Annotated in this window: 389 protein-coding genes, 1 tRNA gene and 8 pseudogenes (2 of these 398 cut by a window edge); 228 read left to right on the plus strand and 170 right to left on the minus strand. The window is 48.4% G+C overall.

All coding sequences use genetic code 11. From position 1 onward, the window contains the following. The 3 genes from IPP66_06130 to IPP66_06140 all read right to left on the minus strand — a co-directional run. Nucleotides 1–687 carry the start of a tetratricopeptide repeat protein gene (locus IPP66_06130; protein ID MBK9924856.1) on the minus strand. It extends 1,146 nt beyond the left edge of the window, so only the first 687 of its 1,833 coding nucleotides appear in the window; its start codon is at nt 685–687; its stop codon lies beyond the left edge, outside the window. Between the two features lie 39 nt (nt 688–726). Then, nucleotides 727–1,314: an AmmeMemoRadiSam system protein A gene (gene amrA, locus IPP66_06135; GenBank protein ID MBK9924857.1), complete on the minus strand. Its 588-nt coding sequence runs from the start codon at nt 1,312–1,314 to the stop codon at nt 727–729. Between the two features lie 73 nt (nt 1,315–1,387). After that, a complete protein-coding gene (locus IPP66_06140; protein MBK9924858.1) occupies nt 1,388–1,873 on the minus strand; it encodes a flavin reductase family protein in 486 nt (161 codons plus the stop codon). Nucleotides 1,874–2,035: 162 nt separating this feature from the next. Between IPP66_06140 and IPP66_06145 the strand changes: the two genes are divergently transcribed. The 7 genes from IPP66_06145 (at nt 2,036) to IPP66_06175 (ending at nt 7,644) form a co-directional block, all read left to right on the plus strand. Beyond that, nucleotides 2,036–2,821: an N-acetylmuramoyl-L-alanine amidase gene (locus IPP66_06145; protein MBK9924859.1), complete on the plus strand. Its 786-nt coding sequence runs from the start codon at nt 2,036–2,038 to the stop codon at nt 2,819–2,821. Further along, nucleotides 2,818–3,624: a L,D-transpeptidase family protein gene (locus IPP66_06150; protein ID MBK9924860.1), complete on the plus strand. Its 807-nt coding sequence runs from the start codon at nt 2,818–2,820 to the stop codon at nt 3,622–3,624. The genes IPP66_06145 and IPP66_06150 overlap by 4 nt, the downstream gene beginning before the upstream one ends. Nucleotides 3,625–4,033: 409 nt before the next feature. Beyond that, a complete protein-coding gene (locus tag IPP66_06155) occupies nt 4,034–4,471 on the plus strand; it encodes a L,D-transpeptidase (GenBank protein ID MBK9924861.1) in 438 nt (145 codons plus the stop codon). Nucleotides 4,472–4,532: 61 nt separating this feature from the next. Continuing rightward, nucleotides 4,533–5,558 carry a L,D-transpeptidase gene (locus IPP66_06160; protein MBK9924862.1) on the plus strand — a complete coding sequence of 342 codons (1,026 nt, stop codon included), beginning with the start codon at nt 4,533–4,535 and terminating at the stop codon, nt 5,556–5,558. Nucleotides 5,559–5,570: 12 nt separating this feature from the next. Beyond that, on the plus strand, nt 5,571–6,596 hold the full coding sequence (locus IPP66_06165) for a L,D-transpeptidase (protein MBK9924863.1): 1,026 nt from the start codon (nt 5,571–5,573) through the stop codon (nt 6,594–6,596). 41 nt (nt 6,597–6,637) lie between these two features. Then, entirely contained in the window at nt 6,638–7,219 is a 582-nt protein-coding gene (locus IPP66_06170) for a hypothetical protein (protein ID MBK9924864.1), read from the plus strand. Then, nucleotides 7,219–7,644 carry a hypothetical protein gene (locus IPP66_06175; protein ID MBK9924865.1) on the plus strand — a complete coding sequence of 142 codons (426 nt, stop codon included), beginning with the start codon at nt 7,219–7,221 and terminating at the stop codon, nt 7,642–7,644. Before IPP66_06170 ends, IPP66_06175 begins: the two co-directional genes overlap by 1 nt. Nucleotides 7,645–7,717: 73 nt before the next feature. Here the strand turns inward: IPP66_06175 and IPP66_06180 are convergent, their stop codons facing one another. Further along, nucleotides 7,718–8,905, minus strand: a complete 1,188-nt coding sequence (locus IPP66_06180; GenBank protein MBK9924866.1) for an acyltransferase — start codon at nt 8,903–8,905, stop codon at nt 7,718–7,720. A 199-nt stretch (nt 8,906–9,104) separates the two neighbouring features. Between IPP66_06180 and IPP66_06185 the strand changes: the two are divergent. Together IPP66_06185 and IPP66_06190 are read left to right on the plus strand one after the other, a co-directional pair. Continuing rightward, nucleotides 9,105–9,974: pseudogene (locus tag IPP66_06185) on the plus strand (SMP-30/gluconolactonase/LRE family protein). Nucleotides 9,975–9,984: 10 nt separating this feature from the next. Next, complete coding sequence (locus tag IPP66_06190; protein ID MBK9924867.1) at nt 9,985–11,046, plus strand: acyltransferase family protein; 1,062 nt, start codon at nt 9,985–9,987, stop codon at nt 11,044–11,046. Here the strand turns inward: IPP66_06190 and IPP66_06195 are convergent. The 3 genes from IPP66_06195 to IPP66_06205 are packed head-to-tail and all read right to left on the minus strand — an operon-like array spanning nt 11,041 to nt 13,435. Further along, nucleotides 11,041–11,646, minus strand: a complete 606-nt coding sequence (locus IPP66_06195) for a CPBP family intramembrane metalloprotease (protein ID MBK9924868.1) — start codon at nt 11,644–11,646, stop codon at nt 11,041–11,043. The two genes, IPP66_06190 and IPP66_06195, sit on opposite strands and share 6 nt — an antisense overlap. Then, nucleotides 11,643–12,569, minus strand: coding sequence for a mevalonate kinase (gene mvk / locus IPP66_06200; protein MBK9924869.1), 927 nt, complete (start codon nt 12,567–12,569; stop codon nt 11,643–11,645). Before mvk ends, IPP66_06195 begins: the two co-directional genes overlap by 4 nt. Further along, nucleotides 12,566–13,435: a decaprenyl-phosphate phosphoribosyltransferase gene (locus IPP66_06205; protein MBK9924870.1), complete on the minus strand. Its 870-nt coding sequence runs from the start codon at nt 13,433–13,435 to the stop codon at nt 12,566–12,568. Before IPP66_06205 ends, mvk begins: the two co-directional genes overlap by 4 nt. 44 nt (nt 13,436–13,479) lie before the next feature. Between IPP66_06205 and IPP66_06210 the strand changes: the two genes are divergently transcribed. The 3 genes from IPP66_06210 to IPP66_06220 are packed head-to-tail and all read left to right on the plus strand — an operon-like array spanning nt 13,480 to nt 15,764. Beyond that, nucleotides 13,480–14,310 carry a TlyA family RNA methyltransferase gene (locus IPP66_06210; GenBank protein MBK9924871.1) on the plus strand — a complete coding sequence of 277 codons (831 nt, stop codon included), beginning with the start codon at nt 13,480–13,482 and terminating at the stop codon, nt 14,308–14,310. 45 nt (nt 14,311–14,355) lie between these two features. Continuing rightward, entirely contained in the window at nt 14,356–14,988 is a 633-nt protein-coding gene (locus IPP66_06215) for a guanylate kinase (GenBank protein MBK9924872.1), read from the plus strand. Then, nucleotides 14,985–15,764: a rhomboid family intramembrane serine protease gene (locus IPP66_06220; protein MBK9924873.1), complete on the plus strand. Its 780-nt coding sequence runs from the start codon at nt 14,985–14,987 to the stop codon at nt 15,762–15,764. The genes IPP66_06215 and IPP66_06220 overlap by 4 nt, the downstream gene beginning before the upstream one ends. A gap of 149 nt (nt 15,765–15,913) precedes the next feature. On the opposite strand, the gene IPP66_06225 is transcribed toward IPP66_06220, so the two are convergent. From IPP66_06225 to IPP66_06235, 3 genes are all read right to left on the minus strand, one after another. After that, a complete protein-coding gene (locus IPP66_06225) occupies nt 15,914–16,396 on the minus strand; it encodes a hypothetical protein (GenBank protein MBK9924874.1) in 483 nt (160 codons plus the stop codon). 50 nt (nt 16,397–16,446) lie between these two features. Next, nucleotides 16,447–22,278 (minus strand): Ig-like domain-containing protein, encoded by a 5,832-nt coding sequence (locus tag IPP66_06230; GenBank protein ID MBK9924875.1) that lies wholly within the window; start codon nt 22,276–22,278, stop codon nt 16,447–16,449. 146 nt (nt 22,279–22,424) lie between these two features. Beyond that, complete coding sequence (locus IPP66_06235) at nt 22,425–23,171, minus strand: DsbA family protein (GenBank protein MBK9924876.1); 747 nt, start codon at nt 23,169–23,171, stop codon at nt 22,425–22,427. Between the two features lie 230 nt (nt 23,172–23,401). On the opposite strand from IPP66_06235, the gene IPP66_06240 reads away from it, so the two are divergent. After that, the gene (locus tag IPP66_06240; GenBank protein MBK9924877.1) at nt 23,402–24,121 is read left to right on the plus strand and encodes a hypothetical protein; all 720 of its coding nucleotides are present in this window, start codon (nt 23,402–23,404) and stop codon (nt 24,119–24,121) included. Between the two features lie 76 nt (nt 24,122–24,197). On the opposite strand, the gene IPP66_06245 is transcribed toward IPP66_06240, so the two are convergent. Further along, complete coding sequence (locus IPP66_06245; GenBank protein MBK9924878.1) at nt 24,198–25,079, minus strand: class I SAM-dependent methyltransferase; 882 nt, start codon at nt 25,077–25,079, stop codon at nt 24,198–24,200. 225 nt (nt 25,080–25,304) lie between these two features. Here IPP66_06245 and mraZ point away from each other — a divergent pair, with 225 nt between their 5' ends. From mraZ to IPP66_06355, 22 genes are all read left to right on the plus strand, one after another. Further along, entirely contained in the window at nt 25,305–25,757 is a 453-nt protein-coding gene (gene mraZ / locus IPP66_06250; GenBank protein ID MBK9924879.1) for a division/cell wall cluster transcriptional repressor MraZ, read from the plus strand. A gap of 21 nt (nt 25,758–25,778) precedes the next feature. Beyond that, nucleotides 25,779–26,702: a 16S rRNA (cytosine(1402)-N(4))-methyltransferase RsmH gene (gene rsmH / locus IPP66_06255; protein MBK9924880.1), complete on the plus strand. Its 924-nt coding sequence runs from the start codon at nt 25,779–25,781 to the stop codon at nt 26,700–26,702. 54 nt (nt 26,703–26,756) lie between these two features. Continuing rightward, a complete protein-coding gene (locus tag IPP66_06260; GenBank protein MBK9924881.1) occupies nt 26,757–27,221 on the plus strand; it encodes a hypothetical protein in 465 nt (154 codons plus the stop codon). Next, the gene (locus IPP66_06265; protein MBK9924882.1) at nt 27,218–28,954 is read left to right on the plus strand and encodes a penicillin-binding protein 2; all 1,737 of its coding nucleotides are present in this window, start codon (nt 27,218–27,220) and stop codon (nt 28,952–28,954) included. The genes IPP66_06260 and IPP66_06265 overlap by 4 nt, the downstream gene beginning before the upstream one ends. Next, nucleotides 28,954–30,378, plus strand: a complete 1,425-nt coding sequence (gene murF / locus IPP66_06270; GenBank protein MBK9924883.1) for a UDP-N-acetylmuramoyl-tripeptide--D-alanyl-D-alanine ligase — start codon at nt 28,954–28,956, stop codon at nt 30,376–30,378. The genes IPP66_06265 and murF overlap by 1 nt, the downstream gene beginning before the upstream one ends. Continuing rightward, on the plus strand, nt 30,375–31,370 hold the full coding sequence (locus tag IPP66_06275) for a phospho-N-acetylmuramoyl-pentapeptide-transferase (protein ID MBK9924884.1): 996 nt from the start codon (nt 30,375–30,377) through the stop codon (nt 31,368–31,370). The genes murF and IPP66_06275 overlap by 4 nt, the downstream gene beginning before the upstream one ends. A gap of 3 nt (nt 31,371–31,373) precedes the next feature. Next, a complete protein-coding gene (gene murD / locus IPP66_06280; GenBank protein MBK9924885.1) occupies nt 31,374–32,750 on the plus strand; it encodes a UDP-N-acetylmuramoyl-L-alanine--D-glutamate ligase in 1,377 nt (458 codons plus the stop codon). Beyond that, on the plus strand, nt 32,729–33,976 hold the full coding sequence (locus IPP66_06285) for a cell division protein FtsW (GenBank protein ID MBK9924886.1): 1,248 nt from the start codon (nt 32,729–32,731) through the stop codon (nt 33,974–33,976). Before murD ends, IPP66_06285 begins: the two co-directional genes overlap by 22 nt. Beyond that, nucleotides 33,936–34,979 (plus strand): glycosyltransferase, encoded by a 1,044-nt coding sequence (locus IPP66_06290; GenBank protein MBK9924887.1) that lies wholly within the window; start codon nt 33,936–33,938, stop codon nt 34,977–34,979. The genes IPP66_06285 and IPP66_06290 overlap by 41 nt, the downstream gene beginning before the upstream one ends. 5 nt (nt 34,980–34,984) lie before the next feature. Beyond that, nucleotides 34,985–35,515 (plus strand): CvpA family protein, encoded by a 531-nt coding sequence (locus tag IPP66_06295; protein MBK9924888.1) that lies wholly within the window; start codon nt 34,985–34,987, stop codon nt 35,513–35,515. 31 nt (nt 35,516–35,546) lie between these two features. Beyond that, the gene (gene murC / locus IPP66_06300; GenBank protein MBK9924889.1) at nt 35,547–36,944 is read left to right on the plus strand and encodes a UDP-N-acetylmuramate--L-alanine ligase; all 1,398 of its coding nucleotides are present in this window, start codon (nt 35,547–35,549) and stop codon (nt 36,942–36,944) included. 6 nt (nt 36,945–36,950) lie between these two features. Then, a complete protein-coding gene (locus IPP66_06305; GenBank protein MBK9924890.1) occupies nt 36,951–37,193 on the plus strand; it encodes a hypothetical protein in 243 nt (80 codons plus the stop codon). Further along, complete coding sequence (locus tag IPP66_06310; GenBank protein MBK9924891.1) at nt 37,186–37,377, plus strand: hypothetical protein; 192 nt, start codon at nt 37,186–37,188, stop codon at nt 37,375–37,377. The genes IPP66_06305 and IPP66_06310 overlap by 8 nt, the downstream gene beginning before the upstream one ends. Beyond that, nucleotides 37,364–38,308: a UDP-N-acetylmuramate dehydrogenase gene (gene murB / locus IPP66_06315; protein ID MBK9924892.1), complete on the plus strand. Its 945-nt coding sequence runs from the start codon at nt 37,364–37,366 to the stop codon at nt 38,306–38,308. Before IPP66_06310 ends, murB begins: the two co-directional genes overlap by 14 nt. A gap of 13 nt (nt 38,309–38,321) precedes the next feature. After that, nucleotides 38,322–39,401 (plus strand): D-alanine--D-alanine ligase, encoded by a 1,080-nt coding sequence (locus IPP66_06320; protein ID MBK9924893.1) that lies wholly within the window; start codon nt 38,322–38,324, stop codon nt 39,399–39,401. Beyond that, entirely contained in the window at nt 39,398–40,354 is a 957-nt protein-coding gene (locus tag IPP66_06325; GenBank protein MBK9924894.1) for an FtsQ-type POTRA domain-containing protein, read from the plus strand. The genes IPP66_06320 and IPP66_06325 overlap by 4 nt, the downstream gene beginning before the upstream one ends. Nucleotides 40,355–40,421: 67 nt before the next feature. Further along, on the plus strand, nt 40,422–41,657 hold the full coding sequence (ftsA, locus tag IPP66_06330) for a cell division protein FtsA (GenBank protein MBK9924895.1): 1,236 nt from the start codon (nt 40,422–40,424) through the stop codon (nt 41,655–41,657). 154 nt (nt 41,658–41,811) lie between these two features. Continuing rightward, nucleotides 41,812–42,981: a cell division protein FtsZ gene (ftsZ, locus tag IPP66_06335; GenBank protein ID MBK9924896.1), complete on the plus strand. Its 1,170-nt coding sequence runs from the start codon at nt 41,812–41,814 to the stop codon at nt 42,979–42,981. Nucleotides 42,982–43,253: 272 nt separating this feature from the next. Continuing rightward, the gene (locus tag IPP66_06340; GenBank protein MBK9924897.1) at nt 43,254–43,682 is read left to right on the plus strand and encodes a hypothetical protein; all 429 of its coding nucleotides are present in this window, start codon (nt 43,254–43,256) and stop codon (nt 43,680–43,682) included. A gap of 50 nt (nt 43,683–43,732) precedes the next feature. Continuing rightward, entirely contained in the window at nt 43,733–43,927 is a 195-nt protein-coding gene (locus IPP66_06345; protein ID MBK9924898.1) for a hypothetical protein, read from the plus strand. A gap of 66 nt (nt 43,928–43,993) precedes the next feature. Beyond that, on the plus strand, nt 43,994–44,980 hold the full coding sequence (locus IPP66_06350; protein MBK9924899.1) for a hypothetical protein: 987 nt from the start codon (nt 43,994–43,996) through the stop codon (nt 44,978–44,980). 58 nt (nt 44,981–45,038) lie between these two features. Then, a complete protein-coding gene (locus tag IPP66_06355) occupies nt 45,039–45,842 on the plus strand; it encodes a hypothetical protein (protein ID MBK9924900.1) in 804 nt (267 codons plus the stop codon). Nucleotides 45,843–45,869: 27 nt separating this feature from the next. Here the strand turns inward: IPP66_06355 and IPP66_06360 are convergent, their stop codons facing one another. After that, nucleotides 45,870–47,054, minus strand: a complete 1,185-nt coding sequence (locus IPP66_06360; protein ID MBK9924901.1) for a class I SAM-dependent methyltransferase — start codon at nt 47,052–47,054, stop codon at nt 45,870–45,872. Then, nucleotides 47,051–47,500 carry a GNAT family N-acetyltransferase gene (locus IPP66_06365; protein MBK9924902.1) on the minus strand — a complete coding sequence of 150 codons (450 nt, stop codon included), beginning with the start codon at nt 47,498–47,500 and terminating at the stop codon, nt 47,051–47,053. Before IPP66_06365 ends, IPP66_06360 begins: the two co-directional genes overlap by 4 nt. Nucleotides 47,501–47,553: 53 nt before the next feature. Here IPP66_06365 and IPP66_06370 point away from each other — a divergent pair, with 53 nt between their 5' ends. From IPP66_06370 to lpdA, 6 genes are all read left to right on the plus strand, one after another. Then, nucleotides 47,554–48,198 carry a hypothetical protein gene (locus tag IPP66_06370; protein MBK9924903.1) on the plus strand — a complete coding sequence of 215 codons (645 nt, stop codon included), beginning with the start codon at nt 47,554–47,556 and terminating at the stop codon, nt 48,196–48,198. Nucleotides 48,199–48,331: 133 nt separating this feature from the next. After that, the gene (locus tag IPP66_06375) at nt 48,332–48,814 is read left to right on the plus strand and encodes a hypothetical protein (GenBank protein ID MBK9924904.1); all 483 of its coding nucleotides are present in this window, start codon (nt 48,332–48,334) and stop codon (nt 48,812–48,814) included. A 72-nt stretch (nt 48,815–48,886) separates the two neighbouring features. Continuing rightward, a complete protein-coding gene (locus tag IPP66_06380) occupies nt 48,887–51,295 on the plus strand; it encodes a transketolase (GenBank protein ID MBK9924905.1) in 2,409 nt (802 codons plus the stop codon). Between the two features lie 83 nt (nt 51,296–51,378). Then, complete coding sequence (locus IPP66_06385; GenBank protein ID MBK9924906.1) at nt 51,379–52,608, plus strand: 2-oxo acid dehydrogenase subunit E2; 1,230 nt, start codon at nt 51,379–51,381, stop codon at nt 52,606–52,608. Between the two features lie 59 nt (nt 52,609–52,667). After that, nucleotides 52,668–53,285 carry a class I SAM-dependent methyltransferase gene (locus tag IPP66_06390; GenBank protein MBK9924907.1) on the plus strand — a complete coding sequence of 206 codons (618 nt, stop codon included), beginning with the start codon at nt 52,668–52,670 and terminating at the stop codon, nt 53,283–53,285. A 167-nt stretch (nt 53,286–53,452) separates the two neighbouring features. Beyond that, entirely contained in the window at nt 53,453–54,841 is a 1,389-nt protein-coding gene (gene lpdA, locus IPP66_06395; GenBank protein ID MBK9924908.1) for a dihydrolipoyl dehydrogenase, read from the plus strand. A gap of 57 nt (nt 54,842–54,898) precedes the next feature. Here the strand turns inward: lpdA and IPP66_06400 are convergent, their stop codons facing one another. Beyond that, complete coding sequence (locus IPP66_06400) at nt 54,899–56,164, minus strand: S8/S53 family peptidase (protein ID MBK9924909.1); 1,266 nt, start codon at nt 56,162–56,164, stop codon at nt 54,899–54,901. 265 nt (nt 56,165–56,429) lie between these two features. On the opposite strand from IPP66_06400, the gene IPP66_06405 reads away from it, so the two are divergent. Both IPP66_06405 and IPP66_06410 read left to right on the plus strand, forming a co-directional pair. Beyond that, a complete protein-coding gene (locus IPP66_06405; GenBank protein ID MBK9924910.1) occupies nt 56,430–57,134 on the plus strand; it encodes a hypothetical protein in 705 nt (234 codons plus the stop codon). 219 nt (nt 57,135–57,353) lie between these two features. Next, nucleotides 57,354–58,346, plus strand: a complete 993-nt coding sequence (locus tag IPP66_06410) for a fasciclin domain-containing protein (protein ID MBK9924911.1) — start codon at nt 57,354–57,356, stop codon at nt 58,344–58,346. Between the two features lie 84 nt (nt 58,347–58,430). On the opposite strand, the gene IPP66_06415 is transcribed toward IPP66_06410, so the two are convergent. Together IPP66_06415 and IPP66_06420 are read right to left on the minus strand one after the other, a co-directional pair. Further along, entirely contained in the window at nt 58,431–61,622 is a 3,192-nt protein-coding gene (locus IPP66_06415) for a substrate-binding domain-containing protein (GenBank protein ID MBK9924912.1), read from the minus strand. A 151-nt stretch (nt 61,623–61,773) separates the two neighbouring features. Continuing rightward, a complete protein-coding gene (locus tag IPP66_06420) occupies nt 61,774–62,622 on the minus strand; it encodes a GNAT family N-acetyltransferase (GenBank protein MBK9924913.1) in 849 nt (282 codons plus the stop codon). A 56-nt stretch (nt 62,623–62,678) separates the two neighbouring features. Here IPP66_06420 and IPP66_06425 point away from each other — a divergent pair, with 56 nt between their 5' ends. Then, complete coding sequence (locus IPP66_06425) at nt 62,679–63,914, plus strand: MFS transporter (GenBank protein ID MBK9924914.1); 1,236 nt, start codon at nt 62,679–62,681, stop codon at nt 63,912–63,914. Nucleotides 63,915–63,970: 56 nt separating this feature from the next. Here IPP66_06425 and IPP66_06430 read toward each other — a convergent pair whose 3' ends face one another. The 6 genes from IPP66_06430 to IPP66_06455 form a co-directional block, all read right to left on the minus strand. Continuing rightward, complete coding sequence (locus IPP66_06430; GenBank protein ID MBK9924915.1) at nt 63,971–64,294, minus strand: cupin domain-containing protein; 324 nt, start codon at nt 64,292–64,294, stop codon at nt 63,971–63,973. Beyond that, on the minus strand, nt 64,294–66,297 hold the full coding sequence (locus IPP66_06435; GenBank protein ID MBK9924916.1) for an immune inhibitor A: 2,004 nt from the start codon (nt 66,295–66,297) through the stop codon (nt 64,294–64,296). Before IPP66_06435 ends, IPP66_06430 begins: the two co-directional genes overlap by 1 nt. 183 nt (nt 66,298–66,480) lie before the next feature. Next, nucleotides 66,481–68,952, minus strand: coding sequence for an AAA family ATPase (locus tag IPP66_06440; GenBank protein ID MBK9924917.1), 2,472 nt, complete (start codon nt 68,950–68,952; stop codon nt 66,481–66,483). A gap of 63 nt (nt 68,953–69,015) precedes the next feature. Beyond that, nucleotides 69,016–69,777 (minus strand): IS5 family transposase, encoded by a 762-nt coding sequence (locus IPP66_06445; GenBank protein MBK9924918.1) that lies wholly within the window; start codon nt 69,775–69,777, stop codon nt 69,016–69,018. A gap of 237 nt (nt 69,778–70,014) precedes the next feature. Next, nucleotides 70,015–71,418, minus strand: a complete 1,404-nt coding sequence (locus IPP66_06450; protein ID MBK9924919.1) for a glycosyltransferase family 39 protein — start codon at nt 71,416–71,418, stop codon at nt 70,015–70,017. 215 nt (nt 71,419–71,633) lie between these two features. Then, on the minus strand, nt 71,634–71,990 hold the full coding sequence (locus tag IPP66_06455) for a hypothetical protein (GenBank protein ID MBK9924920.1): 357 nt from the start codon (nt 71,988–71,990) through the stop codon (nt 71,634–71,636). Nucleotides 71,991–72,088: 98 nt separating this feature from the next. Between IPP66_06455 and IPP66_06460 the strand changes: the two genes are divergently transcribed. The 3 genes from IPP66_06460 to IPP66_06470 all read left to right on the plus strand — a co-directional run bounded on the left by IPP66_06460 (nt 72,089) and on the right by IPP66_06470 (nt 76,214). Further along, entirely contained in the window at nt 72,089–73,090 is a 1,002-nt protein-coding gene (locus IPP66_06460; protein ID MBK9924921.1) for a GNAT family N-acetyltransferase, read from the plus strand. 48 nt (nt 73,091–73,138) lie between these two features. After that, nucleotides 73,139–73,516 (plus strand): phage holin family protein, encoded by a 378-nt coding sequence (locus IPP66_06465; GenBank protein ID MBK9924922.1) that lies wholly within the window; start codon nt 73,139–73,141, stop codon nt 73,514–73,516. Between the two features lie 115 nt (nt 73,517–73,631). Next, nucleotides 73,632–76,214, plus strand: coding sequence for a glycosyltransferase family 39 protein (locus tag IPP66_06470; GenBank protein ID MBK9924923.1), 2,583 nt, complete (start codon nt 73,632–73,634; stop codon nt 76,212–76,214). A gap of 38 nt (nt 76,215–76,252) precedes the next feature. On the opposite strand, the gene IPP66_06475 is transcribed toward IPP66_06470, so the two are convergent. From IPP66_06475 to IPP66_06490, 4 genes are all read right to left on the minus strand, one after another. Continuing rightward, entirely contained in the window at nt 76,253–77,914 is a 1,662-nt protein-coding gene (locus tag IPP66_06475; GenBank protein ID MBK9924924.1) for a hypothetical protein, read from the minus strand. Between the two features lie 59 nt (nt 77,915–77,973). Further along, nucleotides 77,974–78,156, minus strand: a complete 183-nt coding sequence (locus IPP66_06480) for a hypothetical protein (protein ID MBK9924925.1) — start codon at nt 78,154–78,156, stop codon at nt 77,974–77,976. Next, a complete protein-coding gene (locus IPP66_06485; GenBank protein MBK9924926.1) occupies nt 78,137–79,381 on the minus strand; it encodes an AI-2E family transporter in 1,245 nt (414 codons plus the stop codon). Before IPP66_06485 ends, IPP66_06480 begins: the two co-directional genes overlap by 20 nt. 106 nt (nt 79,382–79,487) lie before the next feature. Next, nucleotides 79,488–80,087 carry an FHA domain-containing protein gene (locus IPP66_06490; GenBank protein MBK9924927.1) on the minus strand — a complete coding sequence of 200 codons (600 nt, stop codon included), beginning with the start codon at nt 80,085–80,087 and terminating at the stop codon, nt 79,488–79,490. Between the two features lie 144 nt (nt 80,088–80,231). Here IPP66_06490 and IPP66_06495 point away from each other — a divergent pair, with 144 nt between their 5' ends. From IPP66_06495 to IPP66_06505, 3 genes are read left to right on the plus strand one after another with little or no spacing between them, the layout of a single operon-like run. Next, complete coding sequence (locus IPP66_06495) at nt 80,232–80,900, plus strand: NUDIX hydrolase (GenBank protein ID MBK9924928.1); 669 nt, start codon at nt 80,232–80,234, stop codon at nt 80,898–80,900. An 8-nt stretch (nt 80,901–80,908) separates the two neighbouring features. Then, entirely contained in the window at nt 80,909–81,913 is a 1,005-nt protein-coding gene (locus IPP66_06500; GenBank protein MBK9924929.1) for an isochorismatase, read from the plus strand. Nucleotides 81,914–81,949: 36 nt separating this feature from the next. Then, on the plus strand, nt 81,950–83,293 hold the full coding sequence (locus IPP66_06505) for a nicotinate phosphoribosyltransferase (protein ID MBK9924930.1): 1,344 nt from the start codon (nt 81,950–81,952) through the stop codon (nt 83,291–83,293). A gap of 43 nt (nt 83,294–83,336) precedes the next feature. On the opposite strand, the gene IPP66_06510 is transcribed toward IPP66_06505, so the two are convergent. The 6 genes from IPP66_06510 to IPP66_06535 all read right to left on the minus strand — a co-directional run bounded on the left by IPP66_06510 (nt 83,337) and on the right by IPP66_06535 (nt 89,541). Continuing rightward, nucleotides 83,337–85,418, minus strand: a complete 2,082-nt coding sequence (locus tag IPP66_06510) for an FAD-dependent oxidoreductase (protein MBK9924931.1) — start codon at nt 85,416–85,418, stop codon at nt 83,337–83,339. A gap of 156 nt (nt 85,419–85,574) precedes the next feature. After that, nucleotides 85,575–86,330, minus strand: a complete 756-nt coding sequence (locus IPP66_06515) for a phosphate ABC transporter ATP-binding protein (protein MBK9924932.1) — start codon at nt 86,328–86,330, stop codon at nt 85,575–85,577. A gap of 50 nt (nt 86,331–86,380) precedes the next feature. Then, nucleotides 86,381–86,794 (minus strand): four helix bundle protein, encoded by a 414-nt coding sequence (locus tag IPP66_06520; protein ID MBK9924933.1) that lies wholly within the window; start codon nt 86,792–86,794, stop codon nt 86,381–86,383. A 47-nt stretch (nt 86,795–86,841) separates the two neighbouring features. Continuing rightward, a complete protein-coding gene (gene pstA, locus IPP66_06525) occupies nt 86,842–87,705 on the minus strand; it encodes a phosphate ABC transporter permease PstA (GenBank protein MBK9924934.1) in 864 nt (287 codons plus the stop codon). Nucleotides 87,706–87,707: 2 nt separating this feature from the next. Continuing rightward, a complete protein-coding gene (pstC, locus tag IPP66_06530; GenBank protein ID MBK9924935.1) occupies nt 87,708–88,604 on the minus strand; it encodes a phosphate ABC transporter permease subunit PstC in 897 nt (298 codons plus the stop codon). Between the two features lie 55 nt (nt 88,605–88,659). After that, nucleotides 88,660–89,541: a PstS family phosphate ABC transporter substrate-binding protein gene (locus IPP66_06535; protein ID MBK9924936.1), complete on the minus strand. Its 882-nt coding sequence runs from the start codon at nt 89,539–89,541 to the stop codon at nt 88,660–88,662. 57 nt (nt 89,542–89,598) lie between these two features. Here IPP66_06535 and IPP66_06540 point away from each other — a divergent pair, with 57 nt between their 5' ends. After that, nucleotides 89,599–90,357, plus strand: a complete 759-nt coding sequence (locus IPP66_06540; protein ID MBK9924937.1) for a phosphate ABC transporter ATP-binding protein — start codon at nt 89,599–89,601, stop codon at nt 90,355–90,357. Nucleotides 90,358–90,406: 49 nt separating this feature from the next. Here the strand turns inward: IPP66_06540 and phoU (IPP66_06545) are convergent, their stop codons facing one another. The 7 genes from phoU (IPP66_06545) to IPP66_06575 all read right to left on the minus strand — a co-directional run bounded on the left by phoU (IPP66_06545) (nt 90,407) and on the right by IPP66_06575 (nt 97,125). Beyond that, nucleotides 90,407–91,102 (minus strand): phosphate signaling complex protein PhoU, encoded by a 696-nt coding sequence (gene phoU, locus IPP66_06545; protein ID MBK9924938.1) that lies wholly within the window; start codon nt 91,100–91,102, stop codon nt 90,407–90,409. 33 nt (nt 91,103–91,135) lie between these two features. Then, a complete protein-coding gene (gene pstB, locus IPP66_06550; GenBank protein ID MBK9924939.1) occupies nt 91,136–91,924 on the minus strand; it encodes a phosphate ABC transporter ATP-binding protein in 789 nt (262 codons plus the stop codon). A 22-nt stretch (nt 91,925–91,946) separates the two neighbouring features. Beyond that, a complete protein-coding gene (gene pstA / locus IPP66_06555; protein ID MBK9924940.1) occupies nt 91,947–93,179 on the minus strand; it encodes a phosphate ABC transporter permease PstA in 1,233 nt (410 codons plus the stop codon). After that, nucleotides 93,172–94,107: a phosphate ABC transporter permease subunit PstC gene (pstC, locus tag IPP66_06560; protein MBK9924941.1), complete on the minus strand. Its 936-nt coding sequence runs from the start codon at nt 94,105–94,107 to the stop codon at nt 93,172–93,174. Before pstC (IPP66_06560) ends, pstA (IPP66_06555) begins: the two co-directional genes overlap by 8 nt. A gap of 96 nt (nt 94,108–94,203) precedes the next feature. Further along, entirely contained in the window at nt 94,204–95,280 is a 1,077-nt protein-coding gene (locus IPP66_06565) for a PstS family phosphate ABC transporter substrate-binding protein (protein ID MBK9924942.1), read from the minus strand. A 183-nt stretch (nt 95,281–95,463) separates the two neighbouring features. After that, on the minus strand, nt 95,464–96,300 hold the full coding sequence (gene surE, locus IPP66_06570) for a 5'/3'-nucleotidase SurE (protein ID MBK9924943.1): 837 nt from the start codon (nt 96,298–96,300) through the stop codon (nt 95,464–95,466). Nucleotides 96,301–96,420: 120 nt separating this feature from the next. Then, entirely contained in the window at nt 96,421–97,125 is a 705-nt protein-coding gene (locus IPP66_06575) for a PHP domain-containing protein (GenBank protein MBK9924944.1), read from the minus strand. Between the two features lie 620 nt (nt 97,126–97,745). Between IPP66_06575 and phoU (IPP66_06580) the strand changes: the two genes are divergently transcribed. From phoU (IPP66_06580) to ppk1, 4 genes and pseudogenes are all read left to right on the plus strand, one after another. After that, nucleotides 97,746–98,438: a phosphate signaling complex protein PhoU gene (gene phoU, locus IPP66_06580; protein ID MBK9924945.1), complete on the plus strand. Its 693-nt coding sequence runs from the start codon at nt 97,746–97,748 to the stop codon at nt 98,436–98,438. Nucleotides 98,439–98,559: 121 nt separating this feature from the next. Continuing rightward, on the plus strand, nt 98,560–99,465 hold the full coding sequence (locus tag IPP66_06585) for a CHAD domain-containing protein (GenBank protein MBK9924946.1): 906 nt from the start codon (nt 98,560–98,562) through the stop codon (nt 99,463–99,465). Beyond that, on the plus strand, nt 99,462–99,962 hold the full coding sequence (gene sixA, locus IPP66_06590) for a phosphohistidine phosphatase SixA (GenBank protein MBK9924947.1): 501 nt from the start codon (nt 99,462–99,464) through the stop codon (nt 99,960–99,962). Before IPP66_06585 ends, sixA begins: the two co-directional genes overlap by 4 nt. 4 nt (nt 99,963–99,966) lie before the next feature. Further along, a pseudogene (gene ppk1, locus IPP66_06595) lies at nt 99,967–102,074 on the plus strand (polyphosphate kinase 1). Nucleotides 102,075–102,089: 15 nt separating this feature from the next. On the opposite strand, the gene IPP66_06600 reads toward ppk1, so the two are convergent. Beyond that, a complete protein-coding gene (locus IPP66_06600) occupies nt 102,090–103,301 on the minus strand; it encodes a PAS domain-containing protein (protein MBK9924948.1) in 1,212 nt (403 codons plus the stop codon). A 34-nt stretch (nt 103,302–103,335) separates the two neighbouring features. Continuing rightward, the gene (locus IPP66_06605) at nt 103,336–104,046 is read right to left on the minus strand and encodes a response regulator transcription factor (GenBank protein MBK9924949.1); all 711 of its coding nucleotides are present in this window, start codon (nt 104,044–104,046) and stop codon (nt 103,336–103,338) included. 187 nt (nt 104,047–104,233) lie between these two features. Between IPP66_06605 and IPP66_06610 the strand changes: the two genes are divergently transcribed. After that, the gene (locus tag IPP66_06610; protein MBK9924950.1) at nt 104,234–106,030 is read left to right on the plus strand and encodes an adenylate/guanylate cyclase domain-containing protein; all 1,797 of its coding nucleotides are present in this window, start codon (nt 104,234–104,236) and stop codon (nt 106,028–106,030) included. A 77-nt stretch (nt 106,031–106,107) separates the two neighbouring features. Here the strand turns inward: IPP66_06610 and IPP66_06615 are convergent, their stop codons facing one another. The 8 genes from IPP66_06615 to IPP66_06650 form a co-directional block, all read right to left on the minus strand. Beyond that, nucleotides 106,108–106,611 (minus strand): HXXEE domain-containing protein, encoded by a 504-nt coding sequence (locus IPP66_06615; protein ID MBK9924951.1) that lies wholly within the window; start codon nt 106,609–106,611, stop codon nt 106,108–106,110. Continuing rightward, nucleotides 106,608–107,813, minus strand: a complete 1,206-nt coding sequence (locus tag IPP66_06620) for a DUF711 family protein (GenBank protein ID MBK9924952.1) — start codon at nt 107,811–107,813, stop codon at nt 106,608–106,610. Before IPP66_06620 ends, IPP66_06615 begins: the two co-directional genes overlap by 4 nt. A 386-nt stretch (nt 107,814–108,199) precedes the next feature. After that, nucleotides 108,200–108,703, minus strand: a complete 504-nt coding sequence (locus tag IPP66_06625) for a hypothetical protein (protein ID MBK9924953.1) — start codon at nt 108,701–108,703, stop codon at nt 108,200–108,202. A 132-nt stretch (nt 108,704–108,835) separates the two neighbouring features. After that, on the minus strand, nt 108,836–109,606 hold the full coding sequence (locus IPP66_06630) for an RNA methyltransferase (GenBank protein MBK9924954.1): 771 nt from the start codon (nt 109,604–109,606) through the stop codon (nt 108,836–108,838). After that, nucleotides 109,603–110,178: a macro domain-containing protein gene (locus tag IPP66_06635; protein MBK9924955.1), complete on the minus strand. Its 576-nt coding sequence runs from the start codon at nt 110,176–110,178 to the stop codon at nt 109,603–109,605. Before IPP66_06635 ends, IPP66_06630 begins: the two co-directional genes overlap by 4 nt. Nucleotides 110,179–110,239: 61 nt before the next feature. Beyond that, complete coding sequence (gene rplT, locus IPP66_06640) at nt 110,240–110,581, minus strand: 50S ribosomal protein L20 (GenBank protein ID MBK9924956.1); 342 nt, start codon at nt 110,579–110,581, stop codon at nt 110,240–110,242. Between the two features lie 104 nt (nt 110,582–110,685). Further along, nucleotides 110,686–110,919 carry a 50S ribosomal protein L35 gene (locus IPP66_06645; protein MBK9924957.1) on the minus strand — a complete coding sequence of 78 codons (234 nt, stop codon included), beginning with the start codon at nt 110,917–110,919 and terminating at the stop codon, nt 110,686–110,688. Between the two features lie 176 nt (nt 110,920–111,095). Next, nucleotides 111,096–111,668: a translation initiation factor IF-3 gene (locus IPP66_06650; protein ID MBK9924958.1), complete on the minus strand. Its 573-nt coding sequence runs from the start codon at nt 111,666–111,668 to the stop codon at nt 111,096–111,098. 209 nt (nt 111,669–111,877) lie between these two features. Here IPP66_06650 and IPP66_06655 point away from each other — a divergent pair, with 209 nt between their 5' ends. After that, a complete protein-coding gene (locus IPP66_06655; GenBank protein MBK9924959.1) occupies nt 111,878–112,441 on the plus strand; it encodes an RNA polymerase sigma factor in 564 nt (187 codons plus the stop codon). Then, nucleotides 112,438–113,904: a hypothetical protein gene (locus IPP66_06660; protein ID MBK9924960.1), complete on the plus strand. Its 1,467-nt coding sequence runs from the start codon at nt 112,438–112,440 to the stop codon at nt 113,902–113,904. Before IPP66_06655 ends, IPP66_06660 begins: the two co-directional genes overlap by 4 nt. A gap of 41 nt (nt 113,905–113,945) precedes the next feature. Here the strand turns inward: IPP66_06660 and IPP66_06665 are convergent, their stop codons facing one another. Beyond that, nucleotides 113,946–115,757 (minus strand): threonine--tRNA ligase, encoded by a 1,812-nt coding sequence (locus IPP66_06665; protein MBK9924961.1) that lies wholly within the window; start codon nt 115,755–115,757, stop codon nt 113,946–113,948. Nucleotides 115,758–116,249: 492 nt separating this feature from the next. Between IPP66_06665 and IPP66_06670 the strand changes: the two genes are divergently transcribed. Next, nucleotides 116,250–116,720 carry a GNAT family N-acetyltransferase gene (locus IPP66_06670; GenBank protein MBK9924962.1) on the plus strand — a complete coding sequence of 157 codons (471 nt, stop codon included), beginning with the start codon at nt 116,250–116,252 and terminating at the stop codon, nt 116,718–116,720. Between the two features lie 36 nt (nt 116,721–116,756). Here the strand turns inward: IPP66_06670 and serC are convergent, their stop codons facing one another. Together serC and IPP66_06680 are read right to left on the minus strand one after the other, a co-directional pair. After that, on the minus strand, nt 116,757–117,842 hold the full coding sequence (gene serC, locus IPP66_06675; GenBank protein ID MBK9924963.1) for a 3-phosphoserine/phosphohydroxythreonine transaminase: 1,086 nt from the start codon (nt 117,840–117,842) through the stop codon (nt 116,757–116,759). 250 nt (nt 117,843–118,092) lie between these two features. Next, nucleotides 118,093–118,166, minus strand: a tRNA-Val gene (locus tag IPP66_06680). 95 nt (nt 118,167–118,261) lie between these two features. Here IPP66_06680 and IPP66_06685 point away from each other — a divergent pair. The 3 genes from IPP66_06685 (at nt 118,262) to IPP66_06695 (ending at nt 120,679) form a co-directional block, all read left to right on the plus strand. Beyond that, entirely contained in the window at nt 118,262–119,149 is an 888-nt protein-coding gene (locus IPP66_06685) for a class D sortase (protein ID MBK9924964.1), read from the plus strand. 9 nt (nt 119,150–119,158) lie between these two features. Next, the gene (locus tag IPP66_06690) at nt 119,159–119,305 is read left to right on the plus strand and encodes a hypothetical protein (protein MBK9924965.1); all 147 of its coding nucleotides are present in this window, start codon (nt 119,159–119,161) and stop codon (nt 119,303–119,305) included. Between the two features lie 126 nt (nt 119,306–119,431). Continuing rightward, entirely contained in the window at nt 119,432–120,679 is a 1,248-nt protein-coding gene (locus tag IPP66_06695) for a class I SAM-dependent RNA methyltransferase (protein ID MBK9924966.1), read from the plus strand. A gap of 47 nt (nt 120,680–120,726) precedes the next feature. Here the strand turns inward: IPP66_06695 and IPP66_06700 are convergent, their stop codons facing one another. The 5 genes from IPP66_06700 to IPP66_06720 form a co-directional block, all read right to left on the minus strand. Then, entirely contained in the window at nt 120,727–121,836 is a 1,110-nt protein-coding gene (locus IPP66_06700) for a hypothetical protein (protein MBK9924967.1), read from the minus strand. 85 nt (nt 121,837–121,921) lie between these two features. Beyond that, nucleotides 121,922–122,533 (minus strand): zf-HC2 domain-containing protein, encoded by a 612-nt coding sequence (locus IPP66_06705; GenBank protein ID MBK9924968.1) that lies wholly within the window; start codon nt 122,531–122,533, stop codon nt 121,922–121,924. Beyond that, nucleotides 122,526–123,101, minus strand: coding sequence for a sigma-70 family RNA polymerase sigma factor (locus IPP66_06710; GenBank protein ID MBK9924969.1), 576 nt, complete (start codon nt 123,099–123,101; stop codon nt 122,526–122,528). Before IPP66_06710 ends, IPP66_06705 begins: the two co-directional genes overlap by 8 nt. A 178-nt stretch (nt 123,102–123,279) precedes the next feature. Further along, nucleotides 123,280–125,256, minus strand: a complete 1,977-nt coding sequence (locus tag IPP66_06715) for a flotillin family protein (GenBank protein ID MBK9924970.1) — start codon at nt 125,254–125,256, stop codon at nt 123,280–123,282. A gap of 75 nt (nt 125,257–125,331) precedes the next feature. Continuing rightward, nucleotides 125,332–127,233, minus strand: coding sequence for an NAD-binding protein (locus tag IPP66_06720; protein ID MBK9924971.1), 1,902 nt, complete (start codon nt 127,231–127,233; stop codon nt 125,332–125,334). A gap of 135 nt (nt 127,234–127,368) precedes the next feature. Here IPP66_06720 and IPP66_06725 point away from each other — a divergent pair, with 135 nt between their 5' ends. Next, complete coding sequence (locus IPP66_06725) at nt 127,369–128,058, plus strand: metal-dependent hydrolase (GenBank protein MBK9924972.1); 690 nt, start codon at nt 127,369–127,371, stop codon at nt 128,056–128,058. Nucleotides 128,059–128,134: 76 nt separating this feature from the next. Here the strand turns inward: IPP66_06725 and IPP66_06730 are convergent, their stop codons facing one another. After that, on the minus strand, nt 128,135–129,115 hold the full coding sequence (locus IPP66_06730; GenBank protein MBK9924973.1) for a WYL domain-containing protein: 981 nt from the start codon (nt 129,113–129,115) through the stop codon (nt 128,135–128,137). Between the two features lie 89 nt (nt 129,116–129,204). On the opposite strand from IPP66_06730, the gene IPP66_06735 reads away from it, so the two are divergent. Further along, nucleotides 129,205–129,678, plus strand: a complete 474-nt coding sequence (locus IPP66_06735) for a GyrI-like domain-containing protein (GenBank protein MBK9924974.1) — start codon at nt 129,205–129,207, stop codon at nt 129,676–129,678. A 112-nt stretch (nt 129,679–129,790) separates the two neighbouring features. On the opposite strand, the gene IPP66_06740 is transcribed toward IPP66_06735, so the two are convergent. Continuing rightward, the gene (locus IPP66_06740; protein MBK9924975.1) at nt 129,791–130,810 is read right to left on the minus strand and encodes a nitrogen fixation protein NifH; all 1,020 of its coding nucleotides are present in this window, start codon (nt 130,808–130,810) and stop codon (nt 129,791–129,793) included. 49 nt (nt 130,811–130,859) lie between these two features. After that, nucleotides 130,860–133,106, minus strand: coding sequence for a GAF domain-containing protein (locus IPP66_06745; GenBank protein MBK9924976.1), 2,247 nt, complete (start codon nt 133,104–133,106; stop codon nt 130,860–130,862). Between the two features lie 250 nt (nt 133,107–133,356). Between IPP66_06745 and IPP66_06750 the strand changes: the two genes are divergently transcribed. Beyond that, the gene (locus tag IPP66_06750; GenBank protein MBK9924977.1) at nt 133,357–133,638 is read left to right on the plus strand and encodes a toll/interleukin-1 receptor domain-containing protein; all 282 of its coding nucleotides are present in this window, start codon (nt 133,357–133,359) and stop codon (nt 133,636–133,638) included. Here the strand turns inward: IPP66_06750 and IPP66_06755 are convergent. Together IPP66_06755 and IPP66_06760 are read right to left on the minus strand one after the other, a co-directional pair. Next, the gene (locus tag IPP66_06755; protein MBK9924978.1) at nt 133,529–133,915 is read right to left on the minus strand and encodes an IS1 family transposase; all 387 of its coding nucleotides are present in this window, start codon (nt 133,913–133,915) and stop codon (nt 133,529–133,531) included. The genes IPP66_06750 and IPP66_06755 overlap by 110 nt on opposite strands. A gap of 5 nt (nt 133,916–133,920) precedes the next feature. Then, on the minus strand, nt 133,921–134,271 hold the full coding sequence (locus IPP66_06760; GenBank protein MBK9924979.1) for an IS1 family transposase: 351 nt from the start codon (nt 134,269–134,271) through the stop codon (nt 133,921–133,923). 76 nt (nt 134,272–134,347) lie between these two features. On the opposite strand from IPP66_06760, the gene IPP66_06765 reads away from it, so the two are divergent. Beyond that, a complete protein-coding gene (locus IPP66_06765) occupies nt 134,348–137,230 on the plus strand; it encodes a tetratricopeptide repeat protein (GenBank protein MBK9924980.1) in 2,883 nt (960 codons plus the stop codon). A gap of 82 nt (nt 137,231–137,312) precedes the next feature. On the opposite strand, the gene IPP66_06770 is transcribed toward IPP66_06765, so the two are convergent. The 4 genes from IPP66_06770 to IPP66_06785 all read right to left on the minus strand — a co-directional run bounded on the left by IPP66_06770 (nt 137,313) and on the right by IPP66_06785 (nt 141,880). Next, a complete protein-coding gene (locus IPP66_06770) occupies nt 137,313–139,325 on the minus strand; it encodes an ABC-F family ATP-binding cassette domain-containing protein (protein ID MBK9924981.1) in 2,013 nt (670 codons plus the stop codon). Between the two features lie 32 nt (nt 139,326–139,357). Next, on the minus strand, nt 139,358–139,891 hold the full coding sequence (locus tag IPP66_06775) for a transposase (protein ID MBK9924982.1): 534 nt from the start codon (nt 139,889–139,891) through the stop codon (nt 139,358–139,360). After that, a complete protein-coding gene (locus IPP66_06780; protein ID MBK9924983.1) occupies nt 139,888–140,739 on the minus strand; it encodes a pyrroline-5-carboxylate reductase in 852 nt (283 codons plus the stop codon). Before IPP66_06780 ends, IPP66_06775 begins: the two co-directional genes overlap by 4 nt. A 121-nt stretch (nt 140,740–140,860) precedes the next feature. Continuing rightward, nucleotides 140,861–141,880, minus strand: a complete 1,020-nt coding sequence (locus tag IPP66_06785; GenBank protein ID MBK9924984.1) for an ATP-grasp domain-containing protein — start codon at nt 141,878–141,880, stop codon at nt 140,861–140,863. A 376-nt stretch (nt 141,881–142,256) separates the two neighbouring features. Here IPP66_06785 and IPP66_06790 point away from each other — a divergent pair, with 376 nt between their 5' ends. Further along, complete coding sequence (locus IPP66_06790) at nt 142,257–143,294, plus strand: SIS domain-containing protein (GenBank protein MBK9924985.1); 1,038 nt, start codon at nt 142,257–142,259, stop codon at nt 143,292–143,294. Between the two features lie 109 nt (nt 143,295–143,403). Here IPP66_06790 and IPP66_06795 read toward each other — a convergent pair whose 3' ends face one another. The 13 genes from IPP66_06795 to IPP66_06855 all read right to left on the minus strand — a co-directional run bounded on the left by IPP66_06795 (nt 143,404) and on the right by IPP66_06855 (nt 156,315). Beyond that, nucleotides 143,404–144,723 (minus strand): hypothetical protein, encoded by a 1,320-nt coding sequence (locus IPP66_06795; GenBank protein MBK9924986.1) that lies wholly within the window; start codon nt 144,721–144,723, stop codon nt 143,404–143,406. A gap of 41 nt (nt 144,724–144,764) precedes the next feature. After that, nucleotides 144,765–145,253: a prolyl-tRNA synthetase associated domain-containing protein gene (locus tag IPP66_06800; protein MBK9924987.1), complete on the minus strand. Its 489-nt coding sequence runs from the start codon at nt 145,251–145,253 to the stop codon at nt 144,765–144,767. Next, a complete protein-coding gene (locus IPP66_06805) occupies nt 145,250–145,804 on the minus strand; it encodes a GNAT family N-acetyltransferase (protein MBK9924988.1) in 555 nt (184 codons plus the stop codon). Before IPP66_06805 ends, IPP66_06800 begins: the two co-directional genes overlap by 4 nt. Before the next feature lie 69 nt (nt 145,805–145,873). Next, entirely contained in the window at nt 145,874–146,692 is an 819-nt protein-coding gene (locus tag IPP66_06810) for an efflux RND transporter periplasmic adaptor subunit (GenBank protein MBK9924989.1), read from the minus strand. A gap of 12 nt (nt 146,693–146,704) precedes the next feature. Beyond that, nucleotides 146,705–147,538 (minus strand): efflux RND transporter periplasmic adaptor subunit, encoded by an 834-nt coding sequence (locus IPP66_06815; GenBank protein MBK9924990.1) that lies wholly within the window; start codon nt 147,536–147,538, stop codon nt 146,705–146,707. A gap of 56 nt (nt 147,539–147,594) precedes the next feature. Then, a complete protein-coding gene (locus IPP66_06820; GenBank protein MBK9924991.1) occupies nt 147,595–148,290 on the minus strand; it encodes an ABC transporter ATP-binding protein in 696 nt (231 codons plus the stop codon). Nucleotides 148,291–148,301: 11 nt separating this feature from the next. After that, complete coding sequence (locus IPP66_06825) at nt 148,302–149,519, minus strand: ABC transporter permease (GenBank protein ID MBK9924992.1); 1,218 nt, start codon at nt 149,517–149,519, stop codon at nt 148,302–148,304. Nucleotides 149,520–149,631: 112 nt separating this feature from the next. Next, a complete protein-coding gene (locus IPP66_06830; protein ID MBK9924993.1) occupies nt 149,632–150,861 on the minus strand; it encodes an ABC transporter permease in 1,230 nt (409 codons plus the stop codon). Between the two features lie 27 nt (nt 150,862–150,888). Then, nucleotides 150,889–153,453: an ABC transporter permease gene (locus tag IPP66_06835; protein MBK9924994.1), complete on the minus strand. Its 2,565-nt coding sequence runs from the start codon at nt 153,451–153,453 to the stop codon at nt 150,889–150,891. Between the two features lies 1 nt (nt 153,454). After that, the gene (locus IPP66_06840) at nt 153,455–154,198 is read right to left on the minus strand and encodes an ABC transporter ATP-binding protein (protein ID MBK9924995.1); all 744 of its coding nucleotides are present in this window, start codon (nt 154,196–154,198) and stop codon (nt 153,455–153,457) included. 38 nt (nt 154,199–154,236) lie between these two features. Continuing rightward, complete coding sequence (locus tag IPP66_06845; protein MBK9924996.1) at nt 154,237–154,851, minus strand: helix-turn-helix transcriptional regulator; 615 nt, start codon at nt 154,849–154,851, stop codon at nt 154,237–154,239. Nucleotides 154,852–155,003: 152 nt separating this feature from the next. Beyond that, nucleotides 155,004–155,756 carry a hypothetical protein gene (locus IPP66_06850; GenBank protein ID MBK9924997.1) on the minus strand — a complete coding sequence of 251 codons (753 nt, stop codon included), beginning with the start codon at nt 155,754–155,756 and terminating at the stop codon, nt 155,004–155,006. Between the two features lie 112 nt (nt 155,757–155,868). Beyond that, nucleotides 155,869–156,315 carry a hypothetical protein gene (locus IPP66_06855; protein MBK9924998.1) on the minus strand — a complete coding sequence of 149 codons (447 nt, stop codon included), beginning with the start codon at nt 156,313–156,315 and terminating at the stop codon, nt 155,869–155,871. Nucleotides 156,316–156,527: 212 nt separating this feature from the next. Here IPP66_06855 and IPP66_06860 point away from each other — a divergent pair, with 212 nt between their 5' ends. From IPP66_06860 to IPP66_06870, 3 genes are all read left to right on the plus strand, one after another. Then, the gene (locus tag IPP66_06860) at nt 156,528–157,034 is read left to right on the plus strand and encodes a DUF3597 domain-containing protein (protein ID MBK9924999.1); all 507 of its coding nucleotides are present in this window, start codon (nt 156,528–156,530) and stop codon (nt 157,032–157,034) included. A 270-nt stretch (nt 157,035–157,304) separates the two neighbouring features. Continuing rightward, nucleotides 157,305–161,630: an ExeM/NucH family extracellular endonuclease gene (locus IPP66_06865; protein MBK9925000.1), complete on the plus strand. Its 4,326-nt coding sequence runs from the start codon at nt 157,305–157,307 to the stop codon at nt 161,628–161,630. 85 nt (nt 161,631–161,715) lie between these two features. Further along, nucleotides 161,716–162,972, plus strand: coding sequence for a glycerate kinase (locus IPP66_06870; GenBank protein MBK9925001.1), 1,257 nt, complete (start codon nt 161,716–161,718; stop codon nt 162,970–162,972). Nucleotides 162,973–162,976: 4 nt separating this feature from the next. On the opposite strand, the gene IPP66_06875 is transcribed toward IPP66_06870, so the two are convergent. The 10 genes from IPP66_06875 to IPP66_06920 form a co-directional block, all read right to left on the minus strand. Beyond that, a complete protein-coding gene (locus IPP66_06875) occupies nt 162,977–165,268 on the minus strand; it encodes a hypothetical protein (GenBank protein MBK9925002.1) in 2,292 nt (763 codons plus the stop codon). Between the two features lie 321 nt (nt 165,269–165,589). Then, on the minus strand, nt 165,590–166,594 hold the full coding sequence (locus IPP66_06880; protein ID MBK9925003.1) for an undecaprenyl/decaprenyl-phosphate alpha-N-acetylglucosaminyl 1-phosphate transferase: 1,005 nt from the start codon (nt 166,592–166,594) through the stop codon (nt 165,590–165,592). 30 nt (nt 166,595–166,624) lie between these two features. Next, nucleotides 166,625–167,770: a glycosyltransferase family 4 protein gene (locus IPP66_06885; protein ID MBK9925004.1), complete on the minus strand. Its 1,146-nt coding sequence runs from the start codon at nt 167,768–167,770 to the stop codon at nt 166,625–166,627. Between the two features lie 40 nt (nt 167,771–167,810). Then, nucleotides 167,811–168,929 (minus strand): glycosyltransferase family 4 protein, encoded by a 1,119-nt coding sequence (locus tag IPP66_06890; protein MBK9925005.1) that lies wholly within the window; start codon nt 168,927–168,929, stop codon nt 167,811–167,813. Further along, nucleotides 168,926–169,876 (minus strand): glycosyltransferase, encoded by a 951-nt coding sequence (locus IPP66_06895; GenBank protein ID MBK9925006.1) that lies wholly within the window; start codon nt 169,874–169,876, stop codon nt 168,926–168,928. The genes IPP66_06890 and IPP66_06895 overlap by 4 nt, the downstream gene beginning before the upstream one ends. After that, on the minus strand, nt 169,873–171,018 hold the full coding sequence (locus IPP66_06900) for a glycosyltransferase family 4 protein (protein MBK9925007.1): 1,146 nt from the start codon (nt 171,016–171,018) through the stop codon (nt 169,873–169,875). The genes IPP66_06895 and IPP66_06900 overlap by 4 nt, the downstream gene beginning before the upstream one ends. 65 nt (nt 171,019–171,083) lie before the next feature. After that, nucleotides 171,084–171,956 (minus strand): FkbM family methyltransferase, encoded by an 873-nt coding sequence (locus IPP66_06905; GenBank protein MBK9925008.1) that lies wholly within the window; start codon nt 171,954–171,956, stop codon nt 171,084–171,086. Between the two features lie 20 nt (nt 171,957–171,976). Continuing rightward, complete coding sequence (locus IPP66_06910) at nt 171,977–172,804, minus strand: sulfotransferase domain-containing protein (GenBank protein ID MBK9925009.1); 828 nt, start codon at nt 172,802–172,804, stop codon at nt 171,977–171,979. A 66-nt stretch (nt 172,805–172,870) separates the two neighbouring features. Beyond that, on the minus strand, nt 172,871–173,815 hold the full coding sequence (locus IPP66_06915) for a hypothetical protein (protein ID MBK9925010.1): 945 nt from the start codon (nt 173,813–173,815) through the stop codon (nt 172,871–172,873). A 95-nt stretch (nt 173,816–173,910) separates the two neighbouring features. Further along, on the minus strand, nt 173,911–177,360 hold the full coding sequence (locus IPP66_06920; protein ID MBK9925011.1) for a glycosyltransferase: 3,450 nt from the start codon (nt 177,358–177,360) through the stop codon (nt 173,911–173,913). Nucleotides 177,361–177,724: 364 nt separating this feature from the next. Here IPP66_06920 and IPP66_06925 point away from each other — a divergent pair, with 364 nt between their 5' ends. After that, nucleotides 177,725–178,570, plus strand: coding sequence for an FkbM family methyltransferase (locus tag IPP66_06925; protein ID MBK9925012.1), 846 nt, complete (start codon nt 177,725–177,727; stop codon nt 178,568–178,570). 124 nt (nt 178,571–178,694) lie between these two features. Here IPP66_06925 and IPP66_06930 read toward each other — a convergent pair whose 3' ends face one another. The 3 genes from IPP66_06930 to IPP66_06940 form a co-directional block, all read right to left on the minus strand. Further along, complete coding sequence (locus IPP66_06930; GenBank protein MBK9925013.1) at nt 178,695–180,665, minus strand: hypothetical protein; 1,971 nt, start codon at nt 180,663–180,665, stop codon at nt 178,695–178,697. 302 nt (nt 180,666–180,967) lie between these two features. Then, complete coding sequence (locus tag IPP66_06935; protein ID MBK9925014.1) at nt 180,968–181,717, minus strand: ABC transporter ATP-binding protein; 750 nt, start codon at nt 181,715–181,717, stop codon at nt 180,968–180,970. Nucleotides 181,718–181,728: 11 nt separating this feature from the next. Then, nucleotides 181,729–182,559 (minus strand): ABC transporter permease, encoded by an 831-nt coding sequence (locus IPP66_06940; GenBank protein MBK9925015.1) that lies wholly within the window; start codon nt 182,557–182,559, stop codon nt 181,729–181,731. Between the two features lie 134 nt (nt 182,560–182,693). On the opposite strand from IPP66_06940, the gene IPP66_06945 reads away from it, so the two are divergent. The 38 genes and pseudogenes from IPP66_06945 to IPP66_07130 all read left to right on the plus strand — a co-directional run bounded on the left by IPP66_06945 (nt 182,694) and on the right by IPP66_07130 (nt 221,476). Beyond that, nucleotides 182,694–184,226, plus strand: a complete 1,533-nt coding sequence (locus tag IPP66_06945; protein MBK9925016.1) for a YifB family Mg chelatase-like AAA ATPase — start codon at nt 182,694–182,696, stop codon at nt 184,224–184,226. A gap of 127 nt (nt 184,227–184,353) precedes the next feature. Continuing rightward, on the plus strand, nt 184,354–185,358 hold the full coding sequence (locus IPP66_06950; protein MBK9925017.1) for a LacI family DNA-binding transcriptional regulator: 1,005 nt from the start codon (nt 184,354–184,356) through the stop codon (nt 185,356–185,358). Between the two features lie 183 nt (nt 185,359–185,541). Beyond that, nucleotides 185,542–186,948: a carbohydrate ABC transporter substrate-binding protein gene (locus IPP66_06955; protein MBK9925018.1), complete on the plus strand. Its 1,407-nt coding sequence runs from the start codon at nt 185,542–185,544 to the stop codon at nt 186,946–186,948. Between the two features lie 67 nt (nt 186,949–187,015). Continuing rightward, a complete protein-coding gene (locus IPP66_06960; GenBank protein MBK9925019.1) occupies nt 187,016–187,948 on the plus strand; it encodes a sugar ABC transporter permease in 933 nt (310 codons plus the stop codon). Then, nucleotides 187,948–188,772 carry a carbohydrate ABC transporter permease gene (locus tag IPP66_06965; protein ID MBK9925020.1) on the plus strand — a complete coding sequence of 275 codons (825 nt, stop codon included), beginning with the start codon at nt 187,948–187,950 and terminating at the stop codon, nt 188,770–188,772. The genes IPP66_06960 and IPP66_06965 overlap by 1 nt, the downstream gene beginning before the upstream one ends. 21 nt (nt 188,773–188,793) lie before the next feature. Beyond that, nucleotides 188,794–189,768: an alpha/beta fold hydrolase gene (locus IPP66_06970; GenBank protein ID MBK9925021.1), complete on the plus strand. Its 975-nt coding sequence runs from the start codon at nt 188,794–188,796 to the stop codon at nt 189,766–189,768. Between the two features lie 134 nt (nt 189,769–189,902). Continuing rightward, nucleotides 189,903–191,369, plus strand: a complete 1,467-nt coding sequence (locus tag IPP66_06975) for a sucrose phosphorylase (GenBank protein ID MBK9925022.1) — start codon at nt 189,903–189,905, stop codon at nt 191,367–191,369. 253 nt (nt 191,370–191,622) lie between these two features. Continuing rightward, entirely contained in the window at nt 191,623–192,636 is a 1,014-nt protein-coding gene (locus IPP66_06980; GenBank protein MBK9925023.1) for a LacI family DNA-binding transcriptional regulator, read from the plus strand. Nucleotides 192,637–192,927: 291 nt separating this feature from the next. Continuing rightward, a complete protein-coding gene (locus IPP66_06985) occupies nt 192,928–194,301 on the plus strand; it encodes an extracellular solute-binding protein (protein MBK9925024.1) in 1,374 nt (457 codons plus the stop codon). A gap of 133 nt (nt 194,302–194,434) precedes the next feature. Continuing rightward, nucleotides 194,435–195,379 carry a sugar ABC transporter permease gene (locus tag IPP66_06990; protein ID MBK9925025.1) on the plus strand — a complete coding sequence of 315 codons (945 nt, stop codon included), beginning with the start codon at nt 194,435–194,437 and terminating at the stop codon, nt 195,377–195,379. Between the two features lie 99 nt (nt 195,380–195,478). Further along, nucleotides 195,479–196,354: a carbohydrate ABC transporter permease gene (locus tag IPP66_06995; GenBank protein MBK9925026.1), complete on the plus strand. Its 876-nt coding sequence runs from the start codon at nt 195,479–195,481 to the stop codon at nt 196,352–196,354. A 42-nt stretch (nt 196,355–196,396) separates the two neighbouring features. Beyond that, entirely contained in the window at nt 196,397–198,808 is a 2,412-nt protein-coding gene (locus IPP66_07000; GenBank protein MBK9925027.1) for a DUF5110 domain-containing protein, read from the plus strand. After that, entirely contained in the window at nt 198,798–200,969 is a 2,172-nt protein-coding gene (locus IPP66_07005) for an alpha-galactosidase (protein ID MBK9925028.1), read from the plus strand. The genes IPP66_07000 and IPP66_07005 overlap by 11 nt, the downstream gene beginning before the upstream one ends. A gap of 124 nt (nt 200,970–201,093) precedes the next feature. Beyond that, entirely contained in the window at nt 201,094–201,534 is a 441-nt protein-coding gene (fucU, locus tag IPP66_07010) for an L-fucose mutarotase (protein MBK9925029.1), read from the plus strand. A 24-nt stretch (nt 201,535–201,558) separates the two neighbouring features. Continuing rightward, nucleotides 201,559–202,581 carry an aldo/keto reductase gene (locus IPP66_07015; protein MBK9925030.1) on the plus strand — a complete coding sequence of 341 codons (1,023 nt, stop codon included), beginning with the start codon at nt 201,559–201,561 and terminating at the stop codon, nt 202,579–202,581. Nucleotides 202,582–202,604: 23 nt separating this feature from the next. Continuing rightward, the gene (locus tag IPP66_07020; protein ID MBK9925031.1) at nt 202,605–204,155 is read left to right on the plus strand and encodes a carbohydrate kinase; all 1,551 of its coding nucleotides are present in this window, start codon (nt 202,605–202,607) and stop codon (nt 204,153–204,155) included. 19 nt (nt 204,156–204,174) lie between these two features. After that, nucleotides 204,175–205,221, plus strand: coding sequence for a galactitol-1-phosphate 5-dehydrogenase (locus IPP66_07025; GenBank protein MBK9925032.1), 1,047 nt, complete (start codon nt 204,175–204,177; stop codon nt 205,219–205,221). Continuing rightward, nucleotides 205,218–206,090: a ketose-bisphosphate aldolase gene (locus IPP66_07030; GenBank protein MBK9925033.1), complete on the plus strand. Its 873-nt coding sequence runs from the start codon at nt 205,218–205,220 to the stop codon at nt 206,088–206,090. Before IPP66_07025 ends, IPP66_07030 begins: the two co-directional genes overlap by 4 nt. 5 nt (nt 206,091–206,095) lie before the next feature. Continuing rightward, nucleotides 206,096–207,028, plus strand: a complete 933-nt coding sequence (locus tag IPP66_07035) for a 1-phosphofructokinase family hexose kinase (protein ID MBK9925034.1) — start codon at nt 206,096–206,098, stop codon at nt 207,026–207,028. 56 nt (nt 207,029–207,084) lie between these two features. Beyond that, nucleotides 207,085–208,227, plus strand: coding sequence for an adenylyltransferase/cytidyltransferase family protein (locus tag IPP66_07040; GenBank protein MBK9925035.1), 1,143 nt, complete (start codon nt 207,085–207,087; stop codon nt 208,225–208,227). Nucleotides 208,228–208,324: 97 nt separating this feature from the next. Further along, on the plus strand, nt 208,325–208,468 hold the full coding sequence (locus tag IPP66_07045; protein ID MBK9925036.1) for a hypothetical protein: 144 nt from the start codon (nt 208,325–208,327) through the stop codon (nt 208,466–208,468). 502 nt (nt 208,469–208,970) lie between these two features. Next, a complete protein-coding gene (locus IPP66_07050; GenBank protein ID MBK9925037.1) occupies nt 208,971–209,525 on the plus strand; it encodes a DUF4040 domain-containing protein in 555 nt (184 codons plus the stop codon). Further along, the gene (locus IPP66_07055; protein MBK9925038.1) at nt 209,522–209,833 is read left to right on the plus strand and encodes an NADH-quinone oxidoreductase subunit K; all 312 of its coding nucleotides are present in this window, start codon (nt 209,522–209,524) and stop codon (nt 209,831–209,833) included. The genes IPP66_07050 and IPP66_07055 overlap by 4 nt, the downstream gene beginning before the upstream one ends. Before the next feature lies 1 nt (nt 209,834). Further along, nucleotides 209,835–211,580, plus strand: coding sequence for an NADH-quinone oxidoreductase subunit L (locus tag IPP66_07060; protein ID MBK9925039.1), 1,746 nt, complete (start codon nt 209,835–209,837; stop codon nt 211,578–211,580). 1 nt (nt 211,581) lies between these two features. After that, complete coding sequence (locus tag IPP66_07065; protein MBK9925040.1) at nt 211,582–213,105, plus strand: hypothetical protein; 1,524 nt, start codon at nt 211,582–211,584, stop codon at nt 213,103–213,105. A 10-nt stretch (nt 213,106–213,115) separates the two neighbouring features. Then, the gene (locus IPP66_07070; GenBank protein ID MBK9925041.1) at nt 213,116–213,430 is read left to right on the plus strand and encodes a hypothetical protein; all 315 of its coding nucleotides are present in this window, start codon (nt 213,116–213,118) and stop codon (nt 213,428–213,430) included. A 9-nt stretch (nt 213,431–213,439) separates the two neighbouring features. Further along, nucleotides 213,440–213,942, plus strand: a pseudogene (locus IPP66_07075) (NADH-quinone oxidoreductase subunit B family protein). A 338-nt stretch (nt 213,943–214,280) separates the two neighbouring features. Further along, entirely contained in the window at nt 214,281–215,624 is a 1,344-nt protein-coding gene (locus IPP66_07080; GenBank protein MBK9925042.1) for a nickel-dependent hydrogenase large subunit, read from the plus strand. Then, complete coding sequence (locus tag IPP66_07085) at nt 215,621–216,544, plus strand: NADH-quinone oxidoreductase subunit H (GenBank protein ID MBK9925043.1); 924 nt, start codon at nt 215,621–215,623, stop codon at nt 216,542–216,544. Before IPP66_07080 ends, IPP66_07085 begins: the two co-directional genes overlap by 4 nt. A gap of 11 nt (nt 216,545–216,555) precedes the next feature. Then, a complete protein-coding gene (locus tag IPP66_07090; GenBank protein MBK9925044.1) occupies nt 216,556–216,966 on the plus strand; it encodes a 4Fe-4S binding protein in 411 nt (136 codons plus the stop codon). Beyond that, on the plus strand, nt 216,908–217,426 hold the full coding sequence (locus IPP66_07095; protein MBK9925045.1) for a hydrogenase 3 maturation endopeptidase HyCI: 519 nt from the start codon (nt 216,908–216,910) through the stop codon (nt 217,424–217,426). The genes IPP66_07090 and IPP66_07095 overlap by 59 nt, the downstream gene beginning before the upstream one ends. A 146-nt stretch (nt 217,427–217,572) precedes the next feature. Further along, nucleotides 217,573–217,752: pseudogene (locus IPP66_07100) on the plus strand (magnesium chelatase). Between the two features lie 207 nt (nt 217,753–217,959). Further along, a complete protein-coding gene (locus IPP66_07105) occupies nt 217,960–218,319 on the plus strand; it encodes a YciI family protein (protein ID MBK9925046.1) in 360 nt (119 codons plus the stop codon). Between the two features lie 77 nt (nt 218,320–218,396). Beyond that, a complete protein-coding gene (locus IPP66_07110) occupies nt 218,397–218,753 on the plus strand; it encodes a YciI family protein (GenBank protein ID MBK9925047.1) in 357 nt (118 codons plus the stop codon). Nucleotides 218,754–218,759: 6 nt separating this feature from the next. After that, nucleotides 218,760–219,545 carry an SDR family oxidoreductase gene (locus tag IPP66_07115; protein MBK9925048.1) on the plus strand — a complete coding sequence of 262 codons (786 nt, stop codon included), beginning with the start codon at nt 218,760–218,762 and terminating at the stop codon, nt 219,543–219,545. A 17-nt stretch (nt 219,546–219,562) separates the two neighbouring features. Next, nucleotides 219,563–220,051: a GyrI-like domain-containing protein gene (locus IPP66_07120; protein ID MBK9925049.1), complete on the plus strand. Its 489-nt coding sequence runs from the start codon at nt 219,563–219,565 to the stop codon at nt 220,049–220,051. Between the two features lie 7 nt (nt 220,052–220,058). Beyond that, nucleotides 220,059–221,306: an RNA polymerase sigma factor gene (locus IPP66_07125; protein ID MBK9925050.1), complete on the plus strand. Its 1,248-nt coding sequence runs from the start codon at nt 220,059–220,061 to the stop codon at nt 221,304–221,306. Nucleotides 221,307–221,413: 107 nt separating this feature from the next. After that, a pseudogene (locus IPP66_07130) lies at nt 221,414–221,476 on the plus strand (hypothetical protein). Nucleotides 221,477–221,575: 99 nt separating this feature from the next. Here the strand turns inward: IPP66_07130 and IPP66_07135 are convergent. From IPP66_07135 to IPP66_07155, 5 genes are read right to left on the minus strand one after another with little or no spacing between them, the layout of a single operon-like run. Beyond that, the gene (locus IPP66_07135) at nt 221,576–223,006 is read right to left on the minus strand and encodes an aspartate ammonia-lyase (GenBank protein ID MBK9925051.1); all 1,431 of its coding nucleotides are present in this window, start codon (nt 223,004–223,006) and stop codon (nt 221,576–221,578) included. A gap of 4 nt (nt 223,007–223,010) precedes the next feature. Further along, a complete protein-coding gene (locus IPP66_07140) occupies nt 223,011–223,217 on the minus strand; it encodes a hypothetical protein (GenBank protein ID MBK9925052.1) in 207 nt (68 codons plus the stop codon). 2 nt (nt 223,218–223,219) lie between these two features. Continuing rightward, nucleotides 223,220–224,749: an FAD-dependent oxidoreductase gene (locus IPP66_07145; GenBank protein ID MBK9925053.1), complete on the minus strand. Its 1,530-nt coding sequence runs from the start codon at nt 224,747–224,749 to the stop codon at nt 223,220–223,222. Between the two features lie 18 nt (nt 224,750–224,767). After that, a complete protein-coding gene (locus tag IPP66_07150; GenBank protein MBK9925054.1) occupies nt 224,768–225,154 on the minus strand; it encodes a hypothetical protein in 387 nt (128 codons plus the stop codon). 51 nt (nt 225,155–225,205) lie between these two features. Continuing rightward, nucleotides 225,206–225,598 carry a cupin domain-containing protein gene (locus tag IPP66_07155; protein ID MBK9925055.1) on the minus strand — a complete coding sequence of 131 codons (393 nt, stop codon included), beginning with the start codon at nt 225,596–225,598 and terminating at the stop codon, nt 225,206–225,208. Nucleotides 225,599–226,123: 525 nt separating this feature from the next. On the opposite strand from IPP66_07155, the gene IPP66_07160 reads away from it, so the two are divergent. From IPP66_07160 to IPP66_07205, 10 genes and pseudogenes are all read left to right on the plus strand, one after another. After that, complete coding sequence (locus tag IPP66_07160; protein ID MBK9925056.1) at nt 226,124–228,808, plus strand: helix-turn-helix transcriptional regulator; 2,685 nt, start codon at nt 226,124–226,126, stop codon at nt 228,806–228,808. A gap of 134 nt (nt 228,809–228,942) precedes the next feature. Continuing rightward, nucleotides 228,943–229,149, plus strand: a pseudogene (locus IPP66_07165) (hypothetical protein). A 33-nt stretch (nt 229,150–229,182) separates the two neighbouring features. Continuing rightward, nucleotides 229,183–229,581 (plus strand): hypothetical protein, encoded by a 399-nt coding sequence (locus IPP66_07170; protein ID MBK9925057.1) that lies wholly within the window; start codon nt 229,183–229,185, stop codon nt 229,579–229,581. A 26-nt stretch (nt 229,582–229,607) separates the two neighbouring features. Then, the gene (locus IPP66_07175) at nt 229,608–230,267 is read left to right on the plus strand and encodes a DUF4386 family protein (protein MBK9925058.1); all 660 of its coding nucleotides are present in this window, start codon (nt 229,608–229,610) and stop codon (nt 230,265–230,267) included. A 28-nt stretch (nt 230,268–230,295) separates the two neighbouring features. Next, complete coding sequence (locus tag IPP66_07180; protein MBK9925059.1) at nt 230,296–230,997, plus strand: DUF4386 domain-containing protein; 702 nt, start codon at nt 230,296–230,298, stop codon at nt 230,995–230,997. A 147-nt stretch (nt 230,998–231,144) separates the two neighbouring features. Next, nucleotides 231,145–235,032, plus strand: coding sequence for a PAS domain S-box protein (locus IPP66_07185; protein ID MBK9925060.1), 3,888 nt, complete (start codon nt 231,145–231,147; stop codon nt 235,030–235,032). Between the two features lie 20 nt (nt 235,033–235,052). Continuing rightward, nucleotides 235,053–235,679: a response regulator transcription factor gene (locus tag IPP66_07190; protein ID MBK9925061.1), complete on the plus strand. Its 627-nt coding sequence runs from the start codon at nt 235,053–235,055 to the stop codon at nt 235,677–235,679. Between the two features lie 89 nt (nt 235,680–235,768). Continuing rightward, nucleotides 235,769–236,209 carry a response regulator transcription factor gene (locus tag IPP66_07195; GenBank protein MBK9925062.1) on the plus strand — a complete coding sequence of 147 codons (441 nt, stop codon included), beginning with the start codon at nt 235,769–235,771 and terminating at the stop codon, nt 236,207–236,209. Nucleotides 236,210–236,331: 122 nt separating this feature from the next. Then, nucleotides 236,332–236,568, plus strand: a complete 237-nt coding sequence (locus IPP66_07200) for a hypothetical protein (GenBank protein MBK9925063.1) — start codon at nt 236,332–236,334, stop codon at nt 236,566–236,568. A 72-nt stretch (nt 236,569–236,640) separates the two neighbouring features. Next, nucleotides 236,641–237,894, plus strand: a complete 1,254-nt coding sequence (locus IPP66_07205) for an alpha/beta hydrolase (GenBank protein MBK9925064.1) — start codon at nt 236,641–236,643, stop codon at nt 237,892–237,894. 397 nt (nt 237,895–238,291) lie between these two features. On the opposite strand, the gene IPP66_07210 is transcribed toward IPP66_07205, so the two are convergent. After that, the gene (locus IPP66_07210; protein ID MBK9925065.1) at nt 238,292–238,861 is read right to left on the minus strand and encodes a hypothetical protein; all 570 of its coding nucleotides are present in this window, start codon (nt 238,859–238,861) and stop codon (nt 238,292–238,294) included. A gap of 366 nt (nt 238,862–239,227) precedes the next feature. Here IPP66_07210 and IPP66_07215 point away from each other — a divergent pair, with 366 nt between their 5' ends. From IPP66_07215 to IPP66_07275, 13 genes are all read left to right on the plus strand, one after another. Beyond that, the gene (locus IPP66_07215; GenBank protein ID MBK9925066.1) at nt 239,228–242,344 is read left to right on the plus strand and encodes an Eco57I restriction-modification methylase domain-containing protein; all 3,117 of its coding nucleotides are present in this window, start codon (nt 239,228–239,230) and stop codon (nt 242,342–242,344) included. A gap of 169 nt (nt 242,345–242,513) precedes the next feature. Continuing rightward, nucleotides 242,514–243,113: a DUF2726 domain-containing protein gene (locus IPP66_07220; GenBank protein ID MBK9925067.1), complete on the plus strand. Its 600-nt coding sequence runs from the start codon at nt 242,514–242,516 to the stop codon at nt 243,111–243,113. Nucleotides 243,114–243,256: 143 nt separating this feature from the next. Beyond that, nucleotides 243,257–243,853: a transposase gene (locus IPP66_07225; protein ID MBK9925068.1), complete on the plus strand. Its 597-nt coding sequence runs from the start codon at nt 243,257–243,259 to the stop codon at nt 243,851–243,853. A gap of 527 nt (nt 243,854–244,380) precedes the next feature. Next, complete coding sequence (locus IPP66_07230) at nt 244,381–244,836, plus strand: hypothetical protein (protein ID MBK9925069.1); 456 nt, start codon at nt 244,381–244,383, stop codon at nt 244,834–244,836. A gap of 91 nt (nt 244,837–244,927) precedes the next feature. Continuing rightward, the gene (locus IPP66_07235; protein ID MBK9925070.1) at nt 244,928–245,788 is read left to right on the plus strand and encodes a hypothetical protein; all 861 of its coding nucleotides are present in this window, start codon (nt 244,928–244,930) and stop codon (nt 245,786–245,788) included. A 2-nt stretch (nt 245,789–245,790) separates the two neighbouring features. Further along, nucleotides 245,791–246,078 carry a superoxide dismutase gene (locus tag IPP66_07240; GenBank protein MBK9925071.1) on the plus strand — a complete coding sequence of 96 codons (288 nt, stop codon included), beginning with the start codon at nt 245,791–245,793 and terminating at the stop codon, nt 246,076–246,078. A gap of 20 nt (nt 246,079–246,098) precedes the next feature. Then, nucleotides 246,099–247,277, plus strand: a complete 1,179-nt coding sequence (locus IPP66_07245; protein MBK9925072.1) for a YhfC family intramembrane metalloprotease — start codon at nt 246,099–246,101, stop codon at nt 247,275–247,277. A gap of 156 nt (nt 247,278–247,433) precedes the next feature. Next, nucleotides 247,434–248,351, plus strand: a complete 918-nt coding sequence (locus IPP66_07250) for a hypothetical protein (GenBank protein MBK9925073.1) — start codon at nt 247,434–247,436, stop codon at nt 248,349–248,351. 228 nt (nt 248,352–248,579) lie between these two features. Next, on the plus strand, nt 248,580–249,425 hold the full coding sequence (locus IPP66_07255; protein ID MBK9925074.1) for an SDR family NAD(P)-dependent oxidoreductase: 846 nt from the start codon (nt 248,580–248,582) through the stop codon (nt 249,423–249,425). 22 nt (nt 249,426–249,447) lie between these two features. Next, nucleotides 249,448–250,266 (plus strand): CPBP family intramembrane metalloprotease, encoded by an 819-nt coding sequence (locus IPP66_07260; protein ID MBK9925075.1) that lies wholly within the window; start codon nt 249,448–249,450, stop codon nt 250,264–250,266. 17 nt (nt 250,267–250,283) lie between these two features. After that, the gene (locus tag IPP66_07265) at nt 250,284–251,234 is read left to right on the plus strand and encodes a carbon-nitrogen hydrolase family protein (protein ID MBK9925076.1); all 951 of its coding nucleotides are present in this window, start codon (nt 250,284–250,286) and stop codon (nt 251,232–251,234) included. A gap of 15 nt (nt 251,235–251,249) precedes the next feature. Further along, nucleotides 251,250–252,632: a phenylacetate--CoA ligase family protein gene (locus IPP66_07270; protein MBK9925077.1), complete on the plus strand. Its 1,383-nt coding sequence runs from the start codon at nt 251,250–251,252 to the stop codon at nt 252,630–252,632. Between the two features lie 90 nt (nt 252,633–252,722). Then, nucleotides 252,723–253,127 (plus strand): hypothetical protein, encoded by a 405-nt coding sequence (locus tag IPP66_07275; GenBank protein ID MBK9925078.1) that lies wholly within the window; start codon nt 252,723–252,725, stop codon nt 253,125–253,127. A 111-nt stretch (nt 253,128–253,238) separates the two neighbouring features. Here the strand turns inward: IPP66_07275 and IPP66_07280 are convergent, their stop codons facing one another. From IPP66_07280 to IPP66_07295, 4 genes are all read right to left on the minus strand, one after another. Next, nucleotides 253,239–253,991 (minus strand): CPBP family intramembrane metalloprotease, encoded by a 753-nt coding sequence (locus tag IPP66_07280; GenBank protein MBK9925079.1) that lies wholly within the window; start codon nt 253,989–253,991, stop codon nt 253,239–253,241. A gap of 1 nt (nt 253,992) precedes the next feature. Continuing rightward, on the minus strand, nt 253,993–254,901 hold the full coding sequence (locus tag IPP66_07285) for a CPBP family intramembrane metalloprotease (GenBank protein MBK9925080.1): 909 nt from the start codon (nt 254,899–254,901) through the stop codon (nt 253,993–253,995). Between the two features lie 14 nt (nt 254,902–254,915). Continuing rightward, on the minus strand, nt 254,916–256,343 hold the full coding sequence (locus IPP66_07290) for a beta-lactamase family protein (protein ID MBK9925081.1): 1,428 nt from the start codon (nt 256,341–256,343) through the stop codon (nt 254,916–254,918). 154 nt (nt 256,344–256,497) lie between these two features. Continuing rightward, nucleotides 256,498–257,376, minus strand: coding sequence for a transglutaminase domain-containing protein (locus IPP66_07295; protein MBK9925082.1), 879 nt, complete (start codon nt 257,374–257,376; stop codon nt 256,498–256,500). 178 nt (nt 257,377–257,554) lie between these two features. Here IPP66_07295 and IPP66_07300 point away from each other — a divergent pair, with 178 nt between their 5' ends. The 5 genes from IPP66_07300 to IPP66_07320 all read left to right on the plus strand — a co-directional run bounded on the left by IPP66_07300 (nt 257,555) and on the right by IPP66_07320 (nt 263,215). Further along, entirely contained in the window at nt 257,555–260,263 is a 2,709-nt protein-coding gene (locus IPP66_07300) for an NACHT domain-containing protein (GenBank protein ID MBK9925083.1), read from the plus strand. Between the two features lie 200 nt (nt 260,264–260,463). Then, the gene (locus IPP66_07305) at nt 260,464–261,195 is read left to right on the plus strand and encodes a hypothetical protein (GenBank protein ID MBK9925084.1); all 732 of its coding nucleotides are present in this window, start codon (nt 260,464–260,466) and stop codon (nt 261,193–261,195) included. A 74-nt stretch (nt 261,196–261,269) separates the two neighbouring features. Then, a complete protein-coding gene (locus IPP66_07310) occupies nt 261,270–261,953 on the plus strand; it encodes a DUF2306 domain-containing protein (protein MBK9925085.1) in 684 nt (227 codons plus the stop codon). 28 nt (nt 261,954–261,981) lie between these two features. Beyond that, on the plus strand, nt 261,982–262,917 hold the full coding sequence (locus IPP66_07315; protein MBK9925086.1) for an NAD(P)-dependent alcohol dehydrogenase: 936 nt from the start codon (nt 261,982–261,984) through the stop codon (nt 262,915–262,917). Then, entirely contained in the window at nt 262,907–263,215 is a 309-nt protein-coding gene (locus tag IPP66_07320) for a hypothetical protein (protein MBK9925087.1), read from the plus strand. Before IPP66_07315 ends, IPP66_07320 begins: the two co-directional genes overlap by 11 nt. Before the next feature lie 228 nt (nt 263,216–263,443). On the opposite strand, the gene IPP66_07325 is transcribed toward IPP66_07320, so the two are convergent. The 19 genes from IPP66_07325 to IPP66_07415 all read right to left on the minus strand — a co-directional run bounded on the left by IPP66_07325 (nt 263,444) and on the right by IPP66_07415 (nt 275,926). Further along, nucleotides 263,444–264,202, minus strand: coding sequence for a hypothetical protein (locus IPP66_07325; protein ID MBK9925088.1), 759 nt, complete (start codon nt 264,200–264,202; stop codon nt 263,444–263,446). 196 nt (nt 264,203–264,398) lie between these two features. Beyond that, complete coding sequence (locus IPP66_07330; protein ID MBK9925089.1) at nt 264,399–265,082, minus strand: hypothetical protein; 684 nt, start codon at nt 265,080–265,082, stop codon at nt 264,399–264,401. Then, a complete protein-coding gene (locus IPP66_07335; protein MBK9925090.1) occupies nt 265,063–266,007 on the minus strand; it encodes a hypothetical protein in 945 nt (314 codons plus the stop codon). The genes IPP66_07330 and IPP66_07335 overlap by 20 nt, the downstream gene beginning before the upstream one ends. Continuing rightward, complete coding sequence (locus IPP66_07340; protein ID MBK9925091.1) at nt 266,007–266,456, minus strand: CBS domain-containing protein; 450 nt, start codon at nt 266,454–266,456, stop codon at nt 266,007–266,009. Before IPP66_07340 ends, IPP66_07335 begins: the two co-directional genes overlap by 1 nt. Before the next feature lie 161 nt (nt 266,457–266,617). Further along, nucleotides 266,618–266,776 carry a lmo0937 family membrane protein gene (locus IPP66_07345; protein ID MBK9925092.1) on the minus strand — a complete coding sequence of 53 codons (159 nt, stop codon included), beginning with the start codon at nt 266,774–266,776 and terminating at the stop codon, nt 266,618–266,620. A 109-nt stretch (nt 266,777–266,885) separates the two neighbouring features. Next, nucleotides 266,886–267,290, minus strand: a complete 405-nt coding sequence (locus IPP66_07350) for a hypothetical protein (protein MBK9925093.1) — start codon at nt 267,288–267,290, stop codon at nt 266,886–266,888. 90 nt (nt 267,291–267,380) lie between these two features. Then, on the minus strand, nt 267,381–268,391 hold the full coding sequence (locus tag IPP66_07355; protein MBK9925094.1) for a BON domain-containing protein: 1,011 nt from the start codon (nt 268,389–268,391) through the stop codon (nt 267,381–267,383). Nucleotides 268,392–268,533: 142 nt separating this feature from the next. Then, nucleotides 268,534–268,680 carry a hypothetical protein gene (locus IPP66_07360; protein MBK9925095.1) on the minus strand — a complete coding sequence of 49 codons (147 nt, stop codon included), beginning with the start codon at nt 268,678–268,680 and terminating at the stop codon, nt 268,534–268,536. Between the two features lie 14 nt (nt 268,681–268,694). Then, nucleotides 268,695–269,048, minus strand: a complete 354-nt coding sequence (locus tag IPP66_07365; GenBank protein MBK9925096.1) for a YtxH domain-containing protein — start codon at nt 269,046–269,048, stop codon at nt 268,695–268,697. Nucleotides 269,049–269,269: 221 nt separating this feature from the next. Then, complete coding sequence (locus IPP66_07370; GenBank protein ID MBK9925097.1) at nt 269,270–269,683, minus strand: YggT family protein; 414 nt, start codon at nt 269,681–269,683, stop codon at nt 269,270–269,272. 86 nt (nt 269,684–269,769) lie between these two features. After that, a complete protein-coding gene (locus tag IPP66_07375; protein ID MBK9925098.1) occupies nt 269,770–270,024 on the minus strand; it encodes a GlsB/YeaQ/YmgE family stress response membrane protein in 255 nt (84 codons plus the stop codon). 94 nt (nt 270,025–270,118) lie between these two features. Then, nucleotides 270,119–270,358 carry a CsbD family protein gene (locus tag IPP66_07380; protein ID MBK9925099.1) on the minus strand — a complete coding sequence of 80 codons (240 nt, stop codon included), beginning with the start codon at nt 270,356–270,358 and terminating at the stop codon, nt 270,119–270,121. Then, a complete protein-coding gene (locus IPP66_07385) occupies nt 270,355–270,702 on the minus strand; it encodes a hypothetical protein (protein MBK9925100.1) in 348 nt (115 codons plus the stop codon). The genes IPP66_07380 and IPP66_07385 overlap by 4 nt, the downstream gene beginning before the upstream one ends. A gap of 67 nt (nt 270,703–270,769) precedes the next feature. Further along, complete coding sequence (locus IPP66_07390; protein MBK9925101.1) at nt 270,770–271,138, minus strand: response regulator; 369 nt, start codon at nt 271,136–271,138, stop codon at nt 270,770–270,772. Nucleotides 271,139–271,287: 149 nt separating this feature from the next. Continuing rightward, nucleotides 271,288–272,238: a GGDEF domain-containing protein gene (locus IPP66_07395; protein ID MBK9925102.1), complete on the minus strand. Its 951-nt coding sequence runs from the start codon at nt 272,236–272,238 to the stop codon at nt 271,288–271,290. A 142-nt stretch (nt 272,239–272,380) separates the two neighbouring features. Further along, entirely contained in the window at nt 272,381–272,758 is a 378-nt protein-coding gene (locus tag IPP66_07400) for a GlsB/YeaQ/YmgE family stress response membrane protein (protein MBK9925103.1), read from the minus strand. 180 nt (nt 272,759–272,938) lie between these two features. Further along, nucleotides 272,939–273,529 (minus strand): hypothetical protein, encoded by a 591-nt coding sequence (locus IPP66_07405; GenBank protein ID MBK9925104.1) that lies wholly within the window; start codon nt 273,527–273,529, stop codon nt 272,939–272,941. 190 nt (nt 273,530–273,719) lie between these two features. Then, a complete protein-coding gene (locus IPP66_07410; protein MBK9925105.1) occupies nt 273,720–274,334 on the minus strand; it encodes a response regulator transcription factor in 615 nt (204 codons plus the stop codon). 35 nt (nt 274,335–274,369) lie between these two features. Beyond that, complete coding sequence (locus tag IPP66_07415; GenBank protein ID MBK9925106.1) at nt 274,370–275,926, minus strand: PAS domain S-box protein; 1,557 nt, start codon at nt 275,924–275,926, stop codon at nt 274,370–274,372. Between the two features lie 356 nt (nt 275,927–276,282). On the opposite strand from IPP66_07415, the gene IPP66_07420 reads away from it, so the two are divergent. The 11 genes from IPP66_07420 to IPP66_07470 all read left to right on the plus strand — a co-directional run bounded on the left by IPP66_07420 (nt 276,283) and on the right by IPP66_07470 (nt 289,062). Beyond that, nucleotides 276,283–276,729: an ester cyclase gene (locus IPP66_07420; GenBank protein MBK9925107.1), complete on the plus strand. Its 447-nt coding sequence runs from the start codon at nt 276,283–276,285 to the stop codon at nt 276,727–276,729. Between the two features lie 117 nt (nt 276,730–276,846). Then, the gene (locus IPP66_07425) at nt 276,847–277,131 is read left to right on the plus strand and encodes an RNA-binding protein (GenBank protein ID MBK9925108.1); all 285 of its coding nucleotides are present in this window, start codon (nt 276,847–276,849) and stop codon (nt 277,129–277,131) included. A 202-nt stretch (nt 277,132–277,333) separates the two neighbouring features. After that, entirely contained in the window at nt 277,334–279,700 is a 2,367-nt protein-coding gene (locus IPP66_07430) for a glycosyltransferase family 4 protein (GenBank protein ID MBK9925109.1), read from the plus strand. Beyond that, complete coding sequence (locus IPP66_07435) at nt 279,600–280,562, plus strand: glycosidase (GenBank protein MBK9925110.1); 963 nt, start codon at nt 279,600–279,602, stop codon at nt 280,560–280,562. Before IPP66_07430 ends, IPP66_07435 begins: the two co-directional genes overlap by 101 nt. 340 nt (nt 280,563–280,902) lie before the next feature. Then, on the plus strand, nt 280,903–280,995 hold the full coding sequence (gene kdpF, locus IPP66_07440) for a K(+)-transporting ATPase subunit F (GenBank protein ID MBK9925111.1): 93 nt from the start codon (nt 280,903–280,905) through the stop codon (nt 280,993–280,995). Next, nucleotides 280,992–282,740: a potassium-transporting ATPase subunit KdpA gene (gene kdpA / locus IPP66_07445; protein ID MBK9925112.1), complete on the plus strand. Its 1,749-nt coding sequence runs from the start codon at nt 280,992–280,994 to the stop codon at nt 282,738–282,740. Before kdpF ends, kdpA begins: the two co-directional genes overlap by 4 nt. Nucleotides 282,741–282,751: 11 nt before the next feature. Continuing rightward, nucleotides 282,752–284,857, plus strand: coding sequence for a potassium-transporting ATPase subunit KdpB (kdpB, locus tag IPP66_07450; GenBank protein MBK9925113.1), 2,106 nt, complete (start codon nt 282,752–282,754; stop codon nt 284,855–284,857). A gap of 9 nt (nt 284,858–284,866) precedes the next feature. Next, a complete protein-coding gene (locus tag IPP66_07455) occupies nt 284,867–285,145 on the plus strand; it encodes a hypothetical protein (protein ID MBK9925114.1) in 279 nt (92 codons plus the stop codon). Further along, nucleotides 285,142–285,714, plus strand: coding sequence for a potassium-transporting ATPase subunit KdpC (gene kdpC / locus IPP66_07460; protein MBK9925115.1), 573 nt, complete (start codon nt 285,142–285,144; stop codon nt 285,712–285,714). The genes IPP66_07455 and kdpC overlap by 4 nt, the downstream gene beginning before the upstream one ends. A gap of 5 nt (nt 285,715–285,719) precedes the next feature. Further along, complete coding sequence (locus IPP66_07465; protein MBK9925116.1) at nt 285,720–288,371, plus strand: sensor histidine kinase KdpD; 2,652 nt, start codon at nt 285,720–285,722, stop codon at nt 288,369–288,371. 4 nt (nt 288,372–288,375) lie between these two features. Then, complete coding sequence (locus IPP66_07470) at nt 288,376–289,062, plus strand: response regulator (protein MBK9925117.1); 687 nt, start codon at nt 288,376–288,378, stop codon at nt 289,060–289,062. Between the two features lie 128 nt (nt 289,063–289,190). Here IPP66_07470 and IPP66_07475 read toward each other — a convergent pair. The 6 genes and pseudogenes from IPP66_07475 to IPP66_07500 all read right to left on the minus strand — a co-directional run bounded on the left by IPP66_07475 (nt 289,191) and on the right by IPP66_07500 (nt 299,781). Beyond that, a pseudogene (locus IPP66_07475) lies at nt 289,191–290,189 on the minus strand (response regulator). 96 nt (nt 290,190–290,285) lie between these two features. Continuing rightward, nucleotides 290,286–290,936, minus strand: coding sequence for a response regulator transcription factor (locus IPP66_07480; GenBank protein MBK9925118.1), 651 nt, complete (start codon nt 290,934–290,936; stop codon nt 290,286–290,288). Further along, entirely contained in the window at nt 290,933–291,994 is a 1,062-nt protein-coding gene (locus IPP66_07485) for a response regulator (protein MBK9925119.1), read from the minus strand. The genes IPP66_07480 and IPP66_07485 overlap by 4 nt, the downstream gene beginning before the upstream one ends. After that, nucleotides 291,991–297,564, minus strand: coding sequence for a PAS domain S-box protein (locus tag IPP66_07490; protein ID MBK9925120.1), 5,574 nt, complete (start codon nt 297,562–297,564; stop codon nt 291,991–291,993). Before IPP66_07490 ends, IPP66_07485 begins: the two co-directional genes overlap by 4 nt. Then, the gene (locus IPP66_07495) at nt 297,557–298,036 is read right to left on the minus strand and encodes a response regulator (protein MBK9925121.1); all 480 of its coding nucleotides are present in this window, start codon (nt 298,034–298,036) and stop codon (nt 297,557–297,559) included. The genes IPP66_07490 and IPP66_07495 overlap by 8 nt, the downstream gene beginning before the upstream one ends. A gap of 2 nt (nt 298,037–298,038) precedes the next feature. Beyond that, nucleotides 298,039–299,781, minus strand: a complete 1,743-nt coding sequence (locus IPP66_07500) for a PAS domain S-box protein (GenBank protein ID MBK9925122.1) — start codon at nt 299,779–299,781, stop codon at nt 298,039–298,041. A 324-nt stretch (nt 299,782–300,105) separates the two neighbouring features. Between IPP66_07500 and gnd the strand changes: the two genes are divergently transcribed. After that, the gene (gene gnd / locus IPP66_07505) at nt 300,106–301,572 is read left to right on the plus strand and encodes a decarboxylating NADP(+)-dependent phosphogluconate dehydrogenase (GenBank protein ID MBK9925123.1); all 1,467 of its coding nucleotides are present in this window, start codon (nt 300,106–300,108) and stop codon (nt 301,570–301,572) included. 192 nt (nt 301,573–301,764) lie between these two features. On the opposite strand, the gene IPP66_07510 is transcribed toward gnd, so the two are convergent. Continuing rightward, nucleotides 301,765–303,750 carry an alpha-glucuronidase gene (locus IPP66_07510; protein ID MBK9925124.1) on the minus strand — a complete coding sequence of 662 codons (1,986 nt, stop codon included), beginning with the start codon at nt 303,748–303,750 and terminating at the stop codon, nt 301,765–301,767. Between the two features lie 203 nt (nt 303,751–303,953). Here IPP66_07510 and IPP66_07515 point away from each other — a divergent pair, with 203 nt between their 5' ends. The 3 genes from IPP66_07515 to hemL are packed head-to-tail and all read left to right on the plus strand — an operon-like array spanning nt 303,954 to nt 307,005. After that, nucleotides 303,954–304,697 (plus strand): uroporphyrinogen-III synthase, encoded by a 744-nt coding sequence (locus IPP66_07515; protein MBK9925125.1) that lies wholly within the window; start codon nt 303,954–303,956, stop codon nt 304,695–304,697. A gap of 17 nt (nt 304,698–304,714) precedes the next feature. Continuing rightward, nucleotides 304,715–305,719 carry a porphobilinogen synthase gene (gene hemB / locus IPP66_07520; GenBank protein ID MBK9925126.1) on the plus strand — a complete coding sequence of 335 codons (1,005 nt, stop codon included), beginning with the start codon at nt 304,715–304,717 and terminating at the stop codon, nt 305,717–305,719. Then, nucleotides 305,716–307,005: a glutamate-1-semialdehyde 2,1-aminomutase gene (gene hemL, locus IPP66_07525; protein MBK9925127.1), complete on the plus strand. Its 1,290-nt coding sequence runs from the start codon at nt 305,716–305,718 to the stop codon at nt 307,003–307,005. Before hemB ends, hemL begins: the two co-directional genes overlap by 4 nt. A 25-nt stretch (nt 307,006–307,030) precedes the next feature. Here the strand turns inward: hemL and IPP66_07530 are convergent, their stop codons facing one another. The 6 genes from IPP66_07530 to IPP66_07555 all read right to left on the minus strand — a co-directional run bounded on the left by IPP66_07530 (nt 307,031) and on the right by IPP66_07555 (nt 312,527). Next, nucleotides 307,031–307,798 carry a hypothetical protein gene (locus tag IPP66_07530; GenBank protein ID MBK9925128.1) on the minus strand — a complete coding sequence of 256 codons (768 nt, stop codon included), beginning with the start codon at nt 307,796–307,798 and terminating at the stop codon, nt 307,031–307,033. 65 nt (nt 307,799–307,863) lie between these two features. Continuing rightward, nucleotides 307,864–308,487 carry a hypothetical protein gene (locus tag IPP66_07535; GenBank protein ID MBK9925129.1) on the minus strand — a complete coding sequence of 208 codons (624 nt, stop codon included), beginning with the start codon at nt 308,485–308,487 and terminating at the stop codon, nt 307,864–307,866. An 8-nt stretch (nt 308,488–308,495) separates the two neighbouring features. Beyond that, on the minus strand, nt 308,496–308,825 hold the full coding sequence (locus tag IPP66_07540; GenBank protein MBK9925130.1) for a hypothetical protein: 330 nt from the start codon (nt 308,823–308,825) through the stop codon (nt 308,496–308,498). Nucleotides 308,826–308,895: 70 nt separating this feature from the next. Then, the gene (locus tag IPP66_07545) at nt 308,896–309,414 is read right to left on the minus strand and encodes a DUF4405 domain-containing protein (protein MBK9925131.1); all 519 of its coding nucleotides are present in this window, start codon (nt 309,412–309,414) and stop codon (nt 308,896–308,898) included. A gap of 174 nt (nt 309,415–309,588) precedes the next feature. After that, the gene (locus IPP66_07550) at nt 309,589–310,365 is read right to left on the minus strand and encodes a hypothetical protein (GenBank protein ID MBK9925132.1); all 777 of its coding nucleotides are present in this window, start codon (nt 310,363–310,365) and stop codon (nt 309,589–309,591) included. 32 nt (nt 310,366–310,397) lie between these two features. Next, the gene (locus IPP66_07555; protein ID MBK9925133.1) at nt 310,398–312,527 is read right to left on the minus strand and encodes a glycosyltransferase family 39 protein; all 2,130 of its coding nucleotides are present in this window, start codon (nt 312,525–312,527) and stop codon (nt 310,398–310,400) included. Nucleotides 312,528–312,994: 467 nt separating this feature from the next. Between IPP66_07555 and IPP66_07560 the strand changes: the two genes are divergently transcribed. Beyond that, nucleotides 312,995–313,672 (plus strand): response regulator transcription factor, encoded by a 678-nt coding sequence (locus IPP66_07560; GenBank protein ID MBK9925134.1) that lies wholly within the window; start codon nt 312,995–312,997, stop codon nt 313,670–313,672. Beyond that, the gene (locus IPP66_07565) at nt 313,672–315,108 is read left to right on the plus strand and encodes a HAMP domain-containing protein (protein ID MBK9925135.1); all 1,437 of its coding nucleotides are present in this window, start codon (nt 313,672–313,674) and stop codon (nt 315,106–315,108) included. The genes IPP66_07560 and IPP66_07565 overlap by 1 nt, the downstream gene beginning before the upstream one ends. Before the next feature lie 48 nt (nt 315,109–315,156). Here the strand turns inward: IPP66_07565 and IPP66_07570 are convergent. The 7 genes and pseudogenes from IPP66_07570 to IPP66_07600 form a co-directional block, all read right to left on the minus strand. After that, nucleotides 315,157–316,545: pseudogene (locus tag IPP66_07570) on the minus strand (beta-glucosidase). A gap of 30 nt (nt 316,546–316,575) precedes the next feature. Then, nucleotides 316,576–318,156, minus strand: a complete 1,581-nt coding sequence (locus IPP66_07575; GenBank protein MBK9925136.1) for an FGGY-family carbohydrate kinase — start codon at nt 318,154–318,156, stop codon at nt 316,576–316,578. A 15-nt stretch (nt 318,157–318,171) separates the two neighbouring features. Then, complete coding sequence (locus IPP66_07580; protein ID MBK9925137.1) at nt 318,172–318,984, minus strand: GNAT family N-acetyltransferase; 813 nt, start codon at nt 318,982–318,984, stop codon at nt 318,172–318,174. Nucleotides 318,985–319,020: 36 nt separating this feature from the next. Next, nucleotides 319,021–319,488, minus strand: a complete 468-nt coding sequence (locus IPP66_07585; protein MBK9925138.1) for a hypothetical protein — start codon at nt 319,486–319,488, stop codon at nt 319,021–319,023. A gap of 70 nt (nt 319,489–319,558) precedes the next feature. Further along, on the minus strand, nt 319,559–320,758 hold the full coding sequence (locus IPP66_07590; protein ID MBK9925139.1) for an MFS transporter: 1,200 nt from the start codon (nt 320,756–320,758) through the stop codon (nt 319,559–319,561). Nucleotides 320,759–320,816: 58 nt separating this feature from the next. Further along, nucleotides 320,817–322,262 carry an aminotransferase class III-fold pyridoxal phosphate-dependent enzyme gene (locus tag IPP66_07595; GenBank protein MBK9925140.1) on the minus strand — a complete coding sequence of 482 codons (1,446 nt, stop codon included), beginning with the start codon at nt 322,260–322,262 and terminating at the stop codon, nt 320,817–320,819. A gap of 1 nt (nt 322,263) precedes the next feature. Then, entirely contained in the window at nt 322,264–322,950 is a 687-nt protein-coding gene (locus tag IPP66_07600) for a class II aldolase/adducin family protein (protein MBK9925141.1), read from the minus strand. Between the two features lie 83 nt (nt 322,951–323,033). Here IPP66_07600 and IPP66_07605 point away from each other — a divergent pair, with 83 nt between their 5' ends. The 7 genes from IPP66_07605 to IPP66_07635 all read left to right on the plus strand — a co-directional run bounded on the left by IPP66_07605 (nt 323,034) and on the right by IPP66_07635 (nt 331,157). Beyond that, complete coding sequence (locus tag IPP66_07605; protein MBK9925142.1) at nt 323,034–323,645, plus strand: TetR/AcrR family transcriptional regulator; 612 nt, start codon at nt 323,034–323,036, stop codon at nt 323,643–323,645. 167 nt (nt 323,646–323,812) lie between these two features. Continuing rightward, nucleotides 323,813–325,021 carry an MFS transporter gene (locus tag IPP66_07610; protein ID MBK9925143.1) on the plus strand — a complete coding sequence of 403 codons (1,209 nt, stop codon included), beginning with the start codon at nt 323,813–323,815 and terminating at the stop codon, nt 325,019–325,021. Between the two features lie 190 nt (nt 325,022–325,211). After that, nucleotides 325,212–326,156, plus strand: a complete 945-nt coding sequence (locus tag IPP66_07615; GenBank protein ID MBK9925144.1) for a squalene/phytoene synthase family protein — start codon at nt 325,212–325,214, stop codon at nt 326,154–326,156. Nucleotides 326,157–326,262: 106 nt separating this feature from the next. After that, the gene (gene crtI, locus IPP66_07620) at nt 326,263–327,744 is read left to right on the plus strand and encodes a phytoene desaturase (GenBank protein MBK9925145.1); all 1,482 of its coding nucleotides are present in this window, start codon (nt 326,263–326,265) and stop codon (nt 327,742–327,744) included. Nucleotides 327,745–327,846: 102 nt separating this feature from the next. Continuing rightward, nucleotides 327,847–328,527 carry a DUF4386 domain-containing protein gene (locus IPP66_07625; GenBank protein ID MBK9925146.1) on the plus strand — a complete coding sequence of 227 codons (681 nt, stop codon included), beginning with the start codon at nt 327,847–327,849 and terminating at the stop codon, nt 328,525–328,527. A 66-nt stretch (nt 328,528–328,593) separates the two neighbouring features. Further along, a complete protein-coding gene (locus IPP66_07630) occupies nt 328,594–330,042 on the plus strand; it encodes a YfcC family protein (protein ID MBK9925147.1) in 1,449 nt (482 codons plus the stop codon). Next, nucleotides 330,042–331,157, plus strand: coding sequence for a DUF2817 domain-containing protein (locus tag IPP66_07635; protein ID MBK9925148.1), 1,116 nt, complete (start codon nt 330,042–330,044; stop codon nt 331,155–331,157). Before IPP66_07630 ends, IPP66_07635 begins: the two co-directional genes overlap by 1 nt. A 3-nt stretch (nt 331,158–331,160) precedes the next feature. Here IPP66_07635 and hypE read toward each other — a convergent pair whose 3' ends face one another. The 7 genes from hypE to hypA form a co-directional block, all read right to left on the minus strand. Then, the gene (gene hypE, locus IPP66_07640; GenBank protein ID MBK9925149.1) at nt 331,161–332,222 is read right to left on the minus strand and encodes a hydrogenase expression/formation protein HypE; all 1,062 of its coding nucleotides are present in this window, start codon (nt 332,220–332,222) and stop codon (nt 331,161–331,163) included. A 44-nt stretch (nt 332,223–332,266) separates the two neighbouring features. After that, entirely contained in the window at nt 332,267–332,815 is a 549-nt protein-coding gene (locus IPP66_07645) for a transposase (GenBank protein MBK9925150.1), read from the minus strand. A 38-nt stretch (nt 332,816–332,853) separates the two neighbouring features. Next, a complete protein-coding gene (gene hypD, locus IPP66_07650) occupies nt 332,854–333,969 on the minus strand; it encodes a hydrogenase formation protein HypD (GenBank protein MBK9925151.1) in 1,116 nt (371 codons plus the stop codon). Further along, entirely contained in the window at nt 333,966–334,223 is a 258-nt protein-coding gene (locus IPP66_07655; protein MBK9925152.1) for a HypC/HybG/HupF family hydrogenase formation chaperone, read from the minus strand. Before IPP66_07655 ends, hypD begins: the two co-directional genes overlap by 4 nt. Nucleotide 334,224: 1 nt before the next feature. Beyond that, on the minus strand, nt 334,225–336,546 hold the full coding sequence (gene hypF, locus IPP66_07660) for a carbamoyltransferase HypF (GenBank protein MBK9925153.1): 2,322 nt from the start codon (nt 336,544–336,546) through the stop codon (nt 334,225–334,227). Continuing rightward, nucleotides 336,546–337,199 carry a hydrogenase nickel incorporation protein HypB gene (gene hypB / locus IPP66_07665; GenBank protein MBK9925154.1) on the minus strand — a complete coding sequence of 218 codons (654 nt, stop codon included), beginning with the start codon at nt 337,197–337,199 and terminating at the stop codon, nt 336,546–336,548. Before hypB ends, hypF begins: the two co-directional genes overlap by 1 nt. A 61-nt stretch (nt 337,200–337,260) precedes the next feature. Then, nucleotides 337,261–337,602, minus strand: a complete 342-nt coding sequence (gene hypA / locus IPP66_07670) for a hydrogenase maturation nickel metallochaperone HypA (protein MBK9925155.1) — start codon at nt 337,600–337,602, stop codon at nt 337,261–337,263. Between the two features lie 231 nt (nt 337,603–337,833). Between hypA and IPP66_07675 the strand changes: the two genes are divergently transcribed. From IPP66_07675 to IPP66_07730, 12 genes are all read left to right on the plus strand, one after another. Next, nucleotides 337,834–338,211 carry a hypothetical protein gene (locus IPP66_07675; GenBank protein MBK9925156.1) on the plus strand — a complete coding sequence of 126 codons (378 nt, stop codon included), beginning with the start codon at nt 337,834–337,836 and terminating at the stop codon, nt 338,209–338,211. Then, nucleotides 338,204–339,217, plus strand: coding sequence for a CBS domain-containing protein (locus IPP66_07680; GenBank protein MBK9925157.1), 1,014 nt, complete (start codon nt 338,204–338,206; stop codon nt 339,215–339,217). Before IPP66_07675 ends, IPP66_07680 begins: the two co-directional genes overlap by 8 nt. 15 nt (nt 339,218–339,232) lie before the next feature. Then, complete coding sequence (locus tag IPP66_07685; protein MBK9925158.1) at nt 339,233–339,571, plus strand: serine kinase; 339 nt, start codon at nt 339,233–339,235, stop codon at nt 339,569–339,571. Between the two features lie 63 nt (nt 339,572–339,634). After that, a complete protein-coding gene (locus IPP66_07690; GenBank protein MBK9925159.1) occupies nt 339,635–340,375 on the plus strand; it encodes a PHP domain-containing protein in 741 nt (246 codons plus the stop codon). 172 nt (nt 340,376–340,547) lie between these two features. Continuing rightward, on the plus strand, nt 340,548–341,048 hold the full coding sequence (locus IPP66_07695; GenBank protein ID MBK9925160.1) for an NAD(P)H-dependent oxidoreductase subunit E: 501 nt from the start codon (nt 340,548–340,550) through the stop codon (nt 341,046–341,048). Nucleotides 341,049–341,060: 12 nt separating this feature from the next. Then, nucleotides 341,061–341,621, plus strand: a complete 561-nt coding sequence (locus IPP66_07700; GenBank protein MBK9925161.1) for a sensor histidine kinase — start codon at nt 341,061–341,063, stop codon at nt 341,619–341,621. Between the two features lie 21 nt (nt 341,622–341,642). Further along, on the plus strand, nt 341,643–342,020 hold the full coding sequence (locus IPP66_07705; GenBank protein ID MBK9925162.1) for a (2Fe-2S) ferredoxin domain-containing protein: 378 nt from the start codon (nt 341,643–341,645) through the stop codon (nt 342,018–342,020). Then, complete coding sequence (locus tag IPP66_07710) at nt 342,017–343,801, plus strand: NADH-quinone oxidoreductase subunit NuoF (protein ID MBK9925163.1); 1,785 nt, start codon at nt 342,017–342,019, stop codon at nt 343,799–343,801. The genes IPP66_07705 and IPP66_07710 overlap by 4 nt, the downstream gene beginning before the upstream one ends. Nucleotides 343,802–343,808: 7 nt before the next feature. Beyond that, nucleotides 343,809–345,785, plus strand: a complete 1,977-nt coding sequence (locus IPP66_07715) for a molybdopterin-dependent oxidoreductase (protein MBK9925164.1) — start codon at nt 343,809–343,811, stop codon at nt 345,783–345,785. A 30-nt stretch (nt 345,786–345,815) separates the two neighbouring features. Then, nucleotides 345,816–346,358: an NADP oxidoreductase gene (locus IPP66_07720; protein MBK9925165.1), complete on the plus strand. Its 543-nt coding sequence runs from the start codon at nt 345,816–345,818 to the stop codon at nt 346,356–346,358. Nucleotides 346,359–346,366: 8 nt separating this feature from the next. Continuing rightward, complete coding sequence (locus IPP66_07725; GenBank protein ID MBK9925166.1) at nt 346,367–347,791, plus strand: Ni/Fe hydrogenase subunit alpha; 1,425 nt, start codon at nt 346,367–346,369, stop codon at nt 347,789–347,791. A gap of 88 nt (nt 347,792–347,879) precedes the next feature. Beyond that, nucleotides 347,880–348,377: a hydrogenase maturation protease gene (locus IPP66_07730; GenBank protein ID MBK9925167.1), complete on the plus strand. Its 498-nt coding sequence runs from the start codon at nt 347,880–347,882 to the stop codon at nt 348,375–348,377. 77 nt (nt 348,378–348,454) lie between these two features. Here the strand turns inward: IPP66_07730 and galK are convergent, their stop codons facing one another. The 17 genes from galK to IPP66_07815 all read right to left on the minus strand — a co-directional run bounded on the left by galK (nt 348,455) and on the right by IPP66_07815 (nt 372,884). After that, nucleotides 348,455–349,630, minus strand: coding sequence for a galactokinase (galK, locus tag IPP66_07735; protein MBK9925168.1), 1,176 nt, complete (start codon nt 349,628–349,630; stop codon nt 348,455–348,457). A gap of 18 nt (nt 349,631–349,648) precedes the next feature. Continuing rightward, nucleotides 349,649–350,716 carry a UDP-glucose--hexose-1-phosphate uridylyltransferase gene (locus IPP66_07740; GenBank protein ID MBK9925169.1) on the minus strand — a complete coding sequence of 356 codons (1,068 nt, stop codon included), beginning with the start codon at nt 350,714–350,716 and terminating at the stop codon, nt 349,649–349,651. 108 nt (nt 350,717–350,824) lie between these two features. Further along, a complete protein-coding gene (locus IPP66_07745; protein ID MBK9925170.1) occupies nt 350,825–351,856 on the minus strand; it encodes a glycosyl hydrolase 53 family protein in 1,032 nt (343 codons plus the stop codon). A 12-nt stretch (nt 351,857–351,868) separates the two neighbouring features. Next, entirely contained in the window at nt 351,869–353,860 is a 1,992-nt protein-coding gene (locus IPP66_07750) for a beta-galactosidase (protein ID MBK9925171.1), read from the minus strand. A 56-nt stretch (nt 353,861–353,916) separates the two neighbouring features. Beyond that, the gene (locus tag IPP66_07755; protein MBK9925172.1) at nt 353,917–354,126 is read right to left on the minus strand and encodes a hypothetical protein; all 210 of its coding nucleotides are present in this window, start codon (nt 354,124–354,126) and stop codon (nt 353,917–353,919) included. Beyond that, complete coding sequence (locus IPP66_07760; GenBank protein MBK9925173.1) at nt 354,099–355,928, minus strand: hypothetical protein; 1,830 nt, start codon at nt 355,926–355,928, stop codon at nt 354,099–354,101. Before IPP66_07760 ends, IPP66_07755 begins: the two co-directional genes overlap by 28 nt. A 52-nt stretch (nt 355,929–355,980) precedes the next feature. Continuing rightward, entirely contained in the window at nt 355,981–357,597 is a 1,617-nt protein-coding gene (locus tag IPP66_07765) for a glycosyl hydrolase 53 family protein (GenBank protein MBK9925174.1), read from the minus strand. Nucleotides 357,598–357,602: 5 nt separating this feature from the next. After that, nucleotides 357,603–358,496 carry a sugar ABC transporter permease gene (locus tag IPP66_07770; protein MBK9925175.1) on the minus strand — a complete coding sequence of 298 codons (894 nt, stop codon included), beginning with the start codon at nt 358,494–358,496 and terminating at the stop codon, nt 357,603–357,605. Beyond that, entirely contained in the window at nt 358,489–360,084 is a 1,596-nt protein-coding gene (locus IPP66_07775) for an ABC transporter permease subunit (protein MBK9925176.1), read from the minus strand. The genes IPP66_07770 and IPP66_07775 overlap by 8 nt, the downstream gene beginning before the upstream one ends. A gap of 88 nt (nt 360,085–360,172) precedes the next feature. Then, entirely contained in the window at nt 360,173–361,756 is a 1,584-nt protein-coding gene (locus IPP66_07780) for an extracellular solute-binding protein (protein ID MBK9925177.1), read from the minus strand. A gap of 125 nt (nt 361,757–361,881) precedes the next feature. Next, nucleotides 361,882–362,319, minus strand: coding sequence for a response regulator transcription factor (locus IPP66_07785; GenBank protein ID MBK9925178.1), 438 nt, complete (start codon nt 362,317–362,319; stop codon nt 361,882–361,884). Between the two features lie 279 nt (nt 362,320–362,598). Next, nucleotides 362,599–366,168, minus strand: coding sequence for a substrate-binding domain-containing protein (locus tag IPP66_07790; GenBank protein MBK9925179.1), 3,570 nt, complete (start codon nt 366,166–366,168; stop codon nt 362,599–362,601). Between the two features lie 129 nt (nt 366,169–366,297). Further along, on the minus strand, nt 366,298–367,530 hold the full coding sequence (locus tag IPP66_07795; protein ID MBK9925180.1) for an endo-1,4-beta-xylanase: 1,233 nt from the start codon (nt 367,528–367,530) through the stop codon (nt 366,298–366,300). 123 nt (nt 367,531–367,653) lie between these two features. Beyond that, entirely contained in the window at nt 367,654–368,595 is a 942-nt protein-coding gene (locus IPP66_07800) for a hypothetical protein (protein ID MBK9925181.1), read from the minus strand. A 59-nt stretch (nt 368,596–368,654) separates the two neighbouring features. Beyond that, a complete protein-coding gene (locus IPP66_07805; protein ID MBK9925182.1) occupies nt 368,655–369,467 on the minus strand; it encodes a fumarylacetoacetate hydrolase family protein in 813 nt (270 codons plus the stop codon). A gap of 74 nt (nt 369,468–369,541) precedes the next feature. Beyond that, a complete protein-coding gene (locus IPP66_07810) occupies nt 369,542–371,437 on the minus strand; it encodes a YjhG/YagF family D-xylonate dehydratase (protein MBK9925183.1) in 1,896 nt (631 codons plus the stop codon). Beyond that, on the minus strand, nt 371,430–372,884 hold the full coding sequence (locus IPP66_07815; protein ID MBK9925184.1) for an aldehyde dehydrogenase family protein: 1,455 nt from the start codon (nt 372,882–372,884) through the stop codon (nt 371,430–371,432). The genes IPP66_07810 and IPP66_07815 overlap by 8 nt, the downstream gene beginning before the upstream one ends. Before the next feature lie 242 nt (nt 372,885–373,126). Between IPP66_07815 and IPP66_07820 the strand changes: the two genes are divergently transcribed. The 21 genes from IPP66_07820 to araA all read left to right on the plus strand — a co-directional run bounded on the left by IPP66_07820 (nt 373,127) and on the right by araA (nt 399,120). Then, the gene (locus IPP66_07820; protein MBK9925185.1) at nt 373,127–374,152 is read left to right on the plus strand and encodes a LacI family DNA-binding transcriptional regulator; all 1,026 of its coding nucleotides are present in this window, start codon (nt 373,127–373,129) and stop codon (nt 374,150–374,152) included. Between the two features lie 148 nt (nt 374,153–374,300). Next, nucleotides 374,301–375,674 (plus strand): extracellular solute-binding protein, encoded by a 1,374-nt coding sequence (locus IPP66_07825; protein ID MBK9925186.1) that lies wholly within the window; start codon nt 374,301–374,303, stop codon nt 375,672–375,674. 325 nt (nt 375,675–375,999) lie between these two features. After that, on the plus strand, nt 376,000–377,043 hold the full coding sequence (locus IPP66_07830) for a LacI family DNA-binding transcriptional regulator (protein MBK9925187.1): 1,044 nt from the start codon (nt 376,000–376,002) through the stop codon (nt 377,041–377,043). Nucleotides 377,044–377,263: 220 nt separating this feature from the next. Beyond that, nucleotides 377,264–378,364, plus strand: a complete 1,101-nt coding sequence (locus IPP66_07835; protein ID MBK9925188.1) for a sugar-binding protein — start codon at nt 377,264–377,266, stop codon at nt 378,362–378,364. Between the two features lie 264 nt (nt 378,365–378,628). Beyond that, nucleotides 378,629–380,170, plus strand: a complete 1,542-nt coding sequence (locus IPP66_07840; protein ID MBK9925189.1) for an ATP-binding cassette domain-containing protein — start codon at nt 378,629–378,631, stop codon at nt 380,168–380,170. Continuing rightward, the gene (locus IPP66_07845) at nt 380,167–381,330 is read left to right on the plus strand and encodes a sugar ABC transporter permease (GenBank protein MBK9925190.1); all 1,164 of its coding nucleotides are present in this window, start codon (nt 380,167–380,169) and stop codon (nt 381,328–381,330) included. The genes IPP66_07840 and IPP66_07845 overlap by 4 nt, the downstream gene beginning before the upstream one ends. An 80-nt stretch (nt 381,331–381,410) precedes the next feature. Beyond that, nucleotides 381,411–381,878 carry a heme-degrading domain-containing protein gene (locus IPP66_07850; GenBank protein ID MBK9925191.1) on the plus strand — a complete coding sequence of 156 codons (468 nt, stop codon included), beginning with the start codon at nt 381,411–381,413 and terminating at the stop codon, nt 381,876–381,878. Nucleotide 381,879: 1 nt separating this feature from the next. After that, nucleotides 381,880–383,049 (plus strand): Gfo/Idh/MocA family oxidoreductase, encoded by a 1,170-nt coding sequence (locus tag IPP66_07855; protein ID MBK9925192.1) that lies wholly within the window; start codon nt 381,880–381,882, stop codon nt 383,047–383,049. A 9-nt stretch (nt 383,050–383,058) separates the two neighbouring features. Next, nucleotides 383,059–384,045: an NAD(P)-dependent oxidoreductase gene (locus IPP66_07860; GenBank protein ID MBK9925193.1), complete on the plus strand. Its 987-nt coding sequence runs from the start codon at nt 383,059–383,061 to the stop codon at nt 384,043–384,045. A 17-nt stretch (nt 384,046–384,062) separates the two neighbouring features. After that, nucleotides 384,063–385,637, plus strand: coding sequence for a response regulator (locus tag IPP66_07865; GenBank protein ID MBK9925194.1), 1,575 nt, complete (start codon nt 384,063–384,065; stop codon nt 385,635–385,637). A 20-nt stretch (nt 385,638–385,657) separates the two neighbouring features. Beyond that, on the plus strand, nt 385,658–387,232 hold the full coding sequence (locus IPP66_07870; GenBank protein MBK9925195.1) for a sensor histidine kinase: 1,575 nt from the start codon (nt 385,658–385,660) through the stop codon (nt 387,230–387,232). A gap of 32 nt (nt 387,233–387,264) precedes the next feature. Further along, complete coding sequence (locus IPP66_07875; GenBank protein ID MBK9925196.1) at nt 387,265–388,266, plus strand: ABC transporter substrate-binding protein; 1,002 nt, start codon at nt 387,265–387,267, stop codon at nt 388,264–388,266. 434 nt (nt 388,267–388,700) lie between these two features. Then, nucleotides 388,701–389,750, plus strand: a complete 1,050-nt coding sequence (locus IPP66_07880; GenBank protein MBK9925197.1) for an ABC transporter substrate-binding protein — start codon at nt 388,701–388,703, stop codon at nt 389,748–389,750. Nucleotides 389,751–389,897: 147 nt separating this feature from the next. Further along, nucleotides 389,898–391,415 carry a sugar ABC transporter ATP-binding protein gene (locus IPP66_07885; protein ID MBK9925198.1) on the plus strand — a complete coding sequence of 506 codons (1,518 nt, stop codon included), beginning with the start codon at nt 389,898–389,900 and terminating at the stop codon, nt 391,413–391,415. Beyond that, nucleotides 391,412–392,494: an ABC transporter permease gene (locus tag IPP66_07890; GenBank protein ID MBK9925199.1), complete on the plus strand. Its 1,083-nt coding sequence runs from the start codon at nt 391,412–391,414 to the stop codon at nt 392,492–392,494. The genes IPP66_07885 and IPP66_07890 overlap by 4 nt, the downstream gene beginning before the upstream one ends. Next, nucleotides 392,478–393,458 (plus strand): sugar ABC transporter permease YjfF, encoded by a 981-nt coding sequence (locus IPP66_07895; GenBank protein MBK9925200.1) that lies wholly within the window; start codon nt 392,478–392,480, stop codon nt 393,456–393,458. The genes IPP66_07890 and IPP66_07895 overlap by 17 nt, the downstream gene beginning before the upstream one ends. A gap of 12 nt (nt 393,459–393,470) precedes the next feature. After that, the gene (locus IPP66_07900) at nt 393,471–394,046 is read left to right on the plus strand and encodes a TlpA family protein disulfide reductase (GenBank protein MBK9925201.1); all 576 of its coding nucleotides are present in this window, start codon (nt 393,471–393,473) and stop codon (nt 394,044–394,046) included. Between the two features lie 83 nt (nt 394,047–394,129). Beyond that, on the plus strand, nt 394,130–395,125 hold the full coding sequence (locus tag IPP66_07905; GenBank protein MBK9925202.1) for a zinc-binding dehydrogenase: 996 nt from the start codon (nt 394,130–394,132) through the stop codon (nt 395,123–395,125). Nucleotides 395,126–395,201: 76 nt separating this feature from the next. After that, on the plus strand, nt 395,202–396,800 hold the full coding sequence (locus tag IPP66_07910) for an FGGY-family carbohydrate kinase (GenBank protein MBK9925203.1): 1,599 nt from the start codon (nt 395,202–395,204) through the stop codon (nt 396,798–396,800). A gap of 59 nt (nt 396,801–396,859) precedes the next feature. Further along, nucleotides 396,860–397,546, plus strand: a complete 687-nt coding sequence (gene araD / locus IPP66_07915; protein MBK9925204.1) for an L-ribulose-5-phosphate 4-epimerase — start codon at nt 396,860–396,862, stop codon at nt 397,544–397,546. 68 nt (nt 397,547–397,614) lie between these two features. Then, a complete protein-coding gene (gene araA, locus IPP66_07920; protein MBK9925205.1) occupies nt 397,615–399,120 on the plus strand; it encodes an L-arabinose isomerase in 1,506 nt (501 codons plus the stop codon). A 73-nt stretch (nt 399,121–399,193) separates the two neighbouring features. On the opposite strand, the gene IPP66_07925 is transcribed toward araA, so the two are convergent. Further along, nucleotides 399,194–400,228 (minus strand): AraC family transcriptional regulator, encoded by a 1,035-nt coding sequence (locus IPP66_07925; GenBank protein ID MBK9925206.1) that lies wholly within the window; start codon nt 400,226–400,228, stop codon nt 399,194–399,196. A gap of 152 nt (nt 400,229–400,380) precedes the next feature. On the opposite strand from IPP66_07925, the gene IPP66_07930 reads away from it, so the two are divergent. From IPP66_07930 to IPP66_07975, 10 genes are all read left to right on the plus strand, one after another. Next, nucleotides 400,381–401,385: a zinc-binding dehydrogenase gene (locus IPP66_07930; GenBank protein ID MBK9925207.1), complete on the plus strand. Its 1,005-nt coding sequence runs from the start codon at nt 400,381–400,383 to the stop codon at nt 401,383–401,385. A 239-nt stretch (nt 401,386–401,624) separates the two neighbouring features. After that, nucleotides 401,625–402,593: a hypothetical protein gene (locus IPP66_07935; protein ID MBK9925208.1), complete on the plus strand. Its 969-nt coding sequence runs from the start codon at nt 401,625–401,627 to the stop codon at nt 402,591–402,593. Continuing rightward, nucleotides 402,593–408,205: a pyridoxal phosphate-dependent aminotransferase gene (locus IPP66_07940; GenBank protein MBK9925209.1), complete on the plus strand. Its 5,613-nt coding sequence runs from the start codon at nt 402,593–402,595 to the stop codon at nt 408,203–408,205. Before IPP66_07935 ends, IPP66_07940 begins: the two co-directional genes overlap by 1 nt. Before the next feature lie 268 nt (nt 408,206–408,473). Beyond that, nucleotides 408,474–409,496: a LacI family DNA-binding transcriptional regulator gene (locus IPP66_07945; GenBank protein ID MBK9925210.1), complete on the plus strand. Its 1,023-nt coding sequence runs from the start codon at nt 408,474–408,476 to the stop codon at nt 409,494–409,496. A 182-nt stretch (nt 409,497–409,678) separates the two neighbouring features. Continuing rightward, on the plus strand, nt 409,679–411,049 hold the full coding sequence (locus tag IPP66_07950; protein ID MBK9925211.1) for an extracellular solute-binding protein: 1,371 nt from the start codon (nt 409,679–409,681) through the stop codon (nt 411,047–411,049). A gap of 75 nt (nt 411,050–411,124) precedes the next feature. Next, a complete protein-coding gene (locus IPP66_07955; GenBank protein MBK9925212.1) occupies nt 411,125–412,069 on the plus strand; it encodes a sugar ABC transporter permease in 945 nt (314 codons plus the stop codon). A 10-nt stretch (nt 412,070–412,079) separates the two neighbouring features. Next, nucleotides 412,080–412,910 (plus strand): carbohydrate ABC transporter permease, encoded by an 831-nt coding sequence (locus tag IPP66_07960; GenBank protein ID MBK9925213.1) that lies wholly within the window; start codon nt 412,080–412,082, stop codon nt 412,908–412,910. Between the two features lie 12 nt (nt 412,911–412,922). Then, complete coding sequence (locus IPP66_07965) at nt 412,923–414,467, plus strand: glycoside hydrolase family 43 protein (GenBank protein ID MBK9925214.1); 1,545 nt, start codon at nt 412,923–412,925, stop codon at nt 414,465–414,467. Nucleotides 414,468–414,562: 95 nt separating this feature from the next. Beyond that, nucleotides 414,563–416,683: a hypothetical protein gene (locus tag IPP66_07970; protein MBK9925215.1), complete on the plus strand. Its 2,121-nt coding sequence runs from the start codon at nt 414,563–414,565 to the stop codon at nt 416,681–416,683. Between the two features lie 65 nt (nt 416,684–416,748). After that, nucleotides 416,749–418,893, plus strand: a complete 2,145-nt coding sequence (locus IPP66_07975) for a glycoside hydrolase family 3 C-terminal domain-containing protein (GenBank protein ID MBK9925216.1) — start codon at nt 416,749–416,751, stop codon at nt 418,891–418,893. Nucleotides 418,894–418,970: 77 nt separating this feature from the next. On the opposite strand, the gene IPP66_07980 is transcribed toward IPP66_07975, so the two are convergent. Further along, a complete protein-coding gene (locus IPP66_07980) occupies nt 418,971–420,206 on the minus strand; it encodes an ROK family protein (GenBank protein MBK9925217.1) in 1,236 nt (411 codons plus the stop codon). A 151-nt stretch (nt 420,207–420,357) separates the two neighbouring features. On the opposite strand from IPP66_07980, the gene IPP66_07985 reads away from it, so the two are divergent. Continuing rightward, nucleotides 420,358–421,524 carry a xylose isomerase gene (locus IPP66_07985; GenBank protein ID MBK9925218.1) on the plus strand — a complete coding sequence of 389 codons (1,167 nt, stop codon included), beginning with the start codon at nt 420,358–420,360 and terminating at the stop codon, nt 421,522–421,524. A 52-nt stretch (nt 421,525–421,576) separates the two neighbouring features. Here the strand turns inward: IPP66_07985 and IPP66_07990 are convergent, their stop codons facing one another. Further along, entirely contained in the window at nt 421,577–422,632 is a 1,056-nt protein-coding gene (locus tag IPP66_07990; GenBank protein MBK9925219.1) for a response regulator, read from the minus strand. A gap of 108 nt (nt 422,633–422,740) precedes the next feature. Here IPP66_07990 and IPP66_07995 point away from each other — a divergent pair, with 108 nt between their 5' ends. The 21 genes from IPP66_07995 (at nt 422,741) to IPP66_08095 (ending at nt 457,204) form a co-directional block, all read left to right on the plus strand. Continuing rightward, complete coding sequence (locus IPP66_07995) at nt 422,741–424,438, plus strand: ATP-binding cassette domain-containing protein (GenBank protein MBK9925220.1); 1,698 nt, start codon at nt 422,741–422,743, stop codon at nt 424,436–424,438. Nucleotides 424,439–425,874: 1,436 nt separating this feature from the next. Continuing rightward, nucleotides 425,875–427,005 carry a substrate-binding domain-containing protein gene (locus IPP66_08000; GenBank protein MBK9925221.1) on the plus strand — a complete coding sequence of 377 codons (1,131 nt, stop codon included), beginning with the start codon at nt 425,875–425,877 and terminating at the stop codon, nt 427,003–427,005. 132 nt (nt 427,006–427,137) lie between these two features. Next, complete coding sequence (locus IPP66_08005; protein ID MBK9925222.1) at nt 427,138–428,640, plus strand: ATP-binding cassette domain-containing protein; 1,503 nt, start codon at nt 427,138–427,140, stop codon at nt 428,638–428,640. Between the two features lie 30 nt (nt 428,641–428,670). Beyond that, entirely contained in the window at nt 428,671–429,873 is a 1,203-nt protein-coding gene (locus IPP66_08010; GenBank protein ID MBK9925223.1) for a sugar ABC transporter permease, read from the plus strand. Between the two features lie 51 nt (nt 429,874–429,924). Beyond that, the gene (locus tag IPP66_08015; GenBank protein MBK9925224.1) at nt 429,925–430,809 is read left to right on the plus strand and encodes a hypothetical protein; all 885 of its coding nucleotides are present in this window, start codon (nt 429,925–429,927) and stop codon (nt 430,807–430,809) included. Between the two features lie 127 nt (nt 430,810–430,936). Continuing rightward, nucleotides 430,937–432,424, plus strand: coding sequence for a xylulokinase (xylB, locus tag IPP66_08020; protein MBK9925225.1), 1,488 nt, complete (start codon nt 430,937–430,939; stop codon nt 432,422–432,424). A 169-nt stretch (nt 432,425–432,593) separates the two neighbouring features. Further along, a complete protein-coding gene (locus IPP66_08025) occupies nt 432,594–435,239 on the plus strand; it encodes a GAF domain-containing protein (protein MBK9925226.1) in 2,646 nt (881 codons plus the stop codon). Then, on the plus strand, nt 435,236–436,042 hold the full coding sequence (locus tag IPP66_08030) for a response regulator transcription factor (protein MBK9925227.1): 807 nt from the start codon (nt 435,236–435,238) through the stop codon (nt 436,040–436,042). The genes IPP66_08025 and IPP66_08030 overlap by 4 nt, the downstream gene beginning before the upstream one ends. A 170-nt stretch (nt 436,043–436,212) precedes the next feature. After that, the gene (locus IPP66_08035; GenBank protein ID MBK9925228.1) at nt 436,213–438,567 is read left to right on the plus strand and encodes a response regulator; all 2,355 of its coding nucleotides are present in this window, start codon (nt 436,213–436,215) and stop codon (nt 438,565–438,567) included. A 17-nt stretch (nt 438,568–438,584) separates the two neighbouring features. Then, nucleotides 438,585–440,537 carry a GAF domain-containing protein gene (locus IPP66_08040; protein MBK9925229.1) on the plus strand — a complete coding sequence of 651 codons (1,953 nt, stop codon included), beginning with the start codon at nt 438,585–438,587 and terminating at the stop codon, nt 440,535–440,537. A 3-nt stretch (nt 440,538–440,540) separates the two neighbouring features. Then, nucleotides 440,541–442,364, plus strand: a complete 1,824-nt coding sequence (locus IPP66_08045) for a GAF domain-containing protein (protein MBK9925230.1) — start codon at nt 440,541–440,543, stop codon at nt 442,362–442,364. Between the two features lie 4 nt (nt 442,365–442,368). After that, nucleotides 442,369–445,254, plus strand: coding sequence for a HAMP domain-containing protein (locus IPP66_08050; GenBank protein MBK9925231.1), 2,886 nt, complete (start codon nt 442,369–442,371; stop codon nt 445,252–445,254). Between the two features lie 5 nt (nt 445,255–445,259). Continuing rightward, nucleotides 445,260–450,329, plus strand: a complete 5,070-nt coding sequence (locus tag IPP66_08055; protein ID MBK9925232.1) for a PAS domain S-box protein — start codon at nt 445,260–445,262, stop codon at nt 450,327–450,329. A 2-nt stretch (nt 450,330–450,331) separates the two neighbouring features. Then, nucleotides 450,332–451,984 (plus strand): pyridoxal-phosphate dependent enzyme, encoded by a 1,653-nt coding sequence (locus tag IPP66_08060; GenBank protein MBK9925233.1) that lies wholly within the window; start codon nt 450,332–450,334, stop codon nt 451,982–451,984. 7 nt (nt 451,985–451,991) lie between these two features. Further along, complete coding sequence (locus tag IPP66_08065) at nt 451,992–452,378, plus strand: response regulator (GenBank protein ID MBK9925234.1); 387 nt, start codon at nt 451,992–451,994, stop codon at nt 452,376–452,378. Nucleotides 452,379–452,431: 53 nt separating this feature from the next. Further along, nucleotides 452,432–453,463, plus strand: a complete 1,032-nt coding sequence (locus IPP66_08070) for an ABC transporter substrate-binding protein (protein MBK9925235.1) — start codon at nt 452,432–452,434, stop codon at nt 453,461–453,463. A 398-nt stretch (nt 453,464–453,861) separates the two neighbouring features. Next, nucleotides 453,862–454,233 carry a hypothetical protein gene (locus IPP66_08075; protein ID MBK9925236.1) on the plus strand — a complete coding sequence of 124 codons (372 nt, stop codon included), beginning with the start codon at nt 453,862–453,864 and terminating at the stop codon, nt 454,231–454,233. Continuing rightward, a complete protein-coding gene (locus tag IPP66_08080) occupies nt 454,230–454,421 on the plus strand; it encodes a hypothetical protein (protein ID MBK9925237.1) in 192 nt (63 codons plus the stop codon). The genes IPP66_08075 and IPP66_08080 overlap by 4 nt, the downstream gene beginning before the upstream one ends. A 127-nt stretch (nt 454,422–454,548) precedes the next feature. Further along, nucleotides 454,549–455,517, plus strand: a complete 969-nt coding sequence (locus tag IPP66_08085) for a DUF2807 domain-containing protein (GenBank protein MBK9925238.1) — start codon at nt 454,549–454,551, stop codon at nt 455,515–455,517. A gap of 80 nt (nt 455,518–455,597) precedes the next feature. Further along, a complete protein-coding gene (locus tag IPP66_08090) occupies nt 455,598–456,443 on the plus strand; it encodes a class I SAM-dependent methyltransferase (protein MBK9925239.1) in 846 nt (281 codons plus the stop codon). Between the two features lie 179 nt (nt 456,444–456,622). Further along, nucleotides 456,623–457,204: a hypothetical protein gene (locus IPP66_08095; protein ID MBK9925240.1), complete on the plus strand. Its 582-nt coding sequence runs from the start codon at nt 456,623–456,625 to the stop codon at nt 457,202–457,204. A gap of 95 nt (nt 457,205–457,299) precedes the next feature. Here the strand turns inward: IPP66_08095 and IPP66_08100 are convergent, their stop codons facing one another. Next, nucleotides 457,300–457,962 (minus strand): response regulator transcription factor, encoded by a 663-nt coding sequence (locus tag IPP66_08100; protein ID MBK9925241.1) that lies wholly within the window; start codon nt 457,960–457,962, stop codon nt 457,300–457,302. Next, complete coding sequence (locus IPP66_08105) at nt 457,959–459,149, minus strand: sensor histidine kinase (protein MBK9925242.1); 1,191 nt, start codon at nt 459,147–459,149, stop codon at nt 457,959–457,961. Before IPP66_08105 ends, IPP66_08100 begins: the two co-directional genes overlap by 4 nt. A 224-nt stretch (nt 459,150–459,373) precedes the next feature. Between IPP66_08105 and IPP66_08110 the strand changes: the two genes are divergently transcribed. Further along, nucleotides 459,374–460,309 carry an ABC transporter ATP-binding protein gene (locus IPP66_08110; GenBank protein MBK9925243.1) on the plus strand — a complete coding sequence of 312 codons (936 nt, stop codon included), beginning with the start codon at nt 459,374–459,376 and terminating at the stop codon, nt 460,307–460,309. A gap of 1 nt (nt 460,310) precedes the next feature. Beyond that, on the plus strand, nt 460,311–461,373 hold the 5' portion of the coding sequence (locus IPP66_08115) for an ABC transporter permease (protein MBK9925244.1). Its footprint extends 221 nt past the window's final position; only the first 1,063 of its 1,284 coding nucleotides appear in the window; it begins with the start codon at nt 460,311–460,313; the stop codon falls past the right edge of the window.

The following is a 461,373-nucleotide window of genomic DNA, read 5'->3' on the forward strand; positions in this document are numbered from 1 at the left end:
GCCATCCCAATCACCAGCCTTATAGGCACGGTCGAACTGTAACAAGTAATCAGATGTGAGTGGAGAACGCTCTGCATCTACATATAGAGCTGTAGGCGTGTACTTTACACCGAACACTTCGGCCAGCCCACCGGGCGTGCCAACCACTTGTGTTTGTGGCTTACCGCCTTGCGCTGTAACTGTGACTGTGAAAGTAGGAGATGGTCCGGGTGTAACCGTGGCCGGTCGATTGGCGGCATTGCGTTCTGCGGTTGGGATCACATATCCAAACGTGATGCCGCTTGCGATGACGCCGATCATCAAGATGACGAGTCCCAAACGGAAAACGGGACTGGCCCTGACCGCCGCCCATCCCTTCAACTTTGGTTTCTCATGCGCGAGTAAAAGGTTTTGCTCCCAAAGGCGCGGACGATTCAATGAGAAAGGCGGAACGTTTTCATCCGCAGGCAAAACTCCCAGCAGAGTTAAGCCTCGTTTCGCTGTGACATTTTCAGGGTCCAGTTTGAGTGCTGTTTGGAGACAGTAGATTTTCTCTTTTGTGGTTTCCATCGCCCCGCTTAACCAAATCCAATATTCCACATTCCCCTGATCGTTCTTCAGAAGTTCGGTCAACAGTTCACGCGCGCGGGCTTTGTTCCCGTCGCGTAGTACATTTACTGCTTCTTGTAGAATGACGTCATCGGCCATGTGCTGATTTTACCCTACTCGTCCCTGAACCTATAAAAATCAAATGGAATTGTTTTGCGTCTCGTGAAATTCCTCAACCTGGTAAATAAGCACATCAAGGTGCTTTTTCTTCCACTGGTTGGGGCTTGCTCCCATTTTGTAACAAAGATTATCGAGAAATTCAGATGGGCTTGGGATCTTCTCCCACACTTGCGGCAGGAAGGTGGCGCGTCTAAAACCATCTTTCAAGATGACACCATCCACGTGCGGCCTTAACTTGGACAGGAGGTCATCCGCATCTTTGTACTCGAGCGGGGTGGGGCGCGTCAATCTCGAGACTTCGATCTGGATCCTGCTTAATTCATCTTCTCTCACCTGTGGGAATCTCGGGTCTTCCAATGCCGCAGAGACAGCGTGCTCGCGTACATCGTCCACAAGCGGTTGATAGGCTTCAAGCGCGCCAATGCACCCGCGCAGTTCACCGCGGATCGTCAGCGTGACGAATGATGCCCCTTGCTCCTGCAGGCTTGGAGTTACATCGTATGGATCGATTGGCGGTAGCTTTTCCCTCTTCACGGCACATTCCATTGCTTCACGCGCCGCATGGAGCAGTATCTTTTGTTCCTCGAGAGTCAATTTATCTTTCATGACTGATTCCCTCCATCAGTTATTGAAAATCAAAGGCGAATGTTTCGCCTATATCCATTTTACGCCAATGCGATTACTTCACCAAATTCCAAAAGACTCTGTTGTGATACACCAATGGCTCGCCTTCGCCTTCACCGCGTGCGGCAATGACTTCAGCCACGAACAATGTGTTCTCGCCAACCGGTATGGTGTTCACCACACGGCAATTAAAATAGGCCAGCCCGCCCTTGAACACGGGGATATCCAGTGTCAGGGTTTCGGTTTCCACATTTTCAAAACGATCGGTCAGGTTTGGCATCTTGCCTGCGAACCGATCTGAAAGATAGCCCTGATCCGCCGCAAGGATCGTCACGGCAAATTCCCCGGACTTTTGTACAAGTTCATGAGTGTGGGTCAGTTGTTTCATTGCCACTGAAACCATTGGTGGTTCGAGTGAAATAGATGTAAATGAATTCACGGTCATGCCGTGACGTTGCCCTTCGTGGTTTGCGGTCACAATGGCTACGCCAGTAGTCCATGCGCGCATCGCACGGCGAAGTTGTTCAGAGTTCAGTGTCATGTAGTCTCCAGTCAAAAATCATCATAATAGCGAGAGAGGGGCAAGTCAAGATAGAAACCATAAACGGATAAGTCAGTTTTCTGATCCGTTCATTCTTCATTTCAGTATCCTCTATCCGCTTCACAAAACTGCTTTTAAACGGTACTATTTACCCGATAACCCATGGATTCCACTGCATCTCAACCTCCAAAGCGTTCGCGCCCAGTCTATGCTGTGCAAGCCACCATTGCTGTAGCTATTCTATTAGCGACTCTTTTCACAGCTCTCCCATCGCGTGGATTGGCCTCCGGGGATTTTTACGATAAGTTAAGCATCATCCTTACCCCACACCCTGCAGATGGAGAACAATTGTCATCGCAACCGCAATTGCGCATTGGCATTGTTGCTGGTCATGCTGGCAATGACTCAGGTGCTGTCTGCGTGGACGGAAATGGAAATGTCACTCTTACCGAGGCCGATGTTAATCTTGAGACTGCCGCTATCGTTCAACAGAAATTAATAGAAGCTGGCTTTCAAGTGGATCTCCTGCGTGAGTTCGATTCTCGTCTTAACGGATATCGTGCCTTGGCAATTGTTTCCATCCATAACGACTCATGCGAATACATTAACGATCAAGCCACGGGCTTCAAAGTGGCCGCCGCGCTCAACACCCCCGATCTCAATCGCGCCAACCGTCTTACCGCCTGTCTTGTTGATCGTTACCATCGTCACACAGACCTAACCTTTCACTCCGGCAGTATCACGGCCGACATGCGTGAGTATCATGCCTTCCGTGAAATCGACCCGAGCACTGTGGCCGCGATCATCGAAACAGGCTTCCTTAATCTCGACCGCGAGATACTTACCAAACAAACCGACCGTGTGGCCGCCGGTATCGTAGATGGCATCCTGTGTTTTGCCAACAACGAGAATATTGAGCCCACGGCTATCCCGAATGTGACCCCATGAAATTCCTTTTTTCCAACGGACGTATTCGCATCTTTCCCCTGCTTGGCCTGCTTCTGGCATGCGGAGGCCTGATCCTCGCTGTGTTCTGGTTCATGGTTTCGCCGGTGGCATCTTTACGTGCGCAACCTGTTCAACCCACGCCGGAATACATGTGGTCTTATGTGGAAATCGCCCGCCCAACACGGATGGTTGATTCACCAGTTGTGCTTCCTATTGGAACGCCTGTAAGCGAACCAACGTCCATAACTATAGAAGATACGGCAACTTCCGTCCCAACGGATACGCCAACCGAAATACCAGTCGCTACAGAAACACCCGCCCAACTCTCCATGGAAGTTTTGGCGGATACGCCCACGGCAGTCTACGTGCCGCCGACCCAAAGACCAGCACAAGTGGATGAGCAGGTTCCTTCATATTCTTATAGCGGGTCAAAATATATCCTCGTGGATATTTCAGATCAGCACATGTATGTCTATGAGGGAGATCAATTGGTATATAGCTTCGTTGTGTCCACCGGGCTCAACAACGCCACCCGCGTAGGGAACTTTGCTGTGCAAAGCAAGATCCCCAATGCTTATGGATCCACTTGGGATATCTGGATGCCAAACTGGCTTGGCATTTACTGGGCAGGTGGTCTTGAAAACGGTATCCATGCCCTGCCAATCCTCCCTAACGGCGCCACCTTATGGGACGGATATTTGGGCAGACCAGTTTCGTATGGATGCGTGGTGTTAGGCTCATATGAGTCAAAACTACTGTATGATTGGGCAGAGATCGGAACTCCCGTAGAAATCCAGTGGTAGTGGTCGTCTATTACAGGTAATCATCATGAACAATAAACCTCAAAAGAACAACAACCTGCTTTACCTATCCATTGGCGCGATAAGCCTTGTAGTTTGTGTGGTGATCGGCGTAGCGGCATGGACGGCTGTCAACCATCCGGTGTTTGCATCCATTCTGGGCGGTACACCGGCTCCAGCCCCTGCCCAACAGGACAAACTATGGGCACAGGTGGAGATCGCCAAACCACTGCCAGCTCTTGATACCGAGATTGTATTTAACGCACCTGACCTTGCCGCAACCTTTACCCCTCAGCCTGCGGATGCACCGGCATCTGTTACTGAACCAACAGTTCTTGTCACCGATGCGCCGACATTTACGCCGACCATCGAGCCATCCCCTGTGGCTACTGAAACTCCTGCGCAACTGTCGATGGAGATCATTCCCAATACACCCACTAGTGTGTATGTGCCGCCAACGGCTGGGCCAAAGCCAGTCTATGCCAGCACCGGTAATGGAGAACGTTGGATCGATGTAGACCTTACCAACCAGCGCACCTATGCCTACGAAGGCGATACGCTGGTCAATTCGTTCGTGGTCTCCACTGGCACATGGGCAACCCCCACTGTGACCGGTCAATATAATATTTATGTGAAATATCGTTCTGCCAGAATGAGTGGCCCCGGGTATTCGCTTCCCAATGTCCCCTACATCATGTACTTTTATGGGAGCTATGGCTTGCACGGCACATACTGGCATAATAATTTCGGCACACCCATGAGCCATGGATGTGTGAACCTGACCACCGATGATGCCGCATGGTTATACAATTGGGCATCGGTGGGGACTCTGGTAAATGTCCATTATTGATCGAATGTAAGGGCGACCCTGATACTTTATTGCCCTATTGGGTTGCCCTGCCAAAAATTTAATGAGCACGTCAAATATTTCCCGTCGTGATTTTTTAAAACTAAGCGGTTATGGCCTGATGGGGATGCTTCTGCCAAACCTTTCTTTGAGTCCCTTGGGTGATAAATTCACTTCACTTCAGGGACGTGTCATTGATCGTGTTATCTGGGCGTATGATGAGCCGAACCGCAAATCCAAACACAAAAAACTATACTGGCACGATATCATCTTCCGTATCACCGATACCGCTCTCAGCGATGATGAGACTGCCTACAATCGTGTGTGGTACCAGGTCGAGGGTGGAGGATATGTGTATTCGGGCAGTATCCAGCCCGTTCAGACGATTCTGAACGAGCCACGTTTGATCAATCTCAAAGGCGCATTAGGCGAAGTCAGTGTCCCATACACCGATGCGCACGTTGAAGCCAATCCAGACTCTGACGTAATCTATCGCCTGTATTACGAGACCGTGCATTGGGTCACAGCCAGTGCTGTTCTTGCAGATGGGAAGATGTGGTACGCTCTTCTGGATGATAAATTCGAACAAAATTATTTTGTCCCTGCAGAACATATTCGCCTCATACCGGACGATGAGCTGGCTCCCATTTCCCCGGACATTGCCGAAGCTGACAAACGGATCGAGGTCCGTTTGAACGATCAGCTTGTGCTCGCCTACGAAAAAGATAGACTGGCCTTTGCCACCCGCGCCGCTACTGGCGGGAGATTGCGAAGTGGAACTTACACCACACCAACCGGTGATTACATCACATTTCATAAACGACCCACACGTCACATGGCCGCCGGTGATCTCGCCTCGAGCGGTTTCGACTTGCCCGGCGTGCCGTGGGTAATCTACTTCAAAGAGAACGGTACATCTTTCCACGGCACATACTGGCACAATGATTTTGGACGTCCTCGTAGTCACGGTTGCATCAACCTCACGCCGCAAGCATCCAAATGGCTTTACCGTTGGACAAATCCCACTGTGCCACCAGAGAAACAACTTGTTCATGGGTATAAAGGCACACGAGTGGACATAAAGGAATAGAATATTAAGAATATGCTTACCCCGCAAATTTCACGCCGCGAATTTTTGAAACTCGCAACTACAGGTTCGCTCGCCTTTGCTTTGAGCGATCTGAAACTCGACCGCGCTTTTGCCGCCCCCGCCATCAAACAAGGATTAATGACCATCAGTGGTATCCCTTTGTATGATGGGCCATCGTTCAATGCAAAGACCACTCATAACTTTGGGAAAGACAATGTAGTGGAAGTCACTGCTGTGAATGAGAACGGTGACGAAGGTAACCCATTCAATAAGACCTGGTATCAGGTCAATAACGAAGGCTTTACCTACTCTGGCTGGGTTCTTCCTGTGGAAACACGATACCAGAAGCCGTCATTCGATGTTCCCAAGGCGGGGCGAGTGGGTGAGGTCACTGTCCCTTTCACGGATACTAAAAGGTCTCCCTACGTGTATGCAGATCGCGGCTACCGCGTCTATTATGGAAGCACACACTGGGTGAAGAAAGTGATCGTTACTCGTGAGGAAAAAAGTATTTGGTATGAGATATATGACAGCGAGATCAAAAAATCTCTGTACATTTCCGCCCATGATATGCGTCTTGTTCCTACGGATGAATTGACCCTTCTCTCACCCGACGTGCCAGCAGATGATAAGTTGATCGTTGTAGAACGTTCGACCCAGCTTGTGACAGCATTTGAAGGTGATACATTGGTCTTCTCGCAACGCTGTTCCTCCGGGTCAAAAGGTACTGAGACCCCACAAGGGAATTTCCGTACATATCATAAAGGTCCAGCCGTCCATATGACCAACGATGGCGATGCGGTCGAAAATATCTATGATCTACCCGGTGTACCGTGGTGTTCGTTCTTTACCGGTTTAGGGCATGCCTTTCATGGAGCTTATTGGCACAACGACTATGGACGTCCACGCAGTCATGGATGTGTGAATCTGCCGTCAGAGGCGGCAAAGTTTATTTATCGCTGGACCCTGCCCAACGTTCCGCCTGACACGGATTATCTCAGCGCACCGGGCGAAGGTACGAGAGTCCAGGTCATATAATTGAGTGCGAGATATTGTCTCGCACTACACAAGGAGAAAAAATGAATTCCATTTTTCAGCATCAAAGTTATCTGCTCAAACGTCAGGTGTTTGCTTTGGCAGGCACATTCCGTTTCTTCGACCCAAGCGGAAATCAGGTGATGTTCAGCCAGCAGAAGATGTTCAAGTTGCGCGAGGATATTCGCGTGTATGCAGATGAAAATAAAACGCAGGAAGTGTTGAGCATCAAAGCGCGCCAGATCGTTGATTTCTCGGCGGCGTACGATGTGGTGGACACTGCGATGAATCAAAAGGTCGGCGCCTTGCGTCGCAAAGGTTGGAGTTCGATCTTGCGTGATGAGTGGCAAGTGTTGGATGCGAACGATAACCAGATCGGAGTATTGTTCGAAGATAGCATGGGACTTGCGCTATTGCGCCGCTTCCTTCTTGGCTCCTGGTTGCCTCAGAACTATGACATGACTCTTGGCGATGTGCGTGTTGCTGATCTAAAACAAAACTTCAACCTGTTCCGCTACGAAATGGTGATCGATTTCAGTATGGATCCTTCAAAACGGCTTGATCCGCGCCTCGGCATTGCCGCCGGTATTTTGCTTGCGGCGATCGAGGGAAGGCAAAGTAATTAATGCCCCGCCAGCCTCTTTTTGCCGGCCTTGTGCTGGATGAATTTGGGCATGTAGCTGAAAGCGCATTTGTCGGCGGTGAACCGTGTTATGTAGTGGACGATGCGGGCTTTCGCCGTCACATCCCTGCTGAACAGGTAGACAAACAGGTGTTGGGTCAGATCGCCAGTTTGATGAAAGGCAGTGAAGACCTGATCTCTGAACAAACTGCCAAGATGCTTGGGCAGGAGGATGTCTTCACGAAAGCCGCCATTGAACAGCAGTTGAAGAATATCGATAAACAGTTCGATCAGTTAATGCAGGCAGGGATTCCCGAAGATATGCGAGCCTATCTGGGCATGATGGGCTTCAAGGTGGTTATCAACATACACGGCGAAGTGCTCAGTGTGGACCAACCGGGTACTGCATCGGGTGATGATGGAGAATGAAAAAGAGCGGACAATTGTCCGCTCTTTTATTTTTGGTTTGTGTTATCGAAATTGGGATCAGGGAATACGCACACTAGATATGAGCGATCCGTAATCTTGAAGGGCGTGTGACAGCATTCTGGCTGGCGAGAACAGGCTCTTCTTCATCACTATTGAGCGGAAAGAAGCGTTCTTTTAGGTTGAGAATGGGCTTTTCAATAAAGCGGTAACTGAGAGATGCAACTAATAAAGTGGCAATGAATGTAATGAGCGCGGCAATGGGTTGGAGCAAGTTGTGGGGTAGGATAATTCCCAGATCCTCAAGGCTAAGTGCAAACCAGAGAATGGGGAGATGGTAAACGTACATTCCGTATGAGATCTTCCCTAACCCTTCCAACGGTCGCCATTCTAAAAAGCGGACGAATAGCCTATGTTTAACGACTACATAAATGGCAACAGCAAAGAAATAGTTGAGTATGGAATAACCCCAAATGAATTGATAGGCGTTCGGCATAAGAAATTGATACCCGAATGATGTAATTGGTCCCATCTCACCAGTGGCAAAATACTGTGTAGCGAATCCGATAACGGGCACGAGACCCAGTAACAGGAAGAATTGTTCCTTCGCTTTTGGTATCGAATACCGGCTAATATAGGCGCCGATGGCAAACGCATCCACGTGCGATGTGGGTAAAGTGTATAAGGCTTCTGCAGGGGAACTCACGAACATGCGAATCTCGCCGGTGTTGTGGATGAGCAAAACTCCCAGACGTAGAAGTGGTCCCATTAAGATCAAGGATAGGAATAAATGTTTGTGCCACTTCCCCGGTGCTAATAGGATGAGGAGCGGCCAGAAAATATAGAACTGCTCCTCTACTGATAGCGACCAGAAGTGTGACAGAAAGTGATTGTTGGTATTGAAGATCGTAGCGGCATGGAAGTTGTAAATATAGAGCGCGGCATACTTTGCCTGCTTGGTGAATAGCTCCATCCAACCCACTCTGTAATTTACGGAGATCAACCAAGTGGCAAGTATAGCCATCACGATCAAATAAAAATAGTAGAGAGGGAAGATGCGCAAGAGGCGTCTGCCATAAAACTTTTTGAAGTACTGGCTTTTTGGCAGTGATGTTTTCATATCTAGTAGAATACCGGTGATCAAAAATCCCGAAAGCACAAAGAACAACTGCACGCCCATCCAGCCCGAATCGATATAGCGGGCGTGGAAGAAAAATACGAGTAAGAAGGCAATGGCGCGTAGGCCGTTCAATCCGCGGATCATGGTGAAAAGACTATACTCGTGCTTGTCTATTCAGATCAGTATTTGAAACGTAAATGCAATGGTCGGTAGTACTTTTGTTCGGTAGAGAAAAAGCTCAGGAAACCGAACCAGATACCCGTTAAGTGAGATGCGGCTTTTCATCCAGCAAATAGTTGTGGAATTCATTCAATCAGCGTACAATGCCGGGCCAACACAAATGATGTAGGAGTCACACATGCAAACTGAACTTCTTTATGATGCGAAGGCAACACTTGGCGAAGGCCCTGTGTGGGATTCGCGTACGCAAACACTTTATTGGATCGATATTTTCGAGAAACGCGTGTATGCAGATGCGGATGTTCTGATTCAGTTGGATGAATTTGTCGGATGTCTTGCTCCGCGCAAAAGTGGCGGACTCATTCTGACAAAGCGCTTCTCTTTCTGGACCCTTGAACCTGATTCAGCCAAATTGACCTTTCTCTCCGCTTTGGAAAATGAGCCATCGAACAACCGCTTCAACGATGGCAAATGTGACCCACACGGACGTTTCCTTGTGGGTACGATGGAGATGAATGAGAAAGACCCGAATGGTTCGCTATATTCTTTTGATGGAAGTTCGATCACGAAATTGTTTGGAAATGTTGTTATCTCGAATGGCCTTGCGTGGAGCCCAGATTACAAGACGCTGTATTACATTGATACACCTTCACGCGAAGTCAAAGCCTTTGATTACGATCTGAACACCGGTGGGATCGCGAACATGCGTGTGGTAATACATATTCCTGAATCGTATGGTTGGCCGGATGGTATGACCTCTGACACGCAGGGGAATTTGTGGGTTGCGATGTGGGGCGGCGCACAAGTCACAAAGTGGAACCCGAATACGGGACAATTGATCGAGCGGATTCCCGTGCCTGCGAAAAATGTGTCATCATGTGTGTTCGGTGGAAAAGACCGAAACGAGCTCTATCTCACCTCCGCACGTATTGGGGTGGATGAGGAGACGTTGAAACAATATCCGCTCACGGGTGGCGTGTTTCGCCTCGAAACGAATGTCGAGGGGATGCCCGTGTTTGAATTCGAGGGGTAAAATCCATTCCATGAACAAACGAATCGAATACATTGATATTGCAAGAGGCATTGGTATTTTGCTGGTGGTTTTGGGGCATAACGATTTTGGATACATCTCCGCGTTCGTCTACAAGGTCATCTATTCGTTCCATATGCCGTTGTTCTTTTTTCTTTCAGGATATTTCCTGAACGCGTCCATTCCATTCTTTGATTATCTCAAGAAACGTTTCCATTCCCTATTGAAACCGTATCTCTTTACGATCTTTCTCATTTACTTCACGTCTGTTTCATTTGAAGGGATGAGCTTTAGAACGGCGATCCAACGTATTGTCAAATCGTTGTATGGGGCGGGTCATTACATTGATTGGGTGCAGTTGTGGTTCCTGCCGCATTTGTTCGTAGTGAGTTTGTATGCGTTCCTTTTCTTTGCAATCTTTAGAAAATGGGACAACCGCTATGTACGCTGGGTTGCGCTTGTCGTCACTTTGGGCGTTTCCAGTTTGTTCTTGCAGGATTTCTATCCATTCACGCTTTCTGTTTTGGGGAAACAATATGAGTTGTACGGTCTGCCTTTCAGCCTCGACCTTGTACTTTTGAGTGGTTTCTTCTTTATCTTGGGGAGCGAGGTCAAACAGGCCACATCTGAAAAGACTTTTGAGAATATCTATCTTTTGATCGGTACAGGTGCAGCAGTGGTGTTGATGAATCTGTTCCTTACCCCGATCATTGATTTCAATACCCGTCTGTATGAATCATATTTGATCAATACGATCGAAGCGATTGCAGGCATCCTTTTTGTACTGGCCTTATCGCGTCAACTAGAGATACGAACTCAGCGCGTCGCTGGGTTGTTCAAGTATTTTGGTCAGACATCCTTGTTCATTCTGCTTTTCCATGTTCCCATTCAAGATTACTGGGGGCAGAAGATCAACGCCGTAACGGGGAATCTTCAGCTTTCGATCTGGGTGGGATTCTTCATGGGTGTGGCTGGATCCCTGTTGATCTATGAGTTGTTCGTCAAGGCTAATCCCATCGCTTCATGGTGGTTCGGGCGAAAGATGGAAGCATCCGAAATTAAACCCACCTCATAGAGTCATTCGATATACGGTTATAAGTATTGTGAAATCCGCTGTCATGTGACCAAGTAACGGTGCAAGTAGGCCTTCATCCTCGCGAGCGATCTGTCTCCAGAACCAGCCTGCGAAGACAAGCATGCTCAAACCAAAAATAATTGCTTCCACCCGTACCATGCCGTAAAGGACCAAGCCATGAAAGCCTGCATACAGAAAATCTGAGATGTGCAGGCTTTTTGTTTTGCTCCCTAAATATCCACGCCAGAAATATTCTTCAATGAATGGATTGACCAGTGCAAAGTAAGCGATAAACACCGGCCAGCTGGATGTGTTCAATCCAAGCGATGCAATTTGCTCGGGGAAATCGTCTGCAAACCCAAAGGTATCCCACGTGAAATATAGAGTTATCCCACTGCTTCCGCAGAGCAGGATGCTCAGAAGTATCCATTTGATGTTTTTGTTTGTCAGGAGGGTTTTTAGTGGAATGTTTGGTTTTGCGATCAAGAGAGAAATGATGATCGCAACATGGAATCCCAGCAATGTACCCCATGCACTATGAAAAACAAATAGTCCGATTCCCACCGCGAGATACGCCGATAAAGGCGCGATCCATTTCATTTGACTTGTGTAATGATCGTGTTCCTTGCGCCTGCATCCATCAGAGACTTGGCAACTACTTCCGCTTTTTCTGGCTCGACTAGTGCGATCATGTTTCCGCCACGCCCGCCGCCGCTGAGTTTGGCTCCCGATGCGCCAGCTTCACGCGCGACTGTGATCAGGGCATCAAGCTCAGGCGAAGAGACGGTCATTTTTTGTAGCAACACATGATTCTCGTTCATCATTTCGCCAAGGGTCTCCGTCTTTCCGTGTTCGATTGCATCACGTGCCTTGTCTGCAATCTCTCCAACTTTATTGAATACATCCTCCCATTTCTCTTTGTCTGCTTCCCATAACTTTCTCACATCGCCCACGGATTCTTTCGTCGGTGCAGAGATGCCGGTGTTGCCAATCACGATCATAAATGGTTGATCGACTTTGAATGTTTCAATCGATTGCCCCTTGATGAAGTAGACAGGCTTGGCATACGTGACAACAGTGTTATCGATGCCTGATGGCGTACCGTGATGGATTTTCTCGATCTCGTAAGCGAATGCGTTGACTTGTTCATCTGTCATCGGGTAATGAATATGAGATGACACCGCGCGGGTTAAGGCAACGGTCACTGCGGCGCCGGAGCCGAGGCCAGATGCAACGGGGATGGTGGATGTGATTTTGATATTCAGATTCGGAAACGGGGAAATGCGCGAGAGAAAGAAAAGGTTATGAATAACGGAAGCAATTGGATGGTCGGAGGGAAGCGAGTTGAGTTCAGCGTGTAGATTGATATCCGGGGCGTGGATCATGATCCCTGCGGAGTCAGAATCCGAGATGTCGACATCCGCATGAACTTGTGTGACGGGAATCGCGAGAGCGGGCCGTCCATAGACAACGGCATGTTCGCCGAAGAGAATGATCTTGCCGGGAGCGGAGGATGTTGTCACGAAAGATAAAACACTGCAACTACGGTCAGACCCCAAAGCAACACGGTGATCTGTAACGACCGATCTGTGAGCGCCACTTCATCCGGTGAACCTGCCGCATGGCCGGTTTGGATCAGTTGCAGATACCGTAAGATACCATACACCACAAATGGGATGGTCAACATCATGGTATGGTTCACAGGCATGTTCTCTGCGAAGAATGTATAGAGCGAGTACGTGACGATGGTCATGCCCGAAACAATGGTGATGTATTGATCGAGCAGAGGAATGCTATACCCATCGAGTACTTTGCGGTGTGTGCCTGCGCCTTGTTCGAGCAGGCTGATCTCTGCGCGGCGTTTGCCGAAGCCCATGAAGAGTGAGAATAAGGTTGTGATCACATATAGCCAGGGGGAAAAACGCTCAACCGTAATGAGAGCCACACCTGCCGCCACACGCAGGACGAAGCCCGAGGAGATGATCATCACATCGAGAATGGGAACGTGTTTGAGCCAGCGCGAATACAGCAGGTTGGCTACAAGATAAAAGCTAACAATGACCGCGAACAGGGGCGCAAGTAAATAACCAACCACGATAGCTGTTAGCGCAAGAACGACCGCGGCAATTATTGCTACGCTGACAGGCAGTGCACCCGAAGCCAGCGGACGTTTCTTCTTTTCTGGGTGTTGACGGTCAGCTTCGATATCTGCGATGTCATTGAACAGATATACAGAGCTCGAGATCAAGCAGAACATGAAGAAACCTTCGAGCGTTATCAGAAAAGCATCGCGATGAAATAATTGCTTGTCGAAGATCAAAGCAAAGAATACGAATCCGTTTTTGTGCCATTGGCGCACGCGCATGTTTTTGATAAGGTGTTTTAGCATAAGGCAATTTTACCTTTTTTATTTGCGGGAAGTACAATATACCCATGACAAAAGTACGTTTGGATGTGTTACTCGTAGAACGTGGACTCGCCGAATCACGGGCGAAAGCGCAGGCCTTGATTATGGCGGGACAAGTCCGCATTGCGGATCAGGTCGCGCTCAAGCCTGCTACAACCGTGGACGCCTCTGCCCAGCTGACAGTTGACTCCGGTCCGCGTTTTGTTTCGAGAGGTGGCGAAAAGTTGGATGGTGCGCTTGAAGCCTTTGCTCTCGATGTAAATGGATTGGTTTGTGCTGATGTGGGTGCCTCTACGGGCGGGTTCACGGATTGTCTGTTGCAACGCGGCGCGGCAAAAGTCTATGCCATTGATGTGGGGAAGGGTATCCTGCATTGGAAGTTGCGCAACGATAAGCGAGTGGTCGTGATGGAGCAGACGAACGCACGCTTTGTCGAGTCGCTACCGGAACAGTTGGGGTTGGTGACGGTGGATGCATCATTTATATCGTTGAAGATTCTTTTGCCGGTGGTGAAGAAATGGACCCCCCTCCGGCTCCCCCCATTTTCGGAGAAAATGGGGGGAGAGACAGAGGGGGGTGTCGTGGCCTTAATCAAGCCTCAATTCGAAGCCGGTAAAAAAGACGTCTCGCGTGGGGATGGGGTGATCCGCGACCCGGAGATCCATAAGCAGGTGTTGCTGGATGTTTTGGGATTTGCTTTGGGCGAAGGATTCAATATTCGCGGGCTGATCAAAAGTCCGTTATTGGGGCCGAAGGGGAATGCAGAGTTTCTCGTATGGCTGGATCAGGCCAAGGTCGAGGAGGGAAGCGAATCGATCGAGCAGATGGTGGCGCGAGTTTTGGAAAAGCCTTCATGAGATTGATGTGAGAGCGGAATAAATCCCTCTGGTAAAATCCTGTTTATGCCCCCATCATCCACTGATTCTGAATTCAATGTCCATAATCCACAGCCGTTGTTGATCGTGATCTCGGGCCCATCGGGCGCGGGGAAGGATACCGTGATGCAACGTATGCAGGAACGCGGTTTGCCGTTCCATTTTGTTGTGACTGCTACCACACGTCCCATGCGCCCTAATGAAGTACACGGCCGGGACTATTTTTTTGTAACGAAGGATGAGTTTGCACGCATGATCGATGAAGACGAATTGATCGAGCATGCGATCGTGTATGGCGATTACAAAGGCATCCCGAAACAACAAGTGCGCGAGGCGTTGGCAACCGGCAAGGATGTTGTGATGCGCATTGATGTGCAGGGCGCAGAGACGGTGCGCAAGATGGCACCCGAAGCCTTGATGATCTTTATCACCACTGAGAATGAAGCGGAACTTGTGCATCGCCTCGAAACGCGCAAGACCGAGACGCCCGATTCGCTGGCTCTGCGTATTGCAACAGCACGCAAGGAGTTGAAGCGTGTGCAGGCATTTGATTATGTGATCGTGAATCGCGATTTTCAATTGGATGTGACCGTGGATGCGATCCGTGCGATCATCACAGCAGAACATCACCGTGTGAACCCAAGAAAGGTGACTTTGTGAGCGAATATCCTGCTGACTTTTCTCAGCCTGTTCAACCTCCACCACAACCTGTTCGTGTGTCGTTGCCTCAGTCCGCGCCGTATGTGACATATACCATCATCGGTGTGACGGTTTTCTTTTATCTTTTGCAAGTGGGGAGTGTTATGTTGTTGGGGAATCCAACAACGTATTCGAACATTGACTGGCTGGAATTGTTCGGTGCAAAGATCAATGAGTTTATCCGTGATGGTCAACTTTGGCGGTTGTTGACGCCAGCTTTGTTGCATGGTTCACCCACTCATATCTTTTTCAACATGTATGCTTTGTATTCGTTCGGGACAAGTCTTGAGAGATACTTCGGGCGTGGACGATTTTTTCTTTTGTATGTGTTGGGTGCTTTTACTGGGAACGTGGCATCGTTCTTGTTTTCAGATGGATATTCCGTGGGTGCTTCCACTGCGATCTTTGGCTTGATCGGCGCGGAAGGTATCTTTTTGTATCAGAACCGCAAACTATTGGCAGGGCGTTTCAGAAGCGCGATCGGAAATGTTATTTTTATTATTGCGATCAATCTGTTTCTGGTTGGGTCGTTGCCGGGCATTGATAATTGGGGGCACATCGGCGGCCTACTCGGTGGCTTGATCTTTTCATGGTTCGCAGGCCCAATGTGGGAGATCGAGGGGATCCAGCCGATGCTTCAACTCGTGGATAAACGTTCATCCCGTGATGTGATCGTTGGGACTTCGCTGGTGTTGTTGATATTTGGTGCGCTGGCGATGTGGGGGATGGTGAGGTAAGTTAGAGAGTAGCAAGTGGGGATGTGCGTTGTGAAGAAAAATGTTCGGCCACGGATTTCACTATCATCTGTGAAATCCGTGGCTGATTTGTTTATTACCTATGGTTTAAAAATAGAACAGTAAATGCAAGCCATAATATGATTTGGTTATTAATGTTTGTTTAGTGCTTTTAATTTTTCATCTCTTTCTGTTGCCATCTGATTTGCAATAGGAGCCCAAAATGATATATCGCCTAATAGAATATCTTTGCAATATTTAATTAAATCTTCTTTTTCAAATTCTAATAATTCTTTGACTTCCTCTTTAGTTTGAGCTCCTTTAGGCGTTCGTTTGTAATTTGGATTCCGACCTTTAGCAATTGCGGATACACTAATCGAACGGTATTTTTGGTGTGGCGTTGCTTTTTCTCCGGTCTCACCTGATAGTTTTATTGCCGCACTGCAATAGTAGAACATTGGGGAAATTCCAATATAGAAACTTATATCCACATCACCTTTTGATGCTGTTATTATGTTTTCCCCTCGTCCATCCCAGTTCACTTCGTTTTTCAATGCGAAACCGTAATCATCGAAAACAGAGGAAAAAACTTCCTTTACTAAAAGTAAAAAATCTATGTTTGAGTCTTTGGGCATTATTTATTCCTACAGAGATAATATTTGCTGACTAAAATTTTATATCCGTATTACGGCTTGATCTCGAAGACCGTGCCTGCACTTGTCCCTTGTACTTCGGGGAAGAAGGATTGCCAGGCGTGTGCAGGGAGCACGCGGAATTCCCCGGCTTGCACAGGGATGAGAGTGTACGTCAGCACGTAGGTTCCGGCGGGGAGATGATCGGCAGTGAAGAGGATGCCTTCATCATGGATTTGCGGTTGGTTGAACAGCCACCAGCCCCATCCATCTGCAAAGGGACTCGTATCGTCAAACTGGGCTTGTACATCGGTTGAGTCAACGCCGAGTTGACTGGTCTTGAGGCTGTTATCCAAAATTTCCATACCTGCAGGGATGTGGTCCTCGACCATGACGTAGTACGAGTCATGAGGCAGATTCAACGTCAGCTGGGCGGTGACGAATTGATCAGAAGCAAGCTTCAGGGAGGAAAGAGGCGAGCAGGTCTTTTGTTTAGTGAGGCAGTAAGTGCGTTCGATACCCATACCCATGTCCAAAGGCTTGACATCCTGCACGGGACGATTGACCTTCAAGACTGCGTTGTAATAGAGGCGGCCAAGCCCATCTTCGCGTTGGATGGTGAGCAGGTTGGGTGAATTGGGTGAAAGGAATTCCAGCGGAACATTTGCCTTGAGGGGCGCGAGTTGAATGCCATTTACATCGCCACCCGTGAGCGGACTTCCGTTGAGCGCGGCATTGAATTTGAAATCGGCGCGTAGATCGCCAAGCCCTACCATGGCTTCATTGAGTGCAACCATGGCCCAGGCGTTCTCGTGGCCGATATTCCATAGCTTGCTGGCATTGCGATGCGCGGCAAGATAACGGACAGCATCGAACATGACCGTATTGGCTGAGTCGATCTGTGCGAGCACATATACAACGATGGATGTTGTGTAAATGGGCGACCCGCGCGAGATGATGTTTTGTGTCGGCGTTTCCCAATGTGCGCTAGATGCTGTACGTATGGCGCTTGTTTCAAGTTTGCTGACAAGTTCTTTGACGTGCGGGTCAGCAGGGTTGAGCGAATTGAGAACACAAGCAACCCATGCAAGTCCCGTTGGGCTCATGCGGTCACGCGCGCCGTAGAGTGAATCGATCGCGGTTTGATCGGTGCTGTTGGCTAACTTCAATACATATTGTATGAATGCCGCATCATCGAGCTCTGCACCTGTAGTTTTTGCTGTAATCTGTTTTTGTGATTGATGCAGGAACCCGGTTGCACGATCTAATACGCTTTGATTGATGATCGAACCAACCTGTTGTGCGCGCAGTAGACCAAACAGAACATAGGCTGAAATATAGGGGTCGCTGGTCGCACCGTTTTCACCGACGCTCTGTCCCCACCAACTCCAGCCGCCATCTGGGTTCTGTAAAAATAGCAAGCGGCTCACACTTGCGTTTAGATTTTTTTCGATCCGTTCCGAGAGCGCAGGGTCGCTTAAACCGGCATTGTTCAATGCGCGATGGACTTCGATATTGGGGAGCAAATACGAGAGACTTGCCTCAGCGCTGATCGAATAAGGCGGGACTTCCATCGCCTCCAACGCGGAGAGTAAACTGCCAGCCAACGAAGGGCTTAACTCTACATCCAAGCCGCTACCAGGGCCGGGCGTGAATGTGCGCGGAAGTGAGATCACTTCTTGTTGTGAAGATGCGCCACGCAATACCCCGCCTGTGACGAATGCCTGCGGAGCACTGTATTGCAAGATCGGCAACTTGCCCCAAACAGGGCGTGCAGAATCTTGTAACGATGGACTTCCGTTTGTCTTCACCGAAAAGACCATGTCTGCAGATTGAGCCAGAGACGCCGTGCCCCACCATTCCACGCGGGCCTGTGAGTTGGGTGAAACTTCAAAACTGCGCGTGGCTGATTCGGGACTATCGAGAACGAAGCCATCACTTTGAATATTGACTGTTACATTTAATTTATCGGCCGTGTTGTTGTTGACCAAAGCCGCCATTAACACATGGTCACCGCTTACCAAGAATCTCGGCGTAACCGGGCGGATCAACAAAGGTTTAGTCGAAACGATCTGTGTTTCAGCCTGCCCGACTTTCGTGTCCATTGTTGTGCCGCGCACATCTACATGCCATGTGGTCAATGAATCAGGCAGAGTCATCGTGACTTGTCCGCGCCCTTCGGGGGTGGTGATGAGCGAAGGATTCCAATATGCTGTGTCGGGGAAATCTTCACGCACGAACGGTGTGTCCTCGCCGCCCCCACCACCGAGACCGCCGGGTTCCAAAGCATCACGTCCACCGTAGGCCGCGAGGGAGATGCCGGTTTCAATGCCGAGTGGTTGGTTGTGATAGAACGCAGGCAAAATATCTTCTGCATTCGGGTCTGCGAGTGCGAGCGTGGCAAGGTCAACCACTGAGAGAGAGAACTCTCCTTGTACTGGTTGTGCCTTGTTGTCTGTGACCAACACATCGAATGTGACTTGATCGCGCGGCCCAGCTTGCGCCGGATTTGAAATGACTTGTACTTTCAGGTTCTGTGCATCTGGCGCAACGGGCAAGTTGACAAATCCCTGGCGGAAGTTATTGCCTTGTCCCAAAACTGTCACGCTGACGTATACATTTGGCGCATCATCTTCTGTCAGCGGTAATGTATATTCACTGCCGCTTCCGTTGAGTGTGATCATGTCCGCTTTTGAGATCAAGCCACGTTCCACAGTGACGAGCGCGTATGATTTTGTAGCGAATGGATTCGGGATGAAGACCTTGGCGGTATCACCTGCCAGATAGGATTCTTTGTCGGCTGTCAGTTGCAGTCTCTGGTTGGGGAGGTCGGGCCATGCGGCTGTGCCAGCGCCCCCAACCCAGACCAAGACTTGTGAGTGTGCACCATCGCCTGAGACATCGAGCATGTACGTTCCAGCAGTCGGTGGAACAAATGAAAGCCGTGCTTTGCCGTCTGGTCCAGTAGCGAGGTTGCTACTGCTAACGGATGTGTACACCGGCGTGAATTGGGGATTTCCATACGTGTCGGTTTCTCTATCCCAACGCACTTGTTTGAATTCAGCGGTGAGTAGTTTTCCACTGGAAGGATTCCGTTCCCAATCCACAGTGTAGACTTCAAACCCAAGTTCCGATTTGGCCGGGCCAAACCATTGATCGGGGTGCAAACCGATGTAAAAATCTGCTGGATGAACGAACAATTCCTTGCGGGTGCTGACGGGCAAGCCGGAGTCTTCGGTGGCGGTCACCTCGAGGGTGAGACGTTTAGGCGAATCCGTTTCAGGGATGGCTGGTAGGTTGATGGACAGAGTCCCGCTCGGGGTCGTTTGACCCGTGCCTTCGTTGATAAGAGACCCAAAGTAGCGGGAGTCAAAATCAGAGGGAAGACGATACATATCCAGCCAGCTGGCATCGATCAAGCCGGTTTCATACTCAGGCAGGTAGAAATGATCGGGCTTTTCATAGAGTGACCATTTGACATCCGTGTTTCCAGCCGGGGCATCGAAAAAGTATCGCGCATTGACGTTCGCCTGCGATGTCGCACCTTGTTTGATCTCTGTGATGGGAAGCTCGAGGCCGAGGTTGATCTCAGGTTTACGATACTCAGCCACCTGAAAGGAGAGGAAGAAATTGAGACCTTCATTGGTGAAGGTGTAGTAACCCGGCACGGCATCTTGCGAGAGTTCGATCTGACCGTTGAATGAGCCGTAGGGCGAAAGGTCGGTGTTGATGTTGGTGAGTTGTGTACCTTGTGCATCGTTCAAAACGATGGGCACATTCTTGACGTTGGGAAGTTCATATCGCCCATTGAAGGCCTGGCGCACGATTCCACGATAGTACACAGTTTGACCGGGGCGATAGATGGGACGGTCAGTATACATATAGATCTGGGTATGCGGAGCCTGTGTGTTTTGTGCGTATCCGAAATCCCAGGCATTGACCCCTGTGTTCCAATTGCTGAAGGCCAGTGCGAAATTCTCTGTGCCGGGGGTACCAAGCGCGGCGAAGACTGTCCCTTCGCTTTTGATGGCCGGTCCGCGCCAAATACCGTTCGCATCGGTGGAGCCGGAAGCAAGAGTGTTACCTGCTTCATCATAGAGATAGACCGGTGTATTAGCTACCGGAGTCTGCGAGGAAAGGTCCATGGCCCACACGAGTGCATCGGTGGCACCCAGTTTGAATGTGAGGTTGACCTGACTCGAAGCCGCGAAATAAACGGTCTTCGATTGGATTTGCGGCGAAGCGATGCTCACATAATACATGCCGGGCAGAAGTTGTGTGTTGGCTTGTGTGAGCGCCAATTTCACCGCGTTGTTTTGCTCTGGTGATGTCTCCAACACTTGTGAGTAGGTGGAAGGTTCAGCCGGTGTGTACGATTGTTGCAAGTCGTATGAATTTTGAAGCGTGAAGAAATCCTGCAACGATAAAGGCGCAACGGTTATATCCGTGTTCTGCACATTGATCGCTGTCGCATACAACGCCGGTTCATCGGGTCGCACAAATGCGGTGGAGTATCCGAATGATTTCAGGGAAATGGAAGCGGGCAAAGCCGGTGTGTGAACATCCAGCTTGAATGGCGTGTTCAACAATTGTCCCCACTGGTCGCCGATCGTGGCCGATAGCTCGATCGAATAATCGGTATCGGGGATGAAGTTGCCGTATAGATACAGGCTTTTGTTCTCCACATCAACATTCACATCAAAGTTCTCGACTGGTGGAGAAACGGTTACAAGGTTTTTGTAATCGCCTTTTGCCAGCGGTGCATTGAATATGAAAGTCGTACCGCCATAATTCGTATCAGAGGAACTCACTGCAAAATCGGCAAACACATTCAACACGGTCCCATAGTCAGTGCCGAGTGTCATGCCTCCTTTTGATTTCGCGGCCTTGCCTACGTTCAAGGTATATCCAAATCCGCGCGTCAAATTGCTGTCGGGCTTGAATGTCAACTCGGTGCCTTCGTCGTTCCACGCATACTTTCCATTGGCCGGGCCTTCCGGTCCATTCAACAGAAAGCTCAGTTGAACGCTCTGTTTGTCCATGGGCTGATTAAACGTAAGTTTGACCTCGGCGTCCGGTGCCATGAATCCTTCGGGAGATGGACTCACCTCGACGACTCGCGGTCTTGTCGTGAGGAACTTCCATGCATTGATCACGCTTCCATCCAACCCGACGCCTGATGCAGTCTTAATATCTTGATTCACGCTGACAGTGTATTCTGTGCCGCCCAACATGGATGGTTTCGGATAAAAGACATACGTGCTAGTGCTGATCCATTCCCCTTTGCCTTCGATCTCTGGCTGAACAACAAAAGGAGCTGATAAAGAAGCGGGGTCTGCGCCAAGCGGCACGACAGGTTGATTGAAAGAGACGGCAATGGCCGCGTCTACATCTGCATCGGTGGTGTTTGGTTTGGGCAACTGGTTGACTGCGCGCAAATAATCTGCAACCGTGTAAGAAAGTTGAATGGGTTCCGTAATGCCAAATCCGCTGGCAGATTGGATGGTGTTCGCGATCTCGATATTGATCTTTGTGTTGGGGATGTAAGGTTGTGCGGGGGTGAAGACGAGGGTCGCTTCATCGTTCCACGTGAATGTCCCTGCGGGCAATCCGCTGATGGCCGCTTCGACTGTGGTTTTGTTCATTGCCTGATTAAAGTAGAACGTGATCGGAACTTGATGTCCGATGACAGTGTTCTGTACAGGGTCTGTTTCCACCAGTGCTGGTGCGGCGGCCTGTCCTGTTGTAGCAACTGTTGCAGAAGGAACTGTCGCTGTGGGTTGCGCTATGAGATTGCGAATATTAGGAATGCCACTGCATGAGCTGAGGATCAGGCTGATGAGGAGAAGACAATTTAGGGTGAGGGAGAAGCGGAATTTTGTCATATGTTCTCGATAGGGAAAAATGAGATCAACTCCGATTCATTATACACTCGTACTCAAACAAGATAAAACTGTATGTAAGCTATTGGAGTACTCGTGTTATACAGGAATCAAAAAAGGACACGTTTGCCGTGTCCTTTTTTATTGAATTACTTGGGGGTATTTACGATCAGGTCAACTGCTACTGCAATTTCCTGGAAGGTTGCGATCTTACCGGCTTCGCCAACCTTTTGGCCGTTCACGAACACGCTGGGTGTACCGCTGACTCCCATTGTTTGCCCGAGTTCGAAATCGGCTTGGATCTCTTTTTTGTATTTGTTGTCGTCGAAGCAGGAGTCGAAGGCGTTAGTGTCCAAGCCGATGGTTTTAGCCATGGCTTTTAGCTTGGCGTCGCTCAAATTACCTTTATTTTCGCCGTTCCAGTTCTTGTAGATGATGGCCTGCATATCCCAGAATTTGTCCTGCTCATTGGCGCACATGGATGCATTGGCGGCCTGATCTGATTCGCCGCCGTTGGAGGCGCCGTCGCCATCAATGAAGGGATAGTTGTGGAATACCAAACGCGCCTTGCCGGTCTCAACCAGGTATTGGATGATCTGGGGCTCTACGCTTTCACTAAAGTACTGGCAGGCGGGGCACTGGAAGTCCTCGAAGACATCAATAACTGCTGGGGCATTGGCGTCACCGAGACTCAACCCATCTGGGTTGGGGAGGGCGGCCGTGCGCGGTTCGGGGGTGATGATTGTGGGCGGATTCAGGGTTGGATAAATGAATGCGAGGACCACCAGTGCGGCCCCCACTACTAGCAGGCCCATGGTGATCAGGCGGCTTCGTTGTTCCTGTTGTTTGATCTTTTCACGTCGTTCCTGACGTTTGCTTTTCTTCTCTTCAGTCATGAAACAAACTCCTTGTTACAAATTATATGGATGGCGAATTCTCCCATGCCCAAATGGATTTGTCTAGGAAAAGGTTAGGGAGCATTAATGAAGCGACTTCTCGTATTTTGAACCGTGCAAACGGCGGGATGACCGCTGGAACTATTGAAGGAGTTGGAGAGTCATAGGTTAAATGTTGAGCGATAAGCTGTAGGTGGAATATAAAATGATTTTGTAAATAAGGAGATCATATGCAAAACAAAAACATTAAATTCATTTTCATTATATTTGTGTTGGTTTTCTTAGCCAACAGTTCTTGTACTTCACAGTCAGTGCCGTCGAGCATAACAAGGAGTTCTGCTGTCGATCAGTCTTTGCCAAATCCGACTCAAACTATTCAGGTGCCTCAGCCTATTGAGGAAAAAACTGCACTGTATCAAACAGTAAGCGACATTGCAGTGGAAATCACATCAGTTAAGCGCATAAGCACTGGACTTGAAGTTGGTATTTGTTATACCGCTCCTGATAATGGCGAATGGCGGCCACTGCCTGGCCATCTCTTTTTTGCCAGTAGCGAGGTTTACCCCGATGAAATTGAATTTTTGCCCGATGAGAAAATCGCTGATGGAAAAAATACAGGAATACGTTGCGCTTTGATACGTTATCTTGTAGAAGACGTGAGTGCAATTACAACCCCATTGATGTTTTCCATCATCCAGTTTTATGCCCCTGGTAGGGAAATGTATTCTCCCTGTGAAGAGTTCGAACAAAGACTCTCGACCAACCAAAAGGCTAACGCTTATGAAATAAAAGCGAAATGTGAAGAAGTTGGTGACGGGAACATTTCTGTTGAACTGGTTGATAACGATAAATCTATAGCAAAGGACAAAGTGAGTAAATTGCTGGCCGATATTGCAAAAGGGGAAGTTGCCGGGCCTTGGGAGTTTACAATTACTGAGATAGAAAAATAGTTTTCTAACGCTCAAATCAAAAAACCACCTGTTCAATGTAACGAACAGGTGGTTTTGCTTTATTACGTAGGCTAGTTTATTTTTCCCACCGTGCATACACCGCTTGTGACAACAGCCGCCCCGCACTTTGCTCGCGCGTGACCAGTTCTCCCATATCCACCTTTCCCCCAAAGCCTTTCATCATATCGTCCATGGCTTGTGCCACGTGGACCGCTGATGCGCGTACTGCGTACACTGTGTTGACAACGAACAACGGTTTATCGCTCAAACATTCGCGGCATGCTTCGAGCAATGTCGGCAGGGACTTGTATACTTCCCACACTTCGCCTTTCGGTCCGCGCCCGAATTTGGGTGGGTCAAGGATGATGCCATCGTATTTTGTTCCGCGTCTTGCCTCGCGCTGGACAAATTTCAACGCGTCGTCCACGATCCAGCGGATGGGGGCGTCTGTCAGCTTGGATAAGGCTTGGTTCTCACGTGCCCAACCAACGGATTTCTTTGAAGCGTCTACGTGAGCCACTTTCGCTCCAGCCGATGCGGCGGCTAAAGAGGCGAGTCCTGTATATCCAAATAAGTTTAAAACGTTAACTTCACGCTTTGCATTTGCAATCAACCCGCTGAACCAATCCCAATGCGCGGCGACTTCAGGGAACACACCTAAATGACGGCCAGGGGTAGTCATTGTCCAGAAGCGCAAGTCTCCATATTTCATCTCCCACCTCTCATCTACCTTCTTTTTGAGATCCCAATGTCCGCCGCTTTCCTCGCCAGAGGGGATGAAGACCGCGTCGGCATTCTTCCACTCGGAAGTGAGTGACCGTTTCCACATCGCTTGTGACTCGGGGCGCGCAAAAACATATTTGCCAAAGCGTTCAAGCTTCAGGCCATCGCCACTATCGAGTAGGGCATAGTCTTTCCAGTTGGTGGCTTCGAGAAAAGTAAATGAGGGAGAGTTCATAAAATCCGTTTCCGTCCATGAATCGATTACAGAGTTTGCTTATCCAAATCCGTTGATCCGCTTCCATATCCATATAGGACATTAGAGGGAGCTTGCGAAATAGTTACAGCCACTTGATTTTTCCCTCGAAGAGCGTATAATATGGGAAAAAGTGGTAGAAAGTGGTAAGCAATGGTAGGACGCCGGAGGACCGGCGTTCATCACTTAAAAGGACAAGTAGCACAAATGTTCTTAGGTCAGTTCCAGCACAATCTCGATGATAAAGGTCGCCTGATGGTTCCGGCGCGCTATCGTGATTTGCTGGCGGCTGGCGCCTTCATCACACAAGGCTTTGACAAATGTCTGATGGTGATGACCGATGCGTACTTCGCACAAGTTTACGAACGCATCAACAACATGAACCTTGCTGATCCTACCGCTCGTATGTTGCGCCGCCTCATTCTTTCGAATGCTTATCCTGTAGAAGTGGATAAAGTCGGGCGCATCCTTGTTCCGCAAAATTTACGTGAATTCCTCGGCATCACCAGCGGAGAACTCACGGTGGCGGGGCAGGGCGATTACTTCGAAGTGTGGACACCTGCAGAGTGGAAGGTCCAGATGGACAACCTGCACGATGTCGAAGCCAACGAACAACGCTTCTCCACACTTGATCTTTCGAAGAACACTTCGTCGTCATAATGACGACCCCTGGTCGCCGTTATGAATGACTCACCGCACCAACCTGTACTTTACAAAGAGATTATACACGCGTTGCAACCCCAAAAAGGTGGGCGCTATGTCGATGGAACATTAGGCGCGGGTGGACACGCTCGCGGCATTTTGGAGGCATCTGCGCCAGATGGACAATTGCTGGGTCTCGATGTAGACCCGCAGGCGTTAGCGATCGCTCGTGAGACCTTGGCTCCTTGCGAACATCGTGCTCATCTGGCGCAAGCCTCCTACACGACTCTATCCACCCAACTGAAGAGCCTCGGATGGGATTCCGTGGATGGAATTGTCCTCGACCTTGGTGCTTCGTCAATGCAGTTCGATACAGCCGAACGCGGCTTCTCGTTCATGTATGATGCTCCGCTCGACATGCGCTTTGGACCTCACGCCACACAGACTGCCGCCGATATCGTGAACAGTTATTCAGAACGGGAACTGGCTGACTTGATCTACGAATACGGCGAAGATCGCGACTCACGCAAAATAGCGCGAGCCATCGTCAACAAAAGACCGCTTCACACGACCCGTGAACTGGTCGCAGCGATAGAAGCCGTATCTCCCCGACGAGGAGATCGCGTTCACCCCGCGACGAAAACGTTTCAGGCACTACGTATCGCGGTGAACGAAGAACTGTCTTCGATAGAGTCAGTGCTTCCGCAAGCAGTAGCAGGACTCAGGTCCGGTGGAAGACTCGCAGTGATCTCCTTCCACTCACTGGAGGATCGGATTGTAAAAGAGTTCTTCCGCAGTCAAAGCAAGGATCTGGTCAATCCGCCGTACGAACAGATATATGAAGAAGAACGTAACGCGATATTGAAAGAGGTAAATCGAAAACCGATTTTGCCCTCGGAAGAAGAAACAAAAGACAATCCGAGAGCGCGCAGTGCAAAATTACGCATTGCCGAAAAAATATAGTAAGGGCGGGGTATTCCCGCCCACCGACCAATTCGCCCAAATATAAAGGTCGTTATGCAAGGACAAGCAATTCAAATTATCCATGCTTATAAACAAGCTCCCTGGCGTGTACAACGTCAGTATGTTGGTGCGTTCCTGCTTGCAGTGATCGTGCTGGCCTTGGTGGCCGCCTTGTACCTTGACCTTTCTGCTCGCACTGCGTTGGCTGGGCGCGAGATACAGGAATTACAGGTACAGATCACCGCCGTGCAACGCTCCAACGCCGACCTTGAAACTGAACTTGCCAATCTCACTTCCTCTGCTGTGATGCAAAAACGCGCACTTGAACTGGGGTATCGCCCCGTCAAGCCCGGCGAATTAGATTACATCTTTGTGCCCGGCTATGTGGCTCCAGAACCGCCCCTCTTGCTTGCGGCCGACGATACAATCTTCCGTTCCTACACTCTCCCCGAAGAATATTCACAATCCCTGCTCGAATGGTTTGATGATCGCATCCAATCTGGAGGCATCAAACAATGAGACAACAATACGCCATTCGTTCTCTTCTGTTAGCAGTCAGCCTGGCCTTTGTAGGTCTGGCTGTGCTTGTACAAATGGTTCGTATTCAAAATAGCGAACAAGCCAAGATCTTTCTCTCGCAAGGCGATATGTATGCGGGAGAATTCCGTATGTACTACCCGGAACGCGGTGAGATCTATGATCGCAATGGTCACCTGTTGGCCGGTAATCGCACAGTTTATGAAGTGGGCGTAAGCTTGACCGAAATGAAAGACGTAGACGCTTTGGCTTATGTTCTTGGTACCTATCTGAACATGACTCAAGGCGAGGTCCGCGAGAAGTTGGTCAATTCCCCCAAGACCTGGACATATGTTGTCATCAAAGATTATGTGGATGCAGATACTGTCGCTGTGTTGCAACAAGTTCTCAAACAACTAAAAGATACAGACGATAAGCGTCTGAACGGTTTGGCTTTCAAACCGCATTACCAGCGCAGTTACCCCGAAACAAACCTCGCCTCGAATGTACTTGGCTTCGTCACCCGCGATGGACGTGGCTATTTCGGCATCGAAGAAAAATACAATGACTTGTTGGCTGGTAACCCTGTGCAAGTATGGGTGCCGCGTGACCCCAATAAGGCAACTGAGATCCCCAAAGTTCCCAATGGTACAACGCTCGTGTTGACGATCAACCGCGACCTGCAAGCCAAGGTCGAGGGTATTCTCGATCAGTCACTCACACAATATGGTGCGAAGAACGGCACCATCATCGTTATGGACCCCAAGACCGGCGAGATCCTTGCCATGGCCGCCACCCCGCGCATGGACTTGAATAACTACTCCGCATATTTCGATATTTATGACAACGGCAGTCAATACAACCGTTCCATCGGTATGGCTTACGAAGCGGGTTCTGTAGTCAAGATCCTAACCATGGCCGCCGCGCTCGATACCAATACCGTCAAGCCCGATACTACATACATTGATACCGGCTCCATTGATGTGGGCGGTATCACCATCCAAAACTGGGACCGCCAACCTTGGGGCCAGCAAGACATGATCGGTTGTTTGCGACATTCCTTGAATGTCTGTCTCGCGTGGATCGCCACAGAGATGGGCTCGCAGAACTTCTACTCGTACATGGAACACTTTGGCCTCGGTCACCCAACCGGCATTGATCTCTCCGGCGAAGCGATGGGCAGACTCAAGATCCCGGGCGATTCGGATTGGTATCCTGTTGACCTCGGTACGAATGCATTTGGTCAGGGTGTTACTGTCACTCCTCTTCAAATGCTCATGTCCGCATCTTCCATAGCGAACCACGGACAAATGGTCACGCCGCATGTGTTGTACGCCATGCTTCGTGACGGACATCAATACAACGTGCCATCGCAATATGCCGGCACACCCATCAGCGCACAGACCGCGCAAACGCTCAGTGAAATGATGGCTATTTCAGTAGAAGGCGAATCGGCCGGTGCACTCCTGCCTGGGTATCGTGTGGCTGGAAAAACCGGTACCGCACAAATCCCCACTGATTATGGCTACGACCCCAACCACACCAATGTGTCCTTCATTGGCTGGGGCCCTGTAGACGACCCGAAATTCATGATCTACGTCTGGCTTCAGGAACCGGAAACATCCATCTGGAGTTCACAGACCGCCGCCCCTGTCTTTTCAGAAGTTGCCGAACAGACCGTTATCACACTCAACATCCCTCCTGATGTTGTTCGCAACCAATACGGATCACGTTAATGCTTACACTTGCTGACGCGCTCGAAGCCATTACCACGTTTCGCCCGCAAGCCGCATCGGTTATTACCGAAGCGGTGATCGATTCGCGTCAGACCATCCCCGGCTCGCTCTTTGTCGCCATTCCCGGCGAAAAAGCGGATGGACATAACTACATCGGTGAAGCGTTCAAGAGGGGGGCATCTTTTGCTTTAACTCAGCGGGATGTAGACGCTTCTTTCCGTACCTTTGACCTGCGTACCGTTTCTTCAACCGACTTCTACACTGGAATTGATTTCTCCATTCCACTCTGCTTGCGTGTGGATAACACCGTAGCGGCCCTGCAACAGATCGCACGTTTCTGGCGCCGCAAACTGGACCTGCGTGTGATCGGCATCACCGGCAGTGTCGGCAAATCGACCACCAAAGAGATGGTTGCCGAAGTGTTGAGCACGCGGTATCGCACGCTCAAAAGCCCTGGTAACTTGAACAACGAGATCGGCCTGCCGTTGACGATGACTCGCTTGGGCGATGGTCATCAACATGCTGTGATGGAAATGGGCTTCTACGTCCCCGGCGAGATCGCCTTCCTTTGTGATATTGCACAACCGCAAGTAGGTGTCGTGACCAATGTCGGCACCGTCCATGCGGAACGCGCTGGGTCACAAGAAGCCATCGCACGCGGTAAAGCGGAATTGGTTCAGGCGTTGCCCCCGGCTCCGGAAGGCGTGGCAATCCTCAACTTCGATGATCCGTGGGTCCGCAAAATGGAAGAAAAGGCAAAGGCCCGTGTCTTCTTCTATGGTTTATCTCCTGAAGCGCATCTTTGGGCTGATCGTGTAGAAGGACTTGGCCTCGAAGGTATCCGCTTCCGCATGCATTATCAAGGTGAGACTTTGCACGTGAAGATCCCGTTGATCGGGCGTCATTCCGTGCATACAGCTTTACGTGCCGCCGCTGTGGGCTTGGTCGAAGGTATGAACTGGCAGGAGATCATCGAAGGCTTGAGCCAGGGACACACGCAATTACGCCTCGCCGCCGTTCGCAGTGAGACCGGTGCATTACTGCTCGACGATACTTACAACGCCTCGCCTGAATCCATGTTGGCCGCGTTGAACTTGCTCGATGAATTGGATGGTCGCAAGGTGGCTGTGTTGGGCGATATGCTCGAACTCGGTCCCTATGAGCGTGGCGGACATGAAATGGTTGGCCTGCGTGCTGGGCAGATCGTGGATGTTCTACTCACCCTCGGCGAACGCGCACACATCATTGCTGATGCCGCTCGCCGTGGAAACGGAAAGAAGAAAACCATTCTGGAGTTCAAGGAGTTTGAGCCCCTTGTGGAATGGTTGAAGAATAATCTGACTTCGAAAGATGTTGTCCTAATTAAAGGTTCGCACGGTCTACGCATGGACCGTATCACCAGCCTGTTGGAGGTACGTTCATGACCGAAAATAATGCCTTTGTATTAGGGCTTGCCATGTTCTCCTTTATCATGACGGTCATTTGGGGTACGCCGTTTCTCCGTGTGTTGCGATATTTTCGTATCGGCAAGATCATCCGTGTGGATGAGCCCGGTCATCACAACGTGAAGATGGGCACGCCAACCATGGGTGGCATATTGTTCATTATCCCCGTTGTCCTTTTGACAGGTTTGTTGAATGCCGCGAAATTTATTGGTTTTGACACCATTGGTAGTTCAGTGCTTGTGCCGTTGATCGTAATGGTTGCCTATGGTGTGCTCGGCGCCTTGGACGATTGGGAAGGCATTCGCGGGAAACGCCGTGGCGAAGGTATGACAGCTCGTGCCAAGTTCATAGGACAAGTGCTGTTGGCATTAGGCACAGCCTATGTGTTGAAACGCTACCTCGATGCGCCGGAGATGATCCTGCCCGGTATTAAAAATGAGATCGAATTAGGTTGGTGGTATGTGCCCATTGCGGCATTTATCATCGTCAGTGAATCCAACGCGATCAACTTCACCGATGGTTTGGATGGCCTGGCTGGTTTGATCTCTGCTACAGCCTTTGCCGCGTTCGGTGGCATTGCCCTCATGCAGGGACAGGTCTTCCTTGCACGTTTCTGCTTCACAGTAGTTGGCGCGTTGTTCGGTTTTCTGTGGTTCAACGTGCATCCCGCTGAACTTTTCATGGGCGATACCGGTTCGCTTTCTTTAGGCGCGGCCCTGGCGGTCGTAGCCTTGATGACCGGTCAATGGCCCCTCTTGCTTGTCATTGCCATCATCCCTTTGAGCGAAGCGTTGAGCGTTGTCATTCAGATCAGCTATTTCAAAATGACCAAAGGCAAACGCTTCTTTAAGATGACTCCCATCCATTTGCATTTTGAATTGCTTGGATGGAGTGAAACGCAGGTCGTGCAACGTTTCTGGTTGATCGCCCTTCTTGCCGCAATGGTCGGTATTGGATTGGCTTTGGTGTAAACGATGAAAGATTGGACCGGTAAACGCGTATTGATCCTCGGAGCCGCCCGTCAGGGACTTGCCCTGGCGCGCTGGCTTTCTGTTCATGGCGCACATGTCACCTTGAGCGACATGCATAGCGCAGGTGAATTACGCGTTGCTCGCGAATCATTAGCCGAGTTTGAGATTACCTGGGTTCTTGGTGGACATCCGCTTGAGTTGCTGGACACAACCGATGTGCTTTGTCTTTCTGGAGGAGTCCCGCTCACACTTCCCATTGTGGCTGAAGCGGTTTCGAGGGGCATTCCCCTCTCGAATGACTCACAGATCTTCATGGAAGTGGTCCCATGCAAAACCATTGGCATCACGGGTTCTGCCGGTAAGACTACAACAACAACCCTCGTTGGACGAATGGCGAAGAATGCATACGGCGATAAGGCTTATATCGGCGGCAATATTGGTGATCCGCTTATCAATTATGTAGATGGTATGAAGGTTGATGATGTCGCAATCCTTGAGCTATCATCCTTCCAATTGGAGCAGATGACTATCTCACCGAACGTGGCCGCGATCTTGAACATTACGCCGAATCACCTCGACCGTCATGGCACGATGGAAGCGTACTCTGTGGCAAAGGCGCGCATCCTTGAGTTTCAATCGAAGAGTGATGTTGCCGTTCTTGGCCATGATGATAAAGGCGCATGGAGTTTGCAGGATAAAGTGAACGGCAAGTTGTTTACGTTTAGCTTGCACGAACTCCATGAAGGTTTGAACGGTACGTATTTACATGATGGTTTGTTGAACTTGCGCGATAAAAGTGCATATCTGCCTTTGATCTCTCGTGAAAAGATATTGTTGCGTGGCGATCACAACGTGTTGAACACATTGGCGGCGTTTGCCATTGGTCGTGCCGCTGGCTTCCCATTGGATGCCATGCTGGAAGCTGTTGAAGGTTTTCGTGGAGTGGCGCACCGATTGGAGCTGGTCCGTGAGTTGAACGGTGTGCGCTGGTACAACGACTCGATTGCCACTGCACCCGAACGCAGCATAGCGGCTGTTCGTTCGTTCGATGAGCCGATCGTGCTGTTACTCGGTGGCCGCGATAAGGATCTTCCATGGGAAGAATTGATCCAGCTTGCGAATGAACGTGTGGATCATATCGTCCTGTTTGGTGATGCGGCAGAAAAGATCCAGAAAACAGTAGTAGGCCTCGGGTCCGGTAAGACGCGGTTTTCTGTCGAGCGTGCGAGTGGTTTGCATGAGGCAGTCCTCAAGGCCGCTGAAGTGGCCGAGCCGGGTGATGTCGTATTACTTTCACCGGGCGGCACGAGTTACGATGAATTCAAGGATTTTGCAGAACGCGGAGAAAGGTTTAGTACATGGGTGCAAGAACTTTCGTAAATGATCGTGTATCGTTTTCGTTTTCGCGCAACTGGCGGCGCGGCGTGGATATGCCGTTGCTGTTGGTTGTGATCGCGTTGCTCGTGTTCGGCTTGATCATGTTGTACTCTGCCTCGTTTGATTTTTCATTCAATGAGTACGGTTCTGCCACCTACATGTTCAATCGCCAATTGTTGTGGCTTGGGATGGGTGTGTTGGCTGCGCTCCTGCTTTCTTTGTTCGATTACCATCACTGGCGCAGGATGGTGTTGGTGGCCATGCTTGGCACGATCGGTTTATTGGTGACCGTGTTGATCGTAAATGAGATTCGCCTGGGTGCTTCACGTACATTGGTGCATGGCTCGTACCAACCTTCTGAGCTTGCCAAGTTGATGGCGGTTATTTATCTTTCGGTGTGGCTGTATGCCAAGCGGCAATTCTTACATGATGTGACGTTCGGCCTGATACCTCTGGGTGTGATCCTTGGGATCATCGGCGGCTTGATCTACTTGCAACCAGATCTGAGTGCGGCCGGTACAGTGCTGATCCTTGGTGGGTTATTGTTCTTCCTTGCTGGCGCTGACATTCGACAGATCGCTTTTCTGTTGGTGCTTGCGCTCTTCATGGGATGGATCGTTGTGCAGTTCAGCGCGACTGGTCAAGACCGTGTGGGTACCTTCCTTGCCGGTCTGAAAAATCCGACAAACGCTTCTTATCATGTCCAACGCTCGTTCGAGGCGATCATCAAAGGCGGTGTCTTTGGCGTAGGGTTGGGTCAGGCTGATACCAAGTTGACCGGTTTACCCTTTGCTCCCACCGATAGCATCTTTGCTGTTGTAGCCGAAGAGCTTGGTTTGTTCGGTTCTTTTATTCTTTTGGTTTTATATGGCACACTCATCTGGCGCGGACTTGTGATCGCGCGCCGCGCCCCCGATATGCTTGGAACACTTCTCGCTTCCGGTATGACATTTTGGATCGGCATCGAAGCGTTGATCAACATGTCGGTTATGGTTGGTCTCATGCCTTTCGCAGGGAACGCGTTACCGTTCGTCAGTGCAGGTGGCTCAAATTTGGTTTCAACTCTTTGCGCCATCGGTATCATGTTGAACATTTCACGTCAGAGCAGTGAACACACCATGCTCGAAGATAACGAATGGAGGTCTTTCGGTGCGGTTATTGATTTGCGCCGGGGGAACGGGAGGCGGAGTGTATCCCGCGCTCGCCGTTCACAGCGCGCTAACGTCTAAAGTGCTGGATGTGGACACACTGTGGGTGGGCGGCGAAGGAGGCATGGAGGAAGCACTGGTCAAACGCCAGGGCATTGCCTACCAGAGCATTCCTGCCGCCGGTCTGCATGGTGTAGGTCTTGCCACCTTGCCGCGTAACATCGTCAAATTGACGCGCGGCGTTTTTGCGGCACGCAAGATCTTGAATGATTTCCAGCCAGACGTTTTGTTCTTTACCGGCGGTTTTGTGGCGGCGCCGATGGCCGTTGCAGGACGTTCCATTCCGAGCCTTTTGTACGTCCCTGATATTGAGCCAGGTATGGCGCTCAAATCACTTGCAGGATTTTCCGATGCGATCGCGGTCACGACCGGGCAATCGCAAAAGTTCTTTAAAAAGAAAGTTATTGAGACGGGATACCCGCTTCGTTCGGACCTGGCAGTTTGGGACCGCGAAACGGCCCATCGCCACCTCGATATCTCCGGCAAACTGCCTATCCTATTGGTTTTTGGTGGAAGCAAGGGAGCGCGCTCGATCAACATGGCTGTGTTGAACAACCTGCGCCCTCTGCTTGAGAAGTTTGAAATCATCCACATCACCGGTGAATTGGATTGGACCTATGTGAGACATCACCGTGAACAATTGCCGGTGCACTTAGCCTTCCGCTACCATACCATGCCCTACCTGCATGAAATGGGAGCGGCTCTCGCGGCGGCCGATTTGGTTCTCTCGCGAGCGGGCGCATCTACTCTAGGAGAGTTTCCGTTATTTGCACTGCCCGCCATCCTGGTCCCTTACCCGCATGCATGGCGCTATCAGAAAGTGAATGCAGATCACCTTACCAACCGAGGCGCCGCGATCATTTTGGAAGACCAGGTCTTGAGTAACGAATTGATGAATACTTTGAATGTTCTTATGGAAAACCCGAACAAACTGCAGGCTATGCGCGCCGCCATGTTTGAAATGTCCCACCCGCGTGCCGCAGATAAGATTGCCAGCATCTTGATCGGCCTGGCAGGAGAGTAACACCTATGATGAGCATTGTGTATGTCTTTTGGATGTATGTCATTCTCTTCGCCGTGATCGGCGCCATGCGCGGTTGGGCGAAAGAATTGCTGGTGGCTTTTAGTGTGGTTCTTTCTTTGGCGCTCAATCATGTCCTTCGCAAATACATCCCGCTCGCCCGTGACCTCCCTGAGACGGATGCATCCCTCTTCTGGGTGCGGACGATCATCTTGTTGGTGTTAGTGTATTTCGGTTATCAGACGGTTGTCAGTATTCCACATCTGGCTTCGCGTGCGGCGCGAGAACGCTTACAGGATACGCTCTTCGGCGCCTTCCTTGGCGGATTGAATGGATACCTCGTAGCTGGCTCGATCTTGTACTACGTCCATATCGCAGATTATGCCTTTCAGAAGGTCATCATCAAACCGACCGATCCAGATCTGCTACAAAGAGTTAACCAGATGATGTTATACATGCCGCCTCAACTCCTTGGAGAACCCGGTATCTACTTCGCCATCATTCTGGCATTTGTATTTGTTCTAGTCGTTTATATCTAATAAAGCTAATTGCTAAAAGCTGAGAGCTAACATGACACACGTCCATTTCATCGGCATTGGGGGAAGCGGTCTTTCCGCCATCGCCCGCCTCCTGCTGGAGAGCGGATACGATGTCAGCGGCTCTGACCGCGCGATGACACCCTTTGCTGATGAAGTCCGCAAGGCTGGTGCCCGAGTCTATATTGGGCATCATCCGCGTAACATCGCGGACGCGGAATGGGTTGTGAGATCGTCTGCCATACCAGATGACAACCCTGAGGTATTGGCCGCACAGAGCGCAGGTATTCCTGTGTACAAGCGCGCTGATTTCCTCGGCCAATTGATGGAAGACAAGACCGGCATCGCTATTGCTGGAACACATGGAAAGACCACAACCACCGCCATGGCCGCCTGGGTATTGACCGAATTGGGACGTTCTCCATCCTTCATCGTTGGCGGCGTGATGAATAACCTCGGTGTCAATGCGCATGCAGGCAATGGCAACCTGTTCGTGATCGAAGCAGATGAATATGACTACATGTTCCTTGGCCTCAAGCCGCAGATAGCTGTGGTCACCAGCCTTGAGCACGACCATCCCGATCTCTTCCCAACACTTGAGTCGATGTACGAAACATTCGAGAAATTTGTAGACTTACTTCCCGCCGATGGGACACTGATCATTTGCGCTGAAGATCATGGCGCCGCTTCGCTGGTTCCGCATGCGCGCAAGGCTGGCAAGAACATGATCTCCTATGCCATCGAACGGGAAGTCACCATCAACAGCCCGTTCTGGGTGATGGCACGCGAAGTAAAACCAAACGACCGTGGTGGTTATGATTTCTTTGTGCATTCCAACCTCGTCAACTCCACTGACACCGGCTCAACCTTTGTCTCTTTGCAAGTGCCGGGAGAACACAATGTTCGCAATGCGTTGGCAGTTCTGGCGATCATTGATCTCTTGGGCTTATCGCGTGAACGTGCCGCCAAAGCGTTGGCAAACTTCACTGGCACCGGGCGTCGCTTCCAATTGCGCGGCGAAGTGAAAGGTGTCAGCGTCTTTGATGACTACGCTCATCATCCCACCGAGATACAAGCCACATTGGCCGGTGCGCGTGCCCGTTACCCTGGACGTCGCATTTGGGCTGTTTGGCAGCCTCATACCTACTCGCGCACGCAAACCCTCTTCCTTGAATTTTCCCGTTCGTTCAAAGATGCGGACGAAGTCATTGTTACCGAAGTCTATGCCGCACGCGAACCCAAACAGGAATTTACCTCAGCAGAGATCGTCAGCTCTATGCCGCACCTCTCTGCGCGTTACATTGAAACATTGACCGATGTTGCGAACTATCTGATCGAGAATCTTCAGCCCGGCGACGTTGTCCTTGTGCTTTCTGCCGGGGATGCAGATCAGGTCAGTGAAGCTGTTGTCAGAGGATTAGAGGAAAGGTAGGCAAAAATGTTGGATAAGAACACGTTTCGCACGCACCCGTCTCTGCTTCCGTTACGAATGGCATTGCTCCTCGCTGAAAGCGAATCCCCGGCCCGCCCTCCACAGAGCTCTGCTGACGAACAGCGCGCCATGGATTTGATCGAGAAAATGAAAACGGAATATAGCAAGCCGCTTCCGTTCACGAGTTGGAAGGATGATTCCATCTTGAGTTCTTTCAGGCTTCAGGAAGTGATCGGGTCCCATGCCTGATGATGAGAAAACAAAACCACGCCACCCTGAAACCAACTTTCTGCCCCCGTTGGATATGATCCTGACCTTCTTCGATAAGAAGAAGCGCAAAACCAATCAGCAGGAAAAGAGTGCTAACGAAGAAAAGATGTTGGAAGAGAAAAAAGTTGAAAAGTTGATCGAGAAACTGAGTGAAAAAAAGTAAAGACGATATGGTAGTTGCTGTCCGCCCGATTGATGTGTTGTACGCCAAACTTGGCGATGCGGTGAAGGAGAACGTTTCCCTTGCACCCTATACTTCTGCGCGCATCGGCGGACCGGCAGATATTTTGCTCACAGCAGATACTGCCGCAGAATTAGCACGTATCGTGAAGTTGTTGTGGAAATTGGAGATGCCGTTCACTTTGTTAGGCGGCGGCTCAAACATGTTGATCAGTGATAGAGGTGTGCGCGGCGTTGTGGTTTTGAATCGGGCGAAGGGAGTTAAATTTAATACCGGCGACCAGCCGTCCGTTACGGCTGAATCGGGAGTCATCTTTAGCAACCTCGCCAATCGCTGTGCGTCCAAAGGCTTATCAGGACTCGAATGGGCGGCGACAGTCCCCGGCACGATCGGTGGTGCGGTGTATGGCAATGCCGGTGCGTTCGGCGGTGATGTGGCCGGTGACTTGATCTCTGTTGAGTTGTTAACTGAAAATGGAAAAGCAACGTTCAATGTTGAACAAATGGGGTATGGTTACCGCACCAGCATACTGAAACGCGGTGAATTGAAAGCGATAGTACTTTCGGCTGAGTTGGCGTTAAAAAATTCAACCAAAGAGGATGTGACTGTTAAAATTCAACAATTCAGCGCTCACCGCAAAGCGACTCAACCTCCCGGCGCAAGCATGGGTTCGATGTTCAAAAATCCGCCCGGTGATTATGCAGGCAGGTTGATCGAAGCCGCGGGATTGAAAGGCACTCGCATCGGTAACGCTGAGATCAGCCCGTTGCACGGAAATTTCTTTATCAATCATGACAATACGAAAGCGGAAGATATTCGCGCCTTGATCGACCTTGTGCAGAAAACAGTAAAAGAGAAGGAAGGCGTAGATTTGGAACTGGAAGTTGAGTTCGTTGGAGAATGGAACGCGTAAGCGTTGAAACGTTATGGAAAACAAACTTCACGTGGCAGTACTCTTCGGTGGACGTTCCGGCGAACATGAGGTCTCGCTCATGTCGGCGCGTTCCGTGCTGTCTGTGCTCGACCCTGCCCGGTATGATGTGACCCAGATCGGCATCACGCGTGAAGGTAAGTGGCTGACCGGCGAGGATGTGCTCGGTGAATTTGAGCGTGGCGAAATTGACGGCCTTGAATATTTCGATATTCAACCCGATGCCTCGCGAAATGCAGATCAAAACAATATCGATGTGTATTTCCCTGTTCTGCATGGAACCTTCGGTGAAGATGGAACCATACAGGGATTGTTCGAACTGGCAGATGTTGCCTACGTAGGTGCGGGTGTACTCGGTTCATCCGTTGGCATGGACAAAGGCGTGTTCAAAGATGTGATGATCGCCAACGACATTCCTGTTGTGGATACGTTAGTGGTGACGCGTTCTGAGATCGAAAAGAGCATGCTCGCTATCATTGAAAAAGCTGAAGCGCTTAGCGGGTATCCGCTCTTTACCAAGCCTGCCAACCTTGGTTCATCGGTTGGTGTGACCAAGTGCAACAACCGCTCCGATTTGCAGGAAGGTTTAATGGAGGCCGCTTCCTTCGATCGCCGTGTCCTGATCCAAAAAGGGATAAAGAATGCGCGCGAGGTTGAAGTGAGTGTGTTGGGCAATGAAGACCCGAAAGCCTCGGTCCCCGGTGAAATATTACCGAGCCGCGAATTTTATTCGTACGAATCGAAATACATTGACGGCACATCCGGTCTCGTCATCCCTGCCGAACTGCCGGAAGAAACAAAAGAACTGCTCCGTGAGTATGCAGTCCGTGCATATAAGGCTATTGATTGTGCAGGCATGGCGCGCGTGGACTTTTTCGTCGAGAACGATACGAACAAGATCCATTTGAATGAATTGAATACCATCCCTGGCTTTACCAAGATCAGTATGTATCCCAAACTTTGGGAAGCCAGTGGCCTGCCCTACAACAAACTGGTTGATCGATTGATCGAATTGGCAATGGAACGCAAAGCAGAACGCGACCACACTTCACACACTTTTCGGAGCCGTGCATGAGTAAGAAAGAACTTAGCCGCGCCGAACTCGTTCGCATGCGCCGTGAGAAGGAGCACACACAGCAACTTCAACGCGCATCGAAGGTGGCCGCACGCCCCACGCCCACGGTCACTGCGCGAAAGAAAAGCCCCACCAAACCCGTGCGCAAGCCGGTCCAGAATGCGCGCCGTCGCTTCCAGATCGCGTTGCCGCATTTACCGCGCACCGATATCCGCTCGATCAGCATCCCGCGTCCGCGTGTGGGTTGGCGCTTGTTCTCGTTTATCTTTGCCCTCCTTCTCGGAGTTGCGATCTACCTTGCGTTCAATCTCCCTGAATTGCGTGTGACCGAAGCACGTTTGTATGGCAATCAACAACTTACACAAGCGGAATTGAATGCCACGCTGAACGTTTCAGGACAGCCCATCTTCCTGATCACTCCATCGGAATTGGAGACACGCCTCCGCCTCAATTACCCCGAGCTTGCCTCCGTCCGAGTGACCGTTGGTTTCCCGAATGTTGTCTCTGTCGATGTGACCGAACGACAGGCCGTTATCCGTTGGGAACAGGGAGGCGGGTATACATGGGTCTCAGCAGATGGCATCGCCTTCCGTCCGCGAGGCGAATTGGTTGGATTAATTCCGGTCGTGGCGCTCTCAGCTCCACCCGTAGTAGGAGGCGGAAGTGATCCATTGACTCCCGCTCCGTTCATTTCAGCGGAATTGGTTCGGACGTTGAATGGCCTCTATGGACACGTCCCAACAGGTGCGCCGATCTTGTATGAAAAAGACAACGGCTTTGGCTGGAATGATCCGCGCGGTTGGCGAGTCTATTTTGGGACGAGTTCGAACGATGTGGAATTGAAGATGCGTGTGTATGAGTCGATGGTCGCTTCGTTGACACAGCGTGGTATCCGCCCGGCGTTGATCAACGTGATGTACCCGACAGCACCGTATTATAGGATGAGTCAATAACTACTATGGAGTCAGGGAGCTTGCTCCCGCCGCCAGCAAGCTGGCTGACTCCATAACAAAAGGAATTATGGAAGAGATCATTGTAGGTATAGACGTAGGCACCACCAAGGTCTGCACGCTGGTTGGACGCGTGGAGGACGATAAGTCCATCCGCATCCTCGGCGTTGGCATTGAACCTTCGGAGGGGATCAAAAAAGGCATCATTGTAGATTTGGCCGCGGCTTCACAGGCGATCACTCGTTCGGTGAAGAAAGCGGAATCCACTTCGGGCCTTGAGATCACCTCTGCGTTGGTGAGCATTGCGGGTGCCCATGTTTCTTCCGTAAACAGCCGTGGACAAGCCGCCGTAAATGGCAACGTCATCGAACAATTCGATATTGAGCATGCCCTTGAGCAAGCACGTGCAGTTGCCATTCCGTATGATCGTGAGATCATTCATGTCATCCAGCGTGGCTTCTCTGTGGATGGGCAGGATGGCATTCGCAATCCGAAAAATATGCACGGCTATCGCCTCGAAGTAGAAGCACACATCATCACTGCCTCGGCCGCGACTGTAGATAACCTGCGTCAGTGTGTGGGTGCGGCAGGTGTGGAGATTCAACAATTTGTGTTGAACCCTCTTGCCTCTGGTGAAGTGGTGTTGACTGAACAGGAACGTCAGATGGGTGTGGCCGTATGTGACATCGGCGGCGGCACAACGGACCTGGCGATCTACGTCAACGGCGATGTGTGGCATACGATGGTGTTGGCAGTTGGCGGCAACCACGTTACGCAGGATATCGCGCATGGATTACGCCTTCCATTCACGCAGGCCGAGGATGTGAAGAAGCAACAAGGATACGCCGTACGTGCCGAGGTTGGTGCGGAAGAATATTTCTCCATCCGCCCGTTCGGTGAGGATCTGCCTGTACAGATCAATCGCAAGGAACTCGCACACATCATCGAAGCGCGTGTGGAAGAGATATTCTCATTGACTTTACAGGAGATCAAGCGTTCCGGCTACGATGGTTTATTGCCAGCTGGCATGGTGTTGACGGGTGGCGCTTCTGCTTTGCCCGGCATCCGTCAGATCGCCAGTGATGTGTTGGGAATGCCGGTCCGCATTGCGCAACCTGAGAACCTGTTGGGTTTGGTTGATCGTTTGAATTCACCTGCCTATTCAACGAGCGTAGGTTTGTTGAAGTGGATCATGTCGATGCACGAACAAGACTTGAGTATTGGACGCGAACGTCGTTCCAAAAAAGGAGACAAGCGTATGGGATTTGGTGTTGTTAGAAAGATCATCGGTAGGATATTGCCCTAGTGTATATCCGTCCTGAGCGGAGCGAAGCGCGCTTCGACTACGGTGCAAAGAACGCACCTCCGCTCAGCGCGGAATAAATGATACATAACATTAAAAAATTATGTTACGGAATCAAAAACAAGTATCATAAGACCAATGTTTGATGGAGGTAGTCATGGACTCGACTTATAAGAACAATGCAGAGCAACAAACAGAAGCGTTCGCCCGCATCAAAGTGATCGGTGTCGGAGGCGGCGGATCGAATGCCGTCAACCGCATGATCGACGAAGGAATTCAAGGCGTTGAATTCATCGTCGCTAACACCGATGCACAAGCCCTGATGCTGACGAAGGCAACCCGTCGCGTTCGCCTCGGTGACAAACTCACCCGCGGACTCGGCGCAGGCGGCGACCCTGAGGTCGGCCGTAAAGCCGCAGAAGAATCATCGGACGAACTGTATAACGTGCTGAAAGGCTCGGATATGGTCTTTGTCACTGCGGGTATGGGTGGCGGCACCGGCACCGGTGCGGCTCCCGTCGTTGCGCAGATCGCAAAAGAAAGCGGCGCTCTCACCATCGGCGTTGTGACGCGTCCCTTCACATTCGAAGGTATGCGACGCATGCAATCGGCTGAAGTGGGTATCGGCAAATTCAAGGAACATGCAGACACCTTGATCGCCATCCCCAACGACCGTCTCTTGCAGATCGCAGACAAGCGCGCTTCCCTACAGGATGCCTTCCGCCTTGCGGATGATGTTCTTCATCAAGGTATTCAGGGTATTTCCGAACTCATCACCATCCCTGGCCTCATCAACCTCGACTTCGCAGATGTTCGCGCGATCATGTCTGAGGGTGGTGCCGCGCTTATGGCAGTTGGAACAGGCGCAGGCGACGAAAGAGCGAAGAAAGCCGCCGAAGATGCCATCTCCAGCAAATTACTTGATATCACCATTGATGGCGCGCGCGGCGTGCTGTTCAATGTCACCGGCGGCCCATCCATGACCCTCTTCGAGGTCAATCAGGCCGCGGCCATCATCCGCGAAACGGCTCACCCCGATGTGAATATGATCTTCGGTGCGGTCATCGACCCGAACATGGGCGACGACATCCGCATCACCGTCATTGCCACGGGCTTCGAGCGCACATCCATGCCGCGTCGTGCATTGGAACGCCAGCCGCGGACAAACGAGACTCGCCGTGCAGAGACTCCTCTCACGACCCGTCCTTTGGAATCGGTTTCGGTTCATGCCGACGTTCAATCTGGTGAGGCCAAACAAGCCTCTTCCCAGCCCCTGATCAACAAAGACGATCTCGATGTTCCTACCTTCTTGAGGAATCGCAGATAGTAAACAGACCTGACAGGTTTTTAAAACCTGTCAGGTCTCTGAAAATCATTCTTGTGGTTGTCACGATAGGGCTTGCCCTATCTCAACAAAAGAAAGTCAAGTCCAGTTCCCCCTTTTTTGCCGGAGCGGTTCTGTGTGCCTGGGCGAGGCATACCGAATCGCTCTGTGCATCCCCCTCCCAGCCTCCCCCATTTTCAGACGAACTTCAGTCTGAAAATGGGGGAGGTGCTGCTTTAGCGGCGGTGGGGGTGGGCGGTGTATAATAAAAACAAATGAACGCCAAAATTCCTCAACCAGTTCACGAATCCTATAAGCGACATCGCAAGGAAATGGTGCGGCAGATCATCCTGCCCATCGTGTTGACATCGCTCCTCATCATTACATTGATCGTGTTGATCGTCAACGTAACCTTCTTTCAGGGTACAGGTGACGTTGCCCGTTGGGCGGCTGTCTCAACGATATGGATCGTTATCCCCATCATGATCGGGTTGTTGATCTTCCTTGCGTTGATGGTGGGCCTTGTATACTTGATGGCTAAGCTTCTCAACATCACCCCAACCTATACCGGCCTCGCGCAAGATTACGTCCGTTTGGGTGCGGTGTATATCCAACGTGCCGCAGAAGCTATCGTGAAGCCCGTGTTGCAACTCAATGGGATTCTGGCAGGCATCCTTGCGTTCTTTGAAAAGATAAAACCGTAAACCAAGACCGGGGTGCGTCGCACTCTCTACATCATAAAAGGAATTAATTCATGAACAAAAGCAGAACTCTATTATTGGGCGCACTTGTTGGCGCAGTGACAGGTTTGATTGCGGCGATGTTGCTCGAACGCAACGCCGAAAAGAACGAAAAAGAGACCGCCATCACCGCAGGTGAAGGCATGAAACTCGGTGTGTTGGTATTTGGTTTGTTGAGGGCAATTGCATCCCTGGGGGATGAGAAATGAGAAGTTGCAACGTCACAGGTCTAAAGAAATAAATTTCTTGTAGTTTGACTAACAGGGTGTAGGAAAATGGAATCAGATATCTATTTTCAAATCGTTCGCAAATTGAGTAATTCTTCAAAGAAGAATTATGGCGCAAACCAATTTGACGTTAATGCCCCATCTGATGTGCCGCAAAATAAAGCTTATGCTTTCATTAGCGTTGTGTTGTTGATAATTGTATCCATCGTATCCAGTTATTTTGTATTTAAAAACGAAACTCGTTTAGCGCTTGTAATTAATATGTATATTGTTGAGGTTGTCTCAACAATACTTGGAGCTTTGAATTTCCCGTCCTTCGTAAAAAGATTCACTCTTAAGCAGGTTGCATTTATTTTGTTTGTGTCAATTCTATTGATGGTTAGGATTTTTTATCCCCCAAATATTATTCCACAGATAACTGCAATTAAAGTAGGCTTATTTTATGTCACCTGGGGTATTGCTGTTTTTGTTGTGTCTGTGACGGTTTGTATGTTATCTAAAACGGCAATCGATATTTTTGACGTTTTACTTGATATTGCTGGCATTTTTATACCAATGTTTCCAGCGACCTTTGGGAACTCCATACCGGACTTAACCTTGAAAGTGCATAGTATCTTAAGTAATGACGTTTGCAATTCCAAAAATTGGGAAAAAGACTTGAATTATGTGATTACTGCTTCTCAGGCCGATCTCGATTCTGTTGAGGTGCGTTCTTTACCATGGGCAATTATTTTGGGGCTTGGCATTATAAACTTCCAAGGAGTAAGTACTGAAAACTCGACATTTATTTTTACTATTTTCGGGGCATTATTATTGTTTGTGGGTTTAGTGGCAATATTTAATACTGCTCGTATGGCATACTTTCATACTGTAATCATACAAATGGGAACTAGATTGTTGAACGAAATGTCTGAAAGACCTGATACATCTCGGAACGGCATGGAAAGCACGAAAAAAGATATATATTTCTTTTCTGGTGTTGATAAGCCAGGCTGCCTATTAGGATTCTTCTTGCCAAGAAGAGACAATAAGTGATTTCCTAATGTTTCGAGGTTTCTTTAATTGTTGTAGATTTGTATTGGAGAACTAAATAATGAAAATTTACAAATACTGGACCATCGAAAAGCAAGCCGTCCTCATTGATGGTAATCAGCAGGAAGTCGTCTGTTATGGTGGGTCGAATATTTCCCCAGAGGATGCACGAGCGAGAGCGAAAGAAAAGGCACAGAAGATACAACGAAAGATCATGGGGGAGAAACATCTCTTTGAAGATTATGAGGTGGAGATCCGTGAGGAACTGCTTCAAGAGATCGATCCGCATGCGATTGTCACACGAAATCGGTATGGCGCACGGGTGCTCAATGTTGAGAATATGATGATCCTCGATATTGACAAGCCCAAGTCAACAGGCGGGCTTGCTGGGCTGTTCAAGAAAAAGGATACGCGTCCACCCAAAGAACAGATCTTTGACATGGTCAAGACTCTGGCAGTGACCAAATATCCAAACTATGCCTTCCGTATCTATGAAACCTATCAAGGTGCACGAGTGATCGTGTTGGGTAGGGATTTTGATCCGCGTGACCGCGAAACGAAGAAAATGATGGACGAATTCAACTGCGATCCTTTGTATACGATGTTATGCGTCAAACAGGGATGTTATCGCGCACGCTTGACCCCCAAACCCTCCCGCATGAAACTCCGTGGATACAAAGTTAAATATCCACGTGAGGGCGATGACAGCGAATTTCAACGTTGGGTCTCAGAATACGAAAGCTTGAGCCGGAGTTTCAGTGTTTGTAAATTTATCGGACAGGTGGGAACTGGATATGGCGGAAGTGAAGTGATACGCTTCCATGATGACGTTACAGGGGTTGGATATCCACAAAAATTGGCATGATATTGTAGGGGCGGGGTCATCCCGCCCCTATAGTTTTATACAAACCAACCCCTTTAAATACGCGCCTTCGGGGAAATGCAAAGAGATGGGATGATCTGCCCCTTGTGATAAATGTTCGATGATCTGTGCATCCACACCCGCATCGAGCGCCGCACCGGCTACGATCTTTTGGAATAACCCAGCGTCAACTCCGCCAGAACACGAAAATGTGACCAGTATCCCGCCGGGGCGTAATAGTTTGAAGGCCAGCAGGTTGATGTCCTTGTAGGCGCGGGTCGCTTTTTCGGCGTGGGCCGAAGTGGGCGCGAACTTGGGCGGGTCGAGGATGATCATGTCGAAGGAACGGGCTTCGTCGCGGAATTTGCGGAGGAGTTGGAAGACGTCACCTTCGAGTGCGTTGTGCTTGTCAACGGGGAGTTTATTGAGCGCGATATTTTCTTTGCAGAGTTCCAACGCATCAGCGGATGAGTCCACAGATAGCACGGACTTGGCTCCGCCTGCCAAAGCGTTGACGGTGAATCCGCCTGTGTAGCAGAAACAATCCAACACGTCTTTGTCCTTTGCAAGTTCTCGCACGCGGATGCGGTTTTTGCGTTGGTCGAGGTAGTAACCTGTCTTGTGGCCCGATGCAGGGTTCACAATGAACTTTAGGTCGTTTTCTGAAATCGTAATTGGCAATTGGGGAGTGCCGCCACGTAGCAACCCAACTTTGGGTTCAAGACCTTCAATCTCACGTACGTCAGCATCGGAGCGTTCGTAGATGACAGCGAGTCCCGTTTCTTCGAGGAGGATGTCCGCGAAGGTTTCCTTCCAGTATTCGGAGCCAGCCGTCAATGATTGAAGGACAAGCACATCGTTATATTTATCCACGATCAAGCCGGGGATGCTATCTGATTCGGCGTAGATTAATCGTAGCGAATTGGTGGATACGGAATCAAATATCGAATAGCGAGCGTCAATCGCTTTGCGTATTCGTTTGCGGAAAAATTCCTTGTCTATAACTTCATCTGTAAACGTCCACACACGCGCACGGATTTGCGAGTTAGGTGAGTAAGAGGCTCGGGCGAGAAACTTTTTATCGGACGAGAGTAGGTCAACGGTCGAGCCGGAAGCGGGCTCTTTATCCACGCTTTGAATCCCACCGGAGAAGATCCATGGATGGCGACGAAGCAGACTCTTTTCACGTCCCGCTTTAAGAATGACGTTGGTCATTGACGTTCCTCGCCTTGGAAGGGCTTCAGGATCTCCATCCAATTTTCTGGGTTGGCAAAGGGGCTCCAGCCGAATTGTTTGTAAAGCCCGTGTGCATCACGTGTGGCGAGAGTCCAACGGCGCAGGCCTTGCAGATCGGGGTGTGACATGATCGTTTGCATGAGCCATTTGCCTAGGCCGTGTGCGCGATAATCTTCGTGGATGAAAACATCGCAGAGGTAGGCGAAGATGGAGTAGTCGGTGACAACGCGCGCGATGCCGATCTGTTTCGTGCCGTCATACACGCCGAACACAAGCGAGTTTTCGAGTGCACGTTCCGTACGTTCGCGCGGACGCCCGTTCGCCCAATACGAACATTCAAGCATGGCGACGATGGCATCACGGTCGAGGCGTGCGGGGTCGGTGCTGATAGTGAAGTTATCTTTGTGTGTTTCGATTGTTTGCATGGCGTGAGTCTATCATAGGTGATATTATCGTGGCTTATTAATAAGGAGAAAACATGTTCAAACCTGTAGTATGGAAAACTTTTCCTCGTGACTTTATCGTTATTCAAATTGGATTTGCGCTCTTTGGGCTTTCGATCGCGCTGATGATCCGTTCGAATCTTGGGACCAGCCCCTGGGCTGTGCTCGAGGTGGCTTTATCTCAACTGACAGACATCCGCCCTGGAAGAATGGGCATCCTTGTGGGCTTTGTTGTTTTGTTCGGCTCGTTGATCTTGCGTGAGAAGATCGGTTGGGGGACGTTGGGCAATATCCTGTTCATTGGGTTATGGGAAGATCTGTTCTTGGGAATGCTTCCGTCTATTGAACAGAATCTCCTTTTGCAGGGAACCATGTTGTTGATCGCGATCTTCATGATGGGCATTGCCAGCGCCATCTACATCGGCGTAGATGCGGGAGCCGGTCCGCGTGATAGTTTGATGATGGCGGCGCATCGGACGACGAAGTTAAGCATCCGTGTGGCGCGTGCCATTATCGAGATCACCGTTGTCGTTGTTGGATGGTTGTTGGGCGGCCCGTTAGGTGTAGGAACTCTGATCTTTGCGCTGTTGATCGGTCCCGCCGTGCAATGGGCGTTCAAGATGTTCAAAGTGAAAACACATCATCCTGAGACGGAGATCGTAGAGGCCGCAACGGATTGATAATTAGGATGCCAGCGTTCTTTTTATGCGAAATTCAGAAACCAATCAGTCAATCTTCGCTAATTTTTGATAAAGTTGTGGAGATTAGCAAAGATTAGTAAAAAATATTCTGTGTAAGTCCTGTATATAAAATATGAATGTGATATATGCTCTTTCAGATTTTTTTCTGAGCTCCAGTCTAATATTGTTTGGAGCATCTGTCCTTGTGTTGCTCTTACCCTATCTGCTGTACTACACTTCTGCAAAGCGATATGAAATAGGCGAACTACAGACGCATTTCCCGGAGCTGTCCATAGTAGGCGGATATCCGTTTTTTATTTTTCTACTATTACCTATTTTGTTTTTAGGGTTTATTTGTGCATCAGAAACACTTCCTGATCTAGCATTTAATTTCATTACGGTTGGAGTAGCTTGTGTGGCGCTTTTTCATGGGATCTTTGCTTTGAAATTTGCGGTTTATCCACTGTTTGTTCGAACATCGTTGTTGTCGTCTAAAATGTTTTATTTTCACGATCAAGGAAGGGGAATAAAAATTCTTGGGTTGATTCAAATTACTGTATCCATGTTCGTCATTTTAGCGACCATCCTTGTTGTTTTGGTAAATCTTTCAATATAAAATCCTATTGATAATTGGAATATCCTTTTCCGTTATAATTCTCCTCAACCTTAGCCAAAGGAGAGAGACTTCATGCCCAAAAAGAAGGGTAGTGTTGTTGCATTTCCGTTAGAGAGAGAAGAGATCATCAAGGATTATCGTCTTGCGTATCAAAGCAGGCAGGCGAGCCTTATCGGCAGGCGGGAGGTACTGAGTGGGAAAGCAAAGTTCGGAATTTTCGGCGATGGCAAGGAACTTGCCAATATAGCGATCGCGCGCGCCTTTCGCAAAGGCGATTGGCGCTCAGGGTATTACCGCGACCAGACCTGGATGTTCATGTTAGGGGTGATGAGCATTCAGGAATTTTTTGCGCAACTCTACGCACACGCCGACCTCAACCACGAATCCAATATGGGCGGGCGTTCGATGACTTCGCATTTCGCGAGTCGCTATATCAATCCGGATGGCTCGTGGAAGAATCAAACCCAAATGTATAACAGCGCGGCGGATATTTCTCCCACCGCTGGGCAAATGCCGCGCGCGGTAGGGCTTGCGTATGCATCCGTGTTGTATCGTGGGTTTCAAAGTAACAATCAATTTTCAAAGAATGGGGATGAAGTTACATTCACAAGCATTGGCAATGCATCCACGGCCGAAGGTCTGTTCTGGGAATCAGTCAATGCCATTGGTGTGTTGAAAGCGCCTGCTGTTATCACCATCTATGACGATGGCTATGGCATCTCTGTCCCCAATCAATTTCAAATGGTCAAAGAAAACATCGGCTCGATCCTCAAAGGCTTCGAGCGCGATTCTAACCTCCCGCCAGAAGAAGCTGAACGTGGATACAACCTCTACAGCGTGCGCGCCTGGGATTATCCCGCACTGGTCGAAACTTATCTCTCCGCCGCTGAGATCGCGCGCGAATATCACATCCCATCGTTGATCCATGTTACCGAAGTCACTCAACCTCAAGGACATTCCACATCTGGTAGTCACGAACGATACAAGAGTCCCGAGCGGATGCAATTCGAGGAAGAGTTTGATTGCGTCCGCAAGATGCGTGAGTGGATGATAACGAACCGCGTCATTTCGGACCTGGAACTGGTCGCCATCGAAAAAGCGGACTACAAATCTGTAGAAGGGATCCGCAAACTGGCATGGGATGCGTATCTTGCTCCCATCATGGATGAACGCAACGAAGTGATGGACATGCTCGATGAGATCGCAGGTAGTTCGAATCATGCCGCAGACTTGGAAAAGATTCGGGAACGGCTGGCAAACCTCCCGTCGGTGGGGAGGCGTGATGTCCATGGCGCAGTGCATGAAGCGTTGAGAGTTCTGCGTCTCGAAGCGAATCCATCCAAGCAGATTTTAGTCCAATGGAAAAATGAAGAGGACGAGATCAACGAGGAGCGGTATGGTTCGCATTTGTATAGCGGTAGGGGCGTTGCGATCAAGGAAGTGAAACCTGTGTATTCAGCGAAATCGCCGACGGTGATGGGCTTTGAGGTGATGAACGCTGTGTTCGATGCGATGCTGGCACGTGATCTGCGTGTGGTGGCGTTCGGGGAAGATGTGGGATTTCTTGGGGATGTGAATCAGGGTTTCAAAGGAATGCAGGAAAAGTATGGCGCGTTGCGTGTGATGGACACAGGCATTCGCGAAGCGACGATCTTAGGGCAGGCAATTGGCCTGGCGATGCGTGGGTTGCGGCCTATTTGTGAGATTCAATATCTTGATTATGTATTGTATGTATTGCAGGGTATGAGCGATGACCTTGCGAATTTACATTGGCGTACTGCAGGCGGTCAGGCTGCCCCTGTTATTGTGCGGACGCGAGGTCATCGTTTGGAGGGCGTTTGGCACGCAGGCTCGCCGATGGCAGGGATTATTAATCTTGCGCGCGGCATGAATGTGCTGGTGCCTCGTGATATGACTCGTGCGGCAGGTTTCTATAATACGTTGTTAAAATGTGATGAGCCAGCACTTGTTGTAGAAGTGTTGAATGGCTATCGCATTAAAGAGAAGTTGCCTGATAATGTCAGCGAGTTCACTGTCCCGCTCGGTGTGCCTGAGATAATACGTAAAGGCAGTGATATTACAGTGGTCACTTATGGTGCCTGTTGTCGTATCGCGATGGATGCGGCAGAAAAACTTTCTCGAGAGGGTATTGATATTGAGGTTGTGGATGTGCAATCCCTGTTGCCGTTCGATATTCACGGACGAATTGTCGAGTCGCTGAAGAAAACGAACCGCATCTTGTTTTTGGATGAAGACGTGCCGGGCGGTGCGTCCGCGTATATGATGCAGGAAGTGCTTGAGAAACAGGGCGGATATTTTCATCTTGACTCGGAACCGAGAACGTTAACTAGCAAAGCACATCGTCCTGCATATGGGAGTGATGGCGATTACTGGTCAAAGCCAAATAGCGAAACAGTGTTTGATATGGTGTATGAGATGATGCATGAGGTTGACCCGAATAGATTCCCCTCGTTCAAGTGAGTGAACCACGGAGACACTGAGACACGGAGATTTTAAAATCTCAGTGCTTTAGTGTCTCAGGGTTAGGCAATTAAGGAGTATTTATGGCGACAAAAGTTTTAGTTCCATTACTCGGCGAAGGGGTTGAAGAAGTTACTGTTATCAAATGGTTGAAGAAAGAAGGCGATTCGGTCAATGAATTGGAACCTTTGCTTGAAGTAAACACTGACAAAGTGGATACTGAAATCCCATCACCTGCTTCGGGGACAGTGTTGAAGATTTTGGCAGAGGAGGGACTCCCTGCGAAAGTGGGGGCAATACTTGCTTTTATTGGGAAGCCTGGGGAGAGTATAGAAGTTTCAAGTTCTCAGGTATCAAGTGTCACATCGAACGTGGAAAATCCTGTTCTCAAAGAAAACGTGATACGCGATACATCGCACGCGACACACGAGTTAGGTTTTATTTCGCCTGTTGTTGCAAAAATCGCCGCGGAACATGGAGTCGATTTACAACAAGTACAAGGCACGGGGTTGAACGGACGGATTACTAAAAATGATGTGCTGAATTATGTTGAAAACGAAAGACCGACGATGGACCATAAACCACAGACCGGGGTCAATCGCCCTTCGCCGGTGGTCGCAACTCCTATTGGAGATGATCGATTAATAAAACATACAACCATCCGCAAACAAATTGCCGAGCACATGGTCATGTCCAAGCAGACATCGCCTCACGTGCTGACTGTCATGGAAGCGGATATGAGTCGGGTTATCAAGCACCGCTCTGCGAACAAGGATATCTTTGCGCGAGATGGTGTCAATCTCACTTACACAGCGTATTTTATGGTCGCCATTGTCGCGGGATTGAAGGCATATCCACGTGTCAATTCTTCATGGTCAGATGATGGCATTCTTGTCCATAAAGAAGTGAATATTGGGATGGCAACTTCGCTTGGTGAAGATGGTTTGATCGTCCCCGTAATTAAAAGCGCGGACAATTTGTCTCTGTTGGCGATGGCTCGTTCTGTGAACGATCTGGCGTATCGGGCGCGTTCGAAAAAACTCCAGCCTGACGATGTAAAAGGCGGGACGTTCACATTGACCAATCACGGTATTAGCGGGTCGCTGTTCGCCTTCCCTGTGATCAACCAGCCGCAATGTGGAATCCTTGGTGTGGGCGCAATGCAGAAGCGTGTGATCGTGACTGAAGATGATGCGATCGCTGTCCGCCCGATGGTGTATCTCTCGTTTGTGTTCGATCATCGTATTCTCGATGGCGCGTCCGCGGATTGGTTTTTGGCGAAGGTGAAAGAGACGCTTGAAAAGTGGAGTTAGATAAAAACAGGAGATTGCTTCGTCGCAACGAACGCTCCTCGCAATGACATAGGAGAATTATGACAAATTTCGATGAACGCGCAAAAGATTGGGACTCTGACCCAGATAAAGTGAAACGCGCTCGTGCAGTGGCCGATGCCATTCGCAGTACCGTTCCATTATCTAAAAACATGAAAGCGCTTGAGTATGGATGTGGAACAGGCTTGGTCAGTTTCGCTCTTCAAGAGAATTTAGGTCAGATCACCCTCGCGGATACTTCACAAGGAATGCTGGATGTTCTCAGTGAAAAGATCGTCAGTGCAGGCGTGAAAAACATGCATCCCGTCCGACTTGATCTTGTGTCAGACCCTTTGCCTGCGGAGAAATATCACATCACCTATTCATTGTTAGCTTTGCATCACATTCGGGATGCAAAAGGAATTTTGAGTAAGTTCTGTGATGTGCTTGAGTCGAATGGATATTTGATCGTTGCGGACTTGGATAAAGAAGATGGCACATTCCATACAGATGGGACGACCGATGTGCATCTGGGCTTTGCGCGAAACGAGTTACAGGAGTGGGTTGAAGCCGCTGGGTTTGGAAATGTCCAGTTTTCGACAGTGTATGAGATCAAGAAAGAAGTGAAAGGTAAGGAAAAAGCATTTCCTGTATTCCTGATGGTGGCGCAGAAGATATAAACGTTGATAATTTCATGACGCAATTACAAGACCACCCGAACATTAACACGAAGAGGCATGTCTTGAGGAAAAGTTCAAAGATGTTTACACCAGCTACAAGTCCCATGTGAGGCGGTGGTTGTAGTGGGGTAAAATTGGATCATTACAAAGTCAAATGGAGTTAAAGAATGGCAGAAAATTTTGATGTCGTTGTGATCGGTGCGGGACCTGGCGGGTATGTGGCCGCGATCCGTGCCGCGCAACTCAAGCAGAAAGTCGCGATCATCGATAAGCAATGGATGGGTGGTGTGTGTCTGAACATCGGATGCATCCCCTCGAAGTCGCTTCTTCGCAATGCGGAGATCGCGCACACACTTCGCGAACGCGGCAAGGAATATGGCTTTTCGTTCGAGAACTTGAAATTGGATTATGGCGTTGCGTTCAAACGCTCGCGCCAAAATTCGGATCGCCTTGTGAAGGGCATCGGCTTCCTGATGAAGAAGAACAACATTGCCGTCTTCATGGGCGAGGCGAAGTTCAAGGCAAAGGATACGCTTACTGTTACGGATAAGGATGGTAAAGCGACTGAGCTCAAAGCGAAGAATATTATCGTCGCTACGGGCGCAAGCGCGGCTCAACTTCCGGGTGTGGCTGTTGACGGCAAAAAGATCGTTACCTACGTGGAAGCGATCATGCAAGATACACTCCCGTCTTCGGTTGTGATCGTGGGTGGTGGCGCGATCGGAACGGAGTTTGCAACCATCTGGCATTCCTATGGCGTGGATGTGACCATTGTTGAATTGCTTCCTCGTATTCTGCCGCGTGAAGATGAAGAGGTCAGCAAGGAATTGACCAAGGAATTGACCAAGCGCGGAATCAAGATCAAGACCGGTGTGAAGTTCGAGAGTATCGCTGTTTCCGGCGATAAGGTCAAAGTGAAATTGCCGAGCGAGACTTTGGAAGTAGATCAGGTATTGGTGGCAACCGCCTTTACACCGAACAGTAAAGGACTTGGTCTCGAAACCGTAGGTGTGAAGGTCAGTGAGCGCGGCATGATCGAGATCAATGAGAAAATGCAGACCAATGTGCCGGGCATTTGGGCGATTGGCGATGTGACCGGTAAGTTGATGTTGGCGCATGTCGGTTCGGCGATGGGAATCATTTGTGCTGAAAACATCGCAGGTGTGGAAACCACCACATTGGATTACGAAATGATGCCGCGCGCTACATATTGTCATCCGCAGGTGGCTTCATTCGGGTTGACCGAGGCACAAGCGAAAGAGCGCGGATATAACATCAAGATCGGGCGTTTCCCCTTCCAGCCGAACGGAAAAGCGCTTGGCATCGGTGATTATGCCGGGTTTGTGAAACTGGTTGTGGATGAAAAATATGGCGAGATCTTGGGTGCTCACATGATCGGCCCTGAAGTGACCGAGCTACTGCCCGAACTCACGCTCGCGCACATGATGGAATTGACTCCGCATGAGATCGCACGCAACGTCCATGCCCACCCGACCCTTTCCGAGGTGCTGATGGAAGCGGCGCACAGTGCAGAAGGTATGCCAATTCACATGTAAGGTTTTGAAACCTCCGAGTTCCAAAGAGCTCGGAGGTTTTTGATTCAGTTGATTCTCTTATTTGCTTTTTAACGCATCGATCAAGGCTTGGGGATTAAGAATGACTCCAAACTCGTACTCTTTGTCCGCGTGTTGTATTTGAATTGTTTCGCCGGTATTGAGGGCGGTTTCCCAGAACTCTTCAGGGGTGATATCTGGTTTTACTTGTGCGGTTAGAGCATATATCCCGGCCAAGTATGGGATTGACCAACTCCAACCACCTTGACGATAGAAGGCGTAATCATTGACACCGGTAGGGCTGGCTGTAGTGCGTGAGTCCATGGGGACAAGTAATGTTTGCCTTAATGTGCCCCCGGATTGGAAGTTCAATCGCATTCCGTCAAAGAAGTCTTTTTCCCACCAAAGCCCAGGACTATAAGACTTGGGCTGATTTGGATCGTTTAGTGGGGTGCGTCCGAGTCCTTGGAAATGTAAACCATAGGTTAGATCAAGGCTTGAGCTAATCACAAAAATACCTTCTTTTTTTGCTTCGTTTAAGGCGGCTTTGATTTCGTTGTAGCCTTTACTCTCTGGAACCCAGCCGATGGACATTGAAAGTACGCGAATTTTTTTGTTTGCTGGCAAATTTTTGTTTATTTCCACGATACGTTGGATGGCTTTTGCGCGGCATGAAAAATCCAGGTCTTCTATACCTGTTGAGCCTCCGCAGTCCCCGGTGGCAATATAGTATAGATCGGCATCAGGTGCTACACCTGTTGTTTTTCCTACAGCGATGGATGCGACGGCAGGCCCATGCATCTGGACTTCCAACCATCCTCCGGTAATATCATCGCATTCTTCGTAAACTCGGATATTGTCCTTATATTCGATATGGTCAACCAGCAGTGTTTGGTCAATGATTGCAATGCCGACATCTTTGCCGGTGATTCCCGCATCATGTAGAGATCGTATTCCCAGCCCCGGGTCTTTTCCCAGTTCCATGATCTCTTGCCAGTTGAAACCTGCTGGCATTTTGCCTGCCGTTGGCCATTTCGTTTTGCTGTCAAAGGTTGCATATGAAAGGGCTTCTTGAGAATATGAAAGATCAAGTTTGGTCAGGTCTGATGAGCGAAGGTCCACTTGCCATGGGTCTGTTGAGTTTGGATCATAGACAGGATGCTCAGTGTATATAGATAGATCGCTATAATCCACAGGCTCCGGGTGGCGGGTTATTTTGGTGTTGGGTAATTCTGTTGTTGGTGGCTTCTCTGTGATTGGTCCACCGCACGATATCATTATTATAGTGAGCACGAAAAAAACAGTTATCCGACTTATCTTTTGCATTCGTCCCTCCCAAGAGAATGTGTTTAAATCACTTGTATACATGTGTGTCATTTTCGTAAACGGGTTTGGATGTTCTTTGGTTCCAGAACATTGTCAGATTTTGGCAAAGGTAATTCGGACCGAATCAGGCATAATGTCCAGAGAAGACGCGGGAACTTCATCCGTTGTAAAGCAGTCTTATGGGTATAATTCGTCCTCACTATCCAGTTGGATGTGAAATTTTTCGATACGAATTGTCTAAAATCAGGGTAGGAGGCAGGTAATTATGAATGGTCGGAGGAGTACATCCCCCTCTCCAACGCAGCCACAAGGGAAAGATGGTCACCCATCTCAAAGAGGGATGTTGAGTCTTGTTATGTTGTTGGTAAGTATGGGGACATTGTCAATTGCCATGGCTGGTGGCGCCAAGATGGTGTTTGCCATTCTAAGCCCAGAAGCGAATATGCATGGCGATGTATTTGCCGCAGTCATCGCGTTAGGGATCACATATGCCTTGGGTTGGTTGACGGCGATGGTTGCGATCCGCGTTTATGGAAATTTGATTCTTCCTATTCTGCTTAACTGGTTGATGTGGGGATGCCTTGCAGGGATTTGTTATCTCTATGTGGAGATACTGGATCGTCTGTACGGACAGACATACGACCTTTTTAGATTTTCCAAATATGTGTTCGTTATGGTTGCAGGTTTGGCTGTGTTGGTTGGGCTTCACCTAATCATTGAAGGACATAATCTTCGTCCGTTCTCTTTCCCATTGTTGTTTATCAGCATGATCCAGCTTGGATTGATCGTATATCGTTATGTGTTCGTAGGCGGAAAGTTCATCTATATATTTGGTGATTTGTTTTTCTTATTTGGAATGTCTGCTTTTTCGATCTTGATACTGGCACATGTGGGATTGTTGGATCCGTTACGTGCCCGGTTCACGGGCTACTTTGACCAGAACAGCGTTGCGATTCGACCTCAAGATTAAACTGAATTCTGTTTACTAAAAAATTTCCGAAGCTGACAGTTAGCTTCGGAAATTTTGATTCCTGGCAACGCTCCAATGTGCACAGTGGGGAATATTTAAGAGTTTTATGAGAGATATTATTCATCCATTGACAACATGGACAAAAGCTTTAAAATACAACTTAAATCTGTACAAAATCTGTGCAGATGTGAGACAAACTTTAGAAATGGAGAAAAGAAGATGAAACGTTTTAGTGTTCTTACGATGCTTTTGACTGTAACCGCCCTGGTTTTGGCCGCTTGTGCGCCTGCCGCCACCCCTACCGAAGCGCCGCCTCAACCAACCGCAACCGCCATGCCCGAACCAACCGCCACTCCTGAGCCTGTGCTCAAGGATATTGTGGACACCGCCGTTGCGGATGAACGCTTTTCCACTCTCGTAGCCGCTGTTCAAGCTGCCGGGCTTGTAGAAACCCTCAAGGGTGAAGGTCCTTTCACCGTGTTCGCCCCCACAAATGACGCTTTCGCCAAACTCCCCGCAGGCACGCTGGATGAATTGCTCAAGCCCGAAAACAAACAGGCTTTGACCGATATCCTGCTCTACCATGTAGTTTCTGGCAAGGTAATGGCCGCCGACGTGACAGGCCTCACCAGCGCCACCACTGTTCTTGGCAAGGATGTTGCCATCAAGGTTGACATGGGCAATGTGTACATCAATGATGCCCAGGTTGTGATCACTGATATTGAGACATCCAATGGTGTGATCCATGTGATCGACTCGGTCCTGTTACCCCCCGCTGAAGAGGGCGCCATGACGGAAAATACCATTGTGGATGTGGCGATTGCTGATGGTCGTTTCAAGACCCTTGCGGCCGCATTGACAGCCGCCGAGCTTGTTGAAACTCTCAAGGGTGAAGGTCCGTTCACTGTGTTCGCCCCCACTGATGATGCTTTTGCCGCTCTGCCCGCTGGCACATTGGATGACCTGCTCAAGCCAGAGAATAAGCAAGCCCTGACCGACATTCTGCTCTACCATGTCGTATCTGGCAAGGTAATGGCCGCTGATGTAGTTGGCCTCACCAGCGCCCCGACAGTTTTAGGCAAGGATATTACGATCACGGTCAAGGATGGCAAGGTGTTCCTGAATGACACAGTGCAAGTCATCATTACCGATGTTGAAGCGTCCAACGGCGTGATCCATGTCATTGATGCGGTTCTCCTCCCGCCTCAATAATAACTCTCCTCTCGGATCGACTTTGCAAGAAGAAAGGACGGGCAGATGCCCGTCCTTTCGATTCTTCATGTTCCTGTTTACGCTTTATTTTGCCAATGGTATTTGCACAAAGAAGGTGCTTCCCGGTAATTTCTCCTCATCATGCCCAATGCTTTCCACCCAGATCTTGCCGTGATGAGCTTTGATGATACCGGCCGAGATCGCAAGTCCCAACCCTGGTCCGCCGCCTTTGAACTTGGTACGGCCCGAGGAGTGTAATTCCACTTTGCCCACTTGATAGAGCTTCTCGAAGATCATTTCCTGATCGGCTTTATCGATGCCGATGCCGCTATCTTTGATGCGGACCTCACACATCTCTTCGCGTTCGCCTTTGACGATTGCCGCGCTGATGTGGATGGAGCCGCCATCCGGCGTGAACTTGATGGCATTGATAACAACATTATCAATGGCCTTTTGTAGAAGTTCAGAATCGCCTCGTATGGCAGGAATAGTACCAATGCTGGCATCCAGCTCAAGGGTCATCTGACGCGAGTTCAAGTCTTCTGCGTAATCTTTTTGGATGATGCGCAGGATGGGACCAAGCATCACATTTTCGAGATGGGGAGCCAGTACCTGGCTTTCGAGGCGCGCCACATCCAACATGCTGTTGACGACCTGGTGCAAACGGTCTGTGCCTTGCAAAACACCGTCCATGGCCATGGTCAACGTTGCATTATCTTTGATGGGCGGAGCTGATTTGAGCATGCCCATGTAGCCTTTGATGACTGTGAGGGGCGTGCGTAGTTCATGCGCGGCCACCTGGATGAAGTCGCTTTTGTTCTTATCTAGTTTTTCGAGACGGTTGAGTGTGCGGCTGAGTTCGTCCACGCGTTGCTCGACCATACGTTCCATCATTTGGTTGAAGCGGGTCACTTCATCATACAATCTTGCGTTTTCGAGCGCGATGGAAGCCTGAATGGCAAACGTGCTTGCTAGGAGAACATCATCTTGAATAAAGGCACCGGCCCGTTCGCGGTTCATGACCAACATGCCTTTTACTTTGGTCTTGGAATACAGGGGAATGCCCACCCAAGTGCCATCTAAAGGAAGCCATTCAGGTTGTCTCCAACCCTTCATGTTTTTTATATCACCGACCACCATGGGCTCAGCCTGCTTGGCGATCGTGTAATAGACGTTGGTACCGTTAATTTCATAAGTTAGGTCTTCTACAGGCACGTACTTGGGAAGCCCGAAATGGCCTCGGAGACGTGGCACACCGTTGACATCTTCCAGAAATAACGCGCAACGTGATACCGGCACGATCATGGTTAACTGTTCAACGATCTGTTGAGGCACTTCTTTTTCTGTCAGCAACGATGACAGTTGTCGCGATGCCTTTGATAACGCCTCTGCTGACCGACGCCGGGCCTGCTCATTGGAATACAGGTTGGCATTTTCAGCCGCAGTGTTTTCTGCGAACTCTTTGGCGATGGCAAGTTCCCTTGTGCGGTCTTGTGCGTCTGCCAGCAGCCGTTCCACTTCCTTTTGTGCCTGTTCTTTTTGCGAGACGAGCATCGTGCGCAATAACGCACTGCTGACCAGGTTACGAATGCGGACGTAGGTTTCCCATTCCTTTGGCCCTACTTCAACCCACATAAAACCAAAGCGATTGCGTGCAAGTGTCAACGGCATGACCACGGCGGTATAGCGGTGATCTTCCGGCGTTTTACCGCGCGGCACAAGTTGACCTGTGCCGATGGACGTCTGCTTACGCGGGATCTCGAACATCGAGTTTTCGTATTGGAATAATAATTTGTAGCTATCGGGGGTGGGCGCAGAAATGGACTGTGGTGAGCTGACTTCGCTGTAGAACATGACGTACCAACGTGCAATGCCCATGGACGGGAAGTGCTCAGAGATGGCGTTACCGATCTCTTCGATACTCATGGCGGGTGCCATCGAGAAACTGAAGCCCTGCAGGATGCTTTCCTGTTGCTCCATCGCCAGTCTTTGGTACGCCTGCCAGCGCTGAGAAAGTTCACCTGCCAGCAAACGTGCTTGTTGGAATAAGTTCTCAGCCTGCAACATGACCGCGTGATTGGTAATCCCGCTAAGAGCATAACGGCGCATCATCGAGATCACGCTGTGCCAGACCGAAGGAGCAAGGTTTTGTTTTTGCATCAATTCGATCATGGCATTGATGGTCTTCAGGTAATCATCACTGGTCGTTTGTTCGCTCAATGTCAATAGGAAGGCATCCCAGGAACGGCCGAAGGCATCTTTGTATAGCGGAATGGCCGGGTCCTGTTCGGTGATGCCCGCTGAGTTCAACAATGCACGCATGGCGGCTTCACGTTTGTTATCCAGTTTGCCGGTCTTGGCTACATCATGGGGGGCAACAGCCGCCTGTCTCACATTCTCCGGCAGACATCCACAGGACCAGCGCACGAGCATTTGCGTTGGAGTAACAATATGTTTTTGAACCGTATCCCCATTGATGCGTTTGAGCAAAGCGATCAGGGCATTCCTGCCTGTTGTATAGAACGATTGACGCACCGTGGTCAGCGGTACTCCCATGGATTGGGCCTCGCGCACATCGTCGAAACCGGTGACAGCTACATCATCTGGCACACGTATGCCACGTTGTTGAAGCGCCTCCAACGCACCGAATGCCATGCGGTCATTGGTCGCCACCAGAGCTTGAAAACGTAGTTTGCGTTCATCCAAAAGAGTTCTGATGGCTTCACGTCCGCTTTCGGCTGTAAAGTCGCCATCCACAACCATGTCTTGATCGAAGCGTAGGTTGTGCGCTTTGAGTTCATCCTTATACGCCTGGAAGCGTTGCTCCGCATCAAGTTGTCCTTCAATGCCTTTGACGAAAGCAATACGTTTGTATCCGTGCTCCTCGATCAAATGGCGCACGAGGCTACGCATTCCTTCTATATTATCCGGAACGAACATGGTTGCACCTTCAAGTACAACCGATTGTGTGACGATGGGGATGTTTTCATGAACTGAGCGGAATTTTTTCAAGTCCGCTTCGCTGACGCCATTGGCGACATCAGCAGTTAACAACAACCCGTCGAATTGGCCGGGTGTTGCGAGGTCGTATAAACCAAAGGAGATATGCGATGCAGTTTCGCCGGGAGCCGGCGTGAGCACACCCCCAATAAAATGGACTAGATTAACATCCAACTCTTCAGCGGCATCAGTAATGCCCGCGAGGAATTGAGCGCCCCAGGCCCGTCCCACCTGTGATGCGAAAACGCCGATCGTCTTTCTCTCAGAGGATGCCATTTAGATCATACTCCCAAAAGGATGCCAAAATTATATCCCCAAAACATCGCAAACGTATACAAAGAAGAATGACAAATTAGTACTTGATTTAAGACTGATTTTGGCCCATCGCTCCCCCAAAAGTGGGCTGGATGAAGAAAACGCATCGCCCTTAACTGTTGGCTGGCCCTGTTTCAAGATGATTTAACCGCATCTGCCATTGTGAGATCGCTTCGCGTTGAAAGCCCGCGCGTTCGAACATGCCGCCGAATTCTTCCGGACATATCGCCGGCACATGCCATTTTCTACCCGGATGTTTCGCCATCACATGTGTGAGTATATCCAAGGCCAGACCTTTGCCACGTGCCCGAGGTTCCACAAGCAATGAGTGGATGACCACATCGCTGGCACAAGGATTCGAAATGGCAATATAAGCATTTTCGTTTTTGTAGGCGCACGCCGGTGGATGTAACACCGCCACCGTCTCACCGGATAATTGCCAGGGTAGGTCGGGCAGGCCGTATTGCATGACGAGTTGTCCCATCTCACGTGGGTCAATCTCTTGCAATTTGACTCTGGGTTGTGAGTGCTTCTCCTCATGAACAAGACCGACTAGCCTGCGCACAATTCGAAAACCCATGTTCTTGTATAACCGCACAGCGGCTGTATTTTGTTCGATCACTTCAAGGGTCATTTCGCGTTCACCCCGTTCGAGCGATTCCTGTATCAGTTGCTCCATAAACCATGTGCCTGCGCGTTGACCACGCATCTCTTTTGCTATGCCCATTGCCGCGAGACGGCTGGACCAGCCTCGGCGTGCGATCAACGCAATGCCGACAGGCCGATCATTCGCAAGGAGGATGCGGCTCGAGGGCAGGTCTATGCTGTCCCTGTGGAGCATTGTCTGAAACTGTTGAAGGCTAAAGCGGACCGGAACGAGGTATCCCTCAAAGGCAAGATTCAGATCATAAAGGAGATCAGCCATCGGGTAGTCTGAAGCGGCTCTTATGTCCAAATTCATGTTGACCATTCTACTCTTAGACAACGTATAATCCGCAGATCAAAGAGGTTAAATTCATGACAAACTTTAATCGCATTGCACGAAAGATCACGCTGATTCTGTTTCTGGCGCAAAGCCTGGCTTCGGCTGGCTTTATTGCGGCCGCAACGATCAACCCGATCCTTGGCGCCAAGCTGGCCTCAGACCGCTCTCTGGCAACCTTGCCGACGGCGGCTTATTTGTTGAGTAGTGCGCTGGCGGCGCTGATGTGGGGCCACCTTATGGACCGCATCGGGCGTCGCAATGGGATCGTTTCAGGTTTGGTGATCGGTATCTTGGGAAATGTTCTTGTGCTGGTTGCCATTCAGTCATCATCTTTTGCGTTGGCAACGATCGGCTTGATGCTGATGGGCATCACGAATGCGGCCGTGCAATTGGGACGTTTCGCTGCGGCGGAAGTGAATCCTCCTGACCAGCGTGGGCGTGCCATTTCACTTGTGGTATTGGGCGGCGTGATCGGCACGATCCTTTCGCGTGTACTTGCTGTTCCGGTCAGTGACTTTGCCGTGAGTATTGACATGAATGAATTGGCGGGCGCTTATATCACCACGCTGGTCTTGTTCGCCATTGCATCGGTTCTTGTTTTTGCTGGCTTGCGGCCTGACCCGCGTGAAGTGGGGCAGGAAGTTTCAAAACAATATCCTGAAGTCACCCCGCAAGGAGAATCGCGCCCCATGTTGCAGATATTGCGTCAGCCTGCGGCGTTCACGGCTGTGACCGCCATGGTGCTGGGACAGGTGGTAATGGTAGCTGTGATGGTGATCACATCTCTGTACATGGAAGACCACCATCATAATCGCGGAGATATTTACTCTGTTATCTCGGGGCATACGTTTGGGATGTTTGCGCCTTCGATCATTTCAGGTTGGTTGTTGGATACGTGGGGACGAGGCAGGATGATCTTGATCGGTTCATTCACTTTGTTGCTGTCTTGTATCGTGGCGCCGCTTTCGCCGGATGTTCTGCCTCTGGGCATTGCCCTATTCCTGCTCGGCGTAGGTTGGAACTTTTGTTTTGTGGGTGGTTCGACGTTACTTGCCGATCAACTTTCTGCCGCAGAACGCTCGCGCACGCAAGGCACGAATGATCTGCTTGTCGGACTTGCCTCTGCATTGATCACTTTGAGCATCGGTTATATTTTCAGCGCAACGAGTTATTTGGTTGTAGCTATCATAGCTGGGGTGCTTTCGCTTGTGCCGCTCGTTATGTCCCTGTTGTTTTTGAGAAGGATGACTGTACCTTCTGTTGCTTAAATAAAAACATCCCGCAGTGCATAAAGCCTGCGGGATGTTGATTCTTATCTTACTGGTTACTTTCTTATCATTGTCAATACCATCTTGAAGCGGGTCAGCGCTTTGACGGCATGCGGTTCATCCGCGGGCATAATGATGGCGTCACCAATCTTCAAGTGAAATGGTTTGCCCGAGATTTTTATTTCCGTTTCGCCATCGATCACATGGACGAGTGCATCGAACGGTGCAGTGTGTTCGCTCAACTCCTGATCCTTATCGAACGCAAAGAGTGTGACGTTCCCCGCGTCCGCTTTGGTGATCTGGCGGCTGACCACGGAGCCTTCGTTATAAGCAACGAGGTCTGCCATGTGTAAAAGCTCTGATTTGGGGGCTGTGGACATTACTTGATCTCGATTTGATACGCGGCAGGGATGATCGTAAAGCGCGTGGTGCCCGTTACGATCAGGGTCGCTTCTTCGCCTGCCTTTAATGAAAGCGGGATTTCGGCGGTCTGATCGGGGTTGACCTCGATGTTTGTCACAGTTGTGGTATCGCCTTTGACGATCAGAGACAGGCGATAGGTCTGCGGCAAAATATTATCCACGAGTACAAAGCCTTTTGCATCCCAACCATCTGCGCCCGCTTCAAAATCGGACTTATAGTTGATCGCATCAATGGAGATGTCATCCAGCAACAGGCCTTGTCCATTGACAGCCGCGTCTGTGATGTATTCGAAGCGGATCTGTACTTTCTGCCCAGCGTATTGTGAAAGGTCAACAGTTTCCTGTCTCCAGTCATTGGTTGCGCCGGTGTAGCCCCATCCATAGGAATTACCGGATGGATTACGGTCGGTGCCGGAGGGCGTTTTGAGAATATCCCATTTCTTTCCATCGGTGGAAGCTTCCACGAAGACGTAGTCCCAGTCCTCTTCGATGTCATACCACGTCCAATAGCTGAGGTTGACCGGTCCGCTTACAGAGGAGAGATCGAACTCACGTGTGAGGGTCATATCCGATTCATCACCTTTGTTCGACCAGAAGGCATACTTGCCGGAGTGAACATCTGTCGGAAGAAGACCGATCATTGTGGAGCCGTTAAACTTCAAGGTGTGGTCACCGGTGCAGGTGATATTGATGTAATCAATACCATATTGGCTGACTGCACGGTCCAAGGCTGATTGTGGACAGGTACTGACGGTCTCTGTAGCGCTGGTTTGCGGGACGTTGGGATAGTTGTTGTAAATATAGCGCCCATCACCGACATTTTTATCTTTGAGATACAAAGCCGCCGCCCAATCCATGAACACATCATCGGCTGTGACCTGTTTCCCAGTTTGTGAGTCAGTAATACCGAGTTGAGCTAACGTATCGTCTACGCTGGAGAGTCCGTTTTCGGGATTGTTGGTAAGTGCTTTTGTCGCATCTTCACCGAAGCGATCAAGGAAGTAAGTCAGGTATAAGAATGACTGACCATAGTGGGGAGTGTTATCGTCTGAGCCATCGCCCCAGGTGGTTAATTGCAGGTCAGGGCTGGTTGTGTACATCCAATCGTGACCGCCCACATCATATCCATTCAGGAACATGCCAACATCAGCAAATCCCTCGGTCACCCATGTGTCGTCGTTGCGGTCAGATGGGAATTGGATCATGTGGACGAACTCATGCGCCAGAACACCGTAGGTGAAATCGCTGGTAAGGTCTTGTGTGGTGCTTAGCATGTATGTTTCGTGGGCGTTGGAGTATTCCTTGACTTCAGGGCTGAAGGAATCGGATGAGTTGAAATAACCGGCGATGTTACTGCCAAGTCCACTGGCATAGACGACGAAGATATGCGGATCATTATCAATGCCGGGGTTGAATTCACTGCCAAAGAATTCACGGTCGGTGGGGTAGATCTCATTTTCGAACGTATCCATCAGCCGTTTTACATCGCCCTGATCTACTTTTGTGCCATCTTCTGCCCAGAAATAGGAGTGGGGTGTGATGTAGAGCAGTGTCGTGTTGACCTGATGATGTTCTGCAGTATCCTGGTTGTTGACCCAGAACGTTTCCTTGTCACCTATTTTGTATGTTTTGGCCTGTATCGTTCTGGATACATCACAAGTGCCCTTTAGTCGACATGCCAATTCATACGGGTCGTTTTCAGGGACCAGGGTATTGTTCAACGTGTTGAGCGTATTCGATGAAGTGGGGTCTATAGGAGTATTGTTGAGAGTAGGGACGACTTGCGGGGTCGTTGTATCAAGGTCGATGGGTGGAAATTCGATGGGAGATTGTTTTGCGGCTTGATAAATGACAACACCTGCCGCGATGATAACCACACACGCACAACACAGCAAAATGGCGACGATCGCGCCGACGATTTTTGGAACAATGGATGATGATTGGTTTGGGTTTGATTCCATGTGAAAAGCTCCTTGTATGATACCCACGGTTGAGAATTGCGCTTCTTGCCTTCTCAAAAGGCGCGATTCTCAACCGAGTGCGGTATAAGTCCTTGCATCTTATCGTGATTCAATGAATTGAGCATTAGGAAAAAAGAGTAGGGGCAGGTCTCAGACCTGCCCCTACAAGGGGTGTAATGTATGTTACGCGTCCGCGTGTTGTTTGTTTTTCTTTTTCACGGGCTCGGATAGTTGAAAGACGATTTTGTTCTTTTCTTCGTCCACATCCACATGCACAGTGGCACCATCTTTGAATTTGCCACCGAGCAATTCCATCGAAAGCGGACTCTCGACGTTCTTTTGGATGGCCCTGCGTAACGGCCGTGCGCCGAATGCAGGGTCATAACCTTCCTTGGCGAGCCACTTGCGCGCGGCATCGGTCAACTCAACAGTGATGTTGTGTTCGTTCAAACGGTCCTGTACATCTTTCATTTGCAAGACGACGATCTCTTCCATTTGTTCGATGGAGAGCGGTGAGAACATGATGGTATCGTCAATGCGGTTGATGAACTCAGGACGGAACGCGCCCTTCAATGCCTTTTCGATCTTATCGTGTGCTTCTCGTTCCTCGCTGGTGGCTTTTGATTGGACAAAGCCCAAAGCGCCACCTTTTCTCACATATTCAGTGCCCAGGTTCGAGGTCATAATGAGAACCGTGTTTCTAAAATCGACAACATTGCCCTGACCATCGGTCAAACGTCCGTCATCCAAAATTTGGAGTAACGCATTCCAGACTTCGGGATGTGCCTTCTCGATCTCATCGAACAGAACGACTCGATATGGACGCCTGCGGACTGCTTCGGTCAACTGGCCGCCTTCTTCGTAGCCGACATATCCCGGAGGTGCGCCGAAGAGACGCGAGACCGTATGTTGTTCACGGTATTCAGACATATCGATACGCACAAGCGCTTCTTCATCGTCGAACATAAACCAGGCGAGGGCCTTGGCGAGTTCTGTCTTGCCGACGCCAGAAGGACCGATGAAGATGAACGACCCGATCGGTCGTGATGGATCAGATAACCCTGAACGTGAACGGCGGATAGCATCCGATATGGCGTGGATGGCTTCCTCTTGTCCGATAATGCGCTCGTGCAGGCGCGCTTCCATGTGCAGAAGTTTTTCTGATTCAGTTTCCATCATCTGCGTGACAGGGATGCCAGTCCATTGATGGACAACGGATGCAATATCCTGCACATCTACCACTTCATCAAGCTGGTGTTCCGATTCCCAGACATCACGTTTTTCGTTGTATTCCTGCTCGAGGCGCAGGCGTTCGGCTTTCTTTTGTGCGGCGCGTTCGTAATCGCGCACTACGCCGGCCTGTTCTTCTTCGGCTTGCATTTTGTCGATCTCGGTTTTCATTGCCTTGAGATCGGGAGGCATCGAGTAAAGCGCCACGCGCAATTTTGCGGCGGCTTCATCCATCAGATCAATGGCTTTATCGGGCAGGCGTCGGTCGGTGACGTAACGGTCAGCAAGGCGGGCGGCGGCCACGAGGGCATCATCCGCATAGCGAACCTTGTGATGTGCTTCATAACGATCACGCAGGCCATGCAACATTTTGATCGTATCGTCCACGGTGGGTTCTTCCACATAGATGGGGGCAAAGCGACGTTCGAGTGCCGCATCTTTTTCAATGTGTTTATGGAATTCATCCAACGTAGTCGCGCCGATGCATTGAAGCTCACCTCGCGCGAGGGCTGGCTTGAGCATGTTGGACGCGTCCATCGCCCCTTGAGCTGCTCCTGCTCCGACGACTGTGTGCAACTCGTCGATCATCAGGATGATATCGCCCTGTGAGCGTTGGACTTCCTCCATCACGGCTTTGAGTCTTTCCTCGAATTCACCACGGAAGCGTGAGCCGGCGATCATCGAGCCGAGATCAAGCGCAACCACGCGCTTGCCCGAAAGGATCTCAGGCACATCGTTGTTGGCGATCTTTTGCGCGAGTCCTTCGGCGATGGCGGTCTTACCGACACCTGCTTCGCCGATGAGAACAGGATTGTTCTTGGTGCGGCGTGAAAGGATCTGGATCAAACGAAGGATCTCATTATCACGTCCAATGACGGGATCGAGTTTGCCTTCGCGTGCGAGTTGGGTTAAATCGCGGGAGTATTTCTCAAGCGTCCGATAGCGGGATTCAGCCTGGGGGTCTGTGACGCGTTGCCCGCCTCTCAAGTCCTGAATGGCAGAATGGACGCGGTCCCTCGTCAGCCCGGCGGACTCTAAAATGCGCGCGGCGGGCGTATTCCGCTCGGTGAGGATGGCGAGGAAGATATGCTCGGTAGAGATGTATTCGTCTTTGAGACGGTTGGCTTCCTCGTTGGCGAGGTCAATAATCCGCTTGACGCGCGGGGTGATGAAGATCTGCCCGGCGCCGCCGCCGAAGATGTTGGCTTTGGGGCTGGCACGCAAAGTCGCGTCGAGACGTTCGGTCAGCGCTTCGGGGCTGACGCTCAGTTTTTCGAGAATTTGGGGGATCACCCCACCGGGCTGTTCGATCAGCGCCAGCAGGATGTGTTCAGTATCGATCTGGTTGTGGCCGTAGCGCTGGATGATCTCCGCGGCGCGTTGGGCGGCTTCTTGTGCTCTCTCTGTAAATCGGTCAAATCGCATCATAGGGGTTATTCCTTTTCTAACAAAGAGACCCTAAAGGTCTCGAAGACCTTTAGAGGCTGTTTAATAAATCTTAAATTTAGCAAGACGTCGTAGCCCAAGCCGGATCATCAAGATATAAATAAAAGACTCACTGGATTGCACCAAGCGCTCATAGTCTCTAGCCATACGACGATTGCGCGTGATCCAAGCATTAGTTCGTTCAATGACCCAGCGTTTGGGTAGAACTTGAAATCCTTTTTGGTTGCCTACCTTCAAGATGAAGGTGATCTCAGCTTGAAGTTCATTTTTGACCCAATCAACGAGGTGCCCACGATAACCACCATCAGCAAAGATTTTTTGCAAACGCGCTCTGAGAGACTTCCTCTTTTTCAATTTCACCAGAGTTTCTTCGCCAGCATAAACATCTTGTACATCAGCGGCAGTGACTTTGGCCAGAACTACGAGCCCCATCGTATCTGTAATCACATTTCTTTTTCGTCCTTTTATCAGTTTGCCACCATCAAAACCAATTTTTTCACCACCTTCTGCACTTTTTATGCTTTGACTATCCAGAATCATTGCACTCGCTTGTGGACTACGCCCTGCTTGAATTCGAACGCGCTCTCGAATGATCGTATTAAGCTTTTCCCACATGCGGTTCTTCCCAAACTGTCTAAAATAATAATAGACTGTTTGCCAAGCAGGAAACTCATGTGGTAAATCTCGCCAAACACAACCATTTTTGACAATGTAAAGATGCCATTCATAATCGCTCGCCAAGGTATTTCTCGTGGTCTGCCTTTGCGCTTTGCTCTGGGCAAGTATGGCGCAATTTGCTTCCATTCGGTATCATTCAGGTTAGTCGGGTATTCTTGGTTTGATTTGGTCATCATCCAAGTTTGCCCGATTTTTCCTCTTTTTCCTATTTATTAAACAGCCTCTTAGGGTCTAGTTTGACAAGTGCGATTATAACAAAACCGCGCTGGCGGTTTGTCAGCGCGGCGTAAGAGGAGTGTTGGAATTTGGGTTTTATGAGGCGTTAATTGTGTCGTGACAATGCTACTTCACGATACGGTATTTTCATTGTTCCAAACGATTTGCAATGTACACTATCGTAGGTCGCCTTCTCCAGCCAGTAACTGGATAAAACCCCATTGTTTCTTCATCAAATATCGTTTCAGTTTTTGTGTAGTACTGATTGATTTTCGGACAGCAATAATTCCAGCTAGAATCTAAAATTATCACGTCAAAAAGTTGTTCGCGGATCATATCGTTTAGGTTTTCTCTTAACAATGCCTTACCTTCTGACTTCTTGTTTCCCCGCACAATATCCCAAATCGCAGATTGATGCGCATAGGGTTTTTTGCCTGCTAATGTTGATAAATAACCGTGATCGGCAATGTACACATTCCCATCGAAGTTTGAAATAAACTGTATAAGCTCATGCCCCGCTTTCAGGTCTGCGTTTGTCGGGATTTGTTCGTATGGGTTGTAAAACAGAATGATCAACTGGATCAAGCAAGCTATGTGAATCATGGATTCCATTCGTGTCTTGCGGCCTGTTTCTAATTGTTTGCTTATTTTCATTAGTTCGTTCAGACCCAATCCAAACAAAATAGAAATAATGGCATAGGCAGGTAATAGGACATTGTCGTATCCACCCTCTTTTACGCGGGTGAGGAATGTCCCTGCTAACGCACCTGCCGATATAACTGCCCATTGGAAATAAATAGAACGATCTTGGTTGGTCTTGTTTGCAAAGAAGAATAAGGCAACAAGAATTGCTAGTGGCGCATGAATGAGTAAATCATTACGCCACATGGTTACCATTTCTGTTTTCAACCATTCTGTCTGTTGAAATAGAAGTCCGAAAATGTAGTAAGAATACCACCCCTCGCTTGCTAGATTTAATGCCAACGTGACCGCTCCAATAGTCACTGTTGTGGCAGCAAGTAATATCAATGCATATTTCCGATTTTTTATTAAAAAATAAAAAATAGCAGGTAGACAGGCGATTAATGCAGTTTGCTTTGTAAGAAATGTTGCAGCTGCCAGTAGCCCTGTTAGGATTGCATAACTTGGAGTTTTTTGGCGCCTAATGAAGAAAACGAACAAGAGCCATAATGTTAAAAATAATGAGTCCACTCTAGCAATATCCAGCCATGCTCCCGTTATACGGAATGATGCCACAAAGAGGCTGGTGGATAATAATGATGCCCACCAGCTTTTTGTCTCATCATATACAATCAGAAATATTGTCGTAAACGAGATTAGAGACGCAATGAACGAAACCAATCTGAGTGGGAGTAAGCCACCTCCTAATAGTGGTGATACTAAAGCTGATAGATAGAAATATAGTGGAGGGTATAAAAAAGGCACAAAGTTGATACTTGGTGCAGTGTAAACACTGTTTCCGTCAACTATTCGTTGGACTTGGTCAACCATACCTCCCTCGATCCATTCCAGCTCAAATGGATACGGCATTCGGTGGTATACGATCCACAGATAGATCAAAATATAATATACAGCAATCGAGAACAAGGTGTATTTAATGATTCGTAATAATACGATGTCGACGGACAGTTTGGAAAGGTTTTTCAATTTCTACGCCTGATAAGTTTTAAGTATGAGTGACTCATTGTAGTTGTGCGATGGATATTTTGTCAACGCGGCAGAAAATACATTCGTAAAGAAAAGAATCAATTTACATTTATGCTTACGCTCCCAATCTGCTCTGTCCCTAATGGGAATTCATCAAAACCGCCCCAGTCATGATTTTCTACTTTCCTTAGAAAATGTTCGTTGCCGGTTGTGGTGGCTTTTACGAAGGTGATTTCAATGATTTCTTCTCCCAGATGGATGTTTTTGGCATGCCAGTTTCCATCAGGTTTCATAGATACCGGTGGATTTTGAAGATAATAATGCCCATATGTATCTCGTAAAACAGCCCATATAAAACTATCAATCTCCAGTGAATGATTTCCGTTTGCTTCTATAACACTATCAATAGAAAATGATTCACCAGGAGATGGAAAAGTTATTTGGAATGAACTCATACTTTATCCTCTCTGCAAGAAAGCGTTTTTTTCTTTGCCAAAATAATTATACGCCTGCAATCTAACAAAATAACACAACCCGACTATAATTCCCATCAATGAGTTCCATCACCCTCTCTGCGAATGCGAGCGATCACCCGCAACTGCGCGCGATGAACGTTTTCCGCGATCTACCTGCTGTGGCCGATCTGATCGAAGTGTGTTTTTCCAGCACAATGGATAACGACGGTCAGCGCTACATTGCAGATATGCGTCGCGCCAGTCGCGACGATAGTTTCTTGCGTTGGGCCTCGCACATGACGGAGACCGCGTCCCTACCCCTCACGGGATTTGTCTGGGAGGAAAACGGTAGTGTTGTTGGCAATGCCAGTCTCATCCCCTTCCGCGATAATGGTAAGCGCATCTACCTCATTGCCAACATTGCTGTGCATCCTGATTATCGTCGGCGCGGCATTGCGCGCATCCTCACCCGCCGCGCCATGCAATACGGTTGGGATAAAAAGGCATCCGCGCTCTGGCTCCATGTCCGTGATGATAACCCCGGCGCCATCCAACTCTACTCTGACCTTGGTTTTCAAGAGATCGCTCGCCGCACCAATTGGACTGCGAAGCCCGACATCCACCTCCTCAAGCCCTATACCGATATTGAGATCGCTCCTCGTCCTGCGCATTTCTGGCCGCTTCAAAAGGACTGGCTTCGCCGCATCAACCCCAACCATTTGGATTGGTACCGTTCCTTCAACCTTAACTCCCTTCGGCCTGGATTTGCCAACTGGCTGTATTTGCTTCTTGTTGACATGAACATTAAGCAATGGGTCGCGGTTCGCAACGGTGAAATGTTGGCGGCTTTGTCGTGGGCTCCGAATGGGGGGAGATCAGAGTCGCTTATGGCGGCAACAGGCGAAAGGTCCGACCCTGAGGCGTTGACCCATTTGTTGATCCATGCACGGCGTGTGTTGGCCAATCAATCCAGTCTGTCGTTGGAACATCCAGCGAACGAAATGCGGGATGCCTTCGTGGAAGCGGGCTTCAAAGAGCGTCGCACATTGTTGTGGATGCGTGCGGACCCTGCAACCCAACCCCGCGAACTGCGTAAATAAGGTGACAGTCACAACGGTGATGTCACCTTATTTTTTGAAGGAGAAAAAATGACAAAGTTTTTACTACGCCTGCTCATCAATGCAATCGCTTTATACTTGGCAGTTTTGATCGTGCCCGGTATTGACCTGATGAGTAGCACACTTTCGCTCGTAGGGCTGGCGCTCATCTTTGGGCTTGTCAACGCGCTTGTCCGCCCGTTGCTCAAGTTTCTCACCTGTGCGCTGATCGCTCTGACGCTCGGCCTGTTCACGCTCGTCATCAACACGTTCCTTTTCTGGCTTACGAGTGTCATCGGTCAATCGTTTGGGATCGCACTGGTCATTAGTGACCCCGTTTGGTGGAACGCTTTCCTGGGCGGCCTCATCGTCAGTGTTGTTAGCATCGTGATGACGATGATCTTGAAGGATGAACTGAAGAAGAAGTAATTCGGCATTTCAGCTCGAGCAAACGGCTTGCGCAATGCAAGCCGTTTTTGTTTATAAATTCACCTGTTGTAGAAAAGATCCCGTTGTATTGGCCTGATTTATAATTGCATCCAATATGACTTCTCAAAACGATGACCAAGCAAAAATCTCCTGGCCTTTTCTATTCGCCCTCTGGGCTGTTCAAGGACTGACATTTCTTTGGCGATTTGTAACCCTGCCTTCCGATACCAGTGAAGGAATTCTCTTTGGCTTTTCCGCGTTTCGGTTGACGGGCATCCTCCTTTTGCTGGCATGGACGTTCACCGCTTCATATTTTGCTTTCAATGCAAACAAGAAACCTGCCTTGAAAGCAAAACTGGATTCAATATACACATCATGGACTGGTGACGCCTTACTGGTTATTTCCCTTTTGGCGATATTGCTCAGTCAGGGAACATTAGCCATTCTGTGGGGGCTCTCGCAACACGGAAAGATTTTCTCCTACGCCGCGTATGCGGTGCGCCTATCTCCACTGCTCAATCTGGCGACCATTACCGGTTTGGAGTTGATCGCAGCGACCATCTTGAACCGCTGGGACTCCTATCAGCCCATGAAAGAAGCAGGCAAGCGACTGCTGAAAAAAGCAGTTGTTATTTGGGGTGTTTTGGGCGTGTTGACAGTTTTTATCGCCGTTACAGGCCTTGGGCTTGTTCCTGATAAAACGGGTGAATGGGGCCTGCCTGGCGTCCCTTTGCTGGAGTGGCAGATTGTTCTTGCCTGTATCGCCTGTGTGTTGGTCTTTCTACTGGAGACTCGAACGAAGTCAACGGAAAATAAAAATCTTGATATTTGGATATCAGTTGCGCTCTGGTGTGGCATTCTTCTTTTGTGGTTGAGCCATCCCGTTGTTCCAAGTTTCTCTGCTTTGCCGCCGCGTGCACCGAACTATGAGATCTATCCGTTCTCTGATACACAAGTATATGATGAGTTTGCCCAATCCCTTTTGATCGGTAACGGTTTGAAGGGCAACGAAATCCCCCCGCGTCCGCTATATATTGTTTTTCTCGCGTTCCTACACCTGATCGTGGGGCAAGATTACAACAATGTTATTACCGCGCAATCAATCGTCCTGGCATTGTTCCCTGTTGCGTTGTATTGGGTAGGGAAAGAATTACATAGTCGCCCGGTTGGAGTAGCCATTGCTCTGCTTGCTGGACTACGTGATTACACATCCAATATTGCGTCTCCTTTTAGTAACGCGTTGAGTTATTCCAAGTTATATCTTTCCGAAGTTCCTGTGGCTCTTACGCTTGCGGCTTTCACATATCTTGCCATTCGTTGGGCACGGACGAATCGTCCGAACTATTTGGCTTTTCTCGCTGGTGGCGCACTTGGAATTGGGATCCTGATCCGCACGCAAGCAGTAGTAGCGTTGCCTGTCATTTTATTTGTTGCATGGCTAGCCGAACCTAAAAAGTTTTATTCCATCCTGCGCGGCGGAGCGTTGATGGTTTTTGCCATTGTTCTTTTAGCTTCTCCGTGGCTTATTCGTAATTGGGTTAATACCGGCCAGATCATTTTCGATAGCCCTTTCACGCAAACGATCAATCTGGCGCAACGTTATAGTCGCATGAACGGCATTGAAGCCGATGCAGGCCGTAAGCCCGGCGAGACCAATGTCCAATATAACGACCGCTTGATCAGTATCTTCAAAGATGCCGTTTCCAAAAATCCCACAGAAGCGGTGCGCGTGGTCATCAATCGTTTTCTCGATAACTGCGTTGATAACATTTTGCTGTTGCCTGTCCGCAACGATCTCGAAAGTCCCAACGAACTATGGCAACCCACCCGTGCATTTTGGGAGCAATGGACAGGCCAGCCCAAACCATCGCAAACTGTTTTGCTCGTTTTTTATATCGCTCTGCTTGGCCTCGGTCTTGCCGCCGCATGGAAACGCATCGGCTTGTTGGGCCTCGCACCTCTCTTTATCAATCTCGTTTACAACCTTTGGACTTCCATTGCCCTCTTGGCTGGGCAAAGATTTTTGGTAGCAATGGATTGGTCTATTTACATGTATTACATGATTGGACTCTTCACCCTGATCCTTGCTTTCATTTCTTTGATGGAAACCACACGCGCCTCTCTCTGGACCTGGGCCTGCTCCAACCTCTCAAGCAGTTCTCAAGCCTTAGCCGTTTCCTCCTCCCATCCATGGACACATTTCCTCATTGCCGGTGCATTTTTCCTGTTTATTGGTGTGTCTGTTCCGTTGAGTGAAAATGTTTTTCCAAAAAAATATCCACCACTAACGCAGGATCAACTGTATAAAGAATTTACATCGTCTACTGCTTTTCAAAATTCGGGGATGGATTCAGCTTGCTTGACAAAGATTATCACAGACAACGAACTGACTGCCTCACGCGGTAGAGCATTATCTCCGCGATATTACGAATCGGGCGAAGGCGAATCTACTGATAAATTTGGTTATAAACCATCCAAACAACCACGTCTCTTGTTCTATATGACAGGGGATTATTATGGGGTTATCTTGCTTGAGCACAATGAACCAGTGGATTTCATTCCGCATACATCGGATGTAATCGCATATCGTGATAAGGATGTGCAACAAAAAGCTTGGTTCCTACTTGTTCAGAATAATGGACAGGAAAGGCTGTATTTTGCCGATACTGTGGATAACCCGTGTGTTGTGAAGCCATAAATACAACGATGCCCCATGATTTTCATGGGCATCACTTTTCATCCAAAGAATGGCAGAATGGCGTCTAATATCTTATGGAACAACTCAACATTGTTGAACAAAAGCGCTGTTAAAAATATCAACAAACCAACCTGAAACCATTTTTTGTCTGCCATCTTTTCATAGGATATACCAACAAAGAAGACCAAAGCATACGTCCAATTGGGGGAGTAAAGCATTGGGTCGTCGCCGTAGTTCATGTGCAGTACAAAGTTGAACAGCAGATTCAAAACAAGCGCCGCTTGCAAGGCTGAATTCCTTGGATTACGGAATAAATTCCATATAAAAATCAAAGCCGCAATCACAAGTAATAGAAACCACAAACGCGCCAGCCAACTCCCAAAGCCGATATAAGATGCATATTGATATTCACCACGGAAGAAGCGGATGGTGTTGAAGCAAGGGGTTGAGCACCCAATCTCTTCAAGCAATATGAGCGGACGAGGAGCTACTACGCTGAAGAGTGTCATAGTGCGGGTGATCACGTTGACACGGCTGATAGTTTCTGAAAGTGGAACACCTACAACTTCTCGTTTGAAAACGCTTTCGTTGCCAATATTACTGGGAATATAAAATGGTTGGCTATTGGGCTGAAGCAGAGTTTGCGTAAAGGTCAATATGGTTGCCAGCACAATAGTAATGGATACATATTTAAACGTTTTCTTTATGCTCCATTGGGTAAGGAAAAATGTGATACATGTCTGAATGAAGTTTGTAATCGTGATTCCAAAAGTAATCAACCCAACAGGGATGACGTGTATCAGTTTCGCATCCTTGTTTTGCAGGATTACGACCGATGCGACGAGCATTGCCGCAGAAAAAATATAGGATTCCAGAAATGAACTCAGCAATAAATGTGAATTGGAGAGCCCAAGCAAGGCCGCGATAATAAGGGCGTATGTAGTGTTGTTTGTTCGGCGCTTGAAGAATAGCCACGCTAGAAAAACACATGCGCCACCATATAGGGCGTTGAGAAGGATCGTTGCGTGAAATTTATCTCCATACATCAGTATTGATAATAGCCACACTTGCGGACGCAGGAGCATCAAAGCATATGGATGCACAGCACGCATGCTCATCACCTGATCTCGGTTAGCTGTGAGAAAGTTAACCCAGATGGGTGAATCAGTATCGAAATAATTGTCTGCAAGATGAAGGTCAGGGCTTGTGATGGTAGTTCCTAATGCGTAGGCAGAAGCTGATATTGCTGAAGCAAGCAAAAGTCCGGGAAAGTTGCGCTTGATCCAGATGGCAATAGTGGATGAGCGCCAGTTGGTTGAATCCAGTTTGTGGATAAGATGGATTGTCCACATTGAAGATAGGATGGTCAGCACTAGAAATGTGGGGATCGTATTTCGTGCGGGTATTAGCGCAACGCCTAACAATGTTGGGTATTGATTGAGAAGCCGTAGTGTGAGGGGAAATAACAAAACGCCCAAACAAAGAATGGCGATGGGAATGATTTTTTCTTTCAGTCTCGAAATCACTGTTTCAAGGACGATCGCAAAGACCAGTGTAAAAACTGTGTTCAATAAAACGGTGAAAAATATAAGAGCCCAATAGGAAGTGTAGAAGTTTTGGAAAAAGCTCAGTGCAAAAAAAGATATTACCCCGCTGAGCGCCCATGCGATGATGTTTGGAAGATTTGCGCGAAGTTTCATAAATAGTGACATAAAAGATGACAGTCAACTTCAGGTTGACTGTCATCTTACTTGGATGGTTACGCCAGATTGCGTACCAGTTGCAGGAACTCTTTCCATTCTTCTTCGAAGAAATGCACAGTGACGCTGTTTAGTTCGATGTGGTAAGTGGTTTCACCATCGGGTTCTTCGGCTTTCCATGCAAGAAAGTTGTCTGTCTCTGCGATCGTTTCGGTTTTTGGGTCATTTTGGTTGTTGTTCATTGGTCTTCTCCTTATCTGGCTGTTGTTTTTTGATGAAACGCGATTGCACGAATTGTACAAGGTTTTTCAGTGATTCGCGAATACTGAGTGGTGGATGCTCTTCTTCTGTTGGTGGCCACGGGTTGAGATCGAACATCTTGCGCATGGTGTACCGTCCAAGTAACAGGAACGATGCGAGGAAAGGCGCGGCGATGATAACACCAAGCAACCCCAATAAATTGGCGGCGATGATGGCGGCTACCAACACCGCCGCAGGATGTACTTTCAAAGTGCGTGCCATGATACGTGGTGTGATGAAGTTATCCATGATCCAGTCCATGATCGACGTGGTGATCACGATAATGAGCATGTACGTCAGGGCGTGATCTTGGAGCCCGAAGGGTTTCACAGGCTGAAAGTAGGTGACCAATGCCATCACGCCCCATGTGATGGCAGGCCCGATATAGGGCAGGAATTTTGCCAGCCCAGCCATCAATGCGATGCCTAGTGCGTAATTAACTTGCATGGACGGTAGAAAGATCGAATAGACGACCAATGCCAAAAGGAAAATGATGATCTGACCGCGCAGGAATGCGTTCCAGATGCGGCTGAGTTCACTGCCGAGCTTTTTGAAATCTTCTGTGTAACCGGGAATATCTATCTTGAGCAGGTCTTCACGTAGACCACTACTTTCTGCCATGACGAAGTAGGAAACGGTCAGGATGAAGATTGTCCACCCGAGAAATTGGGCCGCGCCTCCCGCTACTGCGCCGACAAGGTTACCGGTCTGGCCGAGCAGGGGTTCCAGCCGTGCAAGTAACTGACGGTTGATATCGGTGAGGTCGTAGTTTCGCATGTCCAATTGAAAGACGCCAATGGTGAACGTCTGGGTGGATAAACGGGAGATATATTCCGGTAGATTTTGAATAAGTCCTTGAATGGAACTGACCAGGTTTTGTATTTGTCCGGCTACGCCAAAACCGCCCCATGTAAGCAAGCCGATGAGAATGATCAGGATGAACAAGAACAGAATGTTGACGGATGCCTTCCAGGAAATGTGCAATCCACGAGAGATCATTGCATTCACGGGATGCAACAGGTACGTGATGATAAAGATCAGCAATAACGGAGCAATGAGGTTTGAAAAACGGTATATCAGAAAGGCAAGGATGCCGAAAATTACCAGCCCGACCAGCAATTTGGTGGTGGCGCCCCAACGAGGTGAATCGACAGTTTGATTGGTCATGGAATGAGTCTCCGAACTTGTTCTATTCTACGTCAAGAATGACGTGTTTTACAACCATTAAACAAAAAATCCCCGCAAGGCGATATACCTTGCGGGGATTACTTTTTTACCCAGGACATCCGCCAAGGAAGGGGAAGAATGTACACCACAGGAAGTTGGCATCTATGTACCAAAGGATTCCTGCGCACAAGCAGATGAAGAAAAACACGCCCACGCCGATAATGATGGGCATGATATTCGTCCGTTTGGCGGGTGCAGGTGCAGACGAGACCACAGGCGCCGGGCTGGCTGGAACACTGCCAACATAATCTGCAGGCGGGGGAGGTGGTGGGGTGGCCGGACGTGAAACCGACGGTATGGCCGCCGCAGCGCGCGGAGAGACCATGGTTGCGCCGGGATCGTTGGTGACTACTTCAAACACCAACACGATCTGTTCGCCGAACGAAACAACTTCGCCAGCCTTCAAAACGCGTGGACCGGCCAATCGTTGCCCGTTAACAAACGTCCCGTTGGTAGAGCCGAGATCTTCCAGAACGTATTTCCCGCCCTGAAAGGTCAACCGTGCATGACGTCGCGAAATTTCCGCATCGTTGATCGTGACTTCATTCGTGGAATCGCGCCCGATGTTGAGCTGGTCGCCTTCCAATGTGAATATCGCCCCGGGGGTGGGGCCCTGTCGCATGATGAGTTGGAATTGAGAAGCCATAAATTCTCCTTGAAGGCTTGTAATGATGATTGAGTCTAAAGGTTTCAGGCCAAAAAGTCAACAGGATTAAATTGAAAATACGTTGCCCCTATTTGGGGATTCCTGTCTTGACAAGGAACTAAAAGCCATTATACTAAGTGTATAATGGACACTAACTATAGCGAATACGAACAACCAGGTGTAACGGTGGATCTTGTGGTTTTCACCGTCAGTGAAGATGCGCTCAAGGCGATGCTGATCCGTCGGGCCGAAACGCCCTATTCTGGATATTGGGCATTACCCGGCGGCTTTATCAAAACCGGCGAGTCGCTTGAGTCTGCGGCGTTGCGTGTGCTCAGAGAAAAGACCGGTGTCGAGGATGTGTATATTGAGCAACTCTACACCTTTGGCGAACCAGATCGCGATCCCAGAACCAGAGTTATCACGGTCGCCTACTTTGCCCTCATTCCCTGGAAACAACTTGCCCGGCCCGAATCACAAAAGATCGCAGGCATCACATGGCATCCGGTGGATGCACTTCCAAAACTTGCGTTCGATCACAAAGACATACTGAGCTATGCTGTCCGTCGCCTGCGTGCCAAGGTCAGTTACAGCAACATCGTTTATGGTCTCATGCCGAAGCACTTCCGTCTTTCAGAGCTTCAACGCATGTACGAGATCATCATCAATGACCGTCTTGATAAACGGAACTTCAGAAAAAGAATGCTGGCCACCAATCTCTTGCAAGAGACCGGCAAAAAAGACATCAATGGCGCCCACCGCCCGGCCCGTCTATATCAATTCAAAAAAATGGAAATCACTTACTTTAACTAGGAGGCAGCATGACGAACCCTACTATCCCTGCATTTTTTGACTCAGCAAAGGTCGGCACTGTCTGGCGGATTCCCTATGAGGAACGTGCAAAACAAGCACGGGACTTTGCGCTTCAAAACGGACTTCAGCCTGCCTCTGCTTCGACAACCCGCACCTGGCTGATGCTGATCGACGTACAAAACACCTTCTGCATCCCAGAGTTTGAACTATATGTTGGCGGCCGTAGTGGACGTGGCGCCGTGGAAGATAACGCTCGTCTCTGTGAGTTCATCTATCGCAATCTCGGTAACATCACCCACATCACCGCCACCATGGACACACACAGCGCGATGCAAATCTTTCACGCTGTCTTCTTTGTGGATAAAGACGGCAATCATCCCGCACCATACACAGACATCCACGCCGCCGAACTCCGTGATGGCAAATGGACATTTAATCCCGCGCTCGCCAGTGAATTCAGCATTGCCCCCGAATACGGTCAACAGATGATGATCCATTATGCCGAAGCGTTGGAGAAGAAAGGCAAATACGCTCTTACCATCTGGCCGTATCATGCCATGCTCGGCGGTATCGGTCATGCGCTGGTCTCGTCCGTTGAAGAAGCTTTGTTCTTCCACTCCATTGCCCGTAACACGCAATATGACATTGAAATCAAAGGTGATAAGCCCTTTACCGAAAATTATTCCGTCGTTGGCCCCGAAGTGTTGACCGGCCCCATGGGTGAGACGTTAGGAATGCACAACACCAAATTCATCGAACAACTACAACAATATGACAGGCTCATCATTGCCGGTCAGGCTAAGTCCCATTGCGTAGCATGGACGGTACAAGATCTGCTCAACGACATCAACGCAGTTGACCCTGAACTCGCAAAGAAAGTGTATTTGCTCGATGATTGCTCCTCGCCTGTTGTTGTTCCCGGTGTAGTGGATCATACCGACGCAGCGAATGAAGCGTATGCAAAATTCGCTGCGTCGGGAATGAAGATCGTCAAATCGACAGACAACTTTTAATGAGTAGGATATGTAATACTTTGCCAAAGGATTCACATGTCAATTTTTGATAAAAAAAGATTAACCAACGAAACCTTCAAACTCGATATCGACCGCATGCGTCGCGGCTGGTACTCGGACAAATACTTTGAGAACATCGGCCGCATGCTGATCGCTCTGGCATCAGAAGGTTATCAATATTCGGGCAAACACCATAACCTTCCACCCGGTGTTTCCCCAGAAAATATTGCGGTTGGCGATATCGAAGTGGAAATGCAGTGGTTCACGCGACGTGTTGGAAATACAGTAGTCGTTGGTGTGGATAAGTCGCTGGAAATGCTAAGGCATTGTACAGGTTATTGGAACGGCGACCAGTTCATTGATACGTCTGACCGGCTTGAAGTCTGGGCGGTGCATGATGGGGCTATTGTCAACTCGGATGGAAATCCACTGCATGTGGAACCGGTCATCAAAGTGCGCGGACGATACCGTGACTTTGCTCTGATCGAGACACCCACGCTTGGCATCCTTACACGCTCGAGCCGTGTAGCGACGAATGTATACGAGACGATGGTGGCGGCACATGGTAAGCCCGTTCTCTTTTTTCCTGCGCGCTTTGACCTGCATGAAGTGCAGGCCGCAGATGGATATGCTTATAACATTGCCCTGCAACGTTTCAACAGCGATCACGCCCGTGACCTTGGCGCGTTTGTCTCAACTGATGCGCAGGGTGACTGGTGGGGCGGCGCAGGCGGCGGGACGGTTGCCCATGCCGCGATCGGCTCTTTCCTCGGCGACACCGCCGAAGTGATGATGCAATTCTCGCGTGTTCTACCGGCAAGTGTTCCGCGTATTGCCCTGGTGGATTTCAACAACGATTCGGTGCGCGACACCTTGCGCGTGATGGAAGCCATGTTCAAACGTTATATTGAGTTGAAGGAACTTGGTGATGAAACGGAAGCCGCGAAATTTATTCTCTACGGAGTCCGCCTCGATACAAGCGGAAGCCTGCGCGATGTTTCCGTCGAGCCTTTGGGCGACCCTGCATTAGACCTCGGAGTGAATCCGCGTCTTGTATTCAACGTCCGCCAAGCGATGGATACGGCTTGGGAGGATTGGACCATACCCGAAGCTTGGGACGATGTGGCGCGTGAGTATTGCCGTAATGTAAAGATCGTTGTCTCGGGCGGGTTCAACCCAGAGAAGATCCGCCGATTCGAAAAATTGGATGTCCCCGTAGATATCTATGCGGTGGGTTCGTCATTGTTCAACAACAACGGCGGTACCGTGACAGACTTCACTGCCGACGTGGTGCGCGTGAAAATTCACGGCGAATGGATCAACATGGCCAAAGTAGGTCGTGCCCCGCTCGATAACCCGAATTTGGAGAGGGTGTGGTAATGTAAACAATGTAAGGAAGGGCAGCTGCCCTTCCCTACGCGATTTATAAAATCCTCTCCACCTTGAACGGTGTTCCATCTATAAAAGTTTCATCAAACTCCCTCGCCGCGAGGTGACCCGCGAACACCGCCTGCGCAATGATATTTGGCGCTTCGGCATCACCGATGACTCGTAATGATTGTATCTTCCCATCATCGACCGCAGGCTTGAGTTCATAATACAAAGAATCTTTCGGCTTTCTATCCGTCACCAGCACAACCCCATCGCTCGGTAATTCAACTTCATCCCCCGAAACCGTATTCGACAACAGCACAGACTCTTTTTGGATTTCACTCAAGATAGTTTGTGTGTATAGCTTTACACCGAGCTTCATTAACTTTGCCTGAATATGTTCCTGTTCCAAAGTGAACTGTGACCAATACGAGATCATCGGCGCGGGTGTGACGAGTGACACTTTGTATCCATTGGATGCGAGCAATTCCGCTAGAACGCCGCCCATGTAGTAATGGTCGTCGTCGTAAATGATCCAATTACCACTTACCGAATTATTGCGAAGCATCCCTTGGGGACCAATTACCTTGCCATCCATTAAGTCGTCAGGTGTGATCACATTGTCTAACTCGCAACCATCAATCGGTTTCCACAATGTCCTTCCCACGCCATCACGCCTCCACGTTGCACCCGTGGCAAGGATGATATTTTCCGAACCCGACTCTAAAATATCCTCCGCCGTCATCGGGCTGGACGGATAAACAGAGACATTCTTCATCTTCCCAATTTGAGTTAACCGCCAATCGATGACTCTCCGCCACTCATTCAACCCCGGCAAAGCGGATTCGCGCAACACGCGTCCGCCCATTTCCTTCCGTGCATCCAACAACGAAACTTCATATCCACGCTGACCCAACGCTCGCGCACATTCCAACCCCGCTGGCCCTGCGCCAATAACCATGACTTCCTTGTTGCTTTTCTTCGGCGAAATGATCTCGGGATGCCAGCCGCGCCGCCATTCCTCGCCCATGGTTGGATTCTGTGTACAGCGAATGGGAACATACCGGGTGTCGCCCGTCACGCAAATGTTGCACCCGATACACTCACGGATATCCTCGATACGTCCTTCTTTGATCTTCGTCGGCAAAAACGGATCGGCAATGGAAGGCCGCGCTGCGCCGATAAAATCCATCACACCGCGCTTGATCGCAGAGACCATCGACTCGGGCGACGTATATCGTCCCACGCCCACAACAGGTTTGGTCGTCAATTGCTTCACGAAGGAAATATATTTTTCCTGATGTCCCTCTTTGCCGAATCTTGACGAGGCCGAGTCGTTGCTCCAACCGCTGATGTTTACATCCCATAGGTCGGGCAATTCTGCCAGCATGGCGATCACGTCATAGCCTTCGCCTTGATGTGTGATGCCTTCTTCGCCGAGCAATTCATCCACAACGAAGCGCACAGCAATCGCGCACGTATCACCGACCGCGTCCTTGGTGTCTTCGATCAGTTCACGCAGAAATCGCACACGGTTTTCAAGCGCACCGCCATATTCATCGGTGCGGTCGTTATATCTTCTTGAAATAAATTGGTTCGCCGCAGTCATCTCATGCGCGGCATAACAGTACACAATGTCAAAGCCTGCGCGCTTTGCACGGATTGCCGCCTCACGATGCCATTTGCGCACATTGCGAATATCTTCCTTATCCATGCGGCGTGTTTGCACAGGTTCATACCCCGAACCGCCGATCGTCCCCATCGAACGCGGCGCAAGTGATGGCACACGCGTATACAAATTCGATGCGTTGATGCCGTTATACGCCAACTCAATTCCCGCCAGCGCGCCATGTGTATGCACTGCATCTGTCATCAATCGCAAAGACGTAATATCGTCATCGTTCCAAATGCGCCCCTCGAAATACGGAGCAAGGTCACTCGTATGATGAATCTCCGTCTCCTCGGTGCACACCACTCCCCAACCGCCTTCCGCTTTCATGCCGCGCATCGCAGAGAGTCCCTGTGGCATGCGGTGGCCGAATCCGTTACAGTGTGGCACTTGATAAAATCGGTTGGGGGCAGTCACAGGTCCGATCTGAAGCGGTTGAAATAAAATGTCAAATGGGCTGGTCATAGGATCTCCTTTAATCGACTGATCCACGCCAATCTTCGCAAGAGAAAAGATCAGAGTGGATCAGTGCGGGTTTATCTAAATTGGATGAAGTGCTTCGCGTCTGACTTAACGGGAGGCTGGTATCTGCTCCCGCTCATTTTTCTTCGCTGAAAATTTTTACCCGAACCTTCCCGTGATGTAATCCTCGGTGCGTTTTTCTTTGGGCGCGGTGAAAAGCGATTTGCCCTCGCCATATTCAACGAGTTCACCCTGTAAAAAGAAAGCGGCGTAATCGGCAGTACGTGCCGCCTGTTGCACGGAGTGGGGCACGAGGATGATCGTGTATTCCTTCTTGAGTTCTTGTAATGCGGCTTCCACCTTGCCCGTGGAGATGGGATCGAGACCTGATGTCGGTTCATCGAGCAAAATGATCTCAGGTTGCAATGCCAGCACACGCGCGAGACAGATGCGTTGTTGCTGACCACCGGAGAGGGCGATGGCAGGTTCATCGAGACGGTCTTTAACCTCATCCCAAATGGCGGCCAATTTCAAACTGCGTTCCACCGCTTCATCGAGTTTGACGCGCCGTTTTTCACCCGCGAGTTCCAAACCATAGGTGAGGTTCTCGCGGATGCTCATTGGCAACGGGACAGGGCGTGCAAAGACCATGCCAACTTTGCGACGTAGGGCTATGACGTCTGTTTTGAGGTCGAGGACATTTTCGCCGTCGATCAAAATACGACCTGCAGATGTCTTAACCTCTGTCAGATCATTGAGACGATTTAAACAACGAAGCAATGTGGATTTTCCACCGCCCGCCGGGCCAAATAGAACAGTCACCGCATGTTGGCGGACGTTCAAATTAACATTACGGAGCGACTCAACCCCATCTGCATACTGTAAAGATAAATTTTCTATAATTATTTTATTCATTGAGTTTATCCAGAAGACAATTGACCATTGACGATGGACGATTGCAGCGCCTATATGATGTCATCATCTCCATATGTGATTTCATCTTCACGAACTTGGTATTGATGATTAGACAGGGACTTTCGGAAAGATTGCAGTTTTCTAGCAAGTGTCTGAGAGTCTTCGTAAGCCTTGTTCAGTAAAGTTTCATCCTGCAAATATCCTCTACGGCGAATAAGTTGTATGCAGGCAACTGTTTCGACCAGTGACCGAATTGCCATCCCAAGGAAACGAGATTGTTCGGGGTCACTCTGACCTTGGGAACCTTCTGCGATATTAAGAGCAATAGATGTAGCGGCACGAACAATCTGAGATTTTAAGTTGTGCTCCTCGCTACGTGGGAAATCTTCCACCAATTTGTAAACTATATCTACATAGTCTAAGGCCAACTTCCAAACATCCAACTGCTCAAATTTATAAGTCATTTGATATTCCTGCCGTGGTCTATCATCAATGGTCTATCGTCCAATATCTACCATTGTCGTTTTGCCCTCGCTCTCGAGCGGATGATCGTTGCGATCAGATTCATTGTGAGTACAAATGCTAACAACACAAGCGCCGTACCATATTGGATCTTGATCGGCATTTCAGGGACCTGTGTAGAAATAACAAAGAGATGATAAGGCAATGCCATGGTCGCATCGAACGGAGAGTGTGGAAGCCTTGGCAGGAAGAACGCCGCACCCGTGAACAGGATGGGAGCCGTCTCGCCTGCGGCACGTTCGAGGCCGAGAATGACGCCGGTCAAAATGCCGGGCAAGGCCTCTTTCAAAACAATGCGGCGAATGGTTTGCCAGCGAGTGGCCCCTAAAGAAATGCTCACCGTGCGAAACCCTTGTGGAACGGAGCGTAGTGATTCCTCCGCTGTGCTGATGATGACCGGCAAAGTCATAATAGACAGAGTAAGAGAAGCCGCTAGAATCGATGTACCGAATTTTAAGAAGAGCACGAACAAGCCCAATCCGAACAACCCATACACAACGGATGGAATACCTGCCAGATTGATGATCGCAATGCGGATCGTGCGTGTGAGAGTTGTATCTGCCGCGTATTCAGAGAGATAAATGGCCGCCGCAATTCCGAGCGGAACTGAGAAAACGGCTGTTCCAAGTGTGAGATAGAGCGTACCAACAATGGCGGGCAGAATGCCGCCTGCACGCATACCATCATGGGGAAAGCCGGTAAGGAACTCTATCGAAATGGCGGGCACGCCTTGTATAAGAATATAGATCACTGTGGCGATGATCGGGGTGACCGTAAGGATCGCCATTAAGGTAATGCCTGTGAAGCCGATGCGTTGCACGAGATGACGATTGCGAGAAAAGATATGTTTCATGGTTACGACAATATCCTCTCAGCGCGTTTCTTCGCGCGGAAGACAACGGATGATGCGGCAATATTCACACCAAGCGAGATAAGGAACAATACTATGCCGATGAAGAACAACACATGATAGTGTGTGCTCCCATTGGCAACTTCACCCATCTCGGCCGCGATGGTGGCTGTCATTGTGCGGACGGGGGAAATGATGCTTGCAAGTTTTAGTGCAAGGACGGGCGCGTTACCGGTCACCATCATCACGGTCATGGTTTCGCCGATGGCGCGTCCAATGCCGAGCATTACACCGGTCAACACGCCTGATTTTGCGGCGGGCAATGTCACACGCCAGATGGTTTGCCAGCGAGTGGCACCCAAAGCCCAGGCGCCTTCACGATAGGCACGTGGAACAGCGTCGAGCGCGTCCTCCGCAACCGACACGACGGTGGGTACGGCGATTCCGCCCAGGAGGATGGAACCGGTCAATGCGGTCAGACCAGTTGGCAGGTCCAGAAAGACGCGTATGAAAGGGGAGAGAACGAGGATTCCCAAAAATCCCAAAACGACGGAGGGAAGTCCACCGAGCAATTCTACAAGAGGCTTGAGTATCTCGCGCATCCAACGTGGAGCGATCTCAGAAATATACACAGCTGTACCGATGCCGAACGGAACTGCGATGAACGTTGCGCCGATGGTTACGATCAGCGAGCCAGTGATCAGCGGAAGAATTCCGAAATATTCCTCAATGGGATACCAGCGGATATTGAAGAGCGATTTAAGTTCTACTTCGGCAAAAGCGGGCACGCCCTCGCGCACGAGAAAGAAAAAGATAAGCGCTACAAAAAGTATGGCTGAATATCCCGATGCCTTGATAAGACGGGTGATGATAAATTCACGCCAGTTTAAAGATTTTTCCATTGTTCACCTATAACAAGACATCACAGACTTAACGATCTGTGATGTCTCTATGCGTTTATTTTACAGGCACAAACCCAAGGTCTGCAACGATCTGCTGCGCTTCAGACGAAAGGATCCAATCAAGATACTCTTTGATGATTCCCTGAGGCTGTCCGTTGGTATACATATAAAGGTCGCGCGCGATCGCATACGTTTTATCGTTCACGGTCTCGATGGACGGTAGTATATAAGCGCCACCGTCTTCTTTGGCAATGGCGATCTTCTTTAGATCTTTGGGCACATACCCGAGGCCGTCATATCCAATGGCATTCGGGTTCTGTCGCACTTCGGCAATGATGCCTTCAGACGATGGAAGCAACAGCGTGTCCATCGAGAACAGCGTTTTATCTTCCTTGCTCCCCAAACGCAAAACGGTCTCGAGAAAATACACATGCGTGCCTGAATTGGTCTCACGTGAAAGCCGCACGATCGGGCGATCTTCGCCACCGATTTCTTTCCAGTTCACGATCTTGCCACTGTAGATATCCGAGATCTGTTTAAGTGTTAATTGGGTTATTGGATTCTCTGGATTCACAATGACAGCAATTGCATCGCGCGCGATGATGTGTTCGACAGGGTCAATGCCATTGGCTTTTGCCTGATCGATCTCTTCCTGTTTGATCTTGCGGGATGCGTTGGCAATATCCACTGTGCCGTTGACGAGAGCCGCGATTCCTGTTCCGGACCCGCCGCCTGTTACAGATATTCGGATATTTGGGTGGTCGCTTTGATATTGCTCGGCCCAAGCGAGCGCGAGGTTGACAATGGTGTCGGAGCCCTTGTTCTCAATATATGCCGCTGGAGAATCAGATGCGGTCTCCGCAGAAGAAGCGGGACCGCATGATGACATGAAAACCACGGCAACGAGCATAGTGGTAAGCAGAATGTTTCGGTTCATCGGGCCGAATTATAGCCCAAAGTATTCGGCATGTCATTGACATGATAAAATCGCATCATGTCCAACGTTTCACCTGCTTTTTCCGTCCAAAACCTTGACTTTTATTATGGTCAATCGAAGGCGCTTTCGAATATTAGTATTGAGATCGAGCCTCGCAAAGTGACTGCGCTGATCGGCCCCTCAGGCTGTGGCAAGTCTACTTTTTTGCGTTGTCTTAATCGAATGAACGACACCATCTCCGGTACGCGAGTGGTTGGTAACATTCTGTTGAATGGAAAAAATATCTACTCCGAAGATATGGATGTTGTAACACTCAGGCAGAGGGTGGGCATGGTCTTCCAGAAGCCAAACCCGTTCCCGCAGTCCATTTACGACAACGTGGCATTTGGTCCACGCGTGATGGGGATGGATGTGAACCTTGACGATGTAGTGGAAAAATCTTTGCGAGCGGCCGCTTTATGGGATGAGGTGAAAGACGATTTGAAGTCTGACGCGTTGGGCTTGTCACTCGGCCAACAACAAAGGCTGTGCATTGCGCGTGTCGTTGCGGTACAACCAGAAGTGATCTTGATGGACGAGTCCACGTCTGCGCTTGACCCCATTGCTACATTGCGCGTCGAAGAGTTGATCGCAGAGCTTAAGCAGGATTACACCATTGTCATTGTGACGCACAACATGCAACAAGCCGCACGTATCTCCGATCACACGGGCTTGTTTTGGCTGGGTGAGTTGGTGGAGTTTGCAGACACAAATCACATGTTCACAACGCCCAAACAGGAATTAACGGAAGCGTACATCACAGGGCGCATGGGATAATATACAGAATAAAAAAATCCGCCAATCAAGTTGGCGGTTTTTTTATTCGTTAGTTGCCGTTCTTTTGTTTCTTCCAGAATTCATCGTCCGTGGATTTGACCTCTGCCATATCGCCTGTAGCGATGAAAATGGTCCGTTCGCAGATGTTGGTCACGCGGTCAGCCACACGCTCGAGGTTGTGTGCCACCCAAAGGAGCCAGTTGGCGCGTTCGATGTTCTTCGGATCTTGAATGACGAAGGTCATCAGTTCACGATAGATCTGGTTGTACAACGCATCCACCTCATCATCTTCGACGGGGAGCGCCCTTGCAACGACCAAGTCTTCGTTGACGAAAGCTGTCAACGCACGGTGAAGCATATCCACGCCTTTTTGTGCCATGCGCGGGATATCGATCAACGGCTTGAGCAGGGACTCATCTCCCATGCGGATGTTGATGTTGGCAATCCCTTTGGCGTAATCACCCATGCGTTCCAACTCAGAGATGATCTCCAGAGTGGAAGCCAAAAGGCGCAGGTCATGTGCCATTGGCTGTTGTGTGGCGATCAGAACCATGAGCTTGCTTTCAATTTCGAAGCGCTTCTTGTTGATGACCTTATCGGCTTTGAGTATTTCCTCAGATGCCTTGAGATCGCGCTTCTTTAAAGCTTCCACTGTGTTGATGATGGCCTGTTCGACCATGCTCCCAAGCACGAGGACTTCATCTTTTACCTGTTGGATTTCGGATTCGAATGTTTTTCTAAGCATAATGCCTCACATTAGGTATTCGTTTATTATACATTATCCAAACCGGCCGGTGACATAATCCTCGGTACGTTTGTCTTTTGGATTTGTGAATATACGGTTGGTTTCGTCGAACTCGATCACGGTACCGGAACGGTGATCGTCGATCATCATCATGGCTGTTTTATCAGAGGCGCGCGCCGCTTGTTGCATGTTATGGGTGACGATGATGATGGTGTAGTTCTTCTTCAGTTCCTGCATGAGTTCTTCGATGCGCAAGGTCGAGATCGGGTCCAAGGCTGAAGCGGGTTCATCCATCAAAATGATCTCAGGCTGGATGGCAATGGTGCGGGCAATGCACAGGCGTTGTTGCTGTCCGCCTGAAAGCTCATAGGCGCTTTTCTGAAGCAGGTCTTTTACTTCTTCCCATAAAGCCGCGCCACGTAGGGATTGTTCCACCAATTCATCCATGTTGCCCTTGAAGCCGTTGATGCGTGCGCCCCAAGCGATATTCTCGTAAATGGATTTGGGGAATGGGTTGGGCTTCTGAAAGACCATGCCGATGCGGCGACGTGCTTCTACAGGGTCAACATCCTTGCTGTAGAGGTTTTGTCCGTGTAAAAGAAGTTCACCTGTCACACGACAGTTGGGGACAAAATCATTCATGCGATTGAAGGAACGAAGCAATGTGGATTTTCCACAACCAGAAGGCCCAATGATCGCAGTGATCTTCTGTTTTTCGACTTTGATATTCACTCCCCGCACGGCTGTGTAATTGCCGTAATGAATGGAAAGATCATTCGTTACGATTGCGTATTCTGGTGTTGTAGTATTTTCATTTTCCATGAGTCACATCCAAGAGAGTAGATTACAGCCTTCGCTGGAAACGATTGCGAAGTAGGATAGCTGTTGCATTTAAGGAAAGTAGCATGACCATCAAAACAATAATGGCGCTGGCGGCAATGGCGTGGAATTCAGGCTGGGCGCGTGTTGTCCAGTTGAATATCTGAATTGGCAACGCTGTAAATTTTGAGAAAGGCCCTTGTGGGTCAACAGTGATAAATGTGGACGCTCCCACCACGATCAGTGGGGCAGTCTCGCCGATGGCACGAGATATGGAAAGGATGGTTCCGGTGAGAATGCCAGCGATCGAATTCGGTAATACATGATGCCAGATCGTTTGCCAGCGGGTAGCTCCCACACCATAGGCCGCCTGTCGCAGGGAATCTGGGACTGCTTTGATAGCCTCTTGTGCGTTGATGATGATCAACGGTAAGACCAATACACCCATCGTAAGCCCGGCGGCGAGGATGGTGCGTCCGTTTGAATCGGTAACGCCAAACAATTTTCCGCTGGTAAAAGGTTCAAGAACACGTACAAAGAGGGCAAGGCCCAACATGCCATACACAATGCTTGGAACACCTGCCAGATTGTTGATATTGGTTTGAATAATGCGAGTCAATAAATTTTTCGGCGCATATTCCTGTAAATATACGGCTGCACCAACGCCAATGGGTAAAGCGAACAAAATGGCGATTCCCACCAACCACAGAGACCCGAGGATGGCCGTGCGAGCGCCTGCGAATTCAGCGCGCGACGACATGGGGGTGGTGAGAAAACTCATGGTCAACCATGTGCGGAATTCAAGTTTTGCATCGGGATATTTTTCTGCAATTTCTGCTTCGATATCGGCTTTGTGAAACAAGGATTCGGTCAGCGACCAGACGCCCTTTGTGTCGATTCGGATGATTCTTTCGAGAACAAGAGATAAAAGGTCTGCCTGCGAGCGCTTTTCCATTGCTTGTTCGTTATTCAATTTGTTGTAGGCGCCCTTGGAAAGGTTCGTTTTTAGAACATCCACCAATTCTTGTTGACTTAGTTCGTTTAATGGCTTCGATGTAATCGTGGACGGGTCTATTTTGTACTCATAGGCGGTATACCCAAAGGCACCGTCTACAATGTTATAGAGAAGCGCAGTAAGGCTGATCACAGCGATCAGCAATGCTGAAAGGAAAGCGGTTTGTCCAATAGTTGCTTTGCGATACCGTCCATCCAATTCACGACGGAATGCGTCACCTTGAGGAAAATTATTCTTATTCATATTGTTCTCTAAATCTTTGCACAATATATTGGCTGATCAAATTCAAGGCGAGAGTCACCAGGAACAACATCAATGCAATGGCGAAAAGGCTGGTGTAGTCAATGGAACCGTAACTTAAGTCGCCGCCACTGATACGTGCGATGTTGCCGGTCATGGTTTCCGCCGCTTGAAATGGATTGAATGTGAAATTCGGCCCAGACCCTGCGGCCACAGCTACGATCATGGTCTCGCCGATGGCACGTGAAATGCCCAAGATGATCGCCGCACCAATACCGGAGAGGGCGGCGGGCAATACCACCTGCAAACTGGTTTCGAGCTTTGTTGCACCCATGGCATATGCGCCTTCGCGTAAGGGGCGGGGGACCGCGCTGAATGCATCCTCGCTCATCGAGGAGATCAACGGCAGGATCATAATTCCCATGACCAACCCTGCGGAGAGCATGTTGTAGACTTCGATGTTATCTTTCCCTAAAATAGATTGCAAAAGTGGAGTTACAAAAAGTAAGGCAAAAAAACCATAAACGACTGTGGGGATTCCCGCTAGAATTTCAAGAATTGGTTTTAAGATCGAACGAGCTTTCGGAGAGGCATATTCACTTAAGTACAGAGCAGCTGAAAGTCCGAGTGGAAGCGAGATGAGCATTGCAATAAGGCTCGTGATCAAGGTGGATGTCACAAGCGGCCAGATACCATATTTTCCGACCCCGGGTTGCCATTCTGTGGTGCCGAAAAATTTTGCAAGTGTCACGTCGGAATTGTTGAAGAAAAGCAGGGCTTCTTTGCCCAATTCGTACACCAGTGTAACGGTAATAATAATGGATAAAACGCCTGCAATAAAAAGCAGGGATTGGATAACGGTTTCGCCGGGCCTTGATTTTTTTGTCAAATTGAAAGGGCGGAAATTCTGGGTGGTCAAAGCATTCCTCAATTCACAAAAACTTTCTTACGTATCTAGTATTTGTTTTACGACATACAGGGCTGACCTCTCTGAGGCCAGCCCTGCTAACTTTATCGAACGGACGAACTAGTTGCCAGTGGCGGTCTTCCAGGCATCCATGGAGGCCTGAAGGTCTGCCTCAGGAGCGGGGAAGTAACCCACATCGCTAATTTCGTTGTTCACATTGGTCAGGTAGAAGTAGATGAACGCGGCGACCTGGGGCTTCTCTTTGAGGATGTTTGCATCCGAGTAGATGAAGAGCGGGCGGGAGATCGGGTATGTGCCATCATCCACGGTGGTCTTGGAAGGTTCAACACCTTCAACTGCCACAGCCTTCAACTTGCCAGCATTCTCTTCGAAGTAAGCGTAGCCGAAGTAACCAATGGCGAACTTGGAACCTTCAACACCCTGGACGAGCACGTTGTCGTCTTCAGAGAACTGGGCGCCAGCGGCACCGAGCAGGGCTTCCTTACCAGCTTTGGTGTCGGCCTTGCCATCTGCATCTTTGTAAAGAGGTGCAACAACTGCTTCGTTGAAGTAATCGAATGTGCCGCTATCTGCACCAGGGCCGTAGACCAAAATGGTTTCGGCGGGGTAGGAAGGATCAACTTCGTTCCACTTGGTGTATTGGGCGGTGAAGATCTTGCCAAGCTGTTCCTTTGTGAGGCTGGTGACGAAATCATTTTCAGCACTGACAACGACTGTCAAAGCATCGGTACCTACACGGAACTCAACAGGTACACGGGGAGTAGCTAAAGCTGCGCAGGCTTCCACTTCACCGTCTTTGATCTTCCGGGAAGAGTTGGCGATATCGGTCTCGCCGGTCTTGCAGAAGCGCTCGAAACCAGCACCGGAGCCAATGCTATCAACGGTGATGTTGCCGGTGTAGCCTTCCTGTTGGAAGAGTTCGGACATGCGCTCGGAAAGGGGGAACACGGTGGATGAACCGGCGGTGACGATGTCACCGGTCACGGCATCGGGCATATACATAGCCATCGGGTCTACGGTCGGTTCCACGGTGGGAACTTCGGTGGCGGGCACGGCGGTAGGCTCAGCAGGGACTTCAGTGGGTTTGGGAGCCTCTGTAGCGGGGGCACCGCATGCGGCGAGCACGAAGCTCAAGATAACGAACACGAACAGTAAAGAACGAACAGTTTTGGTCATTTCTATTTTTCTCCTTTGTTTTGTATAACGAATGAATAATAACAAGGGCCTTTTAATGGCAATGGAAGAACAGGTTAACATCTCGTTAATGGTTAAGTTAATGGATTAAATAAACTGTCCGCCGAAATCTACGGCGGACAGGTGTCTCCTTTGGGAGACAAAAATAAGGAGTATAAGAAAAACTCAATCACTATAAAACAGGCTGACTTTACCGGAAGGTGCGGGTAATTCAGTTTCATATGATGGTTCATCCCAATGCCAACTGTGTAGGTCCATTAATGCGCGATAGGCGGTGAGATCAAGTTGAAGTGGTGTAACAGAGACAAAACCTTCAGCCAATGCGCCCACATCTGTTCGGCGTTCAGGAACACCGGTGGGAGCGTCGCCGCCGATCCAATAATAGGGTTTGCCGCGTGGGTCAATACGCTCATCAAGGCGGCTGTGATAAACGCGCAACCCCTGTCGGGTAAGGATGACGCCGCGTATCTGTTCATCGGGAAGAAAAGGCACATTGATGTTGAGCAGGATCTCGTGAGAAAGACCGTTCTCGATCACCTGGCGAACGATCTTCGATGCCGCACGTGCCGCCGGGCCGTAGTCAATATCTCCGATGTGGTTGTCCATTGTTTCCAGTGAAACGGCAATGCCGGGGATGCCTGCGATCACCGCTTCCATGGCGGCTGTCACAGTTCCTGAGTAGGTGACATCGTGCCCGAGATTTGCTCCCGCGTTGATGCCTGAGACCACAAGATCAATTGGTTCTTTGAAATAGCCGAGCGTGCCCAACGCCACACAATCGGATGGGGCACCATCGCTGGCAAATGCCTGAGTGCCATCTGCGAGTCGGACTTCCTTGACACGGAGTGCGCGATCTAACGTTTTGACGTGCCCGCCTCCTGACCAGTTTCGTTCTGGTGCCATGACCGAAACTTTTCCCAGCTTTTGCATTTCATAGACCAATGCCAGTAGGCCGGGCGCGAATACGCCGTCATCGTTTGTTACGAGAATGTGCTTCGTCATTCTTAATGATCCTTGTTCAGATATCCATTGCGTTTTTGAGCAGTATCTACAACGAAGATCGTGAAAAGGCTTAAGATCATGAGTGATAGGATGATGAATTCCATGTGTAAATTTCCTGGCTTATGCGGGGTTTGCAAGTCGCACGAACGCACTGCCGACATAGTTTGCCGCCCAACTCCCCAAAATACGGACGGAATTCCACTCTTTTTGCTTGCGAATACGAACATTTTTGTTTCGTAGCGCAGCGATCAGATCATCGGCGGTGTGTCCATCGTATTCGGTGATACCCAACCCGATGGCCTCAATGATATGAGCATCACTGCTGGCGGTTTGTGCAATATCCAGTCGGTCCGCAAGGACACGCGCATAATGATTGCTCATTTTGTCGATGGTGGTGGCATTGTAGGTTTCGATGGCGATCAGAGTGTTGGCAACATCTGTATTGCGGAGCGCCTTTAAGATCGAGTAAGCGCTTAAGCTTTTCATTCCCAGCCCGCCTGCCATGGGATGTGGGGCAATACAGAACCCGCCCAATTCGCGGACCTTGAGAACGGTCTCGATTAAAGGACGATCGCGTTCGATTTTTTTCGTAACGTTCAGAGCGAGCAGGTCGCCATCGGCGGTTGTCACTTCGGTGCCGGGGATGACTTCCACCCCGTATTTGGATGCGATCTCCAGTGCCTTGAGCGAACCAGCGATCTCATCGTGATCGGTAATGGCGATCACATCCAGCCCAAGTTGTTGGGCGCGTTTCAAAACAGCGGGCACCGAGGCAGTGCCGTCGTAACTGTAAATGGTGTGCATGTGTAAATCTGCGAGTCCCATGTGTTTTCTCCTTTTTGTACACGATCAGTTTAACAAGGGACGTTTAATGGTCGTTCAAGAATGGTTTAAGAGTAGGTTAACGTTTGCAGAGCTTTGCTTAGCTGACTAACACCCCTATGAATAGTTCAGTGACTGTACAGCTTGGGTATTAAAAATACACAAGAGCCCGGGAGGAGATCCGGGCCCTTGTGAGGAGGAGAGAATGTGATCTTTTTAGGGGCAATTCAGGAGCGTTTTCGGGTGCGTTCCTGCTGGCACAAGAAGGCATCCCGCTTCTGTTTCGCATCCACGGATATGATCACAAGTAAACCACAAACCATAACAAGGAGAAGAACCATGCCCTTAGGATAGCATGGAGTCCCCAAACCGTGCTTTACAGCGGGTTTGCCGATGCAAAACAATTATGCAAATCCCATTTTGAGCAAATTTTGTCATCTAAATCCATTTACCAGTTGTTAACATGTTTTTCCATGTATGTTAATTGGCGCATGTTAAATTAACAGAACCTGTCGTTTGTTCATGGTCAATGACTATTTTGTTGACCATAACAGAAGAAGGCAAGTCTTTTGTTTACCAAGTTATGCGACACTCTTAAATCTCATATCGCTGGATGGTCAATCATGACACGTGGTGCCTTTCGTCAGGAAATGCAGGAAGTAAAAAACGAAATTTTGCTCTTGGGTAGCATGGTGGAAGATGCTGTCATGAAATCAGTGAGTGCGTTGAGGGATAATGACCCAGAACATTCTCGCCTGATCATACTCAATGATAAGGTTATTAATCGAAAAAGTTATGAGATCGAAATATATATTGTGATGCTGATGGCCACACAACAACCCGCCGCACGTGATCTGCGGACACTTGCCTCCAGTTTGGGGATCTGCACGGAATTGGAGCGGGTCGGTGATTATGCCAAGGGGATCGCCAACCTCAACATCCGCTCGGGAGGGTTGGGGTTTCCTAAAATGATGAGGGATATTTATGTTATGGGCGAGAAAGCGGTGGACATGCTTCACCGGGCCATGACCACATTTGCCGATGAAGATTTCCAGTCCGCAAGCGACATCATCCCGCAGGATGACTTGATCGATGAATGTTATACTCGTCTGTATCAAGATGCTGTGAATAGCGTGCTGGAAAATGCGGGGAATATCGAACGTGCAAATTATGTGATCTGGGCGGCCCATAACCTTGAGCGGTTAGGCGACCGAGCGACGAACATCTGTGAGCGTGTTATGTATATGGTCACAGGCAATATCCCTGAAGCGTTCATTGTGACCGGACAACTTAAACTACCGAACGAAAGTCAATAAATTTTAAAATGTACGTGTGTGACACCACTTCGACTGTAATACGGACAGGATGGGGGATGTGGGTGAATTCTGCCTTCAAGAAGTTTGTAGAAAGGCACGAAACCCGGTAAATGGATTTTTTATGATGACACCACAGACGGAAGAATTCACACCAACTCCTGGTCAACTCCTTCTCGATGCGTTCGAGAAACGTTGGAAGAAATATCGTTTGGAGCTCAAACGTTGCCGTACTGAGTTCTCCAACGAGGCTGTCCATGATCTGCGTGTTGCATTGCGCCGTTTGCTGTCGTTGGTAGAGCTTCTCAATTCCATTTCTCCACGCCCACGTTTGCGGAAGTTGAACCGTGCATTCAAAAGTCAACTGGATGATCTGGATGACCTGCGCGATACACAGGTGATGCTCGCAGAAATATCAGAAACGGTCCAGGAGTTTCCTCAACTTCAACAGGTTCAGCATCATCTTGAGAGCGCCGAGAAAAGAGCATTAAAGGGTTTGCGCAGGGAGCTCAAGAAGCTTGATCTGAAAGAGATCACCCGTCGTGTTCAAAAAACGCGGGAAACGCTCAAAGATGAAGCAGATGCCGCTTTGGTCGAACCCATCCTCCAGTCTGTGGATGACGCGTTTTTGGCGATGAAGCAAAAGTATGAGCGTGTCGATCCGCCCCAGCCGGCCAGCATCCACCGTGTTCGCGTCGCACTCAAAAATTTTCGCTACATGGTGGAGATCATTTATCCTTTGCTCGATGGTTTCCCGATGGAAAACTTGAATCACATGAACGATCACCAATCCATGATGGGGGAGATACAGGATCTGGAAGTTTTGATGCAGACCCTTGTGGATTTTTCTGAACGTGCTTCTTCATCTGACTCTTCGGCGCCGCTCAACATAACCCTTGAGCCTGTTTTCCAGTATTACAAAGTACGCCACGCGGAAGCCATCGCTACCTACCTCAACAATAAAACCATGTTCGAAAATTTCTGGCGATCCTCGCCGGAACAATCTTTCCCTTGGGAGAAGACCCTATGAAACTTTACTTAGTACGTCACGCCATTGCTGAAGAACCAGGAACGCCCGGCTACGAAGACGATAGCCTGCGCCCGCTCACCGAAAAGGGACGCGAGAAAATGCAGAAGATCGCGCATGGCCTCAGAGACCTGGGTGTGGAACCGAATCTGATCGTTTCCAGCCCATATGTACGCGCCAGCCAGACAGCCTCTATTCTGGCAAAGGTTTTCAAATACAAAGAGGAGATCAGCTACAGCGATTCCCTCGTGCCAATGGGCGAACCCAATGATATGATTGGGGAGATCAACGAGAAATATTCCGTGGACGAATTGATGCTCGTCGGACACGAACCCAACCTGAGCTCGCTGGTGGGTTTACTTCTGGCAGGCAACACGAATATTTCCATCAACTTCAAACGAGGCGGCGTGTGTTGCCTCTCGGTGGATGACCTGCATTACGACCGAAAGGCCGTTTTGGAATGGTTGATCACACCAAAGATCTCCACTAAAGTATCTTGAGCCCATGACCAAGGAAACAATTACTTCCAACCCTGAACTCTTTATCAACCGTGAATTAAGCCTGTTGGATTTTCAAAGCCGTGTCCTCGAAGAGGCGCAGGATGAGAATAATCCGCTGTTGGAGCGCGTCAAATTTCTCGCCATCTTCGGTTCCAACATGGACGAGTTCTTTATGGTGCGCGTTGCGGGTCTGCGCAAACAAGTGGATGCTGGCATCATTGATGTTTCTTCTGATGGCCTGACCCCGCGTGAGCAACTGGCCGCCATCCGCAAGCGTTACATTGAACTGGATAACGAAGCGCATCACTGCCTGCAACGCAAGCTCATGCCCAAACTCGAGAAGGCGGGCATCCATATTTTGGATTATGAAAAGGCCAGCAATGCGCAAAAGGAAAAAGCGGACACCTATTTCCATGAGATGATCTACCCCGTCCTCACGCCTCTTGCTCTGGACCTCGGGCATCCGTTCCTCATATTTCGAATCTCAGCCTCAACCTTGCCATCGTCATTCGTGACCCGAAAGGGAACGAGAAATTTGCACGTCTCAAAGTGCCCGGTACCTTGCCGCGCCTGATTCCCATCAAACGTTCCTCGGGTGCTACTCGCAAAGATGGGACGATTCCTTTCCATCATTATTTTGTCTGGCTTGAGCAGGTCATTGCCGCAAACATCGGCTCACTCTTTCCCGGCATGGAGATCGTCTCCGTGCATCCTTTCCGCATCGTGCGCGATGCCGATACCGAGATACAGGAATTGGAAGCCGACGACCTGCTCGAATCGATGGAGCAGACTATTCGTCAGCGCAAGTTTGGTTCTGTGGCGCAAGTGAGTGTGTACGATAGCCTACCTGCCAACATCCGTGATCTTTTGATCGATAACCTCGAGATCAAACCGAGCGATGTGTTCATTCAGCGCAAGCCGTTGGGGTTGATCAATCTTTGGCAGATCTATAACAGCGTGGAACGGCACGACTTGAAATTCCCCGCCTTTAAACAACATATCCCCAAGGTGTTCAGAAGCGCAGAAACACCGGAAGATATCTTCGATGCCATTCGCCAACGAAATATCATCGTCCACCATCCGTATGACTCATTCAGCCCGGTCGTGGATTTTCTCAGCTTCGCCGCTCGCGATCCGAACGTGCTTGCCATCAAACAGACGTTGTATCGCGTTGGGCGGGACTCACCGGTAGTCAACGCCCTGCTCGAAGCGCGTGAACGCGGCAAACAAGTGGCAGTCCTATTGGAACTCAAAGCCCGCTTCGATGAAGAGAGCAACATTAGTTGGGCCCGCAAACTGGAAGAAGTAGGGGTGCATGTTGTTTATGGTTTGGTGGGGTTGAAGACCCATTCCAAAGTGGCGATGGTCATTCGCCAGGAAGGGGAAGGCATTCGCCGTTATGTTCACCTTGCCACCGGAAACTACAATCACTTCACATCCAATATCTATGAAGATATCGGCATTTTCACTTGTGATGAAGCCATCGGCGCAGATACAACCGATCTGTTCAACTTTCTGACAGGGTATTCAGCGCAGACCGAGTATCGAAAATTGCTCGTGGCCCCGGTCAACTTGCGGAAGAAAATGGAATCATTGATCCAGCGCGAGATCGAACATGCGAAGAACGGTAACAAAGCGCACCTGTTCTTCAAAATGAATTCCATTGTCGATCCTCAAATGATCCAACTTCTGTATGCCGCCTCACAAGCCGGCGTAAAAGTGGACCTGTTCGTGCGCGGTATGTGTTGCTTACGGCCCGGCCTAAAGGGCGTGAGCGATAACATTCGTGTTATCAGCGTGGTGGGCCGTTACCTCGAACACAGCCGCGTGTATTACTTCCACAACAACGGACAGGGAGAGGTCTATCTTGGCTCTGCCGATCTGATGGAACGAAACCTCGATAACCGCGTGGAGGTTGTATTCCCTGTAGAGCGGCCTGAACATGTTCAACATTTGCGTGAGAATGTCCTTGGTGCTTATCTGCGCGATAACATGCGCGCACGGCTCATGAAACCCGATGGCACATATACCCGCCTGAAGCCACAGGATAAAGAAGAAAAGTTTGATATACAAGAATGGTTGATGAACCGTTCCTTCAACAAAAAAGCCTGACGCACGTCAGGCTTTTTATATCGGTATCGTAAAGTAAAACGTGCTTCCCTGTCCTTCCATGCTTTCAGCCCAGATCCTCCCTTTGTGTGCTTCAACAATATGTTTCGCAATGGACAGCCCCAAACCGGTTCCACTGCCGGTTCTGGATTTATCGACTCGATAGAAGCGCTCAAAGATGCGTGTGACATCTTCCGCAGGGATGCCTATCCCTGTATCCCGAACAGCGAATCGGACCTCACCGATTCCTGCGTCAGCGAAAAGAACCACTTCTCCCTCTGGCTTTGTGAACTTGACCGCGTTATGGATCAAGTTGACCAGCACCTGCTCCAGCCTTTGCGAATCGATCTTCACCTTTGGCAGGTCTTTCCCACAGTCCACGCGTAGATTCAATCTTGCGCGCTCGGCCTGCACTTGCATGCGTCGGGAGGCAGAGTCAAGCAGATCGCATGGCGCAACAGGCTGAAGGTCCAGAGAGAGGCGACCTGATTCGATGCGTGAAAGTTCAAGGAGTTCGGTCACCATTTGCGTTAACGCATCCACTTCCACTTGGATGTGGTCAATGAAGCGGCGCGCGGCGGGAGGGTCATCCAAGGCGCCATCTTGTAGAGTTTCGGTGAGGGCTTTGAGGGATGCGAGCGGTGTGCGGAGTTCGTGCGAAAGATTGCTGATGAAATCGCGTCGCACAGTTTCGAGGCGGCGAATGCGAGTGAGGTCTTGTACGAGCAAGAGACTTCCGCTGGCGTGTTGATCGGGGATGACGACAAGTTGCAGATATTGATGGCGGGCTGGCACTTCGACAGTTTCGCTTTGTAGCTCGCGTGTTTGTTGACATCGCCGCCAGGCTTCGACAAGTTGGTGATGGCGAATGACTTCTGTAATGCTTCGGTTGATGGGGTTGGATGCTTGAAAGAGCCTGCCCGCGGCGGGATTTGCAAACTGGACGATGCCTTGCGAATCGACAATGAGCACGCCATCGGTGATCTGTTCAAGGACGGTGGCAAGGCGCGCACGCTCGGCTGTTAGGGAGGAGTGACGGGCATCGAGGGACGCTGTAACAGATACGATCGCGCTGGCTATGTTTTCGAGTTCTTTTATTTCAGTGGTGATATTTTCGGCGCGGACGCGGTTGGCATATTCATCCATGTTTCGGCGCAACGTGTAATATCGCCACGCATACCACGCGGCGACAATGAGCAGGATGACTGTGAAAATGGAGAGATAGTTCATGCCTGGTAATTACCAGCTACCAAATACTTTTTACTTAACCTTCGAACCGATATCCGCCGCCTCGCACTGTGACAATGCGTACGGGGTTGCCGGGGTCGTATTCGATCTTTTGTCTGAGCCAACGCACGTGGACATCCACAGTGCGGCTATCACCGATGAAATCCCAGCCCCAAACACGTTCGAGGATGAATTCGCGTGAGAGCATTTGTCCCTTGTGTTCGGCGAAGAAGGTGAGCAGTTCATATTCCTGCGGTTTGAGTTGAATGGGCTCGCCATCCAGGATCACTTCGCGGCGGGTGAGGTTGACCACAAGATTGTTGAAGGTTAGCTTTTCCTGTTTTGTGGATGAAACACCGGCTTTGCCGATCTCCTCTTGTATGAGGCGTGTGCGGCGTAACTGGGCTTTGACGCGCGCCATGAGTTCGCGCATGGAAAAGGGCTTGGTCAGGTAATCGTCTGCGCCCACTTCGAGGCCGACCACACGGTCAATTTCATCGTCACGTGCGGTGAGCATGAGGATGGGTGTGGACATTTCCTTGCGCAGAATACGCGCCACCTCCAGGCCGTCCAATTCGGGGAGCATGATATCGAGGATGAGAAGGTCCGGTTTCAAACGGCGGGCCGCCTCCAACGCGGCGCGGCCATCGCCCACCGCCTCGACGGTGAAGCCATCCTTTTTGAGGTTGTAGGTGAGAGTATCTCTGAGTGCGGGTTCGTCTTCGACGACGAGTATTGTTTCAGACATTTGTTAACGACTATACCATAAGACATTTTCGAGGAAGTTAATGTCTTGTTAATAGGATGAACAGATTTGATAAACGGATTTTCTCACGGACGGTTGCAGACAGGCAAACTGGATTTGACCAAATACCGTAATGGTATTTTCATATTGTTCGCTGTAAAATTTAGGTTGTATCCAGCATCTATCCATCATGACCCAAGAATTCCACTTCTCCTGGCAATGGGATCTCAAGTCTGCACCCGAAGCGCTTTGGCCCTTCGCGGCGGACACGAATCGTTTTAATAAGGATACATTCCAGCCGCAAGTGGAAGTGCTCAGCAATGTAAGGGGTGCCAAGAAGATACGCATGAAATTACCGGTCATTCGAGTGGAATGGGACGAGGAACCGTTCGAATGGGCGTATCCATATTTCTTCGGTGTTGTAAAAACTTTTCGCAAAGGCCCCATCGACGAGATGCGCGTGCGTGTCACCTTTGATAAGCTTCCTGATGGTGGGACACGGCTTATATATCAAACGTCTGTCAAAACCAGTAATTTTATTATCCAACTCGGCCTTCCGTTCGCGCTCAATGTTGTCGCGAAGTTTTTGTTTGGAAGAGCCTTCCGTATGTATGATGGTATTGCGGGCAAAGAAGGGGCGTTGCCCGGCTTAACGTCTCAGCGTGGACTCGGCGTCAGTGGGCAGACCAGGTTCAGGTCCATGAGTGAACCGCTGTATACCGTTGTTTCCCCAGATCTCTTGGGACGTCTCGAAGAATTTATCGATCATGCCGATGATTTGTCTCTTCAACGGATCAGACCGTATGTATTGGCTGATGCATGGGGTGTCAATCGTCGTGCAGTGCTTGAAATGTTTTTGCATGCCACGCGCGCGGGTATTTTGGATATGTCTTGGGATCTGTTATGCCCGATGTGCCGCGGTATGAGTGAGGGCCATACCAATCTTGCGGATGTGCATGGTAAATCTCACTGCAATACCTGTCAGGTGGATTTCACTGTGAACTTCGACCACAATATCGAAGTGGTGTTTCGCCCCAACCCTTCTGTGCGTTCTGTAAAATTAGATGCGGCGTTCTGTGTGGGAAGTCCGCAATTGCAACCGCATGTGGTGATGACGCAAAGTGTGGCGGCGTTGAAATCTTTGCCCGCACCCATTCAATTGGAAAAGGGACGTTACACTCTGCGTGCTTCGAACGTGCCAGGTTCCGTTTCTTTATTTGCGGATTCGGATGGACAGACAAAAGCCGATCTGCGTGTGACTTCATTCGGATGGCCGCCAGAGGAACAACGCATCTCGCTTCTTCCTACCCTCAACCTGATCAATGCGACAGAGGCCGATTCTCTCTTTCAACTTGAGCGTACTTCATGGAGCGATCAGGCTTCGACCGCGGCCGATGTGACTGCGTTACAGGTCTTCCGTGATCTGTTCGCAACCGAAGTGGTTCGCCCCGGCGAAGAGATTTCCATCGGCTCTGTCACTTTGATGTTCACAGACTTGCGCGACTCAACTCGCATGTATCGGACCATTGGTGATGCATCGGCCTTTGGACGTGTGCGTGAACATTTTGAAGTTCTTGAAAAATATATCGCAGAAGAAGGTGGGTCGATCGTCAAGACAATGGGCGATGCTGTAATGGCAACGTTCCTGCATCCCATCGATGCGTTGAAGGCCGTATGGAAAGCCCAAAAGGAAATTGCGGAACGCGGTGAGCCGATGTTGTGGCTGAAGGTCGGTCTGCACAAGGGGCCGTGTATCGTTGTCAATCTCAATGATCGCTTGGATTACTTTGGCTCGACGGTCAATATCACGGCACGTCTGCCAGGTTTTTCCAAAGGCGGTGAGTTGATCTTCTCGGAAGAGTTTTATAACGACCCTGAGATACGCGAATATGTAACGAGGAATATTCCGTCTGAGACGTTGAGCCGATTTAGCGGGGAATTAAAAGGATTCGATGAGCCGTTCACGATGTGGAAGTTGAAAGTGTAGTAAGCGGACTCTATAGCGGACTCACGGACAAAAACGGATGGTCCGTTTCCAGTCCGCGAATCCGTGATGAAGTCCGTTTACCGTGCCAGCATTTTTCCAAGTTGCAAAAACCCTAAGGTAAAAGCGACCATCACGAATGGGGCGATGGCAAGTAGTATCCAGATTTGATTCCAAGTGAGCATATGCTCTGTCAGTGCACGATGAAATAGATAGATCGAAAAGGGAATGGTGATGAGCGTCCCTGTCACTACGCCCGGACTGTACATGCGGAAGCGGATCGTGGCTCCGATATGGGGAATGAAGGCGTTGAAGAATAAAACCATTTGAAATGCAAACATCAACCAATACCCAGTCGCGTTATGCAGGTATTCAACCGCATAGTATGTGAGCAGAAACCCGAATAGAGTAATAAGTGTCACTGCAACTACAAATTGACGAGTTGTGTAACTGATGGGAAGCTTCAATGGCAGTCGCTTCGACCAGCGTTCTATGAACGGGGCTTCCTCCATGTTGTGAAGCATGAAGAAGATCGGCACCAGCCAAAGTAGATGATCGAATGGAATTGTATTGAGTGAATTCATTTTCGAGAACGGAGTTGGAGAGTTTCGTTTCCAGTGAAGGGACTCTTCAAGCCTTCCGAATCTAAAGCCATGATCTTGCTCTGGGCAAAGAACGCAAAATCGAAGTTCGTTTCTTCGCCAGCCTTTTTCCCAGGGATTGGCATGAGGCGCGCAGTGAGAGGTTTATCGAGGCGTAGTGCCAGCGCTGATAGATCAAGGAGCAATGGGACAAGTTGCTCGGTAGTTGTATCTCCCGGTAACGGGACCGTATCCAACCCCGTTCCACAAACTGCCGAATATAGTAAAGCATCTTTGATGGTGAGCGTCCCTTCGGCGGCGCGTTTGGCAAGGACAGAGTCTTCGAGCACAGGTTGCATGAATCCACTGAAACCGGTGTGAGGAAAATCGGCACGGTCCACAGCTTCGGTCAGGATGGCGGCGGCGGCGAGGGAGCCATGCAGTCCGATCTTGGGGATTCCCATTTTCTCGACCGCATTACCAAGTGAATGGGCATCATCGGGGAATGGGGCAAGGGAGAAGTCAACGCCATAGAATTTCACTTTCAATGATTTGGCAACCTCGGCGAGTTTCTTTCCATGCTTTTCGATCTCGCTGACTAAATTGTTTCTTCCCTCTTCGATGGTTTTTGCGTTCTCGAACGCCTGAATTGCCAGATCGGCTGACTCAGTGGCGATGGCAAAATAAGATTTGTTTTTGTCGTGATATGCGGCAGGGAAGAACGGCGCCCCTGCAGGGACATTTGCCAGCGCGGCGAATTGCAAGTTGGCAAATCCATTCGGTTCGATGGGCGCGCACTTGACGATCACATCCGCGCAGGCACGGATCGCGGCGAGATCAAGCCCACGCGTTTTATCGGCCATTACACCGCTGAAGAAAGCATCCTTTGAAACAAAGATCGCATCCGGGATGACTTCATAACTGCGCGGGATTTCGGGGAGTGCAGGTCCGAGAGAGAAGTATCCAATGTTGAGTTGCCTGGAGATGTCCGCAAGTTGACCGGTCAATGCGGGGAGTTTGTCTATATTCTCTTCCCCGAGTAATTTTGGAAATGGAATCGTTGCAAGGCGGACTGTCTGCACCTCATAGCCTGCCGCCTCATACGCAGACTTGGCCTCCGCAAGGAACGTCCCTGCGGTTTGGATGATTATTTCCTCAAGCGGGAATTTGGGATTGCAGAAATAAGTAATGGAGCGGATTTTCATTTTATTAAACTTATCATTCCTAGTAATGCTTCTATTATTGTCTTCAACAAAGCGAATGCCCCTAAAAGCGTTGCAATTCTCAACCACATTATCGTATTTTTCCAATAGTTTTTCGAAATATATATACTATAAGGATGATACCGTGTTTTTTCAATCATCATTTTTTCAAATGTTTCAGGCTGAAACCAAACGAACTTGCCGAGAATAACAACAATGGGTCCAATAATAAAAATCGCGAATATGCTTTCAACTATTTGTGGCATGTTTCCGTCGAACATAATGACACTAATTCATCCTTTGTCTTATTACATCAAACATTAGCACGGACCCGACTACGCCCACATTGAGTGATTCAAAATTCCCGCAGTAGGCGATGGATCGGATCTTTATGAACTTCTAATTGCCTTTGCTCTAGTCGCAACCTGTTTTCTTATTAATTTCAGAAGATCTGCTTGATCTTGTGACGATTTATGATGAATGTAGAAACTAGGAAAAAATGATTTGAAAAGGTAGATGCTATATAGTCGGTGAAAAAAAGTTAAACGATTCTTTGTTGTGATTAGCCACCAATCGGAAAGGAGAAAACTATAATGCTTGATCTCTGTAATATCTTCCCATGGAATTGGAAGATATGTCCATAAAAATTCGACGTAAAGTCCGTTATCGTCTGTTTTGACATCAGGATATTCGCCAAAAGCAAAAATGAAGCCAATTATTACCATTAGAACTGTAAGTAATAGATAGTAATAGTTTTTTTGATAATTATTGTCTGCCAGTGGATATGCCAGAATTACTATGTCTGAAAATAACAAAAACAAAAAAGCAAAAAATTTTATAAGAGTCTTACGGTTTTGAATTTCGACAGGGTAACGATAGTATTTATTCTCCATACTTTAAGTCTCTCTGCCTTACCACCTCGAACATCAACATGGACACTGCTACTTTCACATTTAGTGCCTCGACGTTTCCGCAGTAGGTGATGGAGTGGATTTTCATTAGGCCTCGTTGCAACGTTTGAACGTTCAAACGTTCGAACGTTGCCTCACCACCTCAAACATCAACACGGAACCCGCCACTCCTGCATTCAGTGACTCAACATCTTCACTCATTGGCAAGGAAATCTTCTGTGTGGCGAGTTGGCGCGCCTCATCGCTTGCACCTTCGGCTTCACTGCCGATAACCAGAGCCAGCGGTTTACGGAGGTCGGTTTCCCAGCAAGAGACACCGTCCATGTCTGCGATATAAATGTCCATGTCTTTTGTTTGTGCTTTGATCTCTTCCCAACTCAATGAGTGGATCGGCAATCGGAAGTGCGCCCCCATGCCTGCGCGGAGAACTTTCGGAGCGAAAGCGTCTGTCGTTTCGGGTGGAAGAAGAACCGCCTGCACCCCGGTCGCGGCGGCGGTGCGGAGCAATGTGCCGAGGTTGCCGGGGTCACGGATTTGGTCGGGGATGAGGATGAAATTCAAATTATTGGTAATTGGTAATTGGGTGAACTCTAGAACGGCAAGGATGCCTTGAGGCGTCTCTGTCTCGCTCAAAGATTTCATCAAACTTTCCGAGACTTGTTCTACTTCAACACCGCTTGATGTTAGACGTTCGACCTGTGCCTTACCTCTATCACTTAACGACTCGTCAAAAAGAACAAACTGAAATCCCCAGTTACTTTTTACTGCTTCTTCCACAAGGCGAACGCCTTCCACGACGAATGCATTTGCTTCGCGGCGTTCTTTGGCGCGTCCCATTAAAGCGCGGACGAGTTTGAGCTTGGGATTTTGTGCTGATGTGATCATGATTTGTCCGCCCATTGGGTTTGCCAGATGTTGATGAACACTTCGATGGTTGGCTTATCGAACAAGAGCATTTTTACCACTTTGATGTTTGATGCATTACTTTCAAAATACTTCTCGATACTTGCAAAGATGATCCTTGCCGCGCGATCTTTTGGAAAACCGAAGATGCCAGTGGAAATGGCGGGCAATGCCATGGACGAACACTTCAACTCATCTACGACTTGCAGAGAACCCGTCACAGCTTGTTCGAGTTTTTGATCCTCGTCATCTCTTCCGTTTTCCCAGACGGGGCCGACAGCGTGGATCACATATTTCGCAGGCAGAAGCCCGCCCGATGTCCATGCAGGATGCGCGTGGGAGACGAGGCCGTGTTGTCGAATCCATGAGTCCGATTCTTGCTGGATCTTTGATCCGCCTTTTTTAGAGATTGCCCACGCAACTCCGCCTCCATGTTGAAGGTGTTCGTTCGCCGCGTTGACAATGGCATCCACTTCTTCGATTGTGATGTCGCCTTGCACGATCTGGATTGTTTGACCTGTGGGGAAAACGTGTTCTTTGAGAACGGTATTCATTTGAATATTTTACCCCCGTTAAATATTGTAGGGGCAGGTCTTAGACCTGCCCCTACGGGATTTACTTCGTTTTTGCAACCACTGCCGCAAATGTTTGCGGGTCGCGGATTGCCATGTCGGATAACATCTTGCGGTTGAGCTCAATGTTCGCCTTCTTGAGCGCTGCCACCAACTTGCTGTAGGTGGTGCCATTCAGGCGGGCCGCGGCGTTGATACGGGCGATCCACAACTTGCGGAGGTCGCGCTTGCGCACGCGGCGATCACGGGTGGCGTACCAGAGGCTCTTGAGCATGGCCTCATTGGCTCGCTTGAACAAGCGGTGCTTGGCGCCACGCTGTCCCTTCGTGATCTTCAATACTTTCTTATGACGTTTGTAGCCCTGAGGGCCGCCTTTCACTCTCATATTTTATCTCCTGCAAACTCGCGGGCGTCGGCTGATTAAGCCAGTTGCGTACACCCGAAAGCCGCAACTAAAAAGGATACGATTTCCGGAAGCAGGGACGCGCCCTACGATTCCATGTGGGGCGCCAAGCGTTTCACGCGCTTGATGATCTTCGAGCCCTTTACTTCGTGCATTTCAGACAACTGAGACTTGGTACGCTTGGATGTGTTTCTGCGAAGGTGGCTTTTGCCGCCTTTGGTGCGCACAACCTTGCCGGAACCCGTCAGGCGAAAACGCTTGGAGGTTGCCTTGTGGGTCTTCAGTTTCTGTTTACCGCCAGATTTGGCTTTACGAGGCATTGTAACTTGCTCCTTTCAGACAAAATACGCAGTACTGCGTTCATTTCCAACCATGACTTTGTATCTATATTTTGATACCAGCATGGAACTTGGTAACTTGATTACAGACAACAAAACCGCGGGACTAATCGTGCTCGCCCGCGGACTCTTCAACATCTTTGGGTCTTTCTCTGGGACTAGGCTTCCGCTTCTTGCTCAGCTGGAGTCTGATCCGTTTTCTCTTTCTTTTTTGCTACGCCTTTGGCGGGTGCCAACACCACGAGCATTGTGCGGCCTTCCATTTGCGGCGGTTGTTCTACTGTGCTTACATCAGAGAGTGCTTCAGCAATTTCTCTCAGGTCTTCGAGTGCGATCTCGGGATAATCCATTTCGCGGCCACGGAACTTGATCGTCACGCGGACTTTGTTGCCGTGCAACAGCCAGCGGCGCGCATCGTCCACTTTGAAACCACGGTGCGCCTCGTTCGTTTTGGGGCGCAGGCGGATTTCTTTGACCTCGATCTTGGTCTGGGCCTTGCGTGCCTCACGATCCTTTTTTGCCCGTTCGAAAACGAACTTACCGTAATCGATCACGCGGCAAACAGGTGGGGCGGCGTTGGGAGAAACCTCTACCAGGTCCATCCCGGCATCGCGTGCCATTTGTAAAGCTTGTTTGATGGGAACGACACCAACATTGTTGCCATCCGCCCCGATCAAACGGACTTCATTGACACGGATTCCCTCGTTAACTCGAAACTCTGTAGCGCTGATAAGACTCTCCTATTTAGAACAGTTAACCAGCCATCGGCTGGTTTTTGGCGGGCTGATAATACCATGAAGGCGTGTGACTCGTCAACAAAATAAGCCATTGACGGCAAATTCGTCCACTTTTGGCGATTTTACGGGGTTTTATTTGGTCACCAACTTACCCCAACCTTTTCAGGTATGATCGGATAGTTATAGTGGAGGATAATTCTCTTGTGAACGAGCAGGAAGCCATTCTACAACTTAAACAGGGGAATATTGCCGCTTTGGAGTTTTTGGTGAGCCGCTATCAGGTGAAGGCTGTGCGCACAGCTTATCTGATCACACGCGACTCGGGGCTGGCCGAAGATGTGGTGCAGGATTGTTTCGTCCATGTGTTTCGCTCCATACGCGGATTCGATGGTACGCGTCCATTTGAGCCGTGGTTCATGCGGAGCGTAGTCAATGCATCAGTGAAGATCATGCAAAGGTCGGCGAGGCAGATTGAGATTGGGGATGATGCGGACGAATCCATTTTTGCAGAATTGGTTTCAAGAGTTGAATCCGTTGAAGAGCAAGTCGAGTCCATTGAAGTCCAAAATGAAATTTGGAACGCGATGCAAAAACTATCGCCAAGACAAATGGCTGTTGTTGTGCAACGATATTTCCTTGAGATGAGCGAAAAGGAAATGGCAGATGAATCTGACTCAGCAATTGGTACGGTGAAATGGACATTGAATGCGGCACGTGAACGCCTACGTGGTCTACTCGGTGATACACACCGAAGGAGCGATAAATGAAAAATAATCGCATGAAAAACTTACTTGAAAATGTCGCTCGCCACGCTGTGCCTGAAAGCGTAAATTTGATGCCGCGTATCGCGGTTCGGTTGGAAAGGAAATCATTGATGATGAAGTTACGTGCAAAACCTGTATTGTCTCTTTTGCTTGTTCTGTTATCGCTTGTTTTATTGACCAGTGTTGTGTATGCCATTGGTAAGGTGATTGGTTATGTTCCTGGGGTTGGCTTGGTGGATCAAAGTGTGCCGTTGAGGATGCTCAATGAAAAAGTGGAAGTGAAAAAAGAAGGTGTTACAGTTGGCGTATATCAAGTGGTGGCAAATGCAGAGTACACATTTGTCGAATATGCCTGGGATGGTATCAGTATGCGTAGACCCGAACAGCTTTTTCCCTTTTGCGGTGCGACTCCTTATTTGAAACTTCCCGATGGTTCTACTTTGGATGTCTGGAGTGGTGGATCGGGTGGCGTTGGCGGTCAGGTAGGTGAACCAGTAAGGTTTGAGACTACTATTTACTATCCTCCGCTTCCCGTGGATGTTAATAAAGTTACCTTTGTTCTGGACTGTATCCTTGCGAAAGGTACTGGGCCTGAAGATTGGCAAATTCCTTTTGAGTTGATTCCTGCACCTGAAGGGTTTGCAACCCCTGGAGTGGAATTGGGATCAGACTTCGTTTCTTCTGGACCTAAGTTTGATGTATTGCCCACATCCACACCGGAACCCATGCTCACGCCTTTCCAGTACGAGCAATCTTTTCCAAATACTCCAACACCTGTGCCGAATGGATCGGGTCTATATCTTGAGCAGGTGATTGAGTTACCTGACTCATATATCCTGGTTGGCAATTTTGTAGACGCTGGTGATATGCCTGGTCCCATGTTGACGACAGGAAGTGTATATGATTACTTGCCAAGGATCGAAGATGCAGATGGAGAAACCGTCACATTCAAACCACGTGATGACATTAAACCGCTTGTCGATTGGGGCGGTGTTTATAGCTGGGCATATGAGATCCCCAAGTCCACGAAGATGCCTCTGACGATTATCCTCGATAGCATCAATATCGATGCAACCAGTGTTGCCAGGTTTGATTTCAATGCCGGCCCCAATCCACAAGTTGGGCAGGTTTGGCAATTAAATCTGCCAATTCAAATGGGGAAGTATGAATTCATGATCGATACAGCTGAAAGGATCGAGGATGGCTATCTCTTCCGGTACCATTCGGGCATCGATGTGCCTCAAGGGACATCGTTCATGCTTGATATTGTGGGAAGCTCGCAGGAACGCGGGCCTTCAGCAGGTGAGGAGGATCGCCGTCCCACAGATATCGTGAAATATTCACAAAATATCACCTATCTGGTTCCCCCGCCTACAGGTCAACTCACTGTGGAGTTGATGTTTTTTGAGACTGTTCCGTTGCAAGGTCCATGGACGTTGACATGGGCACCAACATCGAAACCATGAATAAAAAAGCGGAGAACTGAACAGTTCTCCGCTTTTGATTTTTACAACTCAGGCGCTCTTCTAGCAATTCTATCCTTCGCCCGCGCAATGAACTCACCGAGTGGAATGTTGTTCTGCTGGCTTCCGTCCCGCACACGCAGGGACACTTGCTCTGCCTGCATCTCGTTGTCACCGACCACGATCATATATGGCACCTTCATCAACTGTGCCTGTCTGATCTTGGCGTTCATGCGTTGTGACGCCAAGTCGGCATGTGCACGGATGCCATTTTCACGAAGCTGTTTTGCGATCTTTTCCGCATATTCATTCTGGCTGTCCGTGATCGAAATGACGCGTACCTGCTCCGGTGAAAGCCACACGGGGAAGTTGCCTCCGTAATGTTCGATCAGGAATCCGACCATGCGTTCATGCGTGGAAAGCGGCGCGCGGTGAATACAAAGCGGAATTTCATCAGCGCCTTCCTTGTTCGTGAACTTCAAGTCAAAGCGTTCGGGCACGGCAAAGTCCACTTGATTCGTGGCGAGTGAAAACTCGCGCCCAATGGCAGACCAGATCTGCACGTCAATTTTTGGACCGTAGAACGCGGCTTCATCCTCTCGCTCCACATACGGCACGCCACCATTATCCATTGCTCGGCGCACCATGTCTTCCGTCTTGAGCCAAAGCTCAGGGTTGTCCACATACTTTTTGCCGAGACCAGCTTTGGAGTGAAGAGAGAGGCGCATCACATACTTCTCGATGCCGAACAGTTCGAAGTATTTTTTGTATAACTCGATCACGCCCATAAACTCCTGCTCAAATTGTTCCTCAGAACAATAGATGTGGGCATCGTTCATCTGCATCGAGCGCACGCGCATCAAGCCGAACAACTCGCCTGATTTTTCATAGCGATAGCACGTGCCATATTCTGCAAGGCGGACAGGCAGGTCACGATAGGAACGTCCCTTTGAACCGAAGATCTTGTGGTGCATCGGGCAGTTCATCGGCTTGATGTAATACTTCACGCCCTCCAATTCCATAGGCGGATACATGCTCTCTGCATAATAGGGAAGATGTCCTGAGCGCAGGAACAAGTCTTCCTTCGTAATGTTCGGCGTGCGCACGCGCGAGTAACCCGCCGCCTCTTCCATTTCCTTGGCCAGCTTCTCCAACTCTTCGATCATGATCCCGCCGTTGGGTAGCCACAACGGCAAACCAGGGCCAACCTCATCGTCAAAGATGAAGATCTCCAAGTCTTTGCCTAGCTTGCGATGATCGCGCTTCTTGGCTTCTTCCAGTTGATGCAAATATTCTTTCAACTGGTCTTTGCTTTCCCATGCCGTGCCATACACGCGCTGGAGCATCTTATTGTTCTCGTCACCGCGCCAATATGCGCCCGCTACGTTCATCAACTTGAATGCATCTTGCTTGATCTCTTTCGTGCTTTCCACGTGAGGTCCACGACATAAGTCCGTGAATGTATCGTGTTGGTAGATCGAGATTTCAGGTTTCTCTTTCAGCGGGTTGCCGTATTCATCCAAACCGCCTTTTTCAAGTCCATCGATCAATTCCAATTTATACGGCTGGTCCTTGAATATTTCACGCGCCTCATCGGCAGACACGACCTTCTTCTTGAACTCATGTTTGCCTTGCACGATCTGTCTCATGCGTTTTTCGATGGCTTCCAGATCCTCTGGCGTGAGATTACGCGGCAGATCGAAGTCATAATAAAAACCGTTCTCGACGGGAGGCCCGATCGTAACCTTGCCATCGGGGAACATTTCCAAAACGGCCTGCGCCATGACGTGCGCCGCCGAATGACGGACCTTATAAAGATGGGACTCTTCGTATTTTTCCTGAACTTGTTGCGACATTTTCGCTTCCTTTCTTGATACTTCGGCTTCGCTCAGTACGAGCTTTGGTTTGCTTCTGCTTCGAGGACACTTTCTCGCGTCTCGAAGGGAAGCAGTAAGGGCATAACACGTTATGCCAAACCTTCGAGGCGCTGACGAGTGTGGGTAGTCATAGCGACCTCCTAATAAACAAAAATTCTCGCCCGAAAACGGGACGAGAATTGAATTCACGCGGTTCCACCCGATTTATACCGAAGATCGTAAAGATCTGATGGGTATATCTCTTCAGCCTCTAACGGAGCCATCCGTTCAACTTACTTGCTAAAAGCTAATTGCTCAAAGCTTTGGGCTTCACGCTCGCGAGTGGTTTTCTGTGATTTCCCTGGAAGAGATTCTCAATCTGCGCTCTCTTCTCCCTGTCAGGGATTTGACCACATACTCGTCTCGGTCAATGCGTTTATATGACTGGTATTATATGCCGAATAACAGGCATGTCAAGTTGAAGGATCGTATATGAAAATTCACCAAGCTGTTTCAACCGATAGTTTACTTTTGTCCACGCTGAGCATGGAGGTACAACGCCTTCACGCTGAACATCATCCCGATATTTTTAAAATACCGCGAACTGATGATTTTGCCGTTCAGTTTTTCGATACAATGCTTGCTGATCCGCTGGTAAGGATCTTTATCGCCGAAGAAGATGGGAAGGCTCTTGGGTGTGTGTTGTGTAAATTGATCGAGCGGGAGGAGAATCCGTTCACAGTGGCGATGCGCTATCTTTTGGTGGACCAGATCTCAGTCCAGCCTGAGGCGCATGGAAAGGGTGTTGGGAAAGCATTGATTGCACAAGTCGAGCATCTGGCCAAAGAATGGAATGTGGTTCGCATCCAGCTTGACTCTTGGGGCTTCAATCTTCATGCGCATGAGTTTTTCGAAAAAAACGGATTTGTGAAATTCAATCACCGTTTTTGGAAGAGCTTGTAAAGAAAAAAGCCTCCGCATTTCGCGGAGGCTTTTGTTTTAGCCGTTCTTTCTTTGAAACTCAGCCATGAAGTCTACCAGCGCTTGTGCACCTTCGACCGTTACTGCATTGTAGATGGATGCACGCATGCCACCCACGGAACGATGTCCCTTGAGACCGATCAAATTTGCTTTTTTGGCTTCCTTCGCGAAAGTCTCTTCGAGTTCTTCGCTGGGGAGGCGGAAGGGAATGTTCATAAGAGAGCGGGCCTCGGGCTGAGCGTGTCCACGATAGAAACCGCCACTGTTATCAATGGCTTTGTAGACCAGATCCGCTTTGGTGCGGTTGATCTTTTCAATGGCGGCCAGACCACCCATCTTCTTTGCCCATTGGAAGACTAGACCAACAATGTAGATAGCGAAGGAGGGCGGGGTGTTGTGCAGGGAGCCGCTTGCCGCGAGTGTTTTGTAATCGAGCATGACAGGCAGGTTGGCCGGTGTACGTTCGAGCATATCATCGCGGGCAATTACAACGGTCACACCGGATGGACCAGCATTCTTCTGGGCACCAGCGTAGATCAAGCCGTACTTGGAAACGTCAACTGGGCGGCTGATGAAATCTGATGATGAATCACAGACCAAAGGAACGCCAGCGGGAGGTGTTGGTTCGGCAAAGAATTCCACACCATGAATGGTTTCATTGGATGTGAAATGCAGGTAAGCGGCTTTGGGGTCAAGGTCAAGTTTTTCGGGCAGACCTTTGAAGCCTTCTTTTTCGGTGTTGGCAGCGGCGCGCGCAGTGCCGAGTTTTTGCGATTCTTTAAGAGCGGTCTTGCTCCAGGAGCCGGTCACGATGTAATCAGCAGATGCACCAGCGGCGCGCAGATTCATGGCAACCATGGCAAATTGCAAAGATGCGCCACCTTGCAGGAACATGATCTTGTAGTTGGCAGGGATGCCGAGCAGTTCACGCAGATCTGCTTCTGCGGTTTGGATGACCGCTTCAAATTCCTTGGACCTGTGACTGATCTCCATTACAGACATACCTGTACCTTTGAAATCGAGTAATTCAGATTGTGCCTGTTCAAGAACTTCAAGTGGCAAGCCGGATGGGCCGGGGTTAAAGTTGAAAACACGTTTCGTCATTGGAATAATACTCCTTTGGTTTTGGATAATAACTTTGCCAATCTTTATATGGTTATAAACTGGTCTAGTTCACTTTATTATATCTAGCGCTGAACGAATCCATAAGAACAATAGGCATATATATTACCTGATATATGTCGTTAACATGAACTTTTGGTTTGCGCAAAGTTACGAACACCCAAACATTTTTTGATTTGTATGACAGGTTGGGGAATAAAAAAACCATTCCGTTGAGGGAATGGCTTTTCTGTGGGCGAGATAGGGCTCGAACCTACGACCTCTGCTATGTCAAAGCAGTGCTCTAACCAACTGAGCTACCCGCCCGAAGGATTGACATTATAACGAGGGTATTCCAAATTGACAATGCCCAGCTTCAAGCGCAAGGCAAAGGATGCTCCTTGCGGTATAATCCCACCGCTATGACAAGACGTAAAGCACCCGAGGATCTGTCTGTTGAAGAGTTGCGTCGCTTGTTGATCGAGAAGCGACGTGGTGCGCGGCGCGAACGCCTTGAGCACTTTAAAAGAACAGGACGTGTCGCAGACGTGGAGCCTGATTCGTTGGCTCCAGTTGTGGATACGCTTGAAGGAAGCAGTGACCAGCCTCAGGTCCAGGTTTCGACGCGCCGCCGGGTGATAGATCGTGTTCTTTTGGTAGTGGAAGTCCTTGCGGTTGTCGGGCTTGTGGGCGTCCTTATCAGCGGCTTTAGCTTTTTGCGTGAAGTAAATGAGCAAGCAGCCTCCTTGTTGATACAGGAAACTCTTACACCGACTCCGCTTGTGATGGCGGTCGTTCTTCCTTCGGGACATCTGCCTCCGGATGCGCAAGGGAATACACGCCCGAACGATGCAGAGATACCGGAACATTTGCGCCCAATGGTGCAGTCATTGGCGAGCATTGCGATCCCTACAGCCGCACCAGACCAGGCGATACGCCTGCAGTTGCCGGCAATCAATATCGATGCTCCGATTGTGCAAGGCGATGGTTGGGAACAGCTCAAGAAGGGTGTGGGGCAGAGCCTGAGCTCGGTGAATCCGGGTCAGGTTGGCAACGTAGTCCTTTCGGCGCATAATGATGTGTACGGCGAGCTTTTCCGCAATCTGGACCGGCTGGCGCCGGGCGATCAGGTGATCTTATACACACAGCAGAGACAGTATGTCTATGTTGTGGACCGCACGGCGATCGTGGAGCCGACAGCGGTGGAAGTGATGGCATCCACGGGAAGCCCAACGGTAACGTTGATCTCGTGTTATCCATATCTTGTTGATAAACAGCGCATTGTGGTCTTTGCGCGATTACAAAACTAGGAGTTTCAAATGGCAAAGAGAATTAAAGCAACATCGTCAACTGTTACTGAGTTCAATCCCGATTATTCGCATGTCAAGCGCGACCTGAGCCGCATTGGTGTTCTAGCGGGATCGTTCTTCGTTATCTTGATCGTGCTTTCGTTTTTCATCAAGTAACCGCTTGCGGTTCCATCCCGGTGGGGATGTATGTGCCTCGCTGGAATCATTGATATTGCGTTCTTCGTACTGCGTAGTTTACGTGTCACGGATTACGCAGTATTATTTTAAACAAGGACTCGGACGATGACAGAACCAACAACTCACGAAGTAACATTGACCACGTTGACCTACGGGGGCGATGCAATGGGGCGACTCTCCGACCCCCTCACGGGGGCAGGTAACCGTGCGGTCTTTGTTCCGTTTGGGTTGCCGGGGGAGCGAGTCCGTGTGAGGTTGGTGGAGGAGAAAAAGAATTTCGCGAGAGGCGAAATCGTTGAGATCCTTGAAGCATCACCGGAGAGAATTAGTGCGAAGTGCGTACATTTCGGCGAATGCGGCGGGTGCCATTATCAGAATCTTCCTTATGAAAAACAAATTCAGGCAAAGACGGATATTCTCATTGATCAACTCAAGCGCATCGGCAAAATAGAGAATCCACCTGTTCATCCAATGGTGGCATGTCCCAACCCGTGGAATTATCGGAATCATGTGCAATTCTCATTGGACCAAGATGGTAAGTTGGGATTTGTAGGGGCAGGTCTTACAGTGATTCCGATCACGGAATGTCACCTCCCTGACCCAGCTATCAATGAGTTTTGGCCCCAGCTTGAGTTTGAACCTGAAACAAATATCGAACGTGTCTCTGTACGCGCTGGCGTGGACGATGATTTGATGCTCGTCCTTGAATCAGACACTCCTGAAACACCCGAGCTTGAGATCGAGGCAGGGATTTCAATCACACATGTGTACGAGGATCATACAGTTGTCATTGCTGGCAGTGACCATATCATTATGCACGTGTTGGGCCGTGACTTCAAAGTCTCTGCTGCTTCGTTCTTTCAAGTGAACACGGCCATGGCAGAAAAAATGGTTAAGCATCTGCTTGCCTGTCTGCCTGTTTCCCCGTCTGCAACTTTGCTCGATGTCTATTGTGGCGTTGGGTTGTTCAGTGCCTTCCTTGCACCCAAATGTGGGCGTGTGATCGGGATCGAATCGTCCGAATCTTCGTGTGAAGATTTCGCCGTCAATTTGGATGAGTTCGATAACGTGGAACTTTACGAGGGAGATGCCGAAGATGTGATTCCGCATCTCGAAGCGGATCCAACTATCGTTGTGGTTGACCCGCCGCGTGCAGGTTTGGATAAAGCTGTTATCGATGGGCTCCTGAAGTTGAGTCCGAGTCTGATCGCGTATGTTTCGTGTGATCCATCTACACTTGCGCGAGATGCGGCACGACTCATCAACGGCGGGTATCGTTTAAAAGAAGTCACACCTTTCGATCTGTTCCCGCAAACGTATCACATTGAAAGTATTTCGATCTTTGAGCGTTAAATGACAGCGACCCCGCTAAAACGGGGTCGCTGTGTAAAAGATGTTTGTTAACTTGCTGGGGGAACTTCTGTTGCCGTGATGGCTGGTACTGCTTTGATCTCGCGGTAAGTCAATGTCCAAACAATTGAGTTGTACACCTGTTGCCAACTGCCTAGTAATGCCCAAGGTGAGAAGGCGATGGTGAAGAACAACGGCGCCACGAAGAGGAAGCCCGCGACCCACGGAAGCCAACTGCTGAGGAAGGTGCTGAAGATACCGACGAACAGCAGGTAGGGCAGGGCAGATACAAGCACGGCGAGCACAGCTGTCACGATCAGAACGGGGATGGAGACCACGACCAGAATGATGAGTACAACTGCCCAAACGATTCCCAGACCGATCATGACCAACCACATCAGGCCCACATTCTTCCAGTTCTCGCGCACCAGTGTGAACCCACGTTGGAATGACTCGCGCACGCCGGTGTCTTCAAGCACGCTGATCCGCCAGAAGAAGTTTCGTAACAGGCCCAACACAATGCTTAAGATCACAACTACGAAAATGGTGATAACAGCGAGAACAACTGTGGTTACGGTGCTAAAGGCGGCGAAGTTCGCTGTCCCATTCATCCATGCAAAGTAGAGACCGAGCCCTGCGAAGAGCAATGTCACCATCAAGGCGATCATGGGCAGATTTACGATCAGGTTGATCAGGAACAAACGCCATGCTGAAGGCGACCATCCAATGCGGAACCCTTCACGAACAGTCATTTTATTGCCGGTGGCTTCATACTCGTCCACCATGCGGATGACCGCAGTCTCAGAGACGTAACGTGCAACAGCCATCACGATCCCTAAGAGGATCATTACCAGTACGAAGGCGCCGATAACCCAAAGGAAGGTGGTCAGGTCTTTACCTGAGATATCCATATCCGGGATACCCTGCTCGAATATTTTGTGCATCTCGCTTTGGGCATCTTTGAAAGCTTCCTGCATGTTTTCCGGCGTTGGTTGCCATGTTGTATGCTTCTGGTTTTGTTCATACCGCGAACTGCTGTTCGAATTGCCGCTGGAACCACCAGCCGCCAGCGCCAAGATCAGGCCAAATACCCAAAGAGCACGATAACTCCACAGGATGTGCCACGAACGTTTTAAAATTTTGACGGGGTCAATATACATTGTATTTCTCCTTGTTGACATTGTCCTGAAGATGTACTTCGGGACAAACTTTCTATTTCGCTTCTTTCTTAACTGTGAGCCTGTCTCAGCCTTCGAGGGGTTGGCCATTCACCTGACGCGTATGACGTGCCCACCAAACTGCAAACCATGCGAGGTATAAAACTGCAACTGCGAGATGTAAAACGAGTTGCGGGAACACACTTCTTGTATAACTCTCAGACCTCTCAGCCCATTGCAGGCTATCGCCTTGCAACACACCGACCTGTCCCATTGTTGCTGTCCAGGTGCTTGCCTCAGATGAACTTGAGACGAGTGAGGCGGTTGTCTTATCCAGTAATCCGATAGCATCTGCTACAGAAACTACGTTGCTAACAACCGTGGTTGTGCTGATAAAGACCCAGATCATCAACAGTCCCACTGGCATCAGCCACCAGCTTATATCAAAAGGACTGCGGCGCTCCGTTGCCGGAGCTCTTCGCTGAGGGAGCTGTAGATTCACCTGTGAGACAAACCGTTCGTGTGAAACGAACTGCGGCGCAGGCGCTTCTTGCAACAGTGCCGATAGTCCCTGTAGCGACTCGAATTCTGCCTGACAGATCTCACATTCAGCGAGATGTTCCTCTACTTGCTGAAGATGTCTGCCTTTCAATTCTCCATCGAGATAGGCGTTCAACCATTCAGTGACGTGGTTAGACATGTTCGGCCTCCAATAAAGACAATTGCGGTTTCAATTTCGATTTCAATAAGTTCCTTGCATAATTCAAACGTGACATGACAGTTCCAACCGGTATATCTAATGTTGATGAAATTTCCTGATATGAAAGACCTTCGTACTCTCTCAGCACCAGCACTGCGCGGCTTGCATCAGGCAGTGCCATGATCGCCTGTTGTACCAGAGCGGTCCGCTCGTTTTGCGATACGAGAGTTTCAAGGCCGGGCTGTCCATCGGTTAGGGGCATCTCGTCGATATCGTCGGGCATGATGCGCTTGTTCTTGCGGACCATATCCATCCCGGCGTTGAAAGCGATGCGATACAGCCAATTGCGGAGAGGCATATGCGGACGGTAGGACGATAAGTTTTGCCAGGCGCGGATGAAGGTCTCTTGTGATGCATCTTCTGCGATCAACATATCGCCGCACATGCGGTAGACAACATTCAGCACACCCTGCGCGTGGATGCGGACCAATTCGCTAAAGGCATTTCGGTCGCCATTTTGCGCTTGTACTATAAGTTGTGCTTCGTTCGTTGTGTAAACAGTAGCCACCGCGAGACAAACCTTTCTGGATTTACTTGCTCTTTCTATTATCTTAACGCAAAACCCTTTGGCTTTATTCGGTTTTCGTCGATTATTTTTTTTAGCCTGACGGACATTATCTTAACGTTACCCCCCTGCTTTTATTCGAAAAATAAAGGGCGACCCTTGTGAGGTCGCCCTTCTGGTTTTACACTTTCTTATCCGTTTTATCTGTCTTGCCCGTCATTCCCTTGCGGATCTCAGACCGCAACTGTTCGGCTTCTTCCGAACGTGTGCCTTGGGTCTCGTTGGCGAGGGCACCAAAACGGTCGGAGAGTAGCATGGCGAGTAAGGCTTCCATGATGTTGCCGGAGCCACTTTCCTTGTCGGCCCCTACAACTACACGGGGCACCACATCCACTTTCGATTTCTCGATGGCCTCAGCAAAGCGATTGAGCACGGTTTGCGTCACCTGGAATTGCGGTCCACCGTACGCACGGACCTGTTCCTCGGTGGCGAGAGCTTGCGCGATACCGATGCGGGCGATTTTTTCGGCTTCGGCTTCTGCCAACGCGCGGATCTGGGCGGCCTGTTGGATGGAGCGTTGGTATTCCGCTTTACCCTGACTGGTTTGAATTTCAATGTTCAACTCAGCCTGCGTCATACTTGTCTGCATTTGAGCGCGGGATTCCGCCTCGCGGAGTTCACGTTCCTTGAGCGCGGCCTTTTCCTGCCGGCCGTATGTTTCAACCTGCTCTTCAGCGACCTGGCGCGAGCGCAACTGCGTGAGGATGGTTTCGATCTGCACATCATCAGCCTGTGAAGACGGCGTACCGATCAACACTTCTTCCAATTCAAGGTTGTAGTGCTCGAACTTTGTCTTCATCTCTGAACTGGCGATCTGTTGAATGGAACTTCGCTCCTGCAAGAGTTGGATCAATGTGCGGGTCTGACCGATATTCTTGAAGTAGGCCGCCACCATCGGGTCGAGCGTTTGTTCGACGAGACGTTTGATGTCGCCGAAGCGTTGGATGACCAACGGAGCCTTTTTATAGTCAATGTGCACGACCACCGAGAGCGGCAGGGACGGTTCGAAGGCGTCCTTGGTGATGAGCGATACTTCACTCAGGTTCTCGTCAAACTTGTGTGAACCCGTCTGACTGCGGATCCATTTGAGGATAAAGTTGGTGGTGGGGACGGAAACAACCTTACCGGCATATGTATTGAACGGATATTTGCCGGGCAGGAGCGCCTCTTCCCAAACACCACGCCTACCGCGTGCCACCAATTCACCGTGGCGATATTCCTTGCCTGAGAGGTCTTCACCGGTCTCACCGGTATAGGAGACCACGACACCTACGTTACCTACTTCGATGATCGTCTTTTGGATCATCTCAACAGTGGCAAACAAGCGGTTGACGTAGTAGGTACCTTCTACCAAAACTTGCAACTGACGGCCACGGAAACCGCCGGCCTTGAGGAACTTATCAGGGTCCTGGAATTTGTTGTGATATGTTTCGGCGTCTTTCGGGTCATCGCCAACCACTGGGGCGATGATCTCACCCTGACCTAGTGATGGGCCATCGTGGACAGTGGCAATACCGATCTTGTCGTCGGTATCTTTGATGATGACGGGGACAAAGCCACCACGTTCTGTGATCACTTGCGCCATGCGATTGATGATCTCCTGCTCTTCACGGCTGAGGGGCAGGGAATAGACGCGTTCATCGGTCAATACGATGAACTGCATCAGGTTGATGGCGTATGTACCTTCACGCAGGGTGCGGCGTTGCGGTCCACGTTGACCGCCGTTCTTGAGAAAGCCTTCCACATCTTGAAAATCGAAGGCTACCTCGTTGGAAGCGAGGGCTTGGGTGGGTTCGAGCATCTTGCCGTCACGGGCGAAGATGTAGCCGATCTTGCCTTGTGGAATAGTCACCAGTGGTGCCATCCGTACAACATATTGAATGGGTATCAGGTAATGCAAACCACCACGTAGAACCTTTGGTTGGAAGCCTGCTTCGCCGTTCAATGCAATGAAACCGGTCTTGATCGAACCGTTCATGCTAAATCGTTTTTCCACAATACCAATACGGGTGTTGGGGATAAAGCGAATACCTGACAGGATTATCAAAATACCGATACCTGCCAGCAACAATAAAAACGCTATTACTATGCCAGTCATTTGGACCTCCTTAGTGTCTCAATGTACCATTCTTTATACGATGACTGCCGAATGGGGTTGCGTAGTACGGAGGAACTACTCCTCGGCAAGCACGATCACTTTGTCGTTGGAGCTAAATATGACCTCTTGCGATTTGGGCGGGTTTGTGTGCACACCGTAAGATTTGCCAGAGCGCTTTGCCTCAGAAACGAGGCGGTAACCAATGGCAGTCTCTCCACGACGGCGGGCGGCCTCGACCACTGTGTAGAAGTTGACGGGTACACCGGTTTCCACGTAATCGCTGATGGGCTTGAGGTAGATCTCAGAGCCATCGGGGTCGAAAATATCTGTAAACACGTCGAACAGTTCGGCGTTTTCAGAAAGCTGGGTCAACATCAAGCTGACAAGGTGTTCGCTGACGATGAAATCATCAACTTGGGTTACTTCGGCGAGTTCGCGGTTCCGCAAGTCGAGCATTTCGCTGACGATGGAGAACGGCGTCGCATCTTTCTCGACCATATCGCGCAGATGCAAAAGCGTGACGAGAGTTTTCGCGTCGGCTTCCTGTGCTTCGAGTGTGCTATAGGCCAACACAATGACGTGGTCGTAATCTTCCACTTTCAGTTCATCAAGCATGGTGCGGTCTGTGGTTTCGCCTTCCTTCACGGTCAGCTTTTGATTTTTCAGTTGAATGCCCTGAGCTTTGAGCTGTGCACCGATGCCGTAGTTATCGGCCACAATGGTGATCATTGATCCCTTAGGCACGTAGTTATCAAGCTCACGCACGATGATCGCGCCACTGCGATTCCAGCCGAGGATGAGACATTTTTCAGGCTGGGGTTTGACGGGGACACGGCTTGAGCGTATGACAGCTTCCTTGAGAGGAAGCGAGCTGAGGTTAGAGAGGCGAACCGTATCATCGTCCTCAGAGATGGCAATGACCTGGTCGCCGCTTTCGATGCGTGAGTCCATGGGCGGGTTGAGGAGGATTTTCCCATCATTCTTGCGCAGGCCGATCACGCACGAATCTTCATACATTAAAAGAGATTCGCCGAAGGTCTTCCCTGTGAGTAAAGGCTCAGGCTTGAAATAGATCTCGTCGCCGCCGAAATCCATCAATTCGGTGTATACCGCCGAAAGTCCCGATTGACGCGATGTTTGTGCTACTACACGCGCGATCAAGTCGTTGGTGAGGATTGGCTGAATGGTATCGTTTCGCCCAACCATTTTGACAACGTTGATGTTTTCAGGTTTCCTGATCTGTGTGACGATGTGATATGGCTCGGTGCGGCGATTCGATGCGTTCGTAATTGCCAACACGGTCTTGATGACATCGGTATCGGGGTCGCTGTTTTCGGGCGGCAGAACGATGATGGATTTTGCGGTATGCGGACTCGCAAGCTCGAGATCGTTCGGGTCAATGGGGCTTCCGTTGCGACAGATGATGCGCGTCTTTCCTTTAACTTCAACCCGCTCCCGGATCTCATCCTCCATCTCCACTTTATCCTTATCGGCCAATACCACAATACGCGCCTTGCTCAGGTTTTCGTTTGCGGTCATCAACTCATTCAATACAGTGAAGATCTGTGCCGACCAACCAAGCACGAGTGTGTGCCCCTCTTCAAGTACCTGCGAACGTCCCTTTTGCAAATGTTCCATCTGGCCTTCGATGGCGTTATTCAACACGCCGATCAACGCGCTGACGACAAATACACCACCGAGTGTGACGAATAACATCACCACACGAAAGCCGGTGCCGGTATCGCCGCCCATTGTGCCGGAATCGAGCGTGCGCATCAGGCTTTCCCATGCGGCTTCACCGAACGAGAGAGGCCCGGTCTCGCCTTCTTGCACAAACCCCATGATTGAAATGACTGCGCCCGCAATGAGCACAACAGTCAGCGAAAGTACGAACAACATGCCGATCATGGCTGGCGTGCCGCGTGACATCAAATTATCGAAATGATAGCGAACACGTTGCCGAAATGTGGGATTCATAAAGCCTCCAAGGGTAATTTGGGTTGATTATAGGTTTTTTCATTCAACTTGCCAACAGGAATTGACTCCTACTTGATTCTGCCTATACTTGTTTATAAAGTTGGGGTAACCCCTCATGTATAAAAGGAGACTCGTATGACAAACAAACTCACTTGGTATGGGCATTCCACCCTTGGCCTCGAGACTGGTGGCTATAAACTCATCATTGATCCCTTCTTTGATGGAAACCCCGCTTCACCGATCTCCCCCGAAACTGTTGAGGCAGACTATCTCCTCGTCAGCCACGGACATGGCGATCACGTGGGTGATACAGCCTCCATCGCCAAACGGACCGGCGCCACTATCATCAGTAATTTCGAGATCGCAGGTTGGTTTGAAGAGAAACATGGGCTGGAAAAGACGCACGGCCAGCACATCGGCGGCGGCTTCAAACATCCATTCGGGTATTTGAAGTTGACCTTGGCTTTACATGGTTCCGCTTTGCCCGATGGTTCGAACGGTGGAAATCCCTGCGGGTTTCTGCTGACCACAAACGATGGAAAGAAAATCTATTTTGCACAGGATACGGGCTTGTTCGGTGATATGAAATTGATCGGCGAAGAAGGACTCGACTTAGCCGTCATCCCTATCGGCGATAACTACACTATGGGTCCCGATGATGCACTGCGTGCGGTCAAGATGTTGCAACCGAAGGCAGTCATCCCCATCCATTACAACACATGGGGATTGATCGCGCAGGATGCAAACGCATGGGCTGAACGTGTGCAAAAAGAGACGAAGACAAAAGCTGTGATCTTGAAACCGGGGGAGAGTTATTCGGTGTAAAGTAGGCCAAAGATAAAAGACCGAGGACAACTGCCCCGGTCTTTTTGATTAATTCATATGTTGATTGGGCTTCACACTATTTGGTTTTGTAAAACCCCACGATCTGTTCTGCAAAGTCAACCAGGCTCTTCCGCAATGTGTCTGGCTCCAATACCTCCACAGCACGCCCCAGCCCTAACAAGTGCGAACGTGCGGTAATGAATGATTCGAATGGCAGATCGAATGTCACCCAGCCGTCGGCATCAGGGACATGCCTGTATGCAACCTGTCCACGTGCGCGATCACCAACATATTCTGCAAGCAGAGGGATGGCTTCCGGGGAAACCCGCACTTTCGCCATAAATGGCGGATGCGATTCGTATTCATCGCACCAACCCTCCCAAAATTCAACAAGGTCGAAACCGGGCGGGCGGATACATATCTCTGCCGTCAATTCCGCTTCGATGATCTGTGAAACGCGCACCACATGCGGATTCCCTCCGCGACCGTATACCAAATACCAGACGTTCGCCTTTGCAACCAGGCCGTATGGCTCAGCATCCTGTTCAAACTCTGTATTGAAAAACACCCAGCGAACTTTCATGCGTAAGCGGCGGTCTTGAAACAAGGCCTGCTGAATGGTCTGTAAGCAAGGGACATTCTGGTCCGATTGGAACCACCACGATGAATCCAAATGGACTCTCTGGCGTGTACGAATCTCGTCTGCGCGGTGTGCATCAGGCAGGGATGCGGAAAGTTTCAACAGGGCGCCTTTGAATTTTTCTCCCATGCCGAGTTGCATCACCGGTGCTGGGATGCTCATCATGAACAGAGCGCGTGTTTCGTCTGGCGTGAGACCTGTCAGTGTGGTGCGATATTCCTCGATCAGCCTCACCCCGCCTCCAGGTCCGCGTGAAGCGTAGACCGGGACGCCGGAGGTCGAGAGGGCGATAATATCCCGGTAAATGGTCCGTTCGGAGACTTCCAATTCATCCGCCAACTCCTGCGCGGACATTTGCCCACGGGTCTGGAGAAGCATCAAGAGGGAGAGTAATCTATCGGCTCGCATGATTTGCATTGTAGCAGGAATTCCTGACATAAGATGTCAGGTACTTCTGCTAAGATGTGACTATCTTCGAAGATAATAAAACTTGAGACGGAGTGAAAATGAGTGACATGAATGTTCGTGTTGTAAAACTGCCCGCCATGCGGGTGGCGTGTGTCAATGGTTTCGGGGAGGGGCCGGAGGGAATGGCGTTCGATAAGATGAAGATATGGGCAGAGGCACACGATCTGCTTCGCAAGCCGTATCGTCTGTTCGGGTATAACAACCCTGACCCTTCTCCCGGTTCGCCGAACTATGGCTATGATGTGTGGATCACAGTGGATGGATCAGTTCAAGAAAATGGTGATGCACGCATTATTGAATTCCCCGGCGGTCTGTATGCGGTGACACGTATCGAAGTGAAGGAACCGGGCGATGATATCCCTCGCACCTGGCAGGAACTGGTGAAGTGGATGGAAGCAAGCAAGTATCGTCATGGGCGGCACCAGTGGCTGGAGGAACACATTGGTTCCCTCGGCGCAATGGGTGGGGATCAGCCCTTTACGCTTGATCTGCACTTGCCGATCATGGAATAACATATAAAGAGACTGTCGCCTTATTGAAGCGACAGTCTCTTTACTTATTCTGCGAAGCAAAATTTTTTATAAAGACCAAAGAAAACCTCAGCATTTGCCGAGGTCAAGTCCTTCAACTTGCCGCCTTCAATACCTTCAACGCCCGCAACGTGACCCACTCATTCGGCTCTTTCATCTTCCCGAACCGCATCCAAGTCTTGCCATCGTAATTGTATTCCAACGGCCAGCGTCCCTCTGCATCCTGCTTCGAACGGATGAGTTCCATCGTATTCTTCAATCGTTTATCTTTGCCGTATCCCAATCGCTCCAACGCCTCTGCGATCTGCAAAAGGTCGGTGACGTAAAAAACGGGAAAGCCGAACTTCCACCAGTTGCCGCTCGGTTTTTCTGCCCAGCCATTTGGATAGTTTGCTGTAGACAGATCCACACCAAAGAAAAATTCAACGCCCTGTTGGATCGCCTTCTCAATGAGCACGCTTCTTTCCTTAACTGGAATTTGACTCAGCGCCAATAAAACTTTGGCCCCACCCCACGCACATGGAAGTTTGTTGTTCGCTCCACACGCAAAGTTTGGACCACACTTCCCTCCGAAATACCGGACCTCGGCATGCTTATCCTTCATCGGCGCGACGCCCTCGCCTGTGGTTGTGCGTGCCATCCATTCATAAGCTTTGTCCATGCGCTTGTCTTCGTAGCCCAACTCTTTCAATGACCAAAGCATATTCCCTTGCAGACAATCCACTGTCCCTGATGGAGAAGCGTTTGTCATCGCAGAGATTTGTCCGCCGGGGGTCAGTGCTTGGTCGAGATAATATTTACAAGCCAACTTGATGCGTTTGTCCTCTTTCACGGACGCACCCAACTGTGCCAACAAGATCAACGCCCACACCGTGGACTTGTACTTTGGCCCATAGCCCGTCCCTGCTCTCTGCCACCATCCCTCCTCGTTCATCTTCGAGAGAACATGCGCGATCGGCCCCTCCTTGTGCGCGGACTTGCGTGCCGTTTTCAATTGTTTGTCATCAGGGGAAAGGTCAAGCAGATCTCGCATCGCGAGATAACGAACACCGGGGTTAGCAGATTCCAACAACCACGGCAGAGAGTCGCTTTGTAGTTGATTCTTCCAAGACATGTGTGCCTCCTTTACGGGAAACGGATATCCCATGCTTGGAATCAGTATATCATTTCTTGATCGGCCTCTCGTTCATTAATTTGATAAAGACCTCTGCAACATGTGGATCAAAGTGACTGCCGATCTTCTCTTGAATATAGGCCAATGTTTTTTCATGCGACCATGCGGCACGGTAGGGACGGTCGCTTGTGAGCGCATCCCAGATATCCACTATGGCAAAAATGCGGGCGGCTAAGGGGATCTCTTCCCCTTTTAGTCCGCGTGGATAGCCTGTGCCATCCCATTTTTCGTGGTGGCAATAAGGGATATCAAGAGCGGAGCGTAGGTATTGAATGGGACGAAGCATGTTGTGCGCATGTATTGGATGCTGACGCATGATGTTCCATTCCTCATCGGTCAACTGGTCTTCCTTGAAGAGAATGTGGTCTGGGACGCCCATCTTGCCGATATCGTGAAGCAAAGACCCCCAACGGACATACGTTAATTCCTTACCGTTGAACCCGAAGGCCCGGGCCAATTCCACTGTGAGTTCGGTGACGCGCAGAGTGTGTCCTTCTGTTTCTTTATCGCGCAGATCGAGAGCATGTGACCAGCCTTCGATGGTCGCATCGTACGCTTTCAGGAGTTCTTCGTTGGTGTGTTGTAGATTTTCAAATAACGTGGCGCTTTCAATGGCAATGGTGGCTTGCCCTGCAAGCATTTCCAGAAAGCTTAGCCATTCGCTATCGGGGGAAATCCGTGAGCGATGAAAGATTTCAAGAACACCTTTGACCTCTCCCTGAGCGATCAGAGGTGTTGCGTAGTAGCTATTGAAGCCTCCATTTGTCAATTCAGAAGCATTGACCAGTCCCTGCGGGTCACGTTTTATATCAGGGATGTATATCACCTGACGTTGTTGGGCCGCACGCCCTGCCATGCCTTCTCCCAGACGTAGGGTGGTGTATTGAACCGTTGAATTCTTGAAGCCGTGGCTAACGCCGAATTCAAGTTGATCTTTGTCTTTGTTCACGAGCAGGATCGCGGCGGCGTCTACTTTAAGTTGTTCTGTGATTTGGTCGATCACCACCTTGAGCGATTCTTGCAGATCATGTTTGGATGCAATGGTGATATCTATGGCTCTCAGGGCCTGAAGATGTTCCAATCTGCGGGTGGAATCGTTGTAGAGTCTTGTATTGATGATCGCCAGTGCGGCTTGGTCTGCCAGACCTTTGAGTAGGAGCAACTCATCTTTGGTGAACTCGCGGCGTTCACCTACTGTGAAGGTGGCTAAACTGCCGATCAGTTCATGCTCATACGACATCGTGGCAAAGGCCATGGAGTACATATCCAGCTTGCTGAATTGTTCGATGTAGGGACGACGTTTGCCTTCCTGTAGATCGGGCACTGCAAAGACTTTTCCAAGGTTGCCGATGATGAGGTTGTATTCATTCCGTGGGAGCGGTACTATGCCTGCCATCATCTCGGTTGAGATCGCTGACCCTGCGGCGGGATATAGGACATCTCGCTTGGGGTCGTAGAGGGCCACCAATGAGATCGGTGTATTGAGCGCGTGTTTGATCTCTTCGCTGATGGCGGTCAGTAAGGGATCGAGGGCGAGTTGGGCGTTCAGGCGCGATGCCACGCGGAGTAGGGCCTCGGCTCGTGCGGCCTCATGTTGACTCTTTTGTTCTTTTACGACCAACTCGGTCTGACGGTCTTTTTCGAGGCCGTTGCGATGACGTGTAATAATGATGAGGAGAATGGATGTAGCGAGGATAAAGCTGAAGGGGCCGACCAGCATTTGGTCCAGTGTGACGCGTGTTGTCAGGAGGGGAAATATCAGGATCGATGTCAGATTGATCACGATGAGAATGACCAATTGTCTCATCCTAAGGTAAATACTCCCCAACCAAAGAGGCAGGATCATGAAATCAAACATGCCGGTGATGACGCTTCTGGGGTCTGACCACCCGATGAAGTACAGCCCGGCTTGGGCAATGAGGACGGTCAGGATGGCGGCTAACCGGATGTGATGTGTGCGGCTTATTGCGTAGACGATGCTGATGGCGATGGCAACGATGATCGTTTGACGATAGCCTGTGTAATTTTCCCACTCGATGAAGGTGACCGTTATTAGTTCTATCGTGATGGCTAGCAGGATGGTGCCAACCAGAAACCCGGAAAGCAGGGACGCTTGACGGCGTTGGTCGGGTTCTGTGATTTTTGATGAGGGGGCAATGAACCAACGCCAGAGTTGATCAATAAAGGATCTGGAGTCTGGTTTTCTCCAGGAAGATCCCGTGGAGGTCTCTTTCATGGCGATAATATTACTCTTAAACTAGCGTAGGGGGCAGATTAATATTGTTAGGTTTATTTTTCCTTGCAAGGATGTGAGGCAGGGACGCTTCGCAGTTAATTCTTCCAAGACATGTGTGGCTCCTTTTGATGAAGGATATCCCACGTATCTAGGAATAGTATAGCATTTTACAATATTCGTAAGAGTTGCAATTTTCCTTGTTCGTTCTCAGTATATAATTGCCGTAATCCACTATGAAAGGGGATCGTTTATGTCTGATCATTGTTTCATAAGTTATTCGAATGCCGATGGGTTAGATTTCGCGCGTCAACTGGTTAATACACTTGAAGGTGGACATCCTTATATTGCGACTTGGTTCGATAAAGATGATTTAAACCCTGCTGAGGATTGGGATGAACAAATAGCAGATGCTATGAGAGTACCTAAGATAGAGGACAAACGAAGTCAATCAAGTGAGAAGCATATTTTGGGAAGCGGCGCTTGGTCAATTGTCTGTGGTTGTAACAATACACAAAGAGTTGCAGGTTCTTAGCTAGCGATTGCATTCTTCTTGAGAAACATCTGGATTTACGAGCCAGTCGTTTCAGGTAGTGGCGCAAGTCCGCATTGACGGCTTCGACAGAATAGGTTTCGTGTTTGTCGGTTCGCATTTCATAAGGTGCGCCATAGTACAAGGTATCGTAAACAGGAAAAGCATCACTGTAATATCGTTTGGCTTGGGGTGCCCGTTCCAGGCAAGCTTGCAAGGCTTCAGAAGTTCTTTCCAATACTACATCCCAGCTTAGAACACAACGTGTGTCTCGATCCACAATCGTCAAGACGTAGATTTCGTTTTTTTCTTGCCGATGAAGGTGTACAACTCATCCAGTTCAGCCTTTTTGACCTTGGCTGGCACGGGAGCATTAGGTAGCTTGGCAGTGTACTGGCTGACCCAATTGGCAACACTTTGTGGATTGACCTTGAGCACTCGGCCAATCGAGCCAAAACTGCTACCTTCCACGTACATGCGAATTGCCAACAAACGGGTTGCTTCGGGATAACCGTGTTGGATTGGCTTCGGTGTATACACTCGGTTGCATTCACCGCATCGATAACGCTGGCTGCCTGACGGATTAAAGCCTGCTTTGTACTGTTTCCAGTTCGCCTGACATTTTGGACATTTCATGCCTCTGATTTTATTCTGTTTTTGATGTTAGGGACTCTCAGATGCTATCAAATCCTGTAAGTGTTTGTTGTTTGTGATGACTGAAGATAGTGTGACACCTAATTCAGTTTGTAAACAAGAATGGACTTATGCCCTACGATATAAAAAACCAGTTGTACCTATTAGACTTGATTTGAATATCGAAGTTCCATTTTCACTTGGTAGCCGCCAATGGATAGATTTTAGTTCTAATTTCGATTCAGGAGTTGCAAAACTTCGTCAATATCTTGGCCGATTGGATTCACCAGAAGGTATCAGGCTTGAACTTAAGAGTAGATTGAGTGATGCCCAACGTGATCTCAAACGTGCGAAAAACAAAGAAGAAGAGCTTAGGATTCAAGCTGAAATTGATGCCCTAAATGCCAACTTGCGTCAACAAGAATTGATTGTCAAGAATCCCCAAAAAGCCGAAAGACAAACCAGAAGAAACATTGATGACGGGATTCAACTTGAACGCCAATCAAAGCAACCTATACCAATAGAATCGAAAGTTAAATTCATTAATCCTCTTCCCTTTAATCCTCCCGATTATTTTCAGGGGCGAGAATTTGAAATTCAACAACTTGCAGATTTTATTAAGAATGGCCATCAACGTATATTGACCATTGTTGGGAGAGCAGGAGGCGGAAAGACTGCTCTTGCGTGTTATTTTTTGAAAGCTTTGGAAAAGGGGAATTTCCCAAATGATCTTGGTGAAGCAAAAGCGGATGGAATTATTTATCTAAGTGAAATTGGCAGCCACAAGGTTAATGTTCCAAATATTTATGCTGATTTACTTCAATTGCTGCCATCAGAAATAGCAAGTAGATTGGAGTCATTGTATCGTCAGCCTAAAGTTTCAATTGGAGATAAAGTACGCTTGCTTCTTGATGAATTCCAAAAAGATCCTGTAGTTCTTTTACTGGATAATTTCGAGCTGTTCGTCGATACTGAAACAGGAAATCTTGTTGATTCGGAATTGAAAGAATTGCTTGAAAATATTCTTCTTGCATCCCAACATTCCATCAAGATAATTATTACTACGCGAGTTCCTGCTCGAGATTTATCACTTATAGAACCAAGTCGTAATATCCCCTTGCATTTAGATGAAGGGCTAAAGTCCCCATACGCTGAAAATATTTTACGCGCGATGGACAGCGATGGACGAGCAGGATTTAGAGATGCAAACGATGAACAACTTGATCGTGCCAGAATGCTAACGTTGGGTTACCCACGTGCTTTAGAGGCGCTCTTTGCTATTATTTCAGTTGATCGTTACACAAGTATTGAAGAGCTTCTTGCTGTTGAACTGCCTGATACAGTGGTTGAAAGCTTGGTAGGCGAGGCGTTTAGTCGCCTTGACCTAAACAGCCAAAAGGTGATGCAAGCATTGTCAATATACAATCGCCCTGTACCGCCAGCCGCAGTAGATTTTTTGTTGCAGTTTCATATTCCAGGTATAAATAGTTCTCCAATTCTAAATCGTTTAGTTGGCATGCATTTTGCTCGACGGGAGGCTGGTCGATTCTATCTACATCCAACAGATAGAGAATATGCCTTTAATCGTATTCCTGCTGAAAAAAGTTCCGATCATATAGGCAAAGGTGCAAGAAGTCGAATTTGGAATCAGGATGCAATGTTGTTAAGAGCCGCAGATTATTATGCAGAGGCGCGAAAACCGAAACAGGAATGGAAAAAAATAGATGATTTGAATTCGCAATTAGCAGAATTTGATTTACTATGTATGGCTGAAGATTACGATACTGCTGCAGTTCTTCTAAAAGAACTGTACTTTGATTATTTATTTGTATGGGGACATTCATACTTAATAATTGATCTTTGCGTGCGAGTGAAGGATAAAATAAAAGATGCTGTTCTTCGCTTAAGCATTCTAAATGCATTGGGCATAGCTTATCCCGAAATCGGGAATATTGAAGAAGGCATCAAGTATTATCAAGAAGGATTAAGTATTAGTCGTATATTGAAAAACCGTAACTGGGAAAGCGCCTTCTTGGGGAATTTAGGCAGCTCATATATAGAGCTTGGCGAAATAAAAGAAGCTATTATGGTTTATAACGAAGCGCTATTTATAGATCAGGAAGATAAGGATCTAAGGGGCGAATCGGCAACTTTTTCTGGTCTGGGAAGCGCCTATAGCGATCTTGGACAATTTAGTAAAGCTCTTGAATGTTACGAACAGGCTTGGACTATTACAAAGAAAATTGGTAACGAGAAGCTTCGAGAAGGAGATGATTTAGGTAACTTAGGAGTTGTGCATAGAGATCTTGGTGATGCGCAAAAAGCATTGGAATATCATAGACAAGAATTGGTGATTCAAAAAGAATATAAATATAGGAAAGGGATATCCATTAGCCTTGAAAATATTGGAGATACACTCCTTGATTTAGGCAATATTCCGGATGCTATCGTCTCTTACTTACAGGCAATTGAAATAAGTGATGAAATTAATTTCCCTCAAACTTCAAATTATGCACGGTGGGGATTAACACAAGCTTATCTTTTACAAGATAATTTAGAGAAGGCACTTGATACTGTCAAAGCAGCACAGATGTTTAATGTAATAATAAATAACCACAATATTTCTACATTGCAGGGTATCATTACTTTACGACTTGGTGATACAACATCTTCTGGACCGTCCTTCAGAAAGGCTATTGCACAAGCCGATGTAATTCTTTCAAAAACTCCAGAATATTATGATGCAATTGATGCTAAAGCCTTGGCACTATGCGGGTTGGGATTGATTGAGGATAAAAATAATTTTTTTGTCGCTAAAGATGCATTTCGTAGAGCGCGAGATATCACAGGTAATGCTGTAGGAATAACAAAACGCACCTTGAGAATATTCAATGAACTTGCCAAGATCGATATAGATGGTGTTTTGGTTGAGCTCCGACCTGTAATTGAAGGCAGGAATTAAACTCACCCACGCATCCTCTCTCGTTCGCTTTAAACGATTGACTATGGACAACAGACCATCGTCAATCGTCTATCATCCATGGTCATGCCTGAAGTTTTTCCCATTCTGCGAGTCGGCCATCCATTTCTTTTTGCACACGTTCGTACTCGATGCCCAACTTCCCAGCTTCTTCTGGCTTCACAAACGGACTCTCCAACTGCGTGGAAAGATTCGCCAGCGTCGCTTCGAGTTCGGCAATGGTGTTCTCCAACTTTTGCAGATCGGCGATCTTTCTTCTTTCCTCTTTCGTTGTGGCGTTCTTCCCCTTTCGCGCACTGGCAACCGGAGACTGGGCGACTGGAGACTGCTCAGCCGCCAACCGCTCCGCTTCCTTCTCTCTTTCCTCTTTCATCTGTGAATATGTGCCGTTGAACGCGACCATTTGCGATTCATCGGGGTTGATCTCCCAAATTTGAGTCGCGAGTGCATCCACGAGATAGCGGTCGTGAGAGACAAGCAATATCGTACCTTGATAGTTATCCAATACGGCTTGCAGGACTTCCTGCGAAGTAATGTCGAGATGGTTGGTAGGTTCGTCGAGCAGGAGCAGGTTTGTATCTTGCAATGCGAGTTTGGCGAGGGCAAGACGTCCGCGTTCGCCGCCGGAAAGCATGGACACAAGTTTGAAAGCGTCGTCACCGGAGAAGAGATATTTGCCGAGATAATCGCGCGCCTGATACGGCAACATGCCAGAGGCCGCTGAGATCTCTTCGAGAATTGTCTTCTCGGGGTCAAGTCCCTCGTGGGCTTGGGCGAAATAGCCAACGTGTAGACTCGCTCCCAGAATCGCTTCACCAGCCAACGGGGAGAGAGAGCCGAGGATCGTCTTGAGGAACGTCGATTTGCCCGCGCCGTTCGGCCCGATCAATGCCGCGCAGTCCTGTCGTCTTAGTTCAATGTCAGGACAGGAGAATAAAAATTTTTCAGGGATCCCATTTTCAGCGGGGTAGCCCACTTTCAGTTCCTTCGTGCGGATCACGAGATCGCCAGAACGACTCGTCGAACGCAGATGCAGGTGTAGGTCGGGCGTGACGCGTTGCGGAGGTCGAAGTCCACGCACACGACGCTCGGCTTCTTCCACGCTGAATGGCGATTGTGTTGTTTCAATATCCAACTGCGACCAATTCGCATTGACCGCGTCCATGCCCACTTGCTCAATCGCCTGCACAACGCGCGTGAGCCGTTTGAGTTTGCCCTTGGCTTGCAACGTGTTCTGCCCAGAAATGTTGCGCTTGATGTACTCAACTTCTTTGAGAAGTTTTTCTTTTTCACTTTCAAAAATTTCAAAGCGATGCGCCCAACGGATCTCGCGCTCGTTCAAATAGGTTGTGTAATTGCCGCGATAATATTCCGAGCCGTTGATCGCCATCTCGAGCAATGCATTACAGGCATGATCAAGAAAATAACGGTCGTGCGAAACAATGATCGCCGCGCCTTCCCATTGCGTCAGATAACTTTCAAGCCATTCGACCGCTTTGATATCGAGATGATTGGTCGGCTCATCGAGCAACAACAGATCAGGGTTCGACAACAACAGACGTGCCAGATGCGCGCGCGTGCGTTGTCCGCCCGAGAGATGATCGAGCGACATGTGATATTCTGATTCGCCAAATCCCAAGCCTGTGAGCACTTGCTTGATCTTGATGGGATACATGTACCCGCCGCGTCGTTCGAACTCATGTTGCACGCTTCCATATTTGACCAAGGCCTGGTCGCGGGTTAATGGGTCTGACATTTCAGCTTCGAGCTTTTCCAACTCTCCTTGCATGCGGATGAGGTCCGCGAATGGCTCGAGACATACATCCCACAGCACGCCCTCGAGAGCGAAGTCCGCTTCTTGAGAGAGATACCCAACACGAAGACTCTTCGCGCGCGTGATCGTCCCGCCTGAAGGTTCTTCCTGTCCGATGATGATGCGTAACAGAGTCGTCTTGCCGATGCCGTTGGGGCCAACGATGGCAAGACGTGCACCTTTGGCAACGGTAAACGTAACGCCCGCGAACAGATCGTCCGCGCCGAAGGATTTGGAGAGGGAGGAAACAGTGATGAGTGACATTATGCTTAATCTGGATGCAATATATTGCGCCCTTACATTTTCAATGGATTTTCTTCATCCTCCGCCCACATGGACGGATTGGATTTGATGTATTGATGGATTCTATCCCAATCTTCGTGATTGCGAATGATGTGCTCGTAATAATTCTTTTGCCAGATACCCGTGGCATTGTGTTCACGTCCGATAAGACGTGTAACAGCGGATTTGAAAGTTCGGATTATTGTTGGAATTGAACCTTTCACAGGTTTTTGGAATTGTTCCTGCGTAGGGGCACGATATATCGTGCCCCTACCATCGTTGTTGATGACGACAATCCCATGCACATGTTTTGGCATGATCACAAATGCACCTAATTCCACATTTGGAAAATGCTCAGGAATGGCACGCCAACATTCGTCTGCGATCTTTCCAAATTCATTCAATCGCATTTCTTTATTTACGACTTCCCCAAATAACAAGTCGCGATGATACGTAACTATTGTGATGAAATATCCGCCAGACTGAGCATAATCAAATCCCTTTAATCGGATTGATCGACGATGATGTTTATTGGGATCGAATTTCATTCCATTTCATCAATATGTCCATCCGGGATATGGCCGGGTTTCTCTTTGCCCAATTCCAGTGAGCGCTGATACGCCGCCCAGACGGCACGTGAGATGGCCGTGCGGAAGCCTGCCTTTTCGAGATAATACAACGCCTCGGCAGATGTCCCGCCGGGGGAGGTGACTTGATTTCGCAAGGTGGCGGGATGTCGAGCTGCTTGTTCGTAATAAGATGCGGATCCTTTGATCGTTTGCAAAACAAGTTGTTCCGCGATGCGGCGGGGAAATCCCATATGAACACCGGCGTCAATTAAGGCTTCGGTAAATAGAAACACGTATGCAGGCCCGGATCCAGAAAGAGCCGTTGCCATGTCGAGGTAGCTTTCATCTTCCACGAAGACTTCATCACCCAAAGCGCCAAGGATTCCCCGCGTCATCTCTTGTTGTTCTTCAGTCACTTCTTTGGATGAAGTCCAGACCGTGATACCTTCGCCAATTTGGCCGGGCGTATTGGGCATGGACCGTACGATGGCTTTATGTTTCAAGCCTGTGCCGATCTTTTTCATGTTCGCGCCCGCAATAATGGAGATCACCAGCGCATCGGGACGAATGCCTTTCAATCCCTTCATCACTTCGGTGAGACGTTGTGGTTTGACGGCCAGCACAACCACATCTGCATGCGAAACAGCAGACGAGTTATCGGTTGTTGTTTTGATCCCATATTTCTTGTGTAGCTCTGTGCCACGTTCTTCGCGCGGGCCAGATGCTGTGATGTTCTCAGGCTTCGATAATTTTTTTCGTAATAACCCTGCGATCATGGCTTCTGCCATAACGCCGGGGCCGATGACTGCGATCTTTTTGTTAAGCATAAAGTCCTCCAATGAAATTGGGCGATAGTCGCTTTCTAACGAGTTTCATCGCCTATTATAAACAAATGAGCGGACATTTCGTCCGCTCATTCAAACTGTTTACTGATAACTAGCTATTGCGCTATGCGTAAACCATCTGCTCGGCGCTTTGCTTCTTGACCTGTCGCTTCTTCATTCTTGCGGCAAGTATTCGTTCCTGTCTCTTCTTGGCGGAGTGGATGATCAGATTCAGGAATTTGTGGTGGTTATAGATCGGATCTTTGATCAATGAGAAATCTGCGGAACCGGGTTCATGCGGTGCGTAGAAGATACCGCAGTTCGGGTTGATCTCAAGCATGTGGATCGTGCCATCGGCATCCATGCGGTAATCACAGCGGGCGTAGCCGTTGCCGTTCATGGCTTTGAACATGCGGGCGGTCTGCTCGCGCAATGTCTTTTCGATCTTTGCATCATCCACCGGCGCAACAGACATCCTCTCGTAATCAACCCACTTCATGTCATAGTGTTTGAAGGTTTCGCCTTCAGGGAAGATGAATTCCACGGGCTTGAAGGTGATGGGATTCTTTGCGTCTTCGGGATTTTCCGCGATCAAACAGGTGAACTCACGGCCTTCAATGAATTCTTCGAGAAGAGCGCGTCCGAACTGTTCGATCTCGATCGCGACTTGTTCCTTGAGTTGTTCAACGTTCTCACAGCGTGATTTGCGTGTGATGCCAACGCTGGCATATCCATGCGGCGGCTTGACGAGAACGGGGTAGCGCAATTTCTTCGCAACACGTTCCACTTCTTCCACACGGTCCACCATGGCCCAATTCGGTGCAGGGACATTGGCTTTCTTTGCGTAGACTTTCATTTCCTGTCGGGATGGATCGAAGAATTTCGAATCAGCACCGGTAAATGCAAGTCCCATTTTCTCCATGAGTTGTACGAGCCCAACTCCTGAAAGAGCATCGTCTGGTGTGCCGTCGCATAAATTGACGAACACATCGACTCCTTCATTCACGAGATCGCGCATCTGCTTTTCCACATTAACTGGATGCACGCGATGATGTTTCCATTTGAATCCATTCATGTGTGGCGACGGATCGTATGGGCTATCGTTTGGATCGTCTGGAACACTTGATAAAACACAGATATACATGTCGAGTCCTTTTCATTGCTTCGATCGATCAGAATGATTTGTCAACTGGCATTGCGTGTTACTGATCGAGTTGTATGTATTGAAAAAATTATTTTATATTGATTCAAAAATATTTTTAAATCATGTATCAATATCATACAACTATATAGATTGTATCTATTTATTTGTTTATGTAAAGGGTTTTACAGTGTTGTGTAACTTTAAAATTTGCAAATAAATTATTCAACGAATCATTGATGAATGATATGTTGTGATGTATGTGTACATAAGAATCGCGATATAGTGTTTTGATGATGTGTGTACATGTTGTTGATCGTCATAAATAATCATCTTAGCGAATATCATGAGACGAAGTAAAATCAATGAAGAGGAAACTATGACACTTCATTCAGAAATATTCGAACAGCCTGAAAGACTCGCTTCATTGTTGGATAAACAAAAACAAACTGTGATCGAAATCGCGAAAGCCATTCAATCACGTAATGTGCAATATGCGTTTCTTGCCGCACGTGGCACATCTGATAACGCCGGGCGTTATGCCAATTATCTGTGGGGCGCACATAATGGACTTCCGCTTGCGTTGGCGACGCCCTCATTGTTTACGTATTATCAAAAACCACCAAAACTTCAGAATGCATTGGTCATTGGTGTGTCGCAATCGGGACAATCACCGGATATCGTCAGCGTGTTGGAAGAAGGACGTAAACAAAATTGTCTTACGATCGCCATCACCAACATCCCTGATTCGCCGCTTGCTAAAGCCGCAGACTTTGTCCTTGATATTCAAGCGGGCGCAGAGAAGGCCGTTGCCGCGACCAAAACATACACGACCGAACTCATGGCCATTGCCATGCTTTCTGTTGCACTCGAAAATTCAAACGAACGTTGGAACGAACTTGCGTCTGTTCCCCAATTGGCGCAACAGGCGCTTGCCCTCGATGAACAGATCGCGCAGATGACTCAACGCTACCGTTACATGAGTCAGTGTGTGGTGCTGGGGCGTGGCTTCAACTACGCCACCGCCTTCGAATGGGCGCTCAAGCTCAAGGAACTTACGTACGTTATTGCCGAGCCGTATTCTTCCGCCGATTTTCAACATGGTCCTATTGCGATGGTGGAAGGTGGATTCCCCGTCCTTGCGATTGCGCCCAAAGGCAAAGTACACAACTCAATGGTCGAGATGTTGACGCGTTTACGTCGGGACAAAAATGCCGAACTCGTGATTCTCTCTGATGATGCGGATACGCTCACGTTGGCCCAATCCCCGATCCAACTCCCGCTTCAGACGCCCGAATGGCTGACCCCGCTTGTGAGCATTCTCCCCGCTCAATTGTTTGCCTGCCACCTCACGCAAGTGAAAGGCTATAGCACGGAAGCGCCGCGCAACATCACCAAGGTGACAGAGACGCACTAAGCTTTGGAATCGACAGCCTATAACGGTTCTTTCGAGCAGACTTCCGCTCCAAAACCTGACTCCACGCCCAACCGCGTGGAGTTTTTATAAGTTTTGATTGACGTGCTGATTATCTTCGCAATTTAAAATTTTCTATTAATTCGACATTGGGTTTAAAGTACAGGTTCAGGTTCTTTCGATTAGTATTCCACGTTATAAACAAATACGGTATGAGCCCCACAAGAGCAAAAACTATCGTTTCATTTATCATTTCAGGTTCTTCGATGAGAATTTGGGCCAACTTGATGAGTTCATTAATTGTGGGTTCAAGCGTACCATCCCTCAACAAATACCCTGCTATACCCAAATATGTGCCTACAATGGAACCAAGAAGCGATAATAAACTGGCAACAAGGAGACTCTTGAAAGTTCGTTTTGTCCCTGCATAATCCATTGCTTTGACGATGAAAAAGAAAATCAAAATGGCAAAGGCCGCACCTATACGATCAAGGAAAATGAGAACCAATGCCCAGACGATTGTTTTTATCACCATCGCGACTAGGCCATACAAGACACCTTTTTGAAGGTTGTCAGGTTGTTTTTTGTATTCTTCTTCAGCCTTCTTTGCAATATCGTCAATGCGATCAATACACTCACGGCACATTGCAAAAGGCGTCCCATTAATCAAAGTCAGTATCAAATCCTTGTAATAAGGAGATGCACATTTAGTGCCTTCACACTTGTCCGCTATAGATGGGCGCACTTTTTTTGAAAGGATATGGAAAAATGATAAAAGTTTTTCGATGGCTAAGAATTCACCAGACTTCTTAATCCCCAAACTGACAAAGAGACTGGAGAACTCTGAGGTTATTTCAAGCCATTCCACAGGGATTTTCATTTCCTTTAGAGTTTTCTTGACTTCTTCATTGTTCTTTATCTCTTTTGCTGTTTCAAAGTCAATGGGAGCATGGCGAATAAGAATATAAAAACCAGGAATTGAATTGCCCGCAGATTCTCGATGCCCAAAGGCAATGACAGTCAGAAAGTTATTGATATAACCAATGAAACGATGTTGAAAAGCAAACGGTTGTTTTGGTGTTGGAAGGTATTGCAATCCATATTTATTTCCAAAAGTTATCCATTTTTGAAGTTCCGTAAACCTTTTGGCCGTATGTTCGCCAGCTTTTTTATGTTCATTCCCCCTTGATGACACAAATTCGCCATCGATGCGAAGATAAAATCTGTAACCAGTCATTGTCGATATAATTCCAATTTCAGCTGCATGGCCATCAACGGGAAAATAATACTCTGAGCCAGATTCAAAAAAATTACGCCCCTTTTCTATCAAGACACCGTCCAGCCAAATTTGGCGCCCTGAAAACAGACCAAACTTCAGTTGAACTTCATGTATATTGCCATCAAGATTAAAATCCCATATGCGTTTTGTCATGTGATTTTTAATTTCCCTTTGCCTCTGTGTGATTTTAAATTCTATTCTACGATAAACAGATGAACCTCATGTCCCGTCAACACAAAGAATCGTTCCAACTCTAGTTTCGATAGAACCAACGTGGCGGTATTCACAAGCGGATGGCTCTGAAAATATTCGTTGTTCCAGATCTCTGCATCGATCCATAACTCGACAACGTGTTCTGTATCATTCGCCAACCCCATCATCGTCACTGAACCGCGTGTGACTCCCAATAAGCGCATCAAGTTTTCTTCTGAACCAAATTTCAAATGGGGGACGCCCAACTGCGAAGCCAGTGCATCCAGTTTTACGGTCTTCTCGCAAGCAGTCACGGCCAAAAAGAATCGCCGCGCTTTCTTGTCACACAAAAAAAGATTCTTCGTGCTCACGGCAGGGACATCTGGACGATGCAACTCCGCTTCAGCGCATGTGAATACCGCAGGATGCTCTGTGCGAAGATATTGAAAATGATTGGCATCGAGGAATGCCAGAAATTCCTGTTCGGTCATGATTTCACTTTCTTTGACATGATGATATCGGGTTTGCCTTTTCCGTTTGCATCGATCACCACGCCAGTAATGATGTATCCCATCTTTTGATAGAACTCAAAGGGATGCCCCTTCCAGTTACGGATGTTCTTTACCTTGTCCCAAAGATTTTCATATAGATCAACATTCGATAACGATGTCATGCCATCTTCGTCGTCTGAGCCAAGAGTGATCGTGAGGCCGCCTTTTGCTCGGACTTGTTCTTCGAAGTCTTCGATCAAAGCTTTACCGATTCCCTGCTTTTGCAGATCAGGTTGCACGGCCAGCGGATGTAATTCCCATACGTGGCCATCGTATTCTGGGATACCGCCGATGATACCAAGTAGATTCCCGTTTTCATCCACTGCGATACGGCAGATGCGTTCCTCATCGAGCATTTCATGAATTTCTTTCAATGCATCTTCCAGTGTGGGCCATGCGTCAGGCCAATGCTCACAGAAGGCATTCACAAGAAGTTGTGCGGCTTGGTGAATGATGTTTTCGTTGTCAGATGGAAAAGAAATGATATTCATAGCTTATAAATAAAAACAGGGACGTGGCGATTATATTCCACGTCCCTGTTGGTTGAACAATGTTTCAGATTATTCTCCGATCCTCACTTCTGCGGTCATTCCCCAGAGCAGGCCCTTCGGCTGTTCATCCAGCGCGATGGTCACTTTGAAGATGATGTCTCCACCGCGATCCTCGGCACGCGGCGTGATGCGAATGACCCTTCCGTTGATCGTTTCGTTCAAAGAATCCACGAACACAGATGCAGGGTCGCCAACTTTGACCTTTAGAATGTCGCGTTCGCTCAGATCGGTGGTTTCAATGAGCATGTTATCCAATGTGGCAAGTGTGATGACCGCCTGTCCCTGCCCCACGAATTCGCCGGGCATGACTTCGATAGATGTGACCGTTCCATCGAAGGGCGCGGTTAATCCATTTTGTTCAAGAGTGGCTTTCGCGATCTCCCATGCGATCTGGGCTTGCAACGCCTGAGTATCGGCGAGTTGCCGCACTTCCGGATGCACAACTTCCCATTTTTCTTTTCCTTTCTCGACCACCTTTACTCGTTTGTATCTTTGAATTTCCGCATTCCCTGCCGCCGATTTGTATGCGGCTTCCGCGGCGATCACGGCGTATTCAAGGTCTGGTGTATTCAACACGATCAAGGATTGGCCCGTGTCCACCGCTTCGCCTTCGCTGACAAGCACTTCCTTCACAGAACCTGAAATGAGGAAACCCATCTGTGTGATCTGCGCAGGGACCGCGATGGCAGATGCGGTTACAACTCCATTTTGTGCGTCATCCGATGCCCGTGCCGGCGATGTGGGGCCGACGACCGTAAATGTCAAAACAAGCAGTAGCAATATCCACGTGATGTCACGTTGAAAACGTGACGTGCGATTTCTTTTCATTGCTCCACCACCTTATTCGCCAACTTCAATATTCACATCAGCGCTCATGCCCCACAGCAGGCTTTGCGGCTGTTTGTCGAAATCGATGGTCACGGTGAAGACTACATCACCGCCGAGCGTCGAGCCGATGCGGTCGATGTCAGTTACTTTGCCACTGAACTTCTCGTTCAATGCTTCGATGAAGATGGAAACGGATTGCCCGTCGCGTACTTTTGTCACATCACGTTCGCTCAGGTCGGTGGTTTCGATCTGATACCGTGAGAGGTCGGCCAATAGAATGACAACCTGTCCGGGGGTGACCGTTTCAGCGGGGGAGATGTCAACAGAGACAATTACGCCTGCGAAAGGAGCTGTCAGATTCGATTGCGATTCGAGAACCGCTTTCGCTGAATCGACCAACGCTTGCGCGCGCTTCACCTCATTTTCCTTCACTTCGATATGTTGATAACTGGGAGCGCATCCCTTCGATTGACAGCCGGTCATGCGGATCAAATGGCTGAGATCGATCTCTGCAAATGCAAGATTCGCTTCGGCTTCCTTCACTCTTGCTTCGAGGATTGTGGTGTCCAGTTCGACCAGCACCTGTCCCGCTTCGACCCGGTCCCCAGCCTGCACATTGACCGAAGTGACCTTTCCTGTGCCGGAAAAGGATAGGTTGGCTTTAGTGACAGGGATGATGACCGCAGCGGCAGAAATGGAATTGGCACTGCTGGTCTGGTTATCGTTCGGTGAGGTGTTGCTTCCGTCCAACACAAGTGTTGGGATGGGAGTGGCTGTGGCTTGTGAGCCGCAGGCAGATAGCACCAATGCGATAATGATCGTTATTAATAAATATACATTCTTCATTCTTACTCAATCTTCCGCATGTGCAGAGATCAGGCCCCTACACATGCATTCTATGTTTAGGATTTTCCGTTGACCTTTTCGTCTTTTACGATCAGGCCGTCTTGTAATGTAACGACACGATTGGCATATTTGATGACACGCGGATCGTGTGTGGCAAAGACGAAGGTGGTGCCGGTCTCGTTGTTGAGTTTCTTCATGATTTGCATGACCTGCTCGCCGTTTTCTGTATCGAGGTTGGCAGTGGGTTCGTCAGCGAGGATCAGTTTGGGATCAGTGGCAAGCGCTCGGGCGACAGCGACGCGTTGTTGTTGTCCACCGGAGAGCTGGTCGGGACGATGATTCGCACGAGCGGTCATATCCACACCTTCGAGCAATTCCATCACGCGTTGTTTGCGTTGTGCCGCGTTCTTGCCGTTGAGCAGGAGCGGCATCTCCACATTCTCGTAGGCAGTGAGGGTAGGGATAAGGGCAAAGAACTGGAATACGAATCCGATCGTGCCCTTTCTTAAATCTGCGCGCTGGTTGCGGTTGAGATTTGTGGTCTCTTTACCGTCGATGACCACTTTGCCGGAGGACGGCTTATCGAGACAACCGATGAGTTGCAGTAATGTGGTCTTGCCCGAGCCCGAAGGCCCAACGAGGGATGTGAACTCACCATCATTGATGGTTATGCTAACGCCTTTTAAGGCATGTGTTTGTACTTCACCGATCTTATAGACACGGGTGACATCTGTTAATTTTGCGACTTCCATTTTATTCTCCTTTATTGTGCGCTGTGCAGTGCTTCTACAGGTTCCATGCGGGATGCCATCCGCGCGGGATAGAGCGACCCAAGCAGGGTAACAATGAACGCGGTAATGATCAGATTGATGGCTGTATCAAGCGTCAGGTACGGGTAGATGCGGTCCGGCAGGACCATCCCGCCGCTGATGCCGAGATCTCCAAAGTAAATGCCAACCTTGCCAAAGTAAGTGGCAAGCCCCCAGCCAGTCAATGCGCCAAATGTGACGCCTCCCAATGCCAGCAGACTTGCTTCCGCGATAAATAGCGTGATGATCTGTCTGCCTTTCATGCCGATGGCACTGAGGATGCCGATCTCACGCATGCGTTCAAAGACGGACATAAGCAGTGTGTTTATGATGACGATGGCCGTCACACCCAAGACGATCAGATTGATGAAGGTGATATAGGCATTCGAAAAATCGTTGATCAACACGAGCAGTTCATTTAACTCTTTCCATGTTTTGACCTGGAAGCCCGTGCTGGGAATCGCGGCGGCAACGGCATCTGCATCTTCGCGGTCTTTCAACATCACAAAGATCATACTGGCATGGTCGCCTGCACCCGAGAAAGCCTGCGCCTTTGCCAACGGCAGAAGGACAACGCCTTTATCGTAGGCGCTGGTGCCAGTGGTGAAGATACCGCGCACGGTGAACATTTGCTCATCCACTGTGCCATCGGATGTGTTGACGAGCAGGTTGATCTGGTCGCCGACCTTCAACCCGAAACTCTCTGCCAATGGGTAACCGATCAGGATCCCTTCACGGTCATCAGCAGTGATGAATTCACCATCGACCAGTGTGCGATACGGATCGTTGGCAGACGAAGCAGGGTCAATGCCCATGATCTCGACGCCGATGGAATCATCCTTGATGGAGATGATGCCACTCGCGTTCAAACGCGGAGTTGCAGTCTGCACCTGATCCAACGTTTCGATCTGCGCTGCAACCTGCTCCGGGGTTTCGATCAGATACTCCCACGCGACAGAGAGTTTGTCGGGGTCATAGTCCGCATCACGGACCTGGATGTGCCCACTGTTGAGGCGGAGTGTGGTTTCCATGGAACTGCGCATTTCACCTTGAAAGAAGGCGCCGATGAACATCAATAGGGCGGTCCCCAGTGCCAGTGCCAACCCCGAAAGGAACGAGCGGCGGCGATGTCTGCCTAAATTACGATAAGCCATTTTGAAATAATTGATCATAGTTATTCTCCAAACCTGACAGGTTTTCTCTAGGTGTCTAACGAGCAGACTTACCGGTTTTCTGCATAGCTTTTCCAGAAAAGGTTCTGCGGAAACCTGTCAGGTTTTTTTATTAAACGTAGTGCAACGCCTCCGCTGGTTCGCGCTGTGACGCCTGAATGGCAGGGTACAAAGCGGCCAACGCAGAGATAATGGCAACTGTCAGCGCGTGCTTCAGGATCTTCATCGGCACTAGACTGGTGTAAATGCGTCCACTGATGAGCGCGGTGTATTCGGTCAGGTTGGCGAATGCGCTGTAGTCCATGCCGTAATAACCGAGTATGCTGTAAATGAGTGTGCCCAATACGGCACCGATCACCGCACCGGCTATACCGATCAGTATCCCTTCCAATAGGAAGATGAGTGTGATCTGGCGTGGTTTCAATCCCAGTGCGCCGATGACGCCGATCTCACGGGTGCGTTCGAAGACGGCCATCATCAATAGGTTGAGGATACCGATGGCAACGATCCCGATCATGAAGGTGCCGAAAACACCCATCACACCGGTCTTCATTTCCAGCGTCTCTTTCAATTCAGGGATGCTGGTCTCCCAACTGGTTACTTCATAACCGGGCGCGGCTGTATTGATGGCATCCATCACTCCAGGTTCCTGACCGATCTGTTTCAATGAAACGACGATCTCTGTCACCTGACCATCCAACCCAGACAGGGCCTGTGCCTCAGCAAGAGACACGTAAATGGTGGCTTTTTCTACATTCGGCACACCGACATCGTAGATGCCCTTGACGGTCATGGTACGCTGGCGTTCTTGCTCGTTCTTTGAGTTGGCAACCATCGTGATGCGGTCGCCCACGTCAATGTTCATCGCAGTGGCAAGTCCCTGACCAATTACGATCAGGTCTCCATCCTCAGTAGAGACGTAATCTCCCTTTGAAATATTGTCTGCTACCGGGCTGATCTTGGACTCTTTCTCCGGTTCGATGCCAACAACGGAAACTGCAAACGCGCCTTCGCGGTTGGTTACCAGACCACCAGTAATAATACGCTTCGAGGCGGCAACCACCTCTGCTTGTGACTCTGCGGCTGCGACAATCGCATCCGGGGCATTCATGGGGAGCAGGGGTTTGCGTCCCACTTTTTCGTTATAACCGGGCGCATGGACTTGCACGTTACCTCCCAGCAATTGAATGGCATTGCCGTAGATGGCTTGTTCAAAGCCGGCCACCACGCCATCGTACAGCACCAGCATGGCCATCGTGATACCCATGCCTATGGCGATCAGGAAGGTCCTGCGGCGTTGTCTCCACACGTTACGCCAGGCAAGTTTTAAATATAAGATCATTGATGATCTCCTTTCGAAAAGTTTTTCTTACTCGTACCGTAGCGCTTCCACTACGTTCATGCCTGCAGCTTGTCTTGCCGGGATGATCGCGGCGAACGCACCGAACAATAAACCGATGGCGATGGCTGTCAAAATTCCGCTTGCAGGGAAGAGATAACCCAACGGGAAGATACCAGCCATGGCAACAACGATGACATAACCGAGATACAGTCCGCCTAAAATGCCGAAGGCGGTGCCGATCGCTGCGAGCAACAAGGCTTCTATTACAACCATCGTACGGACCTGTTTGCGTGTGCCGCCTGCCGCACGGATCATGCCGATCTCGCGTGTACGTTCAATGACACTGATGGTCAGCGTGTTGACCATGGCGATCAATGACGGAACGGCGAGTAAAAGGAAAATGATATACAAACCACTGAATGCAATGTCCATTTGTGAGCGGAGGGATTCGTAATACTCCGTGCCGGAGACCACTTTGAAGGTCGGGTAGTTTTCTGCAAGAGCGCGAATAGCTTTATCTGCGGCAACACGGTCCGCATCTTTCTTTAAGTTCAGTTGAAGGTACACATCGTCTGTTGCGCCGAAATCTGTTTGCAGGTTAGCTTGCGATATGTAGCCTGTGACCACTTTCGTGTTGAGCATATCGGTACCCATGGCAACGATGCGATACGTCAACGTGCCGTTGGGTGTGACAAGATCAATGGTATCTCCGACTTGTTTGCCAAGCCCGACCAACAAGGCGCCGTTCACGATGATGTTGCGTCCCTCTGCAAGGGAAGTGTAGGCAGAGTTGTCGTCAGCGTAGAGAGAGCTTTGAAAGTAGAGACCAGATACGGCTGGGTAAGAGACGGGGTCAATTCCCAAAATGGAGATCGCCTGACCGTTCGATTTCGCGTTGGCAAAACGAAGCGTGCTGATCTGGTCCACGCCATCAATGGCTTTGAGTTGTTCAGCAAACTCTGGCTTTGCACCTACATTGCTGCCCCACAGTGCGATGGCGGGCGGAATGAAAATGTAGTCACTGCCAAGGTTGTCGCGCATCATGTCATACAGAACAAACGTCAGGCTTGAGATCATGCCGCCGATGGCCACGATGATCGCGAGTGCCAACATACTGGTGCTGGCAGTCACTGCCACACGCGAAGGCTGGCGTGTGATGTTGCCCTGTGCCAGTTCACCTATGCCTTTCCTTGCATAGAACAACGCGATCACTCGACCAAAGATAGATGCGAATGGACGTACCAACGCCGGGGCGATCAACACCAAACCAAGCAGGAAGAGAAATCCACCGGGGATGATGAATGCAGGTTGACCACTGAGAATGGCGATAACCGTAAGCACGATGATGATCACGCCTCCTACGAAGCCGATGCCTGTTTGCCGGTCAAATTGCGTTTCTGCCACTGACGGCCGCAACGCTTCGAGCGGGGTCACATTGCTGGCGTTGAACGCGGGGATCAACCCAGCCGTAACTGTGACACCCACGCCCAGGAAGATCGAGCCGAAGAAAAGCAACGGCGAGATCACAGGGTTGCCAAGATTTAAATTCACAAATTGGCTCATGAAAGGTTCGGCGAGGCGAATGGTTCCCCAGCCAAACAGGTAGCCAAGAATTAATCCGAGCCCTGTCCCAATGATTCCTTGTAAGAGACCTTCAGCAACGATGATGCCGATGATGGTGCGGCGATTTGCGCCAAGCGCGCGCAATAAACCAATATCACGGCGTCGTTCGGCGATCACGGTGCGGAATGTGTTAAAGATGATGAACCCGCCCATGAAAAGCGCGAGCACACCGAAGACGTTGAACATCGTCTGCGCGAGCTCAAGCGAAGCGAACATCTCTGTGCCTGTAAGCAATGTCCCGACCTGATACTGGTCGCCTAGTGTGGTTTCGATATTTGCTTGCACCTCAGCGCGGCGTTCTTCCATCGCCATCGCTTCGGTGTTGATGTTGATCGTATTGATCTTGCCAGACGAGTCAGTGATTTTTTGTGCATCTGGCAGGTTGACCCATACAGTCTCGTTGCCCGGCGCGATCTTGGCAGGGAGGATGCCGACGATCGTTAATTCCGTCGTGCCGTCCACGCTTGGGATGCGGAAGGTATTGCCTACATTCACTTTAAGTGTGTCGGCGAGTGTGCGTGAGATCAAAGCGGAGGCGGAGTCATCGGCTTGTAAATAGCGGCCCTCCATCATTTGAAAAGCGCGCAACGAGCGTTCTGCATCGGGATCAATCCCGATGAGCGAAATGGCTGTCACGTTATCTGATTTGTTTGAATCCTTATCGAAGAAATCCGCAGGGATGTTGATGGTGCGTGCCAAAGAAGGTGCATACACGCGGACACCATCCGCGCCCTGCAGTTTGTCTGCGACCGTTTGCGGGAATGCTTCACCGGAAACATGGGTGACGCTGTAATCTACAGCACCTTCCGCGCTTTGCACGTTGACCTGTAAAGCATTGAGCATGGTCGGCATGATGATGTTCATGCCGAAGATCACCACCACACCGAAAATGACCGCGAGGGTGGTGAGAAATGTGCGTAGTTTTCGCCCAGTGAGATAGCGGGCGGCGAGAGTGAGTTGGAGATTCATGTCAATCTCCCATTTCCTTTACTTTACCTGCCACGAAGTCTGCGGTTTTGCCGTTCTTTCGTTCAAGCAGTGTTTCATCCACGACTTTGCCATCTTTGAGGAAGATGATGCGGTCGGCATAAGCGGCAATGCGCGGATCATGTGTCACCATGACTACAGTGCGCTTGTATTGTTTTGAAACATCGCGCAACAAACTTGCGATCTCATCACTGGAGCGTGTATCGAGATTGCCGGTGGGTTCATCAGCGAGGATCAGTTCAGGGTCAGCGACCAGAGCACGGGCAATGGCGACGCGTTGTTGCTGCCCGCCGGAGAGTTGATCGGGACGATTCGCGAGTCGATCCGCAAGCCCGAATTTGGTCAGCCATTCTGTGGCTTTTTCCTTCGCCTCGGCCGGTTTCACGCCATCCAGCGTGATGGGCAGAGCGGCGTTTTCCAAAGCATTCAAGACCGGAATGAGATTGAAGAACTGAAATACAAAACCGATCCTGCGACGGCGCAGTTCTGTTAACTGATCGTCATTGAGGTCACTCAGATTATGTCCGCCGATGAGTACGTTTCCTTCGCTGGGCTTGTCCAACCCGCCGAGCAAATGCAACAGCGTAGACTTGCCGCATCCGCTGGGGCCCATGATGGCAACGAATTCACTTTCCCTGATCGTAACGTTGACGTGATCAAGTGCGGTGATCGCTGTAACACCAGCGCCGTATATTTTTGTCAATTTTTCAACTTGAATGTTAGACATGATGTTTCTCCGTTCCATCTATAAAAACAATTTCCTGATTATTCTTTGCCATCAGCAGGCAGATGCTCTTTCGTTTCCTTTTTTGGACGTCCGCGCCGCCGTATTTCGGGCTCGGGGAACGGCTGGCCTTTGATCGCTTCCAGCCGCATCTCGATCATGTCCAGCCAGCGCAAATCCGCTTCGAGGTGCATGATGGTTTTGTCGGTCAGCAGGATCTGTGCCATTTCGATCTGCGGGTCGTGTGTATCCCGTTGGGCCGTGGCATCGTGCAGTTCCTGATACAGGCGTGAGCGTTGGGTCTGGATAATGCGCGCCGGGTCCGCTTCTCCGGAGACCAATCCGATCATCAACTTGACAAAGAACTCGTCACGTTGATGTTCCGTGGGCACGCCATCATCGAACCAGCCCTTCAAGGCATCACGTCCATCCCGGGTGATGGCATAAATGCGGCGGTCTGGTTCGCGGCCCTCGCCCAAGTCCGATTTGGTTTGCACCAGCCCCGACTCTTCCAATCGTTCCAGCGTGGTGTAGATCTGGGCAGGCTTCACATCCCACGTGGCTTCACCGACGACAGCCGAGAAGGCCGCATGCAGTTCATATCCATGGCGGGATTTTTGAGCGAGCAATCCTAAAATGGCATTTCTGACCGACAAAGAGAATTCTCCTGAAAAATAGTATACAGGTTACTAATTATGCAACGCGCAAAATAATATACGAGTTACTATTTTTTGTCAAGAGGCTTTGGATAAAAAAAAGACCCCGAAAACCGAGGTCTTTTTTGGAAGAATATCCGGCAGATTACGAGCTACGCTTCTCTCGTAACTTTAGCCTGAGGTTTCTTCGAGAAGCCGAATCTCCCCCAGAATAATTTCAGCATTAATCCCGCCCGCCAAAAGGCGACAGCCGCCATCCCATGCGCAAGGACTGCGAATAAGGGCGGTGTTTGATTCGTATAGTAAGTCCAGCATTCGCGGGTAGTGCCCCATAACTCAAGGTAATATCCCAACCCTGAGCCTGCTACAAAAGTGAGTAGTGCAAAGCGATGGTCTGTTGGGGTGAAGATGAGGAGAATACACAAGATCAACGCGAACCAGGTAAAGGACTTGTCAAAGGTTGGGGAAACAAAGATCAGCATCAAGGCCAGAAAAGATGCGAATGTGATCCAATACAAAATGATAAATATGGAACGAGAACTGGTCGGTTTGAGACGTTGTTCGATCATCCAATTGATGAAGCGGGTAATGCGGTCAATGGATAAAGATGCAATCGGCCACGCTGGGATGATCCACAATGGCGGGCGTTCAGCGGTGTAATAGTGCCAGAGATTCGTTTGCGTGCCCCATGATTCAATTGCCAACCCTCCGCAGATACCGACGAAGATAATGAGCAGATCTGTTTTGAGATTTGCATGGGCCATGATCGTGATGGACATGAATGCAAAAATGCCAAGCAATAACCAGTCCATATATCGCCACCACGGGCCGTGCCAGTCGACGTACTTGAGATATTCCTCCGCGAGCGGCCACCAGATGTAAACGATAAGGAAAATAGTAAGCATGAACCCGCCCAGCAAGATACTGCTGTCGCGGGTCCAGAGTTTTTTTAGGGTTGACTGTACTTGTGACATGCGAAGTGGTTTTGCGCCTCGCTGTAATAATATATTCGGCGGTTTATTTGCCGGGCAGAATACTGCTTAGGGCTTTTGTCAAACTCTGCAATTCGCCTGCGTGACCTTTGATCTTATTCACATCGCCTGTCTTTAACCCGGATTGCACATCAGAAATAGTCCTGGATGTATGAGCTTCATTGTCAATGATCTTTTGCGTCATACTCTCAAGATTTACAAGCAAATCCACGATGTTTTTGGGGATGATCGGCAAGCCTTTGACGATGGGGAGCAACCCATCGAGGATGTTATTCGCAATACCGGCGTACTTAACTGTCAATGCATGAAGCGTGCCAATAGAGTTGGTCAATTCAAGCGCGACATCTTGTATCGAGTCGATCATAACCTTGTGTTCGTTGATCATCTTGGTAATGTCGTTGAGTGAGCCGGTCAATTTATCTGAGAATTTGACCATTCCTGCAGATGTTGCGGGGGTATTAGGGGTTGGCATAACAATCTCCTTTTTATAATTTGCACAACTATACAATATTTATGGAACAAATACAAATCAAAATGAATTCATATGGCTATCAAAAAATCTTTTTGTTTATAAAAGGTTAACGTGTGCAAGCGAGCCAAATGTTATAATCTTATTTGTGAAATCAGGGCGTTCCCTGAAATATTTTGATATTCATACATGTATGAATGAAAGGAATTTGAACCATGAGTCTCTTCAGTAAAATCCTCGAGAAGATCGGTATTGGCAAGAAAGATGAAGTTGCTGGTGCCACAGCTGCTGCGGCTGCCGCCCCTGCAAAACCTGCGGCTCCTCAGGCAGTAGCGGCAACTCCCGCTAAACCTGCGGCCCCCGCTACACCTGCCAAACCTGCTGCGCCTGCAACTCCTGCTTCGCCTGCTATACCCGCTGCCTATGCTGGGTCCACTGGCAAGTCGATGCCTCCTAAGGCAATCTCTCAGGTGGATGTAGTCAAACACCTTGAGGAACTTGCCAAAGGCAAGAAGCTTGATTGGAAGGTATCCATTGTGGATCTGCTCAAACTACTTGATATCGATAGTAGCTTCGAAGCCCGCAAGGAACTGGCGACCGAGTTGGGCTGTCCTGCCGACCTGATGGGTGACTCAGCCAAGATGAACGTCTGGCTTCACAAAGAAGTTTTGAAGCAGATCGCGGCTAACGGCGGCAACATTCCGAAAGAATTGTTGGACTAATACAAAGTAAATTACAAACAGCGTGGACCTTATAAGGTCCACGCTGTTGTTTGAGATATAACCATCAATAGGCTCTATGTACCTTGTTTTTATATTTGACTTCACATAGAATTAATTGATCTAATCAGTGGGAAGTTGCACTCGTTTGGTATCGAATTTTCTGGCATTGTGTGAGGAGGTGCTTGCAACAGAAATAATAAAGAAATCATCGCAACCTGGCATAATATATTGTTCAATTTCATATCGTCTTTTGTTTGAGGAGAAACAAACATGACAAAAACTTTTTCGAAAGTATTTTCACTGGCGCTCATACTGGCGTTGGTGATCAGTGCGTTGCCTGTACAGAATGCACTGGCTCTTGGTGGGGGATCCGGCTCTATAAGTCTAACTACCTTGGGAAGTGCATATACCCAAGACTTTGATACCCTTTCTAACACAGGGTCAGCAAATACCCTTGCACTTGATGGATGGTACCTAAACGAGGTAGGATCCAGTTCAGCGAATAATGGACAATACAATACAGGCACCGGTTCAGGCACAGGCGGGGATGTATATAGCTTTGGTGCTGCCGCTACTACAGAACGTGCTTTTGGTACCTTGTTTAGCGGTACATTGACACCTACTATTGGTGCACAATTCACGAATAACACTGGTAGTACAGTAACATCGCTTGATGTTTCTTATGTCGGTGAAATGTGGCGTGCCGGTGTAGCGAATCGCAATGCTGCGGATCGCCTCGATTTTCAACTGAGTACTGATGCAACCAGCCTGACAACTGGCACCTGGGTTGACTATAACAGTCTCGATTACAACAGTTCAAATATCAATACAGCGTCAGGTGCATTGAATGGCAATGCATCGGGAAATCAGACCTCTGTGAGTTTCTCGATCACGGGGTTGAGCATTCCGAATGGCGCTTCTTTCTGGATTCGGTGGAACGACACTGATATTGCTCCAGGTGCAGACGATGGTCTCGCAGTAGACAATTTATCGCTCACTCCAAGTGGTTCCATTACCCTTCCAAATCTAACTATTACCGATGTCTCTGTGAGCGAAGGAAACTCTGGCACAACATCATTCATTTTCGATGTGAATCTTTCGTCGCCAGCTGGTGTGGGTGGCGTGACCTTTGATATTGCCACGCAGGATGATTCTGCTACTTCTCCTGACGACTTCACATCTGCTTCCTTGACAGGACAAACGATTCTTGCTGGTAGTTCAAGCTACTCGTTCAGTGTTTTGGTAAATGGTGATCTTGCAAACGAAGCGGATGATGCTTTCTTTGTCAATGTCTCGAATGTGACAGGTGCGTCAGCTATAGATGCACAAGGTGTTGGGAGTATCCTCAATGATGATGCGGCCGATGTAGCGCCAGAAGTTGCCAGCACCTTCCCTGTTGATGGTGCTACAAACTTCCCGGTTGGCTCCAACCTCACTGTGACGTTTAACGAGCCAGTCAATGTCTCTACTTCATGGTTTACATTATCTTGTTCTACAAGCGGAAGCGTAACCACCTCGTTTAGTGGTGGACCGACCACCTTTATGCTTGATCCGGGTATCGCGCTTGTTAATGGCGAAACTTGTACATTGACGGTATTGTCGGATCAGGTCAGTGATCAGGATGGAAATGATCCGCCTGATAATATGGTTCTCAATTTTGTCGTTGGTTTCACTGCTTATGATGTTTGTTCTGATTACACACCGATCTACTCCATTCAAGGTAGTGGGCTCTCTGCCGCCATTACCGGCAATGTTTCTACAAAGGGTGTTGTGGTCGGCGACTTTGAAGGGACTGCTGCCGCTTCCGGTTTCTATATTCAGGACTTAACCGGTGATGGTGATGCAACAACCTCCGATGGTATCTTCGTCTACACGGGTAGCTCTGATTTGGTCAGCGTGGGGCAGGTAGTACGTGTGACTGGCTTTGCCCGCGAGCGTTTCAACCAGACCACTCTCAATGGTTCCAATAGTAATACTGCTGCCGTCACTGCCGCGAATATTGTCAACTGCGGTACCGGCTCAGTTGCCGCAACTGATGTAACTTTGCCATTTGCGAATGCGGACTTCCCCGAACGTTACGAGGGTATGTCTGTGCGTTTCCCACAACCATTGGTGATCGCAGAATACTTTAACTACGACCGCTTTGGCGAAATCGTTTTAGCTCAGCCTTTGGCTGGCGAAACCCGTCCATTCACTGGTACGGCGGTTGATGAACCGGGTGCGGCAGCCAATGCTCGCGCTGCTGCGAATGCTCTCAGCCGCATCACACTTGACGATGTGCAGAGCGCGCAAAACCCATCCACACTTCGCCACCCGAATGGACTTCCATTCTCGTTGAGCAACCTCTTCCGAGGTGGTGATACAGTACAAAACGCGGTCGGTGTGCTTGGGTACGATTTCAGCCTCTATCGTATTATCCCAACGGGACCGGCAGACTATACCGCGGTCAACCCACGTACTACTGCTCCTGAAGCTGTGGGCGGTACCCTTCGCGTCGCCGCGATGAATACGCTCAACTTCTTTGTTACAGCAGATTACCCATCGGGTGCGTTGGATAACAAGTGTGGCCCCGCTAATAGCGTGGAATGCCGTGGTTGGGATAGTGACCAACCTCTAGAGTTCACTCGTCAACGTGACAAGCTCCTCACAGCACTTTCTGGTTTGGATGCCGATATCATTGGCTTGAACGAATTGGAGAACTCGACTGGTGTTGAACCTTTGAATAGCATCGTGTCCGGATTACCTGATTATGCCTACATCAATACAGGCACCATCGGTACTGACGCGATCAAGGTGGGTATGATCTACCGCCCTGCTAGTGTTACACCGGTTGGTGATTTCAAGCTTCTCACATCAGCGGTTGACTCCCGCTTCATTGATACCAAGAGCCGCCCATCATTGGCACAAACTTTCCAAGTCAATGCGACCGGCGCACGCTTCACTGTAGTGGTCAATCACTTCAAATCCAAGGGTTCTGCCTGTGACGATATTGGTGATCTGGATCTTCTTGATGGTCAGGGTAACTGTAGCCAGACTCGCCGCAACGCCGCCAAAGCTTTGGTGGATTGGCTCGCTACTGACCCAACCGGTAGTGGGGACCCCGATTTCATCATCATGGGTGACCTGAACTCTTATGCTCAGGAAGATGCAATCGATGAGATCAAGGCCGGTTCAGACGATACCATCGGTACCAGCGATGATTTCACGAACTTGATTTCCAACTTCCACGGCGCATATGCCTACTCCTACACGTTCGATGGACAGGCTGGTTATCTCGATCATGCCTTGGCAAGTGCAAGCCTGCTGCCTCAGGTTACCGGCGCGGCCGATTGGCACATCAACTCTGACGAACCCGATGTGCTGGATTACGACACATCCTTCAAGCCCGCCGCACAGGATGCACTCTACGAAGTAAATGCCTATCGCACCTCTGATCACGATCCTGTTGTTGTTGGCCTCGTTCCCAATGCAGCTCCTACGGTTGATGCCGGTGGACCATACTCGGCGTCTGAAGGCGGATCGGTCACACTCAGTGCGGCTGGCTCCGACCCGAATGGCGACAGCCTGTCCTATAGTTGGGATCTCGACAATAACGGTTCCTTCGAAACTGCCGGCCAATCTGTCAACTTTGCAGTTGATACTTTGGATGGACCCGCCAGTTACACGGTCAAAGTAAAGGCCACTGACCCGGGCAATCTCTTCGCAATTGCAAGCACAACTGTAGATGTTTCCAATGTTGCCCCAACGGCAATCTTGAATGTTCCATCTGTAGTAAACGAAGGAACGCCCTTTGGTATATCGTTTAGCGGCGCTTTTGATCCTTCCAGTGCCGATACACTGGCTGGTTTCCACTATGCGTTTGATTGCACTGGTGGTTCCCTGGCTTCTGCAACATACGCCACCAGTGGGACAAACGCCACCGCCAATTGCACCTTCCCCATTTATGGACTTTACACCGTACGTGGAAAGGTTATGGACAAGGACGACGGCAGTAATGAATACACCGTAGTCATTCTGGCTAAAAATGTCACATCCATCTTGGATAACTTCAACCGTGCGAATGGCTCACTAGGCTCAAACTGGAAAGGTTCAACAAGCACCAGTTTGTATCGCATCGATAGCAATAAGGTCGATGTGCGAGGCAACGGCGCGATCTATTGGAAAAATGCCTTTGGAGTTAACCAGGAAGCCAGTGTACTTTTGAGTACAGTAGACACAGCAGGTAGAGAGCAGGACTTGCTGTTGAAAGTACAAGGCGGCATCTCTCCCAATTGGGGTGCGGGTGCGATCGAAGTACTCTATAACGCTCCCACAAATAGTGTGAACGTCAACACCTTCCTGCCTTCCACACTGACATGGTTTGAATACCCCAGCATCCCAGTTACCTTTGCGAATGGCGATGAACTTGGCGCACAGGCGTTGGCAACAGGCGAAGTGGTGATCTTCAAAAATGGTATTGAAGTAGGGCGAGTGACAATGAACTCTGCCGACCAAACCTTCTTTAACACTAGAGGCGGGAATATCGGTCTCTGGTTCATCAATTCCACCAGTACCTTCTTCGACAACTTTAGTGGTGGGAATGTAACACTTCCTTAGCTGGTTTCTTCACGATAGTTTGTGAAGTAGCCTATCGATTACAATGGGAGCGTCAGCGAATACTGGCGCTCCCATTTCTTCTAATATGCCCCCCAATCATTTTGTAACACACAGCCTGAGTGACACGCGGATCTTACGAGTCTTATCCTCTGCATTGAATGCAGTTGACCCGGCGAATGCAGTACGAAAATACCTGCCAGATCTCAATGGTAATGTTTATGGGTTAGGAATTGGAAAAGCCTCCATCCCCATGCTGAAAGCTCTTGCGGAAGCATATCCGCTCTCTGGCAAGCTCGCCATCAGCAAACACGCATCACCATCTGACCTCAACCTGTTTCCCGTACTATTAGGCGGGCACCCGGTCCCAAACTTGGATTCGCTCCGCGTTGGTGAACGCGCCCTTGAATTCGTTGCCGCTTTGCATGAAGATGACACGCTCGTCTGCCTGATCTCAGGTGGCGGCTCTGCCTTAATGACCGCGCCTTATGTTCCCATCGAAGATCTGCAAACCCTTACATCCCTTTTACTGGCCTGTGGCGCACGTATTGACGAGATCAACACACTACGCCGTCAACTTGACCGCGTCAAGGGCGGAGGTCTGGCGCGTGCCACAAAGGCAAAAGTTATCAGCTTGATTCTTTCGGATGTGATCGGCAATCCGCTCGAAGCAATTGCATCAGGGCCGACAATTCCCGACCCAACAACACGACAGGATGCGCTCAATGTTTTGAAGAAATATGGGATTGAAGAAAAGGTTCCAGATTCAATTCGAGTCTTTTTAGAATCACGAGACTCGCTCTCGCCTTTCCAGAAACAAGCTTCTGGATTCCATATTATTATTGGCGACAACAAACTCGCTGCGCAAGCCGCAATGGAGCAGGCGCAACGTGAAGGTTTTGATACTGAAATATTGACGAATGAATTACAAGGGGAAGCGCGTGAAGTTGGGGCGATGTTGGCACAACGACTTCGTGATGCAATTGCAAAAAGAAAACGTCCGTTTTGCCTGATCGCAGGCGGAGAAACCACCGTTACCATAAAAGGTAACGGCAGAGGCGGGAGGAATCAGGAGCTAGCTTTGGCCGTAGTAAACGAACTCAAGGATTTGGAGAATGTGTGTTTGATCTCACTCGCCACTGACGGAGAAGATGGCCCTACAGATGCGGCCGGTGCGGTTGTGACAGGTGAATCCGCTCAAAGGGCAGAAAAGCTTGGGGTTGATGTGGCAGACTATTTGTCCAGAAATGACGCGTATGCTTTTTTCGATGCGTTAGGCGATTTGATCCGAACCGGCCCCACAGGTACAAATGTCAATGATTTAGTATTTATGTTTGCGCTGTAATGTTTTATTCGCAATTGGAATTGTTGTCACACACAGGTTGTTGCAGTGGGCACTGTAAGTTTGATAATGGCGTTCGGATATATGTAGAACGATTTTCGTCCAAGATAATGACCGCAAGGGCATCAAGATACTTTGTGCTTTTACAGCCGATCACAAGAACATCACTAGCATGGGGAAAATACTCTGACGTGCTTCCAGGTAGAATAATCCCATGTTCTCCATCTGGACCGATCAGGGTGAACGTTGTGCGCGGAAACGGCATTTTGACCGTTGGGTAGAAGAAGGGATCCCCTTGATCCTTTTTGTAGGAACGCGGGTATAACGCACGGCCAACAAGGATCATTGCGTCTGGGCTTTTACGGAATGTATCAATGGAAAGCGTATCGAGTCCGACAGCATCTAGATTCTGTTTGTTTTCCGTGATGATGTGTTCAACAGAGAAACCTTGATAACGTTTAACGTGTAATGTTTCGGAAAGTGGGATAAGCGCGCCGAAACCTAGTAAAGCGACAACAACGACCACAGATTTTGAAAGTTTGGTTAATGTGAGTTGGTTGCCGGCTGTATCTTTTGTGCCATCGGATTTAAATTTCCAGTCGGTGCCTACTGAATTCACAACCCAAAATATCACTTGAAAAACACCCAACAGAAAATAGATCGTAACGATCCAATCCATGGGGACGATATATCTTCCGCCAGAAGTGCGTGCGAACGCATTGGCCAGGTTGTAAAACATAAAGATGGCAAGAGGGGCAATACCACGAAGACCATTCCGATCCCATGCAAGGGCAATTCCTAAAATAACAAAGAATACATTCAAAACAAAAAAGAATAATGTCCACGGAGGAAATACTCCATCCCAACTGGGACTCCAATAGGGATTGGCCATGATCACATGTCGTAAATTGTCCATAACTGGCGATGTGGGCAGGATCAATAGGGAAGTGATAATGTTGTGTAGAAAATGAGTTGGGACAAAACAGGTCACTGAAGAACACACCGTAACATCCTGTACAGGATCGTTGCCTAGATATAGGATCGAAATCAAGTGTGTGCTTTGCAATACAGACGCCTGTGTTGTGGGGACTATCGGGACAGGGACGCTTGTCGATGTTCTATATCGTTGGTCAATGACATTTTGGAATTTAGTGATAATGGGGCCGTACATTTGCCCACCGAGGGAACGGTTACGTAACTCCCAAGGCAACGTGATCGCTATCACTGCGAAAAGGATCAGAAAGGAATGGAGCAACCATCCTTTCCAATCAGGGGCGAATTTGAAAAAGGCATATAACGGAAGAAGCGCTAAAAGCATCAATGCGTTTGTCCGTAACATCAACGTGAAACCTAATGCCCCGCCCAGCCATAAAGCGTAATGCTGATTTTTTTTCGGTGCCTTCAGCCATTCACAAGTTATTAAAACAACAAGTGCCACGCCAATTGCCGCAGGAAAATCTGTCAGGATCATTTTTTGATTGGCCATGTCGATCATATTGCTAGCCGCGATCGCATTGATGCCCCTCAACATTGCGACAAGTGCGGCGGCGAATCCCACTGATCGCAGGTTGAACGACCTTCCGATTAAATAAATAAGCGCAGGTAAGATCGCAAAGATCCCTGCTTGAGCGGCCATCAAAGTTTCGTAGTTTTGTCCAAAGAAGGTATGCAGATAAAGTAGAAAGCTTAAGTAAAGAGGGCGCTCAAAGAAGAATGTGTTATAGAAGAAAAGCTTTTGCCCGATCAATGCGAACTGGCTTCCCACATCGAAAGCAAATGCGTCAGCAAATGGATATAAAGTCTGATTTGGTGGATAAGGCCCGGCAAACAAAAAGCTTTTTTGCAAAGGTTCACGTGCCCATAAAAATGCTGTTACTACAAAGATCAGAAAGAATATAGCAAGATCAAAATTCTTGAATGTCCATTTCTTCTCCACCTGTAAAAATAACAACCCGCCAATGATCGCCACGATCAATTGTCCAGCAAGGATAGGGACCCCGGCGCCATACCAAAAATCCTCTAAAGAAAAGACGCCGGTTTTGCTGAATAACATAAATGCCAGCACAACCATACTGGCAAGAAAAAGAAAGACACTTCCTCGAAGGATTTTCAAATCAATAGGGGATTTTTTCCTACTTACAAAGATCATTACCAAAGTTGCTATGCCTGCAAGCAGGATGAACAATATTATTGGCTGAAGACGTATCCAGTAATTTTCCAATCCCTTTGCGTAATACGTTGGGACGAAAACCCCGATCCAACCGACCCCGAAGCTGATTCCACCCAACCACCTTGTCACACTTCCAAATCGTCCATTGCCGAACCATTCTTCAAATGTCGACTCCGCCCAAGTTTGGTCTTTAGCAGATCTAATCGTCAGTAGAGAAAAGAAAATAAAAACAGTAAACAACCCCAGCACAAGTAGGAGCCGTGTGATAGATAGCCCTAAAAATATTGCGTTGCCTGATTCCGAGGGAGAGATCAAAAAGCTAGTTAACGCAAGAATTGCACAAAGAGCGAGTATTGTGCAGTATATGAAAAACATCTTTTGAGAACTTTGAAACTTTTGCATATAAATACTTGCCCCAGAGATGGCAATTTATTTAGCCATGAGTATAGCCTATCTTTTCCTAGTATTGTTCTCCAACCATAAAATAACAAAACATCCACCAAAGATAGCTGATATAAAAATTGTGTTTGCCCAAACAGGATGAAGTGGCAGGGCGATAAAGGCCAAGCAACCGACCAAGATGGCAGACACATGCATTGCTGTCACAGCCTGAGTTGGCGACATGTTTAACTCAATAAGTCTATGATAGATATGATCGTGCCCGGCTTTGTAGATTGGCACTTTTTGCCTTAACCTTGAATAAACCACCAGTGTAGTGTCAAAGATAGGAATGCTGAGGAGCAATATTGGAACAAACCAAGATGATGGTTGTGGTAAACCCGGAGGGGTATAGGCAAGAGCTACCGAAGCCAGCACAAAACCCAAAAACTGCGCGCCAGAATCACCTAAAAATGCCTTTGCTGGCACAGAGTTGAAAAAAAACATACCCACACAAGAACCAAGTAATGTGGCGCTCAAATATGTCAGATCTGATTGATTTGCATCTACCGTAACAAGCACAAAGAATGCTCCGGCAATAGCTGTAAGGCCTACAACGAGACCGTCCATACTATCCACCAAATTGAATGCATTTGTCATCCCTATTAACCAAAAAAATGTCAGCGCAATATTCAAGGATGGGTGAGGGAGCATCCTTATATAAATACCCTGCCAAATCAGGATTGCGCTCGCGATACATTGACCTAGAAGTTTCCACCCTGCTGATAAACCTTTTGCATCATCCCAAATCCCGAACAGGAAGATTGGAATGGATGCGAGAAGAATAGGGAAAATATCTCCAGTGAATAACTTGCCACCTCCAACCGTTATAAGGAAAACCGCGAACATGATAGCAATTCCACCTGCCTTAGGCACCGGATTCTTATGAGTCTTATGCGGAGCACTGTGAGGTATATCTATCAGCTTGAAATGGATGGCTATTTTTATGCTAAGGGGAGCTAATAGCAAGGTGATGGCAGTTGCCCCAAAAAGTGGGACAACATACTGCAAGATCATAAAATACTCCGGTGATTAGTCACGGATGAATCATTCTGAAGGTTTGTTGGTGTTTACCAAATTTAATGATGTTTTTTGGTAAACCAATAGGGTTTGTTCAATGATCATATCTAGACTGAATTTTTCAAGGGCAATTTGCCGACCCATATATCCCATTTTATCACGCAGAGCCTTGTCTTTGAGAAGGGGTTCAATAGCATCTGCCAACGCCTGTGCGTTTTGAGATGGAACGAGAAATCCATTTACCCCGTGAGTGACAACATCTCTACAGCCAGGTACATCTGTAGTTACAATGGGTAAACCGCATGCACATGCTTCAAGAAGTGCGTTGGGAACACCTTCGCGGTAGGATGGCAGGCAAAATATATCTGCTTTTGCAAGGGCTACTGGCATATCGCTTTGCCAACCCCAAATATCCACAAGGTCAGACTGTTTCCATGAATCAATCTGCCCGAGCGGTATCGAGGCTGGGTTGCCAGGATCAGGCGTCCCTGCGATGGCGAAGCGTGCTTTTACTCCTTTTTGTTTGATTAATTGCGCGGCCTCCACAAATTCTAGAACGCCCTTTGTGGCGAGGAGTCTGCTTGCAAAAAGTACGGTGGGGATATCGTTGTTTTTTAGAGTTGGGTGAAATTTATTTACATCCACTCCAGTACCAAGGATGAGATTAGTTTGTTCGGAGTTTAATAGTCGATTCTGAATAAAGGTATCCCGGTCTTCAGGGTTTTCAAAAATGACTTGCGTTTGATGCAAGCTTACACGATACAGGATTTTGGCAAGGATACGCACCACACGGGTGATAAATGATGTATCTATGAAAAGATGACCAAGACCGGTAATGGAGTTAATAACGCGCTTGATATTCAATATATGAGCGGCCAGCGACCCATAGATCACTGGTTTAATGGTGAAGTGATGAACAACATCTGGCTTTACCCGACGATATATGTCGGCCAATCGCCAAAGAGTTTGTAGCTCTCTAAATGGGTTGATGCCCTGACGGGAAAGCGGAAATGGTATCCATTCAAAGCCATTTTCCTGAAGGAGAGTCTGAAAGTCGCCGGGCGGAGAAAGAAGAATCACTTCATATCCTTGTGACCGTAACTCTTTTGCAAGGGCAAGACGAAAATTATAGAGATACCAATCAGTATTGGCAAAGAGAATAGCTTTAGACATTGTGTTTATGGCTGTTTCAATGTGATATTTATAAGCTATGTTATTTGTTCTGTAACAGTGTTTTATACAAATTGTCGTATGCTTGGGTCATTTCGTGTAAGCCATATTCTTGTAGAGCTTTTTTACGTGCGACAGTTCCCATTTCCATGCGTTGGGCGGGGGATCTTAACAACTTACCGAGTGCATGTGTGCAAGCTTGCAGATTATTGGATTCAAAAACATAACCACAATCCTTGGTAACCAGTATAGGATGGTCAGCAACATCACTTAAAACGCAGGGTAAACCAGCGGCTTGTGCCTCCATGATTGCAATAGGGCGCGCCTCGTATAAAGATGGTAGCGCAAATAAATCAGCTTGACTAAGTAGATTGATGATGTCTGAACGATTTCCGTAGAAATATACTGTATCTAATAAATTTAAATCCGCCGCCATTTTTTCAAGGTTTAGGCGATCGGGACCATCGCCAATAAGCCAAAGTTTGAATTTAAAACCTTGTTGTTGTAAGATGTTAGCCGCGTTTAATAGTAAAGGAATATTTTTTTGAAATGTAAGCCTTGCGACGCAAACAACTACTGGGATATCGTTTGGTATGTTTGTTTTAGGTCCATGAAAAGAGTCGAGATTGATCCCGTAGGGTATGAAATGAAGCTGTTTAATAGGTACATATCGTTTCTGGATTGCACCCTCGTATCCACGTTGAGATACATGGACAATATGAGATGTCGTCATGTGATTGATACGAGCTTCAACCCATGCATATAGATTTTGACGCAAGATCGTTAAGTTTTTCCATTGGTAGTGGTAAGATGGTAGATGTAAAGTTAAAAGAGATGGTATTTTTTTTAATTCTAACAATGGCCGTACTATAAGGCCTGTGCGCGAGTCGTGCATGTGGACTATATCGGGTTTTAGTTTGTTGATTAACTTGTTGAATTGTGATATTGCTTTTGGGGCAAATATATGCTTTACATTCCATGTGTAAGCACTTCCATTGCATTTTTCCTTGAATTTAAGGGTAAAGTCTTTATTGGTATTTTCGTTTGAAAGAATGTCAAAGGCATATTTGTTGTGAAGAGAACCACTAATCTGTAAAATGAAATTTTCCATTCCACCGATTCCAAGAGACATAGCTGAAACATGTAAAATTTTTGGCGTCATCGTAATATTCCCCTTTTTAGATGCATGGGGTTTCCATGCAAAAATTCGGCAAATCTCCAACCTACTTTACCAAAAATAGAGAATGCCAAAAGTAACCAGAATGTTCTGTTACGAGGAAATGGTTGTAGCGTCCACGCATTTCTAAGATGCTTGATAGCTAAACTCGGCATCCCCCCCCAAAAACAGAAAGATGCCGCATGTACATGAACTTTATGCATAATTGGGAGATACTGCATGGTTAGGTGTGCTGGTATGGATGAATTAGTAAATAGTTTTTGATAGATTCTGACAAACTCGTTGGCAAACTTTGGCATTGCATTAATGGTTTTAGCACTTGAGTGCAGGCGTAGTGAAGCCATGTCTATTGACAAATGTTTCATAGACGTGATGAGGCCTATTCTTAGCCATAGATCGTAATCCATAAGATAGTGCAAAGATTCATCGAGAAAACCTGCCGCCTCAATAATATTTCTACGTATGAACACACTTGGTTGTGGAATATAATTTTCAGTATTATTTACTAGGGTATCGTAGCTAAAAGTATGGGCAGGATAGGCTTGAATAAAATTGTTTGTTTCATTGATGTATGATGCATTACCGTATATTGCGCCAATAGTTTGATCAGCAAGAAGTGCATTTACAGCATGGTGTATTGCTGATGGCATTAATAAGTCGTCGGCATTGACCCAGGCCAGAATATCACCGTGCGAGAACATCCAACCTTTGTTGATGGCTTCTGACTGCCCATTGTCTGCTTTTGAAATCCAACTGATTCTTCCATTGTATTCTTTTAGGATTTCAACAGTTCCGTCATTTGACCCCCCATCAATTACCCAGTATTCCAAATTTGGATAATCTTGATTCAAAACAGATTCGATCGTGGAGCGAATATACCGACTTTGGTTTAATGATGGGGTCACAATTGAAACTAATGGGAATTTGTTCATTTCTTCCCCTTGGACTGTATGGCGATGTTTAAGCTTTCTAATACTCTTTGCCCTATTTTTTCCCAGTTGAACTCGTTTTGATACCGTATATTCAAAGCCATTCCTCGCTGTTGTGCAATATCAGGGTGATCCAGAGCATCTTTAATTGCGGTGATTAAGGCGTTTTTATTGTTGGGATAAATTAGCCAACCGCTTATTCCATCCTCGATTTGTTCGGGAATTCCACCTGCTCGTGTAGCTATTACAGGCAAGCTAAATGATGCGGCTATTGGTATTACACCTGATTGTGATGCACTTGTGTAGGGCAGTATTAAGAGATCGCTTTTTGAAAAAATATTGCCAATCTCATGTTCGGGGATCCAGTAGTTCATGATTTCAATATCGGGTAAGTTATAGAGAAAATCGTGAAATGGTCTTAAATCGCCCTCGCCGGCTATTATGAGACGTATTTGACGAGTTTTGTGTAGTTCTGCATACGCTTGTAATAAAGTTTCTATGCCTTTGTATGGAACAATTCGCCCAAAAAAAAGGAGAGTAGGTATGCTCCTTTTTGATGATGGCAGGCTTGAGTTGGGTGTGATGCGGCGAAATAGCCCTAGCGGAATAATATCAATGTGGTTCTTTGAGATTCCGCGAGTAACCAGATCTTCCACAAGGTTTTTGCTTAAGATGATGCATCGTGTTGCTTTAGAGATTGATGCCTGTTCAAGTTTGCCATAAATCCATCCCATCAAGTCAGGGTGTGGTCGCGGGTCATGGACAAATGCGACGGACGGAACATCCTGCATTTTTTTTTGTATATATGCGTTCCATGGATGAAACATTGTAAAAAGCAATATATCAGGCTTATGTTGTTTAATTTTTCGGATAAGTGCATTAATCTGTAACGGAATTATCAGCGATATTATTGCAAATATTATGTTGCGAAAAGTTCGCGTAAACACTTTTTCTGCACGTAGTGACTTCCATGAGAATAGTTGTTCCATATCGTGAGAAATCACTATTATGGCTTCGGATTTTTCTTCAAGTTGTTGGGCTAATTCAAAACTTATCCATCCCCCTGCACCTCGCCTACCAAGATAGATTAGGGCAACCCGCATCTTGATGCCTTGGTATATTAATTGTGATGATTGGTGCGACAAGTCTTATCCTTGTTCAAAATGTGAATACTGTGCAGAGCAAATTGTTAATTTATATACAACATTTTCTATGATGGATTTCTACGAAAAAAACCTTTGATTAGATTTAAGATTGGCCGAATATATATAAGAAGGGGGCCATTTGTCACCCAAAAATAAAAGGAACCTTGGTATTTTTGTATGATTTGTTCGCGCACTAGTAGTTCTTTGTTTTGTGCTTGAATTACATTTTCTTTTGCAACTAGTTCATCTTGTTTGTCGATTTCACGAGATAGTGTAAATTCGTCGAAAATGCCTGGCGGTAAGTGGAATAGATCCATCAATTCTGAATGCTCTTTTGAGACGTAAAATCTATTTAAACCATCGAAGTAAGCAAAATTATATTCGGCAGAAACAATCAAAGGTTCCCACGTGTCGAAGGATGGAGTTGTTGTTGTTGGAATTGTCGCCTCAATCAAGAGTATCCAGGGTCGCCAGAGAGAAAGATCTAGTCCTTGCAATACTTGTAGTTCGGCCCCTTCCACGTCAATATTCATGAAATGAATAGGCACTTGAGAATGCTCTTTGAGGACTTGATTTAATGTTAGGGTAGGGACTTTTCGCTCAATTACAACCTTGCCCATTTCACGGTAAGTCTGTGCTAATTGTGGGTCACTTGTACAAAGCGCGGAATCAGACACCTCAAAGAAATTTATTTCACCTGGTGCATTGCTAACGGCTATATTCAGATTTATATCTCTTAATCGTTCACGGCTCAGAAGTGAATAAGTGATCGGGTCAATATTAATTCCGTGCCACCCTTGGTCATAAAATGCTTTCGTAACAGATAGATGTTTCGGGTCGTTAGCGCCAATATCTACATAAAACCCATTTTTGATGTGTTTTAATGCGCGCCAAAGCATGAGGTCTTCGAAGTTTTGTGAGTATGAGATAAAAGTCATAGAGTTGTCTTCGCTTAGAGCTACCAATTTAAACTTGTTTCATATCCTGTTCTAATTAATAATTCCCCATAGTTTTTTTTGAACTCGGTTTTTATTTTGTCTGAAAAATAATTTTTCCAATCCCCGGCGATGCCCTTGCGCAGGTGCGCATTGACATCCTCTTGTCCGGGTTTTCGACCTGTAGCGGCTTCGAATATGTTGTAACGCACGATTTCGTGCAGTCGCCCCTTTTCAACATTGATTTCACAATAATCTATCAAGTTCTCGAAAAAGGCAAATTCATTACCAAGGATATCATCATACTTTAACATCAATACATCTGGTGTTCCAATCCAGGAAGCCTGAATGTTCGCACTGGATGGTAGAACATCTGTAAGCATGTACATAATCCCGTCTTCTTCGTCTAAATCGTTTAACTTCTGTCTGAGCTCTGCCAATTGGTCTGTAATGATCTTGTGGCTGAATTTAGCGCTGAAGTAAAGGGATATTAGGGTATCACGTAGGTCACGAATCACAACAAAAGACCGGCAAGTATTCTTTTTGATGCGGTAATTCCACCAATTTATCACGGCTCTGCGAAAGTAATATCCTTCTGGTTCTTTTGTCTGCCAGAATGGATCGTAAATAATGCTACGAAACTGACTCTGTGTTAGATAGACCGTCCCATAAATATTCCCTGGATTAACAGGGTATACATAAAAATTCAATATGCCGCGTCCACCCATGCCATGTGGGTTTGCGATTGCCATGGGCACAAATCTTTCAGGTGCACAGTTTTTCAGAATTTCTGCAATCCACTGGGAACCAGCTTTCCAATGAGTAATGTGGAAGATCGTTAAATTAGTCATTCATTGATACCAAAGGTTTCTTGTTGGTAATAAACTATTTATTATAGCTCGAAGATTGCTTTTGGGCTATTTTGTTGCGTGAAAAACATAACGATGATATCTCGACCATGTTCTCCGCATGATGCCTGAATATTCTCCAGCCAATTTTACGTTGCTAAATCCAACTCTAAACAACATTTCTTCTATACATTTATCGTTAAACATCCACCAAGTACGTGAGTCCTTGCCTTTACTTCTTGTGCCCAGAAACTCCATTAAGGGAACTTCTGCCTTGGTGGCAAATAGATCTGTGGCGACAATAAGTTTAGACTTACATAAAGGTGCTATTACATTTAGAGCCATGAAGGGTGAAAAGAGGTGTAATAAAATATCTCCCAAAAATACAATATCGAAAGATTCGTCGTCCTTTAATTGAGAACGCAAATTGTAGATAGAAGAGAAAATACGTTTGACAGATGTGTTCTTACGCGCCTGGCAAAATTCAAATGGCCCATCAAGGTGGCGGTAAAAAGCTTCCTTAGGTATAGCGGTATGATGAAAATGCATCATATTGGCGAGAATATTTTCTTTTTCGTTGTGGATCATGTCCCATTCAACTAGCGACGGTAATTCCACAGATGTTACAGTAGCCCCTCGTTTTTCAAACTCAAAGGCAAAAAAACCAGTCGCTGAACCTACATCCAATACTTTCATTCCAGTCATGTTTTCTGGAAAATGAAATCCATCAAGGCTATTACGATAATCATAGTCACCCGGTGTGACAATACCGTTTTCTAACTCAACGGCATGATACCAATAAAAATCTTGTATTCCCGGAAAATTGATGTTGGCAATATAGTGGTTTAGAGTGTCTATCTGTTCTTGATAGATTTGTTTTTCCCTAATTATTTCCATATCCTCGCTTTGAATCTCTGTAATGTTTTTTTTACCCAATTTAAACTGGATGCGTTTTGTAACCCCGGCTAGGCCCTCTCTTTGAAAAACTTGTAGTGCTTTGTTCAAATAATTCATGTCTCTCGTTACTCCTTTCTTGCCGGTTTCATTTTATCAAGACTTTATTTTATCAACGAATTAGTTAATTTAGAATGCACAAAGCAGAAAATACATTATTCTTTGAATTTGCGTCTAGGTAAGTGTTGAATAGTTTCAAGCCAGGGGGGGAGTTTTTGGAGGTTGCTATTCCAGGAATAGTACTTTTCTATATGTGCTGCCGCTTTTTGTACTTGTATTTGACTCTCTTTCGGAAATTTTACTACCTTGATAATAGCATCAGCCAGTTCTTGATTCGACTGACCAACAAGAACGTGATTGTTAGGCTCAAGACTTAATCCTTCAAGAGCAAGCGGTGTACATATAATGGGTACCCCGGCACTGGCTCCTTCAAGAACTTTGTATTTAGTTCCGCTGCCGGTGCGTAATGGGATACATGCTGCTGTCGCAATATCAAGATAGCAGCGTACATCGTCAACTTGTCCGGTGACAATGTTTAAAATGCCATCTGATAGTTCTAGTAACTCACGTCCAGGGGATTGCCCAACGATCCAGGCACGTGCATTTGGAATTTGCTTTCTTACCAATGGCATTATGTCTTTTAGCAAAAGTTGCGCAGCCTCGTGATTGGGCCAGTACCCCAAACTACCTATGAATACTATATTGGGTTGGTCTGTTTCTATTCTCGGTTGGTAGGAGAAATATTCAGTATCAACACTATTGTCGAGTACAAGTATTCTATCAGAATCGAATTGGTACCTTTGAATATAAGATTGTTTATCAGTTTCACTAACAGCAATAATGCCATCGTAATATTCAAGTGTGTCTCGTTCAAAGACGCTAGCACGACGAGCTTCTAATTGCAATGCTTTCTTAGCCAATCCTCTCCTCGATGCTGCCATGCGCTCTAATCGAATGGCCTCTACATCGTAAGAAGATAATATTAGTCTTGTGTTTGTGGGTACGGTGAATGTTTGTAGAGGTAATGGGTTTAGCTGAGGGCCAATAAATAGAAAATCCGGTTTTGTAACCTTTAAAGCCAAGCTAAGACTGGGTATAACATAAGCATGATTTGCGAATACGAATCGATGACTATCATGGTGATATATTGGTCCAAGTATTGGAATATTTTTCTCTCTCGTCCATAAAAGAGCGCGAGTCTTTATATCCATTTTTAGGGCGTTAATGTCGATTCTATGTGGTAGATAAGAGTTCAATATATCTGGCTCATATATCGTTCGGAAGTAAGAGCGTAAATTGTCGTCTCTGTTATTTTTTGGGGCACTCCATAGTGCAAAAAAATCTAGAGATGATATTTCTAGAAGTTTTCGTAGAATATGAAAGTCTCTTATTTCACCTCCTGAGTATCCTGGGTGAAAAGGATAGTGAAAGCCACAAAATGTTATTGTGTATTTTTTTTCTCTGTCCAAAACATCATATTTTGGGCTTTCTCGATGTTCTACGTTCAGCAAATCAGTTTGGAGTGATTCTATGTTCTTTATAGGTGCTTTTTTATTGGAGATATGCTGAACCAAGGCTTTAAGTCGACTTATGATTATTTTTCCCCTGTTATTAATTGTTTTAAGTAACTCTTTTATTTTAAATACAATCTTCTTAACATAAAATGGAGCCCCAATTTTTTCAGGGCTGGTTATCTTATATTCGACGCATAGCTTAATGATCTGTTTTATGAGCTGGCTATGATTAGGGAAGTAATGATTAATAAGAGATGTAATTGTGGTTTGGTATTCAATCGTGTTTCTTTCAGGCCATAGAGGCTGACTAAAGCGAAAGAGTTCTCTAAGAAACTTGTTCCAGTCGCTGGTTTTCGAGCGTGAATGAATTCTATATAGTGCAAGTGTCTTTTCGATTTTCTTGAAGCTTGCGACTTTACGAAGACGCCAGAAAAACTCAAAGTCGAAGATGTAATGATACGATTGATTTATGTTGCCTGTTTTTTCTATTAAATGGCGCCGAAAATAAACTGTTGGCTGGGGAATAGCATGGATATAGGTCCAATAAAATGGAACATTGGTTATTGCCTCGAGTTTTCCGTAATATAAGCCAGTTCTATGTGTCCCGTGGTTAGCGAGAAATAAATTGTCTTGTTCGTCAATGTATAAAGCATTACCAAATACAACCTCTGTTTCTGGATTCTGAATAAATTCATTTACGATACTCCAAAGTGCGCCTTCAGTTAAGACATCGTCGGAATTAAGCCAGCCAATAATTTCACCAGTCGCTTTTGTAAACCCCTTGTTTATGGCATGAGATGGACCTTCATCTTTTTCGGATTGCCAATATGCAAGATGCTGTGCATATTTTCTTAGAATATCCACACTTCCATCCGTGGATCCGCCATCATATACGATTATTTCAGTTAATGGATATTTTTGGTTGATTATGCTTTCGATTGTTTTTGAAAGAAAATCTGCTTGATTGTAGGATGGTATGATTATTGATACTACAGGAAAAAGTTTTACTCCTTGGGCATCTTCTGAAAAACGTTCAGTACCCCTTGCAAAGGGGATAAAGGTCTTATCTTGTGTGTCTGATTCTATTGGGAAGGGGTCTGGGGTGTCCCATCTTTTTTTCATTTCCTGTTGGATTTTTTGCATGGTTGCGTAAATGAAGCTGCGTATGTTTTCTGAGTATCCGGCTTCATCTACACATGTGCTGAGTAGCGTTTCCATTAGATAAAAAAAAGAACCTAAAGTTATTGTTTGGCGATTACTTTGAGCAATAATAGATAGTAATTCCTGTTGAATATTGGGTAAGTTTGGTATTACTCTGCTCGTGGAAAGCTCATTACTCATTGCAAGGAATTCATAAATTGAATCTGACATTAAATAATAGACTTGTCCCAGTATTTCTTTTTTTGAAGTATTGTTAGATGCAATTTCAATTAGTTCTCGCGCGCGTACTAAATGTCCTGATGATGTTTTTGTTTGTTCATATTCCCTGCTTACAGCTAGAAATTCATTGATAGTAACTGCTGAGTGCTTTTCGAGAATTCTGATAAATAGATCCCAATCCAGACCGTAGTGGAGCTCAGTGTTCAACCCGCCCGATTGAAGCCATGCATCACGAGACATGAAAGTTGCAGGTTGAAGGATATAGTCTAGCCCCTCGCTCAATACTTCTCTTGAGATTGCAACATGACGAGGGCAAAAAGGTCTGAATTCACCATCTTTATGGCGAAATCCGTTACCAATGAATAAGCCACTTTTGGGGTTTTCCTGATATGCACGGGCTATTACCCAGAATGGATTGTTGATATACCAGTCGTCTGAATTTAACCACGAGACAATATCTCCGTTGCAGTACTGCATTCCCATATTAATAGCATTCGCCTGCCCTTCATCGGGCTGACTTTGCCAATATTTGAGTTTTTCACTATATGAGCGAATGATATCTAGTGACTGGTCATTGGACCCTCCGTCCATGACAATTACCTCAAGGTTGGGGTACATTTGTGAAAAAATGCTTTCTAATGCATATTGTAGGAATACGCCCTGATTATAGGATGGGATAACAATACTTATTTTTGGTAAATTATTTTTCATGTAGCTTAGAATCTCCGTAAACACACCCTCTTGAGTGGAAGATGTTAATTACCTAAATTGTATCTTAACTCAAATTACCATCTTGCAACAAACTCTCACGATTTTTTCGTTAAAAGTCATCATCTTAGCTCCTAGTGGGAGAGATGAAGTTCTTTCGATAAAAGCCTTGTTCGGGATGATGGAAGGTTTTATAGTCGGTATAGCAACTTGGATGATATAGTTAATGAACGCTAAAAATATGTGAACAAAAAACAACTTAAGATTTTATTGTTGTCGTTATGCAGTATGAGAGTTTTACAGACTTATACTTTCCCATAGAGTAAAATACTGATATAGAATATTCTACTTCATTAGGAGTTATTAAATGGAAACTAAGGCTGACGCAACGGATTTTTTGGGAAGGTTTCGCGAGATCGTGTCAGATCCATTGAATTTGCTGATTAAGAGGCACCCTCTTGCCGGTATGATTGATAAGGACCTTGTCTATCTTCATAACGGGAATAAAGTTCCTTTGAGAGGGCAATACTCTTATTATGAAAACTTTAGTGACATTCTTGTTATTAATAGAGGCGTTCATGAGCCTCTTGAAGAATATGTTTTTCAGGAGTTGATGAATGTGCTTCCGGATAATTCATCAATGCTTGAACTCGGAGCTTATTGGGGCCACTATTCAATGTGGCTAAAAAAAATTCATCCTAAAGCATCTGTATATCTTGTAGAGCCAAATGAAGTGAACATACAAGCTGGAAAATATAATTTTCAATTGAATAACTGTGTTGGTGAGTTTATTCAGGAATATGTTGCTTGTGGGCAATTTGAGGTCGATAAATTTATGATGAATAACGGACTTAAAACTTTAAGTATATTACACTCAGATATTCAAGGCTTTGAGATCGAAATGTTAGATGGAAGTTCTGATACTTTGAAAAAAGGGTTGATCCATTATGCTTTTATATCAACACATTCACAGGATATTCATGTGAAGGTTGTTGAAAAACTTGAATACTTTGGTTATAGAGTTGAGGTGGCCTCTGGTTTTGATTATGAGACTACGTCTTATGATGGCTTTGTTTTTGCATCGAATTTTGCTAGACCTCCCCTTTTTGATTATTTTAAACCTTTTATCCGTAAACAAATCCCTTTCAGTGATCCGTTAGAAACAGTTGTTGAGTTAACAAAAATAATAAATGCAAGAAACATCAAAACTTGAACGTTTTATAACTTAAAAGCATCAAATTTTGTGTGATATTGTTGTAACTACTAATAATGTAAATTAGACTTCAGTACAGTTTTATGCCTGTTTCACTGAAGTCTAATTTATTTTAGGCCTTGATTTATGGCGCGCTAATGACTAGCTCAGTAATCATACCCACATCATCTAGTGATGTATACCAGTAATCTGTAGTGATGCGTTCAAATGGAATTCCGAGAATTTCGTTAAAACTGCTTAAATACTTTGTTCGCTCACTTGCAAAGACCTTTACTCCATTTGTGACGACTATGTGTACCGGGCCTCCGTTAATCCCATAGCGCGGATAAACACGTTGCCCAGGTAAAATCGAATAGGGTGTGGTGTTCTTTTTCACACCTCCTATATACACATCCACTTGTGCAGTTTCAGTTGTGCTTGGGTTACCGATTACAAGGTAGGTAATCATGTTGGCGTCATCTAATGATGTGAACCATAACTCTGTAGATGCCTGGAGCAAGGGGAAACCTAATACTTCATTAAAACTGCTAGAGTATTTTGTTCGTTCACTTGTAAAAATGTCCACCCCATTTGTACTTACCACGCGCACAGGTCCGCCATTAATTCCGTAGCGTGGAAAAACCCTTTGACCAGGTAAAATGGAATATGGGGTTGTATTTTGTTTTACCCCCCCAATATATACATCTACTTGTGCGGTTTCAGTTGTACTTGGATTGCCAATTACTAGATATGTGATCATCCCGGCATCATCGTAACTTGTAAACCAGAATTCAGTGTCGAGCTGATTAGACGGGAATCCTAGCACTTCATTAAAACTGCTTCCATATTTTGACCGTTCGCTTGCGAATATATTTACTCCGTTTGTGCTTGCCACGCGCACAGGTCCGCCATTAATTCCGTAGCGAGGAAAAACCCTTTGTCCAGGTAAGATTGAATAGGGTGTTGTGTTCTTTTTTACCCCTCCAATGTACACATCTACCAGCGCTGTTTCGGTTGTGCTTGGATTTCCGATAACGAGATACGTGATCATTCCAAGATCATCGTAACTCGTGAACCAGTATTCTGTTGTCAATTGATTAGCGGGGAACCCCACAATAGAATTAAAGCTACTTCCATAGATGGCCCGTTGGCTTGTAAAGATATTTTGCCCAGTAGGGCTAAATACATGGACCGGCCCGCCATTAGTTCCATAACGATCTGCAACTATGCCTTGAGATGCAATGTAGTAATTTCTCAATTGCCCTCCGCCAATCGTAGCACTAGTGTTTGTAATATTGACATTGAATATCATGTTGGCGGGTTTGGATGTGTATGTATTTGATGTTCCTACATCGCCATTATATTGTGCAACTTCAAAATAGTAGGTGGTAGATTGATCACCTAAGAAAGATATTCTTGAATTTACGCCGTCAGTATCATCATTACATCTGACGAGCTCTAAACTAAGCGGGGCTGGGTCTACACTGACCTTTTTCCATATAACAATATAAGTGTCTAAAGATTGAGAATTCTCAGTCTCAACTGAGCCAAATGTATCCGCTTGTATGGACTGCTTTTCAGGAGGGGTGTACTTGTACCAGAGCGATTTAAAACCCTCTTTGAGAGTTGGCGTGTCAGAATCTGTGCAAGGCCCTCTTGAAGGTGGGTTAAATGAATCGTCGTCAAGGGCTTCTGTTGTGTTAACGATATCGAGATAGGTTAAACCGGTTATCAACGTTGCATTGCCTATGGCATCATTTTTAGGAACAAATTTTACGGTTACAGATTTGTTCGCGTCCATAGTGACGGTGGTGGGATTAGAAAATGCACTGTTTGTCCCTGCCCAACCTAGAAGGATATATTGTGAGTTAGGAGTGGCTGTTAATGTAACAACTGTGCCTGATGTATAACCACTTCCTCCACAAGTAGGGTCAGAAAGCGGGTTTGCATTTACCGTGCCACCTGCACTTGGGCTGAATATGATAGTAAGGTTGAAACATGTAGCCGCTTGGGCAATACCAGTTCCCCACAAGCCGAGAGTAGATGTCACAACTGCCAGTACCAGGAGCATCCGCAGTCCTGATATATGTAAGAATAAATGTTTTGAGTATTTCATTGTCTTTCTCCAAGTTCTCTGATTTTCAGGTTACTAGATAGGCTATAAAATCAATGATAACCATTATAACCATGCATTAAGGGACTAGAAGATTTTTTTGTTTTTGGGGAATTACAAAGTGGTTAATTAGGATTTTGGGAATTATTAAATATAGATTAAGTAAAAACGTTGTCATCTAAATTAAGTGTTTTTTGACCTGTCTAGCAAAAATGTGTACGTATCGATACTGATGCCTTAAGACTGTATCGACCTACATATTTGTTAGTTGTTTGGAACTAATCCCAAGCTTGGTAAAAATATCTTTAAGAACTTTGCCTGTAGGCTTTTATTACTTCTTCTGCGGAACCAACCGTTTTTATAACACCATGGTCGATCAAAGCAGCACGTGTGCAAAGCGTCTCCACGGTTTGCATGCTGTGAGTAACAATTAAGGTCGTGACCTTTTCTTGACGAAAGGCCTCCATTCTTCGTTGACATTTCAATTGAAATGCTTCATCTCCTACTGATAATACCTCGTCCAGGATAAGAATCTCTGGCTTCCAAGTTGTTGCCACTGCAAAGCCAAGACGTGCAACCATACCGCTAGAGTAAGTCCTTAATGGAGCATCAATAAATGTTCCAAGTTCAGCAAAGTCGATAATTTCGTCCATGTGCTCGTCAACGTCGCGGCGCGAATGTCCCAGAAGTGTTCCATTTAAATACACATTTTCCCGCCCAGTTAATTCGGGGTGAAACCCCCCGCCCAATTCCAACAACGGTGAAACTCTTCCCTTTATCCAAACCCGTCCATGAGTTGGAACTAAGACTCGTGAAATTACCTTGAGAAGAGTACTTTTGCCTGCTCCATTGCGCCCAATAAAACCAAAAATTTCGCCCTTTGCAATATCAATAGTGACACCCTTCAGGGCCCAAAAGCTGTTGAATTTTACTCGCCGTTGAAGCACACGGATGGCGTACTCTTTAAACGTCCCGATCCGTTCTTCAGGTAGACGATATTGCACAGATACATCTTCTAGACGAATGGTAGTTTCGTTATTTTCAAAAAGTGACATGTTTTGTGGTCTCAAGCTTGATATGCAAATTCGTCGGCCTTCCGAGAGAAGAAAAGCCAACCAACGATTAATGTTATTGTGGCAATTACCCCTGCTATCGCTAATTCGCCCCAAGCTGGAAGTATTCCATTGTAAAGAGGCATGCGGAAAACTCGAATCATATGATACATTGGATTCAAATTTGTGATCCAAAAGCGATATGCTTCAGGCAAAATATCTTCGGGGTAGATGATTGGCGTTAAATACATCCAAGCTACCAAAATAATTTGGTACATTTCTGCTACATCTGGAAAATAAATAGCTAGAGTGGAAAGGATTAAGCCAACGCCAAGAGCAAATGCCGCAAGAAAAACCATTGCTATAGGGACAAAAAGAATACTAAAGTGAATCGGCGTGCCTGTTACCAACATAATTAAAATTAATGGAACAAGTGAAAGTGCCAGATTTACAACACCGGTGCCGATAGCCGATACAGCGAAAGCGGTATGAGGCAAATAGATACGGCGAAACAACGTACCGCCCCAGACAATTTGATTAATCGCAGCAGTAGTAGTCTGCGAGAAAAAAGTCCAAGCGATTAGTCCACTTAATATATACGTTGGATACCCTTTTATTGAATGAAATAAATTCGAGAACACAATTGTCATGATTGCCATCATTCCCAATGGCTGAAGCATCGTCCATGCTATGCCAAGTACAGAGCGCTTGTATCTTGTGACGATATCTCGGCGAACTAATTGAAAAATCAAATCTCGATACTGGAAAATACCCTGTAATTCTTCCAATGCTGGAGATACACGATTGGCACTGTCATAAATGATGTTTTTTTCAGAAACTTCCATGGCTAATCCTTGCTTCAAGCTCAAATTGCGAGCCAAAGTTTACCATAATGGGACAACTTAAGTCTTTTACAGTAAGCCATATGATTTTGACATCCCCAATTGACATTTCACCCCGCCTCGTCTAAACTCCCATCATGCTTGCACGAGTATTTTCCTGTGCCGTGATTGGGCTTGAGGGTGTCATAGTCGAAGTCGAAGTGGACTACTCCAATGGTCTACCTGCGGTGATTATTGTTGGCCTGCCCGATGCCGCCGTGCAAGAGAGTCGCGAACGTGTGCAAACCGCCATCAAGAACGCTGGCTTGCATTTTCCCCGCCACCGTATCGTTGTCAACCTTTCCCCTGCATCCATCCGCAAAGAAGGCCCTGCTTACGACCTGCCCATTGCCCTTGGCATTATCATCCTGTCTGGTCGACTCCCACAAGAAACAGTGGAAAACACACTTGTTGTCGGTGAACTTTCCCTAGATGGTGTAGTCCGTCATACACGCGGAGTTCTACCCATGGCCGCAACCGCACGTTCCACTGGATACAAGCGGATGTTCGTCCCTGAGGTGGATGCGCCTGAAGCGGCCTTGATCCCCGGTCTCGAAGTGTATCCCGTCCGAACGCTTGCGGATCTCTACGACCATTTGTCTGGTCGCCGTTCAATTGAGCCTTATCAACCCTCCATAGGCGATACTCTTGAATCACTCTTTACTCCAACAGACTTCAGCGAAATTAAAGGACAGGAACATGTAAAGCGTGCGCTTGAGGTCGCGGCAGCCGGTGGACACAATATCTTGATGGTCGGGTCACCAGGCGCTGGTAAGACTCTGCTTGCGCGTGCCATGCCTAGCATATTACCTGAAATGTCCATTGAAGAATCGCTCGATGTGACTCGTATCTACTCTGTAGCCGATCAACTTCCTGTGGGCACTCCATTGATCAAGCATCGCCCATTTCGTTCGCCACACCATACTATTAGCCATGCAGGGTTAGTCGGTGGTGGCAACATCCCTAAACCTGGGGAAATATCATTAGCACATCGCGGCGTTTTATTTCTTGATGAATTTCCTGAATTTGGGAGCCGCGTCCTTGAAGTAATGCGCCAACCCATGGAAGATAAGGTGGTCACCATCAGCCGCGCTAAAGGGTCATTAACTTTTTCTGCAAACTTCCAATTGATCGCGGCAATGAATCCTTGCCCTTGTGGATATTACGGCGATTCACTTAAGCCCTGTACTTGCGCCGCGCCGGTGGTAACCAAATATCAAAAACGAATATCAGGCCCTATGCTCGATCGTATTGACATTCATATTGAAGTTCCAAGAGTTGATTACGAAAAGTTGAGTGGAGATAGAGTTGGGGAGTCTAGCAAGTCGATTCGAGCCCGGGTACAAGCTGCAAGGAATATCCAAAATAAACGATTCTCCAGTAACGGCTCGTCAGATATTGTCTGTAATGCCGACATGCGCGTCGGGGAGATAAGGCAATTTTGCAAGCTGCAGGATGAAGGTCAGAGTTTGATGCGTGCGGCGATGAGTCAGATGAACCTATCGGCAAGGGCCTATCATCGTATCCTGAAGCTTGCGCGCACAATCGCAGATTTGGCGGGGAGTGAAGAGATCCAGTCCACGCATTTGGCGGAGGCCTTGCAATATCGTCCGAAGTTAATGATGGGGTAGTAGGGTTTTCACAATTAGCCTGTGGATTCTTATTAGGCATGCTGTTTTGCCAGTGATTTTCTATTGCTATTGACGCGCCTCCACGCGATATGTTAAACTGAAAATTCTTTCAAACTAGGATGCTAACATGTCTGCGCAAAATAAACCTACTATCTATGATGTTGCCAAATACGCCGGAGTAAGCCCTACAACTGTTTCTCGTATTCTCAATACCCCAGACAAAGTTAGCTCCCAAACTCGAGAGAAGGTGTTAGCTGCAATTGACAAGTTGGGTTTTGTTCCCAAAGCAGAGGCTCGAGCTCGGTCCCTGCAACATACCGGACGAATTGGTGTCATTACTCCCTTTTTTACTGCGCCATCTTTTATACAACGGCTACGCGGGATTGCCCAAGCTTTATCCCCTGAGAATTATGAGTTGGTCGTTTATACAGTTGATTCTAGCAATCATTTGCAGGGGTATCTTTCCAGTTTGCCATTGACTGGTAACTTGGATGGTCTCATCATTCTTTCATTGCCAGTTAGGGACACTGAAGCACGCCGCCTGATAGATGGGGGACTGCCCACCGTGCTTATTGAATACCCACATCCTAAATTAAATTGTGTTGAGATTGATGATGTGAAAGGCGGTCATTTGGCCGCCACCTATTTGTTGGAGAAGGGTCATCGCAGAATCGCCTTTTTAGGTGATACTGATTTACCCGAATATTCCATTCACCCTGTTAGCTTACGCTTAAACGGATTTCGGCAAGCTCTAAAGGATGCGCATGTTGAGTTGCCGGAAACCTTTGTCTGTCTTGCCCCTTATTCTCAGGAACAAACCCGTCAGGTTGCCATCGAACTTCTTGGTGTGCCTGAGCCTCCAACGGCCATTTTTGCTGCAACGGATTTCCAAGCGTTAGGAGTACTCAAGGCTGCTCGCCAATTGAATATCAAGGTACCAGAACAATTGGCTGTCGTTGGGTTCGATGATCTTGATTATGCAGAATATGCAGGTCTTACAACTATTTCTCAACACTTGGACGAGTCTGGAAAACTGGCTGTGGAGATATTACTTGCGCAAATCGAATCTCCGTCCATCTCTCCAAGGCACGTCAAAATCCCCCTCACTTTAATCGAACGCCAAACAACATAAAAACTGGATATTGACACTCGCATTGAAAAGGCGTACACTTATTTATGAAACTAGTTTCAAGATACTAGTAACACAGGCCTATGCCTATCCCCCTATTCAAGTTTCAGGAGGTTGACTTACACTAAATTAAAAAACCTAGCCACTATTGAATCCATTTCTACGCTTATAAAAGGAGAAAGAGATATGAATAAGAAATCCGTACTTTGGTCTTTGGTAAGCCTGCTAGTTCTGACCTCGCTGCTTCTTTCTGCCTGTGGGGGGCCGGCAACAGCTACTGCTCCATCTGCCACTGAGGCTCCTGTGGTTACAGAAGCTCCTGTATCCACTGAAGCCCCTGTAGCCGCCACTGAAATCTCAGCTGGAATGCCAACTTGTGGGACCGATCCTGTCGTCCTCAAAGCCACTTTCGAAACCGGCTTTGACTTGCCTTTCAAACTGGCTGAAGAGTTCACCAAGCAGTACCCGAATGTGACTTGGGATATCAGTCAGGACCAGTTTGCAAATCTAATCACTTCGACGCCACTTGTGCTTGCGAGTGACAATGCACCTGACCTGCTCCGATTGCCAACAATGGTTTCTTTCGCTAAAGATGGGTTGCTCATGGACCTTGACGGCTATGCCACCGCTTTTGGGTGGAACGATTGGCCGGTGCCTCAACTCAACCAGAATCGCATTGACGCTGATGGCGTCCGCGGCTCTGGAACACTCTATGCGATGGGTCTCAACTATAGTTTGACCGGTGTCTTTTATAACAAAACCTTGGCAGCACAGATCGGCATGACCGAACCGCCGAAGACCGTTGCTGAGTTCGAGAGTTTGCTTGCCGCGGCCAAGACTGCCGGGCTCCAGCCGATCATGATGTGGGGTAGCGCCAAGAGTGGTATGGGACTCGCTTTCCCGTTACAGCAACTGATGGCTGCTTACGGCCCAGTCGAACCGATCAATGATTGGATCTATGGAAAAGCTGGCGCGACGATCGATACACCGACGAACCTCATCGCTGCCCAACACCTTGAACAGTGGATTAAGGCTGGTTACTTCCCGTCTGACATCAATGCCATTGAATACACTGATGCTGCCGCTCGTTTCGGTAAGGGCGAAGGCGTGTTTACCTTCAATGGCGATTGGCAAAATGCTGGCTATGATGCGGCCTTGCCCGGAAATGTTGGGTTCTTCTTGATGCCGCCTGCTGAGGCTGGTGGTAAGTTTGCGGCCATGTCTGCTCCATTGACTTTTGGTATAGCGGCTAAGGCAGCGCACCCCGATTGTGCAGCATTCTTCTTAAACTGGGTTGCGACGAACGATGCGGCTCGCCAGATTGACGTTGCCGTCGGTGGTTCCAACCCCGGTGGTCCATCTGACGCTACGATGCCTACCGTTGCTTCCGGCTCGGTTACGGCTGAGACACTTGCCGCTGGACCAGTAATGGGTGCAGATGGCGGCGCGATGGACTTCATTGCCAACGCGACAAGCTCTATCTTCGCTCAAGGCTGGACTCCTGAACTTCAAAAAATGGTCGGTGGTCAGCAAGATGCCGCCGGTCTCCTCAAGGCCGTTCAAGCTGAGTACGAACGGGAACTTGCTCAATAATATATAAGTAGTGTGAGGGCCGCAGTATGGTGCCTTCTCCTGCCAGATAATTCTGAGAACATTGATTATGACAGTAGATAATAATCATCCTGCGGCTCTCTCTGTATCCAAGCGCACCCCTGCAAGTAACTGGGTCCGCCGAGAGACCTTTATTGGCTGGCTGTTTGTCCTCCCTGCTTTGCTCATGTACGCGGGTTTTGTGCTTGTGCCTTTCCTGTTGACCATCGTGTATTCGTTTCATCGCTGGAACGGTGTTGGTCCGATGAAATGGGTCGGGTTGAAGAACTATATAACTGTTTTCCAAGTGCCTGACCTGCTTGGGACGATTTTCAATGCGTTCTGGTTGGTTGTGTGGTTCAGTTTCATTCCTGTGGGACTTGGCCTTGTCGTTGCAAGTGTGATCAATCGCGTGGCAACCGGGCGGTTTGGGGAGGTTGCCCGAACCGTTCTATTCCTTCCACAGGTTATAGCACTCGTCGCAGCTGGCATCATTTGGGGTTGGCTGTTCTCTCTTTCAGGCCTAATCAATCAGTTACTCAAGATCATTGGTCTTGGTTCGATCACCCGCGCCTGGTTGGGCGACTTCGACTGGGCACTGTCGGCCGTTGGCATCATCGGCGTTTGGGTGTTACTCGGTTTTTGTACTGTTCTTTTGTCGACAGGCATATCGAAGGTGGACCCAGCTCTTTATGAGTCGGCCAGAATCGATGGGTCCAGTTGGTTTACGGAGTTTACCGCGATCACAGTTCCTCTTCTTAGGCATGAGATCGGTGTATGCCTGACTGTCACGGTAATTGCCGCACTTGCCACATTTGATATTGTCTACGTGGCAACAGCCGGTGGGCCTGGTAATGCAACGTCGGTCCCCGGTCTCCAGATCTATATCCTTGCGTTCTCTCAACGAAATATTGGTTTGGCATCTGCTTTGGCAGTCATGCTCATGATTCTTGTTGTCTTGATTATCCTCCCGATCCAACGCCTGAACCAGGAGGTGAAGTAATGAAGATTAGCCGAAGCGAACTCTTTGCAGGACGGATGCTTCTTCTGGTGCTGATGACGTTTACGATCTTGCCTTTTATCAGTATCTTCATGACCGCCCTACATCCATCCGGTACTGTTCCTGGTGGTCTCGAATGGCCTGAACATCCGCAGTGGGGCAACTTTGTGGATGCATTTAAAGTGGCGAATATGACCACGCTTCTCATATCAAGCACACGCATTGTTCTCACCGTTGTGCCGGCGGCTCTTATCATCTCGACGATGGCCGGGTTTGCTATTGGCCTTTTACGAATCCCCGGCTCGGGCGTACTCTTGACATTGTTTGTGTTCGGTTTGACTTTACCGTTTCAAGGGATCATTATCCCCATCTACATCCTTGAGAGGGCGGTGGGACTCTACAACACTAAACTTGCAATTGCACTGCCGTTGATCGCCTTGTATATGCCGTTTGCTGTCTTCTGGATGCGCGCCCACTTCGTCAACATGCCGGCTGAAGTTTCGGAAGCGGCCCGTGTTGATGGCGCCACCACTTGGGATCTGTTCCGTCGTATCCACCTACCGTTAGCTCAGGCACCGATCGCTTCACTTGGAATCCTCATGTCTATCTGGACATGGAATCAGTTTCTCCTTGCATTAGTGCTTGTCGAGGATCCATCGCAACGAACAATGGCCGGTGCGTTGGGAGCATTTCAGGGCCACTATGCAACCGATGTTCCTCTGTTATGCGCTGGCACAATATTGATTCTAGTACCTACCCTTATTGTCTTCGTGCTGTTTCAGCGCCAGATCCTCACAGCCTTGCTTCAAGGCGCAGTCAAAGGATGAGCAAGAGAATAGGATCTGAAAATGCCTCTGACCTTTGACCTACCCATTGAACAACTAAAACATTATCTTGGAAAAAATCCGCGTCCAGTTGATTTCGATTCTTTCTGGGATCAGGGATTGGCTGAAATGCAGTCCATTGAGCCGAAAGTCGAATTGGTAGCGGCTGATTTTCAGGCACCCAATGCGGAGTGCTTTCATTTGTTTTTTACCGGCGTGGGAGGTGCACGTGTACATGCCAAATTGTTGCGTCCCATAAAGGCGCCATCTCAACATCCTGCTGTGTTGTTATTTCATGGTTATACAGGCGATGCCGGTGATTGGTTTGATAAGCTTGGTTATGTGAATGCCGGATTTACTGTCGTCGCACTAGATTGTCGTGGGCAAGCAGGATTATCAGAAGATCATGGAAGCGTAATTGGAAATACCCTTCATGGACATATTATCCGTGGCTTGGATGATGCGTTGAAGGGTTCTCCGGAGAAATTGCTTTTTCGCCAAGTGTTCCTTGATACTGCTCAACTTGCAAAGATCGTCATGGAAATGCCTGATGTGGATGCCAACAGAGTCGGTGCCATGGGCGGAAGCCAGGGAGGTGCATTGACCGTAGCTTGTGCCGCCTTGGAGCCACGTATCAAACTTGCTGCGCCGTTTTACCCTTTCCTGAGCGATTACCTTCGGGTATGGGAAATGGACCATGCAAAAGATGCTTACAAAGAATTGCAGGAGTACTTCCGCCATTCAGACCCTATGCACACATCGGAAACAGCAATATTCGAGAAACTTGGGTATATAGATATTCAATTTCTGGCCCCACGTATCCGGGCAGAAGTATTTTGGGGAATTAGCTTGATGGACACGATTTGTCCTCCGTCCACGCAATTTGCAGTCTATAACAAGATTACCTCATCCAAGAGAATGGCAATATATCCTGATTTTGGGCATGAACCATTGCCGGGTTTTCAAGATCAAGCTTTTCAATTCTTTATGAAGTTGTAAGAATAAATTTAGCTGACCATATTTTGCTAGATCAAAACTTGATATAGCAAACAATACGAAACGAAATAAGTGGTGTATTTCAGAAATCAGTTTCTGGAGTTTACCCATAACACATTACGGCAGAGATATCCCGCATGAAAAACAACGTACAACTCATCACTTATGCAGACCGTTTGGGTGGAGGTGATTTAAAGACCCTACATCAATTATTGAAGGGGCCGCTTGCTGGGCTGTTTGGTGGTGTTCATATCCTCCCATTCTATTATCCTATTCATGGTACCGATGCCGGCTTTGACCCTGTCGATCACACTAAAATTGACCCGCATCTTGGGGATTGGACGGATATCAAGAGCTTGGGACAGGATGTGGATCTGATGGCGGACCTGATCGTTAATCATGTGTCCTCATCCTCACCACAGTTTTTGGATTATTCTGAAAAAGGGGATGCGTCCATTTACAAGGGTATGTTTCTCACCATGTCCAGCATTTTTCCGAATGGCGCCACCGAAGCCGATCTAATGACTATTTATCGACCACGGCCAGGTCTACCCTTTTCATATACCATCCTAAAGAACAATCAAAAACGCTTACTATGGACCACCTTCTCGAAAGAACAGATCGATATCAATGTAACTGACCCGCAAGGACAAGCGTACTTACAATCTGTGTTGCAAACGTTACATGACAATGGCATCAGAATGGTGCGATTGGATGCTGTAGGATATGCCATCAAAAAAGCAGGATCTAGCTGCTTCATGATTCCAGAAACATTTGATTTTATTGAGTCCCTTGCCAATCAGGCAGCAGCTTTAGATATCGAAATACTTGTTGAAATCCATTCATACTTCCGCAGGCAGATTGAAATTGCTAAACAGGTGGATCGTGTTTATGATTTTGCACTTCCTCCCCTTGTGTTGCATGCGATATTCAACCGTACTGCTCGTTATTTGAAAGAGTGGCTGGAAATCAGTCCACGCAATGCCATCACTGTCTTGGATACGCACGATGGTATAGGTGTGATAGATATCGGAGCTGATAGTGCAGATCCAGAAAGACGTCCTGGCATAATCTCACCAGAAGAATTGGATGCTCTGGTCGAAAAAATCCATACCAATACTAACGGACAAAGCCGTTTGGCTACCGGTGGAGCAGCATCCAATTTAGATCTGTATCAAGTGAATTGTACATTTTATGATGCTCTCGGACGTAATGACAATGATTATTTGCTGGCACGTGCAATACAGTTCTTTGCTCCCGGCGTGCCACAGGTATATTATGTAGGCTTATTGGCGGGTGAGAACGATATGACCTTGCTGGCTAGAAGTAGTGTCGGTCGTGATATCAACCGACATTATTATTCATCTGAAGAGATTCTTTCAGCCATCCAACGGCCTGTTGTTCAATCGCTATTCGAACTAATTCGCTTTCGTAATTGTCATCCCGCTTTTGATGGGTCTTTCAGTATGCCTGAAATTAGTGTTTCCAAAATTGCGATGCGCTGGGAGAATGGAGATCATTGGGCGATGTTAGATGTGGATTTTTCTTCCGGTTCATATTCCATTTCTAATAGCCCGTTTGAGTTACCACCCCAAAAATATTAAATGAACGTGGAGATTATTTGGGGGATACAAGCAAGATAACTCAAGCGCGTGTTCTACACATGATATATAGAACAACCGAAGCATCAGCGATTGAAAAGCTGATTAGTCTGAAACAGGCCAAAAGTTAGGTGGGGATGCGAAAATTGACAGTCACCTCTTGACAAACGTGAGAAAAAGAGTGAGAATATGACAACGTTACCTGATAACGTTGTCATATTCTCGGTATAAGCTTGGTTTGGTAGATAAAGGTCAAATGCCAACAGTACTTGATGTAGCAAAGCGAGCCGGTGTTGCCCCTATAACAGTCTCTCGAGTCATTAATAATTCGGGGTATATCAGCCAATCTACACGAGAACGTGTTGAAGCGGCGGTTAAAGAATTAGGGTATGTTCCAAATACGATAGCACGGGGTCTTCGCTCAAAAAGAACACATACGTTGGCATTAATCGTCACTGACATCACAAATCCATACTTTACACTGATGGCTAGAGGCGTTGAGGATGTTGCGGGGGAATTAGGTTATACAGTCGTTTATTGCAACACAGATGAATCTGAAGATAAAGAAGAGAAATATGCCAATATATTGGCACAGAGACAGATAGATGGTGTTCTGTTGGTCCCTGCACGTGGTGATGCAAAGATCATTAAATTTCTGGAATCAAATGGTGTTACAGTTGTTGTGCTTGATCGCCGTGTCTCAGGAGCAAAGACAGATTTTGTTCGTTCAGACTCGGAAAATGGTGCAAGAGATTTGATAAGGCTCCTTATCGGTCTGGGCCATGAACATATAGCAATGATTACGGGGTCTAAGGAAGTTTCTACTTCAGTAGATCGTGTCACCGGATATCAACAGGCACTAACAGAAGCTGGGCTAAGCAAAAACGAATTGATTTATTATGGGGCTTTTAACCAAAAAAGCGGATACGAACTTACATATCAGGCAATGAATCGCACACCTAAACCAACAGCTATATTTGGAGCTAACAACTTTATTACGATTGGGATCATTAAAGCGTTGCATGATTTGAAAGCGGATGTACCGGGGGATGTTTCTGTAGTTGGTTTTGATGACTTGCCTGAATCCATGTTGGTTAGACCATTTCTAACAGTTGCCAGACAACCTGCATACGAAATGGGGCGCTCAGCAACTGAGCTACTACTAAAACGTATTTCTGGGGATCTGTCAGAAGATTTCCATGAAATTATTTTAAGCACTGAAATTATCCAGCGTGAATCCGTTGGTCCGTTGAGGAATAGTGAAAAATAAAGTAGGAGAAAGATTTTTTTATCTGTATGTGACAACGTTACCATACAAGCGTTTCCAACGCCCCTTAGGAATAGGATGAAGAGGTGAGAACACCAAATTCATCTTCCGTAGCTGTAATTGGTATGTCGAACCAGCTCAATTTCTTTCGTACGCACGTTTCCAGTTCTACCATTGCTTTCCGTTAAACATAGGAAGCTAGAAAGGAGAATACAAAATACTAAATAAAAAACCTTGCGCCCTCTATTGTCGTTTGTTTAAGCTACCTATTCTAATTTCATTCGAGGAGAAACAATGTCCAAGCAAATTTTGAAATATGTTCTGTTTCTGACTGTGATATCAATGGTTTTGGCCGCCTGTGGCGCTCCGGCGACGCCGCAACAAATTGAGGTCACCAAGATTGTTAATGGGGAAACAATTGTGGTTACTACCACCCCTGTACCTACCGAGAATCCTTATGATGATAACGCTCCTATCACAGTTTGGATTGATGCGGATCGTCAACCTGCTTTTGATGCTTATGTCGCGGCACATCCAGATAAAGCCAAGCTTCTCAAGGCAGTGACTGTGGATCGTGAGCAGTTCCCGGCGAAAGTTCTGCTCTTCAATAATACGAACCAAGGCTGGCCAGATGTAGTTTTTGCAGAACCCCGCCTCGTTGGGCGTGTGGCTGATGATGCACATCACTTCCCGCTTGATCTCAAGCCATGGGTACCTGCTGATGTACTCAGCGGCTATACCGGCATGGATGGCTGTACATTTGGTGACAAGGTCTACTGCCTGCGCTATGACTTAGCTATGTTTGTGTTGTACTATAACAAGCCACTCATGGATGAGTTCGGTTATACCGTACCCACAACATGGGAGGAATACCAGGAACTCAGTGATAAGGTTGCTGCAGAACATCCTGGTTATTACTTGGGAACATGGGGTGATGGTTGGACATTCATCAGCTATTTTGACGCTAGCGGTTGTCCCTCTCACGAGTTGGTGAACGATGCCACTCTCAAGATCGATATGACAGACCCGCGTTGTGTACGCGCTGCAAAATTGGTCGACCATATGCTGGAAAATGGTACGATGTTCAATACCGATTATTTCAGCGCTGAATTCGCCTCTGTTGTTTCAAGTAACAAACTGTTAGCGATGCCGGGCCCGGCCTGGATGTTCGGTGTCTTCGGCGGTAACGAGAATAGTTCCTGGTATAAGACATCTGAAAAGCAACTCGGAGTTGCAAATCCATTGAAATGGAAAGACGATGAGAAAGCCATAACCCCAGCCATGGGTGGCGCGGCATGGACTGTCTCCAGCCATACGAAGAACCCCAAGCTGGCTGTGGACTTTATCCAGTGGGTTACCACTGACCCAGGTTTCTGGGCAGGGACCACCAATTTCCCAGCTTACAAACCCATCCAAAATTTGTTCCAAGAATCAATGAAGACCAACGAACTCTTCGCCAATGATCCTTTCCCGGTCTACCAACAGGCTGCGACTGACATTGGTCCGTTGGACAAGTGGCCGCGCTTTGACCTCATAGCTCCATTAAGTGAAGCTGTCAAAACAGGGCTACAGGAAAAGAGATCAGTTGAATCGATATTGCCTGATGTGGCAGACAAGTTGGCCCCATTGGCAGAAACTCAGGGGTATCTAGTCGAAGTAACTAAGTAGTAGTGTTTCAGAATAAGAGGGTCTCTCGACTCTCTTATTCTGATGTAATGGGCGCGTTTCGAATAAGTCAGGTTTATAGAAACGCGCCCCGCCTCTGTCTTTTCTGGAAAGATGCAGTCCACAGGAGTTTTTCGTGACTAATCAAACTTCTTCCATCCCTCTGAATAAGCCGCGTTTCGCAAGTTTTACCATTTGGCGCCGTTTGACTGCCTACCTGTTCGTGTTGCCATATTTCTTGGTTATGTTGGCATTTGGTCTTGGCCCAGGTCTCTATGCACTAGTACTCAGTTTTGCAGATTTCAGTACGGGTCTACCGAAATATTTTTCAGCAGGCTTTGGTAACTATCTGGCTGTTTTCAAGGATTTTCGCTTTGCCTTTACTTTCGGTAACATCGCAGAATTCCTGATTATCTCGGTGCCGCTTGGGATTGCCATGGTCATCATATTGGCAATCTTGTTACAAATGCGCCCCGGTCCATTATCGACTGCTTTACGTACCCTGTATTTTGTATCCGGTGCAGTGACTGGTCCTGTGTTGGTGTTGGTTGCCATTTTCATGCTGGACCCCAGTATCAGTCCCTTTCAGACTCTTCTACATCGTATGGGTTTTCAATTAACCAATGATGTGATCTATGACGGCAGCTTACCTACAATTTTCACACTCGTTGGCTTTTTCTCTGGCGCAGGTATGTGGATCGCGATCCAATACGGTGCGTTGGAAGCTATTCCAACGGAGGTGTTGGAGGCCGCTACCATTGATGGCGCTAATGCCTGGCAAAAAGTGTGGCTCATCAAAATTCCGCTTATCCGCCCTTATATCATTTATCAATTTATTCTGATCTTGGCAGGGAATGTGCAATTGTTCGTAGAACCGCAGATTTTAGGTGGTGGTAACAACCTCGGTGTTGGCGGTAATGTACCAACGGTTTGGTCGCCAAATCAATTGGCCTACAACTTTGCCTTTGAGATGGGGAATTTTGGCGCCGCTTCTGCGCTTTCATTGATCTTGTTGTTGATTGGTTTGGGAGCCGCATACATGATCATCCGCTGGACCGGCTTTTTTAATATTGAAGAGTAAGGAGAGTGATGAATGTCTAAAATCGATACCTTGCGATCAGATTCTCGCCCAACATTTCAACAAAAGTTGAAAACTTTTTGGATGAAAACTGGCGGCGATATGGGAGTTTTGGGATTTGGGTTGCGTTGGGGAGTGCTGTTGCTGTTCGCTGCATACTTCTTTATTCCCATATTATGGCTCGTGTTGGCAACTTCTAAAAGTGCGCCTCAACTTCTTGAGATGAGACCCTTGGCCTTTGGTTCGTTCCAACGTATTCAGGAAGCATGGCAGAGAATTGTTGAATATCAAGATGGCGAAGTTCTATTGTGGGCGTTCAATTCCATTCGTTACGTGATATGGGCATTAGCCTTATCACTATCGATTAGCATCCCTGCTGGTTACATTCTGGCTGTTTCTCGTTTTCCAGGTCGTCGTCTATTAATTTGGTTGACATTGATCACCATGTTGTTGCCACCCTCGGCTCTGGTATTGCCCATGTTTATGGAACTGAATCTGTTCCATTTGATCAATACTCAGTGGTCTGTCATTTTGCCATCTGCTTTTTTCCCCTTCGGCACATATTTGACCTATATCTATTACGCCTCGAGTCTACCGCGCGATCTGCTTGATGCGGCGCGAGTGGATGGTTGTTCTGAGGCGCAATTGTTCTGGCACATTGCCTTACCGCTTGCGACTCCATTGTTGGGCTTGCTCGCTTTCATTAATTTCAATACCAATTGGAATAATTTCTTTGGCCCCTATGTTTTGTTGAATGACAATAGCCTCTTCAACCTGCCAGTTGGAATTCAGCAATTTGTTGCGGCGACTTCCGCCCTCCGCCCTGGATTCAATCCCAGCCCCGGTGTGATGGTCGGTTATCAACAAGCTGAAGCGGCGTTATTCGGGCTCATCATGGTAGTGCCTGTGGCGATTGTATTTCTGATTGCTCAACGCTATGTCGTTGGGGGGGCCTTTACTGGTTCCGTTAAAGGTTGATGCTGTGCATTGTGATGATAGCTAAAAAGTAACCTGGATCATATGAATTTAATTGAATTCACTACCCAACCGGGAGAGCTCTGGCTTGAGACTTCGCATGGCATCATAAGCCTGACTGCATATTCTCCGCGTATTATTCGGATTCGGTATACGCTTGAATCAGGCTTCTCACGAAAAGACAGTTTGATGGTCGTGCCTGATGCGCAAATTCCGACAAATGTTGTTGTTAGAAAAACGGACGGCTCGCTCTTTTTCTCAACATCCGAACTCACCATTCAGATTGATCGCAGTACGTTAGCGTTCAAATATCTGGATGTACATGGCAAAGTTCTTACAAGTGAACCAGAGCGAGGTGGAAAAACTCTTGTCCCGGTGGATGTTACGAAATTTATTTCCAGCAAAGAAAATGACATTCACACAGATGTAGGCGCTGATGGGTTACGAGTTTCGACCAATGCCTTCAAAGAGGTATTTGACCGCAAAGCCTATCACACGAAACTTGAGTTTGAATGGATGGATGGGGAGGCTCTTTATGGTCTGGGCTCTCACGAAGAGGGAATGCTAAATTTACGTGGTCAGCACCAGTATCTGTATCAGCAAAACATGAAGGCAGTTGTTCCAGTTCTTATTTCTACAAGGGGCTATGGAATTTTATTGGACAACTACTCCTATATGACATTCCATGATGATGCCTTCGGCTCTTACCTGTGGACAGATGTTGCAGACGAAATGGATTTTTACTTTATCTATGGGCCGGAGTTCGATCAAATTGTCAGCGGAGTTCGGACATTAACTGGGAAAGCTCCCATGCTCCCACGATGGGCATTTGGGTATATCCAATCGAAAGAAAGATATGAATCGCAAGATGAATTGATTGAAGTGGTGCAAGAGTACCGCAAACGTGGACTGCCCCTCGATTGCATTGTATTGGATTGGAAGTCTTGGCCGGAAGGTCTGTGGGGACAAAAAACACTGGATCTCAAACGCTTTCCAAATCCAAAGGAGATGACTGCAGAACTTCACCGGCTGAATGCCCGTTTGATGGTTTCTATTTGGCCGATCATGTCGCCCGAGAGTGATAACTGCATCGAAATGCGTGACAAGGGGTATTTGCTTGGAAACCAGGCTACTTATAATGCGTTTCAAAAAGAGGCACGTGAACTCTATTGGAAACAAGCCAACGAGGGACTATTCTCTAACAACATAGACGCGTGGTGGTGTGACTGTACAGAACCATTCGAAGCGGATTGGAAAGATGCATTCAAACCTGAACCGGAAGAACGAGTACGAATCAATACCGATGAAGCGAAAAAATATCTTGACCCTCAATATATTAATGCGTATTCCCTGTTGCACTCCAAAGGTATTTACGAGGGGCAACGACAAATAACCGACCAGAAGCGTGTTGTGAATCTGACACGTTCGGCATATGCCGGGCAACACCGCTATGGCACGATTACCTGGTCTGGAGATCTTGCCGCCACTTGGGAAACATTGCGCCGCCAGATCGCTGATGGGTTGAACTTCTGCGTAACCGGGTCTCCGTATTGGACTTTGGATATTGGCGCTTTCTTTGTAAAGAACAAACCTGAACTGTGGTTCTGGCATGGTGATTACGATCAAGGCGTGGACGATATGGGCTATCGGGAACTCTATGTGCGTTGGTTCCAGTTTGGCGCGTTTCTACCCATGTTCCGCTCGCATGGCACCGATACCCCGCGCGAAATCTGGCGCTTCGGCAATCTAGGCGAACCGATGTACGACGCGCTCGTTAAATTCCTTCGGCTTCGCTATCAATTGATGCCTTATATCTATTCTTTGGCTGGGCAGATCGCGCACGAAAACTACACCATGTTACGTGCTCTGCCTTTTGATTTTCGCGGTGACCCCGCCACATATAACGTTTCCGACCAGTTTATGTTTGGCCCAGCTTTGCTGGTCAACCCTGTGACGAAGCCGATGTATTACGGTCCCAATTTGATGCCGTTATCTGGTATTGAAAAAACTCGCTCAGTGTATCTACCCGTTGGCAGTGATTGGTATGACTTCTGGACAGGTGAACGTTATGCAGGTGGGAAAACATTAATCGCAAATGCAGATTTGGACACAATACCTTTATATGTGCGTGCCGGATCGATTATCCCACTAGGCCCGGATGTTTTTTATGCGGATGAGAAACCACAGACCATTGTAGAACTTCGAATCTATCCCGGGCAAGATGGTACGTTTACTTTATATCAAGATGAAGGCGACAATTACAACTATGAAAAAGGCCTTTTTGCAACCATTCAGTTGCGATGGGAAGATGAGGTGCACCGTCTCATTTTGGAAGAACGTAAGGGGGAATATCCTGGAATGAACAAGACACTGGAATTTTCAATTTCGGTAGTTGGGGAGATGTACGAACATAAAGTTATATATGATGGAACACAGAAGGTCATTAATGTCCACTGAGTATGCTACTCGTTTGTCGCTTTTCCAATTTGGCGATATGTTGGTTGAGTATTTGCTGGCGACTGACTCTCAAACAGTTGGGTTACGTATGTTTCCCGCGTCGATGGTGGATAAAGTTGTGAAGCGTCGTGAGTTTTTGCGAACCCATGAATCTCTTTTGTTACCTGACACATTTCCTCCGATGCGTGCCTGGCAAGTCGAGCCGCTGGTTCAGGTTAAGCTAACAAGCGATGCGGTGAGCGGTGGGTTTAGTCAAGGCATCACCTTGCGTAATAGTGCAACACTATCCAGCTTGCATTATGTTCGACAGGAAGTAGTTGAAGGGAAAGATAAAACAGAAGTTGTTACGACCCTACGCTCAGAGCGAGGCTACGCGTGTGAGCATCATGTATCTTATCGGCATGGGGACGAAGCCATCACGATTCAAACACTGTTCCGCAACGAGAGTCAAGAAATCCTTTCTCTGGAACTCCTCGCCAGCTTTTCGCTCTCTGGGCTGACTCCGTTTGCGGAGGATGACGCGCCCAATCGTCTTTACTTGCACCGTTTTCTCAGCTCATGGAGCGCCGAGGGGCGTCATCTTTGTCAATCATTGGAAGAACTTAATCTGGAGCGTTCGTGGAGTGGACATGGCGTCCGAACTGAACGGTTTGGTCAGGTTGGTTCAATGCCGGTGCGTGGATACTTCCCGTTTATAGGTGTGGAAGACCGGGCTGAAGGTGTCTTTTGGGGTGCGCAGTTGGCATGGGCAGGTTCATGGCAGATGGAAGCATATCGCCGTGACGATCAGTTGAGTCTTTCAGGCGGTCTTGCGGACCGTGAGTTTGGTCACTGGACGAAAAACGTGGCACCCGCTGAGTCCTTTTCTAGCCCACTGGCGTATGTGTCCACCGTCAAAGGTGATTTGGATGACCTATGTCAACGTCTAACGTCCATGCAAGTTGGGGCTGTGGATCAAGCACCACTCAGCGAACAATCTCTCCCAGTGCTTGCCAACGAATGGTGTACCACTTGGGGTAACCCTGAACACGTACGTATGGTTGAAATTGCCAAACGCTTGAAGGGTTCCGGTGCAAAATATTTTGTGATCGATGCAGGGTGGTATCGGGATGATGGCGGTAATTGGGAATTCTCTCAAGGAGAATGGAAGCCCAATCGCAATTTGTTTCCACAAGGGATTGCCGCCACTGCCGCCGCCATTCGTGAACAGGGACTTATCCCCGGGATTTGGTTTGAGTTCGAAGTAGTTGGCAATCAATCACCGTTGTTCAGTTCGATGACCAGCCTTCTTCAACGCGATGGGTTTCCCGTTACAGCAGGTCAACGCCGCTTCTGGGATTTCCGCGACCCATGGGTACGTGAACATCTTCGCGAGAAGGTTATTTCTCAATTGCGAGATTCTGGATTCGGTTATATCAAGGTGGACTACAACGAGACCATCGGCATTGGCGTTGATGGCGCTGAATCATTGGGGGAAGGATTACGAGAGCACATCTTGGCTGTACAGGATTTCTTCCGAGAGATGCGCCAGGAACTTCCTGATCTGGTAATTGAAGTCTGCGCTTCAGGCGGACACCGGTTGGAACCGTCGATGTTGGCGCTGGCCAGCATGGGTTCCTTTTCTGACGCGCATGAGTCACTCGAAATTCCGATCATTGCCGCCAACCTGCACAGACTAATTTTGCCGCGTCAATCTCAAATTTGGGCTGTTCTCCATGAATCTGATTCACATCAGCGCTTGACATATTCCCTGGCCGCTGGATTTTTAGGCAGACTATGCCTTTCGGGCGAAATAGATAAATTGGACGATGAGCAATGGTCGCTGGTGCAGGAAGCGATTCGTTTCTACGACAAGGTCGCACACATCATCAAGAATGGCAAGAGTCGTCTCTATCAACAGATCGGCACTGCCTGGCGATATCCACAGGGAATACAAACAGTGATGCGCCTCTCAGAAAATGGGAAACAGGCTTTGGTGGTTGTGCATGCGTTTTCAAAACCACCTTCAAATGGAATTGATATTTTGCTCACGGATGGGAACTGGAAAATCTCCAACACTTTTCCTGCGACGAACTCTTCCGCTGTAATTACTGGGAATCAACTGCGTATAAAGACTCCCAATGAGTTTGAAGGTTTCGTCCTATGGTTGGTTTGTGATTGAGTTCTTTTTGCAAAGTTTATAGTAATAGTTTCATACGCTGGCCTCATGGATTTTAAATGAAATCGGTTCTTTCATATTGAGGAAGAACCGTTTGAGCACTGAAAGATATTAAGGAGAATTATTTATGTTGATTGGAATATCCCCTCTGATTTCCCCTGAATTGTTGGCACTTCTACACCGTATGGGACATGGCGACGAAATTGTACTTGCGGATGCGCACTTTCCTGGCGAAACCTACGGGAAACGCGTACTGCGTGCAGATGGATTGCGCATTCCTGATCTGCTGGATGCCATCCTGCCTCTTTATGCCTTGGATACCTATGTCGAAAGCCCGTTGATCATGATGCGCGCTGTTGCAGGCGATCAATTGGATCCTGCAGTGGAATCATCCTATCGTCAGGCTGTAGACAAACATTGGCCAGATACTCCACCCATTCAGCGGATCGACCGTTTCGATTTTTATGACAGGACCAAACAAGCTTTTGCTGTCCTGATGACCGGTGAAACAGCGAAATATGGCAACATCATCTTGAAAAAAGGTGTCACACCCATAGTCCCTAAATAAAGGGGCAAATTATAGGAGAACATGATGAATAACACACTTGAGAAAATTGACCCTGACTTGGTACCTTATCGCACATTATATACAGGTGCAAAAATTCCCGCAGTGGGATTGGGAACGTTTGGCTCGGATCGTTTTACTGCAGACCAAATTGCACAAGCCGTCTTGGGCGCCGCCCAGATTGGATACCGTCATTTTGATTGCGCTGCTGTCTATGGCAATGAAAAAGAGATCGGTGTTTCCTTGCAGAAAATCATGAACAGTGGCATCTCACGCAAAGAATTATGGATCACCTCCAAGCTTTGGAATGACAAACATGCAGAAGAAGATGTCATCCCTGCCTGCAAGCAAACGCTTAAAGACTTGCAGTTGGAATACTTGGATCTCTATTTGATCCATTGGCCGTTTCCGAATCACCATGCTCCCGGTGTAGATGTCAATTCCCGCGACCCTCATGCAATTCCCTATATCCATGAAAATTACATGAAGACTTGGCGACAAATGGAAAAGTTGGTGGAGATGGGCTTGGTTCGCCATATTGGAACGTCCAACGTGACGATTGCTAAATTGAAGCTGTTGTTACGCGATGCCAAGATCAAACCCGCCGCCAATGAAATGGAAATTCACCCGCATTTTCAGCAACCGGAACTTTTCCAGTTTTGCCTTGATAATCAGATGGCGCCGATTGGTTTCGCTCCCATTGGTTCGCCCACACGCCCAGACCGGGATCGAACGCCTGATGATACTGTTGATATCGAAGATCCGGTCATTGTAAAAATCGCGCAACGACTGAACATTCATCCTGCGGTCGTTTGTGTCAAGTGGGCAGTTCAACGTGGACAGATACCGATCCCGTTTTCGATTCACCCCGATCAATATTTGAACAATCTCAAAGCCGCTGTTTCAGAACCTCTCACAGAACAAGAGATGCAGGAGATTGCAGGCATTGATAAGAACAACCGTCTGATCAAAGGTCAGGTTTTCTTGTGGGAGAGCGCCAATGATTGGCAGGATCTATGGGACTTGGACGAGAAAATTGCGTTGGAATGATTCGGCGTATATAACGGAACACCATGGCAACCAAACATATCTTAACGGTGGACGTAGGGACGTCCAGTACAAAGACAGCCTTGTGGACAGAGACTGGACAATTGGTAACCCAAGCTTCCTCCAGTTACAACCTGCATCGCCCAGAACCGTTAATGGCCGAAATCCATGGGGACAGTTGGTGGCAAGCTGTTTGCGGGACGATACAAACGGTTCTTACGAAGGGTGGGGTTGATCCTGCTTCGATAGCCGGTATCGGCGTCGACGGCGTTGGCTGGACGTTGATACCGGTGGATCGTACAGGCGATCCACTTCACCCGGCCATGATCTGGTTGGATCGCCGAGCCGGGCAGGAAACAAATTGGCTCAAATCATTACCTGAAGCCGATAACCTGATAGCCCTAAATGCCAACCCACTAGATGCCGCTTACATTACTCCCAAGTTAATATGGCTTAAGAAAAACCGTCCTGACATCTTTAATTCAGCATATAAATTTCTCGAAGCAACTGGCTTCATCGTGTCGCGATTTACAGGTGAATTTATCTGTGATTACACACAAGCCTATGGTTACCATTTTTTTGACATCAGAAACGAGAAGTGGAATCAACATGCCGCCGAAATTATCGGTGTGCCGATAGAGAAGATGCCGCTCTTATCTCGTAGCGCAGAAGTTGTAGGCACAGTTACTAAAAAAGCCGCTGAACAAACCGGCCTCAAGCCCGGTATACCCGTCATCGCTGGTTGTTTGGATGCAATCGCCGGTGCATTAGGTTCGGGCGTGGTCAAAGTGGGGCAGACCAACGAACAGGGTGGACAAGCGGGTGGCATTGGCATCAGCCTGGATCATGTTGTGGTGGAACCACGCCTGATTTTTTCTCACCACGTGATTCCCGGGCAGTATCTTCTGCAGGCTGGAACTGTCGGCGGTGGATCGCTCAGTTGGTTCAGAGACCAGCTTGGGCACCCGGAAGTGAACGTTGGAAATTTGATCGGTCAGAATCCGTTCGAGTTGTTTAGCAAACAAGTTGAGGCATCCAAACCCGGAGCGGGTGGTCTCATCTTCCTGCCCTATATGGCGGGCGAGCGGACTCCTTTGTGGAGCAGTATCGCTCGAGGAGTATTTTTTGGCCTGACGTATAACACGACCCGCGCCGATATTTTGCGAGCCATCATGGAAGGGTGCGCTTTTGCCGTGTACGATAATTTGCAGATCGCCGAAGAGCATGGGGTAAAAGTGGATGAGTATTTAGGCTCTGGCGGTGCGGTTCAGAGCGCGGTTTGGTGTCAGATCAAAGCTGATATTTATGGGAAGCCTTTTGTTGTTGCCAAACTTGCTGATGGTAGTGAGGGTGGACATGGCTTGGGGTTATTTGCCTTGACCAGTTACGGGATCGGATTACACAAGGATATGGGAAAGTGTGTTTCTGACTTGCTCCCAAAGCGACAGGTCTTTGAACCATCTATGAAGAACCATGATCTATATCAAGAACTGTTTGGGGTTTATCGAAGCCTGTCTCGAAAATTGATGGATGATTTTTCCAGACTGGCTGAGATCATGCGGAAAGATGACGAATAATAGAAATGGAGAATTGAAAATGAAAGCCGTTGTACTTGAAAACCAGAAGGTTATTACTTATAAAGATGTCCCGACACCCGAACCGGGCCCGGGTCATGTGCGCCTTAAGATAAAAGCTATTTCGATCTGTGGCTCAGATATCAAACGTTACGTGGATGGACATCGAATGTATCCCCTTATCCTGGGGCATGAGAATTCCGGGATCATTGATCGTGTTGGTGATGGCGTCAGTAAAGAATATGTGGGCAAACATGCCGCCATTATCCCTCTTGTGCCTTGTTTTGAATGCGAAGAATGTAAGCGTGGATATTATTCAGCCTGTCACAGCTATTCTTTCATCGGCTCACGCCAATCAGGCGGCTTTGCCGAGTATGTTGACCTTCCGGAGAAAAATGTTTTTATCCTGCCCGATGAACTGCCATTTGAACATGCCGCGTTGATCGAACCCTCGACAGTTGCGAGACATATGCTGGCTTTGGGAGATTTCAAAAGCGGGCAAACTGCGGTTGTGTTGGGCTCGGGTTCCATTGGTTTAATGATCGTGCAATGGCTCCGTATTCTTGGCGCAAGCCAGATTATTGTTACCGATATTTTGGATGACAACTTGCAGATAGCCTCCAAGGTTGGCGCACACGTTACGCTCAATCCATCCAAAGTGGATGTGGCAAAAGAAGTGAAGAAACTGCTCGGGAATGGTGCTGACATAACTTTGGAAGCCACGGGCGTTCCACAAGTTTTGGAGCAAACCATTTCACTGACGCGTCCGCGCGGGAAGATCGTTTTGGCTGGCAATCAGCCACTGGATAAAAGTCTCCCGTTAACGTTCATCGAAAATTTGATGCGACGGGAACTCAGCCTCATTGGTTGTTTTATGTCCTACTCGGCTCCATTCCCCGGTCACGAGTGGACAGAGACTCTGACAGCCCTAATGGATGGCAGCTTGGATATGGACACATTGATCTCCCATCGTTTTCCGCTTTCGAAAACGCCGGAGGTATTTGAAAAAATTGGAGCACATCAATTGGCGCATCAAAAGATCATCTTGAATCCTGAGGAAGTGGCATGACACTGCAAAATGTATTACCCTGGATTCTGCGTGCCCAGCAGGAAGGCTGGGCTGTTGGTGCGTTCAACGCAAATACTTTGGAACAAGTACAAGCCATTGTTTCGGCGGCTCAAGCCGAGTCCGCGCCTGCCATCATGCAAGTGAGTCACCGGGCATTAACATATATTGGCAGTGGCAATGAAATACAAGGACTCAAATATATCGCCGCCATTGGGAAGATCGCCGCTGAAAGTGTTACTGTGCCAATTGCCCTGCATTTGGATCATGGAACAGAGAGTGAAGTGCTTCAGGCTATCGCTTTAGGTTTTACCTCTGTCATGTTTGATGGCGATGCACTACCTTTTGAAGAAAATATTTCTGTCACGAAACGGCTTTGTGAAATGGCTCGTTCTGTTGGGGTCTGCATGGAAGCCGAAATTGGCGAAGTCCCAAAGCCCGATGGGAAAGCGTTCAATGAAGCCGATATTGCACTCACCGATCCTGATGAAGCATTTCAATTTGCTGAGGCAACAGGAGTTGATCTGCTTGCAATCGCTTTGGGGTCTGTACACGGACTCAAGACCAAGCAAATCTCACTGGATCTGGATCGTCTGACAGCTATTCGTAAACGCGTCTCTGTTCCGCTCGTGTTACACGGATCATCTGGTGTTTCGGACCAAGACATTAAGCAAGGTGTGACGATGGGGCTGGCAAAGGTCAATGTGGCGACACAATTGTCTCAAGCCTTCACGGGTGCGGTTCGTGAAGTTCTCAGCCAGGATAAAGAATTGGTTGACCCGCGCAAATATCTGGTCGAGGGAAGAAGCGCTCAAACAGAAATTGTGCGTGAGCGAATTCGCTTCCTTGGTGCATCGGGTAAAGCAGGTTAATGTCCATGATCCTTTGTTTGAACCTAAACGCCGCCATTGATAAGACAGTAGTGGTTTCGTCATTTGAGATCAATAAGATTCATCGCCCTACATCCATGATCGCATTGGCCGGTGGAAAGGGATGCAATGTTGCGCGAGCGCTCAAAACATTCGGGGATGTCCCGGTGGTGTCGGGCTGGGTCGGTGGATTTGCAGGTCAATTTATCGAAAAGGAATTGCATCGGGAGGGAATCCAAACCGATTTTGTTTACACCGATGCCGAGTCAAGAACCTGTACGTCTATTTTGGATTCTGAAAAACAGACCCTGACTGAAATCTATGAGTTGGGTGAACTTATCCCTTCAGTGAAAGTGGATGAGTTACTGGCTCACATTCGAGCGATCATTGCGAATTATCAGGCGGTGACTCTTTCAGGAAGTTTGCCCCCCGGGGTCCCCGCAGATTTTTATGCGCGTGTGATCGAAATTGCCAAAGAAGCAAATGTATTAACTTTCTTTGATAGCAGTGGCGAGGCGCTTCGTAAAGGTGCGGAAGCCGCTCCTTTTTTCATGAAGCCCAATGAAACGGAAGCCAGATCCCTTTTAGGAATCGAGGCGAAGAGTCCAATAGATTTTGCTCAAGCGGCTGTTAAAATATCCATGACATACAAGACAAATGTGTTGCTCTCGATGGGCGCCAATGGTGCGATTGCCGCGAAGGGTCAGGAAGTGTTTATCGTAAAGAGTCCGATAGTAGAAGCAAAAAGCGCCGTGGGATCCGGAGATTGTATGCTTGCTGGCCTCGCATATGGATTTATGCAAGGACTTTCGCTTGAACAAGCTGTTGTCTATGGTGTCGCGGCTGGGACGGCCAACACGCTAATGATCGGAGCAGGACAGTTTAGAATAGATGATTTCAAGAGACTTTGTAATGAGGTTCAGATATCTGCGCATGGATAAAGTCTTTGACAGGCAAGTATGAAGAGTAAGTTTCTAACTTTAAACTGGAGAACATTATGGCCGATACAGTATTTGTGAGCGGCTGTTTCGATATGCTTCATAGCGGGCATGTCGAATTTTTTAGGGAGGCTGGCAAGTATGGTGATCTGTATGTCGCATTGGGTTCTGACAAAACGATCTTCGAGTTGAAGGGGCGATCAACGGTTAACAGTGAACAGGAACGGCTGTTCATGGTCAAGTCAATTTCTTTTGTGAAGGATGCTTTTATCTCGTGCGGCTCGGGGATTTTGGATTTTGAAACAGAACTGCGCGAGATGATGCCGAATTACTTCATTGTCAACGCCGATGGGCATATCCCTGAAAAACGCGATCTGTGTCGTGCTTTGGGGATTGAATACATTATCCTTGATCGCAAACCACATCCTGGTTTCGAGGCACGTTCCACAACTCAATTACGTGAGCGTGACTATTTGCCTTATCGCATCGACCTTGCTGGAGGCTGGCTCGACCAGCCTTTTGTTTCTAAACATTACCCCGGCCCTGTGATCACCATTTCGTTGGAACCCACAATGGAGTTTAATGAACGTAGCGGCATGGCATCCAGTACAAGACGCCACGCAAGAGAACTCTGGGGACCAAAGCTTCCGCAAGGCGATTACGAAAAAATCGCCAAGATGTTATTTTGCTATGATAACCCTCCAGGTACGAAAGTTATTTCAGGTTCGCAGGATTCAATAGGATTGGTGTTCCCCGGTTTGGCATATGCATACTACGAAGGGGAGTACTGGCCCTCCCGCATTGAGCATCGCGTTGACGAAACTCTTCTGCAATTTGTGGAGAATTCAATTTATCTGGTTTCGCTTGGACCACGCTTCGGAGATTACGATGTAATGGCGAATACGAACTTTGACCGCGAGCATGCCAAGGCGCTGGCTGATGCCGCAAATCGTAATTGGCAGGCTATTCTTGATCGGGATATTATCCGTTTTGGACAGTCCATGCGTGAAGTGTTCGATGCTCAGGTGGCTTTATTCCCCAACGTGATGAATGAACGCGTAGCATCATTGATTAATGAATATCGTGACTACGTTTTAGGTTGGAAACTCTCTGGCGCAGGCGGTGGAGGGTATTTAGTGCTCGTTGCTGAGAAACCTGTTCCTGGTTCAGTACGCATAGTGGCACGACGAGCTACGGATTGAAAGAACATAATTATATACTTGGCATGTTTAGGATTTAAGTCTAGGTGTAGGCAATGTGCCGAGTCTGTTGAAACACCAGAGTCTATTGCGAGCGGCGATGAGTCAGATGAATTTATCAGCAAGAGCCTATCACCGCATCCTGAAATTGGCGCGCACCATTGCGGATTTGGCGGGGAGTGATGAGATCCAATCCGCTCATCTGGCGGAGGCGTTGCAATATCGTCCGAAGTTGATGAACTAGAAATGGCTTTTTTATCGTCTAAAACTTGAACAGAGAAGAGAGAGCATTGACGTTTGTGCCTGTTGGCTGAGTGATATGTGGATCTCCAAACGACTCGATGAATACATGCGGGTCGTTTGCGTTTAAACATGCCTGGCGCTCAAACCCTGCCTCGTTGAGTGGAGATTCTTTTCAAGTGAGTTGACCTGCACCATTCCTGTAATAGTGATAAAATTCACAAATAGTCGGTGTGGGTACGCTTATTTTATTCTTTTGTCCCTCACCGCTCAGATGACAAAGCTGATCCATGACTCTTACTGATTGCTTTTGAAATCCCAGAATAGATTATATGCACCTGCCAGGAACCAATGGCAGGTGTGGGATGATCAACTTTCAGTGGAGGAAATTATCCATAGAAACGGAAGCAACTGCCGGGGGAGAGTGAAGCGGGATATCCGTCGAATGGAAGTCCATTTCAGTTTAAGAAATGATGAGTTCATTGACTCAATGGAGCAGTTCAACGATGGAAAGCCTTTACTACCTTCTTCTTGGTCTTGGCGCGTCTGTGTGTGCCTATCGCGCCATGATCTCCAAGCACTTGCTGCCTTCCACGCTTTACCTGGCGGGCGTCAGTGCACTCGTGACCGTTACCCTCTATTTGTTGGGAGCCTATGAAGTTGCAGTGATTGAACTCAGCGTTGGTGCTGGGCTTGTTACTGTATTGCTGGTGTATGTGCTCAGTGTCATCGGCGAAGATGTGCGTGACCCAACATCCATTGTCCCCAAGCCGCTGGCTTTTTTGCTTGTAGCGGGAATCGGTGGGTTGGCGATCTGGATGGCCTACCCTCTGATGATCCATCCAAATGCAAATGGCGATGTGTTGCTTGCAGATGTGCTCTGGAAACATCGCGCGCTCGATGTCTGGGTGCAGGTTGCTTTGATCTTCTCGGGCGTGATGGGAATACTGGGGTTGCTTTCAGAAAAGACTCATCAATCGGAAATCCATGCTCATGAGAACCAGGTGGTTAACGAAGAGCAGGGGATCGCTGTTCAAATGGAAGAGGAACTTCACATATGACACTTACACCATTAAATGCTGTGCTGATGGGGGTCGTGTTATTGCTGATGGTTGGCTTTTATGGATTGTTGATCACACGCAACCTGATCAAGATCGTGCTTGTGTTACAGATCCTTGTGAAGGCTGTGATCGTGGCGCTTGTGTTGGCGGGAAAAGCCAGCGGGAATCTTGGGCTGGGTCAAAGCCTTGCTGCAACTGTGATCGTGGCAGATACGATCGTTGCGGTAGTGGCGCTCGCGTTGGCAGTGCAGGTTCGCAAGCGTGTGGGGACACTCGACCTGACGAAGATCTCTTCTTTACGGGGGTAACATGGCAGCGATCTTAATTGGACTCGTAATTGGCATCCCCTGGTTGGGAGCTGTCGTCCTTTGGCGAACATCGGATGAAAATCCCCGCCTCCAACACACACTGGCAGTTGCTTTTTCCATTGCGGCTGGAATCACATCCCTGGCTTTGATCCCATTTGCCTCCGCAGAGACAGCGGTCAGCATCCCGATGGGTCGCTACTTTGGCGATCTAACCTTCACCGCCGATGGACTCGCCGTAACATTGAGCGCCATCGCCTGTGTCATCGGTTCACTGGCTGTGGTCTTCTCAGTGAACTATATGCAAGGCGAGGAGCAATTGAAACGTTACTACTCTTTCGTATTGCTCTTCATTGGGGCGATGACTGGTCTGGTGCTTAGCGGCAATTTACTCTTCATGTTCTTCTTCTGGGAAATTACTGCGCTCTGCTCCTATGCGTTGATCTCGTTTTATAACGATGACCCGAAAGCGGTGGCGGGCGGTATCAAGGCGCTCATCATCACACAGGTGGGCGGCGTAGGGTTACTTGCTGGCGCACTGACAACATATTCTGCACTTGGCAGTTATCAGGTCTCTAATCTGCTTGGCAAATTTGAAACGATCCCTGCAGGCTTGCTCACATTGATTGCATTCGGTTTCCTGCTTGCTGCCGCCGCAAAGTCGGCGCAGTTCCCGTTCCACACCTGGCTGCCCGATGCAATGGAAGCCCCGACGCCCATCAGTGCATTGATCCATGCCGCAACGATGGTCAATGCAGGTGTCTATTTGCTTGCACGTTTTTACCCTGCATTCAAAGATGTGTCCGGGTGGGCAATGTCCGTTCTCATGATCGGCCTCATCTCAGCCTTGATCTCTGCCATCTCCGCTCTCGTCGCCACGGACCTCAAACGTGCATTGGCATATTCCACGGTCAGCCAGCTTGGTTATATGGTCTATGCCATCGGCGCAGGCGGTGTGCTCGCCAGTCAATTTCATTTGCTCAGTCATGCTGTCTTCAAAGCGTTGTTATTCCTCGCTGCAGGTTCGGTCATTCACAGTGTTGGCACACGTGATATGAAGCGCATGGGTGGGCTTGGGAACAAGATGCCCTTCGTGCGGAACGTTTTCATCATCGGCGCGTTGGCATTGGCGGGCGTTCCGATTCTCAACGGCTTTTGGAGCAAGGAATTTCTTCTCGAGGTCGGCCTCGAACATTCACCGATATGGGCAAATGGACTGATGCTTCTCGGTGCGGGCCTTACCGCTTTCTACACCTTCCGCATGGTATGGCTGGTGTTCTTCGGCACGGAACGCGACCATTTGCACGTCCACGCCGCAGGTTCTGCGATGAAAGTTGCCCTTGGCACTCTTGCCCTTGGCACATTCGTTACCTGGTTGTTCTTCGGTGGATTAAGTGGACTCTTGTCTACAACCCTGCCATTCCATGAAATCGAACATGAGACTCTGCTGGAAATGGTCACTACGATTCTTTCCGCACCCGCAACCTGGTTCGCGTTACTGATAGTTGCCCTGGGCTTCGGCATCTCCTGGCTGCGTATCCGTGCATCACATCTCTTCAAAGGTGGTTGGCTTGATCCATTGGTGGGGACATCCTTCGGTTTCGACTCCCTCAATCGCGCCATCGTTGGCGGCGTGAACAGACTTGCCAATCAGCTCAGTCTCACGCAAACGGGCATCTTGAGCTGGAACGTTGTGGGCATCCTCGGTGCTCTTCTGGCTGTGTTGATCTTTTTGATTTGGAGTGCATGAAATGAATCCAACATTATTTCCGTGGATGATCGCAGTACCGTTGGGTGCTTCTCCATTTGTTTATCTGGCTGGGCGGCTTGGTTACCACAAAGTGGAATTGAACGGTCGCTCACTGCTTGTGCGTGGACTGGCTCTGTTGACCATGCTGGGCACATGGGTATTGTTTGTGTTGAGCTGGATGGAATTTTCGTCACAGAATGAACCGTTGCTCTTCCATCTGGATTCGATCTGGCTGCATGCCGATGGTGTCAGCTTTTTATTGGCTGCCATGGTTTTGAGTCTGGGGACGTTCGTTGTTCTGTTTTCAGGTCCGTATATTGCTGGTGAAGCCGGCGAGGAAAAATATTATGCCATGTTGCTGGCGATCATCGGCATCATGGTCGGCCTGGGATCTGCACGTGACTTGTTCAACTTATGGATGTGGTTCGAAGCGATGGCAGTCTCCTCTTATTTGCTGGTGGCGTTCTATCGTGAACGTCCTGCCTCACTCGAAGCAGGAATGAAATATCTCGTCCAGAGTGCGACGGGTTCGGTGCTGGTCTTGCTGGGCATTGCTCTGGTGCTGGGTCAGGTCGGTACACTGGATATGGATGAGATTCGTTCCACGCTTGCAACTGGATCAGCGGCTCCATTGAGCTTGTTACTTGCAGGTGCGCTCTTCGTCATTGGCTTCGGTGTGAAGGTGGCTTTTGTGCCCTTACACACCTGGCTGCCTGATGCACACTCGCAGGCCCCCAGTGGGATCAGTGCCATGCTTTCAGGCGTGGTCATCGAAGCGGGATTGATCGCAATGCTGCGGGCACTTTCCACGCTTGGCGGGTTTGCTGTTTCATGGGGCACTCTCTTGCTTGCTTTCGGTGCATTGAACATGTTCTTTGGAAACTTGATGGCATTGCGTCAGGTACAGATCAAACGGATGCTGGCGTATTCAAGCCTGAGCCACATCGGTTACATTTTGATTGGCGTGGGTATTGCCCTGACGAATGGAACTCCTGCAGGGGCACAGGGTGCGGCATTCCACCTGTTCAACCACATGGTCATGAAGGGACTTGCCTTCCTTGCGGTTGGGGCGTTGATGTTCGTGTTGCTGGATCGAAACGGGATCCACCGTCCCTTGGAAGTGAACGATCTGGCCGGTGCGGCAAAGAAGTATCCTTTGGCGGCATTCGCTCTCAGCGTTGCATTACTGGCGTTGGGTGGTCTGCCTCCATTAGCTGGATTTATGTCCAAGTGGCAGATCTTTATCGCTGGCTTCGAGGGTTCCGATCCATGGCTGATGGGGTTGGTCATCTTTGCGGCATTGAACAGCGTTTTGTCACTGGGCTATTACGCTCCTGTGGTCAATATACTGTACCGACGAAACATGGGAGAAGTTGTACAACATGGCAGCACAATCCCAATAGCAATGACCATTCCACTGGTGATCTTCATGTTGGCGATCATTCTCATTGGCCTGGTGCCATCTCTCATGAACTGGTTGACCCAACCTGCCGCACAGGCGTTATTAGTGATGTTTGGAAAATAAGGAGAACTCAATGGCAAACTTACTCTTATCTCCACTTTTTGCCTTCTTGATCTATGGTTCATTGGTTGGGATCCTTTCACTGACCAGTAGGGCCATGTCCGCGCGTGGCAAGACCAGTCACTTAAAGACCAGCACCTACGCCAGCGGTGAAGAACATGATACAGAGCCAGCCGCACCCGGCTATCGTCCGTTTTTTATTGCGGCGTTGTTCTTCGCAGTGTTGCATCTTGGCGCGTTGATGCTCGGCACAAGCGGATTAGCACCTGTCAGCCTTGTGTACCTGGGTGGACTGATGCTTGCGCTGTTGGCGCTCATCCTGGGTTAGGAGTTTGGCATGAACGTTTCACAAAATTATGTCAGTCAGTTGATAGAAAAGATCAGTACCTGGGCGCGCGTAAACTCTCCCTGGGCGATCCACTTTAACAGCGGTTCCTGCAATGGCTGTGATATCGAGATCCTGGCAACGCTCACCCTCGTTATGATGTGGAGCGATTTGGGATTAAATTACATGGCAGTCCGCGTCATGCCGACCTGTTGATCTGTACAGGCCCTGTCACGCGTCAAGCCCGTGACCGCCTGATGCGCATCTATGAACAAATGCCCGACCCAAAGTTCGTCGTTGCAGTGGGTTCCTGTGGGATTTCCGGCGGTGTATTTCAGGGATGCTATAACGTGGTAGGTCATATTGATGAGGTGCTGCCTGTGCATGCTTTTGTACCTGGCTGTCCACCCCGCCCGGAAGCCATCATTGATGGCATCGTGAAACTGCTTGGACATATTCAAAATGGCACACCTTCAACACTGAATATTGCATCGAAGATTCAGGAGGCTGCATGACAACTGAGACATATCTTCAACGCGCTGGAGAGATCCTGGCTCCGTTTGCGAAGGGCACGAATCAACCTGAGACAAATCGGCTGGATGTGCAGATCTCTGCCAGTGACCTTCCCTCTGCCACCTCCGCTCTGGTGAATGCTTCATGGGGATACCTGGCGGCGATCACCGGCATGGACCTTGGGGCGGAAGCGAACGAACTCGAAGCGCTCTATCACTTTTGTGAGGGTGCGGCAGTGACAACGTTACGTGTCCATTTGCCGCGTGAGGGTTGCCCCGAAATCCCATCGATCAGCGAACAGATCCCGGTGGCATCCTTCTTCGAGCGTGAATTAAGCGAGATGCTTGGCGTGGCAGTCGTCGGGACGCCGGACCCGTCTCATCTCTTTCTGCCGGATGACTGGCCCGCTGATGTATATCCATTACGAGAAGGGTTCAGCCCGGAGCAGGCGGCATCCGTTCAACCCACCAAGGTGGCGAAACAAAATGAAGCGGAAAACAAGTTTATCGTCCCGATCGGACCGCAACATCCTGCACTGAAAGAACCGGGGCATTTTGAATTCACCGTGGATGGTGAGATCATCACCGGAGCGCGGATGCGCCTGGGATATGTCCATCGCGGCATTGAAAAAGCCGTCGAACAACGCAACTGGATCCAAAACTTATATCTCTTGGAACGTATTTGCGGCATCTGTTCACACACGCATACCAGTGCCTATGCTCAAGGTGTTGAAAAACTGGCGCAGGTGGATGTTCCGCAACGTGCGCTTGCGATTCGTGAATTGGTCGCGGGTCTGGAGCGCATCCACAGCCATTTGCTCTGGTTGGGTGTGGCGGCTCACGAAGCCGGGTTCGATACTCTCTTCATGTATTCATGGCGTGATCGCGAAACGGTCATGAACCTGTTGGAAGAGTTGACGGGCAATCGTGTCAACTACTCGATCTCTGTGCTGGGCGGCGTCAAGCATGATATTGAAACCAGCCAATCGGCCTTGATCCATAAGGCGCTGGATTATCTCGAAGAGCGTATCCGCTATTATCTTGATGTTGTCACTTCGGATACAACCTTCCTGCAACGTACACGCGGGGTTGGCACAATGACATTGGAAGAGGCGAAGTTCTTCGGCGCGGTAGGCCCCACGGCCCGTGCCTCAGGGGTCAAGCGCGATGTGCGCCTGGATGCGCCCTATGGGGCTTATCAACGCTTCCCGGTCAGCATCATCACAGACGACCGCGGTGACTTGGAAGCCCGCTTCGTTGTCCGCATGAAGGAATTGCTGGTTTCCTGTTTCACCATCCGCACCATTGTTGACAATATGCCATCCGGCGGGATCGCAACGAAGTTTCCGCGTAAGATCCCAGCGGGAGAGACGGTGAGTCGGGTGGAGGCGCCGCGTGGCGAAGCCTTCTACTACATCAAGAGCGGAGGTGGTGAAAGTCCGGTCCGTCTCCATATCCGCACGCCAAGCCTGTGCAATTGGACATCGGTTATCAATAAGGCAGTGGGGCATCAACTTGCCGATGCGCCGATGTTAATTGCCGGTATGGATCCGTGCTTCTCCTGTAATGACCGCATGGTGACCGTCCGCACGAAGGACGACTCGAACACATGGACATGGTCGCAATTACGCGAATACGGCATCAAAAAGTATGAACAAAGAAAGCAAGGATTGCTGACGAAATGACATCCCTTACTGCTCTTCTCTCCATTATGTTCTTTCCAGCGGGCATCACCCTGATCTTGAGCGGCATGCTTTATGAATGGGCAGATCGTAAGTTGGTGGCACGCTTCCAGAATCGTATCGGTCCGCGCTGGTTCCAGCCGTTTGCAGATACCATCAAGCTGTTGGTCAAAGAGGAAATCAAACCGCAGAGAATCAATAGTTTCCTTTTCTATGGTCTTCCCATCATCGCACTGACTGGCGCTTTGACCGCTGCACTGTACGCGCCGATCCTGGGTTTGGAGCCAATCCATTCCTTCCCCGGCGATCTGATCGTCACGCTCTACCTCCTGTCACTGCTGACCATGTGCATGGGGCTCGCAGGATGGAACGGCTCGAACCGTTTTTCCATGGTAGGCGCAACACGTACCTTGACCCAACTCTTTGCCTATGAGGCGCCTTTTCTGCTTGCCTTGTTGGGACCGGCGATTGTGACAGGCTCGTGGATGATCAAAGATGTTGTTGCCTATGCTGGAAATCATTGGCTGATCCTGACCCAGCCGGTGGGCTTCTTCATTGCATTGATCGGTTTGATGGGCAAGCTCGAATTACCACCCTTCGATGCCCCCGAAGCCGAGACTGAAATTGTCGCAGGTGCATTGACCGAGTATTCCGGGCGAGGCCTGGCTTTGTTCCACATCGGCAAATCGGTGGAATTGGTGGTGGCGGTCAGTCTGGTCACGGCCTTCTATTTGGGCGGCATTGGCAATCCGCTTTTCTTCCTGTGCAAGACACTTGTGATCGTCTTTCTTATGGCAATGCTCCAGGCCTTGTTGACCCGCCTGCGCATTGACCAGACCGTTGGCATGTGGTGGCGCTTCGGCGCATTGCTTGCCCTCTTCCAAATTCTGATCCTTGTTCTCCTGAAAGGATGGCTGGCATGAGAATCGGTTCCATGTTCAAGGATATTTTGGTGTCCTTTTTCTCCGCCCCGGTCACGGAAAAATATCCATTTGAAAAACCCACAACCGCAGACCGCTTTCGCGGAAAACTCTTTTTCGATCCAACCAAATGCACGGGCTGTAACTTGTGCTCGAAGGATTGCCCTGCAAACGCGCTTGAGATCGTCATCCTGGACCGCGCTGCGAAACGCTTTGTCGCGCGTTACAACATGGACCGCTGCGTTTATTGTGCGCAGTGCATTCAATCCTGTAAATTCAAGTGTCTGGGCTTGTCGAAGGATGATTGGGAATTGGCGTCCCTTCACAAAGTGAACTTTGAGGTGCAATATGGAAAGGAGGAGGACATTGCCAGCCTCCTGGAAAGAAATGCTGCTCCATGCGTTGAACCCGTCCGGACAGAGTGATCGCTTCAAACTCCCCCGAACCTGCCTCATCGGAATCGGCAGTGATCTACGCGGAGACGACTCTGTCGGCGTGATCGTGGTGCGCCGTCTCTTGGCAGATCAACATCTCAACAGCACACCGAACCTGCTCATCCTGGAGGGGGGCTCTGCCCCTGAAAATCTCACGGGCAAATTACGTACCTTTCATCCCGATCTCGTTCTGTTTATTGATGCTGCCCATTTGGATGAGCCACCCGGCACCATTCAACTGATTCCCATTGATGCCATTGATGGGATGAGTGCATCCTCTCACTCCCTTCCTCTTTCCATGTTGGCGCGTTACATCACCTCAGAATTTGGCAGTCAGGTGATAGTGCTCGGCATTCAGCCTGCACAAAATGAGTTTGACACAGACCTGAGTGCTCCCGTCTCTGCAGCGGTGGAGAGTATAGTACACCTGATGGGTGATCTTTTTGTGTAAACTGTTGCCGTGTCCAATGCCCTGTGTCACAATACTGGTGAAGCGCAAAACCGAATCGGTCGTGGTCCAATTGGCCTGGCAACGTACAGATCGTTTCTGAACGAGATGACATTGGATCTTTGTTCACGACTTTGACAGATGAAGGTCAGAGCTTGATGCGTGCGGCAATGAGTCAGATGAACTTATCGGCGAGAGCTTATCATCGCATTCTGAAACTGGCGCGGACAATCGCAGATTTGGCTGGAAGCGAAGAGATTCAGTCGTTACATTTGGCAGAGGCTTTGCACGCTTCGCAGTATCGTTCGAAGATCATGATGGGGTCATAAAACCCAAATATTCAGGCTTAGGATACAAGACGTAATGGGGGAATGGTTGTTATGGTTATAAAAGCAGAAAAATACCGGTTGATTTTCACATAATCACATTATTTTCCATTATCCTTCACATATCCTTCACACTCGTTCCGTTTTCGAACGGGTGTTTTGTCGATTTCAGACCTTCTCAAACGACTATTCAATAAAAAGGAGTCTACAATGAAATTTTTATGTCTTGTACATGAGGAGCCAGATAATGGCCTGGGACCTCAGACGGAAAGAGAGGCACAGGAGCTCGTCAATGAGCACCTAGATTACGACGAAACCCTGCGCCAGAGCGGACATTGGCTCTACGCCCAGGCCCTGCAGCCTGTGGAAACTGCCACGACCGTGCGTGTGCGAAATGGGAAGACTTCCATTACAGACGGTCCCTTCGCGGAGACCAAGGAAGTCCTTGGGGGATTCGTGATGATCGAGGCAAGGGATATGGAGGAGGCAATCCAAATCGCAGCGGGGATTCCCTCAGCCCGTATGGGATTCATCCATGTTCGAAAAGTTCACAAGTTTAAAAACTCGTAGGTAATTTTGTCGATTTTGAGCTTTGTCAAACGACTATTCCGTGAAAGCAAACTCAAATCTACTTACAGGAGTACACAATGAAATATCTATGTCTGGTCTATTTTGATGGGAAGGTACTTGACAACATGTCGGAGGCCGAAAAGAACGCCTTTGATAACGAGTCGCTGGCTTATGACGAAGAACTTCAGCGCAGCGGCCATTTCATCGCTGCCGAGGCGCTTGAGTCTGTAAAGTCTGCTGTTACCGTGCGTATGCGCAGTGGGAAGATCTCCACCACGGATGGTCCATTTACTGAGACCAAGGAACAACTGGGCGGATTCATCCTGATCGAAGCCCGGGATTTAAACGATGCCATCCAGGTCGCCGCAAAGATTCCGCTGGCCCGTTTCGGCGGCATTGAAGTCCGCCCCATCTGGGAACTCACGAAGAAGTAGGTCCATATGATGCTGAAGAACAAGAATGCGATCATCTACGGCGCGGGCGGCGCTGTGGGCCGAACGGTGGCCCTGGCCTTTGCCCGCGAGGGCGCGAACGTCTTCCTCGCAGGCCGCACGCTGGGGAAAGTCAATGACGTCGCGAAGGAAATTGCCGATCTGGGTGGGTCCGCCCAGGCCGCGGAAGTCGATGCGCTCGATCAGACATCCGTGGAGAAGCATGCAGCGGACATGGTCAAAAAGGCCGGCAGTCTGGACGTCTCCTTCAACTTGATCTCTCTGGCAGATGAACAAGGTACCTTACTTGTGGATATGACCCTGGATGAATTTCTGGTCACACCTACCATCGCCTTGCGCACACAGTTCCTGACGATGACGGCTGCGGCACGGTATATGACAAAGCAAAAGTCCGGCGTGATCCTGGCGCTGACCGCCAATGTCGCACGTATCCCTTCTTCTTATTCCGGCAACTTTGGGATCGCCTGTGCGACGATTGAAGCCATGTGCCGCCAGGTTGCTGTGGAAGTCGGGCAGGATGGCGTGCGCGTGATCTGTCTGCGTTCTGCAGGCTCACCGGATGCGCCCGGCGTACATGAAGCCTTAAGCATTCATGCAAAAAATGCCGGCATGACCTTCGATGAATTCCATACCTACGCGGCACAGGGGTCCATGCTCAAACGCATGCCCTGGATGGCGGAGATCGCAAACGTCGCGACCTTCATGGCATCGGATGGTGCCAGCGCCATGACCGCCACGGTCGCAAACTTAACCTGCGGCGCCATCGTCGATTAAAATCACAAGGAGAAACCATGATCAAGATCACTGAACCAAAATTAGTGGAACGTCCCGAGCAGCATTATGTAGCCATCCGCAAATTCGTCACGATGGCGGAAATTGGCCCCACCTTGCCTCCCTTGAGCGGCGATGTCTTTGCCTGGCTGGCAGAAAAAGGCATTCAACCATCGGGCGCAGCCTTTTGGCGCTATAACGTTGTAGAGATGGATAAGAAACTTGAGATCGATGTGGCTGTGCCTGTCGCTTCACCGATCAAAGGGGAGGGCGAAATTATTGCAGATGTACTCCCAGCTGGCACCTATGCGTTGATGCTGCATACCGGTCACCCCGATGAACTGGAAGAAGCCACCGCAAAGCTATTGGATTGGGCAACCAGGAATAACATCCAATGGAAGATGAACGGCGAACGCTGGGGCGGGCGCGTGGAATGGTATTACTCCGATCCGGGGATCGAGCCCGATATGACCAAATGGGAGACGGAACTCGCGTTCCTGACTGCCTAATTTGAGTATGAGCGAGGACGCGCGCAAAGATGTACGGGAGAAGGTTGATGAAATCTATCGCCTTGAATCACGCCGCGTCCTCGCTACGTTAATTCGTTTGTTGGGGGATTTCGATCTTGCAGAAGAAGCCTTGCACGAAGCCTTTACGACAGCGTTGGAACAATGGGGGCAGGAAGGCCTGCCGAAAAATCCGCGTACCTGGCTGGTTTCCGTGGGCCGCTTTAAAGCCATCGATAACATTCGACGGCGCGCACGCTTTGATTCCTCGCTTGCACAGATCGCAAATGAATTGGGGCCAACCACGGAAAATCCATTTGCAGAGGATGATGAAGATATCGAAGATGAACGCCTGCGGTTGATCTTCACCTGCTGCCATCCTGCCCTATCCCCGGATTCACAGATCGCGTTAACGCTTCGTACGGTTTGCGGATTCACCACCGAAGAGATCGCGCATGCCTTTCTCACGCCCTCGCCGACCATCGCACAACGCATCGTGCGCGCCAAGTCCAAGATCCGTGACGCACACATCCCCTATGAAGTCCCATCGCATACAGAACTTCCTGATCGCCTTGATTCTGTTTTGCACGTGATCTATCTCGTATTCAATGAAGGTTATTCCGCATCCTTCGGGGATTCGCTGACCCGTCACGATCTTTCCGCTGAAGCGATTCGGCTTGGAAGGCTTTTGGTTGAATTATTACCCGAACCCGAAGTGGTTGGATTGCTGGCCTTGATGCTCTTACAGGAATCGCGGCGTGCCGCGCGGACCTCCCCAACGGGAGAACTGATCCTGCTCAACGAACAGGATCGTACGCTGTGGGATCGCGCACAAATCACCGAAGGCCTGAGGCTTATTCAACAAGCCCTCGCCTCCCGTCGTTTCGGTCCATATACCATTCAAGCGGCGATTGCTGCGGTCCATGCACGGGCCGCACGTGCGGATGAAACCGATTGGAATCAGATCGTGGCGTTATATGACATTTTGATCCAGGCGGAACCCTCGCCAGTCATTGAACTAAATCGCGCCGTCGCGATCGCCATGCGAGATGGCCCTCAAGCGGGCTTGACCATCATCGAAGACATTTTTTCTCGCGGCGACCTCTTGGAATATCACTTCGCCCATTCAGCACATGCTGATTTATGCCGAAGGTTGGGAAAATTGGAAAAAGCGCGTGCTTCCTATACGCGCGCACTTGAACTGAGCCAGCAGAGATCTGAACGCGAATTCCTTGAACGAAGATTAAGAGAGTTATAAAATAACGCTTTATAAAATAGATATGCGCGTCGGGGAGATACGGCTATTTTGCAAGTTGCAGGATGAAGGTCAGAGTTTGATGCGTGCGGCAATGAGCCAAATGAATCTATCAGCGCATCCTGAAACTGGCACGCACCATTGCGGATCTGGCGGGGAGTGATGAGATCTAATCCGCTCATCTAGCAGATGCTTTGCAATATCGTCCGAAATTGATGATGGGATAAAGAAATAGCCCCAGCCAACGGATAAAAATTTATGCTAAGAATAAATTATGTTAGTCGTTGAAGGTCACCCAATGCGGCTTCGATTTCTTCAACCGTAACCAATCGATCATCATTCACATTTTTAAGATTGCCATCTTTTGCTTTTTCAACAGCGATATCATGTATCGTCATATTACGCGTCGCCGCCTCTTTGACCAGTTCTGCCCCCTGACTGTACCCGATCAGCGGATTCAGCGCCGTCACTACAATCGGGTTTTGTGCCAGCCAGCCTTCTGCTTTTGCCCGATTTGCAGTGATTCCGTGCACCGCCCGATCAGTGAATGCTTGAACAGAACCAATTGTGATCTGCATCATTTCGAAAAGATTATGGGCAATAACCGGCATCATCACATTCAACTCGAGCTGCCCAGCCTGACTTGCCAATACGATGGTTACGTCGCATCCGATCACCTGAAACATTGCCATATCAAGCATCTCCGCCATAACCGGATTGACCTTGCCCGGCATAATACTGGAGCCAGGTTGTACTGCTGGCAGGCGGATCTCATCCAGCCCGGTTGCGGGGCCAGATGAGAGCAGACGAAAATCATTGGCGATACGGATAAGGGTCAGAGCCAGAGTCCGCAGTGATGCTGAGAAAGCTGTTGCATCAGCCATTGATTGCATGGATTCAAATAGATTATCAGACTCATACAGTTGCAGATTGGTTAATTCAGATAGTTTTTGAATCATCTGTCGGCGATAGTCAGGATGCGCGTTCAATCCCGACCCGACAGCTGTGCCGCCAATTCCCAGCCGTCTCAACCCTTCAGCAGCGTACTGAATCCGCTCCACATCCCGCTCGATTGCTTTGGCATATGCGCCGAATTCCTGCCCCAATCGGATCGGAACGGCATCCTGTAAATGGGTACGCCCCGATTTGACGATGTTGTCGAACTCGCTGGCTTTAGCCATTAATGCGCCAGATAAATTGTTTAGTGTGGTGAGCAATTCATCCAAACGCCACAAACAGCCCAGACGGATGGCGGTTGGAATAACATCGTTTGTAGATTGCGCCATGTTGACATGATCATTTGGATGGACACGATATTCCCCGAGTTTTCCACCCAGAAGTTGCGAGGCACGATTGGCGATCACTTCATTGATGTTCATGTGATGGCTGGTTCCCGCGCCCGCCTGAAATGGATCAACAACAAAATGCTCGTTCCATTTCCCGTCGATCACTTCTTGTGCAGCCTGGGCGATGGCGTTCGCCTTTTCTGAGTCAATCATCCCCAAGTCTTTGTTGACCTCGGCAGCCGCTCTCTTGATCACACCTATTGACCAGATAAATGCCTGACGAGGCTTTAGCCCTGATACGGGAAAGTTCTCGATTGCGCGTTGGGTCTGTGCGCCATATAGAGCGTTTGATGGAACAAAGACTTCGCCAAGCGAGTCGTGTTCAACACGATTGGAAGTTCCTTGTGTGTAAGCCACTTAGCTAATCTTTTCCAGGCATATCGGTCGGTTGGGTGTTTGGATTGTTGATCTCAACCACTGGTCCGCCATCATCCTGCCAGCGCAAGTTGTCTTCAGTCACAACTTTTCTTTTTTTTGTTTCGGACTTACTATCTGGATATTCGTTGGTAATTATCTGTCTGAGATAATAAAATAATTTAAAATTAAATATAGAAAATTTATTTTTCATTTTTATCCTCCAGGGCTGTCATTCATAGCGAGTATTTCACTGGGCGACTGTTGTTCCGATATTTCACTGTCAAATGCGTCAGGAATCTGTATAGCTTCATCCAACAATACCCCGTTTGTGGTGATAATTTTTAAATCTTTTTCTTTCATCACATCACCAAACGTATCATATGCCGCCCAACGCACCGCTTCAGCCATCGTAGGATACGGCAGCATTGCTTCAGCCATCTTCTTAGCCGTCAGACCAAAGCGCATCGCGTAGACTATGGGCGCAATCAGTTCACCTGCATTCGCGCCGAGAATATGCCCACCGAGTATTTTTCCATCTACATCTACCAGAAGTTTTACGCTGCCGAAGGTTTGATCGTTGGCGATCGCGCGATCGAGTTTGTTGAAATATGCACGTCCTACACGATACTCAATCTCGGTTTCCTTTAAGTCCGCCTCTGACATGCCTACTCGCGCAAGTTCGGGATCGGTGAATGTCACCCAAGGGATGACGCGATCGTCAAATGCTTTTGGCTTTCTGGCAAACACATTATCCGCAACCAGTTTGCCCTGATCCGATGCGACATGCGTGAATTGATATTTGCTGGCAATATCACCGGCAGCCCAGATGTGCGGCACATTTGTACATAAGGTTTCGTCGGTCGTAATGCCTTCGTTAGTATATTGAACACCAGCCACCTCAAGATTGAGCTCGTCCAACGCAGGTCGTCGCCCAACTGCCACCAAAAGTTGATCAGCTGTAAGATCTTCTTCCTTGCCATCTGTACCATGGATATGAATATGTTTGCCGTGCTCATTGGTCTCGCCGCAATGCATCTCGGTACCAAATTCCAATCGGATGCCTTCCGCAGTAAGCTGCGAACATAACAGCATTGCAAGCTCGGGATCTTCACGCGGTAAAGGCTGCTTGCCATGTTCAAGGACAACCACCTGCGAGCCAAGGCGGCTGAACATCTGCGCAAACTCCAATCCGATAGGACCGGCGCCGATTACTACCAGACGCTTTGGCAGTTCGGGCAAAGACACGGCTTCCACATTGGTGATGTATCCGGTTTCTGCCAGTCCCTCAATATCCGGAATCAAGGCAACCGTGCCGGTCGCGATGAGGAATCGCTTCCCGCGTAATACCTCGCCGTTCACAAGGATTTCATGTGGTGACGTGAACATCGCTTGTCCCATGAACAGGTCAATGCCTTGCGCTGTGATACCTGCGCGGGCTTGTTCAAGTGTGCCGCCGCGAATAGTATCCTGCACCTGCCGCACATGCGCCTGCACCGCTTCCCAGTCGGCTTTGGCTTGTGGGATTCGTAAACCAAGTCCGGTGGCGTGCTGGGCATGGTACAAGACCGAGGCGGTGTGCAAAAGTGTTTTTGTTGGATCGCAGCCATAATTAAGACATGTCCCGCCCAACTTATCACGTTCGATCAACGCGACACGCTTGCCGGATCCTGCTGCATTACCAGCAGCAGTACTGCCTGCACCGCCTGCTCCGATCACAATTAAGTCATATTCGTTTTTTGTCATTGATTTTTTAGCCTGTTCCTAACGGTGATTGTAGAACTCGACTTGCCAGCGCCACTCACTCCCATCTTCTGCATTCCACCATTGGATTAATACGCCGACTTCACCTCCGGGTAATAGTACGAGTCGACCAATGTCCTTTTTGATCGGCCAGCGATCCTGACGTGTTATTCGATTCCCTCTGCGGATCAGAACTGTCATTGGTCGGTCTGTAGTCTGCGCTAAATCCTGACCGTAAGCTAGGCGACGGCCCTTATCACTCCGAATCTCAACTGTGAGTGATGAAGGTGGCGCATGCACGATAAGAGTGTTCGTGGCTGCCAATCTGCCGCGAGCAAAGGAAATACCCGTTGCGCCAGCTTGGGGATACCAGAGATCCCAGAGTTGAAGATGTTTACTTTTAATCATAGATAGAATCTCATAGTCGAAGCAGATATATCCCAGAGTTCAGTCAGAGTTTTATTCCGTTGTTTTATCGTCGAAGTGTTCGTTGTCCTTTTCCGCTTCGGCGCGTGTATGGTGGATAACGCCATCCCGATGATTCGGCGGCGAATAAAGGGTATAGAGTTTCATTGGAACAGTACCGGTATTGATGATGTTGTGATTCGCTCCGGCGGGCACGAGCACAGCAAATCCCGCGCTGATCGCTGTGCGAACACCATCAAGAACAGCCTCTCCTGTACCTTCCTCCACCCGAAAGAACTGATCGAGTGTATGCACCTCCATCCCGATCTCCTCTTTTGGCTTCAACGCCATTACAACGAGCTGACAGTTCTTGGCAGTGTAAAGTACCTGGCGAAAATCTTCATTCTTGACTGCAACATTTTCGATGTTTTGTATATAACCTTTCATGGTAACTCCTTTAGTTAGTTGACGATTTTGACCTTCTTGTTGTTTGGTTTGCTTCAGTGCTGCGTTTAACACGCATTCCAAGAAGACGCAACTTTTTTTGGCACACCTTGGTCAGAGTTTCGTACAGCCAATATGCCCACTAATACTAGTAGCTAAAGCCTAAACTCATCATACAGCGAACACACTTCAGCCGTATCCATCGGTCGGCGTATGTTCACTTCCGCCACTTGGGGGAGATTTAAAGTATCAAATGACAGCGAAGTAGTTATTGCAATTCGTCAATCTCTCTAACCACTCCGTTGCGTGAATAACATGACCTTCCGTATCGCATCGATCTAAGGTGGAAGTGGCTTGAAACATCAATAACTCGATATTCTGGGTCGCTTTTTGATATTTCCAGTTGAGATGGCCCTCCTCTCAATCCAGTGTATGATAAATTTAGGAAATAACTTTCAAGACAAACCTTCTTTCCCTCGCTAGTTAAGCGCCGTAACTCAGCAGGCCGTGGCGTCGTATAATGGATATATGCCTGTGCCAATTCTGGCCACTAAACTATATGTCCCTCCGCCTCGGCCCAAGGCTGTTTCTCGCCCTCGGCTGATCGAGCGGATGAATGAGAGTTTACAGCGTACAGCAGGCATAACACTGATCTCTGCTCCGGCTGGTTTCGGTAAAACAACGCTGGTCAGTGAATGGGTTGCTACGTGCGAGAGACCAGTTGCATGGTTGTCGCTGGATGAAGGGGATAATGATCCGGTACGTTTCATTTCTTATCTAATAGCGGCATTGCAGACCATCAAGGAGGGAATCGGCGAGAGCCTCCTGGCTGGGCTCCAAGCATCTCAACCACAGCAAGCCGAAGCAATTTTGACAGCCCTGCTCAATGAAATTTCCATCATCCCCGAATATTTTCTTCTCGTCCTTGATGACTACCACTCGATTGATTCTCAAGCGGTGGATCAAACCCTGACCTTTCTGGCCGAGCACTTGCCGCCACAGATACATTTGGTCATTGCCACACGTGAAGATCCATCATTGCCGTTTGCCCGGTATCGCGTCCGGGGCCAGTTGACTGAACTGCGTGCCGCCGATTTGCGTTTCACTCCTGCTGAAGCCGCCGAATTTCTCAACCGTGTGATGGGACTGAATCTCTCTGCCGAAGATGTTGCCGCGTTGGAAGTCCGCACCGAAGGCTGGATCGCCGGTCTGCAATTGGCGGCGCTTTCCATGCAGGGTCACGCTTCGCACGATGCGGCCAGCTTTATCAAATCCTTCACGGGCAGTCATCGTTTCGTGCTGGATTATTTGATCGAAGAGGTGTTGGGACAACAGTCGGAGAAGATTCAAGCCTTTCTGTTGCACACCTCCATTCTTGATCGCATGTGTGGCCCGCTTTGTGATGCCGTCCTGCTTACCCTGTCTGCGTCTGGGCAGGAGATCCTTGAATATCTTGAACGCGCAAACCTATTCATTGTCCCTTTGGATAATGAACGACGTTGGTATCGCTATCACCATTTGTTCGGCGACTTGTTGCGCCAGCATCTTGGTCAGTCACGGGAACTTCCCGACTATCATCTACGTGCCAGCGAATGGTATGAGGCCAATGGTGACCTCGCTCAAGCCTTTCACCATGCCCTTGCCGCTAACGATTTTGAGCGAGCGGCAAGTTTGGCCGAAGCCGCCTGGCAGGGAATGGAACGTAATTTCCAGACCCTTGCCTGGCTGGGTTGGGTGAAAAAATTACCCAACCCAACAGTTTGTTCTCGTCCGTGGTTGTGTGTGCAAATGGGTTGGGCATATTCGGATGTGGGGGAGACGGAGGAGAGCGAAACTTCCCTGCAAAATGCCGAGCGAGCAGTAGCAGGCATGGAGGCGCAGGAGGCGTTCAAGTCCATACCAGGGAATATTGCCTTGATCCGCGCGGGTAATGCCCAAATCGAGGGCGACCTTACTGAAACGGTGAGATATGCCGAACTATCCATTCAACTCGCTCCCGAAGATGATCACATGATCCGTGCCCAGGCCGCCATCACACTGGGGTTTACCCATTGGGCAGTTGGCAAAGTGGAAGCCTCGTTGCAAGCCATGCATACGTGGATGGCCGACATGCAAAAATTGGGCAATCAGATGTATGTGATTGCCAGCGCTTTTGTTGTAGCGGATATGCAGGTGGTATTAGGTCGCTTGGGCGAAGCTGAAAAGGCTCTCCGACAAACCATTCAACAGGCTGAGACACTTGGCCAAGAAGCAGAAGTGGTCACTGCCCATCACCATTTGGGATTGGCGATGCTTGCTTATGAACGGGATGATGATGTTGCCTTCGCCCGGTCTCTACAGATCGCTACGGACTTGGGTCAGCGGACGACTTTGGTAGATTGGCCTCATCGTTGGAATCTCGCTCAAGCCCGCCTCAAAGAAGCGGACGGGGAATTTGAGTCAGCGCTTCAATGTTTGGACGACGCTCAGAGAGGCTACGTCAAAAACCCGATCCCCATCCTACATCCGATCGCGGCCCACAAGGTGCGCGTCTATCTTAGACAGGGTCGCTTGGATAAGGCACAGGCTTGGGATCGAGAACGCAGCCTCTCGGTCCAGGATGAGGCGAGTTATTTAGGCGAGTACGAACATCTCACGCTGGTGCGGTTGCGGTTGGCAGAGGGTTCCTTTGCTGGAGTCCATGAATTGCTTGAACGCCTGCTGACATTGGCCGAATCGCAAAAACGGACGGGGAGCGTGATCGAGATCCTGTTGACGCAGGCGCTTGTTCATCAGGCACAAGGTGACCAATCACGAGCGCTTGCCGCACTGGAGCGCGCCCTGACACTGACCGAGCCTGAAGGATACATCCGCACTTTTGTAGATGAAGGCGAAGACATGCAATTGTTGATTTCAGATTTCCGATTGACGATTGCAACTCAGACCCATGCTCTGCTTGGATATGTTGACCGAATTCTGGCTTGCTCTCCACAACATCAAAAGCAAGAATCAAAAACCGTAAATCAAAAATCGGAAATGGAAGACCCTTTGAGCGAACGTGAGTTGGAAGTGCTCAAGTTGCTCCGAAGCGAATTAAACGGACCAGAGATTGCCCGGCAATTGATCGTGTCTCTCAACACCTTGCGCACCCATACAAAGAATATCTTCAACAAACTAGGGGTCAACAATCGTCGGGCGGCCGTCCGCCGTGCCGAAGAACTCAATCTGTTCTAACAAACTTGATCTTTCCAAACTAACTCCAGCAATCTGCTGGAGTTTTTGTTTTCTGTAAATCACCACATCAATCACATCATGTGGTGATGACGTCTCACCACGTCCAACGGTATCTTATGGCCCACGAGAAAACGATGATTGAAAAACATTCCTCCAATGTTCCGTTCTACGAAATTCGCATCAAGGGGCACCTTGATGCGCAATGGATGACGTGGTTCGACGGCTTCACTATTACATTGGAGGACGGCAACACGCTTCTTTCTGGTCCCGTGGCAGATCAAGCGGCTTTACACGGATTGTTCAAAAAGGTGCGCGATCTAGGAATGCCATTGGCCTCGGTCAATCAAGTTCATTCAAAACAAGGAGAAACAATAATGAATTCAATTAAAAAGTTCGACACAAAGATCCTGCTCTCGACCCTGTGGATAGCAGTCATGATCAACATGCTGAAAGCCGATATCCTTTCGCTCAACATTCCAGGCGCAGCGGAAGAGGTAGCGCGGACTTCTGCCGTCTCTGGTGCATCCATTCCCCAATTGATGTTGATCGGCGCAGTCCTGGGGCAACTCGGCATCGCCATGATCATCCTATCCCGTGTATTGAAGTACAGAGTCAATCGCGTGGCAAATATAGTTGTGGGCATCATCAACATTGCCTATATCTGGGGCGGCGCGGCATCTTATCCGCACTATACATTCATTGCCACGGTCGAGACCATCTGTCTGTTGCTCATCATCGGGTTCGCATGGACTTGGCGCAACGTCGAAGCCTGATCGATTCAAAATAAAAGGAGAAAAACATGAAAACCCTGCATAAATCTGGCGGTATCGCCGCGCTGTATATGGCCATCAGTCACCTGATCGGGATCATCATCTTCATCGTCGTATTGGACTATCTCAACATCACCGACCCGTCTCAGAAAGTCGCTCTGAACGTGGAAAAACAGTCGGTCATCTTTTGGACCAACCTGCTCATGTACGTGTTCTTTGGCTTTGCATTGATCGTTCTATCGCTGGCATTGTACGACCGCATGAAATCTGGAGCGCCGTCGCTGATGCAAGTGGCAACCGCGATCGGGATCGTTTGGGCTGGCTCGCTCATCGCCAGTGGTATGGCCGCGAATGCCGGGCTCGCTACGATTGTCGCGCTCTATGCCAAAGACCCAACTCAGGCCGCGTTGACCTTTCAAGCGATTGAAGCCATTACGAATGGGTTGGGCAACTCCAATGGTGAAATCCTTGGTGGACCTTTGACACTGTTGGTCAGTCTGGCCGGGTTGCGGACAGGTGGATTACCCAAAGGACTGAATATCCTTGGTGTGTTCGTCGGCGCGATTGGCATTATCACGATCATCCCAGTGCTAAACACCTTGACCGGCGTTTTTGGTCTGGGGCAGATCGTCTGGTTTGTCGGGCTGGGGATCGTGTTGCTACGCAGTGATCGTGGCAAGACAGTATAGACAGCATAGACAGAAAGAACGCTCTAAAATGAACACGTATCGAAAGACCGCGGTCATCGTTGGGATTCTATTCATCATCGGAACAGTTTCAGGCATCCTGAGCGGTGTCGTGACCGCCTCGATCAGGGCAGATGCAACGTATCCACTCAATGTCTCTGCCAATGAAACTCAATGGATTGCTGGCACACTTCTTGTTTTGCTGATGGGTTTGTCCCTTGCCATGATGCCGGTGATGCTATATCCGATCTTGAAAAAGCACAATGAAGTTCTGGCGTTAGGCGCAGTCCTATTCAGGGGAGTAATTGAAGCCATGTCCTACGTGGTTATGGTGATCAGTATGCTCTTGATGGTGACAGTAAGCGAGGCATCTGTGAATCCCCAAATCGCAGACACATCCATTTTTAGAGCTTTGGGAACAATGCTCATCGCCACGAACGATTGGACTGAAATGTGGGGTGCGCTTGTCTTCAGTATCGGCGCATTGATGATTTATATTCCGTTCTATCAAACCAGGCTTGTCCCCCGATGGCTATCAGGCTGGGGCTTGATTGGCGGAGTTTTGTACATCATCGCCAACCTCGTCGGCATGTTTGGTCAACAGCATGTAGCTCCCGAGATCGGTGTGGGGATAGGGCTCTTGTTGGTCCCAACGGCCATTCAGGAAATGGTCTTTGCCGTCTGGATGATCGTGAAGGGTTTTAATCCCTCGGCCATCACTTCCGAGCCGTGAAATAATGGACATCGAGCCTGTTAATTGGGCTAACAACTGACATACTGCCTCAAAATAGCGGGTTACATCCATCCTGAAAATCGGGATACTTGTTAGTAGCATCGAGAATGCGCCGAATGCTAGAATGTCGCAAGGTTTATTCTTACCATGAAGCGCATTCTCTGGCTTTTTTTTGTTGCTTTTTTCGGCCTGTCTGCCTTGTCATCCACTGACGGGCGTGCCGCATCCTCAACAGGTGCGGCTTTTGATTTTGACCTGAACTTTGCGCCGGGTAGTGTTGTCCGTTTTGAACACATCACGATTGAAGACGGACTCTCTCAGAACGCCGGGCTGGCAATTTTTCAAGACAGCCGCGGTTATCTGTGGATCGGTACACAAGATGGCCTGAACCGCTATGATGGGTATGGCTTCAAGGTTTACAAACACGACCCCGATGACCCAACCACGATCAGCCACAATAGCATCCTTTCGATGGGAGAGGACAAGAACGGTTCTCTCTGGATCGGGACTTGGGGCGGCGGATTGAACCGGTACGACCCTGCGACCGAAACCTTCACCCGCTACTTGCCAGACCCAAAAGACCCGACAAGCCTCAGCAACGGCACGATCAATTCCATTAAAGAGGATTCGAATGGGGATCTGTGGATCGCCACACTTGCCGGCCTGGACCGTTACAACCCGGAGACGGATGCCTTCGAACATTTTCGAAATGACCCGAATGATCCAAACAGCTTGAGCAGTGATGCGGTCGCTTATATTTTCGAAGACTCGAGCCGTCAGCTTTGGATCGGCACGGGAGCCAACGGCATCGAAGGGTCCGGTTTGAACCGTTTTGATCCATCCAGTGGAACATTTACGCGCTACCAGCATGATGACGCAAACCCTGAAAGCTTGGCAAGTAACAACGTCGCATCCATAGTGGAAGCCCCCGATGGAACATTTTGGATCGCGACCGGCGGGTTTGGTTTGCATGGTGCCGGGCTTGATAACCTCGATCCGCAGACCGGGAAAGTAAAACACTTTACATATGATCTGAAAGACGAGCACAGCCTGAGTGGGAACGATGTAATGAGCTTGTGGCTTGATCCCGATGGTGCATTATGGATCGGTACATGGGCCAATGGTTTGAGCCGCATGAGTCTTGTAAACCCCGGTTATTTCACGCGTTACCAGAATGATCCATTCTTTCCGGATAGCCTGAGTGGAGATGAAGTATGGACTCTGTTCCGGGATCGTTCCGGCATTTTATGGGTTGGTACCTCGCATAGCGGCATCAACAAATTGCCATCGAATGCCGGCCAATTTAGTTTGTATCGAAATATTCCCGGTAACCCGGCCAGCCTTGGCGCGAACGCTGTTGGTGCATTTGCAGAAGATAAACGTGGAAATATCTGGATCGCCACATGGGGCGGCGGCTTGGATCGCTTCGACCCCGATACCGGAAATTTTGTACATTATCATCACGACCCTGAAAACTCCAACAGTCTTTCCGATGATCTGTTCATGGCTGTGTATGTTGATTCATACAACACGGTCTGGGCCGGCACATTGGGCAAGGGATTGAATCGCCTTGATGCCACAACAGGCCGCGTTACTCATTATTTTCACGACCCTGAAAATCCAACCAGTCTTGTTGATGATAGTATCGCTGCGTTCCAGCCTGATAAGAATGGCGATTTATGGATCGGTACCTTCGGTGGCATCTCGCGTTTTGACCCGAACACCGACTCGTTCGTAAATTACAGCAACGATCCCACGAACCCTTCCAGCTTGAGCAGTAACACCGTTGTTAGTTTATATCTCGACTCAAACAACATTCTCTGGGCTGGGACTTGGGGAGGCGGATTGAATCAACTGGATTTGAGCGATCCGCTTCATATCGCCCCGAAAACTGCCGAGCTAAAGAGATACCTTCACAACGCTGACGACGCGACCAGCCTGAGCGATGACTCAGTTTGGGCTATTCACGAAACATCCGATGGGTTCATCTGGCTTGGCACACAACTTGGGTTGGATCGCCTCGACCCACGTACCGGCGACTTCAAGCACTACACCGAAAAGAACGGACTCCCCAACAATGTTGTGCTCGGTATTCTTGAAGACGACGATGGCGATCTATGGATAACAACCAACAACGGTCTTGCCAAATTTGACCCCCATACTGAAGCATTTACCATCTATGACGCCTCCGATGGATTGCAAAGTAACGAGTTCAACTCAAATGCTTATTTTCAGAGCGCCAACGGTACCATGTACGTTGGAGGGGTCAACGGTTTCAATCTATTCCGGCCCGAAGATGTTAAACCAAATCTGGTTGTGCCCCAAGTGGTGGTGACTCGCTTCGATGTCTTCAATGAGCCCCTAAACGTGGATCTGACAGGTCGCACCCCCATTGAACTTTCCTATCAAGAGGATGTCATCTCATTTGAATTTTCAGCCTTCGACTTTCAATCGCCACATAAGAATCAATATGCATACAAACTGGAAGGCTTTGACAAAGACTGGATACAGTCCGGCAACCGTCGTTATGTCACTTATACCAACCTGCCGGGCGGTGGGTATATCTTCCGCGTAAAAGCATCAAACAGTGATGGTATTTGGAATGAACAGGGAGTATCACTCCCCATTGTCATTACGCCTCCCTTCTGGCAGACGTGGTGGTTCAATGGATCATTGATCTTCGTGTTAGGTGCGCTCATCGTTGGTGGATTCAGGTGGCGGTTAAATTCGATCCGTGAGCAGAATGTCTACCTCGAAACGCAAGTCACAGAACGAACATCTGAATTGCGCGAGACCAACAAACTTCTCGAAGTGGAAGTGGAACAACGTAAACGTGCCGAAGCCGAACTGGCGAAACGTGCAGAAAATAAATTGAAGCAATCTGAGGCACGTTTTCAAGCCATCTTTGATAACGTCGCTGTGGGGGTTGCCATCTTGGGATTAGATCGTACACCGATTGCCTTCAATTCGACGACAGAAAAAATTATCGGGTACTCAATGGATGATATCAAAGGTATTGATCCACGTACCTTGTCTGTACCCGAAGACCGCAGTATGGATATTGACCTATTCAACGACCTGATTATAGGCAAGCGTAATTCTTATGTGATGGAGCGTCGTTATCTTCATAAGGATGGGCGTACCTTTTGGGCGCGTGTCAATTATTCCCTCGTGCGTGACGCGAACGGTAACCCCGACTATCTGGTTGGGATCATCGAAGATATTGATGAGCAGAAACGCGCGTCGGAACGAATGGCGGAACAAGAAGCTGATTATCTGCTCAATCTGCAACAGCGAGTACAGGAACGCACACAGGAGTTGGAGACCGCCAACCAGCGTTTGCAGGAAGAGATCGAACAACGCACAAAGATAGAAAAGGAATTGGCAGAGAAAGCCGCCGAAGAAGCAGTGACGGCCGACCGTACCCGCCTCGCACGTGACCTGCATGATGCCGTCACACAAACCCTTTTCTCCGCCAGCCTGACGGCGGAGGTTCTCCCGGAGCTATGGGAGATGGATGTGGACGAAGCGAAAAAATCCACCGAAGAACTCCGTCAACTTACGCGCGGCGCATTGGCAGAGATGCGTACTCTTCTACTCGAGTTGCGTCCCGCGGCGTTGACGCAGACCCGCTTGGGCGACCTCATCAAACAATTGTGTGATGCGTTCATCGGCCGTTCACGCCTTCCCATTATCTTGAACATTGATGGTGACTGTGCCTTACCACCGGATGTGCAGATCGCTATCTATCGCATCGCTCAGGAAAGTTTGAACAACGTTTTCAAATATGCACGCGCCACACAGGTGAACGTCAGCCTGTTCCTTTTCAATGATGGCCTGCGCTTTGAAGTATGTGACAACGGCATCGGTTTCGACATATCCACCAGTAAACCGACCAGCCTGGGGTTGCGTATCATGCGTGAACGAGCCGAAGCGATTGGAGCGGAGTACCACATTAGCAGTACCCCCGGCTCAGGGACGTGTGTAGAAGTGGTCTGGCATGTAAACCCGAACGTGAAACTGAAAGTTTTATAACTTTATAACAAGGAGCAACAATGCCCATTAAAATTCTTCTCGTAGATGATCATACGGTTGTCAGGAGTGGTTTATCGAAATTTCTCCTCGTCAACAAAGAGTTCAAACTTGTTGGCGAAGCCTCAGATGGATCTGAGGCCGTGCAGATGGTTTCGCTTCATAAGCCTGATGTTGTGCTCATGGATTTGATGATGCCCGGCACAGATGGCATCACGGCCACGCGCGAGATCCACCAGAAATATCCGAAAGTTAAAGTCATTGCGCTGACAAGTTTTGCTGAGCAGAACATGGTGCAAGGCGCATTACAAGCAGGCGCGATTGGTTATCTGCAAAAAAATGTCACAGCCAAGGAATTAGGCCATGCTATTCGTTCAGCGTATGAAGGCAAGATGACGCTCTCGCCCGAAGCCACACAAGTATTGGCGAATTCCGTTGCCCAACCGCAGATTGCTGGTGAACAGCTGACCGAGCGCGAACGCGATGTTCTCCGATGTATGGTGGATGGGCTCAACAATAATGAGATCGCTGAAGCCCTGGTGGTGAGCCTGGGCACTGTCAAATTTCATGTGTCAAACATTTTTCACAAGCTTGGGGTAGATAGCCGTGTAGAAGCCGTCAAACTGGCATTGGAACAAAAGTTGGTTTAAGCCCCACCCATCCACTTGGCTAGGTAAAGACCATCCCATCGACAGATACTCATGGACCTCGCTTGTTATAGACTACAAGCGAGGTCCATATGACTCATATCATCATCGCTGATCCTGATCCTGCAACACGCAAGGCGCTTACTCTTCTGCTTCAACGCAAGATGGGTACGAATGGTATTCTCGAAGTAGAAGATGTAGAGACGCTGATCCGCACACTGGCGGATGCGTCGCCTGATCTTCTGTTGCTGGATTGGAGACTCTACGGTTCCCCCGCACCCGACACCTGTCGACTGCTTCAAAAGGCGTATCCACAACTGAAAATTGTTCTCCTCAGTGTGGATGCCACAGATGAAGCTACAGCCCGTGAGGTTGATGCGGGTTTTGTTTATAAGGGGGCATCGCCCGATGAATTGATTGCAACGCTTACGCCACTTTTAGTTAATGATACGGATAAGGCTATTCCTCAAGTTGATGCGGATGACGATTTAGGTAAAGAGAAAAATGATGTCAGCCAAAATGGCGCCGAGTAAAAAACGGACATCTTTATGAAGCGGAAGATAAACCATCCATATGACTAGTCTGATACTCCTCTGTTGACAGGGGAGAATTTATTTTTATGGGCATAAGATGATGATGCAAAAAGGAGAGCACCATGTTCGCAATCATTATCTTTACCTTCATTTTCTTCCTGCCCGCCGCATTTCTGCCTGTGGCTCTTGATGGGTTTGCATCAAAGGCCAACCTAAACGAAATGGGTGTCTCATTGGAAAACGCAGACGACACATTTCCTATGCAAGGCTATGAACTCGTTGGCTTTCTTCCTGCCTCCTCGACGTGTGACGCATGGGTATTCAACGAGCCGCTTCAAACCTGCTCGAGCGGGCAGTAAAGCATCTCTCACCGACAGGGAAATTTTTATTTTCCGAAATTTATGATGTAAATAGAAAAGGAGATTTCACTCATGATTGTACGAAAAGTATTCGTTGTGTTGGGTGGCATTCTGATAGCGATTCTTGCCATCCTATTCGGACTGCCGATCATTTTGCTCCCAGTCTCTACACCCATCCCTGCGTGGATATGGATTCCGTTAAGCATCTTGTACATGGTTTCGGTCGTTTTGCTATTTCGCATGACCCCTACCTGGAAAGGTGTCACATTGGGAATCTCTGGAATGCTTGTCATTTCCATTTTTGCAGTGGTGATCTCACAGGCGCTTGCCTTTACGCCTCCTATTACCGATGCACAGGGAAATGTTATCCCCGGTAGTATCGCCTCCCTCGAAAAAGTGGAATTGAATGGTAGCCAACAATGGATCTCTATTCGCGGAAACGATATGGATAACCCCGTATTACTTTTCCTGGCTGGTGGACCGGGGGGTAGTCAACTCGTTACAGAACGACGGTCACTGGGCCAATTGGAGAATCATTTTGTTGTGGTGAATTGGGAACAGCCGGGAGCTGGAAAATCTTTGGACGCAGTAGACAGGTCAACGTTAAGCTCCGAACGGTACGTCACAGATGGGATCACGTTGGTAAATTATTTGCGTGAACGTTTTGACGAAGAGAAAGTCTATGTGTTGGGTGAGTCGTGGGGAAGTGCGTTGGGCGTGTGGATGGTCCAACGAAACCCTGAGTTGTTCCATGCTTTCATCGGCACGGGTCAGATGGTGGCATTCCTGGAAAATGATTTGATGTGCTACGACTTTGCTTTGAATGTGCTGGAAGAAAAAGGGGATACAGAAAAAATCGAGAAGCTTAAGCAACAGGGGCCACCGCCGTATTATGGTGAAGGTGTTGCGATGAAGGAAGCCGCATTTTTGATGGAGACTTTCAATTACATGAACGCGGACCCGAATATCGCGGACGATGGCTTCAATACGTTTCAAGATCTGTCTGGCTCGGAGTATGGTCTGTACGACAAAGTGAGTTGGTTTCGCGGAGCACTGGAAACGATGAATGTGGTCTACCCACAACTCTGGGATGTGGACTTCCGCACGCAGGCGACACACCTCAATGTTCCTGTTTACTTTCTGATCGGGCGGCATGATGTGAACGCACCACCTGCTTTGGCTGAAGAATATTTTGAATTATTGGATGCGCCTCATAAAGAGTTGATCTGGTTCGAGCGTTCGGGACATAACCCATGGGTAAATGAGTCAGCCGCTTTTGTCGATGAAGTAGTGAATAATATCCTTGCGGACACATACGTAGATTGATGTACCGCTCGATAAGATAGGGTTAGTAGATACAAGAAATGGTGATGGTCTTTAGGATGGTCTCCTTTCCACACTTTGGTCTGAAACCCCTTAGATCCATCACCCATATCTGGTGAATGCTTCTAGCTAACTCCCAGGCACCCTATCCATTCGGATAGCCCTAAACTCCTCTCATGGCAGGGGAGTTTTGTTTTTCTGGAAATGGTTTTCTTCGCGGGCTTGGCGGTTCAAAGGGTTTGTCTCTCACCAATTCAAGAAAATCATATGTTGCCTGATATGTTTATTTTTGCATGAAATCAGTATAATGATTATTGAACCCTGCGAGACTTTCCATTGCTGTGGATTTCAAGTCTCGCAGGGTCTCATTTTTTATCTGCGTCTGGGACGGTACGATAGGCTAGATTACCTTTGTGGCATCCTGCACAGCGACCCCGCCGGGGCGGTCGGCGGCAACCACACTGACCTTGGCAGTGACACCGTCAGGGACGCCGCCCGTGGTGGTATAAACCCACACGCCAGAGCCGGGGGCAGTTTCGATGGCGTCGTCGCCTTCATACACAAGGCTTCCTGCATTATCGCTGATGGTAACGCTGACTCTCGCCACGCCGAAATCATCGCTCGCTTTGATTCGAATGGCCTGACCGATCTCACCGCTGAAGCCCGAGAGGTCCACTTCATGGATGGTGGGGGGATTGAGGTAATCGGCAACGGTCAACGCAAAGACGGGGATCTTCTTATTGTTTGCCGCAGCTTCATACAACGCGCGGGTGAGAGGGTCTGCCAAAGCGGACTTGCCATAGGCCGCCGCCAGCTTGAAGCGCTCGCGTTGCGCCGCCTGGTCTACGGTCGGCTCGCCGATGGAGCTCGGCTTGCGTGAGGCAATGGTCTCACCGCGCAATTCACGTAAGACCATACCGCCCAACTGGCCTCGGGCTTCTTCGAACATGGGGTTTAACTTGATTTTCATTCGTACATACTCCTTTCAAAAGATGATTGGTTTCCTCGTCCCCCCTTCATGAGGGGCACGAACGGGATGTGATAACTCACACCTATTCGCCCTAACGCAAAAGGCTGAAAGGAAGTTCCAGAATCGAACCGCTCCGATGTGACAGTTCTGTAACCCCTTATCTCAGATTCGTAATGGGATTGATTCTTGCGCCTGCCCGACAACATGCAAAAGTTTTATGAAGCACTCCCGAAGTGGAACGCTGGGAGCAAAGAGACTGTCACCCTGACAGGGAAATGTTACCCACAGTCAACTTGTTTTCCTGTAAAATAATGACAGGCACATTTCATTTCAGGGTTCACGCATTGGAAAGGGATATATCGCCTCATGCCCGCACCAGAGATCGTCCATCAGCTTGTAAAACGGTTTGAAGAGAATATCGACTCGTATCGTTCGAGCCGATATAACGAGACGCAATTGCGGCGTGAGTTTTTAGACCCGCTGTTTGAGGCGTTGGGTTGGGATGTGTTCAATAAGGCGGGGTATGCAGAGAACTATAAAGACGTTATTCACGAAGATTCCATTGATGTAGAAGGTGCAACCAAAGCGCCTGATTATGCTTTTCGTGTTGGGGGGCAGCGCAAGTTCTTTGTAGAAGCCAAGAAGCCATCGGTCAAAATAGAAACGGATGTTCACCCAGCATTTCAACTAAGACGTTATTCATGGTCTGCAAAGCTGCCTTTGGGCGTGCTTTCGGACTTTGAAGAGTTCGCTGTGTATGAGAGCCAAAGCAAGCCCGATAAAAAGGACAAGGCTTCAACGGGTCGAGTAGCGTTCTATAAGTTCACGGAGTATGTAGAGAAGTGGGATGAGATCGCAAGCATCTTTTCACGGGATGCGGTGCTCAAGGGGTCGTTTGATAAATATGCCGAAGGCTTGAAAGGCAAGAAGGGCACGGCAGAAGTTGACGATGCGTTTCTAGCAGAGATAGAACGCTGGCGGGAATCACTCGCAAAGAATTTTGCATTGCGTAATCCATCGCTTACCACTCGCGAATTGAATTATGCAGTGCAAATGACGATTGACCGCATTATCTTTTTGCGTATTTGCGAAGATCGGGGAATTGAACGGTACGAGAAACTAAAGATTGCATCAGAACAAACGAATGTGTATTCTGAATTGGTTCGGATATTCCAGCAAGCAGATGCACGTTATAACTCTGGCTTGTTCCATTTCAAAGAGGAGAAAAATGCCAGTAGTGCCGCAGATAGCCTGACGTTAAGTTTGAGCGTGGATGATAAAGTCTTGCGGGAGATTCTCGGCAGTCTGTATTATCCAGAGAGTCCGTATGTCTTTTCTGAAATCCCATCCGATATTTTGGGACAGGTGTATGAGCGTTTTCTAGGGAAGGTCATTCGGCTGACGGCGGGACATCAGGCGAAGGTGGAAGAGAAGCCCGAAGTGCGCAAGGCGGGCGGAGTGTATTACACGCCCACGTATATTGTGGAGTACATCGTCAAGAATACGGTTGGGAAATTGCTCGAAGGGAAAACGCCAAAGGATGTTGCGAAGATCAAAATCCTTGACCCTGCGTGCGGTTCGGGGACGTTCCCGCTGGGTGCGTTTCAATATCTGTTGGATTGGCATTTGAAGTGGTACATGGAGAATGAACCTGAGAAGTGGTCAAAGGGAAAGAGCCCAGTCATATTTGAAACCACCCGTTCGACCCCCACCGCCCTAGCGGGCACCTCCCCCAAATCCGCAGACAAGACGGATGACGGGCAAGGTTCTCGTGCGGATTTGCCCTTACAGGATGCTTCGCGAGGGGAGGCTGGGAGGGGGTGGATGTTGACAACATCCGAGAAGAAACGTATTTTGTTGAATAACATCTACGGTGTGGACATCGATCCGCAAGCCGTGGAAGTGACGAAGTTGAGTTTACTCTTGAAGGTATTGGAAGGCGAAAGCGAACAGACCATCGGCTCGCAATTGTCTTTGATCCAGGAACGGGCATTGCCTGACCTGAGCGCAAATATCAAATGCGGGAACTCGTTGATCGGTCCTGATTATTACGAAGGTCATCAATTGACGATGAGCTTTGCAGATGAAGAGGAGCGGTATCGGGTCAATGCCTTTGACTGGAAGGCTGAGTTTCCGCAGGTGTTTATTCAAGGTGGATTTGATGCAGTGATTGGAAATCCGCCTTATGTGAGACAAGAATTGTTGGGAGAACTGAAAGATTATCTTCAAAGCCATTACCAAGTATTTACTGGAACGGCTGATTTGTATTCATACTTTATCGAGCGTGGAGTATCGTTGCTAAAGAACGATGGGGTTTTTTGTTATATCGTAGCGAACAAATGGATGAGAGCAAATTATGGAATGTCTCTCAGAATATGGTTGAAGCAACAAGAACTCTTGGAAATTACTGATTTTGGCGATTTACCTGTTTTTGAAAACGCCACGACCTATCCTTGTATTTTGCGTATCGCAAAAGGTAAGCCCAAGGTTGCTTTTCGCGTAACTCAAGTTAAATCATTAAAGTTCTTGCATTTGGATGATTATGTTAAGGAACATCATTATGAACTTGATCAATCGAAGTTAGATAACTCTGGTTGGTCACTTGCAAACACGGATGTTCAAAATCTCCTTGCCAAGCTAAATGACATTGCAATACCTTTAAATCAGTATACAAATGCCAAGATGTACCGAGGCATTGTTACTGGGTATAACGAAGCATTTGTTGTTGATTCAGAAACAAAAAATCAATTAATTGCAGAAGACCCCAATAGTGCAGAGATTATTAAACCTTTCTTAGCAGGGCGGGATATAAAAAGATACACTTTCTCGTTTACTGGAAGGTATTTGATATTTACTCGCCGTGGGATAAACATCAAACAATATCCCGCAATTGAGAAATACTTGTCGAAATTTAAAGATCGTCTTATGCCTAAGCCTAAAGATTGGAAGGGTAGTAATTGGGCAGGAAGAAAGCCTGGCTCATATCGTTGGTATGAGATTCAAGACAGCATTGATTATTACGAAGAGTTTGATAAACCTAAAATAATCATTCCTGCAATTGTTCAAAATGCTTCTTATGCTTTCGACAAAGATGGTTATTATTCAAACGACAAGACCTCAATAATTGTTACAGATGATTTGTATCTGTTAGGTGTTTTGAATTCTAAAATTCCTGACCTTGTTATGCACTTAATTGCATCTACAAAACAGGGTGGATACTTTGAATATAAGCCAATGTATGTTGAGCAACTTCCAATTCGTCCAATCAACTTCTCCGACGCTGAGGACAAAGCACGGCACGAGAAGATGGTGTCGCTGGTGGAGCGGATGTTGGAATTGCATAAGTCCAGTCCACGCACGCCGCAGGATAAGGAACGTGTGGCACGGGAGATCGAATCCACGGATAGGGCGATTGATCGTCTCGTCTATGAGTTGTATGGGTTGACGGAGGATGAGATTGGAATTGTGGAAGGTGCAAGGTGACAGTCACTTTGCAAGTGACTGTCACCTGCGTTGCGCCGCAGGAGGAAGACGTGAGGATGGATGTTACGTCCACGGATAGGGCGATTGATCGTCTGGTTTATGAGTTGTCCCACAAGGGGATGATATATGGGTTGACGGAGGATGAGGTCAAGGTGGTGGAGAGGAAGGAATGAAACGATTCTTCCAGAAACTTCTTGAATGGCTTCGGATGTTCTTTGTCATTTTATTTGAAGAAGATGAAGATGTCAAAGAGCATCAACGTCAAGAAGAGCGATTAGAGCAGAAACAGGAATTAGAGCAAAAATCTAAACAAGCAACGGGGATTGCTCAAGCAGTTGAATTAGGAATATCAAGTTCTGATAAACCCGAGTATCGAAAAAGCAAGTCTGTTCTTACTTATAGAGAGAGGATTTTGCTTCGTTCCATTCGCCGCGCTGTTGCAAACGAATATACAATCCTTATGAAAGTTCGGATGGGAGATTTTGTTTGGCTGGCAAATGAGCCGAAAGATCGAAAGTTTCATAACAATCAGGTTCAATGTAAACATGTTGATTTTCTTATCTGTGACAAACTTATGATTGAACCGTTGCTCGTGATTGAGCTTGACGACAAAAGCCATCAAAAATTTGATCACGCAGAACGAGATAAATTCAAAGACGAAACTTTTGAAGCCGTTGGCCTACCTATCATAAGAATAGAAATGCAAGAAACCTATGACGCTGATATTTTGAAGAAACAAATTCTTGAAAAGATAGACAACGTTACATGATTTACTCAAGTTCAACCGAGGGCAAATCGCGGCACGAGAAGATGGTGTCCCTTGTGGAGCGGATGCTGGAATTGCATAGTCGGTTAACCCCAGGTGACAGTCACCTTCAAGGTGACTGTCACCTAAAGAAATAGGAGCACCCCATGCCCTACGCCCGAAAAGACCTGCTCACCTGGCAAAAGGGAATGTATTACCACATCTACAACCGCGGTGCGCACCAGACGAGTATTTTCAGAGAGCCAAAGAACTACCTCTTTGTCATCGCAAAGATCAAAGAGTATAGCCAGGCAAATAACATCAGCATGATCGCATACTCCCTCATGCCCACCCACTATCACATGCTGGGCAGGCAGGATGGAGATGAACCCGCAGGCAACCTCCCGCAATTCGTCTTTAACAGTTACACCAAAGCCTACAACAAAATGTACGACCATAGTGGCACTCTTTTCGAAGGACGTTTCCGCGCAAAACCCATCCAGAATAGTTCCCATCTCCTGCACCTGTGTCGCTACATCCACGGCAATCCCGTCAAAGACGGGCTGGTCGTCGAACCGTCAGATTGGCAATGGTCGAATTACCTTGAATGGATCGGAGAACGCAACGGCTCACTCGTGGACCGTGAGTTTATCGAACGTCAATTTGGCAGTGCACAGGAATACAGGAAATTCGTTTTCCAATACCTGAAAACCCTCGACCTGCCCGACGATGTGCAAAAATTTCTGGATGAGCTAATGAAATAACAAAAAGGTGACAGTCACTTCCGCAAAGCGCCCTGCGGGTAAAAGTGACTGTCACCTTGCAAACAACTACCCTCCCCCGCCGTCCTTCGTGCTAACATCCCCGAAGGGGACGGCGGCAGGAAAACTACCAAGAAATGCTCTCGTCCATATATGGGGGGTACTTCTGCATACTCTCTGTAAGGGCAATACGTACGCAGTAAAAAGGCACTGTATAGGCACCCCCCGCCCGCCTGCTTTTCCCCCTCTCTCAATACCCCCATATCTGGGGGGTACTTTTTTTTAGGTGACAGTCACCTTCAAGGTGACTGTCACCTATGACCCACCTCCACTATCCAACTGGACAGTGAAAACTCCCCTCTTGGCAGGGGAGTTTTTCTTTGGCAGGAACTATCATGCAATAAGAAATAACAGTGGACACCTGACACCGCCACACAAACTGCAATTGTTACCCTCGCCATGAATTAAGGTGACCAACATCACTGCTTTTGAGATCGTTCATACGGTATAAAAATAAAGAGGAACCCACAATGACACAATTTCTGATCTCCATTTCCACCTGGCTTCACGCCATGGCAACAGTCGTATTCATTGGGCATTTCGTTTTGCTCGCAGGTATCTACATCCCTGCACTTTCAAAGAATGGACCTGCCCTCAGCGAAATTTCCAAGCGTAGCCGCCTGTGGATGTATGCATCATTGCTTGTCTTCGCGATTACGGGAACCCATCTTATGATGATCGACCCTGGTTATCTCGGCTTTATGGATTTCGGTAACTTCTGGGGGGGCGTGATGCTTGTGAAACACATCCTTGTCTTTGCGATGATCGGCATGGGATTTTGGTTTAACGCGATCCAGCGTGTTGGCCCCTTGATGAGTTCGAATTATCCTGAAAAGGCGATTGGCAATTTCAGAAAATATGTCAATGCGATGGCGGTCTGCGGCGTGTTGGTCTTGCTTCTCACTGCACTTGCCCAGGGACAATAGAAAGTATTTTTGTGAACGCGCTTCAACGGTCCAACCCTTTTCACGTCCGCTTCATGTGGATGGCCGTTATGTTTTGGAAAAAGGACACCAAATGAAATCAAATCCTATAGTCATTCGATTGGCGCTCATCATCATTCCGCTGGCATTGCTTGCCGCAGGCGCAGGAGTCTTTTGGCAGGGGACTGGCGAACCCTATCTCTTTCACACCTTGCGCGGAGAAGATGTCTTGATCCGAGGTCACGGATTGTATCGCTTTGATACGGTCAACTCTTCCTCGCAAGAAGTAGGGCAAGATATCGTCACACTTCTCATCGGAATACCACTTCTCGCCACGGGTATTCTCCTCACACGCAAGGGGACTTTGCGCGGGCAACTTTTGCTCACGGGTGTGCTTGGATATTTTCTCTACACCTACGCATCGATGTGTTTTCTCACGGCATTCAATCCGTTTTTTCTGATTTATGTCGCATTGTTTTCGCTAAGCCTCTTCAGTTTCATTCTTTCAATGAAAAGCCTAGATGTGGATGAGATCACGCGACATATTCAAGATGGATTTCCGCGCCGTGCCATCGCGACCTACTTCATCATTGTTGCGGTCTTTCTCAGCCTGGCCTGGCTCGGATTAGTGGCATCTCCCTCGCTGACGTGGACTCCGCCAAACGGACTCGAATCCGCGATCACGATGGTTATTCAGGCAATGGATCTGGGCGTGATTGTTCCGACGGCTCTGCTCACCGCTTTCTTATTGATCAAGAAACAGGCTTGGGGCTACGCTCTTTCGTCTGTTATGTTGCTCAAAATTTTGACGATGGGCACCGCCTTGATCTCGATGATCATTGTTCAACTCTCTGCAGGTGTGAAGGTTGATGTTGTGGTTTCAACGATCTTTGTCCTCATCAGTTTATCGGGCATCGTTCTTGGCATCCTCACCTTGAGAAGCATTCGAGATTAACTATGAAAATCCTTGCGCTCGAGCATGAACTCCCAGATGCGACAGCAGAGAAATTTCAGCAATACGCCAAAGACGAGGCAAGAAAGGTTTGGGAGTTGGTTCAGGCTGGGGTGATCCGCGAATCATACTTCCGCGTAGATAGAAGCGAGGCTGTGTTAATGCTGGAATGCCAATCGGTGGATGAAGCGCGGGATGTGTTGTCCGCATTGCCGTTCGTCCAAAATAAATTGATCACATTCGAGTTGATCGCACTGAAAGCCTATCCTGGCTTTGAAAGGTTGTTTACGTAAAGATGAAGAAATTTGTGTACTTGTCAGTTGTATGTATCATGTTGGGGATGCTCACAGGTTGTGCGGCGCAGAATTCGGAAGTGCCGATGAATTACCGTTGGGCGAGCGTGGAAGGCAGTCAATTGGATTCTGCTGAGGGCGGTGAGCAGTTTTACTTCAACATCATTGTTGACGAAGGCATGGTCAATGATAAAACGCCGATCAAGATCAAGGTCAGCGGTACTGTTCAAAGTGGTTCATTGCGCTTTGAACTGCGTGACCCGGATGGTCAGGCGGTTTGGAATTCTGGAACGATTAACCCCGGTGATTTCTCCATCTCGTCTGCATATGATCTCTCATCTGCGCAGACTGGGACGTATACACTCGGGCTGATCTACAGCGACAATATATCAGCTACCTATAATCTGAGTTGGCATGCGATCAAGCTTGGACCAATGATACTTCTGCCCGGCACAGGCATGATCGTAGTGTCATTGGCATTCATAGTCTATGCCGCCCGCCGTCGATTGCTCGGTTGGCGTCATTTGGGAATGGGCGCGTTGTTCTGGGCGTTGACCGTGTTCGTCAAATTTGCGTTTGCAATTCCCGTGAACCCCATGATCTACCGCGCATTGAATGTAACGAGCGAAAATCTTTTCTCGCCCGGCAACCTGATCGCCTATCTATATATTGGCGCATTGACGGGCATCTTCGAGGTCGGGTTGGCTTTTCTCATCCTACGCAAAATCAAGTGGGGAAAAGCTACATGGGATCAAGCACTTGTTTTCGGAATTGGATTTGGCGTCGTAGAAGCGCTTCTTCTCGGACTAAGTGGGCTGGCTTCTGCCATCGTTGGCATTACCTCCCCTGACGTTATTCCTGTGTCTGCTCTGGGGAGTTTAGCAAACACTGGGACTCTTATCATGGGCTCAGCGCCAGTGGTTGAACGTTTATCTGTGATCCTTGCTCACATTTTTGCCTGTGTGTTGATCTTCTATTCGATTGCCAGCGCTGAGACAAAATGGGTCTGGCTTGCGATTCTCTACAAAACACTGCTTGATGCTCCGGCTGGCTTTGCCGCCTTTTGGGGTGTCAATACGGCAGGCAAGATATGGACGATCGAGGCGATCATGATCGTCTTCGGTTTGATCGGATTGTGGGGAATAGTCCAAATCAAACAACGGTATCCACAGTTACAAGGCTCAGGCGAACCTTCATAAGTATGCTGAACGCCTAAGATATGGGCGGAACTATTTCCTTGAGAGTATCGTCTCTCACGTGCGCACACCATCCGAATGGACAGTTAAAACTCCCCTTTAGATAGGGGAGTTTTAACTCGCTCATTACTATCATTGTGCATGAAAGGAAACATAACCATGAAACGATTCTTTTTATTCTTATCTGTGCTTGTTCTTACCACTTTGGCATGTGATGTATTGGTGAATATCGCTCCCACCAATGAAGCCCCCACTGCCGAAACTACACCCATTCTGAACGAGCCTCCCACAACTACCCCTGAGGTGTTCATCTCATTGACACAAGCGATCCCAGCGACAGTTGTCCCTAGTACGCTTCCGCCCACCACTGGGACGCAGGCATCCTATGGCCCTGTGAGCCTTACCCTTCCGGTGGGCTTGGCAAGCGGAGTTAGTGGTACGCAATTCCCGCGCGCCGATGGATCTGACCTCCCGTATTGGGAAATCACCCCCGGCCATACCGTGGTCAAATTGGATGGGTACACCTTACAAGGGAAGTTCCATCAACCACAGATTTATGTGTACCCGGCAATGCCTTATGTGGAGTTGCACACAGGCGCATTCGAAAGTATGCATCGCCTTCGCAATGTGATGAATCCGTCTGGGCCGATCACTGCCGATCAACTTCCTGCAGTGCCTTTCTTCAATGCCGCACAACTCTTTGCTTCGAACGTTCAGGCGATCCCTTTCCAAAATGGGAGCGGCATGCGCTTCCTAACGGAATATGGACAGTATGCTGCCCCGGTCAATAACGAAGAACTGTTCTATCACTTCCAGGGCTTTACGAATGACGGTGAGTATTACATCGTTGCCATCTTCCCGATCACAGCCCCTGTATTGTCTGAGACGGCTGATGCTGGCTCGCCTCTTCCTTCTAATGGAGTTCAGTATCCCTTCCTTGCAGATCCCAATCCCGAGACTCTGAAGAAGTATTATGAGGATGTTGCCAACTTGTTAAGTGCCACGCCCAATGAAACTTTTACCCCAACCATCGGGCAATTGGATGCACTGATCCAGTCCATACAGATCATCCCGTAAACCACCTGTCCAATCGGACAGTCCCAAACTCCCCCAGTGATGGGGGAGTTTTTTTTCTTGCCTGGCTATACTGCAGAAAGTAATTTTTATTGTCGGATCACCAGGTTGTGGCGTCCGCTGAATGCGATGACGCAACAGTTTCTTTTATCTTTCAGTACATTGCACAAAACCAAAGTTGTATCTTTTCAACCTTGAAAATCAATTTAAGAAACTAGAAGGAATCGTCACATGAACACACTGAAAAACAAAGTTGCATTGGTAACAGGGGCCAGCCGTGGCGTAGGACGAGGTATTGCCAAAGGTCTTGGCGAAGCTGGAATGATCGTCTATGTCACCGGGCGGACAGAAAATGGCGAAGGTTTACCGGACTTCCTGAAAGACACCGGCATTGGGAAAACCGCCTCTGAAGTAACACAATTGGGTGGAGTAGGAATAGCTCACCACTGTGACCATGCCAACGACCAGGAAGTAGATGCATTGTTTCAGCGCATCCTGGATGAACAAGGTCGCCTGGATGTGTTGGTGAACAATGCCTGGGGTGGTAGCCTACATGCCATCCAGCCTTATTTCTTCAACACGCCTTTTTGGGAACAGCCGATGTCTTTGTGGGAGGATAACTACACTGTCGGGTTACGATCCGATTACTACGCCAGCCGGTTGGCGGCCCCGATCATGGTCAACCAAAAAAGCGGATTAATTGTTAACATCTCCTACTATGGAGGCCGACACTATTTCAACAACGTGGCATATGGCGTCAACAAGGCCGCCATTGACCGGCTTGCGGCAGATATAGCGCTCGAATTGAAACCCCACGGCGTAACAGCACTTTCGCTCTACCCTGGTCAAGTCAGCACCGAGGGGTATGTGGCTTACGCACAGGTCAACCCTGCAATTGACCTGAACACATTCGAGACGCCTCAATTCGTGGGGCGATGCATTGCCGCCTTGGCCGCCGACCCGACCGTCTTCGAAAAAACCGGCGAAATCCTGATCACTGCCGAAGTAGCGCAAGCGTATGGAATACGAGACATCAACGGCAATCAACCCAAATCACAACGCGCCGAGTTATGGTAAGTTGCATCCATTAGGAGTGAATATGAAAACATGGGCTATCCGTCATCCAATTCTGACCTACATCATCTTCACGATGATCTGGTCGTTTAGCATCTGGTCATTACTATTCCTGTACATCGAGCCCGGTGGATTGATGAAATCACCTCCGCCCATTTCCTTCTTGTTCGTTGTGTTGGGTGGGTTTGGACCTTCCCTCAGCGGTCTTTTCACTACATGGCTGGTCTATGGACGCGAAGGATTGCAAGCTTTGTGGGACAGAGTCCGCATCAGACGTGTGGGAGGCTGGTGGCTGGCTCTGTTGGTTATTCCTACAGTGACAGCTTTGACTCCGCTCTTTCGCTGGCTGGCAGGCTACCCCGTAGATACGGAAGCGATGATGAATCTGCTTGGTCCCGGCATCGCTTTGGGCCTCGTCGCTGGCTTGATGGAAGAATTCGGCTGGCGCGGCTTTCTCCTTCCGCATCTGCTTAAACATCATTCCCCGTTTGTTGCCACTCTGCTGTTGGGCCTGATCTGGGGTGGACTGTGGCATGGGTACGCTGATTATTTCGGTGTGGGTGGTAGAGGCTGGGTTTCGCTGGCGTTGATCGTGTTGCTTGGACCTGTTCTATTGACCGCATGGTCATTCATCATCACTTGGGTGTATGAACGGACGCAAGGTAGTTTATTGATCGCTTACTTTATGCATGCCAGTATTTCCTCCAGCGCGTTGATCTTTGGGCAAACGTATACAACAGCCACCGAAGAAATTACCTGGACAGCGGTCAGCACTGGTCTGGCTGTTCTTGCGGCGGTTCTCGTCTGGCTGTTCGTTCGTCGCTCTGAATCACAAACATTATAAGAACAAGGAGGCCAACTATGAAAAAGTTGACTCTCGCTGCCGCCCAAATTACCTGCAAGGATGGTCGTGTGCAGGAGAACCTCGCCCGCGCCACTCAAATGGCGGAGCAAGCAAAAGCGCAGGGAACGCAGTTGGTCTTGTTCCCTGAGTTTTTGCCGCAAGGCTATTTGTTGACACCTGCACTGTGGGATGCTGCCGAGCCGTTTGACGGTCCCACCACCCGATGGTTGAGCGAAACGTCCCGACGATTGGGAATCTACCTCGGAACGAGTTTCCTCGAAGTGAGAAATGGACATTTCCTCAACACCTTCGCTTTGACAGATCCTTCGGGCAAAATTCTCGGCGCGGTGCGTAAGCGCAACCCCTCCATGTGGGAAGCTTACTTCTTCAAAGGGGAGCGCGGGAATCCATATCTTGATACCGATCTCGGTCGAATTGGCGTGGGGATTTGTTTCGACAACCACACACACGAAATCGCCAGTGCCGTCTCGCAGAGCAACATTGACCTGATGTTGATGCCGCATTCTTATTGCACTCCCACCCAGCCGACCAAAATGACATCCCAAGCTGATATTGACCGGTTGAACGGACTACCGGTACGTGTCGCTCACCTGTACAACGAATGGTTCGGCGTCCCGGTGTTGATGTGCAACAAAAGCGGCGCATGGGATTCCCCTGTCCCCGATGCGACGCTCGGCACTCCAAAGGATTTTCGTTTTTCAGGTCGTTCCACTTTGCTGGATGCCGATGGGGCCCTGCGCGGCGAACTCGGTGATGAGGAAACAGTGCTGGTTGGAACGGTCACACTCGACCCGTCGCTCAAAAAGCAGACTCGCCCGCCGAAATACAGCCGCTATATCTATCCCGGCTCGCCTGGACGTGAGATCATTCGTCTGATGGAATTTCGTGGCAGTCTCTCGTACAACTTCAGCGCTTTGCGCAAACAAAAAGCACAGGCTTACGAATAAATCAAAGGAATAATAATGACATCATTCAATCCCATTTCCATTTTCATGGACGCTCGACGAGTCACACGCGGGGCGCCTGAAATGCTGGCGGCACGTCAACGTGAAAGACTCAACGAACTCGTTGCATTTGCGCGTGCAAACTCGCGCTTCTATGCCGAGAAGTATCGCGGCTTGCCAGAGACCATCACCGATGCGAGCCTTCTTCCGCCTGTGACGAAGGTCGAGCTCATGGAGCACTTCGACGATGTGGTCACCGATCCATCCGTGCGTAAAGCGGATGTGATGAAATATATTTCCGATCTCAGCAACATAGGCAAACCGTTCATGGGCAAGTACATGGTGTGGACGACCTCTGGCACAACAGGCACGCCAGGTATATTTCTCGAAGACAAGAACTGGGATGCGGTTATCACCGCCGTGAACGTATTGCGCATGGGCGGTGAGTGGTACAACATGGATGTCATCCGCGGGATGATGAAGGCGGGCGGCAACAGCGCTTCGGTCTTTGCGGGCAACGGACATTTTCTAGGCGTGACCATGTTGGAGCGTCAGCGCAGTTCCAATCGCTCACGCGGTAAACGCATTCGGCTTGTGCCTGTCACATTGCCCATCGCCGAGATCGTCAGACAGTTGAACGAACTCCAACCTGCCATGTTCGCGGGTTATTCCAGCGTGCTCGGTTTGCTGGCGCAAGAGCAACTCGAAGGGCGGTTGAATATTCATCCTTCGATCGTTATCAGCTCTGCCGAGCCGCTTTCCGATGAAAACCGCAAACTCATTCAACAGGCATTCGGCGTACCGCCGCGCAATAACTATGGCTGTTCCGAAGGCGGCGTGATGGGATATGAGTGCAATCACGGACGTATGCACATCAATGCCGATTGGATCATCTTCGAACCAGTGGATGCAAAACATCATCCTGTTCCTGCGGGTCAACTCTCTGATCGAACCTTAATCACCAATCTTGCGAACCGCGTTATGCCGATCATTCGCTACGAACTCGGCGACCGCGTAACACTCCTGCCTGAGAAATGTGACTGTGGAATCACACTCCCGCTCATCAAGGTCGAAGGTCGCACGGATGAAATCCTGCGCTTCACCTCTTCAAGCGGACAGTTGGTCCCTGTTCTGCCGCTTGCTCTCTGGTCTGTGATCAAAGAAACGCCTGGCGTGTTGAGATTTCAGGCGATCCAGACTGCGCCTGCTGAATTGAAGATTCGTTTGGAAACAAAACATGCGGAAGAATGTGATGCGGTTTGGAAGCGCGTCTACGTCAACGCACGAGACTATCTGACCCGACAGGGTTTGGGTAACGTGAACATCCTCCGTGCTGAAGAACTTCCCATGCGTGACCCGAAGAGTGGCAAGTTCCGCAACGTGTGGGCGGAGAAGTTCTAGGCATAGAATTTTCTGTTACCACCGAAGGAGTGCCCGTTGATTCTCAATCAAAAATATCCACCCTCTCAACCGTGTACTTGTAAGATTTGTTTGGCATATTGTGCCCGCCCTGGCTGGTGGACGGTTGAAGAAGCATCCCGCGCAATGGAGGCAGGGTATGGGAATCGCATGATGCTGGAGGTTGCGCCTGAATTGACATTTGGTGTTTTGTCGCCAGCGTTCAAGGGATGTGAAAAGTTTTACGCAACAGAGCAATTCGCAAGGAATGGCTGTACCTTTCTGAAAGATGAGCGTTGCGAACTCTATGGCACAGGTCATCAGCCATTGGAATGTCGCTTTTGCCATCATGAGCGGCGCGGGCAAGGTATGAAATGTCATGCCGCTCTCGAAAGGGATTGGAAGACACCAAATGGGCAGATGTTGGTGGAAAGATGGATCAAGCAGGTTGGGTTGAGAGATCGTCTTTTTATGCTTTCGATTGGATCCTATCATTGATTACTAGTTAACTCACGGAAAACAAAAAGCCCTTCCTTACAGGGCCCATAGGGCCTGCAAGGAAGGGTTATGTTTTGGGTTTTAGAAATTTAAGTTGACCTAGTGGTCTACTTACATCAATCCCCAAAATATATGGAAGACCACATCAGCCCAAAAATGGACGCCTGCCGCCGCGACCAAGCCATCTTTCATGTAGCGCTGACCAGCGATGAGTCCGATGACGCCGTTGAGGATGAAGACTTCTGCCAATAGTACAGGATTCAGTTCGGCGATGGATGAAGCGCCTGTCAGGAAGAAGATGGTGCCGAGATGCCCAGCGCTGAACGCAAGCGCGGCGATGATATTGGCGATCCACAATGCGGCGGTACGTCCGTTGAAGCGTTTGAACAGCCAGTTGAGGAGGAATCCCCATAAGCCGAAGACAAATCCGCGGAACATGATCTCTTCACCTATACCTGCGCTAATAGATGCAAGAATAGAAATCGGGAATGCAGGGTGAGGAAAACGACCGAAGCCATTGATGGGCGCAAATAGTGCATCACCAATAACAATGAATACACCGCAGATCAGGCCCACTACAAGCGGGATGACAAACCAACGTCGCCAGTTGCCGTCTTCGCTGAAAATGCCGGGTAGTTCGAGTTTGCGAGCGAACCAGAAACCTGCCAACCCCAGCAAACCGTAGACTACAAGAACGATACCTGCATTGATGAGTCCTACCACCCAGACAGGAACTCCCATATCGGGCATGGGAACGCCTGATGTTGCGGCAAGTTCATCTGTGAAGAATGCATATGTGGCAAAGGCACAGAAAGCGTATACAAAAAGTAAAACCAGAAACACACTACGTTGTTTGCGATTCATTTCATGCCTCTTCGTTGAGTCTTAATGCATCACGCTTCAGAAAGATGATGAGTGCAACCACTGCAATGGCCCATGAACCAATGAGTGCGGCTAATGATGGTCCCAGCACTCTGTTTGGAGTGCCCTGTGTGAAGAATACATAAATGCCAGCAATACCGTTGATTGCGCCATGACCGATGACCGCTGGCCATACACTTCCACTGCGCAAAGTTGCCCAGCCAAGGAAAGTGCCCAAGGTGAATGTGAACCATGTCATCGTGAGGATGCCCAGCCACGGCGCACCGGGATATTCTGTGCCATAGTTGTGTCCCATTGCAATGATCGGTGCATGCCATAGACCCCAGATGATGCCCATCACAACCATTGCTTTTCTTCCACCGAGCGGCATCAACTTGGGTTGTAAATAGGCACGCCAGCCGAATTCCTCTCCCAGAATGGGAATGGCATTCAAGATTGGAGCAGCAATGAGAGCTGTTAGAGTTTGCGAGATGACGATTACCCACGGATCTATCGTTGGCATGGTCTGACCTGCGGCGGTAGCCTTTGCCATGAATGCCTTCACTGCAGAAAGTGACGGGTCATAATATTGTGGGAACAACGCAAAGAAGAGACCCATCCCCAGGAAGGCAAAGATCGAAGGAGCGATCCAGCAGATCAACCAATACAACCAACCTTTCTTGAAGTTGGGGCGAAGGTAAAGCCCCTGCCAGCCTTCGCGTGTGATAAGACGCGTAAGGATGTGGGCAAGCGCAGGCGCGCCCATGTATCCACCACCCAACATGATGAGTGTATACGGGGTTGGCGTAAGACCACCCGTGAGATACAACACCAAAGCTACAAGCCATGCGATGCCAAACGCAAATGCAATGAAGATACCCACACGTTTCCACTCTACAACATTGTTTTCCATTTCAAATCTCCTTTTTACAGTTGGCGAGTCTTTCCACTCACCAGCCAAAATAGTTTTACAAACCCCTGCACATAATCAGGGACAGAACCAACAAACATCAGGATTGCGATATCGCTCAGCATGTGGGTCATGTTGATGATCTGATAGGTAAAGTTGAACCGATACCCAAAGAACGCCTTGATGCCGCTGAATATTACAACCAGAATCAGCGTGGGGATGGTAAAGCTGATAACGGTATCCAGGACCTTCTTCCCAGTTGACCACTTGCGAGCGCGTTCCGCCCATCCACGTAGAGAGAGTAAATTACGAACTTGAAAGATACTCAGAGCGAGAACAAAGATCAATAACAACCAGCCAATGTGTTTCACTGACCAGCCATCAGAAATGGGCGGAGGCGTTCGTCCCAATACGATGGTTTCCACACCTTTGGCGATCTGTGAGGCAGAGATGTAATGATCCATCAAATATCCCTGATTGATAAGCAATACAAAACTCATATCGCGCAATGGATAAATATCCACATAAGTCTTGAATGCCTCGTTCGCGCCACCGTGGAAGATATGTCCCTGCTCGATGAACCAGCCCATGCCATATCCCTGCACAGGCGAGAAAAGCATATCCATTCCTCGTGCTGATAACAACTGTTTATCTTTGTAGTGACCGGCATTATCCATCGCCATTGAATAATGTGCCATGTCTTCAGCTGTTGAAATGATATAGCCTGCGCCGATCTCGAATACGCGATGCGGTTGCTCCTGTGGAACCGTAAAGCCAAAGAAGCGGCTATAGCCTTGAGAGAGGCCATTCTCATGAGCAAGGACAGGGTCCGTGTATGTGTGCTTCATCTCCAATGGGTCGAAGATATATTGCTGTACATAATCCTCATATTTCATCCCGCTCACATTCTGCACGATCACTGCCAGCACATCGTAACCGAAATTGAAATATTGAAACGTGGTGCCAACAGGTACAGTCAACTCAGCAGAAGCCAGTGCGCGAACAGCATCTTCGTTCGATGCATTGTCATCAAGCACAACTGTAAAGCCCGATTCCGAGAGTCCACTGGTGTGATGAAGAAAATGACTCACCGTGATCTGTTTCGACGCTTCCTCGTCTGCCACTTTGAACCACGGAATAAATTTCTGCACCGCATCATTCGGTTTAATCTTGCCCTGTTCGATCAACTGCGCAATTGCCAACCCCGTGAGCGACTTACTCTGCGAACCAATATACATTGGCGTCTGCGGCGTCATCGGGCGACCACCACCCGCCGTGCCATACCCCTTGAGATATACGATCTCATTTTTAGATGTCACCGTGATGGAGATTCCCTTGATCCCGTGCTTTGCCATCTGCCCGGAGATATACGCATCAAGAGCATCCGCATCAAACCCGACAGGTGAACTTGCGTCCGCCTCAACAGGCGTTATCCACGCTGACACTATGATAGTAACTATGCTAATTATTGATAAGACAATATATGTATGTTGATTCTTCATAGCTGAATAATAATTTTGACCAATAAAAAACTCCCCCGTCGTTGGGGGAGTTTTCACTGTCCATTTGGATAGTGCGGTCAAGTGAATGGGGGAAGAGTTAGGCTATATGTACTTCCACCATGTTCCCATTCACATAACTCATCAATGAACCGTCTACGCGGAAGCGCGGATCTGTCTCATAACGGGCGCGGAGGGTATCAAACTCTGGTACATCACCTGCGGTCAATACAGCAACCTCATCAAGCACGGCAAGGTCATTCGGGTCATCCATTTGTTCGTTGAGGATCACGCCCCAACAATCCCACGGAAGCAGTTCTACTTTGTTGAGCGATGCCACATCACGGACAAAGTCACCGCGCACGAAACCGAGTCCATTCATATCGAAGATGCCGAACTTGGCAGGGTCTTGTTCGCCAGTACGGCACATCTGCCATGCCTTCCCTCCGACGATGAACTGGTCACGTGGCACATCGAGGACATCGAATTTGATCTTTAGGGCATCCTGTTGCAATTCATCGAGTTGTGCATCTACGAGCACCCAGCGGTTTTGTTCTGCATTCCAATACTCGGCCACCCAATGATCTTCGAAATGATCGGGCATGAAGTAGGCGGCGAAACCGCAACGTGCCCGTGCAGGGATTCCTTGATGTCTAAGCATAGAGACAAGCAACAGCGAATGATCGCGGCAGTTGCCGAGTAGTTTCTTTTCAATGGGACGAGATTCGGTCAATGGACGAGGATCCAGTTCCAATGTACGAGCGAGGCGTTTTTCCATCCAGCGCAATTGTAGATCAGCCATGCGTTCGGGCGGAGCTTTGAATCCATATCGCTCTGTCCAAAAGACATGGATGGTGACTCCCTGCACGAGCTTGACTAGCTCGGTGACGGATGTGGGAAGGTCGTTGAAGAAAGAGACATGGTTTCCGGGGTCAGAGATCGGACCTTGTTGGGTGAAGTAGGTAAGTGTTGAGTTCATTTTGTATCCAGTTTGATGTGATATTACCACTCTCTGGCTTAGGATTTGAGAAGATCTAACTCGGTGAGTTCCATGGATTTGTACAACACGTTCTTCGTCTGCTGTTTAGGATGATAATTCTCTTTGTTGGATTCGAGTATTTGATTGGAAATTTGAGTGGCCGTTATATAATAGATGCATGGTCGTCCCGGTTTTAGCTACAAAACTTTTTATTCCCCCATCACCTCCTAAAGTGGTCATCCGTTCTCGCTTGCTTGGACAGTTAGATGCAGGCCTTCACCATAAACTTATCGTCATCTCTGCTCCCGCTGGCTTTGGGAAGAGTACACTGGTCAGCGAATGGATCGCGGGTTGTGGACGACCCACTGCCTGGTTATCGCTTGATGAAAACGATAATGATGTCACGCGTTTTTTGATCTACTGTATTGGGGCGTTGCAAACCATTTCACCGAAACTGGGAACGGAGTTGCTGAGCGCACTTCAATCGTCACAAATACCACCCATTGAAACGGTTCTAACAGCTCTTCTTAATGAGATCACAACCATTCCAACTGAGTTCATCTTTGTTCTTGATGACTATCATTTGACGGATGCTAAATCAGTTGATGATGCTCTTTCTTTTTTGATCGACCACTTGCCTCCTCAGATGCATTTGGTTATCACCACCCGTGAAGACCCGTCTCTGCCCATCCCTCGTTTGCGCGCTCGTAATCAATTGACTGAAATACGTGCCGCAGATTTGCGTTTTACCCCGTCCGAAGCCGCTGAATTTCTCAATCAGGTAATGAACCTTGATCTCTCGGTAGAAGATGTCGCTGTATTGGAAACGCGTACGGAAGGCTGGATCGCCGGTCTGCAACTTGCCGCTCTTTCGATGAAGGGACAACAGGATGTCCATGGATTTATCCAGACATTCGCTGGCGATCATCGCTACATTGTGGATTATCTGGTGGAAGAGGTGTTACAGCGTCAACCCGAGGAAATTCGAGACTTTCTGTTGCAAACATCCATTCTTGAACGTTTGAACGGTTCACTCTGTGATGCTGTTGCCGCTCAAGCGGGAAGCAAATCGAAATTGGAACAATTGCAACGGGGAAATCTGTTTCTCATTCCATTGGATGATAAGCGTGAGTGGTATCGCTATCACCATCTTTTTGCCGATGTGCTTCGCATGCACCTGACGGCCGAGCAACCTGATTTGGTTCCTACCTTACACCATCGTGCAAGTGAGTGGTATGAGAAAAATGATCTTGTAGCGGATGCAATTCAGCATGCTTTGATCGGAGCAGATTTTGAAAGGGCGGCGAATTTGATCGAGATGGTCGCGCCCACCATGCACAGGCATAGACAGGAAACTATATTACTCGGATGGATGAAATCCCTGCCTGAGAAGTTGTTCCGCAATAGACCTGTACTCAGCATTGCATTTGTTGGAACGATAATGAGCAGTGGCGAGATCGAAGGTGTGGAAGTTCGATTGCAGGACGCAGAACGATGGCAAGATATCGTCGTCAATGGAAGTGAGCGACCGAAAGATATGGTTGTGATGAATGAAGATGAATTTCGCCGTCTCCCAGGGTCCATTGCCCTGTATCGTGCGGCAAAGTCTTTGGCACTCGGTAACCTGCCTGATGCCGTAACCTATGCCCAGCGTGTGTTCAAACTCATGCCTGAGGATGACCAGCTCGGGCGTGGCGCGGCGGCCGCTCTCTTGGGGCTTACATTCTGGGTCAGTGGAGATCTTGAGGATGCGTATCGGTTGTTTGCCGATGGCATGTCTCATTTGCGAATTGCTGGAAATATCTCGGATGCTGTTGGAGGCGTACTGGCATTGGCCGATATACGAATCACACAGGGTCGTCTCCACGATGCGATGCAAATTTACGAACAGGCATTGCAGTTGGCAAAGGAAAATGGCACGCCAACCATACGAGGAACAGCAGACATGTACGTGGGGATGAGTGAACTTGAAAGAGAATATAACGATTTACACGCCGCCACACAACACTTGTTAAGAAGCCAGAAACAGGGTGAACATACTGGGTTCCCGCGACATCCTTATCGTTGGCGTGTGGCAATGGCTCGAATAAAGGAAACGCAAGGAGACTTACAGGGCGCGATTGAACTATTAGATGAAGCAGAGCCTCTGTTTGTAAGTGACTTTTTCCCTAATGTTCATCCTATTGCGTCATTGAAGGCACGAGTATGGATCAAGCAAGGTGAGTTGGAGAAGGCTCTGGCTTGGGCACGTGAGCGGAAATTATCTGTTGATGAATCTCCCAGTTACCTGAGAGAGTTTGAGCAAATTACGTTTGCCAGGATTTTGTTGGCTCAATATCAAAGTGTCCCTTCAATTAGTTTGCTGGAACGTCTTTTGAAAGCGGCAGAAGAAGGCGGCAGGGTGAATAGTGTGATCGAAATCCTAATCTTGCAAGCGTTTGCCTACCAAATGCAAGAGGATATTCCTGCCGCTCTGTCATCGTTGGAGCGTGCCTTGAAGTTGGCTGAGCCCGAAGGCTATATGCGAATCTTCCTGACCGAGGGATCAAACATGGCTGAGTTGATTCGTGAAATTGCCAAGCGTGGATTCTTGCCAAGCTATACAAGCAAGCTGGTATCTGCATTTGAGGCGGAGCGAAAAGGCTTGGAAGTAGAAACGCTTCCTTCCGCCACACCAGCCTCATCGTCCATGATCGAGCCGCTCAGTCAGCGTGAGTTGGACATCCTGCGCCTGTTCAAAACCGAGTTGTCAGGTCCCGAGATCGCGCAGGAGCTTGTCATCGCTTTGAGTACGGTCCGCACACACACCAAGAGCATTTATAACAAACTCAGCGTCAATAGCCGTCGGGCGGCTGTCAAACGGGCAAATGAATTAGGCTTGATCTAAACCCGAAACGCACAAATCCCCAAACCCTGCCAAGAAATATGGTGGGGTTTTTCGATTCTCCCCATACGAAATCCCCATATGTGGGGAAGACATCTCCCCACGTTCATTTGTATATTGTATTCAATCGAAACCAACAGGCAGTGATGCCCAGAGTGAATTACTAACGCTTATTCTATAGTTTCAAAGAAGGAGATAGACAAATGAACATCAAAGGAAATACCTCGATCAAAGAGAGCAAGACAAGCATGACTGCATCGTCTCTCATGCAGCTGGCAGGTGTATCTACCGTGTTGGCAGGTTTGTGTTTCATCATTATTGGGATGTTCCATCCAGAGAATGTCCCCTCGTCAGTTACCACCGTTACTTGGGTAAATGTTCACATTGCTGCGACCGCCCTAGGCTTCTTTGGGCTGTTTGGTATGGCGGGTCTCTATGCAAGACAAGTAGAAAAATCGGGATGGCTGGGTCTTATTGGTTTCTTCCTGTTTAGTGTGTGGATGATCTTAGTGAGTGGCTTTTCCTTCGTGGAGGCGTTTATCCTGCCGGGCTTAGCGACCGAGTCACCTGTATTTGTGGAAAGCCTTCTTGGGATGTTTACTGGAATTCCCAGCGCGGTTGAACTAGGCATCCTTCCAATGTTATGGAATTTGTCTGGCCCCATGTTTATCTTGGGAGCACTGTTGTTTGGTATTGCAACATTCCGTGCCCGCGTCTTGCCGCGTTGGGCTGGCGGTTTGCTTACCATAGCCGCCGTATTGATCCCTATCAGTGGAATGTTTCCGCACGAGTACCAAGCGAAGATCGCGATGATACCGATCGGGTTGGCTTTCGCATGGCTGGGATACGCGCTCTTTAATGAACAAGGGGATAAAACATCCGAATCTTTGCTCGACCAGCGACCTGTTTCTTCAGAACGGAGTCGAGTCGTCTGAGATAACCTGATAGACAAGCGGTCACTTAACCGCTTGTCTACTTTAGATCGAGCAAATTCTTTGCAGGAGTTAAGATGAAAACAAATATCCTTGATCAGAGTCAAATCAATGCGCTGACAAGAAAAAGCAGTACGGTTTGGTGGGTACCCGTTGGATTAATCCTTCTCAGTATTATTCCGCTCACGTTTGGTTTTGTGCGTCTGAGCCAATTGGCGAACGGTGCAGAAATCACACCAGATAACGCTCGCTTTTTTGCATCACCTTCACCTGTGGTCATTCATATTATTAGCTCCGCGATTTATGCATTACTGGGCGCATTCCAATTTGTGAGCCGACTTTGGCAACGCGGAATCAAATGGCATCGTTGGGTTGGGAGACTTTTACTTCCCACTGGTCTTCTTGTTGGACTTTCAGGGTTGTGGATGACTCTCTTTTATTCTTATCCAAAGGGAGCCAGCGATCTCCTTTACGGACTGCGCCTCTTTTTTGGATCGAGCATGATTCTATCCATCAGCCTTGGATTCATCTCGATCCGACGGAAGGATATCCCTCAGCATCAAGCATGGATGACACGCGCTTACGCCATTGGGCTCGGTGCAGGTACCCAAGTTCTGACCGGGTTGTTCGGCGAAATGTTCTTTGGTAAACCGAATGGATTTGAAAATGCTTTGTTGATGGGTGCGGCTTGGGCGATCAATCTCGCTGTGGCTGAATGGAGCATCCGCAAGAGTTCAATCAGACAAATTCATACAGCCTAGATTTTTATTTATCGAAAGGATTATTAAGATGAAAGCAATTGTAGCAACCAAATATGGCGGACCTGAAGTACTTCAACTTAAGGATGTGCAAAAACCGACACCGAAGGATAACGAAATCCTGATCAAAGTGCATGCAACCACTGTCACCATGGGAGATTTCAGAATGAGGAGTTTCACTGTCCCTGCTCTGTTGTGGATTCCCGCTCGCATCGCTTTGGGGATCACAAAACCCAAACAGCCAATCTATGGCATGGAGCTTGCTGGTGAAGTAGAAGCCATTGGTAAAGATGTGAGCCGTTTCAAGGTCGGGGATCAGGTATTCGCATCAACCCTCACGGAGAATTTTGGCGCCTACGCCGAATATAAATGTCTCCCTGAAAAAGCGATGGTGGCGATCAAGCCTGTCAATATTACCTATGAGGAAGCGGCCGCCCTTCCAATCGGTGCGACTACTGCATTGCGTCTGCTTCGGAAAGGAAATACGCAAGCAAGCATGAGCGGGCAAAAGGTGCTGATCTATGGCGCTTCGGGAAGTGTTGGTACCTATGCCATACAACTGGCAAAACATTTTGGAGCAGAAGTGACCGGGGTTTGCAGTACAGCTAACTTGGATATGGTGAAATCTCTGGGCGCTGACCACGTCATTGATTACACAAAAGAGGATTTCTCAACATCAGAGGAGCGCTACGATGCCATTTTCGATACAGTTGCCAAATTCCCAAAAGCGAAAGCATTGAAAGCTCTTGCACCGAACGGCATATTTGTAACGATGGCAAAGTTGGACTCGAAAGAGAGTATGGATAATCTGCTCTTCATCAAAGGACTGGTCGAGGCAGGGAAGATTAAAGTGGTCATTGACCGATGCTATTCGCTGGGAAATATGGTCGAGGCGCATCGCTATGTGGATACGGGTCACAAAAAAGGAAATGTCGTCATCTCAGTGAGTCGCGATCATGCTGGATGAACAAAACCCAACTTCTGATCCGAATCAGAAGTTGGGTTATCAAATTAGGATCAAAGGGTATCTAGGTCAGCAGTGGATGGATTGGTTTGAAGGGTTGAGCGTCACCTTGGATGAAGATGGCACTACTTGCCTGAGTGGGATCGTAGTGGATCAATCTGCGTTGCACGGTATCCTGAAAAAAATACGCGACTTGGGTATGCCGTTGCTCTCAGTAAATCCCATTGCTTCTGAGCAAGATGCCAAAGTAGATCTAGAACAAGATAGGCGTAATGAAAGTCAATCCATTTCTGAATTCTGAATGACAACTTCGCAATGGCTGGTGGATATGGATATTTTTCGCTGTGCCTGTTTTGTTGCTCTTCTTCCCCGCATCCATCTTTTGGTTTGGTGTAAGCGGCACTGAACAGTCGGATCAATTTATGACGTGCTTGAACAGTGTTCCAATAAGGGAGTAACAGGTGGCCAAATCATCGATCGTTCGGCTCACTGCCATGATCCATAAAAAGTGAGTTGGCTGGCAGTTATATTAAGAAACAGTCTGATAATGTCCTTCTTTTGAAGGATGCGACGATCCATTTGTCTCATCAACCGCTAGTGCTTTTTGAACCAATTCAACGATCCGGTGTTCGACGTTTGCCGGTGCTACGGAGATCAATTTGTGCCGTGCGGGCTGTCTTGCTATTTCATCTGCCAGTCGCCCCGTGCGGCTTAAAGCAATGACGGGGCGGTCGTTCTCCAAGCTCAGATCAACATCCTTACGTGATACTTCACCGCCGTTGATCAGGATTGTCACAGATTTATTGCCCTTGGAAAGTATTGTTGCCGTTTCACCGATCCAGGAAGACTCATCTCCAAATTGACTGCCGGGAACAAGAATAAAGTGGGAATAATGCGGCTCCAATTGCCAACGTTGCACGCCCCACCACAAAAACTTTGTGCCGCGTGGGCCATCAGGCCATGTGACCAACTCTTGGGGAGCTATACCCACCAAAGGGAATGTGTATCCGCTGTTCCAGCGAATCTGACCGATCTCAGCCATAACGCCCATATCTGTTCCACCACAGACAATTAAAGCATGTGTTCCTTCTGCGATCCTGGCGATCGTTTGGATAGCCTGCTTTGTCTCCTTTGCTTGTTTCTCATCAATGTCACCACCGATCAAAACGATAACAGGATAACTGTCGTTTAACCGCAATTCTGCGATGGCTTGTCCCAGATTGGCAAGCTTGCCGGGAAAAACGCCCAGTACCTTTTGGTCTGGAAAAGAAATCTCTTGAGTACGCATAATTACCTTAACTTTCTTGTTCTTGCAATTTTTGATTGTTCATTTACTTGATATTCCTGAAAACCACAAATAAGGCTTCAAGCTGATGCAACTTTCGGTGTTGAAAATCTATGCAGTTTGCCATGCATAAATACGATCGGATATGCCAATAAGGTAAATACATACATGGTGACAAACATCAAATTCAATTTCGCTGTCATTTTTCCTCGATACCGTTGCCAAATAATTTCTTGATATGTTTGTGTCTTCGCCGACTCGCTTCATGTTCTGCGACTCGTTTGTTGAATTCACCCTCATCTATAACCACAATGTTAGGTGGACTTTGTGGAGGGTTCTGGGCAAGATCATCTCTGAGTTTGATGTCGTCAAAAACTTTCAAGAAAGCTCCCACCGCCTGACGTACCAGCACATGGTCATCAACAATGTCGGCTACAGTTGTTAGCGATGGGATGATTTGCGGTTGTACCACTTCTGCTAATGGTTTATCGTCATAAACGACACGAACAAAAAGTTTGTCTTTGTCCAAAAACGGGAAATCGATATGCGTTGGCAGTTTACCGAGCGAGCCACGATCCAGGATAATAGCGTAACGGAGACCATCGCTGTTACAAGCCACTACTTGTAATTGCATTTCGTTTGTAAGATCATTTAATAAACGGGGGTCGAAATAGTCACTGAATGGAGTTGACGTATGCGCGGCTATGTAACGGTTGTTGAGTATGCCAAACAGTACGATCATTCCTGTTTCCAGGTCTTGTGTTAATCGCCAGCGTTTAAATCGCGGCAATAGACCCCAGCGTGTGAGAATGGTCGAAACCTGATTTCTAACTCTCCGTGCCTCTTTTTCAAAATGATGAGACTCAATTGTTGGCGTGATCATCGTCACCTTCTTTGTCGCGACTTAATAGTTTGTGTTTGACTTCTTCAAGCCACCCCCGTACCTGATCGTCAGGTTTCGTCGGCTGATAATCGGTGTCTATAATGTCACTCTCTATGTACGGTAACGAATCGTCATGTTGATGATGTGTTATTTCGCTCGTCGCCGCTGGCAGTATTTTGATAGGGGTTTCGAGAAGACGTTGATTGTCCTGTTGAATCTTTAATCGACGCCAGTATCCCCAAAGGGCCAAACCTGCTAGCATTAAAAGAAATACAGGAAAGCACCATACCCAAAGAAATGCGATTGGTCCTTGTCTTTGTTCTTCACGCTGGCGTTCCTGGTCGATATACCATTGTGATGTTGCGGCGGCCGCCTGAGTTTGTGTGGCGATATTATTGGCAATGGCTGTCTGTGTGTTAGCCGCAAGATCATCTTTATTTTGTTGGATCAACAACGATTGTGCGCTCACTGTTGCCATATCCACTACCTGTGTCTGGCGGATCGCATCCTGAGTCATCGCAGCGCTCTGTGTAGTGCCAGCCGAATTTAGTGTTGCCTGTGCATTTGCACGCTCAAATTCAGCTGTAGCAGCTATCTGTGCCGCAATTGCATTGGCATTATTTTGATCCTGGGTTTGGGCCACACTTAATGTTGCATTGACTGAATTTAATGTTGCCTGTGCATGAGCGCGCATTATTTCGGCGGTGGCTGCCGCCTGACCATCGGAATCGTTCTTCTCCCGGGTGAGTGCAATCGCCAGAGTCGCCTGATCACATGCTTCGCACGATTCGACTATTTGCGCTGATGTAACCACTAATAAGTTGTTCACAGATGATGTGCCTGGTTGGGATGAACAGGCGGCTAGGGTTAATAATATTAAAGCTACCAACCACAACGCACATTTGCCATACATGTGGCGACGCATTATGACTTCTCTTGGTTCGCGGAGGTTCGCGAAATTCCCTTTATCATTGAAGCGGTTTTTCGCGAATGGTTATAGCGCGTTGCCACATCTGCTTGAGAAATGATCCCCAGGATTTTGTTGTCACGATTTACAACAGGAATTCGACGTAGTTGATGTTCGGACATTGCATCCAGTGCTTTTTGTAAATCTGCTCCAGATCGACACGTGACCACGTTTTGTGACATCACTGCATTAACCTTGGTGGTTTTTGCATCGAGCCCATCTGCTAGAACCTTCAACATCAAATCACGATCGGTCACAATGCCGATCAGTTTTCGGGTTTGTTCGTTCTCAATAACAGGTATGGACCCGACGTTCTCGCTCTTCATCAACCCGGCTACCTTTACCACCATGTCATTTGGCAGACAGCAAACGATTTGCTTTGTCATTATTTTTTTACACTTCTTCATAGAGTGTTCTCCGCGAAAGCATGGTGGTTTGTTCATGGCCTATTGAGAATAGCCAATCATAAACAGTATTAGTTGAAAACTTCATTTCCCCATACGATTACATATGGGGAAACTGTTAATGTACGGAAGGAATATCCTCTTGAGTCGAAAGAATTAGGGATTTATACGATCCCTAACAATCGCAAGACAATGAGAATGACAGCAATCACTAGCAACGTGTGGACAACATTGCCTGTGCGCGGAAAACTGGATGAGATATTTGGGCCGAAGTATCCGAGTAACCACAGTACGAGTAGAATTATGATAATCCAAGTAAGCATGATATTTCTCCTTTTGAGCTATTGCTCTGTATTTATCTTACGATAAACACCAACTAATTACATCCATCAGGCGGGGAGTGTTGTTCTCCGCCAGTTGGGGGATTTTCGATTAGAAAATGTCAAATTGTGATCGAGGAGGGAAACGTTTCTCTACCCTGGTTGAGATTTGGACGTTTGTTAATTGCCCGGTATTTTCCACACTGACAATCCGTTCCGAAAGTCCTTCTGCATCAAGCCGTTTTTTGAGCTCGTGTTTGGCAACTTCCGGTCCAAAAATTTGAATTTCTCCAGCATCACGAATATGAGCAATGATCTTGTCGTAATATTCGTTGATGTGATTCCAGAAACGCCTGTCACGTATTTCTTCCGGCGCTCCATCGCCAGGAACAACTGTGGAGTAAAGGGTGTAATGCTCCATGTCAGAAGCGATGATCCTTTTCGCTTCACCATCATTGGTAATACTTACAATAACGGCCTTTTTGCGGTCAAGCCATAAACCTACTTTTTTATCCATTATTTCTCTTTTTCTTGCATATGTTAGGCGGAATTCATTGCCTGAAAAAATAATAAGGGCAACGGCTAAATGGTTGATTCTTCATTGTTATCATGCCAAGCTGTCATTTGAGAAAAATTGTTCTTTGAAAGATGCGCCGCCCAGTGTCTCTTTGAACATTAATTGATCAGGTCCATATACAATTTGATGATCAGTAACCTGATATTCAACAGAAAACAGCACATCATTAGGGCAATAAGGATAAGGGGCCATCCAATTATTCTTCGGTATAAAAAAATAGGAGGGGTCGAATTCCATATATCGGCTTTTCTCTTTGCTTGTGATATATAAGAATCCCGAGACCTTGGTTAAGTAGCGAACCACATTCATGGGCACAACAATAAGTTGCTCTGAAAGGCGCGCATTTTCATCCTTCAAGGATTCAAGCTCTTGTTGTTGACTGCTAAATTTGCCCAGGATGATCATGGCGGTCACGCGCCGGTTATTAGGATTTATGATTACCTGTTTTACAACTCCGGAGACCCCGTCGCTAAAATATATGGCTTTTCCTATTTCAGGTTGTAAAAACGGTTGTTCGTGTTCGTCAGATTCAACTCCTAAAACATGCACATGATTCATCACGCCGCGCACGTTAGGGTTGGCAGCAGCGCATTTCTCTGCCAATATTTTTATCTTTTGGTCACTTACATTTCCATTCAAAGACACTACTCCATGCGAAGTACCTGTAAAGAACTTACATGCATAAGTACGCTCCAACTCTCCCAGGGATTCTGCAACATCGAGAGTGAGTCTGTCATCTAAAACGAGATGACTTATTGTCCCCAACATACCAGGGACAGTTCGAATGGCGTTCATGATCCGAAGCTGACTGGTTTTACCCACGATGTGCCCGTACAAATAGACGATTCCATTCTTTACATGGACGTCGATCTCGTAATATTCTATGGCTCGCAGAACATTATCCATCCAAAGGGCTTGATAAACGGCTTCCTTGATTGTTGAATCATTTTGTTGGCTTTTGCCAAAACCCTTTATTTCCCCTCTTTCTTCACACCTGGAAAACTCGTCTTTATTTGTTTCGTGTAATTCTGTGTGAGACACTTTTCTCCTCGCATTCAACGGCTTGTGTGTCTTCAACACTCTGGCGCCGTTATTGCAGTATCAGAAGGTTATGCACGATCAACATCTATATGATCAAGCCTTGTAAAAGTCACCCGGTTGAAATTCCCGGGTGACGATCGGTTTAGCGGCCTAGCAAAATAAAGACGCCGGCTGCTATGGCAAGAAGCGCCAGGATAACTCCCAAACCGCCCATCGAGATAAATGCGGATAGGCCCGTGAGAATAAGCCATATACCCAGCAATAAAAATCCTATGTTTCTGGTGATCATGTAAATCTCCTTCTCTAACTAGTCTGGATTGCCTTTTTTCCAGCTTTTGCGGCTTCAGCAACATGGTCCAATTGCTCAATCACCAAGGCTTCACCCTGCTGTAATAACTCTTTGGCCTTTTCACGTCCACTCATGGTGATTTTGTTGGTATTGGAACGTATCTGTGACAGGGTATCTTCCACTATCCCAGTAGTTCGATCGCGCAATTCGATGCCTTTTTCCATGAGTTGCGCTCTGGTATCTTCTCCAGACTGTGGTGCTAGCAACAACATTGTCACGGCGCCGGCCAAACCACCCACAAGCATGCCAACTAAAATATCCAATACATTATTATTGCGCATTTTTGATTCTCGTTTCTCGTTAATCATTTTGATTTCTCCTTTAATTGAATTCGTTTACAACAACAATATTCGCTAGGTCACTATTAGCATCCCGGGTAATCAAGGGAAACACCTACATTCCTTTGTTCTTCTTCTGTCAATCGAAAAAATCCAATTGATTTTTTAAGAAGAGATGCTAAAAAAGCGAAGATGCGCTGTGTACCCGATATTTGTGCATGAAGGTATTTGCCCATTCTTGCTTCCAACGCTTATCGAATACTATGGTTCTCGCTCGTGGTAGTTTCGGTAACAGCTACTGCTGTTCCTCGTGGACGGTAGAAGATCAGCCAGATCGTTCTTTCAACAACCCATGCGATCAAAGCATAGACCAGCATTGCGAATATGGAAGAGATTTCCAAGACCATGCCTCCATATGTTGGTGAACCAAGCAACCCAACAAAAGGGAAAAGAAATAGGGATGTGATTCCATAAATTAATGCGACTATGGGGCTACCTGGATTGGCTCCGATCAGCATCAGCCCGATGCGAAGACCAATCAAAACCTCGAGAATCCCAAATAGTAACCATACCAATTGGGTGGCCTTAAAAGTGAAAATGCGTTGTTCGCTTCCTGATTCACTTTGGGATGTTCTAACTTCGGATACTCTATTGTCGTTAGACATTTGGATCTTCTTTCTGAGCAGGCATATAACATATATGCCTGCTCTTATAACTGAAAGCTAAAGCTGAACAATCATCATTGTCAAAATTAGCGGCGGACTAACCTGACGATCCATAGCAGGACGACAGCGCCCAACAATGTTACGAGCATGGTTGGGATGGTGATTGCATCATTGATCGTCCCTACGCCAAGTAATGGGCTTATGAAATAACCGGCCAGAAATGCGCCGATGACACCTACAACGATGTCGAGTAACAAGCCTTGTTGTGAGTTCGTGCGCATGATCCTACTGGCAATATAGCCAACAATGGCTCCAGCGATGAGGTATATGATCAGGTTCATTTTCTATTCTCCTTTTGAATATTTCAGGTTTACAAATGGTCGTGTTTGACCGCCCCTTCTTTCAAACAAAGAAGGGGGAATATACTTTGACAAACTATGGAGATGGGGTAGTAGCCGTGCTGTTTTTAAGTTTGGCTTCATACTCTGTCATTCGTTTGTTTATTTCATCGGCCGCTTGTTCACGGGTATAGCCATACTTTTCCTGGATTATGCCGGTCAGCACTTCCAATTTTCCTGCCGCGCGGTCCAGATCGTCGTCGGTGAGTTTGCCCCACCATGCTTTTGCCTCACCACGAATTTGTTTCCACTTACCTTCGAATATATCCTTGTTCATATTTGATCCTCCTTGGATCTTCTGTAAAAGCTTTCCAACTTTATGTTGGCGTTAATTGGTATCAGCCTAAAAAACTTGGGCTGGGATAACTTTGATCTATCTATAAAAGACATAACCGTTCGGCTGCGTTGTGCTGTTTCGTATTCTGCCACTCGCTTGTCGATCTCATCCTTGACTACCTGGCGGTCTAACTCATATCGCAGTTGGAGTCGGGTGACATACTCAAAATATTTGATTTTGGCATTATCAACCTTGACTAGATCGTCCTCCGTTAAGAGATCCCACCATGTTTTGGACTGATCCCGAATGAACTTCCACTTACCTTCAAAATCATTCTTGTTCATAAGCAGGTTCTCCGTTCAATGTTTGGGCGAATTGCGGATACAGCAAGATCGTTCCTTTTCGTAATCATCACGGACGGATGCTCGCGGCTACATCGCGCAAGCGTTCCGCCACACGTTCGGGCAACTCGCTTTTGCTGATAAAGGCATCGGCGCCGGCAGAAAGCGCAGCTTGTTGGAGGGCGCTCAGACGGCTAATGAGAACAATAACCAGTGCAGTCGGACATGCTGTACGGATTTGATCCAACGCCATACCGGGTGGGTTGGGAAGTAAGTCCCAATCGATCACCAACATATCGATACGGTTGATAGGGACCTGAACCAACGTAGTAGCCCAATCGGTGGCCTCGCCAGCAATCTCCATCTTTAGATCAAGAATCAATAAGCGAAGCGCGGCGCGTTCATCTGTTTTGGCATCTGATACATATACTCTGGTCATGTATCCATAGTACAGCAAACACTCCCCAACTACATCCAGCCGTTGGGGAGTGTTTTTCTCCACCACTTGGGGGAGAGAAATTAAGTTCTTTATGTTCTGTCTAAGGATTTTGAAGCGTTTTTGTGAAATACACCTGACAATAGTTGAGTTTAAATTTCCGCCACTACGCGATTACGGCCTTCATTTTTGGCACGATAAAGCACAAGATCAACAGCCTTTAATAATGCTGTACTTGTAGTGCCATTATTTGGGAAGTTCACCACTCCAAGAGAAAGAGTGATCCTCCCAAGAGTTTGCTCTTCGAATTGGACATTGAGATGCTGGGCATGCCCGCGTAATAGTTCGGCACGCTCCATGGTAGTTTCCTGAGACGCGTCCGGCAGAATGATTATGAATTCATCGCCTCCATAACGGGAGGGTATATCATCTCCGCGAACATGTTTAATTAACAAGTTACTCAATTCGCGCAATATTGCATCACCCGCAGCATGACCGTAGGAATCATTGAATCGCTTGAAATCGTCCACATCCAACATGATGATGCCCAGTGAAAGCCCTTTGCGTGCAGCTCGAAGTAACTCGCGCTCCAGGGTCTCTTCCATGTAACGTCGATTGAATACTCCAGTCAGATGATCCCGCACAGACTGTTCACGCAACATCGCTTCACTCTTGACCAAGGCTTCCTCAGCCTGTTTGCGCTTTGTGATATCACGGACGTTACATTGGATTACTTTTTCACTGCCCACCAGGTACACATTGCTGACGAATTCAACCTGGACGAGATGACCGTCCTTCGCTCTAAGGGGCAGATCTTCATAGCGAATGTATTCATTCTTCTGTAGGGCTTCGAAAGCTTCTCGGCTGGCTTCGATATCCTTGAATGCTCCTACTTCCCAGAGTTTCTTTTCTACAAACTCTTCGCGCGTGTATCCTAACATGTTGATCAGAAAAGGATTGACATCCGTGATCGTTCCCGTCTGCACATCCAGTAATAATATTCCGTCTTGTGCCGCTTCGAATAAACGTCGGTAGCGAAGTTCCGATGTTTTTATTTTTTGTACATCAACCAAATCTGTAGTTTGGGTAATACTATTCTTCATAGGGTATAGGATATCTTTCTTAGCCACAGCTCGACAATTCAGTACACAAATAGCCGTGATCTTTTATTGACTCATCGGGCACATTCTATAACCAGGGAGTATGCCTCTCCACCACTTGGGAGATGCATTTAAGGGAAAAGAGTTATTGCAGGAATGGAAATGCTCTGACTGTGGAGCAAAACGCGGTGGAAGATTCCAGTGACCAGCAGTTGACATATATGAGTATGACAAGAGCGATGATGACAATCACCAGGAACCCGCCTATATTGCGAAACAACTTGGAGATTGCCAATAGGATGACGGCACCGCCCAGTGACACTAGCAGGGCGGGGAGACTAAAGTCGCCTTCGTTGATCGTACCAACATTGAATAGTGGACTCAAAAAGTAGCCGCCCAGAAATGCACCGACGATGCCCACGATAATATCGGCGATAAGGCCCTGCCGACCATTGGTCTTCATGATGATGCTGGCCACCCAACCGATCAATGCGCCAACAACGATCCATATAAGAAAGTTGATCATTTTATTCTCCTAAGTAACTTAATAGATACACGAGATTGCGCGGACCATGAACTCATCATATAACAAACGCCCCACAGCTATATCCATCAACCGGGGAGTGTTTGTATCCACTACTTGGGGGAGATGGAAAAGGCTAGCTCAGTAAACTTAATTAGATGCTTTTAATATTTTCAATCATTAACAACCATAAGTGATCGTGCTAGTGCTAAGTTGCCAGGCTGTGTTATAGGCTTCAACGGAATATTGCAGAACTTTCCCCGCAGCGACATAAGCAACATCAACATAAGATGTGGAGTTAGGCGTCAGCCATGCGATAACCTTCCCGTCTCGATAGACTTTATACCCTTCTTCGCCATTGGAACGATCGGTCCATGTAAGGTTCATTGTCATGGTCCCGCCGCCCGTAGCAAGCTCGCACGTATAATTATAGAGCGACCAAACAGGAGTGTTGGGTGGGATCGGCGTTGATATTGGTAAGGCGGTCTCCGATGGCGCAGGAGATATTGACGTGGTGGTTGCCGCTTTCGCTTGAGTGGCATCGACACGCAAGATCACCGTAGCAACCAGATTTGATGGGTTACGGTTGGTGACCTGAGTAGACGAACTGGTCTCGCTCGGAAAGTTGCAGGCGTAAAGAACAATTCCAAGTGAAATGAATAGCAAGGGGAGTTTGATTTTTTTCAACGTTGCCTCTGTAAGTGCAGTAATCACCATGCGCCGGGGTAAAAGAAAAGGAAGACTATAATCGCGATCAAAGTGATCAGCCATGTGGGGATTTTTTCAATAAAAAAACATATCGTGCTCTATTTCTTGTTTCGATATCTGGGATTTATGTCGTTGTAACTATTATTACAAATCCAAATGATCCCATCTGTACTCAAATCGTATAACGAACACTCCCCAGTCGCATCCATCGGCTGGGGAGTGTTCATATCCGTCATTTGGGGGAGACCAATTTTCAGTGGATAATTTGGTTTCGTAACGCCAGTGTTACTGCTTCGGTGCGGCTGGCAACACCCAACTTGGAAAGGATACTACTCACATGAGATTTTATAGTAGATGGGCTCACAGTTAATTTGCCAGCGATCTGTACGTTGGTTAGCCCTTCGATCATGAGAACTAACACCTCACGTTCGCGTTCTGTCAAATCTTGACCGGGAGTCGGCGGCAGATTGGTAGTTTCTACTAGAGACTGAGCAACTTCAGGCGAGAGAGTGACGCGTCCGGTGTGTGCAGAGCGGATGGCTTGCACCAGGTCATCTGCAGAAACATCTTTGAGTAAATATCCGATCGCACCGGCTTCCAACGCTTGCTTGATCAGCTTCCCCTCTTTAAAAGAGGTCAGAACGATGACTTGTATTTGTGGGAACTGTTTGCGAATGGCGTGCGTCGCCGTCGCCCCATCCATCCCCGGCAACGACATATCCATGAGGATCACATCTGGAAGAACCTCGGCACAAACCTGGATGGCGGCTTCGCCACTTTCAGCTTCGCCCACCAATTGCAGGTCATCAAAAACCTTTAGGAAGGTCGCCAGCCCTCGACGGACCATCGCATGGTCATCAACAAGCATCACACGAATGGGATGAGATTTTGATCTGGTCATGGTCACTCCTTCTGTGGGTCACTCACCCAACGCATGATAAGTTCAGTGCCCTGGCCCGGCTGGCTTGTAATTGAGAGTTGTGTTCCGGCGGCATCTGCGCGCTCACGCATCATGCCTAATCCATAATGACCTGCAAATGTTTCTTCTGTATTAAAGCCCACGCCGTCATCACGAATGCGTAATTCAATGGCAGAATCTTCATGCATCAGATCGATATCAACTTTGCTGGCTTTGGCATGCTTGGCGATATTGTTCAGCGCTTCCTGACATACCCGATAGAATGCCACTTGTATTTCAGCAGGCAGGATAACATCCTCTGCTACCGTAACCTTGACAGGGATGTTGATGCGCCCCGAAAGAGCGCTTCCTAATAGATACAACAGGTCGCCAAGATCTGTATCGGTCAATGCAGAGGGGCGCAATTCGGCCAGAAGTGCGCGCATTTCGGCCTGTGCGGCGCGGGTCAATCGGCGCAGATCGTCCAACGATTTACGCGCTTCATCCTGGTCGCGGTCCCATAAGCGCGGCAAGACATCGGCAATCAAACCAGCCGAGAAGAGCGATTGATTGACGGCATCATGCAGGTTTTGTGCCAGGCGCTGGCGTTCCTGTAATGCGGCAAGTGACTGGGCGTGTTCATAGAGCTCCGCATTGACCAGGGCAATGGCGGCTTGGTTTGCCACCGTCAACGCCAGGTCTGCATGATGGGCTGTAAAGTAATTCTTCTGAATGTGTGCAACTCCTACACTGCCGATGACGCGATTCTTTACCGCCACTGGGACCCACATCCACGCTTGCACTCCTCTTAACAACAGAGTGGCCTGATCATCCAAAAGCGAGCGAAGAAATTGCGCTGACGGTTCTGCGCTCCACACATCGGCAATACGATCGGGCCGGTGCCCATTGAACAACTTCATCAAGGTTTCAGGGCCTTTAAGTCGTATGCGGAAGGGGATGGTTTCTTCCAAGCGCTGTGACCCTCGTACAGCTAGAGCGACCATCTCTGTTCCATCGAGCAGGAACAATTCGGCATGGGTGTATTCAACCAGCACTCGTAATTGATCCAGGATCAGGCCCGGCTTGAGTTCCAATGCAGACGCCAGTGTTTGAGAAATATCCAACAAAGTGGCTTGCTCACGTGTATGGAGCTCTACACGTTCGTGGAGTAAGCGTTCTGCATTGATCCGTTCGGTAACATCCCGAACGATACTCAACATACAGGATCGCCCTTGGAATGGAATGGCGGTTCTGCGTGCATCCACATAGAATGATGAACCATCTTTGTGCAAATGAACCGCTGGCACATCGAGCAAGCCGCCTTTCGACTGCATTACATTGGGAGCTTGAGTGAATAGAAGCTGACTGTCGGGATGGATATATGCAGTCAGGTGCAAGCCTATGAATTCCTCGCGTGTAAAGTTGTGCATCTCAATGGCGGCTGGGTTGGCATCTACGATACAGCCAGTTCCAATATCGCTAATGATCATGCCATCACTGGCAGATTCAAAAATAATCCGGTATTGCTGTTCTTTATCTTCGGTACTTAATTCTTTGCTCATGCTGGGTCACGGTCCCCTTTCCCGTTGATTTGGTTTTGTTGCATTCGGTTAATCCTTTCACTTGCCGATAGTCCCCTCTTGATCGATATATTCATAATACTACAATAAACATAAGTATTTGAAAGCCAGTTTACGATTCTTGATATATTCGTGATTTTTATTACCTAACTTGCGACAGCGTTGTACATATATTGCCGCGTGTTATGACCTGATAGTGTGTTACACTGATATTGGCAATTTATAAACAATAAGTTTATAAAGATTCGGGGGAATAGAGACTGGTCCAGAGGAACAGTTATTTCGTCTGTGCCCATTTGCGAAAAGTAGTTTGTTTATTAGCAGTAAAGGAAAATAGTATGAATAAAAGAGAAACCGTACAAGCCCTCATGGATTCAGTCCAGAAGGGTGACTTCGCAGCCGTCAGATCCATGCTCGCGGCTGATTTTCAATTCAGCGGTCCCATTCCAGACGCGATCAATGCAGAAACCTGGCTTGGCATGAGCGCCAGCCTGAAGACAGCTTTCCCAGATCTGAACTATCACTTTAAGGTCATCGGTACTGATGGTGACGTTGTAAAGTCCACTTCGCAATTGAGTGGAACCCACATCGGCCCATTCGACCTGACCAGCATGAACATGGGAATGATCCCTGCCACGAACAAGGCTTTTTCTGTGAAACTTGAAAAGACAAAGGTCACCGTGAATAAAGAGAACAAGATCTCTGCATGGGCTGTCGAGCCGACCGACGGCGCAGGATTGAAAGCGATCCTCGGTCTGTTGGGTGTTAAACCATCATCCATGTAGTTGATTCTCTAAAACATCCATCTGTACATAAAAGTAGCAGTTGGGGATCAAGTTGTAAATTGTGTTTTGCAGTTATAGGGTTGGTCTTGAAGCGCTTCTCGTGGAAAGTTGTCTGAAATGGCGATCAAACTATATGTAGGGAATTTGCCTGCATCAACAACTTCTGATGAATTGATGGAGTTGTTTGCTCAAGCTGGGGAAATCGTCCAGCTTGATTTAGTCAAAAGCCCCCAGAATGGTCTGCCTAAAGGGTATGCTTTCATCACGATGAATACGCAAAGCGAGATCGACAAGGCAATCAGCATGTTTCATTTGTATTTATTAAGAGACCATGCGCTAAAAGTTGGTTTGGCAAATCCAAGAAGAAACCGCGACAAGAAAATGCCAGATTCTGAGTTGTAAAACATCGTGAATTTCAGTGTAATGTCATACGTATGTTGAACCAGTTCTCCCAGGATGAATACGCATATCCTGGAAAAGATAAAAAAATAATTAAGTGAAAACCTGATCGTGTTCAGGAGCCTTTTTGAAGAAAAGGCTCTCAGTTTTGATACATCATTAATTGTTGTTTGTTGAAATAAGGTTGTTTGAAAGGAGAAGTTTTATGGAAAAGCCTGCCCATACGATCATCAAGCGCATTGCTTTTATTGGCAACTATCTGCCACGTCAATGTGGTATTGCTACGTTTACCACGGACCTGTGCGAGTCCATCGCAGAGGAATATAAGGGCACGGCCTGTATTGCCCTGCCCGTCAACGATACCGAGGCGGGGTATGAATACCCGCCGCGCGTTCGATTCGAGTTGGACGAGAAGGATATCGAATCCTATCGCCGTGCCGCTGATTTCTTGAATATCAACAACGTGGACATGGTCTCATTGCAACATGAATATGGGATCTATGGCGGGAAGGCAGGCAGTTACATCCTTGCACTCTTACGTGAATTGCGGATGCCCATCGTCACAACGTTGCATACGATCTTGCGCGACCCCACTCCCGATCAGCGCCGTGTGCTCGAAGAGATCGTCTCTCTTTCAGATCGCGTGGTTGTGATGAGCGAACGAGGCGCAGAATTTTTGCAAAAGATATATCACGTCTCGCCCGATAAGATCGACATCATCCCGCATGGCATCCCTGATATCCCTTTTGTAGACTCGAGCTTTCACAAGGACCTGTTCGGTGTGGAAGGGAAAACTGTTCTTCTGAGTTTTGGCTTGCTATCTGCAAACAAAGGCATCGAGAATGTCATCTCGGCTCTGCCTGCTATTCTGGAAAAACACCCTGATGTTGTTTATATTGTTGTTGGCGCCACCCATCCTCATGTAGTGCAGAACGAAGGCGAAACGTATCGCCTGTCCTTGCAATGGCTGGCTCATGAAAAAGGTGTGGAAGCCAATGTGATCTTTTATAACCGCTTCGTCAGTTTGGATGAACTGGTTCAATTCATCAGCGCGGCGGATATATACATCACTCCCTACCTTGACGTGGCGCAGATCACCTCCGGTACGCTGGCATATACGCTTGGCGCAGGCAAGGCGGTTGTCTCCACGCCATATTGGTACGCCGAAGAAATGCTTGCCGATGAACGTGGCGCATTGGTGCCATTTGGTGACCCACAAGCATTAGCTGACCAGGTGATCGATCTACTGAGTAACGAGTCGAAGCGCGATGCCATGCGGAAGCGCGCCTACTTGTTTGGGCGCGATATGATCTGGCCTCAGGTTGCCCGCCGTTATATGGAAGTATTTGAGCGTGCCCGTTCCGAACGACGTTATTTTGCCCATGAGGAATACGCGGTCAAGCCTTTGGATAAACGTGTTGGGGAACTGCCTCCTCTTAAGCTGGATCACCTACGCCACATCACTGATGACACCGGTATATTACAACATGCTATCTTTACAATACCTAATTACCGCGAAGGTTATACAACCGACGATAACGCCCGCGCATTGATGATCGGTGTACTTCTGGAAGAATTGGGAAACAAGGACGCTATTGAATTGGAAACCCGCTATCTGGCATTCATTTGGAATGCGTTCAATGCAGAGACCAAGCGCTTTCGCAACTTTATGGATTACCAGCGCAATTGGTTGGAAGAAAGCGGGTCAGATGACAGCCACGGCCGCGCCTTATGGGCTTTGGGTATAGTGATCGGACGTTCGAACACACCTACGCTTAATAACATGGCGGGACGTGTCTTCCAACAATCATTGCTTGCCATCATCGATACGACAAGCCCGCGTGCCTGGGCATTTGCATTGCTCGGTATTCATGAGTACCTACAACGATTTGCCGGTGATCGCCATGTCACTCAAGTACAAGAGGAACTGGCAGGGCGATTGCTATCGCTGTACAAAGATAACCATGTGGCTGGATGGAACTGGTTTGAAGATAAGCTAACGTATTGCAATGCCGCCCTTCCTCACGCTTTACTGGTATCCGGACAATCCATGTCAAATCCAGAAATGACCCGTGTGGGACTCGAGGCTCTTAACTGGCTGGCTGAATTACAGCACGCTGATACTGAGGGAAAGCATTTCGTTCCCATAGGTTCCAATGGCTTTTATACACGCGGTGGTGAGCGTGCCCGTTTCGACCAACAACCTGTCGAGGCGCAGGCGATGATCTCAGCCTGCCTTGAAGCATATCGCAGTACCGGCGCAAAGAGTTGGTATGCCGAGGCCCGCCGCGCCTTCGAATGGTTTCTTGGACGTAACGATCTGTATGTCTCTGTATATGATCCCACCACCGGTGGATGCCGCGATGGCTTGCATCCTGATCGCCTGAACGAAAATCAGGGCGCCGAATCCACGCTTGCCTTCCTCCAGTCTTTAATGGAACTACGGCTTGCAGAACATATCATATTGCCCCATGAGGATATTCACATTGATCACTCCAACCACACAACTTTTTCAACGCCACAAACTCAACCCGATCCTGACAGCCTCAAGTTGGCCTTACCAAGTCAATAGTGTATTTAACCCTGGCGCCACGTTACTGGCAGATGGAACTACTTTATTATTGTGCCGCGTTGAAGATCGTCGCGGTCATTCTCATTTGTGTGCTGCACGTTCTGTCAATGGGATCGATAACTGGCAGATCGATTCTCAACCCACCTTTATGGCAGACCCGGAACGTTATCCCGATGAACTGTGGGGATTGGAAGATCCACGTATCACTTATGTCCCTGAATTGGAACAATATGCAATCGTTTATACCGCCTACGCAAGTGGCGGTCCCGGTGTGGCACTGGCGCTCACAAAAGACTTTCATTCCTTCGAACGCTACGGCGTCATTATGCAACCGGAGGATAAAGATGCAGCACTTCTGCCACATAGGATCAACGGTCAATGGGCCTTGATCCATCGTCCCGTTTCTACAACAAGGGCACATATTTGGATATCGTACTCATCAGACTTAACGAATTGGGGTAACCACAAAAAGATACTGGAGGCGCGCTTTGGCGGCTGGTGGGATGCCAATAAGATAGGTCTTTCGCCGCCTCTGATCGAAACACCTGAAGGTTGGTTGATGATCTACCATGGTGTAAAACAAAATGGGGCGGGTGTAATTTACCGATTAGGGCTCGCATTATTCGATTTGAATGAACCGGAGCGTTGCTTGAAACGTGGTGATGAGTGGGTGTTTAGTCCTGAGGAAAAATACGAATTACATGGGGATGTCGACAAAGTAGTCTTTCCCTGTGGTTATACCCTTGCGCCCGATGGCGATACCCTCCGCATCTACTATGGTGCGGCCGATACAAGTATTGCATTGGCAACAGGAAGTGTAAGATCAATGCTTGACTGGCTGGGAAAGCACGGTCAGTCATAAGAATGCCTGATGTTTCTCAGCTATGGAAACTAACCGCCTCATAGATGGTTGATGTTAGACATGCGGAAACTAGCATATGAGCAATTGCTCTAATCCCAATACATGAGTACGTCACATTTTCTACGCCCTGTCTCTACGACAGGGCGTAGATTTTTAAATCTTGATACTTTCTTGATGTTTGAACCTGTTTCCTTGTCCCTGTTTTGACTGCTAAATGCCTACACTTGGTCCAATTGGAGGCACAAATGAATGATTTGATCTATGTAGGACTGACAATACTGTTTTTTGCCCTTAGTGCTGGGTTGATCAGGGTCTGTGAGCAACTCATGGAGGATAAGTCGTGAATATCTTTTATGTAGTCACGGGAATCATCACCCTGACCTTATTCGTTTATCTTGTATTAGCTTTATTGAAACCGGAGTGGTTCGGATGAATATGTATAGCTGGTTTCAAATTATCTTCTATATCGTGATTTTGCTATTCCTGGCAAAACCACTTGGCTCATTTATGGCGAAGGTCTATCAGGGTGAGCATACATTCCTGGACCGGGTGCTGATGGCATCTGAAAGATTCATATATCGCGTGTCGGGAGTGAATCCAACAGATGATATGAATTGGAAGACATATGCTGTTGCCGTGATGCTGTTCAATGCGCTTGGCTTGATCTTCGTTTATCTTTTGCAACGGCTTCAAGGAACTCTGCCATTTAATCCGCAGGGACTGGGCGCAGTGTCCCCTGATTCTTCATGGAATACCGCTGTCAGTTTTGCGACAAACACCAATTGGCAGGGCTATGCTGGCGAGACGACCATGAATTATCTCACCCAAATGCTGGGCTTAACTGTACAAAACTTTGTCTCTGCGGCAACCGGCATGACAGTATTGGTTGCACTGATTCGCGGAATTGTTAGGCATACGACCAAAGGCATCGGTAACTTTTGGGTGGATTTGACCCGTACGACTCTTTACATTTTGATACCGCTTTCTCTTGTAGTCGCGCTTGTGCTTGTCTCACAAGGTGTTGTGCAAACCTTTAGTCCATATCAAACAGTGGGATTGCTTCAATCGACGACCGATGCGAACGGTAAGGCTGTGACCGAACAAGTACTGGCAATGGGACCCGCCGCTTCGCAAGTAGCGATCAAACAATTAGGCACCAACGGCGGCGGCTTCTTCAATGTCAACTCTGCGCATCCGTTTGAAAACTCAACTCCGTTCTCAAATTTTATTGAGATGCTATCTATTCTCTTGATCCCTGCCGCGTTGTGTTACACGTTTGGCAAAATGGTTGGGGATACGCGTCAGGGTTGGGCGTTGTTGACGGTGATGACCATCATCTTCGTGGCATTTTTAGGCTTGGCGATCTGGTCCGAGCAAGGCGGTAACCCGGCCTTCACAAAGTTGGGAGTGGACCAAACCCAAACCGATATAAACCCAGGCGGCAACATGGAGGGAAAAGAAACCCGCTTCGGCGTTGTTAACTCTGCGCTATGGGCAACGGCAACCACTGCCGCTTCCAATGGCTCGGTCAACTCAATGCATGATTCATTCATGCCGCTTGGTGGATTGGTCCCACTCTTCATGATCCAGTTGGGCGAGATCATCTTCGGCGGTGTTGGCTCAGGCCTATATGGAATGCTGGGATTTGTCATTGTGGCAGTGTTCATCTCTGGGTTGATGGTGGGACGCACACCTGAATATATGGGAAAAAAGATCGAAGCATTTGAAATGAAAATGGCATCGCTGATACTTTTGATCCCCATCTTGCTGGCGAAAGTTGGCACGGCGATTGCACTTATCGCCCCGGCTGGGCTCGCCACGATTTGGAACACGGGTGGCCCACATGGATTTAGTGAAGTGTTGTATGCCTTCTCCTCTGCGGCGAACAACAATGGATCAGCGTTTGCTGGCTTGGGGGCCAATACTCCGTTCTATAACACGGCGCTTGGCATTTGCATGTTCTTTGCCCGCTATTGGTTGATCATTCCGGTGTTGGCGATTGCAGGCTCACTTGCGCAAAAGAAAAAAATCCCTGCAAGTGTTGGCACCTTACCGACACATACTCCGCTGTTCATTGCCTGGTTGATCGGTGTCATCATGATCGTCGGTGCACTGAGCTTTATCCCGGCCTTGGCGTTGGGGCCGATTGTCGAGCATTTGATGGTCTTTGGTCATTAGGATATTTATCAATGAATACTCAAATTAAAAAACAATCTCCCTATCGTCGCGAGATCTATCAACGCGCGATCACAGAATCTTTCAGAAAGCTTGATCCTCGTGCAATGGTCCGTAACCCGGTTATGTTCGTGGTGGAAGTGGGGAGTGTGCTAGCCACCGCTTTGTGGGCCCAGGCCTTGCTCGGAGCCGGTGAAGCGCCAACAGGATTTATCGGTGCCATTGCGTTATGGTTATGGTTTACTGTCCTGTTTGCAAATTTCTCTGAGGCGGTAGCCGAGGGGCGTGGGAAGGCACAGGCTGAGTCCTTGCGTAAAGCACGACAGGATACCCCAGCCAAGAAGATCACCTCAAAGGCTGAAAAAATTGATAGTTCTAAAGTTGAGCATCAACTGGTTTCCTCCACAGCACTAAGAAAGAATGATCTGTATCTCGTTGAATCTGGCGATATTCTCCCGGCAGATGGAGAGATCGTAGCGGGGATTGCGTCAGTGGATGAAAGCGCTGTTACCGGCGAATCAGCTCCCGTTGTGCGTGAGGCGGGCGGCGATCGTTCCGCTGTCACAGGAGGGACGCGGTTGTTATCCGATTGGTTGATCGTGCGTGTGAGTGCGGATCCCGGTCAGGGATTTCTGGATCGCATGATCAGCATGGTTGAAGGTGCAAAGCGTCAGAAGACCCCGAATGAGATCGCGCTCAATATTTTGTTGGCGGGTTTCACGATCATCTTTTTGATTGTATGTGCCACGTTATTGCCATACTCGTTATATAGCGTGACCGCCGCAGGCAGTGGGACTGCAATCACGATCACGGTGTTGATCGCATTGTTGGTGTGTTTGATCCCCACAACGATTGGCGGCTTGCTTTCTGCTATTGGTATTGCTGGTATGGATCGTATGATCCAGCGTAATGTGATCGCGATGTCTGGGCGAGCTGTGGAAGCCGCAGGTGATGTTGACGTTTTGTTGCTTGATAAGACCGGCACGATCACGTTGGGGAATCGTCAGGCGGTGGATTTTATCCCCGTGAACGGTGTCAATGCTTATGAGTTGGCTGAAGGTGCCCAACTCGCCTCGCTTGCTGATGAAACGCCCGAAGGTCGTTCCATCGTTGTACTTGCCAAGGAGAAGTTTGGTTTGCGCGGACGAACCATGGGGTCCAGTGATGAAACGCCCGATGGCATGCACTTCATCCCATTCACGGCGCAAACACGCATGAGCGGAGTCGATTTCGATGGCACATCCATTCGCAAAGGCGCGCCTGATACGATGTTGGCATTAGTGCAATCGTTCAATGGGAACCAGTTACCGCCCGACCTGAAGCCGTCGGTGGATACCATCGCACGGATGGGTGGTACGCCATTGATCGTGACAAAAAATAATAAGGCGTTGGGCGTCATTCACCTCAAGGATATTGTTAAGGGCGGCATCAAAGAACGTTTTGCGCAACTGCGCAAGATGGGTATTAAGACCGTGATGATCACAGGCGATAACCCGTTGACTGCGGCGGCGATTGCGGCCGAGGCTGGCGTTGATGATTTCCTTGCACAGGCTACACCTGAAGCAAAATTAAAGCTCATCCGCGAACATCAGACCGGCGGGAAACTTGTGGCGATGACTGGTGACGGCACCAACGATGCACCAGCGCTTGCACAAGCCGATGTCGCTGTGGCGATGAATACAGGCACACAGCCCGCGCGTGAAGCCGCCAACATGATCGACCTTGATAGCAACCCCACAAAGTTAATTGAGATCGTGGAGATCGGCAAACAACTCTTAATGACACGCGGTGCGTTGACCACGTTCAGCATTGCCAACGACGTAGCGAAATATTTTGCCATCATCCCTGCCGCGTTCGCTTCCACCTACCCCGTGCTTGGTGCGTTGAACTTTATGCATCTTGCCACGCCTGAAAGCGCGATCCTCTCTGCCGTGATCTTCAATGCGCTCATCATCATTGCTTTGATCCCACTGGCGTTGCGCGGCGTGCCATATCGAGCAGTGGGTGCGGCACAGCTCTTGCGCGACAACCTACTGATCTACGGCCTCGGTGGCATCATCGCGCCGTTCATTGGTATCAAATTGATCGACATGATATTGGTCTCATTCGGACTGGCATAGGAGATTCAAATGATCACTGTAACACCACCACATGAATTATCTTCCTGTGAAGAAGATAATGCCTACATCACCATTGTCCTTTATGGATACAACACAAGAACACAAGGAAGGTTTATCCGATTCATTCGCCGCCCCTTGAAAGTATTTGGTTTGCTCTCAACAATAGCATGGAACGCTGCGGCTCTGATCCCTAATGCCTTCAACGTGCCTCTTAACCTTCGCCCGTGGGTTTTCCTTATTTCCATTTTCTGGCTCTTCGGTTTCTCTGCAGGATTATTCAATCTATGAACACACAACTTCGACCGGCTCTCACCATTTTTGCTTTACTGACCATTCTCACTGGCGTGATCTATCCTCTTGCTGTGACAGGTATTGCTCAGATCGATTTTCCACATCAAGCCAATGGAAGTCTCATTGTTGTAGGTGGCAAAGTTTATGGCTCTGAATTGATCGGGCAACAATTCGATGACCCCAAATACTTTTGGGGACGTCCCTCCGCGACATCTTCTGAACCGTATAACGCCGCATCTTCTTCTGGATCTAATTTTGGTCCAGCCAACGAAGCTTTGATCTCCTCTGTAACAGAGCGCATCAACGCCTTGCAAGTTGCGGACCCAGACAACACGCTTCCGATCCCTGTTGACCTGGTTACTTCATCTGCGAGTGGACTCGATCCGCACATCAGCGTGGCGTCAGCGATGTATCAAGTTCATCGTGTGGCAACAGCTCGCGGCTTGAGCGAGGCGGATGCCAGATCCTTGGTGGAACAATATACGCAGGGACGTCAATTTGGATTTTTAGGCGAACCGCGAGTCAATGTCCTGCAATTAAACCTGGCTTTGGATGAGATACAATAAATTTAATGGAACAACGCCCTGACCCTGATGAGTTATTAAAACATATTCAAGCCGAAGAACCCAATCGCGGCAAACTCAAAATATTTTTGGGGTATGCCGCGGGTGTGGGTAAGACTTTCGCCATGCTTGAAGCTGCGCATCAACGCAAGGCGCAAGGCATTGATGTTGTGGTGGGGTATGTTGAAACGCACAAGCGTGCAGAAACTGAACAGCTTGTAAACGGCTTGGAAATTTTGCCGCGTCAGCAAGTGAAATATCGCGGCGTAGACCTGCCCGAGTTGGATGTGGACGCGGTGTTGGCGCGCCATCCAGCCATTGTTTTGGTAGATGAGTTTGCACACACCAATGCGCCGGGCTCACGTCATCCAAAACGATATATGGATGTTGATGAAATTCTTGATGCAGGTATCGACGTATACACCACGCTCAACATTCAGCATCTCGAAAGTTTGAACGACATTGTTGCGCAAGTGACCAATGTGATCGTGCGCGAGACGATCCCTGACCGTGTGATCGATGAAGCATCGGAGATCGAAGTTATTGACCTGCCTCCTGATGAGTTGATGGTGCGCCTGAAAGAGGGCAAGGTTTACATTCCAGAGCAAGCCAGCCGCGCCATCGGTCAATTTTTTCGCAAAGGGAATCTGACAGCGTTACGCGAGATGTCTTTGCGTCGCGCGGCCGAACGTGTGGATAACCAAATGCGTTCGTACATGCAGACGCGTGCCATCTCTGGCCCGTGGGCCGCAGGGGAACGCTTATTAGTTTGTATCAGCCCGAGTCCGCTGGCCGAGAAGTTGGTTCGTACCACACGCAGGTTGGCAGATGAACTCAAAGCTGAATGGTTTGCTGTGTATGTAGAGATCACATCCAAACCTGAGAATGACCCGGCCAATCGCGAACGCATCGGTCGCATTTTGCAACTGGCGGAGGAGTTGGGGGCTAAATCTCTCACCATTGCCGGTAGTTCCATTCAAGAAGCCGTGCTTGAGTATGCACATAAAAATAACATCACTAAGGTTGTGGTGGGTAAGCCACTCAAGCCGCGTTGGCAGGAATTATGGAAAGGTTCCATTGTTGATCAACTGATTTATGCCAGCGGTGATATTGATGTGTATGTTATCAGCGCACGTGAAGGGCCATCCAGCCCCATGTTGCCAAAAGAGTGGCAACCGCATAGCCCGGCAGGACGGTATGTGCTGGCGCTTGGTTTGGTATTGATATCGACCATGTTGGGTATGTCCATTCGTGGGAACCTTGAACCAGCCAATCTTGTCATGTTGTACTTGGTTTCAACAGTCATCTCGGCTGTATTTCTCGGGCGCGGACCATCGTTGCTTTCTGCCATTGCTGGAGTACTGGCGTTCGATTTTTTTCTTGTCCCTCCATACTTGACATTTGCAGTCAGTGATACACAATACTTCATCACATTTATTGCCCTCTTTCTCATCAGCTTGTTGGTCAGTTCTCTCACTGCCCGTGTCCGCGAACAGGCTGAAGCCGCCATGTTGCGCGAAAAACAAACTTCAGCCCTCTATGATCTGAGCCGTGACCTAACCTCTGCCACCGATTTACATCAAGTAGCGAATATTATTATTTCCCAGATCAGTCAGGGGTTTGGACGTGAAGTCGCCATCTTCCTGCCTGAAGGGGATCAAGTGCACGTCTTCGCAACTTCACCCAATTATCAGCCTGATGAAAATGAATTGGCTGTAGCTACCTGGGCCTTTGAACATAACCAACCTGCCGGTCGTGGCACAGATACGTTGCCAGCCGCATCCTTGCGTTGTCATCCTTTAAAAACCTCGAATGGGATTGTAGGTGTGCTTGGTATTCATTCACAAGACAAGGCAAATTTTCTAACATCTGAACAACGGTTAACGCTTGTAGCGTTTGCTAATCAATCGGCGCTTGCCATTGAGCGTGCCAGCCTTGCCGAGCAAGCCCAACATGCTGAACTCCTGCAGGTCACTGAAAAATTACAGACGGCTCTGCTTAACTCCATCTCGCATGATCTGCGCACGCCGTTGGTTTCCATCACGGGTGCGCTCACGAGCCTTGATGAACAATCTGATTCGCTGAAAGAGGAATATCGCAAGAGTCTCATTGTCACTGCCCGTGAAGAAGCGGAACGCTTGAATCGTCTCGTGGGTAATTTGCTTTCAATGACGCGGATCGAAAGTGGTGCCATTAAACTGCACCTCGACCCCGGCGATATTCAAGATGTTGTTGGCACAGCGCTTGAGCAACTTGGCAATCGCATTGCGAATCACAAAGTGCAGGTGGATGTCCCAAACGATTTCCCGCTCGTACCTATGGACTTCACATTGATCGTACAGGTGTTGGTCAACGTATTGGAAAACGCGGTCAAGTATTCGCCTAAAGATTCGTTGATCGAAGTCTCTGCCAATCTATCGGATGAAATAGCACGCCTCCAAATTGCGGACCGAGGGGTTGGCATTCCGTCCGAGGACCTTGTGCGCATCTTCGACAAATTCTACCGAGTCCAACGCCCTGAAAGCGTCAGCGGCACGGGGCTGGGACTTTCCATCAGCAAGGGCATCGTCGAGATCCATCAAGGTCGTATTTATGCGCGGGCACGCACTGGAGGCGGAACGATCATCACAATTGAGTTACCATTAACGAGAAAGGAATGAACTGATGAGTGATGCCGGTCAACGTGTGTTGGTTGTAGACGACGAAAATGCCATTCGCCGTTATTTGCGTACTGCACTGACCGCGCAAGGCTTCACCGTCTACGAAGCAACGAATGGGGAAGAAGCTTTAACCGCAGTTCTCAATCACCGCCCAGATATCATCATTCTTGATTTAGGTCTCCCCGACTTGGATGGCATCGAAGTCACACGCCGCCTGCGTGAATGGTCACAGACGCCGATCATCATCCTCTCTGTCCGCGAAGCTGAAAACGATAAGATTGCCGCCCTCGATGCAGGCGCAGACGATTACCTTACCAAACCCTTCGGCACTGGTGAACTTATGGCGCGCATGCGTGTTGTAATGCGTCGCTTGGCAAATAAATCCGATGAGCCCATTCTGCAAGTGGATAGCCTCAAAATGGACCTGTCCCATCGTTTGGTTATGGTCAGTGAAAAAGAAATTTCCTTAACCCCAACCGAATACGACATTTTACGCTTGTTGATGCAAAATGCAGGTAAAGTACTTACGCATCGTCAATTACTGAGACAGGTTTGGGGGACAGCCTATGAAAGCGAAATGCATTTACTCAGAGTCAACATCAGTAACCTGCGGCGCAAAATAGAAACTGATCCATCACGTCCGCATTACCTGGTCACAGAGTCGGGGGTAGGGTACCGAATTCGGGTGTGAACAAATAAGAATGTCGTCAAAAGGAAAATAGAATTTCGCTCTCCAATACAAACCATAGAATGTGGTTTGTATTGGTTGTAAGGGGTGCTTTTCGTCTACATCTGTATGGCTATAGTTTCGGAAGCCACTTAGCTAGTTGCAGGATTTACATCACTCTCTATGTGTTTGATGAAAATATCCACAACTTTGGGATCGAAGTGTTTACCAGCTTGATCCTTTATATAGGTTATTGCTTTTTCGCGGGACCAAGCCGGACGATAGGGGCGGTCAGATGTTAGTGCGTCCCAAACGTCAGCTACGGCAAAGAGGCGGGCTGAGACTGGAATCTCCTCTCCTCGCAACCCTCGAGGGTAACCAGTGCCATCCCATTTTTCATGATGGCAGTAGGGGATATCCAATGCTGGCCTTAAGTATTCGACCGGGTAGAGCATCTCGTAGGCGAATTGGGGATGCTTTCTCATGATCGACCATTCTTCATCGTCCAGAGAACCTTGTTTGTATAGTATGTGATCTGGTACACCTAATTTCCCCATATCGTGAAGAAGAGCGCCGCGTTGAACATGCACAATCTCACTTTCATCCATTCCAAATGCTTTTGCAAGTTTAACTGTGAGCTCTGTTACACGTTGACTGTGTCCTTCTGTTTCCCTGTCACGTAAGTCCATGGCATGTGACCAGCCGGTGATGGTCGCTTCATAAGCTTTCATAAGACGTGCATGGGCATCTTGAATATTTGCCCGTTCCTGAAGAAGCTTTTGGTAGCGATTAAGTTTTGTAATACCGATAAGCCGTGCCCTTAATTCGTAACGGTCAAAAGGTTTGGTGATGAAATCATCAGCGCCTGCCTTTAAAGCGTTTAACAAAGAGTCTCTATCATCTAATGCAGTGAGAACAATGATGGGAATTTCAGCTATCTCAGGGTCACTGCGTATCTTTTGACAAACTTCAAACCCTGTCATACCTGGCATCATAACGTCTAGAAGGATTACGTCTGGCTGGGTTATTTTCACCATTTGCAGTGCTTGCATTCCATTTTCAGCCATCGCGATATTGTATCCATCCCCCTCCAGCACAGATTCGAGAGTTTGTCTCCCGGAAAATTCATCATCGACGATCAAGATTGTACTAGTCACAGCTTTGTTCCTTTCTTGTCCATGCTAAAAGTACGATCATAGAGAATCATACCCATTCAAAGATTGGGTGTATATACAGGAAAACCCCCATTATTGCTCGCGGTCAACAAGCCTAAATTTAACAGCCATGCGAACCAAGCCCGCAATATTGCGAACATTTAGCTTTTCCATTAACTTGGCCCGATGTTTTTCAACAGTTTTTTCACTGATGAAAAGCATTTTGGCTATTTCGCTGCTTATATGTTCTTCGGCTATTAGCTGTAAAATTTGCTTTTCGCGAGGGGAGAGGGTGGATAAGAGGTCGCTGGGCTGACCGTCCTGTGGCTTTACGATGCTCTCAATGATAATTTCAGAAATTGGCTGGCTAAGATAGGTCTGTCCATTTGCAACGGCTCGAACAGCATGTAGCAATTCATCGCTCACTGATGACTTTAGCACATATCCTCTTGCCCCGCTTTGTAATGCCTGGTGTACAAGACTGGCATCATCATACATGGAGAGGATCATAATGTGGGTGGGGAGTTTTTGCTTATGAATGTTTGCCGCCGCTTGAATCCCATTCATTTGAGACATCATAATGTCCACGATCAAAACATCTGGCTTTAATTCCTGCACAATTTCCATGGCTTCCTGTCCATTGGATGCCTCTCCCACGACGTGCATATCACCGGCTTGTTCAAGGAGCGCGCGGATTCCTGCACGGACCATAAGGTGGTCTTCTGCGATGACAATTCTGATCATAATGACTCTGGAAGTTTTTCTGTTTCTGGAATAGTAAATTGCGCCAATATGATCGTGCCGCGAACCGGACTAGAGCTGATATTGAACTTGCCTCCTATCAAAGTTAACCTTTCTCGCAAGCCTGTCAAGCCGATACCTGTTGATGAGTTTTCCATTTTGAACCCTTGTCCATTATCCTGGACGGTCAAGTTGATCGTTTTATCTTCCACGGTCAAATCGGCCCATACCTGATTGGCATTCGCGTGCTTGGCAACGTTGGTTAATGTTTCTTGTAGTACACGGTAAAGCGTTATGTTGTAGATATCGGGAAGAGAAGGAAAATCCTCGTCTGCTTCAAAAGCTACTGGTATACCGGTGGTGCGTGTGAACTCAATGCAATAATTATACATGGCTGTTCTTACCCCCAGCGTATCTAATGAAGGGGGACGTAAGTCATGAGCAAGCCCCTTAACCTTCCCGAAAATTTCAAAGATCTGGTTGTGTAAAACTTGTAATTTCTCCGTCATCTCTTGTGGTGAGACCGGTAAGCCATTTTGCAAATTACGCAGGGTAATCATGTGCATCGTTAGCGCTTGTCCAAGGTCATCGTGCAATTCACGGGAAATATTTTGACGTTCCTGTTCCTGGGCAGTAACGACTCTCTCTGCCATTTTGCGTATGTTTTCACGTTGTTCAACCAGATTGTGATACCGATTCAAGCGGAGAATGGTACGAACACGTGCCACAAGTTCATGGCGATCAATCGGTTTTGTTAGGAAGTCATCGGCGCCTGATTCGATTCCTCTTAGCAATGAGTTGCGGTCATCCAGAGCGGTAAGGATAATGATGGGCACTTCAGCAACTTTTTGAATGGCTCGTATACGACGGCACACTTCATAACCATCCATCCCAGGCATCATTATATCCAGAAGGACCAAATCGGTCTGAAGAGTTTCGAGGAGTTTGAGAGCCTGGAAGCCATCTTTTGCTATGTGAATTTCATAGTCATTGCCATCTAACATGGCAACCAGAGTCTCTCGCGCAGTTATATCATCGTCAACGATCAATATTGTGCTCATACGGGTCTGGTTTTCTCCTCTCCAATTGCAATGCATTTTTGGATGGTCTTGACGAGTGCTCGCAAGTTTACAGGCTTGCTCATATATTCATTCATACCAGCTTCTATACAGCGTTCGCGATCGCTTGGCATGGCAAGGGCGGTAAGGGCAATAATGGGGACGTATTTGAATCTTGGATCGGCTCTGAGCTTCTTGGTCGTTTCAATACCGTCCATACGTGGCATTTGGACGTCCATCAAAATAAGATCAGGGATGATAATTTTAGCTTGATTGATCCCTTCAACGCCATCTTGAGCGATTGTTACATCATATCCTGCGGTTTCAAGATAATCCTGTATCATCATAACCACATCGGTGGTATCTTCTATTACGAGAATTCTTTTTTTGTTTTTATAAGCAGCCGCTTTGAGCCAGAGTTTACCTGTTGTTTGCAGTTTCTCGATCGTATTTTGGATGGTAGCCGATTCCCACGGCAATGTTATGGTAAAGCGGCTCCCCTTTCCAACATCGCTGGTCACTTTTACGCTTCCGCCATGGAGGCGTGCCATCTGTGAGACCAATGCTAGGCCAAGACCGGTACCGGTGCTTTCACGAGCAAGGCCTGAATCCAATTGTACGAAAGGTTGAAATAGCCGTGGAAGGTCAACATTCTGAATACCAATGCCATTATCCCAGACAGAAATTTCAACTATTCCCAACTCTTCATTTCCGTGAACATCCAAGCCCAATTGACCGTTTTCTGGGGTGAACTTGACCGCATTGCTCAGGAGGTTGACGATCATTTGCTTCAATCGCCGTTCATCTGCCCATATCAATCCTACAGTACTTTCCACATTTAGGCTAATCTCTTGATTTTTTTTCTGAGCCAATTGCTTGACCATGCGCAGGCTGGCCTGACAGATTTCATTGATGTTCACTTTAGTAACATCAAGTGTAATTTGACCGGCTTCGATTTTTGCTAGATCAAGAATGTCATTGATCAATGATAGTAAATGATGTCCACTTTCGCTGATCGTGGTTATATATTTCAATTGCTTATCGTTGAGCGGACCAGCAATCTTTTCTGCCAGACTTTCCGAGAGACCTAGAATGGCATTAAGCGGGGTACGCAATTCATGACTCATATTAGCAAGGAATTCATCCTTCACTCGCAGGGCGCGGGCCAGGTTGGAGTTTGCTTTAATAAGTTCCGCAGTCCGGTCTTCTACGCGTTTTGCCAGTTGGTTGCGTTCCTCGGCAAGTATGGCCTCCATTTGCTTTCGTTCCGCAATATCCCAGGCATGATCCGCAAAGCGTTCTGCTGTCTCCAGGTCCTGCTGTGTATACTCTTCTGGCTTGTTAGCTATTCCCATGATAGCCAGGACTTTCTCGTCACGAATGATGGGAATCACGATCTCTCGTAATATCTCAACAGGTGCTTCCGTCTCTCCTTTCTGATTTGGCAGGGACTTTAAATCGTTTTGGATGATCGGCTGGCGCCGATGAATCGCTTCAGCCCAAGCCCCGGTTTGATCCAACAAATCATGCCCGTCTTCGCTGACAGATGTACGGAAAAACTCCATTGCCTTGGTTGACCATGTTCGCGCAGAAAGCGTGATCTCATCTGGCCCGATAAAATGGAAAAAGGCAATTTCGCTGTTGGTTAAGTCACCGACCTCATCGGTTGTTTTTTGCATCAGGTCGCTTAATGAATGATGGGCTGAAAATTCCATCAACTCGAAACGTTTTTGTAAAATAGTTTCAGCTCTTTTTCGTTCTGTCACATCTTTCGCTACAACCGATACACCATGCGAAGATGGATAGGCAGTGGTCTCAAAGGATCTCTTCACTCCATGTAAAACGAATGTCGTCTCAAACACTTGAGGTTTCATATCCTGCAAAACTTTTTCATATATTTTTTCAATGCGCATCTGCTCGGCGCTCTGGCCAAATACCTCATTCATGGTTTTCCCTATTGCATTTATTGATGTAACGCCAGTTAAAGCTTCAGATGCCTTATTCCAATAACTAAAACGAAGTTCGCGGTTCAATTCAAAGAACACATCAGTGATGCTGTCTGCAAGCTCACGGTAATGGGTTTCACTGGCGCGCAAAGCTTTCTCTACCAGATTGCGTTCTTCTAACATTCGTTGCGCAGAGTGATACAAACGAGCATTTTCGAAAGCGATGGAAGCCTGGTTAGACAAGGTAGCCAATAGACGTTCATCCTCTGCGTTAAATGCATTTTGCTCTTCGCTCTCAACGCTGATCACGCCAATGATTTTGTCACCAGCCTTGAGGGGCATATATAGACCGGAGTTTATACCTTCATATGTGCCTACATACTGTGGGTATTTACGGACGTTGCCTGTACGAATGGGCCTGCCTGTTTCCACTACCCAACCACTTAAACCTTCTCCTACTTTCTTGACTTGGCTCGAAAAAACTTGTTCCACTTTGTCGTTTTCGTCTTTGAGCATATCTGGCAAACTAAAAGCTACAAGTTCCAGTTCGTCGCTCCCTTGTTTCAACAAGCGGATAGTGACATGATGCCAGGAAAGGTAATTGGAGAATGTTTTGATGACGCGCTCACCGATATCGCGTGGCGATAATAACTGCCCAACCGCCAGACCATTTTCATAAAGTGCCTGCATTTCAGCAAGATAACGTTCAATCTCCTTTTGAGCACGTTTTCGTTCAGTAATATCTTGAACGATTACTTGAATGGCTTGCCTGCCCATATACGTAAGTGCAGTAGCAGTCACTTCAACATTGATAATAGAACCATCAGGGCGGATGAGACGTTCTTCACGAGGGTACCAATTTTCATCACCAGCAAGCATATGTTGTAGCGCTTCAACGGTATCCTTTCGTTCATCAATAGGAACGAAATCTAGCGCAGACATCCCAATCAAATCTTTAGGAGATTTTGCGCCAATAATTTTTGCGGCAGCCTCGTTAACAAACACTAGTTTTCCATCAACGTGAACACCCACCCCTACGGGTGCAGTAAGGAGTAATTGCCGGTAACGATCTTCGCTCTGCCGTAAAGCTTCCTCGGCCCGTTTTCGCTCTGTAATATCCGCCGCTACTCCCGCAACACGTATAACCCTGCCATTGTCGTCAAAGATCGGAAAGGCTCGGTCCCATATCCAGCGAATTGCACCGTCAGATCGTACGATGCGATATTCCATTTCTGTTTTTATTCCGCTTCTTTGTTCTTTTATTGCCTGTGAAACAGCAGGGCGGTCTTTTTCAAAAACGGTTTGAAGGAACAAGCTTGGGTTGCTTGTCATTTGGTTTTGTGAGTATCCCCAGATCTTTTGTGATACGGGGCTAATATAAATATCCTCATTGGAGATGGCGTCGGTCATCCAGAATACTTCCTGAATATTCTCTGCTAATTGACGGAAGCGTTCCTCGGATTCTAATATTAACTTTTCAGCATTTTTTCGCTCTGTAATATCCCGGTCAATGCCGAGAACTACTGCCCGTCCTCCCAGTGTAATGAGAGATGTAGATACCTCAACAGGGAAAATATGCCCATCTTTATGGCGATGGAATGTTTCGTAACGCAGAATACCCTCTTGCCGGATCCTTTCAATATAATCAGCGCGTTCAGTTCCCTCTCCCTGTGACAGGTTGAGTATATTGATGGATTGGCCGATCAACTCTTCACGCTTATATCCGTTCATTGTACAAGCCAGTTCATTACAATCCAAAATCGGCCAATCGCCCTGTGGGTCAATTAACGTAACAGCTTCAGGCGAAGCTTCAAACAAAGTTTTGAACTGTTCGCTGGTTTCGCTGATCGCCTCTTCTGCTAATTTTCGATCGGTAATATTCTCGTGCGCTAGTACTACCCATACTTGATCTTCTTCCTTGAAGGTCGTGATTTTGAGGATAAACCATCGCCTTTCCTCAGGGCTATGACAAGGGTATTCAATTTGTGCATTTGATATTTTTCCGTCGATCGCATCACGAATAGTTTTGGCGACTTGCTCTGACTCTTCAGCGTACGGTCCGGTTGCAGAAGCGCAGATATCAAGGTAATTTAATCCAAGCCCATATTCTTGGCTTGTCAGTCCATTTTGATCGCCAAACTTTCTCCAGGCTGAGTTAATACGTACAATAACACCGGTCTTGTCCAGGATGGCGATACTTGCGGAAAGTGAATCTTGAACGTTCTGTAAAAACTTTTCAGACCTTTGTATCCGGTCATTGGCCCGGCGATATTGAATGGCAGAATTCAATTGCTTGCCAATATTCTCAATTCTCTTCAATTCATTCTTGGTAAACAGAATTGGACTGGATACACTTAGGATACCCATGGTTTTACCATTGGCAACGAGGGGGATCGCCATAACTGATGTTATGTTTAATATTTTATATATTTGCGGGATGAGTTTGCGAATTGAGCCTTTTACCATTGGATGGATATAATCAGTTTCAACAAATTCATCCATCCAGTCCATGATTACTTTTGAATCATTAAGGATCATTCCTGTTTGTTCTTTCAAAACTTTATGAAAAACTCCGCCTTCTCTTAATGGAATTTGTACTAGTGGTATGGTTTGCCCAAGCAAATGCTCGATCTTTTTGCTTATATCTGGGTACAGTAGACTATATTGCATGATAACGGAAGTTTCATTGTGATTGAGCGTGTAAAGACTGCAGCCACTGCAGGAGAAAAGGCGTTTCGTTTCTTCTGCGAATAAATTCATAATCGTTTCGAGGTCGTCACCTTTTATCACAGCATCATTGATAATGTTGATCACCGCAAGATCGTCATTTTTTTCTTGAAGTTCGATTTCCGATTGCCTGCGCTCAGTGATGTCGTGGTAATTGACGACAATGCCGTGTACGTTTGGATCATCCAATAAGTTTGTCGCAACTGCTTCGATCCAGCGCCATGATCCGTCCTGATGTAGTAAGCGAAAAACGCCGTTTTCATACCCTCTCACTCTTTTAAGAAGACCATCGAACTTTTTTTGAATCCAATGGATATCATCCGGATGCATCAACTCAAAGATGTTACGGTTAACGAACATGTCTTGGGCATATCCCAGGTTTCGTTTAACCGCTGGATTCTCCCATAATAAAGTGCCATCCTCTGATAATATGGAAATGCTATCTAAACTATTTTCAATAAGAGCACGGAAACGTTTTTCTTGGGCGTGAATTGCATCTTCTGCTTGTTTTCGTTCAAGGAGTAAATTTCTTTCGTCTATGGCGCGGACAATGGCTGGGCCCAGTCGCTTGATGTGATCTTTGATGACGTAGTCACTTGCCCCTGATTTTATACATTCCACGGCAATATCCTCGCGCGTAGAACCTGTCCAAATGATAAATGGGGTAAGAGGTGCCTCTTCCAGACAAAGTCTTAGCGCTTTCATGCCATCGAACTTGGGCAATGCATAATCAGAAAGAATCACATCGGGTTGGAAAGTTTTGAGGGCGTTTAGGAAGTCGCTTTGGGTTTCCACGCGCAGAAATACGCAGTTTTTCAAACTTTCGCTAATAGCTCGTTGTGCCAGTTCAAAATCGCTTAATTGATCTTCAACGATCAGTATGTGAATTCGATTATTCATACATTTCCTTACCGTTTGTAATTGGCCTTACTTTTAGAGGCTTGTTTACCAAAAGCCAGTAAACTCCGAGATGGCCCATTGCCTCTAAAAAACTATCAAAATTAACCGGCTTGATAACATAGCTGTTCGCTCCCAGTTCATATGCGCTCTTAATGTCAGGGTCCTCTGCGGAGGATGTGATAACTACTATGGCAAGAGTGCAAGTCCGGACATCTTGTCGGAGGATGCGCAATACTTCAAGTCCATTCAGTTTCGGCAACTTCAGGTCCAGCAAAACTACTTTGGGAAGATTATGGCCGGTTCTACCCTCATATTCCCCTTTAGCGAATAGAAAATCCAATGCATCTATGCCATCTTGTACATGCACAAGGTGGTTGGCTAGATTGTTCTTTTTCAGTGCGCGGATCGTTAGCTCAGCGTCGCGAGGATTATCCTCGACAAGCAAAATTTCAACCGGGTCAACTTTATCCATGATCAAACTCGTTTCTTTGGTAGAGAAAAATAGAAGGTTGCACCTTCATTTACCTTACTATCTGCCCACACGCGACCACCGTGCTTCTGAATTGTACGTTGGACAATTGCCAGCCCTACGCCTGTTCCTTCAAATTCACTTTCTCCATGTAATCGCTGAAACACGGAAAATAATTTGTCTGCGTACGTCATGTCGAAACCTGCGCCATTATCATGAATACAATACACCACTTCATCTTCATTTTGAGTTGATTCCACGCGGATAATAGGGCGTTCTCTCTTGGATGAGAACTTGATGGCGTTGGAAAGAAGATTAACCCATACTTGTCGCATGAGAGAAGAATCGCCTAACGCAGAAGGTAATGCTTCGGTATGAAATTCTATATGTTCTCTTGTGGTATTTTGAGTGAGATCCTGGAAAACAGTTTTCGCCTGTTTCAGCATATCGATTTCAACAAGATGTATTTCAGCGCGACTTAGCCGCGAGAAGGTCAGAAGGTCATCGATCAACTTTCCCATACGGATGGTTTCCCTGCTGATAACACCGCATATGCGTTTACCTTCATTATCTAGCAATGGTTCGTAATCTTCTACAAGAATGCGGGTAAAGCCATCAATTGCACGGAGTGGTGTACGCAAGTCATGGGATACAGAATAGGAGAAGGCTTCCAATTCCTTGTTGGCGGCTTCAAGTTGAGAGGTCCGTTCCATGACGCGTTGTTCCAATTCATTGTTTAGGCGACGAATATCATCTTCTATTTTCTTCCGTTCAGTAATAACGTTAAGTACAGTCGCGAAAAAGTCCGTTTCTGTACTATAAGCAGTTATTTCGAACCAAATTCCCGAACCAAGATTTGGGATGAAACTTTCAAATCTCCTGGGTACGCCTGTCGATGACACTTTGCTATAAATTTCAAATAACTCCGGGTTCGTGTCTGAGATTCCTGGTATTACTTCTGTAGCACGTTTGCCAATCATGTTTTGCAAGCCTGTCATCTCTTTGAATGCATTATTTACTTCCAGATAAATAAAATCAACAGGCTTTCCGTCTTGGTCGTAAACCATTTGGCAACGTGTGAAGCCGTTGTTCATATTTTCGAACAGGGAACGATAACGTTTTTCGCTTCTTAATAATGCATTCTCGGATACTTTACGGTCAGTAATGTCACGAACTATTGCAAGGGAACTCCCGTTTTGAAACCTGGCGCTGAATTCACATATAACTCTTGCTTCATCTTTTTGCTTAAGAATGCTCTCAAAGATAAGCTCTTTTTTTTCAAGGAGTTCATCAAGATATCGGATGCTTTTTGATGATTCCTCAGGTGCGAAAAGATCCTGAAGGGTCATATCTAGTAATTCAACTGTAGAATACCCGGTCAGCTTACTGGCTTGCTTGTTTGCAAACGTGATTTGCCCGTTTACGTTTGAAACAAAAACCCCGTCAGATGCCTGCTCAAGAAATTCCTGATACTTATTTTCAGCTTCATGGAATTTAAAGTTTACTTTGCTTACTTCATTGCCATGACTTTGAATCATCCAATATAGAAACAGAGCAGTGATCAACACATATCCCCATCCCTTGTAAATGCTGACCTCTGTGAGTAGGATGGGATTCGTGATCGTCTTTGCCACAAGCCGATCGGAGAACAATATCCACAATATGCCCGCAGTCAGGTAAATGCCCGTTATTCTGATTGCACCATTAAGATTTGTCGAAATCAGAATAGATGTAGGATCTTTTTTCATGCGTTAACTCCATGTCCCCAAATTGCAATTGATGGGGCCATCCATAACTGTGCGAACAAAAAAAAACAGCCACAATAAGAGATTCTCATCTGCATTACTGGAAACGAAAATGGGGGAAATCCCTACCAAGAGACAGCGTAAGTCCTCGAAGAACCGACGAATGCGCTTACAATTGACATATCCATGCTGTTGGGTGATGTTGTAAGAAAAGAGACGTCGAATATGTCACTTTGAGTGCTGAAATAGTCACTTTTCATGGTTCATAATACGCAAAATATGCGTTTGAAGAATTTTATAAATCAAAAGAAAAAAGGAAACTCACATATGAGCAAAGCTGATATTGGCCTGATAGGCCTGGCCGTTATGGGCCAGAATCTGGTCTTGAACATGAATGACCACGGTTACACGGTAGCCGTTTTCAACCGCACCACCTCCAAAGTGGACAAATTTCTGGAAAGCGGTGCCAAAGGGACGCAGGTTATCGGTACACATTCAGTGGAAGAACTTGTCAACACACTCAAAGCTCCCCGTCGTGTAATGTTGATGGTGCAGGCAGGTAAAGCCGTGGATGATTTCATCGAAACGTTGATCCCTCTCCTCGAGCCGGGTGACATCATTATTGACGGCGGCAACTCGAACTACAACGATAGTATCCGCCGCACATCGTACCTTGAATCCAAAGGCTTGCTCTTCATCGGCACAGGTGTGTCGGGAGGCGAAGAAGGCGCACGCTTTGGCCCATCCATTATGCCGGGTGGTTCAGCCGCGGCTTGGCCACATGTTAAACCCATCTTTCAGTCTGTGGCCGCCAAGGTGGCGCGCCCGGATGGCGGGGAAGATCCTTGTTGTGACTGGGTAGGTGAAGATGGTGCTGGGCACTACGTTAAGATGGTGCATAACGGCATCGAATACGGCGACATGCAACTCATCAGCGAAGCCTATCACCTGATGCGCGATGGCTTGGGCATGACCCCCGCCGAAATGCAGCCTGTCTTCACAGAATGGAACAAAGGCAAACTGGATTCCTATTTGATCGAGATCACACGTGACATTCTAGGCTATAAAGACGATGACGGCCAGCCGATCGTCAACAAAATTTTGGATGCCGCTGAACAAAAAGGGACCGGCAAATGGACGGGCATCTCTGCTCTCGATATGGGCGTTCCACTCACCCTTGTGGTTGAAGCTGTGTTTGCTCGTGCCTTGTCTGCGTTGAAAGATGAGCGCGTGGCCGCTTCCAAGGTGCTTTCCGGTCCCAAGCCCGCCATCACGAGTGACAAGCAAGCCTTCCTCAACGACTTGCAAGAAGCTCTCTACGCATCCAAACTCATATCCTATACTCAGGGTTACATGCTCTTTCGAGCGGCCGCAAAGGAATACAACTGGAATCTTAATTACGGTGGCATCGCCTTGATGTGGCGTGGTGGTTGTATCATCCGCTCTGCTTTCCTCGGCAAGATCAAAGAAGCCTTCGATAACAACCCCGAGCTTCCCAACCTTCTGCTTGATCCTTATTTCAAAGATCAGATTATTTCAGCACAGGCCGCCTGGCGGCGCGTGGTGGCCGAGGCGGTCCGTCAGGGCATCCCGGTCCCGACCATGTCCAGTGCGCTCGCATTCTTTGATGGGTATCGCAATGCGTCCCTGCCTGCCAATCTTTTGCAAGCCCAACGGGATTACTTCGGCGCCCACACATATCAACGCATCGACAAGCCGCGTGGTGAATATTTCCATACCAACTGGACTGGTCATGGCGGCGATGTGACTTCCACTGTTTGGAAACAGGAATAATCTCTCGCTTCAAACTACGGGATGGCTGAATCAGCCGTAGACAGTTTTTCTTCAACGATATGGCGCCGGGACATCAATCATCCCGGCGCTATTTTATAAAGAATACAGTGGAGATAAGGCTGTTTTGTGGGAAACAGGATGAAGGTCCGCTTTTGAAGCGTGTGATGCGACGCAAATACCAGTGCGATTCATTTAGTCTGTAAATTGACTGAAATATTTAATGCACACATCCTGCCATAGATGGGCATTCTCCCGCTGTTGATCCAGTCGCTTGAGCACATGGTCGTAGCGTTGGGGATCAATATGATTTTTTAAACCCTGCCAGATCTTATACAACTCTTCAGTGAAGGTAACACCATCTTGATAGTGATATTGCATCTCTTCCCAAAGAGTTCGCCCGGACTTTAAACGATGATCCCAAGGGACGTGATGGAACCATAATAAATATTTTTCAGGACATGTATCCAGTTTGTCAAACTGTTCGCGCAAGGGATTGTGATACTGGCTTGTGGCTTGACTGCCTGTACTGCTGCGATCAAAGCCAATGCCTTTGGCGTCAGCGCGGTGATAGTATGTGCAATTCCAATCTTTGCGAGGGGCGGTGTTGAACGCAGGGTCGGGTCCGTAATGATGCCCTTCCTGCATGATGTGATGTAATCCCAATGGGGTCATGTAATTGATGCAGGCAGGCCACGACTCAAGCATTAACTTTTTTAGTGTGTTTACAATTTGCGGATCGTTCGACCATGTTGCTCTGATCCATTCATCTGCGATTTTTTCTGCGCTGAGAGTATGGTCCCATGCAAGGCGGCCAAAAGCGTACCAGTTGGCTTGGGAAAAATGGTGGCCGCACCAATTACGGTCTGATCCCGTATTGGCAACTGCGATGATGCAGGAGTTGGCTTGTCCATACACAGAACCATCTGTGATCTGTGCAACTGTTGAACCCGGGCCTTTTGCAAAGGTATCTGAATCCAATATCTCTTTCCACATACCAGCCAAATACACCAAATGGATGGACTGACCCAGATACTCCTGAGCAATTTGAAGTTCGAGCGCAAGAGGTGTTTTTTCCATTGCACCGAAAAGGGGGTGAAAAGGCTCGCGTGGTTGAAAATCTATCGGACCATTCTTCACTTGCACGATCACGTTGGAATTGAACTTTCCGTCCAAAGGAGAAAATTCCAGATAGCCACATTTTGCTCTGTCGGTATCTACGCTTGTATCGTAGACAAATGCCCTCCACAAGACCATGCCTCCATATGGCTCCAGACATGAGGCAAGCATATTCGCTCCATCGTTGTGATTCGCTCGATAATCTTGCGGGCCGGGCTGTCCTTCTGAATTCGCTTTGACTTGGAAGCCACCGAAATCGGGTATGAGACGATAGATTTCATCCACCTTATCTTTCCACCATGCGATAACCGTCGGGTCACGCGGATCGGCTGTGGGCAACCCGCCCAGTTGCATGGGCGCTGAAAAAAGAGGCGCAAGATGCACCCGAATCCCATACGGACGGAACACATTTGCCAAAGCCGCTGTTTTGATGAGATAGTCCGTCGTTAAACTTTCTGCCTTTGCATTAACATTGTTGATGCAAAGGCCATTGATGCCGATGGATGCACAGGCACGTGCATAATCGTAATAACGAGGGTCAATATATTCTGGCAGTTTGTCCCAGTTCCAGAGGGATTGCCCCGCATAGCCTCGTTCTATCGAGCCATCCAGATTATCCCAGTGGGCAAGGATGCGATGACGAATCCGTGGGCGTTCCAGAATATTCAATTCACGAATGTCTTGATGTGTTTGAATAAGACGAAGAAAATGGAATGTTCCTGTCAGTAATGCGATTTCGGTATTGCCTGCGATTACCACTCCCTGATTTCCCGATTGAATGATAAAACCTTCATTTCCTATTATGTCAGCTTCAATTTGAAGTCCCAATTGTTCAACAGTGCCAATGACTAATGAGTGGGGTGTTGGTTGTGTCGAAATGGGAACGGGTTTGCCCAGCAGGTTGGGAAGCGCTCTCTTGATCTCGTTACGAATTGCATCGATCGTTTTGTTTTCGCCAAGAATAGCAACACTTTGGATATTCTCGCGATATTGTGCGATCCGATCTGGATGATCCACCTCTGGATAGCGTAACCACAGGTCGTATCCGTCTTCATTTATCATAATGATCAACCTTGATTGAGTTTTTTTCTAGCCTGTGCCAGTAGAACACCGACAAAGAATAAGATACCATCATTCTCGTGAGCGCGGAAGCCAATACATTTGAGCTTGTAAGGATGTGTGACGGAATCGTTGTCATTGGATACAATGCTCCCATACTCCAGGTCAAGATGTGAATGAAATCTTGGCAATGGCCACGGATCACAATGAAAGTGCTCATAACCCGTCCTCGCGCTCAATCTGAATCTTTTGGCGAAGCCTTGCGTACCGCTGGCTTTGAGCCAATCTATTTCCCTGTAATTGAGATTCATCCGATTGAAGAGAATGTAGCGCTCGAACGGGCATTGTCCAAACTGGATCGTTACGAGTGGATTGTGTTTACTTCTGTGAACGCAGTGGATATTGTCGCGTTGAGCGGAGAATTGGCAAAATCAAAGGGAAATGAAGGTGTGAAAGTCGCTGCGGTTGGACCGAGCACGGCGGACGCGTTGCGAAAATATAATATTGAACCTGATTTTATTCCTGAGGAGTATGTAGCTGAGGCGATATTGCCCGGACTGGGTGACTTACGTGGCAAGTGGGTTTTACTGCCTCGGGCAGAGATGGCCCGCAAGGAATTGCCCGAAGCGATCTTCCATGCGGGTGGAGTACCTCACGAGATCGTTGTATACAAAACGCTTCCCGCTCAACCTGATCTTGATGGGTTGGATGCATTGAAGCAAGGCGTAGATGTTGTTACATTTACCAGTGCGTCCACTGTGCAGAACTTTAGTGCCATCGTAAAACAGAACGGACTTGACCCGTTACATTTGCCGAATGACCCCGTCTTTGCATGTATTGGTCCCGTTACGGAGCAAGCCGCAAGAGAAGAAGGCTTCTCGAAACTGGTCATTGCAAATGAGTACACAGCAGATGGACTGATAAAAATTATTGAGAGCTTAAACAGGTAGAGATGTCAGGAGAATTTATGAATAGAAAGATCATACAACGCCCGCGCAGGCTTCGCGCCAATCCAGCCATCCGCGCGATGGTGCGTGAGACAGAATTGAACGCACGCGATTTTATTTATCCGTTGTTCGTGCGACATGGGACGGGACGAACTGCGATCGGCTCGATGCCGGGTGTGAGTCAACTGTCAGTGGAGGAAAGTGTTCGGGAAGCTGAAACAGCCGCAAAGGCGGGAGTGAACGCTGTCATCTTGTTTGGGATTCCCAAGGAGAAGGATCCGATCGGGGTTGAGAATTTTTCGGAAGATGGAATTGTCCAACAGGCGATTCGGGCGATCAAGAAAGAGATACCTGAGATGGTGGTGGTGACGGATGTGTGTTTGTGTGAGTATACCGATCACGGGCATTGCGGCATTTTGAACACGGGCGAGCATTTTCAGAAAAGCTTGCCTGATGGATATGTGTTGAACGACCCGACGCTGGATGTGTTGGCAAAGGTTGCGGTTTCACATGCGCAATGTGGCGCGGATATGGTTGCGCCGAGCGGCATGATGGATGGCATGGTGGCGGCGATCCGCGATGGGTTGGATGGCGCGGGGTATGAGAATTTGCCGATCATGTCTTACGCAGTGAAATATGCTTCGTCGTTTTACGGGCCGTTCCGTGATGCGGCGGAGGGTGTGCCTAAGTTTGGCGATAGAAAGTCGCACCAGATGGACTCCGCGAATGTGCGTGAAGCGTTGCGTGAGGCCGCGTTGGATGTGGAGGAAGGTGCGGACATGTTGATGGTGAAACCTGCGCTGGCGTATTTGGATGTGATCCGCGTGGTGAAGGATGCATACCCTGAATTGCCGATGGTTGCTTATAACGTGAGCGGTGAGTATGCGATGATCAAAGCCGCCGCGGCGAATGGCTGGATCGATGAAGAGAAAGTGGTGATTGAAACATTGACCGCGATGAAACGCGCAGGTGCGGACTTGATCATCACCTATCACGCCCTCGATGCGGCAGGATGGTTGAAATGAATATCGAAAAATCCATTGCTCTCTTTCGAGAAGCGCAAACTCTTTTACCCGGCGGCGTGGATTCGCCAGTACGCGCCTTTCGTGCTGTGGGCGGACAGCCCATCTTTATCAAACGCGGTGATGGCCCATATCTTTATGATGTGGATGGCAACTGTTATATCGATTATGTCCTTTCGTGGGGGCCGCTCATCACGGGTCACGCGCATCCCAATATTGTGAAAGCCATTCAAGATGCGGCTGTCAAAGGGACATCATATGGCGCGCCGAGTCCGTTGGAGTTGGAGCTGGCCAAATGTGTAATGGATTTCCTGCCCAACATCGAGATGATCCGTTTTGTTAATTCGGGAACAGAAGCAACCATGTCCGCGTTGCGGTTGGCGCGCGCGTATACCAAAAGGGATAAGATCATCAAGTTCGATGGTTGTTATCACGGTCATGCGGACTTGTTGTTGGTGCAAGCAGGTTCAGGCGTTGCGACGCTTGGTTTGCCTGATTCGCCGGGTGTCCCTGCGAACACAGTGATGGACACGCTGGTGGCAGATTTCAACAACTTGGAATCAGTGGAAGCGTTGTATAAAAAATATCCTGACCAGATCGCGGCGATCATCGTTGAACCTGTTGCTGGCAATATGGGCGTCATCCCGCCTCAAGCTGGATTCTTGGAAGGTTTGCGCAGTATCACCGAACGTGAAGGTAGTCTGCTGATCTTCGATGAAGTGATGACTGGTTTCCGCGTTCACAAAGGTGGCGCACAGACTCTTTACAATATCAAACCCGATCTGACCACGCTGGGCAAGGTCATCGGTGGGGGACTCCCTGTCGGTGCGTATGGCGGGAAGAAAGAAATTATGCAGATGGTCGCGCCCGCTGGCCCGATGTATCAAGCGGGGACTCTGGCGGGCAATCCGCTTGCGATGAGCGCGGGTATCGCGGCGTTGGATCTGATCAAGGAAGATGAAGTCTGGTCGAAACTGGAGCAGGCGGCGGGTCGGTTGGAGGCGGGTGTTTTGTCCGCGGCGCAGAAAGCAGGGATTCCCATCCAACAGACACGGGTCGGTACGATGTTCACAACGTTCTTTAGCGAAACAAAGCCCGTGGATTGGAACACCGTCAAAGTGGCGGATAAAGTGCGATTCGGAAAATTCTTCCAGAAGATGTTGGAGAACGGCGTTTATCTTGCGCCGTCACAATTCGAGGCGGGGTTCATTTCGACTGCGCACACAGAGGAAGTGATCGACGCCACCACCGCGGCGGTTGAATCATCGTTAAAAGCTTTAACAGCCTGATGTAGGTGACGCCTATCCAATCAATTTATGATGAGCTCAAACTCTCTTCCGTTGATGTTGGTACTTCTGTGTTTGTGGGTAATGGTGTAGATGTCTCTGTTGCCTGAGGGATTGAAGTGGATGTAGATGTGGCTTCCTCTGTTAGCGTTGCTGTAGGTGTTACAGTGGATGCGCTATCGGAGACAACGATCATCACATAGACCGATTGCCCAAAGATATTGCCATCTTCATCCGCCATTCTCCAATAGCCTACGTAGGTGCCGTTGGTTGTAGGTGCAGTGAGTGAAACAGAAATATCGCCGCTTGCACCCACAAGAACATCTTGATCGATCTCAGTTGTTTCGCCATCCATATCTGTGCCACTGGAAAAAACGATCAAATAATCTTCATTCCAGTCACAAGTTCCTGTGTTTTGGAACTCCCATGTTTTTGTAAACGATTCGCCGGGGGCAAAGACTGTTCCATCTGCGACGGATACATCGCTTAGGAAAGCCGCATCGTTGCACCCGTTTGCGGTGGAATTGGATACAGTATAGGAGTACGAAGTCGTGCTTTGTACGGTTGGACTGGCAATCGCAAACGTAGGAGGCGCATTGAGTGTGATAGCGATTGTCGGAAATGCTGTAGCCGTTGCCGGTAACGTGCTTGTTGGTGCGCCGATCGTCATTGCGGCTTGGGTATAGGCTGATGAAAGGGTATCTTCTTCGCTTTGCGTGGAAACAGCATTACCGGCGCATGCAGATAGGGAGACGATAAGAAAGGTAAGTGCGAGTAGTTTGGAAACAGTTTTCATAAGATTTTTTGAAACGGTTGGATGGCTGAAAACTTGTGCTCAACCATCCAACCGTGAATAGTGGGTCAGGCCTGTATCTTTTGTTCAAGAGATTCGATCAGCGCTTGTACCAAAGCAGATGGTGCACTCATCTGGGCCTGGTCTGAACCTGTTTGCGCGTTTTGACTTTGTCCTGCACCTGTATTCGGTGCATCTCCACCTCCAGCATCCGATGGCATTCCACCGCTCATGTCAGGTGGTGCGCCGCCTCCACCATCGGGTGGACCGCCCGCAGGCATACCGCCTCCACTACTGGGGACTGTGACACTGGAGTCGCTTTGTGAAGTACTGGCGATATTCGTTGTCTGCATGGTTGTGAAGACATCCTGCTGTGTCAATTGCATGTCAGTGATCGCCTGTATCTGTTCGGATGTCATGGTCTCCTGGATCTGTTCGACCAATGCATCGATCTCTTCCTGCGCGGCTGTGTCACTGTTGGTGAGTTCATCATAGACTTGCCACATTGGCAGTAACTCATTTGCCTGTTCAACTGTGATGCCATATGAAGTGTCTTCAAGCTTGAGAGAACCCAATACAAGTTGCGTTTCGCTCAATGCCCCGGTACTCGCCTGCGCGGTGCTTGATGATGGACTGCAAGCCGTCAGTGCAACTGCGAAGACCATTAGGATTGATAAGAGAATTTTTTTCATGGTTTCCTTTACTGTTGTTTGGTCGCGATCAGCTTTGATGCGTTGAATGAGCCGAAAACTTTTTGTGCAAACAGCACAACCAACGTGATGCCCGTCAACTTTGCGAGTGTTACCAGTACACCACTCAGCCCGCGTGTTAAGGATGCCCCGTCCTCACCACCCTCATGTCCACCCATCGGCGGCATGGATTGACTTCCTGTATTTGTCATGGATGGTTGCGGACCAAGATCCGCTTCGTTCCCGGATGTGAGGCTGGTACTTCCCGCCAGAGCGTAGATGCCACTGGAAACGATTCCTGCCACTAACAGGATGACGATGATTCTTGAAATGATCTTCATGAGATATGTCCTTGTTGATATGTATTGGTGGGGCAGGCTCGTATTGAGAGACAGCCTGCCCCTTTTGCTCTTAGTTTCTTTTCTCTACCCGTACCGCTTGAGGGACCAATGGCTCGTGCGCAACACGTCTCTGGAACAATCCGCGGATCGGGTTCACGATGTAACGGCCAATGTTGGTTGTGATCCACTTCAAATGCAAGGCAAAGTGAATTCCGAACAGAATAACTGATGCGTCCGACATGAGTGTATGGATGGACTTCCAGCCACGGCTGACATCCAGTTGGATCCCTAATGTGGTCATCACACTTTTTGAGATCAGGAGACCTGTGAAGAGTGATCCGGTCATGGCGATGAAGAACAGCGTGTTCACCACAAAATTCAGGCGGGATTGGTGCCAGAACTTCTTGAAGAATTCTTTCCCGACGTTGATGATCCACTCCCAGTTGAGAAGCAGGTGGGTGATGACTGTCCCAGCCATCGCGATGCCCAGCCATTCGTGAATGGTGTTGCCTGTCAGGTGCGGATTCGCGATTGCCAAAAAGGCGGCGAACATACTGAGATCGAGAACAAGTTTGGTTTTTGTAGACATGATTTTGTATTCCTTTGAATGATTGCTGAATTTGAGCTTACAAAGACAATTCTAGGATCTGCCGCTGTGAGAAAACCAAGAGAAGACTGTGAAAAGACTGTGAAACTGGAATACAAAAAACGGTTCCTGAAGAAATTCAGGAACCGTTTTTGAGAAATACCTTCTTCTTTGATGTTATTTTGCCTGTAGGAGCTTAATGATGCTATCCAACAAGGGTGGCGGGATCATGCTCATATCTGTATTCGCCTTTGGTGCGGCACTTGTTTGCCCTACACCGGGTGTCTGCCCGCTAGGGTCACCTGCAGGAGGTGTGCCTAATGCCATACCATTTTGAGGCGGATTCCCTCCATTTCCTGGCCCTGCTCCATTAGTAGGTTGCGACTGACCTGCGTTTGACATTTGCGCCTGCACAAGAGTCATCGCAGTTTCCTTTGTAATTTGCATACCAGAGATGGCGTTGAGCTGGTCTACCGTCATCACAGCTTGGATCTGAACAACTAAAGCATCAATCTGTGTTTGTACTTCAGCGTTAATCTCTGGAGTGGATGGCGCTATCACTGTTTGACCTTGCGCTGGCTGGTTTCGTTGTGGTTGAACACTTTGGGAGAGTGCCTGTATATTGTTCCATAAAAGTAGTAATACGCTGGCTTGTTCTTTGGTGATAGCCTGTTCTGTTCCTTCCAATTGAATGGTTCCCAGAAGTAATTGAAGCTCAACCGAAACCGAGCTTTCATAGTCTGTATTCAATGTGACCATCATAGCCGCTGTAGTGGGTACTGGTGTGACTGTTGTAACTGGCGTCAAGGCAGTGGCTGTATTGTTGGTGTTGACGATGTCTGCCACAAGAGTCGCTTGTGCAGATGCAGCGTCCTGTGTCGCTAGCGGTGTACCTGAACAACCTGCAAGAAATAGCACCAGAAGGAGTAAGATGATGATAGATGTTTTATCCATATTGTTTTCCGTGACGTGTTGAGATTTGATCATTAGCCACAATCATATAGCGTGACTTGCATATTCCCGCCGGGGCCGAAGCTATTGTTTTGGCGGTTATTTTGATTGTCGATACCAGTGCCTGTTCCATCTGGTGCGCCGGAGTTGCGAGTGGTGGTTTCAAAGCCTTGAACCGCCTTACACGTGGATGTGACCCAGTTTGAAATATTGCTATTGCCGCCATTTGGACCACCGCCTCCACCTCCCCAATAAATGTAGCGCAGTTCGCCGTTACTCACCATTTGAGATAGATCGTCCGTACTTACAACGGAATCCTGGCCACTAAACCCACCGAGATATAGAACTGGCCTTCCCGTTGCAAGGATATAGTCGGAGCCCTGCATGGAACTGGGAACGGCCATGAGATATTTCATGCCTTGTGTATTGGATTCGAGATAACTCAATAAGGTTTCGTTGACCTGCGTGCCTCCACGATTGGCAGGGCCAGATGATCCTCCACTGTAGGCGGCAGGCAAGGATTGGTTCGCGCTGGTGTTCAAGTTAGTCAATGCTGACCATGCTGTAGGTGTGACTAACATGGCAATGACGAGTAATGCAAATCCCAATTTCATAACGAGACTTGGAGTACGGTCGATCATTGAAATACTCAAAACGATCAACCCAACGCCGAAGATGGCAATGGCAACATACAACCACCAGAGTTCATTCGTGAAGGATTGTGCCGTCCAAAATTGGAAGGCCAGTGTACCTGCAATGGCAGCTGCGCTTAAGCCAATGGCAAGCCAAAAACGCCTTTCACGTAACCGCCACAACTCTGTTACGCCAATGCCGACTAACGCCGCCAACGGTGCGGCCATCATGGAGAGATAATACTCGTGGAAGAAGCCCGCCACGCTGAAGAAGATACCTGTTGTTACCAGCCAGCCACCCCAAAGGATGAGTGCCTGATGTTTTGATTCCACAGGCCAGTGCCAGCGAAAGCCCAGCAACAATACAAGCATGGATATGATCCCAAATGGCAACAGCCAACTAGTCTCTTTACTCAACGGCACTGAGAATAAACGTAACGCACCGGCCTGCCCGATGTTGAATCCGCCACCCCCACCGCCGGGGCCACCTCGACCTTGTCCATCATTGGGTATGCCTTGAGGCGGATTGCCTTGGGGGAATCCATTCCCAGCTTGGGGAGGGCGCATTGGGGTGAAGCCGTTCCCGGTTCCGTTTGAAGCGGGCGGATTAAAAGCCCCGTTCGGCGTCTGACCTTGAGTTGGTCCACCTTGATTGGTATTTCTATTACTCTGTCCATCTCTGCCCATCATCCCCAATAGACGGTTGACGCCGTTGTATCCAAAGATCAAACTCATCTCGGTGTTGTTGCTACTGCTTCCCACATATGGGCGTTGACTTGCCGGGGTCAGATCTACGGCAATCGCCCATGAAAATGAGACAACCGCCAACAGAATTGTGGCAAGTGCCAGATTGCGAACCTTGATCCAGAACTTTTCTGGTGAGCCCAGAAGATACACTGCATAAAAAGCAGGCAATGGCAAATAAGCTTCAAGCATTTTGATATTGAAGCCCAAACCCACCAGCGTTGCGCCCAGTAATAGGAACTTTAATTTGCGTGTTTCAGTGGCTTTTATAAATGCCAAGGTTGCCAACAGAAGCGTGAAGATGAGCGTGCTATCCATGGTGTTGTTGCGATCTGTAGCGATGACCACGGGGGTAACCGCCAATGCAAATGCCGCAACCAATCCTGCCGTTGTGCCGAAGGAACGTTTCACCAAATGATAAAGAACGATAACAGAGAATATGCCTGCTAGAATCTGCGGTAAGACCACGCTAAACCCACTCACGCCAAGGAAGTAAGCCGAGATTGCCTGCAACCACAAACCTAATGGAGGCTTATCTACACTCACGGCTCCACCAGGTTCAGCGGCTACAAAGAAAAAGTTGTGCCACGATTGAAGCATACTCGTCACGGCGGCCGTATAGTAATGGTTCGCATACCCGATCGCATCCAAATTGGCGAAGCGCAGAACGGCGGCAAGGATAACGATCAAAGTGATGCCGATCCATCCCAGGGTCTGTTCACGGGATACTGAGTGCGCATCCGTGGTTGCTATAGAGGGATTCCATAGTCGTTTAAAAGGCAATCTCATGTTGAACTCCAATTTTAAAAATATAGACCCAGTAACCCAAACTTTGTCTGGCTTTACGTTCATAGTGTACAAATTCAACCTGTGAGTTCCCCATGAGAAACCTGTGAAAATGCTGTGAAAATAAAGTTTGGAAAACATGAGTATTCCAAAAACAGATAATAAAAAGAGCACCTCCTGAGGGACAGAAGATGCTCATCTTACTTTCAATCAACTTAATCTAAACGGAATCACCTCCTTCCAGAGATTAATTAATGAACACGAGCAGAATTTTCCAAAGGGACCTCCTTTCTCTTCAATACTGTTTATCCAACGATGTCATTGTAGAACCACAAACTGAGAGGATGCCAAGAAACTGGTGAACAAAGCCTGTGAAAATGCCGTGAAACTGAAAACTCATTTTTTCTTCACAGCCTTTTCACAGCATTTTTATGTATAGTTGATTGTGATAAGATGAAAAGTGAGAAGCCATGCCCTCTGTATTGATTATTGATGATGACCCCAAACTTCTGAAAATGCTCCAGCGCACACTGGTGTATGAAGGCTTGAACGTCTTCACTGCCAGCAACGGGTTGGAAGCATTACCGCTTGTGCAATCCAACCGTCCAGACCTGATTATCGTGGATTGGATGATGCCCAAGATGGACGGGCTGTCTTTTATTCAAAGACTACGTGATGAAGAGAATAAGACCATGATCCTGATGCTGACCGCACGTGATGCCATCGAGAATCGTGTAGAAGGCCTCGAAAGTGGCGCCGACGATTACCTCATTAAACCATTTGCACCCGCAGAGCTCGTGGCACGAGTCCATGCCATGTTAAGGCGCGTCGAAGCCAAACCTGAAAACCAAAAAGTCTCGTATGCCGATATCACACTTGACCCATCCACACGCGAAGCGAAACGCGGTGATGTGCTGTTAAATCTCACAGTCACCGAATTCAATCTGCTTCATTTGTTGTTGCGGCATCCGCGTCAGGTACTCGAACGACGGCAGATTCTCAACGATGTTTGGGGCTACGACTTTGGTGGCGACGATAATGTCCTTGAAATCTACATTGGGTATCTGCGAAAGAAGCTCGAGACAAACGATCAACCACGACTTATTCAAACTGTGCGCGGTATCGGTTATGTTTTACGCGAGGAATAATGTCCATTCGTTTACGCTTCACCCTGCTCTATACATTTATTCTGGCTCTCACATTAGCGATCTTCGGATTCTCACTTTACACCATTCAAGCACAGGATACGCTTCGCTCGCTCAAACAGGACCTGATGCAGGGTGCCAATAAACTGGCTGAAGCCGCCCTCAGAACGGATCCACGTCATACCCCTCCACCTACTAACCAACAGCTTCCGCGTCCGCCAATCCCTTTTGATCAGTTTTCCACTGATAAGGCATTTCAAACCTTCCCAGAACGGGATATCAGCCGCATTCTTGATGTGAACGGCAATCTCATCTCGAGTCCGTTTGGCAGGGAAGAAGACGCACTCCCTCTAAGTGACGAAGGTCTTCAAAGACTGCAAAGCAAGCAGGAATGGTGGGAGACAGCGATCATTTCTGGTGAGAAGATGCTGATCTACAGCCGCCCCGTTATTGTGAATGGGGAGTTCGCATATATCGTGCAAAATGCCCGTCCATTGACCGAGCGGGACCGTACACTTGAATCCCTGGCTACGACTTTGAGCGTTGCCAGCGTACTCATCATCTTGATTGCATTTGGGATTGGGTGGTTTCTTTCGGGAATCACGCTCAGTCCTATTCACCGCATCACACAGACCGCCCAAGCTATCGGCGACGAGCGCGACTTTACTCGCCGCGTGGATTACTCCGGTCCGCCCGATGAAGTGGGGCAGCTTGCGAACACATTCAATTCCATGTTGTCACGTTTGCAGGATGCCTTTCAAAAAGTGGAACACTCGCTTCAAATGCAACGCGACTTTGTAGCTGATGTCTCTCACGAATTGCGCACCCCATTGACGACTCTACGCGGGAACCTTGGTTTGCTTCGCCGCGAACCACCTATGCCTGCCGAAGAACAAACTGACATCCTTAGTGATATGGTTGATGAAAGCGACCGTCTGATTCGATTGGTCAACGATTTGTTGCTACTGGCCCGCGCCGATGCAGGACGGAACTTGGCAAAAGAGTTGCTTAACATTTCCTCCATACTTGAGGAAACCTGCCGTCAGGTGCGCCAACTCGACCCGCAACGCCAGATCCAATTAGATGTGGCCTCTGACTTGGAAGTTGTGGGAGATCGCGATGCGCTGAAGCAAGTTTTGCTGATCGGCTTGGATAACGCCATGAAGCATTCAACAGGGAATATCCATGTCTCTGCCGAACAGCGAGGCGCGCAAGTGGAAATCTGTGTGCAGGATTTTGGCGAAGGCATTCCCCCTGAAACACTCGAGCATATTTTTGATCGTTTTTATCGTGGTGATGATAAAGCTACCATACCCGGTTTTGGGCTGGGACTTCCCATAGCGAAGACATTGCTTGAGCGACAGGATGGGGCAATTCGTATGGAAAGCGAAGTAGGGAAAGGTAGCACCTTGTTCCTTTGCCTTCGTGCTGTGCTCTAAAGTAGTGTGGCGATTGTTTGACTGCGGTATGAGCATGTCAAAAAGCTTTTACCCTGCTTTGTTTACTTCCTGCTCCTGTATCATTTTCGCCACCCAATGGCCGCTGTCTTTGATGATGCGCTCCTGCGTTTCATGATCTACATACACCAACCCAAAGCGCTTGGAGAAACCTTCCGACCATTCAAAGTTATCCAATAAGGACCAGATGAAATAGCCTTGCAGGTTGACTCCATCACGTGTGGCTTGTGCTGCGGCTCCCATATAACTTTTGAGGAATTCGATCCGCAGTAGGTCGTGGACTTCTCCATTTTCAACCACATCAGTGAAGGATGCGCCGTTCTCGGTGATATAGAGATTGGGGTTGCCGTATTCGTTCTTCAGGCGCATGAGTGTTTCGTAGAAGGTTGGTGCATACACCTCACGCCCGAAGTTCGTGTATTGCCGTCCATTGATGATCTGTTCACGGTGATTGACCTGCGCTTCATCTACCCAAAAGCCCAAAAATGGAACGTACCATACCGCGTGTGCAAATTCGCGACTGTAATAATTGATGCCCAGAAAATCTGTGGGACGAGAGATGATTTCCATGTCACCGGGTTTGACGGGAGGGCGGACAACGCTCAACTTCTTCATCAACAAACTTGGATATGCACCCTTGAATACACCGTCGAGGAAGAAGTCATTGAAGAATTGATTCGCCAGGTTTGCTGCGGCAATATCTGAAGGCTTGGATGAGACCGGGAAAATAGGATTCAGGCTCAGGGTAAGTCCGACGCGAGAATCAGGGGATGCGGCACGAATCCGTTCGAGAGCGAGTCCATGTCCTAGTAATTGATGATGTGCGACGCGGGTTTATTTCCATGGATTGTGATATCCGGGGGCATGGTCTCCCAATAAATATCCCAATGCGGCATGTTCCCAAGGTTCGTTGAGAGTGATCCAGTTTTTGGCACGGTCACCGAGGGCTTTGACCACGATCTCGGCATACTCGGCAAAATAATAGGCCGTGTCGCGACCGGCAAAACCGCCACATAACTCTTGCAGAGCTTGAGGCGTGTCCCAGTGGAAGAGTGTAATGAAAGGTGTGATGTGGCGCTCGAGGAGCATGTCCACCAGGCGGCGGTAGTAATCCAATCCTTTTTGATTGACCTGTCCTCGTCCGTTGGGAAGAACTCGACTCCAGGCGACGGAGAAACGATACGCATTCAGGCCAAGCTGGCTCATGAGCCCTAGGTCACGTTCGGGGTGGAGGTACGTTTCGCAGGCAACATCGGCATTCTCCCCTGTGCGGATCTTTCCGGGTGTGTGCGTATGTACATCCCAAATCGATTTGCCCTTGCCATCGGCGGATGGGCTGCCTTCAATCTGAAAGGCGGAAGTGGCAGTGCCGAAAAGAAAGCGAGGAGGAAACTGAGGATAGGTATCGGGTTGCGACATGAAAAAATCCTTTCTTTAAAAATATCAGCCTCATGAAGAGGCTGAATTGAGACCTTGATATATAGGCTTCATTTGTTTATAGATCTTTTGGAAAATACCAAACCTCTCATCATACAAGGAACGATTTGCAGGGTTTGGAATGTATGTTTTTCGGATCTCGATCAACTTCGATAAATCTGAAAATGCGATCTCGCCCAAGCCCACAGCCGCGATCCATGCCGCGCCGCGTGCGTTGGCATAGATGGGGTCAGCGACCTGTTTGATCTCCACGTTCATCACATCCGCAAAGATCTGGCACCACACATCCGATTGCGCGCCGCCGCCGACGATGTTGATGTTTTTCACTTTTTGCCCAAGGAATTTTTCAACGGGCGATAACAACCAACGGGTGTTGAATGCAATGCCTTCCAAAAAGGCTCGAATGATATCCTCACGCGTGTTGTTCAGAGACAGGTTGTAAAGTCCAGCACGAAGCGTTTTGTCATCCACCGGCGCGCGCTCGCCCCAGATCCACGGCGTATACATGACACCGTTTGCGCCCGCGGGCACGCGATCCGCAATTTGATCAAGCACTTTGAAGATATCGGGCACATCGGCTTCCTGCAATAGCTCATCCTTGTGATAGATGATGTTGTCGCGCAGGAACGTGAGGTTGCCACCAGCCGTTGCCTGCAACGCCGTGAGCAGATACCGCCCCGGCACCGCACATGGAATGGATGCCATGCTCGAAGCAATGTCCGTTTTCTTAAAGGGCACATGCGCCGCCATCCATGATGACGTGCCGATGTAAAGATGAAGCGCGTAATCTTCCACAGTGCCCGCACCAATTGCCGCGGCGGTGTTATCAATCGCACCAGCCACAACCTTTACATTCGACGACAACCCAAGCGCACTCGCAACATCACTGCGCACATTACCGATCACTTTTGTGCAAGCCACAACCTCAGGAAGTTTCTCGCGGTCGATGCCAAGCGTGCGGATCAACGAATCGTCATATTGAATTGAATCAGGATTGCGATTATCGGTCACCCAAGAAGTCACGATCGAATCAAAGCTTGCCACGAACTCGCCCGTCAATCGCAGGTTGATGTAATCGAGCACGTTCAAAAACTTATGCGTGCGCGCGTACACATCGGGCATCGTGTCGCGGATAAACAACATGTGTGCCGCAGGGTCCTTGCCCGTCATCGAGGGCATGCCGCCCGTCAAGCGCACAAAGCGCAACACATTCGAAATGCCCGCGCCATCGATGTTGATCCATCCATTCAATTGTTTTCGCAGATGTGGTGCGCCACGCATGTCCATCCATAGGATCGCGTTGCCGAGAGCGTTTCCCTCTTTATCGACCGCTACTGTCCCTTCGCCTTGAGTGGACGCACAAACAGCGATCACATTCTGACCTGCATCCTGATTCTTCTTCATCAACCTTCCCGCCGCTGACAGGAATGCCTGCCACCACTCCTCAGGTGACTGTTCCGCGCCGCCATCGGGCGTGATGATGAGCCGCACCGATTCACTTTCCCAACCGATCACCTTTCCGCTGACAGTGATCAGCGCAACTTTCATTCCAGATGTTCCGAGGTCAATGGCGAGGATGGTGGATTCTGACATGGGGATATGCCTCAACTAAAGCTCAACGACGATAGCTGGATACTCTTCGATTAAAGTAAAACCTGCTTTGCGCGCCGTGGCAGACGACGCCTCATTCCGTGTCCAACAGTCCCAGCCTACACGGGTGTAACCACGACGATGAGCTTCTGCGAGGAAGAACCACGTGGTTAAAGTAGCGATACCTTGACGCTGATGCTTTTCACTTGTGGCAATCCCGATCTCACAACGCTCACCGACATTGTATTCAGACATGCACCAACCTGCGACCTCATTGGAGTGAACAGGGCACAGACCAAAACTGCGTGCAAGGAAGTCCTCTACGGAGGCGCGTTCCGAACACATCTCCTCTCGCACTGCATCCAATCCAACTGCATCACTGGACAAAAACTCTGGTGTGATCAGTTGCATCGAAAAGCCATCAGGTAGTTGTAGGTCAATTTTAGGAGTGAAATCAGTGATCTCATAATATTGACGCGTGCCATGATAAAGATCGCGGGTGGGGAATAACTGTGGCAATGCTGTATCCCATCCATCACCTGACGTATATACCAGATAGGCGTCATTTCCTTTTGCAAGGTGAGGGGGTATCAATTCATTGGAGAATGTATGCGTCATCTCATTGATGAAATCAGCCTGTGTTGCACCGCCAGCGCACAACACGCGACTGTTACAGACGATCACGCCTGCCTGCGGCGTGACGGTATCATCGACAAACAATCGCGCAGTGGCACAACCTTCAAAGAAGGCTGTCACCAATGAGTGCGATCGTTCTAATTCATGGAATAATGGGTGGACAGGTTGATTATCAGCAGGGAAAATTTCGGGCATTATTTCTTTCAGGATGATTGTGAGATGTGTGATGTGCTATTGACGCCAGAATTTAAGCTTTCTTGCTAAAACTATTTGCTCCAATACCACCGCCAGCCCAACACCAGTTGCATACATGATGATATCCATCGGATCAAACGCGCCGAAGTAATGAACTATCTGCAAGCGAGCATAGAGCACCGGGTAGAACAACTGATAGAGCAATTGGCCAAGTTCCAAAAGGACAGGAATGGCAAGCGCTATCAAGGCGCGTACTTGCCAGGTCTTCAGCCAGCGTTCACCCAGACATAGAAAGAAATAAAAAGCAAACGGCTGAAACAGGTCATTGGCATAACTGACCCAAAGTATCCATCCAGTGCTTTGTGGATCGAGGATTTTGTAAAAAGGAAAGCTGTTCATGAACTGGTAAAGTCCCAGTGAGATGAATAATAGGACAGCTATTTTTGCCAGTTGCCAGGGCGTGCTTTTACTTGCTGTGTTTTCTTGATAGGGAACTGAACTCATAGGTTACCTCCGTAGTCGTTTGGTATAACTAGATTTATGTCGACCGTCGGAATGAGTGTATCAGAATCACCTATTTCTGTGGATCTTTCATTTGAGTGACAAAGATCGTGCTGGCGATCAATAACCCAATTGCCAACAACAAAGCAGGTGTGAACGAGCCGTTGGATGTTTTTAATTTCTCCATAATGGCGACAAATACCACTGCGCCTTGACCTGTCAACTGCATCAAGCCGTTGGATGTGCCTTCCGGTGTGGGGTATGTGATCTCTGCCGCATATTGCATGGCAATCGGCATGGCGCTGACGAGGAAAAATCCCATTGCAAATGCGGATGTGAACAGTAGCCAACTGGTGGTTGCAAAGGTCAACCCGATCATGCCGGGGATCGCTCCGATAAAGGCCACGTAGAGATACCGCTGACGTCTGTGCTGTTTGTCGGATAACGCAGGGATAACCACCGCTCCGATCACGCCACCGACGATCATCAACGCTCCGAGTGTGCCGGCATCTGTGGGCGTAAACCCACGCGGGCGGATCATTGCCTCGATCCAGGTTGTCACGCCGTTGAAGACGCCCAATCCGATAAACGAGACTACCAAACTGAACCAGAAGGGGCGTACCTTAATGGCATGTTTCAACCCGTCCAACATCAATGCACGGACCTCGCTTCCGTCCGGTCCGGGCGGGGTGGGGGGAGTCTCTCGTGCGAGCAGAATGAACAAAACGGATGAGAACGCCGCGATCCCACCGTAGATCAACTGAACCGTTGGTATGGAAATGGTTTCAATCAGAATGGGAGTGAGCACCAATCCAAGTGCCGTACCGATGAGATTACCAAGAGTGACAATGCCAACAGCAGTGGCTCGTTCTTCAATAGCAAACCAATTGGCAGGGACTTTGGTCCATGCGTTGAGTAAAAAGGGTTGTGATGCGGCGATGCCAATCGTGCTCCACAGGACGAGAGAGTAATTTGTACCGGCCAATCCGCGCAGGAGACCGAAGACCCCCATCAATACTGCACCGATACTGACCGCAAGTTTGAAGCCATAAGTATCAATGACCCACGAAACGGGAATGGAAAGTGGGATGAACGCGATCATGAACGTCATCGCGAGGAAGCCGATCTCCAGATCGGTCACCCCGTAAAATTTTGCGGCAGGTCCGGTAATAGGAGCATACGTGATCCACAACATCTGAATGGTTAGGTTGATGAACATAAAAACTGCCAGCACCACCCAGCGATACCCATAAAGTTTGTAGTTGTTTGTCATGATGCTCCTTTTTGTATTTAGACGCTAAAGGTTTTAAAACCTTTAGCGTCCTTTTGATTTACGCACAAGCCGACAGTACAACCTCAAACTTGTTCAACGCGTCGTCGATCACTGCATCTGTATCTGCCATGGACGTGTACATGCGCGAGCCTGCCAGTGTGACGAGGCCTTGCGACATGTACGCTGCGCCCATCTCTTCGATCATGTGTTTGCGCGGTTTGAGTTCTCGTGCCAAGCGGATTGGATTCCGCAAGTCAAGCAACATCACGCCCGATGTCTCCAGATGGACGATAGAGCCTTGATTATATGCCACGAAGGGAAGGGCATACTTTTCAATGATGGCTTGTAAGCCCTTTGTGAGTCTGTCACCGGCGCGTCCCGCAATGACGGGCGCGTTGGTTCGTTCCATCTCCAACAATGAGTAATAACCCGCGACACAGGAAAGAGGGTTCGCTGAAAGTGTCCCACCGACATATGCACGTTCACCGACTCCGCCGATGCCTGCCGCGAACCGCATGATCACATCTGCGCGGCCGCCGACTCCACCTGCCATGGGGTATCCGCCCGTGATGCATTTGCCGAACACTGTCAGATCGGGTTTGACGCCGAAATAACCTTGAGCACCACCCAAGCCCACTCGAAAGCCGGTCACAACTTCGTCGAAGATCAGAAGCGCTCCGAACTCGTCGCACAATTCACGCACCTTTTGATTGAAGTCAAATGGAACGGGACGTGTTCCTGATTCAGGTCCTAATGGTTCGACGATAACCGCAGCAGTTCCGCCCCTTAGCCTGTTGAACATCAGCTGACGCTTCAACGCACCGAGACTGTTCGGAAAAAATTCCTTCGTAGATGCGCTGGCCCCACGCGGAATGCCTTTTGCTTCGAGACGCCCCGTGCCCGGAACATGCAGGCCGTAAACCATTGGGTCGCTCCAGCCGTGATACGCACCGCCGACTTTGATAACATATTTCTTTTTGGTGTATGCGCGCGCCGCACGGATGGCCGCCATGACGCTCTCGGTACCCGAGCCCAACATGCGGAACATTTCCACAGCTGGCATGAAGCGGTTGACGAGTTGCGCAAGTTTCAATTCATATTCATGGAACAAACCAGTGACAGGCCCGCACGAACCCAACATCTCAAAAACCTTTTCGCGCACGGGAGCATAGTTACTGCCGAGCACAGTGGGGCCACCTGCTTGCAGGAAGTCGATATATTGATTGCCATCTGCATCCCAAAGATGAGCGCCCTCTGCTTTTTCGATGGCGATGGGAAAGGGATAGTTGAATGCGAGGTTATGTTGTACGCCACCGGGGATATATTTCTTTGCTTCGTCAGTAAGTTCCTTCGAGCGTTTGCACTGAGTATCGAAATAAGAAAGGAACTCTTGCATCTTCTCGCGCTTGACATGGCGCAATGGCTGACTGACGAGATCGTTCAGTTTTGCGTACACTTTGTCTGTGTCGTGATATTCGCTGATTGCGTATTTTTGTTCGCTCATATTATTCTCCGCCTTTCACTTCTTCGCCTTTTTCGGCCTTCTTTTGATCCTTGCGTAATTTTGCAAATGCAATCTCGCGCACCGCCAAAGGAATTTTGCTAACTTTGCGTTCGGTACAAATCGCAAGTAAATATGCCAACGCACACTTTTCCAAAATTTCCACGTTGTGAACAGCACGTTCCATGTCGTGACCAAAAACCAGCGCGCCATGATTCTGCATCATGAAGGCGTTGTTATGATTCTTGACATGCTTTGCAACTGTATTTTTGAGGAAACCTGTCCCCGATGGGGCGTAGGGGATGATGTCCACGCTTTTCCCGAGGAAGCGTGCCTGCTCATCGAACAAGGCAGGGATCGGCGCTTTGATCAACGTCAATGCGCTGGTATATACCTGATGCGTGTGGACAACCGCGTTCACATCCGCCCGGGCTTGGTACACGGCTCCGTGCATCGCTGATTCAACTGACGGCTTGAGGTGACCGTCGATCATCGTCAAGTTGAAATCCAGCACGCAGACGTCCTCTGGGGTCATCTTCATATAATCGTAGTTGGAGGGGGTGATGGCAAACGCATCCTGCCCGGGGATGCGCAACGAGAGGTTGCCTCCGGTCGCCATCAAATATCCTTTGCGCACCAATTCGTGCGCGGTTTCGACAATTTGTTGTTTTTCAGAGTCAAAAGTTTTCATGGAATATCTCTTTGTATCTAGACAGTGTCTAGATTGTAGGCTAAAATCTTGACGTCGTCAAGATTGGCGTTTAAGATTTTAATATGCCACGAAAAAACTACCATCACGGTGACTTGAAGAATGCGCTCATCAAAGCGGGCGTTGAGATCCTTGCAAAGGAAGGGGCTGGCGGTTTGAGCCTACGCAAGGTGGCGCAAAAGGCTGGGGTGAGTCACTCCGCGCCCTATTCTCATTTCCCTGATAAACAATCTCTTATCGCGGCAATTTCCACTGAGGGTTTCAATCAACTGCATAATGCGTTGCAATCTGCTACAGAGAAATACAAGGACAATCCCAAACGTCAATTAATGGAGGGGGCGGGGGCGTATGTGCGATTTGCCATGCAAAACACGGATACGTTCAAGATCATGTTTTCCGGCGTATTGGAAAAAGAAAAGGAATATCCATCCTTTGTAGATGCCTCTCGCAAAGCATTTGAAGTGGTAGTGGAGATTATTCAGGCATGTCAGGGTGTGGGGTTGTTGCGGGCCACTCCGCCAGAGATGATGGCGGTCGCGGTATGGGGACAGGTACACGGCATTATTTCACTTGCACTCGAAGGGCAAATTTCTCATACGATTCTTGACGAGCATACTCTTCAAGAGATCGTGTTGTTTGCCGTTGAGCAGATGGTTTTATCTGCCAAGAGTTCATAAGGGTGATTGAAAGGTTATTCCCCTTTTTTGTGTAAAACTTCCATCGTTGGGGCGTAATGATGAGGCGCGCGAAAATCTTGCTGTGATATAGTTCGCCATCACCTCTAGCCCTTCTCCCCAAGAGAAAGGCTAGTCACTTATAATTATTTTTTACTGTTTGGAGCCTCATGTTTACATTCCGCGCACTCAAACATCGTTCCTTCGCCTTGCTTTGGAGCGGGCAAACTCTCTCCCGCCTTGGTGATTTCGTCTATGAGATCGCACTCTCGTGGTGGATCTTGCAAAAGACCGGCTCCGCCGAAGCGATGGGATTGATGTGGGTCTTTGTCGCCACGCCTTCGGTTTTATTCCTCTTGTTGGGCGGCGCCATGGTGGACCGCTTGCCGCGCATTGTGTTGATGGTGATCTCTGACATGGGACGCGCCATGGTAGTGTTATTTGTTGCGGGGCTTGCATATTTCGATCAATTACAGGTCTGGCATATTTACGCTACGAGTTTTTTCTTCGGCATGGTGGACGCGTTCTTTACGCCTGCCTATTTTGCAGTTGTGCCGCAGGTTGTCCCTGAAGAAGACCTTTCCTCGGCAAACGCTTTAACCAGTATCAGTTCCAATTTGGGACGTGTGGTGGGGCCTTCGCTCGGCGCATGGATCGTGGCCTGGGTGGGGAACTCGGCCGCATTTTTTATCAACGGCGCTTCTTTCTTAATTTCGGCTGGACTCCTGATTCCCTTATTCTTTGCCAAAATCCTAGCCCCTACGCCTTCAGAGAATCACATTCTTGAAGATATTCGCGCGGGGGTTCGCGTGGTGCTATCCAAACCGTGGTTGTGGATCACGATTGCCATCTATTCGTTGATCAACGTCACGTTGATCGGTCCGTATGTGGTGGCGATGCCCTTCCTCGTCAGTGATTTCATGAAGGAAGATGTAACGCGACTTGGTTTCCTTCTCTCCATTTTCCCCATCGGGTATGTGATCGGCGGTACATGGCTTGGGCGATACTCAAAACTTCCATGTCGCGGAATCTTGATGAACGCAACTCTCGCTTTGGCCGCGATCATGCTCAGTCTCTATGGGCTTCATCTTCCCTTGTGGACTCTCGTTGTCGCCGCATTGGTCAATGGCATTGCGTTGCAGGCCGGTATGTTGGCATGGACTCACCTCCTGCAGGAAAAGATTCCCAACGAACAATTGGGCCGTGTTTCGAGCATCGATCAAATGGGCTCACTCAGCCTGATGCCGATCGGTATGTATCTTGCAGGTGTGTTGACTGAAAAGATCGGCCCCTCGCCTGTATTTCTATTTGGTGGTGGTATCACGGCGTTGGTAGCCCTGCTCGCGATCACACATCCCGCCATCCGTAATTTGGATTGAACACTTAGAAATAGTACGTCATAACTTTACGTCCATCGTTCGGTCAACGATGGACGTTTTTATTTTGAATGCGATAAATCAGACCTGTATATATTCAACCTGATGGTTCAACAACTTCGCAGATTAATTCCCGTACATCATAGTAATGTGCAAAACGCACAATGATTTATGGAATTATTTTGAGGAGACAATGAACAGGAAAGCACAATCAAGTGGAAGTCTGGCAGCTTCCATTACCAGGTCAGCCAGCAAACAGACGTATTACACGATCCGCTTTTTTGTAGATCGTGGTCGCGCGGAAGATGCATTTCGGGCATATGGATATTTTCGGTGGGTGGATGATGTCATTGATCAGGAATCAGGCTCAAGCGTGGAAAGAAGCGCTTTTGTCGATCGGCAGAGACTTTTATTAGACTCTTGCTATCGAGGCGAAGTCCCGAATGATCTATGCATCGAGGAATCGATGTTGGTTGACCTCATCTGCCACGACACCGAAAAGAATAGCGGACTTCAAATTTACCTGCGCAACATGATGGACGTGATGGTCTTCGATATGAATCGGCGTGGACAAGCGATCTCGCAGGCGGAGTTGTACGAGTATTCGCACAAGTTGGCGAAGGCTGTGACGGAAGCAATGTATTACTTCATTGGGCACGATGATCCTTCACCGTGCCACGAAGCGCGATATATGGCCGTGACTGCCGCTCATATGACCCATATGCTGAGGGATGCGGTGGAAGATGTCGAGGCTGGCTATTTCAATATTCCGCGTGAGGTTCTTGCCGCACGTGGGATCTCGCCACAGGATATGACCAGCCAGGCGTACCGTGAATGGGTTTGTGGACGAGTCCAATTGGCGCACGGATATTTCCAGTTATCGCGAGAATGTACAGCGCAGGTGAAGAACTGGCGTTGTCGTTTGGCTGGATACGCCTACACAGCGCGCTTCGAGTGGATGTTGAATGCCATCGAACGTGATAATTATTGTCTGCGCTCAGAATATCCAGAGCGAAAAAGTATACAGGCTGGCTTGTGGATGGCTTGGCATGTGTTGACATCCGCATTTGTGATGCCTTCTTTCAAAACCGAGACCCGTAAACTTGCGCCGCAACCTGTGCGGGTGGATAAGAGATGATTTAGAAAAGCATTAACCACGAAGTACACAAAGGACACTAAGGTCTATGCCTTAAACGCTTTGTTGACTTCGCGACCTTTGTAGTTGAAAAAGATAGAGTGTAAAAATGAAAACAAAAAACGTAATTGTGATTGGGGCGGGCATTGGCGGGCTTACTGCCGCTATTCATTTGGCAAAACGTGGTTTGCATGTGACCATTGTTGAGAAAAACTCGCACGCGGGCGGGCGCTGTGATCGCATCAGCCGTGATGGGCATCATTTCGATACAGGTCCCACATTGTTGGTGATGCCGCTTCTCTACGAGGCGGAATTCAATGCATTGGGAACGTCCATGCATGATGTGCTTGATCTGCAACGTGTTGACCCGACCTATCACCTTGCTTTTGATGATGGCAGTCAGTTAGCACTCACGTCTGATATGGACTCCATGAAAAAGCAGATGGAACAATTTGAAACGGGGAGTTTTCAAAACCTACTGCGCTACATGGACGAAGGTCAACGCCACTATCACCTCGGCATTGAGAAGTTGGTGAAACCTGATTTTCGCAAAGCTTCTGATTTTTTCAAGCTTAGCAACCTGCCTCTGGTACATCAGGTCAAGCCTCTGACAAAACATTATGCCAACATGTCGCATTACTTTGATGATCCGCGTTTGAAATCCGCATTCACGTTTCAAGATGTGTACATGGGGCTGAGTCCGTTCGAAGCGCCTGCCACGTTCTCGATGATGCCTTACACCGAGTTGGCGCACGGTGTCTACTATCCCAAGGGTGGTATGTATAGCATTGTTGAAGCTCTCGTGTCTTTGGCAGAAGAGGCCGGGGTGAAGTTTCAATTTGATTCGAAAGTGGAGCAAATCGAAGTCAAAGAAAGAAGCGCGCGTGGCGTCATTGTCAACGGACAGGTATTGAATGCGGATGCCGTCCTTGCCAACGCCGACCTCCCGTACGTCTATCAAAACCTTTTGCCGCAGGATGGCGAATCGAAAAAGTTGGATCGCAAACGCTATTCGTGTTCGGTTATCAGTTTTTTCTGGGGGATGGATAAGCCCTACGAGACGCTCCCGCCGCATATGCTTTTCCTCGCAAGTGATTATCGCGAAAACTTTGATTCGATCATTCGTGATTTGAGCCTGCCTACTAATCCCAGTCTTTATATCCACGCCCCAGCCCGACTCGACCCAACCATGGCGCCGCAAGGACAGGACACCTTGATCGCGATTGTGCCTGTAGGACACATGAGCGCGAATGGTGAACAGGATTGGGCGGCCTTGCGCGATGAAGCACGTCGACAGGTCTTGCGGCGATTAGCGAGTGTTGGTGTGACCGATCTGGAATCACATATCAAATTCGAGACCACATTCACACCGCTTTCATGGAAGAAACGCTATAACCTTGTCAAAGGCTCCACACACGGGCTGTGCCACAACCTGATGCAGTTGGGATACTTCCGCCCTGATAACAAACATGCGCATTATCATAATTTGTATTTCACTGGCGCGAGCACCCGCCCAGGGACGGGCATGCCGACAGCTATGGTTTCGGGGCGACAATCGGCGCAACGAATCATAGATGATCTGAAGCTCTAAACCTTTGTCTCGGATATGTTGTGACATGAGTGGGCGTATTTCATTTGGGCGCTTATCCGAATAAATCGTTTCATTTTTTCGTTGAATACGTGGAGATAAAAAATGAATACGATAACAAAAACTTCCAGAGTCTTGGGGCTTGCTTTCCTATTGCAGTTCGTTACTTCCTTTGCGAGTGGTGCTTTTCTAAAAGGTGCATGGTTTGTAGAAGGGGATATGGGCGGAACAATGCTCAAGATTGCGACAAACCCTACGGTGTTTCGGGCCAATATCCTGTTGGATATGCTTACGGCTATGGGTGTTGCCTTCTTGGGGAGTATGCTGTATCTAACCTTGCGAAGACAAAATGAAAAAATAGCTCTTACTGCTCTTGGATTGTATTGGCTGGAAGTGGCCTTGTTGGCAGTCAGCCGGATGGATGCTTTCTCACTTTTGCGCCTCAGCCAGGACTATGCTACTTCTGGTCAAGCTGTTGAACTGTTACGCCTTGGAAAAGTGATGTACGAGTCTATGGATTTTGTTGGCAACACACTTCACATGTTGGTGTTTTGCTTTGGCGGTATCCTGTTTTATTATCTCCTCTATAAATCAGGCATCGTCCCGCGGTGGATGTCACTGTGGGGACTTGTTACGATCCTCCCAATGCTGTTTGGGACATTCACACAGATGTTTGGGTATACCATTCCGTTCGGTTTTTATCTGCCCTACGTGCCCTTTGAGTTGGTTATCGGGGTTTGGATTTTGATAAAAGGTGTTGAAACTGACTCGTCCAAGTTGCCATAAAAGTTAACAAACGCCTCCAAAAATCTATGGTAAAGTTTGCCCAATTTCCCACCCAGGAGCTTCACCATGGAACAAAAAGCAGGAGCACAGATCAGCCAGCGAGCATTTATACAATCGCTGGTGATCTTGTTTGTATTGATGATGATCGCGGGGATTTTGACACTCGTCATTCCAGCCGGGCAATACACCCACCTCGATGTAGATGGCCGACAGACCATTGACCCTTCCTCGTTTCAATTCGTAGATAAGCCTGACTACCCGATCTGGCGTTGGTTCGTAGCGCCTGTTGAAGTGCTTGGTAGCGAAAGCGGATTGACCGTTATCGTCATCATCGTTGTCCTGTTCTTTGCGGGTGGCGCCTTTGCTGTCATGGATAAGACCGGTACCTTGCGAGCGTTTATTGGGCGCATCGTGCGTCAATTTCGCGACCGCAAATACATGCTTCTGTGGATGGTTTCACTGGCCTTTATGTTCCTCGGTGCAACGCTTGGTACATTTGAAGAAGTGGTCCTGCTTGTGCCAGTGATGATCGCACTTTCCTATTCTCTTGGCTGGGATGCGCTCGTTGGCTTGGGGATGTCGATCCTTGCGACAAATATGGGATTCTCCGCCGCTATCTCAAATCCATATACTCTCGGTGTGGCACAGGGCATTGCAGACCTGCCTCTTTTCTCTGGTGCCTGGTTTCGTATCATCATTTTCATAACGATTTATCTTCTCTTCATGTGGTTCCTTTCTGCATATGCACGCAAGATAGATAAAGATCCCAAAGCGTCTCTTATCTACAATGAAGACAGTGCAGAGCGGGCAAAGTATGAAAGCCTGGATCAATCATTCACTGAAGAAGACCCGAAGCAAAATCGTGCCATGAATTTCTTTGGTATCTTTTTAATTTTCATCTTTCTTGTGATGCTGTCGGGTCCGTTCGTGCCAGCCATTTCAGATTACGCACTTCCTCTGGTTGGTATTCTTTTTCTCATCGGTGGGTTGGGGGCAGGCTTCATCTCAGGTGCAAGTGGTAAAACAGTCTGGCAGGGATTGATCGAAGGTTGGGGCGGCCTTGCCCCGTCAGTTCCTCTCATTCTTATGGCCGCCAGTATTCGCTACATCATTGATAGCGGCGGCGTCACAGACACGATCCTCCACGCCGCGGCCGAACCCTTCAAACAGATCGGCTCATTCCCTGCCGCGCTTGTTGTCTATGCCCTTGCGCTTGGAGTCGAATTCTTTATCGCATCAGGTTCTGCAAAAGCCTTTTTGATCATGCCAATCGTTCTCCCTCTGGCCGATATCATCGGTGTCACGCGCCAGACCGCTGTGTTGGCTTACATCTTTGGTGATGGCTTCTCCAACCTTGCCTATCCCACCAACCCGGTTCTGCTTATCAGCCTTGGCCTTACCGTGGTTAGCTATCCCAAGTGGCTTCGCTGGACCGCCAAACTTTGGCTGTGGGTCATCCTTGCCACCGTTGCATTTTTAGGAATCGCTGTAGCAATCAACTTTGGGCCGTTCTAATGAATTCTCTTTTCCCTGAATCCTACGAGGCCTCTCGCGCACGCTTCCTTCGTGACGTGGAACTGCTTCGCCCCAAATGGCAATCTACACGCCTTGAGTCTCATCCGCTAAAAGATTATCCTGACCTGAGTATGGACTGGCTCTGGGCCGAGCCGCAAAAGAAAGAGAATCTCATTATCATTTCTACCGGGGAACATGGCATTGAGGGCTATATTGGTTCGGCCATGCTCAAACTATTCATGGACGAGTTTGCCCCCCGTATCAATGTTGAAAACACAGGCTTATTGCTTGTTCACACGATCAATCCATGGGGGATGAAATATAGCCGCAAGGTCAATGAGAATGGCGTTGACTTGAATCGTAATTTTTCCTATAACGGCAAATTCGATCCATCCAACAATCCGTATTTCCTGAAACTTAAGGACTTTCTTGCGCCGTCTCACCCGCTCCGTTCGTTTGCCACTGAAACACTTAATTTTGCCGGGAACACTCTCAAAGCATTGATCTTTGAAGGTGCTTCTGCACTTACATATGCCGCTTTGCTGGGACAATATGCCGAACCCAAAGCTATGTATTACGGCGGCGCACACTATGAAGAAGAAACCGAGGTGATGATCGGTCTTCTCCGCCAATCTTTGGAGCAATACCAAACCGTTGTACATCTGGATATGCATTCTGGATATGGCCCCCGTTACCAAATGAGCATCACAGTAGTGCCGCGTGAACCATTGAATTCAGCAGAGCTTTCTGCCAAATTCAAGTATCCCCTGGTGCTACGAGGAGACCACAAAGAGTTCTACGCGATCAATGGCGATATCACCGATTATTCTTATCAATTGCGGGATGAACATTTTCCAGACAAGCATATCTTTGCGTGTGCGTTGGAATTTGGTACGTATGGTGACTCTTTACTCTCACGTCTGCGCAGTCTACGAACGATGATCTTCGAGAGTCAACTGTATTGGCATGGGGCTAAAGATAAACAGACCGAGACAAAAGTCCGCTCTGAATTCTCAGAATTATATTTCCCATCTGAAGCCAGGTGGCGTGAAAAGGCTATTGCCGATTGCAGGCAGGCATTTAACGGAATATTCTCAGCCTATCACGTTCTGTAATACTTAGCAGATTCGTGGAAGCATTTCCCCTGCGAGCATATCCACAACACGTGTACTGCCAAAGGATGTCTTGAGTAGGACTCGTCCCTTCGGCTCGGCGGTGACTTCTCCAATGATGACCGATCCTTCACCGTATCGGGTGGACTTCATTGCCTTCAACACAGCATCTGCATCTTCCTTTGCAACGAACGCAACGAGCTTGCCTTCATTAGCAATGTAGAGGGGGTCAAATCCGAGCATCTCGCAAGCCGAAGCAACCTCGGGGTGAACAGGAATCGTCTTTTCATCCAGTGAAATGCCCACGTTGGATTGAGTCGCGATTTCGTTGAGAGTCGTCGCCAGTCCGCCACGAGTCGGGTCACGCAACACGTGGATGTTCTTGCTGGCATTCATCATCGCCTCGATCAAATGATTAAGCGGAGCGACGTCGCTTTGAATGGTGGATTCAAAACCGAGTTCGCCACGTGCGCCAAGGACAGCGATGCCGTGATCGCCAAGGGAACCCGAGAGGATGATCACATCGCCAGGTTGTGCGAGCCTGCCGCTGATGTTCGTGCCGATGGGCATGATACCGACGCCCGCCGTGGTGATGTAGAGACCATCGGCTTTGCCTTTTTGCACAACCTTTGTATCACCAGCAACGATCTGCACGCCCGCTTCTTGTGCCGCTGACTGCATGGATGCAATGACTTGTTGAAGTGTGCTGATCGGCAGACCTTCTTCAAGGATAAAGCCTGCTGTTAGGTAAAGAGGCTTTGCGCCGAGCATGGCCACGTCATTGACCGTGCCACAAATGGCAAGCTTGCCGATATCGCCACCAGGGAAGAACAATGGCATGACTACATGCGCATCGGTGCTGATGGAGAGTTGCATCCCAGCGGGGACTTGAAGCATCGCCGCATCATCACCTGCCTGCAAGGCTGGATTCTGAAATGCGGATACGAATGCCTTCTGAATAAGTTGGTGACTCATTCGTCCACCTGCACCGTGACCCATGACGATCTGTTCGCTGTGCGGTAATGGTGGCGCACACACTGCACCTTCGATGTTGACTGTCTCAGACATAATTCACCTTCTGACTGGAATCCCGAAGTTCTACTTCGGGATAATTATTCGGGATCAAAATCATCTTCAATTTGTAAATCGTCGATTGATTGCGATAGAACCAATTTCTTAAAATCAGGTTCCGCATTTTCCAGGAAATACTTATAACTCGAAAACGGATACTCTTCAGGGTTTTGCACGAGCTTATGCTTTACAGGATTAAGAAACACATAATTCATTCGAGCATAATAAGAGCTTTCCGTTTGGATGCAGGTATCCCAATAGTTGTACCAGACTCTTCGTCTAGGTGTTCCGTCAATCTGATTTACAAATTTTGCATTGATCGAATGAACACCCTGTACTAATGTTTTCAAGGAAAGCGCATTTTCTGGGCTTCTGCCGATGAAATGATAATGCGTGGACATTACAAACCAAGCTTCCAGTTCCCAGTTTAATATTTGTGCCCGCTCAATCAATGTTTCGCAAAAGTTAGCTTTCTTTTCATCTGTATCTAAAAGTGGCTGCTTGTAAAGCGTGGAGCCTGTCACCATGTACATGGCATTGGAAACAAACCAATGTGGTGGGTTGTGTGGGTATGGTTTGTAAATATCCATTTAATTCTTGCATGGAACCCAGAAGTTCTATTTCTGGATCAATTGTCCGCAAGTAGAACTTGCGGAATCCGATCCCTTCCATACCGATAATACGCCGCACAAGCACCTTCTGTCGACACCATCGTCGCGCCGAGCGGATTTTCAGGTGTACATTGTTTACCGAACGCAGGACAATGATGCGGCTTCTTCAACCCTTGCAGGATCTGACCCGCAATACAGAGCGGTGACTCATCGGCTGTGATCGCTTCTACATCAAAACGTTTCTCAGCGTTGAATGCATCGAACTCGGGGCGTAGACCCCAGCCGCTCATCGGGATCATTCCAATGCCGCGCCATTTACGATCCACTTCTTCGAAAACTTGGTTGATCGTTTTCTGTGCAGGCAGATTTCCATCAAAGTTCACGGCACGTGAATATGCATTCGCCACTTCGATCTTACCTGCTTCCAACAACTCGACTGTTTTCAAAATACCTTGCACAATATCAAGTGGCTCGAAACCTGTCACAACCATCGGGATCTGGAACTCATCCACCAACGGCGGATATTCCCAATACCCCATCACTGCACTGACGTGACCCGCCAGCAAAAATCCTTGCACACGATTACTTGGTGAGCCCAATATTGCCTTGATCGCAGGTGGCACACGGACATGCGAAACCAGGATCGAAAAATTTGTCAGCCCGAGTCGTTGCGCCTGTAGAATGCTCATCACATTCGGAGGGGCAGTGGTCTCGAACCCGATCGCAAAGAACACAACCTGCTTATCAGGGTTTTGCTTTGCCAGTTTCACCGCATCGAGCGGAGAATAGACCACACGTACGTCGCCGCCCTGTGCCTTGATTGAGAACAGGTCACGACCTGTCCCGGGCACACGCAACATATCACCGTACGAACAGAAGATCACATCAGGTCTTGCGGCAATCGCCAACGCTTTATCAATTAACTCCAGCGGCGTTACACACACAGGACAGCCTGGTCCATGCACCAATTCAATTTCAGGCGGCAACAACTGGTCGATGCCATGCCGCACAATCGCATGTGTCTGACCGCCGCATATTTCCATCAATACCCACGGACGAGTCACAGTGCGGCGGATCTTCTCGATCACGCCCTTTACCAGTTCAGCGTCACGATATTCATCCATGTACTTCATGGCGCATCTTCCTTCCCCAGCTCTTCCTCGATGTCCGAGATTTCCTTCAACAATGCCAATGATTCCTGAGCATCTTCCTCGTTCATCACGCTGATCGCAAAGCCCACATGCACCACGCAATATTCACCGACCTGCGCTTCGGGTACATATTCCAAACAAGTCTCACGGAAGATATTTCCGTAATCCACCTTCGCCATCTTCAAGCCATCGCGCTCAAAGATCTCAACAATTTTTCCTGGTATCGCTAAACACATCTTATCCTCTTAATCTGCCTGCGGCGATCATCGCCTGTCCAAGCGAAAGCCCGCCGTCATTCGTCGGCACTTCTCGGTGTATGTATACTTCAAAACCGTCATTTTCCAATAGTGACAATGTTCGTCGTAATAGTGTGATATTCTGCCAAACTCCGCCAGATAATGCAACCTCTCGAATCCCCGAATCTTGGCTCATTTTCCGCACAACCATCCGCACACCCTCTGCCAAACCGTTGTGAAAACGAGCCGATACTTTAGACGTGGGGATTCCCGCCATCACATCTTTGATCAGCGCCTGAATCACGCCTCTTAACTGGACCTGATCCTGATTCAGTCCGAAGGAATATATCTCCTCTTCAGCCGAATCCCCCAAAGCCTCAAATTCAATCGCCGCCTGCCCCTCATAATTGACCGCCTGCCTCACGCCCGCCAAAGCCGCCACCGCATCGAACAACCGTCCCATGCTGGATGTAGACGGTGTGTTGATTTTCTTTTCGAGTTGTGTGCGTAACAGGGTGCGTTCGGTCTCGCTAAATTCCATCACGGATGCAAGCCGTTCATCCCATTCGAGTCCCAAACTCCACAACAAAGCCAAAGCCGTGCGAGCAGGCTTCTTGACCGCCGCATCTCCGCCCGGTAACGGGAAATACTCCAAGTGAAACGCTCGTTGATAGGACTTGTAATCCGCTACTAAAAATTCCCCGCCCCAAATGGCTCCATCCTCGCCATAACCTGTCCCATCGAACGAAACTCCAATGACAGGATGTGAGCCGTCCAGCCCATGCTCTGCCATGCAAGCGACGATATGCGCATGATGATGTTGCACACCAATTGTTGGGATATTCTCCCGTTCGGCTCGTTCCAGCGCATAACGAGTCGCCAAATAATTCGGGTGTAAATCATATGCGATCGCTTCAGGCTTCACACGGAAGAGTCGCTCGAAATGCTCGACACCTTGCTCGTATGATTTCAGCGTCTCGTAATTTTCCATGTCCCCAATGTGATGACTCAAGAAAGCATAATTCTTATTTGTGATGCAAAATGTATTCTTCAACTCCGAGCCCGCTGCCAATATTTGCGGTACTTCAAACGGAAGTTTGACAGGGAAGGGAGAGTATCCACGTGAACGACGGATGGGGTAAACAGACGATGGACGGCGGACGGTGGACGATAAATCACGGTCTATGGTCAATGGTCTATGGTCAAAGGCTCGAACAACCGAATCATCGCATCGAATATGAATATCTCGATTGTGCATGAGGAAGGCATCTGCCAGTGACGCAAGGCGTGTGCGAGCTTCGTCATTGTCCGTGGCAATAGGTTCTTCGGAGAGGTTGCCGCTGGTCATAACCAAAGGCGGCATCGAGTCGGTGAAGAGCAAGTGATGCAAAGGCGTGTATGGCAACATCACACCGATCCAATCTTGCTTGGGGGCAACTTCTTCGGCGATATTGGATTCGGGCTTGCGTTTCAACAAAACAATTGGGCGTGCGGACGATGTCAACAACTCCCGCTCGGCTTCGCTTACAAAGCAATGTCGTTCAATCATCTCAACATTGGGCATCATCAACGCAAAGGGTTTGTCCACACGGAGTTTGCGCTTGCGAAGTTCACTGACAGCTTGGGAATTCGTCGCATCACAGGCAAGATGGAATCCGCCAAGCCCTTTGATGGCGACGATATCGCCTTTCAGAAAAGCGTCTTGTGTTTTGATGATCGCTTCGTCTGAACTTGCTAGCGTTCCAACATTCAAACGTTCAAACGTTACCTGCGGTCCACACACGGGACATGCCACAGGCTGGGCGTGGAATCTTCGATTCAGTGGGTCCTTGTATTCCCGTTCGCAATCGGGACACATGGCAAAAGGAGCCATGGTCGTCTTGGGGCGGTCGTAGGGAATATCTTGAATGATCGTGAAGCGAGGCCCGCAGTTGGTGCAGTTGATGAAGGGATAGCGAAAACGGCGGTCGTTGGGGTCGAGCATTTCACGCAGGCAATCGTCACAGACGGAAACATCAGGCGAGATGGGTTGAAATGCGGAGGGAATGGCTTCAGAGTGGACAATGTCAAAGGTGCTGAATCCGCTTGCAGGTCCGTATGAAGCGGTCAGTTCGTCTATGCGAGAAAGAGGCGGGGCTTCGTCACGCAATGCTTTGAGGAAAGAGTCCAGAACATCTTTATCCCCATCTACTTCGATATCCACACCAGCGGAGGTGTTGCGCACCCAACCATTCAGTGCAAAGCGAGCGGCGAGCCCGTAAACAAACGGACGGAAGCCGACACCTTGCACAATGCCCGAGATGTGGATGCGCAGTCCATGCATTATTTTGTGTTTTCGATGAGCCAGTTGATCCAGGCATCCATGCCTTCACCAGTGCGGCATGAAACAGGGAAGGTGATGACGCCAGGGTTGAGCGCTTCAACGCCACGACGGAAGAAGTCCATGTCGAAGTCGATGTAGGGCAGGAGGTCGATCTTGTTGATGATGAGGGCATCGACGCCACGATACATGCCTGGATATTTGTAGGGTTTGTCTGCGCCCTCAGGGACAGATGCGATGAGCACGGACTTGTGTGTGCCGAGACGGAACTCTGCGGGGCAGACGAGGTTGCCGACGTTTTCGACCATGAGTAAGTCGAACTGTTTGAGGTCGAGTTGGTTGAGTGCGCCATGCAACATAACCGCATCGAGGTGACATTCGCCGCCTGTGTTCACTTGAATGGATGCCTGTGCGCCAGCGGCGGCGGCACGGTCAGCATCGAGGGATGTGGCGATGTCACCGTCCACAACAGCGACACGCAACTTGTCTTTGAGGGGGGGGAGAGTCTTTTCGATGAGTGATGTCTTGCCTGCACCTGGCGATGCCATCAGGTTGATGGAGAAGACACCAGCGGATTCGATACGGGCACGATTTTCCTCTGCCAAACGGTCGTTGGCAGAAAGGATGTTTTCAACTACGGGGATTCGTTCTGTCATGGTTCACCTTTATTTTTTACCACTAAGTGTCTCAGAAGAGCACAAAGGAGATTGGATTTTTTTATTTATCAACATCAATCGCTTCGACGTAGAATTCTTCGCCAGCGACGATTTTAACCTGTGCGCCGCCGCATTTGGGGCAAAGATACTCATCGTTTGGGCGGAATTTCTCAGAGCATGCCTGACACTGCATCTCGGCGGGCACACGGCGAAAGTGGAGTGTAGCGCCTTCGGCAAGCGTGTCTTTGGCGATGATGTCCCAATAAAATTGGACGGAATCGTCCACGCTGGACGAGAGTTCTCCCATCACAATGTGAATATCCTCCACCCGTGTGGCACCTGCCTCATTGGCATGTTTCAAAGCGATCTGTAAAATAGACTGAGTAACGGGGAGTTCGTGCATGAGGGTACTTCCAATAAAGTTTATTTGGTAGTATACATCATTGCTGTGATTTATCTATCGGGATTAATGTCACCGAAATGGTATGAAAAACAAACTTCCAGTCCTTTACAGGATAGTGGATAATTGTGAAGAATAGGTTTTTATGTATTATTGCGTAATTGACAAATAGGGACTTTGACCTTCCTTTGTGATTTTCAAGGAAAAATTATTTTATTATGAGACAGGCAATATATGAAGCTAAGTGAAATTGTTGAACACGCAAAAGGGGAGGTATTAAATCCTTCCGTATATTCTGAATATTCCGACCGTGAGATCATCGGCGGATGTGGGGCAGACCTGATGAGCGATGTGTTGACCGGGGTGAAGCCTGGCGCTGTCCTGTTGACGGGGCTGTGCAATCCACAAGTGATCCGTACCGCTGAAATGGCCGATGTGTATGCTGTCGTTTTCTTGCGCGGTAAAAAGCCCACGCGAGAAATGATCGAACTGGCTACGCAGAAAAACATTCCCCTCGTTTCGAGTGAGATGGGTATGTTCCAATTAAGTGGACGCTTGTGTAAGGCAGGTTTGCATAGCCTTGAGTCCAATTGGAAAGGCATTCATGAGTAGCACCCTCCAGGAACTGTACGGGCGCAAGGGGCGTACAGTCACTGATCGTGATGCGCAAGAGATCACGCGTATTGAGGAAGTCTCGTACGAGCTCAGAACTGCCGACGTGATGAATCGTGATCTCAAGTGTCTTGCTCCCACAAACACCATGCGGGACGTGTTTAACGTCCTTCACAAGAGTCATATCTCGGGTGTCCCTGTGTTGGAGTCAGATTCACTGGTCGGTATCATCAGTCAAGAAGATCTGATGCGTGCATTTGCAGATGGCGATCAGGATGCACCTATCAGCAAGTACATGACTAAGAAAGTTATGACAGTGAAATCCTATGAGCCCGTGATCAGGGCTCTTGAGATATTCTCTAATACCAAGGTCGGTCGTTTGCCGGTGGTGGATGAAAATAACGCGTTGGTGGGCATGCTTACAAAAGGGGACATCACGCGTGGCGTCCTTGTCGCCATTCAAAAGGATTATCAAGACGAGGAGATCCGCCGATATCGCGCCAGTCACTTGTTCGAAGATATCATCTCTGATCGCACGAGCTTGATCCTGCGTTACAAGATCAAACCGCGTGATTTCGATAGCGGTGGGCAAGCCTCCAGTCATATCAAGCGGGCGTTGTTACGACTTGGTGCCTCTCCACAGTTGGCACGTCAATGTGGGATTGCTGTGTACGAAGCCGAAATGAATCTTGTCATCCACTCGACCAATGGCGGTGTGTTGCGAATCCAAGTGGAGCCTCGCCGTATCCTTATGCAAACATCGGATGATGGCCCTGGCATTCCTGACGTGAGTAAAGCCCTTCAACCTGGCTGGTCCACAGCCTCTGATCTGGCGCGCAGTATGGGGTTTGGTGCGGGCATGGGATTAGTCAACATCAAACGCTGTGTCAGCAAAATGGAAATTGAATCGTCGCCTAAAGGGACCAAATTATTTATGGAGATCAATCTCCGTTCGGATGAAACGTTCAAAGCGCCTCCCGGGTCTTCCGAAGCGCCTGGTGTCTGATCAAAGGAGTTTTTTATGACCCTGCAAGAATTAATTACCAAACTTAATCTAACAGTTCTCACTACACCACGGGACTTTTCCGCGGTCATTCCGCAGGGTGGATATGCTTCTGATCTATTAAGCTGTGTCATCGCTGGAGCCGAAGCTGGCAACATTTGGGTGACTCTTCAAGCGCATATGAATGTTGTCGCCGTGGCAGCGTTGAGGGATGTCTCAGTTGTCATTCTTACAGAGAATGCTCAACCTGAAGCGGAAGTGATCGAAAAAGCCAATCAGCAGGACGTCATCCTTCTTGCCACATCAGAACCGAGTTATGAAGTAGTGGGGAAACTCTGGGAACTTGGGATTCGATAACAATATGGAGTCAACCAGCAAGCTGGTTGATGAACGGGAGCTAGCTCCCTGACTCCAAAACACATGGCTACTTACCGAGCTGAATTGCACGTCCATACTGTCCTCTCGCCTTGTGCGGGTGTGGAGATGATTCCGCCCGTGATCGTAGAGATGGCTTTGGCGAAAGGTATCAACCTGATCGCCATTACGGATCATAATGTCACGGCCAACATCGGTGCTGTGATGAAAGCCGCCAAAGGGACGGGGCTCACCGTACTGCCGGGGATGGAATTGCAGACAGAGGAAGAAGTCCACGTGTTGTGTCTGTTTGATACGCTGGAGCAGGCTGAGGCTTGGCAAAGAATCGTCGATTCCCGTTTTGGCAAGATCCCAAATGATGTTGAATTTTTTGGCGAGCAATTTGTCGTCGATGAAACGGGGGATTTCATCCGCCGTGAACCACGGCTGTTGATCACGAATGTGGATATATCTCTTGAAGAGGCGGCCGATAGAGTAAATGCCTTGGGTGGATTGATCATCCCTGCACATGTAGAACGGCGGGCATATGGTTTGATGGCAATGTTGGAATTTGCGCCACCGATCTTTGAAGCGATGGAAATTTCGAAGCATGTGAGTGTTGCGGAAGCTTGTAAGCGTTTCCCGGAATTGTTGGCTTTTCCGTTATTGCAAAGCGGGGATGTGCATTTTCCTGATGGGTTTATCGGCGTGATGGAGTTTGAAATGCGTGTGCCGATGATCTCTGAAATTCGTAAGGCGATCCATGGTGAGGGGGGGAGAAGTATGCGGATCGTTCCCGGTAATTAAGCGCTTTAATTTCTCTTGATTAATTAATAAAAACTGTACTGACAATTGTCAGTACATTACATGACATTCATTTGTTGACCATCGACTGTTGGATGGTTAGAATGAATGTGTAGTACAATATTGTGAAATATATCACAATCTAGTCATAAAGACTGAATTGGAGAATACATCAATGACCGAAGCGCTCACATCAAATGCCGAAATCTGTGAAGGCAAACAGGCTTTGCTGGATGAAATCATTGCCACGCACCGCAACCGCCCTGGTGCAATGATGGTCATCTTAAACGAGATCCAAAGACAGGTCGGTTATGTTTCTGAGCCGATCCAAAAACATGTCGCCAAAAAACTGCGTGTGCCGGTTGGCGCTGTGCATGGTGTTGTCACCTTTTATTCATTCTTCACCACCCAGCCTCGAGGCAAACATACCCTCAAGTTCTGCATGGGAACCGCTTGTTATGTAGGTGGTGTTCCGCAGTTGATGGAAAAGGCCAAACAGTTGACTGGAACCGAGATCGGTAAGACGACAGCCGACGGCCAGTTGACGATGGAAGTTTGCCGATGTGTAGGCGCCTGTTCACAAGCGCCTGTTGTTACAGTAGATGAAGAAGTTGTAGGCAAGATCAAGCCGAATAAGTTCCCGCAGTTGATCAAGAAATTGCTCGAAGAAAAATAAACCTTAACAACCATGAAAGAGATCGCCCTGCACCTCCTTGATCTTGCAGAGAACAGTGTCAGCGCACATGCGAAGACGATACGTATTGATGTGCGCGAGGATTTCCGCACAAATCAATTGATCGCCAGCGTGGAGGATGATGGGGATGGGATGAACGATGAAATGGTCAAGCAAGTGATTGACCCGTTCACGACCAGCCGTACAGAACGCAAAGTTGGTTTGGGGATCCCACTTCTCAAAGAAAGCGCTGAAGCATGCCAGGGTGGGTTGAAGATCACCTCGGCTCCGGGCGCAGGGACGAAGGTAGAAGCGATCTTTCAACACTCACACATCGATCGCATGCCGCTTGGCGATCTACCGTCCACTTTTTTGACATTGACGCTGGCGCATCCTGAAATTCATTGGGTCTTTACGTACACGTTCAATCCGCCGTACAAAGGCTCGATCCGTTCTTATGAATTCGATGACCAGCCTATCAAGGAAACACTGGGCGAACTGCCCATGACACATCCAGAAGTGATCTCATATCTTCGTTGTTCATTGGAAGATGGGATCGCCGAAGCTCGCAAGTAATGTTCTCAAATAGGAGATCGTATGCCAAACGTAAAATCACTCGAAGACCTGAAAAAAATCCGTGATGAAGCCATCAAGAAACGTGACATCAAAACCCCAGGCGCACGTGTACAGATCGTAGTCGGCATGGGCACGCCAGGCATTGCCGCAGGCGCCCGCGACACGCTCAAGGAATTTTTGAATCTCATCGAAACCAAAGGGCTGACCGATATCGTCGTGCGGCAGACAGGCAACTTTGGGCTAGACTCGATGGAGCCCGTGGTCAAGGTCAAAGTGGGGGACGAGGCTGAAGTCACGTATGGCAAGGTCACGCCATTTGTTGCAGATCAGATCATGGACGAACATATTTTGGGTGGCAAGGTCGTTACAGCCAACCTCATTCCTGCAGAGGTCAAATGAAATTTTTCCGTTCTCATGTTTTAGTATCCGTTGACCCTGAGTGTGTTGCACAAGGCGCACATCAGATCGTTGACGCTTTGAACGACGAACTTGTAGCACAGGGACTCATCGATGAGATCCAGGTGCTCGAAACATCCCGTTTGGGCGACCCAAATCGCTTTGGGCCTGACTTGGTCGTGTACCCCGAAAATGTGCATTATGCCAACCTGACAGTGGACGATGTCCCCTTCCTGGTTGAAGAACATTTTCTCAAGGGACGCATCATCGAGAAGTTCCGCGCCAAAGAAACAGTCGTCACGGATGATGAACTTGGCGCTCCTAAGTCAAAGGAAGTTCGCATCGTTCTGCGCAACTGCGGCAAGATCGATCCGCATAACATCGAAGAATATATCGCTGAAGATGGCTATCAAGCTCTCGCGAACGCGTTGACCGCTTCCACACCTGAAAAAGTCATTGACGAAATGATGCGCTCAGGTCTGCGTGGACGTGGTGGCGCTGGCTTCCCTGCCGCTCGCAAATGGCAACTCTGCCGACAAGTCCCCGATAATCCAAAATACTTAACCTGCAACGCCGATGAAGGCGATCCAGGTGCGTTCATGAACCGCCGTGTGCTCGAAAGCGACCCACACTCCGTGGTCGAAGGCATGATTATTGCCGCGTATGCTATCGGCGCCAGCATGGGATACATCTACTGCCGTGCGGAATATCCGATCGCAGTCGCAAACCTCAATATCGCTATTGAACAGGCGCGTGAGTTTGGTTTCCTTGGCAATAATATCTTCGGCTCAGACTTCTCCTTCGATCTCGAAGTTCGTATGGGAGCGGGAGCATTCGTCTGTGGTGAAGAGACAGCATTGATCGCCTCCATCGAAGGCAAACGCGGCGAACCTCGACCTCGCCCGCCATTCCCTGCAGTCAAGGGTGTGTGGGGCAAGCCGACCAATAACAACAATGTGGAAACCTACGCTGTTGTCCCGCAGATCCTTCTCAATGGTGCTGAATGGTACGCCAGCATGGGCACCGAAAAAAGCAAAGGCACCAAGACCTTCGCCATCGCAGGTGATGTGGTCAACACAGGCTTGATCGAAGTTCCATTCGGTCTCAGCCTCCGCGAAGTGATCTTCGATGTAGGTGGTGGTATCAAAGACGGCAAACAATTCAAGGCCATTCAAACAGGTGGTCCGATGGGTGGCTGTCTCGTAGCAGAACACCTCGATCTGCCGCTTGATTACGAAGCGCTTACCGCCGCTGGCTCGATGATGGGCTCAGGTGGTCTCATTATCATGGACGATGAAACCTGTATGGTGGACATCGCCCGCTTCTTTATGGAATTCACGCAGGAAGAATCCTGCGGTAAATGTACGCCCTGCCGTGTAGGCACCCGTCGCATCCTCGATATTCTCGAAAAGATCTGCGAAGGTAAAGGCACACTGGCTGATATTGATCGTCTCGAACTGCTCTGCGAAGAAGTAATGAAGAACTCGCTCTGCGGTCTCGGTCAAGGCGCTCCCAATCCTGTTGTCAGCACGCTCAAACATTTTAGAGAAGAATATATTGCGCATGTCGTTGAAAAACGTTGTCCGGCAAAGGTCTGTAAGGCACTGATCAGTTATAAGATCGAGCCAGCTTGTACCGGTTGTATGGTCTGTGCTCGCAACTGCCCAGTGGAAGCCATCGCAGGGGAACGCCGACAACTTCACGTTATTGACGACAAGACCTGTATCCGCTGTGGTATTTGTGTACAGGTTTGTAACTTCAACGCAGTATCGGTCTTATCGTAGAGGCATCATGATCAACTTAACCATTAACGGAAAACAAATCGAAGTCGAAGAAGGCACAACGGTCTTGAATGCCGCACGTCAGAATGACATCAAGATCCCGACCCTGTGCGATCATCCCAACCTCACACCGTATGGCGGATGCCGCTTGTGCGTGGTTGAAGTCAAGGGTATGCGTGTGCCGATCGCATCCTGCACACTCCCTGCCTCGAATGGCATGGTCATCGAAACCGAAACCGACTCGCTCAAGAAATCACGCAGCACCATTCTTTCATTGCTCTTCAGCGAACGTAATCACTTCTGTCCGTTCTGCCAGGTCAGCGGTGGCGATTGCGAACTGCAAAATTCAGCGTATGACGAGCACATGACTCACTGGCCCATGCAACCGCAGTGGACGAACTTCCCTGTGGACACGAGCCATACCCGTTTCATCCTCGATAACAATCGTTGTATCCTCTGCCGCCGTTGCATCCGTGCCTGCGCTGAGATGTCTGGTAACTTTACGCTCGGTGTTGAAGAGCGTGGTTCTGCCACCATCGTTGTTGCCGATAGCAATGTGCCACTCGGCGAAAGCACCTGTGTCTCCTGCGGTTCGTGTGTGCAAGTCTGCCCCACGGGCGCACTCATTGATCGTTCCAGTGCTTATCTCGGTCACGACAAACAAATGACCGTTACTCGTTCTGTCTGCCGTGGTTGCTCGCTTGGATGTGGCATCATGGTCCACACCCGCGACAATCGCATCGTCAAGATCACAGGCGATTATGAAAACCGAAACGCTGGGACTCTATGCGAGACGGGTCGCTACAAAACATTGGATGAAAAACGAGTTCGCCTCACGACTCCCATGAAGCGGGTTGCCGGACAATTAACTGCTACTACCTGGGAAGATGCTCTAACTACTCTCGCCCAAAACTTGACCCCGAACAAAAACAAGGTCGCCGCTTTGGCCTCCACTCGCTTGACTGTTGAATCGATGGCGGCATTCAAATCCCTGTTCGCAGATGGACTTGGTAATGATGTGGTCACCTCCATCGAAGAGGGACGTCCTACCGCCTTGCAAGCCAAATATGCCGAAGCGAATGGTGAAGCCATCGAAGGCAAGCTTGATACACTGCGCACTTCCGATTGTGTATTGCTCATCGGTGCTGATCTCTCTGAAACACATGAAGTTGCCAGCTTCTACATCAAACGCAACATGCCGAAGGGTACACGTCTCATCGTGGTTGACCCCAGTGAAAACGGCATGGACGATCTCGCCAACCTCAACCTCAAGCCGAAGGCTGGAACAGATGAAGCTGTATTCGCTGCACTCGAAGCCGCCATCATCAAGGAAGGTTTGGCTCGTACAGAAGCGAAGTCAAGCAAGACCGCTTTGAAGAACGCGCTCAAAATCTGTGAACTTGCAGAAGAAGATGTTATCGACGTCGCTCATATGTTGGCAGAAGCGGTTGCTCCTGTCATTGTATACGGCAAAGGCATCTCCGCTTTCGGTAATGACGCTGTCATGGACGCGATGGTGCGGGTGGCAAAGCTGACAGGTGCGAGTGACTCTGAGCGCAGAGGCCTACTCTCGGTCAAGGGTGAAGCGAATAGTCTCGCCGCCGCGCAGTTGAAGATGGATGTCCCATTCGATGTCAAGAATCGCAAAGTTGCATATCTCGCTGTTGGTGATGATTACATCTCAAAGCGATTGCTCAAGTCATTGGAAGATGTCCCGTATCTGGTCGTACAAGCCAGCTACGAATCGGAATTGACCGACCGCGCTGATCTTGTTCTGCCTGTGAACATTTGGGCAGAAGAAGCAGGCCATGCGTTGAACACCGAAGGTCGTGTGCAATTCGCCGAAGCGGCACTGACTGCCCCCGAAGGCGTACGCTCGAACTTGGGGCTGTTGAATGAAGTTGCAAAATTGTTGAATGTGAAGTTGAACGATGATTGGCGCTCAGCGCTGACCGCTCGCACGAGCGTCGTTGAGATCGAGATGTAGTAACGAATTTAATCGTTATAAGGAGCCGAAATGACAAAACCGAAGATTTCATCAGATTGGATGGCTGGCTGTTCAGGTTGCCACATGTCTTTATTGGATATTGACGAACGCCTGCTGGAAATTGCCGAACTCGCAGACATCCGTGCGACGCCGATCACCGATTTGAAAGAACCAGATGAAAGCGGTGTAGATGTGGGCATTCTCGAAGGCGGTGTCAACAACTCATCGAACGAAGAAGTGGCGCATCGCATGCGTGCACGTTCCAAGATATTGGTTGCCTTTGGTGATTGTGCTGTGTTCGGCGGTGTGCCTGCCCTGCGTAACATGTGCGGGACTCAAGAAGCGCTCCAACGTGCATATGTGGACATTGAAAGCAATGAAGCGAACAGCAAAATCCCCAGTGACCCCGAACTTGCCACGATGAGCAACGTGCGTGCCTTGCACGAAGTTGTTGACGTTGACCTGCACGTCCCTGGTTGCCCGCCCGACCCTGATGTGATTTATTACGTATTGAAAGAACTCGCCGAAGGACGTATGCCTGAAATGAAGGACGAAAACCTTCACTGGCACTAGGAGCAAACATGACTCAGAAAATTACGATCGAACCCGTTACCCGTATTGAAGGACACGCCAAGGTCACCATCCATATGAAGGATGATGGCTCCGTGGAACATGCGTATTTACATATCAACGAATTCCGTGGCTTTGAAAAATTCTGTGAAGGACGCCCCTACTTTGAAATGCCAATGATCACGCCGCGCATTTGTGGGATTTGTCCCGTCAGCCATCACCTCGCTGGCGCCAAAGCCGCTGATGCCGTGCAGGGAAGTCCCGCTCCTCGACCTGCCAACCTTCTGCGTGAACTCATGCACATGGGACAGGTCATTCAAAGCAATGGGATGCACTTCTTCGAATTGTCAGGTCCTGACCTGTTGCTTGGTTTCGATGCCGACCCTGCGCTTCGCAACGTGATCGGGCTTGCCCATGCGGCACCTGAGATCGCACTCAAAGCTGTTGGCTTGCGCCGCTTCGGTCAGGAGATCATCCGCACCCTCGGCGGACGTCGCATCCACCCGAACTTTGCTGTCGCAGGTGGTGTCAACAAGGCACTGCAACCCAGCGAACGTGAATCCATCCGTGCAGGCATTGAAGCGAATCTCGAAACCGCCAAGATGGGCGTCAGCATCATGAAGGATTGGGCCCAACGCAACATGGAGGACATCAACAAGTTCGCCGTGTTGAAGAGCGGTTACATGAGCATCGTCAACGAAGACGACAGCCTCAATCTCTATGATGGAAACATCCGCCTTGTAGATCGCACAGGCAAACAACTTGAAAAATTCCCAGGCAGTGATTATCTCGATTACATTGCCGAGCATGTTGAGAACTGGTCATATCTCAAATTCCCCTATTACAAAAAGATGGGCTTCCCCGAAGGCGTCTATCGTGTCGGTCCGTTGGGACGCATGAACGCAGTCAAGAACATCAGTACACCCATTGCAGGTGAAGAACACAAACTGTTCAAGGCGCTCAACAATGGTGACCCCGTCGGTCAGACCCTTTACTTCCACTATGCCCGCATGATCGAAGTCATCTTCTGTATCGAACGTGTTGCTCAATTGCTGGATGACCCCGATATCATGAGCACCGATATCCTCAACACGAAGAAGGATTATCAAGGCGAAGGCGTTGGCATCCTCGAAGCACCTCGTGGCACGCTCATTCATCACTATCAAGCCGATGAAACAGGCAAGCTCACCAAGGTCAATCTCATCGTTGCCACAGGCCACAACAACTGGGCAATGACCGAAGCAGTTGATAGCGTCGCCAAGACCTACATCGTTGGTGGCGAAGTCAAAGAAGGCATGCTCAATCGTGTCGAAGCCGCTGTCCGTGCGCATGACCCGTGCTTGTCCTGCTCCACACATGCCGTTGGTCAGATGCCGATCCAAATTGAAATGATCGATCCAGAAGGACAGGTTGTAAAAACAATCTCAAGAGATTAATTAGTAGGGGCGGGGTTTCCCCGCCCTTTTTCTTATCAATATCACAAGGCGAGACTTAACAGCCTTGCCCTTATGTACGAGGTAATTTATGAAAACACTCTTTATCGGATACGGAAACCCAGATCGGCAGGATGATGGCGTAGCGTGGCACATCCTTGCAGGGATCGCGAATCAACTTGGGCTGGAAACATCAGACTCATGGGAAGATCCGCTTCCTTCCACCCCTGAAGTTGAATTCTCTTTCAATTTGCAGTTGACTCCCGAACTGGCCCAAGACCTGACCGCCTACGATAGAGTGTGTTTTGTAGATGCACACACCGGCAAGATCCCCGAGAATGTGCAAATGGTGGATGTCACCCCCGAATACCAAACGTCACCGTTTACCCATCACCTCGCTCCTGAAATGCTCCTCTCGATGTGCGAGTCCCTCTATCACTACGTCCCTGAAGCGATATTGATCTCTGTGCGTGGTTACCAGTTTGGCTTTGAAGTGGAATTGTCGCCGTTTACTCGATCATTAGTTGACGAGGCGGTCTATCGTTCGATGGGATGGCTCAAGAAAGAACGTGAATTGGCTTACGCGTAAGTTACTTTCATATTGAAAATAAAGAGCGCACAGAGAGTCTCATCATCTGTGCGCTCTTCGCCTTAATAAACTATTTTTTACTTCATCAACTCCGCGCCGTTCGATGCGTGAGAGATATAAATTTCAGGGCGGAGTCCGTTTTCTGATTCGTAGCCTTTTGCCAAGGCTTGTGCAAAACTCTTTACACTATCCTTCGCTACCAGATTCGCTGTGCATCCACCAAAGCCCGCACCCGTGAGCCGTGCACCATAACATCCCTCCAATGTTTGCGCGACATTCACCATCACGTTCAACTCAGGACATGAAACTTCATACAGATCTCGCAAACTGACATGGCACTCGTTCATCAATTTGCCGAAACTCTGGACATCGCCCGCCTCTAACAACGCTTCAGCCTGGTTCGACCTCCCAATCTCTTCCACCACGTGACGTGCTCTCTTCTCTACTTCTTCAGGAAGTTTCCCTGCGAGCCGATTAAATTCCTCAACACGGACATCTCTCAGTGACTTGATGCCTGGCAGGTCTTCTTTCAATAATCGAACAGCTTCTTCGCAAGCGTCGCGGCGTTTGTTGTATTCACCAGATGTCAACTTGCGGCGGACGGTGGTATCTGCGATGACGATGGATACGTTCTGCGGAAGTGATAAAGTTTTCCATTCGAGCGAACGGCAATCGAGCAGAAGTAATTTATTCTCGACGCCACATGCCGAAGCGAACTGATCCATGATGCCGCAGTTGACGCCAACATATTTATTCTCGGCTTTTTGTCCGAGCAAGGCGCGCTTCATCGGCGGAAGTGTCCAGTGGCCGAGCGTTTGCCAGACGATCATGAATGCCATTTCCACTGATGCAGATGAACTTAATCCCGATCCGCGCGGCACATCAGAGGCAAAGACCGCATTGATCGATAACGTAGACAGTTTTTCTTCCATCAATGCCCACATCACGCCTGCGGGGTAGAGCCCCCACTCGGGAAGAGGAGAACCGTCAGGTTGGGTTTTGGTTGGAACGGATTCAGCGGAGAACGAGGCTTGTTGGTCAAAGTCCACAGCTACGAGCGTGGAATGACGCGCATTGACAGGTGAGAAAGCGACATATGTAGCGCGGTCAATGGCGGCGGGCAAAACGAATCCGTCGTTGTAGTCCACATGTTCACCAAGCAGGTTGACACGCCCCGGTGCGCGTGCGATGTGTGCAGGCGCATACCCAAATTTTTCGCGATAGATGTTTGTGATGTTATCAATGATGTTCATGTCCGCCATCCGTTTCAATCATTCATTTGAATTCACTTTATAGTGTACGTCCGAAAGTGATCTTAATCGCTCTGCCGCAGACTCCGGTGTGATATCGCGTTGTGGCATGGCCAGCATTTCGTAGCCAACCATAAACTTTCGCACGGTTGCCGAGCGCAGGAGCGGAGGATAGAAATGTGCGTGCAATGTCCATTCGGGATGAGTTTGACCATCAAAGGGCGCTTGATGAAAGCCCATTGAATAGGGGAATGAGATTTCGAAGAGGTTGTCGTAGCGCGTGGTGACTTGTTTCATAACTTCTGCGAGACCGCTGACTTCGGCGGATGTGAGCTCGCTCAAGTATGAAACGTTGCGATGTGCAATGACCATTGTTTCGAAAGGCCACACCGCCCAGTAGGGGACAAGCGCCGTGAAGTGATCGTTGGTGAATAAAATGCGTTCGTTACGTTTGTGTTCTTCGGCGAGATAATCAGATAGCAACGTGCGGTTGTTTGCATTGAAATAGGCTTTTTGCCGTTCGAGTTCTTTGGCTGGTTCGTTCGGGATGAGTTCTGTTCCCCAGATCTGGCTGTGCGGATGTGGATTCGAACATCCCATCACTGCGCCTTTGTTCTCGAAGACCTGCACGTAATGGATGAAATCTTTTTTGCTGATGTCAACGGTTTGCTCTGTCCATGTGGCGAGGACTTTTTCAATGGAGGCGAGGTCCATTTCAGGAAGTGTTAGATCGTGGCGAGGTGAGAAGCAGACCACTCGACAGAGTCCTCTTTCTGAAACAGAGGCAAGTAGCGGGTGGGTTGATGCGTCCACTTCGCTTTGCTGTGGGATGATATGTTCGGGAAATTGGTCAGGCAGAAGAGCGGCGAAATCGTTGTCGAAAGCGAAGGTCGATTCGTAGTCGGGGTTTTTCAATCCGCCTGCCCGTTCGTTACGCGGACAGAGATAACAAGTTGGATCATACTGCGGAAGGTTTGCAGGTGGCGTTTTTTCCACCTGTCCCTGCCAGGGACGTTTGGCGCGGTGTGGTGAAACCAATACGGATTCGCCAGTGAGTGGATTGAAGCGCCGATGTGGAGAGTCAAACATTTCTATACCTTATGAATGGAATGTATGCATGAAAACAGGAAAACTGTACCATAAAGTTCATGAAGGGCGTAGGAATTTTTTATTGAGTTTTGTGAAAACCCCATGCTTTTATGATTGGTTGAATAAATTCATTGCTGGTAGGGCACGATTGTTAAAATCGAACAATGCTTGGTTTTCCCAGTTGTTGCCAAACTCGGGATGAAACGGATCCCAGCCATTACCCGGTACAGCTGTCCATGTGGCATCCCACCACATGACTCCCAGACCGCGTCCGTTCGGGATGGTGCGAATCACTTCCATGATATCTGCCAGCATTTTTGCTTGACCCTCAGTCGTGAAGGGATAGCCAGGTTGTTCCTCCGTGCGGACGATGTTTTCGTAGTTGTCGTTATCTTCAGCGGTGAATGCGTAGGATGTTTCAACGAGGAGGATATCCTTGTTGTAGCGGATGGCAACGTCATTTAAATTATTCTGTAGGTCGGTGAATGTCCCGTGCCAGTAAGGATAATACGATGCGCCGATCAGGTCGAATGGCACTCCCTGTTCGATGATGTTGTCGAACCACCAGCGATATAGTTCGTTGTCACCACCTCTGTCTATGTGTAACATCACTTGTATTTCGGATGAACAGTCCTTGACCGCGCGATAGCCTTCCTTGAGCAAGGCGGCAAGATTATCGAAACTCTTATCGTTTTTACCCTCAGGCCACACCATGCCGTTCGCGATCTCGTTGCCAACCTGTACCATGTCTGGCGGTGTGCCCTGTTCTTTCAAGCTGTTGCACACATCATAGGTGTGATCGTAAAGTGCTTTTTTAAGATTGTCAAAATCAAGCCCTTCCCATGAAGCGGGTTTGGGTTGTTTGCCGGGGTCTGCCCAACTATCAGAGTAATGGAAGTCGACAAGCAGTTTCATCCCAATGTTCTTGATCCGCTTTGCCATTTCTAATAGTTGTGCTTTGCCATGATACCCATCTGGTGAATTCAGCCACACACGGATGCGCATCCAGTTCATGCCGTGATCTTTCATGATCTTCAATGCATCGGCTTGTGTGCCATCTTCATAGTAGTACACACCGCCGCAGTCTTCCGATTTTTTCAGGCTGGAAATGTCCGCGCCGAGGATGCTTAACTTGTGCATTATGACATGACCTCAACCAACTTGAATGACCGCAACGCCTTTGGGTTCAAGCCCAACGGAGTTGTTTATCTTGTTGCCTGTGAGCAGATCGATTCCGCTTCTTTCTAACGGGACAGTTGCCACTTGGTCTGAATAGTTCAGAGCGAACACGAATTCTGATTTCCCATTTGTACGGCGCAGTAGTTCGACGCCAGCGGGCAAAGTTACAGATTGAACATCTGCTGTCTTGCAGGCGAGTTCAAGTACCCATTCCATGCCGTCAGGGTTGGGAAGTGTGCCGATATAGAAGGCATTGCCTTTGCCGAAGATATTTTGTGTAATGGCAGGTTTCCCTGCATAGTAATCCTGTTCAAATGCGGCGATGATCGTTTCTGCGCCGTTCAAGTTAATGACATCGCCCCAGAACGTGCATTTGAACTTCTTTCCATCCATGGTGCGGATGGAGTTGGTTTGTGTTTCAGAATACGGAGCATATTCTTCGACGGTCAACCCCAACATGTCACGGAAGGGAGCAGGGTAGCCTCCCAAGCGGATATGTTCGTTCTCGTCCACAATGCCGCTGAAGAAGGACATGACCAAATTGCCGCCGTTTTGGACATATTGATTAATATTTTTTGCGGACGCATCATTAACCAGATATAAATTCGGGGCGATGACCAATTTGTATTTTGAAAGATCCGATTCGGGATGGGCAAAGTCAACTGTGATATTACGGTCAAAGAGTGGCTTGTAGTACGAGTACAGTTGTGGAAGCAGTTTCAAGTCAACTGATGGCTTGCTATCGAGCTCGAGTGCCCACCAGTTGTTCCAATCCATGAGGATGGCAACATCCGCTTTGACCTGACTTGTAAGGATCGGGTCAAGTTTCTTTAGTTCGTTTCCCAACGTTTTGACTTCACGCCATACCCGTGTTTCTGTTCCGCCGTGTGGGACCATGCCACTGTGATGTTTCTCGGCACCCGCTTTGGATTGCCTCCATTGGAAGAACATGACACCGTTCGCGCCACGGGCAACTGCTTGATAACTTCCGAGCCGCATCACACCTGGACGTTTGACCGCATTGCGCTGCCGCCAGTTGACTTGCGATGTGGCTTGCTCCATCATGATCCATGGACGGCGCTCACCAACAGAGCGGATCAGATCACAAACCATGCCAGCTTGCGCCATCCAATCGGGGTCGAAGGTGTCGGGGTAGCTATCTTGTGAGACAACATCTTCATGTTGGGCAAATTTGAAATAGTCCACGCCTTTGTGGAAGCCCATGAAGTTCGTTGTGACGGGGATGTGAGGGGTGATCGCTTTCAGTGTGGATTTCTGCTCCTCGAAGCAGACCAGCCACGAGTCCGAAGAGAAGCGTGACCAGTCCAGTTGTTGAGTCGGGTTGATTTGAGCAGGGGAACGTTTGGGATGATGAATCTCCTCCCAATCCGTATAAATCTGACTCCAGAATGCCGTACCCCATGCAAGATTCAATTTGTCGAGCGTGCCATATTTTTCTTTGAGCCACACACGAAACGCGGCGGCGGAGTTATCGCAATAACATTCGCTGATGTGGCAACCATACTCATTATCTACGTGCCACATGGCGAGGGCGGGATGATCTTTGTACCGCTCGGCCAATTGCGCGGCGATACGAGTTGCGTACTTTCGATAATCAGGATTGTGCGGGCAATAGTGGCGGCGTGAGCCCTGCCAGAGTTTGACGCCATCGACAGTGATGGGAAGCATCTCCGGATGTTTCGTCACCATCCATGCGGGAGGGGATGCTGTGGGTGTGGCAAGGTTCACGGAGACGCCATGTGCATAAAGCAAATCAATGATTTGATCGAGCCATGCGAAATCGAAGACGCCAGGCTTGGGCTCCATTTTCGTCCACGAGAAGATACCCAGTGAAACAAGATTGACCCCCGCCTCCTTCATCAGGCGCGCATCCTCCTTCCAGATTTCGGGTGTCCATTGATCGGGGTTGTAATCACCTCCGTAGAGGATGTGAGGAAAATTCATTATGCTCCATGTTATTGTAGGGGCGAAACATTGCTTCGCCCCTACGGCTTATGTTTCTAAAAATCGGTGATGCGTGTCATCCTGTCAAGATACTTCTCACGAAACTGTGTATTCAATCGCTGTACTTCTTTTTCATCTCCAACGAACGAACAACGCAAGCAGTAATATTCATCCTTGTCTTTATCATACAACATATCCATGTCGATCTCGCGCATCAAACAACGCGGACAGCGGTAATTTAACTTGCCTTTGCGACCTTGAGCCATGTGCGTAGCTCTCCTTTTGCTTTGACAGTTTTCTTCATGCCGATGGTGTACATGGGTGAGAAGGAAAATCCCTCGCGGAAGTATCCAACGGCTTCGGCATCTGTCCGCATGGATAACAGCGAGGCAATTTGGGGGACAACTGCTTCAGCGTAATGAACATTTTCCAACTCCGACTCACGGCACTGGTAGGCGTAGTCAATGGATTCGGTTTTGTTTGTGTTGGTCAATGTCAAACGAATGCCTGTCATATCTTCTGGGTATTCGGTGGTGCCGTAACAGGCGGTGATGTATTCGTCTATGGAAATTTCAGTCTCGGGGTCGGTTGAATCGAGGATGCGTCGGATGATCTCTACTTCGCCTGTGTCCTCTGCCAAGCGGAAGACACTTTGCACTGTGACAGAGAAATCTGCAAACTCGATCGTGACTGGGTCGAGGGTAACGATGCGCGTGTCGCCTTCTTCAGAGAACGATGCAAGCGTGCGGCAGGTGCAGAGATCAACCTGTTCACTTCCATGACCGATCTTACAACTCTTGACTGCGCCTTCGCCTGCATAATGTGTGAAGTAACCAGCGCGATACAACGATTGCACGAGGAACGGATACGAGGCATCTTGATTGGCTTTCGTGCCGACGCCAACAGGGCGAATGATCTTTGCCGCATAAGGACGCAGATCAACCATCGCGCCACCTTGGTTCATATCGAGGCAGAAACGCATGTGTGGATCGGCATACCAGAACATCTGGCGTTTCGAGCCGTAGAGAATATCTTTCCAGAGCGTGCATTCAGGGCGAGAGTAGGGACGGTCTTGACGATACACATCGGCGAATTCGCTCATGGTCAGGTCTTGCAGTTGTCCCTGCTTTTTGAGTTCGCCGTAATATGCCATGCCGTCTTCGTAGCTCTTGAGCAGAAAGGCGTAATCAGATTCCCAACGTCCGCCTTTGCTCATCCAGCCTGGGCCGACGAACATCATGTTGTACGAATAACCGCGATTGTATTTGACCATCGAGCGGTACTGGTCAACGATATTTTTGAAGTAGGGGAGTTCCTTGCCTTCGTATACCATGCCGCGCAAAATGTTTTGTGGATGCGTCCCGTAGTAAGAGCCTGGACCGTCGAAGACAGCCATTAGATCACGTGAAAGATGCGGAATGGCAACGATGCCGATGTCATCACTTTCATCTGATGCGATGCAGTGGATGTTGCGCTTGGAGGGTATCCACGGATTCCACGGACCACCGTCCATGAGTGTGTACCAGGAATTGTTGGCGTTCCAATAGGCTTTGGGACCTTCCTCCCAACAAGTCGCCACAGCGGCCTTGACCATCGGATATTTTTCTTTGATGTAGTTGACCAACTCGGCGTCCATGTAATAGGAGCCAGTGGAGGTGGGGTAGAAGCCAAAGACTTCGTGGAACTTGCCAAAGACCTCGTCCACGATCTTGCGTTTGTCTTCCATTGAGAAGAGCCAGATGGCAAGTTCTTTCGACTTGAACTTCTCACGAAATTCCTTGCATTGGATTCCCAAAAACGTGGAGCCGATCTCATCTCCAAAGGTGGCATGATGCTCTTTGGCGATTGCAACAGCCTCGGCGTTGAAAAGACTCGCGTATGTCATCTGGATGGTGGTGCGCAGTCCATTCTCATGAGCGATCCGTTGTTGCGTGCGGAAGATGTCGAGTGATTCTTGTAAAACAGTATTGCGGGTCAGGTCCTCGACCTTGCCCTGCTCTGCTTCCTTTTGAATATATTCTGGCACCATTTCGGGGCGATGAATAATGTTTATATAAAATGAGTTCATATTGTTCTCTGTTCAACCTGCGAAAAGAATGTGTCCTTGGCGAAGGCTGTGTTTATGGATTGAGATATTCTTCCAATGCCGGTAATGCACGATCATTGAAATCAAACAGGGCCTGGTTTTCCCAGGCGTTTTCAGACTTTGGGTTTTTTGTGTCCCAGCCATTGCCGGGCACAGCGGTCCATGTAGCATCCCAATAAAAGACGCCCAAGCCGCGTCCGTTTGGTACACCGCGGACAACGGACATGACATCTCTTAGCATACGGCGTTGTCCATCTGGTGTGAACAGATAACCATCGGTGGCCATGTTCCTGTTGGCAATGTTAGCGAGGGTATCGTCTTCAAGGATGGTGAATGGATAAGCGAACTCGGCCACAACAACATCTTTGTCGTAACGTTCCGAAATATCATTGAGGTTGCCCTGCAGTTCTGCCAGAGTTCCATGCCAGAACGGATAATACGAAACGCCGATCACATCGAATGGGACGTCCCTACGTGTGAGATTATCAAACACCCAATGTGACATTTCAACATCACCGCCTTCAGCGATGTGAAGCATTACACGCGTTTCAGGTGAACAGGCTTTGATAGCTTCATAACCTGTTGTGAGCAGCTTTGCCAGACCGTCCCAGTTTGCCGGGTCCCATGTGTGACCATCAGGCCACAGGATGCCGGAGTTGATCTCGTTGCCCACTTGAACCATGTCTGGTGGTGTGCCTTGTGCAATAAGACTATTGCACACATCGAATGTATGATCGTAAAGGGCTTGTTTGAGTCCTTCGAAATCTAAATCTTCCCATGCCTTAGGTTTATATTGCTTGCCGGGGTCTGCCCAATCATCTGAATAATGGAAGTCCACCAGAAGTTTGATGCCCTGACTCTTAAGCCTTGTTGCCATTTCAAGGATTTCGTTTTTATTGTGATAACCATCGGCAGGGTCCACCCATATGCGCAGGCGGGCATAATTCATTCCGTTATCTTTCAAGATTTGCAGAGCATCGGCCTCGGTCCCATCGGCATATTTATAGACGCCACCCTTATCCTCAGATTTTTTCAAGCTGGATATATCCGCGCCAAGGATGGAAAGCTCAGCTCGTCCCGGAACCAATTCGATATCATCGAAACTGGCCCAACTTTCAGACAAGCCAAATGAGTGCAAGTTAATCGTACATTGACCATCCGTTGCCTGATTAGCAACAACCAAGTGTATCCAACGATAACCGGGGGTTGTTGCAGGGATATACGCCCGCTTCTCTTCGCCCCCGCAACTGAGTGCCAGATATACTTCGACCTGTCCGCCGCTGGAACGGACCCACGCCTGCAACGTGTACCATCCATCTGCCAATCCGCTTACTACTTGTGATGTTTCCACAAGATGATTTTCGGATGCCTTATGTGTTAGACGCGAATCACTAAAGTGACCATTCTTCTCGACCATTACCGCTTCAGGCTTGCCGGTACTTGTCCAGCCTGCGAGAACCCCATCTGCCCCTTGTTCTTCAAAGCCAGGATTTACCAGTTCAATCGGGCCTGTCGCTGTAGGTTCGCTCTCCTGTGTAATAGTTGGCACACTTGGGGTTGCAGTGGGGGATGGTGAGGTACACCCAACAATGCCGCCAAATATTCCCAATAGAATGGCAATGGTTATCCAAATCCGCTTTTTTACAGGCATCCACATTACCCTTTTACCGCGCCTTGGGTCAAGCCGCCTACGATCTGGTCTTGAAGGATAAGGTAAATTGCCATAATAGGTAGTGCTCCGATCAATACACCAGCCGCAAACACCCCCCATCGTTGATTGAATTGTGCGCCTGCGAAAACCTGTAATCCAACCATCAACGTGTATTGTTCACTTCCTTTGAGCAATACACGCGCGAGAATAAACTCACTGTAAGTGCCGATGTAGTTGAGGATCGCAATGACAACAAGTATCGGACGTAATAATGGCAGGATCAATCTTGTGAAGATCTGCCAATCTGTGGCTCCCTCCACCATGGCCGACTCGTCAATATCTCGCGGAATGGTGTCGAGGAAACCCTTCATCAGCCAGATGTTGATTCCCATGGCTCCGCCCAGATATACAAGGATGAGACTCGCGTGGGTATTTAATCCAAGGGATGGGAAGATATCTCCGATTTGTGAGATCATCAGAAATGTAGCTACAAGCGCCAATAACGCGGGGAACACCTGTATAAGCAAAATAGCTTTAAGTAGTGTTTGGCGACCTCGGAAACGAAAACGTGAAAACGCATACGCCGCGATGGTTGTGATCGAAAGCGATAACACATCTGTGATCAAAGCGATCTTAAGTGAGTTGCCGAACCAGGTCCAAAATGGGAACTCGCCGGATGTCAACAAGGTTCGATAATTATCCAACCCCGGGTTCTTGGGGATCAATGTTTGTGTTGCCAGCGAACCTGTTGGATTAAATGATGCGGATATCACCCAAAGGATGGGAAACACAGAGAAGATGATCAGAAAAACGGCAATGAACAAACGCAGACTTACACTGATCCTGCGTTGCACGCTGGTGGAAGTGATGAAACTTTGAAAAGACTTGGAATTAGACATTTTCACTGACCTCCTCCCACATGTTGGTATAACGGAACTGCAGGATGGTAATGGTGCCGACGATGAAGAAGATAACGATGGTGATCGCTGCCGCGAAGCCATAATCCACGCCACGGCTGGCTGTGAAAGCCAGGTTATAGACATAACTGATCAAGATGTCCGTATGTCCCGCCGGGGTGGGCGTGCCGGCGATTGGCGGACCTCCCGCGTTGAAGATATAGATCAAGTTGAAGTTGTTGAAGTTGAATACGAATGAAGCGATCAACAAAGGACCAACAGCAACCAGTAACAGCGGCAATGTGATCCTGCGGAATTGTTGCCATGCGTTTGCTCCATCAACCTGTGCCGCCGAATAGTAATCCTCAGGGATGGATTGCAAGGCACCACTACAAACCAACATGAAGTAGGGGTAACTCAACCAAAGATTGATGAGAAGAATAGCGACCTTGGCCCACCACTGATCGGTAAACCAGGGAGGCGCCCACCCAAACAGTGATTCGAGCATGCGGGAGACTACACCCAGTTCCGGGTTAAGCATGCCGCGCCAGATCAAAATGGTCAACAGGGCAGGGACAGTGTAGGGAATGATCAACAGAGATCGAATGAGTCTTTTGAATGGAAAATTCTCATCGTTGAACATAATGGCGATAACGAGTCCCATCGCAAAGTTCAAAAGCAGACTCAAAATTGCAAAGGCAAAGTTCCACGCAACGATCCGCACCAATGGACCTCGCAAGGCGGGACTGACAAAAAACTCCTTGAAATTGGCAAATTGGACCATCTCAACAAACCCAGGCCGTAATACCTGACCTGTTGATGATGTGAAAGTCCCTCGTAGGTTCCTGAATATATTCCCAGTTTCCTGTTCGATCATGGCATCTTGATCAGGATCGTAAACATACTTGGGCAATAACTCAGCTGCTTCCTTTGGAGATCGAACCTGGATCGTTGTTCCTTCTTCTCCAAATCGGATTTCGGTCAGGTTTTTATCTGTTGCAGCTATGATGGCGTTCAATCTTTTATAGCCTTCGATCTTTTCCGGAATACCGTTGCTGTCAAGTTCTCCGAGTCCCGCTTCGCCGGGTTGAGGTTGGGTAAGTGGTTCCCCCGGTTTTGCCAGATATGCATTTCCTTCCTCATCTTGAAGCCAGAGTACATAGTTATCTTCCGACGATTTAAATGCCGTCCATGAATATGCTTTTCCAGTTTCTGGCAGATATTTTTCCTTCTCGATCTGTACGACAGCCTGTTCCTTGGTGATCAGATGCCCTTCTCCATAATTTGTGAAGGAAACCCAGACTGTAAAAAAGATTGGGTATATCGTGAACAACCCCATAAGAATCAAGCCAATCGCCATCCAACGAATTGGATAGGCCTTCTGGCGCAGAAGTATAAAGTTTACAAAGATTGCAATGATAAAGATTACACCCGCCAGTGGGAGGTAACCAAGAAATATTAGCTTACTGAGAATCCAAACTGCCGCAATATCTGTTGCGATTAGAAGTGCCAGCCGCAATAGCGAAGTCCCAATGTTCGTTCGGGATGATGTATCAGGCTTTGGAATGTTCTGGGATGTACTATTAGGCATATTGGCATCTCCACATCTTTAATCAGTACAAGAAAATAGAACGGAGGGCCGGAGAATTTCCCCGGCCCTCTTGTATAAAACAAGTTGGCTATTCAGTTACGACTTCTACCATATGAGTTTCTGGATCATAGGTAAAGGTTACCTTACTATCAGCAGCCAGTTTGAGAGCGTAATCGCCACCCGATGTTGTTCCATCGGAGCCGTAGCTCACAGTCCAGGAGCCGTCCAGGGCAACTTTGAATGCATAATCACCAGCAGGTAGATCAACAGTGAGTCTATAGAGCCCATCATCGCCCTTTTCCATAGCGGTTGCCTGACAGGCGGGATCCCACTCAGCGCCACACTCTGTCTTGGCTTGATAGCTACCAGGCAGGTTAACCATTCCAGCAAGTGCACCTGAGATCAAGGAACGGACCTGATTCGCGGCTTCGGTCATGGCCTCTTCCGGGGTCTGTTCGCCGGTCACGGCCAGTGTAATACCGTTATCGGCAGCGGTCCACACGGAACCCATTTCAGGGATGTTTGGCATGGGCATTGCATTGGTACCAGCTTCACCCATGGCTTTCAGGTCGGGGTCGTTGGTGGTGGCCAAAACGGATTTGAATGAAGAGGGGCGCAGGCCGGTTTCGTAGAGCAATTGCATTGTATCTTCTGTGGCAACAAATTCGGTCAGGAAGGCTTGAGCAAGCAAGGCATTCTCGCTGAAAGCATTGACCATGAAACCCTGTACGCCGAGGAACGGAACACCTTCATCGGGGAAGAACGGAGCCACGGCATATGGGACACCTGAGGCGCGGATGCGATCCAATGCCCACGGGCCCGCCATCAAGAAGGGGATCTTTCCAGTTTCAAACAACGAGTGAGCGGTTTCGTAATCGAAGGTGTTTGGCATGAGACCTTCTTTGACTGCATCGGCCATCCATGTCACACCGGCGATCTCGCCAGCGCTGTCAAGACCAACATCATTAGGATTCCATGCGCCCTTATCGTCCACGCCAAATACATAACCTTTAAAAGCAGTTTGGATCGGCAATGCATTGTATAGAGGCCCAGAGGAGACTGCGATGGCGTAATCCACTTTGCCTTCTGCCTTTAGAGCGCGGCTGATCTCAAGAACCTCCGCCCAGGTTGTAGGCGGTTCTGGCACCAGTTCGGTATTGTAGAAGAAGCCGATGTTCTCAGATGCGTATGGCAGACCATAAAGTTTGCCATCGGTATAAGTAAACGCATCCAGGTTTGACTGAACGAATTCATCTTTCTTATCACCAAGGTCGATGGGGGCTACGAGACCGCTCTCAGTTAATGAACCAAGCCAGTCATGTACACCGACGAAGATATCGGGGCCTTCTCCAGCCGGAATAGCAATGATCGCCTGGGAGCGAATATCTTGAACTTTGCCCAGGTCTTCGACAACAAGCGCAACATTATATTCAGCGAGGAATTCGTCTGCGAGTCCTTGCAAAATAGGTGTGCGGGTGTCGTCTGCCCATATGGTTAAAGTCGCCGCAGGTTCAGCCGGTTTCTCTGTGGGTACTGCGGTTGGTTCAACAGGCGCGGCGGTTTCCGCCGGTTGTTCAGCAGGTGCTTCGGTTACAGGTGCGGCTCCACCGCAGGCAGACAGCAAAAGCCCAAGCACAGTGATGAACGAAAACAACGTTACTAACTTTTTCATGGCACTTCTTCTCCTTTTTGGTTTCTGGTTTCTTTCTGACAATAGGGGCAATTCGCCCAATATCTATATCGATTATAGGGAACGACACATAAAAAGACTTGCCTAAAAACTGGATGTTTTTGTCACTAAACTGGATTAATGGGGGCCTGTGCCTGTTCCTCAGCCTTGGATGCCCGGTTCTCCAATTTGGATTTGACAGCTGCACTCACAGTAGATGAAAAGCTATCAAACACTAACGGGTGCAGGAGACAATAGTCCGCGCCCAATTCGTGCGTTCTTGCCTGATCGAACACCGAGGAACACACAATGATCGGGATATCGAAATTCGTCAACTCCACTGCCAAAGACTGCGCCCCTTCCAGAATTTCCACGGATGGGAAAATTACCGCTACAGGTTCAGACTTTCGAATTGCCTCTGCCGACAATGAGCTTTCTTCCACCCTTACAGGATATCCGATGCGCTCCGCATATCGTTGAAGCAGGTAATGTAAGGATGAATCGCCTCCTACAACCACAATATCAGGGTGTTGCTTGGAGGGGGATGTTGATAATGAATCCATCATAGACATAATTGTATTGAACTCACAGGATTCTGTCTTGTTGATGTACGGACTGTTTTTGACAATTAGCGGGAAAAATGAACTACATTACGGCGGAATCAAAAACCAGACACCTCGCCTCTTTCCTAACGGGGTGTCTGGTTCTATTTCGATAGATTTTTCTACACTGATAAAGCTATGTCACTCCTTCGGAGTTGGAAATAAACTCTTTTATGTATACAAAGATACCATCCCTTCGGGATTGTGCGAAACAACCCGAAGGGATGACATGCTTTTTAGGATTTACATCTGCTTATTATCCCGATATGCGCGTGGTGTTGTCCCCATTTCACGCTGGAAGGTGCGTGTAAAGTGTGCCCCCTCCGAAAAACCGACAGCCAATGCGATCTGTGTAATGGATTGGTTCGTTCCCTGCAATAACTCGCATGCTCTGCGTATACGATAACGGCGGATGTATGTGCTCGGCGTGATGCTCAACTCCTGCCTAAAACAATCTGTCAGATAATCAGCGCTGATCCCTACATGTTCGGCAATATCTTCTCGGCTTAGTGAAGATGCATATTTCGTATGGATATATGCCATCGCCTTGCGGATGAGTTGTTGTGTGGCGCGATTCAATGTGTGCTGACGAGCCAATGCCGCTTCTACATGCCCTAATGTTTCTTCAGCATTGAACAGTCCCTTGCCGAGGATGGTGGCGACGCCCCGATTACAACGATCCAGATCGGCGTCCGAAAGGAGACGCGCAGTGAGGATGATGACCGGGATCTCGCGTGTTGATTCCCTCGCGCGTAGCTCATCCAACACTTCAAATCCATCCATCTCTGGCATTTGCAGATCGAGCAGAATCAGGTCAGGGATCTGTGTTTCGATCATTGCCAATGCTTCACGTCCATTGCGTGCGGTAATTGCCTGTCGCCCCGACTCCTCGACCAAACGGCTGTGCATATCCAGAATGCCGGGGTCATCGTCCACTACCAGCACAGTTTGCGGCTTATCTTTTGATGTGCCGATACGCTCCAGCTCTTTCATTAATTGGTCGGGTTGTAACGGTTTGTGAAGATAGTTCAACTCCAGAATTTGTCCGTGATCGTTCTTGCCATCCAATGAATACGCGAGCACGGGAATGTTCTCAGTGGACGGTTGCCTCTTAAGCATGCCAGTGATCGCCCAACCTTCACGGGATGCGAGTTGTTCTTCGATGATGATGGCAGATGGTGCAATGCGGATGACCTTCGACAGCCATTCACTATCCCTATCCACGCGGCACAATTGGACATCGAACCCGCGTGCCATTAAATAGCCTGATAGCTCGCTTGAATTTTTCTCGCCTTCAGCCAAAATGACCACCAGGTTGCTGTTCTGTGCAAGCGCATCCGGATAATCCATGGGTTGGTTCTGTTCAGCGATGATCGGCAGACAGAAAGAGAACGTGGCCCCCTTGCCGAGTTTACCCGGCGATCGCACTTCAATGTGTCCATCATGTCGTTCAATGAGTTGCTTTGTGATCGCCAACCCCAATCCCATGCCGCTCTTGCCAGATTGGATCGCATCAAGCGAACTATAGAACTCATCAAATATCTTTGTTTGCTCTTCTAACGGGATGCCAACTCCCGAGTCGCTGACCGAGATGATCACTTCATTGTCTTTGACTTCTACATCAAGTTGCACTTGTCCTTCAGACGTGAACTTGACCGCATTGCTGACGAGATTCAATGTGACTTGCCGCAGACGTGTGCGGTCTCCCATTACCCACGGGCCATGATGGGGAAGCGTTACCTTCCAGACCAATCCTTTTTCTCGTGCAAGTTCTTCGCCGATCCTTGCGGCCACACGCAACACTTCAGCCAAGTCAATCGATTCGCGCAGGATGTGCAATTGCCCCGCTTCACTGCTTGCTAGGTCGAGTACGTCACCGATCAGGCGTGCGAGGTGTTGGGCGCTGATATTGATCTGTTCCATATCGCGCAGATTGGTGCTTGGTTGAGTTTGGTCCTTTTGTTCGCGTAGCACCATTTCACTCAAGCCAACGATCAGGCTGAGAGGAGTGCGTAGTTCATGGCTTACCATTGAGAGGAATCGGCTTTTCAAGTGATTGGCCTCCTCTGCGAGGCGGCGACCTTCAATGGCATCGTTGTAGAGTTGACTTGTGCGCAGTGCCGCGCCGAGGTTGTGGACGATGGCGGCACATAATTCCGGGTTGGGGGCATCGAAGGCGACAAAGCCCAAGGCTTTATTGTCCACGGTCAATGGCAGAATGGTTAATTGAGATGTTTCATTTTTGGGGTAAATTCCCTGCGCGGGGAATTTGCGCGTTTCAAATCTGCGTCCGTTGAGAGTGTTTGGTAAACCAGCCGTGAACAGGATCGAGGCTTGTGAAGTGAAGTCTTCGCCATCGCCATCGTATAACGCCACCAATAGATTGTTTATGCCAGCCTTGGGCAAGTGACGGGAGAGGATTTCGGCGATTTCAGAGATGTTCATCGCGGCGAGCATCTCAGCGGTGATCATGCCGAGCTGTGACATCATGTCCATGTGCTCGAGCATGTCACGTGTGGTGCGCCGCTGGATCTGGTCGCTGATCTCGAGGTGAATGCGGTCGATCAGACTCGTGACGAAGACCCTGTTCACTTGCGGGGCAAGGGCCAGCAGGGTATTGATCTTTTGATACAGGATGGCTGTACCTGCCTGCCAGATGTGAGGGTCTTCATCACGTTCGTCCGTCCATGCAAGCACATTTTTTATCTCTTTCATGATCAAATCTGCATCTCTGCGTTTCAAACTATCGAGGAATGCATTCAAGAAAGAGATACATTGACCTTCCAGGTCTTCAAGCAGACTGTTACGTGCTTCGATCAATGAGACCTCTGCCATGGCACGTGCCAACTCGTTGAGTTGCATGGTCGGCTCGAGTGATCCTGTGGGTATCAGTGATAGGTTCGCACCGACAGAGGGACATCCACAAGACTGGCGGATGATCAAACGCGGGGGCACGACCACGCGCTCGGAACGATCCGTGTTGCCGTGGACGTGATCCAATAATGTGAGGACGGCCTGGTAACCAAGAGAAAACGTCGGATGGCGAATGGTTGTCAGTGAAGGAGAGAGGGATCGGGCGTCGAGAATGTCGTCGAAACCGATAACAGCTACATCGTCGGGAATGAGGCGGCCTGTCTGTTGCAGGCGTTCTATTGCGCCGAGGCAGGAGAGGTCGTTGCTGGCGATCAGTGCGGTGAAGTCCACACCTGAATCAAGGATTTGACTCATGGCCGTGGCGCCGCCATCTTTGCGATGTTCACCAAAGGCGATCAGGCGCGGGTCTTCGGGCAAGCCCGCATCTTTGAGCGCGAGGTGATAAGCCTCAAGGCGTTCCGCACTATCGCCCCCGCGACCGATATTGCCTGCGATGAAAGCAATGTGACGATGCCCATGACTGACAAGATGCTCGATGGCCTGCTTGATGCCGAAAGTGTTATCCACGGCTACAACGGGGCCGGGCCCTTCAGGGGTTGTGAAAATGACGGGGAAACCCGATTCCAAAAGGTCGCGGACGTATTGAGATTGTTCGTCTGTGAGTTCGTCGGGGACAATGATGAGACCATCGGTATTCCACGGACCGACGGGAATGAAGTTCACATGCGGACCGGGCACAGGCCAGAACCTTTTGTTTTGTGGCATGTTGCCGGTAGCGCTAAATCCACAACCTAATATCAGGTCGCACCCCTGTTCGTGCGCGGCGGCGCTGATGCCCTGAATTAACGAGTGAGCATAGCGATCTATCGTGGTGCCCTGATAGACAGGCCAGGTGGAAATGAATCCGATGGTTGGTTTATGTTTTGTTGAATCGCGCATGACCAGGTTGATACTTTGGCAATTGTATCATTTAGGGGTTGCGCGGTTCACTTATGGATTGCTATGGTTTATTGCAGAGAACTCTGTGCAGGTGGCAGCCACTTTCAAAGTGGCTACCACCTAAAAATATCAAAGCCGAACTTCTGCTTTGACTGAACCTTTAGTGTCGAGAGTAAAGGACTTCTTGTTCCCTTGATAGGTCAACTCGTAATCGCCGAGGAAGCCGTTGAACTGCACTTGGCCTTTCGCGTCTGTACTTAATTTGGTTTGGGCTGTCCACCATTCGCCTTTCACCAGCTTCATCAGTTCTTCGTACGCTGGCTTGGGGGAGCCATCTTTGCGGAGCAGACCCGCAGGAGCATTGAGCCAGCCGCCATCGAACGAATCCCACCACGTGATGCTTTCCACGAGCGGATGAGCGAAAAGTGTCTTATAGTGTTGAAGTGTTTCTTCTACCTGACGTGCTTCACCTTCCGGTGTGGAAGGCCAGTCCGTGACTTGATAGTCATTGAGGTCAACAATTTCAGGCGGCATGATTTGACCCGAGACCAGCGTCGTCTCTGTGAAGTGGATGGGGAGTTTGAAGCGCTCGAAGTTTTGCAATACCCATAACGTTTTATCCACGCCCCACCAGCCCTGATGCATGTGCGATTGAATACCGATCACATCGAACTTGATCCCTGCCTCGAGACAGCCCTCGACCAAAATATCATAGGCAGAGGAAACATCAAAGTCGTTGATGAGCAATGTCGCATTGGGGTTGGTTTCGCGCGCCGCATCGAACATGGTCTTGATGGTTTTGATGCGACCCAATTCCTTGCAGATGCGTGTGATGCCGTTATCGTATTTATCGAAGACAGGCATGATGACCGCTTCGTTGATCACATCCCACATATCGATCAAGCCTTTGAAATCAGAGACATCGCGATGAATGCGTGCGATCTGTGTTTTCAAAATTTCCTCATTGCTTAACTCAAGCAACCAATCGGCAGTGACTGTGTGCCAGCAAAGCGGATGTCCCTTTGTGACCATGTTATGGTCAAGGGCCCAGCGTGCGGCGTTCTTTACTTTTTCTGTGATGGGCTTGCCTCGTTCAGGTTCGAAGCGCCCCCAGTAAAAAGGAAGTGTTGCGGCGTTGTATAGTGCGCTGATCTTTTCCGCACGTTGTTCCGCTTGTTCCTTCTTCTCCCCAGAATAATCTCCGCTTGCGAGCGATACAAGATCAAATGCGGCTGTTCCAAATAGAAACTTGTGCCTTGTTTGCTCAACGACCACTTCTTGATTTGCCAGTGGTGTGCCATCCGCTTTCAGGATGGTGAGTGTTGCATCAGCTGTACGATTTTTCTTGATGTCATTGTTCATTTGTTGTGTCCTTGAAAAAATGTATTAGATTGAATTGTATTGACTGAGAATAAAATACGAACCTCGAGAAGCCTTTAGTTTCATATTTAATCAGTTTGTTGTATACACTTTGTATAGAAGTGTTTATTGTGCCCATATAACTACAAAATATTCGTTCCCATTTCTTTCTGCAAAGAAACTCAGGTTTTGATTTACCCCCCATCCCGTTCCTATTGCATGAGGGTTTTTAGCATAACCCGCTTCACAACAAGCGTAATGAACAATTGATTGATAGCCTAAATTGTATTCCACCCCATCATAAGAAATTCCGACTTGGTTGTTTCTTCTGAAAAAATAAAGAATTCCCCCATCTATTGCGGTCAAACCAAAAGACTCTTGATAGCCAAATTTGTCATTAAGAGATTCGCCGTCCCAAACAATATTCCCAAGCTGGTATTGTCCACCGTATGGGTTGTCAAAGACGCTTATATACTCCATTATCCATTGATTCTGATACGTCCATAATCCCCAAATACTTGGCGTGTTATGAACTTTACCAGCATCTACTCGGCTAATCTCATGCCCATTGTAAACTACAGAGATATATGACCTTGAGTTTTGATACTCCTCTTTTGCTGTGAGTTCGTGCCCGTTCAACATAACTTTATTGTAATCGCCACGAATTAGCGGACTTGGAAAAATATTGTAGTTGTATAAACTTTTGTACCCCTCTTTGATTCGTTCTAAATCATAGTTTTGGGTAAGTGCCCATTCATCCAAGTTCAAGTTCTTCGGGAATTCCATGTTTAGACTGAGAACTCGGTGGTTTTGTAGTGTTGGCGAAAAAATGTCAGTTGACGTAGCTATAGTTTTCAACTCGTGCGTTGGTGTCGATGTAATTGGTGTTGATGTAGGTGGGGGCGTAAGTGAAGGCGTAGGGAACGGGAAAGTTATATTTAAAGTACTTATGGTTATAGGAGTAATCGTAGCTGTTTGGCTGGGTGCTGAGAAAGTGTTACAGTTACTCAATAAGGCAAAGAAAACTAACATTAGAAGCCATTTCTTTGCCTCATTGGCCATATTCATTTATATTTTCCTCTTTTGATATAGTGTCAAGTTTAAGTTAGAGATTACTAGAGCATATTCTAAGCCTTAACTTGATTTTCGATCTGGGTTTCGCCCACTTGGATCACAACCACGTCATCAGGCAATAAAGTGAAATCATCTGGCACAAGGCATGTGCCCGTCATCAAGAACACGCCCTGCGGAAAATCCAATTCGCGTGTGAGGAAATTAACCAGTTCGGGCAATGTCCGCTTCATGGTGGATGTGTTCGCCTCACCGTTGAAGATCGTTTCGTTCGCGCGGCGAATTGTCAACTTGATCGGAATATCCTTGATCGTTTCAGGCTCGCACAACCAAATGCCATGCCCAAGTGCGCATGAGCCATTATAAATTTTTGCTTGTGGCAGATACAACGGGTTCTCGCCTTCAATATCACGCGACGAAACATCGTTGCCCGCACAATATCCCACGATCTCGTTATAACGATTGACCACCAACACCATTTCAGGTTCTGGCACATTCCATTTGCTATCCTTACGAATTCTTATGGGCGTACCACTTCCCGAAACGCGCCAGCCCATGGACTTCGAAAAAATTTCGGGGCGCTCTGCCTCATAGACTTTCTGATACATATCCGCTACGGTGGATTCCGCTTTGCGTGCATCGCGGCTTCGCAAATACGTAACTCCTGCCGCCCACACTTCCTGCTGTGGATCGATTGGCGCCTCTTCCGTCCCGACGGCTGATTCAGCCTTCGATAAAGTTTTCAGAATCTGATTCATTTCCACACGCGACATCTCAAGCAATGTGCTTAAGTTCAAACTCGGCGGAAGAAATTTTCCATCCACTGCCCAGCGTGATCCGTTCGTTGTTTTGTGTTTTGTGAGTAACATAAGGGTATCTCCTATGATTAAGTCAGTTTCAATAACAGACCATGGACGATAGACCGTTGACCATGGTCCATCGTCTATGGTCTATCGTCGAGCCTTTCCACAATCGCATCCACATCATACACACATCCACCCCATGTGCCGCCGCTGATGTTTTGAAGTAAAGCCCACAGACGCGTATCTTCTGGTAGGTCAGGATTCAGTTTCAAGTCAGGATGAGCCGAGCGAGAATCTAGGTCAACGTTGAGCACATCCAAACTTCCCGAAAGATTGACTCGGTCAATGATGATCTGAACCGTATCGCCATCCCGCAACTTTCCAAGTGGACCACCTGCCAACGCCTCGGGTCCCACGTGACCGATACATGCGCCTGTGCTGACACCGCTGAAACGCGCATCGGTGATGAGTGCGATGGTTTTGCCGTGAGGCAGATATTTCAATGCAGATGTGAGTTGATAGGTCTCCTCCATGCCCGTGCCCATGGGACCGCAACCGATGAGTGCGATGATATCGCCCGCCTTAACGGGATTTTCGCTCAAACCTTTGACCGCAGCAATCGCGGCGCGCTCGCTGGTAAAGACGCGGGCGGGACCTGTTTTGCGATAGACACCATCGGCATCCACAACGCTTGGGTCAATAGCGGTACTTTTGATGACAGCTCCCTGCGGCGAGAGATTGCCCGTGAGAAATGTGATCGTGCTGGTCAGTCCACGCTCGCGGGCTTTGGTTGGATTCATGATGACATCGTCGGGATTGATGCCATCGAGTTCCTGCAATCGCTCACGAAGTTTCTGGCGGCGTTCGCTTGCTTGCCATTCATCAAGTGCTTTGCCCAATGTATTTCCGTTCACGGTGCGAGCGTTGAGTTTCAACAATCCCAATTCCCGCAAATGCAACATCACTTCAGGCACGCCACCTGCAAGGAAGACTTGCACGGTGCCATAGCCAGTCGGTCCGTTTGGCATCACGTCAACAAGGCGCGGTGTGGAGCGATTGACGCGTGACCAATCGTCCACAGTGGGGCGGGGGAGTTTGGCGGCATGTGCGATGGCGGGGATGTGCAACAACAAATTCGTGCTTCCGCCAAATACCGCATGCGCGACCATGGCATTGTGAATTGAGTCTGCGGTGAGAATATCACTGGTGTTGATGTGATTTGCTGACATTGCCATCAACGCGTTTGCAGATCGCTTCGCCATATCGAGCCATATTGGTTGACCTGATGGAGCCAACGCGGAATGTGTGACAGAAAATCCTAATGCCTCCGCCACGACTTGACTTGTTGCTGCTGTTCCAAGAAACTGACAGCCACCTCCAGGCGAGGCGCAGGCGCGGCATCCCAAGTCGGAGGCTTCTTCGAGTGTGATGAGTCCATGGGCGAAACGTGCGCCGATGGATTGGATCTTGCCTGCATCTTCGCCTTGTTCGGGGAGCAAGGTCACGCCGCCAGGGACGATGATGCATGGCAAAGATTTCTGCGCGGCAAGCGCCATCATCATCGCGGGCAGACCTTTGTCGCAAGTGGCGATGCCCAGCACGCCTTTTCGAGTTGGGAGGGAACGGATGAGTCTTCGTAAGACAGTCGCCGCGTCATTGCGATAGGCGAGACTATCCATCATGCCTGCTGTGCCTTGTGTGCGTCCATCACATGGGTCGCTGACAAAACCTGCAAATGGGATCTTGTTATGTGCTTTGAATTCACGCGCCGCGGCTTGGGCAAGCAACCCCACTTCATAATGTCCCGTGTGATAGCCGAGCGCGATGGGGGAGCCATCTTCCGCGCGGATGCCGCCTTGTGTGCTGAGGATGAGGTACTCGTCTTTGCCGAGGTCAGAGGGAGACCATCCCATTGCCGCGTCCTGCGTCCAGCCGAAGACGTCTCCGCTGGGGGCATTGGTCAAGAATTCGGGAGACAGAGGCAGACTTCCCGTCGGTCCTGATGCGTGAGTCTGAACGTCAAATATATTATCCATGGTTGATATAGATCGTTTTCGTGCGCGTGTAAAAATCCATGGCGGCTTGTCCTTGCTCTTTGAAAGTGTTGGCACTGGATTGTTTGAAACCGCCGAACGGAGCGTTGAGGGCGAGTCCCGTGGTGGGCTCGTTGATCTTGACCACGCCCGCATCAATTTGATTAGCGAAGGCGAAGGCTTCTTTTAAATTGTTAGTGACCACACTCGCAGAGAGACCGAAGCTGATAGCGTTGGCTTTCTCTATTGCATCATTGATGCCATTCGCGCGAATGATACTGATAACAGGACCGAAGATTTCCTCTTGAGCGATGCGCATGGTCGGCTCGACGTGATCAAAGATGGTAGCTTGCGCAAAGTAACCTTTGCCACCTTCCACTTCGCCACCGATCAATAACTTCGCGCCCTCCTTTTGACCGAGTGCCATGTAGGTTTGACTTGTTTGCAGTTGATCTTGATTCACAAGCGGACCCATGTTGATGCCGCTTTCAAGTCCGTTACCGACTTTGAGATTCTTTGTCGCAGTGGTGAGCGCAGAGACAAATGCATCTGCGATTTCTTCTTCAACAATGATGCGGCTTGTTGCAGTACAAGCCTGACCTGTAAGTCCGAAGCCGCCAGTGATAGCGAGTTTGACGGCGAGTTCCAAGTCTGCATCTTTCAAAATGACGAGCGCGTTCTTTCCGCCCATTTCCAATTGCACGCGTGCCATGTTCTTGATCGCGTTTTGATAGACCTTCGTACCTGTGTTGTGTGAACCCGTAAAAGTAATTCCATTTACATGGGGATTGCTTGCCATCTCGGTTCCGATCAATGCACCGTCACCTGTGAGGAAGTTGATGACACCAGAGGGGAGTCCCGCTTCCGCGAGAGCTTCAACCAACAGCAATGCTGTGTGAGGCGCATCTTCCGCTGGTTTGAAAACAACTGTGTTTCCATAAATGAGCGCGGGTGCAATTTTCCATGCAGGGATAGCGATGGGAAAGTTCCACGGGGTGATGACACTGACTACGCCTAAAGGCTCGCGGCGTGTATAAAGCAATTCATCGGTCACGGAACTGGGGAGAACTTGTCCGCCATAGCGCCAGCCTTCGCCTGCATAATATTTGAAGATGTCACGTGCACGAGTAACTTCTCCCTTTGCCTCGGCGAGCGTCTTGCCTTCTTCGCGGGTGAGGGCGGTGGCGATTTCATCAAGCCGCGCAGTGAGAATCTGGCTGGCTTTATCGAGGATGGTTCCGCGCGTTGGGGCAGGGGTCTTTGACCAGGCAGGCAGAGTGGTGCGTGCAGAGTCAATTGCGTTCTTGGTGTCTTCCAGTGTTGCCATTGGGAAAAGGCCAATAACCTCGTTGTAGTCGGCTGGGTTATGGTTTTCGAAAAAAGCTCCTTTTTCTGATGTTTGCCAAGAACCAATGAAGTTTGGGTAACGCTTTGCTTGAGTGTTTGTCATGGTTGAAAATGTAACCTCCAAAACAGTTAGGGTTGATTACTTTAATTCCAGCTTCCCAAGCAATGGGGAGTTTTGTGGAAAAAAATGCTTGACTTGTCGGGAATCATTTGATAACATGTGGAAACGTTTCCATATAGAGCGCAAATTATCTCCTAGAATATTTGAAAAGTCAATAAAAACAATGAATTGCATAGATATTACGTTTGTTTTACTTGAAAACGTTTCCATAGATTGGAAATAACTTGTCATCTCCTAAAGTAACCATCGTAGAAGTTGCCAAAAAGGCTGGGGTATCTCTGGGGACCGTTTCGCGCGTACTCAACAATGATATACATGTTGCGCCAGAAACTCGTGAGCGCGTTTCTGCAGTAATTCAAGATATGGGGTATGTCGCTAATCGTCAGGCAAGAGGGTTAAAGGCTATGAAAACCAATGTGATCGGTGTATTGGTTCCTGACCTAGCCACAGGTTATATCGGGGAGATCTTACACGGCATTGATGTTGAGCTTGCCTTACACCAATTAGAGTTAATGCTTTTTACAACACATCGTACAGCGGCAAAAGAAGCGGGTTATGTTGCCAATATGGTACAAGGCATGGTGGATGGCCTGTTGATCGTCTTGCCGCGTAGTTTCGATGCCTATACGGACACCTTGGCGCGCCATCATTTTCCATTTGTTCTCATTGACCATCAGGGAAGCAGTGTCTCACATCCAACAGTTGGGGCGACCAATTGGCAGGGTGGATACAGTGCAACAGAGTATCTCATCAAGCTGGGTCACAAAAGAATCGGATGTATTACGGGCTCGATGGATCTTGGCTGTTCACAAGAACGCCTAAATGGATATCGCTCTGCTTTACGCACGCATCATCTTAACGAAGAAGCTGGTTTGGTTTACGAGGGAGATTTTCTTCAATCTGATGGATATGCGGGGGCATCTACCTTACTCGACCTCCCTGATGCTCCAACAGCGATCTTCGCCTCGAATGACCTTATGGCCATGGGTGCAATGGATGCCATACGCAGTCGTGGTCTACGAATTCCCAATGATGTATCTGTGATCGGTTTCGATAATATACAACAATCAGCAATGGTTTACCCACCCTTAACCACAATACAACAGCCCTTGGAACAAATGGGGCGTGTTGCAACACAAATCCTGTTGGGGATCTTGAAGAACCCTGACAAGGATGCAGGCCGAATTGAGTTGCCAACAGAATTAATTATCCGTAGTTCAACATCTGTTCCAAGGGAGAAGGCTGGCTAAACAGTTCATGCCAACTCTGTCTGTTGTTAGTGGATTCCATCGTAAAGAAAGGAGCTAACTATTATCAAGTTATAGGTTAATGCGTTGTCTCACTTACAGTTTAAATGTTTACTAGTTGTTTACCGATAATCTACATAAGGAGAAGAAAATGTCTCGCAAGATTTATACTGTTTTTAGTTTCTTGCTTATCGTTGCATTTGCGCTTTCCGCATGCGGTGGTGCCAAGCCTACAGCAACAGAAGCGCCTGTGCAAGCTACAGAGGCTCCTGCTCAACCGGCGGCCACAGAAGCCCCAATGGCTACCGAAGCTCCGTCCACGGCTGAAAAGGTTACCGTCACTTGGTGGCACATAGGAACTGCTGAAAAAGATACCAAGTTGTATCAAGCATTTGCCGATGAATATATGGCGGCCCACCCGAATGTAAATATTGAGATCACAATTCTTGAGAACGAGGCCTTCAAGACCAAGATGGCAACGGTTATGCAATCTGGTGAACCCCCTGATATCTTTCATAGCTGGGGTGGCGGTGTAATGAATGAATACGCCAAAGCAGACTTGTTGAGAGATATTACCCCTGAAATGGATGCTGATGGTGGTGCATGGCGTTCCACAATTAGCCCTGGCCCATTAGGTGTGTACTCATACTTGGGCAAAGTCTATGGTGTACCAACGGACATGGGTATGGTTGGTTTCTGGTACAACAAGGAATTGTTTGCTCAAGCTGGAATTGATGCTCCTCCCACAACCTGGACGGAACTCCTTGACGATGTGAAAGCACTTAAAGCTGCTGGCATTACACCGATCGCAATCGGTGAAGGCGATAAGTGGCCCGGCCATTTCTGGTGGGGTTATCTGATTACCCGTATCTGCGGACAGGCAGGTTTCGAAGCGGCGGCAATTACACGCACGGGTTCATTTACAGATCCATGTATCATTGAAGCAAGCAAGAAACTTCAGGAATTGGCTCAGCTTGAACCGTTCCAGGATGGATTCCTTTCCGCTACCTATGGCGATGAAGCAACAGCTGTTGGTAATGGAAAAGCAGCCATGGAACTTATGGGACAGTGGGCACCGGCGGTTCAAAAGGATAACAGCGAGAGCAAGCAAGGCATTGGCGACAATTTAGCCTGGTTTGGTTTCCCGATGGTTGAAGGTGGCGCTGGCGATCCTTCTGATGGCTACGGTGGTGGTAACGGTTATGCTGTTGGAAAGAACGCACCTGATGAGGCTGTTGATTTCTTGAAGTATTTGTCAGCTGCTGAGCAAGCGACTCGTATGGCCGAAAATGGAGGAGCTTTGCCGGTTGTGAAGGGTGCTTCAGGCGTGACAGACCCCTATCTGCTTACCATTCAAGAGAAGACCGGGCAGGCGAAATATTTCCAATTGTATTACGATCAAGCTTTGCCCCCAGCGCTTGGTTCTGTCGTTAATGACAATGTACAGGCCCTTTTTGCTGGCGCACTGACACCTGAGGAAGCGGCGCAGGCAGTAGAAGATGCGTTTGCACAGGAAACAAAGTAAGTAGTGCGAGATCACTAACGATGGCAGGGACTTGGGATCAACCCCGGGTTCCTGCCATTTTTATTTCTGTCTACATCACGTTTGATTTGAGTGACAACACCGGTTGTGATGTTGATTTGTGTAATGGGGGATAGTTACTTTGCGCCAGCGCTGTAAAAGGTTTGGGCTGTAGTAGCAGACGTCCCTTAGGGCTTGAGGCGCGAGTCTTAATGTCATACAAATTAGCTTAGTAGAGGCATTAAAATCAACCTCTTGACTCTGGCAGGCGTTTTTGTTATTATGTTATCGATAACATGTTATCGATAACATAATAAGAGAGAATTGTGTGATTCAGTCCGATAGGTCAAAGCGTGTCACGATCAAAGATGTAGCGCAAGCCGCAGGCGTTTCTACGCAGACGGTTTCACGTGTGATGAACAAGTTCTCTTATGTTTCAGATGAGACACGACAAAGGGTGGAAGAAGTGGTTGAGCAGTTGGGGTATCGCCCTAGCACTCTTGCACGAAGTTTAAGCCAACAACGCAGTTATACATTAGGTGTAGTCACTTTTGGGTTGAAATATATTGGGCCTTCGCGTACCCTAAATGGGATAGCTGATAAGGCAGATGAACTTGGTTATATGCTTTTGATGAAAGAGCTTGATAGTTTGGATGCCAACAGAATTGACGATGTGATTGACTCGCTTCTTGCTCGTCAGGTGGACGGTGTTCTGTGGGTAGCTCCGGAGATCGCTGATAATCATGCTTGGGTTGATGATCGTCTTGAAAAGTTTCCGGTGCCGTTTTTGTTTATTGCGATGCAACCGCGAAGTAATATCGCCAGTATTGCAACGGATAATTACTGGGGCGGTGTGATGGCAACACAGCATTTACTGGATTGTGGACGAAAAAATATTGGACATATTTCTGGTCCACGGGGTTGGTGGGAGGCAGATGAGCGGAAGCGTGGGTGGCGTGAGGCGCTCGTTGCGGCTGGTTTTGATATTTCAGAAAAGCATTGTACTGAGGGGAATTGGTCTTCATCTAGTGGTGAACAAGCGTTTTGTCAATTGCTTGAGTTGTTTCCAGATATGGATGCTATTTTTGTTGGTAATGATCAGATGGCTTTAAGTGTTTTACGGGAAGCGTTGCGGCGTGGCATTCGTGTCCCTGAACAATTGGCAGTAGTTGGTTTTGACAACATTGCAGAGTCTGCATATTTCTACCCATCGCTTACGACTATTTCTCAAGACCTTCAGTTACTTGGAGAGCAGTCAGTTCAAAATGTAGTAGAGATGATACAGGCTGCACAGGAAAACACCCCTATTATTGCCAAGTCGGATTTTATTCGGCCTGTTCTTGTTGTTCGTGAAAGCTCGAAATTGGTCTGAGTATTTTTCTGTGTTGTTTATGTATCTTGGCAAATTAAATTGGAAGGAGGTGGTGTAAGAAAAAATAACGTTCAATGTAAGAGGAAGCGCACATTGGTTCATTGGCGTCTAATGTGCTCATTCCCGGCAGGACCGCATCATTGCTGTTTTCATTGCCCTGTCTTTGCCTGATCGATACGCCAACATAAATATTCTGTATCCAAATATATAAGGAGAAGAAATGTCTAAGAAATTGCTCTACAATTTGCTGGCTGTACTGGTGCTTGCCAGCCTCGTCCTCACTGCTTGTGGTGGTGGTAGTTCTTCCGCATCCGAAAAGAAGTTGGTTGGTATCTCCATGCCGACCAAGAGCTCAACCCGCTGGATCTCTGACGGCGAGAGCATGGTCAAAGAATTCCAGGCCATGGGTTACGAAACCGACCTGCAATTTGCTGACAATGACATCCCCAATCAGTTGGCGCAGATCGAAAACATGGTCACCAAGGGTGCCAAGGTTCTCGTGATCGCAGCCATCGATGGCACGACTCTCTCTGATGTTCTTCAGAAGGCTCATGACAACGGCGCGATTGTGATCTCCTATGACCGCCTCATCACCAAGACCCCGAATGTTGACTACTACGCCACCTTCGATAACTTCGGTGTGGGCGTCATCCAGGGCACTCAACTCCTTGAAGGCCTCGGTCTGAAACCCGGCGAAAAAGCTCCCGCTGGTGTTGGCCCCTTCAATGTTGAACTCTTCGGTGGTTCCCCCGATGACACGAACGCTTTCTACTTCTATGATGGCGCTATGTCTGTTATCCAACCCTTCATCGATGACGGCACAATCGTTATCCAAAGTGGTCAAATGGGTATGGACAAAGTCGGTACTTTGCGCTGGCTTGCTGCAACCGCTCAGGCTCGCATGGACAACCTTCTGAGCGCGTACTACACCGATAAGCGTGTTGACGGCGTTCTTTCCCCGTACGATGGCCTTAGCATCGGTATCCTTTCCTCCCTGAAGGGTGTTGGTTATTGCACACCCGAACAGCCATGCCCGATCGTGACCGGTCAGGATGCAGAAGTTGCTTCCGTCAAGTCCATTATCGCTGGCGAACAAACCTATACCGTGTTCAAGGACACTCGCGTTCTTGCCAAACAAGCCGCCAAGATGGCTGATCAGGCTCTGAAGGGTGAGACAGTTGAGATCAATGACACCAAGACCTATGACAACCTTGTCAAGGTTGTGCCTTCCTACTTGTTGACCCCCATTAGCGTTGATATTAACAACTACCAGAAAGAATTGGTAGATACTGGCTATATCAAAGCTGAAGACCTGAAATAAATTGTGTTGTATGTGTGAGGGCAGAAATGCCCTCACACATTTCTGTGATGCTTTTCTTGTTTTGCAAATCAGGCGACAGAATGTTGATTGTACGAAGAAACAATTTGGGCAAAGTCAGCAAATACTATTGCTGATGGAGCGGAAGCCCTGAGTTTGTAACCGTCGTTTCACGAGAAGATGTTTTCTTGAAAAACCATCATATTGTATTAAAATTAGACCTAAAATAATTAATTTCACATTATGTACGTCAAGGACGAGTAAACCATGTCTGATGCTATTTTGGAAATGCGCAATATCACAAAGACTTTCCCTGGTGTAAAAGCGCTTAATAATGTGAGTTTCAGCGTGACCCAGGGAGAGATACATGCTTTGGTAGGGGAAAATGGAGCGGGGAAATCAACATTGATGAAAGTGTTAAGCGGCATATATCCATATGGTACCTATCAAGGGGAGATTTACTTTCAAGGCAAGGAATGCCGATTCCGGGATATTACTGAATCTGAAAAGGTCGGACTTGTCATTATCCACCAGGAACTTGCGCTGATTCCTTTTCTTTCTGTAGCTGAGAATCTGTTTCTTGGTAATGAACGTGCTAAAAATGGCGTGATCGATTGGAACGAATCTATTTCAAGAACAAAAGAATTATTGGATAGAGTGGGGTTGCACGAATCGCCTAGTACACTGATCACAGATATGGGCGTAGGGAAACAACAGTTGGTTGAAATTGCCAAAGCTTTGGCAAAAGAGGTCAAGCTTCTCATTCTGGATGAACCGACAGCGTCTTTAAATGAAAATGATAGTGAGAAACTTCTTGAGCTATTGCTTCAATTCAAATCACATGGAATTTCCTCGATTTTGATCTCTCATAAATTAAGCGAAGTATCCAAAGTAGCCGATTCGATCACTATTTTGCGCGATGGCGCGACAATTGAAACTTTGGATTGTCATAAAGATGTTATTACAGAAGATAGGATCATTCGTGGCATGGTTGGACGCGATCTAACCCATCGCTTCCCGCCACGTGAGAAGAATATCGGAGAAGTTATTTTTGAAGTGCGGGATTGGAATGTTTATCATCCCATCCACGAGGATCGTAAAGTAAGTACAAACGTGAACATTAACGTCCGTAAGGGCGAAGTAGTTGGGATTTCGGGGTTGATGGGTGCTGGAAGAACGGAGCTGGCGATGAGTATTTTCGGCCATGCTTACGGCACCCGTATTAGTGGCAAGGCTTATAGAAATGGTAAAGAAGTGGATATCACCACTATTGATAAAGCCATTGAGAATGGAATTGCTTATGCAACGGAAGACCGAAAAGCATATGGACTGGTCCTGATCCAGGAGGTCAAAAATAACATCACTCTGGCAAATCTTGAAGAAATTTCAACTCGCCAAGTGATCAATGAACCTCAAGAGATGAAGGTTACCAGCGAGTATCGCGATAAGCTTAATATTAAGTGCTCCAGCATTCAGCAACTCGCTCTTAATCTTTCTGGCGGTAATCAGCAGAAAGTTGTACTTAGTAAATGGTTGTTTGCAAGCCCGGAGATTTTGATCCTTGATGAGCCTACACGTGGTATTGATGTTGGAGCGAAATACGAGATCTATACCATTATCAATCGTCTTGCCAGTGAAGGAAAAGGGATCATCTTGATCTCATCAGAACTGCCGGAAATTTTGGGGGTTTGTGATCGCATCTACGTAATGCGTGATGGCAAAATTGTTGGTGAAATGCCCGCCAGCGAAGCATCTCAGGAAAAAGTAATGAAATACATTATGACTCAACAAGAGGTAGTGGAACAATGAAAACTCTTTCGACGCTTTTCAAGAATAATGTTCGTGAATATGGTATGTTGATCGCGCTTATTGCGGTCATGGTGTTCTTCCAGGTTCAGACTGATGGCGTACTCATGAAGCCTGTAAATATCACCAACCTTGTTCTACAGAACAGCTACGTTATCACCATGGCGTTAGGCATGTTGTTGATCATTATTACCGGCTGGATCGATCTGTCTGTGGGCTCGGTTGTCGCTGTGATTGGAGCACTCGCGGGTGTACTGATCGTCCGGTACGATATGAATTGGGTTCTAGTTGTTATACTTTCCCTGTTGTTGGGAGCGGCGATTGGAGCTTTTCATGGCTACTTTGTTGCGTATTTGAAGATCCCAGCCTTCATTGTTACTTTGGCGGGTATGTTGATCTTTCGTGGTCTGACCATTGCCCTACTTCGGGGAGAGTCTGTGGGGCCGTTTCCCAGAGGGTTTCAAAACATCAGTTCTGGGTTTATTCCGGACTTTTTTCAATACGAAGGGTTTCACATCACTACCATGTTGATCGGGGTGATCCTTTCCGTGTTGCTGATATGGCTGGATCTGCGTGCCCGAAGAAATCAACAGAAATATGGCTTTGAGGTAACACCGTTCTATTTCTTTGTTGTCAAAAATATCGGGATCACCGCGGCAGTCATGGGATTGTGCTATTTGATGGCTTCCTATAAAGGACTTCCCAATGTGCTAGTCCTCCTTTTTGTGTTGATCTCGTTTTATTCCTTCATTACGAGTTCGTCAGTGATTGGCCGCCGTATTTACGCAATGGGTGGCAACGAAAAAGCGGCCCGACTTTCAGGTGTCAATACACCGCGCTTGTTGTTCTATACATTCATCAACATGGGTGTTCTTGCTTCTCTGGCTGGCTTGATCGTTGCGGCACGCCTGAATAGTTCCACACCGAATGCGGGAGACGGTATGGAGTTGGATGTTATCGCAGCCTGTTTCATCGGAGGCGCATCACCTAGCGGTGGTGTCGGTAAGGTGATTGGTGCATTGGTTGGCGCTTTTCTGATCGGTGTTCTGAATAATGGTATGTCCATTATGGGCGTTGGTATCGACTGGCAGAAGGTTGTTAAAGGTGTAGTTTTGTTGGTCGCGGTCTTGTTCGATGTCTACAACAAGAACAAGAGTGGATAGTAATCGAATAGATGTAAACTAATCAAAAGGTGACGGTTTCTTCAAAGAGGCTGTCACCTTTATTGTCTAAGGATGTTGATATGGACGATATATTGAAACAATTACTCAGCGAAGAACAAGAACTTCAATTTACAAGTTTCAACGAAGAGACTGCCTGGAAGTTGGGAAGCCGGATAGCGGAACAATGCATGAAAGATGGATTGCCCGTAACGATTGATATCACATTTGGGTCGCGCCAATTATTCCATGTCAGTTTGCGTGGCGCCTCTGCAGATAACGATGAGTGGGTAAAGCGTAAGGTTCGTCTTGTATACAGATTCGGGCATAGTTCGTTTTATATTGGACAACAGTTAAAGAGTAAAGGTAAGCGTATCGAAGAAGCATACTTGCTATCTGAAAGTGAATACGCTCCGCATGGGGGATGTTTCCCTGTGATCGTCAAAGGTACAGGTATTGTTGGTACCGTCACAGTCTCTGGATTGCCACAAGAAGAAGATCATAAATTGGTTGTTCAAGCAATTCGTGCATATCTGGCAGAGGAGAAATAACATGGGATTGAATCCAGTGATCGAAATGTTAGGACGCAGACTTCGCCTCGCTGTCATTGGTGGCGGGTCGGGGTCATTTATTGGAGCCATGCATCGGCAAGCGGCAAGGCTTGATGATCGGTATGAGATCGTTACAGGCATACTTTCCTCGAATCTTGAGAAATCTAGAAAAGATGCGCTGGAGATCGGCCTTCCTTCTGATCGTTTGTATTCCAACGTACAGGAAATGCTCGATAAAGAATCCGTACGCAAAGATGGCGCGGATGTGATTGCCATCATGACCCCCAACGACAGTCACTATGAATATGCCATGTACGCACTCGAACGTGGCTTCGATATCATTTGTGACAAGCCCATGACCAACACACTCGAAGAAGCCGAAACTCTTCATAAAAAGGTGCAAGAGACTGGTTTGGTCTTTTGCCTCACGCATAATTACACAGGTTATCCAATGGTGCGTCAGGCGAAGGCAATGGTTGAAGATGGACAGCTTGGCACGATCAGGCTCGTTCAGGTGGAATATGTTCAGGGGGGCAAAGCAGACGAAAGCAAGCCCGATCCGTCCTCCTCGTGGAGATTTGATCCCGTTCGCGGAGGCCCCTCTTTGGTGATGGGCGATATCGGTTCGCATGCACATAATCTCACGCGTTTCATCACTGGATTGGAAGTGGACGAAGTCTCTGCTGAAATTGGCAACATCGTCCCCGGTCGCCTCGTGCATGACTTTGGCGGGGCACTGCTCCGATTTAACAATTCTGCCCGAGGAGTTTTCTGGGTGACACAAGCCGCGGCGGGAGTTGAAAATTGCTTGCGTATTCGTGTCAGTGGGACGAAAGGCTCGCTCGAATGGATGCAGGAATTTCCGCAAGCGCTCACGTTCAAGCAGTTGGGTGCGCCGTCGCAGAACCGAACACCGAATGGACCGGGTACTCTTCCATTGTCAAAACGATCTACACGTATCGTGGCCGGTCACCCTGAAGGATTCCACGAAGGCTTTGCCAATATCTATTCCGATGCGGCAGAAGCAATTGCCGCACGAAGGTCTGGAAAACAAGCGGACCCGTTGGCAACGTACTTCCCGAACTCGTTCGATGGCTTGATGGGATTGAAGTTCGTTTTCAGTGCTATTGAATCCAGCAAGGCGAACGGTCAGTGGACGAAATGCAAATAAGGAATTTCAATGACTAAGATCATTTTAGTCACGGGTGCAACAGGTAAAGTGGGGAGGGTGTTTGTTGATCGTTTGTTATCCGACCCGAAATTTGATTCGTTCACTGTGCGAGCATTATGTCATAACCGTGAACTTGAACCTCACACACGTATCGAAAATATTCACGGCTCCATCGAACATCGTGATGTCGTTGAAAAAGCGATGGACGGTGTCACCCATGTTTTACATCTGGCGACTGTAAAGGAAACGCCTGAGCAGATCATGGATGTAGCGGTCAAAGGGTTGTTCTGGTTGCTCGAAGCGTGCCGAACCAGTCCCACTTTTCAACAGTTCATTATGGTTGGTGGCGATGCAGGTGTTGGTCATTTCGTTTATCAGCACCCGATCCCTGTCACTGAAACGCAAAAACATTCGGCGTATGAAGGTTGTTACGCGCTTTCAAAAGTTCTCGAAGAAGTGATGCTCGAACAGTATTACATTCAATACTATCTCAATGGTTGTTGTTTGCGCGCGCCATGGATCATGGAGAAGGATGACTTTAAGTATCAACTTTCTTTTGGAGAAGATGTCTTTGGCGGACCGCGTTGGCGTGATCTGGTGGACGCTCAAAGTGTAGATGAGTTAATTCGGACGGAAGCAGTTCCGGTCATGCTTGACCCGCAAGCTGTTCCCGTCAAACGAAACTTTGTCCACGTTGACGATTTGGTCAGCGCCATTTTGCTGGCGGTCGATCATCCAAAAGCACGGCAACAACTCTTCAATATCAGTATGGATGAACCCATTGATTATGGTGAGATGGGTAAGTATCTAAACATAACGCGCGGGTTGCCAACTGTTGAGATCAAAACGGAATATCACTCGACCTGGTTGGATAATACAAAGGCTAAATTTTTACTGGGGTGGCGGCCCGAATATGATATGAAAAAAATGATCGACTCGGCATTTGATTATGTGCGGGCAAAGAATGATCCGCGCAAGATTTGGTATCCGGGATAATTTGAAAGATAACGAATATGCCGTATAAGGTTTTCTTTGTTGAAGATGAGATCATCACCCGTGAAGGCATCCGCGATAACGTGGATTGGGGCGCCAACGGGTTTGAATTCTGTGGCGAAGCGGCCGATGGTGAAATGGCATTGCCATTATTGCGTGCGGCCCAGCCCGATGTTCTGATCACAGACATCAAGATGCCGTTCATGGATGGGTTGCAATTGAGCAAGATCATGCGTGAACGCATGCCGTGGGTGAAGATCATTATTCTCAGTGGACACGATGAGTTCGAGTATGCTCAACAGGCTATCAAGCTTGGGGTCACCGATTATTTGTTGAAGCCTATCACGGTGCAAAACCTGCAAAAAGCGCTCCAGAAATTGACTGTGTTACTGGATCAGGAAAAAAAAGAACGGGAAAGTTTGAAGAAACTGCAAGAGCAGGCCGAGGAAAATCGTGCCGTGCTTCGCGAACGATTGTTATTCAAATTGGTTGTAGGGGCAGTTTCTCCCGCAGATGCCATCGAGAATGGTCAGGAACTTGGGCTTAACCTGATCGCTCGTCATTATCTGGTTGCGATCTTAAAAATTGAACCTGTTAATCGTGCAGAACCATATGAACATGGTGAATACCAACAGATTCAAAGCCTCATCATGGGGTTGGTTGAAAAAAATCCAGACATCTTTATGCTCAGAAGGGATTGGGGAGATCTGGTTTTGATTATGAAGGGCGGAACTCCCGAATACCTTGAAGAAGAGCGGGATATTCTCATTGATGAGATCAGGCGGGACGTAGCAAAGACGCAATACAAGTTGATCGTAGGTATGGGGACTACGAAGAACCGCATCGCAGATATCTGCCAGTCATTTGTGGAAGCCTTGGCGCGGATTCAGGATGCAACCGGCGTGGATAAGTCTGGCATCGATCAACCTGCGGAGCGGGCGGAATTATTCAATCTGGATAAAGCGGCCATTGAAAATTATTTGCACTATGGCGCAAAGGATGAGATCGATGAGTTTTTCAACGCCTACCTTCATCCGTTGGGTGAAACGGCATTGAGATCGAACCTGATCAAGAATTATATTTTTGTCGATGTTGTTCTTGCTGTTTCAAAATTGATGAAAGACCTGGGTGGAGATGTCGATAGGGTGATCCCAGAGTTGGATTCTATCGAGATGACCATGTCCAGCATCAAAACGCTTGAGCAATTGCGCGAACAGGTATATAAAATCTTATCCAACGCGTTGGCATATCGCGATGGTCAACCAAAAGGGCAGTATAAAGCCCTGATCCATCAGGCCAAGGAATATATCGAACGTCATTATGTAGACCCAGACCTTTCGCTAAGTGCCGTAGCGGTACAGGCAAATCTCAGTGCCAGTCATTTTAGCGTGGTGTTCAGCCAGGAAACCGGGCAAACCTTCAAAGAGTATTTGACGGAGGTCCGCATTAACAAGGCCAAAGAACTGTTACGTATGACACCGTTAAGATCAGCCGATATTGCCTATCAAGTTGGCTATAACGATCCTCATTATTTCAGTTCTGTTTTCAAGAAGCATACCGGCCTTTCGCCGATTGAGTTTAGATCGCAATTGTAGTTGCTTCGCAGGAGAGCGACATGGCACAAAAAACAGTAACGCCTGATTTCAGGCAGGTCCTGACCAGGATAGGCGAGCAGGCAAGCTCAACAGGCAGGGTCCCACTTAAATATTTTGGGAAGCTCGCCGATTTTTTGGCAGGTATCAATCTGTCTATTCGCACAAAAATTCTCGCGTCGCTCTGTGTTGTGATCCTGTTGATGGGGGCAACAAATATCGTTTCCATGTTGCAGGTGTTGCGTTATAGCCGTCAATATGATGCCATCATCACCAATATTACAACTGCCAATAGTATTAGCGGCAGGGTCAAGCCTGATATCGACAATGAGATGTGGAGGATCGTTTCGGGAAAGGTTGAATTTTCAAGCGGAAAACAGTATGAGATCATTGACACCGTAGATACCAAAGTGCGCTGGATGATGGATAACACCGATTCACAACGCGCCAAAGTGAAACTGGATCTGGTTCTCAGAACACTTCAGTCCTTGAAAGCTGATTTGGATTTGATGGGGGATAAGATCGCGCATAACAGCACAGCCGCAGAGAACGAAGCGGTCCTGGAGAAAATCCGTTTTTCAACATCTGTGCTGGATGAAAGCATTCAAAACTATGTGCTGTATGAAGTAAATCGCACCGAAGGGCAATACCAGGTGATGCGTGAGAGTTTTGCACGCTGGCAGGTCTTTTCCATTATCTTGATCTTCAGTGCGGTAGGGTTTGCGATTGTAGCCGCTTGGAGCTTGTCCAAGAGCATTTACACTCCCATCAAGAAACTGCATGATGTGACCACAACTATCACCAAGAACGATCTTCAAACCTTGATGACCAGTGATAACGTGGACGAGATCACAGAGTTGGGGATGAGCTTTAATATCATGATCGGTAAGATCAAGGAATTGTTGGATTCCAAGATCAAGGAGCAGGAAAATCTCAAGAAGGCAGAGTTGCGTGCGCTCCAGGCTCAGATCAATCCGCACTTTTTATATAACACTCTCGACACCATTATTTGGATGGCTGAATCCAAAAAGACTGACCAAGTGGTTAAGATCGTTACTGCACTGTCGAAATTCTTCCGCATCAGCTTAAGTAAAGGTATGGACTGGATCACCATTGGTGAAGAGGTCGAACGTATCAAAAGTTACCTGACCATTCAGAAGATGCGGTATCGCGACATTCTCGATTTCAAGATCGATGTAGATAAAGATGTAGCAGAGAATACGATCCTGAAGTTAATTCTCCAGCCGTTGGTAGAGAATGCCTTGTATCACGGTATTAAAAACAAAAGGCGTGGAGGTACGATTAGCGTGCGCGCCAGAAGAAAAGACGAGAATGAAATATTGCTTGAGGTAGAAGATGACGGCATTGGTTTCACGCCAGAAAAACTTGCACGCCTGCGCAATGAATTGAATGATGACTCAGGTGAGATTAAAATGGAAAGCGGTTACGGCATTGGCAACGTCAACAATCGTATCCGCTTGTATTACGGTAAACAGTATGGGCTTTCCATTCAAAGTGAATATGGTACAGGGACCCGTATCACTTTAGTGATCCCGTCAAAAATGGAAACCGCCACGCAAGATATGAACTCCTTGTAGATGGTTAGGATTAAGGAACCCTGTTGATGAAGATGTCACGTATTTTGTTTTTGTTCGCCATTTTCGCGTCTTTGTTTGGACCTGTGAGCTGTACGCAACAACCCACGCTTTCTTCTACCGAACAGCTTGGTCCCGTTGATGAGACCAAACCCGAGAAAACCTATGAGGATCTTATTATCGGTTTTGCACAATTGGGCGCTGAAAGTGAATGGCGAGTAGCAAATACCAACTCGATCAAAGAGACAGCAGAACAATTGGGTGTAGAACTCCGTTTTTATGATGCCCAACAAAAGCAGGAAAATCAGATCGAAGCGGTACGCAAACTCATTGTACAAAAGGTAGATGTGATTGGAATTTCTCCTATTGTTGAAACGGGGTGGGATGAAGTGTTCCAGGAAGCCAAGGATGCAGGTATCCCCATTATCGTAGTGGATCGGCGTGCAGATGTCCCTGATGATTTGTATGTATCTTATCTTGGCTCGGACTTCCTTGAGGAAGGACGTAATTCGGCCCGGGTGATGGCTGAACTGGTAAACGGGAACGCAAACCTTGTTGAACTGGCAGGGACACCAGGGTCCGCGCCTGCCAATGACCGTTATAGAGGCTTCCGCGAAGTTATAAAAGATTACCCAGGCATAAAGGTCATCGATTCGCAGACGGGTGATTTCACTTTGGCAGGGGGGAGGGAGGTCATGATGGGTTTTCTGGAAAAATATGGGAAGCAGATCACTGCTGTATTTGCTCATAATGACGATATGGCACTTGGCGCGATTCAAGCCATTGAAGAATATGGGCTCAGGCCCGGGGTGGATATCAAGATCGTTTCCGTGGATGCAGCTAGAGGGGCGTTTGAGGCGATGATCGCTGGCAAATTAAATGCGACCATAGAATGTAACCCCTTATTAGGTCCATCATTTTTTGAACTGGCTTTAAGAGTTGTTAATGGTCAATCGATACCTAAAAGGGTGCCTTCGGTCGAAGGGATCTTTTTTCCAGAGAATGCAAGCGAGATTTTGCTGACCCGTAAGTATTAATTGACGAGTAATTATTGCAATCGAAAGAAATTTAACTCTTTTCGTTAAAAATTCATTACCCACTTGGGTAATGAATTTTTTATTTGTTAACACAATGAGAAAATCAACCTCTTTCCAAAAAGAAAACATGGCTTTTCATACCGCAAAGCTGTATCCTTGCAATAGATTGTTACCGCTAACATACTCCTCTTAGATGAGTTTGATTTTCCACCTCATCCATTTTATTTGTGTATCCTGAGGGAACAAGCAGGATCAATAAGGAGGTGATCTGATAGAAAAGTTTTAGATTGAGCAAAAAGGAAGCGCACACCGCGAGATTGGCGTCTGAGGTGCACGCTCCCGAACGAGATTGCCATCAATAATGAAGGCAATCTGTCTACGATTGATTATAACGCCAACATTTGGTCCTACCATCTAATAATAAGGAGAAGAAAATGTCTAAGAAATTGCTTTTCAACTTGCTGGCTGTTTTGATGCTGGCTAGCCTCATGCTTTCCGCCTGTGGTTCCCCGGCTCCTGTTGCCACCGAAGAAGCCCCCGCTGCTGCAACCGAAGCTCCTGCCGCTGCTACTGAAGCCCCCGCCGCTGCAACCGAAGCTCCTGCGAAAACAACCTACACCTACGCTGACATGACTTTGTGCTACCCTCAGCTTGGTGCAGAGAGTGACTGGCGCACTGCCAATACCGCTTCCTTCAAGGAAACCGCTGAACAGTTGGGTGTGAAATTGGTCTTTTCTGATGCTCAACAGAAGCAGGAAAACCAGATCTCTGCCATGCGCGCTTGTATTCAACAAGGCGTGGATGTGATCGCTCTGCCCCCAGTCGTTGAAGATGGTTGGGATGCAGTCCTTCAAGAAGCCAAAGATGCAGAAATTCCTGTCATCATTGTTGATCGTTCCGTCTCTGCTGACAAGTCCCTGTATGTTTCCCACATCGGTTCCGACATGGTGTTGGAAGGTAGAAAATCTGGCGAAGAAATGAACAAGTTGCTGCCCGAAGGTGGTAACGTTCTTGAAATTAGTGGTACCACTGGCTCCGGCGCTGCAACTGGCCGTGCTAAGGGCTTCCGCGAAACACTCAATGCTAACATCACGATTTTGGACTCCCAGACTGGTAACTTCAACCCGACTGAAGCCAAGCCCGTTGCTGAAGCTTTCTTGAAGAAATACGCTGGCCAGATCGACGGCTTCTTCATCCACAATGATGGTATGGCTCAGGCCGTTGTCGAAGCTTTGAAGGCCGCTGGTGTGAAACCCGGTGAAATCAAGATCGTGTCTGTCGATGGTACCCGTGGTGGTTTCCAGATGATGATTGATGGTTGGGTACAGGCCGACGTTGAATGCAATCCTCTGCTTGGACCGCAGGTCATGGAAATGGCTCTCAAACTTATGAACGGCGAACAGATCGAAGCCGAAGTTCTCACCAACGAGACCGTTTACTATCCTGACAATGCGGCTGAATTGCTCCCGACCCGCAAGTACTAAAAGATTTATCCAGGTGTTGTTGTACTAAGATTTCCTGGGATCACGTAATATAAAGAAGCGGCGTTTGAAAAAACGCCGCTTCTTCCCCAAAACCAAACCTGTGTATGATACACATACCGAATAAAATAAAAGACAGGTGAAAATATTATGGCAGATTCTCAAAACATTCTAAATATGAAAGGGATCAAGAAATCCTTTCCTGGTGTTGCAGCCCTTGAGGATGTCGATTTTTCCCTGCGAAAAGGGGAAGTCCATGCCTTGATAGGCGAGAATGGAGCGGGGAAATCCACTTTGATCAAAGTTTTGACGGGGGTAGAGCATCCTGATGCAGGTTCCATTGAATTGGATGGCAACCTGATACACGTTAGATCTCCTCAGCATTCTCAGGAACTTGGTATTAGCACGGTGTATCAGGAAATTAATCTGTGCACGAATATCTCGGTCGCTGAAAATATTATGCTTGGTTTTGAACCTCGTAACTTTTTCGGCATTGATTGGAAAAAACTAAATGCTATGGCCCGTCAGGCAATGAAAAGGCTTGACGTTGATATTGATGTTACACAACCGTTGGGAAATTTTTCAGTCGCCATTCAACAAATGGTGGCAATCGTTCGTTCTCTTGAAGTTGCTTCTGCGAAAATCTTAATTCTCGATGAACCCACATCAAGTTTGGATGTTAATGAAACTGCCCAACTTTTCGATGTGATACGTAAGCTAAAAAGTGAGGGGATAGGTATCGTTTTCGTTACTCATTTTCTTGACCAGGTTTATACAATAACTGACCGCATTACTGTGTTGCGTAACGGTAAATTGGTTGGCACTTATAATACGGCTTCGTTGCCTCGCATTGAACTGATTAGCAAAATGCTAGGGCGCAGTTTAACTGATCTGGATGAAGTGTCAAAGGCCAAACAAAAAAGTGAACAAAATAAGAAGGATAAAGAAGTCCTTGTTGAAGCGAAGGGACTAGGCCTCTCAGGTTCCATAGAACCGATCGATTTAGAGCTACATGCGAATGAGGTCGTTGGACTTGCTGGGTTATTAGGGTCAGGCCGTACTGAAATCGCAAACCTGATTTTTGGTATTGATGCTCCTGATTCGGGTTCTCTCACAATAAGGGGTAAAAAGATCACGCATTTTTCACCTTTGGAATCTCTTGAGAATGGTATCGCCTTATGTCCTGAAGACCGTAAAGCAGAGGGTATTGTAGGGGATCTAACAATTCGGGAAAATATTATTCTGGCGTTACAGGCGCGTTATGGATGGTTTAAATTCATAAGTACTCAGAAACAATATGAAATTGCCAAAAAGTATATAGAACTTTTGGGAATTGCCACTCCATCGCCAGATCAGCTGGTCAAAAACTTAAGTGGTGGGAATCAACAAAAAGTCATTCTGGCGCGCTGGCTTGCAACAGACCCTCAGGTGTTGATCTTGGATGAACCCACCCGCGGTATTGATGTAGGGGCGAAAGCTGAAATTCAAAAGTTGGTATTGGAATTGGTTGAGGAAGGCAAGTCGATCATTTTCATATCCTCTGAGTTGGAAGAAGTACTGCGCACCAGTAACCGCATTATCGTACTGCGAGACCATAAGAAAGCCGCTGAATATTCCGGCGATGTAGATGATCACACCATTATCCAAACAATGGCAGGGATTTTATGAAAAACAATACACCTTTATTCAAACGCATGCGTGAAAATCGTTTGTTTTGGCCTTTGGTTGCACTGGCTTTGATTTTCATTTTTAATGCGATCTTTTCCCCGGGGTTCTTTAAACTCGGAATCCTGGACGGCCATTTATACGGGAATCTGATCGACGTTTTCAATAATTCAGCTCCCTTGATGTTAGTGGCCCTTGGAATGACCCTGGTCATTGCTACCGGCGGCGTTGACCTTTCGGTGGGCGCAGTAATTGCCATCTCGGCTGGAATGGGCGCGGTATTGATCAATCCAGTGTTTGGTAATGAAGAAATAACAAATGCTGTGGCGGCAGATCCCAATTTGACCAATACTCCATTATGGTTGGTTGTGGTGGTTACTCTGTTGGCTGGTACCCTGTGCGGTTTGTGGAACGGGATACTGGTTTCACGGGCCAAAATCTCGCCGATGGTGGCGACCTTGATCTTGATGGTGGCCGGTCGCGGAATTGCCCAGTTGATTGAAAGAGGGCAAATTATGACCGTTTATTACACGCCCTATTTTTGGTTTGGTAACGGGTTCATATTGGGGTTACCTGTTTCAATGTATATCGTGGCGCTTGTGTACATAATCGCCTGGGTATTGGTGCGTAAAACATCGATTGGTCTGTTTATCGAGTCGGTTGGGCTCAATTCCAAATCGACATATTACAGTGGCATTAGCGAGAAGAACGTCAAATTGTTTGCTTATACATTTTGCGGTTTCTGTGGCGCTGTTGCAGGACTGATCCTCGGCTCCTACATCCATGCGATTGATGCCAACAATATTGGCCTCAATTATGAACTGGACGCGATCTTTGCGGTTGTTATTGGCGGTACTCTGATGTCGGGTGGCCGGTTCTCCCTGCTCGCCAGCATCATTGGCGCTCTTATCATTTGGACTTTCACGATCACCATGTACATCTTTGGCGTGCCAGCCAATGCCTTGTTGGCAGGTCGAGCCGTGCTTGTTCTGGTGGTGATCCTCCTTTATTCTGATTACGCTCGTGTATTCTTGAACAGACTTGTGGATCGAAAAGGACCCCGACATGACGCAACGAATTAAATTATTCCTTTTGAATAATGGCCCTCTGTTAACGACCATATTGATATTTGTTCTGGTCTATTATGCAGGCGGCCAGTTGTATCCCAAGATGCAGAAGCCCCAGGTGTTTTTTAACCTGTTTATCAATACAGCCAGTCTATTGATCGTTTCCATTGGGATGACATTTGTGATCCTGACCAAAGGGATCGACCTTTCTGTGGCAGGTATGATCGCCTTGACATCTGCCGCATCCGCCGCGATCCTCTTGAAAGGTGTCAATCCGGTCCTCGTAATGATATTGATGTTGCTGATGGGCATCGCGTTCGGGATTGCCCAAGGCAGTATTATTCACTACCTGAAAGTGGAACCTTTCATCGTGACCTTGATGGGTCTCTTTTTTACACGTGGGATGGCATTCATCATCACTCTCTCCTCCTTGACCATTAAGGACCCTTTCTACCGTTATCTGGCATTGACCAAACTTCACATTCCCTTTTTTGAAAAGGCGTATTTGTATATTCCTTCCCTCGTTGGTCCTTTGTTACTGCTTGTAGCAGTTTACCTTGCGAAATTCACTCGCTTTGGCCGAACTGTTTATGCCATTGGCAATAGCGAACAATCTGCCATGCTTATGGGGTTGCCGGTGGCACGTACGAAAATCGCAGTGTATGCCTTTGGTGGTTTTTGTTCTGCTCTTGCAGGGATCGTATTTAGTATTTCCCTTCTCTCTGGCTATGGCGGATATGCTCCAGGGATGGAATTGGATGCCATCGCATCTGTAGTGATAGGTGGCACGATGTTAACTGGTGGCGTTGGAAATGTGATCGGTACTCTATTTGGGGTCTTGATCAACGGTACCATCGTCTCCATCCTTCAGTTCAATGGAACATTGAGCTCCTGGTGGACACGTATCGGCGTTGGTGTATTGACCTTGGTCTTTATTGGTATTCAAAGCTTGTTTTACATGAGAAAAAAGCATTCCTAATTTAGGAGCTACGTGAAAAAACTTTTATTGTTTTCTTTGGCCTTCTCCTTGTTGGTTTTTGTACTGCCTGCCTGCACTTCGCCGCAAACGAGTGCAGCAGGCACACAAGAACCAGTGGTTGCCTCTCCCTCTGCGGTTACCACTCCAGAATGGTTCAGTATGGAATTGACAGACGCCCAAACTGGCGAAACATTCACCATTAACGATTATTCGGGAAAAGTGGTTTTACTTGAAACAATGGCGATGTGGTGCCCAAACTGTCTCCTCCAGGCGGGGCAGGTACAGAGACTGCACGAAGCACTTGGCAACCCTGAAGATTTGATCTCGATCAGCCTCGATGTGGATGTAAATGAAGATGAAGCTTCCCTCAAAGCATATGCTACTGAATATGGTCTTGACTGGCACGTGGCAGTTGCGCCGCTTTTAGTGGCCCGCGCTCTTGGAAATTTATATACTGCTCAATATTTGAATCCACCTCTTTCTCCCATGATGATCATTGACCGTAAAGGCAATGTCCATCACTTGGAGTATGGTCTTAAGGATGTAGAAACACTGCAAAAGGCTTTGGAGCCTTACTTGGCGGAATAGTTGACTTTAAAATCGATAATGGCTAGAATGTTATCGGTAACATAAGGAAAAACATAATAAACAATCTGCTTTTGGAATAATAAATGAAATCTGTTCGTTTGCACGGGACTGGCAATCTACAAATACATGAGGAACCTGTCCCAACGACAGGGATGGGGGAAAAGCTTGTTCGCATCAAAGCTGTGGGGGTATGTGGTTCTGACTTACATTGGTTCTCTGAAGGTTCCATTGGCGATGCAAGATTAAGTCGCCCGTTGGTGTTGGGGCACGAAATGGCAGGCGAGACGGAGGATGGTCAACGGGTGGCGATTGATCCTGCAATTCCCTGTGGCCATTGTGAGTTTTGTGAACTAGGACATCCCAACCTTTGTGAAGACATGATCTTTGCAGGACACGGCAAACATGACGGTGCCTTAAGAGAATACGCCTCATATCCGACCCGTTGCCTGTTTCCAATTCCTGATTTCTTATCCTACGCTGACGGTGCGATGCTCGAGCCTCTTGGCGTAGCCATCCATACCGTTGACTTAGGGCATCTCAAAGCAGGGATGACTGTCGGGGTATTCGGTTGTGGTCCCATCGGGTTGATGATCATTCAGATGGCGAAGTTATCAGGCGCCGCAACTATTTTTGCAACAGATAAACTTCCGCATAGAGTTGAAGCGGCAAAACGTTTCGGGGCCGATCAGGCTTATTTAGTTGGAGACAGTGACCAGCTAGGCGAGATCCGAGCGGCGACTCAGGGGCGCGGAGTCGATGTCAGTTTTGAAGCGGCTGGGGTGCAGGATGCGGTTGATGATGCGGTCGCCGCTGTTCGTCCAGGTGGAAAATTAATTCTTGCAGGAATCCCAGGCGATGATAAAACTTCTTTTTCGGCATCTGTTGCAAGGCGCAAAGGGCTGACGATAAAACTTGTGCGGCGCATGAAGCATACCTATCCGCGCGCGATCGAGTTGGTGTCGAAAGGGTTGGTGGATGTGCGTTCGTTGGTCACGCATAGCTTTCCGTTGACACAAGCAAGTGATGCGTTCCGTGTGGCGGAGCGGCGCGATGGTTTGAAAATCATGATCGAGATGTGATATTGGAATGTCGAAGCTCTACTTCGACGGACGTTTATGCAAGTAGAACTTGCGAAATCCAATTTTGGAGATAAACATGAATCAAAACGAAACCAAAAAAGCAATTGAAAGTGGAAAGACTGTACTTGGCATCGAGTTCGGCTCGACGCGCATCAAAGCTGTATTGATCAGTGAAGATCATTTGCCGATCGCATCGGGAAGCCATGAGTGGGAGAACAAACACGAGAATGGTGTTTGGACATACAGCATGGAGGATGTTTGGGCGGGCTTGCAGGATAGCTACAAAAATCTCAGCAAGGAAGTTTCTGAAAAGTACGGCGTTACGCTCAAGGCCATTGGCGCCATCGGTTTCAGCGCCATGATGCACGGTTATGTGGTTGTGGATAAAGATGGAAAACTGCTCGTCCCGTTCCGCACGTGGCGCAACACCATTACAGGACAGGCATCGGAGCAACTTACAGACCTGTTCCAATTTAATATTCCCCAACGTTGGAGCATTGCCCATCTGTATCAAGCGATCTTGAACAAGGAAGCGCATGTCAAAGACATCAGTCATCAAACCACGCTGGCTGGTTATGTCCATTGGAAGTTGACGGGGCAAAAAGTGTTGGGCGTTGGTGAAGCTTCGGGCATGTTCCCGATCGATAGTAAGACCAATGACTACGATAAAGGCATGCTTGAGAAATTCAACGGATTGCTCAAAGCGGAAAAGATCGCGTGGAAACTTGAAGATATTTTGCCGAAAGTCCTTGTTGCTGGCGATGCCGCAGGTGTTTTGACTGCAGAAGGTGCAAAGTTACTTGATCCCACAGGCGGATTACAAGCTGGCATTCCGCTCTGCCCGCCCGAAGGTGATGCAGGTACGGGCATGGTTGCCACCAATAGCGTTGCTGTGCGAACGGGCAATGTCTCTGCAGGGACATCTGTCTTTGCGATGATCGTTTTAGAGAAGGCTTTGTCGAAGTTGTATCCCGAAATTGATATGGTGACAACGCCAACTGGCAAGCCTGTGGCGATGGTGCATAGCAATAACTGCACATCTGATCTCAACGCATGGGTGGATGTATTCGCTGAATTCTCCAAGGTGCTTGGCGTGGATATCAGTGAGTCCAAACTTTATGAAATGCTGTATCAAAAGGCACTTACAGGCGATGCGGATGCGGGCGGACTGCTTGCCTACAATTATGTCTCTGGCGAGCACATCACGCATCTTGAAGAGGGTCGTCCGTTGTTTGTGCGGACGCCCGAAAGCCGTTTCACACTTGCAAACTTCATCCGTGTGAATCTGTTCTCATCGCTCGGCGCATTGAAGATCGGCATGGACATTCTCTTTGAACAGGAAAAAGTAAAGCTCGACCAGCTTCTCGGTCATGGTGGTTTCTTCAAGACCAAGGAAGTCGGTCAAAAGATGATGGCGGCTGCGATGAACGTCCCTGTTTCGGTGATGGAGACCGCAGGCGAAGGTGGCGCATGGGGCATCTCCTTGCTTGCCGCGTATATGCTCAACAAAGCAGGCGAACCTTTGGAAGCCTATCTCACCGATAAGGTCTTTGCTGGGGGAAATGCTGTGACGATTGCGCCCGATCAAAAAGATGTGGCAGGCTTTGTAGCATTTATGGATCGCTACAAAAAAGGACTTGGTATCGAAAGAGCTGCAGTGGAAGGCTTGAAGTAGGTCACGTTTTATTGTGACCGTCACGCTACAAGCATGACCTACGAATTGGAGAAACGATGTTGAAAAAATTAAAAGAACAGGTATTTCAGGCAAACCTATTACTCCCCAAGCATGGACTGATCACTTTCACTTGGGGAAATGTCTCTGGCATCAATAGAGAAAAAGGGTTGGTGGTTATTAAACCATCGGGCGTTTCCTATGATGTGATGAAGGCAGACGATATGGTGGTCGTGGATTTAATGACGGGAAAAGTTGTAGATGGAAAGCTTAAACCATCTTCTGACACCCCGACACACCTCGAACTATATAAAGCATTTCCCAACATTGGTGGTGTCGTGCATACTCACAGCCGTTGGGCCACGAGCTTTGCGCAGGCAGGTCGGGGCATCATGGCGCTTGGCACAACGCAAGGTGATTACTTCTACGGTGAAATTCCCTGTACGAGGAAGATGACGAAAGCCGAGATCGAAGGCGAATATGAAAAAGAAACAGGGACGGTCATTATAGAAACCTTCAAAGATAAAAACCCAGATGCCATCCCTGCAGTTCTTGTCCATAGCCACGGCCCTTTTACGTGGGGCACCGATGCCATGGATGCTGTCCATAATGCCGTGGTGTTGGATGAAGTTGCCTTTATGAATTTCCATGCGATGATGTTGGAACCGAACATTCAACCCATGCAACAGGAATTGATGGATAAGCACTATTTGAGAAAGCACGGCGCGAACGCCTACTACGGACAATAGACGATAGACGTGGATAGTGGCTAATTGTCCACGGTCTGTGGTCAGAAATAACATAAGGAGAATTCATCATGATTGATCTAAAAGGATATGAAGTTTGGTTTGTGACGGGGAGCCAGCATTTGTATGGCCCCAAGACTCTAGAAGAGGTCGCTGTACATTCAAAAGAGATCGCAGCGGCGTTGGGCGCATCAAAAGAAATACCTGTCAAAGTGGTATTCAAACCTGTGCTCACCACGCCCGATGCGATCCATGATTTGTGCCTCGAAGCCAATTCAACAAAGGCTTGTGTCGGTCTCGTCACTTGGATGCACACCTTCTCGCCTGCCAAAATGTGGATCGCTGGCTTGAGCCTGCTCAAGAAGCCCTTCCTTCATTTACATACGCAATACGGACGTGAGATCCCCTGGTCAACGATCGACATGGATTTCATGAACCTCAACCAGTCTGCACATGGTGATCGCGAATTCGGTTTCATCGGAAGTCGCATGCGCCTCAATCGTAAGGTGGTGGTTGGTCACTGGGCCGACGATGCGACTCAGCGTGAGATCGGTGTGTGGGTGCGTGCCGCGTGCGCATGGGCAGATGCCCAAGGCATGAAGGTCGCGCGCTTTGGCGATAACATGCGTGATGTCGCTGTGACCGAAGGCAACAAAGTCTCAGCGCAGATCCAACTTGGTTATGATGTATATGGTTACGGCATTGGCGATCTGGTCAAGCTCGTCAACGAAGCCAGCGATGCCGAAGTGGACAAACTCATCCAGGCCTATATGGATGAGTACGATGTGGTCGCAGATCTTAGACCCAGCGGTGCCAAGCATCAGTCTTTGCGCGATGGTGCTCGCATTGAGATCGGTCTCCGTAATTTCCTCGCGGCGGGTAACTTCAAAGCTTTCACAGATACGTTTGAAGATTTGCATGGAATGGTCCAATTGCCGGGCCTTGCGGTGCAACGTCTCATGCGCGATGGGTATGGCTTTGGTGGAGAAGGCGATTGGAAGACTTCCGCTCTCGTTCGCACTATGAAGGTGATGAATGCTGGTCAAACGGGCGGCGTCAGTTTCATGGAAGATTACACCTACCACTTCAGCAAAACAGGCGACAAAGTTCTTGGCGCACACATGTTGGAAATTTGTGAATCGATCGCTGTCAATAAACCCAAACTGGAAATTCACCCGCTCGGGATCGGTGGGAAGGCTGATCCTGTCCGATTGGTCTTTGATGCCCAGACAGGAGTTGGTGTCTGTGCTTCCATTATGGATATGGGCGGACGCTATCGCCTCGTTGCGAACATTGTGGATGTTGTCCCGACCGATGAACCGCTTCCAAAACTCCCAGTGGCTCGCGCTCTTTGGTTACCACGCCCGAATCTCAAAGTCGCGGCGGCCACATGGATCTTCGCAGGTGGTGCACATCACACCGGCTTCAGTTACTCGGTCACACCTGAACATCTCCGTGACTATGCTGAGATGGCAGGCATTGAGTTCCTGTTGATCGATGAGAACACAACTGTGGAAGGTTTCAAGGACACCCTGCGTTGGAATGACCTCTACTATCACTTGAATAAGGGAATATAGTTTTCGAGTTCAATCGAATTGTAAACTGCCTCTTGCTGATATATCAGCAAGAGGCAGTTTTGTTTGCGTATTCTCAGCTTTGGTGGGTCGTTGCAAATGCGCTTTCACGATATTCCCTCGGCGTGACCCCCGACCATTTTTTGAACGCCTTGCGAAAAACACTTGGTTCTGAAAAACCCAGTAGATAGGTGATCTGTTCCACTGTATAGTTCTCGCGCAAATATTTTTGTGCGAGTCTTTTGCGAATATCCTTGTATAGGTCGCTGAAAGCAACCCCTTCCTCATCCAGCCGCTTTTGCAGTGTGCGTACACTGACCGCCATTTCTTTAGCAACCTTATTAATGGATAGCTCCTCATCATCAAGTTGCGACAGAATGATCTTCGTCACAGCACGTGTATGTTCGTTCTTGCGATCAAGTTCGGCAAGAAAACTTTCTGCATATTTTTCAAAATATTCCAGCAATCCAGGGTTCGCCATTGGGATGGGTGTGTTGACAAGACTCGCATCCAGTGTGAAAGAATTCTCCTTTTGGCCGAACAGAATGGGACACTGAAAGAACCGCTCATATTCGGACCTCGAGGCTGGTTCAGCGCAAGTAAACGTTACCTCAAGCGGGTTAATATCCGCGCTTGTCAATGAACGCATCATCCGCACACTGCTCGATAGGCTTGCGTCGAAACAATGCCGTGTCATTTCAGGTGTGTGCGGCGGCGTGAAGAAGATGACCTTGATTTTGTTTAGCTTCTGTTCCGTCCTGGTTTCGATAAAGTTACCGATAATGCGGGAGTATCGCTCCGATTTTTCAAAGACTTCCCCCAGATTTTTGCAGTTCATCATCATATAACCAAGAATAGACCAGCTTCCGACTTCAGCAAACTCGCCCATGTGTAGACCAAAATATGGGTCGTTGACATACTCGGCTGCTTTATCTTGAATGAGCAGATACGTCTCAATCGGGATGTGCGTATCAAACGACCTGACCTTTGTTGGGTCCACATTCAGAGAGCGCAGGAACGTATCAGTATCCACCTTCAGCGAATCGAGATAGGTAAACATCTGCGATAGAAGATTTACCGAGATAGCGATAGTTTCTGCCGATGCGATCATGCGCTAATCATAACTTAAAGTATGCATCAAAAGACATCTTTTTTGCAGGGAATGTCATAGGCGATTGCCGACCGTTGAAATAACATTGAAATAATCAATGGTTTGTATAAAAGTTTGTGAGCATTGGCAATCTCATTCCTACAGGAGTTTTTATGAAATACAAAAGTGTTGTCGTAACAAAAAGAGGGGGACCAGAAGTTTTACAAGTCCGTGAAAATGATGTGCGTCTGCCAACATCAAACGAAGTTCGTATTAAGGTCCTTGCCGCTGGTGTAGGGCGCACGGACATCAACTACCGTTATGGTTTGTCACCATTTGCACCGAAAGTCCCTTTTGTGCCAGGATATGAAATGATGGGCACAGTGGATGCCATTGGTGATCGCGTCACGAAAGTCGCTGTGGGTGATCGAGTCGCCGCCTTGATTGGTCATGGCGGATATTCTGAAATGATTTACCTCCGTCAGGAAGATCTCGCTCCTGTGCCGCCATCATTGGACCCAGCGGAAGTTGTCACTGTGGTTTTGAATTATGTCTCGGCATATCAAATGTTGCACCGCGTGGCAAAGGTCAAAGCAGGCGACAAAGTGTTAATCAACGGCGCAAGCGGCGGTATGGGCACAGCTTTATTAGAGCTTGGAAAAATAGCGGGGCTCAAAATGTATGGCACAGCTTCGCAAAACAAACACAATATCCTGAAAGAGTTCGGAGCGATACCCGTGGATTATCGTAATCAGGATTTTGTTGAAGTGATCCGCGATGCTGAACCAACTGGTCTTGATTTTGTGTTTGAGGGTATCGGTGGAGAACATAGTAGTGATCGTGCTTTGTCACTCTTGCGCCATGGCGGTAAATTAGTGGCATATGCCGCTCCCGCTGGGCTTTTTTCTATGGTGAAAGATCTTTTCAAGCGGATGCAGGTGAACCTGCTGTCAAAAGGAAAGACTACTGAATTCTATGGCATTACCGCACTGTATTTGGTGGATAAAAAGCCCTTCATGGAAGATTTGCCAAAACTATTCAAAATGCTTCAAGAAGACAAGATCAAACCTGTGATTGCCGCAAGACTTTCACTTCTTGAAGCACGAAAGGCGAATGAAATGCTCGAAAGTGGACAGGTGACAGGTAATCTGGTTCTGCTATCGCCCGAATTATTGTGAAATATATTCAAACTACATTCCTTTGAAATGGACTGCAAAACTTTTAGACCCTAAAGGTTTCCAAGACCTTTAGGGTCTAAAAGTTTAAGTCGAAAATATGTCAGACAAAGAAAAGTCGGTTGTATGGAAGCAGATTGAAGGTCCGTTTTGAGGCGGGGATTTAATCCATTGTAATTCTTCCCATGCGCAGTATAATGCACCGAATTAAAAATTTATAGCATCTGATAGGAGGCGCTATTATGGAAATCTTATATGTGATTGTCGCCATTGTGGTGGTTTTAGTGGTGGCATTTGTGGCTTTTGAGTATCGTGTTCGCCAGCCCGATGTGTTGGTTCTTTTTGAATCCAAGGGCAAGATCGGTTTGCGTGATGGGTTGATGTATCCACGTCATTTTAGTTTACCTCTCAAGCGAACGACCAGCCCTATTCATTTAACTGTGGATGCGACTGCGGTGGGAAATATCGGCGTGAATGTCAAGTTGATCGGTTCGGTGGCTCCTGCGTTGGATAACGTTCAGGCGTTGATCCGCGTGGGCGGGTGGAGCAGTGAAGCGGTATCTCGTGCGGCCGAAGAGACTGGCATTCTGTTGGAAGGTTTGGTAAAGGAATATGCCGAAACCGCAGAGATCACTGCGCTTTCTTCAACGGGTTTGGTCAAGTATTTGAACGAACGCTCGAATTTGTTCAAGGAGAAGTTTGGCGTTGAGTTGATCTCGTTGGCTGTACAGTCTTTAGACCCGACCGACTCAGAAATTGCTGATGCTTTGCGCCAACAAGAACAGGCTCGCCTGCTCGAACAGACGGAACGCTTGAACAATCAAGCTCGTGTGGCGGTGGCAAAAGCCAAATACCAAGCGGATGAGGAAATGGCTGAAATGGAGCACACGCTCGAGTTGAAGAAGGCTTCATTGAAGAAGTCCCTGCTCGAACAGGAAAGCGTACTGGCTCAACAACGTTTGGAAGATGAACTAGCTCGTAATCGTTCGCGCCTTGCGTTTGAAAAAGAAGAATTGGAAATCCTCAAGAATAACCCTGAGTTGTTGGTGCTGACGCCGCAAGCGGCACGTTTGGCAGAAGCCAGCCAGGGATTAAAGAATGCTCGCACAGTGATCTCGCTCAGCCCGCAGGAACTATCTTCTGGTTCAGACCTGTTGAACTTACTTCAGAATTTATTGACCAAGGCGCTTGAAGCCAAGAAGAACGGATAATGGCGCAATCTGATCCACTGGCGTATTTTCGCCTGAAGCAGATTCGAGCCGCTCGTGTTTCTGAGATCAGTGAAGCCACGGCGGCTGCACCTGTTCCTCCTGAGGAACGGGTCAATTTTCATATTGGAAATCCACTGCAGGATGTTCAACTTTCTTCGGCGTTCCTGCGCATCGCTTTGGGTATTGATGTCCATCGGCAGGATCTGCCCGATGCAAATCCTGATGCGATCCTTGAGTATTTAGGATGGGGGAGTGAAGACAAGCCGAAGCTCGAATTCCTGATCCGTGCCATTCAAAAGAGTAGTCCGTATATGCCTCGCGGTGGATATAACCGCAAGGCGCCGCATCCGCTTGTGAAATCGTTTGGCAAGTGGCTGGAGAATCAGAGCGACGCTTTAAAGTACGATATGGGCGAGCAATCGGGGCGGCGCGAAGTGATCCTTGCTTCGGGTGGTATCGGCGAGACATTGCGCGTCATCTTACATGCCATCTCTGAGTATTTGCAGATCACGCCAGCTCGTATCCTGATCTATCGTCATAATTTCCCAGAATTATTCACCACGATCCCCAACCTTATCATTGATCGCCTATCCGACGATGAGCGGTTGGCTCGTGTGGAAGTGGATGAATATCTCAAGCAACAGCCTGAAACGCCGACCTTTCTTTTAATTGGCGGTCCACTGACGGAAGAGACTCGCCGTATGTTGCGGCTTTTGAGTCTGGAACGTCCTTTATTCTTTATCGAAGCAAATAATGCGCCTAATCGGGCGTCGCTGGCTCGTGAAGCAAAGTTGGTGCATCGTGTCATCCGTTTGTTGACGCCTGCCATCTTTGCATCACGTTTGCATACATTGTCTACAGTTTTCATTGCGGGCAATGCAGACTTTCTGAGTGTTATTGAGAACGTTCACTTTAAATTGAAGGGGACACCGTCCGCTTCTGAAATTGAATTTTTGAGTTTCCTGCTGGAACAGAATCTTGCCAAACTTCCCACAGACTCTTCTGCCGATATATTTGAAGATAAAACATGGCTGGATGAATGGGAGCGAGGCAACGCCGCTGAAGTGACTCTTTCTAAAGTGGCGTCACGAGTCGGCGCTCAACTCGATCAGATGGTGCAGGATAGTTCCCAGTCCCTGACACGTGCCATCGCTTTCATGGATGAGAAAACAACCAGAGCCTCCCAAATGATCCAAGACCGATGGAAGGCTGGGCATATCGATGAACTGGCAGACATGGACAGCCATGAACTGCTGAATGAATTGATCCTCAACGCTCACGACCTTGAGTGGCAGGGAACTCTACAACGCAGTTTCCTCAGTCAGTTCGTGAAGCACCAAAATCAATATCGTCCCGATGCGTGTTTGGTGGCGAGCGGTTCCTCCCGCACGGCGCTGGGCTTGCTCGGTTTCCACTGTGGCATCACCGATGTGGTCATCCCTGATCTGAGTTGGTCTTACGAACAGTGTTTCCCCAATGTGCATACCGTCCCGCTCACCGAAGACCTCGCGTTGGATGTGAATGCTCTCATTGCGAAGATCGAACAACTTTGTCATCTTGATCCGCAGTGGCACGAACGTGGCGCGCTGGCGATCAATAATCCGCATAATGCCACGGGTAGAATTTTCTCTGAAGAAGACGTCCGCAAGTTGATCGCGTATTGTCTCGAACACAATATCTACGTCATTGACGATCTTGCTTATCAAAACGTCGCGCCTGTAGACGGGTTGCCTGAGATCAAGACCGCTCGTCAGGTGGCGACCGATCTTGTGCGTGACGGCATCCTCAATGAAGCCGATACTGAACGAGTGATCAGTGTTCATTCGATGTCAAAGACCGATTGTTTGGCAGGAGCCAGACTATCGGTAGTCGAGATCCGTGAAGAGGGATTAAGAGAACGCTTCAGACTCCTGAATGAACTGATCCAGCCCAATCTGTCCGCTATTTTCATCTGTTACCTTTTCTACCGAGGTCCCGTGGAAAGCGCTCGCACGTACTGGCGTCTGCGCAACAAACTTTTCAAAGAACGCACGCAAGCTCTGATGACCGCGCTTGAAAATTTGCCAGCCGACCGCAATCCTTTCGGTATCACCATCATCCCACCGACGGGAAGTATGTATCCCTTGTTGCACGTGGGGCGTTTGCCAGACGGGCTGTCGCTGGATTGGCTGGCTTCCTCACTGGCACGGCGTGGCATCGGGCTTCTCCCGTTGGCAACTTTCGCTCGCACTGAAGAAGGGTTTGATACGGGACGAAGAACTTTCCGCTTAACTTTGGGCGGTGTGGATAATGCCGCCACGATGGAAGTCAAGACCCGCCGTCTGTTGATCGACCTCAATCGTCTGATCGCAGAAGAAGATGCTCGCTACAACCGCAAGCAGTTGAAGGTTCGCAATCCTTCTCGCAGTGGGAGCAGTGTTGCAGAGCGATTGTCTCGATGGGACGAGATTTCCAGTCAGTTACTCAAACAATTTGAACGTAACCCATCCTTCCAGCAATTGACCGACCTGCCTGTAGTGGACGGTAACCGTCTGCGAAAAGAATTCATCTCTGAATATCTCCCCGAACGCTTGGATGTCTTCCGCACTCGCCTCGCAGATCGTGCCATGATCAGCGATGAACTGATGCGCAGGGCGTTGACTGAACCTGGTACGTGGCTCGTTGACCGACTGGAAAGCGAGTTCATGAAAGATTCGCTCGCGCGTCGCCAGCGTTTGTTCCACCTCCGCAATTACGACCGCACCGTTCACCCGACCCAAAAGTATTCGATGAAAGCTGAGATGGCGTTTGATCTCATCCTGCGGGCGTTGATCGCCAAACACCCCGTTTCACCTGCGCTGATCGAAACGGCAGGGCAGGAGGCGCTCCATGAATACTTGGGAAATAACGTCAGCATCGACTCCCAACTCGAAGCGGACGAGATCTTGCTCGACTTCGGCTCGCTCGTTGCGAGCGAGGCGTACTCATCATTATTTACAGACACAGCGCTGAAACCGTTCCTCTCCTTCTGGAGCGATTGGGATGGAAGCAACCGCCCATCGGGTCAGGGACATCGCCTGATTGCCGCCGCTGTTATGGCAAATGTCCGCCGCATGGCACGCATCCTCGACCTTCTTCGAGAAGCTGATACACATCTTGATATTGATCCCAACCTCTTGATCGAGTTGGACCGTCTGCCGCAACGCAGTCAGCGCTTTACCAATCTGCTCAACAACATCACACAGTTGACCCACCAACTCGAACAACGGTATCGAGGCATCCTGCCGTTCTCTGTGGATGCCACTCCGCTTCAGCGGCTTGCCACAAGTCTGCATCTGCGTCGAGATCCTGCAAAAACGCTTTGGCAACACAACGACCGCTATGAACAAAAAATGCAGGAGCTCCGCCGTCAACGCAGGGAGATGCTCGAAACCTACTTCGCATTGAACAAGCAGTTGCGCAAGCAACTCCATGCGTTGCTCCCTGCCATCCATGCCAACCGCAACGTCGAGCCGTTGTTGCGTGAAACGGTTGGATACTCCGATATTTTGCAACGCATTGTGGTCACGCCGCGCATTCATCAGGGCATGATCACAGCACGAGACCAATTCGCTATTGAAACGACCGCCTACAACATGCAGGAGATCAATGCCATCGCTGGCAAATACGGCAACCCTGGCATGACCCTCGCATTACAGATCAGCATGTCATCCAAATCAGATGCGTTGATCGCACTCGACCGCAAAATGGGGATGCAGGCAGAGCACATCCGCCGTGACTATGCAGATGCGGATCTTCCTTCCATCTGGCTGATCCCGTTATTCGAAGACTTTGACGCTGTAACAAGCATTCCCACCTACCTCGATCGCATCTGGGATTACGCCACCCAAAGCCGCCACACTGACCAGACCCCGCAGAAACGATTTACCGAGATCATGGCTGAAGTGTTCATCGCGGGTTCAGACCTGAGTCAACAGATCAGTCAGGCGAATGGAGCGTTCCAATATCTCAAAGCCAAGTATGGCGTGCAGGCATGGCTGGCGGAACACGGCGTCGCTGAATCCATCCGCATCAAAATGGGAAGCGGCGAACCGATGCAACGTCAGGGTGGCTATTATTCACACGTGGCGGGTCAGGCGGCATTCGTCAACACCGAGAGTCAGAAGCGACGCTTATCTCGCAACTTGCCAGGTGCCGCCCAAAAGAGCGCCGACTACGCAGTGACTCCGTTACAGGGCGTTTTCCTCGGTGGCGATCTGCGCACCTTCCAAAGCAATATCTCAGAAGAAATGCGATTCCTGCCTGTGCAAGATTTGGTCAACCTGCTGTACCACGTCCGTGAGGCACAAAAGACACATCGTGAGAATCTATTGCGTGCCGCAGAGACTCTCGCCGAAAGCCGCATGAGCGCACAAAGCCGCAGTGTGCAGGAACTCGAACGCCTCACCATCGGAATGCCCGAACCTCTTTACGAAGGCTTCCTGCAAGAACTCACTGAACATTTCCGCCACATCCTTTATGGACGCCCCGAAGATGTGATCGGTATTCATGTCATTTCATATTTCTTCGGGCGCTCCATGCCTCAGTTGCGTGACCGTCCCACCTCACGCCCTCGATCTGCTTCGGGTGTTGACCGAGGTCAGCAAATTTTGGCGAACATTGCCGAGATCATTCCCTTCTCCAAGCAGGGGAGTCTCTTGCGGGCGATCGCTCACAATCAAGCGCAAACGGCTGTGCTCGGAATCAACCAACTCACCACAGGCTTATTCCGTGCGCTGGAATACTACGCTCAAAAAGCGCTCCCTGAAGCTGAGCGTGACAGTCTGATCGCTGAACGCATCTTGCCACGTCTGCCTGTCTATGAGATTCTGCACACGCTCCGCATCTATCAGGATTGGCAGAGCGAGTTCCTCAAACGCATCGAACCCGCATTCCCTGCTGGCAACTCCGCTTTTGTGGCATTGCGTGAAGATAGCGATGCCATGCATCGCTTCCTGCCGCTCTTCCAGCAGGAGCTTTTGCGCCGACATGGTTTGAACGTCAGCGATTTTGTTTCCAACGGCGTCTTCATCCCTGACCTCTTGCCAACTCTGCGCCCTGACCTTGCCGTATTGATGCAACGCAACCTTTTCAACACGGACATTGATCTTTTACTGGAAAAACCCAACGGCAAACTGGATGATGCCTGGCTCAAACAGACGACTCAACTCCTTCAACTGCCCAAGCAGATTCGTTACTGGCGTTCGATCATTTGGGATTTGATGGGCGACTCGATCTATCAACGCGTCCAAAGCTTTACGGAGTTGGCGACCGCCTTACATTCCTTCTCTTCGACTCGCTCGTTCAAAACCTCAGGGACAACTGTTCGCGGTCCGAAATTATCATCCACGCTGACAGGTTTCATCCGCACCGCTCGCTCGGATGATGAGATGCGTCAATTCCTGACTGGCGCTGTTGAATACCTCAGCTCCTTCACGGAAGGAAGTATCGAGATTCCCGTCAGTATTATCCGCGCGATGAACGATGTGGAGCGCCTTGCGATGATCGAAGAAAGTGCCTTATCTGCTGAAAAGCAGGCTGTGTTGAGGTGTTGTACGTTACAGATCGCCCGTCTAGCGGGGGAGAATGGATAGAGTTTTGAGAGCCTCTTGCCAATCGCAAGAGGCTCTTTTTAGTTGGAAAAGCATCAAGCTGAGGAACGCTTTTTGGTTTGGATGCAGGCTGAAGGTCCGCGTTTGAGGCGTTTGTGGGGGATTTGGTAAGTTTGTGCTGTTTTGTGTCCATTCCCCGAATGGGTAAATCTTAAATTAAGTTGACAAATTCAAAAAGTCATGCAATAATAGCGGTATCGTTACCGGTAACGATACCGCTATTTTATACATCTTTTCACTAGGAATTGGTATGCGGAAGAAAAAGCGAACGGTGACAATTCAGGATGTGGCCAAAACCGCTGGTGTCTCGGTTTCTACCGTTTCGCGTGTTTTAAATGGGAAGGTGGATGTGGCAAGTGAGACGCAGAACCGCATCCTTTCCGTGATTGAGGATATGGGGTACACCACTAACCTTGCCGCTCGTAGTATGCGGAGCCAGAAAAAGAACCTAATTGGGCTGATCATGCCGGATATCGCCTATCCATTCGCAATCGAGGTAATGAAAGGGGTGAACCGTGCGATTGCTGAATCTGATTTTGACCTGTTGGTGTATACAACGGGTGATGTAAGAAAAAGCGGGCGAGCCTTTCACGAACAAAAGTATGTTTCTTTATTGACGAATTCAATATCAGATGGTGTTCTTCTCGTTGCGCCCGTTGCTGGGGAGTTTAACATTGACGCGCCAATCGTTTCCATTGACCCTCTTGTCAGTAACCCAAATTATCCATCAGTCCATGCGACCAACTATCAAGGTGCTTTGGATACGATGGAATATTTACTCGGATTAGGGCACAAGCGTATTGGGTATATCAGTGGTCGTGCAGAATTGGAAAGTTCAAATCGTCGTCTAATGGGGTATCGAGCGGCCCTTGAGAAGGCGGGGATTCCTGTTGATGAAAGTTTGATCGCATCTGGTGATTACACAACTGCAACTGGTGTGGACGGCGCGCGTGAACTTCTTGGACTTAAAAACCCCCCTACAGCAATTTTTTCGTCCAACGATCAGATGGCTATGGGTGTGTTCCAGGTTGCTGAGGAGATGGGACTGCGAATCCCAGATGATTTATCGGTTGCGGGCTTCGACAATATCGCCGAATCCAGGTATATGGGACTGACGACAGTCGATCAGTTCATTTCTGAGATGGGATATGTGGCGACGCAGATGTTATTGAAGCTTATTAATGGTGAAAAACTGGAAACTGAGACTTATAGGATGCAAACCCGCCTGGTTATTCGTAGTTCATGTAGTGCAATGGCGATGGTTGCAGTTTGATTTGTGTTTTTGCAGTGATCTTTATTGTATTAGAAATTTCACCTGAGAGGAGGTGGTTTCCAGAACAAACTGATCGAGCGGCAGGTCTTTGTCTCATTCGTGAGCAAAAGACCAATCCTGTGTGAAGAGCTTTCTTTACACAAATCATACGAAAATGATATACATCAATAAGGAGAAGAAAAATGTCCCGCAAGATTTCCATGTTTTTAAGCCTCTTGCTGATCGCGGCTTTCGCACTTTCTGCTTGTGCGCCTAAAGCCACAGAGGCCCCTGCTGCTACTGAAGCGCCTGCTATGACCGAAGCGCCTGCTGCTACCGAAGCGCCTGCTGTTACTGAAGCTCCCGCTGCGGCTGAAAAAGTCACCGTCACTTGGTGGCACATCACAACAGCTGAAAAAGATAAGGCTGTTTGGACAAAATTGGCCGATGATTATATGGCTGCCAACCCGAACGTGACCATTGAGATCACCGTTTTGGAGAACGAAGCCTTCAAGACCAAGCTGACCACTGTTATGCAGTCCGGTGAACCCCCTGACATCTTCCAGAGCTGGGGCGGCGGCGCAATGAACGAATACGCAACTGCCGGTTTGCTCAAAGACATCACCGCTGATTTGGATGCCGATGGCGGCGCTTGGCGCAATACCTTCTCCCCCGGTGCCTTGGGTGTGTATTCACTCGATGGCAAGAACTACGGCGTGCCGTGGGATATGGGCATGGTCGGTTTCTGGTACAACAAAGACCTGTTCGCTCAGGCCGGTATCGATGCTCCCCCTGCTACATGGTCTGAATTGCTCGAAGATGTGAAGGCCCTCAAAGCCGCTGGCATTACCCCGATCGCAGTAGGCGAAGGCGATAAGTGGCCCGGTCACTTCTGGTATGCCTATCTTGCCACCCGCCTTTGCGGACAAGCCGGCTTCCAGGCCGCAGTTGCTCGCACCGGCTCCTTCACAGATCCTTGTTTCGTTGAAGCTGGCAATAAGATCTTGGAACTCAGTGCTTTAGAGCCCTTCCAGGATGGTTACCTCGCCGCCACCTATGGTGACGAAGGAACCGCTGTTGGTAACGGCAAGGCTGCCATGGAACTCATGGGTCAGTGGGCCCCCAGCGTTCAGAAAGACAACAGTGAAGACAAGCAAGGCCTCGGCGATAAGTTAAGTTGGTTCCCCTTCCCCGCAGTGGAAGGTGGCGCTGGCGCTGCTACTGATGCATTCGGTGGCGGTAACGGTATTGCCATTGGTAAGAATGCTTCCCCCGAAGCGATTGACTTTGCCAAGTGGTTGACCTCTGCTGATGCCCAGGTTGCTTGTGCCAAAGCTGGTTTCTGTATCCCGGTTGTCAAAGGTGGCGAAGCTGGTATGTCTGATCCGTTTTTGATCACGATCCAGAAGACCCTCTCTGAGGCTCAATACTTCCAACTGTACTACGATCAGGCTCTTCCCCCAGCCACTGGTTCAGTTGTGAACGACAGCGTTCAGGGTATTTTCGCTGGTACATTGACACCTGAACAAGCCGCGCAGGCAATTGAAGATTCGTTTGCGGCAGAATCAAAGTAAGTAAGGCTTAGCTACAAAGTGCGGGAGTTGGGATTTCCCAACTCCCGCATACTCTATGGATCGAGGAGTTTCCGCATGCAACAAATCCCTTCAATTCCAAATATATTCAAATTGAGCCGTGGTTCAGGTTCTCCACGCAGGTCTGAAGATAACCTGACTATCTTCCTGTTCCTGTTGCCTGCGGTGGCTCTATTTTTGGTTTTCGTGGTATATCCGATAATTCAATCGATATATTACAGCTTTTTTAGTTGGAAAGGTTTTGGCCCTGCTGTTGACTTTGTAGGGCTTGATAATTTCAAGAACATTATGACCGACAAAGTGTTCTTGAAAGCCCTTAAGAACGCAATCTTAATCATCGTTTTTTCTTTGGCTCTCCAACTGCCGCTATCGCTTTTACTCGCTGTGTTAGTGGGGCGTGATCTTCCTGGGCGCGTCTTTTTCCGCACGATCTTTTTTATGCCCTATGTGTTGTCAGAAGTTATTACAGCACTGATGTGGCTATTCATCTATAACCCTGATCCAGAGCGCGGTTTTGTTAATGCGGTGATAGTCTTTTTCGGAGGCTCGGCACAAACCTGGCTTGCAAAACCGGACCTTGTTATGGGATCCATATTTGTCGCATTGACATGGAAATATTTTGGCTTCCATATGTTGTTGTTTATGACCGGCTTGCAGAACATCCCCGAAGAGATCGAAGAAGCTGGCCGCATCGATGGTGCCAACATCTTCCAGAACTTTTGGTATATCACTTTGCCGCTTTTGGGAAGCACGCTTCGCACTTCCGTATATCTTTCCGTACTTGGCTCGATCCAGCAATTCATTCTAGTTTGGATCATGACCAAGGGCGGGCCCGTCAATGCCAGTGAAACGCTTGCGACCTATATGTATCGCTTTGGCTTTGTTCGCTTCCAGCTTGGATATGGGTCTGCTGTGGCGATCTACATGTTTATTTTCTGTCTGACGTTTTCTCTGATTTATCAGCGACTAACACGCCAGCCAGATTATCTTACCGGACTATAAGGATATTTCCATGGCCAGAAATAAACTCATAACTCGATTTTTTCAATACGCAATTCTTATCGTCATGGCGGTGTTCGTATTTGTACCGGTGATAATGCTTCTATTCGGTGCGTTGAAAACACGCGGTGAATTGATGTCTCATCCATATACGCCTCCCATCCCACCGCGTTGGGAAAACATGGCTGGCATTTTGCAACAACCTGCCTTTTGGCAGATGTTGCGCAATAGCCTCTTTGTGATGGTTATTGTGACAGTAACTGTGGTGGTGGTGACCAGCCTTGCGGCCTTCGTTTTCGCCCGCATGGACTTCCGCGGTAAATGGTTGGCCTTCAACCTCTTCACCCTCGGGTTGATGTTCCCCATCAATGTTGCCATCCTGCCAGTGTACTTTGTGTTACGGCAAATGAATCTGATTGACAACTTATGGGGTGTCATCGTTGTGCAAATCGCATTCCAGCTTTCTGGCAATATCATGATCTTGCGCGGATTCTTTACAGCGATCCCTGCCGAACTACAGGATGCCGCTTATATTGATGGTTGTACAACCTTCGACTTTTTCTGGCGTATTCTGCTCCCCTTGGCGAAACCAGCATTATCAGCAGTAGCCGCTTTGACGATGATTGTCAGTTGGAACGATTTCCTTGTACCTCTTGTGGTGTTGAACAGTGAAAAGTTCTATCCACTTCCACTGGGTACTATGCAGTTCCAGGGGCAGTACGGTTCAGATCTGTCTTTGGTCTCTGCGTTCATCGCCTTATCTGCTTTACCCACGATCATCTTCTATATATTCGCTGAGCGTCAGATCGTTGCTGGTCTTACAGCAGGCGCTGTCAAAGGATAGGATAGTTTTTGAATGCAGAGAACTTTTCAAAACCCGATCCTTTCAGGGTGCTACCCTGACCCTTCTATTTGCAGAGTTGGAGAAGATTATTATCTCGTAACTTCTACATTCGAATATTTTCCGGGACTGCCGATCTTCCATAGCCGTGATTTGGTTCACTGGCGGCAGATCGGCCATGTCCTTGACCGTCCATCCCAGCTTGATCTTGATGATGTTCGTCCTTCGGGCGGTTTATATGCACCGACCATTCGTTATCACAATGGGACGTTCTACGTCATTAATACATTGATGAATGGAAAGACACAGAGTGGAAACTTTGTCGTAACAGCGACCCAGCCTCAAGGTCCATGGAGCGAACCGTACTGGCTTGATGCAGATGGGATTGATCCATCTTTGTTCTTTGATGATGATGGAAAATGCTGGTACGTCGGCACACATCTGAACGAAGAAGGGCATTACACAGGCCATACGGAAATCTTTCTTCAAGAACTTGATCTTGAAAAGATGAAGTTGGTTGGCGAAATAGTTATCTTATGGGATGGCGCAGTTAAAGGTGTGGTGTGGGCAGAAGCTCCGCATATCTATAAAATCAATGGATGGTATTACCTGATGATCGCCGAGGGTGGGACGGCACATCATCACTCGGTAACGATCGTCCGCAGTAAAAATATTGCAGGGCCTTACGCGACATATCGCGGGAATCCCATTCTTACACATCGTCATTTAGGCCTCGATTACCCAATCGTTGGGGCAGGCCATGCTGATTTAGTTGAAACGCAGAATGGCGAGTGGTGGGCGGTTCTGCTGGCGATGCGCCCCTATGGCGGCTATTACTATAACTTGGGACGTGAAACGCTCCTTGTGCCAGTGCGTTGGGAAGATGAGTTTCCTATTTTTAGCCCAGGCACAGGGCGTGTAGAGTTTGAATACACGGCACCGAATCTGCCTGAGCAAGTTTGGGATGCCATGCCTGCGCGTGAAGATTTCAATAACACAACACTTCCGTATCACTGGAATTTTATGCGCACGCCTCGCGACGAGTTCTACTCACTCAGCGAACGCCCTGGCTTTCTTCGCTTGAAATTGCGTCCGCAACATCTTTGCGAACAGAGCAACCCCAGTTTTGTGGGGCGCAGGCAACAGCATATCGACTTCACAGCACAAACTGAGTTTGACTTTACGCCGCAATCCGATAATGAGTGTGCGGGACTTGTCCTCATTCAAAACAACGATTTCCATTTTCGGTTTGTAGTCACACACGAAAACGAAAACGTCATCCGCCTCATCAAACGCTCACATGGAAAAGATGAGACGCTTGCCACACAACCTCTGCCTGCTGGTCGTTACACTCTTAAAGTGACAGCACACGGACAGGACTATAACTTTTATTTTTCAACGAACGGTCAATGGCACACGTTAGCTGAAAACATAGATGGTCGTATCCTTAGCACGCCCGTTGCTGGTGGTTTTGTCGGCGCATACATTGCCATGTACGCCAGTAGTAACGGTCAACCCAGCGCCAATCACGCTGATTTCGATTGGTTCGAATATTCTTGATTTGTAATTGCGACGAAGCAATCCCCATGCTGGGGTGAAGATTGCTTCGTCGCAACAACTATTCCTCGTAGATAACAAAATAATAAACAACTAGGATTGAGACCTTGTCCTTGCTTCAACGTTTTTTAGCCCCCATTCTTTTACTTTCCCTTATCCTCTCCTCCTGCGGGTCACCATCTACGCCTGCACCTGCCACAGCGACACCGGTTTCTCCTACGCCCACGCCTGCCCCATTGAAAGGCGCCTTCGAAACAGGCGTTTATCCCAATCTATTTAAAGAGTACCTCGGCAAAAGCGACGAGGAGATTCAAGCCAAGATCGATGCAGCTTTCGATCAACTCTTCTATGGTCATGATGATATAGAACGAGTCTACTATCCCGTCGGTTCGGATATGGCGTATATCTCGGATATTGCCAATGAAGATGTCCGTAGCGAAGGCATGTCCTACGGCATGATGATCGCCGTGCAATTGAATAAGAAAGAAGAGTTCGACCGTCTTTGGAAGTGGGCCAAAACCTACATGTACCAAAAGGACGGCGGTTACAAAGGTTATTTTGCCTGGCACTGTACCACCGATGGTACCCAACTTGCCGCTAATCCTGCCTCGGACGGCGAAGTCTGGTTTATCATGGCTCTGTTCTTCGCCGATGGACGATGGGGGAGCGGTGAGGGAATATACAACTATCGTGCCGAGGCAAATGCCATTTTGAATACGGCGCTCCATGACGAAGAACGAGGCGACCTTGCCACCGACCTCTTTGACCCTGAAGCAAAGCAGGTTGTTTTTGTTCCACAGTTGGGTAGGAATTCTCAATTCACTGACCCCTCATACCATATGCCTCATTACTATGAACTATGGGCGCGCTGGGCAGATAAGGATAATGATTTCTGGACGGACGCTATCACAGCCAGCCGTCAATATCTCCCCACATCGGTTCACCCCAAAACTGGGCTTGCCCCAAATTACTCAGAGTTTGATGGTCAACCTGTCGACGATGAATATAATGGTGCCTTCCGTTATGACTCTTTTCGTGTGGGAGCGAACGTGGGCATGGACTATGTTTGGTTCCGCCCAAGTAACTGGCATGTGGAACAGTCAAATCGCTTGTTGACGTTCTTTGCATCGCAGGGGATTGATGATTACATCGCCCAATATTCACTGGAAGGTGAACCACTGGCAGGTGTCCATTCCGAGGGATTGGTTGCTACCAATGCAGTGGCCGCTCTCGCCGCTGACCGTGAGATCGGTGAACCATTTGTGCAGGAGTTGTGGGATGTAAAGGTGCCAACTGGGACATATCGTTATTACGATGGCTTGTTAATGATGCTTGGCTTGTTACAGGTCAGCGGGAACTTCCGTATCTACGAGCCTGGTACAGCCCCAGCAGGACAAGTCTTCCCGACACCCAAGCCTGAGGTGACTGGCAAGTTTGCTCCTCCCACAGGCCGTGTGTTGCTAGTGGTTGGGCAGGATAAGAAAAGTATCGACGTATACTTTGATAAGACTGTTACGCCTCCAGGTGGTGTGGCGGTCAATACCAACTTGCTATTGAGTGGCATTAAAGATCTGGATTACCTTGCAACTAAATACCCCAAGAGTACATTGTCTGTGGGTGTGGATTTGAAGGGTATGTTGGACTCGGTTGCAGAAGGCAAGGCTGATGCAAAGATCGATGCACTGCTCGATAAACTGATGTTTTATAATCGACCAGTCTATTTGCGCCTTGGGTATGGATTCAACGACCCTGCAAATAAATATGCGCCTGACGTGTATGTGTCAGCTTGGAAAAAATTCCATGAGAGGATTCAGGCAAAAGGGAGTATGAACGTTGCTCTCGTTTGGGAATCCGCCTCATCGTGTGGAGAGTCCAGCATTGCAGATTTTTATCCAGGCGATGAGTTTGTGGATTGGATTGGCGTCGGCTATGGTGAGTGCACGGATGCGGTCCTTCCGTTTGCACGTGAGCACTTCAAGACCGTGATGGTTACAGCCACAGCAAGTTCCACTGCAGATTGGAAAGAGTGGTTTGAGCCATTCATCAAATTCGTGAACGATAACAACGATGTGGTGCGGGCCGTGATCTATATCAATGCCGGTAAAAGTCGCATTGATCTGAATGAAGATATTTTGAAACGCTGGAAGGATGAAACGAAACAATCCATCTGGTTGCGTGCCAACCCCAAGTTGTTTAGTGCTTTGGGTTTTACACAGTAATAAAATTACATGTCCGTTGATCTGTACGAAAGCGGAATTATGGAGTTATTTCAAAGGAGCGCCGTATGAGTGCGAGTAAAACATCTGAAAAACCTGTATACCTAGATACATCCCTGCCCATTGCTGAACGGGTGAAGGATTTGATCGGGCGCATGACCCTTGAAGAAAAAGTAGGATTGATGAATCATCCTGCTCATGGCATCCCACGCTTGAATATTCCTGCCTATAACTATTGGAACGAAGCGCTTCATGGCGTTGCCCGTAGTGGACGGGCCACTGTGTTCCCGCAAGCGATTGGCATGGCGGCAACATGGGATAAGGAGTTGATCCTCAAAGTAGCAACTGCCATCAGCGACGAGGGACGTGCCAAATATCATGCTGCTCTTAAACGCAATGGCTACACCCTTCAATATCAAGGGCTGACGTACTGGTCGCCGAATGTGAACATCTTCCGTGATCCTCGTTGGGGTCGTGGACAAGAAACTTGGGGTGAAGACCCATTCTTTACTGGTGAAATGGCTTCGATGTTCGTGAAGGGTTTGCAGGGCGATGACCCCAAATATCTTAAAGCGGCGGCGTGCGCCAAACATTACGCCGTGCATTCGGGGCCAGAGAAAGATCGTCACACGTTCAACGCCATTGTGACCAAACGTGAGTTATACGATACGTACTTACCCGCCTTCAAAAAATTGGTGGTGGATGCCAAAGTCGAATCGGTGATGGGCGCTTACAATCGTACGCTCGATGAAGTCTGCTGTGCCAGCAAGCTTTTGCTTGATGATATCTTGCGCGGCGAATGGGGCTTTGATGGGCATGTTGTGTCAGATTGTATGGCGCTGTCCGATTTCCACCTCAACCATAAGGTCACAGAAGATGCGGCGGATTCCGCGGCACTGGCTTTGAAATATGGCTGTGACCTTGGCTGTGATCATGTCTTCAATGAAATCCCCACCGCCATCGAACGTGGTGACACTACAGAATCACTGGTTGACCGCGCCCTCGAACGCACGCTTGGCACTCGTTTCAAACTTGGTATGTTCGACCCCGATGAAGAAGTGCCATATGCATCGATTTCAACAGATGTTGTCGCTTGCGATGCCCATCGTCAACTTGCGTACAAAGTTGCAACAGAAGCTGTGGTTCTCCTCAAGAACAAAGATAACATCCTGCCGATCAAACCTTCCACAAAGAAGATCTTTGTCACGGGTCCCACCGCCGCCAGCATGGAAGTTTTGCTTGGTAACTACTATGGTTTCAACGACAAGATGATCACTCTGCTCGAAGGTCTCACAGGTCGTATCCCTGAAGGCATGGGCATGGAATATACCTCTGGTGCATTGATCAAGCATCCTCGCGAGGTCAAAGACACATGGGCGGGCGGCATGGCGCAATCTGCGGATTTTGCCATCGTATGCGCAGGGTTCAATTCATTCCTCGAAGGTGAGGAAGGGGAGTCACTTCTCTCCGATCAAAACGGCGACCGTAAGAGCATCTCGCTACCGCAGAGTCAGATTGATTACATCAAAGAACTCTCCGCTCACGGCGCACGCATCATCCTTGTGCTCACGGGTGGCAGTCCCATTACGCTTGGCGAAGTCGAAGATATGGTGGATGCGATCCTCTTCGTTTGGTATCCAGGCATGGAGGGTGGTCGAGCCGTTGCCGATGTGCTCTTCGGCGATATTTCACCCGCTGGCAAGCTTCCGCTCACATTCCCCAAGTCCCTTGATCAGCTTCCCGCCTTCGATGATTACAGCATGAATGGCCGCACCTATCGTTACATGACCGAAGAACCGCTCTATCCCTTCGGCTTCGGCCTGAGCTACAGCAAGTTCGAATATTCGGATTTACAACTCGATAAGAAGACTCTTGCCATCGGCGATTCCCTCAACATCAGCCTTAAACTGACCAACAGCGGCGCCTCAGACTCAGCCGAAGTTGCTCAGTTCTACCTGAGCGATCTCCAAGCCTCGACCATTGTCCCGCTTCATCATCTCGTCGGTTTCGAGCGTGTTACGCTCAAAGCTGGCGAAAGTAAAGCATTGAAGTTCACGGTTACACCTGAAATGATGTCCTTCTTCAATGACGATGGCAAGCTTACTATCGAGCCCGGTGAATTCCGCCTCGAAGTAGGTGGGTGCTCTCCCAGCAAACGTGGCCAGGATTTGGGTGCGCCCAAACCAGTTATTGCGACGTTTGAACTTAAATAACCTGTCCTTGAACTTAATATAACAAAAGAGCCGCATGTTTAACATGCGGCTCTTTTGTTATGCTCATTAATAGCCTGTTATCTACGGAGCCTTGCTTGCGAAAGAATGGATTGATACACGGTGGCAGTCCCGCCTTTTACGCACGCATCGGACCCGTGTGCGGCACGCACTACTTTTACGGATTCGCGGTTCCACTGCAGAGCTCGTTTTTGAATCTCCTCATTGACAACAGGGAAAAGAAATTCAGATGCAATGCTCAAGATTCCTCCCAGCACTACGATCTCAGGATTCAGTGCATTGAGGAGCGATGCGATACCAATTCCTAGCGAATGTCCGATTTCCTCAAGGGAACGGATTGATACTTGGTCACCTGCCTGAGCCGCCTCGACGATCATTTTTACGGATAGGCGTTCCCATTGTCCCTCCGTTTGCGCAACAAGAATGCTAGATTCCCCAGTCTGAACCGCATTGATGATCTTTTTATAAAGACTATTTTGGCTGACTTTCGTTTCCCAACAACCGTAGTTACCACAATTGCATAGCTCGCCATGTGGGTCCACTGTCATGTGACCGTATTCTGCCGCCATGCCACTGGCGCCGCGGCGTAATTTTCCATTGCTCAAGAAACCGCCGCCCAAACCTACATTTCCGCTCAAATAAAGAATTTCACTGTATTCTTGTGCCGCCCCAAAATAGTGCTCGCCTAACGCCGCCATGTTGGCCTCATTGTCAACAAAGATCGGCGCACCAAAAGATTCGTTTTCCAGCAATGTCAGTAGAGGAACATTGCGCCATTTTAGATTCGGCGCAAACAAGATATTCCCGGAGACATGATCCACCATACCCGGGATGCCAACTGCAATCCCTAACAATTTATCTGCTGAAGATTTACCTCGGTTGACAGCCTCATGTAATAATGCCATCACACGATCAAGAATTTCAGTTTGTGTAGTCCCCGGCTTGACGGGTTCTTTGATCTGCCAGATGGCCTTGGGAGCAAAATCTGTAACCAATACTTCCACAAAGCCTACGGCAATTTCACAACTGACGATATAACCAGCTTCTGGATTAAGAGTCAAAAGTGTAGCGGGGCGTCCTGTGCCAGAAGTTTGTGTTCCTAGCTCACGTACAAAACCTCGTTCGTTCAATTCATTGATCAAATCAGAGACAGTAGTTTTGTTGAGTTTTGTTTTTTGTGAGAGGCGAGCACGCGAGATGGGGGAGTCTGTCCACAAGGCATGCATAATGAGCGACAAATTGATTTGTCGTACTAGCGCCTGGTCGCCTGTTTGGTGAGTAGTTTGTTTTGGCATCAAGAAAACCCTTGACAATTATGACTGAATTGGATAAAACTGGCTTAGTTTGTTGTGGCAACAAACTAAAATTATAAAGAGTTTGTCCAATGTGTCAAGCTTTCAATAAAGTACTTCTCACAACATCCCTTCATTCCTAGGAGAACCCCCAATGTCAGACTACACACCCAAACCTGAAAACAAGTTCACCTTCGGTCTCTGGACCGTTGGCAATCGTGGTGCAGACCCGTTCGGCTACGCTGTACGGGAAGGTAAAACACCAGCAGAACTTGTCCATTTACTCGGCGAAGTTGGCGCTTACGGTGTCAATTTCCACGATAACGATTTGATCCCGATCGACGCTACACCCGCTGAACGCGACGCCATCCTGAAAGACTTCAAGAAGGCACTTGCCGATACAGGCGTTGTTGTGCCCATGGCAACCACCGACCTGTTCCGCGAACCGATCTTCAAAGATGGAGCTTTCACATCGAACGATTCCAAGGTCCGTGCGTATGCATTGCAGAAGACCATGAATGCCATTGACCTCGGTGTTGAGCTTGGCGCAAAGACCTACGTCTTCTGGGGCGGGCGTGAAGGTACCGAGTCTGATGCTACCAAAGACCCGATCACTTCCATCAAGCGTTCCCGTGAAGCGATGAACTTCCTCTGCGAATATGTGAAGGATAAAAAGTACGATTTGAAATTCGCACTTGAAGCCAAACCCAACGAACCTCGTGGCGATATTTACAACTCCACAACAGGCCACATGCTTGCATTTATTGCAACGCTCGATAACCCCGAAATGGTTGGTGTCAATCCTGAAGTAGCGCACGAACACATGGCAGGACTCAACTTTGTTCATGGTGTGGCGCAAGCAATTGAAGCGGGCAAATTGTTCCATATCGACCTGAACGATCAAGCTTTTGGCCGCTACGATCAGGACTTCCGCTTTGGCGCAGTCAACATCAAGAGCGCGTTCTTCCTCGTGAAAATGCTTGAAGACAACAAATACGACAACCCCCGCCACTTCGATGCCCATGCCTATCGCACGGAAGACTATGAAGGTGTGAAGGACTTTGCCCGTGGTTGTATCCGCAACTATTTGATCCTCAAGGAAAAAGCTGCCAAGTGGAATGCGGACAAGGAAATCCAAGCCATTGTTGCCGAGATCAATGCCAGTGATGGCTCAATGGATAAATACTTCGGCAAATATTCCACCGATAAAGCCAATGCTCTCAAGGCCCAAACCTTCGATCGCAATGCGATTGCAGGACGTGGGTTGAAATATGAACGTCTTGACCAGTTGACAATTGAAGTCTTGCTTGGAGTGAGATAAGTTATAGAATAACGCAGGTTGGATCATCGGATCCAACCTGCGTTTTGCAAGTTTATCTTAGTGCGTCTTCAACAACTTCCCGCATGGAAGCCATATCAATATCCTTTTTATCTAAAAAGGCAACTACCCCGGCAGACATGGCTTGTTTGCGGAATTCACGGTCGGGATATGCGCTGATGATAAAGATACGTGTTTGAGGCGAGATGATGCGGAAACGACGCGCGCACAATATCCCATCTTCTTCTTCCAGAACAATATCAATAAAAGCAAGTTGAGGCTTGATCTGTTCTCCCAAACTCAGGGCCTCAGATGCGTTTTTGGCCTCATATAAAAGCGATGATGGATGGATTTTCCCGATTAATTGTTTGAGTTGTTGGCGGTATCGGGCATTGTCATCCACAAGCAGAACCGATAAGGACTGCTCAACTTGATAGGCATCTGTTTCAACCAATACTTCGTGCCCGCTAGATGCCAGGATTTCAGGATGTCGTAATGCGTAATGCATGGCTTTAAGTCTGTTGTCCACACCAAGTACGCGATATAAGGCAGTGAGGTGATTCTCAACAGTCTTAACGCTCAAGTCTAAAGTTAAGGCAATCGTACGATTGTTGCTTCCCTCGGCAATGAGCTTTAGTAATTCTCTTTGCCTGCGGGTTAACCAAGGAGTATTTGTGGATGATGTGTGCGTTTTGTTGCGGTTTATCAACCTATCGATCAAACTGCTGGATATCCACTTTTTACCGTTTAAAACTCTTTGTGTCGCGAGTTGTAAGTCAGCCAGAGGCTGGTCTTTCATGTGGTAGCCGTTCGCACCAGCTTTGAGCAACCCCACCACATAGGATTCGTCGTCGTACGCACTGACAATGAGGATTTTTATATCTGGATATTCCAATTTGATTTTTTGAACCGCTGAGATGGGTTCAAAATCTGGCATGCTTGCATCCATGACAAGCAAATCAGGTTTGATGCGTGCCAGAGCTTCTGTTAATTCAATTCCATTCCCGACCTCACCTACAATCTCAAGGTCGGGCAACACTTCAAGGGCATTTCGTAGTCCAGCGCGGACCACGGTATGGTCGTCAGCCAGCAGAACGCGAATGTTAGACATATTAATGATTATGCCGCAAGAGCTCTTAACTGACCAGTGTCTTTTGTGAGGTGTTTTATGACAGGCCGCTATTTTAAGATGTTCAAAAAATCAGGATACAATGTACATATGGATGGTGATCTCTTACATGTTAAGAATTTGTCGAAGAATATTGACCGTCTGCCTGTATTGAATGATGTATCTTTTTCCCTGGCGAAAGGAGAGGTGATCGGTCTGGTTGGGCGTCAGGGTGCAGGAAAATCGGCCTTATTTGACCTCCTCAACGGGGCTACACTTCCCTCATCTGGAAATATCTATTTTGATGGGATGGATCGAAAATTTTCAAGCCGTATTCAAGCACAAAAGATGGGAATTGAAACGGTCTATCAAACATCTGGTCTGGTGAACCGTTTTGATTTTTCCACCAGCCTTCCTATGAACATCGATTGGGGGTTCGGGGCCACCCGACAGACTTCGGGGCTGGTTGAGCATTTTAGCGTTACTGAAAATATTTTGTTGGGGCGGGAAATTGAAAAGTTTCCGGGGCTGGGGATTATTGATAAGGAACGTATGGATATCCTGGCTCGAAAATTGTTGAAGGAATTTAATCTCTCCCCAGATTTGGCTGAAGAAAAAGTAAATAACCTTTCCGATGAACAGCGACAGGTAATTGTATTGTTGCGTATCTTGAGCAAACCTTGCCGGTTGTTGCTATTGGATGACATTTACCCCATATTGAGTTTTCAACGGCAAAAGATATTACTGGACAAGATAAGACAACTGGCGTCTGAGGGAACAGCCATCATTGTTAGTAGCGATGATCTGAAGCATTTATTCGCGGTGACGGATAGGATTATTGTTTTGTATGAAGGCAGGTTGGTTGCGGACCGACGAACCACAGAGACCACGCCTCGCGAAATTGTCGAGTTGATCGTAGGGTCATCTCGACAAGAGCAGGTTTCACCTTTGATCTGGGCGTTGGAAAGTTATCATTCTGCCCAAAGACAATCTGAAGAACTGCGAAGGACCCAAGCTTCTTTGAAGGAAAGTTTGGAAGCTCGTAACTCTTTGAATAAGCAATTGGTGGAACGCCTTGGCAATCAACTTGTGGCGTTAGATCAGTTGAACTCTGCTTTACAAGCTACGCAAAGACGCCTGATCACCGAACGCGAAGATGAACGTAAAGTCCTTGCGAGAGAATTGCATGATCAGGTAATTCAGGATCTACTGGGGATAAGTTACAACCTTGAGGAAATAGGGGACATGGAAAAATCTCAGGTACTAAAGCAAAACTTATCCGATATCCGTGGAGAAATTCGGAATTTAGTGGGGGAGTTGAGGCAAATGTGTAGTGACTTGCGGCCACCAACCATCGATCATCATGGTCTTTCTGCCGCTATCGATTCCTTTGTCCACGAGTGGTCTGATCGAAACAATATTGAGGTTCAGTTGGAAGTGGACCCGATGCTCGGACGCTTGCCCGAAACCATTGAGCTATCCATTTTTCGCATTGTTCAAGAGGGATTGAATAATGTTCGAAAGCATGCGGCCGCTACCCATGTTAGATTGTCCCTGCAATGGACATCGTCGGCCAGCCTTTTGGTGCGTTTGGAAGATGATGGCTTAGGGTTATCTGTTCCAACTGATTTGGCGTCCTTGTCCGTTAACAAGCACTTTGGCTTGGTAGGGATTAGTGAGCGTGTGGCCCTTTTAGGAGGGGTCATGAATATAGAATCTTCCAAGGGAAATGGCACAATCATGCAGATCGAAATTCCCAGCCCTTACCCAATTACAATGGGACAACAGGAATCTCGATCAAGATATTAAGGAACAGCTAAAAGATGAAAAAAAGAACAATAAGGGGGTTTCCCTTAATTGTTGGCTGGGGGGATGCCGTACTTAAAATAGGGGAAAACATATACAAAAAAGGGGTTTGGTACTAACACATCCTTAACCAAACCAATATACTATGTACCCATATGGATGATTTTTTGCCAGATATCGTGTTTTGAACGTGTTTATACGATTTTGCAAAGAATGGAACAGACTGGTTAGCGCGAACTGCAGTGATATTTTGCGTGAAATGGCGATTAATTCAAACTTCATTTCATGTGATTTATAAAGTATTTGAAATCTTTGAGAATACTGGAGGTGGTACGTCGCAGATATATAAAACAGTTTCCCTTCGTTAGATGTTGATGTTCGATAAATAGTTCATAACAAGGAGTATAAGAATGAAATCCAAACGTGTCTTGATGACGATCTTTTCCCTGATCGTTATCGCATCCATGGCTTTGACCGCTTGTGGTTCTGGCGCCAGCGGCGGGAAGACCAAGATCGGTCTTTCCTTCTCTGACTTTGCAACGGAACGCTGGAAGAACGAAAGCGACCTCATGACCAAGTTGTTAGAAGAGAAGGGTTATGAAGTTGTTTCTGCGGAAGCCAATCATGATGTGAAATTGCAGAACGACCAGATCGACAACATGGTCAGCCAAGGCGTGAAGGGCTTGATCGTGGTAGCTGAAGATGGTGATGCCATTGTGACCTCGGTTGACAAAGCCGCAGACGCTGGCGTAAAGGTGATTGCGTACGATCGTTTGATCAAGACCTCCAAGATTGCGGCATACCTGTCCTTCGACAACGTCGAAGTGGGTCGCCAACAGGCTTTGGGTGTGATGACGGCTCTGGGACTTCCCGATAGCACCACCTGGACGAAGGATAATCCTGCCAAGGTAGTACAACTCGCTGGTTCCCCGACCGACAACAACGCAACATTGTTCACCAAGGGTCAGACCGAAGTGTTACAACCCTACGTAGACAGTGGCGTGATCACGATCGTTGCTCAGCAAGGTATTGATAACTGGGATCCTGCCAATGCGCTCAAGGTGATGGAAAACATCCTTTCCGCGCAAAACAATGCGATTGATGCAGTTGTGGCTTCGAATGACGGCACAGCACTCGGCGCATTGCAGGCGATGAAGGCTCAGGGATTGGCTGGCAGTGTACCGATATCTGGTCAGGATGCGACTGCTGATGGTAGCAACAGCATTGTGAAGGGTGAGTTGACAGTGTCCATTCTTAAGGACATCCGCAACCTGTCCCCGCTGGCCATTGACGTGATGGACAAGCTGATCAAGGGTGAAGCTGTACCTGGTATGAAGAACTTCACACTCGCTGAATTGACTGTTGACCCGAGCAAGCAAGGCGAAGTGCCGTGCGTGTTCCTCGAAGTCCAGCAAGTGAACAAAGACAACGTCTATGAACTGGTAGTGAAGAGTGGCTTCCAGGCTTATGATGATGTCTATCGTGATATTCCTGAAGATCAGCGCCCCGCCAAACCCGGTGAAGCTGCTGCTCCTGCCCCCGCTCCTGCTGAAAAGGTAAAGATCGGTCTTTCCTTCTCTGACTTTGCAACGGAACGCTGGAAGAACGAAAGCGACCTCATGACCAAGTTGTTAGAAGAGAAGGGTTATGAAGTTGTTTCTGCGGAAGCCAATCATGATGTGAAATTGCAGAACGACCAGATCGACAACATGGTCACCCAAGGCGTGAAGGGCTTGATCGTGATAGCTGAAGATGGTGATGCCATTGTGACATCGGTAGACAAAGCCGCAGACGCTGGCGTAAAGGTGATTGCGTACGATCGTTTGATCAAGACCTCCAAGATTGCGGCATACCTGTCCTTCGACAACGTCGAAGTAGGTCGCCAACAGGCTTTGGGTGTGATGACGGCTCTGGGACTTCCCGATAGCACCACCTGGACGAAGGATAATCCTGCCAAGGTAGTACAACTCGCTGGTTCCCCGACCGACAACAACGCAACATTGTTCACCAAGGGTCAGACCGAAGTGTTACAACCCTACGTAGACAGTGGCGTGATCACGATCGTTGCTCAGCAAGGTGTTGATAACTGGGATCCTGCCAATGCGCTCAAGTTGATGGAAAACATCCTCGTTGCGCAAAACAATGCGATTGATGCAGTTGTGGCTTCGAATGACGGCACAGCACTCGGCGCATTGCAGGCGATGAAGGCTCAGGGATTGGCTGGCAGTGTACCGATATCTGGTCAGGATGCGACTGCTGATGGTAGCAACAGCATTGTGAAGGGTGAGTTGACAGTGTCCATTCTTAAGGACATCCGCAACCTGTCCCCGCTGGCCATTGACGTGATGGACAAGTTGATCAAGGGTGAAGCTGTAGATGGTATGAAGAACTTCACACTCGCTGAATTGACTGTTGACCCGAGCAAGCAAGGCGAAGTGCCGTGCGTGTTCCTCGAAGTCCAGCAAGTGAACAAAGACAACGTCTATGAACTGGTAGTGAAGAGTGGTTTCCAGGCTTATGATGATGTCTATCGTGATATTCCTGAAGATCAGCGTCCTGCTAAACCTTAGTAAGATCTGAAAATTGTTCGACCTCCCGGCCATCAGACATCTGATGGCCGGGAATTTCGAATATAATCAAGTATGCTTTAAGAATTTGGATCGCAGGAGCATAAAGTGGATAATGACGTTATTCTCGAATTTATGAATGTGACCAAACGGTTCCCTGGTGTGGTGGCATTGAACGATGTCTCTTTTGACATTCGCCGGGGTGAGATACATGGTATTTGCGGGGAAAATGGAGCGGGAAAATCCACGTTGATGAAAATACTTTCGGGTGTTTATCCTCATGCGACTTATGAAGGCAAGGTTATTTTCAACGGCGAGGAACTGCAACTTGGGGAGAGCTCCATTCGTGAGGCGGGGGAAAAAGGTATAGCCATTGTTTATCAGGAACTTACATTAGTTCCGATCATGTCGGTCGGTGAGAATGTTTATCTTGGACGTGAACCGGTTGATGGGCAAGCGATCAACTGGAATAAATTGTATGCCGATACAAGGAACATTCTGTCAAATTATGGTTTGGATGTTCCCCCTCACGAGATCGTCAAAAATCTCGGCGTGGGCAAAATGCAAATGGTTGAAATCGCCAAGGCCTTATCGGAAAATGCCAAGGTCTTGATCCTTGATGAACCTACCAGCGCATTGAGCGAAGCGGAAGTGGATAAGTTAATGGATATCCTCAAGACGCTCAAAGAGCATGGTATCACCTGTATTTATATTACCCACAAACTCGAGGAATTTTTCCGTATTACTGATCGTATTACCGTAATGCGCGATGGTAAAGCGGTGGTTACCGAAGCAACAACGAATTTGTCTGTTGAAAAGTTAGTCAGGCATATGGTGGGGCGGGAAATGAAAGAACGTTTCCCGAAAGGGAATCGCAAACCTGCCGAAGTCGTTCTTGAAGTGGAAGGTTTACAAGCAATGGACCCGAACGATGTAAACCGTAAAGTACTGAATGGGGTCAGCTTTAATGTGCGACGCGGCGAAATTTTAGGTATTGCTGGTCTGATGGGGTCAGGGAGGACAGAGCTGGTGATGACCCTCTTTGGCGAGTACGGAAAGATCGTCGATGGCAAGATCAAGATCGGCGGTAAAGATATCAAGCCTCAGAGTGCGCGTGAAGCGATTGATGTGGGGTTGAGTCTCGTTCCCGAAGATCGAAAAGGCATGGGGCTTGTCCTGATCCAATCCATATTGAAGAATATATCCCTGCCCAACCTCGACCAGTTTTCCAACATCTTCCGTATTGATGCGGATGCCGAATTGCAAGCCAGTATGCAACAGGCAAAGAGTTTGACAATTAAAACTCCCAGCTTGGAAGCGTTGGTGGAAACCCTCTCCGGTGGCAACCAACAAAAAGTAGTCATTTCAAAATGGCTGTTGTCAAACCCCACAGTGTTGATCATGGATGATCCGACACGTGGTATTGATGTAGGCGCAAAGTATGAGATCTATAAATTGATGAACGATCTGGCAGAAAAAGGCGTTGCCATCGTGATGATCTCCAGCGAGTTGGAAGAAGTACTTGGTATGAGCGATCGGGTTATGGTGATGTGTCGCGGGCATTCGGCTGGACTTTTATCCATGCAAGAAGCGAATGTCGAACGTATTATGTCCTTAGCGACAGGGATCGCATCCTGAAAATGATCTCGAAATTTGAATGAGGTAAATATGGAATCTACAAAAGCAGAACAATCCAGAATGAGTTTCTCTTCGGAATTCTTCCAGATCATGCGGTCGAATGCCCAAACATATACCATTCTGGTAGCGTTGATCGGTATTTGGTTGATCTTCTTCTTCACAACGGGAGGAACCTACCTCGCGCCGCAAAACGTTTCCAACCTGTTCCGTCAGATGTCGGTCACTTCATTTTTGGCCGTGGGTATGGTGTTGGTGATCGTTACGGGAAATATCGATCTTTCGGTTGGTAAGATGGCAGGCTATGTATCGGTGGTGGTTGCTTATTTGCAAGCCTATACCTGGTACACCTATTTGCCCAACCAGCCTCTCTTGGCGGCTATCCTTTCCGTGTTGATCGGGTTGGGAGTGGGCGCATTGTTTGGCGCACTTCAAGGATATATTATTGCCTATATGCGTGTACCGTCTTTCATCGTCACATTGGCAGGCCAATGGTTGTTCAATGGTTTGATCCTTTTGCGAACTGGTGGAAAGACCATCCCGGCCAATCAACCATGGTTTGAAGATATTGCGCAAGGGTACGTGCCGATCTCTTGGGGTTGGGTATTTGCTGTGGTTGCAATCGGGTTCCTGTTTTGGAATATGTTCCGCAACAGACAGAACAAGCAGAAACATGGTTTTGAGTTGCGTAACATCTACATTGACTTGTTGATCACAGGCTTTATGGCGCTGGTGATCCTTGTCTATGTATACAATGTCAACAGCTACAAAGGCATTCAGAACCCAGTTCTTTTGTTGGCGATCACCTCGCTGATCATGATGTATGTTTCTAACAACACACGTTTCGGTCGTTATTCCTACGCCATTGGCGGTAACAGGGATGCGGCGCGTCTTTCAGGTATCAACATTCGCGCCATGACCTTCAAGATCTTCGTGTTGATGGGCTTCCTCTGCGGTGTGGCTGGTATCGTGTTGGCTTCTTATGTCGGTTACGGTACGATTGCCGCAGGTTCTGGTTACGAGTTGGATGCAATCGCCAGTTGTATTCTCGGTGGAACATCCACTTTGGGTGGTATCGGTACAGTCCCCGGTGCGTTGATCGGAGCGCTCATTATTTCCAGCCTTTCGACTGGTTTGCAGATGATGAACGTGGCCCCCGCATGGCAATATGTTGTAAAAGCCATCGTGTTGGTGCTGGCAGTGCTGGCAGACGTGTACTTCAAGAAAAACCGCTAAGATCAAGTGACAGTCACCGTAGGTGGCTGTCACTTTTTATTTTGAGAACTTATGAAAACAACAAAATTTTTAGGGCAAGATTGTCTTCCATTGGAAAATGGAATCTTGAAATTGCTTGTCACGCAATCTATTGGTCCTCGCATTCTTTCCCTTGGATTTACAGATGGCGAAAACCTGCTGGCTGAACTTCCAGATTTTGTAACAGATTGCCCCGGCACCGGGACGTTCCATTTCTACGGCGGGCATCGTTTGTGGCATGCACCGGAAGATCCCGCCCGTACTTACTTGCCTGATGATGAGCCAGTTGAAATTTCCTCAATTGAAAACGGACTCAAAGTCACGCAACAGACCGAAGCCCAAACTGGTCTGCAAAAATCAATTGAGATTCAGCTGACGGCTGATTCTGCTCAAGTCACACTGGCACATCACCTCACCAACAACGGATTGTGGGACGTGACCTGCGCTCCCTGGGCGATCACGCAATTCAAGACTGGCGGCACAGCGATATACCCTCAGATCAAAGTGGATACGGGTGTGTTACCGAATCGTTCGTTGACCTTGTGGCCTTACACCGATATGACCAACCCGAACGTTCATTGGGGAAGCAACTACATCATTGTACAGGCCCATATGACTTCTCCCTTCAAGATCGGTTTCCCAAATCCGCGTGGGTGGCAGGCCTATTGGTTGAATGGAACTTTGTTCGTTAAGCATGCAGAATTTGTTGAACAGGCAGAGTACTATGATTTTGGTTGCTCCACTGAAAGTTATATAAACGACAAGTTTGTCGAGCTTGAGACCATTGCTCCCATTACAACAATTGCCCCCGGAGCGACTGCAACTCATGTTGAGACTTGGAATTTGTATAAAAATATAGTGTGTCCACAAAACGAAAATGAAGTCCAAGCGCTTGCAGACAAATTAGGATTAGCATAAAAATCCCAAAGGGATGGCAGGATTTTCGAAAAGGTAATGACAGCAGATCCCGAAGGGATGACAGAGAATAATAACTCGTGTCATCCCTTCGGGTTATAGTACACAAGCATAATCGGAGAAAACAATCATGAAATACTTTCTTGGCATAGATACATCCACAACATCAAGTAAGGCATTGTTGATCGATGAACAGGGCAACGTGGTTGCGGTGGCATCCAATCCGCATACACTGCAAACACCCAAGCCGCTTTGGTCAGAACAGGATCCGCGTGAGTGGTGGGTGGCGGTGTCAGCGAGTATCAAGTCTGTTTTGGAGCAGGCAGGCATCAGCGGGGAAGGAGTCGGGGCTGTCGGCTTGACGGGGCAAATGCATGGGTTGGTCCTGTTGGATGATGCGGGCAATGTCCTTCGTCCAGCCATCCTATGGAATGACCAACGCACGCAAGCGCAGTGCGATGAAATCCATCAGATCGTTGGCAAAGAAAAATTTATCAAGATCACAGGCAATGTTGCGCTCACAGGTTTTACTGCGCCGAAAATTTTGTGGGTGAAAGAAAATGAGCCCGATGTGTTTGCAAAGGCGAAGCACGTGTTACTGCCGAAGGATTATGTGCGCCTGAAATTAACAGGCGAGTACGCGATGGATAAGGCCGATGGTGCAGGCACGGTGTTGTTCGATCTCAAGGCGCGTGATTGGTCTGATGAAGTACTTGCCGCACTGGAGATTCCGCGCGCATGGATGCCGAAGACTTTTGAAGGCACCGAGTTCACAGGATATGTGAATGAAGAAGCTGCGGCGCTCACTGGTTTGAAAGTTGGTACGCCAGTTGCCGCAGGTGGTGGCGATCAGGCCGCAGGTGCGGTCGGTGTTGGAGCAGTTGAGGCTGGCATCATCGGTTTGACCGTTGGTACGAGTGGCGTTGTGTTTGCAACCACGCCCTCTGCGTTGATCGAACCCGAAGGCAGACTGCATGCGTTTTGTCATGCGGTGCCGGGCATGTGGCACTTCATGGGTGTGATGCTTTCAGCGGCAGGAAGTTTGCAGTGGTATCGCGATACGCTTGCGCCCGATGTGAGTTTTGATGACTTGTTGAAAGAAGCTGAAGCGGTCCCCGCTGGTAGTGAGGGACTCCAATTCCTACCGTATCTCTCCGGCGAACGCACGCCTCATCCCGACCCGTTGGCTAGAGGCGCTTTCATTGGGCTGACTCTCCGCCACAGCCGCGCGCACATGACACGTGCCGTATTGGAAGGCGTTGCCTTCGGTTTAAAAGATAGCTTTACATTGATTCAAAATGCAGGCTTGGGCGCGATCACACAAGTCCGTGGCTCAGGTGGCGGGACGAAGGGTGCATTGTGGCGGCAGATCATGGCTTCAGTGTTGAATGCGGAGTTGGTCACCGTCAACACCACGGAAGGTGGTGCCTATGGTGCGGCATTACTTGCTGGTGTTGGGGCAGGGGCATGGAGTGACGTGGTGACTGCGTGCAAGGCGTGCATCAAGATCACGGGGAGTACGCAACCTATCCCTGCTGACGTAGCCGTGTATCAAAAGGCATATGCGGTGTACCAGGAGCTGTACCCAATCTTGAAGTCCACGTTTGTGAAGATGTAAGTTACGTTCTAGAGTGATTAAACACAGATGGATGCTGTTATTGCGCCATCTGTGTTTTTAATTTAACAAATATGTACGATTCTGCATCGGGATGGTAATGAGCCTTTAGAATAGGTTGCGTATAATTTATAATTGGAGTCAATGATATGAGATGCTCGTATGGACATCTATGAATAACAAGTACCAGTTCCCACAACGCAGCTTTTTTGATTATGTAGGGGAAAGAAAGGCCGCAAAATACCACCCCTGGATCATTGTTGGGTTGGTTGTGTTATACCTCGTTAGTTTTCCTGTTTTAAAAGCTCCTATTCTAGTTACCATACCGGTCGTTGTATATGCCTGGTTCTATTATCGTAAGGGTGGATTCATCGCAAGTATGTTTGCTATCGGCGTTAATATCATCTTGATTAATGTATATCTGGACAAAGTGACCTGGGGTGATTTGTCAAATGTTAGCAACGGCCTCTTGTTTGGCTATCTTTTTGTCCTACTTGTTTCTATTGGAGCTGGTTACCTTCGCGAGATTATTGAAGGCTATTATCACGCAACTAAACAGCTCTATAAGCGAGAAAGACATCTTGTTTTGACGAACATGGCCACCAAGGATATCCTGGCAGGTGACAACCTGCGAGATATTTATTATCGGTTGCTTACACACTTAACCAATCTCTTCACCGCAGATTATGCCTATCTCACCCGCTACGATGATGCATCACATAAAATATACATTGTAGATACCACCCGACCCTCCCAACAGCCGATTCAGAACACTCTCTTGGAACCGGGAGAAGCGGATGTTGTCATGTCGGTGTTTGATGGTGGGCATGTATTATTCATTGATGATGTGCCGCAATTTGCATCTATAAACGAGATCCCTAAATTCAAAACGTTTCACGAGACCACCCGTTCTGCAGTGTTGGTACCGTTGATCACGCAGGATTATAGATTCGGCGTAGCCATCCTTGGATTTGATGTGCCACATGTCTTTGATAGCGAAGAGATCAATTACATCGAGTTGACGAGTCGCCAGATCACCCTTGCGTTGAGAAGTATCCATCAGGAACGCATGATCAACAAACAGTTGAAAGAGGCAAAGACGCTTGCCAGCATCGAACACGCACTCAGCAAGGTGGAACGGACCGGCGTGAATGCTGTGCTTCAATTGATCGTGGATGCCGCAAAGGATATGATTCCCAACACCCAGCGTGTTGTATTGCATCTGCTGGATGAAGATCGCAAATACCTTGTGCCGCGTGCGGTGACAGGCGATAGTAACCGGTTGACATCCAGATTGCGCATGCTTTCAGGGGAGGGGATTGCAGGGCAGGTGATCGTCACTGGTGAAGTGACAACCATTGCTGATATCAGAGCCGATCAGCGCTTTATAAGCCAAACCTCGCAACCAGCTTTTCGGTCCCTTATTGTGGTCCCTATTCAGAGTAATGAAAGGCGTATTGGAACCATCAGCGCCCAAAGTGAGGAAATAGGGATTTTCGGCCCCGATGAAACCAACCTGCTCAGTGCGTTGGGAGCACAGGTAGCCATCGCTATCGAGAATGCCAACTTACTCGAAACAACCCAGCAGAACTATAAAAAGATCAATACGCTGTATCATCTCACCCAGAATCTGGCCACGTCCTTGGATGTGGACCAGTTGATGAAAGACACCGTCGAATTTTTACAAAGTGTCTTTGGGTATTATCACATTCAGATCTACATCATTGATAACGAAAAAGGACGCCTTGTAGCACGACACGGCGCTGGAGTGATCGGTAACCGATTGGGCGAAGAGGGATATTCCCTTCCGGTAGGTGCGGGTACGATTGGCCATGTGGCTGAAACCGGCAAACCTTTCTTTACCAATACTGTGGAAGATGTGGTTTTCTTTGTACGGAACCCGTATTTGCCGGATACTCACTCTGAAATGGTTTTGCCCATCACCATTAACGACAAAATGTGGGGTGTATTGAACATTCAGGAAGTCCCATCAAACCCGATCTACAAGAAAGATATGAAGTTGATGGAAGCGGTGACACAACACCTCGCCATTGCCATTCAGACCGCCACTCTATATACCGAACTGCAAAACTCCTTGCGGCAGGAAAAAAACATCCGTGCACAATTGATCCAATCCGAACGTTTGGCGGTGGTGGGACGTTTGTTGGCTTCCGTTTCACATGAACTCAATAATCCATTGCAAGCTATTCAGAATGCCCTTTTCCTCCTCAAGGATGAGGAGAAACTTTCAGAGCAGGGCTATCAAGATATGGAAGTCATCCTTTCGGAGACCGAGCGTATGGCATCCATGATCGGTCGTCTGCGCGACACCTACCGCACAACACAAGCCGGGGAATTCAGGGATGTAAACATTAATACTATCGTTGAAGATGTTGTCGCATTGATTTCTACCTACATGCGCCACAGAAAGATCGCCTTTGAATTTTTCCCCGAGTCAGAACTCCAACCGATCTCCGGTATATCCGAACAGATCCGTCAGGTGATGTTGAACTTGTTTATGAATGCCATTGAGTCGATGCACAAGGGAGGGAAGATCATCGTTCAGACTCATAATGTTGAAGAACACGATCAAGTCATGCTCTCTGTGACCGATACCGGCACTGGGATTTCACCTGAAGTCTTCAATGAAATTTTCGACCCATTTGTCACAAATAAGAAAACAGGCACAGGCCTTGGTTTAACCATTACACGTGATATTGTTTTGCATCACCACGGCGATATCCGCGCCGAGAACAACCCACAGGGCGGGGCCACTTTCCGGGTCTGGTTCCCTGTAAAGGAACGGGTGAAAGAATGATCACATCTGGTCGTATCCTTGTGATTGACGATGAACCGTCTCTGCGGCAATCGTTCACACGCATCCTTCAAAAAGAGGGATACGATGTTACAACGGCCGCAAACGGAATGGATGGCATCTCGCTTGTCTCTGAACATCCATTTGACCTTGTCTACCTTGATATCCGCATGCCAGATATGAATGGCCTCGATGTTCTCAAAGCCATCCACGAAAAATTTCCTGACCTGTCTGTCATCCTCTTCACTGCCCAACCCGATCTCAACTCGGCTCTTGATGCGTTACGTCATGGAGCTAAAGATTATTTATTGAAGCCTCTCAAGCCGCAAGTGTTAATTGACCATACACAAACTGTCCTCGCCAATCAACAAAAGGAACGCCGCAAACGCGAAATTCAACAGAAGATAGATGCTCTACAAAGCGAGCTTGCCGCACTTGATAACGATACAACCGTACAACAAAAAGAATCGCAACCCGAAGCGCATACATCGGGAGATCGCTTCCTCAAACGGGGCGACCTTACTCTTGACCTCCTGGCTCGTCGGTTGAGCGTGCAGGGGACCTTTGTTGAGCTTCCGCCTACATCCTTCGATTACCTGTTGGTGTTGGCTCGCCACACACCCAATGTGGTCGATTACCAGACTATGGTCTCAGAAGCGCAAGGGTATGAAACCGATGCACGCGAGGCCCAGGAATTGACCAAATGGCATGTTCATAACATTCGGCAGGCCATTGAAACAGACACACGCAGACCAAACTATGTGATCAATGTACGGGGGACAGGTTACAGGCTTGTGGCAGATTAAGAAGATCTCGTTTTCAGGGGTGAAAAAAAGCTTTTGACTAAAAACCCGCTTCCAGCTTGGACCTGAGGCGGGTTCTTCGTCCCCCCAACTTTTCCCAACTTTATCCTCTTTTTCCTATCGGTTGTAAGACAACTTTATAGGAAAATTATACCGATGAAAAGAGGCTTTGAATGGGCAAAACGATCAAGATCCTTGTAGTGGATGACCACCCCAATACAGCAAGCACGCTGGCACGTGCGCTCTCGCAACTTGGTCCCAATGTGGACGTGCGATCAGCCACGAACGGTCACGAAGCGCTCGAGCAAGTGAATGATGGCGCCGTGGATATTTTGCTAACCGACATGATCATGCCGGAAATGACCGGTTTGGAACTGATTGAAAAATTACACAGTCACCCTGCCGGGCGGCCAGCAGTTTCATTCCTCATGACCGCCTATGATGTGCCTGGTTTGAAAGTGACCGCGCAACGATTGAAAGTAAAAGAAGTGGTCATTAAGCCGGTTCACCCTGAACGGGTTCGCGAATTGGTCACCAAAGCCATGAGCGAAATCGGGCAGGCTATTGCTGTTAATAAGAAAGATACCCCCGCTAGAAAAACGTTTAATATTTTGATCGCAGACGATCACCCAGAGAATGTCACATTGCTGGCCCGGTATATGGTGAACGAGGGATATTCCTATATCGGCGCGAAGGATGGTTTGGATGCGCTTGAGAAGGTCCGTTCTCAAATGCCCGATCTCGTTCTGCTCGATGTGAATATGCCACATAAGGATGGTTTTGCGGTTTTAAAGGAAATCCGTGAAGACCCGGCTACGGAACATATCCCGGTCATTATTCTCACGGCCGCTCGCCTCGACTCAAAGGATGTGCAGTCTGGGTTCAATATGGGCGCCGATGATTACGTCACCAAGCCTTTTGATCGTCGCGAATTGCTGGCACGTATTCATTCAAAGTTGCGCGTGAAGGAAGCAGAGGATGTTATTCGCCGACGCAACCGTGAATTGAATTTGTTGCCCGAGATCGGCAAAGAGTTAAGCGCTCGCCCGAATATCGATGAATTGGCCGATATCATATTGCGGCGTACAGTGGAAACACTGGGGGCCATGCAAGGACATGTTTTCATCTTCAATGAGAAAGCTCCCTTTCACAGGGAATATCACCTTGATGCTGTTTCATCGAGCACAGCAACGCAACTTCCTCCGTTGAATGATCTCGTTGGGAAGGTTAAGGAAACTCGTCAGAGTTTGATCATTGCTGATACAGAAACCGATACATTCTGGCAGGGTGGTCCGGATACTCCTGTCAAATCAGCGATTATTGTCCCGATGTTTGGGCGGCATGATTTGATCGGTCTCCTCATCTTGACCCATGAACAGACTGGATATTTCAACCTCGACCACCAACTCCTTTTGCAGGCGATTACCAGTCAGGCCTCTATTGCTGTGGAGAATGCCCAGTTGTATTCGAGCGTTGCAAAAGAACAATTGAGGTTGAATGCCGTTTTGCAAAGTGCGGCCGACGCCATTTTAGTTTTTGATGCAGATGGTTGTTTGTCGCTGTTGAACCCAGCTGGTGAAAAACTGTTTGCTGGTTACGATGCGAAACTTGGCTTACCCCTGGCTCGTGGGCGCGGATACGACTCATTGATCGAATTGCTTGAAACTGCCAGCGAAACATCCAAACCAACCACTGGCGAATTTATCTCTCCCAATAAACAGGCATTTTCTGCTCTGCTGACTCCTATTGAGAATGGTGGGTGCGTTGCTATTTTGCATGATGTGACCCACTTCAAAGACCTTGAACGGGTCAAGAATGAGTTTGTGGCAACCGCTTCTCATGATCTGAGAAATCCGATCACTTCGATCAAGGGATATGCCCAGCTCATCATGTTTGGCGGTGAGTTGAATGAAAACCAAACGGATTTTGTGCAACGTATTTTGCGTGGCACCACTCATATGAGTGAACTTGTTGAGAATATGCTTGATCTCGCAAAAATGGATCTCGGCCTCGAACGTAAGAATGATGAGGTGGATATCCACAGTTTGCTTCTGCAAACGGCTGATGAGTTCAAACCGCAAGCTGATTTGAAAGGGCAGAAGCTTTTGCTCGAGGAAACAGTATCCAGCCCGAAGGTTAGAGGTGATGCGTTCCAGTTGGGACAGGTATTGCACAATCTGGTAGGGAATGCAATCAAGTACACACCCAATGAGGGCACAGTCCATTTATCTTTGCAGGTAGATGATTGTCATGTGAGCATCCGTGTGCAGGATACCGGTTATGGAATTCCCGCCAGCGATCTGCCACATATCTTCGACCGTTTTTATCGCGTCCGTAATAGTGGACATGATGATATTGAAGGAAACGGCCTGGGGTTGGCTATTGTGAAGGCTATTGCCGAGCAACACGGTGGTGATGTGAGCGTTGAAAGCGAACTGCGGAAAGGCTCATGTTTTATCCTGACCCTGCCAGTTGTTGTGGCGGAAACCGCCGCACTTGAAATGAATGAAAGTGAAATCCGTCGTTAATTTTACGGAGATGGAAAATGAATTTGATATCTACTTCCAGAATTAAAATCCCCAATTCGATCCAGCAAGTTATCAACCGCTTCTTGAATTTTTGGCGTAACTTGAATCTGGCACGCAAATTGTTACTTGTTTTCATCGTGATGGCTTTTCTTGCGTTGGTGGTCGGTGTTGTTGCCAACATCGGTTTGTTGAGTACGCAGACATCCTATAACAAGGCCATTTCAGAAGGTCAGCAGATGAAATTGTTGGCCCTGGATGTGGATAACGACATGTTGATTGCACGTCGCCTCGAAAAAGACTTCATCGCGAGATGGACGATCGAGGGCTACGACACTGCATATCAGAACTATGTGGTGCCTCACCAAGCCATAATGGGGGAAGTGCGAGAACATGTTGAAGAACTTAATGCATTCGCGTTTGCTGTTGAAGATGGCTTGTCGGATTCGTATACGCGAAGACAATACGAATTTGATTTGAAACAATTGAATACAAACATTGATTCGTATGAAGAAAATTTCCAGCAAATTGTTAAAGCCAATAAAGAAAAAGGTTTTAAAGATACCGGTGTAGCTCGTAAATTTAATGACGCCGTGAACAGCCTTGAAGAAAGAATTTATACGAGCAAAACTGCTGACCCGTTCACGTTGAGTGGCGTTCCTGATGAATTACGGGTTGGGGAACGCCTCAAGTATCAGCAGGAATTGGACGCGATGGTGATTACTGTGCTCCAAGTCCGCGGTTATGAAAGAGAATATTTTTTGCGTGGTGAACAGGCATCTATTGATAATTTGAATCAACAGGCGCAACTATTAAAACGACAGATAGCATCCTCTATATATCTTAGCGACGTAGATAAACAGCAATGGCGAGACCTTTCTGATCGGTACCTTGTTGCCTTCGAAGCGGTGGTGGCAAAGGATGCTCAAATTGCCAAACTTACCGATGCTTTATCTGAAGCGGCAAGCAATACCGAACCGCTAATCAAAAAAATAACCGATGCTGGTACGGAATTGGGCGATATTGATGTTGCGCAGGCAAAGTCGAATAGTGCCCGGACCCTTGTGTTTTCATCTGTCACACTTGTGGTTGCTTTGCTGTTCTCTGGCTTTTTGGCGGTGACGCTTTCTCGCCAGATCACCCAGCCGATTTTGCTCTTGACCAAAACAGCGCAGGAATTGGAAACAGGGAACTACGATGCGTATGCCGATGTCTCTTCTGGTGATGAGATTGGAACATTGGGATATGCATTCAACAGCATGGCCGAAAGGTTGAAAACAACGATCGCAAGTTTGGCGAGACGAACTCAGATGCTTTCCATTTCCACAGATATCAGCCGCCGGTTATCGGCATTGTTGACACAGGAAGAACTGGTTGATGCGGTGGTGGAGCAGGTACAGTCAGCTTTCAATTATTATCACGCGCACATTTACCTGCTTGATGAAGAGAGCGGCGATTTAATGATGGCAGGTGGCACTGGCGAAGTTGGGAAACTGATGTTAGCAAATGGGCACAAGGTACTCAAAGGGAAGGGATTGGTGGGACGTGCCGCAGAAGCCGGTGTAGCTGTGTTGGTATCTGATACATTATCGGACCCGAACTGGTTGCCTAATCGTCTACTTCCAGAGACCAAATCGGAAGTAGCTGTCCCCATCATTATTGCCAATAAGATCATGGGTGTATTAGATGTACAACATGATGTAGCAAATGGTTTAAGCCAGGATGATGCTGATCTGCTGTTATCTATTGCGAACCAGTTTGCTATTGCTCTCAGAAACGCCCGTTCCTATGCAGATGTGCAAACGCGGGCAGAGCGTGAGGCATTGATCACCTCCATTAGTCAGAAGATACAAAGCGCTTCTACAGTAGAAAGCACCTTGCAAGTGGCCGTTCGTGAGATTAGCCAGGCTCTTGGTGCACAACACACTCGTGTGTTATTGAAAATGACTGAGAAGAATGGAAATAAAGGTTAAACCATGGAAACAACAGTAACGGTAAACCAACCCCGAAAAACACGAAGCCTGACAACCACGTTGGCGTTCAGCTTTTTCATTTTGAGTGCTGTAGTGCTTCTGATTTCCAATACTTTGCAGGTTATATTGAGCGTACAAACTCAACAGGCAGAGATTACGGAACGACAGGTTCTGATCGCAGAGAATGCTGGCAAAAGTGTGAAGAACTTCATCCAGGGAAAGTTCACTACCATGGAAACAGCCGCAAACTTTGCGAACCTGGCAAAGGCATCTTATGATGATCGTATTGCGGCTATGAATGGCATGCTCGGGATTGACCCATCCTTCAAACAGATCAGTATGTGGAGCAGTAGTCAATTCTTGCAAGCATATGTTTCCCGATCATCACAGGAGCCGACTCATCAGTTTACAGTTCAGCTCAATGGCCGATCGTTTTCTGCGTTGTCCATGGGTGAGCGGTTTTTTATCGGTCCGGTCTATTTCGATGAAGAAACTGCTGAGCCATTAATTACCCTTGCGCTTCCCTATAAAACTGCCTTGGGAGATTATCAAGGTATTTTGCAAAATGAAGTGAGTCTTAAATTCCTTTGGGATTTGGTGGACCAGATCAAGGTTGGCGAAACAGGTTATGTATATGTGGTGGATAATCACGGAACTTTGATTGCCGCCAAAGATAGGGGACGTGTTTTAAGAGGCGACAATGTTAGCCTAATCCCGGAAGTACAGGAATTTTTGCATAACCCATCCGAGGACGCCGATGTAACACCGGAGGTGGCAAGTTATATTGGTTTGAATGGGGAAGAAGTTGTGGGGTCGTATGTCCCATTAGGAACACCTAATTGGGCACTTATTATTGAATTACCACAGAAGGAAGCCTACCGGAATGTGACATCTTTGATATGGCAGTCGTCTGCTTTGATCTTGGGAATGGCATTGTTGGCGGCTCTTGCTGGCTATTGGGGTGCAAGACGGACTGCGGCACCGCTGGTGGAACTTTCTGTTGTTGCATCAGAAGTTGCAAAAGGTAACCTTGATACACAGGCAAATGTAAGAGGCGCTACAGAACTTGTTGAACTAGCCTCATCGTTCAATAATATGACTTCCCAATTGCGCGGATTGATCGGATCGCTTGAACAACGTGTGGCAGACCGTACCAAGGCTTTGGCGACTTCCACTGAAGTCAGTCGTCGTATTTCAACGATTCTCGATAAAGATCAACTGGTCAAGGAAGTAGTGGAAGAGGTGCGATCTGCATTCAATTATTACCATGCTCATATCTATCTACTCGATGAAAAGAGCGGTAACTTGATGTTGGCTGGTGGTACCGGTGAAGCCGGTAAACAAATGATGGCAAATGGACATATGGTTCTCAAAGGGAAAGGCTTGGTAGGGCGCTCGGCAGAAACAAACTCGATTGTATTGGTATCTGATACGGTTGCTGATCCAAATTGGCTGCCGAATCCTTTGTTGCCTGAAACCAAATCTGAAGTGGCAGTACCTATCTCTGTCGGTAGTCAGGTGCTGGGAGTGTTGGATGTGCAACACAATATTGTGAACGGTTTGACGCAAAACGATGCAGACTTGTTGTTGTCGATTGCGAGTCAGTTCGCTGTCGCTGTACGAAATGCCCGCTCGTATGCCGATGTGCAGGCACGGGCTGAGCGTGAAGCGTTGATTGCGTCCATTGGGCAAAAGATCCAGAGTACATCTACAGTGGAAAGCGCCTTGCAGGTTGCCATCCGTGAGGTGGGGCGTGCGCTTGGTGCACAAGATACCCGTGTGACGTTGAAAGTGCCGGAAAACAATGGCAAAGGTCAGAGGAATTGATCCTATGGAAACATCTCCTAATCAATCACCCAAAGAAAATAAGAATGATCCCACTCGCGAGAAAATGGAAAAGCGGGTAAAGAATCTGTTTGCAGAGCAGGAGCCACCTTCTTATGCGAGCAACCGCGAGGTGGATGCTTTAAAACAACGCATCGCCGACTTGGAAGCGATGTTGGCGCAAAAAGCTGAAGATGTTGAACATAACGATGAACAGGTTTTACCATCTCCAGCAGAGACATCTGCTTCGGAATATGATGTTCAACCGAACCGTAAAGAATCAGCAATCCCTGTGCAACTGGATGAAGCACCTCGGGGGTTACGTGCCATATTCTCAAGTATGTTTGATCGCTTGAGTTATCCACGTAAATTCGTGATTATCAGCTTGTTGTTCTTGTTACCTTTGATAGCTTTTTACCCATTGGTCAATGAACAAGTCCAGCGAATTGGAAACTATGGCTATCAGGAATCACGTGGCGCGGATTACCTCTTTGTGTTAAATCATGTTTTGAGTGATGTTCAACTTTATCAGATTGACAGTGCGAGGTATTCTGCAGGTGAAATCCCACTAGCAGACCTAAAAGCTAGTGAAGCCAATGTGGATGCATCTCTAACAGAACTTGCACAGGTTCATGCAAAAAATAGCGTGGTATTAGGGTTGTCGAGTGAGGCATCCCAGCTCATAGCTGAATGGCAGGGGATCAAAGGTAATACAGATAGCGAGACTGCCCTTTCATTGCAAGCCCAACTTGTTGCTGACATTCAGGCGTTGATCTTCAAGGTTGGAAATAATTCCTATCTGATCCTCGATCCAGACCTGGATACTTACTACACTATGGACGCGGTATTGCTTAAGATACCGGAAAACCAGGTTTTGCTTTCGCAAATCTTGCAGTTGACCAGTAACGGAGCTCGTTCGAAGGCTTTTACCATCGAACAAAAGGCTCAATTAAACTCGTTGATGGGTCGCTACAAAAGTAATCTGGATGCCATGAATAACAATATTGCGACTGCTTTGCAGAATAATCAATCTGGTCAGATGGCTTCGCTTATTGGGTCGTCACTGTTAACGTATACTTCTTCGTCTCAAGACTATCTCGCCAAACTGGAACAGCAATTTATCACTTCTCCAACTATTAATGTTGATACAAGAACATTGATTACAGATGGACAGCAGTTGATGTCTGCGCAGGAAGGTCTGTATGATAACGTTTCGAGTGCTTTGCAGTCTGGCATACGTGGACGTATCAATTCCCTTGCCACTCGTCTGTTTCTTACACTTAGCCTTGCTCTGACAACAGCGATCATAGCCTTTATGATCGGTTTGACGACCATGCGCGCAATTAGCCGACCATTGCAAAATATTACTCTGGCGGCAGAACGTGTCGCTTCTGGTGATCTGGATGCCCGCGTGAAAGTGCTGAGTCGTGATGAAATTGGACAGACGGCTCAAGCCTTCAATATGATGGCTGACCATCTACATGAGACCTTAAACACCCTGTCGGATCGTACTCATGATCTGATGTTGGCCGCTGAAGTCAGTCAACAAATTTCCAAGGTGGATGAGATCGATGCGCTTCTTATCAATGCGGCCGCACTTATTCGACAACGCTTCAATTTATATTATGTCCAGATTTACCTGTTGGATGGCACGGGAAGTAATTTGGTTCTTCGTGCAGGTACGGGTGAAGTGGGGCAGGAGCTTTTACGGCGTAATTTCCATCTTCCGTTGAACGTTGTATCTCTTAACGGCACTGCTGTTGCAAAGAAGCGCGCTGTGATCATCTCAGATACTACTCAAACAGCTGATTTTCGTCCGAATCCCTTGCTTCCTGAAACACGCTCAGAAATGTGTGTTCCGCTTCTCTCAGCCGATGGTGTGGTAGGAGTATTAGATTTGCAGAGCCAGCGCTCTGGAACTTTCTCTGAACAAACTCTGCCTGTGTTCAATACACTAGCGGCCCAGATTGCTGTTGCTATTCAAAACGCTGCTTTGTTCCAACAAGTTGAACAAGGTCGTATGTTAATTGAAGAACAATCCCGCCGTCTTACACGATCGGGCTGGCGTGAATTTCTGGATGCTATTGAGCGCAGTGAAACCATTGGGTATGACTTTGACCGGACCGAGATTCAACCTGTCACTGGAACTGAATTTACGAATGTGGGTGCTTTGCTTAATATTCCTATAGAAATATCAGGGGTGCACATTGGTAGCGTACAGTTGACGGATATCGAAACTCGAAAATGGTCAACAGAAGAGACCGAAGTGGTCCAGACTATCATGTCTCGTGTGGCTCAACATATTGAGACTCTACGCCTGTTGGCTCAGGCCGAAAGGTACCGCCATGAGGCAGAAGAGGCGATTCGTCGCCTCACTCGTGAAGGTTGGGATGGTTATTTGGAAGCCAACAGGGAGGATCATACAGGTTTTGCCTATGATCAAAACCGTGTCTATCCAGTGGAGACAGACATGGATGCCCAAGGGAACGACACCTCAGGAAAAGTTCACTATCTCAAGGTTCGTAATGAGGTTATTGGCCAATTTTCTGTCAATCATGAAAATGGATCTGCAGATGGCTCAGACGAGATTCTTTCAGCTATCACAGCTCAACTAAGTTCCCATATTGAGAATCTCCGCCTCTCTACGTCCAATATGAGATTATTAAAATCGACCGAGGAACGGGCGAAACGAGAGCAGATATTACGACAGGTCACCATTGCATTACGCAACTCAACCAATCCTGCAAAGATCATGCAAACTGCTGTAAAAGAAGTTGGAAATATTCTGAAGCGTAAGACCATTATCCAGATGGAAAATGCCGATGCCCTTAAGGGTAACGGAAATGAAGTAAGTCCATCTGGAATCACTTCTGAAAAGAATAGTTCGAGGTAATGACAATGACGACCATAGATAGAAAACTTTCAGATAATGGAAAAAAGCCGTTGGTGCAATCTGAATTGCAATTACTGTTGCTAATTATGAATAACATCCCCCAGGCAGTGTTCTGGAAAGATCGCAATTTGGTTTACCTGGGTTGTAACCAGGCTTTTGCAGATGATGCAGGCTTTTCCTCACCCGATGAGATCGTAGGAAAAACCGATTTTGACATGCCATGGAAAGATCAGGCTGAACTCTATCGTTCAGATGATCAGTTGGTCATGGAAAACGGTAAAGCAAAACTTAATTACGAAGAACCTCAAACAACACCAAATGGCTCAACTACCTGGTTAAATACAAGTAAGATCCCAGTACATGAGAACGGGCAGGTGGTAGCTATACTGGGAATGTATGAGGACATCACTGAGCGTAAACAGACAGAGACCCTTCTACGTGACTCGGAAGCAAGATATGCTGCGGTTATTAAACAGGCACATGAAGGTGTTGTTATTATTCAAGACAACATCCTTCTGTTTGTGAACGATACCATGGCGGATATGTTAGGTTTCACACCTGCTGAAATGGAAAACACCCCCATGATCAAGTACATTGCTTCTGAGAGCAGGGAATTGGTCGTGAATCGCATCAAGGCGCGTTTGGCTGGTGAGGATGTGCCTACTGTATATGAGGCCAAACTACAAAAGAAAGACGGGACGTTAATTGATGCAGAACTATCAGCGGGTGTCATTGAGTATCATGGGAAGCCAGCTGATGTAGGTGTGATCCGTGATATTACGGAGCGTAAGCGGGAGTTGGATGAGTTGCAAGCTTCGAGAGAGCGAGCAGCCAATATTATTGACTTCCTGCCCGATGCAACTTTCGTGACTGATCAAGAACGCAGAGTGATCGCATGGAATCGTGCCATTGAAGAAATGACTGGCGTTAAGAAGGAAGATATCCTTGGAAAAGGTGACTTTGCCTATGCCGTACCATTTTATGGGGATGCCCGTCCAATGTTGCTGGATTCTGCCTTGGATCAGAGTCAGGTCCCTGACCGTTATAACTCGGTTAAAAAACAGAGCAATACAATTTCTGCTGAGATTTATGTTCCCAGTGTGTATAACGGCCGTGGCGCATATCTCTTTGTCACAGCGTCAACACTTTATAACTCAGCTGGAGAAATCGTAGGGGCGATTGAATCCATCCGTGATATTACTGAAAATAAAAAGCTGGAACGTGAAGTCCAGGAAGCATTTAAACGTCGTGGACAACAAGTTCAGGTTTCAACCCAGGTTTCACAATCTATTGCGTCTGCAACCAACCTTGAAGATCTGTATGAACGTGTAGTGACACAGGTAAAGGAAGAGTTCGGATATTATCATACACAGCTTCTTCGTTATGATGAGTTTCAAAACGCAGTTGTGTTGATCACTGGATATGGAGAAACCGGTGCAAAAATGCTGGCTCTAGGGCATCAAATGCCAATGGGTGAAGGCTTGATTGGTACTGCAGCGGCCACTGGAGAAACCATATTACGTCCAGCATTGGAAAATGACCCTGATTGGCATCCCAACCCTCTATTGCCTAATACCAAGGGCGAGGTTGCGGTGCCTATCAAGCTGGGAGACCGCGTTCTGGGCGTATTGGACGTTCAAAGTAGCGTTGCCAATGCACTCGGACCTGATGACCAGCTCTTGCTTGAAGGTTTGTGTGGTCAGATCGCCTCGGCAATTGAAGGCACGCGTCTCAGACAGGAAATGGTTGAACAGATCGAAGAGATCCATCGTTTGAACCGGGCTATGAGCCAGGACGGTTGGAAGACTTATCGTGAAACAGCAAGCCTTCCCATGGGATTAGTATTTGATCAGGCAGAAGTCAAGACGATCACAGAAAACAGCCTGGCAGAGGATCTTTTTGCCAAAGTTCCTTTGACATTACCAGGAGGTAATGTGATCGGGACTGTAGCAGTGGCGGATGATCCATCAAATCCCATCTCTTCGGATGATCAGGAATTCCTACAGCAAATATCAGAACAGGTTGCGTTGGCTTTGGAAAGTGCCCGCCTGTTTGAACAAACACAAACGGCCTTGCAGGATGCAAAAGAAGCCGAAAAAATTATACGTACCAGTGAAGCAAAGCTTTCGGAAGCTTTGAATATTGCTAAGATTGGACACTGGGAATTTGACCTTGAAAGAGGTGTATTCACTTTCAATGATCAGTTTTATTCGATCTTCCACACAACAGCGAAACAGGTGGGGGGATACGAATTATCCTCGGAAGACTATGCCCGCCTCTTTGTATATCCAGAAGATGCGCCCCTTGTTGGCAAAGAGATCGAAAGGGCGCTTTCTTCAACAGATCGACACTTTAGCGCAAAAACAGAACATCGAGTTATTTTTCCTGAGGGCGGAATAGGTTATATATCTGTCGATATTAACCTGGAACGCGATGAGAACGGGAAGATCATCCGATGGTATGGGGCCAATCAAGATATTACGGAACGCAAATTAGCAGAACTGGCAGTTCGAGCTAGTGAAGCAAGGCTTGCAGAGGCTCTGGAAATTGCAAAACTTGCAAATTGGGAATACGATGTTGAACGCGATCGTTTCTTGTTCAACGATCAATTCTATTCGATCTTCCATACCACTGCTGAGGAGATGGGTGGATACGAAATATCTTCTGCAGAGTATGCTCAACGTCTCGTTCATCCGGATGACGTTCCAATGGTGGGGATTGCAATTGAAAAGACTTTGGCATCCACTGATAAATATTACAGTACTCAGTTGGAACATCGCGTTATTTATTCTGATGGTGGTGTTGGTTATATCTCAGTTGAAGTTCATGTTGAGCGTGATGAGCAAGGGAAGATAACTCGTTATTATGGCGCTAATCAGGATATTACAGAACGCAAGATGGCAGAACTGGCAGTTGCCGAAAGTGAAAGACGTTTGCAAGCCGTTTTGGATACCTTGCCTGTTGCCATTGCCATTAGTCGCTTATCGGATGGTATTTTGCTCTACCATAACCCTGCCTTTACATCTCTTGTTGGGTATTCAGAAGAAGGACTGATCGGGAAACGTACACCAGACTTTTACTACAATCCAGATGACCGCGCTAAACTCTTCAAGGATTTGGGCGAACGAGGCTCCTTGGATAACTACGAATTGAAGGTAAAACATTCTGATGGGCATCTGATCTGGACATTGCTCAATGTATTTCCCACTCAGTTTGCAGGCGAAAACAGTATCGTTCTTGGTGCTGTAGATGTAACGCGCCGCAAGCAAATTGAAGAGTCCCTCGCCAAACGCGCTGATGAACTTACCGTTCTTAACCGTGTGATGGAAGTCGCAAACTCTTCTGTCGATTTGCAGTATATTCTTCAGACAGCAACAGACGAATTCCGTACTCTCTTGCAGGCGCATAGTGCTGGTGTTCTTTTGCTGGATAAGAAAGGTGAGAATTTGATCCTCACCACGGAAAGTTATGCAGATCCCAATATGCCTAAACTGGCGGGTAGAGCTATGCCGATTGCCAGTAACCCAGCTACAGATAAGTCCATCAAATCTGGAGATACGGTTTTAGTTCCAAATGCACAGACAGATCCAATTCTTAAGCCGATTCATGCGATCATGAAACAAAGGAACATTCAAAGTGTTCTAGTGACGCCGTTATACTCACGTGACAAGATCATTGGTGTGTTCTCGATAGATACAAATGACCCAACACGTCACTTCGATGATAGCGATATTACTTTGATCGAGACATTGGCGAAGCAACTGGCTAGTGCAATTGAAAGTGCTCAATTGTTTGAAGAGACCAGACACCGTGCTTCCGACTTGTCCACAGTGGCCGCCGTAAGTACTACCACATCCACTGTGCTTGATCCAGACGAGCTTTTGAAAGCCGTTGTAAATATTACGAAAGAACGTTTCGGTCTATATCATGCCCATATCTATCTCACTAATGAAGAGAGCGATTACCTGGATCTAACAGCAGGTGCCGGCGAAGTTGGTCGACAAATGTTAGAGACTGGCTTTAGAATTGACATGGGTGCAGAAAGATCGCTTGTTGCACGTGCCGCTAGAGAAAGACAGGCGATCATCATTAACGATGTACATGATGAGATCGGTTTCTTGCCAAATCCGTTATTGCCTAATACTCAATCCGAAATGGCAGTTCCTATGCTTGTAGGTGACAGAGTGTTGGGTGTGTTTGATGTTCAATCAGACAAAGTTGGCGACTTCACAAGCGAAGATGCCAATATCTATACTACATTGGCATCTCAGGTAGCGATTGCTCTACAGAATGCGCGTCTCTATGTTGAACAAGCCGCAACAGTTACCCAGTTGCGCGAACTTGATCGTCTCAAGTCAGCCTTCCTTGCCAACATGTCGCATGAGTTGCGCACACCGTTGAACTCCATCCTCGGTTTTACCGATGTGATGCTCGAAGGTCTGGATGGCGACTTGACCGAATACATGGATAACGACCTGCGCCTCATCCAAAAGAACGGACGCCACCTCCTGCACCTCATCAACGACGTGCTTGATATGGCAAAGATCGAATCTGGCCGCATGAATCTGCATCCAGAAACGTTCAAGATCCATGAACTCCTTGAAGAGGTTACCAGTATTACAGCTCCGCTTGCCAGTGAAAAGAACCTCTCACTGTTTATTGAACCTGATTCGGATGACGACATCCAGATCTACGCCGATAACACCCGTCTGCGTCAGGTGATGATCAACCTCGTCAACAACTCCATCAAGTTTACCGAGAAAGGCAAAATCTCCCTTTTCGTGAAACCCATCGACGGCGCCCGTGTTTTGATTGCTGTCAAGGATACTGGTATTGGTATTCCGCCAGATCACCTCGAAGCGGTCTTCCAGGAATTTACGCAGGTGGATACTTCTACAACGCGCAAAGCCGGTGGTACAGGCTTGGGCCTGCCCATCAGCCGCCGTCTCATCGAAATGCATGGCGGACGTCTCTGGGCTGAAAGCACCGGCGTTTCTGGCGAAGGTTCAACATTCTTCGTTGAAATGCCTCTTGAAGCCCATGTTGCAGATGTCATCGAAAAACAGGAAAAGTAAAAATGGCGTTACCCAAATATATTGAATGTAATGTCTGCGGTAGTCAACAGCCTTATATAGCGTTCCACCCCACAGTATGCCGGAACTGCAAATCACAATGGCTTGAAGCTCGCTATGACTACGAATCATTCAAACGTGAAATATTGCGTGGTCTTCCCAATCGCCCTTCCAACATGTGGCGTTATCAGGATGTCTTGCCGCTCAACGATCCATCCTCTTTAGATCTTTACCCCGCTGGCGGAACGCCTCTTTGGCTATCGCATCGCTTCGCCCCGGACCTCGGGCATGATTCTGTTTACATCAAAGATGAACGCTACGGTTCGACCTCTTCCTTCAAAGACCGTCAAGCCGCTGGTGCAGTTGCGGCCATGTTGGAAAATGGCATCAAGGAAGCGGTCATTGCCTCTACAGGTAACGCGGCTGTGGCATACGCGGCGGCTTGCGCACGTGCGGGTATCAAACTGTGGGTTTTCATGACCAGTCTTGTTCCGCAGGAAAAACTGCGTGAGGCGGCCTTGTTTGGTGCTGAAGTTATCCGTGTCAGCGGCAACTACGACCAGACCAAGCAGATCGCTGCGCAATTTGCGGAACGCCGTCACCTGTTACTGGATCGGGGAGCAAGCTCGGTGCCCGCCAGAGAATCGATGAAGACCATTGCCTACGAGATTGTGGAACAATTGAATTGGAATGCGCCGGATTGGTACATCCAATCGGTCAGTGGGGGGATGGGCCCCCTCGGTGTGTATCAGGGCTTCAAAGAATTGTTCAACATGGGGTTGATCAAACGTATTCCCAAATTGGCCATCATTCAGGCCGAAGGTTGTTCCCCCATGGTGCAGGCCTTCAAGGCTGGGAAAGATGTTGCTGAACCTGTTATACCCGATACACGTATTACCATCCTTTCCACTGGGGACCCGGGAAAATCCTATACGTATCTTTGGAATATTACGCAAATGCATGGTGGGGTGATGGAATCTGTCACTGATGCTGAGGCTTTTGCGGCAATGCGTACAGTCGCTAAAAGCGAAGGAATGGCCGTTGAGCCGGCTACAGCCGTCGCCTTTGCAGGATTCGAGAAGTTGATCCGCAATGGAACGATTAATGCGGATGAAAAAGTTGTCGTCAATTGTACCGGCCATACGTTCCCCGTTGAAAAGCATGTATTGGGCGAACAATGGGCTGTGGATATTCACCTCAGCCAGGATCAATCGCCTGCACCACGTGAGGGGTTGAAGGCTGCACTCGAAAATTTAGATGAAAAGGCAACGACCGTTCTGTTGGTGGATGATAACCCGGATGATGCTTTGCTCATCCGCCGTTTGCTCGAAGGAAGAAAAGCGTATCGTGTCTATCATGCGAAGGATGGTTGGGAAGGGCTGGCGATGGCACGCCAGAAGTTACCCGACTTGATCGTTTCAGACCTGACCATGCCGGGCATTGATGGGTTTGGGCTGGTGGAGGAACTCAAACTTGACCCGCGTACGAAAAATATCCCTGTGGTGGTTGTGAGCGCCAAGGATATTACAGATGAGGAGAGAACACGTTTGCAGGGGCATATTGAAGCCCTGTACCAAAAAGGTTCACTGCCTCCACGTAGATTTGTGGACCAAGTGGTACAGGTGATCGAGGAGAAAAGTATGGAGCAAGGAGAATAAACGCGTTATGGCTAACAATGTTGTATTGTACATTGAAGACAATCCAGATAATATGACACTGGTGCAACGCGCCCTGGAATCCCGAGGGTATAAGTTACTAAAGGCCGTTAATGGTTTAACCGGGGTGGAGCTTGCAGAAAAGGAGGAGATCAATCTCATCCTTCTTGATATCAACCTGCCGGATATTGATGGCTATGAAGTGGCACGTCGTTTGCGCGCCAGCAGTAAATTGGCGCTTAAAACAGTTCCCATCATTGCTGTTACGGCGAATGCTCTGAAAGGCGACGCGGATAAGGCCCTAAGCGCAGGCTGTGATGTGTATATGTCCAAGCCTATTAACATTCGTGAGCTGTGGGCCAGGGTTGAGGCATTTGTTCCTACATCCGATATGTGATGTAGGGTTCAATCCCCGTTCAGCGGGAATTATTTTCAAAAAGGAGAAAGTGTATGTACGGTAAGAAAAGTTCTTATGGAAAGTATCGCATGTTATGGACGTTAGTCTCTGTGGTGGTGGTAATGTCTCTACTCTTGAGTGGATGCGGCCAGGCGCAGGAGAAAAAGGTCTACCGTGTTGGAGTATTATCTGGGTTAAGCGCTTTTGCCCCAATATTTGACGGGTTCAAAGCTCAAATGACTGAGTTGGGCTATATTGAGGGGGAAAACATTACTTATGATGTGCAGTCCACTGAAACGGATATTGAAGCTTACAAACGCATCACTAAAAAATTCGTGGAAGATAAGGTCGATTTGATCTTTGTGTTCCCCACAGAGGCTTCGATGGAAGCAAAGGCGGCCACCCAAGGCACTGATATCCCGGTGGTCTTTGCCATGTCTTTCACAGATGTTGCAGGAGTTGACCTGATCGATAGCGTGCGTGAACCAGGTGGAAACATTACCGGTGTCCGTTTCCCCAGCGTGGATATCGCTGTCAAACGTTTGGAGTTCCTATCTCAAATGGTCCCTGATGCAAAGCGGATACTTGTGCCGTATCTTAAGGGCTATCCCAGTGTGCCTGGCCAATTGGATGCGATCCGCCCACAAGCGGAAAACTTGAAAATTGACCTGATTGAATATAGTGCCAGTAGCCCGGACGAATTACAGGCTGAAATGGATAGACTTGCTACCGCAGGGCCTGACGAAGGCATTGACGCCATCTTAATAATAGCAGAACCTTTGGGGAATACCCCGTCTTTTTACACTATTCTCGGTAAGTATAGCTATGACCATAACGTTCCGATTGGCGGGTCTCTGATGTCTGTTGATGGTTATGATTCCATCTTTGGGTTGCGCCCCGATTCTTTAGCCGTTGGTAAAGAGGCTGCATCTCTCGCAGATAAGGTCTTAAAAGGCACTCCAGCTGGTACCATACCTGTCTTTACGTCTGATAGCTCCTTCCAGATCAACTACAAGGTTGCTCAGAAATTGGGCGTCACGGTGCCGGAAGGTTTGCTTAAGCAGGCAGATGATATCATCCGATAGTAGATTGATTGTCCTTTGCCTCGCGTGAATTAATACGGTATGCGGAAGCAGAAACCTGCTTCCGCATAGTTATTTAAACGGACTCATTCCTTTCGTCTTGAGCATATCTCCAAATACGATGAACTTCACTTGTATATAGATAAATTTTGGCCCTATCCAATTGGCTAGGTAAAGACTACTCTGTAGACAGATGCACATGGACCTCGCTTGCCGTACACTACAAGCGAGGTCCGACTGATTCATATTGTTATCACTGATTTTTTTTCATAAAGGTGCGTCCCATGCTGAAGTTGTTGCAACATTAACGCCTCTTCTGCGTAAAGATATATACATCAACGGTCTTAACGCTGATCTAGGCGACTATATACAAAAATAGTGAACTTGAAAGGAGAAAGAAAATGCAAACGAATCGTTCTAATGCTGGTGCGCTTGTTGTGGGTGCGATCATGGTCACCTTCGGCGTATTGGCTCTGGCAGGTCAGGTTTTTCGCAATATAAATTGGGGTTTCCTATGGCCCTTTATTGTGATTTCCATCGGTGCTGTTTTTTTTGTGGCAATGTTCGCAGGCGGTAAACAGACTGCGGCACTTGCGATCCCTGGCAGTATCATTGGTGGGGTTGGGTTGGTGCTGTTATTCCAGAACATCACGCAACACTGGGAATCCATGTCCTATTTCTGGACGTGGATCATCATGTTCGTAGGGTTGGAATCTACATCATGGGTGCGTATAGTGGTGACACGAGTCAAAAAGAGGCTGGTGCCCGTGTGATAAAGATTGGCCTGATTCTGTTCGTCATCTTTGGCACATTTTTCGAGATGATCTTCTCATCGTTCAGCAATTTGATCTTCCCGATCCTGCTCATTCTGTTGGGTGCCTATCTGGTCTTGAATCATTCGGGCCTTCTCAGCCGCAGAAAAGATGAATCGTCGACAGATGCAATTCCACCCGTAAGTTAAGAAGCGTTTTATCGTGTGTTGCGTACCTATTGGCTGGATAAGTTTCCAGCTGAGTACAGTCTCCTTGTGAAATCAATCCTGTTTAACGCAACGCACTCATTCCTTATCAAAAGAAAGAAGCATAATTATGTCTAATCGTCCCCGATCTATATTTGGCCCATTACTTCTCATCGCCGCAGGAGTGATCTGGCTCCTTGTCAAATCTGGCAACATTCCTACCTCGAATCTTTGGGCGCTGACCCACATCTGGCCCTACGTTCTCATCGCGGCAGGCGTTGGCCTGATCCTGCGTTCTTATTGGAGATACGCGTCCGTGTTGATGGATGTTGTCATCATTGGCGGTGCATTGTATGCAGTTATGTCTGCCCCTCAACTTGGCTGGGACAACCCCTCCATGGTTACCATGTTCGATGACAGTAGTTTTTATGTTGGCGTAGGTAAACCTGGCTCTGGCAATGTGATCACAGAAACACGTGAGGCCAGTGGTTATACCTCCATCAAAGTGAACTATCCCGCGCGGGTTATTGTGATGCAAGGCCCGAAAGAGTCGATCAAGATCGAAGCTGAGGATAACCTGCTTCCGAATTTACAGACCCGCGTCCGTGGCGATACGCTTGATATTTTCTACAAAGTCAATGACGATGGGTATGTCAACCCTACTAAACCCGTCAAGATTACGGTCGTTGTCAAAGAACTCAAGGATGTACATTTCGATAGCGCTGGCGCGCTTATCCTTGACGGTATCAAAACGGATAGCCTCGATGTTTCGGTCAGCGGCGCTGGTAACCTGGAAGTAAATGATCTTGATGCGAAGAAGTTCTCCGTTGACCTGAGCGGTGCAGGCAGTATGTCTGCCACTGGTGAAGCAGACGATTTTGATCTGAACATCAGCGGCTTTGGTAGTTTCAACGGTAAAGACTTACACAACAAGACCGCTCGTGTTAATCTTAGTGGCGCAGGCAGTGCCACCGTGTGGGTTGACGATACCCTCGACGCAACGATCTCGGGCGCTGGCTCAGTCAACTACTACGGCTCACCCGAAGTAACCAAGCAGGTCAGTGGCCTTGGTGGTGTTAGTAAATCTGGTGATAAGTAAACGAACCTTTTACTCGAATGGCAAAAGACTCTTCCGTTGGTGGGGGAGTCTTTTGTTGTTACTCAATGGCAGGTCTTGATATGAATAAAATCATCTCGCAAGTGATGGAACTCCAGCAACAACCCACGCCTTTTACACCCGGCGATGCCTTGTTTTGGAATGATCCGCATATTTCAACTCAATTATTGAAAGTGCATCTCGACCCAACTATGGACGCCGCCAGCCGTACCCCAACAACCATAGATCGCTCTGTAAAATGGCTGACAAAAATTCTTGGATTACAACCCGGCGCCTCACTTCTGGACCTGGGCTGTGGTCCCGGTTTATATGCATCTCGCCTTGCTCAAGCCGGGTTCCACATCACAGGCGTGGATTATTCGCGCAACTCCATTGAATACGCTACCAAGTATGCAGAAGAAAATAACTTACAGGTTATCTATCGTTACCAAAATTACCTCGAACTGGAGGACGAAAATCTGTACGATGCGATGTTCCTTATCTACGGGGATTTCTGCCCGCTTAACCCAAGTCAGCGCTCTACACTTTTGCGGAATGTTCATCGTGCTTTGAAGCCGAATGGCGCATTTGTATTGGACGTTTCCACGCGTGTGCATCGAAGGAAATATGGCAACAAGAACCGCTGGTATGCCTCCGAAAGCGGATTCTGGAAACCCGGTCCGCACCTTGTGTTGGAAGAAGGCTTCGATTACCCCGAGCAATCCATTTGGCTTGACCAATATACCGTTATCGAAGCGGATGGAAAAGTATCCGTCTATCGCAATTGGTTCCAGGATTACACCCCTGAGACGATCACCGCAGAATTGAAGCAAGGCGGCTTTTCTGTCGAAAGCCTGTGGGGCGATTTGACAGGCGACACCTATACCCCCGAAAGCGAATGGATCGGGCTTTTCGCGCGCAGAAATTAAAAAAACTAGCCACTTGGCCAGTTAAAAGACTCTCCTTGCGAAGGGTGAGTCTTTTAATATTTGGGAATAAGATAACCTAAAATCTGGGAGTGTAGCTCCATCCCGTTCAAAACCCCGCGAACAGCTTGCCTGGCAGGGTGTTTTTGTAGCTAGATTGACTATTCGTTCGGAGGCAGTCCATGGAAGTCGTTCGCTTGACGCTCGATGACATTATCCAAATGACCTTAGATGTTGGGGATGATTGGGCTGTTTCTCATGCTGAACGATTGTTGAAACTGATCGAAGATATTGGTACGGGAATGGTTTATGATTTTTCGGTCATGGAATTAGCGGCATATATGCATGATTGGGGCGCATTTCCCACTTATGCCCAAAAAGATGTGGAGCATGCCCTTCGTTCACGAACTGTTGTGGAGACGGAGATTCTTCCATGTTTAGAACTGACGTCGACACAATCCCAAAATCTGCTTGAAGCTATTGAACTCCACGATTACCGCGACACACGTCCAACAAAATCAAATGAAGCTTTATTATTGCGCGAAGCAGACATGCTCGAATTCCTCGGCATGATGGGCTTGGCGCGCGAGTTTGCGCGCGGACCCAAAGATGTGGATGTTTGCTACAAACGCGTTTTATCGCGACGGGCTGATATTGAAGGCCGTTTCACTATTCCACGCGCACAGGAGATCGCTCGAGTCCGCTTGGAAAGAATGGAACAATGTTTGCACTGGTTGGAAGAAGAAAGTTTTGGAGTGTTGTAAACAAACAGGAGCGGTTTCAGCGGCCGTTCCTGTTCGTTTAATAGGTATCTGCTATTAGTGGGGGATGTGTACTGACCTTGAAGAACGCTTCGCTTCTAAGCCAAACCTGTTTCTGTATAATGATCTTTCAGCAATCCCTTTTGCGAAGCGACCGCGATCGCGGCGGCGCGTGAATCAACCCCCAACTTGTTATAAATACTTGCGAGATGTGCTTTGACCGTCCGCTCGGAGATGCCGAGTTGAATAGCAACCTCTTTGCTTCGTTCACCTTGTGCTACCGCATTCAGCACTTCGAGTTCACGGTCAGTCAGGTTGATGAGCTCAATGGATTCGATCTTTGCTACACTCTTTTGTGAAAGCACCCGCGCCATGATCTCAGGCTTGAGCAACGTCTCACCGCGTGCGGCGGCGCGGATGGTGTTGAACAATGTGTTGCGGTCAGTATCTTTTAATAAGTAGCCATGTGCGCCTGCCTGCAATCCGCGCAACATGAGTTCATCTTCATTGAAAGTAGTCAGAATAACAACAGCGATGTTCGGTTGTTCGACGTGCAGTTTTTCAATGGCGGTCAAGCCGTCCATGTTGGGCATGCGCAAATCCATGAGCACCACATCGGGTTTGAGTTTTTTGCAGAGGCTCAATGCTTCGGCGCCATCAGATGCTTCACCGATTAACTCAAAATCACTTTCGGTTTCGAGAATCAAACGCAATCCCTGACGGATGATGAGGTGATCGTCTGCGATGAGAATCTTTATCATAGGGGTATATCAATTCTAATCGTTGTCCCCTTGCCGTTTTCACTTTGGATTTCGACATCTCCATTCACCAGGCGGACCCGTTCTTTGATTCCAAGAATCCCATAGTGACCTGATGGGATGGAAGACGCGTCGAAACCCTGACCATCATCCTGAATCGTGATCGAGACGCCTTTGTCTTTCATCCTAACATTTACTGTTACGTTTCGTGCTTTGGCATGATTGGCAACATTGGTAAGGGACTCAGTCAAAGCGCGGATCAAAGTCTCAGTAATGGTAGCAGGCATGGGCGGGATTGGATCCGAATGGAAAAGGATGGGGATGCCAGTGGCGGTTGTGAAGCGGTCAATTTCAAGGCGGAGAGCAGAGTCCAGATCATCCAAAGAAGGTTGACGAAGATCATCAATGGCACGACGTGCCTCGGCGAGGGTGGAACGGGCTTGCACCATGGCATTCCCGATAATGGACTGTGCCTTATCGTTGTTGTTGCTGGTGAGATAGGCATCGGTGGCTTCGAGTTGGAGGATAAGACCCGCAAGGCCTTGCGAGAGGGTATCGTGCAATTCGCGCGCCATGCGTTGACGTTCAGTCGCGATGGTGAGGTCCTCAACACGGGCGGCGTATTCGGTCAGTTGGCGGTTGGCGGATTCGAGTTCATCAGCGAGGGCTTGTGCCCGTTCGCGTGCTTCGGTTTGGCGCAGATAGAGCGTGACGTATAAACTGATGAAAATGATGACGGGGATAACGGTGGCAAGCCAATAAATGGCGTTTTCGAGATTTGTAAATAAGACCAGATTAACAAGGGAGAGGGAAAGAAAATAAAGTGTGGAGAGAGCGCTCCATCGGCTGATGCCGAGAAAGCCGATGGACTCGCCGATGAGCGCCATGTACAGCGAGAAGACCATGCCTGTGTTGTGGGACATGTCTGTAATGAATAAGGCAAGCAACCCTTGAACGATGATATACAGAGCTTTACGTTTTGGGACTTTGATAATGGAGACGACCATCCAATGGAGCACGATGTGGATGACCATCAGAATCGTGAATTGCGCTCCGTACCAGAATTGATGCAAGGCTGGGTTGTTCGAGAAAGACACAAAGTACATGCCAGCCAGAATGAAGGTCATGAACAAAAAGAAGATGCGGTAGTCGTGCTCGACTTTACTTGAGGTTTCTTTTAGGGTTTTCATGGCAATGGGATTGTATCGCAGTTGGGGTTTTATGCCATTGTGCGAGTGTACATTGTACGAAGGTACAGTGTACGTTTTCCCGAAGGCTCAATTGTGACACAATGGAACGGCCCGTATACTGATGCAAGCTCAAATGCTATCCACTTGGACAGGTTGAAACTAAACCAATGGAAGATGCTCATTCAAAATACCAGTTCTATACTGAGGTCAATCAAGGAGAATTTATGAACGCAATCGAAGTCAATCATCTGAAAAAATCGTTTGGTGATTTTCAAGCCGTGCAGGATGCAAGTTTCAAAGCGGACTCTGGCGAAGTGTTGAGCCTGCTGGGTCCGAACGGGGCAGGGAAATCCACCACGATCTCCATGCTCTCGGGCCTGCTCGCTCCGACTGGTGGCGACGCAACTATTATGGGACATTCGGTCACGAAAGAGCCAGCCGAGGCCAAGGCAAGTCTTGGTGTGGTGCCACAGGATATTGCTTTGTATCCCGATCTTTCGGCACGTGAGAATCTAGTCTTTTGGGGAAAGATGTATGGCTTGCGCGGTGGCGCGCTAAAGACCCGCGTGGATGAAGTGCTGGAGATCATCGGGTTGGCTGACAGGCAGAAGGATCACGTTGGCAAGTTCTCGGGCGGCATGAAGCGACGTGTCAACATCGGTGCGGCGTTGTTGCATAAGCCCGATGTCATCATCATGGATGAGCCGACTGTGGGTATCGATCCGCAGAGCCGCCGTCATATTTTGGATAATGTCAAAGAATTGAATCAGCAAGGCATGACAGTGCTATACACCACACATTACATGGAAGAAGCCGCCGAACTTTCACGCCACATTGCCATCATGGATAAGGGCAAGGTCATTGCCTATGGCACGCATGATGAGTTGATCAAAATGGTTGGCGAACAGACACGCATCGACGTGACTCTTAATACGGAAGGCGAGAAGGTACTCGATGTTTGGCGTGCGACCGAAGGCGTTTCGAAGATCGATGCGCTCGATGGTAAGGTCACGGCTCTCGTTGATGACTCGAATCGTGTATTGCCTCGTCTGTTCGATGCCGCGTCCAAAGTGAATGTACGCATCACGTCCGTGGATATTCAGGAGCCGAATCTTGAAACCGTGTTCCTGCATCTTACGGGTCGTGCATTGAGGGATTAATATGAAAATTCTCGATATCGCTTTCAAAGATTTGACCCGTTCCTTCCGCAGTGTATTTGCTATTGGGATGATGGTCATCGCGCCACTGATGTTGACGGGTTTGATCTACTTCGCTTTTGGTGGTGGCGGTTCAAGCGACAGCCCGAGCATGCCCATCATTAAAGTGGGCTTTGTCAATCTGGATGCTTTACCTGCCGATGCTCCCATTGAGGCGCCGCTTGGTGATAATGTCCGTTCGATGTTTTTTGATGACAGTGTCAAGTCATGGATCACAGCCGCAGATTACACAGACGAATCCTCCGCGCGCACTGCGTTGGATAAGCAAGAGATCGGTGTGGCAGTCATTGTTCCGCAAAACTTCACGGAACGTTTCCTCAGCGGAGACAAGGATGTGCAGGTGTTGGTCGTGAGCGACCCGACCTTATCCATTGGTCCAGCCGTGGTGCAGAACATGGTTACCATGATGTTGGATGGAGTGGACGGAGGCGGGATCGCATTACAAACTTTCCAGGAACGTCAGAAGGCAAACGGCATCACCACTGATCCTGCGCAAATCCCAGCATGGGTCGAGCGCTTCGGCAATTGGTACGCTGATTTCCAACGAAATCTCTTTCATCATCCTGAGAAGGCGGCTTTTGTGATCGTTGCTCCAGCCGCAGGTGAAACGGAAACTACCAATCCCATCCAAAAAGTAATGGGTGTGACGATGGCCGGGCAGATGATCTTCTTTGCCTTCTTTACAGGTGCCTATTCGATGATGTCCATTTTGCGTGAAGATGAAGAAGGGACATTGGCTCGCTTGTTCACCACACCAACGGACCGTACGTCCATTCTCATTGGTAAGTTTTTAGCAGTGTTCTTCACTGTCATCTTGCAAGGGTTGGTGTTGATGGTCGCTGGTCATTATGCTTTTGGCATCAATTGGGGTGAACCTGTTGGGGTAGCGCTGGCGTTGACGGGTCAGGTTGTAGCCGCAACGGGACTTGGTGTGTTGTTGATTTCTTTCGTAAAGAACTCGCAACAGGGAGGACCTGTTCTAGGTGGCGGGCTCACAACGTTGGGTA

Origin of the sequence: Candidatus Defluviilinea proxima, assembly GCA_016721115.1 — a bacterium.
Lineage (GTDB): Bacteria > Chloroflexota > Anaerolineae > Anaerolineales > Villigracilaceae > Defluviilinea > Defluviilinea proxima.

What these genes read in the sequence shown, in the direction of transcription:
- amrA (MBK9924857.1), bottom strand. Translation starts at nt 1,314, where the DNA reads ATGAAAGATAAATTGACTCTCGAGGAACAAAAGATACTGCTCCATGCG.
- IPP66_06140 (MBK9924858.1), bottom strand. Translation starts at nt 1,873, where the DNA reads ATGACACTGAACTCTGAACAACTTCGCCGTGCGATGCGCGCATGGACT.
- IPP66_06145 (MBK9924859.1), top strand. Translation starts at nt 2,036, where the DNA reads ATGGATTCCACTGCATCTCAACCTCCAAAGCGTTCGCGCCCAGTCTAT.
- IPP66_06150 (MBK9924860.1), top strand. Translation starts at nt 2,818, where the DNA reads ATGAAATTCCTTTTTTCCAACGGACGTATTCGCATCTTTCCCCTGCTT.
- IPP66_06155 (MBK9924861.1), top strand. Translation starts at nt 4,034, where the DNA reads ATGGAGATCATTCCCAATACACCCACTAGTGTGTATGTGCCGCCAACG.
- IPP66_06160 (MBK9924862.1), top strand. Translation starts at nt 4,533, where the DNA reads ATGAGCACGTCAAATATTTCCCGTCGTGATTTTTTAAAACTAAGCGGT.
- IPP66_06165 (MBK9924863.1), top strand. Translation starts at nt 5,571, where the DNA reads ATGCTTACCCCGCAAATTTCACGCCGCGAATTTTTGAAACTCGCAACT.
- IPP66_06170 (MBK9924864.1), top strand. Translation starts at nt 6,638, where the DNA reads ATGAATTCCATTTTTCAGCATCAAAGTTATCTGCTCAAACGTCAGGTG.
- IPP66_06175 (MBK9924865.1), top strand. Translation starts at nt 7,219, where the DNA reads ATGCCCCGCCAGCCTCTTTTTGCCGGCCTTGTGCTGGATGAATTTGGG.
- IPP66_06180 (MBK9924866.1), bottom strand. Translation starts at nt 8,905, where the DNA reads ATGATCCGCGGATTGAACGGCCTACGCGCCATTGCCTTCTTACTCGTA.
- IPP66_06190 (MBK9924867.1), top strand. Translation starts at nt 9,985, where the DNA reads ATGAACAAACGAATCGAATACATTGATATTGCAAGAGGCATTGGTATT.
- IPP66_06195 (MBK9924868.1), bottom strand. Translation starts at nt 11,646, where the DNA reads ATGAAATGGATCGCGCCTTTATCGGCGTATCTCGCGGTGGGAATCGGA.
- IPP66_06205 (MBK9924870.1), bottom strand. Translation starts at nt 13,435, where the DNA reads ATGCTAAAACACCTTATCAAAAACATGCGCGTGCGCCAATGGCACAAA.
- IPP66_06210 (MBK9924871.1), top strand. Translation starts at nt 13,480, where the DNA reads ATGACAAAAGTACGTTTGGATGTGTTACTCGTAGAACGTGGACTCGCC.
- IPP66_06215 (MBK9924872.1), top strand. Translation starts at nt 14,356, where the DNA reads ATGCCCCCATCATCCACTGATTCTGAATTCAATGTCCATAATCCACAG.
- IPP66_06225 (MBK9924874.1), bottom strand. Translation starts at nt 16,396, where the DNA reads ATGCCCAAAGACTCAAACATAGATTTTTTACTTTTAGTAAAGGAAGTT.
- IPP66_06230 (MBK9924875.1), bottom strand. Translation starts at nt 22,278, where the DNA reads ATGACAAAATTCCGCTTCTCCCTCACCCTAAATTGTCTTCTCCTCATC.
- IPP66_06235 (MBK9924876.1), bottom strand. Translation starts at nt 23,171, where the DNA reads ATGACTGAAGAGAAGAAAAGCAAACGTCAGGAACGACGTGAAAAGATC.
- IPP66_06240 (MBK9924877.1), top strand. Translation starts at nt 23,402, where the DNA reads ATGCAAAACAAAAACATTAAATTCATTTTCATTATATTTGTGTTGGTT.
- IPP66_06245 (MBK9924878.1), bottom strand. Translation starts at nt 25,079, where the DNA reads ATGAACTCTCCCTCATTTACTTTTCTCGAAGCCACCAACTGGAAAGAC.
- mraZ (MBK9924879.1), top strand. Translation starts at nt 25,305, where the DNA reads ATGTTCTTAGGTCAGTTCCAGCACAATCTCGATGATAAAGGTCGCCTG.
- rsmH (MBK9924880.1), top strand. Translation starts at nt 25,779, where the DNA reads ATGAATGACTCACCGCACCAACCTGTACTTTACAAAGAGATTATACAC.
- IPP66_06260 (MBK9924881.1), top strand. Translation starts at nt 26,757, where the DNA reads ATGCAAGGACAAGCAATTCAAATTATCCATGCTTATAAACAAGCTCCC.
- IPP66_06265 (MBK9924882.1), top strand. Translation starts at nt 27,218, where the DNA reads ATGAGACAACAATACGCCATTCGTTCTCTTCTGTTAGCAGTCAGCCTG.
- murF (MBK9924883.1), top strand. Translation starts at nt 28,954, where the DNA reads ATGCTTACACTTGCTGACGCGCTCGAAGCCATTACCACGTTTCGCCCG.
- IPP66_06275 (MBK9924884.1), top strand. Translation starts at nt 30,375, where the DNA reads ATGACCGAAAATAATGCCTTTGTATTAGGGCTTGCCATGTTCTCCTTT.
- murD (MBK9924885.1), top strand. Translation starts at nt 31,374, where the DNA reads ATGAAAGATTGGACCGGTAAACGCGTATTGATCCTCGGAGCCGCCCGT.
- IPP66_06285 (MBK9924886.1), top strand. Translation starts at nt 32,729, where the DNA reads ATGGGTGCAAGAACTTTCGTAAATGATCGTGTATCGTTTTCGTTTTCG.
- IPP66_06295 (MBK9924888.1), top strand. Translation starts at nt 34,985, where the DNA reads ATGATGAGCATTGTGTATGTCTTTTGGATGTATGTCATTCTCTTCGCC.
- murC (MBK9924889.1), top strand. Translation starts at nt 35,547, where the DNA reads ATGACACACGTCCATTTCATCGGCATTGGGGGAAGCGGTCTTTCCGCC.
- IPP66_06305 (MBK9924890.1), top strand. Translation starts at nt 36,951, where the DNA reads ATGTTGGATAAGAACACGTTTCGCACGCACCCGTCTCTGCTTCCGTTA.
- IPP66_06310 (MBK9924891.1), top strand. Translation starts at nt 37,186, where the DNA reads ATGCCTGATGATGAGAAAACAAAACCACGCCACCCTGAAACCAACTTT.
- IPP66_06320 (MBK9924893.1), top strand. Translation starts at nt 38,322, where the DNA reads ATGGAAAACAAACTTCACGTGGCAGTACTCTTCGGTGGACGTTCCGGC.
- IPP66_06325 (MBK9924894.1), top strand. Translation starts at nt 39,398, where the DNA reads ATGAGTAAGAAAGAACTTAGCCGCGCCGAACTCGTTCGCATGCGCCGT.
- ftsA (MBK9924895.1), top strand. Translation starts at nt 40,422, where the DNA reads ATGGAAGAGATCATTGTAGGTATAGACGTAGGCACCACCAAGGTCTGC.
- ftsZ (MBK9924896.1), top strand. Translation starts at nt 41,812, where the DNA reads ATGGACTCGACTTATAAGAACAATGCAGAGCAACAAACAGAAGCGTTC.
- IPP66_06340 (MBK9924897.1), top strand. Translation starts at nt 43,254, where the DNA reads ATGAACGCCAAAATTCCTCAACCAGTTCACGAATCCTATAAGCGACAT.
- IPP66_06345 (MBK9924898.1), top strand. Translation starts at nt 43,733, where the DNA reads ATGAACAAAAGCAGAACTCTATTATTGGGCGCACTTGTTGGCGCAGTG.
- IPP66_06350 (MBK9924899.1), top strand. Translation starts at nt 43,994, where the DNA reads ATGGAATCAGATATCTATTTTCAAATCGTTCGCAAATTGAGTAATTCT.
- IPP66_06355 (MBK9924900.1), top strand. Translation starts at nt 45,039, where the DNA reads ATGAAAATTTACAAATACTGGACCATCGAAAAGCAAGCCGTCCTCATT.
- IPP66_06360 (MBK9924901.1), bottom strand. Translation starts at nt 47,054, where the DNA reads ATGACCAACGTCATTCTTAAAGCGGGACGTGAAAAGAGTCTGCTTCGT.
- IPP66_06365 (MBK9924902.1), bottom strand. Translation starts at nt 47,500, where the DNA reads ATGCAAACAATCGAAACACACAAAGATAACTTCACTATCAGCACCGAC.
- IPP66_06370 (MBK9924903.1), top strand. Translation starts at nt 47,554, where the DNA reads ATGTTCAAACCTGTAGTATGGAAAACTTTTCCTCGTGACTTTATCGTT.
- IPP66_06375 (MBK9924904.1), top strand. Translation starts at nt 48,332, where the DNA reads ATGAATGTGATATATGCTCTTTCAGATTTTTTTCTGAGCTCCAGTCTA.
- IPP66_06380 (MBK9924905.1), top strand. Translation starts at nt 48,887, where the DNA reads ATGCCCAAAAAGAAGGGTAGTGTTGTTGCATTTCCGTTAGAGAGAGAA.
- IPP66_06385 (MBK9924906.1), top strand. Translation starts at nt 51,379, where the DNA reads ATGGCGACAAAAGTTTTAGTTCCATTACTCGGCGAAGGGGTTGAAGAA.
- IPP66_06390 (MBK9924907.1), top strand. Translation starts at nt 52,668, where the DNA reads ATGACAAATTTCGATGAACGCGCAAAAGATTGGGACTCTGACCCAGAT.
- lpdA (MBK9924908.1), top strand. Translation starts at nt 53,453, where the DNA reads ATGGCAGAAAATTTTGATGTCGTTGTGATCGGTGCGGGACCTGGCGGG.
- IPP66_06400 (MBK9924909.1), bottom strand. Translation starts at nt 56,164, where the DNA reads ATGCAAAAGATAAGTCGGATAACTGTTTTTTTCGTGCTCACTATAATA.
- IPP66_06405 (MBK9924910.1), top strand. Translation starts at nt 56,430, where the DNA reads ATGAATGGTCGGAGGAGTACATCCCCCTCTCCAACGCAGCCACAAGGG.
- IPP66_06410 (MBK9924911.1), top strand. Translation starts at nt 57,354, where the DNA reads ATGAAACGTTTTAGTGTTCTTACGATGCTTTTGACTGTAACCGCCCTG.
- IPP66_06415 (MBK9924912.1), bottom strand. Translation starts at nt 61,622, where the DNA reads ATGGCATCCTCTGAGAGAAAGACGATCGGCGTTTTCGCATCACAGGTG.
- IPP66_06420 (MBK9924913.1), bottom strand. Translation starts at nt 62,622, where the DNA reads ATGAATTTGGACATAAGAGCCGCTTCAGACTACCCGATGGCTGATCTC.
- IPP66_06425 (MBK9924914.1), top strand. Translation starts at nt 62,679, where the DNA reads ATGACAAACTTTAATCGCATTGCACGAAAGATCACGCTGATTCTGTTT.
- IPP66_06430 (MBK9924915.1), bottom strand. Translation starts at nt 64,294, where the DNA reads ATGTCCACAGCCCCCAAATCAGAGCTTTTACACATGGCAGACCTCGTT.
- IPP66_06435 (MBK9924916.1), bottom strand. Translation starts at nt 66,297, where the DNA reads ATGGAATCAAACCCAAACCAATCATCATCCATTGTTCCAAAAATCGTC.
- IPP66_06440 (MBK9924917.1), bottom strand. Translation starts at nt 68,952, where the DNA reads ATGCGATTTGACCGATTTACAGAGAGAGCACAAGAAGCCGCCCAACGC.
- IPP66_06445 (MBK9924918.1), bottom strand. Translation starts at nt 69,777, where the DNA reads ATGGAAGCAAATTGCGCCATACTTGCCCAGAGCAAAGCGCAAAGGCAG.
- IPP66_06450 (MBK9924919.1), bottom strand. Translation starts at nt 71,418, where the DNA reads ATGCCGTATCCATTTGAGCTGGAATGGATCGAGGGAGGTATGGTTGAC.
- IPP66_06455 (MBK9924920.1), bottom strand. Translation starts at nt 71,990, where the DNA reads ATGAGTTCATTCCAAATAACTTTTCCATCTCCTGGTGAATCATTTTCT.
- IPP66_06460 (MBK9924921.1), top strand. Translation starts at nt 72,089, where the DNA reads ATGAGTTCCATCACCCTCTCTGCGAATGCGAGCGATCACCCGCAACTG.
- IPP66_06465 (MBK9924922.1), top strand. Translation starts at nt 73,139, where the DNA reads ATGACAAAGTTTTTACTACGCCTGCTCATCAATGCAATCGCTTTATAC.
- IPP66_06470 (MBK9924923.1), top strand. Translation starts at nt 73,632, where the DNA reads ATGACTTCTCAAAACGATGACCAAGCAAAAATCTCCTGGCCTTTTCTA.
- IPP66_06475 (MBK9924924.1), bottom strand. Translation starts at nt 77,914, where the DNA reads ATGAAACTTCGCGCAAATCTTCCAAACATCATCGCATGGGCGCTCAGC.
- IPP66_06480 (MBK9924925.1), bottom strand. Translation starts at nt 78,156, where the DNA reads ATGAACAACAACCAAAATGACCCAAAAACCGAAACGATCGCAGAGACA.
- IPP66_06485 (MBK9924926.1), bottom strand. Translation starts at nt 79,381, where the DNA reads ATGACCAATCAAACTGTCGATTCACCTCGTTGGGGCGCCACCACCAAA.
- IPP66_06490 (MBK9924927.1), bottom strand. Translation starts at nt 80,087, where the DNA reads ATGGCTTCTCAATTCCAACTCATCATGCGACAGGGCCCCACCCCCGGG.
- IPP66_06495 (MBK9924928.1), top strand. Translation starts at nt 80,232, where the DNA reads ATGGACACTAACTATAGCGAATACGAACAACCAGGTGTAACGGTGGAT.
- IPP66_06500 (MBK9924929.1), top strand. Translation starts at nt 80,909, where the DNA reads ATGACGAACCCTACTATCCCTGCATTTTTTGACTCAGCAAAGGTCGGC.
- IPP66_06505 (MBK9924930.1), top strand. Translation starts at nt 81,950, where the DNA reads ATGTCAATTTTTGATAAAAAAAGATTAACCAACGAAACCTTCAAACTC.
- IPP66_06510 (MBK9924931.1), bottom strand. Translation starts at nt 85,418, where the DNA reads ATGACCAGCCCATTTGACATTTTATTTCAACCGCTTCAGATCGGACCT.
- IPP66_06515 (MBK9924932.1), bottom strand. Translation starts at nt 86,330, where the DNA reads ATGAATAAAATAATTATAGAAAATTTATCTTTACAGTATGCAGATGGG.
- IPP66_06520 (MBK9924933.1), bottom strand. Translation starts at nt 86,794, where the DNA reads ATGACTTATAAATTTGAGCAGTTGGATGTTTGGAAGTTGGCCTTAGAC.
- pstA (MBK9924934.1), bottom strand. Translation starts at nt 87,705, where the DNA reads ATGAAACATATCTTTTCTCGCAATCGTCATCTCGTGCAACGCATCGGC.
- pstC (MBK9924935.1), bottom strand. Translation starts at nt 88,604, where the DNA reads ATGGAAAAATCTTTAAACTGGCGTGAATTTATCATCACCCGTCTTATC.
- IPP66_06535 (MBK9924936.1), bottom strand. Translation starts at nt 89,541, where the DNA reads ATGAACCGAAACATTCTGCTTACCACTATGCTCGTTGCCGTGGTTTTC.
- IPP66_06540 (MBK9924937.1), top strand. Translation starts at nt 89,599, where the DNA reads ATGTCCAACGTTTCACCTGCTTTTTCCGTCCAAAACCTTGACTTTTAT.
- phoU (MBK9924938.1), bottom strand. Translation starts at nt 91,102, where the DNA reads ATGCTTAGAAAAACATTCGAATCCGAAATCCAACAGGTAAAAGATGAA.
- pstB (MBK9924939.1), bottom strand. Translation starts at nt 91,924, where the DNA reads ATGGAAAATGAAAATACTACAACACCAGAATACGCAATCGTAACGAAT.
- pstA (MBK9924940.1), bottom strand. Translation starts at nt 93,179, where the DNA reads ATGAATAAGAATAATTTTCCTCAAGGTGACGCATTCCGTCGTGAATTG.
- IPP66_06565 (MBK9924942.1), bottom strand. Translation starts at nt 95,280, where the DNA reads ATGACCAAAACTGTTCGTTCTTTACTGTTCGTGTTCGTTATCTTGAGC.
- surE (MBK9924943.1), bottom strand. Translation starts at nt 96,300, where the DNA reads ATGACGAAGCACATTCTCGTAACAAACGATGACGGCGTATTCGCGCCC.
- IPP66_06575 (MBK9924944.1), bottom strand. Translation starts at nt 97,125, where the DNA reads ATGGGACTCGCAGATTTACACATGCACACCATTTACAGTTACGACGGC.
- phoU (MBK9924945.1), top strand. Translation starts at nt 97,746, where the DNA reads ATGACACGTGGTGCCTTTCGTCAGGAAATGCAGGAAGTAAAAAACGAA.
- IPP66_06585 (MBK9924946.1), top strand. Translation starts at nt 98,560, where the DNA reads ATGATGACACCACAGACGGAAGAATTCACACCAACTCCTGGTCAACTC.
- sixA (MBK9924947.1), top strand. Translation starts at nt 99,462, where the DNA reads ATGAAACTTTACTTAGTACGTCACGCCATTGCTGAAGAACCAGGAACG.
- IPP66_06600 (MBK9924948.1), bottom strand. Translation starts at nt 103,301, where the DNA reads ATGAACTATCTCTCCATTTTCACAGTCATCCTGCTCATTGTCGCCGCG.
- IPP66_06605 (MBK9924949.1), bottom strand. Translation starts at nt 104,046, where the DNA reads ATGTCTGAAACAATACTCGTCGTCGAAGACGAACCCGCACTCAGAGAT.
- IPP66_06610 (MBK9924950.1), top strand. Translation starts at nt 104,234, where the DNA reads ATGACCCAAGAATTCCACTTCTCCTGGCAATGGGATCTCAAGTCTGCA.
- IPP66_06615 (MBK9924951.1), bottom strand. Translation starts at nt 106,611, where the DNA reads ATGAATTCACTCAATACAATTCCATTCGATCATCTACTTTGGCTGGTG.
- IPP66_06620 (MBK9924952.1), bottom strand. Translation starts at nt 107,813, where the DNA reads ATGAAAATCCGCTCCATTACTTATTTCTGCAATCCCAAATTCCCGCTT.
- IPP66_06625 (MBK9924953.1), bottom strand. Translation starts at nt 108,703, where the DNA reads ATGGAGAATAAATACTATCGTTACCCTGTCGAAATTCAAAACCGTAAG.
- IPP66_06630 (MBK9924954.1), bottom strand. Translation starts at nt 109,606, where the DNA reads ATGATCACATCAGCACAAAATCCCAAGCTCAAACTCGTCCGCGCTTTA.
- IPP66_06635 (MBK9924955.1), bottom strand. Translation starts at nt 110,178, where the DNA reads ATGAATACCGTTCTCAAAGAACACGTTTTCCCCACAGGTCAAACAATC.
- rplT (MBK9924956.1), bottom strand. Translation starts at nt 110,581, where the DNA reads ATGAGAGTGAAAGGCGGCCCTCAGGGCTACAAACGTCATAAGAAAGTA.
- IPP66_06645 (MBK9924957.1), bottom strand. Translation starts at nt 110,919, where the DNA reads ATGCCTCGTAAAGCCAAATCTGGCGGTAAACAGAAACTGAAGACCCAC.
- IPP66_06660 (MBK9924960.1), top strand. Translation starts at nt 112,438, where the DNA reads ATGAAAAATAATCGCATGAAAAACTTACTTGAAAATGTCGCTCGCCAC.
- IPP66_06665 (MBK9924961.1), bottom strand. Translation starts at nt 115,757, where the DNA reads ATGTCGCAACAAGTTCAGGAAAAATACGAAGAGTCCCATCTTTATAAG.
- IPP66_06670 (MBK9924962.1), top strand. Translation starts at nt 116,250, where the DNA reads ATGAAAATTCACCAAGCTGTTTCAACCGATAGTTTACTTTTGTCCACG.
- serC (MBK9924963.1), bottom strand. Translation starts at nt 117,842, where the DNA reads ATGACGAAACGTGTTTTCAACTTTAACCCCGGCCCATCCGGCTTGCCA.
- IPP66_06685 (MBK9924964.1), top strand. Translation starts at nt 118,262, where the DNA reads ATGACAAGACGTAAAGCACCCGAGGATCTGTCTGTTGAAGAGTTGCGT.
- IPP66_06690 (MBK9924965.1), top strand. Translation starts at nt 119,159, where the DNA reads ATGGCAAAGAGAATTAAAGCAACATCGTCAACTGTTACTGAGTTCAAT.
- IPP66_06695 (MBK9924966.1), top strand. Translation starts at nt 119,432, where the DNA reads ATGACAGAACCAACAACTCACGAAGTAACATTGACCACGTTGACCTAC.
- IPP66_06700 (MBK9924967.1), bottom strand. Translation starts at nt 121,836, where the DNA reads ATGTATATTGACCCCGTCAAAATTTTAAAACGTTCGTGGCACATCCTG.
- IPP66_06705 (MBK9924968.1), bottom strand. Translation starts at nt 122,533, where the DNA reads ATGTCTAACCACGTCACTGAATGGTTGAACGCCTATCTCGATGGAGAA.
- IPP66_06715 (MBK9924970.1), bottom strand. Translation starts at nt 125,256, where the DNA reads ATGACTGGCATAGTAATAGCGTTTTTATTGTTGCTGGCAGGTATCGGT.
- IPP66_06720 (MBK9924971.1), bottom strand. Translation starts at nt 127,233, where the DNA reads ATGAATCCCACATTTCGGCAACGTGTTCGCTATCATTTCGATAATTTG.
- IPP66_06725 (MBK9924972.1), top strand. Translation starts at nt 127,369, where the DNA reads ATGACAAACAAACTCACTTGGTATGGGCATTCCACCCTTGGCCTCGAG.
- IPP66_06730 (MBK9924973.1), bottom strand. Translation starts at nt 129,115, where the DNA reads ATGCAAATCATGCGAGCCGATAGATTACTCTCCCTCTTGATGCTTCTC.
- IPP66_06735 (MBK9924974.1), top strand. Translation starts at nt 129,205, where the DNA reads ATGAGTGACATGAATGTTCGTGTTGTAAAACTGCCCGCCATGCGGGTG.
- IPP66_06740 (MBK9924975.1), bottom strand. Translation starts at nt 130,810, where the DNA reads ATGTCTTGGAAGAATCAACTACAAAGCGACTCTCTGCCGTGGTTGTTG.
- IPP66_06745 (MBK9924976.1), bottom strand. Translation starts at nt 133,106, where the DNA reads ATGAAAGAGACCTCCACGGGATCTTCCTGGAGAAAACCAGACTCCAGA.
- IPP66_06750 (MBK9924977.1), top strand. Translation starts at nt 133,357, where the DNA reads ATGTCTGATCATTGTTTCATAAGTTATTCGAATGCCGATGGGTTAGAT.
- IPP66_06760 (MBK9924979.1), bottom strand. Translation starts at nt 134,271, where the DNA reads ATGAAATGTCCAAAATGTCAGGCGAACTGGAAACAGTACAAAGCAGGC.
- IPP66_06765 (MBK9924980.1), top strand. Translation starts at nt 134,348, where the DNA reads ATGACTGAAGATAGTGTGACACCTAATTCAGTTTGTAAACAAGAATGG.
- IPP66_06770 (MBK9924981.1), bottom strand. Translation starts at nt 139,325, where the DNA reads ATGTCACTCATCACTGTTTCCTCCCTCTCCAAATCCTTCGGCGCGGAC.
- IPP66_06775 (MBK9924982.1), bottom strand. Translation starts at nt 139,891, where the DNA reads ATGAAATTCGATCCCAATAAACATCATCGTCGATCAATCCGATTAAAG.
- IPP66_06780 (MBK9924983.1), bottom strand. Translation starts at nt 140,739, where the DNA reads ATGCTTAACAAAAAGATCGCAGTCATCGGCCCCGGCGTTATGGCAGAA.
- IPP66_06785 (MBK9924984.1), bottom strand. Translation starts at nt 141,880, where the DNA reads ATGTATATCTGTGTTTTATCAAGTGTTCCAGACGATCCAAACGATAGC.
- IPP66_06790 (MBK9924985.1), top strand. Translation starts at nt 142,257, where the DNA reads ATGACACTTCATTCAGAAATATTCGAACAGCCTGAAAGACTCGCTTCA.
- IPP66_06795 (MBK9924986.1), bottom strand. Translation starts at nt 144,723, where the DNA reads ATGACAAAACGCATATGGGATTTTAATCTTGATGGCAATATACATGAA.
- IPP66_06800 (MBK9924987.1), bottom strand. Translation starts at nt 145,253, where the DNA reads ATGACCGAACAGGAATTTCTGGCATTCCTCGATGCCAATCATTTTCAA.
- IPP66_06805 (MBK9924988.1), bottom strand. Translation starts at nt 145,804, where the DNA reads ATGAATATCATTTCTTTTCCATCTGACAACGAAAACATCATTCACCAA.
- IPP66_06810 (MBK9924989.1), bottom strand. Translation starts at nt 146,692, where the DNA reads ATGAAAAGAAATCGCACGTCACGTTTTCAACGTGACATCACGTGGATA.
- IPP66_06815 (MBK9924990.1), bottom strand. Translation starts at nt 147,538, where the DNA reads ATGAAGAATGTATATTTATTAATAACGATCATTATCGCATTGGTGCTA.
- IPP66_06820 (MBK9924991.1), bottom strand. Translation starts at nt 148,290, where the DNA reads ATGGAAGTCGCAAAATTAACAGATGTCACCCGTGTCTATAAGATCGGT.
- IPP66_06825 (MBK9924992.1), bottom strand. Translation starts at nt 149,519, where the DNA reads ATGATCAATTATTTCAAAATGGCTTATCGTAATTTAGGCAGACATCGC.
- IPP66_06830 (MBK9924993.1), bottom strand. Translation starts at nt 150,861, where the DNA reads ATGATCTTATATTTAAAACTTGCCTGGCGTAACGTGTGGAGACAACGC.
- IPP66_06835 (MBK9924994.1), bottom strand. Translation starts at nt 153,453, where the DNA reads ATGAATCTCCAACTCACTCTCGCCGCCCGCTATCTCACTGGGCGAAAA.
- IPP66_06840 (MBK9924995.1), bottom strand. Translation starts at nt 154,198, where the DNA reads ATGTCTAACATTCAAGTTGAAAAATTGACAAAAATATACGGCGCTGGT.
- IPP66_06850 (MBK9924997.1), bottom strand. Translation starts at nt 155,756, where the DNA reads ATGCTTACTATTTTCCTTATCGTTTACATCTGGTGGCCGCTCGCGGAG.
- IPP66_06855 (MBK9924998.1), bottom strand. Translation starts at nt 156,315, where the DNA reads ATGCCAACCCCTAATACCCCCGCAACATCTGCAGGAATGGTCAAATTC.
- IPP66_06860 (MBK9924999.1), top strand. Translation starts at nt 156,528, where the DNA reads ATGAGTCTCTTCAGTAAAATCCTCGAGAAGATCGGTATTGGCAAGAAA.
- IPP66_06865 (MBK9925000.1), top strand. Translation starts at nt 157,305, where the DNA reads ATGACAAAAACTTTTTCGAAAGTATTTTCACTGGCGCTCATACTGGCG.
- IPP66_06870 (MBK9925001.1), top strand. Translation starts at nt 161,716, where the DNA reads ATGCCCCCCAATCATTTTGTAACACACAGCCTGAGTGACACGCGGATC.
- IPP66_06880 (MBK9925003.1), bottom strand. Translation starts at nt 166,594, where the DNA reads ATGATCTTGCAGTATGTTGTCCCACTTTTTGGGGCAACTGCCATCACC.
- IPP66_06885 (MBK9925004.1), bottom strand. Translation starts at nt 167,770, where the DNA reads ATGTCTAAAGCTATTCTCTTTGCCAATACTGATTGGTATCTCTATAAT.
- IPP66_06890 (MBK9925005.1), bottom strand. Translation starts at nt 168,929, where the DNA reads ATGACGCCAAAAATTTTACATGTTTCAGCTATGTCTCTTGGAATCGGT.
- IPP66_06895 (MBK9925006.1), bottom strand. Translation starts at nt 169,876, where the DNA reads ATGAACAAATTCCCATTAGTTTCAATTGTGACCCCATCATTAAACCAA.
- IPP66_06905 (MBK9925008.1), bottom strand. Translation starts at nt 171,956, where the DNA reads ATGACTTTTATCTCATACTCACAAAACTTCGAAGACCTCATGCTTTGG.
- IPP66_06910 (MBK9925009.1), bottom strand. Translation starts at nt 172,804, where the DNA reads ATGACTAATTTAACGATCTTCCACATTACTCATTGGAAAGCTGGTTCC.
- IPP66_06915 (MBK9925010.1), bottom strand. Translation starts at nt 173,815, where the DNA reads ATGAATTATTTGAACAAAGCACTACAAGTTTTTCAAAGAGAGGGCCTA.
- IPP66_06920 (MBK9925011.1), bottom strand. Translation starts at nt 177,360, where the DNA reads ATGAAAAATAATTTACCAAAAATAAGTATTGTTATCCCATCCTATAAT.
- IPP66_06925 (MBK9925012.1), top strand. Translation starts at nt 177,725, where the DNA reads ATGGAAACTAAGGCTGACGCAACGGATTTTTTGGGAAGGTTTCGCGAG.
- IPP66_06930 (MBK9925013.1), bottom strand. Translation starts at nt 180,665, where the DNA reads ATGAAATACTCAAAACATTTATTCTTACATATATCAGGACTGCGGATG.
- IPP66_06935 (MBK9925014.1), bottom strand. Translation starts at nt 181,717, where the DNA reads ATGTCACTTTTTGAAAATAACGAAACTACCATTCGTCTAGAAGATGTA.
- IPP66_06940 (MBK9925015.1), bottom strand. Translation starts at nt 182,559, where the DNA reads ATGGAAGTTTCTGAAAAAAACATCATTTATGACAGTGCCAATCGTGTA.
- IPP66_06945 (MBK9925016.1), top strand. Translation starts at nt 182,694, where the DNA reads ATGCTTGCACGAGTATTTTCCTGTGCCGTGATTGGGCTTGAGGGTGTC.
- IPP66_06950 (MBK9925017.1), top strand. Translation starts at nt 184,354, where the DNA reads ATGTCTGCGCAAAATAAACCTACTATCTATGATGTTGCCAAATACGCC.
- IPP66_06955 (MBK9925018.1), top strand. Translation starts at nt 185,542, where the DNA reads ATGAATAAGAAATCCGTACTTTGGTCTTTGGTAAGCCTGCTAGTTCTG.
- IPP66_06960 (MBK9925019.1), top strand. Translation starts at nt 187,016, where the DNA reads ATGACAGTAGATAATAATCATCCTGCGGCTCTCTCTGTATCCAAGCGC.
- IPP66_06965 (MBK9925020.1), top strand. Translation starts at nt 187,948, where the DNA reads ATGAAGATTAGCCGAAGCGAACTCTTTGCAGGACGGATGCTTCTTCTG.
- IPP66_06970 (MBK9925021.1), top strand. Translation starts at nt 188,794, where the DNA reads ATGCCTCTGACCTTTGACCTACCCATTGAACAACTAAAACATTATCTT.
- IPP66_06975 (MBK9925022.1), top strand. Translation starts at nt 189,903, where the DNA reads ATGAAAAACAACGTACAACTCATCACTTATGCAGACCGTTTGGGTGGA.
- IPP66_06980 (MBK9925023.1), top strand. Translation starts at nt 191,623, where the DNA reads ATGCCAACAGTACTTGATGTAGCAAAGCGAGCCGGTGTTGCCCCTATA.
- IPP66_06985 (MBK9925024.1), top strand. Translation starts at nt 192,928, where the DNA reads ATGTCCAAGCAAATTTTGAAATATGTTCTGTTTCTGACTGTGATATCA.
- IPP66_06995 (MBK9925026.1), top strand. Translation starts at nt 195,479, where the DNA reads ATGGGAGTTTTGGGATTTGGGTTGCGTTGGGGAGTGCTGTTGCTGTTC.
- IPP66_07000 (MBK9925027.1), top strand. Translation starts at nt 196,397, where the DNA reads ATGAATTTAATTGAATTCACTACCCAACCGGGAGAGCTCTGGCTTGAG.
- IPP66_07005 (MBK9925028.1), top strand. Translation starts at nt 198,798, where the DNA reads ATGTCCACTGAGTATGCTACTCGTTTGTCGCTTTTCCAATTTGGCGAT.
- fucU (MBK9925029.1), top strand. Translation starts at nt 201,094, where the DNA reads ATGTTGATTGGAATATCCCCTCTGATTTCCCCTGAATTGTTGGCACTT.
- IPP66_07015 (MBK9925030.1), top strand. Translation starts at nt 201,559, where the DNA reads ATGAATAACACACTTGAGAAAATTGACCCTGACTTGGTACCTTATCGC.
- IPP66_07020 (MBK9925031.1), top strand. Translation starts at nt 202,605, where the DNA reads ATGGCAACCAAACATATCTTAACGGTGGACGTAGGGACGTCCAGTACA.
- IPP66_07025 (MBK9925032.1), top strand. Translation starts at nt 204,175, where the DNA reads ATGAAAGCCGTTGTACTTGAAAACCAGAAGGTTATTACTTATAAAGAT.
- IPP66_07030 (MBK9925033.1), top strand. Translation starts at nt 205,218, where the DNA reads ATGACACTGCAAAATGTATTACCCTGGATTCTGCGTGCCCAGCAGGAA.
- IPP66_07035 (MBK9925034.1), top strand. Translation starts at nt 206,096, where the DNA reads ATGATCCTTTGTTTGAACCTAAACGCCGCCATTGATAAGACAGTAGTG.
- IPP66_07040 (MBK9925035.1), top strand. Translation starts at nt 207,085, where the DNA reads ATGGCCGATACAGTATTTGTGAGCGGCTGTTTCGATATGCTTCATAGC.
- IPP66_07045 (MBK9925036.1), top strand. Translation starts at nt 208,325, where the DNA reads ATGAGTCAGATGAATTTATCAGCAAGAGCCTATCACCGCATCCTGAAA.
- IPP66_07050 (MBK9925037.1), top strand. Translation starts at nt 208,971, where the DNA reads ATGGAAAGCCTTTACTACCTTCTTCTTGGTCTTGGCGCGTCTGTGTGT.
- IPP66_07055 (MBK9925038.1), top strand. Translation starts at nt 209,522, where the DNA reads ATGACACTTACACCATTAAATGCTGTGCTGATGGGGGTCGTGTTATTG.
- IPP66_07060 (MBK9925039.1), top strand. Translation starts at nt 209,835, where the DNA reads ATGGCAGCGATCTTAATTGGACTCGTAATTGGCATCCCCTGGTTGGGA.
- IPP66_07065 (MBK9925040.1), top strand. Translation starts at nt 211,582, where the DNA reads ATGAATCCAACATTATTTCCGTGGATGATCGCAGTACCGTTGGGTGCT.
- IPP66_07070 (MBK9925041.1), top strand. Translation starts at nt 213,116, where the DNA reads ATGGCAAACTTACTCTTATCTCCACTTTTTGCCTTCTTGATCTATGGT.
- IPP66_07080 (MBK9925042.1), top strand. Translation starts at nt 214,281, where the DNA reads ATGCTTGGCGTGGCAGTCGTCGGGACGCCGGACCCGTCTCATCTCTTT.
- IPP66_07085 (MBK9925043.1), top strand. Translation starts at nt 215,621, where the DNA reads ATGACATCCCTTACTGCTCTTCTCTCCATTATGTTCTTTCCAGCGGGC.
- IPP66_07090 (MBK9925044.1), top strand. Translation starts at nt 216,556, where the DNA reads ATGTTCAAGGATATTTTGGTGTCCTTTTTCTCCGCCCCGGTCACGGAA.
- IPP66_07105 (MBK9925046.1), top strand. Translation starts at nt 217,960, where the DNA reads ATGAAATTTTTATGTCTTGTACATGAGGAGCCAGATAATGGCCTGGGA.
- IPP66_07110 (MBK9925047.1), top strand. Translation starts at nt 218,397, where the DNA reads ATGAAATATCTATGTCTGGTCTATTTTGATGGGAAGGTACTTGACAAC.
- IPP66_07115 (MBK9925048.1), top strand. Translation starts at nt 218,760, where the DNA reads ATGATGCTGAAGAACAAGAATGCGATCATCTACGGCGCGGGCGGCGCT.
- IPP66_07120 (MBK9925049.1), top strand. Translation starts at nt 219,563, where the DNA reads ATGATCAAGATCACTGAACCAAAATTAGTGGAACGTCCCGAGCAGCAT.
- IPP66_07125 (MBK9925050.1), top strand. Translation starts at nt 220,059, where the DNA reads ATGAGCGAGGACGCGCGCAAAGATGTACGGGAGAAGGTTGATGAAATC.
- IPP66_07140 (MBK9925052.1), bottom strand. Translation starts at nt 223,217, where the DNA reads ATGAAAAATAAATTTTCTATATTTAATTTTAAATTATTTTATTATCTC.
- IPP66_07145 (MBK9925053.1), bottom strand. Translation starts at nt 224,749, where the DNA reads ATGACAAAAAACGAATATGACTTAATTGTGATCGGAGCAGGCGGTGCA.
- IPP66_07150 (MBK9925054.1), bottom strand. Translation starts at nt 225,154, where the DNA reads ATGATTAAAAGTAAACATCTTCAACTCTGGGATCTCTGGTATCCCCAA.
- IPP66_07155 (MBK9925055.1), bottom strand. Translation starts at nt 225,598, where the DNA reads ATGAAAGGTTATATACAAAACATCGAAAATGTTGCAGTCAAGAATGAA.
- IPP66_07160 (MBK9925056.1), top strand. Translation starts at nt 226,124, where the DNA reads ATGCCTGTGCCAATTCTGGCCACTAAACTATATGTCCCTCCGCCTCGG.
- IPP66_07170 (MBK9925057.1), top strand. Translation starts at nt 229,183, where the DNA reads ATGAATTCAATTAAAAAGTTCGACACAAAGATCCTGCTCTCGACCCTG.
- IPP66_07175 (MBK9925058.1), top strand. Translation starts at nt 229,608, where the DNA reads ATGAAAACCCTGCATAAATCTGGCGGTATCGCCGCGCTGTATATGGCC.
- IPP66_07180 (MBK9925059.1), top strand. Translation starts at nt 230,296, where the DNA reads ATGAACACGTATCGAAAGACCGCGGTCATCGTTGGGATTCTATTCATC.
- IPP66_07185 (MBK9925060.1), top strand. Translation starts at nt 231,145, where the DNA reads ATGAAGCGCATTCTCTGGCTTTTTTTTGTTGCTTTTTTCGGCCTGTCT.
- IPP66_07190 (MBK9925061.1), top strand. Translation starts at nt 235,053, where the DNA reads ATGCCCATTAAAATTCTTCTCGTAGATGATCATACGGTTGTCAGGAGT.
- IPP66_07195 (MBK9925062.1), top strand. Translation starts at nt 235,769, where the DNA reads ATGACTCATATCATCATCGCTGATCCTGATCCTGCAACACGCAAGGCG.
- IPP66_07200 (MBK9925063.1), top strand. Translation starts at nt 236,332, where the DNA reads ATGTTCGCAATCATTATCTTTACCTTCATTTTCTTCCTGCCCGCCGCA.
- IPP66_07205 (MBK9925064.1), top strand. Translation starts at nt 236,641, where the DNA reads ATGATTGTACGAAAAGTATTCGTTGTGTTGGGTGGCATTCTGATAGCG.
- IPP66_07210 (MBK9925065.1), bottom strand. Translation starts at nt 238,861, where the DNA reads ATGAAAATCAAGTTAAACCCCATGTTCGAAGAAGCCCGAGGCCAGTTG.
- IPP66_07215 (MBK9925066.1), top strand. Translation starts at nt 239,228, where the DNA reads ATGCCCGCACCAGAGATCGTCCATCAGCTTGTAAAACGGTTTGAAGAG.
- IPP66_07220 (MBK9925067.1), top strand. Translation starts at nt 242,514, where the DNA reads ATGAAACGATTCTTCCAGAAACTTCTTGAATGGCTTCGGATGTTCTTT.
- IPP66_07225 (MBK9925068.1), top strand. Translation starts at nt 243,257, where the DNA reads ATGCCCTACGCCCGAAAAGACCTGCTCACCTGGCAAAAGGGAATGTAT.
- IPP66_07230 (MBK9925069.1), top strand. Translation starts at nt 244,381, where the DNA reads ATGACACAATTTCTGATCTCCATTTCCACCTGGCTTCACGCCATGGCA.
- IPP66_07235 (MBK9925070.1), top strand. Translation starts at nt 244,928, where the DNA reads ATGAAATCAAATCCTATAGTCATTCGATTGGCGCTCATCATCATTCCG.
- IPP66_07240 (MBK9925071.1), top strand. Translation starts at nt 245,791, where the DNA reads ATGAAAATCCTTGCGCTCGAGCATGAACTCCCAGATGCGACAGCAGAG.
- IPP66_07250 (MBK9925073.1), top strand. Translation starts at nt 247,434, where the DNA reads ATGAAACGATTCTTTTTATTCTTATCTGTGCTTGTTCTTACCACTTTG.
- IPP66_07255 (MBK9925074.1), top strand. Translation starts at nt 248,580, where the DNA reads ATGAACACACTGAAAAACAAAGTTGCATTGGTAACAGGGGCCAGCCGT.
- IPP66_07260 (MBK9925075.1), top strand. Translation starts at nt 249,448, where the DNA reads ATGAAAACATGGGCTATCCGTCATCCAATTCTGACCTACATCATCTTC.
- IPP66_07265 (MBK9925076.1), top strand. Translation starts at nt 250,284, where the DNA reads ATGAAAAAGTTGACTCTCGCTGCCGCCCAAATTACCTGCAAGGATGGT.
- IPP66_07270 (MBK9925077.1), top strand. Translation starts at nt 251,250, where the DNA reads ATGACATCATTCAATCCCATTTCCATTTTCATGGACGCTCGACGAGTC.
- IPP66_07280 (MBK9925079.1), bottom strand. Translation starts at nt 253,991, where the DNA reads ATGAATCGCAAACAACGTAGTGTGTTTCTGGTTTTACTTTTTGTATAC.
- IPP66_07285 (MBK9925080.1), bottom strand. Translation starts at nt 254,901, where the DNA reads ATGGAAAACAATGTTGTAGAGTGGAAACGTGTGGGTATCTTCATTGCA.
- IPP66_07295 (MBK9925082.1), bottom strand. Translation starts at nt 257,376, where the DNA reads ATGAACTCAACACTTACCTACTTCACCCAACAAGGTCCGATCTCTGAC.
- IPP66_07300 (MBK9925083.1), top strand. Translation starts at nt 257,555, where the DNA reads ATGGTCGTCCCGGTTTTAGCTACAAAACTTTTTATTCCCCCATCACCT.
- IPP66_07305 (MBK9925084.1), top strand. Translation starts at nt 260,464, where the DNA reads ATGAACATCAAAGGAAATACCTCGATCAAAGAGAGCAAGACAAGCATG.
- IPP66_07310 (MBK9925085.1), top strand. Translation starts at nt 261,270, where the DNA reads ATGAAAACAAATATCCTTGATCAGAGTCAAATCAATGCGCTGACAAGA.
- IPP66_07315 (MBK9925086.1), top strand. Translation starts at nt 261,982, where the DNA reads ATGAAAGCAATTGTAGCAACCAAATATGGCGGACCTGAAGTACTTCAA.
- IPP66_07320 (MBK9925087.1), top strand. Translation starts at nt 262,907, where the DNA reads ATGCTGGATGAACAAAACCCAACTTCTGATCCGAATCAGAAGTTGGGT.
- IPP66_07325 (MBK9925088.1), bottom strand. Translation starts at nt 264,202, where the DNA reads ATGCGTACTCAAGAGATTTCTTTTCCAGACCAAAAGGTACTGGGCGTT.
- IPP66_07330 (MBK9925089.1), bottom strand. Translation starts at nt 265,082, where the DNA reads ATGATCACGCCAACAATTGAGTCTCATCATTTTGAAAAAGAGGCACGG.
- IPP66_07335 (MBK9925090.1), bottom strand. Translation starts at nt 266,007, where the DNA reads ATGCGTCGCCACATGTATGGCAAATGTGCGTTGTGGTTGGTAGCTTTA.
- IPP66_07340 (MBK9925091.1), bottom strand. Translation starts at nt 266,456, where the DNA reads ATGAAGAAGTGTAAAAAAATAATGACAAAGCAAATCGTTTGCTGTCTG.
- IPP66_07345 (MBK9925092.1), bottom strand. Translation starts at nt 266,776, where the DNA reads ATGCTTACTTGGATTATCATAATTCTACTCGTACTGTGGTTACTCGGA.
- IPP66_07350 (MBK9925093.1), bottom strand. Translation starts at nt 267,290, where the DNA reads ATGGATAAAAAAGTAGGTTTATGGCTTGACCGCAAAAAGGCCGTTATT.
- IPP66_07360 (MBK9925095.1), bottom strand. Translation starts at nt 268,680, where the DNA reads ATGATCACCAGAAACATAGGATTTTTATTGCTGGGTATATGGCTTATT.
- IPP66_07365 (MBK9925096.1), bottom strand. Translation starts at nt 269,048, where the DNA reads ATGATTAACGAGAAACGAGAATCAAAAATGCGCAATAATAATGTATTG.
- IPP66_07370 (MBK9925097.1), bottom strand. Translation starts at nt 269,683, where the DNA reads ATGTCTAACGACAATAGAGTATCCGAAGTTAGAACATCCCAAAGTGAA.
- IPP66_07375 (MBK9925098.1), bottom strand. Translation starts at nt 270,024, where the DNA reads ATGAACCTGATCATATACCTCATCGCTGGAGCCATTGTTGGCTATATT.
- IPP66_07380 (MBK9925099.1), bottom strand. Translation starts at nt 270,358, where the DNA reads ATGAACAAGGATATATTCGAAGGTAAGTGGAAACAAATTCGTGGTGAG.
- IPP66_07385 (MBK9925100.1), bottom strand. Translation starts at nt 270,702, where the DNA reads ATGAACAAGAATGATTTTGAAGGTAAGTGGAAGTTCATTCGGGATCAG.
- IPP66_07390 (MBK9925101.1), bottom strand. Translation starts at nt 271,138, where the DNA reads ATGACCAGAGTATATGTATCAGATGCCAAAACAGATGAACGCGCCGCG.
- IPP66_07395 (MBK9925102.1), bottom strand. Translation starts at nt 272,238, where the DNA reads ATGAAGAATAGTATTACCCAAACTACAGATTTGGTTGATGTACAAAAA.
- IPP66_07405 (MBK9925104.1), bottom strand. Translation starts at nt 273,529, where the DNA reads ATGGCTGATCACTTTGATCGCGATTATAGTCTTCCTTTTCTTTTACCC.
- IPP66_07410 (MBK9925105.1), bottom strand. Translation starts at nt 274,334, where the DNA reads ATGCTTGTTGATGACCATGCGATGGTCCGTCGAGGGCTGGCGACCTTC.
- IPP66_07415 (MBK9925106.1), bottom strand. Translation starts at nt 275,926, where the DNA reads ATGAGCAAAGAATTAAGTACCGAAGATAAAGAACAGCAATACCGGATT.
- IPP66_07420 (MBK9925107.1), top strand. Translation starts at nt 276,283, where the DNA reads ATGAATAAAAGAGAAACCGTACAAGCCCTCATGGATTCAGTCCAGAAG.
- IPP66_07425 (MBK9925108.1), top strand. Translation starts at nt 276,847, where the DNA reads ATGGCGATCAAACTATATGTAGGGAATTTGCCTGCATCAACAACTTCT.
- IPP66_07430 (MBK9925109.1), top strand. Translation starts at nt 277,334, where the DNA reads ATGGAAAAGCCTGCCCATACGATCATCAAGCGCATTGCTTTTATTGGC.
- IPP66_07435 (MBK9925110.1), top strand. Translation starts at nt 279,600, where the DNA reads ATGAGGATATTCACATTGATCACTCCAACCACACAACTTTTTCAACGC.
- kdpA (MBK9925112.1), top strand. Translation starts at nt 280,992, where the DNA reads ATGAATATGTATAGCTGGTTTCAAATTATCTTCTATATCGTGATTTTG.
- kdpB (MBK9925113.1), top strand. Translation starts at nt 282,752, where the DNA reads ATGAATACTCAAATTAAAAAACAATCTCCCTATCGTCGCGAGATCTAT.
- IPP66_07455 (MBK9925114.1), top strand. Translation starts at nt 284,867, where the DNA reads ATGATCACTGTAACACCACCACATGAATTATCTTCCTGTGAAGAAGAT.
- kdpC (MBK9925115.1), top strand. Translation starts at nt 285,142, where the DNA reads ATGAACACACAACTTCGACCGGCTCTCACCATTTTTGCTTTACTGACC.
- IPP66_07465 (MBK9925116.1), top strand. Translation starts at nt 285,720, where the DNA reads ATGGAACAACGCCCTGACCCTGATGAGTTATTAAAACATATTCAAGCC.
- IPP66_07470 (MBK9925117.1), top strand. Translation starts at nt 288,376, where the DNA reads ATGAGTGATGCCGGTCAACGTGTGTTGGTTGTAGACGACGAAAATGCC.
- IPP66_07480 (MBK9925118.1), bottom strand. Translation starts at nt 290,936, where the DNA reads ATGATCAGAATTGTCATCGCAGAAGACCACCTTATGGTCCGTGCAGGA.
- IPP66_07485 (MBK9925119.1), bottom strand. Translation starts at nt 291,994, where the DNA reads ATGAGCACAATATTGATCGTTGACGATGATATAACTGCGCGAGAGACT.
- IPP66_07490 (MBK9925120.1), bottom strand. Translation starts at nt 297,564, where the DNA reads ATGAATAATCGAATTCACATACTGATCGTTGAAGATCAATTAAGCGAT.
- IPP66_07495 (MBK9925121.1), bottom strand. Translation starts at nt 298,036, where the DNA reads ATGGATAAAGTTGACCCGGTTGAAATTTTGCTTGTCGAGGATAATCCT.
- IPP66_07500 (MBK9925122.1), bottom strand. Translation starts at nt 299,781, where the DNA reads ATGAAAAAAGATCCTACATCTATTCTGATTTCGACAAATCTTAATGGT.
- gnd (MBK9925123.1), top strand. Translation starts at nt 300,106, where the DNA reads ATGAGCAAAGCTGATATTGGCCTGATAGGCCTGGCCGTTATGGGCCAG.
- IPP66_07510 (MBK9925124.1), bottom strand. Translation starts at nt 303,750, where the DNA reads ATGATAAATGAAGACGGATACGACCTGTGGTTACGCTATCCAGAGGTG.
- IPP66_07515 (MBK9925125.1), top strand. Translation starts at nt 303,954, where the DNA reads ATGAAAGTGCTCATAACCCGTCCTCGCGCTCAATCTGAATCTTTTGGC.
- hemB (MBK9925126.1), top strand. Translation starts at nt 304,715, where the DNA reads ATGAATAGAAAGATCATACAACGCCCGCGCAGGCTTCGCGCCAATCCA.
- hemL (MBK9925127.1), top strand. Translation starts at nt 305,716, where the DNA reads ATGAATATCGAAAAATCCATTGCTCTCTTTCGAGAAGCGCAAACTCTT.
- IPP66_07530 (MBK9925128.1), bottom strand. Translation starts at nt 307,798, where the DNA reads ATGAAAACTGTTTCCAAACTACTCGCACTTACCTTTCTTATCGTCTCC.
- IPP66_07535 (MBK9925129.1), bottom strand. Translation starts at nt 308,487, where the DNA reads ATGAAAAAAATTCTCTTATCAATCCTAATGGTCTTCGCAGTTGCACTG.
- IPP66_07540 (MBK9925130.1), bottom strand. Translation starts at nt 308,825, where the DNA reads ATGAAGATCATTTCAAGAATCATCGTCATCCTGTTAGTGGCAGGAATC.
- IPP66_07545 (MBK9925131.1), bottom strand. Translation starts at nt 309,414, where the DNA reads ATGTCTACAAAAACCAAACTTGTTCTCGATCTCAGTATGTTCGCCGCC.
- IPP66_07550 (MBK9925132.1), bottom strand. Translation starts at nt 310,365, where the DNA reads ATGGATAAAACATCTATCATCATCTTACTCCTTCTGGTGCTATTTCTT.
- IPP66_07555 (MBK9925133.1), bottom strand. Translation starts at nt 312,527, where the DNA reads ATGAGATTGCCTTTTAAACGACTATGGAATCCCTCTATAGCAACCACG.
- IPP66_07560 (MBK9925134.1), top strand. Translation starts at nt 312,995, where the DNA reads ATGCCCTCTGTATTGATTATTGATGATGACCCCAAACTTCTGAAAATG.
- IPP66_07565 (MBK9925135.1), top strand. Translation starts at nt 313,672, where the DNA reads ATGTCCATTCGTTTACGCTTCACCCTGCTCTATACATTTATTCTGGCT.
- IPP66_07575 (MBK9925136.1), bottom strand. Translation starts at nt 318,156, where the DNA reads ATGTCAGAATCCACCATCCTCGCCATTGACCTCGGAACATCTGGAATG.
- IPP66_07580 (MBK9925137.1), bottom strand. Translation starts at nt 318,984, where the DNA reads ATGCCCGAAATTTTCCCTGCTGATAATCAACCTGTCCACCCATTATTC.
- IPP66_07585 (MBK9925138.1), bottom strand. Translation starts at nt 319,488, where the DNA reads ATGAGTTCAGTTCCCTATCAAGAAAACACAGCAAGTAAAAGCACGCCC.
- IPP66_07590 (MBK9925139.1), bottom strand. Translation starts at nt 320,758, where the DNA reads ATGACAAACAACTACAAACTTTATGGGTATCGCTGGGTGGTGCTGGCA.
- IPP66_07595 (MBK9925140.1), bottom strand. Translation starts at nt 322,262, where the DNA reads ATGAGCGAACAAAAATACGCAATCAGCGAATATCACGACACAGACAAA.
- IPP66_07600 (MBK9925141.1), bottom strand. Translation starts at nt 322,950, where the DNA reads ATGAAAACTTTTGACTCTGAAAAACAACAAATTGTCGAAACCGCGCAC.
- IPP66_07605 (MBK9925142.1), top strand. Translation starts at nt 323,034, where the DNA reads ATGCCACGAAAAAACTACCATCACGGTGACTTGAAGAATGCGCTCATC.
- IPP66_07610 (MBK9925143.1), top strand. Translation starts at nt 323,813, where the DNA reads ATGTTTACATTCCGCGCACTCAAACATCGTTCCTTCGCCTTGCTTTGG.
- IPP66_07615 (MBK9925144.1), top strand. Translation starts at nt 325,212, where the DNA reads ATGAACAGGAAAGCACAATCAAGTGGAAGTCTGGCAGCTTCCATTACC.
- crtI (MBK9925145.1), top strand. Translation starts at nt 326,263, where the DNA reads ATGAAAACAAAAAACGTAATTGTGATTGGGGCGGGCATTGGCGGGCTT.
- IPP66_07625 (MBK9925146.1), top strand. Translation starts at nt 327,847, where the DNA reads ATGAATACGATAACAAAAACTTCCAGAGTCTTGGGGCTTGCTTTCCTA.
- IPP66_07630 (MBK9925147.1), top strand. Translation starts at nt 328,594, where the DNA reads ATGGAACAAAAAGCAGGAGCACAGATCAGCCAGCGAGCATTTATACAA.
- IPP66_07635 (MBK9925148.1), top strand. Translation starts at nt 330,042, where the DNA reads ATGAATTCTCTTTTCCCTGAATCCTACGAGGCCTCTCGCGCACGCTTC.
- hypE (MBK9925149.1), bottom strand. Translation starts at nt 332,222, where the DNA reads ATGTCTGAGACAGTCAACATCGAAGGTGCAGTGTGTGCGCCACCATTA.
- IPP66_07645 (MBK9925150.1), bottom strand. Translation starts at nt 332,815, where the DNA reads ATGGATATTTACAAACCATACCCACACAACCCACCACATTGGTTTGTT.
- hypD (MBK9925151.1), bottom strand. Translation starts at nt 333,969, where the DNA reads ATGAAGTACATGGATGAATATCGTGACGCTGAACTGGTAAAGGGCGTG.
- IPP66_07655 (MBK9925152.1), bottom strand. Translation starts at nt 334,223, where the DNA reads ATGTGTTTAGCGATACCAGGAAAAATTGTTGAGATCTTTGAGCGCGAT.
- hypF (MBK9925153.1), bottom strand. Translation starts at nt 336,546, where the DNA reads ATGCATGGACTGCGCATCCACATCTCGGGCATTGTGCAAGGTGTCGGC.
- hypB (MBK9925154.1), bottom strand. Translation starts at nt 337,199, where the DNA reads ATGACAGAACGAATCCCCGTAGTTGAAAACATCCTTTCTGCCAACGAC.
- hypA (MBK9925155.1), bottom strand. Translation starts at nt 337,602, where the DNA reads ATGCACGAACTCCCCGTTACTCAGTCTATTTTACAGATCGCTTTGAAA.
- IPP66_07675 (MBK9925156.1), top strand. Translation starts at nt 337,834, where the DNA reads ATGAAGCTAAGTGAAATTGTTGAACACGCAAAAGGGGAGGTATTAAAT.
- IPP66_07680 (MBK9925157.1), top strand. Translation starts at nt 338,204, where the DNA reads ATGAGTAGCACCCTCCAGGAACTGTACGGGCGCAAGGGGCGTACAGTC.
- IPP66_07685 (MBK9925158.1), top strand. Translation starts at nt 339,233, where the DNA reads ATGACCCTGCAAGAATTAATTACCAAACTTAATCTAACAGTTCTCACT.
- IPP66_07690 (MBK9925159.1), top strand. Translation starts at nt 339,635, where the DNA reads ATGGCTACTTACCGAGCTGAATTGCACGTCCATACTGTCCTCTCGCCT.
- IPP66_07695 (MBK9925160.1), top strand. Translation starts at nt 340,548, where the DNA reads ATGACCGAAGCGCTCACATCAAATGCCGAAATCTGTGAAGGCAAACAG.
- IPP66_07700 (MBK9925161.1), top strand. Translation starts at nt 341,061, where the DNA reads ATGAAAGAGATCGCCCTGCACCTCCTTGATCTTGCAGAGAACAGTGTC.
- IPP66_07705 (MBK9925162.1), top strand. Translation starts at nt 341,643, where the DNA reads ATGCCAAACGTAAAATCACTCGAAGACCTGAAAAAAATCCGTGATGAA.
- IPP66_07710 (MBK9925163.1), top strand. Translation starts at nt 342,017, where the DNA reads ATGAAATTTTTCCGTTCTCATGTTTTAGTATCCGTTGACCCTGAGTGT.
- IPP66_07715 (MBK9925164.1), top strand. Translation starts at nt 343,809, where the DNA reads ATGATCAACTTAACCATTAACGGAAAACAAATCGAAGTCGAAGAAGGC.
- IPP66_07720 (MBK9925165.1), top strand. Translation starts at nt 345,816, where the DNA reads ATGACAAAACCGAAGATTTCATCAGATTGGATGGCTGGCTGTTCAGGT.
- IPP66_07725 (MBK9925166.1), top strand. Translation starts at nt 346,367, where the DNA reads ATGACTCAGAAAATTACGATCGAACCCGTTACCCGTATTGAAGGACAC.
- IPP66_07730 (MBK9925167.1), top strand. Translation starts at nt 347,880, where the DNA reads ATGAAAACACTCTTTATCGGATACGGAAACCCAGATCGGCAGGATGAT.
- galK (MBK9925168.1), bottom strand. Translation starts at nt 349,630, where the DNA reads ATGAACATCATTGATAACATCACAAACATCTATCGCGAAAAATTTGGG.
- IPP66_07740 (MBK9925169.1), bottom strand. Translation starts at nt 350,716, where the DNA reads ATGTTTGACTCTCCACATCGGCGCTTCAATCCACTCACTGGCGAATCC.
- IPP66_07745 (MBK9925170.1), bottom strand. Translation starts at nt 351,856, where the DNA reads ATGCACAAGTTAAGCATCCTCGGCGCGGACATTTCCAGCCTGAAAAAA.
- IPP66_07750 (MBK9925171.1), bottom strand. Translation starts at nt 353,860, where the DNA reads ATGAATTTTCCTCACATCCTCTACGGAGGTGATTACAACCCCGATCAA.
- IPP66_07755 (MBK9925172.1), bottom strand. Translation starts at nt 354,126, where the DNA reads ATGGCTCAAGGTCGCAAAGGCAAGTTAAATTACCGCTGTCCGCGTTGT.
- IPP66_07760 (MBK9925173.1), bottom strand. Translation starts at nt 355,928, where the DNA reads ATGAACTCATTTTATATAAACATTATTCATCGCCCCGAAATGGTGCCA.
- IPP66_07765 (MBK9925174.1), bottom strand. Translation starts at nt 357,597, where the DNA reads ATGCCTGTAAAAAAGCGGATTTGGATAACCATTGCCATTCTATTGGGA.
- IPP66_07770 (MBK9925175.1), bottom strand. Translation starts at nt 358,496, where the DNA reads ATGTCTAATTCCAAGTCTTTTCAAAGTTTCATCACTTCCACCAGCGTG.
- IPP66_07775 (MBK9925176.1), bottom strand. Translation starts at nt 360,084, where the DNA reads ATGCCTAATAGTACATCCCAGAACATTCCAAAGCCTGATACATCATCC.
- IPP66_07780 (MBK9925177.1), bottom strand. Translation starts at nt 361,756, where the DNA reads ATGAAAAAGTTAGTAACGTTGTTTTCGTTCATCACTGTGCTTGGGCTT.
- IPP66_07785 (MBK9925178.1), bottom strand. Translation starts at nt 362,319, where the DNA reads ATGATGGATTCATTATCAACATCCCCCTCCAAGCAACACCCTGATATT.
- IPP66_07790 (MBK9925179.1), bottom strand. Translation starts at nt 366,168, where the DNA reads ATGCGCGATTCAACAAAACATAAACCAACCATCGGATTCATTTCCACC.
- IPP66_07795 (MBK9925180.1), bottom strand. Translation starts at nt 367,530, where the DNA reads ATGAACAATGACATCAAGAAAAATCGTACAGCTGATGCAACACTCACC.
- IPP66_07800 (MBK9925181.1), bottom strand. Translation starts at nt 368,595, where the DNA reads ATGAATATGGCCAATGAGGCAAAGAAATGGCTTCTAATGTTAGTTTTC.
- IPP66_07805 (MBK9925182.1), bottom strand. Translation starts at nt 369,467, where the DNA reads ATGTTACTCACAAAACACAAAACAACGAACGGATCACGCTGGGCAGTG.
- IPP66_07810 (MBK9925183.1), bottom strand. Translation starts at nt 371,437, where the DNA reads ATGGATAATATATTTGACGTTCAGACTCACGCATCAGGACCGACGGGA.
- IPP66_07815 (MBK9925184.1), bottom strand. Translation starts at nt 372,884, where the DNA reads ATGACAAACACTCAAGCAAAGCGTTACCCAAACTTCATTGGTTCTTGG.
- IPP66_07825 (MBK9925186.1), top strand. Translation starts at nt 374,301, where the DNA reads ATGTCTCGCAAGATTTATACTGTTTTTAGTTTCTTGCTTATCGTTGCA.
- IPP66_07835 (MBK9925188.1), top strand. Translation starts at nt 377,264, where the DNA reads ATGTCTAAGAAATTGCTCTACAATTTGCTGGCTGTACTGGTGCTTGCC.
- IPP66_07840 (MBK9925189.1), top strand. Translation starts at nt 378,629, where the DNA reads ATGTCTGATGCTATTTTGGAAATGCGCAATATCACAAAGACTTTCCCT.
- IPP66_07845 (MBK9925190.1), top strand. Translation starts at nt 380,167, where the DNA reads ATGAAAACTCTTTCGACGCTTTTCAAGAATAATGTTCGTGAATATGGT.
- IPP66_07850 (MBK9925191.1), top strand. Translation starts at nt 381,411, where the DNA reads ATGGACGATATATTGAAACAATTACTCAGCGAAGAACAAGAACTTCAA.
- IPP66_07855 (MBK9925192.1), top strand. Translation starts at nt 381,880, where the DNA reads ATGGGATTGAATCCAGTGATCGAAATGTTAGGACGCAGACTTCGCCTC.
- IPP66_07860 (MBK9925193.1), top strand. Translation starts at nt 383,059, where the DNA reads ATGACTAAGATCATTTTAGTCACGGGTGCAACAGGTAAAGTGGGGAGG.
- IPP66_07865 (MBK9925194.1), top strand. Translation starts at nt 384,063, where the DNA reads ATGCCGTATAAGGTTTTCTTTGTTGAAGATGAGATCATCACCCGTGAA.
- IPP66_07870 (MBK9925195.1), top strand. Translation starts at nt 385,658, where the DNA reads ATGGCACAAAAAACAGTAACGCCTGATTTCAGGCAGGTCCTGACCAGG.
- IPP66_07875 (MBK9925196.1), top strand. Translation starts at nt 387,265, where the DNA reads ATGTCACGTATTTTGTTTTTGTTCGCCATTTTCGCGTCTTTGTTTGGA.
- IPP66_07880 (MBK9925197.1), top strand. Translation starts at nt 388,701, where the DNA reads ATGTCTAAGAAATTGCTTTTCAACTTGCTGGCTGTTTTGATGCTGGCT.
- IPP66_07885 (MBK9925198.1), top strand. Translation starts at nt 389,898, where the DNA reads ATGGCAGATTCTCAAAACATTCTAAATATGAAAGGGATCAAGAAATCC.
- IPP66_07890 (MBK9925199.1), top strand. Translation starts at nt 391,412, where the DNA reads ATGAAAAACAATACACCTTTATTCAAACGCATGCGTGAAAATCGTTTG.
- IPP66_07895 (MBK9925200.1), top strand. Translation starts at nt 392,478, where the DNA reads ATGACGCAACGAATTAAATTATTCCTTTTGAATAATGGCCCTCTGTTA.
- IPP66_07905 (MBK9925202.1), top strand. Translation starts at nt 394,130, where the DNA reads ATGAAATCTGTTCGTTTGCACGGGACTGGCAATCTACAAATACATGAG.
- IPP66_07910 (MBK9925203.1), top strand. Translation starts at nt 395,202, where the DNA reads ATGAATCAAAACGAAACCAAAAAAGCAATTGAAAGTGGAAAGACTGTA.
- araA (MBK9925205.1), top strand. Translation starts at nt 397,615, where the DNA reads ATGATTGATCTAAAAGGATATGAAGTTTGGTTTGTGACGGGGAGCCAG.
- IPP66_07925 (MBK9925206.1), bottom strand. Translation starts at nt 400,228, where the DNA reads ATGATCGCATCGGCAGAAACTATCGCTATCTCGGTAAATCTTCTATCG.
- IPP66_07930 (MBK9925207.1), top strand. Translation starts at nt 400,381, where the DNA reads ATGAAATACAAAAGTGTTGTCGTAACAAAAAGAGGGGGACCAGAAGTT.
- IPP66_07935 (MBK9925208.1), top strand. Translation starts at nt 401,625, where the DNA reads ATGGAAATCTTATATGTGATTGTCGCCATTGTGGTGGTTTTAGTGGTG.
- IPP66_07940 (MBK9925209.1), top strand. Translation starts at nt 402,593, where the DNA reads ATGGCGCAATCTGATCCACTGGCGTATTTTCGCCTGAAGCAGATTCGA.
- IPP66_07945 (MBK9925210.1), top strand. Translation starts at nt 408,474, where the DNA reads ATGCGGAAGAAAAAGCGAACGGTGACAATTCAGGATGTGGCCAAAACC.
- IPP66_07950 (MBK9925211.1), top strand. Translation starts at nt 409,679, where the DNA reads ATGTCCCGCAAGATTTCCATGTTTTTAAGCCTCTTGCTGATCGCGGCT.
- IPP66_07955 (MBK9925212.1), top strand. Translation starts at nt 411,125, where the DNA reads ATGCAACAAATCCCTTCAATTCCAAATATATTCAAATTGAGCCGTGGT.
- IPP66_07960 (MBK9925213.1), top strand. Translation starts at nt 412,080, where the DNA reads ATGGCCAGAAATAAACTCATAACTCGATTTTTTCAATACGCAATTCTT.
- IPP66_07965 (MBK9925214.1), top strand. Translation starts at nt 412,923, where the DNA reads ATGCAGAGAACTTTTCAAAACCCGATCCTTTCAGGGTGCTACCCTGAC.
- IPP66_07975 (MBK9925216.1), top strand. Translation starts at nt 416,749, where the DNA reads ATGAGTGCGAGTAAAACATCTGAAAAACCTGTATACCTAGATACATCC.
- IPP66_07980 (MBK9925217.1), bottom strand. Translation starts at nt 420,206, where the DNA reads ATGCCAAAACAAACTACTCACCAAACAGGCGACCAGGCGCTAGTACGA.
- IPP66_07985 (MBK9925218.1), top strand. Translation starts at nt 420,358, where the DNA reads ATGTCAGACTACACACCCAAACCTGAAAACAAGTTCACCTTCGGTCTC.
- IPP66_07990 (MBK9925219.1), bottom strand. Translation starts at nt 422,632, where the DNA reads ATGTCTAACATTCGCGTTCTGCTGGCTGACGACCATACCGTGGTCCGC.
- IPP66_07995 (MBK9925220.1), top strand. Translation starts at nt 422,741, where the DNA reads ATGGATGGTGATCTCTTACATGTTAAGAATTTGTCGAAGAATATTGAC.
- IPP66_08005 (MBK9925222.1), top strand. Translation starts at nt 427,138, where the DNA reads ATGAATGTGACCAAACGGTTCCCTGGTGTGGTGGCATTGAACGATGTC.
- IPP66_08010 (MBK9925223.1), top strand. Translation starts at nt 428,671, where the DNA reads ATGGAATCTACAAAAGCAGAACAATCCAGAATGAGTTTCTCTTCGGAA.
- IPP66_08015 (MBK9925224.1), top strand. Translation starts at nt 429,925, where the DNA reads ATGAAAACAACAAAATTTTTAGGGCAAGATTGTCTTCCATTGGAAAAT.
- xylB (MBK9925225.1), top strand. Translation starts at nt 430,937, where the DNA reads ATGAAATACTTTCTTGGCATAGATACATCCACAACATCAAGTAAGGCA.
- IPP66_08025 (MBK9925226.1), top strand. Translation starts at nt 432,594, where the DNA reads ATGAATAACAAGTACCAGTTCCCACAACGCAGCTTTTTTGATTATGTA.
- IPP66_08030 (MBK9925227.1), top strand. Translation starts at nt 435,236, where the DNA reads ATGATCACATCTGGTCGTATCCTTGTGATTGACGATGAACCGTCTCTG.
- IPP66_08035 (MBK9925228.1), top strand. Translation starts at nt 436,213, where the DNA reads ATGGGCAAAACGATCAAGATCCTTGTAGTGGATGACCACCCCAATACA.
- IPP66_08040 (MBK9925229.1), top strand. Translation starts at nt 438,585, where the DNA reads ATGAATTTGATATCTACTTCCAGAATTAAAATCCCCAATTCGATCCAG.
- IPP66_08045 (MBK9925230.1), top strand. Translation starts at nt 440,541, where the DNA reads ATGGAAACAACAGTAACGGTAAACCAACCCCGAAAAACACGAAGCCTG.
- IPP66_08050 (MBK9925231.1), top strand. Translation starts at nt 442,369, where the DNA reads ATGGAAACATCTCCTAATCAATCACCCAAAGAAAATAAGAATGATCCC.
- IPP66_08055 (MBK9925232.1), top strand. Translation starts at nt 445,260, where the DNA reads ATGACGACCATAGATAGAAAACTTTCAGATAATGGAAAAAAGCCGTTG.
- IPP66_08060 (MBK9925233.1), top strand. Translation starts at nt 450,332, where the DNA reads ATGGCGTTACCCAAATATATTGAATGTAATGTCTGCGGTAGTCAACAG.
- IPP66_08065 (MBK9925234.1), top strand. Translation starts at nt 451,992, where the DNA reads ATGGCTAACAATGTTGTATTGTACATTGAAGACAATCCAGATAATATG.
- IPP66_08070 (MBK9925235.1), top strand. Translation starts at nt 452,432, where the DNA reads ATGTACGGTAAGAAAAGTTCTTATGGAAAGTATCGCATGTTATGGACG.
- IPP66_08075 (MBK9925236.1), top strand. Translation starts at nt 453,862, where the DNA reads ATGCAAACGAATCGTTCTAATGCTGGTGCGCTTGTTGTGGGTGCGATC.
- IPP66_08085 (MBK9925238.1), top strand. Translation starts at nt 454,549, where the DNA reads ATGTCTAATCGTCCCCGATCTATATTTGGCCCATTACTTCTCATCGCC.
- IPP66_08090 (MBK9925239.1), top strand. Translation starts at nt 455,598, where the DNA reads ATGAATAAAATCATCTCGCAAGTGATGGAACTCCAGCAACAACCCACG.
- IPP66_08095 (MBK9925240.1), top strand. Translation starts at nt 456,623, where the DNA reads ATGGAAGTCGTTCGCTTGACGCTCGATGACATTATCCAAATGACCTTA.
- IPP66_08100 (MBK9925241.1), bottom strand. Translation starts at nt 457,962, where the DNA reads ATGATAAAGATTCTCATCGCAGACGATCACCTCATCATCCGTCAGGGA.
- IPP66_08105 (MBK9925242.1), bottom strand. Translation starts at nt 459,149, where the DNA reads ATGAAAACCCTAAAAGAAACCTCAAGTAAAGTCGAGCACGACTACCGC.
- IPP66_08110 (MBK9925243.1), top strand. Translation starts at nt 459,374, where the DNA reads ATGAACGCAATCGAAGTCAATCATCTGAAAAAATCGTTTGGTGATTTT.